General features: G+C 73.4%; 413 protein-coding genes, 8 tRNA genes, 3 pseudogenes and 1 riboswitch (1 of these 425 running past the window's edge). Of the genes and pseudogenes, 255 read left to right on the top strand and 169 right to left on the bottom strand.

Annotated elements, in window-relative coordinates:
• Positions 1-1,118, top strand: the 3' portion of a protein-coding gene (locus tag D7223_RS07975; protein ID WP_120726592.1) for a transketolase-like TK C-terminal-containing protein. 1,240 nt of this gene lie to the left of the window's left edge; the window shows 1,118 of its 2,358 coding nt (coding positions 1,241-2,358); the start codon falls outside the window, past its left edge; the stop codon is at positions 1,116-1,118.
• 371 nt (positions 1,119-1,489) lie between these two features.
• Here D7223_RS07975 and D7223_RS07970 read toward each other — a convergent pair whose 3' ends face one another.
• From D7223_RS07970 to D7223_RS07960, 3 genes are all read right to left on the bottom strand, one after another.
• Positions 1,490-3,004 (bottom strand): metallophosphoesterase, encoded by a 1,515-nt coding sequence (locus D7223_RS07970; protein WP_120726590.1) that lies wholly within the window; start codon positions 3,002-3,004, stop codon positions 1,490-1,492.
• Positions 3,005-3,059: 55 nt separating this feature from the next.
• Positions 3,060-4,238, bottom strand: a complete 1,179-nt coding sequence (locus D7223_RS07965) for a PQQ-dependent sugar dehydrogenase (RefSeq protein ID WP_120726588.1) — start codon at positions 4,236-4,238, stop codon at positions 3,060-3,062.
• Between the two features lie 77 nt (positions 4,239-4,315).
• Positions 4,316-6,157: a SpoIIE family protein phosphatase gene (locus D7223_RS07960; protein WP_120726586.1), complete on the bottom strand. Its 1,842-nt coding sequence runs from the start codon at positions 6,155-6,157 to the stop codon at positions 4,316-4,318.
• 175 nt (positions 6,158-6,332) lie between these two features.
• On the opposite strand from D7223_RS07960, the gene D7223_RS07955 reads away from it, so the two are divergent.
• Entirely contained in the window at positions 6,333-7,259 is a 927-nt protein-coding gene (locus D7223_RS07955) for a 2-hydroxyacid dehydrogenase (RefSeq protein ID WP_120726584.1), read from the top strand.
• Between the two features lie 28 nt (positions 7,260-7,287).
• Here the strand turns inward: D7223_RS07955 and D7223_RS07950 are convergent, their stop codons facing one another.
• Positions 7,288-7,665: a PH domain-containing protein gene (locus D7223_RS07950; protein ID WP_120726582.1), complete on the bottom strand. Its 378-nt coding sequence runs from the start codon at positions 7,663-7,665 to the stop codon at positions 7,288-7,290.
• 200 nt (positions 7,666-7,865) lie between these two features.
• On the opposite strand from D7223_RS07950, the gene D7223_RS07945 reads away from it, so the two are divergent.
• Positions 7,866-9,947 (top strand): GGDEF domain-containing phosphodiesterase, encoded by a 2,082-nt coding sequence (locus D7223_RS07945; RefSeq protein ID WP_337589440.1) that lies wholly within the window; start codon positions 7,866-7,868, stop codon positions 9,945-9,947.
• 6 nt (positions 9,948-9,953) lie between these two features.
• Here D7223_RS07945 and D7223_RS07940 read toward each other — a convergent pair whose 3' ends face one another.
• A complete protein-coding gene (locus D7223_RS07940; protein ID WP_120726580.1) occupies positions 9,954-10,973 on the bottom strand; it encodes a LacI family DNA-binding transcriptional regulator in 1,020 nt (339 codons plus the stop codon).
• Between the two features lie 374 nt (positions 10,974-11,347).
• Between D7223_RS07940 and D7223_RS07935 the strand changes: the two genes are divergently transcribed.
• The 6 genes from D7223_RS07935 (at position 11,348) to D7223_RS07910 (ending at position 20,248) form a co-directional block, all read left to right on the top strand.
• A complete protein-coding gene (locus D7223_RS07935; RefSeq protein ID WP_120726578.1) occupies positions 11,348-12,631 on the top strand; it encodes an ABC transporter substrate-binding protein in 1,284 nt (427 codons plus the stop codon).
• Positions 12,632-12,712: 81 nt separating this feature from the next.
• Positions 12,713-13,726 carry a carbohydrate ABC transporter permease gene (locus tag D7223_RS07930; RefSeq protein WP_120726576.1) on the top strand — a complete coding sequence of 338 codons (1,014 nt, stop codon included), beginning with the start codon at positions 12,713-12,715 and terminating at the stop codon, positions 13,724-13,726.
• Between the two features lie 55 nt (positions 13,727-13,781).
• Positions 13,782-14,648 carry a carbohydrate ABC transporter permease gene (locus D7223_RS07925; RefSeq protein ID WP_120726574.1) on the top strand — a complete coding sequence of 289 codons (867 nt, stop codon included), beginning with the start codon at positions 13,782-13,784 and terminating at the stop codon, positions 14,646-14,648.
• Positions 14,645-17,107 carry a glycoside hydrolase family 2 protein gene (locus tag D7223_RS07920; protein ID WP_120726572.1) on the top strand — a complete coding sequence of 821 codons (2,463 nt, stop codon included), beginning with the start codon at positions 14,645-14,647 and terminating at the stop codon, positions 17,105-17,107. The genes D7223_RS07925 and D7223_RS07920 overlap by 4 nt, the downstream gene beginning before the upstream one ends.
• A 53-nt stretch (positions 17,108-17,160) precedes the next feature.
• Positions 17,161-19,251 (top strand): cellulase family glycosylhydrolase, encoded by a 2,091-nt coding sequence (locus tag D7223_RS07915; RefSeq protein WP_147252587.1) that lies wholly within the window; start codon positions 17,161-17,163, stop codon positions 19,249-19,251.
• A 373-nt stretch (positions 19,252-19,624) separates the two neighbouring features.
• The gene (locus D7223_RS07910) at positions 19,625-20,248 is read left to right on the top strand and encodes a hypothetical protein (protein ID WP_147252586.1); all 624 of its coding nucleotides are present in this window, start codon (positions 19,625-19,627) and stop codon (positions 20,246-20,248) included.
• Between the two features lie 97 nt (positions 20,249-20,345).
• On the opposite strand, the gene D7223_RS07905 is transcribed toward D7223_RS07910, so the two are convergent.
• From D7223_RS07905 to ilvD, 3 genes are all read right to left on the bottom strand, one after another.
• Positions 20,346-21,113: a hypothetical protein gene (locus tag D7223_RS07905; RefSeq protein WP_238161709.1), complete on the bottom strand. Its 768-nt coding sequence runs from the start codon at positions 21,111-21,113 to the stop codon at positions 20,346-20,348.
• Positions 21,114-21,273: 160 nt separating this feature from the next.
• Positions 21,274-21,852 carry an RICIN domain-containing protein gene (locus tag D7223_RS07900; RefSeq protein WP_158610836.1) on the bottom strand — a complete coding sequence of 193 codons (579 nt, stop codon included), beginning with the start codon at positions 21,850-21,852 and terminating at the stop codon, positions 21,274-21,276.
• Between the two features lie 173 nt (positions 21,853-22,025).
• The gene (ilvD, locus tag D7223_RS07895; protein WP_120726564.1) at positions 22,026-23,873 is read right to left on the bottom strand and encodes a dihydroxy-acid dehydratase; all 1,848 of its coding nucleotides are present in this window, start codon (positions 23,871-23,873) and stop codon (positions 22,026-22,028) included.
• A 111-nt stretch (positions 23,874-23,984) separates the two neighbouring features.
• Here ilvD and D7223_RS07890 point away from each other — a divergent pair, with 111 nt between their 5' ends.
• The 4 genes and pseudogenes from D7223_RS07890 to ilvC form a co-directional block, all read left to right on the top strand.
• The gene (locus D7223_RS07890; protein ID WP_420330299.1) at positions 23,985-26,411 is read left to right on the top strand and encodes a putative bifunctional diguanylate cyclase/phosphodiesterase; all 2,427 of its coding nucleotides are present in this window, start codon (positions 23,985-23,987) and stop codon (positions 26,409-26,411) included.
• A 180-nt stretch (positions 26,412-26,591) separates the two neighbouring features.
• A complete protein-coding gene (locus tag D7223_RS07885; RefSeq protein WP_120726560.1) occupies positions 26,592-28,478 on the top strand; it encodes an acetolactate synthase large subunit in 1,887 nt (628 codons plus the stop codon).
• Entirely contained in the window at positions 28,479-28,994 is a 516-nt protein-coding gene (gene ilvN, locus D7223_RS07880) for an acetolactate synthase small subunit (RefSeq protein ID WP_120726558.1), read from the top strand.
• Positions 28,995-29,031: 37 nt separating this feature from the next.
• Positions 29,032-30,063: pseudogene (gene ilvC, locus D7223_RS07875) on the top strand (ketol-acid reductoisomerase); the annotation flags it as partial.
• Positions 30,064-30,139: 76 nt separating this feature from the next.
• Here the strand turns inward: ilvC and D7223_RS07870 are convergent.
• On the bottom strand, positions 30,140-31,825 hold the full coding sequence (locus tag D7223_RS07870) for a tetratricopeptide repeat protein (protein ID WP_120726554.1): 1,686 nt from the start codon (positions 31,823-31,825) through the stop codon (positions 30,140-30,142).
• A gap of 262 nt (positions 31,826-32,087) precedes the next feature.
• Between D7223_RS07870 and serA the strand changes: the two genes are divergently transcribed.
• Complete coding sequence (gene serA / locus D7223_RS07865; RefSeq protein ID WP_120726552.1) at positions 32,088-33,686, top strand: phosphoglycerate dehydrogenase; 1,599 nt, start codon at positions 32,088-32,090, stop codon at positions 33,684-33,686.
• Between the two features lie 182 nt (positions 33,687-33,868).
• On the opposite strand, the gene D7223_RS07860 is transcribed toward serA, so the two are convergent.
• Together D7223_RS07860 and D7223_RS07855 are read right to left on the bottom strand one after the other, a co-directional pair.
• On the bottom strand, positions 33,869-34,225 hold the full coding sequence (locus D7223_RS07860) for a hypothetical protein (RefSeq protein WP_120726550.1): 357 nt from the start codon (positions 34,223-34,225) through the stop codon (positions 33,869-33,871).
• Between the two features lie 341 nt (positions 34,226-34,566).
• On the bottom strand, positions 34,567-35,415 hold the full coding sequence (locus D7223_RS07855; RefSeq protein WP_120726548.1) for an FAD:protein FMN transferase: 849 nt from the start codon (positions 35,413-35,415) through the stop codon (positions 34,567-34,569).
• A gap of 222 nt (positions 35,416-35,637) precedes the next feature.
• Here D7223_RS07855 and D7223_RS07850 point away from each other — a divergent pair, with 222 nt between their 5' ends.
• Positions 35,638-36,669: a 3-isopropylmalate dehydrogenase gene (locus D7223_RS07850; RefSeq protein WP_120726546.1), complete on the top strand. Its 1,032-nt coding sequence runs from the start codon at positions 35,638-35,640 to the stop codon at positions 36,667-36,669.
• 250 nt (positions 36,670-36,919) lie between these two features.
• A complete protein-coding gene (locus tag D7223_RS07845) occupies positions 36,920-38,017 on the top strand; it encodes a branched-chain amino acid aminotransferase (protein WP_120726544.1) in 1,098 nt (365 codons plus the stop codon).
• Between the two features lie 96 nt (positions 38,018-38,113).
• Here D7223_RS07845 and D7223_RS07840 read toward each other — a convergent pair whose 3' ends face one another.
• Positions 38,114-38,851 (bottom strand): tyrosine-protein phosphatase, encoded by a 738-nt coding sequence (locus D7223_RS07840; RefSeq protein WP_272948680.1) that lies wholly within the window; start codon positions 38,849-38,851, stop codon positions 38,114-38,116.
• A 56-nt stretch (positions 38,852-38,907) separates the two neighbouring features.
• A complete protein-coding gene (locus D7223_RS07835; protein WP_120726542.1) occupies positions 38,908-39,366 on the bottom strand; it encodes a PRC-barrel domain-containing protein in 459 nt (152 codons plus the stop codon).
• A gap of 287 nt (positions 39,367-39,653) precedes the next feature.
• On the opposite strand from D7223_RS07835, the gene cimA reads away from it, so the two are divergent.
• Entirely contained in the window at positions 39,654-41,252 is a 1,599-nt protein-coding gene (gene cimA, locus D7223_RS07830) for a citramalate synthase (RefSeq protein ID WP_120726540.1), read from the top strand.
• On the opposite strand, the gene D7223_RS07825 is transcribed toward cimA, so the two are convergent.
• Complete coding sequence (locus D7223_RS07825; protein ID WP_120726538.1) at positions 41,206-42,222, bottom strand: endonuclease/exonuclease/phosphatase family protein; 1,017 nt, start codon at positions 42,220-42,222, stop codon at positions 41,206-41,208. The two genes, cimA and D7223_RS07825, sit on opposite strands and share 47 nt — an antisense overlap.
• Positions 42,223-42,577: 355 nt before the next feature.
• On the opposite strand from D7223_RS07825, the gene D7223_RS07820 reads away from it, so the two are divergent.
• From D7223_RS07820 to arfB, 7 genes are all read left to right on the top strand, one after another.
• Entirely contained in the window at positions 42,578-43,114 is a 537-nt protein-coding gene (locus D7223_RS07820) for a hypothetical protein (protein ID WP_120726536.1), read from the top strand.
• Positions 43,115-43,291: 177 nt separating this feature from the next.
• Entirely contained in the window at positions 43,292-44,341 is a 1,050-nt protein-coding gene (locus D7223_RS07815; protein ID WP_120726533.1) for an AAA family ATPase, read from the top strand.
• Positions 44,338-45,351, top strand: coding sequence for a DUF58 domain-containing protein (locus tag D7223_RS07810; RefSeq protein WP_120726531.1), 1,014 nt, complete (start codon positions 44,338-44,340; stop codon positions 45,349-45,351). Before D7223_RS07815 ends, D7223_RS07810 begins: the two co-directional genes overlap by 4 nt.
• On the top strand, positions 45,348-46,307 hold the full coding sequence (locus D7223_RS07805; RefSeq protein WP_120726529.1) for a VWA domain-containing protein: 960 nt from the start codon (positions 45,348-45,350) through the stop codon (positions 46,305-46,307). Before D7223_RS07810 ends, D7223_RS07805 begins: the two co-directional genes overlap by 4 nt.
• Positions 46,308-46,350: 43 nt before the next feature.
• Positions 46,351-47,211: a S1C family serine protease gene (locus tag D7223_RS07800; protein ID WP_120726527.1), complete on the top strand. Its 861-nt coding sequence runs from the start codon at positions 46,351-46,353 to the stop codon at positions 47,209-47,211.
• 110 nt (positions 47,212-47,321) lie between these two features.
• Positions 47,322-47,609, top strand: coding sequence for a hypothetical protein (locus tag D7223_RS07795; RefSeq protein WP_120727087.1), 288 nt, complete (start codon positions 47,322-47,324; stop codon positions 47,607-47,609).
• A gap of 9 nt (positions 47,610-47,618) precedes the next feature.
• The gene (gene arfB / locus D7223_RS07790; RefSeq protein ID WP_120726525.1) at positions 47,619-48,044 is read left to right on the top strand and encodes an alternative ribosome rescue aminoacyl-tRNA hydrolase ArfB; all 426 of its coding nucleotides are present in this window, start codon (positions 47,619-47,621) and stop codon (positions 48,042-48,044) included.
• A 21-nt stretch (positions 48,045-48,065) separates the two neighbouring features.
• Here arfB and D7223_RS07785 read toward each other — a convergent pair whose 3' ends face one another.
• The 4 genes and pseudogenes from D7223_RS07785 to D7223_RS07770 all read right to left on the bottom strand — a co-directional run bounded on the left by D7223_RS07785 (position 48,066) and on the right by D7223_RS07770 (position 53,638).
• The gene (locus tag D7223_RS07785; RefSeq protein WP_120726524.1) at positions 48,066-50,576 is read right to left on the bottom strand and encodes a low temperature requirement protein A; all 2,511 of its coding nucleotides are present in this window, start codon (positions 50,574-50,576) and stop codon (positions 48,066-48,068) included.
• A 279-nt stretch (positions 50,577-50,855) separates the two neighbouring features.
• On the bottom strand, positions 50,856-51,749 hold the full coding sequence (locus tag D7223_RS07780) for an urease accessory UreD/UreH family protein (RefSeq protein WP_120726521.1): 894 nt from the start codon (positions 51,747-51,749) through the stop codon (positions 50,856-50,858).
• A 77-nt stretch (positions 51,750-51,826) separates the two neighbouring features.
• Positions 51,827-52,318, bottom strand: a pseudogene (locus D7223_RS07775) (3-methyladenine DNA glycosylase); the annotation flags it as partial.
• 36 nt (positions 52,319-52,354) lie between these two features.
• Entirely contained in the window at positions 52,355-53,638 is a 1,284-nt protein-coding gene (locus D7223_RS07770; protein ID WP_120726519.1) for a hypothetical protein, read from the bottom strand.
• 181 nt (positions 53,639-53,819) lie between these two features.
• Here D7223_RS07770 and D7223_RS07765 point away from each other — a divergent pair, with 181 nt between their 5' ends.
• The 4 genes from D7223_RS07765 to D7223_RS07750 all read left to right on the top strand — a co-directional run bounded on the left by D7223_RS07765 (position 53,820) and on the right by D7223_RS07750 (position 55,219).
• Positions 53,820-54,623 (top strand): fumarylacetoacetate hydrolase family protein, encoded by an 804-nt coding sequence (locus D7223_RS07765; RefSeq protein ID WP_120726517.1) that lies wholly within the window; start codon positions 53,820-53,822, stop codon positions 54,621-54,623.
• Positions 54,624-54,730: 107 nt separating this feature from the next.
• Positions 54,731-54,802 (top strand) — tRNA-Gln (locus tag D7223_RS07760).
• Between the two features lie 90 nt (positions 54,803-54,892).
• Positions 54,893-54,965: transfer RNA gene (locus D7223_RS07755), tRNA-Glu, on the top strand.
• Between the two features lie 178 nt (positions 54,966-55,143).
• Positions 55,144-55,219: transfer RNA gene (locus D7223_RS07750), tRNA-Glu, on the top strand.
• A 144-nt stretch (positions 55,220-55,363) separates the two neighbouring features.
• Here the strand turns inward: D7223_RS07750 and D7223_RS07745 are convergent.
• A complete protein-coding gene (locus D7223_RS07745) occupies positions 55,364-56,050 on the bottom strand; it encodes an IclR family transcriptional regulator (protein ID WP_091671614.1) in 687 nt (228 codons plus the stop codon).
• Between the two features lie 49 nt (positions 56,051-56,099).
• Here D7223_RS07745 and leuC point away from each other — a divergent pair, with 49 nt between their 5' ends.
• The 4 genes from leuC to D7223_RS07725 all read left to right on the top strand — a co-directional run bounded on the left by leuC (position 56,100) and on the right by D7223_RS07725 (position 61,112).
• Positions 56,100-57,545 carry a 3-isopropylmalate dehydratase large subunit gene (gene leuC, locus D7223_RS07740; RefSeq protein WP_120726515.1) on the top strand — a complete coding sequence of 482 codons (1,446 nt, stop codon included), beginning with the start codon at positions 56,100-56,102 and terminating at the stop codon, positions 57,543-57,545.
• A 16-nt stretch (positions 57,546-57,561) separates the two neighbouring features.
• Positions 57,562-58,149 (top strand): 3-isopropylmalate dehydratase small subunit, encoded by a 588-nt coding sequence (gene leuD, locus D7223_RS07735; protein ID WP_120726503.1) that lies wholly within the window; start codon positions 57,562-57,564, stop codon positions 58,147-58,149.
• Positions 58,150-58,321: 172 nt separating this feature from the next.
• Positions 58,322-58,999, top strand: a complete 678-nt coding sequence (locus tag D7223_RS07730; RefSeq protein ID WP_186832259.1) for an HU family DNA-binding protein — start codon at positions 58,322-58,324, stop codon at positions 58,997-58,999.
• Positions 59,000-59,141: 142 nt separating this feature from the next.
• On the top strand, positions 59,142-61,112 hold the full coding sequence (locus D7223_RS07725) for an endonuclease/exonuclease/phosphatase family protein (RefSeq protein ID WP_120726499.1): 1,971 nt from the start codon (positions 59,142-59,144) through the stop codon (positions 61,110-61,112).
• Positions 61,113-61,369: 257 nt separating this feature from the next.
• On the opposite strand, the gene D7223_RS07720 is transcribed toward D7223_RS07725, so the two are convergent.
• The 5 genes from D7223_RS07720 to cofC are packed head-to-tail and all read right to left on the bottom strand — an operon-like array spanning position 61,370 to position 67,041.
• Positions 61,370-62,245, bottom strand: a complete 876-nt coding sequence (locus D7223_RS07720) for an NUDIX hydrolase (RefSeq protein WP_120726497.1) — start codon at positions 62,243-62,245, stop codon at positions 61,370-61,372.
• Entirely contained in the window at positions 62,233-63,765 is a 1,533-nt protein-coding gene (locus D7223_RS07715) for a CYTH and CHAD domain-containing protein (RefSeq protein ID WP_120726495.1), read from the bottom strand. The genes D7223_RS07720 and D7223_RS07715 overlap by 13 nt, the downstream gene beginning before the upstream one ends.
• A 24-nt stretch (positions 63,766-63,789) precedes the next feature.
• A complete protein-coding gene (locus D7223_RS07710) occupies positions 63,790-66,135 on the bottom strand; it encodes an RNA degradosome polyphosphate kinase (RefSeq protein WP_120726493.1) in 2,346 nt (781 codons plus the stop codon).
• A 53-nt stretch (positions 66,136-66,188) separates the two neighbouring features.
• The gene (locus D7223_RS07705) at positions 66,189-66,386 is read right to left on the bottom strand and encodes a cold-shock protein (RefSeq protein WP_120726492.1); all 198 of its coding nucleotides are present in this window, start codon (positions 66,384-66,386) and stop codon (positions 66,189-66,191) included.
• 10 nt (positions 66,387-66,396) lie between these two features.
• On the bottom strand, positions 66,397-67,041 hold the full coding sequence (cofC, locus tag D7223_RS07700) for a 2-phospho-L-lactate guanylyltransferase (RefSeq protein ID WP_186832258.1): 645 nt from the start codon (positions 67,039-67,041) through the stop codon (positions 66,397-66,399).
• 114 nt (positions 67,042-67,155) lie between these two features.
• Here cofC and D7223_RS07695 point away from each other — a divergent pair, with 114 nt between their 5' ends.
• The 5 genes from D7223_RS07695 to D7223_RS07675 all read left to right on the top strand — a co-directional run bounded on the left by D7223_RS07695 (position 67,156) and on the right by D7223_RS07675 (position 72,000).
• Positions 67,156-67,896, top strand: coding sequence for a lysophospholipid acyltransferase family protein (locus D7223_RS07695; protein WP_120726487.1), 741 nt, complete (start codon positions 67,156-67,158; stop codon positions 67,894-67,896).
• Positions 67,893-68,891 carry an NAD(P)H-dependent glycerol-3-phosphate dehydrogenase gene (locus D7223_RS07690; protein WP_120726485.1) on the top strand — a complete coding sequence of 333 codons (999 nt, stop codon included), beginning with the start codon at positions 67,893-67,895 and terminating at the stop codon, positions 68,889-68,891. Before D7223_RS07695 ends, D7223_RS07690 begins: the two co-directional genes overlap by 4 nt.
• Positions 68,888-70,039 carry a cystathionine gamma-lyase gene (locus D7223_RS07685; protein WP_420330298.1) on the top strand — a complete coding sequence of 384 codons (1,152 nt, stop codon included), beginning with the start codon at positions 68,888-68,890 and terminating at the stop codon, positions 70,037-70,039. The genes D7223_RS07690 and D7223_RS07685 overlap by 4 nt, the downstream gene beginning before the upstream one ends.
• Positions 70,039-70,815: a putative protein N(5)-glutamine methyltransferase gene (locus tag D7223_RS07680; protein WP_120726483.1), complete on the top strand. Its 777-nt coding sequence runs from the start codon at positions 70,039-70,041 to the stop codon at positions 70,813-70,815. Before D7223_RS07685 ends, D7223_RS07680 begins: the two co-directional genes overlap by 1 nt.
• Before the next feature lie 132 nt (positions 70,816-70,947).
• Positions 70,948-72,000, top strand: coding sequence for an ROK family protein (locus tag D7223_RS07675; RefSeq protein ID WP_120726481.1), 1,053 nt, complete (start codon positions 70,948-70,950; stop codon positions 71,998-72,000).
• A gap of 64 nt (positions 72,001-72,064) precedes the next feature.
• Here D7223_RS07675 and D7223_RS07670 read toward each other — a convergent pair whose 3' ends face one another.
• The gene (locus D7223_RS07670) at positions 72,065-72,265 is read right to left on the bottom strand and encodes a DUF397 domain-containing protein (RefSeq protein WP_120726479.1); all 201 of its coding nucleotides are present in this window, start codon (positions 72,263-72,265) and stop codon (positions 72,065-72,067) included.
• 4 nt (positions 72,266-72,269) lie between these two features.
• A complete protein-coding gene (locus D7223_RS07665) occupies positions 72,270-73,115 on the bottom strand; it encodes a helix-turn-helix domain-containing protein (RefSeq protein ID WP_120726477.1) in 846 nt (281 codons plus the stop codon).
• Between the two features lie 273 nt (positions 73,116-73,388).
• On the opposite strand from D7223_RS07665, the gene D7223_RS07660 reads away from it, so the two are divergent.
• The gene (locus D7223_RS07660) at positions 73,389-73,604 is read left to right on the top strand and encodes a hypothetical protein (protein WP_120727084.1); all 216 of its coding nucleotides are present in this window, start codon (positions 73,389-73,391) and stop codon (positions 73,602-73,604) included.
• A 58-nt stretch (positions 73,605-73,662) separates the two neighbouring features.
• On the opposite strand, the gene D7223_RS07655 is transcribed toward D7223_RS07660, so the two are convergent.
• Complete coding sequence (locus D7223_RS07655) at positions 73,663-74,937, bottom strand: ATP-binding protein (protein WP_120726475.1); 1,275 nt, start codon at positions 74,935-74,937, stop codon at positions 73,663-73,665.
• Positions 74,938-75,143: 206 nt separating this feature from the next.
• Between D7223_RS07655 and D7223_RS07650 the strand changes: the two genes are divergently transcribed.
• A complete protein-coding gene (locus D7223_RS07650; RefSeq protein WP_120726473.1) occupies positions 75,144-76,250 on the top strand; it encodes a D-alanine--D-alanine ligase family protein in 1,107 nt (368 codons plus the stop codon).
• A 54-nt stretch (positions 76,251-76,304) separates the two neighbouring features.
• On the opposite strand, the gene D7223_RS07645 is transcribed toward D7223_RS07650, so the two are convergent.
• Positions 76,305-76,955 (bottom strand): DUF3515 family protein, encoded by a 651-nt coding sequence (locus D7223_RS07645; protein ID WP_120726472.1) that lies wholly within the window; start codon positions 76,953-76,955, stop codon positions 76,305-76,307.
• Positions 76,956-77,189, bottom strand: a complete 234-nt coding sequence (locus tag D7223_RS07640; protein ID WP_120726469.1) for an Lrp/AsnC ligand binding domain-containing protein — start codon at positions 77,187-77,189, stop codon at positions 76,956-76,958.
• A gap of 201 nt (positions 77,190-77,390) precedes the next feature.
• On the opposite strand from D7223_RS07640, the gene D7223_RS07635 reads away from it, so the two are divergent.
• Positions 77,391-78,329, top strand: a complete 939-nt coding sequence (locus D7223_RS07635) for a thiamine-phosphate kinase (protein ID WP_120726467.1) — start codon at positions 77,391-77,393, stop codon at positions 78,327-78,329.
• A 29-nt stretch (positions 78,330-78,358) separates the two neighbouring features.
• A complete protein-coding gene (locus D7223_RS07630) occupies positions 78,359-78,826 on the top strand; it encodes a GNAT family N-acetyltransferase (RefSeq protein ID WP_120726465.1) in 468 nt (155 codons plus the stop codon).
• 138 nt (positions 78,827-78,964) lie between these two features.
• On the opposite strand, the gene rpmB is transcribed toward D7223_RS07630, so the two are convergent.
• On the bottom strand, positions 78,965-79,156 hold the full coding sequence (rpmB, locus tag D7223_RS07625; protein WP_011905179.1) for a 50S ribosomal protein L28: 192 nt from the start codon (positions 79,154-79,156) through the stop codon (positions 78,965-78,967).
• 187 nt (positions 79,157-79,343) lie between these two features.
• Here rpmB and D7223_RS07620 point away from each other — a divergent pair, with 187 nt between their 5' ends.
• Both D7223_RS07620 and recG read left to right on the top strand, forming a co-directional pair.
• Positions 79,344-80,957 (top strand): DAK2 domain-containing protein, encoded by a 1,614-nt coding sequence (locus D7223_RS07620; protein WP_120726463.1) that lies wholly within the window; start codon positions 79,344-79,346, stop codon positions 80,955-80,957.
• Positions 80,954-83,155, top strand: coding sequence for an ATP-dependent DNA helicase RecG (gene recG, locus D7223_RS07615; protein ID WP_120726461.1), 2,202 nt, complete (start codon positions 80,954-80,956; stop codon positions 83,153-83,155). The genes D7223_RS07620 and recG overlap by 4 nt, the downstream gene beginning before the upstream one ends.
• Before the next feature lie 206 nt (positions 83,156-83,361).
• Here recG and D7223_RS07610 read toward each other — a convergent pair whose 3' ends face one another.
• On the bottom strand, positions 83,362-84,642 hold the full coding sequence (locus tag D7223_RS07610) for a cell wall anchor protein (protein ID WP_120726459.1): 1,281 nt from the start codon (positions 84,640-84,642) through the stop codon (positions 83,362-83,364).
• A 315-nt stretch (positions 84,643-84,957) separates the two neighbouring features.
• Here D7223_RS07610 and rsmD point away from each other — a divergent pair, with 315 nt between their 5' ends.
• The 9 genes from rsmD (at position 84,958) to D7223_RS07565 (ending at position 93,062) form a co-directional block, all read left to right on the top strand.
• The gene (gene rsmD, locus D7223_RS07605) at positions 84,958-85,521 is read left to right on the top strand and encodes a 16S rRNA (guanine(966)-N(2))-methyltransferase RsmD (protein ID WP_120726457.1); all 564 of its coding nucleotides are present in this window, start codon (positions 84,958-84,960) and stop codon (positions 85,519-85,521) included.
• Complete coding sequence (gene coaD, locus D7223_RS07600; RefSeq protein ID WP_120726455.1) at positions 85,518-86,006, top strand: pantetheine-phosphate adenylyltransferase; 489 nt, start codon at positions 85,518-85,520, stop codon at positions 86,004-86,006. Before rsmD ends, coaD begins: the two co-directional genes overlap by 4 nt.
• 263 nt (positions 86,007-86,269) lie before the next feature.
• Positions 86,270-86,767 (top strand): SPFH domain-containing protein, encoded by a 498-nt coding sequence (locus D7223_RS07595; protein ID WP_091064048.1) that lies wholly within the window; start codon positions 86,270-86,272, stop codon positions 86,765-86,767.
• A 109-nt stretch (positions 86,768-86,876) separates the two neighbouring features.
• The gene (locus tag D7223_RS07590) at positions 86,877-87,440 is read left to right on the top strand and encodes a YceD family protein (RefSeq protein WP_120726453.1); all 564 of its coding nucleotides are present in this window, start codon (positions 86,877-86,879) and stop codon (positions 87,438-87,440) included.
• A gap of 5 nt (positions 87,441-87,445) precedes the next feature.
• Entirely contained in the window at positions 87,446-87,619 is a 174-nt protein-coding gene (gene rpmF, locus D7223_RS07585) for a 50S ribosomal protein L32 (RefSeq protein WP_120726451.1), read from the top strand.
• A gap of 114 nt (positions 87,620-87,733) precedes the next feature.
• Complete coding sequence (locus D7223_RS07580; RefSeq protein ID WP_186832257.1) at positions 87,734-88,729, top strand: phosphate acyltransferase PlsX; 996 nt, start codon at positions 87,734-87,736, stop codon at positions 88,727-88,729.
• Between the two features lie 156 nt (positions 88,730-88,885).
• On the top strand, positions 88,886-89,782 hold the full coding sequence (rnc, locus tag D7223_RS07575) for a ribonuclease III (protein ID WP_120726449.1): 897 nt from the start codon (positions 88,886-88,888) through the stop codon (positions 89,780-89,782).
• Complete coding sequence (mutM, locus tag D7223_RS07570; RefSeq protein ID WP_120726447.1) at positions 89,775-90,632, top strand: bifunctional DNA-formamidopyrimidine glycosylase/DNA-(apurinic or apyrimidinic site) lyase; 858 nt, start codon at positions 89,775-89,777, stop codon at positions 90,630-90,632. The genes rnc and mutM overlap by 8 nt, the downstream gene beginning before the upstream one ends.
• A gap of 210 nt (positions 90,633-90,842) precedes the next feature.
• Complete coding sequence (locus D7223_RS07565; protein WP_120726445.1) at positions 90,843-93,062, top strand: MMPL family transporter; 2,220 nt, start codon at positions 90,843-90,845, stop codon at positions 93,060-93,062.
• Between the two features lie 66 nt (positions 93,063-93,128).
• Here the strand turns inward: D7223_RS07565 and D7223_RS07560 are convergent, their stop codons facing one another.
• Complete coding sequence (locus tag D7223_RS07560; RefSeq protein ID WP_120726443.1) at positions 93,129-93,968, bottom strand: endo alpha-1,4 polygalactosaminidase; 840 nt, start codon at positions 93,966-93,968, stop codon at positions 93,129-93,131.
• 106 nt (positions 93,969-94,074) lie between these two features.
• Positions 94,075-95,403, bottom strand: a complete 1,329-nt coding sequence (locus D7223_RS07555; protein WP_120726441.1) for a CAP domain-containing protein — start codon at positions 95,401-95,403, stop codon at positions 94,075-94,077.
• 369 nt (positions 95,404-95,772) lie between these two features.
• Between D7223_RS07555 and D7223_RS07550 the strand changes: the two genes are divergently transcribed.
• The 3 genes from D7223_RS07550 to D7223_RS07540 all read left to right on the top strand — a co-directional run bounded on the left by D7223_RS07550 (position 95,773) and on the right by D7223_RS07540 (position 100,516).
• Complete coding sequence (locus D7223_RS07550) at positions 95,773-95,967, top strand: hypothetical protein (protein ID WP_120726439.1); 195 nt, start codon at positions 95,773-95,775, stop codon at positions 95,965-95,967.
• A 299-nt stretch (positions 95,968-96,266) separates the two neighbouring features.
• Positions 96,267-99,890 (top strand): chromosome segregation protein SMC, encoded by a 3,624-nt coding sequence (gene smc / locus D7223_RS07545; RefSeq protein WP_120726436.1) that lies wholly within the window; start codon positions 96,267-96,269, stop codon positions 99,888-99,890.
• Entirely contained in the window at positions 99,890-100,516 is a 627-nt protein-coding gene (locus D7223_RS07540) for an HAD family hydrolase (protein WP_120726434.1), read from the top strand. Before smc ends, D7223_RS07540 begins: the two co-directional genes overlap by 1 nt.
• Positions 100,517-100,528: 12 nt before the next feature.
• Here the strand turns inward: D7223_RS07540 and D7223_RS07535 are convergent, their stop codons facing one another.
• Both D7223_RS07535 and D7223_RS07530 read right to left on the bottom strand, forming a co-directional pair.
• Complete coding sequence (locus D7223_RS07535; protein WP_120727080.1) at positions 100,529-101,050, bottom strand: DinB family protein; 522 nt, start codon at positions 101,048-101,050, stop codon at positions 100,529-100,531.
• Positions 101,051-101,159: 109 nt separating this feature from the next.
• Complete coding sequence (locus D7223_RS07530; RefSeq protein WP_120726432.1) at positions 101,160-102,866, bottom strand: alkaline phosphatase D family protein; 1,707 nt, start codon at positions 102,864-102,866, stop codon at positions 101,160-101,162.
• A gap of 150 nt (positions 102,867-103,016) precedes the next feature.
• On the opposite strand from D7223_RS07530, the gene ftsY reads away from it, so the two are divergent.
• From ftsY to D7223_RS07490, 8 genes are all read left to right on the top strand, one after another.
• Positions 103,017-104,198: a signal recognition particle-docking protein FtsY gene (gene ftsY, locus D7223_RS07525; protein WP_120726430.1), complete on the top strand. Its 1,182-nt coding sequence runs from the start codon at positions 103,017-103,019 to the stop codon at positions 104,196-104,198.
• A 7-nt stretch (positions 104,199-104,205) separates the two neighbouring features.
• A complete protein-coding gene (locus D7223_RS07520; protein WP_186832256.1) occupies positions 104,206-105,069 on the top strand; it encodes an aminoglycoside phosphotransferase family protein in 864 nt (287 codons plus the stop codon).
• A 228-nt stretch (positions 105,070-105,297) separates the two neighbouring features.
• A complete protein-coding gene (locus D7223_RS07515; protein WP_120726426.1) occupies positions 105,298-106,710 on the top strand; it encodes an ammonium transporter in 1,413 nt (470 codons plus the stop codon).
• 25 nt (positions 106,711-106,735) lie between these two features.
• Positions 106,736-107,074 carry a P-II family nitrogen regulator gene (locus tag D7223_RS07510; protein WP_186832423.1) on the top strand — a complete coding sequence of 113 codons (339 nt, stop codon included), beginning with the start codon at positions 106,736-106,738 and terminating at the stop codon, positions 107,072-107,074.
• Between the two features lie 17 nt (positions 107,075-107,091).
• Positions 107,092-109,446, top strand: a complete 2,355-nt coding sequence (locus D7223_RS07505) for a [protein-PII] uridylyltransferase (protein ID WP_120726422.1) — start codon at positions 107,092-107,094, stop codon at positions 109,444-109,446.
• A 435-nt stretch (positions 109,447-109,881) separates the two neighbouring features.
• Entirely contained in the window at positions 109,882-111,438 is a 1,557-nt protein-coding gene (gene ffh, locus D7223_RS07500) for a signal recognition particle protein (RefSeq protein ID WP_120726420.1), read from the top strand.
• Between the two features lie 67 nt (positions 111,439-111,505).
• Entirely contained in the window at positions 111,506-112,084 is a 579-nt protein-coding gene (locus tag D7223_RS07495; protein WP_120726418.1) for a Uma2 family endonuclease, read from the top strand.
• A gap of 18 nt (positions 112,085-112,102) precedes the next feature.
• Positions 112,103-113,182, top strand: coding sequence for an amidohydrolase family protein (locus D7223_RS07490; protein WP_120726416.1), 1,080 nt, complete (start codon positions 112,103-112,105; stop codon positions 113,180-113,182).
• Between the two features lie 35 nt (positions 113,183-113,217).
• Here D7223_RS07490 and D7223_RS07485 read toward each other — a convergent pair whose 3' ends face one another.
• Positions 113,218-113,826, bottom strand: a complete 609-nt coding sequence (locus D7223_RS07485) for a TetR/AcrR family transcriptional regulator (protein ID WP_120726414.1) — start codon at positions 113,824-113,826, stop codon at positions 113,218-113,220.
• 22 nt (positions 113,827-113,848) lie between these two features.
• Complete coding sequence (locus tag D7223_RS07480; protein ID WP_147252585.1) at positions 113,849-114,406, bottom strand: hypothetical protein; 558 nt, start codon at positions 114,404-114,406, stop codon at positions 113,849-113,851.
• A 69-nt stretch (positions 114,407-114,475) separates the two neighbouring features.
• Between D7223_RS07480 and proS the strand changes: the two genes are divergently transcribed.
• The 12 genes and pseudogenes from proS to D7223_RS07420 all read left to right on the top strand — a co-directional run bounded on the left by proS (position 114,476) and on the right by D7223_RS07420 (position 122,912).
• On the top strand, positions 114,476-115,882 hold the full coding sequence (proS, locus tag D7223_RS07475; RefSeq protein ID WP_120726410.1) for a proline--tRNA ligase: 1,407 nt from the start codon (positions 114,476-114,478) through the stop codon (positions 115,880-115,882).
• Between the two features lie 135 nt (positions 115,883-116,017).
• Positions 116,018-116,665, top strand: coding sequence for a ribonuclease FAU-1 family protein (locus tag D7223_RS07470; RefSeq protein WP_120726408.1), 648 nt, complete (start codon positions 116,018-116,020; stop codon positions 116,663-116,665).
• Positions 116,666-116,914: 249 nt separating this feature from the next.
• Complete coding sequence (rpsP, locus tag D7223_RS07465; protein WP_120726406.1) at positions 116,915-117,388, top strand: 30S ribosomal protein S16; 474 nt, start codon at positions 116,915-116,917, stop codon at positions 117,386-117,388.
• Entirely contained in the window at positions 117,363-117,623 is a 261-nt protein-coding gene (locus D7223_RS07460) for an RNA-binding protein (RefSeq protein WP_186832255.1), read from the top strand. Before rpsP ends, D7223_RS07460 begins: the two co-directional genes overlap by 26 nt.
• 2 nt (positions 117,624-117,625) lie before the next feature.
• Complete coding sequence (rimM, locus tag D7223_RS07455; protein WP_186832422.1) at positions 117,626-118,177, top strand: ribosome maturation factor RimM; 552 nt, start codon at positions 117,626-117,628, stop codon at positions 118,175-118,177.
• 65 nt (positions 118,178-118,242) lie between these two features.
• Positions 118,243-119,016, top strand: a complete 774-nt coding sequence (gene trmD, locus D7223_RS07450; RefSeq protein ID WP_120726402.1) for a tRNA (guanosine(37)-N1)-methyltransferase TrmD — start codon at positions 118,243-118,245, stop codon at positions 119,014-119,016.
• Between the two features lie 144 nt (positions 119,017-119,160).
• Complete coding sequence (rplS, locus tag D7223_RS07445; RefSeq protein WP_120726400.1) at positions 119,161-119,517, top strand: 50S ribosomal protein L19; 357 nt, start codon at positions 119,161-119,163, stop codon at positions 119,515-119,517.
• A 184-nt stretch (positions 119,518-119,701) separates the two neighbouring features.
• Positions 119,702-120,570 (top strand): annotated as a pseudogene (lepB, locus tag D7223_RS07440) (signal peptidase I).
• 9 nt (positions 120,571-120,579) lie between these two features.
• Complete coding sequence (gene lepB, locus D7223_RS07435) at positions 120,580-121,215, top strand: signal peptidase I (RefSeq protein ID WP_120726396.1); 636 nt, start codon at positions 120,580-120,582, stop codon at positions 121,213-121,215.
• Between the two features lie 52 nt (positions 121,216-121,267).
• Complete coding sequence (locus tag D7223_RS07430) at positions 121,268-121,786, top strand: NUDIX hydrolase (protein ID WP_120726394.1); 519 nt, start codon at positions 121,268-121,270, stop codon at positions 121,784-121,786.
• On the top strand, positions 121,780-122,592 hold the full coding sequence (locus D7223_RS07425; RefSeq protein WP_120726392.1) for a ribonuclease HII: 813 nt from the start codon (positions 121,780-121,782) through the stop codon (positions 122,590-122,592). Before D7223_RS07430 ends, D7223_RS07425 begins: the two co-directional genes overlap by 7 nt.
• A complete protein-coding gene (locus D7223_RS07420) occupies positions 122,589-122,912 on the top strand; it encodes a DUF2469 domain-containing protein (protein WP_011905215.1) in 324 nt (107 codons plus the stop codon). The genes D7223_RS07425 and D7223_RS07420 overlap by 4 nt, the downstream gene beginning before the upstream one ends.
• A gap of 92 nt (positions 122,913-123,004) precedes the next feature.
• Here the strand turns inward: D7223_RS07420 and D7223_RS07415 are convergent, their stop codons facing one another.
• On the bottom strand, positions 123,005-124,111 hold the full coding sequence (locus D7223_RS07415; protein ID WP_120727078.1) for a sulfite oxidase: 1,107 nt from the start codon (positions 124,109-124,111) through the stop codon (positions 123,005-123,007).
• A gap of 84 nt (positions 124,112-124,195) precedes the next feature.
• Positions 124,196-124,849, bottom strand: a complete 654-nt coding sequence (locus tag D7223_RS07410) for a class I SAM-dependent methyltransferase (RefSeq protein WP_120726390.1) — start codon at positions 124,847-124,849, stop codon at positions 124,196-124,198.
• Positions 124,850-125,003: 154 nt separating this feature from the next.
• Between D7223_RS07410 and D7223_RS07405 the strand changes: the two genes are divergently transcribed.
• Positions 125,004-125,714 (top strand): M23 family metallopeptidase, encoded by a 711-nt coding sequence (locus D7223_RS07405; RefSeq protein WP_120726388.1) that lies wholly within the window; start codon positions 125,004-125,006, stop codon positions 125,712-125,714.
• Here the strand turns inward: D7223_RS07405 and D7223_RS07400 are convergent.
• Entirely contained in the window at positions 125,688-126,869 is a 1,182-nt protein-coding gene (locus D7223_RS07400; RefSeq protein ID WP_120726386.1) for an aminotransferase class V-fold PLP-dependent enzyme, read from the bottom strand. The two genes, D7223_RS07405 and D7223_RS07400, sit on opposite strands and share 27 nt — an antisense overlap.
• A 73-nt stretch (positions 126,870-126,942) precedes the next feature.
• On the bottom strand, positions 126,943-127,875 hold the full coding sequence (locus tag D7223_RS07395) for a tyrosine recombinase XerC (RefSeq protein WP_120726384.1): 933 nt from the start codon (positions 127,873-127,875) through the stop codon (positions 126,943-126,945).
• A gap of 238 nt (positions 127,876-128,113) precedes the next feature.
• Between D7223_RS07395 and D7223_RS07390 the strand changes: the two genes are divergently transcribed.
• The gene (locus D7223_RS07390; protein WP_120726382.1) at positions 128,114-128,449 is read left to right on the top strand and encodes a hypothetical protein; all 336 of its coding nucleotides are present in this window, start codon (positions 128,114-128,116) and stop codon (positions 128,447-128,449) included.
• Positions 128,450-128,551: 102 nt separating this feature from the next.
• On the opposite strand, the gene D7223_RS07385 is transcribed toward D7223_RS07390, so the two are convergent.
• The 3 genes from D7223_RS07385 to D7223_RS07375 form a co-directional block, all read right to left on the bottom strand.
• Positions 128,552-129,751, bottom strand: a complete 1,200-nt coding sequence (locus D7223_RS07385; RefSeq protein ID WP_120726380.1) for a DNA-processing protein DprA — start codon at positions 129,749-129,751, stop codon at positions 128,552-128,554.
• Positions 129,752-129,812: 61 nt separating this feature from the next.
• Positions 129,813-131,333: a YifB family Mg chelatase-like AAA ATPase gene (locus D7223_RS07380; RefSeq protein ID WP_120726379.1), complete on the bottom strand. Its 1,521-nt coding sequence runs from the start codon at positions 131,331-131,333 to the stop codon at positions 129,813-129,815.
• An 81-nt stretch (positions 131,334-131,414) separates the two neighbouring features.
• Positions 131,415-131,774 (bottom strand): YraN family protein, encoded by a 360-nt coding sequence (locus tag D7223_RS07375; protein ID WP_120726377.1) that lies wholly within the window; start codon positions 131,772-131,774, stop codon positions 131,415-131,417.
• Positions 131,775-131,971: 197 nt separating this feature from the next.
• On the opposite strand from D7223_RS07375, the gene D7223_RS07370 reads away from it, so the two are divergent.
• From D7223_RS07370 to D7223_RS07335, 8 genes are all read left to right on the top strand, one after another.
• Positions 131,972-133,003 (top strand): hypothetical protein, encoded by a 1,032-nt coding sequence (locus D7223_RS07370; protein WP_120727076.1) that lies wholly within the window; start codon positions 131,972-131,974, stop codon positions 133,001-133,003.
• 316 nt (positions 133,004-133,319) lie between these two features.
• Positions 133,320-134,219, top strand: a complete 900-nt coding sequence (rpsB, locus tag D7223_RS07365) for a 30S ribosomal protein S2 (RefSeq protein ID WP_120726375.1) — start codon at positions 133,320-133,322, stop codon at positions 134,217-134,219.
• A gap of 137 nt (positions 134,220-134,356) precedes the next feature.
• The gene (gene tsf, locus D7223_RS07360; RefSeq protein ID WP_120726372.1) at positions 134,357-135,184 is read left to right on the top strand and encodes a translation elongation factor Ts; all 828 of its coding nucleotides are present in this window, start codon (positions 134,357-134,359) and stop codon (positions 135,182-135,184) included.
• Positions 135,185-135,344: 160 nt separating this feature from the next.
• Positions 135,345-136,112, top strand: a complete 768-nt coding sequence (pyrH, locus tag D7223_RS07355; protein WP_120726370.1) for a UMP kinase — start codon at positions 135,345-135,347, stop codon at positions 136,110-136,112.
• Between the two features lie 67 nt (positions 136,113-136,179).
• Complete coding sequence (gene frr, locus D7223_RS07350; RefSeq protein ID WP_120726368.1) at positions 136,180-136,737, top strand: ribosome recycling factor; 558 nt, start codon at positions 136,180-136,182, stop codon at positions 136,735-136,737.
• Positions 136,738-137,019: 282 nt separating this feature from the next.
• Positions 137,020-138,324, top strand: a complete 1,305-nt coding sequence (locus tag D7223_RS07345) for a phosphatidate cytidylyltransferase (RefSeq protein WP_120726366.1) — start codon at positions 137,020-137,022, stop codon at positions 138,322-138,324.
• A gap of 104 nt (positions 138,325-138,428) precedes the next feature.
• On the top strand, positions 138,429-139,577 hold the full coding sequence (gene rlmN / locus D7223_RS07340) for a dual-specificity RNA methyltransferase RlmN (protein WP_120726364.1): 1,149 nt from the start codon (positions 138,429-138,431) through the stop codon (positions 139,575-139,577).
• Positions 139,578-139,608: 31 nt separating this feature from the next.
• Positions 139,609-140,745, top strand: a complete 1,137-nt coding sequence (locus tag D7223_RS07335) for a DivIVA domain-containing protein (RefSeq protein ID WP_120726362.1) — start codon at positions 139,609-139,611, stop codon at positions 140,743-140,745.
• A 74-nt stretch (positions 140,746-140,819) separates the two neighbouring features.
• Here D7223_RS07335 and D7223_RS07330 read toward each other — a convergent pair whose 3' ends face one another.
• Positions 140,820-141,041 (bottom strand): DUF2631 domain-containing protein, encoded by a 222-nt coding sequence (locus D7223_RS07330; RefSeq protein WP_120726360.1) that lies wholly within the window; start codon positions 141,039-141,041, stop codon positions 140,820-140,822.
• Positions 141,042-141,350: 309 nt separating this feature from the next.
• Here D7223_RS07330 and D7223_RS07325 point away from each other — a divergent pair, with 309 nt between their 5' ends.
• Complete coding sequence (locus tag D7223_RS07325) at positions 141,351-142,931, top strand: Rieske 2Fe-2S domain-containing protein (protein ID WP_120726358.1); 1,581 nt, start codon at positions 141,351-141,353, stop codon at positions 142,929-142,931.
• 112 nt (positions 142,932-143,043) lie between these two features.
• On the opposite strand, the gene D7223_RS07320 is transcribed toward D7223_RS07325, so the two are convergent.
• Both D7223_RS07320 and D7223_RS07315 read right to left on the bottom strand, forming a co-directional pair.
• Positions 143,044-144,639, bottom strand: a complete 1,596-nt coding sequence (locus D7223_RS07320) for a phytoene desaturase family protein (protein ID WP_120726357.1) — start codon at positions 144,637-144,639, stop codon at positions 143,044-143,046.
• 60 nt (positions 144,640-144,699) lie between these two features.
• A complete protein-coding gene (locus D7223_RS07315; protein ID WP_120726356.1) occupies positions 144,700-145,404 on the bottom strand; it encodes a TetR/AcrR family transcriptional regulator in 705 nt (234 codons plus the stop codon).
• A 103-nt stretch (positions 145,405-145,507) separates the two neighbouring features.
• On the opposite strand from D7223_RS07315, the gene D7223_RS07310 reads away from it, so the two are divergent.
• Positions 145,508-147,691 (top strand): MMPL family transporter, encoded by a 2,184-nt coding sequence (locus D7223_RS07310; protein WP_120726355.1) that lies wholly within the window; start codon positions 145,508-145,510, stop codon positions 147,689-147,691.
• A gap of 69 nt (positions 147,692-147,760) precedes the next feature.
• The gene (locus D7223_RS07305) at positions 147,761-148,927 is read left to right on the top strand and encodes an alkaline phosphatase PhoX (protein ID WP_120726354.1); all 1,167 of its coding nucleotides are present in this window, start codon (positions 147,761-147,763) and stop codon (positions 148,925-148,927) included.
• On the opposite strand, the gene D7223_RS07300 is transcribed toward D7223_RS07305, so the two are convergent.
• Positions 148,897-149,781 (bottom strand): YhjD/YihY/BrkB family envelope integrity protein, encoded by an 885-nt coding sequence (locus tag D7223_RS07300; RefSeq protein ID WP_120726353.1) that lies wholly within the window; start codon positions 149,779-149,781, stop codon positions 148,897-148,899. The two genes, D7223_RS07305 and D7223_RS07300, sit on opposite strands and share 31 nt — an antisense overlap.
• A 51-nt stretch (positions 149,782-149,832) precedes the next feature.
• On the opposite strand from D7223_RS07300, the gene D7223_RS07295 reads away from it, so the two are divergent.
• The 7 genes from D7223_RS07295 to D7223_RS07265 all read left to right on the top strand — a co-directional run bounded on the left by D7223_RS07295 (position 149,833) and on the right by D7223_RS07265 (position 159,537).
• Complete coding sequence (locus D7223_RS07295) at positions 149,833-150,384, top strand: GNAT family N-acetyltransferase (RefSeq protein WP_120726351.1); 552 nt, start codon at positions 149,833-149,835, stop codon at positions 150,382-150,384.
• Positions 150,385-150,579: 195 nt separating this feature from the next.
• Positions 150,580-151,203 carry a Uma2 family endonuclease gene (locus D7223_RS07290; protein ID WP_158610835.1) on the top strand — a complete coding sequence of 208 codons (624 nt, stop codon included), beginning with the start codon at positions 150,580-150,582 and terminating at the stop codon, positions 151,201-151,203.
• Positions 151,204-151,246: 43 nt separating this feature from the next.
• A complete protein-coding gene (dxr, locus tag D7223_RS07285; RefSeq protein WP_120726346.1) occupies positions 151,247-152,458 on the top strand; it encodes a 1-deoxy-D-xylulose-5-phosphate reductoisomerase in 1,212 nt (403 codons plus the stop codon).
• Positions 152,458-153,708: a M50 family metallopeptidase gene (locus D7223_RS07280; RefSeq protein WP_120726344.1), complete on the top strand. Its 1,251-nt coding sequence runs from the start codon at positions 152,458-152,460 to the stop codon at positions 153,706-153,708. Before dxr ends, D7223_RS07280 begins: the two co-directional genes overlap by 1 nt.
• A gap of 9 nt (positions 153,709-153,717) precedes the next feature.
• Positions 153,718-154,890 carry a flavodoxin-dependent (E)-4-hydroxy-3-methylbut-2-enyl-diphosphate synthase gene (gene ispG, locus D7223_RS07275; RefSeq protein WP_120726342.1) on the top strand — a complete coding sequence of 391 codons (1,173 nt, stop codon included), beginning with the start codon at positions 153,718-153,720 and terminating at the stop codon, positions 154,888-154,890.
• Positions 154,891-155,053: 163 nt separating this feature from the next.
• Positions 155,054-155,893 (top strand): GNAT family N-acetyltransferase, encoded by an 840-nt coding sequence (locus D7223_RS07270; protein ID WP_120726340.1) that lies wholly within the window; start codon positions 155,054-155,056, stop codon positions 155,891-155,893.
• A 98-nt stretch (positions 155,894-155,991) separates the two neighbouring features.
• Positions 155,992-159,537 (top strand): ATP-binding cassette domain-containing protein, encoded by a 3,546-nt coding sequence (locus tag D7223_RS07265; RefSeq protein ID WP_120726338.1) that lies wholly within the window; start codon positions 155,992-155,994, stop codon positions 159,535-159,537.
• Positions 159,538-159,615: 78 nt separating this feature from the next.
• Here the strand turns inward: D7223_RS07265 and D7223_RS07260 are convergent, their stop codons facing one another.
• From D7223_RS07260 to D7223_RS07245, 4 genes are all read right to left on the bottom strand, one after another.
• Positions 159,616-160,683 (bottom strand): NADH:flavin oxidoreductase/NADH oxidase, encoded by a 1,068-nt coding sequence (locus D7223_RS07260; RefSeq protein ID WP_120726336.1) that lies wholly within the window; start codon positions 160,681-160,683, stop codon positions 159,616-159,618.
• A gap of 64 nt (positions 160,684-160,747) precedes the next feature.
• Complete coding sequence (locus tag D7223_RS07255; RefSeq protein WP_238161750.1) at positions 160,748-162,049, bottom strand: dicarboxylate/amino acid:cation symporter; 1,302 nt, start codon at positions 162,047-162,049, stop codon at positions 160,748-160,750.
• A 212-nt stretch (positions 162,050-162,261) separates the two neighbouring features.
• On the bottom strand, positions 162,262-162,969 hold the full coding sequence (locus D7223_RS07250) for a DUF998 domain-containing protein (protein WP_120726331.1): 708 nt from the start codon (positions 162,967-162,969) through the stop codon (positions 162,262-162,264).
• Entirely contained in the window at positions 162,962-163,927 is a 966-nt protein-coding gene (locus D7223_RS07245) for a glutathione S-transferase family protein (protein WP_120726329.1), read from the bottom strand. The genes D7223_RS07250 and D7223_RS07245 overlap by 8 nt, the downstream gene beginning before the upstream one ends.
• A 105-nt stretch (positions 163,928-164,032) precedes the next feature.
• On the opposite strand from D7223_RS07245, the gene pcaF reads away from it, so the two are divergent.
• The 5 genes from pcaF to D7223_RS07220 all read left to right on the top strand — a co-directional run bounded on the left by pcaF (position 164,033) and on the right by D7223_RS07220 (position 170,766).
• Positions 164,033-165,238 (top strand): 3-oxoadipyl-CoA thiolase, encoded by a 1,206-nt coding sequence (gene pcaF, locus D7223_RS07240; RefSeq protein ID WP_120726327.1) that lies wholly within the window; start codon positions 164,033-164,035, stop codon positions 165,236-165,238.
• A 163-nt stretch (positions 165,239-165,401) separates the two neighbouring features.
• Entirely contained in the window at positions 165,402-166,220 is an 819-nt protein-coding gene (locus D7223_RS07235) for an SAM-dependent methyltransferase (RefSeq protein WP_120726325.1), read from the top strand.
• Positions 166,221-166,224: 4 nt separating this feature from the next.
• Complete coding sequence (locus D7223_RS07230) at positions 166,225-168,393, top strand: putative bifunctional diguanylate cyclase/phosphodiesterase (RefSeq protein WP_120726323.1); 2,169 nt, start codon at positions 166,225-166,227, stop codon at positions 168,391-168,393.
• On the top strand, positions 168,390-168,890 hold the full coding sequence (locus D7223_RS07225; RefSeq protein ID WP_120726321.1) for a DUF456 domain-containing protein: 501 nt from the start codon (positions 168,390-168,392) through the stop codon (positions 168,888-168,890). Before D7223_RS07230 ends, D7223_RS07225 begins: the two co-directional genes overlap by 4 nt.
• A 286-nt stretch (positions 168,891-169,176) precedes the next feature.
• Positions 169,177-170,766 (top strand): amino acid permease, encoded by a 1,590-nt coding sequence (locus D7223_RS07220; RefSeq protein ID WP_120726319.1) that lies wholly within the window; start codon positions 169,177-169,179, stop codon positions 170,764-170,766.
• Between the two features lie 48 nt (positions 170,767-170,814).
• On the opposite strand, the gene D7223_RS07215 is transcribed toward D7223_RS07220, so the two are convergent.
• Positions 170,815-172,020 carry a PQQ-dependent sugar dehydrogenase gene (locus D7223_RS07215; protein ID WP_120726317.1) on the bottom strand — a complete coding sequence of 402 codons (1,206 nt, stop codon included), beginning with the start codon at positions 172,018-172,020 and terminating at the stop codon, positions 170,815-170,817.
• 77 nt (positions 172,021-172,097) lie between these two features.
• Here D7223_RS07215 and D7223_RS07210 point away from each other — a divergent pair, with 77 nt between their 5' ends.
• From D7223_RS07210 to D7223_RS07190, 5 genes are all read left to right on the top strand, one after another.
• Entirely contained in the window at positions 172,098-173,462 is a 1,365-nt protein-coding gene (locus D7223_RS07210) for a glutamine synthetase family protein (protein WP_120726314.1), read from the top strand.
• Positions 173,463-173,570: 108 nt separating this feature from the next.
• Positions 173,571-174,917, top strand: coding sequence for an aldehyde dehydrogenase family protein (locus D7223_RS07205; RefSeq protein WP_425325876.1), 1,347 nt, complete (start codon positions 173,571-173,573; stop codon positions 174,915-174,917).
• Between the two features lie 5 nt (positions 174,918-174,922).
• Complete coding sequence (locus D7223_RS07200) at positions 174,923-175,690, top strand: 3-oxoacyl-ACP reductase (RefSeq protein ID WP_120727074.1); 768 nt, start codon at positions 174,923-174,925, stop codon at positions 175,688-175,690.
• Positions 175,687-176,448 (top strand): gamma-glutamyl-gamma-aminobutyrate hydrolase family protein, encoded by a 762-nt coding sequence (locus D7223_RS07195; protein WP_120726310.1) that lies wholly within the window; start codon positions 175,687-175,689, stop codon positions 176,446-176,448. The genes D7223_RS07200 and D7223_RS07195 overlap by 4 nt, the downstream gene beginning before the upstream one ends.
• A gap of 297 nt (positions 176,449-176,745) precedes the next feature.
• The gene (locus tag D7223_RS07190) at positions 176,746-180,471 is read left to right on the top strand and encodes a SpoIIE family protein phosphatase (RefSeq protein WP_120726307.1); all 3,726 of its coding nucleotides are present in this window, start codon (positions 176,746-176,748) and stop codon (positions 180,469-180,471) included.
• A gap of 49 nt (positions 180,472-180,520) precedes the next feature.
• Here the strand turns inward: D7223_RS07190 and D7223_RS07185 are convergent, their stop codons facing one another.
• The gene (locus D7223_RS07185) at positions 180,521-180,835 is read right to left on the bottom strand and encodes an STAS domain-containing protein (protein WP_186832254.1); all 315 of its coding nucleotides are present in this window, start codon (positions 180,833-180,835) and stop codon (positions 180,521-180,523) included.
• Between the two features lie 95 nt (positions 180,836-180,930).
• Between D7223_RS07185 and map the strand changes: the two genes are divergently transcribed.
• Complete coding sequence (map, locus tag D7223_RS07180) at positions 180,931-181,788, top strand: type I methionyl aminopeptidase (RefSeq protein WP_120726303.1); 858 nt, start codon at positions 180,931-180,933, stop codon at positions 181,786-181,788.
• Positions 181,785-182,498 carry a VIT1/CCC1 transporter family protein gene (locus D7223_RS07175; protein ID WP_120726300.1) on the top strand — a complete coding sequence of 238 codons (714 nt, stop codon included), beginning with the start codon at positions 181,785-181,787 and terminating at the stop codon, positions 182,496-182,498. Before map ends, D7223_RS07175 begins: the two co-directional genes overlap by 4 nt.
• A 3-nt stretch (positions 182,499-182,501) precedes the next feature.
• Here D7223_RS07175 and D7223_RS07170 read toward each other — a convergent pair whose 3' ends face one another.
• From D7223_RS07170 to D7223_RS07140, 7 genes are all read right to left on the bottom strand, one after another.
• Complete coding sequence (locus tag D7223_RS07170) at positions 182,502-183,287, bottom strand: nucleotidyltransferase domain-containing protein (protein ID WP_238161707.1); 786 nt, start codon at positions 183,285-183,287, stop codon at positions 182,502-182,504.
• 5 nt (positions 183,288-183,292) lie between these two features.
• The gene (locus tag D7223_RS07165; RefSeq protein ID WP_120726298.1) at positions 183,293-183,793 is read right to left on the bottom strand and encodes a nitroreductase family deazaflavin-dependent oxidoreductase; all 501 of its coding nucleotides are present in this window, start codon (positions 183,791-183,793) and stop codon (positions 183,293-183,295) included.
• 47 nt (positions 183,794-183,840) lie between these two features.
• The gene (locus tag D7223_RS07160) at positions 183,841-186,564 is read right to left on the bottom strand and encodes an ABC transporter permease (protein WP_158610834.1); all 2,724 of its coding nucleotides are present in this window, start codon (positions 186,562-186,564) and stop codon (positions 183,841-183,843) included.
• Positions 186,561-187,295: an ABC transporter ATP-binding protein gene (locus tag D7223_RS07155; protein WP_120726296.1), complete on the bottom strand. Its 735-nt coding sequence runs from the start codon at positions 187,293-187,295 to the stop codon at positions 186,561-186,563. Before D7223_RS07155 ends, D7223_RS07160 begins: the two co-directional genes overlap by 4 nt.
• Complete coding sequence (locus tag D7223_RS07150) at positions 187,292-187,891, bottom strand: PadR family transcriptional regulator (protein WP_120726294.1); 600 nt, start codon at positions 187,889-187,891, stop codon at positions 187,292-187,294. Before D7223_RS07150 ends, D7223_RS07155 begins: the two co-directional genes overlap by 4 nt.
• Positions 187,892-187,955: 64 nt before the next feature.
• A complete protein-coding gene (locus tag D7223_RS07145) occupies positions 187,956-188,396 on the bottom strand; it encodes a ferritin-like domain-containing protein (RefSeq protein ID WP_120726291.1) in 441 nt (146 codons plus the stop codon).
• The gene (locus D7223_RS07140) at positions 188,393-188,842 is read right to left on the bottom strand and encodes a hypothetical protein (RefSeq protein ID WP_120726289.1); all 450 of its coding nucleotides are present in this window, start codon (positions 188,840-188,842) and stop codon (positions 188,393-188,395) included. The genes D7223_RS07145 and D7223_RS07140 overlap by 4 nt, the downstream gene beginning before the upstream one ends.
• A 229-nt stretch (positions 188,843-189,071) precedes the next feature.
• On the opposite strand from D7223_RS07140, the gene rimP reads away from it, so the two are divergent.
• From rimP to D7223_RS07090, 10 genes are all read left to right on the top strand, one after another.
• Positions 189,072-189,773 (top strand): ribosome maturation factor RimP, encoded by a 702-nt coding sequence (gene rimP / locus D7223_RS07135; protein WP_120727068.1) that lies wholly within the window; start codon positions 189,072-189,074, stop codon positions 189,771-189,773.
• Entirely contained in the window at positions 189,770-190,813 is a 1,044-nt protein-coding gene (gene nusA, locus D7223_RS07130; RefSeq protein ID WP_120726287.1) for a transcription termination factor NusA, read from the top strand. The genes rimP and nusA overlap by 4 nt, the downstream gene beginning before the upstream one ends.
• 16 nt (positions 190,814-190,829) lie before the next feature.
• Positions 190,830-191,162 (top strand): YlxR family protein, encoded by a 333-nt coding sequence (locus D7223_RS07125; protein WP_120726285.1) that lies wholly within the window; start codon positions 190,830-190,832, stop codon positions 191,160-191,162.
• Positions 191,163-191,255: 93 nt separating this feature from the next.
• Positions 191,256-194,276 (top strand): translation initiation factor IF-2, encoded by a 3,021-nt coding sequence (infB, locus tag D7223_RS07120; protein ID WP_120726283.1) that lies wholly within the window; start codon positions 191,256-191,258, stop codon positions 194,274-194,276.
• Positions 194,277-194,367: 91 nt separating this feature from the next.
• Positions 194,368-194,661 (top strand): DUF503 domain-containing protein, encoded by a 294-nt coding sequence (locus D7223_RS07115; RefSeq protein WP_120726281.1) that lies wholly within the window; start codon positions 194,368-194,370, stop codon positions 194,659-194,661.
• Between the two features lie 154 nt (positions 194,662-194,815).
• Positions 194,816-195,310, top strand: a complete 495-nt coding sequence (rbfA, locus tag D7223_RS07110; RefSeq protein ID WP_120727066.1) for a 30S ribosome-binding factor RbfA — start codon at positions 194,816-194,818, stop codon at positions 195,308-195,310.
• A complete protein-coding gene (locus D7223_RS07105) occupies positions 195,307-196,395 on the top strand; it encodes a DHH family phosphoesterase (protein WP_120726279.1) in 1,089 nt (362 codons plus the stop codon). Before rbfA ends, D7223_RS07105 begins: the two co-directional genes overlap by 4 nt.
• Positions 196,396-196,480: 85 nt before the next feature.
• Positions 196,481-196,888 carry a hypothetical protein gene (locus D7223_RS07100; protein ID WP_120726277.1) on the top strand — a complete coding sequence of 136 codons (408 nt, stop codon included), beginning with the start codon at positions 196,481-196,483 and terminating at the stop codon, positions 196,886-196,888.
• On the top strand, positions 196,888-197,097 hold the full coding sequence (locus D7223_RS07095) for a DUF6186 family protein (RefSeq protein WP_186832418.1): 210 nt from the start codon (positions 196,888-196,890) through the stop codon (positions 197,095-197,097). Before D7223_RS07100 ends, D7223_RS07095 begins: the two co-directional genes overlap by 1 nt.
• 506 nt (positions 197,098-197,603) lie before the next feature.
• Entirely contained in the window at positions 197,604-198,932 is a 1,329-nt protein-coding gene (locus D7223_RS07090) for an MATE family efflux transporter (RefSeq protein ID WP_120726272.1), read from the top strand.
• Positions 198,933-198,964: 32 nt separating this feature from the next.
• Here D7223_RS07090 and D7223_RS07085 read toward each other — a convergent pair whose 3' ends face one another.
• Positions 198,965-199,279 (bottom strand): hypothetical protein, encoded by a 315-nt coding sequence (locus D7223_RS07085; protein WP_120726271.1) that lies wholly within the window; start codon positions 199,277-199,279, stop codon positions 198,965-198,967.
• A 66-nt stretch (positions 199,280-199,345) separates the two neighbouring features.
• On the opposite strand from D7223_RS07085, the gene truB reads away from it, so the two are divergent.
• From truB to dapB, 6 genes are all read left to right on the top strand, one after another.
• Positions 199,346-200,311, top strand: coding sequence for a tRNA pseudouridine(55) synthase TruB (gene truB, locus D7223_RS07080; protein WP_420330297.1), 966 nt, complete (start codon positions 199,346-199,348; stop codon positions 200,309-200,311).
• Between the two features lie 116 nt (positions 200,312-200,427).
• On the top strand, positions 200,428-201,357 hold the full coding sequence (locus D7223_RS07075) for a bifunctional riboflavin kinase/FAD synthetase (protein ID WP_120726269.1): 930 nt from the start codon (positions 200,428-200,430) through the stop codon (positions 201,355-201,357).
• A 254-nt stretch (positions 201,358-201,611) separates the two neighbouring features.
• Positions 201,612-201,881, top strand: coding sequence for a 30S ribosomal protein S15 (rpsO, locus tag D7223_RS07070; protein ID WP_109804764.1), 270 nt, complete (start codon positions 201,612-201,614; stop codon positions 201,879-201,881).
• A gap of 224 nt (positions 201,882-202,105) precedes the next feature.
• On the top strand, positions 202,106-204,478 hold the full coding sequence (locus tag D7223_RS07065) for a polyribonucleotide nucleotidyltransferase (protein ID WP_120726268.1): 2,373 nt from the start codon (positions 202,106-202,108) through the stop codon (positions 204,476-204,478).
• Positions 204,479-204,527: 49 nt separating this feature from the next.
• Positions 204,528-205,925 carry a M16 family metallopeptidase gene (locus D7223_RS07060; protein WP_120726267.1) on the top strand — a complete coding sequence of 466 codons (1,398 nt, stop codon included), beginning with the start codon at positions 204,528-204,530 and terminating at the stop codon, positions 205,923-205,925.
• Between the two features lie 73 nt (positions 205,926-205,998).
• Positions 205,999-206,772 carry a 4-hydroxy-tetrahydrodipicolinate reductase gene (gene dapB / locus D7223_RS07055; protein WP_120726265.1) on the top strand — a complete coding sequence of 258 codons (774 nt, stop codon included), beginning with the start codon at positions 205,999-206,001 and terminating at the stop codon, positions 206,770-206,772.
• A gap of 74 nt (positions 206,773-206,846) precedes the next feature.
• Here dapB and D7223_RS07050 read toward each other — a convergent pair whose 3' ends face one another.
• A complete protein-coding gene (locus D7223_RS07050; protein ID WP_120726263.1) occupies positions 206,847-208,955 on the bottom strand; it encodes an amylo-alpha-1,6-glucosidase in 2,109 nt (702 codons plus the stop codon).
• A 157-nt stretch (positions 208,956-209,112) separates the two neighbouring features.
• Between D7223_RS07050 and D7223_RS07045 the strand changes: the two genes are divergently transcribed.
• From D7223_RS07045 to D7223_RS07030, 4 genes are all read left to right on the top strand, one after another.
• Complete coding sequence (locus D7223_RS07045) at positions 209,113-210,090, top strand: LacI family DNA-binding transcriptional regulator (protein WP_238161705.1); 978 nt, start codon at positions 209,113-209,115, stop codon at positions 210,088-210,090.
• A gap of 26 nt (positions 210,091-210,116) precedes the next feature.
• Positions 210,117-211,370, top strand: coding sequence for a sugar ABC transporter substrate-binding protein (locus D7223_RS07040; RefSeq protein WP_120726258.1), 1,254 nt, complete (start codon positions 210,117-210,119; stop codon positions 211,368-211,370).
• Positions 211,371-211,440: 70 nt separating this feature from the next.
• Entirely contained in the window at positions 211,441-212,556 is a 1,116-nt protein-coding gene (locus D7223_RS07035) for a carbohydrate ABC transporter permease (RefSeq protein WP_120726256.1), read from the top strand.
• Between the two features lies 1 nt (position 212,557).
• On the top strand, positions 212,558-213,451 hold the full coding sequence (locus tag D7223_RS07030) for a carbohydrate ABC transporter permease (protein ID WP_120726254.1): 894 nt from the start codon (positions 212,558-212,560) through the stop codon (positions 213,449-213,451).
• Between the two features lie 49 nt (positions 213,452-213,500).
• Here D7223_RS07030 and D7223_RS07025 read toward each other — a convergent pair whose 3' ends face one another.
• From D7223_RS07025 to D7223_RS07015, 3 genes are all read right to left on the bottom strand, one after another.
• Positions 213,501-213,881, bottom strand: coding sequence for a VOC family protein (locus D7223_RS07025; RefSeq protein ID WP_120726252.1), 381 nt, complete (start codon positions 213,879-213,881; stop codon positions 213,501-213,503).
• 79 nt (positions 213,882-213,960) lie between these two features.
• On the bottom strand, positions 213,961-214,962 hold the full coding sequence (locus D7223_RS07020) for a sigma-70 family RNA polymerase sigma factor (protein WP_120726249.1): 1,002 nt from the start codon (positions 214,960-214,962) through the stop codon (positions 213,961-213,963).
• Between the two features lie 70 nt (positions 214,963-215,032).
• Positions 215,033-215,659 (bottom strand): GNAT family N-acetyltransferase, encoded by a 627-nt coding sequence (locus D7223_RS07015; protein WP_120726247.1) that lies wholly within the window; start codon positions 215,657-215,659, stop codon positions 215,033-215,035.
• A 35-nt stretch (positions 215,660-215,694) separates the two neighbouring features.
• On the opposite strand from D7223_RS07015, the gene D7223_RS07010 reads away from it, so the two are divergent.
• Positions 215,695-216,972 (top strand): glycosyltransferase 87 family protein, encoded by a 1,278-nt coding sequence (locus tag D7223_RS07010; protein WP_120726245.1) that lies wholly within the window; start codon positions 215,695-215,697, stop codon positions 216,970-216,972.
• Here the strand turns inward: D7223_RS07010 and D7223_RS07005 are convergent.
• Positions 216,871-217,422, bottom strand: a complete 552-nt coding sequence (locus D7223_RS07005) for a GNAT family N-acetyltransferase (RefSeq protein ID WP_120726243.1) — start codon at positions 217,420-217,422, stop codon at positions 216,871-216,873. The two genes, D7223_RS07010 and D7223_RS07005, sit on opposite strands and share 102 nt — an antisense overlap.
• 79 nt (positions 217,423-217,501) lie before the next feature.
• On the opposite strand from D7223_RS07005, the gene D7223_RS07000 reads away from it, so the two are divergent.
• From D7223_RS07000 to D7223_RS06980, 5 genes are all read left to right on the top strand, one after another.
• Positions 217,502-218,731: a winged helix-turn-helix domain-containing protein gene (locus D7223_RS07000; protein ID WP_120726241.1), complete on the top strand. Its 1,230-nt coding sequence runs from the start codon at positions 217,502-217,504 to the stop codon at positions 218,729-218,731.
• Positions 218,728-219,405 (top strand): DUF2752 domain-containing protein, encoded by a 678-nt coding sequence (locus D7223_RS06995; RefSeq protein ID WP_420330296.1) that lies wholly within the window; start codon positions 218,728-218,730, stop codon positions 219,403-219,405. The genes D7223_RS07000 and D7223_RS06995 overlap by 4 nt, the downstream gene beginning before the upstream one ends.
• Before the next feature lie 376 nt (positions 219,406-219,781).
• Positions 219,782-220,525 carry an FAD-dependent thymidylate synthase gene (gene thyX, locus D7223_RS06990; protein WP_120726237.1) on the top strand — a complete coding sequence of 248 codons (744 nt, stop codon included), beginning with the start codon at positions 219,782-219,784 and terminating at the stop codon, positions 220,523-220,525.
• 46 nt (positions 220,526-220,571) lie between these two features.
• Positions 220,572-221,498, top strand: a complete 927-nt coding sequence (gene dapA / locus D7223_RS06985; protein ID WP_120726235.1) for a 4-hydroxy-tetrahydrodipicolinate synthase — start codon at positions 220,572-220,574, stop codon at positions 221,496-221,498.
• A 52-nt stretch (positions 221,499-221,550) separates the two neighbouring features.
• Positions 221,551-223,239 (top strand): ribonuclease J, encoded by a 1,689-nt coding sequence (locus tag D7223_RS06980; protein WP_120726233.1) that lies wholly within the window; start codon positions 221,551-221,553, stop codon positions 223,237-223,239.
• 108 nt (positions 223,240-223,347) lie between these two features.
• Here D7223_RS06980 and D7223_RS06975 read toward each other — a convergent pair whose 3' ends face one another.
• A complete protein-coding gene (locus D7223_RS06975) occupies positions 223,348-224,403 on the bottom strand; it encodes an LPXTG cell wall anchor domain-containing protein (RefSeq protein WP_120726231.1) in 1,056 nt (351 codons plus the stop codon).
• Positions 224,404-224,624: 221 nt separating this feature from the next.
• Between D7223_RS06975 and D7223_RS06970 the strand changes: the two genes are divergently transcribed.
• Entirely contained in the window at positions 224,625-225,797 is a 1,173-nt protein-coding gene (locus D7223_RS06970) for a S1 family peptidase (protein WP_120726229.1), read from the top strand.
• Between the two features lie 56 nt (positions 225,798-225,853).
• Here D7223_RS06970 and D7223_RS06965 read toward each other — a convergent pair whose 3' ends face one another.
• The 3 genes from D7223_RS06965 to D7223_RS06955 all read right to left on the bottom strand — a co-directional run bounded on the left by D7223_RS06965 (position 225,854) and on the right by D7223_RS06955 (position 228,904).
• Positions 225,854-226,684, bottom strand: a complete 831-nt coding sequence (locus D7223_RS06965) for an isocitrate lyase/PEP mutase family protein (protein ID WP_120726227.1) — start codon at positions 226,682-226,684, stop codon at positions 225,854-225,856.
• Between the two features lie 64 nt (positions 226,685-226,748).
• Positions 226,749-228,425, bottom strand: coding sequence for a type III secretion system chaperone family protein (locus tag D7223_RS06960; protein WP_238161704.1), 1,677 nt, complete (start codon positions 228,423-228,425; stop codon positions 226,749-226,751).
• Complete coding sequence (locus tag D7223_RS06955; RefSeq protein ID WP_120726225.1) at positions 228,422-228,904, bottom strand: YbjN domain-containing protein; 483 nt, start codon at positions 228,902-228,904, stop codon at positions 228,422-228,424. The genes D7223_RS06960 and D7223_RS06955 overlap by 4 nt, the downstream gene beginning before the upstream one ends.
• A 113-nt stretch (positions 228,905-229,017) precedes the next feature.
• On the opposite strand from D7223_RS06955, the gene D7223_RS06950 reads away from it, so the two are divergent.
• Both D7223_RS06950 and D7223_RS06945 read left to right on the top strand, forming a co-directional pair.
• Positions 229,018-231,486, top strand: a complete 2,469-nt coding sequence (locus D7223_RS06950; protein ID WP_120726223.1) for a DNA translocase FtsK — start codon at positions 229,018-229,020, stop codon at positions 231,484-231,486.
• A complete protein-coding gene (locus D7223_RS06945; RefSeq protein WP_120727060.1) occupies positions 231,476-231,883 on the top strand; it encodes a VOC family protein in 408 nt (135 codons plus the stop codon). Before D7223_RS06950 ends, D7223_RS06945 begins: the two co-directional genes overlap by 11 nt.
• A 107-nt stretch (positions 231,884-231,990) precedes the next feature.
• Here the strand turns inward: D7223_RS06945 and D7223_RS06940 are convergent, their stop codons facing one another.
• Positions 231,991-232,236, bottom strand: a complete 246-nt coding sequence (locus D7223_RS06940; protein WP_120726221.1) for a hypothetical protein — start codon at positions 232,234-232,236, stop codon at positions 231,991-231,993.
• Between the two features lie 202 nt (positions 232,237-232,438).
• Positions 232,439-232,753, bottom strand: coding sequence for a DMT family transporter (locus D7223_RS06935; protein ID WP_120727058.1), 315 nt, complete (start codon positions 232,751-232,753; stop codon positions 232,439-232,441).
• A 59-nt stretch (positions 232,754-232,812) separates the two neighbouring features.
• Positions 232,813-232,880: riboswitch (guanidine-III (ykkC-III) riboswitch) on the bottom strand.
• A gap of 114 nt (positions 232,881-232,994) precedes the next feature.
• Between D7223_RS06935 and D7223_RS06930 the strand changes: the two genes are divergently transcribed.
• From D7223_RS06930 to pspM, 7 genes are all read left to right on the top strand, one after another.
• Complete coding sequence (locus D7223_RS06930) at positions 232,995-233,942, top strand: ornithine cyclodeaminase family protein (RefSeq protein WP_120726219.1); 948 nt, start codon at positions 232,995-232,997, stop codon at positions 233,940-233,942.
• 60 nt (positions 233,943-234,002) lie between these two features.
• Entirely contained in the window at positions 234,003-235,508 is a 1,506-nt protein-coding gene (gene rimO, locus D7223_RS06925; protein ID WP_120726217.1) for a 30S ribosomal protein S12 methylthiotransferase RimO, read from the top strand.
• A gap of 77 nt (positions 235,509-235,585) precedes the next feature.
• Positions 235,586-236,179 carry a CDP-diacylglycerol--glycerol-3-phosphate 3-phosphatidyltransferase gene (gene pgsA, locus D7223_RS06920; RefSeq protein WP_120726215.1) on the top strand — a complete coding sequence of 198 codons (594 nt, stop codon included), beginning with the start codon at positions 235,586-235,588 and terminating at the stop codon, positions 236,177-236,179.
• A 107-nt stretch (positions 236,180-236,286) separates the two neighbouring features.
• Positions 236,287-236,829, top strand: coding sequence for a CinA family protein (locus D7223_RS06915; protein WP_120726213.1), 543 nt, complete (start codon positions 236,287-236,289; stop codon positions 236,827-236,829).
• Between the two features lie 169 nt (positions 236,830-236,998).
• Positions 236,999-237,451 carry a helix-turn-helix domain-containing protein gene (locus D7223_RS06910; RefSeq protein WP_120726211.1) on the top strand — a complete coding sequence of 151 codons (453 nt, stop codon included), beginning with the start codon at positions 236,999-237,001 and terminating at the stop codon, positions 237,449-237,451.
• 240 nt (positions 237,452-237,691) lie between these two features.
• Positions 237,692-238,552, top strand: a complete 861-nt coding sequence (locus D7223_RS06905) for a PspA/IM30 family protein (protein ID WP_120726206.1) — start codon at positions 237,692-237,694, stop codon at positions 238,550-238,552.
• 23 nt (positions 238,553-238,575) lie between these two features.
• Positions 238,576-239,358 carry a phage shock envelope stress response protein PspM gene (gene pspM / locus D7223_RS06900; protein WP_120726204.1) on the top strand — a complete coding sequence of 261 codons (783 nt, stop codon included), beginning with the start codon at positions 238,576-238,578 and terminating at the stop codon, positions 239,356-239,358.
• Positions 239,359-239,480: 122 nt separating this feature from the next.
• Here the strand turns inward: pspM and D7223_RS06895 are convergent, their stop codons facing one another.
• Together D7223_RS06895 and D7223_RS06890 are read right to left on the bottom strand one after the other, a co-directional pair.
• Positions 239,481-243,110 (bottom strand): hypothetical protein, encoded by a 3,630-nt coding sequence (locus D7223_RS06895; protein ID WP_120726202.1) that lies wholly within the window; start codon positions 243,108-243,110, stop codon positions 239,481-239,483.
• A 180-nt stretch (positions 243,111-243,290) separates the two neighbouring features.
• Positions 243,291-244,085, bottom strand: a complete 795-nt coding sequence (locus tag D7223_RS06890; protein WP_120726200.1) for a zinc finger domain-containing protein — start codon at positions 244,083-244,085, stop codon at positions 243,291-243,293.
• 109 nt (positions 244,086-244,194) lie between these two features.
• Between D7223_RS06890 and D7223_RS06885 the strand changes: the two genes are divergently transcribed.
• On the top strand, positions 244,195-245,412 hold the full coding sequence (locus D7223_RS06885) for a hypothetical protein (RefSeq protein ID WP_120726198.1): 1,218 nt from the start codon (positions 244,195-244,197) through the stop codon (positions 245,410-245,412).
• A gap of 70 nt (positions 245,413-245,482) precedes the next feature.
• Here D7223_RS06885 and D7223_RS06880 read toward each other — a convergent pair whose 3' ends face one another.
• From D7223_RS06880 to D7223_RS06870, 3 genes are read right to left on the bottom strand one after another with little or no spacing between them, the layout of a single operon-like run.
• The gene (locus D7223_RS06880) at positions 245,483-245,725 is read right to left on the bottom strand and encodes a CPCC family cysteine-rich protein (protein ID WP_120726196.1); all 243 of its coding nucleotides are present in this window, start codon (positions 245,723-245,725) and stop codon (positions 245,483-245,485) included.
• Between the two features lie 59 nt (positions 245,726-245,784).
• Positions 245,785-246,570 (bottom strand): SAM hydrolase/SAM-dependent halogenase family protein, encoded by a 786-nt coding sequence (locus tag D7223_RS06875; protein WP_120726195.1) that lies wholly within the window; start codon positions 246,568-246,570, stop codon positions 245,785-245,787.
• A gap of 9 nt (positions 246,571-246,579) precedes the next feature.
• A complete protein-coding gene (locus D7223_RS06870) occupies positions 246,580-247,071 on the bottom strand; it encodes a GNAT family N-acetyltransferase (RefSeq protein ID WP_120726194.1) in 492 nt (163 codons plus the stop codon).
• Between the two features lie 111 nt (positions 247,072-247,182).
• Here D7223_RS06870 and D7223_RS06865 point away from each other — a divergent pair, with 111 nt between their 5' ends.
• Positions 247,183-247,731, top strand: a complete 549-nt coding sequence (locus D7223_RS06865; protein ID WP_120726193.1) for a hypothetical protein — start codon at positions 247,183-247,185, stop codon at positions 247,729-247,731.
• Positions 247,732-247,796: 65 nt separating this feature from the next.
• On the opposite strand, the gene D7223_RS06860 is transcribed toward D7223_RS06865, so the two are convergent.
• A complete protein-coding gene (locus D7223_RS06860) occupies positions 247,797-248,654 on the bottom strand; it encodes an alpha/beta fold hydrolase (RefSeq protein WP_120726192.1) in 858 nt (285 codons plus the stop codon).
• Positions 248,655-248,777: 123 nt separating this feature from the next.
• Positions 248,778-253,541 carry an Lhr family helicase gene (locus tag D7223_RS06855; RefSeq protein ID WP_120726191.1) on the bottom strand — a complete coding sequence of 1,588 codons (4,764 nt, stop codon included), beginning with the start codon at positions 253,539-253,541 and terminating at the stop codon, positions 248,778-248,780.
• A 167-nt stretch (positions 253,542-253,708) separates the two neighbouring features.
• Here D7223_RS06855 and D7223_RS06850 point away from each other — a divergent pair, with 167 nt between their 5' ends.
• The 11 genes from D7223_RS06850 to D7223_RS06800 all read left to right on the top strand — a co-directional run bounded on the left by D7223_RS06850 (position 253,709) and on the right by D7223_RS06800 (position 266,699).
• The gene (locus D7223_RS06850; protein WP_120726189.1) at positions 253,709-254,092 is read left to right on the top strand and encodes a hypothetical protein; all 384 of its coding nucleotides are present in this window, start codon (positions 253,709-253,711) and stop codon (positions 254,090-254,092) included.
• A 961-nt stretch (positions 254,093-255,053) separates the two neighbouring features.
• Entirely contained in the window at positions 255,054-257,891 is a 2,838-nt protein-coding gene (locus D7223_RS06845; RefSeq protein ID WP_120726187.1) for a Na+/H+ antiporter subunit A, read from the top strand.
• On the top strand, positions 257,888-258,364 hold the full coding sequence (locus D7223_RS06840) for a Na(+)/H(+) antiporter subunit C (protein WP_120726185.1): 477 nt from the start codon (positions 257,888-257,890) through the stop codon (positions 258,362-258,364). Before D7223_RS06845 ends, D7223_RS06840 begins: the two co-directional genes overlap by 4 nt.
• Before the next feature lie 13 nt (positions 258,365-258,377).
• A complete protein-coding gene (locus D7223_RS06835; RefSeq protein WP_120726183.1) occupies positions 258,378-259,883 on the top strand; it encodes a Na+/H+ antiporter subunit D in 1,506 nt (501 codons plus the stop codon).
• The gene (locus D7223_RS06830) at positions 259,880-260,479 is read left to right on the top strand and encodes a Na+/H+ antiporter subunit E (protein ID WP_186832253.1); all 600 of its coding nucleotides are present in this window, start codon (positions 259,880-259,882) and stop codon (positions 260,477-260,479) included. Before D7223_RS06835 ends, D7223_RS06830 begins: the two co-directional genes overlap by 4 nt.
• Positions 260,476-260,739, top strand: a complete 264-nt coding sequence (locus tag D7223_RS06825) for an MrpF/PhaF family protein (RefSeq protein WP_120726181.1) — start codon at positions 260,476-260,478, stop codon at positions 260,737-260,739. The genes D7223_RS06830 and D7223_RS06825 overlap by 4 nt, the downstream gene beginning before the upstream one ends.
• Entirely contained in the window at positions 260,739-261,065 is a 327-nt protein-coding gene (mnhG, locus tag D7223_RS06820; RefSeq protein ID WP_120726179.1) for a monovalent cation/H(+) antiporter subunit G, read from the top strand. The genes D7223_RS06825 and mnhG overlap by 1 nt, the downstream gene beginning before the upstream one ends.
• A gap of 278 nt (positions 261,066-261,343) precedes the next feature.
• A complete protein-coding gene (locus D7223_RS06815) occupies positions 261,344-262,912 on the top strand; it encodes a M20/M25/M40 family metallo-hydrolase (RefSeq protein ID WP_120726177.1) in 1,569 nt (522 codons plus the stop codon).
• 205 nt (positions 262,913-263,117) lie between these two features.
• Positions 263,118-264,482: a hemolysin family protein gene (locus D7223_RS06810; protein WP_120726175.1), complete on the top strand. Its 1,365-nt coding sequence runs from the start codon at positions 263,118-263,120 to the stop codon at positions 264,480-264,482.
• Positions 264,479-265,543 carry a hemolysin family protein gene (locus tag D7223_RS06805; protein ID WP_120726173.1) on the top strand — a complete coding sequence of 355 codons (1,065 nt, stop codon included), beginning with the start codon at positions 264,479-264,481 and terminating at the stop codon, positions 265,541-265,543. Before D7223_RS06810 ends, D7223_RS06805 begins: the two co-directional genes overlap by 4 nt.
• A 226-nt stretch (positions 265,544-265,769) precedes the next feature.
• A complete protein-coding gene (locus D7223_RS06800) occupies positions 265,770-266,699 on the top strand; it encodes a sporulation protein (RefSeq protein WP_120726171.1) in 930 nt (309 codons plus the stop codon).
• Between the two features lie 147 nt (positions 266,700-266,846).
• Here the strand turns inward: D7223_RS06800 and leuE are convergent, their stop codons facing one another.
• Together leuE and D7223_RS06790 are read right to left on the bottom strand one after the other, a co-directional pair.
• A complete protein-coding gene (gene leuE, locus D7223_RS06795) occupies positions 266,847-267,515 on the bottom strand; it encodes a leucine efflux protein LeuE (RefSeq protein WP_120726169.1) in 669 nt (222 codons plus the stop codon).
• Positions 267,512-268,756 carry a bifunctional pyridoxamine 5'-phosphate oxidase family protein/GNAT family N-acetyltransferase gene (locus tag D7223_RS06790; protein ID WP_120726167.1) on the bottom strand — a complete coding sequence of 415 codons (1,245 nt, stop codon included), beginning with the start codon at positions 268,754-268,756 and terminating at the stop codon, positions 267,512-267,514. Before D7223_RS06790 ends, leuE begins: the two co-directional genes overlap by 4 nt.
• Before the next feature lie 38 nt (positions 268,757-268,794).
• On the opposite strand from D7223_RS06790, the gene D7223_RS06785 reads away from it, so the two are divergent.
• From D7223_RS06785 to rny, 10 genes are all read left to right on the top strand, one after another.
• The gene (locus D7223_RS06785; RefSeq protein ID WP_120726165.1) at positions 268,795-270,135 is read left to right on the top strand and encodes an aminotransferase class I/II-fold pyridoxal phosphate-dependent enzyme; all 1,341 of its coding nucleotides are present in this window, start codon (positions 268,795-268,797) and stop codon (positions 270,133-270,135) included.
• A 235-nt stretch (positions 270,136-270,370) separates the two neighbouring features.
• On the top strand, positions 270,371-271,069 hold the full coding sequence (locus D7223_RS06780) for a UdgX family uracil-DNA binding protein (protein WP_120726163.1): 699 nt from the start codon (positions 270,371-270,373) through the stop codon (positions 271,067-271,069).
• A gap of 252 nt (positions 271,070-271,321) precedes the next feature.
• The gene (locus tag D7223_RS06775; protein ID WP_120726161.1) at positions 271,322-271,969 is read left to right on the top strand and encodes a hypothetical protein; all 648 of its coding nucleotides are present in this window, start codon (positions 271,322-271,324) and stop codon (positions 271,967-271,969) included.
• 166 nt (positions 271,970-272,135) lie between these two features.
• The gene (locus D7223_RS06770) at positions 272,136-273,275 is read left to right on the top strand and encodes an acyl-CoA dehydrogenase family protein (protein WP_120726159.1); all 1,140 of its coding nucleotides are present in this window, start codon (positions 272,136-272,138) and stop codon (positions 273,273-273,275) included.
• 72 nt (positions 273,276-273,347) lie between these two features.
• Complete coding sequence (locus D7223_RS06765) at positions 273,348-274,694, top strand: MFS transporter (RefSeq protein WP_120726157.1); 1,347 nt, start codon at positions 273,348-273,350, stop codon at positions 274,692-274,694.
• Positions 274,695-274,698: 4 nt separating this feature from the next.
• Positions 274,699-274,899: a DUF3046 domain-containing protein gene (locus D7223_RS06760; protein WP_120726155.1), complete on the top strand. Its 201-nt coding sequence runs from the start codon at positions 274,699-274,701 to the stop codon at positions 274,897-274,899.
• Positions 274,900-275,083: 184 nt separating this feature from the next.
• Positions 275,084-276,130, top strand: a complete 1,047-nt coding sequence (gene recA, locus D7223_RS06755; RefSeq protein ID WP_120726153.1) for a recombinase RecA — start codon at positions 275,084-275,086, stop codon at positions 276,128-276,130.
• A gap of 14 nt (positions 276,131-276,144) precedes the next feature.
• Positions 276,145-276,843, top strand: coding sequence for a regulatory protein RecX (locus D7223_RS06750; protein ID WP_120726151.1), 699 nt, complete (start codon positions 276,145-276,147; stop codon positions 276,841-276,843).
• Positions 276,844-277,051: 208 nt separating this feature from the next.
• Positions 277,052-277,756 carry a 3-keto-5-aminohexanoate cleavage protein gene (locus D7223_RS06745; protein WP_120726149.1) on the top strand — a complete coding sequence of 235 codons (705 nt, stop codon included), beginning with the start codon at positions 277,052-277,054 and terminating at the stop codon, positions 277,754-277,756.
• 617 nt (positions 277,757-278,373) lie between these two features.
• A complete protein-coding gene (gene rny, locus D7223_RS06740; protein WP_120726147.1) occupies positions 278,374-280,140 on the top strand; it encodes a ribonuclease Y in 1,767 nt (588 codons plus the stop codon).
• Positions 280,141-280,205: 65 nt separating this feature from the next.
• Here rny and D7223_RS06735 read toward each other — a convergent pair whose 3' ends face one another.
• From D7223_RS06735 to D7223_RS06720, 4 genes are all read right to left on the bottom strand, one after another.
• A complete protein-coding gene (locus D7223_RS06735) occupies positions 280,206-281,081 on the bottom strand; it encodes an amino acid ABC transporter permease (RefSeq protein ID WP_120726145.1) in 876 nt (291 codons plus the stop codon).
• The gene (locus tag D7223_RS06730; protein ID WP_120726143.1) at positions 281,081-281,755 is read right to left on the bottom strand and encodes an amino acid ABC transporter permease; all 675 of its coding nucleotides are present in this window, start codon (positions 281,753-281,755) and stop codon (positions 281,081-281,083) included. The genes D7223_RS06735 and D7223_RS06730 overlap by 1 nt, the downstream gene beginning before the upstream one ends.
• 82 nt (positions 281,756-281,837) lie before the next feature.
• Complete coding sequence (locus D7223_RS06725; protein WP_120726140.1) at positions 281,838-282,704, bottom strand: glutamate ABC transporter substrate-binding protein; 867 nt, start codon at positions 282,702-282,704, stop codon at positions 281,838-281,840.
• Between the two features lie 58 nt (positions 282,705-282,762).
• Positions 282,763-283,518: an amino acid ABC transporter ATP-binding protein gene (locus D7223_RS06720; protein WP_120726138.1), complete on the bottom strand. Its 756-nt coding sequence runs from the start codon at positions 283,516-283,518 to the stop codon at positions 282,763-282,765.
• A gap of 193 nt (positions 283,519-283,711) precedes the next feature.
• On the opposite strand from D7223_RS06720, the gene selD reads away from it, so the two are divergent.
• Together selD and D7223_RS06710 are read left to right on the top strand one after the other, a co-directional pair.
• On the top strand, positions 283,712-284,701 hold the full coding sequence (selD, locus tag D7223_RS06715; RefSeq protein ID WP_120726136.1) for a selenide, water dikinase SelD: 990 nt from the start codon (positions 283,712-283,714) through the stop codon (positions 284,699-284,701).
• Positions 284,702-284,903: 202 nt separating this feature from the next.
• Positions 284,904-285,383: a hypothetical protein gene (locus D7223_RS06710; RefSeq protein ID WP_120726134.1), complete on the top strand. Its 480-nt coding sequence runs from the start codon at positions 284,904-284,906 to the stop codon at positions 285,381-285,383.
• Positions 285,384-285,579: 196 nt separating this feature from the next.
• Here D7223_RS06710 and D7223_RS06705 read toward each other — a convergent pair whose 3' ends face one another.
• Positions 285,580-285,801 carry a DUF2277 family protein gene (locus tag D7223_RS06705; protein ID WP_120726132.1) on the bottom strand — a complete coding sequence of 74 codons (222 nt, stop codon included), beginning with the start codon at positions 285,799-285,801 and terminating at the stop codon, positions 285,580-285,582.
• 53 nt (positions 285,802-285,854) lie between these two features.
• Between D7223_RS06705 and miaB the strand changes: the two genes are divergently transcribed.
• Positions 285,855-287,354 carry a tRNA (N6-isopentenyl adenosine(37)-C2)-methylthiotransferase MiaB gene (miaB, locus tag D7223_RS06700; RefSeq protein WP_120726129.1) on the top strand — a complete coding sequence of 500 codons (1,500 nt, stop codon included), beginning with the start codon at positions 285,855-285,857 and terminating at the stop codon, positions 287,352-287,354.
• 101 nt (positions 287,355-287,455) lie between these two features.
• On the opposite strand, the gene D7223_RS06695 is transcribed toward miaB, so the two are convergent.
• Positions 287,456-289,099: a cellulase family glycosylhydrolase gene (locus D7223_RS06695; RefSeq protein WP_120726126.1), complete on the bottom strand. Its 1,644-nt coding sequence runs from the start codon at positions 289,097-289,099 to the stop codon at positions 287,456-287,458.
• A gap of 423 nt (positions 289,100-289,522) precedes the next feature.
• Positions 289,523-290,731, bottom strand: coding sequence for a DUF349 domain-containing protein (locus tag D7223_RS06690; protein WP_120726124.1), 1,209 nt, complete (start codon positions 290,729-290,731; stop codon positions 289,523-289,525).
• 253 nt (positions 290,732-290,984) lie between these two features.
• Between D7223_RS06690 and D7223_RS06685 the strand changes: the two genes are divergently transcribed.
• From D7223_RS06685 to dapF, 4 genes are all read left to right on the top strand, one after another.
• Positions 290,985-291,437 carry a nuclear transport factor 2 family protein gene (locus tag D7223_RS06685; protein WP_186832252.1) on the top strand — a complete coding sequence of 151 codons (453 nt, stop codon included), beginning with the start codon at positions 290,985-290,987 and terminating at the stop codon, positions 291,435-291,437.
• Between the two features lie 76 nt (positions 291,438-291,513).
• Positions 291,514-292,242, top strand: coding sequence for a class III extradiol dioxygenase subunit B-like domain-containing protein (locus D7223_RS32710; protein ID WP_158610833.1), 729 nt, complete (start codon positions 291,514-291,516; stop codon positions 292,240-292,242).
• Positions 292,125-293,144, top strand: a complete 1,020-nt coding sequence (gene miaA / locus D7223_RS06675; RefSeq protein ID WP_120727050.1) for a tRNA (adenosine(37)-N6)-dimethylallyltransferase MiaA — start codon at positions 292,125-292,127, stop codon at positions 293,142-293,144. The genes D7223_RS32710 and miaA overlap by 118 nt, the downstream gene beginning before the upstream one ends.
• A 7-nt stretch (positions 293,145-293,151) precedes the next feature.
• Complete coding sequence (gene dapF, locus D7223_RS06670) at positions 293,152-293,994, top strand: diaminopimelate epimerase (protein ID WP_120726119.1); 843 nt, start codon at positions 293,152-293,154, stop codon at positions 293,992-293,994.
• A 184-nt stretch (positions 293,995-294,178) separates the two neighbouring features.
• On the opposite strand, the gene D7223_RS06665 is transcribed toward dapF, so the two are convergent.
• Positions 294,179-295,651 carry an NAD-dependent malic enzyme gene (locus tag D7223_RS06665; RefSeq protein WP_120726117.1) on the bottom strand — a complete coding sequence of 491 codons (1,473 nt, stop codon included), beginning with the start codon at positions 295,649-295,651 and terminating at the stop codon, positions 294,179-294,181.
• A 178-nt stretch (positions 295,652-295,829) separates the two neighbouring features.
• On the opposite strand from D7223_RS06665, the gene hflX reads away from it, so the two are divergent.
• The 3 genes from hflX to D7223_RS32705 all read left to right on the top strand — a co-directional run bounded on the left by hflX (position 295,830) and on the right by D7223_RS32705 (position 300,838).
• The gene (gene hflX / locus D7223_RS06660; RefSeq protein WP_120726115.1) at positions 295,830-297,281 is read left to right on the top strand and encodes a GTPase HflX; all 1,452 of its coding nucleotides are present in this window, start codon (positions 295,830-295,832) and stop codon (positions 297,279-297,281) included.
• A 264-nt stretch (positions 297,282-297,545) separates the two neighbouring features.
• Positions 297,546-298,742 carry an epoxide hydrolase family protein gene (locus D7223_RS06655; protein WP_120727048.1) on the top strand — a complete coding sequence of 399 codons (1,197 nt, stop codon included), beginning with the start codon at positions 297,546-297,548 and terminating at the stop codon, positions 298,740-298,742.
• 182 nt (positions 298,743-298,924) lie between these two features.
• Positions 298,925-300,838, top strand: coding sequence for a hypothetical protein (locus tag D7223_RS32705; RefSeq protein WP_158610832.1), 1,914 nt, complete (start codon positions 298,925-298,927; stop codon positions 300,836-300,838).
• A 139-nt stretch (positions 300,839-300,977) separates the two neighbouring features.
• Here the strand turns inward: D7223_RS32705 and lexA are convergent, their stop codons facing one another.
• Positions 300,978-301,763 carry a transcriptional repressor LexA gene (gene lexA / locus D7223_RS06650; protein WP_120726112.1) on the bottom strand — a complete coding sequence of 262 codons (786 nt, stop codon included), beginning with the start codon at positions 301,761-301,763 and terminating at the stop codon, positions 300,978-300,980.
• Between the two features lie 562 nt (positions 301,764-302,325).
• Here lexA and nrdR point away from each other — a divergent pair.
• Positions 302,326-302,829, top strand: coding sequence for a transcriptional regulator NrdR (gene nrdR / locus D7223_RS06645; RefSeq protein ID WP_120726109.1), 504 nt, complete (start codon positions 302,326-302,328; stop codon positions 302,827-302,829).
• Between the two features lie 67 nt (positions 302,830-302,896).
• On the top strand, positions 302,897-305,782 hold the full coding sequence (locus D7223_RS06640) for a vitamin B12-dependent ribonucleotide reductase (RefSeq protein ID WP_120726107.1): 2,886 nt from the start codon (positions 302,897-302,899) through the stop codon (positions 305,780-305,782).
• 271 nt (positions 305,783-306,053) lie between these two features.
• Here the strand turns inward: D7223_RS06640 and D7223_RS06635 are convergent, their stop codons facing one another.
• The gene (locus D7223_RS06635) at positions 306,054-306,662 is read right to left on the bottom strand and encodes a TetR/AcrR family transcriptional regulator (RefSeq protein ID WP_120726105.1); all 609 of its coding nucleotides are present in this window, start codon (positions 306,660-306,662) and stop codon (positions 306,054-306,056) included.
• Positions 306,663-306,762: 100 nt separating this feature from the next.
• Between D7223_RS06635 and D7223_RS06630 the strand changes: the two genes are divergently transcribed.
• On the top strand, positions 306,763-307,413 hold the full coding sequence (locus D7223_RS06630; RefSeq protein WP_120726103.1) for a hypothetical protein: 651 nt from the start codon (positions 306,763-306,765) through the stop codon (positions 307,411-307,413).
• A gap of 30 nt (positions 307,414-307,443) precedes the next feature.
• Positions 307,444-308,400: a CPBP family intramembrane glutamic endopeptidase gene (locus tag D7223_RS06625; protein WP_120726101.1), complete on the top strand. Its 957-nt coding sequence runs from the start codon at positions 307,444-307,446 to the stop codon at positions 308,398-308,400.
• Positions 308,401-308,560: 160 nt separating this feature from the next.
• On the opposite strand, the gene D7223_RS06620 is transcribed toward D7223_RS06625, so the two are convergent.
• Together D7223_RS06620 and D7223_RS06615 are read right to left on the bottom strand one after the other, a co-directional pair.
• Positions 308,561-308,881, bottom strand: a complete 321-nt coding sequence (locus D7223_RS06620) for a TraR/DksA family transcriptional regulator (RefSeq protein ID WP_120726098.1) — start codon at positions 308,879-308,881, stop codon at positions 308,561-308,563.
• 357 nt (positions 308,882-309,238) lie between these two features.
• Positions 309,239-309,805, bottom strand: a complete 567-nt coding sequence (locus D7223_RS06615; protein WP_120726096.1) for a dihydrofolate reductase family protein — start codon at positions 309,803-309,805, stop codon at positions 309,239-309,241.
• A 156-nt stretch (positions 309,806-309,961) separates the two neighbouring features.
• Between D7223_RS06615 and D7223_RS06610 the strand changes: the two genes are divergently transcribed.
• Positions 309,962-310,210 carry a DUF5522 domain-containing protein gene (locus tag D7223_RS06610; protein ID WP_120726094.1) on the top strand — a complete coding sequence of 83 codons (249 nt, stop codon included), beginning with the start codon at positions 309,962-309,964 and terminating at the stop codon, positions 310,208-310,210.
• Between the two features lie 16 nt (positions 310,211-310,226).
• Here D7223_RS06610 and D7223_RS06605 read toward each other — a convergent pair whose 3' ends face one another.
• Positions 310,227-310,913, bottom strand: a complete 687-nt coding sequence (locus D7223_RS06605) for an iron-dependent transcriptional repressor DtxR (RefSeq protein ID WP_120726092.1) — start codon at positions 310,911-310,913, stop codon at positions 310,227-310,229.
• A gap of 98 nt (positions 310,914-311,011) precedes the next feature.
• Between D7223_RS06605 and D7223_RS06600 the strand changes: the two genes are divergently transcribed.
• The 3 genes from D7223_RS06600 to D7223_RS06590 all read left to right on the top strand — a co-directional run bounded on the left by D7223_RS06600 (position 311,012) and on the right by D7223_RS06590 (position 315,697).
• Positions 311,012-311,857 carry a sulfurtransferase gene (locus D7223_RS06600; RefSeq protein WP_120726090.1) on the top strand — a complete coding sequence of 282 codons (846 nt, stop codon included), beginning with the start codon at positions 311,012-311,014 and terminating at the stop codon, positions 311,855-311,857.
• A gap of 78 nt (positions 311,858-311,935) precedes the next feature.
• Positions 311,936-313,117 (top strand): acetoin utilization protein AcuC, encoded by a 1,182-nt coding sequence (locus D7223_RS06595; RefSeq protein ID WP_120726088.1) that lies wholly within the window; start codon positions 311,936-311,938, stop codon positions 313,115-313,117.
• A 24-nt stretch (positions 313,118-313,141) separates the two neighbouring features.
• Positions 313,142-315,697 (top strand): bifunctional acetate--CoA ligase family protein/GNAT family N-acetyltransferase, encoded by a 2,556-nt coding sequence (locus tag D7223_RS06590; RefSeq protein ID WP_120726085.1) that lies wholly within the window; start codon positions 313,142-313,144, stop codon positions 315,695-315,697.
• Positions 315,698-315,774: 77 nt separating this feature from the next.
• Here the strand turns inward: D7223_RS06590 and D7223_RS06585 are convergent, their stop codons facing one another.
• The 4 genes from D7223_RS06585 to sigB all read right to left on the bottom strand — a co-directional run bounded on the left by D7223_RS06585 (position 315,775) and on the right by sigB (position 318,196).
• On the bottom strand, positions 315,775-316,182 hold the full coding sequence (locus D7223_RS06585) for a VOC family protein (RefSeq protein ID WP_120726083.1): 408 nt from the start codon (positions 316,180-316,182) through the stop codon (positions 315,775-315,777).
• Positions 316,179-316,682: an SRPBCC domain-containing protein gene (locus D7223_RS06580; protein ID WP_120726081.1), complete on the bottom strand. Its 504-nt coding sequence runs from the start codon at positions 316,680-316,682 to the stop codon at positions 316,179-316,181. Before D7223_RS06580 ends, D7223_RS06585 begins: the two co-directional genes overlap by 4 nt.
• On the bottom strand, positions 316,679-317,062 hold the full coding sequence (locus tag D7223_RS06575) for an ArsR/SmtB family transcription factor (RefSeq protein WP_186832251.1): 384 nt from the start codon (positions 317,060-317,062) through the stop codon (positions 316,679-316,681). The genes D7223_RS06580 and D7223_RS06575 overlap by 4 nt, the downstream gene beginning before the upstream one ends.
• Positions 317,063-317,179: 117 nt before the next feature.
• On the bottom strand, positions 317,180-318,196 hold the full coding sequence (gene sigB / locus D7223_RS06570; protein WP_420330295.1) for an RNA polymerase sigma factor SigB: 1,017 nt from the start codon (positions 318,194-318,196) through the stop codon (positions 317,180-317,182).
• A gap of 263 nt (positions 318,197-318,459) precedes the next feature.
• On the opposite strand from sigB, the gene D7223_RS06565 reads away from it, so the two are divergent.
• Positions 318,460-319,248: a sporulation protein gene (locus D7223_RS06565; RefSeq protein ID WP_120726079.1), complete on the top strand. Its 789-nt coding sequence runs from the start codon at positions 318,460-318,462 to the stop codon at positions 319,246-319,248.
• A gap of 99 nt (positions 319,249-319,347) precedes the next feature.
• Here D7223_RS06565 and dtd read toward each other — a convergent pair whose 3' ends face one another.
• Together dtd and D7223_RS06555 are read right to left on the bottom strand one after the other, a co-directional pair.
• Entirely contained in the window at positions 319,348-319,770 is a 423-nt protein-coding gene (gene dtd, locus D7223_RS06560) for a D-aminoacyl-tRNA deacylase (RefSeq protein ID WP_120726077.1), read from the bottom strand.
• Between the two features lie 85 nt (positions 319,771-319,855).
• Entirely contained in the window at positions 319,856-321,340 is a 1,485-nt protein-coding gene (locus tag D7223_RS06555) for a DUF7782 domain-containing protein (protein WP_186832250.1), read from the bottom strand.
• A gap of 183 nt (positions 321,341-321,523) precedes the next feature.
• On the opposite strand from D7223_RS06555, the gene D7223_RS06550 reads away from it, so the two are divergent.
• Complete coding sequence (locus tag D7223_RS06550; RefSeq protein ID WP_120726075.1) at positions 321,524-322,744, top strand: S8 family peptidase; 1,221 nt, start codon at positions 321,524-321,526, stop codon at positions 322,742-322,744.
• Positions 322,745-322,900: 156 nt separating this feature from the next.
• Positions 322,901-323,482, top strand: coding sequence for an HhH-GPD-type base excision DNA repair protein (locus tag D7223_RS06545; protein ID WP_120726073.1), 582 nt, complete (start codon positions 322,901-322,903; stop codon positions 323,480-323,482).
• 3 nt (positions 323,483-323,485) lie between these two features.
• Here D7223_RS06545 and D7223_RS06540 read toward each other — a convergent pair whose 3' ends face one another.
• Both D7223_RS06540 and D7223_RS06535 read right to left on the bottom strand, forming a co-directional pair.
• Entirely contained in the window at positions 323,486-323,797 is a 312-nt protein-coding gene (locus D7223_RS06540) for a hypothetical protein (RefSeq protein ID WP_120726071.1), read from the bottom strand.
• A 12-nt stretch (positions 323,798-323,809) separates the two neighbouring features.
• Positions 323,810-324,097, bottom strand: a complete 288-nt coding sequence (locus D7223_RS06535; protein WP_238161700.1) for a hypothetical protein — start codon at positions 324,095-324,097, stop codon at positions 323,810-323,812.
• A 105-nt stretch (positions 324,098-324,202) separates the two neighbouring features.
• On the opposite strand from D7223_RS06535, the gene D7223_RS06530 reads away from it, so the two are divergent.
• Positions 324,203-324,559 (top strand): DUF3099 domain-containing protein, encoded by a 357-nt coding sequence (locus D7223_RS06530; RefSeq protein WP_120727039.1) that lies wholly within the window; start codon positions 324,203-324,205, stop codon positions 324,557-324,559.
• A 40-nt stretch (positions 324,560-324,599) separates the two neighbouring features.
• Here D7223_RS06530 and D7223_RS06525 read toward each other — a convergent pair whose 3' ends face one another.
• Both D7223_RS06525 and D7223_RS06520 read right to left on the bottom strand, forming a co-directional pair.
• Positions 324,600-325,496: a carbohydrate kinase family protein gene (locus D7223_RS06525; RefSeq protein WP_120726067.1), complete on the bottom strand. Its 897-nt coding sequence runs from the start codon at positions 325,494-325,496 to the stop codon at positions 324,600-324,602.
• The gene (locus D7223_RS06520) at positions 325,493-326,419 is read right to left on the bottom strand and encodes a pseudouridine-5'-phosphate glycosidase (RefSeq protein ID WP_120727037.1); all 927 of its coding nucleotides are present in this window, start codon (positions 326,417-326,419) and stop codon (positions 325,493-325,495) included. The genes D7223_RS06525 and D7223_RS06520 overlap by 4 nt, the downstream gene beginning before the upstream one ends.
• Positions 326,420-326,506: 87 nt before the next feature.
• Between D7223_RS06520 and D7223_RS06515 the strand changes: the two genes are divergently transcribed.
• From D7223_RS06515 to D7223_RS06505, 3 genes are all read left to right on the top strand, one after another.
• Entirely contained in the window at positions 326,507-326,725 is a 219-nt protein-coding gene (locus tag D7223_RS06515; protein ID WP_120726065.1) for a DUF3039 domain-containing protein, read from the top strand.
• A gap of 40 nt (positions 326,726-326,765) precedes the next feature.
• Positions 326,766-327,386, top strand: a complete 621-nt coding sequence (locus D7223_RS06510) for a trimeric intracellular cation channel family protein (protein ID WP_120726063.1) — start codon at positions 326,766-326,768, stop codon at positions 327,384-327,386.
• A gap of 227 nt (positions 327,387-327,613) precedes the next feature.
• Positions 327,614-329,347: a DEAD/DEAH box helicase gene (locus tag D7223_RS06505; RefSeq protein WP_120726061.1), complete on the top strand. Its 1,734-nt coding sequence runs from the start codon at positions 327,614-327,616 to the stop codon at positions 329,345-329,347.
• A 212-nt stretch (positions 329,348-329,559) separates the two neighbouring features.
• Here D7223_RS06505 and D7223_RS06500 read toward each other — a convergent pair whose 3' ends face one another.
• Complete coding sequence (locus D7223_RS06500; RefSeq protein ID WP_120726059.1) at positions 329,560-329,793, bottom strand: DUF7455 domain-containing protein; 234 nt, start codon at positions 329,791-329,793, stop codon at positions 329,560-329,562.
• 244 nt (positions 329,794-330,037) lie between these two features.
• Positions 330,038-331,645, bottom strand: a complete 1,608-nt coding sequence (locus D7223_RS06495; RefSeq protein ID WP_120726057.1) for an RNA polymerase sigma factor — start codon at positions 331,643-331,645, stop codon at positions 330,038-330,040.
• Positions 331,646-331,930: 285 nt separating this feature from the next.
• Between D7223_RS06495 and D7223_RS06490 the strand changes: the two genes are divergently transcribed.
• On the top strand, positions 331,931-332,752 hold the full coding sequence (locus tag D7223_RS06490; RefSeq protein WP_120726055.1) for an inositol monophosphatase family protein: 822 nt from the start codon (positions 331,931-331,933) through the stop codon (positions 332,750-332,752).
• 43 nt (positions 332,753-332,795) lie between these two features.
• On the opposite strand, the gene D7223_RS06485 is transcribed toward D7223_RS06490, so the two are convergent.
• Positions 332,796-333,311, bottom strand: a complete 516-nt coding sequence (locus D7223_RS06485) for a LytR C-terminal domain-containing protein (protein ID WP_186832249.1) — start codon at positions 333,309-333,311, stop codon at positions 332,796-332,798.
• A 435-nt stretch (positions 333,312-333,746) separates the two neighbouring features.
• On the opposite strand from D7223_RS06485, the gene D7223_RS06480 reads away from it, so the two are divergent.
• Both D7223_RS06480 and D7223_RS06475 read left to right on the top strand, forming a co-directional pair.
• Entirely contained in the window at positions 333,747-334,043 is a 297-nt protein-coding gene (locus D7223_RS06480) for a DUF4193 domain-containing protein (protein WP_007075406.1), read from the top strand.
• A gap of 144 nt (positions 334,044-334,187) precedes the next feature.
• Entirely contained in the window at positions 334,188-335,078 is an 891-nt protein-coding gene (locus D7223_RS06475) for a hypothetical protein (RefSeq protein WP_238161698.1), read from the top strand.
• An 8-nt stretch (positions 335,079-335,086) separates the two neighbouring features.
• Here the strand turns inward: D7223_RS06475 and D7223_RS06470 are convergent, their stop codons facing one another.
• Positions 335,087-335,623 (bottom strand): DUF3093 domain-containing protein, encoded by a 537-nt coding sequence (locus D7223_RS06470; RefSeq protein ID WP_120726051.1) that lies wholly within the window; start codon positions 335,621-335,623, stop codon positions 335,087-335,089.
• A gap of 89 nt (positions 335,624-335,712) precedes the next feature.
• Here D7223_RS06470 and dut point away from each other — a divergent pair, with 89 nt between their 5' ends.
• The 4 genes from dut (at position 335,713) to D7223_RS06450 (ending at position 338,132) form a co-directional block, all read left to right on the top strand.
• Positions 335,713-336,255, top strand: a complete 543-nt coding sequence (dut, locus tag D7223_RS06465; protein ID WP_120726049.1) for a dUTP diphosphatase — start codon at positions 335,713-335,715, stop codon at positions 336,253-336,255.
• The gene (locus D7223_RS06460; protein ID WP_120726047.1) at positions 336,252-336,917 is read left to right on the top strand and encodes a DUF3710 domain-containing protein; all 666 of its coding nucleotides are present in this window, start codon (positions 336,252-336,254) and stop codon (positions 336,915-336,917) included. Before dut ends, D7223_RS06460 begins: the two co-directional genes overlap by 4 nt.
• Positions 336,918-337,047: 130 nt before the next feature.
• Entirely contained in the window at positions 337,048-337,428 is a 381-nt protein-coding gene (locus tag D7223_RS06455) for an OB-fold nucleic acid binding domain-containing protein (RefSeq protein WP_120726045.1), read from the top strand.
• A 26-nt stretch (positions 337,429-337,454) separates the two neighbouring features.
• The gene (locus D7223_RS06450; RefSeq protein WP_120726043.1) at positions 337,455-338,132 is read left to right on the top strand and encodes a DUF3159 domain-containing protein; all 678 of its coding nucleotides are present in this window, start codon (positions 337,455-337,457) and stop codon (positions 338,130-338,132) included.
• 19 nt (positions 338,133-338,151) lie between these two features.
• Here D7223_RS06450 and D7223_RS06445 read toward each other — a convergent pair whose 3' ends face one another.
• Both D7223_RS06445 and D7223_RS06440 read right to left on the bottom strand, forming a co-directional pair.
• Positions 338,152-338,850 carry a potassium channel family protein gene (locus D7223_RS06445; RefSeq protein ID WP_120726041.1) on the bottom strand — a complete coding sequence of 233 codons (699 nt, stop codon included), beginning with the start codon at positions 338,848-338,850 and terminating at the stop codon, positions 338,152-338,154.
• A 2-nt stretch (positions 338,851-338,852) separates the two neighbouring features.
• Entirely contained in the window at positions 338,853-339,518 is a 666-nt protein-coding gene (locus D7223_RS06440) for a potassium channel family protein (protein ID WP_120726039.1), read from the bottom strand.
• Between the two features lie 151 nt (positions 339,519-339,669).
• On the opposite strand from D7223_RS06440, the gene D7223_RS06435 reads away from it, so the two are divergent.
• The 4 genes from D7223_RS06435 to dxs all read left to right on the top strand — a co-directional run bounded on the left by D7223_RS06435 (position 339,670) and on the right by dxs (position 346,292).
• Positions 339,670-341,757, top strand: coding sequence for an APC family permease (locus D7223_RS06435; protein WP_238161696.1), 2,088 nt, complete (start codon positions 339,670-339,672; stop codon positions 341,755-341,757).
• Positions 341,754-342,986 carry a class I SAM-dependent RNA methyltransferase gene (locus D7223_RS06430; protein WP_120726037.1) on the top strand — a complete coding sequence of 411 codons (1,233 nt, stop codon included), beginning with the start codon at positions 341,754-341,756 and terminating at the stop codon, positions 342,984-342,986. Before D7223_RS06435 ends, D7223_RS06430 begins: the two co-directional genes overlap by 4 nt.
• 81 nt (positions 342,987-343,067) lie before the next feature.
• Complete coding sequence (locus D7223_RS06425; protein WP_120726034.1) at positions 343,068-344,261, top strand: anhydro-N-acetylmuramic acid kinase; 1,194 nt, start codon at positions 343,068-343,070, stop codon at positions 344,259-344,261.
• Positions 344,262-344,342: 81 nt separating this feature from the next.
• On the top strand, positions 344,343-346,292 hold the full coding sequence (dxs, locus tag D7223_RS06420; protein ID WP_120726032.1) for a 1-deoxy-D-xylulose-5-phosphate synthase: 1,950 nt from the start codon (positions 344,343-344,345) through the stop codon (positions 346,290-346,292).
• 90 nt (positions 346,293-346,382) lie between these two features.
• On the opposite strand, the gene D7223_RS06415 is transcribed toward dxs, so the two are convergent.
• Positions 346,383-347,576, bottom strand: coding sequence for a hypothetical protein (locus D7223_RS06415; RefSeq protein ID WP_120726030.1), 1,194 nt, complete (start codon positions 347,574-347,576; stop codon positions 346,383-346,385).
• A gap of 213 nt (positions 347,577-347,789) precedes the next feature.
• On the opposite strand from D7223_RS06415, the gene D7223_RS06410 reads away from it, so the two are divergent.
• Both D7223_RS06410 and D7223_RS06405 read left to right on the top strand, forming a co-directional pair.
• Positions 347,790-349,697 carry a DUF6311 domain-containing protein gene (locus D7223_RS06410; protein ID WP_420330303.1) on the top strand — a complete coding sequence of 636 codons (1,908 nt, stop codon included), beginning with the start codon at positions 347,790-347,792 and terminating at the stop codon, positions 349,695-349,697.
• Positions 349,697-351,571 carry a DUF6311 domain-containing protein gene (locus D7223_RS06405; protein ID WP_238161693.1) on the top strand — a complete coding sequence of 625 codons (1,875 nt, stop codon included), beginning with the start codon at positions 349,697-349,699 and terminating at the stop codon, positions 351,569-351,571. Before D7223_RS06410 ends, D7223_RS06405 begins: the two co-directional genes overlap by 1 nt.
• Before the next feature lie 208 nt (positions 351,572-351,779).
• Here D7223_RS06405 and D7223_RS06400 read toward each other — a convergent pair whose 3' ends face one another.
• On the bottom strand, positions 351,780-353,657 hold the full coding sequence (locus tag D7223_RS06400; protein ID WP_120726026.1) for a DUF6311 domain-containing protein: 1,878 nt from the start codon (positions 353,655-353,657) through the stop codon (positions 351,780-351,782).
• 104 nt (positions 353,658-353,761) lie between these two features.
• Between D7223_RS06400 and D7223_RS06395 the strand changes: the two genes are divergently transcribed.
• From D7223_RS06395 to D7223_RS06380, 4 genes are all read left to right on the top strand, one after another.
• Positions 353,762-355,039: an outer membrane protein assembly factor BamB family protein gene (locus tag D7223_RS06395; protein ID WP_120726024.1), complete on the top strand. Its 1,278-nt coding sequence runs from the start codon at positions 353,762-353,764 to the stop codon at positions 355,037-355,039.
• A gap of 110 nt (positions 355,040-355,149) precedes the next feature.
• On the top strand, positions 355,150-355,818 hold the full coding sequence (locus tag D7223_RS06390; protein WP_120726022.1) for a response regulator transcription factor: 669 nt from the start codon (positions 355,150-355,152) through the stop codon (positions 355,816-355,818).
• Positions 355,815-356,993, top strand: coding sequence for a sensor histidine kinase (locus D7223_RS06385; RefSeq protein WP_238161691.1), 1,179 nt, complete (start codon positions 355,815-355,817; stop codon positions 356,991-356,993). The genes D7223_RS06390 and D7223_RS06385 overlap by 4 nt, the downstream gene beginning before the upstream one ends.
• 227 nt (positions 356,994-357,220) lie before the next feature.
• The gene (locus D7223_RS06380) at positions 357,221-357,595 is read left to right on the top strand and encodes a VOC family protein (protein WP_120726020.1); all 375 of its coding nucleotides are present in this window, start codon (positions 357,221-357,223) and stop codon (positions 357,593-357,595) included.
• Between the two features lie 56 nt (positions 357,596-357,651).
• Here the strand turns inward: D7223_RS06380 and D7223_RS06375 are convergent, their stop codons facing one another.
• From D7223_RS06375 to D7223_RS06350, 6 genes are all read right to left on the bottom strand, one after another.
• Positions 357,652-358,575, bottom strand: coding sequence for a hypothetical protein (locus D7223_RS06375; protein ID WP_120726018.1), 924 nt, complete (start codon positions 358,573-358,575; stop codon positions 357,652-357,654).
• Between the two features lie 88 nt (positions 358,576-358,663).
• Positions 358,664-359,452: a hypothetical protein gene (locus D7223_RS06370; RefSeq protein WP_420330302.1), complete on the bottom strand. Its 789-nt coding sequence runs from the start codon at positions 359,450-359,452 to the stop codon at positions 358,664-358,666.
• Between the two features lie 460 nt (positions 359,453-359,912).
• Entirely contained in the window at positions 359,913-361,979 is a 2,067-nt protein-coding gene (locus D7223_RS06365) for a 3-hydroxyacyl-CoA dehydrogenase NAD-binding domain-containing protein (RefSeq protein WP_120726014.1), read from the bottom strand.
• Complete coding sequence (locus D7223_RS06360) at positions 361,976-363,172, bottom strand: thiolase family protein (protein ID WP_120726011.1); 1,197 nt, start codon at positions 363,170-363,172, stop codon at positions 361,976-361,978. Before D7223_RS06360 ends, D7223_RS06365 begins: the two co-directional genes overlap by 4 nt.
• 261 nt (positions 363,173-363,433) lie before the next feature.
• Positions 363,434-364,780, bottom strand: coding sequence for a ribonuclease D (locus tag D7223_RS06355; RefSeq protein ID WP_120726009.1), 1,347 nt, complete (start codon positions 364,778-364,780; stop codon positions 363,434-363,436).
• Positions 364,781-364,904: 124 nt separating this feature from the next.
• On the bottom strand, positions 364,905-365,477 hold the full coding sequence (locus tag D7223_RS06350; protein WP_120726007.1) for a DUF3000 domain-containing protein: 573 nt from the start codon (positions 365,475-365,477) through the stop codon (positions 364,905-364,907).
• A 162-nt stretch (positions 365,478-365,639) separates the two neighbouring features.
• On the opposite strand from D7223_RS06350, the gene hemE reads away from it, so the two are divergent.
• The 3 genes from hemE to hemQ are packed head-to-tail and all read left to right on the top strand — an operon-like array spanning position 365,640 to position 368,847.
• The gene (gene hemE, locus D7223_RS06345; protein WP_120726005.1) at positions 365,640-366,734 is read left to right on the top strand and encodes a uroporphyrinogen decarboxylase; all 1,095 of its coding nucleotides are present in this window, start codon (positions 365,640-365,642) and stop codon (positions 366,732-366,734) included.
• A 5-nt stretch (positions 366,735-366,739) separates the two neighbouring features.
• Positions 366,740-368,149 carry a protoporphyrinogen oxidase gene (gene hemG / locus D7223_RS06340; RefSeq protein WP_120726003.1) on the top strand — a complete coding sequence of 470 codons (1,410 nt, stop codon included), beginning with the start codon at positions 366,740-366,742 and terminating at the stop codon, positions 368,147-368,149.
• Positions 368,146-368,847, top strand: coding sequence for a hydrogen peroxide-dependent heme synthase (gene hemQ, locus D7223_RS06335; RefSeq protein ID WP_120726001.1), 702 nt, complete (start codon positions 368,146-368,148; stop codon positions 368,845-368,847). The genes hemG and hemQ overlap by 4 nt, the downstream gene beginning before the upstream one ends.
• 141 nt (positions 368,848-368,988) lie before the next feature.
• On the opposite strand, the gene D7223_RS06330 is transcribed toward hemQ, so the two are convergent.
• The 8 genes from D7223_RS06330 to D7223_RS06295 all read right to left on the bottom strand — a co-directional run bounded on the left by D7223_RS06330 (position 368,989) and on the right by D7223_RS06295 (position 375,442).
• Entirely contained in the window at positions 368,989-370,101 is a 1,113-nt protein-coding gene (locus tag D7223_RS06330) for a lytic polysaccharide monooxygenase auxiliary activity family 9 protein (RefSeq protein ID WP_420330294.1), read from the bottom strand.
• 120 nt (positions 370,102-370,221) lie between these two features.
• Entirely contained in the window at positions 370,222-370,671 is a 450-nt protein-coding gene (locus D7223_RS06325; protein WP_120725998.1) for a GNAT family N-acetyltransferase, read from the bottom strand.
• Positions 370,672-370,686: 15 nt separating this feature from the next.
• Positions 370,687-371,583, bottom strand: a complete 897-nt coding sequence (locus D7223_RS06320) for a cytochrome c biogenesis CcdA family protein (protein WP_120725996.1) — start codon at positions 371,581-371,583, stop codon at positions 370,687-370,689.
• Between the two features lie 6 nt (positions 371,584-371,589).
• Positions 371,590-372,189 carry a TlpA family protein disulfide reductase gene (locus D7223_RS06315; RefSeq protein WP_120725994.1) on the bottom strand — a complete coding sequence of 200 codons (600 nt, stop codon included), beginning with the start codon at positions 372,187-372,189 and terminating at the stop codon, positions 371,590-371,592.
• Positions 372,190-372,236: 47 nt separating this feature from the next.
• Positions 372,237-372,863, bottom strand: coding sequence for a GNAT family N-acetyltransferase (locus D7223_RS06310; RefSeq protein WP_120725992.1), 627 nt, complete (start codon positions 372,861-372,863; stop codon positions 372,237-372,239).
• A gap of 24 nt (positions 372,864-372,887) precedes the next feature.
• Complete coding sequence (locus D7223_RS06305; RefSeq protein ID WP_120725990.1) at positions 372,888-373,451, bottom strand: NADPH-dependent FMN reductase; 564 nt, start codon at positions 373,449-373,451, stop codon at positions 372,888-372,890.
• The gene (locus D7223_RS06300; protein ID WP_120725987.1) at positions 373,444-374,367 is read right to left on the bottom strand and encodes an arylamine N-acetyltransferase family protein; all 924 of its coding nucleotides are present in this window, start codon (positions 374,365-374,367) and stop codon (positions 373,444-373,446) included. The genes D7223_RS06305 and D7223_RS06300 overlap by 8 nt, the downstream gene beginning before the upstream one ends.
• Before the next feature lies 1 nt (position 374,368).
• Positions 374,369-375,442, bottom strand: a complete 1,074-nt coding sequence (locus tag D7223_RS06295; protein WP_158610831.1) for a LacI family DNA-binding transcriptional regulator — start codon at positions 375,440-375,442, stop codon at positions 374,369-374,371.
• Positions 375,443-375,505: 63 nt separating this feature from the next.
• On the opposite strand from D7223_RS06295, the gene D7223_RS06290 reads away from it, so the two are divergent.
• The gene (locus D7223_RS06290; RefSeq protein ID WP_120725984.1) at positions 375,506-376,015 is read left to right on the top strand and encodes a pyridoxamine 5'-phosphate oxidase family protein; all 510 of its coding nucleotides are present in this window, start codon (positions 375,506-375,508) and stop codon (positions 376,013-376,015) included.
• 259 nt (positions 376,016-376,274) lie between these two features.
• On the opposite strand, the gene D7223_RS06285 is transcribed toward D7223_RS06290, so the two are convergent.
• Positions 376,275-376,535 carry a Prokaryotic metallothionein gene (locus tag D7223_RS06285; RefSeq protein WP_120725981.1) on the bottom strand — a complete coding sequence of 87 codons (261 nt, stop codon included), beginning with the start codon at positions 376,533-376,535 and terminating at the stop codon, positions 376,275-376,277.
• Between the two features lie 151 nt (positions 376,536-376,686).
• Between D7223_RS06285 and D7223_RS06280 the strand changes: the two genes are divergently transcribed.
• The 3 genes from D7223_RS06280 (at position 376,687) to D7223_RS06270 (ending at position 378,424) form a co-directional block, all read left to right on the top strand.
• Positions 376,687-376,962, top strand: coding sequence for an isoamylase early set domain-containing protein (locus D7223_RS06280; RefSeq protein WP_120727029.1), 276 nt, complete (start codon positions 376,687-376,689; stop codon positions 376,960-376,962).
• 99 nt (positions 376,963-377,061) lie between these two features.
• On the top strand, positions 377,062-377,805 hold the full coding sequence (locus D7223_RS06275; protein WP_120725979.1) for a lytic polysaccharide monooxygenase: 744 nt from the start codon (positions 377,062-377,064) through the stop codon (positions 377,803-377,805).
• Between the two features lie 67 nt (positions 377,806-377,872).
• The gene (locus D7223_RS06270) at positions 377,873-378,424 is read left to right on the top strand and encodes a DUF305 domain-containing protein (protein ID WP_120725976.1); all 552 of its coding nucleotides are present in this window, start codon (positions 377,873-377,875) and stop codon (positions 378,422-378,424) included.
• 38 nt (positions 378,425-378,462) lie between these two features.
• On the opposite strand, the gene msrB is transcribed toward D7223_RS06270, so the two are convergent.
• Entirely contained in the window at positions 378,463-378,873 is a 411-nt protein-coding gene (gene msrB / locus D7223_RS06265; RefSeq protein WP_120725974.1) for a peptide-methionine (R)-S-oxide reductase MsrB, read from the bottom strand.
• A gap of 47 nt (positions 378,874-378,920) precedes the next feature.
• Here msrB and ligD point away from each other — a divergent pair, with 47 nt between their 5' ends.
• Positions 378,921-379,958, top strand: a complete 1,038-nt coding sequence (gene ligD / locus D7223_RS06260; protein WP_120725972.1) for a non-homologous end-joining DNA ligase — start codon at positions 378,921-378,923, stop codon at positions 379,956-379,958.
• A 76-nt stretch (positions 379,959-380,034) separates the two neighbouring features.
• Here ligD and D7223_RS06255 read toward each other — a convergent pair whose 3' ends face one another.
• Positions 380,035-381,309: an MFS transporter gene (locus D7223_RS06255; RefSeq protein ID WP_120725970.1), complete on the bottom strand. Its 1,275-nt coding sequence runs from the start codon at positions 381,307-381,309 to the stop codon at positions 380,035-380,037.
• A 13-nt stretch (positions 381,310-381,322) separates the two neighbouring features.
• Positions 381,323-381,919, bottom strand: coding sequence for a winged helix-turn-helix domain-containing protein (locus D7223_RS06250; RefSeq protein ID WP_120725967.1), 597 nt, complete (start codon positions 381,917-381,919; stop codon positions 381,323-381,325).
• A gap of 137 nt (positions 381,920-382,056) precedes the next feature.
• Between D7223_RS06250 and D7223_RS06245 the strand changes: the two genes are divergently transcribed.
• Entirely contained in the window at positions 382,057-382,482 is a 426-nt protein-coding gene (locus tag D7223_RS06245) for a hypothetical protein (protein ID WP_120725965.1), read from the top strand.
• 82 nt (positions 382,483-382,564) lie between these two features.
• Here the strand turns inward: D7223_RS06245 and D7223_RS06240 are convergent, their stop codons facing one another.
• Positions 382,565-383,017, bottom strand: coding sequence for a GNAT family N-acetyltransferase (locus D7223_RS06240; RefSeq protein WP_120727026.1), 453 nt, complete (start codon positions 383,015-383,017; stop codon positions 382,565-382,567).
• Between the two features lie 74 nt (positions 383,018-383,091).
• Between D7223_RS06240 and D7223_RS06235 the strand changes: the two genes are divergently transcribed.
• Positions 383,092-383,604, top strand: a complete 513-nt coding sequence (locus tag D7223_RS06235; RefSeq protein ID WP_120725963.1) for a potassium channel family protein — start codon at positions 383,092-383,094, stop codon at positions 383,602-383,604.
• Here the strand turns inward: D7223_RS06235 and D7223_RS06230 are convergent.
• Complete coding sequence (locus tag D7223_RS06230) at positions 383,531-385,114, bottom strand: alpha/beta hydrolase (RefSeq protein WP_120725961.1); 1,584 nt, start codon at positions 385,112-385,114, stop codon at positions 383,531-383,533. The genes D7223_RS06235 and D7223_RS06230 overlap by 74 nt on opposite strands.
• 114 nt (positions 385,115-385,228) lie before the next feature.
• A complete protein-coding gene (locus D7223_RS06225) occupies positions 385,229-386,341 on the bottom strand; it encodes an ATP-dependent DNA ligase (RefSeq protein WP_120725959.1) in 1,113 nt (370 codons plus the stop codon).
• Between the two features lie 136 nt (positions 386,342-386,477).
• Between D7223_RS06225 and D7223_RS06220 the strand changes: the two genes are divergently transcribed.
• Positions 386,478-386,690, top strand: a complete 213-nt coding sequence (locus D7223_RS06220; protein ID WP_120725957.1) for a hypothetical protein — start codon at positions 386,478-386,480, stop codon at positions 386,688-386,690.
• Between the two features lie 131 nt (positions 386,691-386,821).
• Positions 386,822-387,244, top strand: a complete 423-nt coding sequence (locus D7223_RS06215; RefSeq protein WP_120725955.1) for an SRPBCC family protein — start codon at positions 386,822-386,824, stop codon at positions 387,242-387,244.
• A 12-nt stretch (positions 387,245-387,256) separates the two neighbouring features.
• Here the strand turns inward: D7223_RS06215 and D7223_RS06210 are convergent, their stop codons facing one another.
• On the bottom strand, positions 387,257-387,751 hold the full coding sequence (locus D7223_RS06210) for a GNAT family N-acetyltransferase (protein ID WP_120725953.1): 495 nt from the start codon (positions 387,749-387,751) through the stop codon (positions 387,257-387,259).
• Positions 387,752-387,809: 58 nt separating this feature from the next.
• Between D7223_RS06210 and D7223_RS06205 the strand changes: the two genes are divergently transcribed.
• Positions 387,810-388,343 (top strand): DUF1990 family protein, encoded by a 534-nt coding sequence (locus D7223_RS06205; RefSeq protein ID WP_238161688.1) that lies wholly within the window; start codon positions 387,810-387,812, stop codon positions 388,341-388,343.
• Between the two features lie 29 nt (positions 388,344-388,372).
• Here the strand turns inward: D7223_RS06205 and D7223_RS06200 are convergent, their stop codons facing one another.
• From D7223_RS06200 to D7223_RS06155, 10 genes are all read right to left on the bottom strand, one after another.
• Complete coding sequence (locus D7223_RS06200) at positions 388,373-389,293, bottom strand: DNA-3-methyladenine glycosylase family protein (protein ID WP_120725950.1); 921 nt, start codon at positions 389,291-389,293, stop codon at positions 388,373-388,375.
• A gap of 214 nt (positions 389,294-389,507) precedes the next feature.
• Positions 389,508-390,158 (bottom strand): COG4315 family predicted lipoprotein, encoded by a 651-nt coding sequence (locus D7223_RS06195; protein WP_120725948.1) that lies wholly within the window; start codon positions 390,156-390,158, stop codon positions 389,508-389,510.
• Positions 390,159-390,361: 203 nt separating this feature from the next.
• Positions 390,362-391,150 carry an anti-sigma factor family protein gene (locus tag D7223_RS06190; protein WP_120725946.1) on the bottom strand — a complete coding sequence of 263 codons (789 nt, stop codon included), beginning with the start codon at positions 391,148-391,150 and terminating at the stop codon, positions 390,362-390,364.
• Positions 391,147-391,842: a sigma-70 family RNA polymerase sigma factor gene (locus tag D7223_RS06185; RefSeq protein ID WP_120727022.1), complete on the bottom strand. Its 696-nt coding sequence runs from the start codon at positions 391,840-391,842 to the stop codon at positions 391,147-391,149. The genes D7223_RS06190 and D7223_RS06185 overlap by 4 nt, the downstream gene beginning before the upstream one ends.
• An 83-nt stretch (positions 391,843-391,925) precedes the next feature.
• Positions 391,926-392,783: a spermidine synthase gene (locus D7223_RS06180; RefSeq protein ID WP_120725944.1), complete on the bottom strand. Its 858-nt coding sequence runs from the start codon at positions 392,781-392,783 to the stop codon at positions 391,926-391,928.
• Entirely contained in the window at positions 392,783-393,733 is a 951-nt protein-coding gene (locus tag D7223_RS06175) for a hypothetical protein (protein WP_120725942.1), read from the bottom strand. The genes D7223_RS06180 and D7223_RS06175 overlap by 1 nt, the downstream gene beginning before the upstream one ends.
• The gene (locus D7223_RS06170; protein WP_120725940.1) at positions 393,730-396,204 is read right to left on the bottom strand and encodes an AAA family ATPase; all 2,475 of its coding nucleotides are present in this window, start codon (positions 396,202-396,204) and stop codon (positions 393,730-393,732) included. Before D7223_RS06170 ends, D7223_RS06175 begins: the two co-directional genes overlap by 4 nt.
• Positions 396,204-397,352 carry an exonuclease SbcCD subunit D gene (locus D7223_RS06165; protein WP_120725938.1) on the bottom strand — a complete coding sequence of 383 codons (1,149 nt, stop codon included), beginning with the start codon at positions 397,350-397,352 and terminating at the stop codon, positions 396,204-396,206. The genes D7223_RS06170 and D7223_RS06165 overlap by 1 nt, the downstream gene beginning before the upstream one ends.
• A gap of 133 nt (positions 397,353-397,485) precedes the next feature.
• The gene (locus tag D7223_RS06160; RefSeq protein ID WP_120725936.1) at positions 397,486-399,237 is read right to left on the bottom strand and encodes an ATP-binding protein; all 1,752 of its coding nucleotides are present in this window, start codon (positions 399,235-399,237) and stop codon (positions 397,486-397,488) included.
• A gap of 203 nt (positions 399,238-399,440) precedes the next feature.
• Positions 399,441-400,187, bottom strand: a complete 747-nt coding sequence (locus D7223_RS06155) for a pyrimidine reductase family protein (protein ID WP_120725933.1) — start codon at positions 400,185-400,187, stop codon at positions 399,441-399,443.
• A 153-nt stretch (positions 400,188-400,340) separates the two neighbouring features.
• Between D7223_RS06155 and D7223_RS06150 the strand changes: the two genes are divergently transcribed.
• The 8 genes from D7223_RS06150 (at position 400,341) to D7223_RS06115 (ending at position 410,199) form a co-directional block, all read left to right on the top strand.
• Positions 400,341-400,886: a plasmid pRiA4b ORF-3 family protein gene (locus tag D7223_RS06150; RefSeq protein WP_120725931.1), complete on the top strand. Its 546-nt coding sequence runs from the start codon at positions 400,341-400,343 to the stop codon at positions 400,884-400,886.
• 341 nt (positions 400,887-401,227) lie between these two features.
• On the top strand, positions 401,228-402,520 hold the full coding sequence (locus D7223_RS06145) for an ABC transporter substrate-binding protein (protein ID WP_120725929.1): 1,293 nt from the start codon (positions 401,228-401,230) through the stop codon (positions 402,518-402,520).
• A gap of 112 nt (positions 402,521-402,632) precedes the next feature.
• Complete coding sequence (locus D7223_RS06140; RefSeq protein WP_120725926.1) at positions 402,633-403,601, top strand: carbohydrate ABC transporter permease; 969 nt, start codon at positions 402,633-402,635, stop codon at positions 403,599-403,601.
• 10 nt (positions 403,602-403,611) lie between these two features.
• Positions 403,612-404,454 carry a carbohydrate ABC transporter permease gene (locus D7223_RS06135; protein WP_120725924.1) on the top strand — a complete coding sequence of 281 codons (843 nt, stop codon included), beginning with the start codon at positions 403,612-403,614 and terminating at the stop codon, positions 404,452-404,454.
• Positions 404,451-405,884: a GH1 family beta-glucosidase gene (locus tag D7223_RS06130; protein WP_120725922.1), complete on the top strand. Its 1,434-nt coding sequence runs from the start codon at positions 404,451-404,453 to the stop codon at positions 405,882-405,884. Before D7223_RS06135 ends, D7223_RS06130 begins: the two co-directional genes overlap by 4 nt.
• An 83-nt stretch (positions 405,885-405,967) precedes the next feature.
• The gene (locus D7223_RS06125; RefSeq protein ID WP_120725920.1) at positions 405,968-407,014 is read left to right on the top strand and encodes a LacI family DNA-binding transcriptional regulator; all 1,047 of its coding nucleotides are present in this window, start codon (positions 405,968-405,970) and stop codon (positions 407,012-407,014) included.
• Positions 407,015-407,130: 116 nt separating this feature from the next.
• The gene (locus D7223_RS06120; RefSeq protein WP_120725918.1) at positions 407,131-409,293 is read left to right on the top strand and encodes a glycosyltransferase family 1 protein; all 2,163 of its coding nucleotides are present in this window, start codon (positions 407,131-407,133) and stop codon (positions 409,291-409,293) included.
• Between the two features lie 105 nt (positions 409,294-409,398).
• Positions 409,399-410,199, top strand: coding sequence for a sulfotransferase (locus D7223_RS06115; RefSeq protein WP_120725916.1), 801 nt, complete (start codon positions 409,399-409,401; stop codon positions 410,197-410,199).
• A gap of 137 nt (positions 410,200-410,336) precedes the next feature.
• On the opposite strand, the gene D7223_RS06110 is transcribed toward D7223_RS06115, so the two are convergent.
• The 5 genes from D7223_RS06110 to D7223_RS06090 form a co-directional block, all read right to left on the bottom strand.
• A complete protein-coding gene (locus D7223_RS06110) occupies positions 410,337-411,419 on the bottom strand; it encodes a glycosyltransferase family 2 protein (protein ID WP_120725914.1) in 1,083 nt (360 codons plus the stop codon).
• Positions 411,420-411,504: 85 nt separating this feature from the next.
• The gene (locus tag D7223_RS06105) at positions 411,505-413,097 is read right to left on the bottom strand and encodes a glycosyltransferase family 2 protein (RefSeq protein ID WP_120725912.1); all 1,593 of its coding nucleotides are present in this window, start codon (positions 413,095-413,097) and stop codon (positions 411,505-411,507) included.
• Positions 413,094-414,950, bottom strand: a complete 1,857-nt coding sequence (locus D7223_RS06100; protein WP_147252581.1) for a glycosyltransferase family 2 protein — start codon at positions 414,948-414,950, stop codon at positions 413,094-413,096. The genes D7223_RS06105 and D7223_RS06100 overlap by 4 nt, the downstream gene beginning before the upstream one ends.
• A gap of 58 nt (positions 414,951-415,008) precedes the next feature.
• Positions 415,009-416,229: an acyl-CoA dehydrogenase family protein gene (locus D7223_RS06095; protein WP_120725906.1), complete on the bottom strand. Its 1,221-nt coding sequence runs from the start codon at positions 416,227-416,229 to the stop codon at positions 415,009-415,011.
• Positions 416,229-417,299: a phosphotransferase family protein gene (locus D7223_RS06090; protein WP_120725904.1), complete on the bottom strand. Its 1,071-nt coding sequence runs from the start codon at positions 417,297-417,299 to the stop codon at positions 416,229-416,231. Before D7223_RS06090 ends, D7223_RS06095 begins: the two co-directional genes overlap by 1 nt.
• A gap of 152 nt (positions 417,300-417,451) precedes the next feature.
• On the opposite strand from D7223_RS06090, the gene D7223_RS06085 reads away from it, so the two are divergent.
• The 3 genes from D7223_RS06085 (at position 417,452) to D7223_RS06075 (ending at position 420,363) form a co-directional block, all read left to right on the top strand.
• The gene (locus tag D7223_RS06085; protein ID WP_120725902.1) at positions 417,452-418,150 is read left to right on the top strand and encodes an ACT domain-containing protein; all 699 of its coding nucleotides are present in this window, start codon (positions 417,452-417,454) and stop codon (positions 418,148-418,150) included.
• Positions 418,151-418,270: 120 nt separating this feature from the next.
• Entirely contained in the window at positions 418,271-419,329 is a 1,059-nt protein-coding gene (locus D7223_RS06080) for a GNAT family N-acetyltransferase (protein ID WP_120725900.1), read from the top strand.
• 98 nt (positions 419,330-419,427) lie between these two features.
• Positions 419,428-420,363: a peptidoglycan-binding protein gene (locus tag D7223_RS06075; protein ID WP_120725898.1), complete on the top strand. Its 936-nt coding sequence runs from the start codon at positions 419,428-419,430 to the stop codon at positions 420,361-420,363.
• A 62-nt stretch (positions 420,364-420,425) separates the two neighbouring features.
• On the opposite strand, the gene D7223_RS06070 is transcribed toward D7223_RS06075, so the two are convergent.
• Positions 420,426-421,991 carry an aldehyde dehydrogenase family protein gene (locus D7223_RS06070; protein ID WP_120725896.1) on the bottom strand — a complete coding sequence of 522 codons (1,566 nt, stop codon included), beginning with the start codon at positions 421,989-421,991 and terminating at the stop codon, positions 420,426-420,428.
• 451 nt (positions 421,992-422,442) lie between these two features.
• Here D7223_RS06070 and D7223_RS06065 point away from each other — a divergent pair, with 451 nt between their 5' ends.
• Positions 422,443-425,349, top strand: coding sequence for a glycoside hydrolase family 9 protein (locus D7223_RS06065; protein WP_120725894.1), 2,907 nt, complete (start codon positions 422,443-422,445; stop codon positions 425,347-425,349).
• A gap of 62 nt (positions 425,350-425,411) precedes the next feature.
• On the opposite strand, the gene D7223_RS06060 is transcribed toward D7223_RS06065, so the two are convergent.
• On the bottom strand, positions 425,412-426,371 hold the full coding sequence (locus tag D7223_RS06060; RefSeq protein WP_120725892.1) for a DUF559 domain-containing protein: 960 nt from the start codon (positions 426,369-426,371) through the stop codon (positions 425,412-425,414).
• Between the two features lie 173 nt (positions 426,372-426,544).
• Here D7223_RS06060 and D7223_RS06055 point away from each other — a divergent pair, with 173 nt between their 5' ends.
• Positions 426,545-426,832, top strand: a complete 288-nt coding sequence (locus D7223_RS06055; protein WP_147252580.1) for a hypothetical protein — start codon at positions 426,545-426,547, stop codon at positions 426,830-426,832.
• Positions 426,833-426,848: 16 nt separating this feature from the next.
• Here the strand turns inward: D7223_RS06055 and D7223_RS06050 are convergent, their stop codons facing one another.
• From D7223_RS06050 to bioB, 3 genes are all read right to left on the bottom strand, one after another.
• A complete protein-coding gene (locus D7223_RS06050) occupies positions 426,849-427,355 on the bottom strand; it encodes a GNAT family N-acetyltransferase (RefSeq protein WP_120725888.1) in 507 nt (168 codons plus the stop codon).
• Positions 427,356-427,358: 3 nt separating this feature from the next.
• Positions 427,359-427,562 carry a biotin synthase auxiliary protein BsaP gene (gene bsaP / locus D7223_RS06045; RefSeq protein ID WP_120727020.1) on the bottom strand — a complete coding sequence of 68 codons (204 nt, stop codon included), beginning with the start codon at positions 427,560-427,562 and terminating at the stop codon, positions 427,359-427,361.
• 137 nt (positions 427,563-427,699) lie between these two features.
• Complete coding sequence (gene bioB / locus D7223_RS06040) at positions 427,700-428,695, bottom strand: biotin synthase BioB (RefSeq protein ID WP_120725886.1); 996 nt, start codon at positions 428,693-428,695, stop codon at positions 427,700-427,702.
• A gap of 156 nt (positions 428,696-428,851) precedes the next feature.
• Between bioB and D7223_RS06035 the strand changes: the two genes are divergently transcribed.
• The 4 genes from D7223_RS06035 to D7223_RS06020 are packed head-to-tail and all read left to right on the top strand — an operon-like array spanning position 428,852 to position 432,985.
• The gene (locus D7223_RS06035; RefSeq protein ID WP_120725884.1) at positions 428,852-429,988 is read left to right on the top strand and encodes an 8-amino-7-oxononanoate synthase; all 1,137 of its coding nucleotides are present in this window, start codon (positions 428,852-428,854) and stop codon (positions 429,986-429,988) included.
• 20 nt (positions 429,989-430,008) lie between these two features.
• The gene (gene bioD, locus D7223_RS06030; RefSeq protein ID WP_120727018.1) at positions 430,009-430,713 is read left to right on the top strand and encodes a dethiobiotin synthase; all 705 of its coding nucleotides are present in this window, start codon (positions 430,009-430,011) and stop codon (positions 430,711-430,713) included.
• A 53-nt stretch (positions 430,714-430,766) separates the two neighbouring features.
• Complete coding sequence (locus D7223_RS06025) at positions 430,767-432,311, top strand: sensor histidine kinase (protein WP_238161683.1); 1,545 nt, start codon at positions 430,767-430,769, stop codon at positions 432,309-432,311.
• Complete coding sequence (locus D7223_RS06020) at positions 432,308-432,985, top strand: response regulator (RefSeq protein WP_272948675.1); 678 nt, start codon at positions 432,308-432,310, stop codon at positions 432,983-432,985. Before D7223_RS06025 ends, D7223_RS06020 begins: the two co-directional genes overlap by 4 nt.
• Before the next feature lie 17 nt (positions 432,986-433,002).
• Here D7223_RS06020 and D7223_RS06015 read toward each other — a convergent pair whose 3' ends face one another.
• The 4 genes from D7223_RS06015 to D7223_RS06000 all read right to left on the bottom strand — a co-directional run bounded on the left by D7223_RS06015 (position 433,003) and on the right by D7223_RS06000 (position 437,048).
• Positions 433,003-433,821: an ABC transporter permease subunit gene (locus D7223_RS06015; protein WP_120725882.1), complete on the bottom strand. Its 819-nt coding sequence runs from the start codon at positions 433,819-433,821 to the stop codon at positions 433,003-433,005.
• Entirely contained in the window at positions 433,818-434,750 is a 933-nt protein-coding gene (locus tag D7223_RS06010; protein WP_120725880.1) for an ABC transporter ATP-binding protein, read from the bottom strand. Before D7223_RS06010 ends, D7223_RS06015 begins: the two co-directional genes overlap by 4 nt.
• A 459-nt stretch (positions 434,751-435,209) precedes the next feature.
• Positions 435,210-436,370 (bottom strand): cytochrome P450, encoded by a 1,161-nt coding sequence (locus D7223_RS06005; RefSeq protein WP_120725878.1) that lies wholly within the window; start codon positions 436,368-436,370, stop codon positions 435,210-435,212.
• A gap of 9 nt (positions 436,371-436,379) precedes the next feature.
• Positions 436,380-437,048 (bottom strand): class I SAM-dependent methyltransferase, encoded by a 669-nt coding sequence (locus D7223_RS06000; protein WP_120725876.1) that lies wholly within the window; start codon positions 437,046-437,048, stop codon positions 436,380-436,382.
• A 178-nt stretch (positions 437,049-437,226) separates the two neighbouring features.
• Between D7223_RS06000 and D7223_RS05995 the strand changes: the two genes are divergently transcribed.
• Positions 437,227-438,105 (top strand): hypothetical protein, encoded by an 879-nt coding sequence (locus D7223_RS05995; RefSeq protein WP_120725874.1) that lies wholly within the window; start codon positions 437,227-437,229, stop codon positions 438,103-438,105.
• 87 nt (positions 438,106-438,192) lie between these two features.
• The gene (locus D7223_RS05990; protein ID WP_120725872.1) at positions 438,193-439,353 is read left to right on the top strand and encodes an alkane 1-monooxygenase; all 1,161 of its coding nucleotides are present in this window, start codon (positions 438,193-438,195) and stop codon (positions 439,351-439,353) included.
• Positions 439,354-439,370: 17 nt separating this feature from the next.
• Here D7223_RS05990 and D7223_RS05985 read toward each other — a convergent pair whose 3' ends face one another.
• Positions 439,371-439,946, bottom strand: coding sequence for a TIGR03086 family metal-binding protein (locus D7223_RS05985; protein WP_120725869.1), 576 nt, complete (start codon positions 439,944-439,946; stop codon positions 439,371-439,373).
• A gap of 115 nt (positions 439,947-440,061) precedes the next feature.
• Positions 440,062-440,664 (bottom strand): TetR/AcrR family transcriptional regulator, encoded by a 603-nt coding sequence (locus D7223_RS05980; RefSeq protein ID WP_120725867.1) that lies wholly within the window; start codon positions 440,662-440,664, stop codon positions 440,062-440,064.
• 229 nt (positions 440,665-440,893) lie between these two features.
• On the opposite strand from D7223_RS05980, the gene D7223_RS05975 reads away from it, so the two are divergent.
• The 3 genes from D7223_RS05975 to D7223_RS05965 all read left to right on the top strand — a co-directional run bounded on the left by D7223_RS05975 (position 440,894) and on the right by D7223_RS05965 (position 441,161).
• Positions 440,894-440,966: transfer RNA gene (locus tag D7223_RS05975), tRNA-Gly, on the top strand.
• A 34-nt stretch (positions 440,967-441,000) separates the two neighbouring features.
• Positions 441,001-441,071: transfer RNA gene (locus tag D7223_RS05970), tRNA-Cys, on the top strand.
• Positions 441,072-441,086: 15 nt separating this feature from the next.
• A tRNA-Val gene (locus tag D7223_RS05965) sits at positions 441,087-441,161 on the top strand.
• Positions 441,162-441,245: 84 nt separating this feature from the next.
• Here D7223_RS05965 and D7223_RS05960 read toward each other — a convergent pair.
• Positions 441,246-441,485, bottom strand: a complete 240-nt coding sequence (locus D7223_RS05960) for a DUF6458 family protein (RefSeq protein ID WP_120725865.1) — start codon at positions 441,483-441,485, stop codon at positions 441,246-441,248.
• A 182-nt stretch (positions 441,486-441,667) separates the two neighbouring features.
• On the opposite strand from D7223_RS05960, the gene D7223_RS05955 reads away from it, so the two are divergent.
• The 5 genes from D7223_RS05955 (at position 441,668) to D7223_RS05940 (ending at position 443,727) form a co-directional block, all read left to right on the top strand.
• Positions 441,668-441,740: transfer RNA gene (locus tag D7223_RS05955), tRNA-Gly, on the top strand.
• 42 nt (positions 441,741-441,782) lie between these two features.
• Positions 441,783-441,854, top strand: a tRNA-Val gene (locus tag D7223_RS05950).
• A gap of 212 nt (positions 441,855-442,066) precedes the next feature.
• Entirely contained in the window at positions 442,067-442,210 is a 144-nt protein-coding gene (locus tag D7223_RS32700) for a hypothetical protein (RefSeq protein WP_158610830.1), read from the top strand.
• Between the two features lie 28 nt (positions 442,211-442,238).
• Positions 442,239-442,775, top strand: a complete 537-nt coding sequence (locus tag D7223_RS05945; RefSeq protein WP_120725863.1) for an ABC transporter ATP-binding protein — start codon at positions 442,239-442,241, stop codon at positions 442,773-442,775.
• 73 nt (positions 442,776-442,848) lie between these two features.
• Positions 442,849-443,727 carry an ABC transporter permease gene (locus tag D7223_RS05940; RefSeq protein ID WP_158610829.1) on the top strand — a complete coding sequence of 293 codons (879 nt, stop codon included), beginning with the start codon at positions 442,849-442,851 and terminating at the stop codon, positions 443,725-443,727.
• A gap of 141 nt (positions 443,728-443,868) precedes the next feature.
• Here the strand turns inward: D7223_RS05940 and D7223_RS32695 are convergent, their stop codons facing one another.
• On the bottom strand, positions 443,869-445,374 hold the full coding sequence (locus tag D7223_RS32695; protein ID WP_158610828.1) for a hypothetical protein: 1,506 nt from the start codon (positions 445,372-445,374) through the stop codon (positions 443,869-443,871).
• Positions 445,375-445,591: 217 nt separating this feature from the next.
• Here D7223_RS32695 and D7223_RS05930 point away from each other — a divergent pair, with 217 nt between their 5' ends.
• The gene (locus D7223_RS05930; RefSeq protein WP_120725859.1) at positions 445,592-446,593 is read left to right on the top strand and encodes an NAD-dependent epimerase/dehydratase family protein; all 1,002 of its coding nucleotides are present in this window, start codon (positions 445,592-445,594) and stop codon (positions 446,591-446,593) included.
• A 23-nt stretch (positions 446,594-446,616) separates the two neighbouring features.
• Here D7223_RS05930 and D7223_RS05925 read toward each other — a convergent pair whose 3' ends face one another.
• Complete coding sequence (locus D7223_RS05925) at positions 446,617-447,591, bottom strand: Acg family FMN-binding oxidoreductase (protein WP_120725857.1); 975 nt, start codon at positions 447,589-447,591, stop codon at positions 446,617-446,619.
• Between the two features lie 178 nt (positions 447,592-447,769).
• Between D7223_RS05925 and D7223_RS05920 the strand changes: the two genes are divergently transcribed.
• Positions 447,770-448,408 (top strand): response regulator, encoded by a 639-nt coding sequence (locus D7223_RS05920; RefSeq protein WP_120725853.1) that lies wholly within the window; start codon positions 447,770-447,772, stop codon positions 448,406-448,408.
• A gap of 71 nt (positions 448,409-448,479) precedes the next feature.
• Here the strand turns inward: D7223_RS05920 and D7223_RS05915 are convergent, their stop codons facing one another.
• Genes D7223_RS05915 through D7223_RS05905 form a run of 3 tightly spaced genes read right to left on the bottom strand, consistent with a single transcriptional unit; the run spans position 448,480 to position 449,608 of the window.
• Positions 448,480-448,605 carry a DUF397 domain-containing protein gene (locus D7223_RS05915; RefSeq protein ID WP_238161674.1) on the bottom strand — a complete coding sequence of 42 codons (126 nt, stop codon included), beginning with the start codon at positions 448,603-448,605 and terminating at the stop codon, positions 448,480-448,482.
• A gap of 53 nt (positions 448,606-448,658) precedes the next feature.
• The gene (locus D7223_RS05910) at positions 448,659-448,850 is read right to left on the bottom strand and encodes a DUF397 domain-containing protein (protein WP_120725849.1); all 192 of its coding nucleotides are present in this window, start codon (positions 448,848-448,850) and stop codon (positions 448,659-448,661) included.
• Complete coding sequence (locus D7223_RS05905; protein ID WP_120727010.1) at positions 448,841-449,608, bottom strand: DUF5753 domain-containing protein; 768 nt, start codon at positions 449,606-449,608, stop codon at positions 448,841-448,843. Before D7223_RS05905 ends, D7223_RS05910 begins: the two co-directional genes overlap by 10 nt.
• Positions 449,609-449,957: 349 nt before the next feature.
• Between D7223_RS05905 and D7223_RS05900 the strand changes: the two genes are divergently transcribed.
• The 4 genes from D7223_RS05900 (at position 449,958) to D7223_RS05885 (ending at position 452,613) form a co-directional block, all read left to right on the top strand.
• Positions 449,958-450,278: a hypothetical protein gene (locus D7223_RS05900; RefSeq protein WP_120725847.1), complete on the top strand. Its 321-nt coding sequence runs from the start codon at positions 449,958-449,960 to the stop codon at positions 450,276-450,278.
• On the top strand, positions 450,278-450,529 hold the full coding sequence (locus tag D7223_RS05895; protein ID WP_120725845.1) for a flavin reductase: 252 nt from the start codon (positions 450,278-450,280) through the stop codon (positions 450,527-450,529). Before D7223_RS05900 ends, D7223_RS05895 begins: the two co-directional genes overlap by 1 nt.
• Before the next feature lie 281 nt (positions 450,530-450,810).
• The gene (locus tag D7223_RS05890) at positions 450,811-451,545 is read left to right on the top strand and encodes a dienelactone hydrolase family protein (protein WP_120725843.1); all 735 of its coding nucleotides are present in this window, start codon (positions 450,811-450,813) and stop codon (positions 451,543-451,545) included.
• A gap of 180 nt (positions 451,546-451,725) precedes the next feature.
• Positions 451,726-452,613, top strand: coding sequence for a GNAT family N-acetyltransferase (locus D7223_RS05885; RefSeq protein ID WP_120725841.1), 888 nt, complete (start codon positions 451,726-451,728; stop codon positions 452,611-452,613).
• A 140-nt stretch (positions 452,614-452,753) separates the two neighbouring features.
• On the opposite strand, the gene D7223_RS05880 is transcribed toward D7223_RS05885, so the two are convergent.
• Entirely contained in the window at positions 452,754-454,379 is a 1,626-nt protein-coding gene (locus D7223_RS05880; RefSeq protein WP_120725839.1) for a sensor histidine kinase, read from the bottom strand.
• A 144-nt stretch (positions 454,380-454,523) separates the two neighbouring features.
• Complete coding sequence (locus D7223_RS05875) at positions 454,524-455,522, bottom strand: Acg family FMN-binding oxidoreductase (protein ID WP_186832248.1); 999 nt, start codon at positions 455,520-455,522, stop codon at positions 454,524-454,526.
• A gap of 168 nt (positions 455,523-455,690) precedes the next feature.
• On the opposite strand from D7223_RS05875, the gene D7223_RS05870 reads away from it, so the two are divergent.
• Positions 455,691-458,027 (top strand): heavy metal translocating P-type ATPase, encoded by a 2,337-nt coding sequence (locus tag D7223_RS05870; RefSeq protein WP_120725837.1) that lies wholly within the window; start codon positions 455,691-455,693, stop codon positions 458,025-458,027.
• The last annotated feature ends 309 nt before the right edge of the window (positions 458,028-458,336 follow it).

Genomic DNA, 458,336 nt, shown 5'->3' with positions numbered 1-458,336 from the left:
TGGCCCGGAATCCGGAGGTGGCGCCCTACCTGGTGACCACCGCGCCGGACGTGGCCACCTCCACCAACCTGGCCGGGTTCATCAACAAGACCGGCGTCTTCGCCCCCACCGAGCAGCGCTCCTGGTCGGAGGACCGGATGCTGCGCTGGACGGAGACCCCGTCGGGGCAGCACATCGAGCTGGGCATCTCCGAGATGAACCTGTTCCTGCTGCTCGGTCAGCTCGGCCTGTCCTGGGACCTGTCCGGGCAGCCGCTGCTGCCGATCGGCACGGTTTACGACCCGTTCGTGCTGCGGGGGCTGGACGCGTTCCTCTACGGCACCTACTCCGGTTCCCGGTTCGTGGTGGCCGGTACCCCGTCCGGCATCACCCTGGCCCCGGAGGGCGGCGCCCACCAGTCGACCATCACCGCCAGCGTGGGTCTGGAGCTGCCCGGTGTGACGTTCGTGGAGCCCGCGTACGCCGGCAGCCTGGACTGGTTGCTCTGCGACGCGCTCGGCCAGATCGCCGGCGGGGCCACGCCCGCGGCCACCGCCGCGCCCGCGGAGGACGGGGCGTACTACTTCCGGCTCAGCACCCGCCCGGTGGACCAGGCGCCCTTCGAGGCGGCGCGGGCCCGGCTCGGCGACGCGGTGCTGCGCCGGCAGGTGGTCGCCGGGGCGTACCGGCTGGTCGACGCGCACCAGGCGCACCCGCACCTGGCCGACGCCCCGGTCGTGCAGATCGCCGCGTCCGGCGCGGTTTTGCCCGAGGCGCTCGCCGCCGCCGCCGAGCTGGCCGAGGAGGGCGTCGCCGCGCACGTGGTGGACGTGACCAGCCTGGACCGTCTCTACCGGGCCTGGCAGCGCACGCTGCGCCAGGGCGTACGCACGGCGACCGTGCCGAGCGTGCCGGGCGCGCTGCGGTCCGCCTTCGCCGATCGGGTGCCGGTGGTGACGGTGCACGACGCGGCGTCGCACGCGATGGCGTGGCTAGGGTCGGCGGTGGGCGCGCCGGCGGTGCCGTTGGGCGTGGACGAGTTCGGCCAGTCCGGCAGCGTCCGAGACCTGTACGAGTTGCACGACCTGCTGCCCGGCAGCATCGTCAACGCCGCCCTGGCCGCGCTCGCGCTGCGCTGAACTGCTGACCTGGCCTGAGCTGGTCTGAGCTGGTCTGAGCTGACCTTGCCTGACTGACGCTCTGGTCACCGTCCGTTGCTGCACGTGGTGTCACCCTGCGTAGCGTTCCTGTCCCGCCTCCACGCCTGCGTGCTGGCCCCTTTGCTCTGCTTCAACCCACGCAACTGTCTCCGACCAGGCGTTCGACGCGCGAGTGGTGAGTCGGGCTCGCAACGTGCTGTAACCGAGGGTAAGCGTTGCGTGGGTTGAAGCAGAGCAAAGGGAGAAGCGGTGGCGGTCGGGAGTGGGCTGGTCCTCACGGAGGGTGAAGGGCGGGGAGATGACCGTGACGGCCCGGTACGGCCGACGACAGCCGGCGGTGGGTCAGCGGGTCAGCGGGTGGGGGTGGGGGTGACCGGGGCGGGAGGGCCGGCCTTGGGGTCCTCCACCACGTGCCGCTCCAGGTTGACCTGGGCCTGACCGGTCCCGCCGACGGTGATGTCGTCATACGCCTGGAGCAGTTTGTCCTGGTCGAAGTAGAGCACGCTCATCGTCAGCGGCGTCGGCTCCTCGCCCTCCAGACCGCGCAGTCCGGCGCCGCCGGTCGACCCCTGCACCATCAGCAGGGTGGGCGTCTGACCCGGCTCCTGCGGCAGCTTCGACACCTCACGCTTGTGGGTGTGCCCGGCCAGCACCAGCGGCACCGTGCCGGCGAGCGGCCCGGCCGAGGCGGGGTCGTGCACCAGCGCGATGTTCACCGGTCTCGGTGAGCTGCGCACGGTGCTGGTCAACTGGTTGCCGACGCCGATGAGCTGGTCGGCCGTCTCCTGGGTGAGGCCGCTGCCGGCCGGTGAGGTGCTCTTGTCCGGCGTGAAGCGCGGGTCACCGATGCCGGCGATGGTCAGCCCGGCGACCGACACGGTGGTGTTGTCCAGCACGATCGCGTTCGGCTGCCGGGCCACCGCGGCGGCGGTCCGGCCGGAGTCGTGGTTGCCCCGGATGTAGACGTACGGCTTGCGGAGCAGGCCGATCGAGCCGACGTACGAGGCCTCGGGTTCGCTGCCCCAGTCGGTGATGTCGCCGGTGTCGATCACGACGTCGATGTTGAACTGCTCCACGATCGTGCGGATCAGCTGCCAGCCGGTCGGGTTGAGGTGCATGTCCGACACGTGCAGGACCCGGGTGGTGTTCGGGTCCGGCTCGTACACCGGCAGCGACGACACGGTCGAGTAGAGCTGGCTGACGTTGCCCACGATGCGCCGGAGTTGCTCCGCGTAGCGGGTGTAGTCGTTGGCGATCCGGCGGGCGTCGCCGACGATCGCCGGGGCGTTGACCAGCAGGCCCTCGTAGCGGGGCTCCTCTATCGACTGGGGGCGCAGGCTGGCCGCGGCCACGCCCAGGCTGCCGGCCGTGACCACCAGGGCGAGGCTACCGGCCCAGGCCGCCCGCCGGGTGTCCCGGAAGACCAGCAGGGCCAGCAGGAGGGTGACCAGCACGGCCGAGGCGACGGTACGCAGACCGAGCCGCACGACACCCTCGCGGACGTCGTCGACGGCGGACTGGCTGGCCCGGCTGATGCTGGCCGGATCGCCCAGCAGCGCCTCGGTGCGGCTCTGGTCCAGGGCACCCAGCTCCACCGTCAGGTGGGTGGGGCCGTGGTGGCTGTCCAGCAGCAGCGCGCCCAGCGGCGGGATGTCGACGGTGGTGCCGCCGGACACCGACGGCGCCACCGACAGGTCCGCACGGAACGGCCCGATGTCGGTGCTGACCCGTCCGCCGGCGAACACGCCGATCAGCACGCCGGCCAGCGCGACGACCAGGACCGCCAGCGTCACTCCGGTCGCGCGCAGCGCCCGCCGCCGGCCGGCCCGCGTGGCCCCCTGCTGCTCGTTCTCCTGCCCGTCCATGCTGAGATTCTGACCTGCCCGTTAGAGGATCTTGGCAAACCTGGCCCAGGTGCCGTCAGCTTCGTCCGGCGCCACCGCCGGAGAACACCAGGCGCAACAGCCGATCGTCCTCCGGTGCCGGGTCACCCCGACCGTCGTGGTTGGAGGTGCTCACCCAGAGCGAGCCGTCCGGCGCGGCGGCCACCGCCCGGAGCCGGCCGAACCGTCCGGTCAGCAGCTCACGGGGCTGTCCCAGCACGGTGCCGGTGTCGGTCAGCTCGACCAGCCACAGTCGCTCGCCCCGGAGGCAGGCGGTGACCAGCAGGCGGTCCGCCGCGGCGAGGCCGGAGCAGGAGGCGTCCGAGGTCGGCCACTGGGCGATCGGATTGACGTAGCGGGCGTCGTCGGTGCGTCCCTCGACCCGCGGCCACCCGTAGTTGCGCCCCTTGGTGATCTGGTTGATCTCGTCCCAGGTGTTCTGGCCGAACTCCACCGCGTACATCCGCTTGCCGGCGTCCCACGCCATGCCCTGCACGTTGCGGTGCCCCACCGACCAGACCGGGGAGTTGCGGAACGGGTTGCCGGCGGCCGGTTTCCCGGCCGGGGTGATCCGCAGGATCTTCCCGCCGAGGCGCTTGACGTCCTGCGCGGCGGCCCGGTCACCGGCGTCGCCGGTGCTGGCGTAGAGCTGGCTGTCCGGGCCGAAGGCGAGGCCACCCCCGTTGTGGACGCCGGCCTTGGGGATGCCGGTCAGGATCGGGGTGGGCCGCTCGCCCAGCCGGAGACGGGCGATGCGGTTGTCCCGCGCGCTGGTGTAGTAGACGAAGACCGTCCGGTCCTTCTGGTACGCCGGCGACACCGCGATGCCCAGCAGGCCACCCTCGCCGGCCGCCGCCACGTCGGGAACGGTCTGCACCTCGCGTACGACCAGGCCGTCCGGTCCCGACTCGGGGCCGACCCGCAGGATGCGGCCGGTGTCCCGTTCGGTGACCAGGGCGGCCCCGTCGGGCAGGAAGGCGATCCCCCACGGCACCCGCAGGCCCTTGGCCACCACGGTGGTGACGACCTCCTGGGCGCCGTCGTCGGCGCTGGCGCTCCCCGACGGGGTCGGGAAGGTGGGCGGCTCGCCGGCCGGGTCCGGGGGTGGCTCGCCGAAGCTACATCCGGCGGCGGCCAGCACCAGCGCCGCGCAGGACGCCGCGAGGGCCGACCGCAGGGGCCGGCGGAGGCGAGGGTACGGGGGAGACGCGCTCATCCGGCCCAGACTAGCCCGCCGGGGCGGGTGCCCGGGCCGGTGCGCCCGGCAACCCGTACGTCCGGTGGTGGAGCGGCTCAGCCCGCCCGGACGGCGAGCAGCGCGATGTCGTCCTCGCGGCGGTGGGCCGCGCCGACCAGGGTGTCGCAGAGCTTGTCCAGGGCGAGCGTGTCGGTGCCGGTCAGTCGGTCGACCAGCTCGGCCATGCCCTCGTCGATGGTGCGGTCCCGCCGCTCGACCAGACCGTCGGTGAACAGCAGCAGGGTGTCACCGGGAGCGAGGCCGGCCCGCTGGGTGGTCCGGCGTACCGGCCGGGTCAGGCCGAGCAGCGGCTCCGGCCGGGCGCTGACCACCTCGACCGTGCCACCGGCCCGGACCAGCAGCGGCGGCGGGTGCCCGGCGTTGCACCAGGTCACCTCCTGACCGCCGGCCCCGTCGGCGCGCAGCCGGACCAGGGTGGCGGTGGCGGCGGCCGGGATGCGCAGTCCCCGGATCACGTCGTCCAGGTGGGTCATCAGCTCACCCACCGCGTCCGGCCGGCCGTACGCGTTGCCCCGGACGAGATTGCGGAGCTGGCCCATGATCGCGGCGGCCTCGATGTCGTGCCCCGCCACGTCGCCGATGGCGACGATCAGGTCCCCGTTGGGCTGGCGGAAAGCGTCGTACCAGTCGCCGCCGACCTCGACCCGGTCGGCCGCCGGCTGGTAGCGGGCGGCCAGGTCCAGGCCGTCGACGGTGGGCAGCGACGGGAGCATGCTGTGTTGCAGGACGTGCGCCACGTGACGCTGTTCGCCGTACATCCAGCTGTTGCCGATCGCCTGTCCGGCCCGGCGGCCGATGTCGAGCGCGGTGATCAGGTCCCCGTCGTCGAAGGCGCGCCGTCCATCGCCGTTGACCAGCGTGATCGTGCCGAGCACCCGACCGCGCCCGGCGTCGGTGATCGGCACGGTGAGGTGCGACGCGAAGCCCAGCCGTGCGGCCAGCTCCGGCATCTCCGGCCCGACGGTGCCCCGGGCCACCTCGGCGAGGCTGCCCGCGCTGCTCAGCACCGGCTGACCGGTCCGCAGGACGGCGCGGGTGATCGACGCCGGGCCGAGGTGGGTACGCATCAGGTCGGCGAAGCGGCTGACGTCCGCGGTGCGGGCCGGATCGCGGTGGGCGGACGCCACGTCCCTCGGCCGGCCGTCCGGGCCGATGACGCTGACCAGGCCCCAGTCGGCCAGCAGCGGGACCATCATCCCGCCCAGGTGGCGCAGGGCCTCCCGCACCTCCAGGGTCCCGGCCAGGGTCTCGCTGAGCCCGGCCAGCAGTTGCAACCGCTCGCGGGACTCCTCGGCCCGGCGGCGGGCCTGCTCCGCGCCGTCCAGGGCGATCCGCAGGCGCAGCTCCGAGGAGCAGGCGGCGGCCAGGTCGGCCAGGGTGCGCAGCTGGTCCGCGGTCCACGCGCGGGGCTTGCTGTCGATGGCGCACAGCGACCCGAGGACCCGGCCGTCGAGGTCGGTCAGGGGCATGCCGGCGTACGCGACGACGCCCAGGTCCGGGATGGCGAGGTTCTCCCGTACCCGGGGGTGGAGCCGGGCGTCCGGGAGCACCATCGGGACGCCCATGTCGATCACGTGCTGGCAGAACGAGTGGCTGAGCGGGGTCTGCCGCTGCCCTGCCCACGGTTGCGGAAGGCCGACCTCGCCGGGGAAGAACTGCCGTTCGGTGTCGACCAGGGAGACCAGGGCGACCGGGACGTCGAGCAGGTCGCCGACCAGGCGGGCGAACCGGTCGAAGGCCTCGTCCGGGGCGGCGCCCAGCCCGGTGTCGGCCAGGGAGCGCAGCCGGTCCGGGTCGTGCAGCTCGCGGGACGGGCGCGGCGTGCCGCCGTCCGCGCCGGCGCACCGGGGGACGTCGTCGCGGGGGCCGTCGGTCATCGAACACCTGTCTGCGGACGGACGGAGGCCGGCCGGCGCTCCGATCCTTCGTTATACCCGCCCGAAGCCGGAAACGACCTGTCGGGCGAGCAGTCACGCTCGTCACCACACCCGTCGGGTGGTCGGTACGCCCCGGCCCGTCGCCGGCCGGCGCGGGGGCCTATCGTCGGCGGTCGTGAAGGTATGGATCCCGCACCCGACCGGCCCGGACCTGCTGGGTGAGCTGCCCCCGGGCGTCACCGTGGAGGTGGTCGAGGATCCGGTCGGGCTGTCGTCCACCCCGACCGGCGTCCGGTTCTGGGTGCCGCCGTTCCTGGCCGGCGGCGACACCGTCGCCCTGGCGCGCGAGCTGCCCGACCTCCAGGTGGTGCAGCTGCTGTCCGCCGGGGCGGACGCGTGGGTCGGGCGGGTCCCCGACGGGGTGACCCTCTGCGACGCCCGCGGCGTGCACGACCCGTCGACGGCCGAGTGGGTGGTGACCGCGATCCTCGCCCAGCTGCGCGCGTTCCCCGCGATGATCCGCGCGCAGGCGCGGCGGGAGTGGGCGTACGCGGAGGTGGCGCCCACCGACGAGGTGGCCGGCAAGCGGGTGCTGATCGTCGGCGCGGGCTCGATCGGCTCGGCGGTGCGCGCCCGGCTGGAGCCGTTCGGGGTGACCTTCACGATGGTGGCCCGGACCGCCCGCCCGGAGCAGGGCGTGCACGCGGTGGCGGAGTTGCCGGCCCTGCTGCCGGACGCGGACGTGGTGGTGCTCCTGGTGCCGTTGACCGAGCAGACCCGGGGCCTGGTCGACGCGGGGTTCCTCGCCGCGATGCGGGACGGCGCGCTGCTGGTCAACGCCGCGCGGGGTCCGGTGGCCCGGACCGACGCGCTGGTGGCCGAGCTGCGCACCGGCCGGATCGCCGCGGCGCTGGACGTCACCGACCCGGAGCCGCTGCCCTCCGACCATCCCCTGTGGACGATGCCGAACGTGCTGCTCACCCCGCACGTCGCCGGCTCGGTCCGTGGTCTGCTGCCGCGGGCGTACCGCCTGGTGGGCGAGCAGATCCGACGGCTGGCCGCCGGTGAGCCGCTGATCAACGCGGTGGTGGACGGCTACTGATCCCGGTCGCGGGCCGGCGCGGGGTGGCTCAGTCGGCGCGGTCCTCAAGCGCCTGCCCGGTGGCCGAGACCAGCCGGGGCAGGTCGGTGTCGCGTACGGCGGGGAGCAGCACCTGCTCACCGTCGTCGAGCCGGGCGAGGGCCCGGCCACGCGGGTCGGTGGCCAGCGCGACGACGTGGTCCCAGCCGATCCGCCGCTGCCCGACGAGCGCGCGGACCCGTAGCTCACGCGGGTCGGCGTCGGTGCCGGCCCGCCAGGCCCACGCGGCGACGACGAGCGGGACGAGGAGCACCGGCGTCAGGTACCACCGCGCGGCGGCCAGAGGCAGGGCGCCGAAGAAGGCGATCACGGCCGCGACCAGGATCGCCTGGTTGTGCCGGAAGCGGACCACGCCGGAGCTGCTCACCCTCCGATGATCCCACCCGGACCCACGGGCTCCGTCGCCCGGGGGCGTCCGACGGGCCGCCGGCCCATCGGTGACCCGCGTCACCACCGGTCGCCGTCACCCTTCTGCGAGCCGGTCGTTGAGCACATTCAAGCGGCGGACAATCGTCACCGCCCCGCACCGCCGCACCGCCCCCGTGCCCCCTCACGAAGGCGAACGCCGTGCCCCTCGCGTACCCGCTCCACACGCCGATGCTGCTCGACGCCGCGGTCGTCGTGTCCGGCCTGACCGCCGCGATGCTGCCGCTGGCCGCGCCGCCGCCCGGGCAGGGCGCCGTCGCGCTGGTCGGTCTGACCGGCGCGGCCGTCCTCTTCACCGCCGGGCTGCTGCCGCGATCGCGGGGCGTCCGACCGCCCGCCCGGATCCAATGGCGCCGGTACGCCGACGCGGCCGCCGCCACGGTCGGGCTGGTGCTCGCCGCCTGGTTGCTGCTCCCGGTCGACGGGGTGGATCCGAACGCCCGGCTGGCCGCCGCGGTGGCGCTCGGCGGGACCGCCGTCGTCGCACTCGTGGCGCTCACCGGACCGGACCGGGACACCGGCGCGGCGCGCTGCCGGGGCGGGGCCGCGCTCACCCTCTTCGGGTTGGTGCTGCTGGCCACCTCGACGGCCGGTACGACGCCCGGCCGGGTGCTGCTGGTGGCCGTACCCCCGCTGGTCGGTGGGATGCTGCTGACCGCGTCGGGGGCGCGGTCCGGGCTCCGCGCGGACGCCGCCCCGGCCCGCCGCCGCACCCGGGTGCTGCCCCGGGTGCTGGTCCCGGCGGTGGCCGTGCTGGTGGCGGTGGGACGGCACCTCGCCACCGGCGCGGTGGTCGACCGCACCACCCTGCTCATCGCCCTGGCGGTGGTGCCGGCCCTGGTGGTCCGCGAGCTGGTCCGGGTCGGTGACCGGCCGGTGGTGCGGGATTCCGGCGACGCGCCGCCGAGCGGCACCGGCGGGCCGCGACCCGGGGGCCCGGACCGGGCGGACACCGCCCCGGTGGACCGGTGCGCGACGGGCGACGGTCGGCCGGTGGACCGGGCCGAGCTGCTGCGGGTGCTGGCCGCCGCCCGGCACGCCGCACCGCCCGCGGGCGCCCTGCTGATGGTCGACCTGCACGGTGCCGACAGCTTCGACCACCGGCGGCAGGACGACGTGGTCGCCGAGCTGGTGCACCGGGTACGCGCCGTCGTCGGTCCCCGGGACGTGGTCGCGGAACCGACCGGGGCCGGGCTGCTCGTGGTCACCGGTTCCGGCCCGGTGCTGGCGTACGCGTTGGGCACCCGGCTGGTGGCCGCGCTCAGCCAGCCGTACCAGGTGGCCGGCGCGGTGCTGCGCCTCCAGGTGAGCATCGGGCTGGCCGAGGTCGCCGGGGTGGCCCCGGAGGACGTGCTGCGCCAGGCCGGCCTCGCCCGGCGGCGGGCGGTACAGCTCGGTCGGGACCGGGTCGAGTGGTACGACGCGTATCTGGAGGAACAGCTCGTCCGGCGGCTCGACCTGGAGCGCGAACTGCCCGGCGCGGTCGCCCGGGGCGAGCTGGACCTGGTCTACCAGCCGGTGATCGGCCTGGCCGACCGGCAGCCGGTCGGCACCGAGGCGCTGCTGCGCTGGCGCAGCCCGGTGCTCGGCACGGTGCTCCCCGGCGAACTGCTCCCGGTCGCGGAGGACCTGGGCATCCTCGGCGAACTGGGATGCTGGGTGCTGGACCGGGCCTGCCGCCAGTTGGCCGCCTGGTCCGGGGCCGGCCGGGAGGACCTCTGGATGGCGGTGAACGTGACCGTCCGCGAGCTGACCGCGCCGGACTTCGTACCCCGGACGGCGGCGGTGCTGGACGCGTTCGGGGTGGCGCCCGAGCGGCTGGTGGTCGAGGTGCCCGAGCCCCGCGTCGCCGCCGAGCTGCCGACGGTGGTGGCCCGGTTGGCCGGGCTGCGGTCCCTGGGCATCCGCACCGCGCTGGACGACTTCCGGGCCGAGCACGCCTCGCTCACCCAGTTGCGCCGGCTGCCGATCGACCTGCTCAAGGTGGGCCCCCAGGTGGTCGATCCGGGGCTGGACCCGCAGCGCCCGTTGATCGACGTGGTGGTGAACGTGGGGGACCGGCTGGGGTTGGAGATCGTCGCCGAGGAGCTGGAGTGGCCCGACCAGGTCGACGGGGCGTACCGGGCCGGCTGCCGGTTCGGGCAGGGTTTCGCCCTGGCCCGGCCGGCTACCGCCGAGCGGGTGGAGGCGTACTTCGAGGAGTTCCCGACCACCTCACGCTGAACCGGTTCACCTGACCCGCGGCGGCGCGGTGCTGCCCCGCGGGGTGAGATGTGCCGTCTCGTCCTGGAGCGCACCCACGCTGGTGCCGCCGATCACCGCCAGGAGCTGCCGGGCCGCGTTCGCGCCGTACGCGGGGATGTCCCGGCCGAGGGCGGTCAGCGACGGATGCACGAGCTGACACAGCGGCGAGTCGTCCCAGGCCACGATGGACAGGTCGGCGGGCACGCCCAGCCCCATCTCCTGGGCCACCGACAGGCCCGCTATCGCCATCACGTCGTTGTCGTAGATCACCGCGGTCGGCCGGTCCGGCGTGCTGAGCAGGCGTCGGGTGGCGCGGGCGCCCTCCTCGCCGGTGTAGTCCGACGGGACGGTCACCGCGTCCGGCAGGTCGAGTCGGCGGCACACCCGGGCGAACGCCTCGGTGCGGATCTCGGTGTGCAGCAGGTCGGGCAGGCCGCCGACCCGGGCGATGCGGCGGTGGCCGAGGGCGGTCAGGTATTCCACGGTCTCGACCAGCGCCGCCGCGTCGTCGGACCAGACGCTGGCCAACTGGCCGGTGCCGCCCGGACCGCCGATCACCACCGCCGGCAGACCCAGCTCCTCCAGCGCCGGCACCCGCCGGTCGGAGGCGCGCAGGTCGCAGACGAGGACGCCGTCCACCCGCCGCTCGCCCCACCAGCGCCGGTAGACCGCGATCTCCGCGTCTTGGTCGGCGACGACCTGGAGGGTCAGCGCGTACGACCGGGCGGACAGCTCCGCCTCGACGCCGCTGATCAGCTCCATGAAGAAGGGCTCGATGCCGAGCGTGCGGGCGGGTCGGCACAGGGCCAGGCCGACCGCGTCGGCGGTGGATCCGGACAGGGCGCGGGCGGCGCTGCTGGGGTTGAAACCGATCTCCGCGGCGATGGCGAGGATCCGTTGCCGGGTCGCCGCGGAGACCCCGGGCTGGCCGTTGAGCGCGTAGGACACCGCACCCTTGGACACCCCGGCGCGACGGGCGACGTCGGCGATGGTCGGCCGCTTCACCGGCGCACTCCTTCTCTCCGCCCGGACCGGGCGGTCGTGCCTGTGCCGGCTCCCCGGCGCGGAGGTCACGCTACGGGTGTCGGCGGTCGATGGTCGACCCCGTCCGGCGCTACGCGGCCGGGCGACCAACTTGCTCGGTTAAGCCTACGGACCCCGGGCCGGTTAAGGAACGGCGGGTAATGGTGGATGCTGCGCGGAAGAGCGCTTAACCACGCATGGTCGCGCTCCCATCGATCGATCGAAGGCCTCCTGGTGCCCCGCTGTTAACCGGCCGTTGACACGCCCGAAGTCGGGTCGTACGGTGGCGTCACTTATCCGGTTCAGTCAACGTCTCTCGATGTCAGGGGCGTTCCCACTTTCGCGCGGAGGATGACATGAGACGGTCCTGGACGCACTGGGCCCGGGCGGTCGCCGTGGGCGCCGTCAGTCTGGCCATGGTGGCGGCGTGTAGCGGCAGGAGCACCACCGGCGGGTCGGACGCGGCCGACGGCCAGGTCACGTTGAAGATCAATTTCTGGGGTGACTTCGGGCTCCAGGACCTCAAGACGAAGTACGAGTCCGCGAACCCGAACGTCAAGATCCAGCTGAACTCGGGCGAGTACAACGCCCAGCACGAGGACCTGCAGAAGAAGCTGATCGCCGGCAACGGCGCACCGGACATCGCCGCCATCGACGAGGGCTTCATGGTCCAGTTCCGGGGCCAGGCCGACAAGTTCGTCAACCTGCTGGACAAGGGCGCCGCCTCCTACGAGAGCAAGTACCTGCCCTGGAAGTGGAAGCAGTCCCTGTCGGCCGACGGCAAGACCCAGATCGGCCTCGGCACCGACGTCGGCGGTCTGGCCATGTGCTACCGGACCGACCTCTTCAAGGCCGCCGGGCTGCCGACCGCACGCGACCAGGTCTCCGCCCTCTGGCCCACCTGGGACAAGTTCGTCGAGGTCGGCCAGCAGTACACCGCCAAGACCAACAAGAAGTTCGTCGACGCCGGCACGAACCTGTTCAACCCGATCCTCGCCCAGCAGCAGGTCGGCTTCTACAACGAGCAGGACCAGCTCCAGTTGGAGCCCGGCCCCAAGGTCGCCTTCGACTACACCGTCAAGGCCGTCCAGTCCGGTCTCTCGGCCAACCTGGTGAGCTTCCAGGCCGACTGGGACAAGGGCTTCACCAGTGGCGCGTTCGCGGTGCTCGCCTGCCCGGCCTGGATGCTCGGGCACATCAAGCAGACCGCCCCCGGCACCGAGGGCAAGTGGGACATCGCGACGGTGCCCGGCGGCGGCGGCAACTGGGGCGGCTCGTTCCTGACCGTCCCCAAGCAGGGCAAGAACGTCGACGAGGCGTACAAGTTCGTGGAGTGGCTGGTCCAGCCGGAACAGCAGATCGAGATCTTCAAGAAGGTCGGCAACCTGCCCTCGCAGCCGGCGCTCTACTCCGACCCGGCGATCGCCGACTTCAAGAACCCGTTCTTCAACGACGCCCCGGTGGGCCAGATCTTCCCGAAGATGGCGCAGGGGCTGACCCCGCAGTACTTCGGGAAGAAGCACGGACCGACCCGGGTCGCGGTGGAGAACGTCATCCGGCGGGTCGAGAACAAGACGCTGAAGCCGGACGCCGCCTGGGGTGAGGTGGTCAAGGAGGCCGAGAAGGCGGCCAGGTCCTGATCCTGCCGCCCGGTGGCGGAGCGGCCCCGCCGCTCCGCCACCACCCGTCCCCGTCCCCACCCCGGCCGATGGAGTGAACCGATGTCCACCACCCGTGCCGCACCGACGCCGCCGGGGCACCGACCCGCGCCCGAGCGCGGGAACACCCCGGCCGACGAACGGCGGATGACCTGGCGCAACCGGCTGTACCGCTTCGACATGCGCTACATGCCGTACCTGATGATCGCCCCGTTCTTCGTGCTGTTCTTCGTCTTCGGGCTCTTCCCGCTGCTGTTCAACGCCGTGGTCTCGCTGCGCAACTACCGGCTCGACGACCCGACGCTGCCGTACTGGGCCGGCCTGGACAACTTCAGCCGGCTCGTCGGCGACGAGGACTTCTGGAACGCCCTCTACAACACCTTCGGTATCTTCCTGCTGTCGACCGTGCCGCAGCTGCTGCTCGCGCTGGTGGTCGCCTCGCTGCTGAACCGAAAACTGCGGGCCCAGACCTGGTGGCGGGTGGGGGTGCTGCTGCCCTACATCACGCCGATCGTCGCCTCCACGATGGTGTTCAGCGTCTTCTTCTCCCGTGAGTTCGGCATGGCCAACTGGGCCCTCGGCCTGTTCGGCGTCGGCGGTCCGGACGACCCGATCGACTGGCGGGCCGACAAGCTGCACTCCTGGATCGCCATCGCGACGATGGTCAACTGGAAGTGGATCGGCTACAACGCGCTGCTCTACCTGGCCGCGATGCAGTCCATCCCACGCGACGTCTACGAGGCCGCCGCGATCGACGGCGCCGGTCAGTGGAAGCAGCTCTGGCGGATCACCGTGCCGATGATCCAGCCGGTGGTGCTGTTCACCGTCATCCTCTCCACCATCGGCGGGCTCCAGCTCTTCACCGAGCCGATGCTGTTCGACCAGAACGCGCAGATCGCCACCGGCGGGCCGAACGGCGAGTGGCAGACCATCGCCCAACTCATCTACAAGGTCGGCTGGAAGGACCTGAACCTCGGCTACGCCGCCGCGATGTCCTGGGCGCTCTTCCTGATCATCCTGGTCGTCGCCGGCATCAACTACGTGCTGACCAACCGCCTGTCCGGAGGTAAGCGGTGAGCGCGAGGAACGCAGCGCAGCGGAGTACCGCAGCCGCGAACGGAAGGAGACGCCGATGAGCGCGCGCAGAGCCGGCGTGGTCGGGCGGGCGCCGCAGGACACCCCGGCCGGCATCTGGACCTACCTGTTCCTGGCCCTGACCATGCTGTTCGCCGCGTTCCCGCTGTACTGGATGTTGGTCATCGCCACCAGCAACGACGAGGCGCTGGCGAAGCTGCCGCCCGCCGTGGTGCCGGGCGACCAGTTCATGACCAACGTCCGGGAGGTCTTCTCCCTCCAGGACGTCTACTTCGCCGCCTCCCTGGTGAACAGCCTCATCGTGTCGTCCGTGGTGACCGCCTCGGTGCTGTTCTTCTGCTCGCTGGCCGGCTTCGCCTTCGCCAAGCTGCGGTTCCGGGGCAGCAACGTGCTGATGCTCTTCGTGGTGCTCACCCTGACCGTGCCCAACCAGCTCGGCATCGTCGCGCTCTACATCGTGATGGGCAAACTCGGCTGGAACGGCACCCTGCTGGCGGTGATCGCCCCCGGCCTGGTCACCGCCTTCGGCGTGTTCTACATGCGCCAGTTCATCGTCAACACGGTCCCCGACGAGCTGGTCGAGTCGGCGCGGGTGGACGGCGCCACCACCATGCGGGTGTACGCCAGCATCGTGCTGCCGGCGATCCGGCCGGCGCTGGCGGTACTCGGCCTGCTCACCTTCGTGGCGACCTGGAACGAGTTCCAGTGGCCGCTGATCACCCTGAGCGGCACCGACTTCCCGACCTCGATGGTCGCCGTGTCGGACCTGGCCAGCGGCAACTACGTGATCTACCGGCGGGTGCTGGCGGGCGCGTTCATCGCCACCGTCCCCCTGCTGGTCATGCTGTTCATCGGCGGACGCCAGATCGTCCGCGGAATCATGGAAGGCGCGGTGAAGTCGTGAGCCGTTCCACGCTGTTGCACGAGGGTTGGACGCTGCGGGCCGAGCCCGGCCGGCAGGTGCCGCCGGAGATCGCCGGGACGCCGGTGCCGGCTGTCGTGCCCGGCTGCGTGCACACCGACCTGCTCGCCGCCGGGTTGATCCCCGACCCGTACCTGGACGACAACGAGACCGCGCTGGCCTGGATCGGGCGCACCGACTGGGTCTACCAGACCAGCTTCGACGCGCCCGACGGCGACCACGACCGGGTCGACCTGGTCTGCGCCGGCCTGGACACGGTGGCCACGGTGACCGTCAACGGCGTCGAGGTCGGCCGCACCGCGAACATGCACCGCGGCTACCGCTTCGACGTCGGCGCGTCGCTACGGCCGACCGGCAACACCCTCTCGGTCCGGTTCGACTCCGCGTACCGCTACGCCGAGGCGCAGCGTGACCGGCTCGGCGACCGGCCCAACGCGTACCCGGAGCCGTTCCCGTTCATCCGCAAGATGGCCTGCAACTTCGGCTGGGACTGGGGGCCGACCCTGGTCACCGCCGGCATCTGGCAGTCGATCGGGCTGCACGCCTGGTCCTCCGCCCGGCTGGCCACCGTCCGGCCGCTGGTCACCGTCGACGGGACCGACGGCCGGGTCGAGCTGCACGTCGAGGTGGAACGCGCCACCGACACGCCGCTGACCGTGCGGGCCGCGGTCGCCGGGGGTGCCGCCGAGGCGACCATCCCGGCCGGGCAGCGGGCCGCCGTGCTGACCGTCAGCGTCCGCGAGCCCGCGCTCTGGTGGCCCCGAGGGTACGGCGACCAGGCCCGCCACGACCTCGACGTGACCCTGGCCGGGCCGGACGGCGGCACCCTGGACGCGTGGAACCGGCGGATCGGCTTCCGGTCGGTACACCTGGACACCACGCCCGACCCGCACGGCGCCGCGTTCACCCTGCACGTCAACGACGTTCCCGTCTTCGTCCGGGGGGTCAACTGGATCCCCGACGACGCGTTCCCCACCCGGATCACCCGGGAGCGGCTGGCCCACCGGTTCGACCAGGCGGTCGGCGCGAACATCAACCTGCTGCGCGTCTGGGGCGGCGGCCGGTACGAGTCGGAGGACTTCTACGACCTCGCCGACAGCCTCGGCGTCCTCGTCCAGCAGGACTTCCTCTTCGCCTGCGCGGCGTACCCGGAGGAGGAGCCGATCGCCGCCGAGGTGGCCGCCGAGGCCGCCGAACAGGTGGTGCGGCTCGCCCCGCACCCGTCGCTGGTGCTCTGGACCGGCAACAACGAGAACATCTGGGGCTGGCACGACTGGGACTGGCAGGAGCCCCTCGCCGGGCGCACCTGGGGACGGGGCTACTACCTCGACGTGCTGCCGCGTACCGTCGCCGAGCTGGACCCGACCCGCCCGTACTGGCCGGGCAGCCCCTGGTCGGGCAGCGAGGAGATCCACCCCAACGACCCGGCGTACGGCACCACGCACATCTGGGACGTGTGGAACACCGACGACTACACGAAGTACCGGGCGTACGTTCCCCGCTTCGTCGCCGAGTTCGGCTGGCAGGCGCCCCCGGCGTACGCGACCCTGCGTCGGGCGCTCTCCGACGATCCGCTCGCGCACGACTCGCCGGGCATGGCCCACCATCAGAAGGCCATCGACGGCGACCTGAAGCTCCAGCGGGGCGTCGACGCGCACCTGCCCGCGCCGGCCGACTTCGACGACTGGCACTACCTGACCCAGCTCGTCCAGGCCCGCGCCATGCAGGTCGGCATCGAACACTTCCGGTCCCACCGGGACGTCTGCTCCGGCACCATCTTCTGGCAGCTCAACGACTGCTGGCCGGTGACCTCCTGGTCGGCGGTCGACGGCGACGGCCGGCGCAAGCCGATGTGGTACGCGGTGCGCCGGGCGTACGCCGACCGGCTGCTCACCGTCCAGCCGCGCCCCGACGGGCTGGCCGTGGTCGCCGTCAACGAGACGGCCGACCGGTGGCGGACCCCGGTCACCGTCACCCGATCCACCCTGGACGGTGAACCCCGGGCGAAGGCCACGCTGGAGGTCGACGTGCCCGCGTACGCCTCGGTCACGCTGGTGCTGCCGGCGGACCTGGCGGGGCCGGACGAGCCCCGGGGTGAGCTGCTGGTCGCCGACGCGGGCGACGGGGCCGAGCGGGCGTTGTGGCTCTTCGCCGAGGACCGTGACGTCCGGTGGCCGGCGCCGGCCCTCGACGCGGTGGTGGAGCCGGTGGACGGCGGTCAGCGGGTCCGGGTGACCGCCCGGAGCGTGCTGCGGGACCTGACCCTGTTCCCGGACCGGCTGGACGCGTCGGCCGAGGTGGACGAGGCGCTGGTGACGTTGCTGCCGGGGGAGTCGGCGACGTTCACCGTGCGCTCCGGCACGCCGCTCGACCCGGCCGCGCTGACCACCCGCCCGGTGCTGCGCTGCGTCAACGACATGAAAGGAAGGGCCCCTTCCTAACGCCTGGTGTAGAGGAAGGGTCCCTTCCTAACCCGCGCCCGAAGGAGACGACGATGCGGAGAAGGCTTGCCGGCGTACTGCTGGCACTTGCGGGGTTGGTGGCGACGGCGGGTGCCGCGCCCGCCACCGCCGCGCCCACGACGGCGGGCGTTCCACCCGCCAGCGCGCCCACGGCGGCGGCCGGGAACGCGGCGGCGGCCGGGAACGCGGCGGCGGCCGGGAACGCGACGGTGGCCGGTGACGCCGTCGGCCGGCACGGTGGCGGGTTCGTGACCCGGCGGGGCGACCGGCTGGTGCTGGACGGCAAACCGTTCCGGTTCGCCGGGACCAACAACTACTACCTGATGTACAAGTCACCGGCGATGGTCGACGACGTGTTCGCCGACGCGCGCGCCGCCGGGTTCACCGTGCTGCGGCACTGGGGCTTCCTCGACATCGGCACCCCGGGCGGCACCGACTCGGTGGCCGGCCCGTCCGACGGGGTGTGGTTCCAGCACTGGGACGGACAGCGGCCGGCCCTCCACGACGGCCCGGACGGCCTGGAACGCCTCGACCGGGTGCTCGCCTCGGCCCGGCGGCACGGGATCCGGGTGGTCATCCCGCTGGTCAACAACTGGCGGGACTTCGGCGGCATGGACCAGTACGTCCGCTGGCGCGGCGCCGACCACCACGACGACTTCTACACCGACCCGGTGATCCGGGGCTGGTACCGCGACTGGGCGTCGCACCTGCTCAACCGGGTCAACACGATCACCGGCGTGGCCTACAAGGACGACCCGACGATCCTGTCCTGGGAACTGGCCAACGAGCCGCGGTGCAAGGGCTCCGGGGTCTACCCGACCTCCCCGGAGTGCTCCACCGACACGATCACCGCCTGGGCCGACGAGATGAGCCGGCACCTCCGGTCGATCGACCGGCGGCACCTGATCGGCGTCGGCGACGAGGGCTTCTTCTGCGACGACCCGGCCGCCGCGGACTGGACGGTCAACTGTGGCGAGGGCGTCGACTCGGTCGCGCTCGCGTCACTGCCGGCGGTCGACGTGCTCGGCTACCACCTCTACCCGGACCACTGGGGCACCGACGCCGACTGGGGTGTCGCGTGGATCGAGCGGCACAACCGCGAGGCGCGGCGGATCGGCAAGCCGGCCCTGCTGGGCGAGTTCGGCTGGAGCGACCGCGCCACCCGCAACCCCGTCTACCAGCGGTGGACCGACGCGTTCATCCGCACCGGCGGCGCCGGCTTCCTCTACTGGATCCTCTCCGGCGTCCAGGACGACGGCACCCCCTACCCGGACTACGACGGCTACACCGTCTACTGCCCCAGCCCGGTCTGCACCACCCTCGCCAACGCCGGGGACCGGATCCGCCGCGGCTTCCGGCCGCGACCACCGGTCGCCGACCACGACACCGCGGTCACCCAGGCCGGCACGCCGGTCACCCTCACCCCGACAACCAACGACATCGCGTACGCGGGCAGCCTCCGACCATCCACCCTGGACCTCGACCCGGCGATGCGCGGACAGCAGCGCGCCACGTCCGTGACGGGCGGCCGGTTCGTGGCCACGGCGTCCGGGGCGGTCGTCTTCACCCCGGCGGACGGGTTCCAGGGGCGGGCCGTCGCGTCGTACACCGTCCGGGACCGCGCCGGTCGTCGGTCGAACGTCGCCGAGCTGACCGTCACCGTCAAGCCCGCCCCCGGCGACCCGATCCGGCTCGCGAGCTGGGAGACCGGCGTGGAGGGCTGGGCTCCCGGCGACTGGCAGACCGACGCCGGCACCGTCGCGCAGACCGCCTCCTTCGCCACCCACGGCTCGGCCGCCCTGGAGGTCACCGCCACGGGCGGCGGCTGGTTCGGGGTGACGCTTCCGTCGCCGGTCGACCTGTCCGCCTCCGGTGTCCTGCGCTACGACCTGCGCAGCTCGGTGTCGGCGGGCACCTCGTCGGCGATCGCCATGCAGACCGGTGACGGGTTCACGTGGTGCCAGTCGGTGTTCGGCTGGGTACCGCAGGGGACCACCACGACCGTGGAGGTGGACCTGCTCGACGAGATGTCCTGCGATCAGGCGGCCCTCGCCGACGTACGCGGAGTGCTGATCTGGGTCAGCCCCGGCACCCACCGGCTGGACAACCTGCGCGCCGAGTAGGCGGGCGGTACGCGGCCCCCACGTCGGGTGGGGCCGCGTACCGTGCGCGGGGTCGGCCGGAGTGCAGGCGGCGCTGAGTCACCGACGGCTGGGATGCCATGCGGGCCGAGGCGCTGCGCGACTGGCTGCTCGACCGCCTGGAAGCGCCCGAGCGACGGCACGGAGCTGCTCGGCTGGGCCGGGTGGGACCACCTCGCCCGGAAGGGACCGACCGGGTCATCAAGACGTCGCCCGCGACGCCTACGGCTTCCGCAACCCCGAAAACAGCGCAGACGCGACAGCGGCCGATCATTGACATGCTCCTATCCCCTGGGAGATTCCTGCGCTTGAATCGGCTTGTCTTGGACATCGCCCTTCCCGTAGGAGGCATTACATGATTCGTGTCCGGCGAATGCTGCTCGCGATGGCGCTCGTCGTCACCGCGACGCTGCTGGTGCCGCCCACCGCGGCCAGCGCTTCTGGTCGGCCGGTGACAATCTGCTTCATGGTCGGCACCATCGGCGGTCGGCCGATCTTCGACTGTCACACGATCTATCTGCCGGAGTTCACGCCCAAGCCGATCGGGCCGGTCGAGTGCCTGACCTGCCCGCCGGTCTTCGACCTGTGGGACCGGGTCGACCCGGAGAAGCGATTCGAGTACCTGGACCGGCTGGGTCGAGGGCTGTCGCTGCTGGGGGAGGCGGCGCAGGCGGCGGACCCGGTCAAGGCCAGGCGCCTGCGGGAGACGGCGACGGAGAACTTCTGGTCGTCGGCGAAACTGCTGGACGGCTCGGAGGTGAAGCTCGACCAGGTCGGCTGGGCGGATGTGAAGAACGAGAAGTTCCTTGGTGACCCGGATCCTCAGCCGTCGCTGGTGGCGAGCGGGGAGAACCTCGCTGGCGGGCTCGGGCTGATGCAGTTGGCGCTCGGTGACCCGCACCCGGAGCCCAACATCGAGGCGGCGATGGCCCGCTTCGACCAGGCATACAAGGATCTCGGGACGCTGTTCGCCGGGTAGTCCTTCCGGTCGTCGCGGATGCGGCAGCCCGGACAGGCCGGCCCCGTCGGGCTGGTACGCGGCCCCCGCCTCCCGCAGGCGGGGGTCGCCTGCCGGATCAGTTGGGCAGGGCGCCGAGGCCGGCGAGCAGTTCCAGCCGTTCGTCGGCGGTCAGGGCAGCGTAGATCGGCTCGTCCCGGCGGTTCGTGTCGTCCTCGATCGCCCGCCGTCGTGGCCCGTCCGGTAGCGCCCGGATCTCGTCCACGGTCAGCCCGGCCGCCCGCCACGCTGCCCGGTGGGCGTCGGCCCGGTGGTGCCGCAGCGCGCCGAGCCGGGCGGTCAGCCGCAGCGCGGCCGGGGCGTCCGGTGGCTCGTACACCGGCGCCACCGCCCGGAACGCGGGCCCGCCGGTGGTCAGCCCGTGCGTCAACAGCCGCCCGACCAGGTCGGCCAGCCGGGGCAGGAAGTCCGGTGCGGCGCCCCACCGCTCCTCGGCCGCCTCGGCGATCGTCCGCTGCGCGGTCAGGGCCAACTCCCGGCCGAGCGGGGTGAGGTGCCATGCGCCCTCGGCGTCGACGGTGGCCACACCCTGGTCGAGTTCCCCGGTCATGTCGCCGCTGGTGTAGACCAGCGCGTCGGTGAGTGCCCCGGCGGGCATCGGGCGGGCGAGCAGCCCGAAGGAGAAGCTCACCTCGAAGCCCGGCCGCAGGCCGCGCTGTTCGTAGTACGCCCGGATCGCGGGCCGTGCGGTGAGACTCGCGCCCGCGTAGACCCGGTCGACCACCGGCCTGATCAACGCCGCGTAACTCACGATCACCTCCCCGACACCGTTCGGCAGGATACCGAAGGCGGAGTCGGCGTGGTGGCCCTCGACGTGGACCTCCACCGGCGGTCCTACGGGGTCCTGCGCTAGACGCTACGGGTTTCGCTCGGGTGATGAGCCACGTCAGGCTCCGCCAGATGGGCGGCGGCGAGGCCGGGTCGTCCCGCGAGGAGATCGCGGCGGAGACCAGACCCGGTGCCGTGGTCGACTCCCGATGCGGCGATCAGCACGTGGTCGCGTTACGACAATTGATCCGCCATTGCTGCGACCCGGTGGTGTTTGCCGGACGGGTGACGGCCCGGAAGTCTTGCGAGCTGGAATGGTAGGAGTCCAGGAACCGGCCGCTGCTGACCTGCTGGATCGTGTGGTAGTCGCCGCCGAGGTTCGTCAGGCGCCAGAGCTGGGTGGTGTCGTTCTGCTGCGGACGCGTGACAACCCGGAAATCAAGGCTGGCGATCTCGTGGGCGTCGAGGTAGCGACCACTGCTCAGCTGCATGATCGTGTACTGGCCGAAGCCCTTGTCGGTCAGCAGCCACAGCTGGGTGTTGTTCTCCTGCAGTGGTCTGGTGACGACGTTGTAGTCCAGCGACGAAATCTCATGAGCGTCGAGGAATCGTGCACCCCAGTCGTGAAAGATGCGCACCACCCGCGGGGGCTCCAGAAGAATGGCGGTGGCACGCTCCCGGGAGTCCGTCGTCGCGGTGGCCGGAGCAGCCGCCGCACCGGTCGAGGCAAAGAGGATCACCGCCACCGCGGCCAACGTGGTGAGCAGGCGCCTTCCCGCCTTGCGTCGTGCATGCATAGCGCCAGCCTCCGGACTGCGTGGATCGCGAGACCCTCCCGCCGTCCCGGAGCCTAGTGAGGTGGGCGCCCCGCCCGTACCCATCAGTCCTGGATGAGACAGCGAGGAGCACCGGGTGTTCGTTAGGAAGGGCCCCTTCCTATGCACGAGGCGTTAGGAAGGGGCCCTTCCTTTCACTCGGGGACGCGGCGGTAGGCGCCGTCGCTGGCCGAGGTGGCCATCGAGGCGTACGCGCGCAGCGCCGCCGACACCGGCCGCTGCCGATCCGTCGGCGTGTACGGCCTGTCGCGCTTCTCCTCGGCCACCCGTCGCGCCGCCAACTCGTCCGATGGCACGTCCAGCTCGATCGAGCGGCCGGGGATGTCGATGACGATCTCGTCGCCGTCGCGGACCAGGGCGATCAGCCCGCCGGAGGCGGCCTCGGGGGAGACGTGTCCGATGGACAGGCCGGAGGTGCCGCCGGAGAACCGGCCGTCGGTGAGCAGTGCGCAGGCCCGGCCCAGGCCCCGGCCCTTGAGGAACGAGGTGGGGTAGAGCATCTCCTGCATGCCGGGGCCGCCCTTCGGGCCCTCGTAGCGGATCACCACCACGTCACCGGCGACGACCTGCTTGGCCAGGATGGCGGTGACGGCGTCGTCCTGCGACTCGTACACCTTCGCCGGGCCCCGGAAGGTGAGGCACTCCTCGGGCACCCCGGCGGTCTTGACGACGCAACCGTCCGGGGCCAGGTTGCCGTGCAGGATCGCCAGGCCACCGTCGGCGCTGTACGCGTGCGCCCGGTCCCGGATGCAGCCACCGGCGGCGTCGGTGTCCAGCGTCGACCAGCGGTTGGTGGTGGAGAACGGTTCGACGGTGCGCACCCCGCCCGGCGCGGCGTGGAACAACTCCAGCGCCTCGGGCGTCGGTGACCCGCCCCGGACGTCCCAGTCGGCGAGCCACCGGTCCAGGTCGGGGGAGTGCACGCTGTGCACGTTGCGGTGCAGCAGGCCGGCGCGGTCCAGTTCGCCGAGGATGGCGGGGATGCCGCCGGCCCGGTGCACGTCCTCCATGTGGTACTGCGGGGAGTTCGGCGCGACCTTGGCCAGGCAGGGCACCCGCCGGGAGACCGCGTCGATGGCGGCCACGTCGAAGTCCAGCTCGGCCTCGCGGGCGGCGGCGAGCAGGTGCAGGATCGTGTTGGTCGACCCGCCCATGGCCACGTCCAGGGCGACCGCGTTCTCGAACGCGTCCCGGTTGGCGATGGCGCGGGGCAGCACCGAGGCGTCGTCGCCGTCGTACCACCGCTTGGCGATCTCCACGGCGGTGCGGCCGGCCTCGACGAAGAGCGACCGGCGCGCGGCGTGGGTGGCCAGCGTGGAGCCGTTGCCGGGCAGGGCGAGCCCGATCGCCTCGGTGAGGCAGTTCATCGAGTTGGCGGTGAACATGCCGGAGCAGGAGCCGCAGGTCGGGCAGGCGGAGCGTTCGATCTCGCCGAGCTGGTCGTCGGTGACCGACTCGTTGGACGAGGCGATCATCGCGTCGATCAGGTCGATCTTGCCGTGCACGACGCCGTCGATCGCCGTCGTCTTGCCGGCCTCCATCGGGCCGCCGGAGACGAAGACGGTGGGGATGTTGAGCCGTAGTGCGGCGAGCAGCATCCCCGGGGTGATCTTGTCGCAGTTCGAGATGCAGACCAGGGCGTCCGCGCAGTGCGCGTTGACCATGTACTCCACCGCGTCGGCGATCAACTCACGGCTGGGCAGCGAGTAGAGCATGCCGCCGTGGCCCATCGCGATGCCGTCGTCGACGGCGATGGTGTTGAACTCCCGCCCCACCCCGCCGGCCTCGGCCACCGCCTCGGCGACCAGGCCACCCATGTCCTTGAGGTGGACGTGGCCGGGTACGAACTGGGTGAAACTGTTGGCGATGGCGACGATCGGCTTACCGAAGTCGTCGTCGGTCATCCCGGTGGCCCGCCACAGGGCCCGGGCGCCGGCCATCATCCGACCGTGCGTGGAGGTCTTCGACCGCAGCTCAGGCATGTGTACCAGTCTGGCACCGCCGGCGGACCGACCGGTCGGTGCACGGGCCGTGTCTCAACAGATGCACACCCGACCCCCCACGGAGGGCGAGCATCCGGCACAGTTGGGGACGTGCACGCTTCCCCGGCCATGGTCACCGTCGCGGTGCTGAGCGGCCTTGGCGCCGCCGTGGCCGCCGTGCTGCTGGCCGGTGTCGCCCGGCGTCGGTCCCCGCAGTACCGGCAGGCATACCTGCTGATCGTCGCCGCCGCGGTGTTCGCGCTGGTGAGCGTGCTGGTCGGGCTGGTGGTGGCGCTCACCGCCGCCGGGCACCACGGCCAGGCACACGTACCCCGGACCGGCTGGGCCTCGGTGGTCTCGCTCGGTGTCGCGGCGAGCGGCCTGCTGTTCTGCGCCGGCCTGCTCCGGCTGCCCGGCGTCGCCCCGACCGCGGGCGCGGCGCTCCGGCTCGCCCTGGACGGCCTGATCATGGCGACCTCGCTGTGGTTCGTCGGGTGGGTGCTCCTCTCCCGGCCGACCCGGCTGCTCGGCGACGCCACCCCGGTGGCCTGCCAGCCGATCCTGCTCGCCACGGTGGCCGCCGCCCTGACCGCGGGGCTCACCCTCATCGTGGTCTTCCGCGCCCCGGCGCCCCGACGCCGGCTCGCCGCGCTGACCGGCGGCGGCACCGGGGTCACCATCGGTGGTCTGGGCATCGCGGCCGGCCTGTGCCAGGCGGGTCCCGGTGTGGCGCTGGCCGGCGCGGCGGTGCTCGCCGCCGGGCTGCTCGCCGTCGCGTTCGCCGACCGGAGCCTCGGCCCGCCGTGCCGGTTCGACGTCGACGTGAGCCGCCGCGACGGCGAGTACGCGGTGCTGCCCATGTTCGCCATGGCCGCCTCGGCCATGTACCACCTCGTTCAGGACGGCCGTTTCGACGCGCTGGGGATCGTCGCCGGCAGCGTGGAGGGGTTCGCCCTGGTGGCCCGGCAGTACCTGACGCTGCACGACGTCCGGAAGTACGCCGACCGGCTGGCCGAGCGGGAGGCGCACTTCCGCGAGTTGGCCCACACCGACCCGCTGACCGGTCTGGCCAACCGCCGGGGGCTGCTGCGTGCCCTGCACCGGTGCGCCGGGGCGGGCACCGACTGCGTGCTGCTCAGCCTTGACCTGGACGGCTTCAAGAACGTCAACGACATGCGCGGGCACGACGTCGGCGACGCGGTGCTCGCCGAGGTGGGGCGGCGGCTGCGCGGCAACCTGCGCCCGGGCGACGTGGCGGCGCGCCTCGGCGGCGACGAGTTCGCGGTGCTCATGCACGGCGGGCAGACCGAGGCCGAACGTGTCGGCGAGCGGTTGCTCGGGCTCCTGCACGGGGCGTACGACCAGCCGGAGGGCCCGGTCTTCCTGTCGGTCAGCATCGGCACCGCCGGGTGGGCCGGCGAACCCGACGTGGAGCTGTTGCTACGCCACGCCGACCTGGCGCTGCGCTACGCCAAGCAGCGCGGGAAAAACCGGATCGAGCGCTACGACGCCGCGTACGACCAGCTGCTTCGCCGCCGTACCGTCGTCGAGCACGAGCTGCGCGGCGCGATCGACCGCGGCGAGCTGCGGCTGGCGTTCCAGCCGGTGGCCTCGCTGCCGTCGGTGCGTCCGGTCGGCGCGGAGGCGCTGCTCCGGTGGCACAACCGGGAGCTGGGCACGGTCGGCCCCGACGAGTTCATCCCGCTCGCCGAGGAGTGCGGGATGATCGCGCAGCTCGGCGCCTGGGTCCTGCACCAGGCCTGCCACCAGCTCTCCCGGTGGCTGGCCGACGGCCACGACGTGTGGGTGTCGGTGAACGTGTCGCCGCGCGAGCTGCACGCCCCGGAGTACGTCGTCCAGGTCGCCGAGGCGCTGCGCGCCCACCACGTGCCGCCGCAGCGGCTGGTGCTGGAGGTCACCGAGCACGCCGTGGCCACCGACCTGGACCAGCTGGTCCGCCGGCTGACCGCGCTGCGGCTCACCGGTGTGCGGGTCGCGCTGGACGATTTCGGCGCCGGCTACTCGTCGCTGGGCCAGCTCCGTCGCCTGCCGATCGACATCCTCAAGATCGACCACAGTCTGGTCGCCGAGCACGAGCCGGTCCGCCCGGTGGGCCGGGACGGGCCGGCGTTCGCGCCGATGGTCGACATCGTCATGCGGCTCGGCCACCAGCTCGGGTTGGAGGTCATCGCCGAGGGGGTGACCACCCCCACCGAGCTGGCCGCCGTGGTGGCCGCCGGTTGCCGTTTCGGGCAGGGCGCCCTCTTCGGTTGGGGAGTGCCCGCGGAGCACCTGGAGGCGATGCTGGAGGCGGCCACCTCGCCCGGCGCCCGTCCCGTCCCGGTCTCCGCGCCGCCCAGCGCGACGCCCCCGTCGGTGCCCCGCCGGCTACCGGCGCTGCCTGTCCAGCGTTCCCTGGAAACCGCTCCCGAGCAGGGGCAGAGCGGCGCGGCGAGTGCCCGAACGGGTGAATACGGAAGATCCGTTAACCAGCATGTGGGATCAGTTGACTCATCGCGTGAGATGCGTCAGGCTTGACCGCATGTCCTACCGGTCTCTGCGAGTACTTACCTGAGCGCACTCTCCTCCGTCGAGAGTGCGCTGGCCCCGTGCATCCTGCACGAGGGCTTTTTTGTTGCCGTCGGAACAGCTCGACGCGGGCCCCGCCCGCGTTGCACCGCCCAGCCACACCCACTCCAGCCGAAGGCCTGAACCGCCATGACGAGACCCACGCCCGAGACACTCGCCCACTCCGCCCGGCGGGCCCGCGCCACCGCCGAGCCGGCGACCACCACCGACCCCGTCGGCGCCGCCCGCACCGCGGCCGGTCCGGCCGTCCCGGCGGTACGCACACCCGCCCCGGCCCAGGTCTCCGGTGCCGGCTCGCTCGTGCGGTCTCTCGAGGCGCTCGGCGTCGAGGTCGTCTTCGGCATCCCGGGCGGCGCGATCCTGCCGGCGTACGACCCGCTCTACGACTCGTCGGTCCGGCACATCCTGGTCCGCCACGAGCAGGGCGCCGGGCACGCCGCGACCGGTTACGCCCAGGCGACCGGCCGGGTCGGTGTCTGCATCGCCACGTCCGGGCCGGGTGCGACCAACCTGGTGACCCCGATCGCCGACGCGTACATGGACTCGGTGCCGATGGTCGCGATCACCGGTCAGGTCGCGCGGCCCTCGATCGGCACGGACGCCTTCCAGGAGGCGGACATCCAGGGCATCACCCTGCCGATCACCAAGCACAACTTCCTGGTGCAGAGCGCCGAGGAGATCCCGCGGGTGCTGGCCGAGGCGTTCCACCTGGCCAGCACCGGCCGCCCCGGCCCGGTCCTGGTGGACATCCCGAAGGACGTCCTCCAGGCGGCCACCACGTTCGCCTGGCCGCCGACGCTGGACCTGCCCGGCTACCGGCCGACGCTGCACCCGCACGGCAAGCAGATCCGCGAGGCGGCCCGGCTGATGACCACCGCCCGCCGCCCGGTGCTCTACGTCGGCGGCGGCGTGCTCAAGGCCGGTGCCACCGAGGGGCTGCGCAAGCTGGCCGAGGTGACCGGCATCCCGGTGGTCACCACGCTGATGGCGCTCGGCGCGTTCCCCGACTCGCACGATCAGCACCTGGGCATGCCGGGCATGCACGGCACCGTCGCCGCGGTCTACGGCCTGCAGAAGTCCGACCTGATCGTGGCGCTCGGCGCCCGCTTCGACGACCGGGTCACCGGCAAGCTGGACTCGTTCGCCCCGGACGCCACGATCGTGCACGCCGACATCGACCCGGCCGAGATCGGCAAGAACCGGCACGTCGACGTCCCGATCGTGGGCGACGCCCGGCACGTCATCGACGAGCTGATCGCCGCGGTCACGGTGGAGCACGCGGCGGGCCGGTCCGCCGACCTGTCGGACTGGTGGACCCAGCTGCGCGACCTGCGGGAGCGCTACCCGCTCGGCTACGACGAGCCGTCCGACGGCACGCTCTCCCCGCAGTACGTGATCAGCCGGCTGGGCGAGATCGCCGGCCCGGACGCCATCTACGTCGCCGGCGTCGGCCAGCACCAGATGTGGGCCTCCCAGTTCATCTCGTACGAGAAGCCGCACACCTGGTTGAACTCCGGCGGGCTCGGCACGATGGGCTACGCGGTGCCGGCGGCGATGGGCGCCAAGGTCGGCAAGCCGGACACGGTGGTGTGGGCGGTGGACGGCGACGGCTGCTTCCAGATGACCAACCAGGAGTTGGCGACCTGCGCCCTGGAGGGCATCCCGGTCAAGATCGCGGTCATCAACAACGGCAACCTCGGCATGGTGCGGCAGTGGCAGACGCTCTTCTACAACGAGCGCTACTCCAACACCGAGCTGGGCACCCACAAGCACCGCATCCCGGACTTCGTGAAGCTGGCCGAGGCGCTCGGGTGCGTCGGCCTGCGCTGCGAGAACGCCGCCGACGTCGACAAGACGATCGAGGCGGCGATGGCGATCGACGACGCGCCGGTGGTCATCGACTTCGTGGTCGGCAAGGACGCGATGGTGTGGCCGATGGTCGCCGCCGGCACCAGCAACGACGAGATCATGTTCGCCCGTGGCGTCCGCCCGGTCTTCGACGAGGATGACATCTAAATGACGATGCACACTTTGTCCGTGCTGGTGGAGAACAAGCCGGGTGTCCTGGCCCGGGTCTCCGGCCTGTTCTCCCGGCGCGGCTTCAACATCGACAGTCTGGCCGTCGGCGAGACGGAGAACCCGGACGTCTCCCGGATCACCATCGTGGTCAACGCCGAGTCCTCCCCGCTGGAGCAGGTCACCAAGCAGCTCAACAAGCTGGTGAACGTACTCAAGATCGTCGAACTGGACCCGCAGGTGTCGGTGGCCCGGGAGCTGCTGCTGGTCAAGGTCCGCGCGGACCGCGCGGCCCGCGCGCAGGTGCTGGAGACGGTCAGCCTCTTCCGCGCCCGGGTGGTCGACGTGGCACCGGACACGCTGACCATCGAGGCCACCGGCACCCCCGACAAGCTCGACGCGCTGCTGCGCGACCTGGAGCCCTTCGGCATCAAGGAAATGGTCCAGTCCGGCCTGGTGGCGATCGGGCGCGGCTCGCGTTCCATCACCGCCGGTCCGGCGCTGCGCGCCGCCTGAGCCCACACCACCGACCACGACGGGGCGACGAGCACCGCCGTACGAAAGGGAAATCATGAGCGTTGAGGTGTACTACGACGACGACGCCGACCTGGGCCTGATCCAGGGCCGGAAGGTCGCCGTGATCGGCTACGGCAGCCAGGGCCACGCCCACGCGCTGTCGCTGCGCGACTCCGGCGTCGACGTGGTGATCGGTCTGCCGGAGGGCTCCAAGAGCCGGCCCAAGGCCGAGGAGCAGGGCCTGCGGGTGCTCACCCCGGCCGAGGCGGCCGCCGCGGCCGACGTGATCATGATCCTCGCCCCGGACACCGCCCAGCGCACCATCTACGCCGAGTCGATCGCGCCGAACCTGGCCCCGGGCAAGGCGCTGTTCTTCGGCCACGGCTTCAACATCCGGTACGGCCTGATCACGCCGCCGGCCGAGGTGGACGTGGCCATGGTGGCCCCCAAGGGCCCCGGCCACCTGGTCCGCCGGCAGTACGCCGACGGCAAGGGCGTGCCCTGCCTGGTCGCCGTCGAGCAGGACGCCAGCGGCAACGCCCTCGCGCTGGCCCTGTCGTACGCGAAGGGCATCGGTGGCACCCGGGCGGGCGCGATCCGGACGTCGTTCAAGGAGGAGACGGAGACCGACCTGTTCGGCGAGCAGGCGGTGCTCTGCGGCGGCGCGGCGGCCCTGGTGCAGACCGGGTTCGAGGTGCTCACCGAGGCGGGTTACGCCCCCGAGGTGGCCTACTTCGAGTGCCTGCACGAGCTGAAGCTCATCGTCGACCTGATGTACGAGGGCGGCATCGCGAAGATGCGGTACAGCATCTCCGACACCGCCGAGTACGGCGACCTCTCCCGGGGCCCGCGGGTCGTCGACTCCCGGGTCAAGGAGGAGATGCGCAAGATCCTGGGCGAGATCCAGTCCGGCGAGTTCGCCCGCGAGTGGGTGGCCGAGGACGAGGCGGGACGGCCCAACTTCGCCAAGTGGCAGGCCGAGGGCGCGGCGCACCCGATCGAGGAGACCGGCAAGAAGCTGCGCGGCATGATGAGCTGGGTGGACCGCCCGATCACCGAGACCGCCTGACCTCACCCGAGCGGCCGGCGACCCGACGCTCTCCCCGGCGTCGGGTCGCCGGCCGCCGTTTGGTGCGGACCAGCGGTCACGTGTCGAACAGGGCGTCGGCCTCGGTGATCGCGCGCTCGGCCTCCCCGGCGCGGTCCAGGGCGGCCAGGGTGCGGGCCATGTTGCGTAACGCGGTGGCGATCTCGGCCGGCGGCAGGCCGCTGTCCACCGTGCGGATCACCGCGACCGATTCCCGGTGCGCCTCCAGCGCCTCGTCGAGCAGGCCGAGCCGGTGCAGCCGGTTGCCGAGGTTGCCCAGGGCCTGGGAGAGGTCGGCCAGGTGCGCCGCCGGGTTCTCGGCGGACAGTTCCCGACGGACGGCAACGCACTCGCGCAGCAGCTCCGCCGCTCCCGCCACGTCACCGGCCCGGTCGAGGGCGCGCTCAAGGCCGAACAGGGACCGGCCCAGCGTCGGGCGGTGGACCGGATCCGCCGTGGCCAGCTTCCGGGCCAGCGCCACGGCCTCCCGTCCGGCCCGCACACCGGTCATCCCGGCCACCCGCGTGTCCGGCGCCACCGTGCTGCCGTCCGGGCGGGCGAACGCGGTCACGGCCAGCACCAGGTGCAGACCGTCGACCAGCAGCGGGCGGAAGACCTCGGGCAGCTCGCCCTCCTCCTGGCGGCAGACCGCGAGCAGTTCCTCCAGCAGCGGCTCGGTCTGCTCCCACCGGCCGGCCCTGATGTGTTCCCCGGCCAGCGGGATCAGCGCCCGGGCCAGTTCGACCTCGTTACGGTCCCGGGCCGCCTCCACCGCCTCGACGAGCCGCGCGACACCGTCGTCCGGCCGCCCGGATGCGAGCAGGAGTTGCCCGTGGACGCGCAGCGCGCCGGCCAACGTGCCGCTGTCGACGCCCGGAGCCCGGTCGACAAGCGGGCGCACCTGGTCGACCGCGGTGGCGGCGGCCCGCTCGGCCTGCTCCGCCTCGCCGGCCTCCCGCCGGCCGACCGCCTCCACCAGCAGTGCGGCGACGCCGAGTGGGCGCCCGTGCTCCGGCGCGAAGGAGCGCAGCAGCTCGCGGTCCGGCGCGGAGGCGGCCAGCAGGTCCAGGGCTTCCCGGTGGCGGCCGGTCGCGGTCAGGCTGTCGGCGAGGTCCACCGCCGCGCGCGCCCCGACGGCCGTCCAGCGCAGCCGATGCCAGCGGGAGAGCTGGCGGTAGGTGTCCCACGTCTGCTGCCGGACGGCGAGGGCCGCCGCCGGGTGTGCCAGCGTCGTCCGGCAGTCCCCGATCACCAGCAACGGCACCGCCCGACGCATCCGCTCGTCCGGGCCCAGCGGCTCGGCCGCGGCCCAGGTGGTCCGGGCCCGGAGCGCCAGCCGGAGCGCCTCCCGGACGTCGCCGGTCGCGTGGCGGTTCCTGGCCAGCAGGCCACGGGCGGTGGCCAGCGCGACCAGGGCGGCCCGGTCGGGCACGTCCTCGACGTACCCGATCGCCTCGGTGAGCTGCGCGACGGCATCGGCCATCGGGCGGTCGTCCGGCACGCCCGCTTGGGCCACCAGCGCGCGGGCCAGCGCCACCCGGTGCCGCTCGGGGTGGGCCGCGACGAGCCGCCGGCCCCACGCCACCGCCTCCTCGGCCGCGGCGGCCCGCCGGGCGGTCCCGCCCGGCAGTCCGCTCACCAGGTGGGACCGGGTGACCAACGCCTCGACCAGCGGTGGGCCCCACCGTCGTGGACGGATGCGGGCCAACGGGCGTAGGAGCGCGATCCGGACCACGAGCGACATCGACTGCTCCTCTCGCGCGACGTGGCTCCCCGTTCTAGCGCACGTCCGCCACGCCGCCGCCGGTGAACGGCGGGTGACGCACGTGCGACGACGCTGTGTGAGGGCACTCACCCCGCGTGCTGGAACATGCCGGTCAACCCGCCCCCTACGATCGCGGGTAGGTGTGCAGCCGGCACCTGACGGCCATGGCGCGGACCAGCGCGGGGCGCAGTGTCGCTTCCCGCCGCCCCGCCGCCCGCTCTGACGACATCTACGAGGACCAATGACTCCTGTCGTACTGATCGCCGAAGAACTCGCTCCCGCCGCCATCGAGGTGCTCGCCCACGACTTCGACGTCCGTCACGTCGACGGCACCGACCGCCCGGCCCTGCTCTCCGCGCTCTCCGAGGCCGACGCGGTCATCGTCCGCAGCGCCACCCAGATCGACGCCGAGGCGGTCGCCGCCGCGCCGCGGCTGAAGGTGGTCGCGCGGGCCGGCGTCGGTCTGGACAACGTCGAGGTGCCGGCCGCCACCGCGCGGGGCGTCATGGTCGTCAACGCTCCCACCTCCAACATCGTGTCCGCCGCCGAGCAGGCCGTCGCGCTGCTGCTCGCGGTGGCCCGCAACACGGCCAGCGCCAGCGCCGCGCTCAAGGCGGGGGAGTGGAAGCGGTCGAAGTACACCGGCGTGGAGATCCAGGGCAAGACCGTCGGCGTGGTCGGCCTCGGCCGCATCGGCGTGCTGTTCGCATCCCGGATCGCCGCCTTCGGCACCCGGCTGATCGCGTACGACCCCTACATCCAGCCGGCTCGCGCCGCCCAGCTCGGGGTCCGCCTGGTCGGCCTGGAGGAGCTGCTGCGGGAGAGCGACTTCATCTCCATCCACCTGCCGAAGACCCCGGAGACCGTGGGCCTGATCGGTGAGAAGGAACTGGCGATCGTCAAGCCGGGCGTCCGGATCGTCAACGCCGCCCGGGGCGGCCTGGTCGACGAGCAGGCCCTCGCCGACGCGATCGCCGAGGGGCGGGTCGCCGGGGCCGGCGTGGACGTCTACGCCAAGGAGCCGTGCACGTCCTCGCCGCTGTTCGCCTTCGACAACGTGGTGGCCACCCCGCACCTGGGGGCCTCCACCGCCGAGGCGCAGGACAAGGCCGGGCTGGCCGTCGCCAAGAGCGTCAAGCTCGCGCTCCAGGGCGAGTTCGTGCCGGACGCGGTCAACGTGCAGGCCGGCGGCGTCGTGGCCGAGGACGTCCGGCCGCTGCTGCCGCTGGCCGAGAAGCTGGGTCGGGCCTTCACCGCCGTCGCCGGTGGCATCGCGGCCAGCGTCACCGTCGAGGTACGCGGCGAGATCGTCAACCACGACGTCTCGGTGCTCAAGCTCGCCGCCACCAAGGGCCTGTTCAGCTCGGTGGTGGAGGAGCAGGTCACCTACGTCAACGCGCCGCACCTGGCCGCCGAGCGCGGGGTCGATGTCACGCTGACCACCCAGGTCGAGACGGTCGACCACCCGAACCTGGTCACCGTCCGGGGCGCGCTGCCCGACGGTCGCACGGTCAGCGTCGCCGGCACCGTCGCCACCGCCGGCACCCGGGACGTCCTGAAGCTGACCGAGGTGGACGGCTTCGACGTGGAGATCGGCGCGGAGGGCATCCTGGTCTTCCTGCGCTACGTCGACCGGCCCGGTGTGGTGGGCACCGTCGGCACGCTGCTCGGCGAGGCCGGCGTCAACATCGCCGCGATGCAGGTGGCCCGCCGGGAGGCCGGCGGGGAGACCCTGATGACCCTCACGGTCGACCAGGCGCTCGGCGCCGACCTGCTCACCTCGGCCGCCGACTCGATCGGGGCGGTCGCCGCCAGCGCGGCGGACCTGCGCGACGAGTGAACTGAACGCACCGCGAGGAGGGGCCCGGCGATCCGCCGGGCCCCTCCCGTCGTCGGTACCCCTGCCACCATCCAGGATCGCCGCACTCTCGGGGAACAGCGGCCTCGAAGCGCGCCGTGGGCCCTCTTTCCCGGAAAGGGCGGCCTCGAGCGCCGAAAGCGCGGCCTCGGCGGGGCGGTACGTCAGGTGTTGACGCGCGCCGGCGGTGGGTAGACCGAGCCGTCCTGGGCGTCGAACAGCATCAGCCCGTGCTCACCGGCGAGCCGCTCGATGTCGAGCAGCACCTGGTCCGCGCAGTCCGGATGCAGGTTCAGCTCCACGTGGTCGTGCGCCGCGTGCAGCGGCGCCACCGCCCACGGGGTGTCCGCCGTGGGCTGCCGGTCCGGATAGGACGCGGTGATCGCCCGGTAGAACCGAACCACCCGCGGGTCGGGGTAGCGGTCGACGTGCTGCCCCTGCCGGCACTGCCGTACCGCTGTCCGCACGTCCTCGGGCGTCGCCCCGTCAGTCAGGGCCCACACGCTCAGATCGAAACTCACGGCGGACAGAGTGCCATTTCTCGTTCACCGGCCCGCAACTGCCCCGCCGCAGGCCAGCCGGTCGGAGGAACCAGTCGTGGCCGGACGGTCCGTAGTGGAGACTCTTGCGGTGAGTTGCGTCGATTCGCTAGCGTACCGGTGCGGCACCGGCCGATTCGCGACGTGGGCCCGTCTTCGGGTGACGCGGTCGACGCCCGGTCGGCCCGGCCCGCACCCCTCGATTGCGCGAGCCACGCGCACTCGTCGCTGACCGGCCCTCACAGTCGTTGCCGCGGCCGTGGGGGCCGATCGCGGTCCGCCCCCAGGTGCTCCCGGGCCGGTGGAAGAGGACGACGCGCGGTTCAGCGCCGGTGGGCGAAGAGCGCGCGATAGTCGGAGCCGTTGCGGAACCAGGCCAGCCCGGTCGGGCCGGCGGCGTAGAGGGCGGTCGCGTAGGCGTCGGCGACCGCGAGGTCCGGGCCGACGACGGTGGCGGCGACGAGGTGCTCGGCCGGCTCCCCGGTGTGCGGGTCCACCACGTGCCCCTGCCGGCCGGTCACGCCCGAGGTGCCGACCGCGCCCGCGGTCATCTCCAGCACCAGCGGCGCGCGCCGCCGGTCGGTCGGGTGGTGCACCGCGACCCGCCACGGGCCGCCGTGCGCGGCGTGCCCGCGTACCACCAGGTCCGCGCCGGTGAGCACCGCGTAGTCGTGGATGCCGGCGGCGCGCAGCCGGCCCGCGGCCCGCTCCACCGCCCACCCGCCGAGCAGGCCGCCGGGGTCGAAGCCGCCCGGCACCGCCCACGCGTCGAACCAGCCGTCGGTGGCCGCGCGCATCGCGGCGCAGCGGTCCACCAGGTCGGCCAGCGGTGGGTACGAGTCGGGGCTGATCTCGCCTCGGCGCAGTCGGGACACCAGGCTGTCCGGGCGGGCCGGGCCGTAGGTCAGGTCGATGGCGCGCAGCTCGGCGACCGCGTCCCGCAGTGCCTCGCCGACGCCCCGGCGACCGAGCCAGGCGGGGGCGTTGAGCAGCAGCGAGTACTCGGCGGTGGAGGTGCGGACGGTGTGCCGCACGTCGATCCGGTCGCCGACCGCGGTGCCGGGGCGGTCGATCCGGTGGTGCCGTCCGCCGAGCCGCAGGTCCGGCCGCCCGCCGTGGTGGAAGACCGCCGGGTCCACCCACCGGGTCCGTGGCTGCTCGTCGATCCGCATCGCACCCGCTCCCTCGCCCGAACGGCTCCGCAGTCGCCTCGCCGCGCACGGGCCCCCGTCGGCCCGCTGGCCATCACCCTAGGCAGCGGAGATGACCGCCTCATGAATGCCACCTGGGAGGGTGCTGTGCATCCGTCCGTCCCGAATTCTGGAACATTCGTACCGGGAGGCGGGACGGGGGCGTACGGTCGGGCGGACGGGCTAGGCGAAGGAGAGCAGGACGTGGCACGCATCGCGGTGGTGGCCGGTGACGGCATCGGGCCCGAGGTGGTCGCGCAGGCCCGCAAGGTCGTCGACGCCGTGCTGCCGGGCGTGCGGACCACCGAGTACGACCTCGGCGCGGCACGCTACCACCGCACCGGCGAGGTCCTGCCCGACTCGGTCCTCGAGGAGCTGGCCGGACACGACGCCATCCTGCTCGGCGCCGTCGGCGACCCGACCGTCCCGCCGGGCGTGCTGGAGCGCGGGCTGCTGCTCAAGCTGCGTTTCGCCTTCGACCAGTACGTCAACCTCCGGCCCTCCCGGCTGTGGCCCGGCACCGCCGGACCGCTCGGCGGCGTCAAGCCCGGCGAGGTGGACCTGGTGGTCGTCCGCGAGGGCACCGAGGGCCTCTACGCGGGTGCCGGCGGCAGCCTGCACCGGGGCACCCCGGCCGAGGTCGCCACCGAGGAGAGCCTGAACACCCGGCACGGCGTGGAACGGGTCATCCGCGACGCGTTCGCCCGCGCGGGACGCCGGGAACGGCGCAAGGTCACCCTGGTGCACAAGACCAACGTGCTGACCCACGCCGGATCGCTGTGGGCGCGGGCCTTCGAGGCCGTCGCCGCCGAGCACCCCGACGTGACCACCGAGTACCAGCACGTGGACGCCGCCGCGATGTTCCTGGTGACCCAGCCGCAGCGCTACGACGTGGTGGTCACCGACAACCTCTTCGGCGACATCCTCACCGACATCGCCGCCGCGGTCACCGGCGGCATCGGGCTGGCCGCCAGCGGCAGCATCAACCCGGACGGGACGTACCCGTCGATGTTCGAGCCGGTGCACGGCTCCGCGCCGGACATCGCCGGCCGCGGCCTCGCCGACCCGGTCGCCGCCGTGCTCTCCGCCGCCCTGCTGCTCGACCAGCTCGGCCACGCCGACGCCGCGGCCCGGATCACCGCCGCCGTCGGCGCCGAGCTGGCCGGTCGGGTACCCGGCGTACCGGTACGCACCGAGGAGGTCGGGGACCGGCTGGCCGCACACGCCGCAGGCTGAGCCCCGTACCCCCGAGAGCCCCGACCGCGTCCGCCCGCGTCGGCACCGGCCGTGACGGTCGGTTCCGGTCGCCGCCGGACCACCGGCCGGTCCCGCCGTCGCCCTCCGCGGCTCATCGGGATGTGCCGCCGCCGGCCGCCAGCGCGCCCGGGCGGCGCTACCCGCTGAACGACCGTTCGGGGTAAGTTTCTCGCACCGTGTTCTCGGCACGCGGACCCGTGTGCCGTCGTCCCGCAGGGAGGTCAGCGCAATGAGCGGTGGTGACAAGCTCGACTTCGAGATCCGTCCGAATCCCGCGCCGGTATCCGCCGCCGACCGGGCAGCCCTGCTGGCCAACCCCGGGTTCGGGCGGGTCTTCACCGACCACATGGTCACCGTGCGCTACGCCGACGGCAAGGGCTGGTACGACGCCCGGGTCGAGGCGCGGGCCCCGATCCCGATGGACCCGGCCGCCGCCGTCCTGCACTACGCGCAGGAGATCTTCGAGGGGATGAAGGCGTACCGCACCGCCGACGGTGGGGTCACCATGTTCCGGCCGGAGGCGAACGCCGCCCGGTTCGCCGACTCGGCCCGGCGGATGGCGATGCCACAGCTGCCCGAGGCGACGTTCGTCGACTCGCTGCGCAAGCTGATCGAGATCGACCGGGAGTGGATCCCCGAGGACGAGGACAGCAGCCTCTACCTGCGGCCGTTCATGTTCGCCAGCGAGGTCTTCCTGGGCGTCCGCCCGGCCAACGAATACCTCTACGTGGTGATCGCGTCCCCGGCCGGGTCCTACTTCTCCGGCGGGGTCAAGCCGGTGACCGTCTGGGTCTCGCCGGACTACACCCGCGCCGCGCCGGGCGGCACCGGCGCGGCGAAGTGCGGCGGCAACTACGCCGCCTCGCTCGCCGCCCAAGCCGAGGCGATCGAGCACGGTTGCGACCAGGTGGTCTTCCTGGACGCCGTGGAGCGACGCTTCGTCGACGAGCTGGGCGGCATGAACGTCTTCTTCGTCTACGACGACGACACGCTGGTCACCCCGCCGCTGACCGGCACCATCCTGCCGGGCATCACCCGGGAGTCGGTGCTGCGGCTGGCCCAGGACGCCGGACACCGGATCGAGGAGCGGCCGGTGAGCTTCGCCGACTGGCAGGCGGACGCGGCCAGCGGGCGGCTGCGCGAGGTGTTCGCCTGCGGCACCGCCGCGGTGATCACCCCGATCGGCACGGTCCGCTTCCCGGACGGGGAGTTCGTGGTCGGCGGCGGCGGGTCGGGCCGGGTGACCACGGCGCTGCGCCAGCAGCTGATCGACCTCCAGCGCGGCAAGGTCGCCGACCCGCACAACTGGGTCCACCGCGTCATCTGAGGTGTGCGGAAGGGCCCCCTCCGAACGCCTGGCGTAGCGGAGAGGGCCCTCCCCACAACGCCGGCTCTGCCGTCCCCGGCACTGCCCGGGCCGGGCTCAGTCGAGCAGGTGCTCGCGCAGGGCGGTCAGCTGGTCGTCGGTGACGCCGGCGTGGCGCAGGTAGTCCTCGATCGAGCCGTGGCCCTCGCGCAGCTCGGCGAGGAACAGCAGCATCGCCTGCTCCGGGCAGGTGAGCGGGGGCAGCCCCGGGCGTACCTGGTGGCCGGAGGCGGTGAACCACGCCATGAAGCGCTCGCCGGCCTCGGTGCTCAGCGCGTAGTCCGCGGCGATGTGCTCGTCGGACACCCCCAGCACGGCGAGGGTGAGCCCGCAGACGATGCCGGTGCGGTCCTTGCCGGCGACGCAGTGCACGACCACCGGCGCGTTCACCGAGTCCGCGATCAGGCCCACCGCCTCGGCCAACCCGGCGGTGCCGGTCTGGGCCAGGTCGGCGTACCGGTCGGCGAGGTAGCGGGCCAGATCGGTGCCCGGCTGGTACGGCCGTTCGTGCCACTCGGCGTGCTCGGGGTGGATGTTTCGCCAGGTCAGCCCGTCGAAGTGGGGCACCCGGCCGTCCCGCTCCACCTCGTACGGGCGGCGCAGGTCGATCACGGTCCGGACCCCGAGGGCGGCGAACGCGTCCCGGTCGGCACCCTCGATGCGGTGCGGCGAGTCGGAGCGGTAGAGCCGTCGCCGGCGCACCGTACGCCCGTCGTGGCCGGTGTGGCCGCCGACGTCGCGGAAGTTGAACATCGTGGCGAAGGGGATCCTGCGGTCCGTGCCGGTGGTGTCCACCTCGACACGGTAACGGCCCCCCGCACCGTTGCGGGAGGCCGTTTCGGCGGGTGGGGTCAGCGGGCGGTGCCCGGCGGGATGGCCGAGTACGTCTCGCTGTAGTAGCCGCCGAGCCGGTCCCGGTAGGTGGGGTCGGTGTCGGCGGTCTCGTCGTACTCCGGGGCGGCCTTGATCTCGTCGCGGCTGCGGTCGACGTACACCTTCTGCTCGTCGTGGTCGACGTGGTTGACGGTGCCGGCGGGGAGCATGACCTTCTTGCCAAATACCCACGGGCCGGTGTCCACCACGAGGTAGCTGGAGTTCACGTCGTGGCTGGCCCCGTCCACCTTGCCGACGCCGCCGTCGCTCGCCTCCACCTTGTAGCCGACCAGGTCGGCGTCGGCCACGCCGGCGGTGTCCCGGTAGCGCCACGGGTCGAAGGCGCCGGCCGGGGCGCCGCCGGGGAACGCTCCCTGGCCGCCGTCGGACAGCGGGCCGGTGCTGCCGTGCGTGCTGTGCGGGTCGAGCCTGTCCATGGGTCACTCCTGCCTCGACCGCCACGGGTCGTCGGGAGACGCCACCGCCGTCGGAGACGTCACCAGGGGAGCTACCCGGGCACCGGGACCAGGAAACGATGTCCCGAGATGTGGATTGTGCCTCCCAAAACGCGCCCCGGGGTGGCAGAGTGTCGCTCGTGACCAGCACCGTCTCGATTATTGGCACCTAGCGCGCCGGCCTCCCCTCGCCGAGCGCGCAGACCTCCCGCATCCGCGGGGGGTCTTTTTGTTGCCCGCACCGCTGGTCGACACACGAAGGGATCACCATGACGTTCCAGGTCTACGACACGACCCTGCGCGACGGCGCCCAGCGCGAGGGGCTCAGCTACTCGGTGGTCGACAAGCTGGCCGTGGCCCGGCTGCTCGACGAGTTCGGGGTCGGCTTCGTCGAGGGCGGTTGGCCGGGCGCGGTGCCCAAGGACACCGAGTTCTTCCGGCGCGCCCGCACCGAGCTGGACCTGCGGCACGCCGTGCTGGTGGCGTTCGGCGCCACCCGCCGCGCCGGGGTCGCGGTCACCGACGACGCCCAGGTGCGCGGGCTGCTCGACGCCGGGACGCCGGCGATCGCGCTGGTCGCCAAGGCCGACCTGCGGCACGTGGAGCGGGCGCTGCGCACGTCCGCCGGGGAGAACCTGGCGATGATCCACGACACCGTCGCGCACCTGGTCGCCGAGGGACGGCGGGTGTTCGTCGACGGCGAGCACTTCTTCGACGGGTACCGGCACGACCCCGCGTACACCTCGGCGGTGGTCGAGACCGCGCTCGCCGCGGGCGCCGAGCGGTTCGTGCTCTGCGACACCAACGGCGGCATGCTGCCCTCCCGGGTGACCGCCGCGATCGTCGACCTCACCGACCGGATCGGCGTCGCCCCCGAGCTGCTCGGCATGCACGCCCAGAACGACACCGCCTGCGCGGTGGCCAACACGATCGCCGCGGTCGAGGCCGGCGTGCGGCACGTGCAGGGCACCGCCAACGGGTACGGCGAGCGGCCCGGCAACGCGGACATCTTCGCGGTGGTCGCCAACCTCCAGCTCAAGCTGGGCATGCCGGTCCTACCGGAGGGCTGCCTGGCGCAGATGGTGCGGGTCTCCCACGCCATCGCCGAGATCGCCAACATCGCCCCCGACACCCACCAGGCGTACGCCGGGGCCGCCGCCTTCGCCCACAAGGCGGGGCTGCACGCGAGCGCGATCAAGGTGGATCCGCTGCTCTACAACCACGTGGACCCCGTGGTGGTGGGCAACGACATGCGGATCCTCATCACCGAGATGGCCGGCCGGGCCAGCGTCGAGCTGAAGAGCCGCGAGCTGGGCCTGGACCTGGCCGGCCATCCGGACACGCTGTCGAAGGTCACCAGCCGGGTCAAGGAGCTGGAGGCCGGCGGCTGGTCGTTCGAGGCCGCCGACGCGTCGTTCGAGCTGCTGGTCCGCTCCGAACTGCCGGACGCCGCCCCGGTGCGGCCGTTCGCGCTGGAGTCGTACCGGGTGCTGGTGGAGCACCGCGAGGACGGCTCGGTGGTCTCCGAGGCCACCGTGAAGATCCGGGTGCGCGGTGAGCGGGTCATCGCCACCGCCGAGGGCAACGGCCCGGTCAACGCCCTCGACGAGGCGTTGCGGGTCGGCCTGGCGCGGCACTACCCCGAGCTGCGCGACTTCGAGCTGGCCGACTACAAGGTCCGGATCCTGGAGGGCAGCCACGGCACCGGCGCGGTGACCCGGGTGCTGGTGGAGACCGCCGACGGCGCCGGCCGGGACTGGACCACGGTCGGGGTGCACCCGAACGTGGTGGAGGCGAGCTGGCACGCGCTTGTCGACGCCCTCACCTACGGCCTGGACCGGGCCCGGGTGGGACCCGCGGGAGGGTGACCTCGGCCAGCACCGCGCGGTGGTCGCTGCCGCGTACCGGGTGCACCGACACCGCGCGGACGGCGATCCGCCGGTCCACCAGGACGTGGTCGATGGTCACCGGGGGGATCGGGTCGCCGTCGTAGGGACCCCAGGTGCCGACCAGGCCCGCTCCCACGGCGTCCGCCGCGTCGACGTACCCGGTGCCGAGCAGCGCACGCAGCGGCGCGTGGTCGAGGGTGGCGTTGAAGTCGCCGGCGAGGATCCGCAGCGGCCCGTCCGGGGTGGCCGGCGGCTGTGCCGCCAGGTCGGCGCGCCAGTGACCGACCTGGTCGATGGCGTACGGCGCGCTGGGGTGGGCGGACTCCACCCGGACCGGCGGCGCGTCCGGGACGGCCAGCGTGCCGTATGCCTGGTCGAAACCCCAGCCGCCCCGGTTGTGCCGGACCCCGCCGTCGCCGACGGGAAAGCGCGCGTAGAGGCCCGAGCCGACGGTGCCCACCCGCGGGTGGAGCTGGCGGTGCGGCAGCAGCTCGGCCAGGCCGAGGCGGTCCAGCTGGACCTGCGCGTCCGGGGTGAACTCCTGCACGGTCAGCACGTCCACCCGGTGCCGGCGGACCAGGTCGACCACGGCCCGCGCGTCGGCGGCTCCGGCGAGCAGGTTGGCGGTCAACAGCCGGACGGTGGGTCCGGCCACGGCGGGTTGCCGGTCGGCCAACGCCCGGGGCGCGACCAGGGCGACCAGCACGGTCGCGGTGACGGCCGCGACCACCGCGGGCCACCGGCGCCGCAGCGCGACCGCCAGCACCAGCGGGGTCAGGCTGGCCAGCGCGGCGTACGGCGTGAAGGCGAGCGCCTGGACCAGGGGACCCCGGTCGAGACCGAGCAGCCGTACGCCGGCCCAGGCGACGGCCGGGGCGACCGCGAGCCAGCACAGTGCCGAGGTGGCCCGGTGCCGGCGCGTGCCGCCCCCGCGTTCGGTCTCGATCATGGTTGGACCCTAGCCGGACCGCGGGTGCCTCCGGCGCCCCGGCCATTTCGTGAATGGTCGAGCGTGTCGCTTTCACAATTAATGGATTGAGTCAGAAACTGGCCTCGCGGCGTGATCGACTATTGACGTCAAGCTTTTTGTGGTGCTAGGTTCCACCTGGTTGACGCTTCGAAACTCTGAGTAGTAACTGCAGGTCAGAGTCCACAAGAATCCTTGAGTTGTCAAATATTCGAGGTGCGACGGGATGGTGTTGTCCCGTCGGATGCCGTTCATCTCCGGCACGTCGGAAAATGCAGAGCAAAGCCGTTCCGCAAGGGTGGAACGGTAATCCCGCACGGTCAGAGGGAGATCTGTCATGCTGAAAATCGGAAGACGTAAGGCCATGGTGGTGGCGTTCGCCGTCGGCGCGCTCACCCTGGCCGGTGGCGGCGTCGCCGTCGCCCAGCCCTCGGCGAAGGCGCCGGCGGAGGTCACCCAGGCGTCCGTCCGCCAGCCCGGTGGCCAGCCGCCGGTGGCCGGCGAATCGGCCCGCCGGGACAGGGCGGCCCGGGAACGGGTGAGCACCCAGGCCACGCTGCCGGGGACCATCTCCTTCGCGGTGGTCAACCCGAACGGCACGCTGGCCCGTCCGCTGGGCGTCGGCGTCAGCGTCTACAAGTTCCCGACCGGCACCTGGGGTGCCGGCAAGTACCAGGTGACCTTCCCGTACAACGTGTCGGCCAAGGCGTACGTGGCGACGATCGGGGACTCCGGCCCCGGCTTCGTCCCGGACTCCGGTGAGATCGGCGTCGCACCGCGTACCTTGCCGGCGGTCAACTCGGTCTTCGTGCAGACCCGCAACTCGGCCGGGGTCGAGGCCGACCGCGGCTTCCACCTGGTCATCGCCAACTGATCCGTACCGTCGCGACGGCGCCGACCCCGGGCAGGGGCCGGCGCCGTCCACCGTCCGCCGCCGGCCCGGCGTGGTTGGCGACGAACGTGCTCTCCAGTGCCGGTCTGCGGCTGTTCCGGCCGCGCCGGTCCGGTTAATCCCACGTTTGTCCGCGCACCGCCACGGGAAGCAAGCACCGTGACGGACATCTCGGACACCCTGGCCAGCCTGCCCAGCCCGGTCGATCCCGACGCGACCGGCGCCGTGCTGGAACAGACCCTCTTCGAGGTCAAACGCGTGATCGTCGGGCAGGATCGGCTCGTCGAGCGCCTGCTGACCGCCCTGGTGGCCGACGGGCACTGCCTCCTGGAGGGGGTGCCCGGCGTGGCCAAGACCCTCGCCGCGCACACCCTCGCCACCGTCGTCGGCGGCACCTTCACCCGGATCCAGTTCACCCCCGACCTGGTCCCGTCGGACATCGTCGGCACCCGGATCTACCGGGCCTCCACCGAGTCGTTCGACGTCGAGTTGGGACCGATCATGGCGAACCTGGTGCTCGCCGACGAGATCAACCGTGCCCCGGCCAAGGTGCAGTCGGCGCTGCTGGAGGCGATGGCGGAACGGCAGGTCTCCATCGGTGGGCGCAGCTGGGAGGTGCCCCGCCCCTTCCTGGTGCTGGCCACCCAGAACCCGATCGAGTCCGAGGGCGTCTACCAGCTGCCCGAGGCGCAGCGTGACCGGTTCCTCATGAAGATCGTGGTGGACTACCCGAGCGACGCCGACGAACTCGCCATCCTCTACCGGATGAGCGCCGACCGGCCCACCGCCCGACGGGTGCTCGACCCCGGACACCTGCGGGACCTGCAGGACCGCGCCGCCCACGTCTTCGTGCACCACGCCCTCGCCGAGTACGTGGTGCGGCTGATCCTGGCCACCCGCGACCCCGGCCGGTTCGGGCTGCCGGAGATCGCGCCGCTGCTGGCGTACGGCGCGAGCCCCCGGGCCACCCTCGGCCTGGTCGCCGCGGCCCGCGCGCAGGCACTCCTGCGCGGCCGGGAGTACGTGCTGCCCGAGGACATCCGCGAACTGGCCGTGGACGTGCTGGCCCACCGTCTGGTGCTCTCGTTCGACGCCGTCGCCGACGGGGTGTCCGCCGAGTCGCTGGTCCGGCGGCTGGTCGACGCCGTACCACCGCCCCGGATCGCCACCGGCCACCAGGAGTACGCGGCCGACCTGGCGGCGGCATGAGCCGGCGGACGGCAACCGGGCCGGCGCCCGCCGACCCGGGCCTGGCCGAGCTGACCCCCGACGCGCGGCTGCGCCGGCTGGAGCTGACCGTGACCCGGCGGCTGGACGGTCTCCTGCACGGGCAGTACCGGGGCCTGCTGCCCGGTCCGGGCAGCGAGACCGCGGGCAGCCGGGAGTACCGGCCGGGCGAGGACGAGGTCCGCCGGATGGACTGGGCGGTCACCGCCCGCACCACCGTGCCGCACGTACGTGAGGTGGACGCCGACCGGGAGCTGACCACCTGGCTGCTGGTCGACGCCAGCCCCAGCATGGAGTACGGCACCGCCGACCTGGACAAGCGGGAGCTGGCGGTGGCCGCCGTGGCGGCGGTCGGCTTCCTCACCGCCGGGGTCGGCAACCGGCTCGGCGCGCAGGTGCTCACCCCCGCCGGGCTGCGCCGGTTCCCGCCGCGAAGCGGGCGGACCCACCTGCTCGGCCTGCTGCGGGCACTGCTGGCCGCGCCGCGCACCGGCGGGTACGACGAGGACACCGCCCCGCTCGCGCCACCGGACCTGGTCGAGGCGCTGGCCGCCGTGCACCGGGTGGCGGCCCGACGCGGCCTGGTCGTGGTGGTCTCCGACTTCCTCGACGGGCTGCCCGACGACCCCGCCCACCCGGTGCCGTGGGAACGCACCCTGCGCCGGCTCGCGGCGCGGCACCAGGTCCTCGCCGTCGAGGTGACCGACCCGCGTGAGCTGGAACTGCCCGACGTCGGCCTGATCACGTTGGTCGACCCGGAGACCGGCCGGCGGCGCGAGGTGTGGACCGGCGACGCCCGGCTGCGCGAGCGGTACGCCGCCGCCGCGGCCGCCCAACGCGACCAGGTACGCGACGCGCTGCGCCGTAGTGGGGCGACGCACCTGCGCCTGCGTACCGACCGGGACTGGGGCGCCGACATCGTCCGGCACGTGCACACCCAACGCCGGATGGCGAAGGCCCCGGCCGCCACCACCCGGGGAGGTGCCGCGTGAGCTGGGAGTCGCCGGTGCGGTTGTGGCTGCTGCTCGGGGTGCTCGCCCTGGTCGCCGGCTATCTGCTGACGCAGCGCCGGCGCAGTCGGTACGCCGTCCGTTTCACCAACCTGCGCCTGCTGGACCGGGTCGCCCCGCACCGGCCGGCCTGGCGCCGACACGTGCCGGCCGGACTCTTCCTGGCCATGCTGGCGCTGCTGGTGGTCGGGTTCGCCCGGCCCACCGCCGAGGTGCGGGTACCCCGGGAGCGGGCCACCGTGATGGTCGCGGTCGACGTCTCCACGTCGATGCTGGCCCGCGACGTGGATCCGGACCGGCTCACCTCCGCCAAGGACGCGGCCCGCCGGTTCGTCGACGGGCTGCCCGAGGAGTTCAACGTCGGCCTGGTCGCCTTCGCCGGCAGCGCGGCGGTGCTGGTGCCGCCGGGTACCGACCGGGAGGCGCTGCACGAGGGGATCGGCCGGCTGGTGGAGGGCGCCACCGGGGTGCAGGGCACCGCGATCGGCGAGGCCATCAACACCTCGCTCGGCGCGGTCAAGGGATTCGACGGCCAGGCGGCCAGCGATCCGCCGCCGGCCCGGGTGATCCTGCTGTCCGACGGCGCGAACACGTCCGGGATGGACCCGATGTCGGCCGCGGCCGACGCGGTCGAGATGGAGATCCCGGTGCACACCATCTCGTTCGGTACCCCGTCCGGTTTCGTCGACCGGGGCGGACGGCCGATCCAGGTGCCGGTGGACGGGCAGACCCTGCGGGCGGTCGCCGAGGAGACCGGTGGCCTGTTCCACGAGGCCAGCACCAGCGACGAACTGCGCGAGGTCTACGAGGACATCGGCAGCTCGGTCGGGTACCGCATCGAGCGGCAGGACGTCTCCGCCCGCTTCATCGGCCTGGGGCTGGTGTTCGCCATGGGCGCGGCGTTCGGCTCGATGCGGTGGTTCTCCCGCCTGCCCTGACCGTACGGCCACCGTCGACGAAGAACACGTGAGGAGCGTACGCATGGCAGTGCAGACCGGGCTGGGTGAGCCGCGCGGTCCCTGGTTCGTCTCACCGGAACTCGGTCCCGACGGGCGGGGCGGGTGGGACGTACCCGGCTCGGAACGGGACCCGGGCGGGCGGCGGCCCGGCCGGCTGCTCGCGGCGCTGGCGGTGGTGGCGATCTCGGCCACCTCGGGCGCGCTGGCCGGCGGCGTGGTGGCCGGCCGGGACGGTGCGCCGGGGTCGTCCGCGGCCACCGCCGCCCCGGTGCCGGCGGAACTGGTGACCGCGGCCGGGAAGACCGTCCCGGGTGTGGTGTCCGTGCTGGTCGGCAGCGGCCGGGGAGCGTCCGCCACCGGGTCCGGGTTCGCGGTGGACGACCAGCAGCACATCGTCACCAACGACCACATCCTGGCCAAGGGGCGGGGCGGTCCGGTGACCGTCGAGCTGCCGGACGGACGGCGGCTGGCCGCCGAGGTGGTCGGCCGGGAGCCGCGCAGCGACCTGGCGGTGCTCCGGGTGCCACCGTCGGCGGGGCTCGCCCCACTGCCGCTGGCCAAGCCCGGCGCGACCCGGGTCGGCGAGCCGGTGCTGGCCGTCGGGTCCCCGCTCGGGCTGTCGGGGACCGTCACCGCCGGGATCGTCAGCGCGCTGGACCGTCAGGTGCGCCTCGGCGACAACCGGCACACCGCGGTGCAGACGGACGCCTCGATCAATCCCGGGAACTCCGGCGGCCCGTTGGTGAACGCCCGGGGCGAGGTGGTCGGCGTGAACACCGCGATCGCCACCATCGACGGCAACGGCTCGATCGGCATCGGGTTCGCCATCCCCATCGACCAGGTGCGGCAGACCGCCGACACGATCATCGGAAAGGGTGGCTGAGCTGCGGATAGTCACCAGGCGACCACGCTCGGAAAGGGGAACTGTCGGATTTCCGGCGCGGATCGATCGGCCCATGGAAATGTGGCGCTGAGTATGGATAAGTGACGTGGGTGGAGCGTCCTGTCATCGTGGCCCTCCTGCTCGTGGGCCTGATCATCGGTAGTGGTGTGGGATCGTCGTACGCCCGCGCGCGGCGCGGGTGGAAGGACTACCAGACCGCCAAGAAGACCGTGCCCGGCGCCCGGCGCGCCGCGTGGCTGCTGATCAAGGTGGTCAGCACCAAGGTCGGCGTGATCGCCCTGCTGCTGGTCGGCGCGGTCGCGTACGCCGCGGCCGGACCCGACGAGCCGGCGCCGCAACCGTCCCCGACCCCGTCGGCCACCCCGGGCGGACGCTAGCCTCAGGGTGTGGACGACGGGCTGCGGGTGAACGACCGGTGGGTGGTCCCCGCCGGCGAGCTGCGCGAGCGTTTCTCCCGCTCGTCCGGCCCCGGCGGGCAGGGCGTCAACACCACCGACTCCCGGGTGGAGCTGAGCTTCGACCTGGCCGCGTCGCCCGGCCTGTCGACGACCCTGCGGGCGCGGGCGTTGGAGCGGCTCGCCGGCCGGTTGGTCGACGGCGTGCTGACCGTGGTCGCCAGCGAGCACCGGGCCCAACTGGCCAACCGGGAGGCCGCGCGGGAGCGGATGGCCGCGTTGCTGCGCGAGGCGGTCGCCCCGCCACCGCCGCCACGTCGCCCGACCCGGCCGTCCCGGGGCGCCAAGGAACGTCGGCTCGCCGACAAGAAACGCCAGGCGCAGCGGAAGCGCGATCGCCGGGTGGACGGCGACTGACCGCCGACCACTCCGGTCGGGTCACTGGTGCCGGGCGGGCGGCGCGCCCGGGTCGACAGCGGGTCGTGACGTCGGGTCACCGGTCGGGGCGGCGGGGCCGTCGGGGTCACCCCGTTTGCGGTCGCCCGGCGCCTCGAAGGCGACCAGCAGCAGGACGGTCGCCACCAGCACGCCGAGCGCCGCGAGTGGGCCCGTTCCCGCGGTCACCGGAATCAGCGCCGCCACCGCCGCGGCCGTGAGCAGCCGCCGGCGGCGCAGCCGTCCGGTGACGATCCGCCAGTACCCCTCGACGGCGACCAGGTAGAGCAGCACCCCGCCGAAGAGCGCCAGGTGGGGCACCGCGCCCAGCGGTGGGGAGGCGACCAGGACGGGCTGGGCACCGAGACCGCCCATCGTCTTCCGCAGGCCGAGGGAGATCAGCACGATGCCCGCGATCATCGGCAGGTGCAGGTAGGCGTACGCGTCGCGGGCCAATGCGATACGGGTCCGTCCGGTCCGGCCGGCCAGCACGTGCTCACCCACGTCGGCGTCACCGCCGAAGTAGGTCCACCACAGGCCACCCAACAGCGCCGTGCCGAGGACGGCGGCCAGCACGATCCGGCCCGACACCGGCGAGTAGGCCACGGCCGTGCCGATCGCGATCAGCGCCTCGCCCAGACCGATGATGACGATCAGACCGAAGCGTTCGCACCAGTGCGGTGCCGACCAGATCCGCCAGCGGGCGACGTCCACCAGCCGGACCCCGCCGAGGTCGATGGCGATCGCCACCAGCCAGAGGCCCGCCCGCAGCGGCGAGAGCAGCCGGATGTCACCCACCGGTTGCGGCACCAGGGCGGCGGCGAGGAGCACGGCGAGCGCGAGCAGCGAGGGCCACATCGTGGCCAGGGCCTGCGCCCGCCGGTCCGGGTCCCGCTCCCGCCATGCCGTCACCCCCAGGGCGGCGACCTGCGACAGCCGGATCGCCGCGTAGCAGGCCACGAAGACCAGTGGCCCCGGCAGCCCGCCGGTGACGTCCGCCAGGGCCTGCGGCACGGCGATGCTGATCACCGCGGTCACCGCGACCACCACCACCGTCATCACCCGTACCACGGCCGCCTCCGACCGGATCGCGCCCGCCAGCCAGACGTACGCGCACCACGCCCACCAGAGCACGGTGAGCACCAGCATGCCCCGTAACAGGCCCGACCAGGTGGGGTCCTCGGCGAGCAGGGCGGATACCTGGAGGAACGCGTACACGAACACCAGGTCGAGGAAGAGTTCCTTCGGGGTGACCCCGCTACCCTTCTCGCCGGCCAGGTCGATGTGTTGGTGGAGGCGGTGGTGCCGGCGTCGGAAGACGGTCGCGTCTGCCAGCGCCATCGTCCCGGTGGCGGCCACCAGCAGCGCCAGTTGGCCGAGCACCGGCAGACCGGTGGCGACGGGCAGCAGGCCGATCGACAGCACGACACCGACCAGCGGTGAGCGGCCGACGATGCGCAGGGTGCGGGCCTCGAAGGCGAACAGGCCGGTCAGGTAGAGCGCCACACCGCCGTAGAGCACCAGCGGCCCGAGCAGCGTCGGCTCGGACGGGATGCGAAGCTGCGTGAGGGCCGTCTTCAGCCCGAGGGAGACCAGGATCAGCCCAGCCATCATCGGCAGGTGCAGGTAGCTGTAGGCGTCCCGGGCGAGCCGGGCCCGGCGGGCGCCCGAGAGTCGCTCCAGCGCCTGCTCGGCGGCGAACCGGGCGACGTCGAAGTACGTCCACCACAGCAGGCCGACGAGCAGGACACTGACCAGCACCCCGGCGATCACCGACCAGGTCAGCGGCTGGGCGACGGCGGCGCCCTGACTGAGACCGATCGAGATGATCGTCTCACCGAAGCCGATCAGAATGATCAGACTGTGCCGTTCCGCCCAGTACGGGATCGACCGCAGCCGCCACGCTCCGGTGCCGATGACGAAGATCCCGCCGTAGTCGACGGCGAGGGCGAGTACGACGAGACCGAACCGGGTCATGTCCCGGACCAGCCGGTCGTCGATCATTCCGGGCAGGATCGCCGAGGCGAGCAGCAGCAGCATCCCGGCGGCGGCCGGCCGCCAGGCCCGCCGGAACTGCCGCAGCTTGCCGGCGTCGTGGCGCAGCGCCAACGTCGTGACGAGCAGGGGGCCGCCGCGGACCACCACGTAGCCCAGTGCGAATACCAGCGGTCCGGGCAACCCGCCCGGTCGGTCCACGAAGGCCTCCCGGACGGTCAGTGCCATCACCAACAGCGTGGCGGTCAGGCCGAACATCACCGCGGGCAGGGCGCCCCGGGTGAGTCGGACGGCGTTGCCCAGCCAGGCGTAGTGCACCCAGCACCACCACAGCAGCGCGAGCAGCAACATGCCGCGGGGCACGCCGGCGAGGTTGAACTGCTCGGCCGTCACGCTGGTGACGTTGAGGAACGCGTAGACGAAGACCAGGTCGACGAAGAGTTCCAGGCGACTCACGCCGGCCGCCGGTTCGGCCAGGTGGATCCGGCCGAAGTGCGCCACCGGCTCGCTGTTCCTCACTATCCAACTCTGTCAAGCGGCGCGGCTCCGACCATCCGGTTCGCCGGAAACGCCCCTACTCCGGCACGGCCGCCAGCAGATGAGGAGAGGGCCCCGATGGGGCCCATCTTCGGACTCCTGATCTTCGGGTTCTCCGCCGAGCATGAACACCAGGGAGCCCAACGATCCTGTGACGCGGACGCTTCGCGTCAATCAGATCCCCGCTTCTGGACAACCTTGGAACCGGGGCAGGATGGCAGATGCCATGACGTAGCGGCGCGGAGAGGGTGTCTCAGGGGATCATGTCCCCAGCCTTGCCGGTGGCTCCGCTCCCTCGATCAGCGCGGCACACACATCGATCAACCGGGCGCGTAGTCGGCCCGCGCGCTGCGAGAACTCGCGTTGACGAGCGACGTACTCGGCCTTGCCCTCGGGTGTCTCGATGGCCACCGCCGGTTCCCCGTAGGAGGAGAAGTCGTACGGGGACGCCTGCATGTCGAGCAGCCGGATGTCCCTCGCCAACTCGAAGCAGTCGAGCGCCAGATCCCCCGGAACCGCAGGGCCCAGCTTGGTTGCCCACTTGTGGCAGTCCATCGAGGCGTGCAAGCAGCCCGGCTGGTCAAGTTCCAACTGGCTCTCCCTCGTGGGTCGGAGCCGGTTGAGGCTGACTGCGTCGGGAGTGAAGAACCGGAACGCATCGAAGTGCGTGCAGCGGATCTGGTGAGACTCGACCACCGCGTCAGTGCCCTCTTGCCCGAGTCGCAAGGGGAGTGGATGCCGATGCTCGCGTTGGCGGTACACCATCGCCCACTCATGCAGGCCGAAGCAGCCGGTGAAGGCTGGTCGCGACGCGATCGCGGACAACAGCCGATGGATGAAGCGCACCGTCTCAGCCCGGTCGGCGAGGAACGCTGTGGCGTGGAACCTCACGACTCCGTCCGCGTCCGTGGCGTACCAACGCCACTGTCGGTGTGGGGCAGAGCCATTCGGTCCGGGCTCCAAGGAGATGTCGACGCCCGGGTGCCAGCGTCGGAGCACGGAGAGCCTGGTGCCGTAGTAGTCGTACAAGAAGTCATCGATCGCGTGGCGTTCCCTCGTGGCCTTGCGCGCTCGATGTCCGGCGGTGAGAGAGTCAGCGCGCTCCTCGTGTGCCCGTGAGAGGGAGGCCCAGGTGGAAGCGGGCATGCGAGTCATTGGTCTCGACACCGTTTGTCCGCTTCGTATCGCTTCGATTCCCCCCACCTTCGAAAGTTGCCTGACTCGCCCGTACGCCCCCGCTCCTCGACCACCTCGGCGGTGCGTTCCGGTGTCAGCCGCAGCGGCCGGGGGTCGTGGCGTACCTCCCGCTGAGTCTGCCGGTAGACCATCGCCCACTCGTGCGTCCCGACGCAGCCGAGGCGCGCCGGGCGGCCGGCGGTGGCGGGGAGCAGCCGGCGGATCCAGGCGAGAGGCTCGGCTCGCCGCGCGCGTACCCCCTCGGTGTCGAGGGTGACGCCGGCGGCGTCGGCGCGGTAGTCGCGGCCCAGGTCGGCCGGGTCCGCGTCGCGCAGCACCACCATGGCGTCCGGATGCCACCGACGCAGTTGTGCCGGTCGGTGCGAGTAGTAGGTGAACAGAAAGACCTCGACGGGGTGCCTCTCGCCCCGGCAGCGGCGGGCCAGGTGCGAGACCAGCCAGCCGTCGACCCGCTCCTCGTGGGCCCGGCGGCGCTCCCGCCAGCGAGCCGCGTCGAGCGCGGTGCGGGCGACGAGGACGGCGGTCACGCAGCCCAGGGTACGACCTCGGGGGACCCACCCTGGTCAGGGCACGTCCACCCGCACCCCGGCCGAGAAGACTCCGCTGCGCAGTTCCAACTGCTGCGGCGGCTGCTCGCCGTGCACCGTGAACACCAGCGGCAGCACCATCCGGCTGCCGGCCGCCATCGGCTCGGCGAAGACGTCCCGGCCCTGGTTGGCGCTGCGGGTGGCCTGCTCGTCGGTGCTGACGAAGTTGCCGTCCGGCAGGTACGCCCGCTGCAACCGGCCGTGCCAGCTCTGCCGCTCCGGTGAGACGTTGCGCACCCCGACGGTCGCCTCGCACCGCCGCGCGTCCTGCCCCGGCTGGCAGGTGACCCGGTAGACGGTGAACTCGAACGCCGACTCACGCAGCGGCTCGCCGACCCCGCCGGCCACCCCCCGCCCGATCCACGCGCCGGTGGTCGGCTGGCTGTCCGTGTCGACGGCCGCGACCCGCCGGGTGGCGGTCCAGGTGGCGGTGCCGACCGTGCCGGCGAGCACCAGCGCCGCCGCCGGCACCAGCAGCCACGTCGAGGGTCGCCGCCGGCGTCGGGTCACCTCCGGGACCGCCGGCCGCGGGTAGACCGTGCCCGGGCCGTCGTGGGCCAGCGCCGCCGCCGTCGGGCGCCGCCGCCGCCGGAACAGCCAGATTCCGCCGAGGGCCAGCACGACCACCCCGCCGAGTCCGGCCAGCAGCACCGCCGGGCGTCGCCAGACCGGGGTCTGCGGGGCGCGCTCCACCGCGGCCGGCGCCGCGTTCCAGGTCGCCGTCGCGCAGTCGTACGGCCGGTTGCCGGCACCGTCGAACGCGCAGGCCGGCGCGGTGTGCGGCTGGTCCGGCGTGGCGGTGGTGAGCGTGGTCGCCAGCGTGGTGGTGCTTCGCGCCGGCAGCCGCAGCCGCCACGTCACCTCGTCCGTGCCGGCGGTGCGGGTGGTCCGGCCGCCGTCGGTGATCGTCGTCGCCGAGGAGCCGGGCGGCAGCTCCTGCCGGACGGTGGTGGACACCGGCGCGGAGCCGGAGTTGCGGACCTGGATCCGGTACCGCGGCGCGGGCGTGCCCTCCGACGCGACCGCCACCGTGACCGCCGGTTTCGGCGGTGGCACCGCGTCCCGGGTCGGGGTGGGCAGCGCCGGTGGCGCGGACGGCCGGCCGGGTTCCGCCGACGGCGCCGCCGCGTGCGTCACGGGACGGCGCTCCGCGGTCGCCGCGTCCGGGGCCGCCGCCGGCAGCGCCGGCAGGGCGGCGAGAACGCCGAGGCAGTTCACGAACACTGCCATGACTCTGTGGTGTCGTGTCGATGCAGGCATACGAACGAACCTCCGGAGCCGACGCTAGGGGCGGTCCCACGTCGTGCGGGTGAGAAGCCGGGAAGTACGCGCCGTCCCGCCGGATCCGGCGTAGGGTGCGCGTCCCCTCCCGATGGGTCCCCTCGCGCGGCGTCGCGGTGGTCGCAGCGGTCTCCGCCGTCGGCGGGGCTAAGGTTGCCGGGTGCGTATCGCTCGCTTCGCTCATGCCAAGGGAATGTCGTTCGGGGTCGTCGAGGGCGAGGTGGAGGCCGGCTCGCAGGGGCTGACCGTCGCCGAGATCGAGGGGCACCCGTTCGGCAAGATCCAGTTTTCCGGCGCCCGCTGGGCGCTCTCCGACGTCCGGCTGCTCTCGCCGATCCTGCCCAGCAAGGTCGTCTGCATCGGTCGCAACTACGCCGAGCACGCCGCCGAGCACGGCAGCGAGGTCCCCAAGGAGCCGCTGCTGTTCCTCAAGCCCTCCACGTCGGTCATCGGCCCGCGGGACGCGATCCGGCTGCCGATCTTCTCCAAGCAGGTGGAGCACGAGGCGGAGCTGGCCGTGGTGATCGGCGCGCCGGGTGCCCGCCGCGCCGACCGGGCCGCCGCCGAGAAGGCCATCTTCGGCTACACCTGCGCCAACGACGTCACCGCGCGGGACCTCCAGCGCACCGACGGCCAGTGGACCCGGGCCAAGGGCTTCGACTCGTTCTGTCCGATCGGGCCGTGGATCACCACCGGGCTGGACGTGACAGACCTGGAGATCCGTTGCGAGGTCGGCCGCGACCCCGAGGAGATGGAGGTCCGCCAGATCGGCCGGACCCGGGACATGGTCTTCGACGTGCCGGCCCTGGTGTCGTACGTGTCACACGTGATGACGCTGCTGCCCGGCGACGTGGTGCTGACCGGCACGCCGGCGGGGGTTAGCCCGCTCACGGAGGGGGATACGGTCACCGTGCGGATCGACGGCATCGGGGAGTTGACCAACCCCGTGGTGCCCGTCGCCTGATCCGGTCATCGACCCCGTTTTCGCAGCTCGGAGGCGGTTTCGGGGTATCGATTTGGCCTCCGGGCACCGGGAAGGTAAGGTTTGTACCCGGCGCCGCAAGGGGCCGATGGGGTATGGGGTAATTGGCAGCCCGACTGATTCTGGTTCAGTTAGTCTAGGTTCGAGTCCTGGTACCCCAGCGCAGCCGACGCTCGCGAGAGCGTCGGTCGCTGGATTCTGGTAGAGTTCGGCGGCACCGCCCGCAGGGGTGGTGCGGCAGAAGCAGTTCTGGCCCCGTCGTCTAGCGGCCCAGGACGCCGCCCTCTCAAGGCGGTAGCGCCGGTTCGAATCCGGTCGGGGCTACAGAAGCGTGACGAGCCCGTTCCACTCCGGTGGGACGGGCTTCGTCGTGTCCGGCCGCTCCCGGCCCGGTCCGTGACATCGGTAGTAGCGACCCGACCCCCTCGATCGCGGTGCCGACCCGTGCCGCTAGACTACTTCCCGCACCGCCCGCAACGGTGGTGAAGCAGGAAAAGTGCCTGGCCCCGTCGTCTAGTGGCCCAGGACGCCGCCCTCTCAAGGCGGTAGCGCCGGTTCGAATCCGGTCGGGGCTACCAGAAAAAGCCCGCCTCGCTCCGCGAGGCGGGCTTTCCCGTACCCACCCCACCCCGCCCGCCCCTGTCGGGTTGATCATGGGGTTGGCCGCCCTCGACACCGGCGTGTCGGGACGCCAGCGCCATGATGGACCGGGTGGGGGTGGGTTAGAGGCCGGAGAGGCGTTGGCCGGCTCTCACCACGGCCATCGCGTGGCGTTCGCCGGGGCGGCGGCCGAGGCGTTCGATCGGTCCGGAGATGCTGATCGAGGCGATCACCCGGCCGGTGCGGTCCCGGATCGGGGCGGAGACGCTCGCCACACCGGCCTCCCGCTCGGCGACGCTCTGCGCCCAGCCCCGCCGGCGTACCTCGGCGAGCGTGCGGCCGGTGAACTTCGACCGGGGCAGCAGCGGCATCACCGCCTCCGGCGGCTCCCAGGCGAGCAGGATCTGCGCCGCCGAACCGGCCGTCATCGGCAGCACCGAGCCGACCGGGACGGTGTCCCGCAGGCCGCTGGCCCGTTCGGCGGCGGCCACGCAGATCCGCTCGTCCGCGCGGCGCAGGTAGAGCTGGGCGCTCTCGCCGGTGGCGTCCCGCAGCGCGGCGAGCAACGGCTCCGCCGCGGTCAGCAGGACGTCCGGCGCGGCGTTCGCCAGCTCGCCCAGGCGCGGACCGGGACGCCAGCGTCCCTGGGTGTCCCGGACCAGCATCCGGTGGATCTCCAGGGCCTGCGCGAGCCGGTGCGCGGTGGCCCGGGGCAGCTTGGTTCGTTCGACGAGTTCGGCCAGGCTGGCGCCGTCGACACAGGCGGCCAGGATGACCACCGCCTTGTCGAGAACGCCGACACCGCTCATACTGTGTCCCACAAGCCGAAACTTACCTCCCAGAATTTAGGATGTCCAGATGGTGGGAGTCACTCCTGAGCCGAGGACCCTGGCCGAGAAGGTCTGGGACGCGCACGTCGTACGGTCTGCCGCGGGCGAGCCCGATCTGCTCTTCATCGACCTGCACCTGCTGCACGAGGTGACCAGCCCGCAGGCCTTCGACGGGCTACGCCTCGCCGGTCGCCCGGTCCGCCGCACCGACCTGACGATCGCGACGGAGGACCACAACACCCCGACCGGGTACGCGGACCCCGCGTTCCGCTCGCGCCGCGGTGACCTGCTCACCATCGCCGACCCCACCTCGCGTACGCAGATCGAGACCCTGCGCCGCAACTGCGCCGAGTTCGGCGTGAAGCTGCACCCGCTGGGCGACGACAACCAGGGCATCGTGCACGTCATCGGACCGCAGCTCGGCCTCACCCAGCCCGGTACGACGATCGTGTGCGGCGACTCGCACACCGCCACCCACGGGGCCTTCGGCGCGCTCGCGTTCGGCATCGGCACCAGCGAGGTCGAGCACGTGCTGGCCACCCAGACGCTGCCGCAGGCGCGCCCGAAGACGATGGCGGTGAACGTCACCGGTCGGCTCGGCCCGGGGGTCACCGCCAAGGACCTGGTGCTCGCCCTGATCGCCCAGGTCGGCACCGGCGGCGGGCGCGGCCACATCGTCGAGTACCGGGGCGAGGCGATCGAGGCCCTGTCGATGGAGGGGCGGATGACGATCGCCAACATGTCCATCGAGTGGGGCGCCAAGGCCGGCATGATCGCACCGGACGAGACCACCTTCGCGTACCTGAAGGGCCGGCCGCACGCCCCGACGGGCACCGACTGGGACGCGGCGGTCGCCTGGTGGCGGACGCTGCCCACCGACCCGGACGCGACGTTCGACGCCGAGGTCACCCTCGACGCGAGCCGGATCACACCGTTCGTCACCTGGGGCACCAACCCCGGCCAGGGCGCGCCGCTCGGCGCGGTGGTGCCGGCGCCGGAGGAGTTCGCCGGCGAGTCGGAGCGGGCCGCCGCCCGCCGCGCCCTGGAATACATGGACCTGACGCCCGGCACCCCGCTGCGGGACCTCGCGGTCGACGTGGTGTTCGTCGGCTCCTGCACCAACGGGCGCCTGGAGGACCTCCGGGCCGCCGCCGACGTGCTGCGCGGCAACCAGGTCGCCGACGGCGTACGGATGCTGGTCGTGCCCGGCTCCGCCGCGGTACGGGAGGCCGCCGAGGCCGAGGGGCTGGACAAGGTGTTCACCGACGCCGGCGCCGAGTGGCGCTTCGCCGGCTGCTCGATGTGCCTCGGCATGAACCCGGACACGCTGTCCCCGGGGCAGCGCTCCGCCTCCACCTCCAACCGCAACTTCGAGGGTCGTCAGGGCCGGGGCGGACGCACCCACCTGGTCTCCCCGCCGGTCGCCGCCGCCACCGCCGTGGTCGGCCGCCTCGCCGCTCCCGCCGACCTGTGAGAAGGGGACACCGCTGATGGACAGGTTCACCACCCACCGCGGCACCGCCGTGCCGCTGCGTCGGTCCAACGTGGACACCGACCAGATCATCCCCGCCGTGTACCTCAAGCGGGTGACCCGGACCGGTTTCGCGGACGGCTTGTTCAACGCCTGGCGGGAGGACCCGGAATTCGTCCTCAACGATCCCGCCTATTCCGGTGCGTCGATTCTCGTGGCCGGGCCGGAGTTCGGCACCGGGTCCTCCCGGGAGCACGCCGTGTGGGCGCTGCGCGACTGGGGGTTCCGGGCGGTGATCTCGCCCCGCTTCGGTGACATCTTCCGGGGCAACGCCCTCAAGGAGGGCCTGCTCCCGGTGGAGTTGGAATTGAAGGCGGTAGAGGAGATCTGGGACCTGGTCACCACCGACCCGGGTGCCCAGGTGACCGTCGACCTGACCGCCCGCGAGGTCCGCGCCGGGGACGCCACCTGGTCGTTCCCGCTGGACGACTTCAGCCGCTGGCGGCTGATGGAGGGCCTGGACGACATTGGACTCACCCTCCGCCACGAGGCCGACATCACCGCCTTCGAGGCGTCCCGGCCGTCGTTCCTGCCCTCGGTGGCCTAGCCGTACGCCCGATCTCAGCGCGGTTTCCGCCCCCACCGGCTCGGCCGGTGGGGGCGAATCCGTTGCGACACAAGGGCTTTTTTCTGCCGAATGTTTGTGTCCCGGCAGCACAGGGCATACCGTGCGCGCAGAATGGCTCGCGTCGAGTCAGTTGCACAATCGGGAGGAAGTCGTGAACAAGGCCGAGCTCATCGAGGCGCTCGCCGTTCGCCTGGGGGACCGGAAGACGGCGACGGCCGCGCTCGACGCGGTCCTCGCTGAGGTCCAGGCGGCGGTCACCAAGGGCGAGAAGGTGGCAATCACTGGCTTCGGAGCGTTCGAGAAGCGCGTCCGAGGTGCCCGAACAGCACGCAATCCGCGGACCGGTGAGGCGGTGAAGGTCAAGAAGACATCCGTACCGACCTTCCGCGCGGGCGCCGGCTTCAAGGAGATGGTGGCCAGCGGCAAGGTGCCGAAGGCCACGGCGGCGGCGAAGAAGACCGCCACGGCCGCCACCAGGACGGCCACGGCCAAGGCGACCACCGCCAAGGCCACCGGCACGAAGGCCACCGGCACCAAGGCGGCCGGTACGAAGGCCACCGGCGCCAAGGCGACCGGGGCCAAGGCCACCGCCGCGAAGTCGGCGGGCAGCAAGGCGACGGCCGCGGCGAAGAAGACCACCGCGGCGAAGGCCACGAAGACCACCGCGGCGAAGAAGACCTCGACCGCCAAGGTCGCTCCGGCGAAGAAGAGCGCCGCGACGACCAAGGCCACCGCGGCGAAGAAGACCGCCACGGCCAGCAAGAGCACGGCGGCCAAGAAGACCGCCGCGAAGAAGGCACCGGCCAAGAAGGCGGCCAGCAAGCGCTGACCCGCCGGCCGGCTCGAAGGGCGTCCACCGTCGCGGTGGGCGCCCTTCGGCGTACCCGCGCCGTTGACCGGGGTGGCCGCGACGCGCAGAATCGCCGTGCCGGCGCGCTCCGCCGGCCCGCCGACGGTGTGGAGGGGTCCCGGTGCGCAATCGCCAGTTCGCCACCGGGGCGCTCGCGCTGGGCGTCATCCTGTTCGTCGACGTCCTGCGCGTCTGGTTGCCGGGCATCATCACCATCTTCGGGCAGGCCGCGTCCACACCCGCCGAGCTGATGGGTGCCTTCGCCCTCGCCTGGTTCGTGCTCGCCCTGGCCGCCCCGGTACTGGTCGGTCGACTGGGGGCCGGTCCGGTCACCGTCACGGCGGGCGTGGTGCTGGCCGTCGCCCGGCTGGCGCTGACCGCCGCGCCCGGCGGTCGGATCCAGCTCTGGCTGGCCACCGCCGGCCTGCTCGCCGGGCTGGTCTGGCTCTCCGCCACCGCCACGACGACCGCCCGGCCGGTTCCGGGGCTGGCCCTCGGGCTGGCGGCGAACGCGGCGGGGCACGCCCTGCTGGACACCCAGGACCTTGTCTGGCGCGGCGGTTGGGCGGGCTGGCTGGGCAGCGTGGCACTCGTGGCGCTCTACCTGACCGCCCTGGCGTCCCGCACCGCCACACCGCACGGGTCGGATCCGCCCGGCGCCCCCACCGGGCCGGCCGCCACCGCCGGGTCCGGCGACGTCGCCTCGCCGTACGCGTCCGGCCGGGCCGCCGGTGCCGGCGGTGTCCGGGCCTGGCTGCTGGCCGGACCGGCGCTGCTGCTGGCGGGGATGCTCGCGCTCTCCCCGGCGCTCGCCCGCACCGGCACCTCCTACCTGGTCAGCGGCGACGGGGTGGCCGGCTCGCCGCTGTGGGGCCTGGTGCCGTTGCCGGTGGCGGTCGCCGGCTTCCTGCTGGCCGCGCTGACCCGACCCGCCGGCGGGCCGGCGCGGGCGGTCGGACCGGTGGCCCTGCTCGCCGGTGCGGTGCTGTTCGCCCTGGACCGGGGCGACCTGCTGGTCCCGGCCATGCTGCTGGCGGCGGTCGGCCTCGGCGCCTGCCTCGCCCTGGCCGGTGCGGGCACCCTCGACCGGCCCGGCGAGGCGGGGGACGACCGGCGACGGGGCTACGCGGCGGCCGTCGGGATGCTCGTGTTCGCTTTGGGCGCGGTGGGTTACTACTCGGCGTACGACCTGGGCTACCCGAACGCCGCGGTGCCCGTGTCGGTGGCGTTGCTGGTGGCCGTGGTCGCCGGCACCACCCGACCGGCCTCCCGGACGGCGGGGCGACCGGTGCCGGTGCGAACCGCGGTCGCGCTGACCGCACTGGCCCTCCTGACGCCGGTGGTCGCCGACGGGGTGCCGGTGGCCAGCAACCGGGGCGGGCCGCCGGAGCGGCTGACCGTGGTGGCCTACAACGTCCGGATGGGCTTCGGCCTGGACGGCCGGTTCGACCTGTCCGGACTGGCCGGCATCGTCAGCCGGCAACGGCCCGACGTGGTGCTGCTCAGCGAGGTGGACCGGGGCTGGCTGCTCAACGGCGGACACGACACCCTGGACCTGCTGGCCGACCGGCTGGACATGCCCTACGTCTTCGCCCCCGCCGCGGACCCGGTCTGGGGGGACGCGGTGCTGAGCCGCTGGCCGATGACCGGCCCGCGAACCCTCCCGCTGCCGGCGGTCGGGGCACCCACCGGGGCGCAGGCCCTCGCCGTCACCCTGGACCTCGGCGACGGCGTCCGGACCGCGGTGGTCAGCACCCACCTCCAGCCCCCGCCGGGCGAGGGCCCGGTGGTGCAGGCCCGTGCGGTCGCCGACTTCGCCGTCGGGTACGCGGCCGGCCGGCCGCTGGTGGTCGGCGGTGACCTGAACACCGAGCCCGGCGACGAGGCGTTCGGGGAGTTCACCCGGGTCGGGCTGGTCGACGCGCTGGCCGCCGCCCGTCCCCTGGGCACCAGCCCCGCCGACGATCCACGGAACCAGATCGACCACGTGTTCGTCTCGCCGGGACTGACCGCGGCCGGGGCGGTCGCGCCGCGCGGTACGGCCAGCGACCACCTGCCGGTGGCGGTCACCGTCACCCTGCCGCCGCGCTGACCCCCGCCGCGTGGCCGCCCGGCCGCTGTGCGCCGCCTGGCCCGCGCTGACCCCCGCCGCGTGGCCGCCTGGCCGCCTGGCCGCTGTGCGCCGCCTGGCCGCTGTGCGCCGCCTGGCCGCTGTGCGCCGCCTGGCCGCGCTGACCCCCGCCGCTGCATTGCCGCCGCGCTGCTGCCGGCGCTCGACGCCCGGTGCGGTGGGTTCGGCGTTAACCGGGGGCCCTTCCTCTACCGCAGGCGTTAAGAAGGGGCCCTTCCTTACCAGCGGTCGAGGGCGAGGAGGTGGTCGCCGGCGAAGGCGAGCAGCCAGCCGCCCCCCTTCGGGGTGGTGAAGTCGTCCTCGCGGCCGGTGAGCCGCTCCAGGGCGCCCGGTATCACCTTGCCCTGGCTGCACGCCGCCACCGTCTCCCCGGACCGCGCCAGCGCGGTCAGCCGGGCCGCCGCGGCCAGCGCGCACTCGTCGGGCTGCTGCCCCGGCTGCGGCTCGTCGAGGTCGCCGCACACCTCGATCGGCAGGTCGAGCAGGGCCGCCGACGGGTCGAGCGTCTGTACGCAGCGACGGGCCGTCGCGGACAGCAGCCGGGCCGGCCGGAGCAACGCCACCAGCGTCGCCAACTCGTGGGCCCGGGCCCAGCCCTGCGCGTCCAGTGGCCGGCCGGTGTCCGGACCGGACCAGGTCACCCGCTTGCCGGCGTGCGCGTGCCGCACCAGTGCCATCGTCCCGGTCACCCGGGGCAGCGCGGCGAACGCGGCCAGCACCTCGGCGTCGTGCGGATAGCTGACCCGCCCGATCGCGTCGTCGGGGGACAGCCAGCACACGTCGTCGACCTCGGTGTCCGGTTGGAAACCGCCGGTCGCCACCGCCCGCATCGACCAGTAGTCGACCCGTTTCGGCCGCCCCTCGCTGCGGTAGTGCACGGTGGGCAGCCGGACCTGCGGCACCGCCCGGTTGTCCGACTCCTCGGCGACCTCGCGGACGGCGGCCGACAACGGGTGCTCGTCCGCCTCCAGCTTGCCCTTCGGCAGCGTCCAGTCCCGGTAGCGGGGCCGGTGCACCAGGCACACCTCGACGCCGTCGGGAGTCGGCCGCCACACCACGCCGCCGGCGGCGTGGATCCCGGTCATCGCAGCCATCGGGTCCGCCGTCGCCGGCTGGCCCGGCGCCAGGCGGCCGGGAAGTCCGCGCGGGCGCGGTGGACCGCCGCCCGTTCCCGTTCGGCCAGCCGTCCGGCGGTGATTGCCAACTCGTGGTCGTCCGGCCGCCCGGCGGCCACCGACAGCCAGGTCTCGGCCGCCACCGCCGCGTCCTGGTGCTCGCCGAGCACGTCCTGCACCCGGCCCAGCCGGCGGTTGAGTTCCCGCGCGTCGTCACCGAGCACCGGCGTCATCGACTTGACCGCCGCGCGGACCCGCTTGCCCTCCTTGCGGACGTCGTGCCACTGCTCGTCCGGGCCGGTCCGCTCCAGTCCGGCCACGCTGCCCGGGTGCGACCCGTGCCCGGCCAGTCGCCGCCACCGGCGGGCCACCAGCCTGGGCAGCGTCCGCCGCGCCGGCTTGCCGGCCCGCGCGGTGAGCACGGGTGACCGGGCGGCCAGCACCAGCGCGTCCACCAGCGCCACGTAGCGCGCCGAGCGCAGCGCCGCGTCGACCGCGGCCAGCGCGTCGGCCTGGCGGCGCGCCAGGACGTCGTCCAGCCGGTCCACCGCCGCGCCGTCGAGCGGACTGGTCGGGTCGGCGCTGGCCGTACGGCGCAGCCGCTCCCGCAACACCTCGGCGTCCCGGGCCGCGCCGAGGGAACCGGCGAGCCAGGTCAGCTCGTCGCGCAGCGGCCGGGCCCAGGAGGGACGCAGCAGCCGGGCGAACGTCTTCAGGTCGCCGCGCAGCCGTCGGCAGGCCACCCGCATCTGGTGCACGGCGGTGTCGCCGTCGTCGCCCGGTGCGCGCAGTCGCGCCAGCGGGTCGTGCGCCAGCAGCCGGCGTACCTCCCGGCGGATCCCCTCGGTGACCACGTCGCCGCCGGTGGGCGCGGCGGGCAGGCCGGCCGGCGCCGCCAGGTCGGGCTCCCCCGCGGCGGCCGGCCCCAGGGCGCGTACGTGCTTGGGGGTGAAACCTCCGTCGCGGGCGCCCGCCTCGCGCAGCGCCGCGCCGATCCGGTCCAGCAGCGCGCCGTCGCCGGCCTTGCGTTCCGCCTCCAGCTCGCGGAACGCGCCGGTGGTCGCCCCGTCGTCGTCCCGCACGGTGACCTGGTCGTCCACCACCTCGGCGAGCACCGTGCCGGCGGCGTCGTGCACGTCGTAGGCGGTCCGGACCGTGCGGACCACCGCGACCGGGGCCAGCGGCGCGCCCCGGTGGAACACCGTGACCAGTTCGGCCAGTTCGGCCGGCGGCGCACCGACCGGGCCGGGCCGGGAGATCTCGTGCCGTACGCCGGGACTGCCGGTCGGCAGCTTCACCGTCCACGGCGGCTCGTCGCCCGCACGGTGGCGCAGCGACACCCCGGCCCGGGCCAGTCGCAGGTCGACGGTGTCCACGTACGTGGCGACCAGGGTCACCGCCGGACGGGCGCGTACCCCGCCGCCGGCCGGGGCGACGGCGGACAGGTCCGGCAGGACCCAGTCCTCGTCGACGGCGTACTTCCGTTCCTCCTCGACCATCTCGTCAGCCTAGTTCGGTGGCGGTCATCCGGCCGTGCCGCCGACCCGACGCAGCAGCAGTTCCTGGAGGTCGACCAGGGGCGTGTCGGGGGTGCCGGTACGGCGGGTCCAGGTGCCGTCCGCGGCCAGCTCGAAGGCGTCCACGTCCGGGCCCATCGCGGTGGTCAGCACGTTGTCCAGTTCGGCCCGCGCGACCGGGTCGCTGACCTGGACCAGGGCCTCCACCCGGCGGTCCAGGTTGCGGTGCATCAGGTCGGCCGACCCCATCCAGAACTCGGCGTCGCCGTTGTTGCCGAACCGGAAGACCCGGGAGTGCTCCAGGAACCGGCCGAGGATCGACCGGACCCGGATGTTCTCCGACAGGCCCGGCACGCCGGGGCGCAGCGTGCACATGCCCCGGATCAGCAGGTCGACGTGCACGCCGGCCCGGGAGGCGCGGTAGAGGGCGTCGGTGAGTTCCTCGTCGACCAGCGAGTTCACCTTGAACTGCACCAGGCCGGGCATGCCCAGCCGGACGTGCGCGATCTCGCGTTCGATCCGTTCCACCAGCCCGCTGCGGATCCCCTGCGGCGCGACCAGCAGCCGCCGGTACGCGGTCTGCCGGCTGTAGCCGGTGAGCACGTTGAACAGGTCGGTGAGGTCGGCGCCGATCTCCGGGTCGGCGGTGAGCATGCCGAAGTCCTCGTAGAGGCGGGCGGTCTTCGGGTGGTAGTTGCCGGTGCCGATGTGGCAGTACCGGCGGATCTGGTTGCCCTCCTGGCGGACCACCAGGGAGGTCTTGCAGTGCGTCTTCAGCCCCACCAGGCCGTACACGACGTGGCAGCCGGCGCGTTCCAGGGTGCGCGCCCAGCCGATGTTGGCGATCTCGTCGAACCGGGCCTTCAGCTCCACCAGCACCACCACCTGCTTGCCGGCGGCCGCCGCGTCGACCAGCGCGTCGACGATCGGCGAGTCCCCGCTGGTGCGGTAGAGCGTCTGCTTGATGGCCAGCACGTTCGGGTCGGCCGCGGCCTGCTCGACGAAGCGCTGCACGCTGGTCGCGAAGGAGTGGTACGGGTGGTGCACCAGCACGTCGCCGTCGCGCAGGGTGGCGAAGACGCTGCGGGGGACCTCGCCCTCGGCGAGTCGGGGGTGGGTGGCCGGCACGAAGGGCGGGTCCTTGAGGTCCGGCCGGTCGGCCTCGCCGTAGAGCTGCCAGAGCGCCGACAGGTCCAGCAGGCCACGCACCCGCAGCACGTCCTGGGCGTCCATGTCCAGCTCGCGGACGAGCAGTTCCAGCATGTGGTCGGAGATCGAGGCGGCGACCTCCAGCCGTACCGGCGGGCCGAAGCGCCGCCTGGCCAGTTCCCGTTCCAGGGCCTGGAGCAGGTCCTCGTCGCGGTCCTCGTCCACCTCGACCTCGGCGTTGCGGGTGACCCGGAAGAGGTGGCACTCGACCACCTGCATGCCGGAAAAAAGCTGACCGAGGTGCACCGAGATGAGGTCCTCGACGGGCAGCATCCGGACACCGGGCTGGTTCCGGTCGACCCGGACGAACCGGGGCACGTTGTTCGGCACCTTCACCCGGGCGAACAGCTCCGAGCCGCCGTCGGGGTCGCGGACCGCCACCGCGAGGTTCAGCGAGCGCCCGGAGATGTACGGGAAGGGGTGCGCCGGGTCCACCGCGAGCGGGGTGAGCACCGGGAAGATGTGTTCGCGGAAGTAGGTGCGCAGCCGCTCCCGTTCCGGGTCGCCGAGGTCCGCCCAGCGCAGCACGCGGATGTCCTCGGCGGCCAGCTTCGGCAGCACGTCGTCGACGAAGCACGCGGCGTGCCGGGCGACCAGCATGGCGGCCTGCTCCGAGATCAGTTCAAGCTGGGTGCGCAGCGGCATCCGGTCGCCGCCGCGTACCGGCAGGCCGGCGGAGAGCCGGCGCTTCAACCCGGCCACCCGCACCATGTAGAACTCGTCGAGGTTGCTGGCGAAGATGGCCAGGAACTTCGCCCGCTCCAGCAGCGGGGCGTCCGGGTCCTCGGCCAGTGCCAGCACCCGGTTGTTGAAGTCGAGCCAGGACAGCTCCCGGTTGAGGAACCGGTCCTCGGGCAGTGGCGGGGCGGCCGGCGGTTCGTCGTCGGCGAGGGCCGGCGGGAGGACGTCGCCGGTGGCGGGGCCGTCGCCCGGGCTCGCCTGCGGGTCCAGCACCTCCTCCAGGCCGGTGGAGTCGGCCGCCGCGTCGGTGTCGGAAGGAACCTCGGTGTCCGGGCGGATCCGCTCCACGCCGGGCGCGGAACGGAACCGGCCGTCGGCGCCGCGAACGCGGGTGCCGTTGCGGGAGCCGGACGTCTCGGTGGGCTGGGGCGGGGCGGTGGGGTGCTCGCGAGGGGTGCTCACCCGCTCATCTTGACCCGAATCGGGTTAACGCAAAATGAACTTGGGCCGGCTGCTCAGGCCATCGTCGGCAATGTCACGCGCACGACCTCGCCGTCCGGATCGGTGTCGACCCGCAGTCGCTGACCGAGGCGGAGCAGTCGCAACCCGGAGGCGTCGAACGCCCGGGCGCCGAACGCCAGCTCGGTGCCGTCGTCGAGCAGCAGCACGCCACCGCGGGTCGTCGCGTCGAAACTGGCCACCGTGCCCTGCATGACCCGGACGCTACACCGCCGGCGCGCCCGCCGGGCAGCCGGCGCACGCCAGCGCCGCGGTGCGGGGTCCCAGACCGAGGCGGGTCGCCGCCGCCAGGTCCTCCCGGGTGTCCACGTCCCGGCGCAGGCTGGGCCAGTCGCCGGTGAGGGCCACCGCACCGCTCGCCGCGTGGGCGGCGGCCGAGTCGGTGCCGAAGCGCGGATCGAGGGGTACACCGGGCGGGGCGGCCAGCAGCACCGTGCCGGTGCCGGGGGTGTCGGCGACGTAGTGGCGTACCCCGGTGGGGCCGGACCGCGCCGCGTGCAGCGCCGCCGCCAGCTCGGCCGGGCGCAGCGCGGGCAGGTCGGCGGTGAGCCCGGCCACCCAGCGGCCGGGCGCGACCGACGCGCCGTGCCGGAACGCGGCGTTCAGGCCCGCGTCCGGCGGGTCCGGCAGCACCCGCGCGGGGGCCACCGCCGCGGCCACCCGCGGGTCGTCGGTGACGACCACCACCTCGACGACCACCGGGCAGGCCCGCACCGCGCGGACCGTGTCGGCCGCGAGGGCCAGGGCCAGTTCCTCGTGCGGTACGGCCGGCAGGGCCCCCCGCAGCCGGCTCTTCGCGGCGGTGAGGGGCTTCACCGGCACCACCACGGTCCACCTCGACTGGCTCACGCCGCAATCCTGCCAGCCGGACGGCGGTACCCTCACTGGCCGGACCGGGGGCGAGCAGGCATGATTTCCGCTGCGGGGTCAGGGTGCGGGTCGGGGCGGGCAAGAGGAGGCGCGGTGGGGCGGCGCAGGCTGGGGTTCTGGCCACGGTTCGCCGTGGTGCTGATCAAACCGGTCATGACGGTCTGGACCCGGCGCACCTGGCGGGGCATGGAGCACCTGCGCGGCGAGGGCGGTGTGATCATCGTCCCGAACCACATCTCGCACGCCGATCCGCTGGTCTCCGCGCACTTCGTCTACGACTCCGGGCGCTGGCCGCAGTTCCTCGGCAAGGCCAGCGTCTTCCGGGTACCGGTGGTCGGCGCGATCCTGCACCGGTGTCGCCAGATCCCGGTGGAGCGGGGCTCGGTGGACGCGGTGAAGTCGTTGGACGCGTTGGTCGCCGCGCTCGCCGAGGGTGGGGCGGTGGTGATCTACCCGGAAGGCACCACCACCCGCGAGCCGGACCTGTGGCCGATGCGGGGCAAGACCGGAGCCGCGCGGCTGGCGCTGGCCACCGGGGCACCGGTCGTTCCGGTCGCGATGTGGGGTCCCGAGCGGATCTTCGACCCGCGTACGAAGCGTTTCAGCGTGCGCCCCCGGATCCCGGTGACCGTGGTCGCCGGGCCGCCGGTCGACCTGAGCCGCTGGGCGGGCGCCACGCCCACCAGGGCCGTTCTCGAGGAGATGACCGACACCATCATGTTGCGTCTGCGGGACCTGCTCACCGAGATCCGCGGCGGGACACCCCCGCCGCTCTGGGAACGTCCACCCCGTCCGGCCGTCGACCGCGACCAGCAGCCGGGAGCGGCGGCGTGACCGGGCACGTGGCGGTGCTGGGTGCCGGCTCGTGGGGGACCGCGTTCGCCAAGATCCTCGCCGACGCGGGGCGGGACGTCACGATCTGGGCCCGCCGGGCTCCGGTCGCCGACCAGATCCGCGCCGAGCGGCGCAACACGGAGTACCTGCCGGGGCTGGTGCTGCCGGAGCGGGTCACCGCGACCGGGGACGCCGCCCGGGCGATCACCGGCGCGGAGGTGGTGGTGCTGGCCGTGCCGTCCCAGACGCTGCGCGGCAACCTGGCCGACTGGACCCGGCACCTGCACCCGGACGCCACGCTGGTGTCCCTGATGAAGGGCATCGAGCTGGGCACCACCAAGCGGATGAGCGAGGTGATCGTGGAGACCGCCGGCGTGGCGGCCGACCGGGTGGTGGTCGTCTCCGGGCCGAACCTGGCACCGGAGATCGCCGCCGAGCAGCCCGCCGCCACCGTGGTCGCCGGCACCGACCCGCACCGCACGACGCTGGTGCAGGGCGCGATCACCACGCCGTACTTCCGGCCGTACACCAACGACGACGTGGTCGGCTGCGAACTCGGCGGCGCGGTCAAGAACGTCATCGCGCTGGCGTACGGCATCGCCACCGCGATGGGCTTCGGCGACAACACGCGGGCGATGCTGGTCACCCGGGGGCTGGCCGAGACGGCCCGGCTGGGCGTGGCGCTCGGCGCCGACCCGCTCACCTTCGCCGGCCTGGCCGGCATGGGTGACCTGGTGGCGTCCTGCTCCTCGCCGATGGCCCGGAACCGCACCTTCGGCGAGCACCTGGGTCGCGGCGCGACGCTGGAGGAGGCGCGGATCGCCACCCGGCAGACCGCCGAGGGCGTCAAGAGCGCCCTGGCGATCCGGGACCTGGCCCGGGCGCACGGGGTGGAGATGCCGATCACCGAGCAGGTCGAACTGGTCTGCCACGAGGGCGTCGACCCGAGGCTCGCGGTGGACGCCCTGATGAGCCGTACGACGAAGCCGGAGTGAGCGCCGTGACCGGATCCCACCGCGAAAGCGGAGACACGAGCGGGCCGCACGACGGCACCCGCTGCGTCCACGCCGGGCTCCCCGAGCCGGTGCCCGGGCAGCCGTTCCTGCCCGGCCCGGTGTTCGCCGCCCCGTACCACCTCGACCCGTGGGCCGGCCCGGCGGCGACGCCGAACGGCTACGGGCGCCCGGACAACCCCACCCGCCGGCTGCTGGAGGCGGCCATCGGGGAACTGGAGGGCGGCGACTGCCGGGTCTTCGCCAGCGGGCAGGCGGCCATCACCGGGCTGCTGCTGGCCCTGCTGAAGCCCGGTGACACCGTGCTGCTGCCCTCCGACGGGTATTTCCCGGTGCGGGCGTTCGCGACCGAGACGCTGGCCGGGATCGGGGTGCGGGTGCTCTTCGCGCCCACCGCCGGGCCCTACCCGGACCTGGCCGGCGTACGGCTGGTGCTGCTGGAGACGCCGGCCAACCCAGGCCTGGACGTCGTGGACGTGCCGGCGCTGGTTGACCGGGCGCACGCCGCCGGGGCCCTGGTGGCGGTGGACAACACCACCGCCACCCCGCTCGGGCAGCGCCCGCTGGACCTGGGCGCCGACCTGGTGGTCGCCTCCGGCACCAAGGCCCTCACCGGTCACTCCGACCTGCTGCTCGGCTACGTCGCCACCCGTACGCCGGCGCTGCTGGAGCCGGTGACGTCCTGGCGGACGCTCACCGGCGCGGTGCCCGGTGCCTTCGACGCCTGGCTGGCACACCGCTCGCTGGCCACGCTGGACCTGCGGCTGGCCCGGCAGACGGCCAACGCCGAGGCGCTCGCCGTGCTGCTGGCCGGGCGTCCGGACGTGACCGGGGTGCGCTGGCCGGGACTGCCGGACGACCCGGCCCACCGGATCGCGTCGGCGCAGATGCGGCGCCTGCCGGGGGTGCTCTCGTTCGACCTCGGCGATCCGGAGCGGGTGGCCCGTTTCGTCGTCGCCGCGCGGCTGGTGTCCGCGGCCACCTCGTTCGGCGGCCTGCACACCACCGCCGACCGGCGCGCCCAGTGGGGCGACGACACCGCACCGGGCTTCGTCCGGCTCTCCTGCGGCGTGGAGGACACCGTCGACCTGGTCGCCGACGTCACCGCGGCCCTGGACGCCGCCCGCTGATGCACACCGGCCGGGCGGCCCTGGTGGCGAGGCTGCGCGCCGCCGGCTGCGTGTACGCCGAGGACGAGGCGGACCTGCTCGTCGCCGGGGCGGGCACCGCCGGGGAGCTGACCCGGCTGGCCGAGCGCCGGGTGGCCGGCGAGCCGTTGGAGCACGTCCTGGGCTGGGCCGAGTTCTGCGGCCGGCGGATCGCGGTGGGGCCGGGCGTGTTCGTGCCCCGGGCGCGTACCGGCCTGCTGGTGGACGCCGCCGCGGCGGTGACCGGCCCGGCGGCGGCCGTGGTGGAACTCTGCTGCGGCTCCGGCGCGATCAGCGCGGTGCTCGCCGAGCGGATCGCCCCGCGCTGGCTCGCCGCGACCGAGGTGGACCCGGTGGCCGTCGGGTACGCCCGCCGCAACCTCGCCGCCTGCCGGGCCGAAGTGTTCCCGGGTGACCTGTTCGCGCCCCTGCCGCAGCGCTGGCGGGGGCGACTCGACCTGGTGGTGGCCAACGCCCCGTACGTGCCGACGGACGCGGTGGCGTTGATGCCGGCCGAGGCGCGGCTGCACGAGGCGCTGGTGGCGCTGGACGGGGGCCCGGACGGCCTCGCGGTGCTGCGTCGGGTCGCCGAGGGCGCGGCCGGGTGGCTGAGGCCCGGTGGACACCTGGTGGTCGAGGTGAGCGAGGCGCAGTCGGTGGCGCTGTGCACGGCGGTGTCGGTGGTCGGTCTGGTGCCGGTGGTGGTCCGCGACGAGGCCCGGGACGCCGTCGCCGTCACCGCGCGCCGCCCCGCCTGACCACCGGCCCCGCGGGCGGACGGCCGGTCCGACCGGTCGGATCCGCGGGTTCGGCCGCTTTCGGCGTGGTCGGGGCGGGTAAGGGGAACTAACCTCACGTCAGGTTCTCCGGCCGTGGAGGGGTGGAATCGGGTGGGTAGCACAGGGGTGCCGGTGGTCGTCGGGCTGGACAACGGCGGGACCAGCAACAACGCCACGGTGCTCACCGTGGAGGGCCGGTTCCTCGTCGACGGTCTGGTGGAGATCCCGAGCGAGGTGCGGACCGGCCCGGAGGCGGCGATCGAGGCGCTGGGACGCGCGTTCGAGGGCGTGCTGGCGCTGACCGGGGTGCCCCGGGACCTGGTCCGGGCGGTCGGGCTGGACACCCCCGGTCCGGCCAGCGCCGACGGGGTCATCTCCGCGCGCGGCTCGACCAACTTCTCGCAGCCGGCCTGGCGTGGCTACGACGTGCGGGGCGCGCTGGAACGGCGACTCGGCCTGCCGGTGGTCTACCTCAACGACGGCAACGCCGCGGCCCTGTACGCCCACCACACCTACTTCGGCACCGACGCGATGCGCCGCTCGTCGGTCGCCGCGATCGTGGGCACCGGGCTCGGTGGTGGCGTGGTGGAGGCCGGCCGGGTGATCGCCGGGGCGGCCGGCATGGCCGGCGAACTCGGTCACGTGCACCTGCCGCTGGCCGGGCTGCTCGCCCCGGGCCAGCCGGAGCCGACGTGCGCCTGTGGGTTCGCCGGTGACGCCGAGAGCGTCGCGTCGCTGACCGCCATCGAGCGGAACCTGCTGCCGTACTGGCTGACCCGTTTCCCCGGGCATCCACTGGCCGCCGAGGAGCCGGCCCGGGCGGCGAAGCTGGTCCGGGCGTACGGGGAACGGGGTGACGAACTGGCCCGGGAGATCTTCCGGCAGCAGGCGGCGGCGATCGGCCGGCTGTTCACCGTGGCGGCCAACTTCACCGACCCGCACGCGTACTTCGTCGGCGGCGGCGTGGTGGAGGCGGCCCCGGAGTTCCGCGACTGGTTCCTGGCGACCGTACGCGAGCACACCGTGCTGCGGGAGGAACAGGCCGCGGTGGCGACCTTCGCGCTGGTGCCGGAGCGTGACATGGCCGGTGCCCGGGGTGTGGCCATCGCCGCGCTGGAGGCCCTGCGCGGCGCGCCCGCGCCCGAACCCCTGGTCGGCGGCTGACCCCGGCGGTCGGCGCCGGCCGGGTCGGACCCGTGGCGGCGCGGACCGCCGCCACGGGTCGGGTCTAGGACCGCGGCGGCGCGGCGGCGAACGCCGCCCAGACGGCCGGCGGGAAGAGCAGCACGGGGCCGGCCGGGTCCTTGGAGTCCCGCACGCCGACCGTCTCCGGGGCCCGGGCCACCTCGACGCACGCCCCCTCGTCCCCGCTGTGACTGCTCTTGTGCCATCCCGCGCGTGCCAGCGCCGCGTCCGTCGTCGTGGTCATACCTCTACCGTCCCTTCAGCAGTTGGAGGAGCTGATCCCGGCTGTCGGCCGGGCTGAGCGCCACGGTGCGCAGGTGCTCCATGATCTTGGTGCAGGTACGCAGGTCGCCCGGCCGGTCGAGGACCATCTGCCCGGCCACCGTCTCGACCGACGCGATGATCGGATCCTCCGGGTCGGCGAACTCCAGGATGTGCAGGGAGCCCCGGGTGCCCCGGTGGTAGCCGGCGGCGAGCGGGATCACCTGCACGGTGATGTTCGGCAGCTCGGTCACCTTCAGCAGGTGGTGCAGCTGCCCCGCCATCACCGAGCGGTCGCCCACCGGCCGCAGCAGCGCGGCCTCGTCGATGATCGCGTCGAAGATGGGCGGGTCGTTGCCGGTGAGCCGCTCCTGCCGGTCCAGTCGGAGCTGGACCCGCTGCTCGACCTGGTCGTCGCCGAGGGTGTGCGGGCCGCCGCGCATCACCCCACGGACGTAGTCGGCGGTCTGGAGGAGGCCGGGCACCACCGAGGGCTCGAAGTTGGCGATGCCGGTCGCCTCGGCCTCCAGGGCGATGAAGTCGATGGTGCGGCGGTCCAGCAGGTACGAGTAGGACACCCACCAGCCGGGCTTGCGTGCGTCCTTGGCCAGTTGCACCGCCGCCGCGACGTCCTCCCCGCCCACCCCGTAGAGGGTGAGCAGCGCGCGTACGGTCGCCGGGTTGACCAGGGTCTGCGCGTTCTCGTACCGGGAGAGCGTGCTGCGGGTGCTGTTGATCTCGTCTGCCGCCGCCTCCAGGGTGAGGCCGGCTGCCTCCCGGTGGGAGCGCAGGGCGATGCCGAGCCGGCGGGCCCGGGCGGTCTTCGGTGCCATGCATCGATGGTCGCATGTTTCCGGGAAGCTGTACATGAGAGAACGTCGATGAGAGTTGCATTCATGGCTATCAGGATGTCAATCTGTCATGGCGTCCTCACCACCGGTTGTCGTGGCGACGGTGGTGGTGGGTGACCGGAGGGGATGGGGCGCACGGTGATCGGGTTTCTCCCCCGTACCCGATCACCGTGTGCCTCGCCCGTTGGCCGTCTGCCGGAAGGACTCGACGTGCGTCCTGCTCAGCAGTCCCGCACCGATCGCGCCGGCGGCACCCTGACCCGGTTCCTGGTGGTGCTCACCGACGTCCGACCGGCCGACGGCGTCGGACGGGACGAACGCACCACCCCGGAACGGCGGCGACAGGTCGTCGGCGCGAGCAGCCGGGAGGCCGCCGACCGGATCGCCGGGGCCTTCATGGCGCTGGGCATGGTGCGGGCCGGCCGGCAACGGGTGAAGGTGATCGCCGTCGGCCGGCGTCGCGCACCGTGAGACCCGCCCCCGGCGGCGGCCTGGCCCGAGGACCGCGCCGGGGGCGTTCCCGCGCCGCTCAGAGAAGCTTGCGCCGCTTCAGGTAGGCGACCAGGTCGTCGTAGACCCCACCCTCGTTGGCGAACATCGCCACGTTGCGGGCGGTCGCCATCCACGGCCGGGTGGACGGGCGGACCTCCTTCAGCGCCCGCTCCAGGTCCCGTTGCTCGATCATCCGCACCTCGCCGCTGCGCACCGAGTCGGCCATCGCGAACTCCGCGGCCGTCTCGCAGAGGTGGGCCAGGTCCGCCCCGGAGTAGTCCTCGGTCCCGGCGACGACCTTCCGCAGGTCGATGTTGGCGATCGGCCGCTGGCGCAGGTGGTACTCCAGGATGGACCGGCGCGCCTCGGCATCCGGCGGGAGCACCAGCACCACCCGGTCCAGGCGGCCGGGGCGACGCAACGCCGGGTCCACGTCCCACGGGGTGTTCGTCGCGGCCAGCACGAACACGCCCTCGTTGCTGCCCTCCATCCCGTCCAGCTCGGCCAGCAGCTGGTTGCCCAGCGTCCGCATCGAACTGGAACCCACCTGCGAACGCTTGTGGCCCAGCGCGTCGACCTCGTCCAGGAAGAGGACGCAGGGCGCGTTGCGGCGGGCCGCCTGGAACAGCTCGTGCAGGTTGCGCTCCGAATTGCCCATCCACATGTCCAGCACGTCCACGATGGACAGCGAGATGAACTTCGCGCCCATCTCGCCGGCCACCGCCCGGGCCAGGAACGTCTTGCCGCAGCCCGGCGGGCCGTACAGCATCAGGCCGCCGCGCAGGCTCTTGCCGTACATCCGGCGCAGCTCGGGATTGCGCAGCGGGCCAAGGAAGGCCAGCTCCAGCCGCTCCTTCACCGCCGCCATCCCGCCCACGTCGGCCAGCCGGATCCCGGAGACCTCCACGTCGTACACCCGGTCGTCGTCGCCGGCCACCGGCTCCGGCTCGTCGCCGGCGCGGGCGAAGCGCGGCGGTACGACGTCGGCCAGCTCCTGCTCGTAGGCGGCGAGCGGGTCCGCGCCGGCGGTCGCGGTCGGACCACCGGGCCCGGCCGCCGGACGCTGCGCCGGCGGTCGCGGGCCGGCCGTCGGCGACCCCGAGGCCGGGGGTACGCCCAGCGCGCGCTGCATCAACGCCTGCGCCTCGTCGCTGCCCGGATCGCGGGCCAGCGCCTGCCCGATCTGTGCGATCGCCTCGGCGGAGCGGCCGGCGTCCAGCAGCAGCGTGGCTAGGTGCAGGCGGAGCGGCAGGTCGTCCGGACGGGCGTCGAGGGCCGCCGTGAGCGAGTCCAGGAGGGGGTCGGGGCTCATAGGACGAGCAGCGTAGTGTCCGTCGTGGCGACCCGGTGACCCCGCGCCTGCCGTCACGCACCGTGTATGCCGTGATGACCGATTGCCGGCCCACCGCTCGGTGCCCGGGTATCGCCCGCCGATGCTGGCCACGCACAGTAAGGTCAATCCGGTGACCGCCAGCGGCGAGCACGACGAGTGAGTCAGTCGTACGAGAGGTGACCCCAGTGACCACCCCAGGCAGGACCCGCGTGGCGGTCGTCTTCGGCGGACGCAGCCCGGAGCACGGCATCTCGTGCGTCAGTGCCGGCAGTGTGCTCGGCGCGCTCGACCCGGACGAGTTCGAGGTGGTGCCGGTGGGCATCACCCGCGCCGGTCAGTGGGTGCTGACCAGCGGCGAACCCGGCCAACTGGCGATCCAGGACCGCCGCCTGCCGGAGATCACCGCCACCTCCGGCACCGACATCGTGTTGCGCGCCGACCCGACCGGCAACGGGCTGATGGTGCTGGACCCCACCGAGGGGCCTCGCGCGCTCGCCGACGTCGACGTGGTGTTCCCGGTGCTGCACGGCGCGTACGGCGAGGACGGCACCATCCAGGGCATGCTGGAGATGGCCGGCATCCCGTACGTCGGTGCGAACGTGTTCGCGTCCGCCGCCGCGATGGACAAGGAGTTCACCAAGAAGCTCTGTGCCGCCGAGGGGATCCCGGTCGGCCCGTACGCGGTGCTGCGCAACGGGATGACGCTGAGCGAGGAGGACAAGCAGCGCCTCGGCCTGCCGGTCTTCGTCAAGCCCTCCCGGGCCGGATCGTCCTTCGGCATCACCAAGGTCGACGACTGGGCGGAGCTGGACGCCGCCGTGGCCACCGCCCGGCAGATCGACCCGAAGGTGCTCGTCGAGGGCGCGATCGTGGGCCGCGAGATCGAGTGCGGGGTGCTGGAGGGCGAGGCGGGCGGCGTGCCCGAGGCGTCGGTGCTGGCCGAGGTGCGGGTGGTCGGCGACTACGACTTCTACGACTTCGAGGCGAAGTACATCGACTCCGAGTCCGCCTGCGAGTACGACATCCCGGCCGGCCTGCCCGAGCGCGTCACCCGCCAGGTGCAGGAGTACGCGGTCCGCGCCTTCACCGCGCTGGACTGCGCCGGGCTGGCCCGGGTCGACTTCTTCGTCACCCCGGAGCTGGACGTGTACCTCAACGAGATCAACACGATGCCCGGTTTCACCCCGAGTTCGATGTTCCCCCGGATGTGGGCCGCGGCCGGCCTGGAGTACCCGAAGCTGGTCAACCGCCTCATCCGCACCGCCCTGCACCGCGGCACCGGCCTCCACTGACCGTCCCGCCCGCCCGCCGCCCCCGCCGTGGCTCACTGCGGGTGGGCGGGTGGGTCAGCCCTGGCAGCCGGCGGGGGCGGGGGCCGCGGACGGGACCGAGGCGACGATGGTGTCCGAGATCCCGGCGACCCACTGGAGGGGCTGCTCGTAGGCACCCGGCACGCGTACCGACACGGCCGTCTCCCGGTCGACGGTGGTGAGCACCGCGGCGTCGGCCTGCTGGGCGAGATGCCAGCAGACCTTGTTGACCGTCCAGACGTCCTCGGTCGGTCCGACGGAGGGCTCGGCGCCGCCGCAGGCGACGGTGAGCGCCGGGTCGCCGTACGCGGCGTTCTGCTCCGGGCCGGCGGTGACCGGACGCTGCGCCAGGTCCCGGACCGTGTCCGGCAGTTGGGAGAGCAGGGCGCGGCAGACCACGGCGGGGCGCTCGGCCAGCGGCGGGGCGGCCATCGGCACCGGGGTGGTGGACTGCACCCGGGGTGCCGACGCGCTGGGGTCGGGGTCGGCCGCCGGCTCGTCCGGGGCGAACGCGGCCAGGGCGAGGAACGCCACCAGCAGGGTGATCGGCAGCGCGACCGCCGTCGCGATCAGTGCGGCGCGCCGGGTCGTCCGGTCCGGGGCGGGACGCTCGGCCGGGCCGGCCGCCGGCCGGTCGTCGTCGGTCCGGTCGTTCCCGGCCAGCGTGGAGTCACTGATCTTGTCCACTTACAGTCGCACCACCGAACACGTGAGGGTGCGGGTGATCCCGGGCACCATCTGCACCTTGCTGACGATCAGTTTGCCGAGCTCGTCGACGGTGTTCGCCTCGGTGAGGACGACCACGTCGTACGGCCCGGTGACGGCGTCGACGCGGACCACGCCGGGGATGTCCGCGATCTGGCCGGCCACGTCACGTGCCCGGCCGACCTCTGTCTGGATGAGGATGTACGCCTGAACCACGACAAGACCTCCGTCCGTCGCCGCCGTGGGCGGCCCGAAGGGAGAAAGTACCTTACGGACCAGGTCGGATCCCTATCGGTGGTCGAGGAGAAGCGGTGAGCGAGCGCAGCGGAGCGGCGGCATGAGCGAGCGGGAGCGAGCGAATCATCGGTTCGGGGCGGTGGTGCCTCATGATGGCGCGGAGCGCAGCGGAGCGGCGGCATGAGCGTCGGTGGGGTCGGGGAGTTCGGCCTGATCGACCGGGTGACGGCCCGGTTGTCGTACGGGTCGACCGTCCTGCTCGGTCCGGGGGACGACGGCGCGGTGGTCGCCGCCCCGGACGCCCGGGTGGTCGCGTCGACCGACGTGCTGGTGGAGGGGCGGCACTTCCGGCGGGACTGGTCCTCGGCGCGTGACGTCGGCCACCGCGCCGCCGCGGCGAACCTGGCCGACGTGGCGGCGATGGGCGCGACGCCGACCGCGCTGCTGGTGGCGCTCTGCGTGCCGCCGGACCTGGAGACCGCCTGGGCCGAGGAACTGGCCGACGGGCTGGGTGCGGAGGCGGCGGCGGTCGGCGCGAGCGTGGTGGGCGGCGACATGTCGGCCAGCCCGACGCTGACCATCGCGGTCACCGCGCTGGGCGACCTGGGCGGTGTGGCGCCGGTGACCCGGTCCGGAGCCCGGGCGGGCGACGTGCTGGCCCTCGCCGGGCGGACCGGGCACGCGGCGGCCGGGCTGACCGTGCTCTCCCGGGGCTTCCGGACGCCTCGGCTGCTGGTCGAGGCGTACCGCCGGCCGGAGGTGCCCTACCCGGCCGGGCCGGAGGCCGCCCGCCGGGGGGCCACGGCGATGATCGACGTGTCGGACGGGCTGCTGGCCGACCTGGGCCACGTCGCGAAGGCCAGCGGGGTCCGGATCGACGTCCACCGGGACGCGTTCGAGGTGCCCCGGCAGATGCGGGACGCCGCGCAGGCGCTCGGCGTCGACCCGTACTCCTGGATCCTCGCCGGTGGCGACGACCACGCCCTGGCCGCGACCTTCCCGGCGGGCGTGGCGCTGCCCGACGGGTGGCGCGCGATCGGCCGGGTGGGCGACGGCGCGGGCGTCACGGTGGACGGCGGGCGGTACGACGGACCGACCGGCTGGGACCACTTCCGGTAAGGGCCCCGGGCGGTCGTACCCTTTACTCCGTGAGCGACTTGGAGATCCACGCGGTGCGCTTCGACGCGCCGGTGGCGCAGCGCCTGATCCGCGACGCGCTGGCCGACCTGGGTGCCCGGTACGGCGGCAGCGGGGACGAGACCCCGGTGGACGCCGCCGAGTTCGCGCCACCGGCCGGCGCCTTCCTGGTCGCGCTGCTCGGTGGGGAGCCGGTCGGGTGCGGCGGCTGGCGCAGCCACGGTGCCGCGGGGGACACGGCGGAGCTGAAGCGGATGTACGTGGCCCCGGCCGCGCGCGGCCGGGGCGTGGCGCGGGCGGTGCTGGCCGCCGTGGAGCGGTCCGCGCGGGACCACGGCCGCAAGCGGGTCATCCTGGAGTGCGGCGACCGGCAGCCCGAGGCGATCGCGCTGTACACGTCCGGCGGCTACCAGCGGATCCCGAACTTCGGCTTCTACAAGGACGAACCGGGCTGCCTGTCCTTCGGCCGCACCCTCTGACGCGGCGCGGCGCGGCCCCGATCCGGCGCCCGGATCCGGGCGGAGCCCGGTGCGGCCGGAGCCGTCGGGCACGACAAAGCCGGCGGACCGTGACGGTCCGCCGGCAGTGACGAGTCTTCGAGGTGAGGGAACCCCGCGTCAGGCGCGGGTGACCTTGCCCGCCTTGATGCAGGAGGTGCAGACCTTCAACTTCTTGGTGTTGCCGCCACCGGCCGGGGTACGCACCGACTGGATGTTCGGGTTCCAGCGGCGGTTGGTCCGCCGGTGCGAGTGGGACACGTTGTGGCCGAAGCCCGGTCCCTTGCCACAGACGTCGCACACGCTAGCCACGGGATACTCCTGGGATTGATACGTTCATGAGGTCGCCGCCAGGCGCTGCCCGGGCAACCTGGTCAGGTTACCCGATGACCGGCCGGACCGACGAATCGCCCCCGACGGGGGCGACGGGCGCGGGACACGTCCCGGCGGGGTCGGTGGAGCCGGGCGGGCGTCGGTGCGCGCCAGTAGGCTACTCGCCGTGCTGGACACCCTCGACGCCGCCGCGGTCCGCCGTTGGTGCGCGGGTGGGCTGGCCGCGCTCCGGCAACACCAGGGCGAGATCGACGACCTGAACGTCTACCCGGTGCCCGACGGGGACACCGGCACCAACCTCGTGCTCACCCTCACCTCGGCCCAGCAGGCCCTGGCGATGGACCTGGACACGCTGCCCGACGCCGGGCCGACACCGCACGGGCACGCCCTGCGGCTGATGGCCCGGGGCGCCCTGCTCGGCGCGCGGGGCAACTCGGGGGTGATCCTCTCGCAGATCCTGCGCGGCTTCGCCGACGCGGCGGCGACCGTGCCGGCGGTGGGTGGTCGGGAGCTGTCGGTCGCGCTGCGCCAGGCGGCCAGCGCCGCCTACGCCGCGGTGGCCAGACCGGTCGAGGGCACGGTGCTCAGCGTGGTGGCCGCCGCCGCCGGCGCGGCCGAACGCGCGGCGGGCGACGGCCTGCCCGCGGTCGCCCGGGCGGCGGCGACGGAGGCGGCGGCGGCCCTGGCCCGCACCCCGGGCCAGCTGCCCGCGCTGGCCCGCGCCGGTGTGGTCGACGCCGGCGGGCGGGGCCTGTGCGTGCTGCTCGACGCGCTGGTCGAGGTGGTGACCGGGGAGAGCCCCGCGCATCCGGCGCCCGCCGGGGTTCCGGTCCGCCCGCCGGTGACGGCCGTCCGCGAGACCGGCTCCGAGGAGTACGCCTACGAGGTGCAGTTCCTGCTCGACGCCGAGCCCGGGTCGGTGGCCCGGTTGCGGACCCGCCTCGCCGAGCTGGGCGACTCGCTGGTGGTGGTCGGCGACGGCGGCGCCGGCGGTGGCACCTGGAACGTGCACGTCCACGTCAACGACGTGGGTGCCGCGATCGAGGCGGGGGTGGAGGCCGGCCGCCCGCACCGGATCTCGGTGACCCGCTTCGCCGACCAGGCCACGCCCGCCGCGCCGGTGCTCCCGGACGGCCGGGCCGCGGTGGTGGTCGCCGCCGGCGCGGGCATCGCCGAACTGTTCGCCGGCGAGGGGGCGACGGTGGTCCCCGGCAATCCGTCGACCGGCGAGCTGCTCGACGCCATCCGGGCGACCGGCGCGGCCCGGGTGGTGGTGCTGCCCAACGACCCGAACACGTCTGCCGTGGCGAGCAGCGCCGCCCGGGAGGCGCACCGGCTGGGCGTGAAGGTCAGTGTGGTGCCGACCCGCTCACCGGTGCAGGCGCTCGCCGCGCTCGCGGTGCGTGATCCCGCCCGGCGCTTCGAGGACGACGTGATCGCGATGGCCGAGGCGGCCGGCGCCTGTCGTTACGCCGAGGTGTGCCACGCCAGCCGGGAGGCGCTGACGGTGGCCGGTCCGTGCCGGCCGGGCGACGTGCTGGCCCTGGTCGAGGGCGAGGTGCACCTGATCGGGGCGAGCCTGCTCGACACCTGCACCGCCGTGGTCGACCGGATGCTCGGCGGCGGCGGTGAACTGGTCACCCTGCTCTCCGGCGCGGACGCGCCGGACGGGCTGACCGACGCCGTCCGCGACCACGTGCGAAGTGCCTGGCCCTTCGTCGAGGTGCACGCCTTCCCGGGCGGCCAGCCGCACTACCCGCTCCTGATAGGTGTCGAATGAGTTCCGAGGCGACCACGGTCGACACGCCGCTGAAGAAGCTGGTGGGGGAGAAGACGGCGAAGGCCCTCGCCGCCCATCTGGAGCTGCACACGGCCGGCGACCTGATCTACCACTTCCCGCGCCGCTACGACGAGCGCGGCGAGCACACCGACATCCGTTCGCTGGACGTCGGTGAGCAGGTCACCGTGCTGGCCCAGGTGCAACGCACCGCCGTACGCCCGATGCGGCAGCGCCGGGGCAACCTGCTGGAGGTGACCGTCGGCGACGGCTCCGGCGGGTCGCTGACCCTCACCTTCTTCGGCAACCAGGCGTGGCGGGAGCGGGAGCTGCGGCCCGGCCGGTGGGGGCTGTTCGCCGGGAAGGTCACCGAGTTCCGGGGCAGACGGCAGCTCAACGGCCCGGAGTACGTCCTGCTCGGCGAGGGCGGCGACGGCGAGGCGGCGGCGAACGAGGAGATCGAGGAGTTCGCCGGCGCGCTCATCCCGGTCTACCCGGCCGCGGCGGCGATGCCGACCTGGGTGATCGCCCGCTGCGTCCGGGTCGTGCTGGACACGTTCACCCCGCCGGAGGATCCGCTGCCGGCGACCGTACGGGCCACCCGCAAGCTGATCGGCATCGACACGGCGCTGCGCGAGATCCACCGGCCGTCCAGCAAGGAGGCGCTCTACCGGGCCCGGCGGCGGCTCAAGTGGGACGAGGCGTTCGCCGTGCAGCTCACCCTGGTGCAGCGCAAGCACCGGGCCGCCGCCTCGCCGGCCCGGCCCCGCCCCGCCACGTCGGGGGGCCTGCTCGACGCGTTCGACGCCCGCCTGCCGTACGAGCTGACCTCCGGCCAGCGCGACGTCGGCGTGGAGATCGCCGCGGACCTGGCCACCGCGCACCCGATGCACCGGCTGTTGCAGGGCGAGGTGGGTTCGGGCAAGACCGTGGTGGCGCTGCGCGCGATGCTCCAGGTGGTCGACTCCGGTGGCCAGGCCGCGCTGCTCGCCCCGACCGAGGTGCTCGCGGCCCAGCACCACCGGGGCATCCTCGACCTGCTGGGTCCGCTGGGCCGGGCGGGTGAGCTGGGCGCCGCCGAGCAGGCCACCCGGGTCGAGCTGGTCACCGGCTCGCTGGGCGCGGCGGCCCGGCGTCGGGCGCTGGCCGAGGTGGCCGGTGGCGGCGCCGGCATCGTGCTGGGCACGCACGCCCTGCTGTACGAGGGGGTCGACTTCGCCGACCTCGGCCTGGTGGTCGTCGACGAGCAGCACCGGTTCGGTGTGGAGCAGCGGGACGCGTTGCGGGCCAAGGCCGACCAGCCGCCGCACGTGCTGGTGATGACCGCCACCCCGATCCCACGCACGGTGGCGATGACGGTCTACGGCGACCTGGAGACCTCCACCCTCTCCCAACTGCCGCAGGGGCGTTCACCGATCGCCTCGCACGTGGTCCCGGTCGCGGAGAAACCGGCCTTCCTGGACCGGGCGTGGCGTCGGATCCGGGAGGAGGTCGCCGCCGGCCACCAGGCGTACGTGGTGTGCCCGCGTATCGGTGAGGGCGCAGCCTCGGAGGAGGAGCCGCCGAAGGAGGACGACAACGGCCGGCGGCCGCCGATGGCGGTGACCGAGGTCGCGCCGCTGCTCGCCGAGGGGCCGCTGCGCGGGTTGCGGATCGGCGTCCTGCACGGCCGGCTGCCCGCCGACGAGAAGGACGCGGTGATGCGGTCCTTCGCCGCCGGCGACGTCGACGTGCTGGTCGCCACCACGGTGGTCGAGGTGGGCGTCAACGTGCCCAACGCGACCGTGATGATCGTGCTGGACGCCGACCGGTTCGGCGTGTCCCAACTGCACCAGCTGCGCGGCCGGGTCGGCCGGGGCACGGCACCCGGTCTGTGCCTGCTGGTGACCGAGGCGGTCGAGGGCTCGTCGTCCCGGGAGCGGCTGGACGCGGTGGCGTCCACGACGGACGGTTTCACTCTCGCCGAACTGGACCTGGAACAGCGCCGCGAGGGCGACGTGCTCGGCGCGACGCAGTCCGGCCGGCGCTCGCACCTGCGGCTGCTGTCGTTGCTGCGCGACGCCGACCTGATCCGGGACGCCCGCGCCGAGGCGATCACCCTGGTCGGCGAGGACCCGGAGTTGGCCCGCCATCCCGCGCTGGCCGCCTCGGTCGCCGCCCTGGTCGACGAGGAACGCGCGGAATACCTGGAGAAGGGCTGACCGGCCCCGCTCGCCGAGGGCGACCATCCCCCGCGCGCCGGGGGCGACCCGTTCCCCGCGTGAAGATCGTGCTCGACCCACGAAGTAGTGGCATCAGCGCGTTGGTGATGCCACTACTTCCGTGATCGAGCGCGATCTTCACGCGGGGGCAAGACGCGAGGGGCGCGCCGACCGGGTGGTCGACGCGCCCCTCAGGTCAACTCGGGTCAGGCGGTGAAGCGGACCCGACGCCGACGGGCCATGACGAACAGCACCGCGCCCAGGGCGAGCAGTGCGACCGCGCCCGCGGCGATGCCGCCGGCCGCCGCGCCGGTCACCGGCAGGCTGGGATCGCCGCCGCCTTCGCCGCCCTTGTCACAGTCGGCCGGCTGTTCCCACGCCAGCGGACCCCCCGAGTCCAGGTCGCCGGTGACGGTGACACTGAAGCCCGGACCGGCCGGGAAGGTGACCGTCTCGGTCGTGCCCGGCTCGACGGTCACCGTCTTGGCGGTGCCGGTGCTCGGCGTGAAGGTCGAGGCCAGCGACGCACCGTTCGCCGGGTTGACGATCTGGAAGGTCATCTCGTCGCAGCTGAAGGTGTAGCCGGCCTCGGGCTCGCCGACCTCCGGCTCCTGGCAGTCCTGGGGCTTCTCCCAGCCGCCGGTCCAGGTCTGCATGCCCTTGGCGGCGACGGTGATCTCCTTCGCCTGCTCGGCGGTGAGCGCCACCGTCTCGATCGCGCGCAGCGCGACGGTGACGGTCTTGGCGAAGCCGGCGCCGCCGGTGACGACGAAGTCGGCCGACGCGTTGCCGGTGCGGTTGACCAGGGTCAGCTCGACGGTGCCGTCGCAGTCGGATGCGGCGATCACCTCGGGCGCGGCCTCACAGGTCCCCTTGCCGCCGTTGTACCAGGCGCGCGGGCCCTCCGAACGGGCGCCGATGCCGGAGGAGCTGCCCACCTTGCGGTCGCCGTACCGGTCGCTGGTGTCGGTCAGCGGGTCGATGATCGTGCTGCCGAAGACGAAGTCGACCTGCGTGTAGCAGGCCGGAACCTCGACCTCGAAGTCAAGGGTGGCCACGCCCAGCTCGCCGTCCGCGACGCCGGTGAAAGCCTGCACCGACTTGTCCAGCACGTACTGCGGGACCGCGAACGCCGCCGACGGCGTCACATAGGACACCAGGGCCAGCTCCTGCTTCTCGCCGGCGCAGAGCGGACCGTTGGTCAGCGTGATGGACGCCGTACCGGCCGGGCCGTCGAACGTGTGCGTGTAGCGGGCGTCGGCGGCGGTGACGCACGTCGGCCCCTCGGGCGCCGGGGTCACCGTCGGCTGGGCGGTGACCGTCGGCTCGGCAGTGGCCGTCGGCTGGGCGGTGGCGGTCGTCGCGGGGGACGGCGTCGGGTCGGTGGCGAGTGCCGGCGAGGCGACCGCGAACGCCGTAGCGAGGCCGGCCAAGGCGGCGGCGGCCATGGTCAGCGGTCGCCGGCGCGACAGCATGGTACGGGTCACGCGTACTCCTGGGGTGCTGGTGCGTCAGGGGTGTCGGCGCGGGAGGGACGGTCGGAGGGGGTCGCGGATGGCGTCGCGCCCTCCGGGGAAGGGCGCCGTCCCGTGCCGTGGGCCGGCGGCGTCCGCCGGCACCGGCAGACCCTAGCGAGATCACCGCGTGCGGCACAGCGCTCAGCAACCGTCAAGAATGATGTTATGAATGTGAGATCATTGATATACACGGCGTGCGCGAAGGGGTCACCTTCCGCCACGGACGGTGTCGCCGCTGCCGGGTCGCGGGTCGCGTAGCGTCATCGCCATGAGCAGGAGGAGACGGTGACCCGGATCGTGGCCGGCACCCTCGGCGGCCGGCGGATCGCCGCGCCACCCGGTGCGGGCACCCGGCCCACGTCCGACCGGGTCCGGGAGGCGTTGTTCAGCGCGGTGCAGGCCGACGTGGACCTGGCCGGCGCCCGGTTCGCCGACCTCTACGCCGGCTCCGGCGCGGTGGGCCTGGAGGCGCTCTCGCGCGGGGCCGCGCACGTCCTGCTGGTCGAGTCCGACCCCCGGGCCGCCCGGGTGATCCGCGAGAACGTGGCGGCGCTGCGGGCCGCGGCGGGCGCCCGGCTGGTCACCGGCAAGGTGGCCACCGTGCTGGCGGCCGGGCCGGACGGCGGCCCCTACGACGTGGTCTTCGCCGACCCGCCGTACGCGATGCCGGACGAGGAGATCGCGGCGGTGCTCGCCGCGCTGGTCGACGGCGGGTGGCTGGCGGCGGACGCCCTGATGGTGGTCGAGCGGTCCAGCCGGACCGGCCCGGTCCCGTGGGTGCGAGGCGTCACCGGGGAACGCAGTCGCCGGTACGGCGAGACCACCCTTTGGTACGGTCGCCGATCATGAGACGTGCGGTGTGTCCCGGCTCGTTCGACCCGGTCACCAACGGACACCTCGACATCATCGGTCGGGCCAGCCGGTTGTTCGACGAGGTGATCGTCGGTGTGCTGGTGAACCAGTCGAAGAGCGGCCTGTTCACCGTCGAGGAGCGGATCGAGATGCTCCGCGAGGTGAGCGCCTCGTACGAGAACGTCCGCGTGGAGTCCTTCCGCGGCCTGCTGGTGGACTTCTGCCGGGCGCAGGAGGCGAGCGTACTGATCAAGGGCCTGCGGGCGGTGAGCGACTTCGACTACGAGCTCCAGATGGCCCAGATGAACATCGGCCTGGCCGGCGTCGAGACCCTCTTCATGCCGACCAACCCGCTCTACTCCTTCATCTCCTCCAGCCTGATCAAGGACGTGGCGAAGTGGGGCGGCGACATCTCGTCCCACGTCCCGGACGTGGTCCGCGCCGCCCTCCAGTCCCGCCTGGGCCCCACCCCCCGCCCCTGACCCTCCACCACCGCACTCCCGGTTCCGCGATCTTGCACTTTCGGTCGCCGTTTCGCCCTTCTCCTGCACTTTCGTGATGACAGAATGTGCAAGATCGCGAGGGTGGGCGGGGCGGCGGACCGTGGGGTGGGCGGGGACGCGACGCGCCGAGCGGGGTGGATGGGGCGCGGGTCGCCGGCATTCGACATCATGTGTGCAGCGCCGAATCCGGTCTCAGCCCGCATCATTGAGGTCGGCCGAAGAACGACAGGAGTGAGGTACCGGTGGACCCGCTCGATCGCATCGACGAACTGATCGCCATGGTGGAGCAGGCCCGCTCCGTCCCGATGTCGCGCAACAACTGCATGGTCGACCGCGGCGAGATGATCGCCGCGCTCGACGAGATGCGCGCCGAGCTCCCCGCCGACCTCCGGCGGGCCGCCGCGTTGCTCGAGGAGCGCGACAAGATCATGGAGGCGGGCAAGCGGGAGGCCGACCGGATCATCAGCGAGGGTGAGGCGGAACACGCCCGCCTGGTCTCGGTGAACGAGATCACCGTGTCGGCGGAGCACGAGGGGGCGCGGATCATCGCCGAGGCGCGGGCCGAGGCGCAGCGCCTGCGCGAGGAGGTGGACGACTACGTCGACACCGCGCTGGCCAACTTCGAGCAGTTCCTCACCCGGGCCCTGGCCTCGATAGAGCGCGGCCGGGACAAGATGCACGCGCTGCGGGAGATCGGCACCTTCGCTGGGGACGAGGCGGAACGCCCGCTACCCTTCTGAGCGGCACCTCACCAGCCGACGGACGGGGCGGGCGTCGCCCCCGGTTCGACGGTCCGGTGGTCGCCCAGGTAACCTTTTTTGTCGGCCTCTCACCGGCCGGAGTCTGACTATGCCCAAACACACGCCTTCTTCACTCAACCCCAGGGCGCCGCTGGTCCTCGACACGAGGGACCTGCCGCGTCGCCCTGGTGCGTTGCGTACGGTTCAGCGGGTGTCCCCGGCACCGGCGGACCTCGGCGTGGAGTTGATCGGCGTGCCGGAGGGCGCGGACCTCGACCTCGACCTGAGGTTGGAGTCGGTGTCGGAGGGCGTGCTCGTCTCGGGGACCGTCACCGGTCCGGTGCGGGGCGAGTGCGGGCGCTGCCTGCGCGAGATCAACGACTCGGTGGTCGTGAACGTCCAGGAGCTGTACGCGTACGAGAACAGCACCACGGACACCACGACCGACGAGGACGAGGTGGGCCGGATGCAGGGCGATCTGATCGACCTGGAGCCGGCGCTGCGGGACGCGGTGGTGCTCGCACTGCCGACCAACCCGCTCTGCCGGGAGGACTGCCCTGGGTTGTGCCCCGAATGCGGGGTGCACCGGGACGATCTGCCGGCCGACCACAGTCACCAGCAGATCGACCCGCGTTGGGCGGGCCTGTCGCAACTGACCCGTAAAGAGGAGTAGGAACCGTGGCCGTCCCCAAGCGCAAGATGTCGCGCAGCAACACCCGCGCCCGCCGGGCGAACTGGAAGGCCACGGCGGTCGCTACCGTGGCCTGCCCGCAGTGCAAGTCGGCGAAGCTCCCGCACGCCGCCTGCGCCGTCTGCGGCACCTACAACGGCCGCCAGGTCCTCGAGGTCTGACCTGGACGCCGAGTGACGCCCCCGACCCCGGGTCGGGTGGTGCGCGCACCCTGGCAATCGCCCGGTGCTCCGGCTCCCTCCGACGCCGGCCGGTCAGAACCGGCCGGCGTACCGGTGGAGCCGGGCACCGTGCGGATCGCCGTCGACCTCCTCGGCGGGGACGATGCTCCCGCCGTCGTGGTTGACGGCGCTCTGCGTGCCGTCCGCGCCGACCCCCACCTGCACCTGCTGCTCGTCGGCCCCGCCGCGGTCGCCGGCGAGGTGATCCGCGCCCTCGACCCGGTGGAACGCACCCGGGTCGCGGTCCGGCCGGTCGACGCCGTGGTCGGCATGGCCGACCATCCCAGCGCCGCGCGGGCCGACAGCACCGTCCGGGCCGCCGTGCAGGCCGTCCGGGCGGGCGCCGCCGACGCGCTGCTCTCCGCCGGCTCGACCGGTGCCACCGTCACCGCCGCCGCGCTGGGCCTCGGCCGGTGGCCGGACGTCCGCCATCCCGCCCTCGTGGCGACCCTGCCCGCCGTCGGCGGGCCGGTGGTCCTGCTGGACGTCGGAGGATCGTTGGAGTCCCGCCCGATGAACCTGGCCCGGCACGCCGTGTTGGGGGCCGCGTACGCCTCGGTCGCGCACGGCATCACCGCGCCCCGGGTGGGGCTGCTCTCGGTCGGCACCGAGCCGGGCAAGGGCGACCGCGCCCGACGCCTCGCCGACCCGCTTCTCGCCGCCGCCGTCCTGCCGCACGGCGGTCGGTACGTGGGCCTGGTGGAGGGCTACGACGTGTCGCTCGGCGCGCGCGCCGATGTGGTGGTCACCGACGGGTTCACCGGTAACGTGCTGCTCAAGGCGATCGAGGGCGCGTACGCGATGGCCGGTGGCGCGCCGGCCGGTGGCGGCGCACCCCGGGCCGCCGCCCTGCTCGGGGTGGCCGGGACGGTGGTCGTCTGCCACGGCGCCGCCCGCGCCGGCGACGTCGCCTCCGGCATCGCCCTCGCCGCCCACCTGTGGCGGCGTCGCGCCGCAGACCTGGTCCGTGCGCTGTTGGCCGGCGCCGACGCCCCGGACCTCGAGAACCGCACCGACCGCACCACCGACACCGAGGTACCCACATCATGAACGAGCGTCAGCGAGTGAATCATCGGCTCAGTGCGGAGGTGCCTCGTGGCGGCACGGAGCGCAGCGGAGTGGCGGCATGAGCGACCGTCAGCGAGTGAATCATCGGCTCAGTGCGGAGGTGCCTCGTGGCGGCACGGAGCGCAGCGGAGTGGCGGCATGAGCGACAAGCGTAGGCGCCCGTCCACCAGTCACCTGGAGTCCGCGTTCGGCGTGGCGATGGACCCGGAGTTGCTGGAGCGCGCACTGACCCACCGCTCGTACGCGTACGAGAACGGCGGGTTGCCCACCAACGAACGGCTGGAGTTCCTCGGCGACTCGGTGCTGGGCGTGGTCATCACCACGGCGTTGTTCCACAACCACCCGGACCTGCCCGAGGGGCAGCTGGCGAAGCTGCGCGCCAGCGTGGTCAACATGCGTGCCCTCGCCGACGTGGCGCGCGGGCTGGGGCCCGACGGTCTCGGCGCCTACCTGCTGCTCGGCAAGGGCGAGGAGACGACCGGCGGCCGGGACAAGGCGAGCATCCTCGCCGACACGCTGGAGGCGCTGCTTGGCGCGATCTACCTCCAGTACGGGCTGGACACGGCCGCGATCGTCATCCACCGTCTGTTCGATCCGCTGATGGCGGAGTCGGCCGGGCGGGGCGCGGCGCTGGACTGGAAGACCAGCCTCCAGGAGTTGACCGCGGCGTTGGGGCTGGGCGTGCCGGAGTACCGCATCGAGGGCGCCGGCCCGGATCACCTGAAGACCTTCACCGCCTGGGTGGTGGTGGCCGGCAACCGGTACGGCGGCGCCGACGGGCGCAGCAAGAAGGAGGCCGAGCAGCGCGCCGCGGAGTCGGCCTGGCGGATGCTCACCGCACAGGCCGAGGCCGAGCAGGCCGAGCGCACCCGGCAGACGGCACTCGCGGAGCAGGCGGCCGGTCCGGACCCGGAACCGGCCGTGGCGCCGCCGCGGTCGCGCAGCGCCACCACGGCGTACGACGCGGACGGCAACGGGCGGGTGGGGTCCACCGAGGCGGGAGCCGAGGCGCCGGACGAGGCGGGCCGTGCCTGAGCTGCCCGAGGTCGAGACGGTCCGGCGCGGGCTCGCGCAGTGGGTCATCGGCCGGACGGTCGACACGGTCGAGGTGCGCCACCCCCGGGCGGTACGCCGGCACACCGCCGGCGGCGGGCACTTCACCGACGTGCTGGCCGGTCGGACCATCCTCGACGTGCGTCGCCGGGGCAAGTACCTGTGGCTACCGCTGGACAGCGGCGACGCGGTGATCGGGCACCTGGGCATGTCCGGCCAGTTGCTGCTGCAACCGGCCGGGACGCCGGACGAGACGCACCTGCGGGTGCGGTTCCGGTTCACCGACGGCGGTCCCGAACTCCGCTTCGTCGACCAGCGCACGTTCGGCGGGCTGTCGGTCAGCGAGGGCGGCGCGGACCTGCCGGCCGAGATCGCGCACATCGCCCGTGACCCGATGGACCCGGACTTCTCCGACCAGGGTTTCGTGGCCGCGCTGCGCCGCCGGCGTACCGAGGTGAAGCGGGCGCTGCTCGACCAGAGCCTGATCTCCGGCGTGGGCAACATCTACGCCGACGAGGCGCTGTGGCGGGCGAAGCTGCACGGTGCCCGGCCGACCGACGCGCTGACCGGGCCGGCCGCGGCGCGCCTGCTCGGCCACGTACGCGACGTGCTCGGCGAGGCCATCACCGAGGGCGGGACCAGCTTCGACGCCCTCTACGTGAACGTCAACGGGGAGAGCGGCTACTTCGACCGGGCGCTGAACGTCTACGGCCGGGAGGGCCAGCCGTGTCGCCGCTGCGGCGCGCCGATCCGCCGGGAGGCGTTCATGAACCGGTCGTCGTACAGCTGCCCGCGTTGCCAGCCCCGCCCTCGGGGGGCGCTCCGGGGTTGACCCCGAGCCGACTCCGGGTCACCTTCGGCGCGTCCGCCCGTCCGCTCCGGGACTGTTCCGGGTACGCCGTCGTTCCGGTGCCGATCGACGCTGCAGCGGGCCGGAACCGGGTTCCGGGGCGGACCGGGGCCGTTCCCCGATGTCCCGCGTCCGTCACGTCCCTAACGTCAGCGGGGTTGACAGGGGGTCGACGGGACAGGGGGACCCGGAATGGGCGCACGACCGATGACGGTGCGACTGGCACGGTGGAGTGCCGAACATCCGTGGCGCGCGATCGCGCTGTGGGTGGTGTTCGTGGCGGTGTGTTTCCTGGGGGGAAACGCCGCCGGACTCAACGAGGCGACGGACTCGGACCAGGCGATCGGTGAGGCGGGCCGGGCGGGCCTCATCGTGTCGTCCGGGAACTTCACCGATCCGGCGACGGAGAACGTCCTCATCACGCCGCGCGGCGGCATCCTCGATCCGGCGGCGGCGCGGGCGGCGGCCGAGGACGCCACCGCCCGGCTGCGGACCGTGCCGGGGGTGGCCTCGGTCGGCACGCCGGTGCCGTCGCGGGACGGCGACGCGTTGCTGCTCCCGATCACCATGTCCGGCGATCCGGAGACCGCCTCGGACCGGGTCCAGCCGCTGCGCGACGCGACCGCCGGAGTCCAGGACGCCCATCCGGGCCTGCGGGTCGAGCAGGTGGGCGGGCCGTCCATCAGCAAGGCGCTGGACGACACGCTGGGCGCGGACTTCAAGCGCGCCGAGCTGCTCAGCCTGCCGGTCACCCTGGCCATCCTGATCGTCGCGTTCGGCGCGCTGATCGCCGCCGGCGTACCGGTGCTGCTGGCGCTCTCCTCGGTGGCCGCCGCCATGGGGCTCAGCACGCTGGCGTCGCACCTGGTGCCGGCGACCGACACCACGGCGAGCGTCATCCTGCTGATCGGCATGGCGGTCGGCGTGGACTACTCGCTGTTCTACGTGCGCCGGGAGCGCGAGGAACGGGCCAAGGGCCGGTCCGGGCTGGACGCGGTGGAGATCGCCGCCGAGACCTCCGGTCATGCCGTGGTGGTGTCCGGCTTCGCGGTGATCATCTCGATGGCGGGTCTGCTGCTGGCCGGCGACGTCGTCTTCTCCTCGCTCGCCGTCGGGTCGATCCTGGTGGTCGCGGTCGCCGTGATCGGGTCGCTTACCGTGTTGCCGGCGATGCTGGCCAAGCTCGGTCGCTGGGTCGACCGGCCCCGGGTGCCGCTGTTGTGGCGGCTCACCGCCCCGCGTACCGGCCGGCACGGCCGTCCCGTCGGGCCGCGCTTCTGGCCGGCCGTGCTGCGGCCCGCACTGCGCGCACCGGCGGTCACCCTGGTCGTCTCGGTCGGGTTGCTGCTCGCCCTGGCCGCGCCGGCGCTGGGCATGAAGCTCAAGTTCCCCGGCATGGAGGACCTGCCGCGCAGCACGCCCGCCATGCAGGCGTACGACCGGCTCACCGCCGCGTTCCCGAGCAGCGGCACCAGCCACTCGGTGGTGGTCCGGGCGCCCGCGGCCGAGGCCGGCGCGGTGCGGGCCGCGCTCACCACGCTGTCCACCCGGGCCGCCGGCGACCCGCTGTTCGCCCCGCCGGAGGGGGACGGCCCGAAGATCGAGCAGTCCGCCGACGGCCGGGTGTCGGTGCTGGAGGTCGCCATTCCGTACGCCAGCCGGGATGCCCGCGCCGTGTCGTCGCTGGAGCGGCTGCGCGGGGACCTGGTCCCGGCGGCCCTGCGCGACATCGGCGGGGCGGAGTACGCGGTGGGTGGCGAGGTGGCCGGTAGCGAGGACTACGCACAGCACGTCCGGGACAAGCTGCCGATCGTGGTGGGCTTCGTGCTGGTCCTCACCTTCCTGGTGATGACGTGGGTCTTCCGGTCGGTGGTGATCGCGCTCAGCTCGATCCTGCTCAACCTGCTCTCCGCCGGTGCCGCGTACGGCCTGCTGGTCCTGGTGTTCCAGGGTGGTTCGGCCGACGACCTGCTGAACTTCACCTCGATGGACGCGATCGTCTCCTGGCTGCCGCTGTTCCTGTTCGTGGTGCTGTTCGGGCTCTCCATGGACTACCACGTCTTCGTGGTCAGCCGGATCCGGGAGGGGATCCGGGCCGGCATGTCCAACTCGGAGGCGGTCGCGTACGGCATCACGTCCTCGGCGGGCGTGGTGACCAGCGCGGCGATCGTGATGGTCGGGGTCTTCTCGATCTTCGCCACGCTCAGCACCATCGACATGAAGCAACTCGGCATCGGCCTGGCGGCGGCGATCCTGCTGGATGCCACGATCATCCGCGCGGTGGTGCTGCCGTCGCTGATGACCCTGCTCGGTGACGCGAACTGGTGGGCGCCGAAGTTCCTCCGGGCCCGACCCGCCGCGACGCCCACCGACCCGCCGGCCCCGACGCCGGAGCTGGTCGGCGCGCACTGACCGCGACGACACCGTCGAGGGCCGGTCCGCGGGTGGCGGACCGGCCCTCGGCCGCGTCGTGCGCTGTCACGGGAGTCGGCACGGCTGCCGTTCGGCGTCCAGCTCCGGACTCTTGCGGATGGAGGCGAACCCGTAGCCGAGGGTGGTCACGCAGAACACCGCCGGGTCGCCGGTGAACTCGACGTGGAACACCGGCTTGCCCGCGTCCACGAACGGCAGCAGCTTGGCGCACCGGCGCAGCCGGACGCAGTCCCGGCTGACCGCGAAGTCGAAGTCCGGCGCCAGCGCGGCGACCTGCCCCACGTCGTCGACCAGACCGGGGGAGAGGTCCAGCGACCGGGCCAACGTGGCCACCCGCCGGTTGAACAGCAGCTGGTCGTCGAAGTTCAGCGGGAAGCCGGTGCGCTGCGCGTACCCGTCGGCGTCGACCAGGGCCACCGCGCCGAAGCCCTTGCCCCGGCAGAGCCGGAACCGGTCGGCCAGCACCGGGGCGAGCAGGTCCCACCGGCGTACGTCCAACCAGCGGGCCGGCCGGTCGGTGCCGCCGGTCCCGCGCACCGCCGATCCCCGCACCGCCGGCGGGAAACGGCCGGCGTCCGGGTCGGTGTCGGCGTACGTCCCGACGGGCACGTGGCAGACCAGCCGGCGGTCCCGCACGCGCAGGGCGGTGGTCTCCTCGGCGGTGACCCGGACCGCGTCGAGCAGGAACACGTCGGCGTCGACCGTGACGTCGACCGGGGCGGTGAGCTGCCACTGCCACTGCCACTGACGCGCGTACGCCGTCGGCCACGGGGTGGGCGCGCCGGGCGGTGCCAGTCGCGGGCGGCACGCGTACGCCGGGACGGGCAGGGTGAGCACGACGGTCGCCGCCACCACCCGACGCAGCGCTGACCACCGGATCCGCATCGGTCGCTCCCGGGTCGCGGCGCGGGCCCCCTCGCCGCGCGCCTACCCGGACAAACGAGCGCCCCCCGCCCGACGACGCGGGTGGGGGGCGCTACCGGGCACGGGGTCAGCGCGGCGCGGCGAAGACCTGCGTCCAGTACGGGCCGTTGCTGTTCGCGACGCCGACGCCGATCTCGGTGAAGGCGCAGTTGAGAATGTTGGCCCGGTGACCCGGGCTGTTCATCCAGGCGTCCATGACCGCGGCCGGGGTCTGCTGGTTCCAGGCGACGTTCTCGCCGTAGGTGCGCCAGGCGTAGCCGACCCGGTCCAGCCGTTCACCCACGTCGCTGCCGTCGCTGCCGTCGTGCGACATCTTCCGGTGGTCGGCCTGGTCCTGGCTGTGCCGCTGGGCGGCGGTGGTCAGCTTGGTGTCGACGCTCAGGGCGCCGCAGCCGGCCTTGGCCCGTTCGGCGTTGACCAGCGTGACGACCTGGGCGGCCTGGCTGCTGCCGCCGCCTCCGGTACTGGTGTTGCCGCCGCCGGTCGAGCTGCCGCTGCGGTTGCTGGTGGCCGGTGCGCTGCTTCGCTCGGCGGTGCGCCGCGAGGGCGCGGTGGTGCGGCGCGGGGCGGGCGTCGGTCGGCGGCTCGGGGTGGCCGAGGGGCTCGGCTTCGCCGACGTCGGTGCGGCGGCGGGGCTGCTCGGGGCCGGCGCGTCGGTGGTGGCCCCGTCGTAGTCGGGCTGTACCGGAACGGTGGTGACGATGTCGTCGACGGCGGTCGGGGTGGTCGGGCCGTCGCCGCCGGTGAGGGCGATCGCGCCCATTCCCAGGCTCACCACCAGGGTGGCCGCCGCGGCCGCGCCGCCGATCAGCGCGGGACGACCGAACCGGCGCGGTGGGCGGTGCCGGCCGTCGCGGATCGACTCGGGGTCGAAAGCCGCCGGCCGGTACCCGGCACCGGGTACGGCCTCCCGGTGGGCCGCGCCGAACGCCCCGGTCTCGTGGGTCCGGTCGAAGGCGCCGGTGTCGAAGGTCGCGGCCTCGTGAGCTCCGCCGACGGGCTCGGTGGAGCGGTGGGCGTCGCCGAAGGGCGCGGCGGGGAAGGGCGGTGCGGCGGCGAAGGGCGGTGCGGCGGCGAAGGTGGCGGTCGGCGTGTCGTCGTGAGGGACGTCGTCCCGCCACTCGTCGGTGGGCCGCCACGCCCCGGTGGGCTCTTCCTGCCACCGGTCCGCCGCCTGCCACGCCCCGTCCGGCCGCCACTGTTCGGTCGGCTGGTCGTGGTACTGGTCGTCGACGGGCCCGTCCGGCTGATTCCCGGCGGTGCCGTCCGGCTGGTCACCGAAGAGGTAGGAGGAGCGGGGAGCCGGGCGGTCGGTCAGCCAGGCCGGTCCGTTGCTCGGCGGTTCCGGTCGCGGATCCGCGCGGTCCGGGTCGATCGGGTCGGTCCAGCCGTACACGCCTCAGCCTCCAGGGGTCGGTTGCGGGCCGGGGTGACGCTACGTGTCGGCCCTGGGCGCGGCAACGTGGCTAAGGAAGAGTTAAGGGGAACCGGGGCGTCGGGGTGGCGACTTCCGGTGATTGCGGGCGTAGAGTGAGGTGGTCCGGACAGAGCGTGTCCGCGCCGTGAGGCAACCCCCGACAAGTGGACAGGTCGACGTAGAGATGATCTACGGCCTGCGAGAACTTGACGAATGAGGGGGTGTCGGCTCAATATGTAGGTGTCGCCAGTCGCGCCCGCTCATGCCCAGAATCGCCTGGGATGACAGCCGCGTACGAGTGGGCGCGCGTTGGCCGGCCTTTCCGGCAGCGCATATCAAGGAGTCATTATGGCGAAGGCCCTGTACGGCCACGTAGGTGCGGCGCCCGACCGGCGTCTGCTCGACGAGGTCACCCGACTTCGTGCCACGGTCCAGGCACTGGAGTTCGAGATCACGCGTCTGCGTGCCGAGAACGATCGGCTCGCGGCGGCGGCGTCGGAGGCGGACGACCTGTTCCGGCTCGCCGAGCCCGCGCTGACCTGATCTTCGAGTCGGGTAAAACTGAATCGCACCACCTGTGAAAAAGCGCGCCGACACTTATGTGCCGGCGCGCGGCTCTGTCCGCACCAATTCGTGCCGACCATTTGACGATCTTGTCCGTCCGGCCCGGGAACTGTCCCGACGGTGATCGGAAGCGAGCGGAACGTGAAAGCGGGCCGCCGCGACGGCCGCCGCCAGGTGGGTCGCGTACCGGGTGCTCGCCGGCAGCGGGTTAGGCTGCGGGTTGACCAGGTCCGCGCAGCCGGCGACGGTACGGCGTCCACCGGACGAGGATCGAGAAGGTGCATCTCAAGAGCCTGACGGTGAAGGGCTTCAAGTCCTTCGCCTCCGCGACGACACTGAAGCTGGAACCGGGGATCACCTGCGTGGTGGGTCCCAACGGCTCCGGCAAGTCCAACGTCGTCGACGCCATCGCCTGGGTCCTCGGCGAACAGGGGGCGAAGGCCCTGCGCGGCGGCAAGATGGAGGACGTGATCTTCGCCGGCACCGCCGGCCGCGCCCCGCTGGGCCGCGCCGAGGTGACCCTGACGATCGACAACACCGACGGCGCGCTGCCCATCGAGTACACCGAGGTCTCCATCACCCGCCGGATGTTCCGCTCCGGCGAGAGCGAGTACGAGATCAACGGCGACTCCTGCCGCCTGCTGGACATCCAGGAGCTGCTCAGCGACTCCGGCATCGGCCGGGAGATGCACATCATCGTCGGCCAGGGACGCCTGGACGGCATGCTGCACGCCAAGCCGGAGGACCGGCGGTCGTTCATCGAGGAGGCGGCCGGCGTCCTGAAGCACCGCAAGCGCAAGGAGAAGGCGCTGCGGAAGCTCGACGCGATGCAGGTCAACCTCAACCGGCTCACCGATCTCACCGCCGAGTTGCGCCGCCAGCTCAAGCCGTTGGGCCGGCAGGCCGAGGTCGCCCGCCGTGCCGCCGCCATCCAGGCGAACCTGCGCGACGCCCGGCTCCGCCTGCTCGCCGACGACCTGGCCACCCTGCGCGGCACGCTGGACCGGGAGATCGCCGACGAGACGGCGGTGCGCGAACGCCGGGAGCAGGTCGAGGCCGAGCACGTCGAGGTCCAGGCCCGCCTCGCCGAGCTGGAGGCCGCCCTCGCCGAGGACGCGCCGCTGCTCGCCGCCGCCCAGGACACCTGGTACAAGCTGTCCGCCCTCCAGGAACGGTTCCGGTCGATCGAGCAACTGGCCCGGGAACGGCTGCGCCACCTCAGCGCGACCCCGGACGACGAGCGACCGGGGCGCGACCCGAACCAGCTGGAGGCGGAGGCGGAACGGGTCCGCGAGCAGGAGGAGGAGCTGCGCGCCGCGCTCACCGACGACCAGATCCGGCTGGCCGAGGCGGTGGAGCACCGGCAGGAGCTGGAGCGCCAGCTCGCCGCGGCGGAACGCGAACTGGTCGCCGCGGCCAGGGCCATCGCCGACCGGCGGGAGGGGCTGGCCCGGCTGACCGGGCAGGTCAACTCGGCGCGGGCGCGTACCGCCACCGCGGGTGAGGAGATCGAACGCCTCGCCATCGCGCACACCGACGCGCTGGGCCGGGCCGAGAAGGCGCAGGCGGACCTGGACGCGGTCGCCGCGCAGTCCACCGAGGCGGACCGGGACAACGCCGACCTGGACGCGCGGCACGCGGAGGCGGTGGCCGCCCAGGAACGCGCGCAGGCCACCGTGCGGTCGCTGAGCGACGCCGAGCGGGCCGCCGAGAAGGACGCCGCGACCGGGAAGGCCCGCGAGGAGGCGCTCGCCCTGGGCCTGCGCCGCAAGGACGGCGCGGGCGCGCTGCTGGCCCGCGCCGACGACGTACCCGGGCTGCTGGGGAGCCTCGCCGGGCTGCTCACCGTGGCGTCCGGGCACGAGGCCGCGCTCGCCGCCGCGCTCGGTGGCCTCGCCGACGCGGTCGCCGTCAGCGGGGTCGACGAGGCCGTCGAGGCGATGCGCCTGCTCAAGATCAGCGATGCGGGCCGAGCCGGCCTGCTGGTCGGCAGTCCCGCCGGGCCGGGCATGGACGGGCCCGCCGACGCGCTGCGCCCGGAGCTCCCCACCGGTGCCCGCTGGGCCCCCGACCTGGTCGAGTGCGCCACCGACATCCGTCCCGCCGTGCACCGCGCGTTGCGCGACGTGGTGGTCGTCGACGATCTCGCGGCGGCGGCCGAGGTGGTCGCGGGCAACACCGAGCTGCGCGCGGTCACCCCGGAAGGCGACGTGGTCGGCGCGTACGCGGCGGCCGGCGGGTCGGCCAAGGCACCCAGCTTCATCGAGGTCCAGGCGGCCGTCGAGGAGGCCCGCGCGGACCGGCTCGCCGCCGAGCGGACCAGCGCCGAGCTGCGCGGGCAACTGGTCGACGCGCGCGCCGAGGTGGCCGCGGCGAAGGAGGCGGTGCAGCACGCCGCCGCGGCGAAGCGGGAGGCGGAGAGTCACCGCAACGCCGCCGCCCGGCGGCTGGCCGAGCTGGGCGCCGCCGCCCGTTCGGCGAAGGCGGAGACCGACCGGCTCGGTGAGTCGCGGGCCCGCGCCGAGGCGGCCCGGGAACGGGACCTGCTCACCCTGGCCGAGCTGGAGGAGCGGCTGCGGCTGGCCGAGGAGACCCCGATCGACGCCGAGCCGTCCAGCGAGGAGCGGGACCAGCTCGCCGCGATGGTCCCCGGTGCCCGGCAGAACGAGATGGAGGTCCGGCTCGCCGTGCGTACCGCCGAGGAGCGGGTGTCCTCGATCGCCGGCCGCGCCGACTCGCTGCGCCGGCAGGCCGCGGCGGAGCGGGCCGCGCGGGAGCGCGCCGCCGCGCGGCGGGCGGCCCGGACCCGGGGCGCCGGCATCGCGCGGGCCGTGGCCGGCGGCGCCCGGGCGGCGCTGACCCACCTCACCACCTCGATCGCGCGGGCCGAGGAGCACCGCGACGCGGTCGCGCGGGAACGGGCCGCGCGGGAGGCGGAGCTCCAGGAGGTACGCGGTGCCGCGAAACGCCTCGGCGCGGAGCTGGAGCGGCTGACCAGCCAGGTGCACCGGGACGAGGTTGCCCGCGCCGAGCAGCGGATGCGCATCGAGCAGTTGGAGGCGAAGGCCGCCGAGGACTTCGGCCTGGACGTGGAGACCCTGGTCGCCGAGTACGGGCCGCAGCAGCCGGTGCCACCCACCCAGGTCGACGTGGCGGCGGCCGAGCGGGACGGCCTGCCGGTGCCGGAGCCGGTGCGCTACGAGCGGCCGGTCCAGGAGAAGCGGGCCGCCAAGGCGGAACGGGAACTGGCCCTGCTCGGCAAGGTCAACCCGCTGGCCCTGGAGGAGTTCGCCGCCCTGGAGGAGCGCTTCAAGTTCCTCTCCGAGCAGTTGGAGGACCTGAAGGCCACCCGGCGGGACCTGCTGACCGTGGTCAAGGACGTGGACGACCGGATCCTGGAGGTCTTCGCCAGCGCGTTCGCCGACACCGCCCGGGAGTTCGAGCAGGTCTTCACGGTGCTGTTCCCCGGCGGCGAGGGGCGGCTGATCCTGACCGACCCGGACGACCTGCTCACCACCGGCGTCGAGGTGGAGGCCCGCCCGCCGGGCAAGAAGATCAAGCGGTTGTCGCTGCTGTCCGGCGGTGAGCGGTCGCTGACCGCGGTGGCGATGCTGGTGGCGATCTTCCGCGCCCGGCCCAGCCCGTTCTACATCATGGACGAGGTCGAGGCGGCGCTGGACGACGTCAACCTGGGGCGACTGATCACGTTGCTGGCACAGTTGCGGGAGAAGAGCCAGCTGATCGTCATCACGCACCAGAAGCGGACGATGGAGGTCGCCGACGCGCTGTACGGCGTCACCATGCGCAACGGCGTCACCCAGGTGATCAGTCAGCGGCTCAACCGGGCCGACGGGGAGACCGCGCGGCCCGGCCGCGACTCCAACGACGAGGAGAACAGTTAGTGGCTCGGGAACGCGCGACCGCCCTCCTGGTGGACTTCGACGGCGTGCTGCGCCGGTGGGACCCGTCGGTGGCGAGCGGCGTGGAGCGGGAGTACGGCCTCTCCGAGGGTGTCCTCACCGAGATCGCCATGCAGTGGGGCCGGCTCCAGCCGGTGGTGACCGGCCGGGTCAGCCACGCCGACTGGGTGACCAGCGTGGCCGACGCGCTCGCCGACTCGGCGGGCGGCCCGGAGCGGGCCCGCGCCGCCGTCGAGCAGTGGCAGCGCTACCGCGGCGAGGTGGACCCGGAGGTGTTGGACTTCGTCCGCGAGGTGCGGGCCGGCGGCGTCCGGGTGGGGCTCGGCACCAACGCCACCGACCTGCTCGACGCCGACCTGGCCGCGCTCGGGCTGGTCGGCGAGCTGGACGTGGTGGTCAACTCCTCGGTGCTCGGGGTGCACAAGCCGGCGAAGGAGTACTTCCAGGCGGCGTGCGAGGCGCTCGCCACGCCCCCGGCCCGGGTGCTGTTCGTCGACGACGAGGACTGGGCGGTCCGGGGTGCCCGCGCCGCCGGCCTGTCCGCGCACCGGTGGAGCGGCTCGGGGGACCTGCGCTACCTGCGGGCGGCTCTGGCCACGGGCGGCTGACCGGCGCGGCGGTCACTCGCCGGTGGCGCCGTCGATGCGTTCCCGGATCAGGTCGGCGTGGCCGTTGTGCCGGGCGTACTCCTCGATCATGTGCAGGTAGACCCAGCGCAGGTTGAACGTCCGCTTCTTCGGGCCGACCTCGACGAACGTCTGGTCGAGCGACCGGCCGGCCGCCGCCGCGCGGGCCAGCTCCACCTGGCGGTGGAAGGTGGCGAAGTCGGCCTCGGGGTCGGCGTCGCGGACGTCGTGGTCGGCGTCGGGGTTCTCCTCCGTGAAGTAGGGGTAGTCGACCGTCTCGCCGGCGGCGTTCTCCCGGAACCACCACGCCTCCACCTCGGCCAGGTGTCGGACCAGGCCGAGCAGGGTCAGGCCGGACGGTGCGACGCTGGGCGTCTTCAACTGCTCGGCGGTGAGGCCGGCGCACTTGAGCAGCAGGGTCTGCCGGTGGTAGTCGAGCCAGCCCTCCAGCAGGGTGCGCTCGTCGCCGACGTACGGTTCGGGGGTCCGGTTGATCTCCGGTGCTCGCCAGGTCATGCCGGCCATTCTGGTGCCCACGCCTGACATCCCACGAACGTTTTTCGCCTTCCAGCCACGTTAATAGGGGGCCCTTCCTCTACACGAGGCGTTAATAAAGGGCCCTTCCTTACTCGGTGAGTCGCCGGCGCATCACCGGGCGCAGGTGCCCATCGCCGGTGGTGCCCTCCATGGTCACCTCGGCGGCGCGACCGGTGTGGGTCAGGGTCGCCACCGCGTTGCCGAAGTACGGGCCGGCGAGCTTGCGCCAGCGCACCGTCGGCCGGCGCACCCCCGCCGTACGGGCCAGCGCCCGGGTCGCCCCGGACGGCCCCGGCGACCAGCCCAGCCGCATCAGCGGACGCATCCCGGCCGGCACCTGGTTGTGGATCGGCGAGCAGGTGAGCTGGTGCACCGGGGTGACCACGTCCGCGTCGGTGAACCGGGCCCGGGCCACGTACGAGTGGTGCACGTCGCCGGAGAGCACGCTGATCGACGCCGGTGGCGCGTACGCCGGACCGGCGCCGACCCGATCGCCCGGCGTGCCCGGCGCCCCGGTGCCGATCCGGGCGAAGAGCGCGCCGAGCCCCTCGAACGAGCGACGGAAGGCGGCCCAGTGCTCCAGGTCCAGGGCGCGGCGCAGCCGCTCGGACAGCCCGGCCACCCAGCCGCGCGGCGAGTCGGCGAGCTTCTCGTTCCACGCCTCCACGTGGTGGATGCCCGGCGGGAGCAGCCAGGGCAGCGAGCAGCCCACGACCAGGTGGTCGTAGACGCCGTGGGCCTGGTCGAGGAACCAGGACCACTCGCCCGGCGGCAGCATGGCCCGCCGGCCCCGCTCCAGCACCCGGCTGCACCGGTTGTCGAGCATCACCAGGCGGGTCCGGCCGAGGTCGAGGGCGTAGCTCCACTGGTACTGCACCGCCCGCCACCGCTCGGTGTCGTGGGCGAGGTCGGACTCCTGGTCGACCCGGTGGCCGAACTCCTTCAGCACGCCGGTGGCGTCCTCGGCGGCGATCACCTTCGTGTACACCGGGTCGGCCGCGATCTCGTCCGGGGAGAGGTTGCCCAGGTGCTGGTAGACCCAGTAGGAGGCGAGGCCGCTGCCGATCCGCTCGGCCCACCACGGCTGCTCGCGCATGTCGGTCCGCCAGGAGGCGGAGGTGTTCCAGTCGTCGATGACCTCGTGGTCGTCGAAGATCATCACGGTGGGCACCGTGGAGAAGAGCCAGCGGATCTCCGGATCACGCCACGACTCCAGATAGAGCTTGGTGTACTCGTCGAAGCTGACCACCTGGTCGCTCGGCGCGCCCTTCGGCCGCCGCCGGCGTCGCCTGAGCAGCCGCTTGACCGTCGGGGAGGTCTCGTCGGCGTACACCTGGTCGCCGAGCAGCACGACCAGGTCGGGCAGGGCGGCCGGATCCGGGTCGGCGATCAGCCGCCGGGCGTACGCGTCCAGCGCGTCCGGCGGCAGCTTGCGGGCGGTGGCGTGCTGGGTGGTCTCCCGGCAGGAGCCGAAGACCAGCCGGACCGGCTGGTCGGCGTCGTCGGCCGCGCGGGTGCGGATCACGCTCGGCGGGAACCCGCCGCGCGGCACCGGCCAGGCCACCTCGTCGTCGATCAGCACCTCGTACGTCGTCGCGCTGTCCGGCGTGAGGCCGGTCACCACGACCAGGGCGTAGTGGTGGTCGTACGCGGAGAAGGTCGGCGCGCTGCCGGTGGCGCCGTCGGCCGTGCGGACGGTGACCACCGCGGGCGCGCTGGTCTCCACCCAGACGGTGGCCCGCGTGTCGACCACCCGCCGCAGCAGGGGACCGATGAGCAGGTGTGCGGCGGGCATGTACGGACCTCCAGGATGAGCGGGCTTCATCTTTACTACCCTGCCGGCGGTCGCACCACTGCTGGCCGCCACGAGATTACGCCCGCCCGCGTCGCCCGCGGGCAGAGCGGTGGTGGAGACGCCGTGGCCCCCATCTGACAGGATTCCGGCATGACGGAATACCTCCTCATCGCACTCGCCCTGCTCGGCGTGCTGATCCTCGGTGCCCTCGGGCTGGTCGTGCCGCGACTGCGGCGGCGCCCCGAGCCGCCGCTGCCGCGGACGGAGGTCGACACCCGGGCCGAGGAGGACCTCGCCGGGCCGCCGGTGCAGGCGCCCGAGGCGGACCTGAACACCGGCATCCTGGTCGAGCCGCCGGTGGTCGAGGCGCCCCCGCTGGAGGTCCCCGAGCCGACCGCCGGGCGGCTGGTCCGGCTGCGCTCCCGGCTGTCCCGCTCGCAGAACGTCTTCGGCAAGGGCCTGCTCGGCCTGCTCAGCCGGGACCACCTGGACGAGGACACCTGGGAGGAGATCGAGGACAGCCTGATCACCGCCGACGTGGGCATCGACTCCACCCGGGAGATCGTCGACCGGCTCCGGGAGCGGACCCGGGTGCTCGGCACCCGCTCGGGCGGCGAGTTGCGTGCGCTGCTCGCCGCCGAACTGGTCAACGCCCTCGACCCGAGCCTGGACCGGTCGCTGCACACCGCACCCAAGGAGGGCGTGCCGGCGGTGCTGCTGGTCGTCGGGGTCAACGGCGCCGGCAAGACCACCACCTGCGGCAAGATCGCCCGGGTGCTGGTCGCCGACGGGCGCAGCGTGATCCTCGGCGCCGCCGACACCTTCCGCGCCGCCGCCGCCGACCAGCTGGAGACCTGGGCCGGCCGGGTCGGCGCGGAGACCGTGCGGGGCCCGGAGGGCGCGGACCCGGCCAGCGTGGCCTTCGACGCGGTCAAGCGGGGCACCGCCACCGGGGTGGACACGGTCCTCATCGACACCGCCGGCCGCCTGCAGAACAAGGTCGGCCTGATGGACGAGCTGGGCAAGGTCAAGCGGGTGGTGGAGAAGCACGGCCCGATCGACGAGACACTGCTGATCCTCGACGCCACCACCGGGCAGAACGGCCTGGAGCAGGCCCGCGTCTTCACCGAGGTGGTGAACGTGACCGGGGTGGTGCTGACCAAGCTCGACGGCACCGCCAAGGGCGGCATCGTCATCGCCGTGCAACGCAAGCTGGGCATCCCGGTGAAGCTGGTCGGACTCGGCGAGGGCAAGGACGACCTGGCTCCGTTCGACCCCGCGCAGTTCGTCGACGCGCTGCTGGGCACCGAAGCCGCCGGACGGGACGCGTAACCTCGCAGTGACGAACGACGATCGCGCCTACGCCGGGTGGCGCGACCCCCGCCACCCGGCGCCGCGCCTCGGGAGACCGTACGTGACTTCGCAGGAGATCCCGCTGCACGGCGGGAACGTGAGCACCGTGGTCCGGGTCGGCGACACGGTCCGCCGCAACGCCGGGCCGTGGACACCCTCGGTGCACGCCCTCCTGCGCCACCTGGAGTACGTGGGCTTCACCGGCGCGCCCCGCGCGCTGGGCATGGACGAGCGCAACCGGGAGGTCCTGTCGTACCTGGAGGGGGAGTGCGGGGAATACCCGCTGGCCCCGCACTGGGTCACCGACGAGGCCCTGGTCACGGTGGCCACGATGCTGCGGATGTTCCACGACGCGCAGTACGGCTTCGTCCCGCCGCCGCAGGCGGTGTGGCGCTCCTTCGGTCCGCCACCGCCGGACACCGAGGTGATCTGCCACCACGACGCCGCACCGCACAACGTGATCTGGCGACCGGACGGCACCCTCGGCCTGATCGACTTCGACCTGGCCTCCCCGGGTGCCCGGATCTACGACGTCGCGTACGCGGCGTGGACCTGGGTGCCGATCTTCTCCGACCGGGACTCCGTCACGCTCGGCTGGAAGCGGCCGGACCGGTCCCGCCGGCTCCGGATGTTCGCCGACGCGTACGGGCTGATCCCCCGCGACCGGCACCGGCTGATCCGGACCATCCGCAAGCGGATCGTGGACCACGTGGAGGGCATCCGGCGGATGGCCGCCGCCGGGGAACCGGCCTTCGTGCGGATCGTGCACCGGGGGCACCTACGCCGGCCGATGCGGGACCTGCGGCTGCTCGACTACGAGCGGCACGCCCTGGAGCACGCTCTTCGCTGACCCTCCGGACGCCGGCTCCGGCCGGTCGGGCATCGGCCTCCGCCGACCGGCGGAGGTTCCGGCGGCGGTGAGGTTCTCTTCACACGTACGAAACAAGCCGTCATCGGCCGGAAATCGACGGGTGACACTGGGTGAAACAGGGAGCGAGCAGGCTTCCGCGCATCCGGCGTACGGGCGACGCTGCCCCGGAAGCCGTGAGGGAGGGAACTTAACCTTTAGGAGGCCAGCGTGCCTGAAGCACCGACGATCGATGGCGCCAACACCACGTGGCTGCTGGTTTCGACGGCGCTCGTGCTGCTCATGACTCCGGGACTGGCGCTGTTCTACGGCGGCCTGAACCGGGCCAAGGGCGTTCTCAACATGATGATGATGAGCTTCTCCGCTATCGGGCTCGTCTCTGTTCTGTGGTGGTTCTACGGTTTCAGCATCGCGTTCGGCAGCGATGTGAACGGCTTCTGGGGAGACCCGGGCGCGTACCTCGGCACCAAGACGTTCCTCGCCGAGACCGACCTGTGGGGCGCGACCGCGGAGAACCCGAGCGGCATCGGGGTCCCGCTGTACGTCTTCATGGCGTTCCAGATGGTCTTCGCGGTGATCACCGTCGCGCTGATCAGCGGTGCGATCTCCGACCGGGCCAAGTTCGGCGGCTGGCTGCTCTTCGCCTTCGGCTGGGCCACCCTGGTCTACTTCCCGGTCGCCCACTGGGTGTGGGGCGGCGGCATCATCGGCGGTGACATCCACGCGCTGGACTTCGCCGGTGGCACGGCGGTGCACATCAACGCCGGCGCGGCGGCGCTCGCCCTGGTGCTGGTGCTCGGCAAGCGGCTCGGCTGGCCCCGGGAGGGCATGAAGCCGCACAACATCCCGCTGGTCGCGCTCGGCGCCGGTCTGCTGTGGTTCGGCTGGTTCGGCTTCAACGCCGGCTCGGAGCTGACCGTCGACTCGGTCGCCGGTCTGGCCTTCATCAACACCCAGCTGGCCACCGCCGCGGCGGTGCTCGGCTGGATCGCGGTGGAATGGATCAAGGACGGGAAGCCGACCGTGGTCGGTGCCTCCTCCGGCGCGATCGCCGGCCTGGTCGCGATCACTCCGGCCTGTGGCTTCGTCGCCCCCTGGGCCGCCGTCCTGCTCGGCATCGTCGCCGGTGCGGTCTGTGCTCTCGCGATCAGCCTGAAGTACAAGCTCGGCTACGACGACTCCCTGGACGTGGTCGGCGTGCACTTCGTCGGCGGCTGGATCGGCTCGCTCTGGCTCGGCCTCTTCGCCACCAACTCGGTCAACGCCGCGATCACCGACGTGGTGGGCGCGTCCGACGGCCTCTTCTACGGCGGTGGGGTGACCCAGCTGGGCCGGCAGGCCCTGGCCGGCCTGATCGTCACCGTCTGGTCGTTCGGCGTCGCCTGGGTGCTCGCCTTCGTCATCGAGAAGACGATCGGCTTCCGGGTGTCCGCCGAGGCCGAGGTCGACGGCATCGACATCGCCGAGCACGCGGAGAGCGGCTACGACCTGTCGACCGCCGGTGGCGGCAGCGGCGGAGCGTTCGCGATGGCCGGGATCGGCACGCCGGCTCCGGGCACCGCCGCCAAGCCGGCGGCGGAGGACGAGCCGGCCGCGCCGGTCAACGAGAAGGTCGCCGGTTAACGTTCCTGGGATGGAGGGGTTGGACATGAAGCTGGTGACCGCGGTCATCAAGCCGTACCAGCTGGACGCGGTGAAGGAGGCCCTGCACGCCCTAGGCGTGGCCGGCCTGACCGTCAGCGAGGTCCAGGGTTACGGCCGGCAGAAGGGGCACACCGAGGTCTACCGGGGTGCCGAGTACACGGTCGAGTTCCTGCCCAAGATCCGGGTCGAGGTGCTCACCGACGAGATGGACGTGGACAAGGTCGTCGACGCCGTCGTCGCGGCCGCCCGGACCGGCAAGATCGGTGACGGCAAGGTCTGGGTGACCGGTGTCGAGGAGGTCGTCCGGGTCCGTACCGGCGAACGCGGCCTCGACGCGCTGTAGTCAGGACGAAGACCGACATGACCTCGTTGATCAAGAAGAATGCGTCGGGACACGCCGGTGACGGTGACGCAAACTTCTTGATCAACGAGGTCGTCGGCGTTTCCGGGGGGATCGGGGAGGGGGCCCGGCAGGCTCGGGCGGACGCCTTCGACCGGTGGTTGACGGGACTGCTGCCGGAGCGGTCCGGGGTGGCGCTGATCGCCGTCGGTGGGCTCGGACGACGGCAGTGCGCCCCGTACGGCGACCTCGACCTGGTGCTGCTGCACGCCGGAGTGCCCGGGGTGGACGAGTTGGCCGCCTCGCTCTGGTACCCGATCTGGGACGCCGGGCTGCGGCTGGACCACTCCGTACGCACCGTGGCCGAGGCGCTCTCGGTGGCCCAGGACGACGTCAAGGTGGCCACCGGGCTGCTCGACGCGCGGCTGGTCGCCGGCGACGCGGCGCTGGCCGACTCGCTGGTCCGCACCGCCACCGACCACTGGCGCCGTACCGCCGTCCGGCAACTGCCCGGCCTGCGGGAGATCACCGCCGCCCGGTGGGCTGCCCACGGCGAACTCGCCTTCCTGCTGGAGGGCGACCTGAAGGAAGCGGCCGGCGGGCTGCGGGACGTGGGCATCCTGCGGGCCGTCGCCACCGCCGGCATCACCGACGCGCTGCGCCCGGCGGTCCGCGCCGCCCACCTGCGGCTGCTGGACACCCGGGACGCCCTGCACCAGCAGGTGGGCCGCCGGGTGGACCGCCTGCTCGCCCAGGAACGGGACGGCGTGGCCGCCCTGCTGGGCGTGCGCCCGCTGCCGACCGGCGGCCCCGACGGGCCGCGCCGCGCCCCGGACGCCGAGCCGGACCAGCCGGACCCCGTGGTCCGCGACGGCGACGTCCTGCTGCGCCGGGTCGCCGGCGACGCCCGTACCGTCCGGCACGCCCTCGACGACGCCTTCCGGGCCGCCGACCGGCTCCGCGCCGGCCGCCGCCGGGGCGCCGACGGCCGTCCCGCCCGCCGCCCGGTCGCCCGGGACGTGGTCGAGCAGGACGGGGAGCTGGTGCTCGCGCGTACCGCCATCGGCGCCCGACCCGACCCCAGCCTGTCGCTGCGGGTGGCCGCCGCCGCGGCGGCCACCCGGCTGCCGATCGCCCGGGCCACCTGCGAGTGGCTGGCCGCGTACTGCCCGCCGCTGCCGGCGCCGTGGCCCGCCGAGGCCCGCGCCGCGCTGATCACCCTGCTCGGCGCCGGTCCCGGCCTGGTGCCCGCCTGGGAGACCTGCGACCGGTACGGGCTGATCGACGGCTGGCTGCCCGAGTGGACCCGGATGCGCAGCCTGCCCCAGCACAACCCGGTGCACCGGTTCACCCTGGACCGGCACCTGGTGCAGACCGCGTACGAGGCCGGCCGGCACACCCGCGACGTGGACCGCCCGGACCTGCTGCTGCTCGGCGCGTTCCTGCACGACATCGGCAAGGGGCTCCCCGGGGACCACAGCGTCGTCGGCGCCCCGGTCGCCGAGGCGGTGGTCACCCGGATCGGCCTGCCCGGGGCCGAGGTGGCGCTGATCGGCACGCTGGTCCGGCTGCACCTGCTCCTGCCCGACGTGGCCACCCGCCGGGACCTCGCCGACCCGAAGACCATCGCCGGCGTCGCCGCGGCGGTCGGCGACACCACCACGCTGGACCTGCTGCACGCGCTGGTCCGCGCCGACGCCGCCGCCACCGGCCCGGCCGCCTGGTCGGACTGGAAGGGCCGGCTGGTCGCCGAACTCGTCGCCCGGGTGCGGACCGCGCTGGACACCGGCGCGCTGCCCGCCCCGCCCGCCCCCGATCCGGCGCTGGTGGCGGGGCCGCTGCCGGTCGTACACCTGACCGACGACGGTGTGTCGGTGGCCGCGGCGGACCGGCGCGGCCTGCTCGCGACGGTGGCCGGATGCCTGGCGCTGCACCGGCTGGAGGTGCTCTCCGCGGACGCCGCCACGGTCGACGGCCGGGCCCTGGTGCAGTTCCGGGTGCAGCCGCGCTACGGCCTGCCGCCGGACCCGATCGCGCTCGGCGCCGACCTGCGCCGGGCCGTCACCGGCGACGTCTCGGTGATCCAGCGGCTGCGCGGCCGGGCGCTGGCGGCGCGGGGATCCGGCGCCGCGCCCCGGGTCGTGTGGCACCGGGAGGCGGCTACCGACGCGGTGCTGCTGGAACTGCGGGCCGCCGACGCCGCCGGGCTGCTCTACCGGGTCACCTGCGCCCTCGACGACGCCGGCGCGCAGGTGCGCGCGGCCCGCATCTCGACCCTCGGCGGGGACGTGGTGGACGCGTTCTACCTCGTCGGCGGCTGGCCCGACGACGAGAGCCGGGCCCGCGTCGAGGCCGCCGTCCTCGCCGCCGTCTGAGCGACCGCGTCGGCCGGGCCCGCCCCTGGAGCCCTTGGTGGTGCCGCTCGGGCGGGCCGAGGCGGTGGCGGCCGGGCGGGGCCGAGGCGGCGGACCGGCGGCGAGTGGTCCGGTGGCGCGCTTTCGCGCTGATAGCAGTAATGACTCACGTGGCGGCCTCGGTTGGCGAGGAGACTGAGTCATCGGTGACGTCAGCTCGAAAGCGGCGTGGTTGCTCGTCGCTCCCCGCGCCGGCCAGGTAAGGCGTCCGGCGCCGGCCAAAGAGAGGAAACGGTCGGCGAACCGGTAGGCGCACGGCGCGGGGGCGCGGGGGCGCGGGGCGGGCGGGGCGGGCGGGACGGAGCGGGGGTCCGGCCGGCGGGCTACCCTAACGGTGGGCTGGACAGCCGGCCCGGCCGCACTGTGCCCGCCGATAACGACAAACGGGATGTTCGCGTGTTTGACACCTTGAGTGACCGCCTGTCCGGGATCTTCACCAAGCTCCGCGGCAAGGGGCGGCTCACCGACGCCGACATCGACGCCACCGCGCGTGAGATCCGCCTGGCGCTTCTCGAGGCCGACGTCGCGCTGCCGGTGGTCAAGGGCTTCATCGCCAACGTCAAGGAGCGGGCGCGCGGCTCCGAGGTGTCCGAGGCGCTCAACCCGGCCCAGCAGATCATCAAGATCGTCAACGACGAGCTGATCAACGTGCTCGGCGGCGAGGGGCGGCGGCTCCAGTTCGCCAAGCAGTCGCCGACCGTGATCATGCTGGCCGGCCTCCAGGGCTCCGGCAAGACCACCCTGGCCGGCAAGCTGGCCCGCTGGCTCAAGGCCCAGGGCCACCAGCCGCTGCTGGTGGCCGCTGACCTCCAGCGCCCCAACGCCGTCGGGCAGCTCCAGGTGCTCGGTGGCCGGGCCGGGGTCGAGGTGTACGCCCCGGAGCCCGGCAACGGCACCGGTGACCCGGTGCAGGTCGCCCGCGCCTCGATCGACCATGCCCGGCGGGCCGCCCGGGACATCGTCATCGTCGACACCGCCGGTCGTCTCGGCATCGACGAGGAGATGATGCGGCAGGCCGCCGACATCCGCGACGCCGTCCAGCCCGACGAGGTCATCTTCGTCATCGACGCGATGGTCGGCCAGGACGCGGTACGCACCGCCGAGGCGTTCCGCGACGGCGTCGGCATCACCGGCGTGGTCCTGTCCAAGCTCGACGGCGATGCCCGCGGTGGTGCCGCGCTGTCGGTCCGCGAGGTCACCGGGCAGCCGATCCTGTTCGCCTCCACCGGCGAGAAGCTGGAGGACTTCGACGTCTTCCACCCCGACCGGATGGCCAGCCGGATCCTCGGCATGGGCGACGTCCTCACTCTGATCGAGCAGGCCGAGCAGGCCTTCGACTCCGATCAGAAGGAGAAGATGACCGCCAAGCTGATGGGCGGCGAGCAGTTCACCCTGGAGGACTTCCTCGACCAGCTCATCGCGGTCCGCCGGATGGGCCCGATCGCCAACGTGCTGGCCATGATGCCCGGCATGGGGCAGATGAAGGACCAGCTCGCCGATCTGGACGACAAGCACTTCGACCGGGTCACCGCGATCATCCGGTCGATGACCCCGGCCGAACGCACCAACCCGAAGATCATCAACGGATCCCGGCGGGCCCGCATCGCCGACGGCTCCGGCGTCACCGTGATGGACGTCAACCAGCTGCTCAACCGCTTCACCGACGCGCAGAAGATGATGAAGCAGATGGGCGGCATGATGGGCCTGCCCGGCGGCGGTCGGCGCAAGGCCACCAAGTCGCCGAAGAACAAGCGCAAGGGCACCAAGGGCGGCAACCGGCCGCGTACCGGGGCGGGCGCCGGGATGCCGGGCGGCTTCCCGGGCGGCATGCCGCAGCTCCCGCCGGGGATGGACCCGAACGACCTGGCCGGCGGCCAGGGCCTGCCGCCGGGCTTCAAGCTGCCGAAGATCGACTTCAACAAGCTCGGCAAGGGTGACCAGCGGCCCCGCTGAGCGTGTCGATGACGGAGGGCGACATTACCTTCTCCTAGGGTGATGTCGCCTCCTGGAAGGAGATGTCATGACCGCGGCCCCGATCCTGCCGGAGCGGCACGAGTGGACGGTCGACGACCTGGGCGACCTGCCCAAGGACCTTCCGTACGAACTGATCAACGGAAGGTTGATCGTGCCGTCGCCCACCCCGCTCCATCAGTACATCTGCGGCCGGGTCATGTTCGCCCTCGAACTGCACTGCCCCGACGACTACTTCGTGAGCATCGACCAGTCACTTTCGGTGGACCGTCGCAGCCAGCCCCGACCCGATGTAGTCGTCATCCGCGTCGAGCAGGCCAACCGCTCGCCGGTTCCGGTCCAGGACGCACTACTCGCCGTCGAGGTGATCTCGCCCGACTCGACGATCAGGGACCGACACGAGAAGGTCCGGCTCTACGCCAACGCGGGGGTTGCCGCCTACTGGGTGATCGACCCGCTGCGGGACAAGGTCACCTTCACCGAGCTGCTACTCAGTCCGAAGGGTGGTTATGAGCCGAGTGTCGAGACCGACGGCCTGCTCACCATCGACCGGCCGTGGAAGGTGACCCTGGACCTCCCGGCGTGGACGCGCCGACGGCAGGAGGTCCTCGCGCGCGCGGCCACCTGATCCGGTAGGACTGTGCACATGGCTCTGCATGTGCGCGGCGTGCTCCTGCCCGACGACGAGGTCCGGGACATCTGGCTGGTCGGCGACCGGGTCACCTTCGATCCAGTGCCCGGCGCCGAGACGGTAGCCGACGGCGGGTACGTCCTGCCGGGTCTGGTCGACGCCCACTGCCACATCGGCATCGCCCGGGGTGGCGCGCCGATCACCGCCCTGGACCAGGCGCGCGACCTCGCCCGTATCGACCGCGACGCCGGCGTCCTCGCCATCCGTGACGCCGGGTCCCCGTACCCCTATCCGGAGCTGGACGACGAACCGGACCTGCCCCGGCTGGCCCGCGCCGGACGGCACATCGCGCCGCCGAAGCGCTACCTGCGCGACATCGGCGTGGAGGTCGGCGCGGCGGAGGTCGTCGCGGCGGTCGCCGCGCAGGCCGCCGCCGGCAACGGCTGGGTCAAGCTGGTCGGTGACTGGATCGACCGGGGGGTGGGCGACCTCGCGCCGGCCTGGGACGCGGACACCCTGACCGCGGCGGTCACGGCCGCGCACGCCGCCGGGGTACGCGCCGCGGTGCACACCTTCAGCGAATCCGCCGTGGAGATCATGGTGCGGGCCGGGGTGGACTCGGTCGAGCACGGCACCGGGCTCAGCCTGGACCTGATCGACCTGATGGCGCGCCAGGGCACCGCCCTGATCCCCACGATGATCAATATCCGGACGTTCGGCGGGATCGCCGAGCAGGCCAGGGCGAGGTTCCCCGGGTACGCCGCGCACATGCTCGCCCTGCGTGACCGCTTCGCGGAGGTGGTGCGGTCGGCGTACGAGGCGGGCGTACCGATCTTCGTGGGCACCGACGCCGGCGGCGGCATCGACCACGGGCTGGCCGCCGAGGAGATGCTGCTGCTGCACGAGCAGGCCGGCATGTCCCCGGTGGACGTCCTCGCCGCCGCCTCCTGGCGCGCCCGGGAGTGGCTCGGCTTCCCCGGCCTGGTCGAGAACGGACTGGCCGACCTGGTCGTCTACCCCGAGGATCCCCGGAAGGACCTGCGCGTGGTCCGCACCCCGTCCCGGGTGGTCCTGCGCGGCCGCATCATCCGCTGAGGCCCGCTCCGGCGAGGAGCGGGCGAGGGGTGGGGTCAGCGGCGACGGCGGCGGGTGGGAGTGGCGGCCTTGAGGAACAGGTTCGCGGCCAGGTCGGTGAGGGCGTTGGCGGTCTGCTCGACGGGGCCCCGGGGGAGCACGATGTGGCTCACCACGAGGCGGACGATCGAGTCGGCGGCGAAGGCCAGCGCGGCCGGGTCGGCGCCGGGGAGGACGCTGTCCGCCCACGCGAGCAGCGCGCCGGACGCCTCGGTCAGCACCAGGTCGGACCGGGTGGTGAGGTACGGCAGCAGCTCGTCGGAACCGCCCCGCGAGCTGGTCAGGATGGCCTTGATCAGCGGGTTCCCGGCCGCTTCGGTGAGCGTGTGCAGGATCGCCGCGTACGCGCCGGCCCGGACGTCGGTGCCGTGCTCCCGCAGGGCGGCACGGACGTCGTCGACGAACCGGTCCACCTCGCGGCGGGCCAGCGCCTCGGCCAGCCCCGCCTTGTTGCCGAACTCGTTGTAGACCGTCTGCCGGCTCACCCCGGCGGCGCTCGCCACGGCACCCATCCGGACACCGTCCCACCCGGTCGCGACGGTCAGCGCGCGGGCGGCGTCGACGATGCCGTCCCGCACCGGCGTGGCGTTGTTCTGCTCAGTCATGGTGGTCGAAGTGTAGGTCGGTTCAGCGCACCTCGACCTGGTACTGCGCCTCGACCCAGAACCGCCCGCCGTCGGCGCCGCCGAAGGTCAGCTCGTGCCGGCCGGGAGCCGGCGGCGGGACCAGTGCCCACAGTCCCCAGCAGGAGACCGGGACCGGCCACGGCCAGGTCGTGACGACGTTGTTGAAGAAGCCGCGGACCGGGAACGGCTCGGCCGAACCGACCGCGGTCAGGGCCACCGGAACGCCGTCGACCTGCGCATGGCCGGTCGCGCCGAGGGTTGGCTGTGCCGGGCCGTCCCCGCGACCCACCTGCCACCAGCAGAACGCCGGGAAGAAGAGCGGCCGTCCGGCGGGCACCACGCAGCTCCGCTGCACCGAGCCGCCGTGCGTGCCCGCGAGGAACCACACGTCGGTGGGCTGGTGGTGCCCGGCGTGCCGCCCGGAACGGTCGGCGATCGGGCTGGCGGGCTGCCGGTGTCGGGCCACCCACCGCACCCACCTCGCGGCCAGGTGCGCCAGATCGGCAGGGTCGGCGCCGGGCGTGGGAGCCGCTCCGGTACGCGGATCGAGTGAGGCCATGACGGCAGATGCTAGCGATGGCGCGCCCGAGCGCGCCGCCCCGACGGGCGGCGCATAGGATCTGCGGTCATGGCACGCGTGCTCACTCCCCGTGCGGAGGACTTTCCCCGCTGGTACCAGGACCTGATCGCCAAGGCGAAGCTGGCCGACAACGGCCCGGTCCGGGGGACCATGGTGATCCGACCGGCCGGCTACGCCATCTGGGAGCGGATGCAGGCCGAGATGGACGCCCGGATCAAGGCCGCCGGGGCGGAGAACGCGTACTTCCCGCTGTTCATCCCGGAGAGCTACCTCAAGCGGGAGGCCGAGCACGTCGAGGGCTTCTCGCCGGAGCTGGCGGTGGTCACCCACGGCGGCGGCAAGCAGCTCGCCGAGCCGATCGTGGTGCGCCCCACCAGCGAGACCGTCATCGGCGAGTTCATGGCCAAGTGGATCGACTCCTACCGGGACCTGCCGCTGCTGCTGAACCAGTGGGCGAACGTGGTCCGCTGGGAGCTGCGCCCCCGGATCTTCCTGCGGACCAGCGAGTTCCTCTGGCAGGAGGGGCACACCGCCCACGCGACCAGGGAAGACGCCCGCGCCTACGCGCGGCGGATCCTGCACGAGGCGTACGAGGACCTGATGGTCAACGTCATCGGCATCCCGGTGGTGGTCGGCCTCAAGACCGCCCGGGAGCGCTTCGCCGGCGCGACCGCCACGTACACCTGCGAAGGCATGATGGGCGACGGCAAGGCGCTCCAGCTGGGCACCAGCCACGAGCTGGGGCAGAACTTCGCCAAGGCGTTCGACATCAGCTACTCCTCGGCCGAGGGCGGCCGGGAACACGCCTGGACGACGTCCTGGGGCACGTCGACCCGGATGCTCGGCGGTCTGATCATGTGTCACGGTGACGACAACGGCCTGCGGGTACCGCCGAAGCTGGCACCCGTCCAGGCGTACGTCATGGTGGTCAAGGACGGCGAGGGCGTCGGTGAGGCGGCGGCCAAGCTCCGCGACGGCCTGCGCGACGCCGGGGTCCGGGTCGCGCTCGACGACCGCACCGACACCCCGTTCGGCCGCCGGGCCGTCGACGCCGAGCTGCGTGGCTATCCGGTACGCGTCGAGGTCGGCCCCCGCGACCTGGCCACCGGCAACGCGGTGGTGGTCCGGCGTACGGACGGCTCGAAGTCCCCGACGCCGGTCGCCGACGTGGTCGGCGCGGTGCTCGCGGCGCTGGACGCGGACCAGAAGGCGCTGCACGACCAGGCGCTGGCCTACCGCGAGTCGCACACCGTCGAGGTCTCCACGCTCGCCGAGGCGATCGAGGCGGCGGCCACCGGCTGGGCCAAGGTGCCGTGGTCGGCGGTCGGGGTGGCCGGCGAGACCGAGGCCAACGGCCAGGGTGTCACCGTGCGCTGCCTGCTGCGCGCCGACGGCTCGGTCCCCGACTCCGAGGACGAGCCGGACCTGGTCGCCGTGCTCGCCCGCGCCTACTGAGGTGTAAGGAAGGGCCCCTTCCTAACGCCTCGTGCATGGGAAGGGCCCCTTCCTAACCCACGCCGGACGGCGGGGCGGTGGCGGTCGCGCCGGGTGCTCCGACGGGGGTCGACGGCGGCTCGGTAGGGTCGTGGCGTGAGGTTCGAACCCGGGCGGCTGATCGTGCACCGCAACGTCCGTCGGGGCCGCATCGGCTGGGTCCGCGCCGCCCGTGTGGTCAGCGACGACGAGCGGGGCCTGCTCATCTGGATCGCGCGGGGCACTCCGACCGCCAGCGAGGTGACCGAGGCCGGGCTCGGCATGCGGGCCGTGCCGTTCGCCGAGTGGATCACCTCGGCGTACCGGCTGGCGCCCGGCCGGTGGAACGGCCCACCGCTGCTCAAGTTCCTGCCCGCCGGGGCCGCGCACTCGGTCTGGTGGTTCCGGGATCCGCGGGACCGGCACGCCAGCTGGTACGTCAACCTGGAAGAGCCGGGCGTGCGCTGGGACGACGGTCACCTCGCCGGGGTGGACATGGTCGACCAGGATCTCGACGTCGTCGTCCGCCCCGACCTGAGTTGGGAGTGGAAGGACGAGGGCGAGTTCGTCGAGCGGCTGGCCTTCCCGGACCACTACTGGGTGCCCGACCCGGACGAGGTGCGCGCCGAGGGCAAACGGGTCATCGCCCGGGCCGAGGCGGGGGAGTTCCCGTTCGACGGCACCTGGTGCGACTTCGTCCCGCCGGCCGACTGGACCACCCCGGCCGAGCTGCCGGCGGGCTGGGACCGGCCACCGGTACGCTGACCGGCGGGGTGTGTTTCCGGTCACACCGCGGCGGTGGCGGGTGACCCGGGTCGGTCCGGTGTGAGAAGCCCGGGCCGGATCTGGCAGAATGGTTGGCTGGTACCCGGCGCGCGTCCGGCGCCCTCTAACCCGGGCGCGTCGTCAGTCCACCGAGCAGCCTCACGCACAAACCCCACTGTGCCGGTCGGCGCTCACCCGTGCACCGCCCCCCGTCGGGGACGGTGAGATCGCAACAGGAGCGAAACAACCGTGGCCGTAAAGATCCGGCTCCTGCGGATGGGCAAGATCCGCAACCCGCAGTACCGCATCGTCGTCGCCGACTCGCGCACCAAGCGCGACGGCCGCGCGATCGAGTTCGTGGGCGTGTACCAGCCGAAGGAGGACCCTTCGGTGATCGAGGTCAAGTCCGAGCGGGTGCAGTACTGGCTCTCCGTCGGCGCGCAGCCGAGCGAGGCGGTCCAGCGTCTGCTGGAGCTGACCGGTGACTGGCAGAAGTACAAGGGCCTGCCGGCTCCGCCGCCGCTGAAGGTCGCCCCCGAGCGGGCCGACCGCAAGGCGGCCTACGAGGCCGAGGCGAAGGCCGCCGCAGGCCTGGCTCCGGAGACCCCGGCCAAGCCGGCCAAGAAGGCCGCCAAGGCCGAGGCTCCCGCCAAGGCCGAGGCTCCCGCCGAGGCGCCGAAGACCGAGGAGCAGGCCGGTGCGGACTCCGGCGAGCAGGCCTGAGATGCCTCTGCGCCCGGCGTTGGAGCACCTGGTCAAGGGCATCGTCGACCACCCCGATGACGTACGCGTCCGGCTGGTCGACTCCCGTCGGGGCAAGCGGCTCGAGGTCCGCGTGCACCCCGAGGACCTCGGCACGGTGATCGGGCGGTCCGGCCGGACCGCCAAGGCGCTGCGCCAGGTGATCGGCTCCATCGGTGGCCGCGGCGTACGCGTCGACATCGTCGACTCGTACTGATGCTGCTCATCGTCGGCAGGATCGGCAAGCCGCACGGGATCCGCGGTGAGGTCACCGTGGAGGTGCGGACCGACGAGCCCGAGGACCGTTTCGCCCCGGGGGCGGTGCTGCGCACCGAACCCGGGGCGAGACCCCGGGACGAGCCCGGGGCCGTGCCGGTGGCCTACCGGGTCCCGGCAGAGCTGACCGTGGAGGCCGCCCGGTTCCACCAGGGACGGCTGCTGGTCGCGTTCGAGGGTGTCCTGGACCGGGACACCGCCGAGGCGTTGCGCGGCACGATGCTCGCGGTGGACAGCGGCGATGTCACCCCGCCGGAGGATCCGGAGGAGTTCCACGACCACCAGCTCGTCGGGCTGGCCGTGGTCACCCCGGGCGGCGACAGCCTGGGCGAGGTGGTCCGGATCGACCACGCGCCCGCCTCCGACCTGCTGGTCCTGCGCCGGCCCGAGGGGCGTACCGCGCTGATCCCGTTCGTCCGGGCGATCGTGCCCGAGGTGGACCTCGCCGGCGGTCGCGTCGTCGTCGACCCGCCCGCCGGCCTGCTCGACCTCTAGCCTGTCGCACAGGCCCCGATCACGCCTGTCGCACACAGGCCCCCGATCCGCTGGAGCGACCCCGCATGCGCGTCGACATCGTGTCGATCTTCCCCGAGTACCTCGCCCCGCTGGACCTGTCCCTGATCGGGAAGGCCCGGGCCAACGGGACGCTGCGGTTGGCCGTACACGATCTGCGGACCTGGACCCACGACGTGCACCGCACGGTCGACGACACGCCGTACGGCGGCGGGCCGGGAATGGTGATGCGGCCGGAGCCGTGGGGCGAGGCGCTGGACTCCCTCGCCCCGGCCGAGGTCCCGCCGCCCCACCTGGTGGTGCCCGCGCCGACCGGCGTGCCCTTCACCCAGGCGCTGGCGCACGAGTTGGCCGCCGCGCCGCACCTGCTCTTCGCCTGCGGCCGGTACGAGGGGATCGACCAGCGGGTGCTGGACCACGCCGCCACCCGGATGCCGGTCACCGAGGTCTCCCTCGGCGACTACGTGCTCTTCGGCGGCGAGGTGGCGGTGCTGGTCATCCTGGAGGCGGTCACCCGGCTGCTGCCCGGCGTGCTCGGCAACGCCGGCTCGCTGGAGGACGAGTCGCACGCGCACGGCCTGCTGGAGGCGCCGATGTACACCAAGCCGGCCACCTGGCGGGGGCTGGACGTGCCGGAGGTCCTCCGCTCCGGCGACCACGGCCGGATCGCCCGCTGGCGGCGGGACGCGGCGCTGACCCGGACGGCGCTGCGACGGCCGGACCTGCTCGCCGCGCTCGACCTCGGCACCCTGGACAAACGGGACATGGTCGCGCTGGAACGGGCCGGATTTCAGGTGGCCCCGGGGGATGTGGCAAAGTAGGGAGGTTGCCGCATCCGACCGCGCCCGTGGTCGGTTGCGAGGATCCCCGACCGGGGGACGGCGCGCCGTCCGCCATCCGGGGATCAGAATCACCCATCCGCGCACCGAGTGACGGTGCGCCGTGAGCCTCACGAGGACACAGCGATGAACATCCTGGACGCCCTTGACGCCCAGTCGAAGCGGGTCGACCTCCCCGACTTCCGTGCCGGTGACACCGTGAAGGTGCACGCGCGGGTCGTCGAGGGCAACCGGTCCCGTGTCCAGATCTTCCAGGGCGTGGTCATCCGCCGCCAGGGTGACGGCCTGCGCGAGACCTTCTCGGTCCGCAAGATCAGCTTTGGCGTGGGTGTGGAGCGGACCTACCCGCTGAACAGCCCGGCCATCGACCGGATCGAGGTCGTGGTCCGCGGTGACGTGCGGCGCGCCAAGCTCTACTACCTGCGCGAGCTGCGCGGCAAGAAGGCCAAGATCAAGGAGAAGCGCGAGAAGCAGCCCAGCTGACTCTCCGCTCGCCACGCCGCTTGAGCTGCGCGTATGCCGTACTGTCCGGACCGCACTACCCTGGTCGGTACGGGCGCAGCCGGGCGACACCCCGTCAGCACGACGGGAAGACGTCCACTACCGCCCGGGGGGCCTCGACGAGGCGCCCGGGCGGTAGTGTTTTTTCTGCGGACCGGGGAGTGGCGTGGTGCAGACGCTTGACGAGGACGGCACGGTCGATCCGTGGCGCCGGCGGGCCCGCCGCACCAAGCGGCAGATGCCGCTCTGGCAGGAGCTACCGCTGCTGCTGATCGTCGCGTTCTGCCTGGCGGTGCTGATCCGCACCTTCCTGCTCCAGGCGTTCTTCATCCCCTCCGGTTCGATGGAGGACACCCTCCTCGTCGGTGACCGCGTGCTGGTCAACAAGGTCGTCTACGACGTACGCGACCCGTTGCGCGGCGAGGTGGTCGTGTTCCGGGGCACCGACCGGTGGGCCCCGCAGGTGGACGAGCAACCCGATCCCGGCTTCACCGGCCAACTCGGCCGGACGGTGGGCGACCTGGTCGGGGTGAGCCGCCCCGGCGAGAAGGACTTCATCAAGCGGGTCATCGGGCTGCCGGGCGACCGGGTGAAGTGCTGCGACGCGCAGGGCCGGGTGCTGGTCAACGGCACCCCGCTGGACGAGCCGTACGTCGTCCGGGACTCCCCGCTGGACGTGCCGCCCAACCCGCGGGAGTGCCGGGCGCGGCGGTTCGAGGAGGTCGTCGTCCCGCCGGGGCAGATCTTCGTGATGGGCGACCACCGGGCGGTCTCCCAGGACGCCCGCTGCCAGGGGCCGGTGCCGATCGACAACGTGGTGGGCCGGGCGTTCGCGGTGGTGTGGCCGTCGTCGCGGTGGAACTCGCTGTCCGCCCCGGACACGTTCGAGGACGTCTCCGGGCCGGTCACCGCCTCCACCGGCGCGCCGCCGGTCCGCCCGACCCCCGGGGGCGGTGTGGTGCTGCTCGTCCCGATCGCGGGGGCCCTGACCGTTCTCGCGCGTTCCGGTCGGTGGCGTCCAGCCCGGCAACGTAGGCTCCTTCCGTGATTGACGAGCAGACCGACAAGCCGCGCAGCTCCTTCTGGAAGGAGCTGCCCATCCTCCTGGGTGTGGCGATCCTGGTCGCGGTGCTGGTGCGGGCCTTCGTGCTGCAGACCTTCTTCATCCCCTCCCCGTCGATGGAGAACACGCTCAAGATCGATGATCGGGTGCTGGTCAACAAGCTGGTCTATGACTTCCGGTCGCCGGAGCGCGGCGAGGTCGTCGTCTTCAAGGCGCCGGTCGAGTGGAGCGGCAACCCCGACGGCGAGGACTTCATCAAGCGGGTCATCGGCGTGGGCGGCGACCACGTGGTCTGCTGCGACCCGCAGGGGCGGATCACCATCAACGGGGCCCCGCTGGACGAGCCCTACCTGTTCTCCATCGACGGCGAGCGGGACAAGCCCGCCGACCAGGACTTCGACGTCACCGTGCCGAAGGGTCGACTCTGGGTGATGGGCGACCACCGCTCCGCCTCCGGCGACTCGTTGCAGCACTGGCAGCAGTCCGGCCAGGACATCAACGAGGCCACCATCGAAGAGGACGAGGTGGTGGGGCGGGCCTTCACCGTCTTCTGGCCGGTCGACCGGGCCACCTGGCTGAGCGTGCCGGAGCAGTTCGACGGGATTCCCAAGCCCTGACCGGGTCGGACACGCCGTGGGCGTTGTCGGCGGTGTCTGGCAGTCTGGGGCGGTGACTGTCTACACCCCTCGGCGTGCGAGCCGCGTGCTGCTGGTCGACGCGGCCGGCCGGGTGCTGTTGTTCGGCGGCTTCGACCCGGCCCGCCCCGACCACCGCTACTGGTTCACCCCCGGCGGCGGCCTGGACCCCGGCGAGACCTACGCCATCTGCGCGGCCCGCGAGCTGGCCGAGGAGACCGGGCTGCGGCTGCCGCCGGAGGCGTTCGGCGCGCCGGTGCACCGGGACGTGACCGAGTTCCCGTTCGACGGGGTCTGGTACCGGCAGGAGCAGGAGTTCTTCCTGGTCCGGGTGGACGCGCACGCGGTCGACACGGCGGGCTTCAACGACGTCGAGCGGGCCTGCGTCCCCGACCACCGTTGGTGGTCCGTCGACGAGTTGACCGCCAGCGGGCAGCGTTACTACCCGGCCGACCTGCCGGCGGTGCTCGCTCGCGCGCTGGCCGGGGGCGTCGTCCCGTCGTCACCCACCGGCGGTTCCGCTCCGGCGGCCACCGGAGGTGCCCCGTGCTGACGCCGCCCCGTACCGTGGTGCGTCGCGAGGCCGGTCTCTACGCGCTGGAGCGGGCGCTGCAACGGCGCGGCTTCCGGCAGGTCGCCGGCGCCGACGAGGCCGGCCGCGGGGCCTGTGCCGGTCCGCTGGTCGCCGCCGCGGCGATCCTGCCCGAGGGCCGGCGCGGGGAGATCGACGGACTGGCCGACTCGAAGCTGCTCACCCCGGCCAGCCGGGAGCGGGTCCACGACGAGGTGGTCGCCCGGGCCCTGGCCTACGCGGTGGTGGTGATCCCGGCCGACGAGGTCGACGCCCGGGGCCTGCACGTGTGCAACCTCGCCGCGATGCGGCGCGCGCTGGCCTCGCTGCGCACCCGACCGGACTACGTCCTCACCGACGGCTTCGGGGTGGACGGGCTGGACGTGCCGGGGCTGGCGGTCTGGAAGGGCGACCGGGTCGCCGCCTGTGTGGCGGCGGCCAGCGTACTGGCCAAGGTCACCCGCGATCGGATCATGGTCGAGCTGGACGGGACGTTCCCCGGCTACGGGTTCGCCGAGCACAAGGGCTACATCACCCCGGAGCACACGGCGGCGCTGCGGGAGCGGGGGCCGTGCGCGGAGCACCGCTTCTCGTACGTGAACGTGGCCGCCGTGTCGGGCCGGGGGGACGCCCCGCCCCGGGCCCGTCGGCCGATGGGCGCACGGCCGGACGAGCCGATGGAGCGCTCACGGGCGTCAGGGGGTACCGTCGGCGTGGCGTTGGGCGAGCAGCCTCGGCCTCCGGCGCCGGTGGGGGAAGATGTGGTCATGGAAGGCGGAGTGCGATGAGCGCGGAAGATCTCGAGAAGTACGAGACCGAGATGGAGCTGCAGCTCTACCGGGAGTACCGCGACATTGTCCGCCAGTTCTCCTACGTGGTGGAGACCGAGCGCCGTTTCTACCTCGCGAACCAGGTCGACCTGCACGTCCGCAACTCCGACGGCGAGGTCTACTTCGAGGTCGAGATGCACGACGCCTGGGTGTGGGACATGTACCGTCCCGCCCGGTTCGTGAAGAACGTACGGGTGATGACGTTCAAGGACGTCAACGTGGAGGAGCTGGAGAAGCCGGACATCTCGCTCCCGGCCGACTCGGGCTTCGGAAGCTGAGCCCGCCCTCGCACCCGCGAGGGCAGCACACCGCCGGTCGTAGCCCGCGCGGCGACCCCCACGCCGACCCGCCGACCCCGACCGGCAGGCGGTCACTCGGCCAGGACCACGACCTCGACCCGCTGCACCAGGTTGTTCGCGAAGCCACCCCGGTTCCACGGCTGCTCGACCGGCTGGGTACGGCCGGACGCGTCGGTGGCGCGGGCGCCGAGCACGTGCCTCCCCGGCGCCGCCGTCCAGTCCAGCCGCCAGCGCCGCCACGCGTACGACCCGCCGGTCGGCGCGTCCAGCCGGGCCGGTGACCAGGTGTCGCCGCCGTCCGTGGTGACCTCCACCGACGTCACCGGCGCGTATCCGGACCAGGCCCGACCGTCCAGGACGCACGGACCGGGGCGGAGCACCCGGGTACGGGACATGAAGTCGGGAAAGCCGGGTGGCCGGACCAGGGCCCGCGGCTCGATCCGGGTCACCGGCACACCCGGATCGTCGGCGTCCTGCCGCAGCCGGTAGGCCACGGCGTTCTGGTAACCGTCGAACGGCTCGGTCAGCACGCTCACCGACCGCAGCCACTTCACGTGCGCCATGCCGTACCACCCGGGCACGATCAGCCGCAGCGGCGCGCCGTGCTGCGGGAGCAGGGGAGCGCCGTTCATCTCGTACGCCAGCAGCACCTCCTCCCGCATCGCCTCGTCCACCGGCAGGGCACGCTGGTAGTCCTGCTCGACACCGCGTTCCACCCCGTGGTCGGCGCCGGTGAACACCACGTCCACCGCGTCCGCGTCGAGCCCGGCCTCGCGCAGCAGCGGGGCCAGCGGCGTACCGGTCCACTCGGCGTTGCCCACCGCCTCGACCAGCCAGGGCTGGCTGACCGGCCGGGGGTGTAGCAGCGCCCGCCCGTTGCCGGCGCACTCCAGGGTGACCCGGCGGGTCACCCTTGGCAGCGCCCGTAGCGCCGCCAGGTCGAGGGCGAGGGGACGGTCCACCGCGCCGTCCACGGTCAGCACGTGCGTCGCCGGGTCCACGTCCGGAATGTCGTAGTGGATCAGCAGGTAGTGCAGGCCGGCCGGGGTGACGTCGTAGCGCAGCGCCTCCAGCGGAATGCCGTGGTTGCGGGCGGCCAGCTGGAGTTCCTCCGCGCTGATCGCCTCGTCCGGCTCGGCCAGTCGCGACGGCCGACTCACGTCGTCCACAGTGGTCATCTTGGCCTTCCCGGGGTTCGACGGCGGTGCCACCAGCCTAGACGCTGGAGCTGAGCCGCCCGCCCGGCGGCGGGCGGGCCGGTGTCAGGCCCGCCGCTCCAGCACGTCGTAGCCGACGAACTCGAACATCGTCACGCCGCGTTCCAGCGGGCGGGGTGGGGCGATCCGGCGGTGCGCGCCGACGCCGACGCCGTCGGCCGGCGTGCTGACCGCGACCGGTGCGAAGCCCTCCTCCGCGTACCACCGGGCGATCGTCGGCACCAGGTCCGGGCTGTGGCGGTGCCGGGTCCAGATCACCGTGCCGCCGGTCGCGCAGAGCGCCGCGCAGTGCCGGACGGTCGACCGGATGTCGTCGTCGCGGATGTTTCCGAAGACGCCGCAGACCAGCACCAGGTCCGCCGGGGCCAGGTCGGCGTAGTGGTCGGTGCGGGCGGCGTCTCCCACGACGACCTCGACCCCGGTCAGGCCGGCGGCTTCGGCGGTCGACCGGGCGATCTCCGCGTTGTGCGGGTCCAGCTCGACGAGCCGGGCGACCACGTCCGCGCCGCGCGGGTGCGTCGCCAGCACCGGGATCAGGTCCCGGCCCTGGCCGGCGCAGAGACTGACCGCCCGCAGCGGCCCCGGCGGGGCCTGGTCCAGCGCCTGGTGGACCTGCCGCCGCACCTCCTCGAGCCGGAGCGCCAGCGGCGATCCCGGGTCGTCGTAGTCGTCGTGCCAAGCGCGCCAGTCCCGGGTCACCCGCCCAGCTTAGGGCCGCGCCCCCGATCGCTCGACCCGGTGGGCGCATAGCAGATCATCGTCGTCTCCGGCGTTCGTCCACAGGCCCGTCCGTCGTCCACAGAAGAGGGCCGCGGGGTCGCCGGGCAGCCGCGCCGGGCGGCAGGCTGCGACCATGTCGCCCCTTCCGGTCCGGGCCACCGGCCGCCCCGCTCTCAGGGCCGGCGCCCTGCTGCTCGTCCTGTCCACGGCACCGGGGCCGGCCACGCCGCCCGGCCCGCCCACACCCGAACCCGCCCGGTCCGCGGTTTCCGCCGGGTCCGCGGTTTCCGCCGGGTCCTCCGGCGCGACCGGCGCACGCGTGACGGCCGGGCCGCCCGTCACGGTGCAGGAGCCAATGTCGGGTGACGCCGGGCCGACGATCGTGTTCCGGTGGCCGCTCGACGGGCCACCCCGTCCGGTCCGCCTCTTCGACCCGCCGCCGCTGCCCTGGCTTCCCGGCCACCGCGGGGTGGACCTGGCCGCTGAACCGGGTGTCGTGGTGCGGTCCGCCGGGGCCGGGACGGTGCTCTTCGCCGGCCTGGTCGCCGGCCTCCCGGTGGTCACCGTCGGGCACGCCGACGGGCTGCGCACGACCTACCAGCCGGTCCGGTCGACGCTGGCGGTCGGTGACCTGGTCGGAGCGGGGAGCGCCATCGGCACGCTGCTGGCCGGGCACGCCGGCTGTCCGGTAGCCGCCTGCCTGCACTGGGGGCTGCGCCGGGGCGCGGACTACCTCGATCCGCTCGCCCTGCTCGGCCTCGGCCCGGTACGCCTGCTGCCCCTCGACGCGGCACCCCCGGCGGGGACGCCGGACCGCTCACCGCTCGGCGAGGAGAGCGGGTAACCGCGCCGCCAGCCGCTCGTACTCGTCCGCGGTGTTGTAGACCTGGCCACACACCCGCAACCAGCCCCGCCCCGCCCAACCGGCGACCGACACCTCGGTGGCGAGGCGCGCGGCGATCCGGGCGCGCAGCGCCCGCGCCGCCTCCAGGTCGGTCGCGACGCCGGGCGGCAACGGCACGATCCGCATGGCCACCCCCGGCCCGCCGGGGTCCGGCAATTCGGTGGGCGGCACCCCGAGCGCGTCCCCCAGAACCCGCTGCCCGTACGCCGCCAGCGCGGCGTTGTGCGCGCGTACCCGGTCGAGCCCGAGGCTGCGCAACGTGAAGAGCCCGACCGGCGCGGCGAGCCACGCGGTGTAGTCCGTGGTCGCCTGCCACTCGACGTGACCGGGGAAGCCCGACTCCTGTTCCCAGGACACGACGAGCGGTTCGATGCGCTGCCGCCACGGCTCGGCCACCACCAGCACGGCGGTGCCGCGCGGGGCGTACGCCCACTTGTGCAGGTTGCCCACCCAGAAGTCGGCGCCGACGCCGGCCACCGTGCCCGGCAGCATGCCGGGGGCGTGCGCGGCGTCGACCAGGACCGGCACGCCGTGTTCGCGGGCCACCGCGACGACGGCGGCGACCGGCAGGAGCCGGGCGGTCGGGGAGGTGAGCTGGTCCACCACGAGCAGTCGGGTACGTCCGGGCCGCAGGCCGGACCGGACGATCTGGACGACCTCCTCGTCGGTCGCCGACAGTGGCACCCGCAGCGCACGGGTCACCGCGCCGGTGCGACGGCACTCCCGGGCGATCGACAGATCCACCGCGCCGTAACCGTGGTCGGTGGTGAGCACCTCGTCGCCGGGGCGCAGGCCGAACGACTGGAGGACCACCGCGACACCGGTGGTGGCGTTCGGAACCAGCGCGGTGCCGTCCGGGTCGGCCCCGAGGAAGGTGGCCAGGTGCCGGCGGGTGTGCGCGAGGCGGTCGGTGAGGCCCAGGGTGAAGAACCGCAGCGGGTTCGCCTCCGTCTCGTCGCGCAGCCGCTGCTGGGCGCGCTGCACGCCGATCGGCACCGCGCCGAAGGACCCGTGGTTGAGATGGCTGACCGCCGGGTCGAGGGAGAACAGCAGGCGCGCTCCCGGAATCGGGTCGGGCGGCTGGGGAACGCTCACGCCGATGATCGTAACCGCCCTCCCGATCACCGACAGTGTTCGTCGACCGTCGCCGATCCCACCGGCGGGGTGGTCAGGCGCGCGGGTGGGCCTGCCGGTACGCGGCCCGCAACCGCTCCACCGAGACGTGCGTGTAAATCTGCGTGCTGGCCAGCGACGAGTGGCCGAGCAACTCCTGCACCGCCCGTAGGTCCGCGCCGCCTTCGAGCAGGTGGGTCGCGGCGGAGTGGCGCAGTCCGTGCGGGCTGGTGCGGGGGAGCCCGGCCGCCTCGGCGTACCCGCCGACGATCCGGCGCGCGGTCGTCGGGTTGAGCCGACCGCCCCGGACGCCGACCAGGAGGGCGTCGCCGGTGGTGGGACCGGCCAGGTGTGGTCGGCCGTGCCGTAGCCACCCGTCGAGTGCCCGTTGCGCCGGCACCCCGTACGGGACCGTGCGCTCCCGCCCGCCCTTGCCGAACACCCGGACCACCCGCCGGGAGTGGTCGACGTCGGCGACGTCCAGGCCGCACGCCTCGCTGATCCGTACCCCGGTGCCGTAGAGCAGTTCCAGCAACACCCGGTCCCGCAGCAGCACCGCCGCCGCACCGGGTTCCGCAGGCTCCGGCGGACCGGCGTCCGGGTGGTCCGCGATCGGGCCCGGCGCCTCGACCAGGGCGGCCGCCTGCTCGGTGCGGAGCACCGTGGGCAGCTCCCGTCTGGCCCTCGGGCTGGCCAGGGTGGCCGCCACGTCGTGCGGGAGCAGCCCGGTGCGGTGGGCCCACGCGCTGAACGTCCGGGCCGACGCGGCACGCCGGGCGAGCGACGACCGCGCCGCCCCGGTGGTGCGTTGCCGCGCGAGCCAGCTGCGCAGGACACCCAGATCCAGGTCCGCCAGGTCGGTGCGGCTCATCCGGGTGGCGTGGTCCAGCATCGACACCACGTCCCCGACGTACGCCCGGACGGTGTGCGCCGAGCGGTTGCGCACCGCGGCCAGGTGGGTGGCGAAGTCGTCCACCGCCTCGCGCATCGCCGGCGGGAGGGCCTGGTGCGCCGCCCGCGTGCTCGTCGGCGTCGCGTCCGGGGGTGGCACCCGTCCACCCTACGGCGGCGGGCCCCGGCGATGGGCGACGAGCCCGGACCCGCGCCGGCCGGCGTACCACCCATCGACACGACGGTGGACCCTTCCGCGGCGGGCGAGCAGACTGTCCACCAGAGCGACACGGCCCCGGTCGACCGCGGGGCGGAGGTGCCGAGGGAGGACCGCCATGGGGGTGGACGTCGTCCTCTACCGGGCGGTGTCGGTCGGGACCGGCCGACGTCGGCACGTCCCGATGGAGCTGCTGCCCGACCCCGACGACGCCCTGCTGGACCTGGTCCGGCGGGTACGCGGGACCGGGCGGACCCCGGTGCTGGACCAGGTGGATCCGGTGGGTCTGCTGGTGGTGCCCGCCGACTGGGCGGACTCCCTCCTCGCCGAGCTGGACCGGCTCGCGGAGGCGGCGCGGGGCCCGGCGGAACTGGCCCACGTGCACCGGCTGGAAGGGCTGGTCCACCGGCTGCGGGCCGACCGCGAGATGGAACTCCGCTTCGAGGGCGACTGACCGGCCACCGGGCGCCCGTGAACTCGCCGCCGACCGTGCCGCTACCGGCCGGAGACCGGCGGTCATGCCGGGGGCGCGGGGGCGGCAAGCGGCACGGTCGCCTCACCGGTCCGCGCCGGTGGACCGAGGGCCGGGCCGGGCTCCGGGCCCGAGGGCGTAGCCGGTGTCCCGCCGGACCACCATCGTCAGGTCCTCCAGCATGGACAGTTTCCGCAGGGCGGTACGCAGGTCGACGCCGGCACGCGCGGCCAGCACGTCCACCGCGAGCGCGCCCCGGCGCGGCAACGCCTCGACGATCGACCGCGCGTCGTCGTCCAACAGGTCGACCGGACGGTCCGGGCCGCGTGGCACCGTGGCCAGCTCCCCGATCCGGCCCACCTCCTCCAGCACGTGCGCGAGCCCGGCGACCAGGCGGGTGGCCGGCTCCTCCCGCAGCAGCTCGTGGGCACCGACCGACATCGCCGAGGTGACCGGACCGGGCACCACCATCGTCGGCCGGGCCAGGGCGAGCGCCCGGTGGGCGGTCTGCGTCGCGCCACTGCGGGCCGCCGCCTCGACCAGCACCGTCCCCCGGGTGCCGGCGGCGATCACCCGGTTGCGGATGAGGAACCGCTGCCGCAGCGGCTCCGCCCCGGGCATCCACTCGCTCACCAGCAGACCCGTGTCGGCGATCCGGTCGAACAGCGCCGCGTTCCCCATCGGGTAGGGCCGATCCACCCCGCAGGCCAGGACGGCCACCGTCGGGCCGTCCGCGGTGAGGGCGCCCCGGTGGGCGGCGGCGTCGATGCCGAAGGCGCCGCCGGAGACCACCGTCCAGTCCCGGTCGGCCAGCCCGTAGCCGAGGTCGGTCGCCACATGGTGGCCGTACCCGGTGGCGGCCCGGGCGCCCACCACCGCGACCGACCGGTCGAGCGTCTCGCCCAGCGGCCACGAGCCGCGTACCCAGAAGCACAGCGGCGGCGCGGTCTCCCGGTCGACACGGCGGCGCGCGTCGGGCAGGCGCAGGTGGCGCAGCTCCTCGACGCGGACCGGCCACTCGTCGTCGCCCGGTACGACGACCCGCGCGCCGAGCCGTTCGGTCCGGGCCAGAGCCTCGGCGGCGACCGTCCGCGGGTCCCCGTGCATCCGGCGGGCGGCCACCGCGGCCCGGATGGTGTCGTCCGGCCCGCCGCCGTCCAGCAGCAGGTCGAGGGCGCCGACCGGGCCGTACTGGCCGACCAGGCCGAAGACCGACCGGGTGCCCGGTTCGGCCAGCCAGGTCAGCGCCACCCGGGCCAGAAGCTCCTCGGCGTCGCCGCTCACGACGATCCGGCCACGGGTGCGGGGGCGTGGGGCGGCGCGCCCGGTCTGCTGGTCCGTGTTCTCACGTGCCCTCTCCCGTCCTGAGTTGGATGGCCTCCCGGACGTCCTCCCGGTCCGGCCGGTCCCGGCCGTCGAGGTCGGCGATCGTCCAGGCCAGCCGGGTGATCCGGTCGAAGCCCCGGGCCGACACCGCCCCGGAGTCCAGCCGCGACCGCAGTTCGGCGGTGTCGTCCCGGGCCAGCCGCCAGGGCGGACGACGCAGGTCCGGGCCCGGTATCTCCGCGTTGAGCCGGCGGCCGAGTGGCTCCCACCGGTCCCGGGCGGCCTCCCGGGCGGCGGCCACCCGGCGGGCCACCGTCGCCGACGACTCCCGCCCCGCGGTCACCTCCAGCAGCTCGGCGGCCCGTACCGGGAGCAGCCGCACCTGCACGTCGATCCGGTCCAGCAACGGACCGGAGAGCCGCCCCAGGTAGCGTCGCCGGACCTGCGGCGCGCACTCGCAGTACGCGTCACCCGCCGGTTTCGCGCACGGACAGGGATTGGCCGCGAGGACCAGTTGGGTGCGGGCCGGGTACTCCGTGCCGCCCCGGCTGCGCGCCAACTGCACCCGTCCGTTCTCCAGCGGCTGGCGCAGCGCCTCCAGCGCCCCGTTGCTGAACTCGGGCGCCTCGTCCAGGAACAACACCCCCCGGTGGGCGAGGGAGACCGCCCCGGGGCGGGCCAGCCCGGACCCACCGCCGACCAGCGACGCGACGGTGGCGGTGTGGTGCGGTGCCTGGAACGGCGGCCGGCGCAGCAACCGCCCGCCCGCCGGCAGCAGGCCGGCGATCGAGTGCAGCGCGGTGACCTCCAACGCCGCCTCGTCGTCCAACCGCGGCAGCAGCGACGGAAGTCGTTCCGCCAGCATCGTCTTGCCGGCACCGGGCGGACCGAGCAACGCCAGGTGATGACCACCGGCGGCGGCAACCTCCAGCGCGCGCCGGCCCAGGTCCTGGCCGGCCACGTCGGCGAGGTCCGGGCCGTCCGGCCCCGGCGGTGGATCCGCCGTGTCCGGCTCGATCAGCGGTACGCCGTCACGGACGAACGCGACCAGCCGGTGCAGCGTGTCCACCGCGCGGACCCGGACCCCCGGGATGACGGCCGCCTCGGCGGCGTTGTCCACCGGCACGATCACCCGTTCCACACCCGCCCGGGCCGCGGCGGCCACCATCGGCAGGACCCCGCGCACCGGCCGGACCGTGCCGTCCAGTCCCAGCTCGCCGAGGACCACCACCCGCTCCAGCGGCAACAGCGGCAGCTCACCCGAGCCACCGAGAAGCGCCGCCGCGATGGCCAGATCGAAGGCGGAGCCGAACTTCGGCAGGGTCGCCGGCAGCAGGTTCAGCGTGATCCGCCGATTGGGCCAGCGCTGACCGGAGTTGACCACCGCCGCCCGGACCCGGTCCCGGGCCTCGTGCAGGGCGGTGTCCGGCAGGCCGGAGATGACCACCGCGGGCAGGCCCGGCGCGAGGTCCGCCTCCACCTCCACCAGGTGGCCGGTCACCCCGACCAGGCCCACGCAGAGCACCTTCGCGTAGCTCATGTCGGCACTCCGCCGCGCTGCGTGCCGCCATGAGGCAGCACCGCGCTGTGTCGAGGGTTCGCTCGCTGCCGCTCGTTCACGTCAGAACGCACCCTTGAGGTGCTCCACCTGGGCGGCCCCGCTGGCGGCGAGGCGTACCGAGATCACGTCGAAGCGCACCTCGTGGGCCGTGGTGCCGGTCTCGGCCAACCACCGGGCGGCCAGCCCGCGCAGTCGCAGGGCCTTCGCCGGTACGACGGCCTCGGCCGGGCTGCCGAAGTCGTCGGTGCGCCGTGTCTTCACCTCGCAGACGGCGAGTACCGGCCCGTCCCAGGCGATGATGTCGATCTCGCCGGCCGGGCACCGCCAGTTCCGGGCCACCGGGCGCAGCCCCGCTCCGATCAGGTGTCGCACCGCGCACCGCTCGCCGTACGCGCCGACCGCCTGGTTTCGCTTCGTCATGCCGGCACCGTGCCGCGTACGCCATGGGTCGCGTCGCCCCGCACGGCCCGCCTGTGGACGACGGAGCGGCCTGTGGACGACCGGACGATCATGCCCTCGGTGTGCTACGGAGGCCGGCGTCCGGGCGGACCGTCCGTCACCACACGGTGACCGCTCCGTCGCTGGTCGGACCGGCGGTCCGTCGCCCGGCGGCCGGAATGGCGCGCGCGGATCCGGTCGCATACGGTGCCGACGTGGACGGACGACGGAGTTTTGCCGAAGACCAGGAGTCACGGTGGTATCCCGAGGGACGTGACCGAGGCTACGGAGACCCGGAGTGGCGCGCCGGAGCCGAGCCGCGATACCGGGACGACGACCTTCGGACTCCCGATCCGCGAGCCGGTGACGACGCCCGCTACGCCGACACCGGCCGGGCCGCCGGAGCGCGGCGCGGTGACGACACCCGGGGACGGTACGGCGGCGCCGAGGACTCGGGCCGCTTCGCGGCTGCCGAGAGCGACTCCGGCCGCTTCGCGGCGGTCGACGACGACTCGGGGCGCTTCGGTGCGGTCAGCGCGTACGGCGACGTCCGGGCCGAGACCGACGGTTACCGGGCGAGCCGCACCCGTCGGGCGGAACCGGACTCGCCGGATACGTCGGGGGAGTTGCCGGGTGAGCGGACCGGCCGTCGGGCGGCCCGGGAGCCGCGGGACGTCCTGTCCACCTCGAGCGCCGACGCGCTGGCCGGCGGGCCGGGTGCCGAGACGACCCGGCCGGCGCCGCTGGCCGGGTACCCGATCGTCGGCCCCAAGGACCCGGCGCCGACGCCCCACCCGTTGGAGATGCCGACCGGCCCGATGCCGCCGGTCGCCCCGCGTCTCGACGGGCCGCCCGGGGAGCTGCCGTACCCGCCGGTGGCCCCACCCGCGGGCGTTCCGGCCGGGGACGGGGTGTACCGCACCCGCCGTCCGGTTCTGGCGGTGCTCTTCGCCGCGCTGACTCTGGTCTTCGAGGTGCCAGCTCTGCGGGTGCTGCTGAGCGGGCTGACCGGGGACCCGGTGTCGTCGTCGAACGTCGTGGTGGGCATCTTCCTGGTCGGCGGCCTGCCGATCTTCGCCGCCGGGCTGTACGGGCTGCGTACCGGTGCGCTGTCCCTCGCGGAGGGCGGTCGCGGTTGGCTGCGACCGCCGACGGCGTACCTGACGGTGGGGCTGGTGTTGTTCGTGGCCGCCGCCATCGCCGCCGGCTGACCGGCGCCCCCTCGCACGCCGGCCGGGTCCACCGGTCGGCGTGCGGTGTTAAGCGGGGACCCTTCTACTACCGCAGGCGTTAACGGGGGGCCCTTCCTTGCATCCCGGGGGTGGGGTGGTCGGGGAGGGGCGTACACTGGTCGACTGGCGACCGCCTCGTGCGGTCGACCTCGCGCGCCCTCTCCACGAATCGTCGTGGGGCGACGGCCTCCCTGGTCCCGATCTTGGTCGGGCCCGCCATGGCCGACGACCGGGCGCCAGGACGCCCGGCCGCCGGCCGAGCGTGACCAACCAGGGATGTCAGGAGTACCCCACCATGGCCGTAGTGACCATGCGCCAGCTGCTGGAGAGCGGTGTCCACTTCGGGCACCAGACCCGGCGCTGGAACCCGAAGATGAAGCGCTTCATCTTCACCGAGCGCAACGGTATCTACATCATCGACCTGCGCCAGACCCTCGACTACATCGAGAAGGCGTACGAGTTCGTGCGCGGGACCGTCGCCGAGGGTGGCAGCATCCTGTTCGTCGGCACCAAGAAGCAGGCCCAGGAGGCCATCGCCGAGCAGGCGACCCGGGTCGGCCAGCCGTACGTCAACCACCGCTGGCTCGGTGGCATGCTGACCAACTTCCAGACGGTCTACAAGCGGCTCCAGCGGATGAAGGAGCTGGAGGCCCTGGGTGACCTGAGCGGCACCGCCGCCGGTTACACCAAGAAGGAGACCCTGCAGCTCTCCCGCGAGAAGATCAAGCTCACCAAGACCCTCGGTGGTCTGCGGGACATGCAGAAGCTCCCGGCCGCGGTCTGGATCGTCGACACCAAGAAGGAGCACATCGCCGTCGACGAGGCCCGCAAGCTGGGCATCCCGGTGATCGCGGTGCTCGACACCAACTGCGACCCGGACGAGGTCGACTTCCCGATCCCGGGCAACGACGACGCGATCCGCTCGGCCGAGCTGCTGACCAGGGTCGTGGCCGCCGCCGTCGCCGACGGCCTGATCGCCCGTTCCGGCCGCCGCCGGGGCACCGACGAGAAGCCGGAGCCGGGCGTCGCCTCCGACGAGCCGCTGGCCGAGTGGGAGCGGGAGCTGCTGGAGGAGCCGAAGAAGGCCGACGAGCAGCCCGCGCAGCAGACCGAGCAGCCGGCGCAGCAGGCCGAGCAGCCCGCCGAGCAGCCGGCGCAGAAGACCGAGCAGCCGGCGGCCGCCGCCGCGGAGTGACCGCACCGCCGCCTCCCCGCCGCCCGGTTTTCCGGACGGCGGGGATCGGCAGGTACGCCGGGCACATCCCGCCCGGAATCGGGTAACCGGCACCACGGACCATCCCACCCGCCGTCTCCAACACCGAAGAGAGAGCCATGTCCAACTTCACCGCCGCGGACGTCAAGAAGCTCCGCGACCTGACCGGCGCCGGCATGATGGACTGCAAGAAGGCGCTGACCGAGGCCGAGGGCGACTTCGACAAGGCCGTCGAGATCCTGCGCGTCAAGGGCGCCAAGGACGTCGGCAAGCGGGCCGGTCGCACCGCCGCGAACGGTCTGGTCGCCCACTCCGGCAAGGCGCTGCTCGAGCTGAACTGCGAGACCGACTTCGTCGCCAAGACCGACGCGTTCATCGCGCTGGCCCAGCAGCTCGTCGAGCACGGCGAGCGGGCCGGTGTCACCAACGCCGAGGAGCTGCTCGCCACCGAGCTGGACGGCAAGACCGTCGCCGACGTGGTCCAGGAGCAGTCCGCCAAGATCGGTGAGAAGCTCGTCCTCAACCGCTTCGCGAAGCTGGACGGCAACGTCGCGGTCTACCTGCACCGCAAGAGCCAGGACCTGCCGCCGGCCGTCGGCGTCCTCGTCGAGTACGCGGGCAAGACCGATGAGGCCGGGGACGCGGATGCCCGGGCCACCGCCATGCAGATCGCCGCGATGCGGCCGAAGTACCTCACCCGGGACGAGGTTCCGGCCGAGGTCGTCGAGTCCGAGCGGCGCATCGCCGAGCAGACCGCCCGCGAGGAGAACAAGCCCGAGGCGGCGCTGCCGAAGATCGTCGAAGGCCGGGTCAACGCCTTCTTCAAGGACTACGTCCTGGTGGAGCAGTCGTCGGTCGCCGACAACAAGAAGACGGTGAAGCAGATGCTGGCCGAGGCCGGCATCGAGGTCACCCGCTTCGTCCGGTTCGAGGTCGGCCAGGCCTGAGCCGGTTCCCGGGCGTGCGGACGACCGGGGAGAGAACGTCGACGGGGAGGCCCGCGGGTGTACGTGACAGGCACCGCGGCCTCCCCGTCACATAGGGTCTGCTACGGCAGTTTCGCGGTGAGCGGCGCCCGGGGCGCGCGCAGGGGAGAGGACGGGGCGGATGACGCAGGTTGTGAGTGACCGGAGTCTGGCGGCGGACGATCCGACGGCGCCGCCTCCCGGCCGGGCCCGTCGGGTGGTGCTGAAGCTCTCCGGTGAGGTGTTCGGCGGCGGCGCGATCGGGGTCGACCCGGACGTCGTCCAGGCCATCGCCCGGCAGATCGCGACCGTGGTGCGACGGGGTGTGCAGGTCTCCGTGGTGGTCGGTGGTGGCAACTTCTTCCGCGGCGCCGAGTTGCAGAAGCGCGGCATGGACCGGGCGCGCGCCGACTACATGGGCATGCTCGGCACGGTGATGAACTGCCTCGCGTTGCAGGACTTCCTGGAGAAGGAGGGCATCGAGACGCGCGTGCAGAGCGCGATCACGATGGCCCAGGTCGCCGAGCCCTACATCCCGCTGCGCGCGATCCGGCACCTGGAGAAGGGCCGGGTGGTCATCTTCGGCGCGGGCGCCGGGATGCCGTACTTCTCCACCGACACCGTGGCCGCCCAGCGTGCGCTGGAGATCCGTGCCGACGTGGTGCTGATGAGCAAGAACGGAGTGGACGGCGTCTATTCCGCCGACCCCCGCCTCGACCCGACCGCCAGCAAGTTCGACTCGATCACCTTCTCCGAGGTGCTCCGCCGCAACCTGCGGGTGGCCGACGCCGCCGCGTTCAGCCTCTGCATGGAGAACGGCCTGCCGATGCTGGTCTTCGGCGCCCAGGGCGACGACACCATCATCCGGGCCGTCGGTGGCGACCAGATCGGCACGCTGATCACCACCTGACCGGCCACCGCGGCGGTAAAGGCGACACACAAGCCCACCACGAGCACAGAAGGAGGCGAGGAGACCGGTGATCGACGACACCCTCCTCGAGGCCGAGGAAAAGATGGAGCGTGCCATCGAGCACGCCAAGGAGGAGTTCGGCGCCATCCGCACCGGTCGCGCCAACGCCGCCATGTTCTCCAAAGTCATCATCGACTACTACGGCAGCCCCACGCCGCTGCCGCAGATGGCGTCCATCGGGGTTCCCGAGCCGCGGATGGTCATCATCAAGCCGTACGACAACTCGCAGATCAACGCCATGGAGAAGGCGATCCGCGACTCCGACCTCGGCGTGAACCCGAACAACGAGGGCAACCAGCTCCGCATCCTGCTCCCCCAGATGACCGAGGAACGCCGCCGCGAGATGATCAAGGTGGTTCGGCACAAGGGTGAGGAGGCCAAGGTGGCCATCCGCAACATCCGCCGCAAGGCGAAGGAGGAGCTGGACCGCCTGGTCAAGGACGGCGAGGTCGGCGAGGACGAGGGCCGCCGCGCGGAGAAGGACCTGGACGACCTGACCCAGAAGTACGTGGCCGGCGTCGACGAGCTGGTCAAGCACAAGGAAGCCGAGCTGCTGGAGGTCTGAACCCCGGCACCGACCGACGGCACCGGCACCCACCCGTACGGGTCGGCGCCGGTGCCGTCGTCGTCTCCGACGGGGCGGACCGCTCCCGGGGGTGGGACGGCGTCCCGGGTACCGAATCAACGGGTGCAGTAGGCTCGGCACGATTCCCGGCCACCCTGCGGTGAACGGTGGGGATCGACCGGCCGACGCGCCGGTCAACTGGACGGAACGCTCGCTCGGGTAGGGGATGGTTGTGGTTGTGCGTCATGTGGTCCGCCTCGCGCCGTGCGCGCCCGGTGCGTGATGTCCCACCTCGACCCGTACGGCAGCGCCGAACCCCGTGGCCGGGAGCGTCCGGACCGGCCCGCGCCCGGTCCCGCCCTGCCCTGGCCGGAGCCCCAGATCGAGCCGGCACCCTGGGCCCGGCGTCCGGGCCTCGCCCCTGACAGGCACGTCGAACCGCGCACCCGCACCCGGCTCGACCCCGAGGGCGGCACCCCGCACCACGGGAACGGCAACGACCCGGGCGACCCGGGTCGGTGGCCCGACGACGGGAACCCGCCCGACGGTGGGCGGCGGGACGACGCCGGGGCACCCGCGTACGCCGGCTTCCCGGCCGGTCCGAACGGCCGGTCCGACGGTCCGGCGGACCCCGACCAGCCCACGGCGCAGTTCGAGGCGGTCCGCGACCCGGGTCCGGAGGCCGCGGAGATCGCGCCCCCGACCGGCCGGCGGCAGCGTGGCCGGCGCCGGGCCGGCGCGGGACGCCCGGTGACCGGTCAACCCGCACCGAGCCGGGCCGGCCGCAACCTGCCGGCCGCGATCGGGGTCGGCCTCCTGCTCGGTGCCCTCATCGTGGTCCCGCTCGCGCTCTACCCGCCGGCCTTCCTGCTGGTGCTGGCCGCCGCGGTGGGGGTGGGCATCTGGGAGATGGTCCGGGCGGTACGCCGGGCCGACGCCCACCCGCCGCTGGTACCGCTCGTCGCGGGCGGCGTCCTCACCGTCGGGCTCGCGGGATTCGCCGGTCTCGACGCGCTGACCCTCGGTCTGGCGGTCACCCTGCTGGGGACGCTGGTCTGGCGGCTGGGCGACGGCACGGCCGGCCTGGCCCGGGATCTCGTCGCGGCGACGGTGATCACCGTCTACGTGCCGTTCCTCGCCGGGTTCGCCGCGCTGCTCGCGGCGGCGCCGGACGACGGTCCGCTGCGGGTGCTGGTCACCGTGCTGGCGGTGGTGCTCTCCGACACCGGTGGATACGCGGCCGGGGTCCGGTTCGGCAAGCGCCCGATGGCGCCGAGGATCAGCCCGAAGAAGTCCTGGGAGGGCTTCGCCGGGTCGGTCGGCGCGGCGGCGCTGGGCAGTGCCGTCCTGCTGTGGCTGCTGTTCGACGTGGCCCCCTGGTGGGGCGCCCTGTTCGGGGTGGCGGTGTCCTGCGCGGCGGTCCTCGGCGACCTGGCCGAGTCGATGATGAAGCGGGACCTCGGCATAAAGGACATGAGCAACCTGCTCCCCGGGCACGGCGGCCTGATGGATCGGCTGGACTCGATCCTCTTCGCGGTGCCCACCGCCTACCTGCTGCTGGCGGTCTACGTCCCGGTGGCGGGGTGAGGTGTGAATCACGCTCCGGATGTGGTGCCGGTCGGGGGCTGGGGGACGATTCGGCACCTCCGGACGGGTGCGCCCGCCGATCGGCGTGACAGACTGGACGCGCCATGACGAGCCTTCCCCTGATCCCTGTCGACCCGGACGCCACCGGATCCCGCCGCGCCGCGATGCCGCCGCAGCACCTCGCCGACCTCGACCTCGCCGGCCGCCGGGCCCTGGTGAGCGAGCTGGGGGAGCCGGCGTTCCGCGCCAAGCAGCTCTCCACCCACTACTTCGGGCGGCTGGTCCGTGACCCGGAGCAGATGACCGACCTGCCGGCGGCGACCCGTGCGAAGCTCGCCGACCGGCTGCTGCCCCGGCTGTTGACGCCGGTACGGGAGCTGGCCTGCGACGACGGCGCGACCCGCAAGGCGCTCTGGCGGTTGCACGACGGCTCGTTGGTGGAAAGCGTGCTGATGGGCTACCCGGACCGGGTGACCGTCTGCATCTCCAGCCAGGCCGGCTGCGGCATGGCCTGCCCGTTCTGCGCCACCGGCCAGGCCGGGCTGACCCGCAACCTGTCCACCGCCGAGATCGTCGACCAGGCCGTCTACCTGGCCGGGGTGGCCGCCTCCGGTGCGGTCGCCGGCTCGCCGCCCCGACTGTCGCACGTCGTCTTCATGGGCATGGGCGAGCCGCTGGCCAACTACAACCGGGTGCTCGCCGCGATCCGCCGGCTGGTCTCGCCCGCGCCCGAGGGGCTCGGGCTGTCGCAGCGGCACATCACCGTCTCCACGGTCGGCCTGGTTCCGGCCATCCGCCGACTGGCCAGCGAAGACCTCTCCGTGACTCTTGCGCTGTCGTTGCACGCCCCCGATGATGAGCTGCGCGACGAACTCGTGCCGGTCAACCAGCGCTGGAAGGTTTCCGAGGTGCTGGACGCGGCGTGGGACTACGCAGGTCGGACGGGACGTCGCGTGTCGATCGAGTACGCGATGATCAAGGACGTGAACGACCAGCCGTGGAGAGCCGATCTGCTCGGGCGGCTGCTGGCCGGCAAGTTGGCCCACGTGAACCTGATCCCGCTCAACCCGACGCCGGGCAGCCGCTGGGACGCGAGCCCGAAGCCGGTGGAGCGGGAGTTCGTCCGGCGGTTGCGCGACGCCGGAGTGTCCACCACCGTGCGGGACACCCGGGGACGCGAGATCGACGGAGCGTGTGGACAACTCGCCGCCGCCGAGGACAGCGACACCGTTGGGGCCGGGGAGACACCGTGACCGGGCGTAGCGAACGAATCCAGGAGACATAGTGGCGAGTCAGGGTCAGCGTTTCCGGCGTAAGGCGCTTCGCCGGGGATACAAGGTCGACGAGGTGGACGCCTTCCTGGACCGGGTCGAGGCCACCCTCGCCGGCCAGCCGGTCGGCGCGCCCGTGGCCTCCCAGGAGGTCCACGACGTCGTCTTCCGGGTCCGTTTCAACGGCTATGACGAGTGGCAGGTCGACCTGCACCTGGACCGGGTGGAGCGGCAGCTCGCCGAGCTGGAGGAGCGGGGGGCCGGGCGACCCGCCGACCCCCGGCTCGCCGACCGACTCGGCCCGCCGGACCGGATGGGACCGCCCGACCGGATGGGCCCACCGATGCGCGACGACCGTGGCATGTCGCCGGTTCCGCAGCCGCCGATGCCACCCCGGGCGATGCCGGCGCAGGCCGGCCCGCCCGCCGACCGCTACGGCCGGTACGACGAGCCGACCGGCGCGTTCGCCGGTGGCTACGACGCCCCCCGGGGCTTCGAGCAGTCCCGTGGTCCGGGGGGTCCCGGCGTACCGACACCTCCGGGCGGCCCGGTGGGGCACGGCGGTCCGCAGCGGGGCCTGCCCGCCGGCCCGGGCGGCTACGGCCAGGACGGGCCCGGCGGCGGCTACGGCCAGGACGGGCCCGGCGGTGGTTACGGCCAGGACGGCCCCGGTGGTTACGGCCAGGAGGGGCGCTTCGACGGTTTCGAGGCCGGCCGGCACGGTCGCACCGACATGACCGCCGAGATCCGGATGCCCGAGCGGGAACTGCGCGGCCGTGGTCATGGCGGCCCGCCGGCGCTGCCCGCGCCACAGGGCTTCGGCGGCCCCGGCATGCCCGGCCCGCCCGCCGTCGCCGGCCCGCCGGCGGTGGCCGGTCCGCCGATGGCCGGCCCGCCCGGCAGCGACCTCTACCGGGTCGACCAGATCCGGCGCAGCTTCCAGGTCCGTCGGTTCGGCAGCGGGTACGACCCGGACCAGGTCGACCGGTTCTTCGAGACCCTGCTCGGCGGCATGCAGGGGCGCAACCAGATGCCGGTGAACCCGCGGGACCTCGACACGCTGCGCTTCGGGCTGGTGCAGGGCGGTTACTTCGAGGCCGAGGTGGACGCCGCGCTCAAGGACGTGCAGGACATCCTGCTCGGCCGCTGACCGGGTACGTCGAGGGCCCGCTCCCCGGGTGGGGGCGGGCCCTCGTACGTGTCGGTGTCCGGTGCCGGCGCGACCTACGACCGCAGGCCGTTGCGGCGCAGCACCGTGTCGCCGATGACGATGACCAGCAGCAGCACGGCGAGGCCCACCAGCCAGATGTCCTCGACCCTGCCCTCGTGGTTGCCGCAGAGCATCGCCAGCAGCGCCAGCGCGACGACGACCGCGCCGATCCGGCCGGACTTGCGGTGCCCCGGCTTGTGCTGGTCCGGCGACGTTACCGGCTCGCTTCCTGCCACTGTCGGTCCTTCCCTCGCGATCGGATCTCCGGATAGTCTGGCACGCCCCGTGCCGGGCCCGGCGGTGGGTCGGCCCTGCCGGGAGCCGTCGCACCCGCCGTACGCGTGCCGGCCGACCAGGGGCACCCGCCCGGTGTGCACCGCGACGACCGAGAGCCCCCGACGTACGGCCACGGTCGGCGGCCCCGGGCCGAAGGACCCGGTTCGGGCCGGGGCGGGCGGCACTACCGGCGTCGCGGGGTGGCGGCCAGAGTGGCTCCGGTAGCGTTCTGACGTACACCTTGTTTGTCTTCTTGAGGGGGAACTGCGGTGCGAGTGACCGGTACGGGGCACGCCAGCATGCGGATCGACACGGCCGCGGGCAGCATCCTGTGCGACCCGTGGGTCAATCCGGCCTACTTCGCGTCGTGGTTCCCGTTCCCCGACAATTCGCTGCTGGACTGGGCGAGCCTCGGCCAGGTCGACTACCTGTACGTGTCGCACCTGCACCGGGACCATTTCGACGCGAAGCACCTGCGCGACCACGTCTCCAAGGACGCGACCGTCCTGCTGCCCGAGTTCCCCACCTCGGAGATGGAGGACGAGCTGCGGGCGCTGGGCTTCGCGAAGTTCCTTAAGGCTCCGAACGAGCAGGTCGTGGAGCTGCCCGGCGGCCTGAAGATCATGATCCAGGCGCTGACCAGCCCGACCGACGGCCCGATCGGCGACTCGTCGCTGTGGGTGGAGTACGAGGGTGTCCGCCTGCTCAACCAGAACGACGCCCGGCCCACCGACCTGACCGTCTTCGCCGAGCTGGGCCACGTGCACGCGCACCTGCTCCAGTTCTCCGGCGCGATCTGGTACCCGATGGTCTACGAGCTGCCGCAGGCGGCGAAGACCGCGTTCGGCAAGCAGAAGCGGGACCGGCAGTTCGACCGCACCTGGCGCTACATCGACGACCTGAAGGCCGACCACGTCTTCCCGATCGCCGGCCCGCCCTGCTTCCTGGACGACGCGCTGTGGCAGTTCAACGACATCCACGGCGACGAGGGCAACATCTTCCCCGACCAGTCGGTGTTCCTGTCCGAGTACGCCAAGGTCGGCGGCACCAACGGCATCGTGCTGCTGCCGGGCAGCGTCGCCGAGGTCACCACCGAGGGCGCGACCACCACCCACCCGGTGCCGGTGGAGGAGTTCTTCGCGAACAAGGTCGCGCACCTGGAGGAGATGCGGGAGCGCAAGCGCGGCGTCATCGAGGCCGAGAAGGCGTCCTGGCGACACCCGGAGATCGACGTCCTGGCCGGAATGAAGAGCCGGATCGAGCCGCTGCTGGACGAGTCGATCTACCTCGCCAAGGGCGTCGGTGGGCCGGTCCGCTTCGACCTGGTGGGCTACGACGGCGACAGCGTCGAGTCGATCGTGGTGGACTTCCCGGGCAAGGAGGTCCGGCCGTACGCCGACGAGAAGGTCCGCTACCGCTTCCGCACCGAGCGGGCGCTGGTCGAGCACCTGCTGCACATCGACGAGGTGGACTGGGTCAACTCGCTCTTCCTGTCCTGCCGCTTCTCGGCCGCCCGCATCGGGCAGTACAACGAGTTCGTCTACGCCTTCTTCAAGTGCCTGTCCACCGAGCGTCTCCAGTACGCCGAGGGCTGGTACGACGAGCACGAGCGGGCCGTCGACGCCGAGGACATCACCCTCGGCGACTGGGTGGTGCAGCGCCGCTGTCCGCACCTGAAGGCCGACCTGAGCCGCTTCGGCATCGTCGACGGCGACCAGCTCACCTGCCAGCTGCACGGCTGGCGGTTCGACCTGCCCAGCGGCCGTTGCCTGACCAGCGTCGGGCACAAGGTACGAGCGCACCGGGTGGACGCGGAGACACCCGCGCCGGCCGGCGAAGCCCTGAGCTGACGCCCGCCGCGCGGTCCCGGCTGTCGGCGCCCGGTCCCGGGTGTCGGCGCCCGGTCCCGGGTGTTAGGAAGGGACCCTTCCTCTACACGAGGCGTTAACAGGGGGCCCTTCCTTACCCGCTGAGGTCGGCCAGGACGCGGCGGGCGGCGTTGTGGCCGGCGGCGCCGATCACGCTGCCCGCCGGGTGGCAGCCGGCGCTGCCCGCGTACACGCCGTCGACGCCGGTCGCGTACGGCATCCGGTCGGTGAACGCGACGGTGTTGTCGACGTGGTGGATGTGCCCGCCGGTGATGCCGAAGTGGGCCTCGATGCCGGGCGGGGGAAGCGGCACCGCGTCGGCGATCAGGTCGCCGGTGCCGGGCGCGTACCGCTCGCAGATGGCGATCAGCTTCGCCACGTACCCGGGCAGCGCCTCGTCCCAGGTGGTGCCGGCCGGGGCGTACGGGACGGACTGCACGAACAGCGCCGACGAGTGGTGCCCGGCGTCGTCGGACAGGGACGGGTCGACGGTGGTGTGCAGGTACCACTCGATCGTCGGCTCCTCCGGCAGCCGTCCGGCCCGCACGTCGGCCCACATCGCCCGCAGCGCCGCCATCGGCGACCCGCCGCCCGTACCGAACAGCGACGCCGAGCCGGGCAGCAGGTGGATGGTGGAGCCGAACGGGCTCGGCGCGTCCGCGGGCAGGCAGGAGAACCGGGGCAGGCCGGTCAGCGCCAGGTTGAGCTTGAGCGTGGTGCCGGGCCGGCGGACCGCCGCCATCCGCTCGGTCAGGGGCGCCGGGAGCGCGCCGTCGGGCAGCAGGTCCATCAGCCGGTACGGGTCGCACGCCCCGAGTACCACCCGCGTGCCGACCTCCCGTCCGTCGGCGAGCACCACGCCGGAGGCGGCCCCGCCGTCCAGGGTGACCGCCGCGACGGGTGTGCCGGTGAGGATTCGCGCGCCGGCCGCGCGGGCGGCGTCGGCGAAGGTGCGCGAGACGGTGCCCATGCCGCCCTCGGCGATCATCCAGGTGCCGTCCGCCCCGGGTAGCCGGCACATGTTGTGCACCAGGAAGTTGTGCCCGGTGCCGGGGTCGTCCGGGCCGGCGTGGAGACCGGACAGCCCGTCGGTGACCGCGTACATGCTGACCAGCAGCTCCGAGCGGAAGTCGAACCGGGCCAGGTGGTCGGCGACCGAGCCGCGGACCAGGTCGACGAAGACCTGTCGCAGCGCCGGCCGGACGTACCGCTCGGCGGTCTCCTCCACCGGCAGCGGCTCGGCCAGCCAGGCCGGCGCCAGGTCCGCGCGCAGCGCGGCCAGTTCGGCCTGGAGCGCGTCGTCGGCGGCCACGTCGGCGGGGGAGAAGAACTCGGTGAGCTGCCGCCGGGTCGCGGCCTGGTCGCTGCCCATCAGCAGGTACGGCGAGCCGAGGCCGCCCGGGGTGGGCAGGAAGTAGTGCGGGTCCCGGCGCAGCACGGGGATCGTCACGTCGAGCGTGGCGAGCAGTTCCGGCGGCATCAGGCCGAGCAGGTACGAGCCGGTGGAGTGGCGCAGCCGGGGCACCTTCGGGAACGGGTTCTCGGTCCGGGTCGCGCCGCCGATCACCTCGGCGGCCTCCAGCACCAGCACGTCGAGTCCCGCGCGGGCGAGCAGGATCGCGGACACCAGTCCGTTGTGCCCCGCACCGACAACGACCACGTCCACCCGCTCCGGCAGTTGCTCACCCATGCCGCAGAACCTAACCCCTCCCCGTCCCCAGGTCACCCCACCCGGTGGACGCGGTGGGATTCAGGGTCGGTGGGGGGTGAGTTGGGTGGCGAAGGTGGTCAGTTCCAGTTCGAAGAGGTGCTCGGGCTCGGTTATCGCCCAGCTGACCTGGTCGAAGACCTCCATCGCGACGAGGCCGTAGAGGCGGGTCCAGCCGGACAGGAAGGCCCAGGCGACCTCGACCGGGATCTCGCCGTGGCTCTGGCGAAGCGGTTCGAGCCGGCCCTCGAAGTGCCGGCGGAGTAGTTCCGGCGGCGGAGTGGGAAAGGGCGAGCGGTGCCACAGCTCCACCAGCGGCTGCACGAAGACCGCGCCGAAGCGGGCGCCCGGGTGGTCGGCGTCGGCGCAGGTGTCGAAGAAGGTCGTCGCACTGGGCGTCGGCGCGCCGAAGATCAGCCCGAACTCCGCGGGATGTGCCACCGACCAGGCACGGAAGGCGCGTGCCATGGCCAGCAGTTGGGCCACCTCGTCTTCGCCGGCGCCGTCCCGGGCGGCCTCCAGGAGCGCGGTCGACTCCTCGTACAGGTCGCCGGCCAGCGCCCCGACCAGAGCTTCCAGGCTGGGGAAGTACCGGTAGATGGCCGGCGCGGTCATGCCCATGTCCCGGGCGATGGCCCGCAGAGAGACCGCCTCCACGCCGCCGTCCACCAGCAGCCGACGCGCGCCGCTCTTGATCTCGGCGACGGTCGTCGTACGCAGGCGCTCCCGGCGGGACGGTGCGGTCATCCGGTGAACCCCCTTGACTGAAGCAAACGCCGTTGCGATAGTTAACGGCGTTCACTCAAATGAGCAATAGTTACAGCTTAACGGCCGGTGGAGGGGGAAGCGAATGTTCGCCTGGTGGGGACGGGTGGTGGTGCGGCTGCGGTGGGCGGTCCTGGCCGCCGCCCTGGTGCTGGTCACGATCGGAGCGACCTGGGGGGCCGGAGTCTTCGGTCAGCTGACCGGCGGAGGCTTCGACGATCCGGCGAGCCAGTCCAGCCGCGCCGCCGAGCGGATCACCGCCGAGTTGGGACCGCAGGGCGCGGACCTGGTCGTGCTCTGGTCCAGCGACGCGACGACCGTGGACCAGCCGGCCTTCCGGGACCCGGTTGCCGCGACCGTCGACCGGCTCCGCGCGCGGGCCGAGGTGACCAGCGTCGTCACCTGGTACGACACGCAGGCCCCCGGCCTGGTCTCGACCGACCGCCGGGCCACCTATGCGGCGGTCCAGCTCCGCGCCTCCGACGAGGACGGCAAGACCGAGGCGTACGAGGCGCTGCGCCCGGCCTTCGACGCGCCCGGCCTGCGGACCGAGGTCGGCGGCACGGTGCCCTTCCTGCACGACGCGAACACCCGCACCACCGAGGACATCACCCGCGCCGAGATCCTCTCCATGCCGGTGCTCCTGGTGCTGCTGGTGCTGATCTTCGGTGGGCTGGTGGCGGCGGTGACCCCGCTGCTGGTCGGCGGGCTGGCCATCCTCGGCGCGTTCGTCGCCGTCCGGCTGGTCAACCTGTTCACCGATGTGTCGATCTTCGCGATCAACATCATCACCCTGATCGGTCTGGGCATGGCCGTGGACTACGCGCTGTTCGTGGTCAGCCGCTTCCGGGAGGAGTTGGCAGCCGGCCACGACACGGCTGCCGCCATCAGCCGGACCATGGCCACCGCCGGCCGCACCGTCCTGGTCTCCGGCCTCACCATCGCGCTCGCCCTGGGCAGCCTGCTGATCTTCCCGCAGGCGTTCCTTCGCTCGATGGGCCTGGGCGGGATGGCCGCCGTCCTGGTCGCGATGCTCGCGGCGCTCACCGTGTTGCCGGCCCTGCTCGCGGTGCTCGGCAGGAGGATCGACGCGGTCCGCGTACCGATGCCGTGGCGGCGTGGGACGCGGGGTGGGCGGCCGGCGGCCGCGGAGTCCGGCGGCGCCTGGGCCCGGATCGCGCGGAGCGTGATGCGGCGTCCGGTGCGCTACCTGGTCGGGGTGGTCGTGCTGCTCGGGCTGCTGGCGGTGCCATCGTTGCGGATGGAGTTCGGCGGCTTCGACGAGCGGGTGCTGCCGGCGGACGCCGCGCCCCGGGTGGTCTCCGAGCGGATCGCCGAGGAGTTCCCCGGCGGCACGGTCGCCCCGATCGACGTGCTGGTGTCCGGCGCCGACCCGACGCGGGCCCAGGCGTTCGCCGACCGGATCGCCACGGTCCCGGGCGTCACCGACGTGCGGGTGGTGGCCAACCGCGACGCCTCGACGCTGCTGACGGTGGGCTATCCGGGCGAGCCGACCGGCGACGTGGCCCAGGACATCGTCCGCGAGGTGCGCGCGCTGCCCGCCCCCGACGGGGCGGAGGTGCTCGTCGGCGGCCGGCCGGCCGCCGACCGGGACCTGCTGGACAGCCTCGGCGACCGGCTGCCCTGGATGGCCCTGCTGATGGCCGCCGCGACGTTCGTACTGCTGTTCCTCGCGTTCGGTTCGGTGGTGCTGCCGGTCAAGGCGGTGCTGATGAACGTGATCTCGATCGGTGCGTCGTTCGGCGTGGTGGTCTGGATCTTCCAGGACGGGAACCTCGCCGACCTGCTCGGCTTCACCGCGACCGGCTTCATCGAGCCCAGCAACCCGATCCTCATGCTGGCCCTGCTGTTCGGCCTGGCCACCGACTACGAGGTGTTCCTGCTGTCCCGGGTCCGCGAGGAGTGGGACCGCACCGGCGACAACACCGCCGCGGTGACCGTCGGCCTCCAGGCCACCGGCCGGATCATCACCGCCGCCGCGCTGCTGCTCATCGTCGTGGTGGCCGGCTTCGCCACCGGCTCGATGTCCTACATCAAGCTGATCGGTGTCGGCATGATCGTGGCCATCGTGGTGGACGCGACGCTGGTCCGGGCGCTGCTCGTGCCGGCGACGATGCGGCTGCTCGGTCGGTGGAACTGGTGGGCGCCGGGACCGCTGGGTCGGGTCTACCGCCGGTACGGCATCCGGGAGACCGCCGAACCCGAGCCGGTCGCTCCGGAGACCCGTCATCCCGTGTTCACCCGATAGCGGGTTTCGTCGATGCCCCGAGCGGCCTAGCGTCGGCGGGGCATCGACCACCTACCGGGAGGTAACCCGATGGATCGTCGTACCGTCCTGCGCGCCACCGCCGTCGGCGGGGCCGCCGCCTTCGCCGGCACCCTGTGGGGCGGCGCCGCCCTGGCCGCCCCCGCCCAGCCCGGCCCCGGCCCCTACGGGGAGCTGCTCGGCGCCGACGCCAACTCCGTCCAGCTTCCCGCCGGTTTCACCAGCCGGGTGATCGCCCGGTCCGGCCAGCGGGTCGCCGGCACCTCGTACGTGTGGCATCCCGCCCCCGACGGCGGGGCCTGCTTTCCGGCCGGCGACGGCTGGATCTACGTCTCCAACTCGGAGGTGCCGCTGATCGGCGGCGCGTCGGCGGTGCGGTTCCGTTCGGACGGGGCGGTCGCCGCCGCGTACCGGATCCTCGGCGGCACCAACGTCAACTGCGCGGGCGGCGCGACCCCGTGGGGCACCTGGCTGTCCTGCGAGGAGGTGCCGCTGGGGCGGGTCTTCGAGACCTGGCCGGACGGCAGCCGCGCGGGCGAGGAGCGGACCCGGATGGGGCGCTTCACCCACGAGGCGGCGGCCTGCGACCCGGACCGGAAGGTGGTCTACCTGACCGAGGACGAGTCCGACGGCTGTTTCTACCGGTTCGTGCCGGACACCTGGGGCGACCTGCGCACCGGCCAGCTCCAGGTGCTCTGCGGATCGTCCAGCCAGGTGTCCGGCCCGGTGACCTGGCGCAACATCCCGGACCGGGACGGGTTCCCGATCTTCACCCGGTGGCAGGTCGGCGCGGCCAAGCACTTCAACGGCGGTGAGGGCGCCTGGTACGACCGGGGCACCTGCTGGTTCACCACCAAGGGCGACAACCGGGTGTGGGCGTACGACGCGGTCAACCAGCGGATCGACCTGGCGTACGACGACTCGCTGGTGCCGGCCGGCGCGGCGCCGCTGACCGGGGTGGACAACATCACCGGCACCGCCGGCGGGGACCTCTACGTCGCCGAGGACGGCGGCAACATGGAAATCAATATCATCACGCCGGCGGGTGTGGTGAGCCCCTTCCTTCGGCTGCTCGGTCAGGGGTCGTCGGAGATCACCGGTCCGGCCTTCTCCCCGGACGGCACCCGCCTCTACTTCTCCTCGCAGCGCGGCACCACCGGCGAGCGCGCCGGCACCGGCGGCATCACCTACGAGGTGACCGGTCCCTTCCGCCGCTGAACACCGGCGTCCGCGTCGCCCGTGCCGACGGCGCGGGCGGCGCGCCAGCGGGACAGGGCGAGGGTGGCGGAGTAGCCGGCCAGCACGATCACGTGGAACAGGTAGAGCCACAGCAGCACCGCCACCCCCGCCCCGATCTCGGTGAAGCCGCCGAACGGCACCCCCAGGTCGATCGGCAGCGACGCGAACAGCACGAAGCCGTGCAGGAAGCCGGACAGGTTCGCGGCCGTGAACGACCCGACACCCAGCGTCGACAGCCAGTCCGGCGACGCCGGGCCGACCACCCGGAACACCCAGACCAATACCGGGGTGAGCACCAGCCAGACCGCCAGGAACGACAGCACCACCCCGAGCGCGCCGATCCAGCCGCCCTGCCGGACCAGCCGGGTGGTGGTGGGCAGCGCCAGCAGGATCGAGAAGAGCAGGGCCGGGGCCGGCGCGAGCAGCGGAAGCAGCAGCAGCCGCCCCCGCCACCCCACCAGCGACTCGTCGCTGTGTTGCGCGGCAACCGACACGAACGCCCGGCGCAGCCCCTCGCCGTACAGCGACGCCGGCAGCAGCGACGCCAGCGCCAGCAGCGGGGTCAACCCCACCCCGGCCTCGACCAGCGCGTCCACCGCCCGGGGCGCGCCGATCGCGTCCGGCAGCGTCTCCACGGCGTACGAGGTGAGCCGGCGCACCCGGTCCGCGCCCGCGACCAGCGCGGTCAACCAGATCGCCAGCAGCGCCACCGGCACCACGGCGATCGCCGAGTAGAAGGTGATCGCGGCGGCGTGCAGCGACAGGTCACGTCCCCGTACCGGCCGGAACGCGGCACTGGTGATCCGCTTCGTCCGCTGCCATCCGCTGCCCATCGCGCTTCAGTTCCCCCTCCCGCCTCCCGCCACGCATTAAGATCGCCCGCCATGACCGTAGTCACCACCGACCGCCTGGTGATCCGCGAATGGACCGACGCGCCGGCCGACCTGGACCGGATCTACGACATCTACTCCCGGCACGAGGTCATGCGTTGGCTGGGCGGCGGCAAGGGGCGGCTGACCGACCCGGCCGAGGCCGCCGAGCGGCTGGCCTCGTGGCACGGGCGGCACGCGCCGTACGCCGGCCGGTACGGCCTGTGGGCGGTCGAGGTGCGCGACAGCGGGGTGGTCGCGGGAAGCGTCCTGCTCAAGCCCCTGCCGGGCGCCGACGGCGTGACCCCCACCGAGGACATCGAGGTCGGCTGGCACCTGCACCCGGACGCCTGGAGGCACGGTTACGCCACCGAGGCGGCCCGCGCGGTGGTCGCCCGCGAGTTCACCGCCGGCGGCGCGCGGGTGTACGCGGTGGTCGCGCCCGGCAACGACGCGTCGATGGCGGTCTGCCGCCGCCTCGGCATGACCCACCTGGGCCGTCGCACCGACTGGTACGGCGGCGTGGAGGTGGAGACCTTCGTCCTGGACGCGCCCTCTCGGGCATGATCCACTCGTCGTCATTGATGTCGGCCTGACGACCTGACCCGGACACCCCGACTTCAGGGATGCCGAGCCGATTCCGGTGGTCGGTAGCGCCGGACACGGTGTGCGATGCCGCCCGTTGAGGGCTGCGGTGGCTAGGCTGGGACGAGCAGGATGGTCCGCTGAGGGGGTGAGCCCGCGATGGCCCAGGCAGCGTACGTGCCCGAGCCGGCGCCGCAGCCCACCGAGCCGTCGTTCGACGTGCTGCGGTGGCACGACGAGCCATGGACCGCGCAGCTCGCCCTCGACCTGTTGCCGGAGACCAACGGCCCCAAGGTTGAGGTCCTGAGCGGAAGCGTCATCGTGACTCCACATGCCGGAATCGACCATCAGTCGGTCGAACGTGAACTTCCCTATCTCCTGCACCGGGCTGCCCGGCGCGCGGGTCTGTGGGTCTACCCCGAGATCAACATGATCTGCGGCAAGGATCTTTTCATTCCTGACATCGCGGTGCTCCGCACCTCCGGCGGTGGTCGGTCGGCCGTCGACATCCGGCAGGCCGTTCTGCTCGGTGAGATCGTGTCGCCGGGCAACCGGCGCAAGGACGTTATCGACCGTCCGCGCGAGTACGCCGCCGCAGGCGTGCCGTTCTTCCTTCGCGTGGATCTGCGCAACCGGGTGCCCACCGTCGCTCTCTTCGAGCTGAGTGATGGGGAGTACCGGCCGGTGAGCGCGGCGGCGGCGGGCAGCGTCTTCGCCATGACGGAGCCCTTCGCGTTCTCCGTCGACCCGGCCGACCTTCTCGACGAGGAGGCCCCGGAGGCCGCCGACGCGGAGAGTTGAGGCTCCCGACGGGCGTTCGGCGATGCTGGGGAAGAATGGCCCCGTGACTTCTCCCCGGGACCTCGTCCTGCTCGGTTCCACCGGCTCGATCGGCACCCAGGCCATCGACATCGTGCGGCGCAACCCGGACCGGTTCCGGGTGGTCGCGCTCGGCGCGGGCGGCGGCAACGTCGAGCTGCTCGCGGCGCAGGCCCTCGAACTGGGCGTCGACGCGGTCGGAGTGGCCAAGGCGTCCGCCGCCCAGGACCTTCAGCTCGCGTTCTACGCGGAGGCGAGCCGGCGCGGCTGGGCCACCGGCGACTTCAAGCTTCCCAAGATCGTGGCCGGCCCGGACGCGATGACCGAGCTGGCGCAGTGGCCCGGTGACGTCGTCCTCAACGGGGTGGTCGGGTCGCTCGGGCTCGCGCCGACGCTGGCCGCGCTGCGCGCCGGTCGTACGCTCGCGCTGGCCAACAAGGAGTCGCTGGTCGCCGGCGGCCCGCTGGTCAAGGCCGCCGTCACGCGGCCGGGGCAGATCGTCCCGGTCGACTCGGAGCACTCGGCGCTCGCCCAGTGCCTGCGCTCCGGCTCCCGGGGCGAGGTGCGGAGGCTGGTCGTCACCGCCAGCGGCGGCCCCTTCCGGGGCAAGCGGCGCGACGAGTTGACCCGGGTCACACCGGAGCAGGCGCTGGCGCACCCGACCTGGAACATGGGCCCGGTCGTCACGATCAACTCGGCGACCATGGTCAACAAGGCGCTGGAGGTGATCGAGGCGCACGAGCTGTTCGACGTGCCGTACTCCGACATCACCGTGATGGTGCACCCGCAGTCGGTGATCCACTCGATGGTCGAGTTCGTCGACGGATCCACCATCGCCCAGGCCAGCCTGCCGGACATGCGGCTGCCCATCGCGCTCGGCATCGGCTGGCCGGACCGGGTCGCCGGGGCCGCCACGGCGGTGGACTGGACGACGGCGCACACCTGGGAGTTCGCGCCGCTGGACGACGTGGCGTTCCCGGCCGTGGCGCTGGCCAAGGCGGCCGGCGAGGCGGGCCGGTGCCGGCCGGCGATCTACAACGCGGCCAACGAGGAGTGCGTGGCGGCCTTCGTCGCCGGGCGACTGCCCTTCCTGGGCATCGTCGACACCCTCCAGCGCGTGCTGGAGGACGCTCCCGACTTCGCCGAACCAGGTACCGTCGAGGACGTGCTCGCGGCGGAGTCGTGGGCGCGCGCGCACGCGCAGGAGATCATCGCGGGTTCGGTGGAAGGAGCTTGATGTCGTACCTGCTCGGGGTGGTCCTCTTCGCCCTCGCGATCCTCATCTCGGTGAGCCTGCACGAGGCCGGGCACATGGTCACCGCCAAGGCCTTCGGCATGAAGGTCACCCGCTACTTCGTCGGCTTCGGGCCGACCCTCTGGTCGTTCCGGCGCGGCGAGACGGAGTACGGGCTCAAGGGCATCCCGCTCGGCGGCTTCTGCAAGATCGTCGGGATGACCCCGCAGGACGACGACGTCGACCCGGCCGACGAACCCCGGGCGATGTGGCGGTTCCCGGTGTGGAAGCGGACGATCGTGATGTCCGCCGGCTCGGTGACCCACTTCGTGCTCGCCATCGGGGCCCTGTGGATCATCGCGATCACCGCCGGCCTGCCCAACCCGAACTTCCCCAGCACCGAGGCGGCGATCCGCCAGGAGCCGGCGGTCATCCAGCTCTCCGAGTGCGTGGTCCCGGAGAACACGCTGCGCCCGTGCACCGACGCCGACCCGGCCAGCCCGGCCGCCCAGGCGCAACTGCGCAACGGCGACCGGATCACCTCGGTCAACGGCACGCCGGTGGACAACTACGGCCAGCTGCTCACCACCTTGCGCGCGCTCAAGCCCGGCGACACCGCGCAGATCGCGTACGTCCGCGACGGCCAGCCGGCGACCACCAGCACGGTGCTCGCGCAGACCCAGCGCCCGCCGCTGGACGACCCGCAGGGCGCCGTCGCGCCGGTCGCCGCGCTCGGCGTCGGCCTGGTGCCCAGCACCCCCACCCGGATCGAGTACGGCCCGGTCGCCGCCGTCGGCGCCACCGCCGACTTCACCGGGGACATGGCGGTGAACACCTACGAGGCGATGAAGCGCATCCCGCAGAAGGTCCCGGCCCTGTGGACCGCGATCACCGGCGGCGAGCGGGACATCGACACCCCGATCAGCGTCGTGGGCGCCAGCCGGCTCGGCGGCGAGGCCGTGGAGAACGAGGCATGGCTGCTGTTCTTCATGCTCTTCGTCTCGCTGAACTTCTTCATCGGCGTGTTCAACCTGCTGCCGCTGCTGCCGCTCGACGGGGGGCACATCGCGATCATCTGGTTCGAGCGGGCCCGCTCCTGGCTCTACGCCAAGCTGCGCCGCCCCGACCCGGGGCGCGTCGACTACTTCAAGCTGATGCCCTTCACGTACGCGGTGATCCTGATCGGTGGCGCGTTCACGCTGCTGACCATCACCGCGGACGTCGTCAACCCGATCACGCTCTTCTCAAGGTGAGTGCCTGAAGTGACCGCTGTCAGTCTCGGTATCCCCTCCGTACCGCCCCCGCCGCTCGCACCGCGCCGGGCGAGCCGCCAGATCATGGTCGGCTCGGTGCCGGTCGGTGGTGGCGCGCCGGTCTCGGTGCAGTCCATGACCACGACCCTCACCTCCGACGTCAACGCGACGCTCCAGCAGATCGCCGAGCTGACCGCGTCCGGCTGCCAGATCGTCCGGGTCGCCGTCCCCAGTCAGGACGACGTCGAGGCGTTGCCGGCGATCGCCCGGAAGTCCCAGATCCCGGTCATCGCCGACATCCACTTCCAGCCGAAGTACGTCTTCGCCGCGATCGACGCCGGCTGCGCGGCGGTCCGGGTCAACCCGGGCAACATCCGGCAGTTCGACGACAAGGTCAAGGAGATCGCCAAGGCCGCCGGCGACGCGGGCGTGCCGATCCGGATCGGCGTGAACGCCGGCTCGCTGGACAAGCGGCTGCTCGCCAAGTACGGCAAGGCGACCGCCGAGGCGCTCGTCGAGTCGGCGCTGTGGGAGTGCTCGCTGTTCGAGGAGCACGGCTTCCGGGACATCAAGATCTCGGTGAAGCACAACGACCCGGTGGTGATGATCCGGGCCTACCGCCAGCTCGCCGCGCAGTGCGACTACCCGCTGCACCTCGGCGTCACCGAGGCCGGCCCCGCCTTCCAGGGCACCATCAAGTCGGCGGTCGCGTTCGGCGCGCTGCTGGCCGAGGGGATCGGCGACACCATCCGGGTCTCCCTCTCCGCCCCGCCGGTGGAGGAGATCAAGGTCGGCAACCAGATCCTGGAGTCGCTGGGCCTGCGCGAGCGGGGGCTGGAGATCGTCTCCTGCCCGTCCTGCGGCCGGGCCCAGGTCGACGTCTACAAGCTCGCCGAGGAGGTCACCGCCGGCCTGGAGGGCCTCCCGGTGCCGCTGCGCGTCGCCGTGATGGGCTGCGTCGTGAACGGTCCGGGCGAGGCTCGGGAGGCCGACCTCGGCGTCGCGTCCGGCAACGGCAAGGGCCAGATCTTCGTCAAGGGCCAGGTCGTCAAGACCGTCCCCGAGGCGCAGATCGTGGAGACGCTGATCCAGGAGGCGCTGCGGATCGCCGACGAGATGGGCGCCGACCTCCCCGACGAGCTGCGCGACATGCTCCCCGGCCCCACCGTGACGGTGCACTGACCCGCCGCACCCAGATCACGCAGCTTCCCGGAAAGAGTGGCTATCGCGCGCTGAATAGCCACTCTTTCCGTGTGCGAGGCCGCATCCGGGACAGAGCACCCGGGCCGGACCAGCTCGTCACTCGGCCCACGCGGTCCCGGGCGGATCTGGCAGGCTGGTAGGCGTGCTGACGCTGCCGGTACGGCAACTGGGGGAGTCGGAGCGCCGTGCGGTCGAGCGACTGCTCGACCTCGACCCGTACGCGGGTGCGCAGGTCGCCGAGCGGATCGCCGCGCGCGGCCTCGCCTGGTGGCGTGCCGAGGGCCGGGTCCTGGGCTACGGCTCCCGGCGCAACCTGGAGTCACTCTGCTGGCTCGGTGGCAACCTCACACCGGTGCTCGCCTCGGACGCCGCCGTCGCCGCCTTCGCCGACCTGCTCGCCGGCGAGGAGCGGCTCTGCTCGTCGATCGTGGGTCGGGCCGACGCCGTGCTCGGGCTCTGGGACCGACTCTCCTGCACGTGGGGGCCGGCTCGGGACGTACGCCCCAACCAGCCCCTGCTGGCCACGGACGCGCCGCCCGCCGTCCCGGCCGACCCGCAGGTACGTCGGGTCCGCGGGAGCGACATCGAGCGCCTCTTCCCGGCGGCCGTGGCGATGTACACCGAGGAGGTCGGGGTGTCGCCGCTGGCCGAGGACGGCGGGCGCAGCTACCGGCGGCGGGTCACCGACCTGGTCCGGGCGGGCCGGGCGTACGCCCGGTTCGTCGACGGTCAGGTCGTGTTCAAGGCGGAGCTGGCGGTGGTGACCCGGCGGACCGCCCAGGTGCAGGGCGTGTGGGTGGCCCCCGAGTGGCGTGGCCGGGGGATCGCGACCGCGGCGATGGCGGCCGTGGTGCGCGACGCGCTGCGGCGGGTCGCCCCGACGGTCAGCCTCTACGTCAACGACTTCAACCAGCCGGCCCGCCGCGTCTACGAGCGCTGCGGCTTCCGGCCGGTCGGCACCCTGGCCACCGTCCTGTTCTGAGTCGCGCCCGGGGCATCGACGGGTAAATGCGTTGAGCGGCGGGGTGGCACGCGCGACGCTGGTTGTTCCGCCACCGCCGTGCCGTTAAGGGGTCCACCGTGCGCCTGCTCCGTGACATGTGGGCCACCTCGCCACGTCGGATGACCCTGGTGGCCTGCCTGATCCTGCTCACTGCCGGCGGGCAGGCGGCCGCGGCGGCGCTGGCCGGTCCGGTGCTGGTGCACCGGTCGACGGGGTTCTTCACGCTGCTCGCCGTCGCGCTGGTCTTCGCCGTGGCCAGCGACCTGGTGGTCGGCCTGGTGATGGCGGGGGTGACCGCCGACTGGTCCGCCGACGTCCGCCGCCGGCTGTGCCGGGTCGCGTTCGGGCAGGACCTGCCGACGCTGGAGACCACCCCGGTCGGTGAACTGCTCGACCGGATCGACGGCGACGTCTACCAGGTGGCGTCCGCGGTCCGCGCCCAGGGCGCACGCATCGCGCAGTTGCTGGCGGTGGGCGTGCTGTCCACGTTCGTGGCCCTCGCCGTGTGGTGGCCGGCGGGCGTCGCGATGCTGGTGCTCTCCGTCACCCTCGTGCTCATCCTGCGCAAACCCACCGCCCGCATCGTCCCGGCCCGGATGGCCGAGGAGGAGGCCTGGTCGGACCTGGCGGCGGTGATGGAGGAGGCGATCCACGGCCAGGACGACGTCCGCACCAGCCTGGCCCGCCCGTACGTGCTACGCCTCTACGCCCGCCGTGCCTCGGCCGTGCTCACCCGCGGCCTGGTGGTGTGGCGGATGACGGCGCAGGTGACCACCGTCGCCGGCGCGGTCAACCGCTGCGGCATCGCGGCGGTCGTGCTCGGCGGCGCCTGGGCGCTGGCCGCCGGCCGGGTCGACGGCGCCCGGCTGACCGCGGTGTGGTTGCTCGCGGTGGCGTTCGGCGCGACCGTCGAGAACGTGAGCCGGATGATCCCCGAACTGCAGTACGCGCTGGGCGCCTGGGGCCGGGTGCAACTGCTCCAGGACTCCCCGCAGGAGCCCACCGGCGGCGTCGCGCCCACCGACGGCGACCTGGTGGTGCGGGACCTGACGTTCCGCTACCCGAGCACCGACGGCGGCCGGCAGCCCGCGCTGCGCGACGTCGACCTGACGTTCCGGCGCGGCCTGTCGTACGCGCTGGTGGGGCGCACCGGGTCGGGCAAGTCGACGCTGACCAAGGTGCTCACCCGGGCGGTCGAGGTGCCGCGGGGATCGGTGTTCCTCGGCGGCCGTGACCTGCTCGACCTGGACGTGGAGGAGCTGCGCCGCTGGGTGGCGGTGGTGCCCCAGCGCACCGAGATCCTGGCCGGCACGCTCGCCGAGAACGTCGCCCTGTTCGACCCGGACCTGCTCGACCGGGCCGCCCGGGCGCTCGACGAACTGGGTCTGACCGGCTGGGTGGGTGAGTTGCCCGACGGGCTGCGCACCCGGCTCGGCGAGGGCGGCCACACGCTGTCCGCCGGGCAGGAGCAGCTCGTCGCGTTCGCCCGGATCCTGGTGCGGGATCCGCACGTGGTGATCCTGGACGAGGCGACCGCCCGGCTCGACCCGGTGACCGAGACGCGCGTGCAGGCGGCCACCGAGCGGCTGCTGCGCGACCGGATCGGCATCGTGATCGCCCACCGCCTCTCCTCGGTGCGGCACTGCGACGAGGTGGTGGTGATGGCCGACGGCGCGGTGGTGGAGGCCGGGCCGCTGAGCTCCTCGGTGCGCTTCGCCGAGCTGCTGGCCACCAGCCACGCCGGCGCGCTGGCCGGGGCCGCGACCGGTGCCGGTGCGCCGGCCCGCGCCGCCGTCGGGGTGGACCTGCTGGACGACTGGTCGTCGCCCGTACCCGAGCCGCCTTCGGCGGAGCGCGAGCCGGCGCCGGTCGGGCCGGTGGCGGAGGCCGTGGCGGCGGAGACCGGGCCGGCCGGGCGCGCCGCCGACGCGGCCCCGCCGACCGCGACGCTCGCGCGGACGCTGTGGGAGATCCTCCGGCTGTTCCGCAACGACCCACGGTACGGGCTGGCCGCCCTCGTGTTCTTCCTGCTGATGGTGCTGGTCGGGCTGGACGGACCGCTGCTGCCCTGGCTGTGGGCCGACCTGGTCGACGGTGCCGGTGAGCCGTGGCTGCCGGCGTTCGGGATCGTCGCCGGGCTGCTCGTCACCCTGCCGGCGCCCTGGTACACCAACCTGTGGTTCCCGCAGTGGTGGGTGCGGCAGATGCTGCGGATCAGCCTGCGCCTGGTGCACGGGCAGACCGGTCCGCGCCGGGTGGGCCGGTACACCCCGGCCGAGGTGGTGGCTCAGGGCGGCGACACCGAACGGGTCGTGCAGCTCGCCGACAACGTGATGGACCAGGTGGCGGCGATCGTGCTCGCGGCGGCGATGACCGCGATCACCGGCAGCATCGTCCCGGCGCTGTTCTTCGGCGGCACGATGGTGGTGTCCGGTCTGGTGGCCACGTTGTTCGGGCCCCGGCTGGAGCGCGCGGCACGGGCCACCGTCACCGCCCGCGCCGCGTTCGCCACCGCGCTGGTCTCCGCGCTGTCGGCCGCCCGCACCGTCAAGCTGGCTGGCGCGACCCGCCCGGTGCTGACCCACCTCGCCGATCTCGACCGGGTGCGCAGCGATCGCCAGCGGCGGGAGATCGTGGCGCAGGTGTGGTCGCGCTCCACCCCGTCGGTGGTCAGTGGCCTGCTGCCGATCGGCGCCTGGGCGCTGCTGCTCACCGGCGGACTGTCGGCGGGCGGCACCCTGGTCGCGGTCTCCACCCTGGCGGCGGCCCGCTGGTTCTCCTGGACCACGGCGTCGCTGATCTCGCAGGTGCCGTCGGCCCGGGTGTGGACCCACCGTACGGCGGCGATGACCGGCCGGCCGGCGTACTCGGAGGACGTGCCCGAAGTGGACCTCGCGGCGGGGACCGCCCCGGCGCCGGCCGTGCCGCCCCGGCATCCGCTGCGGCGGTTGGAGCTGACCGGGTTCGGGGTCCGGCACACCGACGGCGCGGTGGCCGTCCGGGACGTCGACCTGACGGTGACCCGTGGCCAACTGGTGCTGGTCGTCGGACCGGTCGGCTCGGGCAAGTCCTCGCTGCTGCGTGCCCTGGCCGGCATCGCCCCGCATACCGGCCTGCTCACCTGGAACGGCGACCCGGTGACCGAGCCGGAGATGTTCCTGCGCCCGCAACAGGTGGGCTATGTCGGGCAGCTGCCCCGGGTGCTGTCCGGGACGGTGGCCGACAACATCACCCTCGGGCATCGGGTGGACGCGGCGGCGGCCGTGACGACCGCGCAGCTCGACCACGACCTGGCCGCCACCGGCGGCGGCCTCGGGCTGCTCATCGGGCACAAGGGCACCCGGCTCTCCGGCGGGCAGTTGCAGCGCCTGGCGTTGGCCCGAGCCCTCGCGCCGCGTACCGAGCTGCTGGTCGCCGACGACGTGTCCTCGGCACTGGACGTGACCACCGAGCTGGCGCTCTGGCAGGCGTTGCGTGAGCACGGGGTGACGGTGATCGGCTCCACCTCCAAGCGGGCGGCGCTGGTCCGCGCCGACCACGTGGTGGTGCTCCAGTCCGGCCGGGTGGCCGCCCAGGGTCCGTGGCAGGAGTTGGAGGACCGCTGGTCCCACCTCGCCGGCTGAGAGTGTAAGGAAGGGCCCCCGCTTAACGCCTCCGGTAGAGCAGGGGCCCCTTCTTAACGTGGGGTCGCGGAGCAGCCCCTACAGGGCGCGGGTGTACTGGGCGGGCCAGGAGGCGGCCGCGCCGAGCTTGGCGGCGGCGCGGTGCGGCCAGTACGGGTCGCGGAGCAGTTCGCGGCCGAGCAGCACCAGGTCGGCCTCGCCGCCGGCGACGATCGCCTCGGCCTGCTCCGGCTCCACGATCAGGCCGACAGCGCCAGTGGCCACGCCAGCCTCCCGGCGTACCCGGGCGGCCAGCGGCACCTGGTAGCCGGGGCCGACCGGGACGCTCGCGGTGGCCGACGCGCCGCCGGAGGAACAGTCCACGAGGTCCACCCCGGCGCCGGCCAGTTCGGCGGCGAGCGCCACGCTGTCCTCGACCGTCCAGCCGCCGTCGACCCAGTCGGTGGCCGAGATCCGGGCCAGCACCGGCACGTCCTCGCCGACCGCCGCGCGGACCGCGCGGGCGACCTGCAGGGTGAGCCGCATCCGGCCGGTCCGGTCGCCGCCCCAGGCGTCGTCACGGTGGTTGGTCAGCGGGGACAGGAACTCGTGCAGCAGGTAACCGTGCGCGGCGTGGATCTCCACGGCGGCGAACCCGGCGTCGACGGCCCGCGTCGCCGCCGCGCCGAACGCCTCGATCACGCCGGCGATGCCGGCCTCGTCGAGGGCGGTCGGCACCCGGTAGTCGGGTACGAACGGCGCGGTGCCGGGGCCGACCGGCGTCCAGCCGCCCTCGGCGTCGGGTACGCCGCCACGGCGCGGTGCCCACGGCCGGTACGTGGAGGCCTTGAACCCGGCGTGCGCCAGCTGCACCGCGGGCACCGCGCCGTGGGCGGCGACGAACGCGGTCACCGGCCGCCAGGCGTCGACGTGCGAATCGGACCACAGCCCGGTGTCCTGCGGGCTGATCCGCCCCTCGGGGACCACGGCGGTCGCCTCGGTCAGGACCAGCCCGGCGCCGCCGGCGGCACGGGTGCCGAGGTGCACCAGGTGCCAGTCGGTGGGCAGGCCGTCCGGACCGGCGGAGTACTGGCACATCGGGGCCAGCGCGACCCGGTTGGGCAGCGTCACGGCGCGCAGCGCCAGGGGGGTGAACAGGGAACTCATGTCGCCATCCTCTCCGCAGGGATGCGGCGGGGCCCGGGAGGGGCCCCGCCGCGGAGCACGATCCTCAGGCCGGTACCGGAACGAGTTCCTGGTCCCGGGCCGGCTGCCGGTCGGTCCCGACCGGCTCGGTGATGTCCCGCCGGCCGGCGGCCTCGTACGCGTCCCGGTCGAGGGTGCCCTCGCGGGCGGCGACCAGCGTGGGGACCAGAGCCTGCCCGGCCACGTTGGTGGCGGTGCGGATCATGTCCAGGATCGGGTCGATCGCCAGCAGCAGGCCGACACCGGCCAGCGGCAGGCCCAGCGTGCTGAGGGTCAGGGTGAGCATCACGATCGCGCCGGTCAGGCCGGCGGTGGCGGCCGAGCCGACCACCGAGACGAAGGCGATCAGCAGGTAGTCGGTGACGCCGAGCTGAACCCCGAACACCTGCGCCACGAAGATCGCCGCCAGGGCCGGGTAGATCGCCGCGCAGCCGTCCATCTTGGTGGTGGCGCCGAAGGGCACCGCGAAGGAGGCGTACTCGCGGGGGACGCCGAGGCGCTCGACGGAGCGCTGGGTCACCGGCATGGTGCCCACCGAGGAGCGGGAGACGAAGGCCAGCTCGATCGCCGGCCAGGCGCCGGCGAAGAAGCGCAGCGGGTTGAGCCGACCGGCGGTCACCAGCAGCAGCGGGTACACCACGAACAGCACGATGGCGCAGCCGACGTACACGGCGGTGGTGAACTTGGCCAGCGGGGCCACCAGGTCCCAGCCGTACGAGGCGACAGCGTGGCCGATCAGGCCGAGCGTGCCGATCGGGGCGAGCCGGATAACCCACCACAGCGCCTTCTGCACGATCTCCAGCAGGGAGCGGTTGAGCGCGACGAACGGCTCGGCGGCCGGGCCCACGAGCAGGGCGGCGGCACCGACGACCAGGGCGAGGAAGACGATCTGGAGCACGTTGCCCTCGACGAACGCGCCGACCGGGTTGGTCGGGACGATGCCGGTGAGGAAGTCGGTCCAGGAGCCGGTCCGTTCCGGGGCGGTGGCCCCGGCGGTGTCCAGGTTGACGCCGCGGCCCGGGTCGGTGAGCAGGCCGAGGCCGATGCCGATGCTCACCGCGATCAGAGCGGTGACGCCGAACCAGAGCAGCGTCTTCAGGGCCAGCCGGGCGGCGTTGGCGACGCCGCGCAGGCTGACCACGCTGACCACGATCGCGGTGAAGACCAGCGGCGGTACGGCCAGCTTGAGCAGCTGGACGAAGAGCCCGCCGACGGTGTCGAGGGTGCTGGCGAGCCAGCTCAGGTCGTTGGCGCGGGCGATGAAGCCGAGTGCCACGCCGAGGACGAGGCCGGCCAGGATCTGCACGGAGAAGGGGATCTTGCGCAGGGCGGAGGGCATGGGGAGGTGTCCAGGTCTGTCGGGGTCGGAACGGGCAGCGTCAGGAGAGCGGCTGCGCCGGACAGACGCCGCTGGCCTGCAGTCGGAGATCGACGTACAGGCGCACGGTGAGGTGCCAGACATTGGTCATCGCCGCCCGACGCTACTCCGGCACGCCGCGCTGCCGAAAGGAGTGCTATCGGTGACGCTCCTTACAGGCGTTAGGAAGGGACCCTTCCTCTACCGGAGGCGTTAACAAGGGGCCCTTCCTTACCCCCGCCCAGGGCGACGGTGGTGGCGGTGGCGACGCCCCAGAGCACGCAGGTCAGCAGCAGGAGGCGTTCCAGCCCGGCGATCAGACCGCCCCGCCCGACCAGGACCAGCACCAGGGCGGTGACGCCGGACAGCGGCAGCGCCACCCCGGCACCCACCGCGGCGACCCTGCGCAGCGCGGTCGGCGCGCCGGGGAGCAGGACCAGCGCCACCATCGCGAGCACGATCGCGGCCACCGCGGCGATGCTCGCCCCGCCGTGCACCAGATCCGCCGTGGTGGCCTGCTCGTAGGGCGGCAGCGGGCACCCTTCGCTGCACGCCACCGCACCGGAGACCAGCGCGAAGACGCTGCCGGCGGCGAGCAGCGTCGCCGCCACCCGCGCCGCCGGGGGCAGCGCCGCGGCCAGCAGCAGCACCCCGGCGGCCAGGGCGAAGACCCCGAGGCGGTACGCGGCGGCGTACGGGCTGTCGGTGACGCCCGCCTCGCTGACGTACCCGGTCAGCCCCGGACCCGGACCGGCGACCACCGCGACGGCCACCGCCACCGCGCCGGCGAGGGTGCTGCCGGCGGCGGCCGACGCGACGGCCGCCCGGGGCGCGGTCGGGCCACCCCGTGGCGTGGTGGCGGTGGGGGCGCCCCCGCGCCGGTCAGCCACGCCCGTGCGGGGTGGTCCAGCCGGACAGGTCCGGGCCGAGCGGCACCACGCCGGACGGGTTGATCTGCCGGTGGGTGCCGTAGTAGTGCCGCTTGATGTGGTCGAAGTCGACCGTCTCGCCGAAGCCCGGGGTCTGGAACAGGTCCCGCGCGTACGCCCACATCACCGGCATCTCGGTCAGCTTGTTCCGGTTGCACTTGAAGTGCCCGTGGTACGCCACGTCGAAGCGGACCAGGGTGGTGAACAGCCGCACGTCGGCCTCGGTGATCGCGTCTCCCATCAGGTAGCGCCGGCCGGACAGCCGCTCGGAGAGCGCGTCCAGCCGGGCGAACAACGCCTGGTACGCCTCGTCGTACGCCACCTGGGAGGTGGCGAAGCCGCACCGGTAGACGCCGTTGTTGACGTCCCGGTGGATCTCGGCCATCAGCGCGTCCAACTCCGGGCGCAGCTCGACCGGGTAGAGGTCCGGCGCGTCCGGGGCGTGCAGCCGCCGCCACTCGGTGGAGAGGTCCAGGGTGAGCTGCGGATAGTCGTTGGTGACCACCCGCCCGGTCACCGTGTCGACCAGCGCCGGCACGGTGACCCGGCCGGTGTAGTCACCGTCGGTGGCCAGGTACGCCTCGGAGAGGAAGCCGATGCCGAGCACCGGGTCGAAGCCGTCCGGGTCGAGGGCGAACCGCCAGCCCCGCTCGTCCCGGATCGGGTCGACGGTGCCCAGCGAGATCGCGTCCTCCAGCCCGAGCAGGGTCCGGACGATCCGGGCCCGGTGCGCCCAGGGGCAGGCGCGGCACCAGATCAGCCGGTAGCGGCCCGCCTCCAGTGGCCACCGGCCCTCGTCGTCGGGGCCGCCGCCCTCCGGGGACGTGGAGTGCGGGGTGACCCGGCCGGTGAACCGGTTGGGTTGGCGCACGAACGCGCCGCCGCCGCTGGTCTCTGCGCTGAACTCGGGCCGGGCCATGTGGTCAACCTATCCGCCGGGGGCACGGATATCCTGGCGGCCGGGCGTCCCCCGCGACCCGGTGGCCGCTCCCACCCCGCCCTTCCCACCCCGAAGGATCTCGCGATGACCGTGGCGTACCTGGTGGCCGGTGTCCGCACCCCGATCGGCCGGTACGGCGGCGCCCTGGCCGGCGTACGCCCCGACGACCTGGCCGCGCACGTGATCCGCGAGCTGGTGGCGCGGCACCCGTCGGTGGACTGGACCCGGGTGGACGACGTGGTGCTGGGCTGCGCCAACCAGGCCGGCGAGGACAACCGCAACGTCGCCCGGATGGCGGCCCTGCTCGGTGGCCTCCCGCAGGAGGTGCCGGGCAGCACGGTGAACCGGCTCTGCGGCTCCGGCCTGGACGCCCTGGCCGGCGCGGCCCGGTCGATCGTGGCCGGCGAGGCGGACCTGGTGGTGGCCGGCGGGGTGGAGAGCATGAGCCGGGCCCCGTTCGTGGTGCCCAAGGCGACCAGCGCGTTCTCCCGCGCCGCCGAGATGTACGACACCACCATCGGGTGGCGGCTGGTCAACCCGTTGATGGAGCAGGGCTGGGGCGTCGACTCGATGCCGGAGACCGCGGAGAACGTCGCCGCCGAGTTCGGCGTCGGCCGGGCCGAGCAGGACGAGTTCGCCTACCGCTCGCAGCAACGCGCGGCGAAGGCCCAGGCCGGCGGGCGGTTCGCCGAGGAGATCGTGCCGGTGACCGTGCCGGCCGGACGGCGGCAGACGGCGCTGGTCGAGGTCGACGAGCATCCCCGGGAGACCTCGCCGGAGAAGCTCGCCGCGCTGCCCACCCCGTTCCGGGCCGGCGGCACGGTCACCGCCGGCAATTCCTCCGGCGTCAACGACGGCGCGGTCGCGCTCCTGGTCGCCTCCGCGGCGGCGGTCGCGCGGTACGACCTGACCCCGCTGGCCCGCATCGGTGGCGCGGCGGCGGCCGGCGTGCCGCCCCGGATCATGGGGATGGGGCCGGTGCCGGCCACCCGGAAGCTGCTCGACCGGCGTGGCCTGGCGATCGGCGACGTCGACGTGGTCGAGCTGAACGAGGCGTTCGCCGCGCAGGCCGTCGCGGTGCTGCGTGAGCTGGGCCTGCCGGAGGACGCGGAGCACGTCAACCCCAACGGCGGCGCCATCGCGCTGGGCCACCCGCTCGGTGCCAGCGGCGCCCGGCTGGCGCTGACCGCCGCGCTGGAACTGCGCCGACGGGGCGGCCGGCGGGCCCTGGCCACCATGTGCGTCGGCGTCGGCCAGGGCATCTCACTGTTGCTGGAGAGCCCCTCCTGACACCCGGGCCGGCGCGCGTCGCGGCACCGGGTGACCGTCCGGTTCCGCTGCGTCGTCGGGTTCCACCGCCGGTGGAAAAGGGACGGATGGGCACCTCCCGCAGCGCTGCGGGGCGGGCCTAGAGTGGTCAGCACCACACCGCGGCGAGACTTGGGGTAACGCAGTGCAGATGCCGGACGGACTTCCCGCCGAGATCGATCTTTCCCGGCCCAGCGCGGCCCGGGTGTACGACTACTTCCTCGGCGGCGCGCACAACTTCGAGATCGACCGGCAGCTCGCCGAGCAGATCGCCGGCATGACCCCGAACCTGGCGGCCACCATGCGGGCCGGGCGGGACTTCCTCCGTCGCGCCGTACGGGTGCTGCTGGAGAACGGCATCGACCAGTTCCTCGACATCGGCTCGGGCATCCCCACCGTGGGCAACGTGCACGAGGTCGCCCAGGGCGCCAACCCCAAGGCGCGGGTCGTCTACGTCGACATCGATCCGGTCGCGGTGGCGCACAGCCGGGAGCTGCTGGCCGGCAACGAGCTGACCGGGGTGATCCACGGCGACCTGCGGGAGCCGGAGCGCATCCTGGCCGAGGCCCGCGAGCTGGGCCTGCTCGACTTCAATCGCCCGCTGGGCATCCTGCTCGCCGGCGTGGTGCACTTCGTCGGCGACACCGACCGGCCCGGCGAGATCCTGCGCACCCTCCGGTCCGCCGCCGCGCCCGGCAGCTACCTGGTCATCTCGCACTCCACCTTCGAGGACCAGCCGCAGGAGATGCTGGACGCGCAGCGGCTCTCCGCGCGTACCGACACCGAGATCACCCTGCGGTCCCGGGCCGAGGTCACCGGCTTCTTCGGCGACTGGACGATCCTGGAACCCGGTGTGGTGCACATGCCGCTCTGGCGTCCGGACGCACCGTCCGACGTGGACGCGAACCCGGAACGGTTCGGCGCGTTCGGCGGCGTCGCCCGGTACGACGAGCACCCCGGCTGATCCCGTGGCCGCCCTCGGAGATCCCGGTGGGCACGACGCCAGCTGGGCGGGCGTCCAGGAATTCGCGGCCGAATGGGCCCGTGCCGTACGCCGCCTCGGTTTCGTGCCGCTCAGCGCGGCCGAGACCGAGCGGCTGCTGTACCTGCACACCGTCCGGCTGGCCGAGGCGCTGCTCGCCGTGCCCTTCTCGGCCCGCCCGGCCGAGGAGGTCGGCCGCGCCCTGATCGAGGCGCACCTGACCGATCCCGCCGTGCTGGACTGGTCGGTGGCGGCGCTCGGCGACGGTCTGCTCACCCGGATGCTGCCCGACGCCGCGCACGTCGCGGATTCGGCGGAGCGGGTGGCCGCGTTGCAGGGTGGGCTCGCCGCCGGCTTCGCCCGCGCCCTGCGCGACCGCACGTTCGCGCAGCAGGAGCGGATCGCGCGGTCGGCCTGGCAGGCGCGCGACGAGGTGGAGCAGGCGCTGCGCGACAGCGAGGCGCGGTTCCGGGCGGTCTTCACCGGCGCGGCCATCGGCATCGGCATCGCCGGCATCGACGGGCGGATCATCGACGTCAACCAGGCGTTCGCCGACATGCTCGGCTACAGCACCGACGAGCTTCGCCAGATCAACGTCGCCGCGTTGTTCCACCCGGACGACGCGGCCGGGATGTGGGAGCTGTACCAGGAACTGATCGAGGGCAAGCACGACACCGCCCGGGTGGAGAAGCGCTACTACCGCAAGGACGGCACTGTCGTCTGGACCGACCTGGCCGTGTCGCTGGTCCGCCACGACGACGGCCGGCCCCGCTTCACCGTCGCGATGATCGAGGACATCACCCAGCGGTACGAGTTGCAGCAGCGGTTGCGCTTCCAGGCGCTGCACGACCCGCTCACCGGGCTGCCGAACCGTACGCTGTTCTTCGAGACGCTGGGCACGGTCCTGGACACCGCCCGGCCGGGTCGACGGGTCGGGGTGTGCTTCCTGGACCTGGACGGGTTCAAGGCGGTCAACGACAGTCTCGGCCACGACCTCGGCGATCGGCTGCTGGTCGTGATCGCGCGGCGGCTCGCCGAGTGCGTGGCCGCCAGCGGTCACCTGGTGGCCCGGATGGGCGGCGACGAGTTCGTCATCCTGGTCGACGGCGGCCTGGGCATCGACGACGTGGCGGCGGTCGCGGAGGCGGCCCTCGCCGCGGTCTCCGCCCCGGTCGCCGTGGGCGACAAGCAACTCGCCGTGTCGGCCAGCGTCGGCGTCGTCGAGTGCCCGGCCGACCAGACCAGCGCCTCGGAGCTGATGAAGGCCGCCGACACCACGCTCTACTGGGCGAAGGCGGAGGGCCGCGGTCGGTGGGCGGTCTACGACCCGGAGCGCAGTGCCCGCGACATCGCCCGTTCGGAGCTGGTCGCCGGACTGCCGGCCGCCCTGGAGCGGGGCGAGTTCGTGCTGCACTACCAGCCGATCGTGTCCCTGCTGGGCGGCACGATGCTGGCCGTCGAGGCGTTGGTCCGCTGGCAGCACCCCGAGCTGGGACTGATCGGCCCGGACCGGTTCATCGGGCTGGCCGAGGAGACCGGGCTGATCGTCCGGCTCGGCGAGTGGGTGCTGCGCCGGGCCTGCCACGACGCCGAGGCGTGGCGCCGGCAGTTCCCCCAGGCCCGGCTGGTGGTCAGCGTCAACCTGGCCGCCCGGCAGGCCGACGACCCGGCCATCGTGGACGTGGTCGCCGACGCGCTGGAGTGCAGTGGTCTCCCCGCCGACCTGCTGCAACTGGAGTTGACCGAGAGCGCCGTGATGGGCACCGCCGGGGAGCCGCTGCGGTCGCTGCACCGGCTGGCCGCGCTGGGCGTACGCCTGGCGATCGACGACTTCGGCACCGGGTACTCGAACCTGGCCTACCTGCGCCGGCTGCCGATCCACTGCCTGAAACTGGCCGGGCCGTTCGTGGAGGGGATCCGCGGCGACTCCTCCGAGCTGTCCGCCGACCACCGCGACGAGCGGATCGTGGACGCGCTGGTCCGCCTGGCGCACGCGTTGGAACTGTGGGTCACCGCCGAGGCGGTGGAGACCGGGGCGCAGGCCGAACGGCTGCGCTCACTGCGCTGCGACACCGGACAGGGGCGCTTCTTCGGCGCGCCGGCCCCGGCCGACGAGATCACCGCCCGGCTGCGGGCAGCGGAGGAGCCCGGATGAGCCTGACCGACTCGCAGGCGGTGGTGTCGATGGTGGCCGCCGTCGCCATCCTCGCCGGACTGGCCGGCGTGGTGGTGCCGGGCCTGCCGGCGCTGCCGCTCTGCTGGGGTGGGGTGCTGGTCTGGGCGGTCTTCGGCTCCGCCGGTCCGGCCCGGTGGGCGGTGCTGGCCGCCGCCACCGTGGTCGCCGCCGGTGGCACCGTGGTCAAGTACGCCTGGCCGGGGCGCAACCTCAAACGAACCGGGGTGCCCACCTCGTCGCTGCTCGCCGGAGGGCTGCTCGGCCTGGTCGGCTTCTTCGTGATCCCGGTGGTGGGGTTGGTGATCGGCTTCGTCGGCGGCCTGTGGGCGGCGGAGCGGCTGCGGCTGGGCAGCAACCAGCTCGCCTGGCCGGCCACGAAGCAGGCGCTCGCCGCGGCCGGCCTGGCCATGCTGATCGAGTTCTCCGCCGGTGTCGTCATCGCCGGGGTGTGGGTGCTGGGCCTGCTCTTCGCCTGATGCCGCTCTTCCCGCTCGCTTGCGGAGGCACGGCGGCGCGGGGCACCCGTCGGGTGCGGGTGAGAGAGAGGTGCGCGCCCCGCGCCGCCGTGGTGCCGGGCGTTGCCGAGCGCCCGGCGGCCGGCCCGATCGAAGCGGGCCTGGTCACGAGGTCAAGGATGCGGCGTGGCGGGTATGGCCGGCAACGCAATTAGCGCGAATCCCCGGCCAACGCATTGACCACCTTGATCGGCGGGACGACACTTTGCGGACCCGGAACCGGGGAATCGCCGCCAGGAGGTGTGCAGTGGCCACCACGCCCGCGTCGACCGCCGAGCAACCCATGGACGACGACGCCCGCCGGCTCGCCGAACTGGGCTACCAGCAGGAGCTTCACCGGAAGTGGAGTGGCTTCTCCAACTTCGCGATCTCCTTCTCGATCATCTCCATCCTGGCCGGGTGCTTCACGACGTTCGGGCAGGCCTGGAACAACGGTGGACCGGTCGCCGTGTCCTGGGGCTGGCCGCTGATCGCACTGTTCATCCTGATCATCGGCTTCTGCCTGTCCGAGCTGGTGTCCGCGTACCCGACCGCGGGCGGGATCTACTGGTGGGCGGCGCGGATGGGCCGGCCGGTGCACGGCTGGTTCACCGGCTGGCTCAACCTGATCGGGCTGATCGCGGTCACCGCGTCGGTCGACTACGGTTGCGCGACGTTTCTCAACCTCACCCTGTCCGCGCTGTTCGAGGGGTGGGAGGGCACGCTGCGGCAGGCGTTCGGCCTCTTCGTGATCATCCTGGTGCTGCACGGGCTGATCAACATCTTCGGGCACCGGATCATCGACGTACTCCAGAACGTCTCGGTCTGGTGGCACGTGGCCGGCGCGGCCGTCGTGGTGGGCATCCTGGTGTTCGTCCCGGACGACCACCAGAGCTTCGGGTTCGTCTTCACCGAGCGGTTCAACAACTCCGGCTTCGCCGACGGCGACACCGGCGGCCTGACGTTCTGGTTCTACGTGCTTCCGCTGGGCTTCCTGCTCACCCAGTACACGATCACCGGCTTCGACGCCTGCGCGCACGTCTCCGAGGAGACACGGGGCGCCTCGCAGGCCGCCGCGCGGGGACTGTGGCGGTCGATCTTCTATTCCGCGATCGGCGGTTGGATCCTGCTGCTGGCCTTCCTCTTCGCCGCCACCGACGTCGAGGCGGTCAACGCCGCCGGCGGCTTCTCCGGGGCGATCTTCGAGTCGGCGCTGACGCCGTTCTTCTTCAAGACGGTCATCATCATCTCCACCATCGGGCAGTTCTTCTGCGGGATGAGCTGCGTCACCTCGATGTCCCGGATGGCGTACGCCTTCAGCCGGGACCGGGCGGTCCCCGGCTGGCGGCTGTGGTCGCGGGTGGACCGCAACGGCACGCCGGTCAACGCCATCATCGGCGCCACCGTCGCCGGACTGGTGCTCACCCTGCCGGCGTTGTTCCCCAATTCGGCCGGCATCCCGGTCGCCTTCTACGCGGTGGTGTCGGTGGCGGTGATCGGCCTGTACCTGTCGTTCGTCATCCCCATCGCGCTGCGCCTGCGGATGGGCGACCGGTTCGAGCCGGGGCCGTGGACGCTCGGCCGGAAGTACAAGGTGCTCGGCTGGATCGCGGTGGTCGAGATCGCGGTGATCTCGGTGTACTTCGTCCTGCCGATCGTCCCGGCCGGGGTGCCCGGCAACCCGGACTTCACCTGGTCGGCGGTGAACTACGCCCCGCTCGCGGTGGGCGGCGTGCTGCTCGGCGTCGGGTCCTGGTGGTGGCTGTCGGCCCGGAAGTGGTTCGCCGGCCCGGTGCGTACCGTCGATCTGCCGAGCCCGCGCCCCGCGCCCGCCGCACCCGCCGACGAGCCGGCCTGACCGGTCCCGGCCGCCGGCCCCGCCGCACGGGGCGGGACCGCGGCGGGGTCAGCGGAGCGGCAGGACCGGAGGCTGCGGCGTCCGTCCGCCGGGCGGGAATCGCAGGATGCGGTCGTCGTCCGGACCGGGCGTCACCCGGCCGTCGGTGTTGCTGGTGGCCACCCAGAGGGAGCCGTCGGGGGCCAGCTCGACCGTCCGGAGCCGGCCGTAAGTCTGGACCAGTTCGGCCACGGGTACGCCCACCTGTCCCGCGTCGTCGACCGGCACCGTCCACAGCCGTTGTCCCCGCAGCGCGGCGACGTAGAGCGTGCCGGCGGCGAAGGCGGCACCGCTCGGGGACGCCTCGGCGGGTGTCCAGACCAGGACCGGGTTCCGGAACCGGGGGTCGGTGCTGAAGCCCTCGACGACCGGCCAGCCGTAGTTGCCGCCCGGCACGATCCGGTTCACCTCGTCCCACCGGCCCGCGCCCAGCTCGCTGGCGAAGAGGCGACCGGCGTGGTCCCAGGCGAGACCCTGCACGTTGCGGTGGCCCCAGCTGTAGACCGCCGAGCCGGGGAACGGGTTGTCGGGCGGAACCGCGCCGTCCGGACGGATCCGCAGGATCTTGCCGTTGCGGCTGTTCAGGTCCTGGGCCAGCCCCGGCATCAAAGCGTCGCCGGTGCCGACGTAGAGCATGCCGTCGGGCCCGAAGGCGATCCGGCCGCCGTCGTGGGCCGTGGCCCGGTTCAGCCCGCTGAGGATCACCTGGGTGGACGACGGCCGGCCCAACCGGAACCGGATCACCCGTACGTCCGAGGCGGTGGTGAAACAGACGTACACCAGCCGGTCCCGCCGGAAGGTGGGGGAGACCGCCAGGCCGAGCAGGCCCGCCTCCCCGCCGGCGACCACCCCGGGGATCCGGGCGACCTGGCGCGGCGGCCGGCCCGGCCGGATCCGCAGTACGGTGCCGAGGTCCCGCTGGGCGACCAGCGCGCTGCCGTCGGGCAGGAAGTCCAGGCCCCACGGCACCGCCAGCCCGGTGGCCACCACCTGTGGCCGGTCGAAGTCGTACCCGCCCGGCTCCGGCCAGCTCATCGGCCCGCCGGAGCGGGCCGGGGCGAACGGTCGTACCGCGGCCGGCGCCGCCGGTGCGGGCGGCGGCTGGTGCGCGGCCCGGACCGGCGTCGGCGGCGGCGCCTCGGTCGCCTGGGCGTGGACGGCGCCCAGCGCGACGGCGAGCGTGGTGGCGACGGCGAAGACGACGTGTCGACGCATCAGGAACTCCTCGGTCGGCGGCGGAGCATTGACGGTGATCGCGGGAGCGAGTAGACCTTGGTGATGGAGACCCGCTGATGAGCAGAACGCCGTTGACGTTGGAACAGTTGCGGGTCGCGGTCGCTGAGGGCGAGATCGACACCGTGGTGCTCGCCCTGGTCGACATGCAGGGGCGGCTACAGGGCAAACGCTTCCACGCCCCCTTCTTCCTGGACCAGGTGGTCGCGAACGGCAGCGAGGGCTGCAACTACCTGCTCGCCGTCGACGTGGACATGAACACCGTCGACGGTTACGCGATGTCCAGCTGGGAGCGCGGTTACGGCGACTTCGCGATGGTGCCGGACCTGGCCACGCTGCGTCGGGTGCCGTGGCAGCCGGGTACCGCGCTGCTCCTGGCCGACCTGGAGTGGCTGGACGGCTCCGGCCCGGTGGTGGCCTCGCCCCGGCAGATCCTCCGCCGCCAGCTGGACCGGCTGGCCGCGCACGGCCTGACCGCGTACGCCGGCACCGAACTGGAGTTCGTGCTGTTCCGCGACTCGTACGAGGAGGCGTGGCGTAACGGGTACCGGGACCTGACCCCGGCCAACCAGTACAACGTGGACTACTCGCTGCTGGGCACCGCCCGGGTCGAGCCGTTGCTGCGCCGCATCCGCACCGAGATGGCCGGCGCGGGGCTCACCCCGGAGAGCGCCAAGGGGGAGTGCAACCTCGGCCAGCACGAGATCGCCTTCCGGTACGACGCGGCGGTGACCTGCGCCGACCACCACGTGATCTACAAGAACGGGGCGAAGGAGATCGCCGCGCAGGAGGGCGTGTCGCTCACCTTCATGGCCAAGCCGAACGCGCGGGAGGGCAACTCCTGCCACATCCACTTCTCGCTGCGGGACGCCGCGGGCGCCTCGGCGATGCTCGGTGACGGGCCGGCGCACCTGAGCGTCACCGGGCAGCGGGTGCTGGCCGGACTGCTCGCCACGATGCGGGAGTTCAGCCTGCTGTTCGCCCCGAACATCAACTCCTACAAGCGCTACCAGCCCGGCTCCTTCGCGCCGACCGCGCTGCGCTGGGGCACCGACAACCGCACCTGCGCGCTGCGGCTGGTCGGGCACGGACAGGGCATGCGGGTGGAGAACCGGGTGCCCGGCGCCGACGTCAACCCCTACCTTGCGATCGCCGGCCTGGTGGCGGGGGCGGTGCACGGCATCGAGCGGGAGTTGGAGCTGGGCGACGAGTGCACCGGCAACGCGTACGACGACGCGACCGCCGAGCGGGTCCCCGGCACGCTGCGCGACGCGCTGGCCCTGTGGGAAGCCTCCGGCGTGGCCGAGGAGGCGTTCGGCCCCGAGGTGGTGGCCCACTACGCCAACCAGGCCCGGGTGGAGCTGGCCGCCTTCGACGCGGCGGTGACCGACTGGGAACTGAAACGTGGCTTCGAACGCCTGTGAACGCGCCGACTCCTCCGCGATCTTGCGCTTTCTGTCGCGGCGAATGCCGCGTACCGTCATAAATGGACGACCGGAAGTGCAAGATCGCGGGGGTGTGGCGTGACGGACGTGGTGAACCCGGCCACCGGGGAGGTTCTTCGTGCTGTCGCGGGGGCCTCGCTGGCGGCCACGGACGCGGCGATCGCCCGTGCCGCCCGGGCCTACGACACGTGGCGGGCCGTCGCGCCGGGGGACCGGGCGCGGTTGCTGCGCCGGTTCGCGTCCCTCGTCGACGACCACGTCGAGGAGTTGGCCACGCTGGAGGTGCGCAACTCCGGACACACGATCGGCAACGCGCGCTGGGAGGCGGGCAACGTCCGCGACGTGCTCGACTACTACGCGGGCGCGCCGGAGCGGCTGACCGGCCGGCAGATCCCGGTGCCGGGCGGCCTGGACGTGACCTTCCACGAGCCGCTCGGCGTGGTCGGGGTGATCGTCCCGTGGAACTTCCCGATGCCGATCGCCGCCTGGGGATTCGCCCCGGCCCTGGCGGCCGGGAACACCGTCGTGCTCAAACCCGCCGAGCTGACCCCGCTGACCGCGCTGCGGCTGGCCGAGCTGGCCCGGCAGGCCGGTGTGCCGGAGGGTGTGTTCACCGTGCTGCCCGGCCCGGGGAGCGTCGTCGGCGAGCGATTCGTCACCCACCCCGCCGTGCGCAAGGTGTGCTTCACCGGCTCCACCGAGGTCGGCACCCGGATCATGGCCGGCTGCGCCGCGCAGGTGAAACGGGTGACGCTGGAGTTGGGCGGCAAGAGCGCCAACCTGGTCTTCGCCGACGCCGACCTGGAGAAGGCGGCGGCCACCGCACCGTACGCGGTCTTCGACAACGCCGGCCAGGACTGCTGCGCCCGGTCCCGGATCCTGGTCCAGCGACCGGTCTACGACCGCTTCCTGGAGCTGCTCGAACCCGCGGTACGCGCCCTGCGGGTGGAGGACCCGGCGGCCGAGACCGCGGAGATGGGCCCGCTCATCTCCGCCGGCCAGCGCGACCGGGTCGCCGCTTACGTCGACGGCGCGCGGGTCGCCTTCACCGGGTCCCGCCCGGACGGCCCCGGCTTCTGGTACGCCCCGACCGTGCTGCTCGCCGGGTCCCCGGCCGACCGGCACTGGCGCGAGGAGATCTTCGGCCCGGTCGTGTCGGTGCTGCCCTTCGACGACGAGGCCGACGCCGTGCGGCTGGCCAACGACACCGAGTACGGGCTGTCCGGCTCGATCTGGACCCGGGACGTGGGTCGCGCGCTGCGGGTGGCCCGGGCGGTCGAGGCCGGCAACCTCAGCGTCAACTCGCACTCATCGGTGCGGTACTGGACGCCGTTCGGCGGGATGAAGCGCTCCGGGCTCGGCCGCGAACTGGGGCCGGACGCGCTGCACGCCTTCACCGACGTCAAGAACGTCTTCATCGCCACGGAGGAGTGAGCATCGTGCAGGGTCGTCTCCAAGACCGGGTGGCCGTGGTGACCGGGGCCGGCAGTGGCATCGGGCTGGCCACCGTACGGCGGTTCGCCGCCGAGGGTGCCCGGGTGGTCTGCGTGGACATCGACTCCGCGGCCGGCGAGCGGGCCGCCGACGAGGTGGGCGGCGAGTTCGTCGCCACCGACGTCGCCGACGAGGCGGCCGTGCGGGACCTCTTCGACGGGGTGGTCGCCCGGCACGGGCGGGTGGACGTCGCCTTCCACAACGCCGGCATCTCGCCGCCGGACGACGACTCCATCCTGGAGACCGGTCTGGACGCCTGGGAGCGGGTGCTGCGGGTGAACACCACGAGCGTGTACCTCTGCTGCAAGCACGTCATCCCGCACATGCGCCGGCAGGGGAAGGGCTCGATCATCAACACCGCGTCGTTCGTGGCGCTGATGGGGGCGGCGACGTCGCAGATCGCGTACACCGCCAGCAAGGGTGGCGTCCTGGCGATGACCCGGGAGCTGGGGGTGCAGTTCGCCCGCGAGGGCATCCGGGTCAACGCGTTGTGTCCCGGCCCGGTCGCCACCCCGCTGCTGCGGGAACTCTTCGCGGCCGATCCCGAGCGCGCCGCCCGCCGGCTGGTGCACGTGCCGATGGGCCGGTTCGGGCAACCGGAGGAGATCGCGGCCGCGGTGGCGTTCCTGGCCAGCGACGACTCGTCCTTCATGACCGCCGCGCAGTTCGTGGTCGACGGAGGCATCACCGGCGCCTACGTGACACCCCTATGACCAGGCCCGTCATCGGGATCACCGCGTACGCGGAGCCGGCGAGCTGGGCGGTGTGGCGCGACGTGCCGGCGGTGCTGGTGCCGGAGGCGTACGTCCGGGCGGTGACCGCGGCCGGTGGACGGGCGGTGGTGCTGCCCCCCGACGACCGTGACCCGGACGTGCTCGACGTGCTCGACGGTCTGCTGCTGGCCGGCGGCGCGGACGTCGACCCGGCCCGGTACGGCCAGTTGCCCGCGCCGCGCACCGAGAGCCGCCCGGTCCGGGACGCCGGTGAGCTGACGCTGGTCACCGCCGCGCTCGGCACCGACCTGCCGGTGCTCGGCGTCTGCCGTGGGATGCAGTTGCTGGCGGTCGCCACCGGCGGTGCCCTGCACCAGCACCTGCCGGACGTGGTGGGGCACGACGGGCACCGGCCCGCGCCCGGGGTCTACGGGGACCATCCGGCGCGCTTCGTCCCGGGCAGCCTGGCCGGGCGGGTGATGGCGGGGGTGGACCGGGTCAACTCCTACCACCACCAGGCGCTGGCCGACCCGGGTCGGCTCACCGTGACGGGTTGGTCCGACGACGGTGTGGTGGAGGCGGTCGAGGACCCGGACCGGCCGTTCCTGCTCGGCGTGCAGTGGCATCCGGAGAACGAGCCGGACCCGCGCGCGATCACCGCCCTGGTCCGCGCCGCCGCAGCCCACACTCGCCCCACCTCGCGTCCCCACCCGCCCGCCGTCCCGCCGCCCCCGCACCGTCATCCGACGTCGATCTAGGGCTGTCGTCGCTTGTTGATCTTCAGGGACACCGACAAGTCCCAGATCGACGCGGCGGGGCGGGGGGTGTGCGGCAGGTCACAGGCCTGGGTCCGGGGTGGGCCGCGGCGCACGGTGGCGGGGGCGAGCGAACGGCAGGTGGCCGTCCGGTGCGGTGGAGGTAAGCAGCGCCTCCCGCCCCGAATGCGTTACGTTGCTGGTCCGCCGGGGTAGAAGGCGGGTCACGCCGGATGGATCACGGCGGGACGTGCCCGTGGACGATCGGGCGAGGTGGGTACGGCCGGAGCGGGAGGCTGCATGAGCTCGGCCCAGCAGGGCGCGGACCAGGGGAGTTCCCTGGTCGGCGCCGGCGACCGGTCGTTGCCCCCGTTGCTCGCCGCCGCCTTCGCCGCGGGCGGGGAGATGGGTGAGCGACTGCGCGCCTTCGACTGGGCCACCACCTCGCTCGGTGCCCCGGCGACCTGGCCCTCGGCGCTGTGTCACGCGGTCAGCACGATGCTCGCCTCCCGGTCGCAGATCGCCCTGTTCTGGGGTGACGACCATCTCGCCTTCTACAACGACGCCTACCTGCCCACCATCGGCACGAAGCACCCGGCGGTGGTGGGGCAGCCCGCCCGGGAGCACTGGGTGGAGACCTGGGACGTCCTCGGGCCGGTGCTGGAGGGTGTCCGCCGCACCGGCGAGCCCTACTACGGCCAGGACCACCCCTTCGTCATCGACCGGCACGGCTTCCTGGAGGACGTCTACTTCGACGTCTCGTACGACCCGATCCGGAACGCCGACGGCAGCGTCAACGGCATCTTCTGCATCGTGTCGGAGACCACCGGGCGGGTGGTCGGCGAGCGCCGGCTGCGGGCCCTGGCCGAGCTGGGCGGGGAACTGGCCGACGTGGCCAGCACGGCCGAGCTGGGGCGGTCCGCCGCGCGGGTGTTCGACCGGCACCGGGCGGACGTGCCGTTCGCGTTGATCTACCTCCGGGACGCCGAGGGTGGCTTCGCGCTGGCCGGGGCCAGCGGGCTGGGTCCCGACGCCGTCGTCGCGCCGTCGCCGGTGCTGCTCACCGAGATCGCGGTCGACGGGGCGACCGCCACGGTCGCGACGGCCGATCTGGTGGACGGGGTGCCACCGGCCGCCGCCGAGCGGGCCCTGGTGCTGCCGGTGACGGCCACCAACGAGACGGTCGGCTCGCTGGTGGTCGGGGTCTCCCGCCGGCTGCCGCTCACCGAGGACTACCGCCACTTCTTCGACCTGGCCGCCGCGCAGCTGTCCCGCGCGGTGGGCAAGCAGTTGGCGTACGAGCAGGAGCGGGCCCGGGCGGCGGAACTGGCCGCGCTGGACCGGGCGAAGACGAACTTCTTCGCCAACATCAGCCACGAGTTCCGGACCCCGCTGACCCTCGTGCTCGGCCCGCTGGAGGAGATGCTCGCCGATCCGGCCCTGCCGGCGACGTACACCGACCGGCTGACCATGATGCACCGCAACGCGTTGCGGCTGCTCAAGCTGGTCAACACGGTCCTCGACTTCTCCCGGCTGGAGTCCGGGCGGCTGGCGGCCCGCTACCAGCCGACCGACCTGGCCGGCTACACCGCCCGACTGGCCAGCACCTTCCGGTCGGCCGTCGAGCGGGCCGGGTTGCGGCTGGTGGTGGACTGCCCGCCGCTGTCCGCGCCGGTGCACGTGGACCGGGACATGTGGGAGAAGATCGTCCTCAACCTCGTCTCCAACGCGGTGAAGTTCACCTTCGACGGGGAGATCCGGGTGCGGGTCGACACGGTCGACGGGTTGGCCCGGTTGACGGTCGCCGACACCGGTGTCGGCATCGTCGCGGAGGAGTTGCCGCACGTATTCGAACGCTTCCACCGGGTCCCCGGGGTGCGCTCCCGGACCCACGAGGGCACCGGGATCGGCCTGGCGCTGGTGCGCGAGCTGGTCGAGATGCACGGCGGTCAGGTCGGCGTGACCAGCCGGGTCGACGACGGCAGCGCCTTCACGGTGACCCTGCCGTTCGGGTCCGCGCACCTGCCGGCCGACCGGGTCACCCACGTGACGACGGCGGGCGCGCACGAGTTGGCGCAGGCCGAGCTGTACGTCGCGGAGACCGCCTTCTGGACCGGCTCCGGCTCGGCGGACGGGAACCGGGCCGGCGCGGAGCAGGCCACCGGAAAGCGGGCCGGTACCGACCCCGGGGTGGCCGGCGCGGCGCCGGACGACGCGAGCACCTCCGGCCGGATCCTGGTCGCCGACGACAACGTCGACCTGCGGGAACACGTCACCCGCCTGCTCGCGCCCAGCTGGGAGGTGGTGACCGCCACCGACGGGCTGGAGGCGCTGCGACTGGCCGTCGACGGCGGGTTCGACCTGGTGCTCACCGACGTGATGATGCCCCGGCTGGACGGCTTCGGTCTGGTCGCGGCGTTGCGGGCGGACCCGCGTACCCGGCACGTGCCGATCGTGCTGCTCTCCGCCCGCGCCGGCGCCGCCGAGGCGGTCGCCGGTCTCTCGGTGGGCGCGGACGACTACCTCACCAAGCCGTTCTCCGGCCAGGAGCTGATCGCCCGGGTCCGGGCGAACGTCGAGCTGGGCCAGCTACGCGGCCAGATCATCCGGCGGCTGCGGGCGCTCGCCGACGCCGCGGTCGCGGTCAACACCGCCCGCTCCACCTCGGAGGTCCTCCAGGTCGCCGCCCGGCACGCGCTGAACCTCGCCGAGGCCGCGCGGGTGGTGGTCAGCGCGACCGACGCGCGGTACGAGGCGGACGGCGGCGGGGTGACCTCCATCGAGCCGTCCTTCGTGCTGGCGCTGACCGGCACCGACGGCGACCAGCTCGGTGAGCTGCGGGTCTGGCGCCACGACGGCGACGGCACGGACACCGACGAGGCGGCGCTCACCCAACTGGCCCGGCTGGTTGGGGTGCGCCTGGAGAACGCCCAGCTCTACGAGGCCGAGCACCGCATCGCCACGACACTCCAGCACAGCCTGCTGCCGCGCTCCCTGCCCCAGCTGCCCGGCGCGGTGGTGGCCAGCCGCTACCTGCCCGGCAGCGCCGACGTCGAGGTCGGCGGCGACTGGTACGACGTGGTGGCGCTGGACGACGACGAGCTGGTCCTGGTGATCGGCGACGTGGTGGGCAAGGGCGTCCGCGCCGCCGCCGCGATGGGTCAGCTCCGCAACGCGCTGCGGGCGTACGTGCTGGAGGGCTTCGATCCCGGTGAGTCGTTGACCCGGCTGAACCGGCTGGTCGGCTCGACCGAGGGCCGGTCCTTCGCCACCGTCGTCTGCCTCTGGTTCAGCCCGCGCACCGGCCGGCTGCGGTACGCCAGCGCCGGTCACCCGTCCCCACTTCTGATCCGAGGAGACGACGTGGCGTTCCTGCACGACCGGGCCCTCGGTCCACCGGTCGGGGCCATTCCGGGCACCGTCTACCGGACGGCGGAGGGGCAGTTGGCACCGGGCAGTCGGCTGCTGCTCTTCACCGACGGCCTCATCGAGGACCGGAAGCAGGGCATCGACGCGGCGCTGGCGCAGTTGCGCGCCGACGCGGCGACACCGGGCGACCACGTGGTCGACCTGGTCGACGCGGTCGTCGAGCGGGTCGCCGGACGGTCCCGGCGCGACGACGTGGCGGTGCTGGCCCTGGAGGCCGCCGAACTCAACCGGTTCGCGCTGCGGCTGCCCGCCGACCCGACCCGGCTGAGCGTGCTGCGCAAGCGGCTGGAGGACTTCCTGGTGGCCCACCGGGTCAATGAGACCGACCTGTTCGACCTGACCGTGGCGGTGTCCGAGGCGGCGGCGAACGCCATCGAGCACCCGGTGGACCCGGCCGAGCCGACGATCGTCGTCGAGGTGACCATCGAGGACCGGACCGTGGTGGCTACCGTGCGGGACACCGGCCGCTGGCGGCAGTCCACCGGTAGCGGTTTCCGGGGGCGCGGCCTGGCGCTGATCCAGGCGTTGGGGGAGCTGTCGGTCAGTCGTACCCCGGACGGCACGGAACTGACGCTGCGCCGCCGGTTGCGCGACTGACCCGTGGCGGCGTGCCGCCGGGGTGCCGGCGGCCACCCGCGGCAGGCGGTCAGGCGGGGCGGAGCCAGGCCTGGTCGCCCAGGCCGGAGATCTCCAGGACCCGGCCCACCTGCCGGGACGGCAGCACGTCGAGCGCGTCGGGGAACTGTTGGGCGAGCCGCACCACGGCGTGGATGGCGGCCGAGTCGAAGAAGGTGACCGCGCGCAGGTCGAGCGTGACCCGTGCAGCCGGCTCCCGCAGGACGGTCTGCACCATGGTGTCGGCGGTCGCCATGTCCACCTCGCCGGTCACCAGTACCCGGAGGTGATCGCCGTCGAGCTCCGCGCTGGCGGAGAAGACGGGAGGTGCGCCCCCTTGATCCACGCAGACACCATGGCACAGCCGACCTGGCGGGGCAACAACCGGCCGCGGCGGGCGGTGGCGCGGGTCACCCGGACCCCCGGCGATAGGCTTGGGACATGACCGTCCGTGCGCCGCTGACCCCAGGCACGCTCTCCCCCGGGCGTCCCGTGCCCGCCCACATCCCGCGACCGGAGTACGTGGGCCGGCCCGGTCCGCGCCAATGGCGCGGCTCGCATGTGCAGCGGCCGGAGACGATCGAGAAGATGCGGATCGCCGGACGGTTGGCCGCCCAGGCGACCCAGCTCGCCGGTGAGCACTGCAAGCCCGGGGTGACCACCGACGAGATCGACCGGGTGGTGCACGAGTTCCTCTGCGACCACGGCGCCTACCCGTCGACGCTCGGTTACAAGGGTTTCCCCAAGTCCTGCTGCACCAGCGTCAACGAGGTCGTCTGCCACGGCATCCCGGACTCCACGGTGCTCGCCGACGGCGACATCGTCAACGTCGACGTCACGGCGTACATCGGTGGCGTGCACGGCGACACCGACGCCACCTTCTGTGTGGGGGAGGTCAGCGAGGAGGCGCGGCTCCTGGTCGAGCGCACCCACGAGGCGATGATGCGCGGCATTCGGGCGGTCGCCCCGGGCCGCCAGATCAACGTGATCGGCCGGGTCATCGAGTCGTACGCGAAGCGGTTCGGCTACGGCGTGGTCCGGGACTTCACCGGGCACGGCATCGGCGAGGCGTTCCACAGCGGGCTGTACGTGCCGCACTACGACAGCCCGCGGCCCACCGACGTGATGGAGCCGGGGATGACGTTCACCATCGAGCCGATGATCACCCTCGGCACCTACCAGTACGACATGTGGGACGACGGCTGGACGGTGGTGACCAAGGACCGCAGGTGGACCGCCCAGTTCGAGCACACCATCGTGGTGACCGAGGACGGTCACGAGATCCTGACCCTGCCGTGACCGACACCCCGGCGGCGCTGCGCGAGGCGCACCACGCGGACGTGTCCGGCGGCTGGCTGCGCCCGGCCGTGTTCGGCGCGATGGACGGACTGGTCACCAACATCGCCCTCATCGCGGGCGTGGGCGGCGGCGGGGTCTCGCCGCGCAGCGTCGTGCTCACCGGCACCGCCGGCCTGGTGGCCGGTGCCATCTCGATGGGCCTGGGGGAATACACCAGCGTCCGTTCCGCGAACGAGCAGGTCGCCGCCGAGGTGGCCAAGGAACGGCGGGAACTGGAGCGGCACCCGGAGGCGGAGGCGCGCGAGTTGGCCGAGGCGTGGGTGGCCCGGGGCCTGCCCCGGGACCTCGCCGTGCAGGTCGCCGAGGCGGTGCGACGCAACCCGGAGGAGGCGCTGCGGGTGCACGTCCGGGAGGAGTTGGGGGTCGACCCGGACGACCAGCCCAGCCCGTGGGCGGCGGCGATCTCGTCGTTCCTGTTCTTCTCGGTCGGCGCACTGGTGCCGCTGCTGACGTACCTGTTCGGTGCCACCAGCCTGTGGCTGGCGCTGGGCGTCGGCGGGTTCGGCCTGTTCGCGGCCGGCGCGGTGGTGGCCCGGTTCACCGGCCGGTCGTGGCTGATCAGCGGGGCGCGTCAGCTGCTGCTCGGTGCGTTGGCCGCCGCCGCCACGTACGCGATCGGGTCGCTGATCGGGGTGCAGGGCGGGCTGTGACGGTCACCCGTCGAGCAGGTCGTCCACCGTGCCGTCGACCGGGCGTCCCCGGGCGGCCAGTTCCTCGGCCTGCCGGGTGAGCACCGCGCCCACCTCGGTCATGTCCGCGCCGGCCAGGCCGGTCCGGCGGACCGCGTCGCCCGGGTCGCGGAAGTAGGTGCGGCTGAGCAGGCCGTGCACCGTCGCCGCGGCCAGTCGGGCCTCGCCGAGCATCAGCAGCGCCTGGTCGGTCTCGTACCACTCGGCGAGGCGGGCGGCCCGCGCGTGCGCCGCGCTGCCCCGGTACCAGGCCCGGCGGGCGGCGGTGCTGAACTCGGCCGGGCGGGCCCGCGCCAGCCGGCCGAGGTGCTCGTCGCGCAGCCGGCGCAGCCAGCCGGTCGGGTCGTGCAGGGCCCGGGTGGTGACGAAGCGGTCGGCGGTCAGCGGCCACAGTGACGTGATCACCCGGGCCTGGCGGAGGTAGTCGTCGGCGGCGGTGACGGTCAGGTCCACCAGCACGCCGTCCACCCGGCGGGTCGCGGCCGGCGGGCCGCCGCCGGACCGGTAGGTGGCCACCAGCAGACCGACCTCACCGTCGCCGCCACCGTCGTCGTCGCCGTGGGCGAGCGGACCGTGCACCGCCACCGCCAGCACGTCCGCCGTGAAGCGCCGTCGCGCGGCGTCGGCGACCCGCTCCGCCACCCTCCACCGTGGATCGTCCCGGTACGCCTCGTCGGGCACGTCCACGCCGCTCACCTCACGCCCGGTCGTCGTGCGGGCCCGCCGCAGGCCGGCCTGGGACTTCGACATCGACCCTAGCCGTGGCCGTCCGGCCGGGCCGGCACGCCGCGCCCGGTTGGCACCAGTCGGAAGATCCGGATCTCCCGGCCGCCGGCCCGCTCGACGTACGTGCGGTACGCCGGCCACTCGCCGACCAGCAGCCGCCACAGTCGTTCCCGTTCGGCGCCGGTGGCCACCTCGGCGCGGACCGACAACCGGCGGCCCTTGACGTCCACCTCGGCGGCCGGTTCGGCCAGCAGGTTCATCGCCCAGCCGGGCTGGTGGGTCTGGCCCCAGTTCGAGCCGATCACCACGTACCCGTCGCCGTCCGGCACGTAGAGCAGCGGGTTGCTGCGCGGTTTGCCGGACCGGCGGCCGGTGGTCGTGATGACCAGCGAGGGAATGAGTCCCAGCGCGACCACCCGGCCCCGGGTGAGCCGGCCGACCAACCGGTCGGCGGGGACGAGCAGACGGGCGGCGGCGCCGAACCAGCGGTGGTGACCGACGCGGCGGGTGAGGGTTCCCAGTACGGACACGTTCGCCAGTGTGCCGCCTACCGACCCTCGGGGGCACCCCCGAACCGTCAGTCGAGGCGACGCTCCACCGGCAACCGGGAGCGGGTCAACAGGCCGGCGCCGAGCATCGCGACCATGGGCACCACCACCAGGACACCGAGCGTGCTCCACGGCACCACGGTCGGGAACGGCGGCTCCACCGGCCAGCGGTCGGTGTGGTGGCGGTTCAGCGCGGCCAGGATGATCAGGGCGGTGGCCAGGCCGGCGACGATCCCGAGCAGCGACCCCACCACGGCGATGACCCCGGCCTGGCTGAGGGAGAGGATCCGACGTACGCCCGGTCCGGCACCGACCGCCGCGAGGGTGGACAGGTCGGCGCGGCCCTCGGCGGCCGCCAGACCGGTGGCCGCCGCGGTGGCGCCGATGGTGATCACCCCGGCGGCCCCGGCCAGCAGCAGGAGCAGGGGCCGCACCGGCCCCTCGGGGTTGCCGGACTCGTACGACACCTGGACCCCGCGCAGCGGCCGGAGCGCGGCGACGAACCGCTCCCGGTGCGCCGCCTCGGTCGCCGGGCCGGTCCGCAACGCCCAGCCGACCTGCTGGCCGGTCAGCCCGAGCCGCTCGGCCGCCGGCCGGGAGAGGACCAGGCGCGGCGGGCCGAGTTCGACCTCCACGGCGTACCCGGCCACCGTCGCCGAGGTGCTCACCCGCTGCTCCGGGCCGGCCGCCCGCCGCACGGCGAGCGAGAGCCGCCCGTCGTGGACGTACCGCGGGTCGGTCACCACCGCCCCTCCGGCGGCCAGCGCGGCGGTGGCGGCGGCGGTGGTGGACGGGTCCGCGCCGGTGAGCAGCGGCAGAGCGGTGCCGTCGTCCACGATCGTCTCGACGTAACCGTCGTAGGTGTTCCGCGGGTCCCGCTGGCAGCGCTCGTCGGCCCGGGCCCGCCGCTGGTCGGCCTCGTCGAGCCCTTCGATGTCGCCGACCTGCCACGGGCAGGACCGGCCGGGGGGCAGCACCGCCTGCACCAGGCACGGGTCGTCGTCCGCGGCACAGGTGGGGTGGAACAGCGGGACGAGGGCCTCGGTGCCCAGATGTGTCCGGGCCGCCTCGATCACCCGGTCCCGGTCCGGCACGCCGGGGATGTTCGGGTCGGGCTGGGTCACCAGCACGCTGCCGGGCGGCAGGTTCGGCAGATAGGTGCTCATGCCGCGGGCCTCGTCGCTGGCGATGTAGACGCCGAGGGCGACGCTGGTGGCCACCGCCGCCATCACCGCCGAGATGGCCGGCGCGGCCGACGACCGGTTGCGGCTCGCGTCGCGCAGGGCGATCCGGGGCGCCACCGGCAGGGCGCGGCCGAGCCGGGCCAACAGCCCGACCAGCGCCGGCGTGACGCAGACCAGGCCGAGTTCGCCGAGCACCACGCCGGCCAGGAGCACCGTCGGCGACGTCCGGTTCGCGCCGACCGCGGCCAGGCCGACGCCGACCGCGACCAGCGCCGCGCCGAGCACCGGCCAGTGCCGTCGGTACGCCGCCGGGGTGCGCCGCCCGGCCAGGCCCGCCACCACGTCCTGCCGGGCGGCCGTCCACGCCGGCACCAGCGCGGCGAGCACGCCGGCCAGGACGGCGACCGCGGCGATCAGTACCAGCGCCTCGGGCAGGAAACGGTAGTCGGCGAAGCGGGCCTGGAAGAGGTAGCGCTCGGTCAGCGGGCGCAGCGCGACGGCCGCGCCGACGCCGAGCAGCACGCCCACCACCGCGCCGGACGCGCCCAGCACCAGCCCGTCGGCGAGCACGATCCGGCGCAGGTGCACCGCGTCGCCACCGGCGACCGCCACCAACGCGAGGTCCCGGCGTCGCCGCCGCACACCCACCGCGAAGGCCGGCCCGACCAGCAGCACGACCTCCAGCAGGCCGAGCCCGCCGACCAGCACGGCGACGCTCATGCCCTCCAGATCCATGCCGGCGGACGGTGGCCCGAACGCCATCGTCCGGTCCCCGGGAACGCCCGGCACCGGCGCGCGGGCCGTGATCACCAGACCGTGGTCGTTGAGCCGCCGGACCAGGTCGGCGTCGATGCCGCCGGGCAGGTCGACCAGCAGGGTGGTGCCGTCCCCGTGATCCGGCCGTCCGGCCGGCTTCTCCGGCGGCAGCACCACGACCGGTCCCAGCTGGTCCGGGAACTCGACCACCGCGACGACCGTCCAGGTGCGGAAGCCGTCCGCGGCGGTGACCCGGTCACCGGGGCGGACCCCCAGCCGGTCCAGCGCGGGCTCGCTGGCGGCGATCTCGTCGGGTGCGGCCGGTGCCCGGCCACGGAGGAACTCGACCAGACCGCGCCCGAGCGGGTCGGCGAGGTCGACGCGCCGGGCCTGCACGATGTTGTCGATCCGGTCGCCGCGCAGCACCTCGAAGGAGGCCCAGCGCTGCACCGGCAGCATCCGCGAGCCGGCCGGCAGCAGCGGGGCGACCGCCGCCGGGTCGATCGGTGGCGGCGGTCCCTTCGTGTCGCTGGACACATCCCACCCGTCGCCCCAGGGGCTCTGCGTCACCGGCCCCGGGGACACCATCTGTAGCTCGGCGTCGGCCACGCCGAGCTGGCGGGCCATCCGCTCGGCGGTGGTGAGTCGCGCCATGTCCCAGGTCACCGCGGTGAACGACAGGCCGAGCACCGGCAGGACGATCATCACCAGGATCAGCGCGGCCCGCCCGCGCGCCCGCCACGCCTCCCGCTGGGCGACCCGGAGCGCGACCCGCCAGGAGGCGACCGTGCCGTCGAGCCGGCCGGCCCTCACCGCCCGCTGCCGGTGAGCAGCTGCGCCACGTCGCCCAGCGGTGCGGTCGAGTCGACCAGCACCCCGTCGCGCAGGAAGATCACCCGGTCCGCCCACGCCGCGTGCCGCGCCTCGTGGGTGACCAGCACTCCGGCCGCCCCGGCGTCGATCCGGCGGCGGAGCAGGTGCAGGACGGCCTCGCCGGTCTGCGAGTCCAGCGCGCCGGTCGGCTCGTCGGCGAGCACCAGCCGGCGCTCGCCGACCAGGGCCCGGGCGATCGCCACCCGCTGCTGCTGGCCGCCGGAGAGCTGGTCCGGGAACCGGTCGCCCAACTCCGGCAGGCCCACCTCGGCCAGCGCGTCGAGCGCGAGCCGCCGGGCCGGTCGGGCACCCGTTCCGTCCAGTTCCAGGGGGAGCGCGACGTTCTCCACCGCGGTGAGGCTGGCGATCAGGTTGAGGTTCTGGAAGATGTAGCCGATCCGGCGGCGACGCAGCTGGGCGAGGCGGCGCCGGTCCAGGGCGCCGAGCCGTTGCCCGTCCACGTGGATCTCGCCGGCGCTCGGGCCGTCCAACCCGCCGGCCAGGGCCAGCAGGGTCGACTTGCCCGATCCGGAGGGCCCCATCACGGCGACCAGCTCGCCGGCGCGGACGGTCAGGCTCACCCCGCGCAGCGCGTGCACCGCGGCCGGGCCGGCGCCGTGCGTGCGGTGCACGTCGCGGACCTCCAGCACCGCACCGTCCGCCGTGGTCACCGCCGAGCCCCCTCGTCCGTACGCGGCACCGTCCCTTCGGGCGCGGCGCTCCCGGCGCTGCCCGGCGCGCCGGGCGGGGTGGGCCGGTGCCGCACCAGGCTGCTCTCGCAGTGGTCCAGCCACCGAACTTCCGCCTCGGCCTGGAACACCATCGCGTCCAGGACCAGCCGCCAGGGCAGGTCCTCCGGGCGGTCGCTGGCGTACTTCAACCGGGTCAACTCCTGCAACGTCCGGATGGTGGCGGCCCGCTGGGTCTGCACCACCGAACGCACGTCCACCCCGGGGGTGGTGAGGGCGAGAGCGAGCTTGATCGCCAGCTCGTCCCGGGGCCGGTCGGTACGGCTGACCGGGGTGGCGAACCACAGGGTCAGGTCGGCCCGGCCGGCGTCGGTGATCTCGTACGGCCGCTGTCCCGCCTCGCTCTCCGGCAGGGAGCGGACCAACCCGTCGCGTTCCAGGCGGGCGAGCGTGGTGTAGACCTGCCCGATGTTCAGTGGCCAGGTGGAGCCGGTGGATTCCTCGAAGGAGGCGCGCAGCTGGTAGCCGTACATCTGGCCGCGCTCGAGCAGGGCGAGCAGTCCGTGACGGATGGACATGTTCACGGAGTATGCATACCTGGTATGCGGAGCGCAACCGGAACGGCTCCGGCTGGCCCCGACGTCAGCTCGGTCGACCCGGGAACGCCACCGTCGACGGGGTGATCCCGGCGGCCCGCCGCCAGCGCGTCGCCCGGACCGCGTACTCCACCAGGGCGGCCAGCGCCCGGTCCCGGTCCGGTCCGGTGGTCGCCGCCACCGCCGCCCGCCAGAACGCCGCCGTCCGCTCCTCCACCTCCACCGCCAGGCGCAGGGCGCCGGGCCGGTCGGTCACCGGGTACGGCAGCGCGTACCCGGCGTGGTCCGCCGGCACCGTCCCGGCGCCGGTGCTCAACTGCACCACCAACGCGTCGCGGCGGCGCCGGTGGGCGGCCTCGGCCTCCCGGGCCGCGCGGCGATCGGCGCCGGTGAGGCGGACCCCGATCCGGCCGTACGCCCAGATGGCGGCGTACTCGGCGGTGAGCGCCGCCCCCAGCGCCTCGGTGGGCCCGGCCGGCGCGGTCACCGCAGCACCTCCACGTGGGTGGCCCGGGCGGCGACGATCGACGCGAGCAGGGCCGCGCGGTCCGCCGGGGCCCCCGCGCAGGCCGCGGTCGCGCTCTGCCGGCCGGCCTGCTCCCGGGTCCGCAGGGTGACCAGCGCGGCGGCCGGGTCGCCGGCCGGCGAGGGTGACGCGGAGGCGGACGGCGTGGGCGTCGCGGCGCCGATCAGTCCGGCCAGTTCCGCGGCGTGTGCCCGGTGCGCCTCGGCGATCGGGGTGAGCCGGTCGGCCAGCGGGGGATGGGCCGCCGCGGCGTCGGTGTGCGCCGCCGCGAGCGCGAGCGCCTCGTCGACCAGCGGCGCCAGTGGGTCGGGCGCGGCGGCCGGCTGCCCGCCGCGGCCGAGGGGATCACAGCCGGTGAGCGTCGCCGTCGCGCCGCCGAGCGCCAGCAGGGTGCCGGCGCGCAGCACGGTGCGCCGCGAACGTCCGATCACCTGGTCGCACTCCGTCGTTCTGCCCTTCGCCACCGGACAAGTCAACACCATCCCGGCCGGTGCCGGGGGCATCGGCGTCGGTGCGCCGCCCGGGCCGGTACCCGAGCGGCGCGTTACGCTCTGCGCAACCACCGGCGCGACCGCGCCGGTGGCGTACCGGCATGGGCGACCGAACGGTCGCCGCGAGCGGGAGAGGGTGCGCCAGATGACGCAGCGTGGCCGGGCTACCAGGCCGACCGGGCCGACCGGGCGACCGCGGCGTCCGGAGGGCCCCCGTGGCGGGGAGCGCGCGCCGCGCGGCGACCTCGCCGCCCGCCGGGCCCGGCTGCGTGAGGTGGTCGAGCCCGTGGTCACCGCGGCCGGATACGACCTGGAGGACCTCTCCGTCTCCCGCGCCGGCCGCCGGCACGTGGTCCGGGTGATCGTGGACACCGACGGCGGCGTCAACCTGGATGCCGTCGCGGACGTCTCCCGGGCGATCTCCGCCGCCCTCGACGCGGCCGAGGAGGCCGGTGGCGATCTGGTCGCCGGCGAATACCAGCTCGAGGTCAGCTCGCCCGGCGTGGACCGGCCGCTGACCCTGCCCCGGCACTGGCGGCGTAACGTCGCCCGGCTGGTCCGGGTGACCGTCCGGGCCGCGCTGCCCGGCCCGCGTGCCGAGCAGGGCGGCGACCGCCAGGTGACCGGTCGGATCCTCGCCGCGGACGACGAGCGCGTGGCGCTGGAGACCGAGACCGGTCGCGCGGAGTTCACGTACGCCGAACTCGGCCCCGGCCGGGTGCAGGTGGAGTTCACCCGGCTCGACGAGATCGACGAGGCGGACGAGTTGGACGGCACCGACGGACCCGGCGACGCCGGCGACACCGACGACTTTGACGACGATGATGTGGAGGACGAGGAGAGGTGAACATCGACCTCGCGGCGCTGCGCGCACTGGAGCGCGAGCGGGAGATCCCGTTCGACACGATCCTCGCGGCGATCGAGACCGCGTTGCTGACCGCCTACCGGCACACCGAGGGCGCGGAGTCGCACGCCCGGGTGGAGATCGACCGCAAGTCCGGCGCCGCCCTGGTGTACGCGCAGGAGACGGACGACGACGGCTCGGTCGTGCGGGAGTGGGACGACACCCCGCACGACTTCGGCCGGATCGCCGCGATGACGGCCAAGCAGGTGATCCTCCAGCGGCTGCGGGAGGCCACCGACGAGGTGCACTTCGGCGAGTACGTGGGCCGCGACGGTGACCTGGTGACCGGCGTGGTGCAGGCGCACGAGGCGCGGTCGGAGAAGGGCATCGTCAGCGTCGACCTGGGCAAGCTGGAGGGCGTGCTGCCGCAGTCGGAGCAGGTGCCCGGCGAGCGGTACGCGCACGGCGAGCGGATCCGGTGCGTGGTGGTGCACGTGGCCAAGGGGATGCGCGGGCCGCAGATCACCCTGTCCCGGTCGCACCCGGCACTGGTCAAGAAGCTCTTCGCCCTGGAGGTGCCGGAGATCGCCGACGGGACCGTCGAGATCGGCGCCATCGCGCGTGAGGCGGGTCACCGGACGAAGATCGCGGTCCGTTCCACCGCGCAGGGCGTCAACGCCAAGGGCGCCTGCATCGGTCCGATGGGTCAGCGGGTGCGGGCGGTGATGAGCGAGCTGCACGGTGAGAAGATCGACATCATCGACTGGTCGGACGACCCGGCCACCTTCGTCGGTAACGCGCTCTCCCCGGCCAAGGCCCTGCGGGTCGAGGTGGTCGACCTGTCCAGCCGGACCGCCCGGGTGACCGTCCCGGACTTCCAGCTGTCGCTGGCGATCGGCCGCGAGGGGCAGAATGCCCGCCTCGCTGCCCGTCTGACCGGTTGGCGGATCGACATCCGGTCCGACGCGGAACAGGCCGGAACGGGCAACCGGGGCGGAGCTGATCACGTCCGGGAGCCGGGCGGAGCGATCTCGGGCGGCTAGGGGTAGACTTTCAGCAGTGGTACGACGCGTGGCGCCGGTGCGCACCTGTGTGGGTTGCCGGCGACGTGCGCCGGCCAGCGAATTGCTGCGGATCGTCGCGGTCGGTGACGAGGCTGGTCACAGCCTCCGACCTGATCCGGCCCGCAGTCTGCCGGGTCGGGGAGCGAACATGCACCCGGATCCGGCCTGCTTCGCGCAGGCGGTGCGGCGGCGGGCCTTCGGGCGGGCGCTGCGCATCACCGGGGTCCTCGACCACGGCGATCTGGCGGAGCACGTCGATGCGCCAACCACTACGTCCGGTCAACCCGATCGGACGAGGGTCGCTAGCAAGGTAGGACGACCGACATGAGCACACGATGAAGTCCCTGAAATGACCAGGCTTCAAGTGCACGAGTGAGGTTGTTGCGGGTGCTGCCCGCACGACCTCGGAGTGAGGAGTGCAGTGGCAGGTAAGGCCCGCGTACACGAGCTTGCTAAGGAGCTCGGGGTCGAAAGCAAGACCGTTCTCGCCAAACTCAAGGAGATGGGCGAGTTCGTCAAGTCCGCGTCCAGCACCGTCGAGGCGCCTGTCGCCCGGCGGCTGCGTGGCGCCTTCGTCGCGTCCGCCGGTGGTTCCTCGGCGCCGGCCGCCTCGCCGGCGGCCGCTCCGGGCCCGGCATCGTCGACCCCGACACCGTCCCCGTCCCCGACCCCGGGTGCGCCCCGGGTCTCGGCCAAGCCGATGCCGCCCCGGCGGCCGGCCGCCCCGACCCCGGGACCCAAGCCCAAGGGCCCGGTTCCGGGCCCGCCGCAGCCGGCGGCCCCGGTCGCCAAGCCGGCGAGCGCGCACGACATCGAGGTGGCGGCCGCGGAGGCGCGTGCCGCCGCGCTGAAGGCTGAGCAGGAGGCCGCGGTCAAGGCCGCGCAGGCCGCCCGCCAGCAGCAACGCGAGAACGTTCGGCGGGAGCCGCCGACCGAGGGCGGTCCCCGTCCGGGCCCGCGTCCGGGTCCGAACGCCGTTCCACCGCGTCCCGGTTCGCAGCCCGCCGGTCGTCCCGGCGCGCCCGCGCCGGGCCCGGGTGCCCGTCCGGGCGGTCGTCCGCCGTCGCGCGGCGCCGGTAACAACCCGTTCGGTATCCAGGGCGGCCAGCAGCGGCCGCCCGCCGCTGGCGCCGGTGGCCCCCGGCCCAGCCCGGCGGGCATGCCGCCGCGGCCGAGCCCGGCCTCCATGCCGCCGCGGCCCAGCCCGGCGTCGATGCCGAGCCAGCGTCCGACCACGGGTCGCCCCGGCGGTCCCGGTGGCGGTCGTGGCGGCCCCGGCGGCGGTGCCGGTCGTCCCGGTGGCGGCGGCGGAGGTTTCCGTGGTGGTCCCGGTGGCGGTGGCGCCGGTGGCGGTGGCTACCGTGGTGGTCCCGGTGGCGGCGGTGGCGCCGGTGGCGGTGGCTACCGTGGTGGTCCCGGTGGCGGCGGCGGCGCGCCCGGCGGCGGTTTCCGTCCGGGTGCTCCAGGCGGTGGCGGCGGTCGCCCCGGTGGCGGCGGTCGTGGCCGTGGCGGCGGCGCCGCGGGTGCCTTCGGGCGTCCGGGTGGCCGGCCGACCCGCGGTCGCAAGTCCAAGAAGCAGCGCAGACAGGAGTTCGACAACCTGTCGGCCCCGACCATGTCCTCGGGTGCTCCCCGGGGCCAGGGTCAGGTCGTCCGGCTCTCCCGTGGCGCCTCGCTGTCGGACTTCGCCGACAAGATCAACGCCAACCCGGGTTCGCTGGTCCAGGAGATGTTCAACCTGGGCGAGATGGTGACCGCGACCCAGTCGTGCTCCGACGACACCCTGCTGCTGCTGGGTGAGCACCTCGGTTTCGACGTGCAGATCGTCAGCCCGGAGGACGAGGACCGCGAGCTGCTCGCGCAGTTCAACATCGACCTCGACGCCGAGGTCGCCCAGGAGCGCCTGGTCAGTCGCGCGCCGGTGGTGACCGTCATGGGTCACGTCGATCACGGTAAGACCAAGCTGCTCGACGCGATCCGCAAGGCGAACGTGGTGGCCGGCGAGGCCGGTGGCATCACCCAGCACATCGGTGCCTACCAGGTCCACGTTCCGCACGAGGGCGACGACCGCGCGGTGACCTTCATCGACACCCCGGGTCACGAGGCGTTCACCGCCATGCGTGCCCGTGGTGCCCAGGTCACCGACGTGGTGATCCTGGTGGTCGCCGCCGACGACGGCGTGATGCCGCAGACCATCGAGGCGTTGAACCACGCCAAGGCGGCCGACGTGCCGATCGTGGTGGCGGTCAACAAGGTCGACAAGCCGGAGGCCAACCCGGACAAGGTCCGCCAGCAGCTGACCGAGTACGGCCTGGTCGCCGAGGAGTACGGCGGCGAGACCATGTTCGTCAACGTGGCGGCCAAGCCGGGCACCGGCATCGAGGAACTTCTCGAGGCCGTACTGCTGACCGCCGACGCGTCGCTGGAGCTGACCGCTCCGATCGACGGGCCGGCACAGGGTGTGGCCATCGAGGCGCACCTGGACAAGGGCCGCGGTGCGGTGGCGACGGTGCTGGTGCAGAAGGGCACCCTGCGGGCGGGCGACTCGATCGTCGCCGGTGGGGCGCACGGCCGGGTTCGGGCGATGCTCGACGAGAACGGCAACCAGGTCGCCGAGGCGGGTCCGGCACGTCCGGTCCTGGTCCTCGGTCTGACCGCGGTGCCGAGCGCCGGCGACACCTTCCTCGCCGCGGCGGACGACCGCACGGTGCGGCAGATCGCCGAGCAGCGGCAGGCACGGCGGCGGGCGGCGGCATTCGCCAACTCCCGTGGCCGGGCGACCCTCGAGACGCTCATGGAGCAGCTCAAGGAGGGCGAGAAGACCTCGCTCAACCTGGTGCTCAAGGGCGACGTCTCCGGTTCCGTGGAGGCGCTCGAGGACGCGCTGTTCAACCTCGACATCCCCGAGGAGGTCCAGCTCAAGGTCCTCGACCGGGGCGTCGGTGCGATCACCGAGAGCAACGTCATGCTGGCCAGCGCCTCGTCGGAGCCGGTCACGATCATCGGCTTCAACGTGCGGGCCTCCAACAAGGTCCGCGAGATGGCCGACCGCGAGGGTGTGGAGATCCGCTACTACACGGTGATCTACCAGGCCATCGAGGAGATCGAGGCGGCGCTCAAGGGCCTGCTCAAGCCGGAGTACGAGGAGGTCGAGCTGGGCACCGCGGAGATCCGCGACGTCTTCCGCTCGTCCAAGGTCGGCAACATCTCCGGTTGCATCGTCCGGTCGGGTGTCATCCGGCGTAACGCCAAGGCGCGGCTGCTGCGTGACGGGGCGGTGGTGGCGGACAACATCACCATCAGCTCGCTCAAGCGGTTCAAGGACGACGCCACGGAGGTCCGCGAGGGCTTCGAGTGTGGTCTGACCCTGGGTGGTTACAACAACGTCCAGGTCGGCGACATCATCGAGACCTTCGAGATGCGGGAGAAGGTTCGCGCCTGATCCGCGGCTGAGACAGGTGGTCGAGGGGTTTACGCCGGACCGGCGTAAACCCCTTGATCATGTCCAGGGGTGTCCGTAACGTCCTGAGGTGATGTTCACCGGAACCGCGGTCTTCGACCTGCTGCTGCCGGGCGACTCACGGTCGCTCAAGGCCAAGAGATCATATGTTCGGCCCATCGTCGCGGCGCTCCGGCGCTTCGAGGTGTCGGCCGCCGAGGTGGGGGCGCTCGACCTGCACGGTCGGGCGGAGATCGCGGTGGCGGTGGTGGCCGCCGAGCCGGCGCACGTCCGCGAGGTGCTCGACTCCTGTGAGCGCCTGGTGGCCGGCCGGCCCGAGGTGGAGTTGCTCTCCGTGCGCCGCCGTCTGCACGGCGACGACGACTGAGGCTCCCGCGCCGCGGGGCGTGGTCGGCGCCACCGGCGGCGACGCGCGGTGGCACCGGTCGCGAAGGTAGTGTGCAGAGTTGTTGGCCGGTCGGCCGGGGTGACGCTCTGCGTCGGTCGGAGGCCGGGAGCGGGACGCCGTGGAGGTGGGCGAGATGTCGGATCCGGCCAAGGTACGCCGGCACGCGGAGCGAGTGCGTGAACTGGTCGCGTCGGTGGTGCGGAGCCAGATCAAGGACCCCCGGCTCGGCATGATCACGATCACCGACGCCCGGATCACCGCCGATCTGCGCGACGCGACCGTCTTCTACACCGTGCTCGGCGACTCGGCCGCCCAGGCGGGCACGGCGGCGGCGCTGGAGAGCGCGAAGGGCCTGCTGCGCAGCACGGTCGGCAAGGCGCTCGGGCTGCGGCACTCGCCGACGCTCACCTTCGTCCTGGACGACGTCCAGGACCAGGTCAAGCACATCGACGACCTGCTCGCGCAGGCGCGCAACGCCGACGCCGAGGTGCAGCGGCTGGCCGCCCGCGCCGAGTACGCGGGCGAGCCGCAGCCGTACCGGCTGGACGAGGACGACGACGCGGCCGAGGACGGCACGACGGACGCCGGGGACGACAAGGACGACGCCGCGCCGCGGACCGGGCGGTGACCGCGTCCGCGGTCGACCCGACCGGCCGGACGGTCGACCATGTCCCGGCCGGTGCGGGATCGTCCGGATCGGGACCGGCCGAGGCCGACTGGGCCGCCGCGGTCGCGGCCGTCGAGGACCTGCCGCCGGACGGCCGGGTGCAGCTGATCTGCCACGTCAACCCGGACGGCGACGCGCTGGGCAGCATGCTCGGCTTCGGGCTCGGGCTGCGCCGGCGGGGCCTCCGGCGGTTGCGGGCGACCTTCCCCGGACCGCCCGAGGTGCCGGAGCCGTTCCGCGGTCTGCCGGGGCTCGACCTGCTCGTCCCGGCCACCGAGGCGTACGCCGATCCGGATCTGGTGATCTGTTTCGACGCGGCCAGCGAGTCCCGCCTCGGTGAGCTGGTCGACCGGCTGGAGACGGCCGGCACCGCGCTGGTGCTCGACCATCACGCGTCGAACACCCGGTTCGGTCACGTCAACCTGGTGGACCCGCACGCCGCCGCCACCTCGGTGGTGGTCGAGGAGTTGCTGGCCCGCCTCGGGGTGCCGTTGGACGCGGGCATCGCCGAGTGTCTCTATGTGGCGCTCAGCACCGACACCGGCTCGTTCCGCTTCGAGGCGACCACCCCGGCGGTGCACGCGATGGCCGGCCGGCTGCTGGCCACCGGGATCCGCCCCGGTGACATCTCCCGGCGGATCTTCGACACCCGCCCGTTCGGCGCCGTACGGCTCTTCGGCGAGGTGCTCAGCCGGGCCCGGCTGGAGCCGGCGGCGGCCGGCGGCCACGGTCTGGTCTGGACGTACGCGACCCTGGACGACCTGACCCGGCACGACCAGCGCCCGTACGTGCTGGAGGCGTTGATCGACTCGGTGCGGTGCACCGCCGAGGCGGACGTGAGCTGCGTCGTCAAGCAGACCGGGCCCGGCGAGTGGGCGGTCTCCATGCGCAGCAAGGGCGCCGTCGACGTGTCCCGGGTGGCGGTGGCGCTGGGCGGCGGCGGGCACCGGTTCGCCGCCGGTTTCACCGGGCTCGGCACCGCCGCCGACGTGGTCGGGAGCATCCGCGTTCAGTTGGACGGTGCGCTGATCACGCCGGGGGCCTGAGCCGGCGGTCGACGGTGGAAGATCAGGGACAGGTCCGGGGAGTGTCCACCTTCCGACGGTCGATGAACACGGGGAGAATCGCAGGATGGAGCAACCCCACGAGCTCACCGTCGAGGCGCCGCGCGTCTGGGACCGGCCGGCCGTGGCCGTGCCGGTGCTCGTCTGCCTCTCATTGGTCGGCGGCCGGTTCGCGTCCTTCTCGACCGAGGCCAATCTCTACACGCTCGGCACCGGCGGGGCGCTGATCTGGCTCGGTCTGAGCAACCGGGTGCCGCGCCGGCCCGCCCCGTACCGGCTGGGCGCCGGAGCGGCCTGGTGGGCGCTGCCGGTGGTGGTGTTCGGGGTGTTCGAGGGGGCCACGTTCGTGCTGGCCGCCGGTGACGACTTCCCCACCTTCTCGCGGTTGGCCGACCCGTTGCTGGAGGACCGGCTGATCCGCTCGGCGGCCTGGCTGGCCTGGCTGTCCGCGTTCTGGGGGTTGGTGCGGCGATGATGCGGACCCTGGCCATCGGCGGCTTCCTGGCATCGCTGGTGCTCTTCGCCGCGGTGGAGTGGGCGGCCCGTCGGGAGGGGTCGCGGATTCCCACCCTGAGCGACGTCTGCGCCTACGTGATGCGGTACGAGGTGGGTTCGGTGCCGGTGGGCCGGATCGGACTCTTCGGCTTCTGGTGGTGGCTGGGCTGGCACTTCCTGGCCCGTTGAGGGCTGGACCGGGGTGTCCGCATGGCGGGAAGCCTGGGCAGTATGTGGACCTGAACGATAGCTTGGGAACTGGCCGGTGACCCCTGGTGCCGCCGGTCGTGGGCGGTGGGGCCACACCCGGCGTCGCCTCCCTCCAGGGTCGGACCGACCCGGGCTCGTGTCGCCCTCTCGGCCGTTGCCGGTGATCCCGGACCGCCGCCGGCGCCCCAGCAGGACCATCCGTGCGCGTCGCCGTCCTCCGGTGACCCACGCCCTGGAAGGGATCACCACCATGCCGAACAAGCCCAAGCCCGAGTCCACCGACGACGCTCGCGAGCAGATGCGTCGCGCCCTGCAGACGTCGATGGACACCCGCCAGTGACCCTCCGCCCGATTGGTTGACGCCGGCTGGACGGCCCACGCCGTCCACGGCCGACGTCGACCCTCGGGGCAGCCGTGCCGCACCACTGCGGTAAGCAGCGTTCACGGTTGCAACCCTTACCTCATCCGTGCCAGGATCGGCGGCGATGAGCCAGCCCGCCGTGACCGTCGCGCGACCCGCCTCCCCGCGCCGGATCGCCGCGCTCGCCCTGCCGGCCCTCGTGGTCCTGGCCGCCGAGCCGCTCTACGTCCTGGTCGACACGGCCGTCGTCGGGCACCTCGGCCGGGTCCCGCTGGCCGCGCTCGCCGTCGGCGGCACGGTGCTGACACTCATCGCCTGGATCGGCACCGTGGTCGCGTACGGCACCACCGGGCGGTCGGCCCGGCGCTTCGGGTCGGGTGACCGGGCCGCGGCGGTGGCCGAGGGAGTCCAGTCGTCGTGGCTGGCGCTGGGCGTCGGGGTGCTGGTCGCGGTCGGGATGCAGCTCGGCGCTGGCGCGCTCGCGCGTACCCTCGCCGGGGACGGCGGCGCGGTGGCCGACGCCGCCGCGCAGTGGTTGCGGGTCGCGGCGCTGGGCGCTCCCGGCCTGCTGCTCGCCGCCGCCGGCAACGGCTGGCTGCGCGGCATCCAGGACACCCGTCGGCCGCTGTGGTTCGTCCTCGGGCCCAACCTGCTCTCCGCGGTGCTCTGCCCCCTGCTGGTCTATCCCGCCGGGCTGGGCCTGATCGGCTCGGCGGTGGCCAACGTGGCCGCGCAGACCCTCGGCGGCCTGCTCTTCGTCGGCGCGCTGGTCGCCGAGCGGGTGCCGCTGCGCCCCCGGCCGGCGGTCATCCGGCAGCAACTGGTGCTCAGCCGCGACCTGCTGATCCGGGGCGTCGCCTTCCAGGCCAGCTTCCTCTCCGCCACCGCGGTAGCGGCCCGCTTCGGAGCCGCCGCGGTCGGCGCCCACCAGATCGCGTTGCAGCTGTGGTTCTTCACCGCGCTGGTGCTCGACGCGCTCGCCATCGCCGCGCAGGCACTGGTCGGCGCCGCGCTGGGCGCCGGCGACGACGTCACCGCCCGGGCGCTTGCCCGCCGGATCGGCCTGCTCGGCGCGGTCTGCGGCGCGGCGTTCGCCGTGCTGGTGGCCGCGGGCGCGGGCGTGGTGCCGGGTTGGTTCAGCTCCGACCCGGAGGTACGCGGGCAGGCGCTGGTCGCCTGGCCGTGGTTCGTGGCGATGCTGCCGCTGGCCGGCGTGGTCTTCGCCCTGGACGGGGTGCTGATCGGCGCGGGCGATGTGCGCTACCTGCGCAACCTCACCATCGTCGCGGCGCTGGGCGGGTTCCTGCCCGCGATCTGGGTGACGTACGCGCTGGACCTCGGGCTGGGCGGCATCTGGGCCGGGCTCACCCTCTTCGTGGTGATCCGCCTGGTCGCCCTGCTGCTGCGGCTGCGCTCCGGCGGCTGGGCGGTGGTGGGCGCGGTACGTGCCTGACCGGGGCCGCCCGCCGCCGGAGAACGGGCCGGTCAGGCCAGCTGCATGAGGCCGTAGACGGTGAGCACCAGCAGCAACGCCACCGCCCAACAGAGGAAGAAGGCGACCACCTTCACCGTGTTCGGGTAGCGCTGGTAGAGCTTCTGGCGCTGCTCGCGGGCCCACCGGCGCTCGCGGAGCCGGCGCGCGCCGGGCAGCGACCCGACCGCGCCGGCGATCCGGTCGCCGAGGGTGCGGCGCGGCGGCGGCGGGTCGCGCATCCAGTCCGGCAGGACGGACGGTTGCTGCGGTGCCCGCAGCCAGCGCCGGTCGGCCGGATCCGTGCGGCGGTCCTGGGTGTCTGGCATCGATGTCTCCCCGTGGTCCCGGACACCCGCCGTACCGACGAATGTCACTGAGTACATGGTGGCAGGATGCGGCCAGCCACACCGACCCGTTTTCTCCGGGCGTACCGGCACCGGCCCGCCCCGGGCGGTCTGGCAGGCTTGCCGGTCGTGAGCACTGACGGTCTGATCGTGGTGGACAAGCCGGGCGGCATGACGTCGCACGACGTGGTGGCGCGGATCCGCCGGCTGGCGCGGACCCGCCGGGTCGGCCACGGCGGCACCCTGGACCCGATGGCCACCGGCGTCCTGGTGATCGGCGTGGGCCGGGCCACCCGCCTGCTGACGTACGTGATCGGGGCGGGCAAGAGCTACACCGCCACCGTCCGGCTCGGGCAGGCCACCGTCACCGACGACGCCGAGGGCGACGTGATCGCCAGCACGCCCGCCGGGACGGTGACCGACGAGGCGGTCCGGGCCGCCTTCGCCGCCCTCACCGGCGAGATCGACCAGGTGCCCAGCGCGGTCAGTGCCATCAAGATCGACGGCCAGCGGGCGTACAAGCGGGTCCGCGACGGGGAGAGCGTCGAGCTGCCCGCCCGGCGGGTCACCGTCTCCCGGCTGGACGTGCTGGCGGTCCGTCGCGACCAGCCGGACGTGGTCGACGTGGACGTCGACGTGACCTGCTCCTCCGGCACGTACATCCGGGCCCTCGCCCGGGACGCGGGGCTGGCGCTGGGCGTCGGTGGCCACCTGACCGCGCTGCGGCGTACCGCCGTGGGTGGCTTCTCCCTCGCGGAGGCCGCCACCCTCGACGACCTGGAGGCCCGTGCGCCCGAGGTGGTCAACCTTCCGCTCGCCGCGGCGGCCGACCGGTTCTTCCCGCGCCGGGAGGCGGACGCCGCCGAGGCCGTGACGCTCTCCCACGGCGGGCCGCTCGAACCGGTCGGGATCGCCGGACCGTACGCGGTGTTCGACCCGGCCGGGGGACTCCTCGCTATCGTCAGCGAGCGGGACGGCCGGGCCCGCGCGGAGATCGTGCTCGCCCCGGCCTGACCGAGTGCCGCCACCCGCGTCGGCGGCGGTGCGGTGTTCGTCGGACGAGTGTTAACAAGGGGCCCTTCCCAGGCACCAGGCGTTAAGAAGGGGCCCTTCCTTACCGGAGGAGAGCGATGCAGCGGTGGCGGGGGTACGACGCGACGCCCGGTGGGTGGGGGCGCTCGGTCGTCACCATCGGGGTCTTCGACGGCGTGCACAAGGGGCACCAGGCGACCATCGCGCACACCGTGACGCGCGCCCGCGAGTCGGGTGTGCAGTCGGTGGTGCTCACCTTCGACCCGCACCCGGCCGAGGTGGTCCGACCCGGCTCCCATCCGGCCGTGCTCACCGAGCCGGCCCGGAAGGCGGAGCTGATCGAGGCGCTCGGCACGGACGTGCTCTGCGTGGTGCCGTTCACCCCCGAGTTCTCCCGGCTGCCCGCCGAGGAGTTCGTGCACGACATCCTCGTCGCGCACCTGCACGCCGCCGGGGTGGTGGTGGGCAGCAATTTCCGCTTCGGGCACAAGGCGGCCGGCGACGTGGCGCTGCTGGAACGGCTCGGCCGGACGTTCGGCTTCGGGGTCGAGGGCGCGCCCCTGGTTGCCGAGTCGGGGACGGTCTTCTCCTCCACCTACATCCGCTCCTGCGTCGACGCGGGCGACGTGGGCGCGGCGGCCGCCGCGCTGGGCCGGCCGCACCGTCTGGAGGGCGTCGTGGTCCGGGGCGACCAGCGCGGGAGGGAACTGGGCTTCCCCACCGCCAACCTGCTGTGCCACCGGTACGCGGCGGTGCCCGCCGACGGCATCTACGCGGCCCGGCTGATCCGCCGGGGCCGGCCGGAACCGCTGATGGCGGCGGTGTCGATCGGCACCAACCCCACCTTCTCCGGTCGGGAGCGGCGGGTCGAGGCGTACGTGCTGGACTTCGACGGCGACCTCTACGGCGAGCGTCTCGCCCTGGACTTCGTGGCGCACCTGCGCGGGCAGATCCGCTACCAGGGGGTCGATCCGTTGATCGCCCAGATCCGGCAGGACGTCGAACGCACCCGGCGGGCGCTGGCCTGACCGTCCCGACCGGGCCCGGCGGGCGGGCGACCGGGGGCCCGCGCGGCCGGTCCGGGGGGACGGCGCGGGCGGTCCGGGGCGGCCTCGTCCGGTGGCTCCGGACAATCCTGGTAGTCTTGCCCAAGACGTCGGCTGACCGACGTGGTGCCTCGCGTGCCTGCACGACGCCGCGGGTGCGAGGAACCGGTCCGTTCCACGGTGCGAGAGCCCGACACGACGGACATCATTGGACAACCCACCGAAACAGGGAGAACATGGCGCTCGACCAGGAAGCCAAGGCCAAGATCCGCACGGAGTACGCGACCGCCGAGGGCGACACCGGTTCGCCGGAGGTGCAGGTCGCGGTCCTGACCAAGCGGATCGCGGAGCTCACCGAGCACCTGAAGGTGCACAAGCACGACCACCACAGCCGCCGTGGGCTGCTGCTGCTGGTCGGCCGTCGCCGCCGGCTGCTCAACTACGTCCAGAAGAAGGACATCAACCGCTACCGGTCGCTCATCGAGCGGCTCGGCCTGCGCCGATGACGTGACGGGGGAGTGGCCCGACCGGGCCGCTCCCCCGATCCGCGTACCACAGAAGAACAGGGCCGCGCGACCACCCGACAGGGAGCCGGTCAGCGTACCGGTCTCCGGTAGTGGCCCCCGGGAATCCCGGCATCATGCCGGCCACCCGGGCGCTTCGATCGAAGACCGGCCGTCTGAGCAGCTCCGGTGTCGTGGGCCCACGACGCGAAGGAGCATCACCGCACATGACCGAGACCAACCTCGGCACGGAATCCCGCACCGCAGTGATCGACAACGGGTCCTTCGGCACCCGTGAGATCACCTTCTCCACCGGCCGGCTGGCCCGGCAGGCCGCCGGCTCCGTCGTCGCCCAGCTCGGCGAGACGGTCGTCCTCTCCGCCACCACCGCCGGCAAGCAGCCGAAGGAGCAGTTCGACTTCTTCCCGCTGACCGTCGACGTGGAGGAGCGGATGTACGCCGCGGGCCGGATCCCCGGCTCGTTCTTCCGCCGCGAGGGCCGGCCCAGCGAGGACGCCATCCTCACCTGCCGGCTGATCGACCGGCCGCTGCGCCCGTCGTTCGTCAAGGGCCTGCGCAACGAGGTCCAGGTCGTCGAGACCATCCTCGCGCTCGACCCGCAGCACCCGTACGACGTGGTGGCCATCAACGCCGCCTCGATGTCGACCAAGCTCTCCGGCCTGCCGTTCTCCGGCCCGATCGGGGCGACCCGGGTCGCGCACGTGGACGGCCAGTGGGTCGCCTTCCCGACCCTGGAGGAGCTGGCCCGGGCCACCTTCGACATGGTGGTGGCCGGCCGCACCCTCGCCGACGGTGACGTCGCGATCATGATGGTCGAGGCCGAGGCGACGCCGAACGCGGTGACCCTGATCGCCGGTGGGGCCACCGCCCCGACCGAGGAGATCGTGGCCAGCGGCCTGGAGGCCGCCAAGCCGGCGATCCGCGAGCTGTGCCGCGCGCAGAGCGAGCTGGCCGAGGTCGCCGCCAAGCCGGTCGCCGTGTTCCCGGTGTTCCTGGACTACCAGGACGACGTCTACGCGGCGGTGACCGACGTGGCCCGCGCCGACGTCACCGAGGCCCTCAAGATCGCCGGCAAGGCGGACCGCGAGGAGGCCCTGGACCGGATCAAGGCCAAGGTCGCCGAGGAGCTGGGCCCGCGCTTCGAGGGCCGGGAGAAGGAGCTGTCCGCCGCTTTCCGGTCGCTGACCAAGTCCGAGGTCCGCAACCGGGTCCTGCGCGAGCAGGTCCGCATCGACGGGCGCGGCCCGCGGGACATCCGCCCGCTGACCGCCGAGGTCGGCGTGCTGCCGCGGGTGCACGGCTCGGCCCTGTTCGAGCGGGGCGAGACCCAGATCCTGGGTGTCACCACGCTCAACATGCTGCGTATGGAGCAGATGGTCGACACGCTCTCCCCGGAGAACCGCAAGCGCTACATGCACAACTACAACTTCCCGCCGTACTCCACCGGTGAGACCGGTCGCGTCGGCTCGCCGAAGCGGCGCGAGATCGGCCACGGCGCGCTCGCCGAGCGGGCGCTGGTCCCGGTGCTGCCGTCGCGCGAGGAGTTCCCGTACGCCATCCGGCAGGTCTCCGAGGCGCTCGGCTCCAACGGCTCCACCTCGATGGGTTCGGTCTGCGCCTCGACGCTGGCGCTGCTGTCCGCCGGTGTGCCGCTGAAGGCGCCGGTCGCCGGCATCGCGATGGGCCTCATCTCCGACGAGGTCGACGGCAAGACCGAGTACGTGACGCTGACCGACATCCTCGGTGCCGAGGACGCGTTCGGTGACATGGACTTCAAGGTCGCCGGCACGCCGGACTACGTCACCGCGCTCCAGCTCGACACCAAGCTCGACGGCATCCCGTCGGACGTGCTGGCCGCCGCGCTCCAGCAGGCGAACGAGGCCCGCCAGACGATCCTCGGCGTGATGCAGGCGGCGATCGAGTCCCCGGCCGAGATGTCGGAGTACGCGCCGCGGGTCACCACCGTCAAGATCCCGGTGGACAAGATCGGCATGGTGATCGGCCCGAAGGGTCAGACCATCAACGCCATCCAGGACGAGACCGGCGCCGAGATCTCGATCGAGGACGACGGCACCATCTACGTCGGCGCCACCAACGGGCCGTCGGCCCAGGCGGCGGTGGACCGGATCAACGGGATCGCCAACCCGACGCTGCCCAAGGCGGGCGAGCGGTTCCTCGGCACGGTGGTCAAGACCGCCCCGTTCGGTGCGTTCATCTCGCTGCTTCCCGGCCGCGACGGCCTGCTGCACATCTCCAAGGTGGGCGACGGCAAGCGGGTCGAGAAGGTCGAGGACTTCCTCAACGTCGGTGACCGGGTCGAGGTGGAGATCGCGGACATCGACGCCCGCGGCAAGATCTACCTGGACAAGGTCCGGCCGGAGGGCGCCGAGGCGCCGGCCGCCGGTGAGGCCGCCGAGGGCGAGCGCCCGCCGGCGCGGGACCGGGGTGACCGGGGCCCGCGGGACCGGGGCGACCGGGACCGGGGCAGCCGTGGCCCGGAGCGCGGTGAGCGCGGTCCGGGCGGTGGCGAGGGCGGCGACGGCGGCGAGCGCCCGCGTCGGCGCACCCGGCACAGCTGAGCCGTAGCACCACAGCACCACCCACCCCTCGTCGATCTGGGAGCAACACGTGAGTCGGGCCAGTCGTGCGCCGTTTCCGCCGGATCGACGGGGGGTGGCGTCGTCCCGCGCCACCGGGGCCGCCCGCGCCGGTGGCGCCGGCCGGGCGGTGACCCGGACGCTCACCGACGACCCGCTGGGTGGCACGGTCCGCCGGACCGTGCTGCCCAGCGGCCTGCGGGTGCTCACCGAGGCCATCCCGACGATGCGCAGCGTCTCCTTCGGCATCTGGGTGGCGGTCGGGTCCCGCGACGAGACCGGCCCGCAGGCCGGCGCGGCGCACTTCCTGGAGCACCTGCTCTTCAAGGGCACCAACAAGCGCGACGCGTTGGAGATCTCCTCGTCGATCGAGGCGGTGGGCGGCGAGACGAACGCCTTCACCACGAAGGAATACACCTGCTACTACGCGCGGGTGCTCGACGAGGACCTGCCGCTGGCCATCGACGTCATGTGCGATCTGGTCGCCGATTCGGTGCTGGCGCCGGCCGACGTGGAGACCGAGCGGGGCGTGATCCTGGAGGAGATCGCCATGCACGACGACGAGCCCGGTGACGAGGTGCACGACCTCTTCGCCCGGGCCGTCTACGGTGACCACCCTCTCGGTCGGCTGATCTCCGGCACCGAGGAGACGGTCACCCCGATGAGCCGCCGCCAGATCCAGAGCTTCTACCGGCGGCGCTACGTCGCGCCGCAGATCGTCATCGCCGCCGCCGGCAACCTCGACCACGCCGCCGTGGTCAAGCTGGTCCGGCAGGCGCTGCGGGGGACACCGCTGGACACCGCGCCGGCCGCTCCGGCCGCGCACCGGTCCACCGGCTCGGCGGTACGCACGAAGCCGGCCACCACGGTGGTGGAGGCCAAGGAGACCGAGCAGGCGCACGTGATCCTCGGTTGCCCCGGCATCGATCGGCTGGACGAACGCCGGTTCGCCCTCGGGGTGCTCAACAACGTCCTCGGTGGCGGCATGTCCAGCCGGCTGTTCCAGGAGATCCGCGAGCAGCGCGGCCTGGCCTACTCGGTCTACTCCTACGCCAGCCAGTACGCCGACAGTGGCCTCTTCGCCGTCTACGCCGGCTGCGCGCCGGGCAAGGTCGACGAGGTCCTGGACCTGACCCGGGCCGAGCTGTCCCGGGTGGCCGCCGACGGGATCACCGCCGACGAGCTGGCCCGGGGCAAGGGGATGAGCAAGGGCTCGTTCGTCCTCGGCCTGGAGGACACCGGCTCGCGGATGAGTCGGCTGGCCAAGGGGGAGCTGCTCTACGGCGACCTGATGCCGGTCGACGAGCTGCTCTCCCGGGTGGACGCGGTCACCCTGGACGACGTCAACACCCTCGCCGGTGAGTTGCTGAGCCGGCCGATGTCCCTGGCCGTGGTCGGCCCGTTCGGCGCCGGGGACTTCACCGCCTGAGCAGCCCCACCGCCGGTCCCAGGTCCTGATCCCCCGGGGTGCGTCGAGTCCCGATTGGGATAGGTTGTGCCCCGTGACTGACGAGCAGGAGAAGAGCCCGACCGAGCCGATCCGGGTCGGCGTGCTGGGCGCGCGGGGCCGGATGGGCATCGAGGTCTGCAAGGCCGTCGACGGGGCCTCCGACATGGACCTGGTCGCCATGGTCGACCAGGGTGACTGGCTGTTCAACGCCTCCGACGCCGGTGCCGAGGTGGTCGTCGACTTCACCACCCCGGACGTCGTCATGGACAACCTGCACTGGTGCATCGACCAGGGCATCAGCGCGGTGGTGGGCACCACCGGCTTCACCGAGCAGCGCCTGGACCGGGTGCGCGGCTGGCTGGAGCGCAAGCCCGGCGTCGGCGTCGTCATCGCCCCGAACTTCGGCATCGGCGCGGTGCTGATGATGCAGTTCGCCGCCCGCGCGGCCCGGCACTTCGAGTCGGTCGAGATCATCGAGCAGCACCACCCTCGTAAGCTCGACGCGCCCAGCGGCACCGCGACGCACACCGCCCGACTGATCGCCGCCGCCCGGGCCGAGGCCGGTCTGGGGCCGGTGCCGGACGCCACCAAGGACGAGGTGGCCGGTGCCCGAGGCGCCGACATCGACGGCGTACGCGTGCACGCCGTCCGGGCCACCGGCCTCGTCGCCCATCAGGAGGTGCTGTTCGGCACCACCGGCGAGACGCTGACCATCCGGCACGACTCGTTCGACCGGGCCTCCTTCATGCCCGGTGTGCTGCTGGCCGTCCGCGCCGTCCGCCACCGCCCCGGTCTCACCATCGGCCTGGACGCCCTGCTCGACTGATCCCCTCCTCGCCTGATCCCCTGATCGGTGCCGGCTGAGCGGTCCGACACGCCGGTCGTCGTACCGCTGAGCCGTCACCGATCCGCGCCGACCGCCCTGCGGGGGGTGGGGATGGAGGCTCCGGTGAGGCGGAGGCCGGCCGGCAGGCCGACGACCGAGGCGCTGCCGTCCCGGTCGACCGTGACTCCCGTCGACGAACCGGCCACGCGCAGGCCGGAGACGGAGACCGCGCCCAGCTCCGGTCCGGCCAGCGGGGCGAGGCGCACCGTGCCGGCCGGCACGTCCGGGTAGAGGCCGGCGGCGGCCTGGAGCAGCAGCACCGCGCTCGCCGCCGACCACGCCTGCGGCCGGCACGCCGCCGGGTACGGCACCGGGCGGCCGAGCAGGTCGCGGTCGTCGCCGCCGTACAGCTCGGGCAGCCGGTAGTCGAACGCCTCGGCCGCCGCGAGCAGGCCCTCGGCGAACCCGAGGGCGGCGGCATGGAAGCCGGCCCGGGCCAGGCCCGCGAGCACGATCGCGGTGTCGTGGGTCCAGATCGAACCGCAGTGGTACGACAGCGGGCTGAACCCGGCGTCGTCGGTGGACATCGTGCGCAGCCCGAATCCGCCGGCCAGCGCCTCGGTGGTGAGCAGCCCGGCGACCTGCGCCTCCTCCTCGGCGCTGAGCAGGCCGGTGCCGAGCAGGTGGCCGATGTTGCTGGTCAGCGAGTCGACCGGGCGCTTGTCCCGGTCCAGCGCGAGGGCGGGCTGCGGTCCGTACCGGCCGTCGACCCAGAACGCCGCGCGGAAGCGGGCGGCCAGCCGGTCGCCGTAGGCGCGCCAGCGGTCGGCACCGGGCCGGCCGAACGCGTCGAGCAGGGCGGCGCCGTTGCGGGCCGCCTCGTACGCGTAGCCCTGCACCTCGGCCAGCACGATCGGTGCCTCGGCGATCCGGCCGTCGCGGAACCGCACCGCGTCGCCGGAGTCCTTCCAGCCCTGGTTGGACAGGCCGTGGCCGGTGCGGTCGACGTACTCGACCAGCCCGTCGCCGTCGGCGTCGGCGTGGTCGGCGAGCCAGCCCAGCGCCGCCTCCAGGTACGGCAGCAGCGGCGCGACCCGGTCGTCGGGCAGGCCCCAGCGCCACGCGTCGTGCAACAGGTTGATCCACAGCATGGTGGCGTCGACGGTGCCGTAGTAGGCCGGGGGCAGGCGCAACGGGTCGTCGAGCATGGCGAACTCGTGCCGGCGCAGTTCGTGGAGGATCTTGCCGGGGGCCTCGCCGGTGGTCGGGTCCACCCGGCCGCCCTGCCGGCGGGCGAGCACCCGGAGCGTCCCGGCGGCCAGGTCGGTGCCGAGCGGCAGCATCATCCGGGCGGCCCAGAGGCTGTCCCGGCCGAAGAGGGTGAGGAACCACGGCACCCCGGCGCCGAGGAACTCGTCCCGTGGGGCGGCCGGGTCGGCCAGCCGCAGCCCGCGCAGGTCGGCCAGGGACCGGTCGAGCAGGCGGGTGAGGCGGCGGTCGTCGGCGCGTACCTCCGGATCGGCCCAGCCCGGCTCGCCGGGCGGGCAGACCACGACGGCGTGCGGGTCGGTGACGGTGAGCCGCCACCGCAGGGTGGTGGTGCCGCCCGGGGCGAGGGTGACCGGCCAGGCCAGTCGCGGGGCGGTGGCCCGGTCGCCGGTGGTGTCGACGTCCGCGCCGTCGGCGGCCACGGTGACCGTCGTGCCGTCGCCCGACCAGGTCAGCCGGCCTGCCCCGTCGGCCTTGGCCTCCAGGGCCGGTGCCGTGCCGCCGGACTTGACCACCGCGATCGGCGCCAGGTCGCAGCCGAGGTCGACGGTGACGGTGGCCCGGACGTCGACGGTGGCGGTGGACACCATCCGCAGTTCCTCGGTGAGCCCTCGTGGGTCCAGCCGGCGGAGCCGTTCGATCCGTACCGTCGGGTCGGGGGTCGGGTCGCCGAGCCACCGGGTCAGGCCGACGAACCGTGCCCCGTGTGGTCCGTCGGCACCGGCCGCGACGCTGTCCGGCTCCCGGTCGTCGACCCGCAGCTCGGCGCGGGCGAGGACGCGGCTGTCGGCGTGGAAGACGCCCTGGACACCGACCGGGCGGATCTGCCCGGTCGCGTCGCCCAGCGCGCTGGTCGGCGCGAGGACCACCCCCGCCAGGTCGTGCAGGAGGGGTTGCAGATGGCGCTCGGTCACGACGCGGCTCCAGATCGATCTCGGCGGTGCCGCTCTCTTGACAGGCGGCCCCGGTGCGGTGCAAAGTGCGAAACATTCCAGCAACTTGAACGATCCAATCTTGCCCCATCCAAATTGGATCGTTCAAGACCGCGAGGGGGGTCAGGTGCCAGAAAAGGTGACCATCGCGACGGTGGCCCGGCGGGCGCGGGTCAGTCGGCAGACCGTCTCCAACGTGCTCAACGCGCCGCACATCGTGCGCGAGGAGACCCGGCTGCGGGTGCAGGAGGCGATCGCGGCCCTGGGCTACCGCGCCAACCAGGCCGCCCGCCAGATGCGGACCGGACGGTCACGGCTGATCGCGGTACGCATCGAACCCACCCGCGACGGCATCAACGGCTCGGTGCTGGACCGGTTCCTGCACGGCCTCACCGAGACCGCGGAGACCGCCGGCTACCGCACCATGCTCTACACCGCCACCGACGACCAGCAGGAGATCGCCACCTACGACGACCTGCTCAGCTCCTACGAACTGGACGCCTTCGTACTGACCGGCACCGACCACGGCGACCCGCGTACCGCCTGGTTGGCCGCCCGCGGCGTGCCGTTCGTGACCTTCGGCCGGCCGTGGGACGCCCCCGAGTCGCACCCCTGGGTCGACGTCGACGGGGCGGCCGGCACCGCCGCCGCCACGGCGCACCTGCTGGCCGCCGGCCACCGCCGGATCGGCTTCGTCGGCTGGCCGGCCGGCTCCGGCGTCGGCGACGACCGGCGTACCGGCTGGCACCGGTCCCTGGTCGCCGCCGGCGTCGACCCGGTCGGCCTGGACCGGCAGACCCCCGACGGCATCGCCGAGGGGGAGCGGGTGGCGCGTGAGCTGCTCGACCGGGCCACGCCGACGGCGCTGGTCTGTGCCAGCGACTCGCTCGCCCTCGGCGCCCTCCAGGCCGTCCGCGCCCGCACCCCCGCCGTGCCGGTCATCGGCTTCGACGACACCCCCGTCGCCGGGGCGATCGGCCTGTCCAGCGTCAGTCAACCCCTCGGCGAGGCCGCCGCCCGGTGCGTCGACCTGCTCACCGCCGTCCTCGACGGCTCGCACCCCGCCACCGACCACGTTCTGCTCCAGCCCTCGCTGGTGCTGCGCCACACCACCTGAATCCCGTCCCCCATCCAGGAGAACCGATGGCACCTCGATCCCTCGCCCGGGCGGCGGTGGCCGGCCTCACGGCCGTCGCCCTGTTCGGCTCCGCCGCCTGCGGCAGCGGCTTCGACGACGACTCCTCCGGCGACGCGGCCCAGTCCAGCGGGCCGGCCAACCTCCAGATCCTGATCGGCTCCTCCGGTGACGCCGAGACCAAGGCGGTGCAGGACGCCGCCGCGAAGTGGGCCTCGTCGACCGGCAACCAGGCCACCGTCACCCCCGCCCAGGACCTCACCCAGCAGCTCGGGCAGGCCTTCGCCGGGGGCAACCCGCCGGACGTCTTCTACGTGCCGGCGGTGCGCTTCGCCGACTACGCCAGCGTCGGCGCGCTGGAGCCGTACGGCGACAAGATCAGCAATTCGGACGACTTCTACCAGGGGCTGCGGGAGACGTTCACCTACGACGGGAAGTACTACTGCGCGCCGAAGGACTTCTCCACCCTCGCGCTTCAGATCAACACCGACCTGTGGGCTAAGGCCGGGCTGACCGACGCCGACGTGCCGACCACCTGGGACCAGCTCACCGCGACCGCCCAGAAGATCAAGGCGAAGGGTCAGGTGCCGCTGGTCATCGGCGACACCCGGGACCGGATCGGCGCGTTCATGGTGCAGGCGGGCGGCTGGATCACCAGCCCGGACGGCAAGCAGGCCACCGCGGACAGCCCGGAGAACCTCCAGGCTCTCCAGTACGTCAAGGGCCTGCTCACCGGCGACCTCGCCAAGTTCCCGAAGGAGCTGGACTCCGGCTGGGCCGGCGAGGCGTTCGGCAAGGGCCGGGCGGTGATGACGATCGAGGGCAACTGGATCACCGGCGCCCTGAAGAACGACTTCCCCAACGTGAAGTACAAGGTGGTCCCGCTGCCGGCCGGCCCCAAGGGTCCGGGCACCCTGTCCTTCACCAACTGCTGGGGCATCGCGGCCAAGAGCAGCAACAAGGAAGCCGCGGTCAAGCTGGTCGAGGCGATGACCTCGGTCGAGCAGCAGATGGCCTTCGCGACCGCGTTCGGTGTCATGCCGTCCCGCCAGTCCGCCCGCGACGCGTACCTGGCGGCGTTCCCCGCCGACAAGGCGTTCATCGACGCCGCCGAGCAAGCCCAGGGTCCGGTCAACGCGCCGAAGATGGACAGCGTGCTGGCCGACCTCGACACCGGCATCCAGGGTCTGAAGAACGGTGACCCCAAGGCGTTGCTGGCCCGCGTGCAGAAGAACACCGCCGCCGCGCTCGGCGGTAGCTGAGCCGTTAACAGGGGCCCCTTCCTATACGCGAGGCGTTAAGAAGGGGCCCTTCCTTTCAGGAGGGAGGGTGATGGCGATCGACGCGCTCGCGGCGCCGGCCACGTCGCCGGGCACCGCGCCCCGGCGCCGGCGTCCCGGTTTACGCGGCTCCGAGAACCTTGCCGGCTGGCTGTTCGTGGCCCCGGTGGTGGTGATCCTCGGCCTGTTCCTGCTGCTGCCGATCCTGATGGCGTTCTGGGTCAGCCTCACCGGCTGGAACGGCCAGGGCAGCCCGTTCCGCTCCGAGGTGCCGTTCATCGGCGCGGACAACTACACCCGGCTGTTCACCGTCGACGGCCTGGCCCGTCAGGACTTCATGACCAGCCTGCGGAACAACATCTACTACGTGCTGCTCGTGGTGCCGGCGCAGACCGCGCTGGCGCTGTTCCTCGCGCTGGTCGTCAACAACCGGATGCTGCGCGGCAAGTCGTTCTTCCGCACCGCCTTCTACTTCCCCTCGGTCACCAGTTCGGTGGCGATCAGCATCGTGTTCCTGTTCATGTTCTCCAGCTCCGGCGCGGTCAACAGCCTGCTGGCGATGGTCGGACTGGACGGGCCGCAGTGGTTCGCCGACTCCCGTGGCGTGCTGCACCTGCTCCTGGGCGTGGTCGGCGTGGACTCGCCGCCGGCGGCGCTCGCCGACGGTGGGCCGGGCGGGCTGAGCTGGTGGGACTGGCTCTCCGGCCCGAGCGTCGCGATGGTCTCGATCATCTCGCTGGTGGTGTGGACCACCTCCGGCACGTTCATGCTGATGTTCCTCGCCGCCCTCCAGGGCGTGCCGGTCGCCCTCGACGAGGCCGGCACGCTGGACGGCGCCAACCGCTGGCAGCGGTTCCGCTACGTCACCCTGCCGATGATCCGGCCGACCATGTTCCTGGTGCTGACACTCGGCCTGATCGGCTCCTGGCAGGTCTTCGACCAGGTGTACGTGATGAGTCAGGGCAACCCGGCGAAGACCACCCTCACCCCGGCGTACCTGTCGTACCGCACCGCGTTCCAGGACTTCGACTACGGCCGGGGTGCGGCGATCTCGTTCGTCCTGTTCCTGATCATCATCGTGCTGACGCTGGTGCAGCGCCGGCTGCTGGCCGAGCGCGACCCGTCTCGGCGCGGCTGGCTGCGGCGACGCGTACCGGGGAGGTCCTGACATGGCCGTGGTGACCGAACCGCCGCGGGTACCGACCCGGCCGGCCCCCACCGGCCGCCGCCAGCCGCGCGGCCTGGTGACCACCTTCGTGGGGTACGCCGTCCTGGTCTTCTTCGCGCTGGTGTTCCTGTACCCGTTCGTCATCCAGATCGGCAACGCGTTCAAGACCGAACCGGACGCGGCGGCGAACCCGCTCTCCCCGGTACCCGACCCGCTGGACCTGACCAGCTTCCAGCGCCTGTTCGACGGCACGTCGTTCCCGCTGTGGATGGGCAACTCGCTGCTGGTGACCGTGCTGGTCACGCTCGGCCGGGTGTTCCTCGATTCGCTCGCCGGGTACGCGCTGGCCCGGTTGCGGTTCCGGGGCCGGGCCGGGCTGTTCGCGGCGATCATCGCGGTGATGGCGGTGCCGGGTGTGGTGCTGCTGATCCCGAAGTTCCTGGTGCTCAACCAGCTCGGCATCTACGACAGCTACGCCGCCCTGATCGTGCCATTGCTGGCCGACGCGGCCGGGGTGTTCATCATGAAGCAGTTCTTCGAGTCGATCCCGGTCAGCATGGAGGAGGCGGCCCGGATCGACGGCGCCGGAGTCTTCCGCACCTTCTGGTCGGTGGTGCTGCCGATGGCCCGGCCGGCGCTGATCACCCTGACCATCCTGTCCTTCCAGGGATCGTGGAACGAGTTCCCGCACACCCTCGTCGCGGTGCAGGACCCGAGCCTGTTCACCCTGCCCCGAGGGCTGGCCGATCTGGTCACCGGCTCACTCGGCTCAGGCACGCAGTATCCGCTCAAGCTCGGCGCGGCGCTGCTCGCCACCATCCCGGTGGCGATCATCTTCGTGATCTTCCAGCGTTACTTCGTCCGGGACGCGTCCGACGGCGCGGAGAAGGGCTGACCGGGGGCGGTCCGCGCCGGGGCTCCGGTGCGGACCGCCCACCGTGTGGTCACGCCTGCTCGATCACCGAGAGCACGTTGCCGGCCGGGTCGGTGAACCAGGCGATCGTCGGCCCGTTTCCGCGCATGATGCCCTTCTCGTCCTGGGGCATCCCGTCGTAGCGGGCGAACCGCACCCCGCGCCCGGTCAGCTCGTCGACCGCCCGGTCGACGTCCCCGACCGGGAAGTTGAGCACCGTGTAGGTCGCCGGGACGTGGTCGGACTTCGGGTAGACCAGGATGTCCCGGTCGCCCGCGACGTGCAGCGTCAGCATGCCGCCCATCGCGTCGTCCCGTGACACGCGCAATCCGAGCGTGTCGGCGTAGAACTGCTGGGCCCGCCCGGTGTCGTCCACCGAGAAACCACTGAACGCCACGGTGTCTCTGAACATCGTCGTCTCCTCGTATTTCTGCTCTGGTGTCCTCTCGAGGGGTGGACGACGCCGACGGTCGGACGTCATCGGTCCCGGCTCAGGGCAGCCGGTCGGGCAGCCCGAAGTGCGGGAACAACCGGGTGTCGAGAAAGGTGGTGAGGCGGGTGATCCGCCGCCCGGCCGTCTCGACGAACTGGAGCGAGAACGGGCGGCGCCCACCGGCCGGATCGATCTTGTAGTGCCCGAAGGCGGTGTCGCCGTTGGCTCGGACCGGCACCAGCCGCGACCCCCGGCACGCCGCGCCCGGGCCGCGCATCCAGGCGCCGATGTCGGCCGGCCCGCGCAACCAGAGCCGGTAGGGCGGCATGCTCTGCACCGCGTCCTCGTGCAGCAGCGCGACCAGGGCGTCCACGTCGTAGCGCTCGAACACGTCGACGTAGCGGTCGAGCAGGTCACGGTGTTCACGGTCGAGTGCCGACCCGGGCGGGGGCGACCCGACGCCGGTGCCGGCCAGCGTCGCCCGGGCCCGTTGCAACGCGCTGTTGACCGAGGCCACCGACCCGTCGAGTAGCTCGGCGACCTCGTCGGCGCGCCAGCGGAGCACCTCGCGCAGGATCAGCACGGCGCGTTGCCGGGGCGGTAGGTGTTGCAGGGCCGCGACGAACGCCAGTCGCACCGACTCCCGCGCCACCGCCACCTCCGCCGGGTCGGCGGCCACCGGCAGCACCACGCCGTCGGCGGCCGGTTCCAACCAGCCCGGCTCGGGTGAACCCAGCGACTCCAGGACCGGCGGGGCGGACGGGCCGAGGTCCATCGGCAGCGCCCGCCGGCCGCGCCCCCGCAGCAGGTCCAGGCAGACGTTGGTGGCGATGCGGTAGAGCCAGGTGCGGACACTGGCCCGGCCGTCGAAGCCGGCCCACCCGCGCCACGCCCGCAGCAGCGTCTCCTGCACCGCGTCCTCGGCGTCGAAGATCGAGCCGAGCATCCGGTAGCAGTAGCCGGTCAGCTCGACCCGGTGCCCTTCCAGGGCGGCCGGGGCCGGGCGCTCCTCGACGCCGTCGTCGGTGGGCCCCGTGCCGGTCGCCGTCGTGACGGTCATACGACCACCGTAGGCGAGTCCCCCGACAGTTCCCCGTCGACCCGGTGACTAGCGGGTCGGCGCCGCCGCACTACGTGGGGTCGGCGGGCGCCACCGGCTCGTCCGGTACCGCGGAGTCGGCCGGGGCGACCGCCTCGGTCGGTACGGCGACGTGCAGCCGGAGCTGGGGGACCAGCATGTCGTCCACGTCCAGCGCGCGAGCCGCCCCGTCCGGCTCCCAGCCGGTGCCGGTGAGGAACTTCCGGGTGGCGGCGTCGCCGTCGAAGGCCCACGCCAGCGCCCGCCCGAAGCCGTCGGTACGCCACAGGTCGACGCACGCGGCGAGCAGCCGGCTGCCGTGCCCGCGCCGACCCCAGCGCGGCTCCACCAGCAGGTCGGTCACCGCCACCACGCCCGGCCCGAGGGCCTCGGCCGGCTCACCGGGGGCGAGCGCCTCCGCGTCGGCCGGACCGGAGGCGGCGAACCCCACCAGATAGGATTGCTCGGCCTGTTCGACGGCGACCAGCACCCGGTGGGCGCCGGAGGGCGGCTCCTGCACGGCAGCGCTCCACCGCCGGGCGAGCCACGCCTCGTCCAGGTTGTCGAGCACGTGCCGGGGCAGGATCCGGCGGTACGCGACCCGCCAGGTAGCGAGTTGGATGCGTGCGATCTCGCCGGCGTCTTCCGGACGCGCCGGGCGGACGTACCCGAGAGCCATGGCACGGAAGCCTACGCAGGGCGAGGGAGGCGACGGTGGCGCAGGGTCCCGGACGGACGATCGGGCAGGTGGCCGGCGTGGTCGGGCTCGCCGTCGCGGTGACCCTCTTCCTGTCGGTGGCCGCGGTCCGGCACGGCTTCTTCGACCTCCAGGTCTACTACGGCGCGCTCACCTGGTGGGTGCACGACGACGGCGAGATCTACGACTGGCTGCGCCCGATGACCCAGTACGGCTTCACCTACCCGCCCTTCGCCGCCCTGGTGATGCTGCCGATGGCCTACCTGCCGTGGACGGCGGCCATCGTGGTGAGCGTGGCGGCCACCGTGGTGGTCACCGTCGTGCTGTTCCACTGGCTGATCGACCCGATCTCCCGCCGCGCCGGCTGGACCCGCTGGTACGTGCTGGCGGTGGCGCTCTGCCTGGCCGCCGCGTACGAGCCGATGCGCGAGACGGTCAACTTCGGCCAGGTCAACATGCTGCTGCTCTTCCTGGTGGCGGTCGACATGCTGCGGCTGCTGCCGGCCGGCAACCGGTGGGCCGGGGTGGCAATCGGCCTGGCCACCGCGATCAAGCTGACCCCCGGCATCTTCATCGTCTACCTGCTGGTCACCGGCCGGTGGCGGGCCGCGTTCACCGCGATCGGGGCGGCCACCGCCGCCACCGTCCTGGCCGCCGCGCTCTTCCCGGACGCCTCCCGCGAGTTCTGGACCGAGGCGCTGTGGAACACCGGCCGGGTTGGCGAGCTGGCGTTCGTGTCCAACCAGTCGCTGCGCGGTGTGGTCGCCCGGCTCGACCCGCAGCAGCCCAGCACGCTGGCCTGGCTGGTGCTGGTGGCGGCCACCCTGGCCCTGTGGGTGTGGCGGTCCCGGCGCGCGGCGGCGGCCGGCGACGAGGCGGCCGGGCTGGCGCTGACCGGCGCGGTCATGTGCCTGGTCAGCCCGGTCACCTGGGTGCACCACCTGGTCTGGCTGCTGCCGGCGCTGATCCTGCTGGTGGACAACGCGATGGCGGCGCCGGCTGCCGGCCGCCGGCGGCGGGTCCTGCTGGCCGCCGCGGCCATTGGTTACGTGTTCCTGATCAGCCGGATCGTCTGGGCGTGGGAGAAGGACTTCACCGGCGTCGACGGGTTCCTGGGCAGCAACACGTACGTGTGGATCAGCCTCGCCCTGCTGGCGTTCCTGCCGCTGCGGCCCGGCACCACGGCGGCCGGGTCACCCGTCGAGCCGTCCGGTGTACCGCAGCTCCGCGAGGTCGACCGGGGGACGCCCGCCGGAGAGCGGCACCGGATAGGTCGACCACTGACCGTCCGCTGACAGGCCGGCCCGTTCGTAGAAGCGACGGGCCCGCCCGTTGTCGGCCAGGACCCACAGCCGGTACTCCGTCCAGCCGCGTGCGACCAGCCCGTCGCGGGCCGTGGCGAACAGCGTCCGCGCGGTGCCGTCGCCCCACCGCGCCGGCTCCACGTACATCGCGACCACCTCGCCGTACGTGTGGTCGAGGTCGTCGCGGTCCTGGTTGTTCCGGTACGGACCGAACGTGACGAAGCCGGTCACCTCGCCGTCCTGCTCGGTCAGCATGGTGGTGAACGGGTGTTCGGGGTCGGCGGTGCCGAGGTCGCGGCGGCGTTGCGCCCAGGCGGCCACGTTGAGCCGGGCCAGCACCTCCTCGGGCACGATCCCGGCGTAGCCGGCCTGCCAGCCGCGGATGTGCACCCGGGCGACGGCCGGCGCGTCGTCGGGCTCCTCCCGGCGAATGGTGAGCATGTGCCTGTTCTATGCCCCGGCGGGGGATCGGTCCAGCCACCGCACCGATGTCGTACGCCTGCAATAGGGTGCTTCGACGATGGCCGTACCGGAATCGCTCTCGCTCGCCCAGGCCCGCCGCGTCGCGCTGGCCGCCCAGGGCTTCACCGACCCGGCGCCCGCCGGGCCGGCCACCCGCCGGCACCTGCGCCGCGTGCTGGACCGGGTCGGGTTGATCCAGATGGACTCGGTGAACGTGCTGCAACGGGCGCACTACCTGCCGCTCTACAGCCGGCTCGGGCCCTACCCGACCGCCCTGCTCGACACCGCCGCCTACCGGCGACCCCGCGACCTCTTCGAATACTGGGGGCACGAGGCGTCGCTGGTCCCGGTCGGGTTGCATCCGGTCCTGCGGTGGCGGATGGCCAAGGCCCACTCCGACGCGTGGGGGGAGATGCGGCGCGTCGCGCAGGAACAGCCCGGCCTGGTCGCCTGGGTGCGGGACGAGGTGGCCGCCCGGGGGCCGGTCACCGCCGCCGAGATCGAGCTCGACGCGCCCCGGGAGACCGGCAACTGGGGCTGGAACTGGTCGACGGTGAAGCGGGCCCTGGAATACCTGTTCTGGGCCGGGGAGGTGAGCGCCGCCGAGCGCACCACGTCCTTCGCCCGCCGCTACGACCTGCCCGAGCGGGTGCTGCCCGCCGCCGTGCTGGACGCGCCGACCCCCACCGACGCGGAGGCCCATCGCACGCTGGTCGCGATGGCCGCCCGTTCACTCGGGGTGGCCGCCGAGCCGGAGCTGCGGGACTATTTCCGGCTCCCGGTGGCCGGGGCGCGGGCGGCGATCGCCGAGCTGGTCGACGCCGGTGAGCTGCTGCCGGTCACCGTGCAGGGTTGGCGGCAGCCGGCCTGGCTGCACGCCCAGGCGAGGCTGCCCCGCTGGGTCCGCGCCGCCACGCTGGTCAGCCCGTTCGACCCGCTGGTCTGGGAGCGGGCCCGCACCGAACGGCTCTTCGGCTTCAGCTACCGGATCGAGATCTACGTACCCGCACCGCAGCGCGTGCACGGCTACTACGTGCTGCCGTTCCTGCACGGCGACCGGCTGACCGCGCGGGTCGACCTCAAGGCCGACCGGCGGGCCGGCGTGCTGCTCGTGCCGGCGGCGTGGGTCGAGCCCGACGTCGACCCCGGTGAGACCGCCGTGGCGCTCGCGGCCGAGCTCTACCGGCTCGCCGGCTGGCTGGGCCTGGACGCGGTGGCGCCGCCCGCCGCCGGGGACCTGGCCGCGCCGCTGGCCGCAGCCCTGGCCGGCGTCTCGGGTGTACGGTGAGCGGTGTGACGCGCGTTGACCGACCGGCCGCCCCGCCGCTCCCGTCCGCCGACGTCGCCGCCCCTCCCGCCGACGTCGCCGCCCCTCCCGCCGACGTCGCCGCCCCTCCCGCGGGCGTCGACGGCGCGCCCGTCGTCGGGGACGGCGCGCCCGCCGGGGAGCACCGGCCGGCCGATCCCGGGGCTCCGGCCGGCTGGCCGGAGGGCTACCAGTACCCGGTCGTCGAGCAGGACCGGCTGACCCGTTTCGTGGTCCGGCTCTACGCGCGGGCACCCCGGTGGGCGGTGCCGCTGGCGGCGGTCGGCTGCGTCGGGCTCGGCATGGCCTACGCGCTGGTCAGCGACCCGACCCGGTCCGCGCCGGACGCCGCACCGACCTGCCTGCTCAAGTTGACCACGGGGCTGGACTGCCCGGGCTGCGGCGGCACCCGCGCGCTGTGGTACCTGCTGCACGCCGACCTGCCAGCGGCCGCGCGGCACCACCTCCTGTTCGTGTTCAGCGTGCCCTTCGTGGCCTACCTCTTCGTGGCCTGGGCCGGGAAGCAGGCGTTCGGCTGGCGCCTGCCGGAGCTGCGGCTCAGCCCCCGGGTGCTCGGCGGTTTCCTGGCCGTGTGGTTCGCCTTCTCGGTGCTGCGCAACCTGCCCTGGGCCCCGTTCACCTGGTTCTACGTCTGACCCCGTCCGCACGTCCGGCCCCCGCCGTCGTGCTCGGCACGGCGGCTGCGGATCCGGCCGACCGGGCGGGGCAGGTGAGCCGGCGACCCGCGCACGGGCCCTTTCGAGCTGAGTCGTTCACGACGTCACCGCCGGGCCGGACCCGCCGCGCCGGCCGGCACGGCGCCGCGCGGCCGGGCCGGCAGCCGGTGAGGGGCGCACCGGGCGGGTGATGACATGTACGAGTCAGCTCGACAGGGCTGACGACGCGCCAACGCCGTCCGCGGGGGCCCCGGCAGCGGCGACCGCGGCGCGTGCCGGGTGATCGACATTGCAGCGGGCGAGCCTGGCTTGGGCGGGGCGGGGGCCCGCCACTACAGTCCGAGGCATGCCGGACATGGTGCAGCCCCAGGTGAAGCTCGTCGCGTGGACCCAGTTCGAGGCGCCGGACGACGTGCCGTGGACGACCGATGCCGACGGCGGCCAGGCACTCGCCGAGTTCGCCGGACGGGCCTGCTACCAGAGCTGGAAGAAGCCGAACCCGGTCACCGCCACGAACGCCGGATACCTGGCCCACATCCTGGAGGTCGGCCACCTCAGCGTGCTGGAGCACGGCTCGGTCAGCTTCTACTTCACCGGGGTGTCCCGGTCGTTCACCCACGAGCTGATCCGGCACCGGCACTTCTCCTACTCCCAGCTGTCCCAGCGCTACGTGCCCGAGCGGGACGCCGCGATGGTCGAGCCGGCGGTGATCGCCGCGGACCCGGAGCTGCACAAGAAGTTCGTCGAGGCGGCCGAGGCGAGCGTCCGGGCCTACACCGAGCTGCTGGAGGGCCTGGAGCAGCGCTTCGCCGACGAGCCCAACCCGACGCTGCGCCGCAAGCAGGCCCGGCAGGCGGCGCGGGCGGTGCTGCCCAACGCCACCGAGACCCGGATCGTGGTCACCGGCAACTACCGCGCCTGGCGGCACTTCATCGCCATGCGGGCGACCGAGCACGCCGACGTGGAGATCCGCGAGCTGGCCGTGGAGTGCCTGCGGCAGCTCCAGCGGGTCGCCCCGAACGTGTTCGCCGATTTCGTCGTCTCCACCCTCCCGGACGGCACCGAGGTGGCGGCGAGCCCCCACGCCGAGCAGTCCTGAGCCCTTCCCCGGCGGGGGGTCGGGGGTCGTCCGCTAGGTTGGTGGCATGACGTACGACCACCCTGACACTCCCGCCCGGGCGGTGTCCCGCCCCTTCGGGCGGCTGCTGACGGCCATGGTGACCCCGTTCACCGCCGACGGCTCCCTCGACCTCGACGGCGCGGCGCGCCTGGCGGCGCACCTGGTCGACGCGCAGGGCAACGACGCACTGGTGATCAACGGCACCACCGGCGAGTCCCCGACCACCACGGACGCGGAGAAGGAGCGCCTGCTCCGGGCCGTGGTGGAGGCGGTCGGTGACCGGGCGCAGGTGGTCGCCGGGGTGGGCACCAACGACACCCGGCACACCATCGAGCTGGCCGCCGCCGCCGAGAAGGCCGGCGCGCACGGGCTGCTCGTGGTGACCCCGTACTACAACAAGCCGCCGCAGAGCGGCCTGCTGCGGCACTTCACCGCCGTCGCGGACGCCGGTGGCCTGCCGATCATGCTCTACGACATCCCGCACCGCGCGGGCGTGCCGATCGACACCGAGACGCTGGTCAAGCTGGCCGAGCACGACCGGATCGTCGCGGTCAAGGACGCCAAGGGCGACCTGACCGCGACCTCCTGGGTGCTGGCCCGCAGCGACCTGGCCTTCTACAGCGGCGAGGACGCGCTGACCCTGCCCGCGCTCGCGGTCGGCAGCGTCGGCCTGGTCGGCACCTCCACGCACTTCACCGGGGCGCTCGCCAAGCAGCTCATCGAGGCGTACGACGCGGGGGACAACGCGACCGCGCTGAGCCTGCACCGGCGGCTGCTGCCCCTGCTCACCGGCATCTTCCGGACCCAGGGCACCATCCTGGTGAAGGCCGGCCTGGCGGCCCAGGGGCTGCCGGCCGGACCGGTACGTCCGCCGCTGGTGGACGCCACCGACGACGAGATGGCCCAGCTCCGCGCCGACTGCGCGGCGGCGGGCCTGGACCTGCCCGAATGATCGAACGATGCGATGGGCGCCGGGTGACGGCGTCGCAGAATGAGGTGGACGCGTGACCGAGGCGCACATCGAGGCGGAACTTCCCCCGCCGCTGCCGGAGGGCGGACTACGGATCATCCCGCTCGGCGGGCTCGGCGCCATCGGTCGCAACATGACCGTCTTCGAGTACGACGGGAAGCTGCTGATCGTCGACTGCGGGGTGCTCTTCCCGGACGTGGAACAGCCGGGCGTCGACCTCATCCTGCCGGACTTCGGCCCGATCCTGGACCGACTCGACGACGTGCAGGCGATCGTGCTCACCCACGGTCACGAGGACCACATCGGGGCGGTGCCGTACCTGCTCGCCCACAAGCCCGACATTCCGCTGGTCGGTTCGCAGTTCACCCTCGCCCTGGTCGAGGCGAAGCTCGCCGAGCGGCGGATCCAGCCCTACACGCTGACTGTGCGGGAGGGCGGCCGGGAGCGGCTCGGCCCGTTCGAGTGCGAGTTCTTCGCGGTCAACCACTCGATCCCGGACGCCCTCGCGGTGGCCATCCGTACGCCGGCCGGCCTGGTGCTGCACACCGGCGACTTCAAGATGGACCAGCTCCCGCTGGACGGGCGGATCACCGACCTGGCCGGGTTCGCCCGGCTCGGCGCCGAGGGCGTCGACCTGCTGCTGTCGGACTCCACCAACGCGGAGATCCCCGGCTTCGTCACCCCGGAGCGGGAGATCGGGCCGGTCCTGGACTCGATCTTCGCCAAGGCCACCGGGCGGATCATCGTCGCCTCGTTCGCCTCACACGTGCACCGGGTGCAGCAGGTCTTCGACTCCGCGGCCGAGCACGGCCGCAAGGTCGCCCTGATCGGCCGGTCGATGGTCCGCAACATGGGCATCGCGCGGGACCTGGGCCTGCTGAACATTCCGGCCGGGCTGGTCGTCGGCATCGAGGAGGCCACCAACCTGCCGCCCGAGCAGATCGTGCTGATGTCCACCGGTTCGCAGGGTGAGCCGATGAGCGCGCTGGGCCGGATGGCCAGCGGTGACCACCGGCACATCACCATCGCCCCCGGCGACACCGTGGTGCTGGCGTCCTCGCTGGTGCCGGGGAACGAGACCTCCGTCTACCGGGTGATCAACCGGCTGGCCCGGGCCGGCGCGATCGTGGTGCACAAGGACGTCGCCAAGGTGCACGTCTCCGGGCACGCCCCGGCCGGCGAGCTGCTCTACCTGCTCAACGTGGTCCGGCCGAGCAACCTGATGCCGGTGCACGGCGAGTGGCGGCACCTGCGGGCGCACGCCCGGCTCGGCATCGAGTCCGGCGTCGCGGCGGACCGGGTGGTGCTCTGCGAGGACGGTGACGTGGTCGACCTGGTCGAGGGCCGGGCCAGCCTGGTCGGCCACGTGAAGAGCCGCTACGTGTACGTGGACGGCCTGGCCGTCGGCGACGTGAGTGAGTCGCTGCTCACCGAGCGGCGCATCCTCGGCGACGGCGGGTTCATCGCCACCACCGTGGTGGTCGACTCGGTCACCGGGAAGGTGGTCGGCGGGCCGACCGTTTCCGCGAAGGGCTTCTCCGAGGACCCGGAGGCGTTCAGTCCGGTGGTGCCGCTGGTCACCGAGGCGTTGAACCGGGCCGCCGCGGACGGGATCACCGACCCGCACCAGCTTCAGCAGATCGTCCGGCGCACGGTGGGGCGGTGGGTCAACGACAAGTACCGGCGTCGGCCCATGATCGTCCCGACCGTCGTGGAGGTCTGAGCGGCGTACCGACCCGGGCCGCCAGCGTACCGTGGGTACGCCGGCGGCCCGGGTCGGCCCGACTGGCGATCCTGCGCGGCCTCGCCGACGTGCGGATGCGCCGGACGGTCAGCCTCGGACCAGCCGGCGGCGGAACAGCAGCAGACCGCCGCCGAGGGCCACCAACGCCGCGCCGGCCAGCGCGTACCCGATGCTCCCCGATCCGGTGCGCGGCAGCTCGGCCGCCGCCGTGCCGGAGGGCGTGGCCGGCCCGGCCGTCGGCGCGCCGCCTCCGCTCCCGGTGCCCGTCGCGAGCCGCAGCGTCACCGAGGTGTCCGTGTTGGTGTAGCGGTTGGTCGGCGCCAGGTACAGGCGTACCGTCCGCGGGCCGCCGGTCACCGCCAGCCGCACCTGGTACGCGTCGGTGGCCTTGCCGGCGAGACGGCCGTTGCGCTGGATCTCGCAGCCGACGCCGTTCAGCCGGCCGCTGCCGGAGCAGTCCGGGTCGGTGACCCGCACGCCACTGGGAGTGGTGACGTTCAGCGAGTATCCGCCGATGTCGAAGGTGCCACTGTTGGTCACCCGCACCTGTACCACTGCCACCCCGTCGACCACCGGTCCGACCGTTGCCACCAGCCGCAGTGCGGTCCGGTCCGGCCAGTTGATCCGGAACTCGGCCGGCGGCTCGGTGCGTCCGGCAGTGTCCCGGCCGGCGACGGAGCCCCACGCCCGCACCCCGAAGACCGGCTCGCCGGTGGTCGAGACGAGGGTCAGCCGGTAGCTTCGGGTGCCGCCGGCCGGCACCTGCCCACCGCCGCAGCGCCAGGTCTGGGGCGCGCCGGCGACCGCGGCACAGTCGCCACCGGCGGTCACCTCCACCCCGGACGGCAACCGCAGCACGAACCAACCCCGGGCGGCGACCGTTCCCCGGTTGGTCACGACGACCGGCAGCGGCGCCGAGGGGCGCCACGGATCGCCGGAGAGGAAGACCAGGTCGCCCCGGGCCGTGATGGTCGCTCCGGTCCCCGGCGCGGTGGCCGACCGGCTCGGCGCGGGTGCGCCGCTCGGCGTTGCGGCTGACCGGCTCGGGGCAGGTGCGCCGGTCGGCGGGGTGGCGAGCGCGGGGGTCGCCAGGGGCAGGACGGACAGGACGGCGGCGGCGAGGACGGCGAGCGGACGGACCATGACGACTCCTTGAGATGGTGAACGTGACGCGGGTATCACCCGCGCGCCTCCGGCGCGGTTGCGGCGCTGTCGGATGACCGGCAGTGACCTCCCGGACGCAACCGGCCGGGTCGCTCGCACGTGTGCGGCTCGATCGTCGGCGGTCGATTCAACCGTCCGGGCTCCGCTTCCGTACTCCTGGCCGGCGGGCGTGACCGCGCCGGCCGGGAGGAGCGAGGCGGATGGACCGCAGACGGATGACAGCCATCGGCGTGATGGTCGCGACGGTGGGAGTCGCAGCGGCGGTGACCCTGCCGTCGTTCGCCGGGGAGGGCACGACCCGGCCGGACGGCGCGGCACGGCCGGCACCGGAAGGCGCCCCGCCGGAGATGGTCGACGCGCTGCGCCGCGATCTCTCGCTCAGCGCCGGGCAGGTCGCGGAGCGGCTGCGGACCGAGCAATGGGCCACCGGGGTCGTCGCCGAGCTGCGTACGGAGCTGGGCGCGGACTACGGCGGCAGCTGGCTGGGTGCGGACGGCACCACGCTGAACGTGGCGGTGGCCGACCGGGCCGACGCCGCACGGGTCCGCTCCGCGGGAGCGGTGCCCAAGGTGGTGCAGCGCGGCGTCGGTCAGCTCGACGGGTGGAAGACCCGGCTGGACCGGGCCGGCGGGTCGGCGTCCGACGCGGTGTCCGGCTGGTACGTCGACGTCGCCGACAACTCGCTGGTGGTGCTCGCCCGGCCGGGTGGGCAGGACGCCGCCTGGCGGCTGGTGGACCGCAGCGGAGTGCCCCGACCGGCGGTCCGGGTGGACGCCTCGGCGGAGGCCCCCCGGCTGCTGTTCGACGTGCGCGGCGGTGACCCGTTCACCATCGACGGCGGGGGCCGCTGCTCGGTCGGCTTCTCGGTGGTCGGCGGCTTCGTCACGGCCGGCCACTGCGGCCGGGTGGGCTCCCGGACGGCCGGCGCGAACGGTGTCGGCCAGGGTGTCTTCCGGGCCTCCTCGTTCCCCGGCGACGACTGGGCGTTCGTCCAGGTCAACAACGCGTGGACGGCGCAGCCGGTGGTGAACGACTTCAACGGTGGGACGGTGCCGGTGGCCGGCGCGCGGGAGGTACCGGTGGGCGCCTCGATCTGCCGGTCCGGCTCCACCACCGGGGCCCGCTGCGGGACCGTGCAGGCCCGCAACGCGACCGTGCGCTACCCGGAGGGGGTCGTCACCGGGCTGGTCCGGACCAACGTCTGCGCCGAACCCGGCGACTCCGGCGGGTCGTGGATCTCCGGTGACCAGGCGCAGGGCGTGACCTCGGGTGGTTCGGGGGACTGCCGTCGGGGCGGGGTGACGTTCTTCCAGCCGCTCGCGGAGATCCTGGCGGTCAACGACCTCACCCTGGTCACCACCGGCAACCGGTAGGTGCGGGGACGCCGGCGGGCCCTGGGTGACCGGGCCCGCCGGCGAGGGCTCCGACCCTAGGCGGACAGCGCGTTCAGCTCGCGGTAGGACAGCGGGTCGGCGAGCGAGTCGTACGAGCCTCGGGTGAGGACCTCCCGCGCGGCGCGCTGGACCAGCCCGTACGCCGCCTCGGCGAGGTTCGCCCCGAGGCTCACCCGGGCCACGCCCAGTCCGGCCAGGACGTCGACCGGGGGCGAACCGGGACCGGCGAGCACGTTGACCGGCGCGTCGATCCCGGCCACCAGCGCGCCGATGGTCTCCGGGTCGGCGACACCGGGCACGAAGATCCCGTCGGCACCGGCCGCCCGGTACGCCGCGGCCCGGCGCAGCGTCCTGTCCAGCCGGTCGGCGGGGTCGCCCACCGCGTACAGGTAGGTGTCGACGCGGGCGTTGACGAAGAGTCGTACCCCGGCGGCGTCGGCGGTCTCCCGGGCCGCCCGCAGCCGCGCGCACTGGTCGTCGACGTCGCGCAGCGGTTCGTCGGCGCCCGGCCGGGAGTCCTCGATGTTGACCCCGACGGCGCCGGCCGCGAGCACCCCGGCCACCGTCTCGGCGACGCCGGCCGGATCGACCCCGAACCCGCCTTCGACGTCGGCGGTGACCGGGACGGCGACGGCACCGGCGATCCGGTCGACGGCCGCCACCGCCGACTCGCGGTCCAGGACGTCGCCGTCGGGCCGGCCGAGGCTCCACGCGACCCCGGCGCTGGTGGTGGCGACCGCGGCCGCGCCGCAGGCCACGACGATCCGGGCGCTGGCCACGTCCCAGGCGTTGGGCAGCACGAGCGGGGAACCGGGGCGGTGCAGGTCGTGCAGGAGCAGGGCGCGGTCGGCGGGAGAGGTAGTCATGGCGGTGAGTCCATCAGCAACGGCCGCGGCGGGTCGAGCGAGTTCCGGACCTCACCGTCGTCGCTCAGGGCAGGGCGGCGACCGCCTCGGCGTACGCGACCCCGGTGCGGACCGCCGCGTCGACCAGCACGGTCACCTGCGCCGGGGTCACCCCGTGCGCCAGGTCGGTGGTGACGTCACCGACCAGCACCAGCTCCGACCCCAGGTCGTGCACGTACGCCGTCGGCAGCAGGCGGTCGTGGTTCCACGCGTTGCAGAAGGCGTACGCCTCGCTGCGCCGGTCGGCCGGCAGCCGGCGGTCGGCGACGCACCGCGCCTGGAGGATCTCCCCGCGCTCCCCGACGGTCCGGAACTGGACCAGCGCCTCGCCCCACCGGCCCGCCACGGTGCCTGCGGCGTCCACCGCGTAGCGGTCCCCGCGCCGGTCCAGGGCGGCGGTGACCAGCCCGACCCGCAGCGAGGTGAGGTCGTCTCCGGGCGTGGCGTCACCCACGTCCGGCCGGTCGCCGGGTTCGCCGGTCGGATCGTCGCCCCCATCGTCGTCCGGCGGTAGCGGAACCGCCTCGGCGAGTGCCCGCTCGGCCAGCCAACCGGCGATCCGGCCGGACTGGTGGCCGGTGCCGTTGCGCGCGTCGAAGCTGCCGGCCCACCGGGTGGCCAGGTCCAGCAGCGTCCCGCCCAGCGTGGTGACGTCGACCTCGGCGGCCGGCCGGTCCCCGTACGCCGGCCGGTGCACCCGCCGGCCGCCCAGCCCGGCCTCGCCGGCCACCGCGCAGACCAGTGCCCCGGCGGCGGCGAACTCCATCGCGGCCAGGTCGTCGGTGGGCCGGTCCAGCCGGGGCAGCTGTTCGGCGAGGACGTCCAGTCCCCGCTCGGGGTGGCCGCCCAGCGCGCACCAGCGTAGGTGCGCGGCGAGCTGGCCGAACGCGGACGGCTCCCGCCGGTGCCGCCGGTAGGCCCGCACGTGCGCCGCCGCGGCCCGTTCCGGCTCACCCGCCCGCAGCCACGGCAGCAGGGCGGCGGCGAGGGCGCGTTCCGGCTGGTCGGTGCAGTCCGCCCGGCCGTCGAACACCTCCCGCAGCTCGTCCAGCGCCCCCGACCAGTCGCCCCACCCGGCGAGCAGTTCCGCCCGGCGGACCGGGGCGCAGCCGGGGCATCCGCCGGCCGGGTCGGCGACGGCGGCGACCCAGTGGGCGTACCAGCGGCGGGCGGTCGGCTCGTCGCCGAGATGGTCGGCGATCCGGCAGCGCAACTCGGCGACCACCGCGCCGGGGCCGTCGCTTCCCGCCGGGTCCCCGTCCGGTGCGGGCCCGGTCGCGGTACGCCCGGCCAGGTCGTCCAGCAGGACGCGGGCCTGGTCCAGCCCGATCCGGGGGGTGGCCAGCAGCGCCTCGACCGCGTACCGCTGGTGGCGCAGCAACGCCCGCCGGTCGTCGGCGGGCAGCAGGTCCGGGCGGCGGTCCAGGGCGGCGCGGCACCGGCGGACCGGCTCGACCAGCCGCCACCGCTCCCCGTGCAGCAGGTACGCCTCGATCAACGCGAACCGGGCCGCCACGGCCGAGCGGTCGTCCCCGGTCGCGTCGGCGTGCGCCGCGATCCGTTCCAGCTCCGCGCTGCGCGCCTCGCCGTCGGGGGAGTCGAGCGCGTCGGCCAGCGCGTCGGCGAGTGCCCGGGTGTCCGCGCCGGTACGCCGGCCGGCGCGCCGGCCCGGCCACCCCAAGGGGTCCGGCCCGCCGGTCACGTCGCCACCCCGCCCGGCAGCCGGTCGACCTCGGCGGCCAACTGGCAGCCGGTGGAGATGCCGCAGTGCAGCAGGCGGTCCAACTGGTGCGGGGTCACCCCGCACTCCAGGTCGGTGATGACCTCGCCGCACACCCGGGCCTGCCCGTCGTCCTCGACGTGCACGAACGCCTTGGGCCACAGGTGGTCGTGGTTCCAGGCGTTGCAGAAGGCGTGCAACGCCGGGACGTACTCGATCGGGAACGCCGGCGCGGTCAGGGTGCGGACCTGTAGCAGTTCACCGGCGGCGCCCGGCCGCAGGAACCAGATGAGACTGTCGGCCCAGCGGCCGACCAGGTCACCGGCCGGGTCGGTGGTCACCGCGTAACCCCGGCCGGCCAGCACCGCGGCCACCAGCGCGCCGGTCAGCGGCCGCAACCGGTCCGGATGCCCGGCGAGCGGGTCGGCCGGGCCGTCCTCGGTACCCGGCGGCGACGCCATGGGGGCATCCCTTCTGCGGCGAATATCACGACGGACGGCGGATCCGCACGGCGACGCGCGGACACGACCCGGAAAAGCGGCGATCTGCCGGGTCCCGCCGTTAAGTTGATGCTATGGCGGGCCGTACCTCTCAGGCGAGCCGGCGACGCGGCGCGTCGCCGCGTGGCACCTCGAACAGTCGTGCCCGCCAACCGGCGAAGAAGACCCGCGCCCCGGCCCGTCGCCGGGGCACCGCCGCCCGCCCCGGCCCGGCCGTCTACGTCGGACGGGCCGTCGGAGCGGTGTGGATGGGTCTGGCGCACGGGGTGGGCTGGGCCGTCCGGGCCGCCGGCCGGCAGGCCGCCTCCGCCCGGGACCTCGACCCCGAGCACCGCCGCGACGGTGCCGGGCTGCTGGTGTTCGGGCTGGCCATGCTCAGCGCGGTGGCGATCTGGTTCTCCGGTGCCGGGCCGGTGGGCGCCCGACTGGCCGACAGCGTCCGGCTGTTCCTCGGCGCGATCGCCATCGTGGTGCCGGTCCTGCTGATGATCGGCGCGTGGCGGTTGATGCGCCAGCCGGCCGAGCCGGAACACCGGGGGCGCGGGCTGGTCGGCTGGAGTTCGATGCTGATCGCGACCGCCGCCCTGTTGCAGATCGGGCAGGCCCCGGTGGACGACGTGCAGCGGGACTTCGCCGGCGGGCTGGTCGGCGCCGGGGTCGGCAGCCTGCTGGAGCGCGCGGTCACCGCCTGGGTGGCGGTGCCGCTGCTGGTCCTGCTGCTGGTCTTCGGGCTGCTGCTGGTCACCGCCACGCCGATCAACAAGATTCCCGAACGGCTCGGTCTGCTGGCCGGCGCCGTGGTCGGTGCGCCACCGGGCACCGAGCAGGAGGTCGACGAGGAGGACGAGGAGCCGGCGAAGCCGGCCCGCCGTCGACCGGCGAAGCGGATGCCGCCCCCGCTGGACCCGGACGATTTCGACGACGTCGAGGGCGTGGACCTCCAGGACACCATCGTCCTGCCCCGCAAGGCGCCGGGGAAGGTGCCGGCGAGCCGCCGCCCGGTGGACCCGCCGGAGCACTCGGCACCGCCCACCCGGGCCGAACAGCTGGCCCTGACCGGCCTGGCCGGCGACTACACGCTGCCCCCGGCGAACCTGCTCAGCAACGGCTCGGCGCCGAAGACCCGGAGCAAGGCCAACGACGAGGTGATCGCCGCGCTGACCGGCGTCTTCGACCAGTTCGACGTGGACGCCGCGGTCACCGGCTTCACCCGCGGACCCACCGTGACCCGCTACGAGGTCGAGCTGGGACCGGGCGTCAAGGTCGAGCGGATCACCCAGCTCTCCCGCAACATCGCGTACGCGGTGAAGTCACCGGACGTCCGCATCCTCAGCCCGATCCCGGGCAAGAGCGCGGTCGGGGTGGAGATCCCGAACACCGATCCGGAGAACGTGTCGCTCGGCGACGTGCTGCGGTCACGGGCGGCCACCAGTGACCACCACCCGATGGTGGTGGCGCTCGGCAAGGACATCGAGGGCGGCTTCGTGGTGGCCAACCTCGCGAAGATGCCGCACATCCTCATTGCCGGTGCCACCGGCGCCGGCAAGTCGAGCTGCCTCAACAGTCTGCTGGTGTCCATCTTGACCAGGGCGACGCCGGACGAGGTGCGCCTGTTGCTGATCGACCCGAAGCGGGTCGAGATGACCGGGTACGAGGGCATCCCGCACCTGGTCACCCCGATCGTGACCAATCCGAAGAAGGCGGCCGACTCGCTGGACTGGGTGGTCCGCGAGATGGACATGCGCTACGACGACCTCGCCGCCAACGGGGTCCGGCACATCGACGACTTCAACCGCAAGGTACGCAACGGCGAGATCAAGGCCCCGCCGGGCAGCGAGCGGGAGATGCGCCCGTACCCGTACCTGCTGGTGATCGTGGACGAGCTGGCCGACCTGATGATGGTCGCGCCCCGCGACGTGGAGGACTCGGTCGTCCGGATCACCCAGCTCGCCCGGGCCGCCGGCATCCACCTGGTGCTGGCCACCCAGCGCCCCTCGGTCGACGTGGTCACCGGCCTGATCAAGGCCAACGTGCCGTCCCGGCTGGCCTTCGCCACCTCCTCCCTCGCCGACTCGCGGGTCATCCTCGACCAGCCGGGCGCGGAGAAGCTGCTCGGCCGCGGTGACGGCCTCTTCCTGCCGATGGGCGCGTCCAAGCCGGTCCGGATCCAGGGCGCCTGGGTGACCGAGCGCGAGATCGCCGACGTGGTGAAGTTCTGCAAGGACCAGCGGGAGCCGGAGTTCCGCCCGGACGTGCTCGCCCCCGCGCAGGACAACAAGAAGAAGATCGACGAGGACATCGGCGACGACCTGGACCTGCTGGTGCAGGCGGTCGAACTGGTGGTCACCTCGCAGTTCGGCTCCACCTCGATGCTCCAGCGCAAGCTGCGGGTCGGCTTCGCCAAGGCGGGCCGCCTGATGGACTTGATGGAGACCCGGGGTGTGGTCGGCCCGTCCGAGGGCTCCAAGGCGCGTGACGTGCTGGTGAAGCCGGACGAGCTGGAAGAGGTTCTGGTGGGCCTGCGTGGCGGCGATGACGGGTGACGGTGGCCCGCTCGGCGAGGAGGTCTTCCCGATCCTGACCGCGACCGACCTGCCGACCGCGCTCGGCTTCTACCGGGATCTGCTCGGCGGGACGCTCACCTACCGTTTTCCGGAGTCGGGCGACCCGGCCTTCGTGGTGCTGCGGTTCGGCGCCGACTCGGCCGGCGGCCAGGGTGGTGGCCAGATCGGCCTCGGCCAGCAGGAGGAGCCGGGCGAACTGACCAACGACCGGGTCACGCTCTGGGTCTACGTCGCCGACTGCGACGAGGCGCTGGCCCGGCTGCGCGCCGCCGGTGTGCCGGTGGCGGCGGAGCCGGTGGACCAGCCGTGGGGTGAGCGGATGGCGGTGGTTCGGGACCCGGACGGCAACCAGGTGATCGTCGCCAACCGGAACTGACGTTCCCCGTCGCGTCCGCTCGCCGCGGGGCCGGGTCGGCATGTCATCTCGACACGCCACGGGCCCGCCGGTCGAACCGGCGGGCCCGTGGCGTGGAGGCGACCAGGTCAGTTGTTGACGAGCGCCGCGAAGAGCACCATGTTGATCACAATGGCGGCCACGTTGGCGATGGCCGCGTACCAGCCCAGCGGCTTGTCGCCGAGGACCGCGCCGACGATGCCCAGGACCAGGCCGATGATGCCGAAGAGCAGCGGGTTGAGCAGGAGCGCGAGGCCCGCGAACACGAAACCGACGATCGTGCAGATGCGGGCGGCGTTGGTGCGGGGACGGGCGTTGCTGTGGACGTTGGCCATGTCTGCCTCCGGGGGATGAGAGCCTGCGGTGCCGCCCGATCTCTACCCACTGTCGCTCTTCGTCACGCCTCGACGGGTCTGGCCGACAAGATCGTGCTCCAACCACGAAGTAGTGGCCTCGCGAGCGCACCGATGCCCCTACTTCCCGGATCGGGCACGATCTTGCGTGGGCGTAAGCGTGGGCGTGCGGGGCGATGCGCGGTCAGTGGTAGATCTTCAGGCCGACCACGCCGGCCACGACCAGGAGCAGGCAGGCGATGCGGGGCAGACTGGCCGACTCGTTGAGGGCGAGCATCCCGACCAGGGCGGTGCCCACCGCGCCGATGCCGACCCACACCGCGTAGCCGGTGCCGACCGGGATCTCGCGCAGCGCGTACGCCAGGCCGGCCATGCTGAGCACCAGGGTGACCCCGAAGACGGCGGTCGGCAGGGGGCGGCTGAAGCCGTTGCTGCGGTCCAGGGCGATCGCCCAGGCGGTCTCGAGCAGTCCGGAGATCACGAGCACGATCCAGGCCACGGTGGTCACCTCGGCGAAAGCGGGTCCCGGGGTCGAAGGTCGGGACGACGGTTGAAGGTCGCGGGGCGTCTTGTCCTGACCGGGTACGCCCACCCTCGTCCGGCGGTGACCGGTGCGCCGGTGTGGTGCCGGCGGTGGATCGGCCACCGGGACCGACGCTAGCACCGGTCCGGACGGCCCGACGGTGACCTCTCCCACCGGGCGTTGAGTTGAAGTCGACTTCACGTCGCATGCTGGACCGATGACCATGCTTGTCACCGACCAGGAGGTCGCTGCCACCCTCGACGCCGCCGCCACGGTCGCGGCCATGCGGGACGCGTTGCGGGCCGCGTACGCCGGTCGGCTCGTCGCCCCGCCCCGCGCGTCGGCGTCGCTGGCGGGCGGGCGGATGGTGCTCACCGCCGGTCACCTCACCGGCGAGTGGTACGGCTACCGCTCGTACGACACGTTCGGCCTGCCCGAGTCGGCGCAGCTCGTGGTGCTGCACGACGCGCGGACCGGTGCGGTGCGGGCGGTCGCGGTCGGCGAGGAACTGGGCTCCCGGCGGACCGGCGGACTGGGCGGGGTGGCCATCGACGCACTCGCCCGTCCCGATGCGGCGACGATCGGCGTGATCGGCTCCGGCCGACAGGCGTGGACGCAGGTCTGGGCCGCCGCCGCGGTCCGCCCGCTGCGACAGATCCGGGTGCAGAGCCGCTCTGCTGCCCGGAGGGCGGCGTTCGCCGACCGGGTCCGCGCCGAGCTGGGCGTTCCGGCGGTGCCGGTGGGCACCGTCCGGGAGGCGGTCGCCGGCGCCGACGTGGTGGTCCTCGCCACCACCAGCGTCACCCCGGTGCTCGACGCGGCCGATCTGGCCCCGGGCACCCACGTCAACGCGGTCGGCTTCAAGCAGGCCGACCGGCACGAGTTCGGCACCGACCTGCTGGAGCGCGCCGAGGTGCTGGTCACCGACTCACCGGTCCAGGCGACCGCGTACGTGCCGCCGATGCTCGCCGCCGTCGAACCGTACGCCGGACGGCTGCGCGACCTGGGCGCGGTGCTCGCCGGGGCGGTCGCCGGCCGGACCACCGCGGACCAGGTGTCGGTCTTCTGCTCCACCGGGCTGGCCGGTACCGAGGTCTTCCTCCTCGACCGGCTGGTCCGGGCCGGCGCGGCGGTCGTCCGACCGGCCGGCGGACACCGGATGTGAGCCGGCCGATGCCGGCGGGCCGCCGTTGACGGTCCGGGCCGCCGCGCCCGGTACCCTCGGATGGTGTCTGCCACCTCTCCTTCCGACAACACCGCCGACGGCCGCCGGGTCGCCCTGCTGACCCTGGGCTGCGCCCGCAACGAGGTCGACTCGGAGGAGCTGGCCGCCCGGCTGCACGCCGACGGTTGGCAGGTCACCACCGACGGCGAGGGCGCCGACGTGGTGGTGGTCAACACCTGCGGTTTCGTGGAAAAGGCCAAGCAGGACTCCATCCAGACGTTGCTCGCCGCCGCCGGGACCGGCGCGAAGGTGGTGGCCGCCGGCTGCATGGCCGAGCGGTACGGGCGGGAGCTGGCCGAGAGCCTGCCCGAGGCGCAGGCGGTGCTGAGCTTCGACGACTACCCGGACATCGCGGCCCGGCTCGACGCCGTCGTCGCCGGCACCAGGCTCGACGCGCACGTCCCGCGGGACCGTCGTGAGCTGCTGCCGCTGACCCCGGTCAACCGGCGGGCCGCCGCCGTGTCGCTGCCCGGCCACGGCACCCCCACCCGGTCGGCGCTGGAGACCGACGAGCACACCCCGGCCCACCTGCGGCAGGTGCTGCGGCACCGGCTCGACACCGGCCCGGTCGCGTCGCTCAAGCTGGCCAGTGGTTGCGACCGACGCTGCGCGTTCTGCGCCATTCCCGCCTTCCGCGGCGCGTTCGTCTCGCGTACGCCGGACGAGCTGCTCGCCGAGGCGGAGTGGCTGGCCAAGACCGGCGTCCGCGAGCTGGTGCTGGTCAGTGAGAACTCGACGTCGTACGGCAAGGACCTGGGCGATCCGCGGGCGCTGGAGAAGCTGTTGCCGCAGCTCGCCGCGATCGACGGCATCGTGCGGGTGCGGGCCAGCTACCTCCAGCCGGCCGAGACGCGGCCCGGCCTGGTCGAGGTGATCGCCACCACACCCGGCGTGGCGCCGTACTTCGACCTGTCGTTCCAGCACTCCAGCGAGCCGGTGCTGCGCCGGATGCGCCGTTTCGGCTCCACCGACCGGTTCCTGGACCTGCTGGCCGCGGCCCGGGCGCTGGCCCCCGAGGCGGGCGCACGGAGCAACTTCATCGTCGGCTTCCCGGGAGAGACCAGGTCCGACGTGGCGGAACTGGTCCGGTTCCTGACCGAGGCGCGGCTGGACGCGATCGGCGTGTTCGACTACAGCGACGAGGACGGGACCGAGGCCGCCGGCCTGCCCGGCAAGGTGTCCGCCGGGACGATCAAACGACGCTACGACAGGCTCGCCGCGCTCACCGACGAGCTGTGCTCGCAGCGGGCCGAGGAGCGGCTCGGCTCCACCGTCGAGGTGCTGGTGGACTCGGTCGACGGCGGCGTGGTCGAGGGTCGCGCCGCGCACCAGGCGCCCGAGGTGGACGGCTCGACGACCCTGGTCGCCCCGGTCGAGGGCGGGGTCGACCTGGCCGCCCTGCGTCCGGGTGACCTGGTCCGCGCCACGGTCACCGCGACCGAAGGGGTGGACCTGGTGGCGGTCCCGGATGAGATGATCTCGGCGGCGCCCGGCGCGGCGCGGTGACGGCAGGCCCGGAGCGAACGAGGGAGCCACATGGTGGGGGGTCAGGTGCGCCATGGCGACCGGAGCGGGACGCGGCGGTGACCGGGGCGACGGAGTCGACGGTGCCGCCGGTGGTGGCCCGGGTGCCCGTCCTCAACGCGGCGAACGCGCTGACCCTGCTGCGCCTGGTGCTGGTGCCGGTCTTCGGCGCCTCGGTGGTCGTCTCCGGGATGACGCACGCCGGCTGGCGGATCGCCGCCTGCCTGATCTTCGCGGTGGCGTCGGTGACGGACCTGGTGGACGGCTGGATCGCCCGCCGGTTCGGGCTGGTCACCTCCGTCGGGAAGGTCGCCGACCCGATCGCCGACAAGGCGCTCACCGGTGCCGCGCTCCTGCTGCTCTCCTGGTACGACCTGCTGCCCTGGTGGGTGACGGCCGTCATCCTGGCCCGGGAGCTGGGCATCACCGCGCTGCGCTTCTGGGTGCTCCGGCACGGGGTGATCGCGGCCAGCCGGGGCGGCAAGATCAAGACGGCGCTGCAGATCCTCGCCATCACCTGGTACCTCTGGCCGATGCCCGCCGCCCTCGCCGCGGTCGGCCCGTGGATCATGGCCGCCGCGGTGGCGGTCACGGTGCTCACCGGCTTCGACTACCTCGCCCGCGCCCTGCGCCTCCGCCGCCCCAGCCCCTGAACCCCGATGGTCGACCATGAAGCTGTCCCCACCGTGCGCGGGCGTGCCGGCACAACCACTTCATGATCGACGAGGTTGATCGGGAAGTGCGGGGGAAGGAGAGCGGGATGGAGACCGAGACCGACGCGGCAGGGGTACGACCGGCCGGTTCCCCGGCGGCCGGCGTGGTGCACAGCCTCGCCCAGCGGCGGGAGACCCTGGCCACGGTCGAGTCGTTGACCGGTGGCCTGGTGGCCGCCTCGATCGTGGAGATCGCCGGGGTGAGCAGCGTCTACCAGGGTGGGCTGGTGGTCTACGCCACCGAGTTGAAGGCGCGGCTGGCCGGCGTACCGGAGGACCTGCTCGACGCCCGCGGCCCGGTCGACCCGGACGTCGCCGTGGCGCTCGCCGAGGGTGGTCGGCGGCGCTGTGCGGCCGACTGGGGCCTGGCCACCACCGGCGTGGCCGGCCCGGAACCGCAGGACGGCAACCCGGTCGGTCTGGTCTACGTGGCGGTGGCCGGCCCGTCCGGCAGCGAGGTGCGCCGGCTCGACCTGGACGGTGGCCGGGACCACATCCGCGCCGCCGCGGTGATCGAGGCGCTGCGGCTGCTCGCCGAGCGGGTCCACGCCCTGGACCACGACGCCGCGACCGCCGGCAGCGCGGCCTGACCCGACCGTCCCGACCCGTCCCGGCCCTCGGATTGGACGGGCGGGGTGGGATGTCGGCCGGGCCGGCAACGGGTACGGTTGCGGGAAGGCTCCGTCGGTCGGGTCGGCACGGTGGATCGTGCCGGGCCGGTTGGCCGGGGTGACGAGGTGTTCCCCCAGGGGAGGTGCGATGGTCCTGCTACGCCGGGTGATCGGTGACGCGCTGCGGGCACGCCGGCAGGGGCAACACCGCACGCTGCGCGAGGTGTCCTCCGCCGCCAACGTCAGCCTCGGTTACCTGTCCGAGATCGAACGCGGACACAAGGAGCCGTCCAGCGAACTGCTCGCCGCCATCTGCGACGCCCTCGGTGCCCGACTCTCCGAGCTGCTCCGCGAGGTCAGCGACACGGTGGCGCTCGCCGAGCAGATGCCCGGCGTGCTGGTCCCGGTCGCCGACGAGCCGGTCGAGGCCACCACGGTCGCGGCGGCGGCCACCGTGCGCAAGGCCACCAACCGGGGCGTACGCCAGGTCACCTCGGACGGCGCCGTCGCGGTCCAGGTCCGGCAGGACTCCCCGCTCAAGGCCACGCTGCGCAGCACGCGGGTCCGCAAGGGCGACCGCGACGTGGTCTGCGCCGCCTGATCCGCCCCCCGACCCGCGCCGACCACGCTTGCGGGATCGAGGCCGTCGCGCACCCCGTGGTCGGTGCCTCCTACGCCGCGTAGGGTTGATCGCGGACGGTGTCGGCACGAGCCCGGTTGACCGGTCCGGATGCCCGGGTGGCATGCGGCTGGGACGATGGAGTCACTGCCGTGCCGGAGGCCGGCCGGTGGCCACCGGCCCGTCGAGGCGGAGCGACGCGACTGAGGGGATACCGCGGAGATGGCGAACCCGTTCGTCAAGGGTTGGAACTACCTGATGGCGCTGTTCGGCGCCAAGATCGACGAGCATGCCGATCCCAAGGTGCAGATCCAGCAGGCCATCGAGGACGCGCAGCGCCAGCACCAGGCGCTCGTCCAGCAGGCCGCAGCGGTGATCGGCAACCAGCGGCAGCTGGAGATGAAGCTCTCCCGGCAGATGACCGAGGTCGAACGGCTCCAGGGCAACGCCCGTCAGGCCCTCGTCCTGTCCGACCAGGCCCGGGCCCGGGGTGACGAGGCCGAGGCCGGCCGCTACGAACAGTCCGCCCAGACCCTCGCCACCCAGCTGGTCTCCGCCGAGCAGGCCACCGAGGACCTGAAGACCCTGCACGACCAGGCGCTCGGCGCCGCCGCGCAGGCCCGCAAGGCGGTCGAGAACAACTCGATGATCCTCCAGCAGAAGCTCGCCGAGCGGACCCGCCTGCTCAGCCAGCTGGAGCAGGCCCGGATGCAGGAGAGCGTCGCGGCCTCGCTGGAGTCGATGTCGGCGCTCACCGCTCCGGGCAACACTCCCAGCCTGGACGAGGTGCGGGACCGCATCGAGCGGCGCTACGCCAACGCGATGGGCCGGGCCGAGCTGGCCGGCAACTCCGCCGAGGGTCGGATGCTGGAGATCCAGAAGGCGACCCTCGACTCGGCGGGCTCCGCACGGCTCGAACAGATCCGGTCGAGCATGGCCGGTGAGCAGCTCGCCGGCCAGCAGGACCAGCCCGCCGTGGAGCGCACCACCCCCGCCGCCGACCCGGGTGCCGCCAAGCTCGACGAGATCCGGGCCAGCATGGCCCGGGACCGGAGCAGCGGCGACAGCACCGCCGCCGGCTGAGCGGCAGCGTCGAGGAGGCACAGGTGGCAGACGAGCGTACGCGCTACTTCCGGCGACTCGGCCGGCTGCGCCGGTCGGCACGCCGGTGGAGCGTCACGGCCGGCGGGCTCGCCGGGGCGGCCGCGGTGCTGACCCCGTACGCCGGGCTGGGTCTGCCCGACGCGGCGTGGGCCGCCGGTGCGGGCGGCGCGCTGGTGCTCACCGCCTGGCGCTGGCTCGACCTGCGCGCGCTGGCGGCCCAACCCGCGCCGCCCGCGCTCGACCCCGCCGAGACCGCGGCCCGTTCCCGGGCGCGGCTGGTCGCCGCCGTGGAGCGGCTGCCGGTCGGCCCGGGGGTGCTCGCCGAGGTACGCCGGGTGCGTTCCCGGGTGGCGCTGCGCGGCACCTCCGCGGCCGAGCCGTGGGCGCGGCTGGACCGGGCGGCGCTGACCCTGGCCGGGATGACGTCCCGACTGACCGGGCTGGCCGGGCCGGCGGTGCCCGAGGCGGCCGCCGCCGACCGCTCGCTGCGGGACCTGGCCGGACGGGTGGCCGCCGTCGAGCGGACGCTGCGACTCGCCCCACCCGACGCGCGACCGCCCCTGGCCGAGGCGCACGCGGCACTCGCCGAGCAGCTGGAGAGTGGCGTGGCCGCGTACGAGCGGTTGGTGGTGGCCGCCGCCGGCTACGTCGCGGAGGACTCCCGTCCGGGCGTCGAGCCGCTGGCGGCGACCCGCCTGATCGAGGCGACCGACCTGCTGCACGGAGTGTCGTCGGCACTGGCCGAACTCCGCACCGTCGATCCCGCCCCCCTCCGCTACCCCTGACCCCCTCGCACCCTCCGTGCCGTCGTGCCCGCGCGCCGTCGTGCCCGCGCGCATTTTCACGGAAAAAGCGTGCTCGGCGGGCGGATCCGCCTCGGTGGGCGAGCGCGCGCTCGGCGGGCGGGTCAGGTGGGGGTTGTCGCGGTCAGCGGGGTGCTGAAGGGGGAGGTGCCGACGACGTTGAACGAGCGGACGCGGTAGTGGTAGGTGACGCCCCGGGCCAGACCGCTGTTGGTGAAGCCGCGACCGTTGACGGTGAACGTGGCCAGTTCCCGGGTGAACGCCGGGTCCAGCGCCCGTTGGACGACGAAGCCCGCCCCCGGCACGCTCGGCGTGGTCGCGGCCCAACCGAGGACCACCGTCGCGGTGTCCGGTCCCGGTGCGGTGGCGGTGACGGTCAGCCCGGTGGGTACGGCGGGACGGGGCGGCGTGGTCACCTGCGCCACGGTCGACCAGGGGGCGGCGGCGCCGAGGTACGTGGTGCGGACCCGGTAGTAGTACGTCGTCTCCGGTGCCACCGCGGGGTCCAGGTGGTTGTCGCCGACCCCGATCGCGGTGGTGCCGGGGCCGCTGGTGAAGGTGGGGTTGGTGGCTCGCTGCACGTCGACCCCGGTGGCGAAGGACCGGTTGGCCCAGCGCAGCGCCACCCGCAGCGGCGCGGCCGGGGGCACCGCCGCGGTGAGCCCGGTCGGGGCGGTGAGGCGCACCGACGCGGGCACGCTGTTGGACCAGGTGGAGCAGGCGACGGCGTTCTCGGCACGGATCCGGTAGTGGTAGGTCACCCCGGGGATGACACTGGCGTCGGTCCACCGGGTCGCGGTCGCCGCCACGGTGATCGACGTCAGCCCGGTGCTGAAGGTGGCGTCGGTGGCCCGCTGGAGCAGGTGACTGGTGGCCGGCGGGCGGCTGCCGTTGCCGGTCCAGGCCAACGCGATGGCCGGCAGGGCGGTGGCGGACCCGGGCGCCGGGGTGGCGGTCAGCCCGGTGGGTGCGTTCGGGGCCACCCGCAGCACCAGGGGTCGGCTCATGCCGAGGTCGCGGTGGCCGGCGAGCTGGGTGTGCCAGCGGTACTCCCAGCCCAGGTTGACGAGCTGGTTCACCACCTGCGCGGGCCGCCCGTCCACCGGGCTGACCGGGGTCGAGCCGCTCCGGGCGCCGGCCGGCCGGGTCGGGTCCAGCAGCCGTACGCTGTTGCCGATCTTGAAGGGAAGGGTGGGCGGGACCGGCCGCAGCGCCACCACCACGTCCTCCCGCGGGTCGACCCGGATCACCTGCTTCCAGCCCAGCTCGTTGGGGCGCGGCGGGCGCAGGGTGCCGTCCCAGCCGACCCGGTTGACCAGTTGCAGGTCGCAGCCGTCCAGCCGGATCGGCTGGGTCTGCCGGCCGTCGCCACGGATCCGCCACACCTGGGTGCCGTCGGCGGGCGCCCCGACCGGTAGCGCCGGGTCGCTGACGTGCACCACCTCGGTGGCCGGGTCGGTGGGGCCGAGCGGCAGGGCGGCCGGGGAGAGCGGCCCGGCGTGCGGGTGGCCGACACCGAGCCGACCGGCCAGCCGGCCGTGGTCGGGCTCGAAGACCTGCTGCACCGCCTTGACCGCGAGCGGTAGCAGGACCGGCGCGCTCGCACCGGCCGGGGTGAAGGTGACCGTGGTGGCGTGCACCGGGACCAGGGTCTCCCGGGCGGTCCGGGTGCCGAAGGCCGCGTCGTACGCCGGTTGCGGCACGATCGGTGGCCGCTGGCTGGCCGCGTACGCGTGGGGCAGCCGTTCCCGCAGCCGGGCCAGGTCGTACGGCGGGGACGGGTCACCGGCCACCCGGAACTGGAGCAGGGTGCGGGTGTTCGGCCCGTACCCGGGTCGGCTCGGTGGGGTGCCGCCCTCGGCGGCGAGGTCCGGCGCTCCGGTGTGGTGGTCGTACCGGGGGTCGAAGCCGGGCAGCGGTGCCGGCGCGTCGTTGTAGAGGACCAGGTTCGTGCCGGGTGCGACGGTGGAGAAGTCGACCAGCACGTCGGCCTGCTCCCCGGGGGCGAGCAGCAGGGCGTGCCCGTCGACGTTGAGCACGGTGGGGTCGCGGCGGTCGTACCGGTAGCTGACCGGGCGGCTGGGGATCACCGCCGGGGCCGGCAGCAGGCCGCCCTCGTTGCCGATCTGCACGAGGTCCGGCCCGACGGCGGCCGGGTCGGGCACGCCGCCGTCCCGCCCGTCGGTCGGCCAGCCGGGGGGCCGGCCGGGTGCCCGGACGGCCGCCACCATCGGCACCTCGCCGGACTCCGGGCCGGCACCGGCGGCCCGGTAGAGCTGGAGGTTGAGGCTGCGGTCGGTGCAGGCGTTGAGGATCCGGAACCGGTAGGTGCGGGGTGCGACCGCCAGCCACGGGTAGGCCACCCCGTTGACCAGGACCGTGTCGCCGAAGGTCTCCGGTACCGCGGACGGGTGCGGCACCCGCGGCGCCATCGGTGGCTCGTCCGGCGCGGTGACCGGATCGTGGTGGGGATTCGGCGCCGGATCGGGGGCGTCCGCCCGGCCGGTGCCGCCGCCGTCCGCGCCGGCGGCGGTACGCGACCACGACCCGTGATCCCAGCGGCCGGTCGGGTTGCGTCCGTCGTCCCGGTACGGGTTCTGCCGTACCTGGTAGACGTGCGGGTGCCAGAGGCTGCCCCGGGCGCCCCACCGGTCCCGGTCCCAGGTCGGGTCCTCGGCGGCGAGCTGGGTGTCGTCCGGGACGAACGTCTTGTCCTCGAACACCAGCGGTACCTGTTCGGCGGGCAGCACCCCGTCGGCGACCAGCTCGTCCTCGGCGGGGTCGGTGAGCAGGTACAGCGCGACCTGTCCGGAGTAGACGGTGAGGCGGGACAGGCCGGCGGTGTTGTCGTGGAACCAGAGCAGCCGGCCGCTCTGGTCGTTGGGGAAGTAGAAGGTGGTCGCGCCGGCACCGGGCTCCGGCATGTCCGGCACGTGGGTCAGCCCGACGCCGGTCGGGTACGGGGTGATCTCGCCCGCCGGGGTGATCCACTGCCACGGGTTGCCGGCGCTGATCCAGCCGGTCTGCGCGCCGGCCAGGTGCAGCACCGCCCGGTTCTGCGGGTAGGGCGCCGGGCCGTCGAGCGGGCCGACGCCCGCGCCGTCCAGGGTGTCGTCGACCGGCAGGAAGAGGTCGCCGGCCCGGCCGGTGGGGAGCTGGTTGATGAACTTCACCCGGACCGGCCGGCCCCGCCGGGCGACCACCACCGGCCCGAGGTGCCACGGCCGATCCGGTGGGGTGACGGTGTTGTGCCCGGTGCCGTCGGTGCCCAGGTTGAGCTGCCGGTAGCCGCGCAGCCGGGTCGCCGGCAGGTCCCGGTGCAGGCGCTGGGCGTACTCCTGGAGGCCGATCTCGTAGTAGTCGCAACCCGGGTGGCTGATGGTGTCCGGCACCGCGACCGGCAGCCCGGTGGCGGGACCCGGGCCGGTGGTCGGGCCGGTGGCCAGGGTGGGCAGGGGGTCCACGAACTTCCGCAGGCCGGTGCCGGGTGTCACCCGACCGTCGGCGTCGACGACCGGCAGGGGACTGTGGGCGAAGTTGGGCACCGTTCCGAAGCACCGTGGCCGTGCGGTCGGGTCGAGGCTCGCCGTGGTGGGCGTACCGGACGGTCCGGGGTCGTCCGTCCGCCGCGCGGCGGGCACGGCCCCGGACGGCGGACGTCCGTCCGCCGGTTCCGGACCGCCGGGGATCGCCCGATCCGGTCGAGGTAGGCGGATCCTGCGGAAGATGTCCATGGCTCTCCCCGAGGTCGGGGCGCGGTGGCCGTCACTCCGACGTGGAGACCCCCGGTCGCGCTGACGATGCGTGAGCACTCAACCGCAGCATGTACCGATTCGGGTGGAGAAGGAAGTGCCCAATCGTCCCTATCCGTGACGACGATCCGCTCCGCCGGAGTGTTCGCCCCGACACGCCGCTCACGGTGGAGCGGGCTGGCAGGTCGGGCACCAGTAGGTGACCCGATCGCCCAGTTCCTCCTTGCGGATCGCGGTGCCGCAGCGGCGGCAGGGTTGCGCCCGCCGGCCGTACACGTAGCTGGTCTGCCCCCGGTGCAACGAGCCGGTGGTGCTCTGCGTCCAGCGGCCCCGGTTGGCGGCCAGCAGCTTCTGGGCGAGGGTGACCGTGCCGCCCAGGTCGGGCACCGCGCCGACCGGGGTCCACGGCGAGACGCCGCGCAGGAACAGCACCTCGCACTTGTAGAGGTTGCCCACCCCGGCCAGGTTGCGCTGGTCGAGCAGGGCCTCGCCGATGGTGGCCGCCGGGTTCGCGGCGAGCCGGCGGGCCGCCTCGTCGGCGTCCCAGTCGGCGCCGAGCAGGTCCGGCCCGAGGTGCCCGACCAGGGTGTGCTCGTCGGCGGTGGGCACCAGGGCCAGCTCGTGCAGGTGGTAGCCGACCGCGACCGCCGTCGCGCTGCGCAGGACCACCCGGATCAGGTGCGCGGGGCGACCGGCCCAGCGCTCACCCGGCGCGTACGCCCGCCAGGCTCCGTCCATCCGCAGGTGCGAGTGCAGCGTCCACGGCTCGTCGGTCCGGGCGGCGGCCAGGCGCAGGAGCAGGTGCTTGCCCCGGCTCGCCGACTCGCGCACGGTCCAGCCGGTGAGGTCGGTGACGGCGAGCCGCGGCACCCGGAAGTCGCTCCCGGTGAGCCGTACGCCGGCCAGCGCCCGGTGCAGGACGCGGGCGGTGTTCCACACGGTGTCGCCTTCGGGCACCTCGCCCTCCTTCCTCCTGTGAGTGATATTCGCATGTGTCGCTATTTGTACTGAGGTTCCCCTCGATCCCGGAAAAGCGCACTATCAGGGAGTTCTGAGGAGAATGCCCATGAGTCGTACCCCACGACGTACCCGATCGGCCGTCCTCTGCACCATCCTGACCCTCGTCCTGCTCCCGCTCGCCACCCCCGCCTCCGCCGCGCCGTCCGGGTGGGCCAGCGACCTATCGATCGTCGACGGCGACGACGTGAACGTCCGGTACGACGCGACCGGCCTGCGCCTGGCCGACCTCCGACCCACCCCGGCCGCCGCCGGTCGCAGCCCGCACAGCGCCGTCGCCGAGGGCCTGTTCGTCGCCACCCCGCAGCGGCTGGCCCGGCCGGCCACCCGGGTCCGCGCCGAGGTCACCGCGACCGTGCCGAGTGGTGCCACCGCCGAGGCGCAGGTGCGCGGCTGGCGGGACACCGGCTGGACCGAGTGGCGGTCCGCGGTACCCGCCGCCGTCTTCGACCGGCCCGTCACCCGGGTCCAGCTCCGCGTGACGCTCACCGCCGCCGGCGCCACCGCGCGGGTCCGCGCCGTACGCCTCACCGCCGACCGCGCCGCCGTCGCACCCACCGCCGTCTCCGGCGCCACGCCCGGACTCGTCTACCGGGTGTACGCGACCCGGATCGGCCTGGTCGGTGAGGTGACCGCCAACGGGCGCACCATCGTTGCCCGGGACCACTTCGTGGCGCTGCCGTCCCGGCGCGGCCTGTCCCCGCTCAACCGGGGCGACTACACCGTGCGGGTCTGCACCACCAGCGGCAGCCGCTGCGAGTACGCCCCGGTCTGGGACGTCGGCCCGTGGAACACCCGGGACGACTACTGGAACATCAGCGCCGTCCGGGAGAACTGGAAGGACCTGCCGCGGGGCCGCCCCGAGGCGCAGGCCGCCTACCAGAACGGCTACAACGGCGGGCGGGACCAGTTCGGCCGTACCGTGCTCAACCCGGCCGGCATCGACCTCGCCGACGGCACGTTCTGGGACGGGTTGCGACTCACCACCAACGCCTGGGTCGACGTGGCGTACCTGTGGACCGGCGTCGGGCCGCGGGGCGTGGTCGGCGACGGCCCGCTCAACATCCGGTCCGGCGCCAGCACCTCGTACCCGGTCCGTGGGCTCGCCGCCCGCTACGCCAACGTACCGTTGCAGTGCTACGTCACCGGGCAGACGGTGGCCGGCCCGTACCGCACCACCAACCGCTGGAACCGGCTCGCCACCGGACAGTTCGTCAGCCACGCGTACATCTCGGCGGTGTACGGGGGCACGGTGCCGCTCTGCTGACCGCGTACCCCCTCGGCGGGCCGGCCGGCGTCGGCCCGCCGGTCGTCGGCGGCGACCGACCGGGACGGCGTCAGACGCCCTCGTCGGGCCGGGCCGGGCGGACCATGTCCTGGTAGCGGGGGTGGCTCGCGCCGTACACGGCGAAGTTGAGCCGGGCGTGGGTCAGGCTCAGGTCGCCGTTCGGGCCGCCGCGCACCACGTCGGCGTCGGCCTCACCCTGGCCGTCGTCGGTCCAGAAACAGACCGGACACGTGCCGCCTCCGGTCCGCGCGCCGCAGCAGGGACAGGGCACCGGAACCCATCGCTCACCCACCGGGGAAGCATTCCACAGTGCACCGGGCGGCGGGAGGTCCACCCGGCCGATGCGGCGCCTCAGCCGGACGCCACCCGCAGCAGGTCGCCCGGCGAGACGTCGAGCACGTCCACCGCCCGGCCCCGGTTCACCGCGACCGCCACCAGCCCGGCCGAGTCCGGATGCACCACCAGGGCACCCGGCGCGGCGTCGCCGAACGTGGCACCGCGCACCGCCGCGCGGTCGCCGACCCGGACCCGGTCCGGCAGCGGCTCCAGCAGGGTGGCCGGGGCGGCGAGCTGCACGTTGCCGAAGCGGTCCACGGTGAGCACCTCGGCGGTGAACCCGTCCGCCGCCGCCCGGACCACCGGCGCCGGAGGTTGCACCAGGCCGGCCGGGTCCACGGTGCGGCCGGCACCGGTCAGCGGCGCGCCGAGCGCCAGCCGCGCGGCCACCGGCGCGAACACGTCCCGACCGTGGAACGTCGGGGACACCCGGGGGGCGAACCAGTCCGGGTTGGTCAGCTCGACCGCCACCCGGATCCCGCCCAGCGCCGCCGCCGCGTCCACCAGCAGCCCGTTGTCCGGCCCGACCAGCAATCCGCCCGGGGTGGCCAGGGCGACCCCCCGCCGGTCCGTGCCGACGCCCGGGTCGACGACCGCCACGTGCACCCCGGCCGGCAGGTACGGCACGGTCTGCGCGAGCACCGTCGCGCCCCGGCGTACGTCCGCCGGCGGCACCAGGTGCGTCACGTCGATCACCCGGGCGTGCGGCGCCAGCCGGGCGATCATCCCGTGGCAGGCCGCCACGAAGCCGTCCGCCAGCCCGTAGTCGGTGGTCAGCGAGATCCAGGGGGTCGGTGCCATGGGCACACGCTAGTCCGCCAGGTGTCGCTGGAGGATCAGCTCGTCGTGCAGTGGGATCCCGTGCTGGCCCACCTCGGGGATGCTCGGCTTGAGCCGCCGGGCCCGGTCCACCGCCCCGACGTCCACCCCCACCAGGCGCAGCCCACGCCGCTGGTAGAACCGCAGCGCCCGGAGGTTGTCGTTGCTCGTGACCAGCCACAGCCGGGCCCGGCCGTCGGCCCGCGCGAGGTCCGCCGCGGCGTCCAGCAGCGCGGTGCCCGCGCCGCCGCCGGACTCCGCCGCCACGATGGCGACCACCTCCAGGCCGTCGCCCGCGCAGTGGTACGTCAACGCCCCCACCACCGTGCCGGCACCGTCCACCGCGACCAGGGTCGGCAGCGTACGCAGGTCGTGGCGGACGTCCTGGGCGACGACGTACGGCCCACCCCACTCCCGGTGGTGCAGCGCGTCGACCGCTTGCCGGTCGCCGGCCTCGGCCCTGCGGACGGTGATCCTCGTCATCGTGCTCCTCCCCTGGTCCGGCCGGATGGTAGCGACCGTCGACGGCCGTGTGTCCGGGTCTGGCCGACCGGCCGGTGCCGGGGCCGCCCCCGGTTGGGCAGACTGCCAGGAATGACCTACCGGAGCCTGCCCGCCGTAGCGGTGCTCGTGTTCGCGACCGCCCTCACCGCCGCCTGCGGCGACGACCCGGAGGAGGGGCCCGGCTCGACCTGGTCCGCCTCGTCGGCCGCGCCGACGTCGGCCGCCGCGGCGCCGGCCGATCCGGGTCCCGCCGCCGCGCCGGCGCCGAGCGCGGGGGGGACGACCGAGCGCCGTCCGGCCAGCCCGTCGCCCGTGGCGCTGCCGTCCCGTTCGCCGGGCTCGCCCAGCGCCAAGCAGGTCGTCGCCGCCTTCAAGTCGGCCGGCCTGAAGGTCTCCAACGTCCGGGACCGGTCGGTCGACTGCGGCCCCGACGGCCTGGGGCTCGGCTGCTCGGAGCTGATCGCCACCGACGGCGTCACCGTCTACGTCTTCCCGGACGAGGTCAGCGCCGGTGAGATCGCCGAGACCTGGAGCGGCGGTTCGTTCCGCCGGGGCCCGGTGGTGCTCAACTACCTGGAGGCCCGTACGCCGGCGGCCGAGCGCGCCCGCTACGAGAAGGCCCTGACCGGCCTCCGCTGACCCCGACCCGCGCCGCTCCCCGACCCGCGCCGTTCCTCGCCCGGTGGCGGGCGGGGGACGGCGGGTCAGCGGCCGGCGAGCGGGGCCAGGAACGCGTCGACCGCCTGCCGGAACGCCGCCGGCTGCTCCACCCAGGGGAAGTGGCCGGACCGCTCGATGACCGCGACGGTGCCGTTCGGGAAGAGGTGCGCCAGCGCGACCACCGGCGCCAGGCCGGTGCTGCCGTCCTCGGCTCCGGCGACGACCAGCACGGGTGCGGTGACCGCGCCGAGCCGGGCGGGAAGGTCGGCCGGGGGATCCACACCGAAGTACGCCCGGTTGGCCGCGTAGCTGATCCGGCCGACGGGTGCGTGCGCCCGTTCCCGGTCGCCCCAGGCGGCGTAGCTGAACGGGCCCACCCGCAGCCACCACTCGTGCAGCCCGTCGTCGTCGTGCGTCTCCGGTCCGGCGGACAGGGCGGCCAGCGCCGCGTCGAACTCCGGCTCGCCGCGCCGCCGGGCGATGATGTCGTCGGCGTCGGACGGCACGTCCACCAGGTGCGCCGAGGGCGGGGTGACCAGCACCAGCCCGGCGACCCGCTCCGGGAACCGCGCGGCGTAGGCGATCGCCAGCCGGGTGCCCGCCGAGTGGCCGAGCAGGACCAACCGGTCCAGGCCGAGGTGGGTCCGGAGGCGGTCGACGTCCTCGGCCTGCCGCCAGAACGAGGCGACCTCGACGTCGTCGGGCAGCGGCGAGCGCCCCACCCCCCGCAGGTGGGGCACCACGAGACGCTGCCGGTCGGCGAGCCCGGCCAGATCACCCAGGTACTCCGGGTGCCGCGCCGCGCCGCCGGCGAGGACGACCACCGGCGTGGCGCCACCGTCGGCGGGGTCGAGGTCGTCGTAGTGCAGGGATGTTCCGTCGGATCCGGGATAGGTCGGCATCGCGCGACCGTAGCGGCCCGCGCGGCGAGCTTCACCCGCTTTTCCGGCCGCCGCCTCGGCCGCGGCCGTCCCGGGTCGCTGCCTTGCCCGGCCGCATCGCTTTCCCGGCCGGGCTGGCTCCCGTCAGCCGCGCAGTCGCAGGCCGCGGGGAGTGGCCCGGAAACCGGCGGCGGTCAGCGCGTCCCGCAGCGGTGACGAGTGCACCGCCTCCCCGTCGGCCCGCTCCACCGACATCGCGCCCAACGCTCCGGAGTGGACGGCGTCGGCGAGCGCCTTGCCGGCCGCGCCGAGCACGTCGGCGTCGTCGGTGAAGGACAGGATCGTCCGGCCGCCCCGCTCGACGTAGAGCACCAGGTCCCCGGCGACCAACACCACCAGGGCGCCGGCCTTGCGGCCGGCCCGGTGCCCGGTGGCCGGCGCGGCACCGTCACCTGAGTCGACCACCCGCTCCGGCCAGGGCAGCGCGGCGCCGTACGGGTTGGCCGGATCGGTCGCGGCGAGCACCAGGGTCGGCCCGCCCCGGTCCCGGCCGCCGTCGGCGGGCTCGGCGAGGGCCCGGATCCGGTCCACCGCCCCGGGCACCGCGAACTGGGCGGCGCCGAGGCCCTCCACGAAGTAGCCCCGGCGGGCCGCGCCGCGCTCCTCCAGGGCGGACAGCACCGGGTAGACCGCGGCGAAGCCGCCGCTGACCTGCTCGGCCATCACCGCCCCCCGGGTCACCACCCCGTGTCGTTCCAGCAGCACGTCGGCGAGCGCCGCGGCTCGCCGGGTCGGGTCGGTGTCCCGCTCCGGCAGGCGCGACCACCGGCCGGCCACCGTCGGCGGGCCGCTGCGGCTGGGCAGGGCCACCCGACCGGGCCGGCGGTAACGGGTACGCGGCGTGGTCGGGCGGGACCGGTGCGCCCCACCACCGCCGAGCACCGCGCGCAGTGGGGCGAGGGTGTCGTTGGTGAGGTGGCCGGCCCACACCAGGTCCCAGACGACGGCGGTCAACGCCGCGTCGTCGGTCGAGGAGACCCGGTCGGCTAGCGACCGGAAGAAGAGCGCCTGCCCCTCGCCGAGCGCCTCCAGCACCGCCTCGTGCAGCGGTGTGAGGGTCAACGCGTCGTCCGGCGGGGGCAGCAGCAGCGGCGCGCCGTCGGCGTACGCGAGGGTGACCCAGCCGTCCCCGCCGGAGATCGCCCCGGAGCCGGCCCAGAGCACCTCGCCGCTGGCGCACAGCTCGTCGAGCTGGGCGGGGGAGTAGTCGGCCACCCGGCTGGTCAGTACCAGGCGTTCCAGTGCCGAGGCCGGCACCGCCGCGCCCTGCAACTGCTCGACGGTCGCGGCGAGAGCCTCCACCCCGCGCGCCGAGGAGCCGACCTGCTGCCAGCGGGGCAGGAACGCGGCCAGCGCCCGGGGCGGTACCGGCTCGATCTCCCGGCGCAGCGCGGCCAGGGACCGCCGGCGCAGCAGGCGGAGCACCTCGGCGTCGCACCACTGGGTGCCGACCGTGTCCGGGGCGAACTCGCCGGAGACGACCCGGCCGGTGGCACCGAGCCGGCGCAGCGCCTGCTCCACCACGAACACGCCCAGCCCGAACCGGGCCGCGCAGGAGGCGGCGGCGAACGGGCCGTGCGTACGCGCGTAACGGGCGACCAGGTCACCGAGGGGATCGGCCACCGGTTGCAGGTACGCCTCGGCGATGCCGACCGGCAACGCCGCCCCGAGGGCGTCCCGCAGCCGGGCCGCGTCCTCCACGACGACCCAGCGTTCCTGGCCGGCGATGCGGACCCGCAGCACCCGGCGGGCGGCCTCCAGCCCGGTCAGCCAGTCGGCCGGGGCGCCCCGCTCGGCCAGCTCGTCGGCGCTGAGGTCACCGACGACCCGGAGCAGCTCGACCACGTCCTCGGCGTCCCGGGGACGGCGCTGCTCGGTGCGCCAGCGCAGCTGCCGCTCGGTCTCGGCGAGCACCGCCGGGTCCAGCAACTCGCGCAGGTCGACCCGGCCGAGCAACTCGCCGAGCAGGGCCGAGTCCAGGGCGAGGGCGGCGGCGCGGCGCTCGGCCAGTGGGGCGTCCCCCTCGTAGAGGAACGCGCCGACGTAGCCGAACAGCAGCGACCGGGCGAACGGCGACGGGCGTTCGCTCTCCACCTCGACCAGCCGCACCTTGCGGGATGCCAGGTCACGCATCAGCTCGGCCAGCGCCGGCTGGTCGAAGACGTCCTGGAGGCACTCCCGGGCCGCCTCCAGGGTGACCGGGAAGTCGGCGTACTCCCGGGCGACGTCGAGCAGCTGGGCCGCTCGCTGGCGTTGCTGCCACAGCGGCTGGCGGCGGCGCGGGTCACGGCGGGGCAGCAGCAGCGACCGTGCGGCGCACTCCCGGAACCGGGCCGCGAACAGCGCGGACGTGCCGACGGACTCCTCCACCAACTGGGCGATCTCGTCGGGCTCGAAGACCACCACGTCGGCGCCCGGAGGCTCGTCGGCGGTGTCCGGCAGCCGCACCACGATCCCGTCGTCGGACGGCATCACCTGGGCGTCCACCCCGTACCGCTCGGCCAGCCGGCGACCGATCGCGAGCGCCCAGGGGCCGTTGACCCGGGCGCCGAGGACGCTGTGCACGGCGAGCCGCCAGTCACCCAGCTCGTCGCGGAACCGCTCCACCACCACCGTGCGGTCGTCGGGCAGCGAGCGGGTGGCGGCCCGCTGCTCCCGCAGATAGGCCATCAGGTTGCCGGCGGCCCAGTCGTCCAGCCCGCCGGCGCGCAACGCGGCGACGGCGTCGTCGTCGCTCTGCCGCAGCAGGGTGCGGACCCGCGCGCCGATGGCCCGACCCAGCTCCACCGGCCGGCCGAGCTGGTCGCCCTTCCAGAACGGCATCTTCGCCGCCTGGCCCGGGGCGGGGGAGACCAGCACCCGGTCGGGGGTGATCTCCTCGATCCGCCAGGACGACGAGCCGAGCAGGAACACGTCGCCCACCCGGGACTCGTAGACCATCTCCTCGTCCAGCTCGCCGACCCGCGCGGCGCGCGCCGCCCCGGCCAGGAAGACCCCGAACAGGCCCCGGTCGGGGATGGTGCCGCCGCTGGTCACCGCCAGCCGCTGCGCGCCGGGCCGGCCGGTGAGGGTGTCGGTGGCCCGGTCCCACACCAGCCGCGGCCGCAGCTCGGCGAAGGCCGTCGACGGGTAGCGCCCGGAGAGCATGTCCAGCACCGCGTGCAGCGCCGAGTCGGGCAGCTCGGCGAACGGTGCCGCCCGCCGGACCACCACCGCCAGATCGCCGACCGGCCACGGCTCCAACGCGACCATCGCCACGATCTGCTGGGCCAGCACGTCGAGCGGATTGCGCGGGTAGTGCAGCTCCTCGATCGCGCCGCCGCCCATCCGCTCGGCCACCACCGTGCAGGACAACAGGTCACCGCGATGCTTGGGGAAGACCACGCCCCGGGACACCGCGCCCACCTGGTGCCCGGCCCGGCCGACCCGCTGCAGACCGGCCGCCACGCTGGGCGGCGCCTCGATCTGCACCACCAGGTCGACGGCGCCCATGTCGATGCCCAGCTCCAGGCTGGAGGTGGCCACCACGGCGGGCAACTGCCCGGACTTCAGCGCCTCCTCGATGTGCTTGCGCTCCTCCCGGGAGACGCTGCCGTGGTGCGCCCGGGCGATCACCGTCGGCGCCCCCGCCGCCCCACCCGCCTGAGCCATCATCTCGGCGGGCGTGCGGCCGGCCCGCGCCGGCCCGACCGGCCCACCCCAGGCGTCCGCGCCGCGCGCCGCGCGCCGGCCGGGCGCCGGGCCGTCCCCGTCCGGCCCCTCCCCGGGTGCGCCCCGAAGCCCGTCGCCCAACCGACCGGCCGGCGCGTCACCGGGCAGGTCGTCCGACGGCGTGTCCCCGTCGAACTCGCCGACCGATGTGCCGGCTGCGCGGTCCGCCGGTGTGCCGGTGAGCCGGGCCGCCTCGTCGATCTCCTCGGCGGCTAGTTCGTTGAGCCGGGCGCAGAGGCGTTCGGCGGAGCGCCGTGAGTTGGTGAAGACGATCGTCGAACGGTGCGCCCGGATCAGCGAGAGCACCCGCTCCTCGACGGCCGGCCAGATCGAGGCCCGGCGGGGAGCCAGCCCGCCCAGGTCGTCCTCCGGCGGCTCCTGCTCGTCGAGCCGGGTCATGTCCTCCACCGGGACCTGGACGCTGACGTCGATCGTCTTGGCGGTGGGTGGTGCCACCACGTCGACCGGCCGGGCGCCGCCGAGGAATCGCGCGGTGGTGTCGACCGGCCGGACCGTCGCGGAGAGTCCGATCCGCTGCGCGGGGGTGGGCAGCAGCTCGTCGAGCCGTTCCAGGGAGAGCGCGAGATGCGCGCCGCGCTTGGTGCCGGCAACCGCGTGCACCTCGTCGACGATCACCGTCTCGACGCCGCGCAGCGAGTCCCGCGCGGCGGAGGTGAGCAGCAGGAACAGCGACTCGGGCGTGGTGATGAGGATGTCCGGCGGGGTGCGGGCGAAGGCGCGGCGTTCGTCGGCCGGCGTGTCGCCGGTGCGCATCCCCACCGTGATGTCCGGTGGTGCGACACCGAGCCGGGTGGCCGCCTGCCGGATGCCGGTCAACGGGGTGCGCAGGTTGCGCTCGACGTCGACGGCCAGGGCCTTGAGCGGGCTGACGTAGAGCACCCGGCACCGCCGCCGGGCGTCGGCCGGGGCAGGTTCCCGGGCCAGCCGGTCGAGCGACCACAGGAAGGCGGCGAGCGTCTTCCCGGAACCGGTCGGCGCCACCACGAGCGCGTGGCGACCGGCCGCGACGGACCGCCAGGCTCCGGTCTGCGCCGCGGTGGGCGCGGCGAAGGCGGCGGTGAACCACTCGCGGGTGGCCGCACCGAATCCCGCCATCACGTCCGTCACGCCCACCATCCTGCCCCGTGGGTACGACAGCCACCCCTCGGGCACGGTGCTTCTGTCCGGGTCCGGCTCTTAAGCGACAGATATGGCGTTGAACGCGTTAAGTCTTACTTAACTGCTTGCTTGTGAAGCACAACATAAAGTAACTTCACTCGCAACGTTGCGGGTGGAGGGGTCGGATGACGGTTGAGAAGCGGATTGCCGAGCCCGGCACCGACGTGCTCATCCGCAAGGTCGACGGTCATCTCGCCGCCCTCCGCACCGGCCTCACCGGCGCCGACCTCGAACTCGCCGAGCGACTCGCCCGCGCGCTGCGCGAGTTGGTCGGCTCCACCGCCCAGGCCAGCGCCGCCGACCGCGGCCAGGTGCGCGCGGCGGTGCACTTCTTCGTCCTCCGTCGGGAGAGTCGGGGACGGCTGCTCTCGGTGCGCTCGCTGGCAGCCGCGCAGCGGGTCGTCAACCGGGTCGTCCTGCAACTGGGTCGTCCGGACCTGCTGGTCGAGGCGGGCCGTGACCGTCCGGCCCGCGAGGAGGCGCATCCCGAGGACGCCACCGTCCGCTGAACCCGACACCAGCGCGACCCCCGTCGCCCCCTTCCGCAGGAGCGGTTCCCACCCCCGTCCCTCCCCGCTTGGACCATCCGGGTCCGCCAGCTCCCGACCTGCCTGGCCGTCTGTCCCCGGGTCCGCCGGTGTGCCCCTCCCGGACAGGTGTCCAGGTGAGGGTCGATGACCTTGCCAAGGTTGGCCGGTCCGTGTCGTCCGGGCTGGTCGCTGTCGTCCGCGGCCGGTGTGGGCGGGACGATGTGGCGCGCGGGGCTGATCCCGCTCGAAGGGCGGCCCTCTCAAGATCCGCCGACTGCCTCACACCCTTGCCCGTCGGTAAAGATCGACTCGACATCACTGACGTCGGGGTGTCGCCGCCCCGTCGGAGGCCCCGACATCAGGGAAGGCGTGTCGATCATGGCTTGCCGACCCGTCAATCCGCACCCAACGGCGGACCAGGCCAGGTCCAGGCGGCTCAACCGGTGCGCGTCACCCTCCAGGGGCGCACTCCGGGTGCATCTGTTGCGCCCGGGGCGACCACGGACGCACCCACAGCGGCACGGTCCGGCACCCGCGCGCCGGCATCGCGTCCGGTTGGTCCTCAATGGAGGGCAGGCGCATCGGCCCTGGGGCCCTGGGCCCTGGGGCGACTCCTGCTCCGATAACGGTCAATTATCGCAAAACGCTCCCATGCGGCGGCGATCTGGCGTCTGATCGCTTCTAGGTGCCGTCACCATCGGCGGTCGCGTTGCTTCCGGCCTACCCAACCGGATCGCTGACGCCGGGCCAGGCCGGACCGACGGGGCGGGAACGGTCAACCGGCCCGGTCAGTCCGGTCAGTCCGGTCAGGTCGGTCAGTCCGGTCCGGCTAGGCAGGTCAGGCCAGGTCGGGCCGGTCAGGTCTGCTCGGGCCGGGCGGAAGCGGCGCGGACGGCCCGGTCTCCGGCGCGCGCCGCTGCCACGTCGACCGGGAGCGCGGGTGCTCGTACTGCTGATCCTCCACCTCGTGGCGGCCCTCGTCGCGCCGCTGCTCGTCCGGTGGTGGGGGCCGCGGGGGTGCTATCCGCTCGCCCTGGCACCGGCTGCGGCATGCGGCTGGGCGGTGGCCCGCGCCCCGGCGGTACGCGACGGTGGGGCGCTGGTCGAGACGTACCCGTGGATCCCGCAGCTCGGCCTCGACCTGGCGTTCCGGATGACCACGCTGTCCTGGTTGATGACCCTGCTCGTCGGTGGGGTGGGCGCCCTGGTGCTGGTCTACAGTGCCCGCTACTTCGCGCCCGACTCGATCGGCCTGGGGCGTTTCGCCGCGGTGCTGGTGGCCTTCGCCGGTGCGATGCTCGGTCTGGTCCTCGCCGACAACCTGTTGCTGCTCTACGTGTGCTGGGAACTGACCACGATCTTCTCGTACCTGCTGATCGGGCACAGCACGGAACGGCGTTCCAGCCGCTGGGCGGCCGCACAGGCGTTGACCGTCACCACGCTCGGCGGGCTGGCCATGCTGGTGGGGTTCATCATGCTCGGCGAGCAGGCCGGCAGCTACCGCTGGTCGACGCTCACCACCGAGCGGTTGCCGGGCGGGGCGTACCTGGTCACGGCCGTGCTGCTGATCCTGGCCGGGGCGCTGTCCAAGTCGGCGGTCCTGCCGTTCCAGTCCTGGCTGCCGGTGGCGATGGCGGCACCCACACCGGTCAGCGCGTACCTGCACGCCGCCGCCATGGTCAAGGCCGGCGTCTATCTGCTCGGGCTGCTCGCGCCGGTCCTGGCCGCGGTGGGTCCGTGGCGGCCGGTGGTGACGGTCGCCGGCCTGGCCACGATGCTGATAGGTGGCTGGGCGGCGCTGCGCCAGACCGACCTGAAGCTGCTTCTGGCGTTCGGGACGGTCAGCCAGCTCGGCCTGCTCACCGTGGTGCTCGGGGCGGGCACCCCGGACGCCGCGCTGGCCGGCGTGGCGATGCTGCTGGCGCACGCGTTGTTCAAGGCGGCGCTGTTCCTCGTCGTGGGCATCGTCGACCATGACACCGGGACCCGTGACCTGCGGGAGCTGTCCGGGTTGGCCCGGCGGACGCCGGTGCTGGCCGGTGTCGCGGTGCTCGCCGCGGCGTCGATGGCCGGCCTGCCGCCGTTGATCGGTTTCGTGGCCAAGGAAGCGGTCTTCGCCGCCTTCGCCGACCAGCCGGTCGTGCTCGCCGCGCTGGTGGCGGGCACTGCTCTGACCGTCGCGTACTCGGCGCGCTTCGTCTGGGGAGCGTTCGCCACCCGGCCGGGCGTGCCGCCCACGCACGTCGACCGGATCGCCCCGGCGATGCTCGTCCCACCGGCCGTCCTGGCCGTCGCCGGGCTCGCCGCCGGGCTCACCGCCGGTGCCCTGGACGGCCTGCTCAGCCCGTACGCCCAGGTCTTCGGTAGGGTGCACGACCACCTCGCGGTGTGGCACGGCCTCACGCCCGCGTTGGGTCTGTCGGTGCTCGCCGTGGCCGGCGGCGCCGCGCTGTTCGCGCTGCGCGGGCCGCTGGCCCCGGTGCTGGGCCGGCTCCGCGCGCCGGTCGCCGGCAACCAGGGCTACGAGTGGGTGACCAGTCGCCTGGACAGGATCGCGGTCGAGGTCACCGGTGCCACCCAGCGGGGCTCGCTGCCGCAGTACCTCGGCACCATCCTGATGACCCTCGTCGTGCTGCCCGGTGGCGCGCTGCTGGTCAGCCGTCCGTGGCAGGAGCGGATCGCGCTGTGGGACACCCCGTTGCAGGTCGTGGTGGGGGCGGTGGTCTCCGTCGCGGCGTTCCTCGCGGTGGGTGCCCGGCGGCGGTTGACCGCGATGCTGCTGGTCGGCATGACCGGGTACGGCACGGCGATGCTTTTCGTGCTGTACGGGGCCCCGGACCTCGCGCTGACCCAGTTCCTGGTGGAGACGGCGACGATCGCGGTGTTCGTGCTGGTGCTGCGGCGGCTGCCGGAGCGGTTCTCGGCCCGGCCGCTGCGCCGCAGCCGCTGGGTCCGTCGGGCCATCGGTGTCGCCGTCGGTACGGTCACCGCCGGCCTGGCCCTGGCCGCGGCCGGCGCCCGGACGGCGCCGCCGGTCTCCGGCGCGTTCCCGGAGCTGGCCGTCGACCAGGGGTACGGGCGCAACGTGGTCAACGTGACCCTGGTGGACATCCGCGCCTGGGACACGATGGGGGAGTTGGCCGTGCTGGTGGTGGCCGCGACCGGCGTGGCCAGCCTCATCTTCCAACGCTCCCGTACCGGCCCCCGGCCGCGCCGCCCGGAGCCGTCGAGCCGGGTGAACCGTCCCGACCAGCCGGTCTGGCTGCGGGGCGGGGCGACGCTGAACGAGCGCCGCCGCTCGATCGTGCTGGAGGTGGTCGTTCGGCTGCTCTTCCACACCGTGGTGGTGCTGTCGCTGTTCCTGCTCTTCTCCGGGCACAACGCCCCCGGCGGTGGCTTCGCCGGCGGTCTGGTGGCGAGCCTCGCGCTGGCCGTGCGGTACCTCGCCGGCGGGCGGTACGAGCTGGCCGAGTCCGCACCGATCGACGCGGGCACGGTCCTCGGCGCCGGGCTGGCGATCTCGGTGGGCACCGGGGTGGTGGCGCTGGCCACCGGCGCCCCGGTGCTGTCCAGCGCCAGGCTCGACGTCTGGTTGCCGCTGGTCGGCGACTTCTACGTGATCACGTCGCTCTTCTTCGACGTCGGGGTGTACCTGGTGGTGGTCGGCCTGGTGCTGGACATCCTGCGCAGTCTCGGCGCCGAGGTGGACCGGCACGTCGAGGCGGCCGACCACGCCGGCCGGGGACTCGCCGCCGACCCGACCGGGGAGGGCACGTGAGCGCGACCGGTGCGGGGCCCAACCTGGCGCTCGTGGTGGTGGTCGGCGTCCTGGTCGGCTGCGGGGTGACGCTGCTGTTGGAGCGCAGCCTGACCCGGATCCTGCTCGGTGTCGTCCTGCTCGGCAACGGGGTGAACCTGCTCATCCTGCTGGGCGGCCGGTCCGGCATGGCGCCGGTGGTCGGCACCGCGCCGACCGGTGACCTGAGCGACGCCCTGCCGCAGGCGATGGTGCTCACCGCCATCGTGATCACCTTCGGGCTGACCGCGTTCCTGCTCGCCGTGAGCTACCGCGCCTGGTACCTCACCGGCGACGACGAGGTGCCCGACGACCTGGAGGACCGGCAGGTCCGCAGCCAGGCCGCGCGCAACGAGGTGGCCACCGCCGACCTGGGCGGCGAGGGCCCGGACGGCGACCCGGAGCAGGTCGACCCGGGGCCGGCCCGCCGCCGGCGCGGGGACGGCGAACGATGACCGGGGACCCGCGATGAACGCGCTCGTGCCGCTGCCGGTGGTGGTGCCACTGCTGGGCGCCGCGCTCGCCCTGCTGCTGGCCCGGTGGCCCGCCCTGCAACGCACGGTCAGCGTCGCCTGCCTCACCGCCACCCTGGTGGTGGCGGTGACCCTGCTGGTGCAGGCGTACCGCTACGGGCCGGTGGTGGTGCACGTCGGCGGGTGGCCCACCCCGGTGGGCATCGTGCTGGTCGCCGACCAGTTGGCCGCACTGATGCTGGTGGTCTCCTCGGCGGTGACCCTCTGCGTGCTGCTCTACTCGATCGGCCAGGGGCAGAGCGAGACCGGTGAGAGCGCGCCGTTGACCATTTTCCACCCGACGTACCTGGTGCTGACCGCCGGCGTGACCAACGCCTTCCTGGCCGGCGACCTGTTCAATCTCTTCGTCGGCTTCGAGATCCTGCTCGCCGCCAGCTTCGTGCTGATCACCCTCGGCGGCACCGAGACGCGGATCCGCACCGGCTCCACGTACGTGGTGGTCAGCATCCTGTCGTCGATGCTGTTCCTGACCGCCGTCGGCCTGGTGTACGCGGCCACCGGCACCCTGAACATGGCCCAGCTCACCCAGCGGCTCGACGCGCTGCCCGCCGACGTACGCCTGGTTCTCCAGCTCATGCTGCTGCTGGCCTTCGCGATCAAGGCGGCGGTCTTCCCGCTGTCCGCCTGGCTGCCGGACAGCTACCCGACCGCGCCGGCCCCGGTCACCGCCGTCTTCGCCGGCCTGCTCACCAAGGTCGGCGTGTACGCGATCATCCGGGCCGAGACGCTGCTGTTCCCCGGCGGGCGGGCCGACCGGATCCTGCTGGTCGCCGCCGGGCTGACCATGGTGGTCGGCATCCTCGGCGCGGTGGCCCAGTCCGACATGAAGCGGCTCTTCTCGTTCACCCTGGTCAGCCATATCGGCTACATGATCTTCGGGGTGGCCCTGGGCACCGTGGCCGGCCTCTCCGGCGCGATCTTCTACGTGGTGCACCACATCACCATCCAGACCACGCTCTTCCTGGTCGCCGGCCTGGTCGAGGAGCGGGCCGGCAGCACCGACCTGCGCCGTCTCGGCGGGCTGGCCCGGGTCGCGCCGTTGCTCGGTGTGCTGTTCTTCGTACCGGCCATGAATCTCGCCGGGGTCCCGCCGTTCTCCGGGTTCCTCGGCAAGCTCGGCCTGCTCCAGGCCGGCGTCGCGGCCGGCGGGCCGCTGCCCGGGGCGCTCGTCGCGGCCGGGACGCTGACCAGCCTGCTCACCCTCTACGTGGCCTCCCGGGTGTGGAACATCGCCTTCTGGCGGGCGCCCCGGCTGGCCACCGCCGAGCCGGTGGTGCGCCTGCCCGCGCTGATGGTCGGCGCGACGGTCGCCCTGGTGGTGCTCGGCCTGGCGTTGACCGTGGTGGCCGGGCCGCTGTTCGACGTGACCGGGGACGCCGCCGCCGACCTGCGCGACCGCCGCCCGTACGTGCGCTCCGTCCTGCCCTGGCTGACGCCGTGAGCCGGGACGGCACGACCGCGACCACCGAGACCGGGGCACCCGGTCCGGCCGGCCGGTGGCGGGACCGACTTGTCGCCTTCGGCTGGCTGGTGCTGCTGTGGAACCTGCTGTGGGGCGAGTTCACCTGGGGCAACCTGCTGGCCGGGGCTTTGGTCGCCGGGGCGGTGCTGCTGTTCTTCCCGCTGCCGCCGGTCACCTTCGGCGGACGGCTCCGGCCCCGGGCGCTGCTGGTGTTCCTGCTCCGGTTCGCCGGCGAGCTGATCACCGCCAGCGTCCACGTGTCCCGGATCGCCGTGCGGCCCGGCTACCTGCCGCGGTCGGCGATCCTCGCCGTGCGGCTGCGGGTGCGTACCGACCTGAACCTGGCGCTGACCGCCGAGGTGGTGTCGCTGGTGCCCGGCACGTTGATCATCGACGTGGACCGGGAAGCCGGCGTGCTCTACGTGCACGTGCTCGACGTGCACGGTCCGTCCGACCTGACCGCCGGCCGCGACCGCATCCTCGCCGTGGAGCGGCGGATCGTCCGCGCGATCGGCACCGCCGCCGAGGTACGCCTCGTCGAGGCCGCTGCCGTGGAGAAGGGAACCCCACCGTGACCGCCGTTCTCGCCGTCGTCCTGACCGTCCTGTTCTCGCTGACCGCGCTGCTCGCGCTGGCCCGGCTCTACCGGGGGCCGTCCCTGCTGGACCGGGTGGTGGCGGCGGACATGCTGCTCGCCACCATGGTCGGCGCGGTGGGCGCCGAGGCCGCCGTGAACCGGCACGCCACCACGCTGCCCGTCCTGGTGGTGCTCTCACTGCTCGGCTTCATCGGCTCGGTGGCCCTGGTCCGCTTCGCCGCCCGGGACGGGTCCTGATGCTCGCCACCCTCGCCGACTGGCTCGGCGGCTGCTGCCTGGTGGCCGGGGCGCTGCTCAGCCTGGTCGCCGGCATCGGCGTGCTGCGCTTCCCGGACACGCTGAGCCGGATGCACGCCGCCACCAAGCCGCAGACGCTCGGGGTGCTGCTCCTGGTCGCGGGCGTGGCCCTGCGCCTGCGGACGTCCGCCGACCTGGCCATGGTGGGGCTGGTCGCGGTCTTCCAACTGGCCACCGCCCCGGTCGCGGCCCAGATGATCGGCCGGGCCGCCTACCGTTCCGGCCGCGTCGACCGCGCCCTGCTCGACGTCGACGAACTGCAGTAGGGAAAGGAGGGGCCCCTTCCTAACGCCTCCGGTAGAGGAAGGGCCCCTTGTTAACACCGTGCCTCCGGGCTGACGCTCGCCGTGCCTCCGGGCTGACGCCCGCCGTGCCTCCGGGCGGTGCGTCGCATTTCGAAGGGTGCGGAGATTCTGCCGTCTTGCGTCTTGCCCGCGGTGGGCTCCCGCTGCACCCTTCGCAGTGACGTACGTCGATCAACGGACGTCACCGCGGTCGCCGCCCGACCGGCGCGACCGGGACCCCGCCCGCACCCGGAGGACCCATGAGAGCCCGTACCCCCCGCCCCGCCTGGCTGGCCGCGCTGGCCGCGGTGGCCGTCACGGCCCTGACCGCCACCTCGGCCGCCGCCGCCCCCACCACGGCGGACCGCGTCGCGGCGCCCGCCGTCGCGCCGGCGGCCCTCGCCGCGCCCGACATCCCGCTGGCGAACGTCAAGGCGCACCTGAGCCAGTTCCAGTCCATCGCCACCGCCAACGGCGGCAACCGGGCCCACGGCCGGCCGGGTTACCTGGCGTCGGTCAACTACGTGAAGGGCCAACTGGACGCGGCCGGCTTCACCACGACCGTGCAGTCGTTCACGTACAACGGCGCCACCGGCTACAACCTGATCGCCGACTGGCCCGGCGGTGATCCGAACGCGGTGGTGATGAGCGGGGCCCACCTGGACAGCGTCAGCTCCGGACCGGGCATCAACGACAACGGCTCCGGCTCGGCGGCCATCCTGGAGGTGGCGCTCGCCGTCGCGCGCAGCGGCTTCACCCCCGCCAAGCACCTGCGGTTCGGCTGGTGGGGTGCCGAGGAACTGGGCCTGCGCGGCTCGCAGTACTACGTGAACAACCTGCCCACGACCGAGCGCTCGAAGATCAAGCAGTACCTGAACTTCGACATGGTCGGCTCGCCCAACGCGGGCTACTTCGTGTACGACGGCGACAACTCCGACGGGGTCGGCTCCGGCCCCGGCCCGGCCGGCTCCGCCCAGATCGAGCAGACCATCCAGGCGTACTTCACCTCGATCGGGGTGCCGACCCGGGGCACCGACTTCGACGGCCGCAGCGACTACGGGCCGTTCATCAACGTGGGCATCCCCGCCGGCGGCACGTTCACCGGCGCCGAGGGCACCAAGAGCAGCACCCAGGCGTCGCTCTGGGGCGGGACCGCCGGCCAGGCGTTCGACCGCTGCTACCACCGCTCCTGCGACACCACCGCCAACATCAACGACACCGCACTGGATCGCAACGCCGACGCGATCGCGTACACGGTGTGGACGCTCGCCGGCGCCGGCACCCCGCCGGGCACCACGGTCTACAGCGACACCTTCGAGACCGCCACCGGCTGGACCGCCAACCCGGCCGGCACCGACACCGCCACCCTCGGCCGGTGGGAGCGCGGCGACCCCGCGGCCACCAGCTCCGGGGTCGCCACCCAGCTCGGCACCACCGTCAGCGGCAGCTTCGACCTGGTGACCGGGCCGCTGGCCGGCAGCGGCGCCGGAGCGTACGACCTCGACGGCGGGGTCAGCACGATCCAGTCCCCGGCGATCACGCTTCCGTCGACCGGGACGCTGAACCTCTCGCTGTCCTGGTACCTCGCCCACCTCAACAACTCCAGCAGCGCGGACTACCTGCGGGTACGGGTGGTCGGCAGCTCCACCGTCACGGCGGTGAACGCCACCGGGGCGGCGACGAACCGGGCGGCGGCCTGGCAGACCGTCAGTGCGGACATATCGGCCCTCCGGGGGCAGACGGTACGCATCGTCGTGGACGCCGCCGACGCCAGCGGCGCCAGCCTGGTCGAGGCGGCGGTCGACGACGTCAAGATCGCCCAGAGCTGAGCGTCGCGTCCGAGTGTTAGGAAGGGTCCCTTCCTCTACCGGAGACGATAAGAAGGGGCCCTTCCTTACTCCTTCAGCGGGCACACAGCGAGGACCGATAAAATGGCGGGATGATCGACTCGTCTGCCCAGGAGGGCAGCAGTAGCAAGCCGGGTTCGACCCGGCTCACCACGACACCGACGACCCCGGGAGCCCTGAGCGACCCGTGTTGATCGTCCTCGGTCTTCTCCTCATCACCGTCCTCACCGCCGCCACCGGCTACTTCGTGGCCCAGGAGTTCGGCTACGTCGCGGTGGACCGCGGCAAGCTCCGGCAACTCGCCGACGACGGCGACAAGGCCGCCGCCCGGGCCCTCGAAGTCACCGGCCGGCTCTCCTTCATGCTGTCCGGTGCCCAGCTCGGCATCACCGTCACGGCACTGCTCGTCGGATACGTCGCCGAGCCCTACCTCGGTGCCGGCCTGGCCGAACTGCTCGGCGTGGCCGGTGTCTCCACCGGGCTCAGCCTGCCGCTGTCGGTGGTGCTCGCCCTGCTCATCGCCACCGTGGTGCAGATGGTCCTCGGCGAGCTGGCGCCGAAGAACCTGGCCATCGCCCGTGCCGTGCCGCTGGCCCGGGCGTTGAGCCGCTCCACCCTCATCTACCTGCGGGTGGCCGGCCCCATCATCACGCTCTTCGACCGTGCCGCCGTGCGGCTGCTCCGGCGGGTCGGCATCGAGCCGATCGAGGAGCTGCCCAGCGGCGCCACCCCGAAGGACCTGGAACAGATCATCGCCGAGTCCCGGGAGGAGGGCCACCTCACCGCCGAGATGTCCACCCTGCTGGACCGGGGGCTCGACTTCCGGGAGCTGACCGCCGGGGAGGCCATGGTGCCCCGCGTCGACGTGCACACCGTACGCGCGCACGAGCCGGTCAGCCGGGTCGTCGAGCTGCTCGACACCGGCCGCTCCCGCTTCCCGGTGCGCGGCGCCGAGGGCGTCGACGACGTGGTCGGCGTGGTCGGCATCGCCGACGTGCTCGGCGTACCCCTGGAGCGGCGCGCGACCACGCCGGTGAGCGCGGTCGCCGGGCCCCCGTTGCTGGTGCCCGAGACGCTGCCGCTGCCCACGGTGCTGGACCGGCTGCGGTCCGGGCACCGGCAGCTCGCCTGCGTGGTCGACGAGTACGGCGGTTTCGCCGGCGTCATCACGCTCGAGGACATCGCCGAGGAGCTGGTCGGCCCGATCCGGGACGAGGACGACCCGCCGGAGCGGTCCCCGATCCGGCAGGACGACGGCTCCTGGGTGGTGCCGGCCCGCTGGCGGATCGACGAGGTCGCCGACAGCACCGGCATCGCGCTGCCCGAGGCGCCGGAGTACGACACGCTCTCCGGGCTGGTGATGCGCGAGCTGGGCCGGGTGCCCGAGGTCGGCGACCGGCTGGAGATCACCCTGCCGGTCGACGGGGAGGACGTGCCCGCCGGCTCCCGGGCCCTGGTCGAGGTGCTCGCGGTCGACCGACACGTCGCGGACTCGGTCCGGCTCCGGCTCGCCGGGGTCGGCGCGGACAACGGTACGGAGGACACGGCATGAGCCCGGGCATCGCACTGCTCACCTCGGTGGTCCTGCTCGCCCTCAACGGATTCTTCGTGGCGGCCGAGTTCGCCCTGATCGCCAGCAAGCGCTACCGGCTGGAACAGGCGGCGTCCGGCGGTGGCCGGGCGGCGAAGGCGGCCCTGGACGGGGTCCGGGAACTCTCCCTGATGCTGGCCGGCGCGCAGCTCGGCATCACGCTGTGCACCCTGGGCCTCGGCGCGCTCGCCGAACCGGCGATCGAGCACCTGCTCAGCCCGCTGCTGCACGCGGTGGGGCTGCCGGACGCGGCGAGTCACGTGATCGCGCTGGTGTTCGCCCTGAGCCTGGTGACGTTCCTGCACCTGGTGGTCGGCGAGATGGCCCCGAAGTCCTGGGCGATCACCGACCCGGAGCGCTCGGCGATGCTGCTGGCGCTGCCGTTCCGGGCGTTCGCCTGGCTGGCCCGTCCGGTGCTGTCCGCCCTCAACGCGCTGGCCAACGGCATCCTGCGACTGGTCAAGGTCAACCCGCAGGACCAGCTCGCCCAGGTGCACGGCCCGGACGAGTTGCGCATCCTGCTGGAGCAGTCCCGCGAACACGGGACCCTCGGCATCGAGCAGCACCGGCTGCTGACCAGCATGCTGGAGTTGCAGGGCACCACCGTCGCCCAGGTGATGGAGCCGTTCCGCGAGATGGTGACGGTACGCCGCGACGACGACGCGGCCCGGGTGGAGCAGGTCAGCCGGGACAGCGGACGTTCCCGCCTGGCGGTGCTGGACGCCGCCGGAGACGTCTGCGGCCTCGTCCACGTACGCGAGGCGGTGCGGGCCACCGCGACCCGGCCCGAGGCCACCGCCGGCGACCTGATGACGAGCGCCTTCACGCTCCCGGCGGCGGCCACCGTCAGCGAGGCGGTCGCCGCGATGCGGGCCCGCCAGTCGCAGTTGGCGCTGGTCCGCAACGGCGGCGGCCCGGCCCGGCCGATCGGGTTCGTCGCACTGGAGGACCTGCTCGAGGAGGTCATCGGTGAGTTCGACGACGAGACGGATCCCGTACCGAGGGGCCGCCGCCTGCGCTGATCCGACGCCCTGGGAACCGGGCCCCGCGCCCCCGTCCGGTCCCAGTCCGGGGTCCGGTCCCGGCCTGTTCCGGTCCAGTCCGGCCGGTTTGGTCGATCACTCTCGGGTGGACGGCGCGGAGGGGTGACGCGATTGTGGCGGTGTTGACGGGGTAACCCCGGGGCGGCGTCGACGCGAGCCGCTGGGCAGCCGGTCGGCGGCGTCGGATCGCCACGGAGGGGGTGCCGTGCGGCTCACCGGCGTGTCACCGGAGTCGGGCCGGACCGGCCTGACCGTGCGTACCGCGCTGGCCAACCCGAGTACCCGCCCGGGGTTGCGCCTGCCCGGACGGATCACGCTCACCGCCGGGTCCGTCGAGGTGCCGGTCCGGCACATCCGGCTCGGCCTGGTCGCCACCGCCGAGCCGGACGATCCGGAGGCGCCGCGTCGTCTGGTGCAGTTCCACCAGGTACGGGTGGCCGGCGGCTTCGTGCTGCCGGCTCGGCAGGGCCGGACGATCCCGTTCGAGTTCCCGCTGCCCTGGGAGACCCCGGTGACCATCTTCGGCGGGGTGCCGCTGCTCAGCCTGCGGACCGGGCTGCGGACCGAGGTGGCGATCGACCCCGCGCTCGACCAGGGTGCGATGGTGCCGGTCTTCGTCCATCCGCTGCCCACCCAGGCGCACATCCTCACCGCGCTGGACACCCTCGGCTTCAGCATGCGCCAGGCCGGTCTGGTGGACAGCCGGCTGCCAGGGGTGGAGCAGGCCCTGCCCGTACACCAGCGGTTGGGTTTCTGGGTGGCGCCGCTGTACGCCGGGCCGATCACCGAGATGGAGACGATCTTCGTGGCTGACCCGGCGGGACTGGAGGTGATCCTCTGGATGGACCGTCGGCTGGCCCTGGCCGGGATCACCCACCAGAGCATCAGCCGGTTCCGGATCTGGCACGCGGACGCCGACCGACGGGACTGGGTGGCGACCGTCGACGGCTGGCTGCGCATGGCGATCAACCGGCACGCCGCCGCGGCCGCCCACGCCGACTGGTCCGCCACCATCAGCGAGTCGGCGCACGTCAGCCGGCACCCCGACCGACCGGTCGCGCCCGGCTACGGCCTCGGTGGCACCGCTGGCGGTGCCGGTATCGGCGGTGGGGGTGGCGGCGGCGACGGCACCTGAATCACGGCCGCCATCGCCGAAACCGGCTGCCGCCGGCCCCCGACCGCCGATGCGGTGAGCCCTGACGGCCGGTGAAAAGGCAGGCGTGGGCGCGGCGGTCGCGTGTTGGCCCGGCGCGGCGCGGCGCGGGGGCGCGGGTGGATGGGGTCAGACGCTGGCGGTGGCCAGTTTGACGCTGAAGCCGAGGAACAGGGCGGCGACCCCGGTGGTGGCACCGGCGGCGAGGCGGCGGCGCTGGCGGAACTGGGCCGCCAGGAACGTGCCCGCGAAGATCAACACGGTCAGGTAGAGCGCGCTGGTGACCTGCGCGATCAGCCCGAGTAGCAGGAACGACAGCGCCGGCCAGGCGTAACCCGGGTCGACGAACTGGATGAAGAACGAGATGAAGAACAGGATCGCCTTCGGGTTGAGCAGGCTGATCACCAGGGCCTTGCGGAACGGGCTGCGCATCGCCGCCGGCTCGGCGGCGTCGATGAGCCGCGGGGTGTTCGGGTCGTGTCGGGTCCGCCAGCGCCGCCAGGCCCCGCGGAGCATGGTCAGCCCGACCCAGCCCAGGTACGCGGCGCCCGCGTACTTGATCACCAGGAAGAGCGGCGGGTACGCCTGGAGCAACGACGCCACCCCGGCGGCGGACAGGATCATCAGCACCCAGTCACCGACGAAGACGCCGGCCGCGGCCCGGTAGCCGGTCGCCACGCCCCGCCGTGCGGCGGTGGAGAGCACGAAGAGCGAGTTGGGCCCGGGCAACAGGATGATCGCCACGGTGCCCAGCACATAGGTCCAGATGTCGGTGATGCCCAGCACGCCGGTCATCATGACGCCACGGGGGCCGCGGAGCGAAGCCTTTCCCGCAGCCTGGCCTGTGCGTTCGGCCACTCGTCGACGGTCATCGCGTACTGCACGGTGTCCCGCCAGGAGCCGTCCGCCCGCTGCCGGTGCATCCGCAGCACCCCCTCCCGGGTGGCCCCCAGGCGTGCGATGGCCCGCTGCGAGCGCTCGTTGCGGATGTCGGTGTGCCAGACCACGCGGACCGCACCCAGCTCGTCGAAGGCCCGGGTGAGCAGCAGCAGCTTCGCCTCGGTGTTGATGCCGGTGCGCCACCAGGGCCGGCCCAGCCAGGTGTAGCCGATGGCGACCGAGCGCCGCTCGGGATCGACCTCGTAGAAGGACGTGCTGCCGACCACCGCGCCGGTCACCGCGCAGCGCTGCACCCAGGGCACCCGCTCGCCGGAGCGCGCGGCGGCGAGCGAGGCCGCCACCGCCTCCCTCATCTCGGCGGCGTCTACCGGCTGCGGCCCGCCGAGGTGACGCCAGACCTCCGGATCGTCGGTGGCGGTGTGGAGTTCCTCGGCGTGGGCGAGGTCCAGCGGCTCCAGCAGCACGTGCTCGCCGTGCCGGACAGCCGGTTCCAGCCAGGGCGAACGGGCCGGTCGCAGATAACCCGGAACCGGGGTGGCCACTCCGGCGTCCGGCTCGGGCAGGCCGGCGGTGAGGCGCAGGGGCACCACGCCGGCCCAGTGCGGCAGGTCGAGGTCGGTCGGCTCGTCGCGTACGCCGCCGGTGCGGGACCGGACCGAGACCTCGCGCAGGGGCAGCGCCAGCACGGCGGTCTCGGCCAGCTCGCGCCGGCTCGGCGGGCGGCTCTCCGCGCTGCGGCCGGCGCCGGTCTTCTCCACCAGCGCGGTCAGCACGGCCGTCTTCTCCCGGTCGTCGGTGACCAGGTGTGCGGTGCCGTGCGCGACCACCGACCGGTAGTTGGCGCTGTGGTGGAACTGCGAGCGGCCGTAGACGAGGCCGTCGAGCAGGGTGACCGCCACGCAGACCGGCAGGCCGGTGCCCCGGGCGGCCAGCAGCGGCCGGCTGCCGGTGGAACCGTGCACGTAGAGCGTGTCGCCGACGCGGACGTGCAGGGTGGGCAGCGCCCGCGGCTCGCCGTCGACGGTGAAGGCGAGCACGCAGTGGTAGGCCTCGTCGAGGACGGCGTGGGCCGCCGCCGCGTCGTAGCTCATCCGGTCGCGGGAGCGGGTGGCGGTGGTCCGGGGGGTCGGAGGGTACATGCGACATCCCGTCTTTGTTCTAGTACAATACTGAAACTGTGGCAGCACATTATCAGATCACCGGAGCGACGTCGGCCGCGATTTCGGCCAGCGTCGAATCGGGCATCCGCACCGGAGCCCTTGCCGCCGGAGCCGCCCTGCCGGCGGTCCGGGTCCTCGCCGCCGACCTCGCCGTCAGCCCGGCCACCGTCGCCCGCGCCTACCAGGAGCTGCGCCAACGCGGCCTGGTCGTCACCGCCGGCCGGCACGGCACCCGGGTCCGGCCGCGTCCGCCGGTGGCGGCCCGCCGGTCGGCACTGTTGCCGCCGTCCGCGCCGGGCGTCCGGGACCTGTCCCTCGGCCAGCCCGACCCCCGGCTGCTGCCACCGCTGGGTCCGCACCTGGCCGCGCTGGCCGCGCGGATCGGTCCCCCGAGGGGATACGCCGACAGCACCCTCCTGCCCGCCCTCGCCGAGACCGCCCGGGCACGGCTGTCCGCCGACGGTGTGCCGGCCGACGAGCTGACCGTCACCGGCGGGGCGCTGGACGGCATCGAGCGGTTGCTCGCCGCGCACCTGCGGCCCGGTGACGCGGTCGCCGTGGAGGATCCGGGCTGGGCCAACCTGCTCGACCTGGTCGCCGCGCTCGGGCTGCGACCGATCGGCGTGCCGGTGGACGACGACGGTCCCACCGTGGCCGGGGTCGAGGCGGCGCTCGCTCTCGGGGCGCGGGCGCTGGTGGTCACCAGCCGGGCGCAGAACCCGACCGGTGCGGCGGTGTCCGCCGAACGGGCCGATCGGCTGCGGGGACTGCTCGCCGGGCGGAAGGACCTGCTGGTCATTGAGGACGACCACGCCGCCGAGCTGGCCCGCGTACGGTTGCGTCCGCTCGCCGGGGTGACCCCGGCGTGGGCCTTCGTGCGGTCGGTGAGCAAGCCGTTCGGGCCCGATCTGCGGCTCGCGGTGCTGGCCGGCGACGAGGCGACGGTGGCCCGGGTGGCCGGCCGGCTGCGGGTCGGCGCGGGCTGGGTGTCGACGGTGTTGCAGCGGCTGGTCCTGGCCCTCTGGTCGGATCCCGGGGTGACCGACCTGGTGGGCCGCGCGGGGGGGAGCTATGAGCGGCGACGCGCCGGCCTGCTCGCCGAGCTGGCCGCTCGGGGCGTGCCGGCACGCGGTCGCAGCGGCATCAACGTCTGGCTGCCGGTGCCCGACGAGACCCGTGTGGTCACCGCGTTGCGTGACGTCGGGTGGGCGGTGGCACCGGGTGCGCTCTACCGGATCGGGGCGGAGCCGGCGGTCCGGCTCACCGTCAGCACGCTCGACGACGCCGACCTGGCGCCGCTGGCCGACGCGGTCGCCCGTGCCGTACGCCCGGGAGCCGCCACCGGCTTCTCGGCCTGACCCCGACCGGGTCTGACGGCCCCCGGTTTGGCCTGTCGGGGCCGGCGTGCGCGGCCCCGGTCGGGCCCGGCGGTTCTGGCGGGTCCGTGCGGCCCCGGTCGGGCCGGGCGGGTCGACGGGCGTGGCGGGTCGACGGGCGTGGCGGGTCGGTGAGCCTGGCGGGTCGACGGGCCTGGCGGGTCGACGGGCGTGGCGGGTCGGCGTGAGCGCGGGCGGACGGGGTAGAACGGTCGTCATGGCCGAAACCGACACCGCCCCCGGTGCCCAGGAGTTCATCCCGCCCCAGGCTGACACCACCGCCGAGTTGCGCGAGGCGGCGGCCGGCTGCCGGGGCTGCGAGCTGTACCGGGACGCCTCGCAGACCGTCTTCGGCCGGGGCGACGAGAGCGCCCGGGTGGTGTTCGTGGGGGAGCAGCCCGGTGACATGGAGGACCAGAAGGGGCTGCCCTTCGTCGGTCCGGCGGGTCGGCTGCTGCGCAAGGCGGTCGACGACGCCGGCCTGGACCCCGGACAGATCTACCTGACCAACGCCGTCAAGCACTTCCGCTTCGAGCTGCGCGGCAAGCGGCGGATCCACCAGACGCCGGACCGGGTGCACATCGTCGCCTGCCGCCCGTGGCTGGTCGCCGAGTTCGCCCGGCTCCGCCCGGAGATCGTGGTGGTGCTCGGGGCGACCGCGGCGAAGGCGCTGCTCGGCCCGACCTTCCGGGTCACCCGGCAGCGCGGCGAGCTGCTGCCCTGGCCGGCGTCCGCCCAGCACCCCGAGGACTTCCGGGAGGTGCCGGTGGACAGCGCCGGCCGGGCCGCCGACGCACCGCCGGCCCGCCTGCTGGCCACCATCCACCCGTCCGCGGTGCTGCGCGCCGACGACCAGGACACGGCGTACGACGGGCTGGTCGCCGACCTGACGCTGGCCGCCCGCGCTCTCGCCTGACCGTTCCCGCGGGACCCCGGACCGGGGCAGCGACCCGACGCCATCCCCAACGGGCGACCGGCGCCCGTCACGACCCGGGGCCCGCTCGGCGACGGGTGGCAGTTTCGGGGAAGTTGCTGCCTTCGGCGTGAACGAGGGGACATCTTCCCCGAAGTTGCGCGGATCTTCGGCCTGCATCCACAACCCGTGGACCGGGATCTCGGGACGGTCCGAACAGGAGTGGGCGGAGAGCGGGGCGGGTAACGCGGGCGCATGGCACGGTCCCTGCGTGATCTCTTCCCGATCCGGCTCGGCCCGCCCGGGGTCTACGTGGCCTGCGCGTTGCTGGCCACCCTGCTCTGGTTCCCGGTCAAGCTGTACGAACGATCGGACGAGCCGCTGAGCCTGGTCGTCGTCCGGGCCGGCACGTGGGGCGCGGTGTGGGGGCTGTTCGCGCCACTGACGCACCTGATGGAGCGGCGGCGGGCGGCCCGGAGCAGGGGAGCGGCGGGGTCGGGAGAGGCCGGGCACGCCGGGCGGGGCGCGGAGTCGGCCGACCTGGCCGAGCAGGTGCGGACCGCGCGGCGGGGCGCCTGGACCGGCATCGTGATCGGGGTCCCGCTCTTCGGCGGCCTGGCGGTGCTCGCCTCCGGCATCGACTGGTTCGCCACCGCCGTCGGGTTCGGCGTCGTGCTGGCCGTGGTGCTGGCGGTCGCCGGCCGGTCGCTGGCCCGCGCCCGCCGGGCCGACCGTCGCCCGGGCCAGGAGACCGCCGTGTCGCCGAGCGGTGACGCCGTCGCATCGCCAGGCCGGGACGCCACCGCATCGCGAGAGCCCGAGGAAGCGGCGGCGACCGGTGACGCCACGTCGACCGGTGCGACGTTCGAGACGAAGGCCGAGGTGGGCGGCGATGGCCGGTGAACGGACCGGGCCCGCGAGCCGGCGGTACGACGACGAGCGCGCGCTGCGTACCCGGTGGCGCTGTCGCCGGCCGGATGGTGCGCGGTGACCCTGGCCCGGATCGACCGGCTCGGGCACCGGACGGTGGCCCTGGGCAGGGGGCGTGAGCGGTGCCACACTTGCCGGCATGGAGCAGCATCTCTACGAGCGTGACCACGCCGAGTTCCGGGACCTGTGCCGCGAGTTCCTGGCCCGGGAGGCGGTGCCGCACCACGAGCGCTGGGAGGCCGACGGGATCGTCGACCGGGAGGTGTGGCGCAAGGCCGGCCGGGCCGGGCTGCTCGGCATGGACGTGGACCCGGAGTACGGCGGCGGCGGCCAGCGGGACTTCCGTTTCAACGCGGTGCTGGTCGAGGAGATCGTCGCCGCCGGCTGCTCCGGTCTCGGGTTCGGGCTGCACAACGACGTGGTGGCCCCGTACCTCACCGAGCTGACCACCGACGACCAGCGCAAGCGGTGGCTGCCCGGCTTCTGCTCCGGCGACCTGGTCACCGCGATCGCGATGAGCGAGCCCGGTGCCGGCTCCGACCTGGCCGGGGTCCGGACCACCGCGGTACGCGACGGCGACACCCTGGTCCTCAACGGGCAGAAGACCTTCATCACCAACGGTGAGATGGCCGATCTGGTGCTGGTGGTGGCCCGCACCTCCGACCAGGGCGCGCACGGGGTGAGCCTGGTCGCGGTGGAGACCGGCACCCCCGGCTTCGGTCGGGGCCGGCGGTTGGCCAAGGTGGGCCTGAAGGCCAACGACACCGCCGAGCTGTTCTTCGACGACTGCCGGGTGCCGGCGGAGAACCTGATCGGCACCGAGAACCACGGCTTCTACCACCTGATGGGCAACCTGCCCCGGGAGCGGCTGAGCATCGCGATCGCGGCGGTGGCGGCGGCGGAGAAGCTGCTCGCGGTGACCCTCGACTACGCCCGCTCCCGGGAGGCGTTCGGCCGGCCGATCGGGAAGTTCCAGCACAACCGGTTCCTGCTGGCCGAGCTGGACACCGAGGTCACCATCGCGCGGACCTTCGTCAACCACTGCGTCGCCGAGTTCAACGCCGGCCGGTTGTCGGTGACCGACGCGGCGAAGGCGAAGTGGTGGACCACCGAGTTGCAGAACCGGGTCGCCGACCGCTGCGTGCAGCTGCACGGCGGTTACGGCTTCATGCTGGAGTACCCGGTGGCGAAGGCGTGGCTGGACGGCCGGGTGCAGACGATCTACGGCGGCACCACCGAGATCATGAAGGAGATCATCGGCCGGGGCCTGGGCCTGTAGCCGAAAACCGGGTCCCACCGGGCGGGTCCGGTGCGGGAGGATGGTGACCCCTTACCGATCCGGGAGTCGCCGATGGCCACCGACCTGACCGCGCCGGTCCGTACCGTCCCCGACGTCGGGCCGATCCAGCGCCGGACGCTGCGGCTGCTGTTCGCCACCCAGATCATCGGCGGCATCGGGGTGACCATCGGCATCTCGGTGGGCGCGTTGCTCGCCGCCCGGGTCGCCGGCACCGCGGTCGCCGGCCTGGCGCAGAGCGCCGCCGTGGTCGGTGGGGCGCTGCTCGCCGTACCGGTCACCCGGATCATCAACGGGCACGGCCGCCGGCCGGGACTGGCCGTGGCGTACCTCGCCGGGACCGTCGGCGCGGTGCTGGTGGTGGTCGCCACGGTGACTCGCCTGGTGCCGCTGCTCTTCCTGGGCATGTTCTTCTTCGGCGGCGGGACGGCGGCCGGCCTCCAGGCCCGCTACGCGGCGGTCGACCTCGCCGAGCCGGCCCGCCGGGGCCGGCAACTGTCGGTGATCGTGTGGGCCACCACCATCGGGGCGGTGGCCGCGCCGAACTTCGCCGCGCTCGCCGACCGCACCACCTCCGGCTGGGGCCTGCCGCCGCTGGCCGGTCCGTTCGCCTTCAGCGCCGCCGCGTTCGTGCTCGCCGCCGGCGTACTCCTGCTGCTGCTGCGGCCCGACCCGCTGCTCACCGCGCGCCGGCTGGCGGCGGCCGAGGCACCGGTCGTCGCCGCGACCCCGCCGGATGTCACCCCGCCGGCGGACGCCGTCGTCCCGCCGGCACCGACCGCCCGGCGCGGCGCCGGGATGCGCGCGGCCTGGCAGGTGGTACGCGGCCTGCCGGCCGCCCGCCTCGGCATCGCCGCGGTCGCCGTGGGGCACGTGGTGATGGTGGCGGTCATGTCGATGACCCCGGTACGCCTGGGCGAGTCGCACGGCGACGCGGACGTGCTGCGGGTGGTCGGGATCGTGTTGAGCCTGCACATCGCCGGCATGTACGCGCTCTCCCCGGTGGTGGGGTGGCTCACCGACCGGCTCGGCCGCCGGCCGGTGATCCTCGGCGGCGTCGCGCTGCTGCTCGCCGCGTGCGCGGTCGCCGGCACCGCCGGGCACGACACGCCCCTGCTCTCGCTCGGGCTGGTCCTGCTCGGGCTGGGCTGGTCCGGCACCATGGTGGCCGGCTCGACACTGCTGTCCGAGGCGGTCCCGGCGGCGGTCCGCCCGAGCGTGCAGGGGCTGTCCGACCTCACCATGGGGCTGGCCGGCGCGGGTGCCGCCGCGGCCAGCGGGTTTGTGATGCGGGCTGCCGGATATCCGGTGCTCACCCTGCTGGCGGCGATCGCGGTCGTCCCGCTGGTGGCGCTAGCGTTGCGGTCGGTGCCGGTGGGGGCACCGGACGAGGAGGACTGATCACGTGCGGCTGACCGACTTCTGGGCGCGGCTGGAGGAGGCGTTCGGCCCCGGCTACGCGGGCAGCATCGCCCGCGACCAGGTGCTGTCCCAGCTCGGTGGGCGGACCATCGAGCAGGCGCTCGCCTCGGGTGAGCAGACGCACGTGGTGTGGCGTGCCGTCGTCGCCGCCTATCCCGACCGGGTGCCCGCGCGACTACGCTGAGCAGCCGTTTCGCGGCTTCCGCGTGTCGCTTGCCGACTCGTACACCTGTTCGGCTATTGTCCACAGCGGGGTGCTTGTCCACAGCTCGCGGCATGGCCGCTGGTGTTCTGTCGGACCCAGCGCCTAGCGTGTCCGCGTGACGCGAAGCTCAGGAAAGACGCCGGCGAAGGCAGGGGTGGCAAACATGGCCGCAGGGCCCGACCGGGAGAAGGCACTCGACCTTGCTCTCGCTCAAATCGACAAGCAGTTCGGCAAGGGTTCGGTGATGCGGCTGGGCGAGCGGCCGGTCGTCCAGACCTCGGTGATCACCACCGGTTCCATCGCGCTCGACGTGGCGCTCGGTGTGGGCGGTCTGCCCCGGGGCCGGGTCGTCGAGATCTACGGTCCGGAGTCCAGCGGTAAGACGACGGTCGCGCTGCACGCGGTGGCCAACGCCCAGCGGGCCGGTGGCATCGCCGCGTTCGTCGACGCCGAGCACGCGCTCGACCCGGAATACGCGAAGGCCCTCGGCGTCGACACCGACGCCCTGCTGGTCTCCCAGCCGGACACCGGCGAGCAGGCGCTGGAGATCGTCGACATGCTGGTCCGCTCCGGGGCCATCGACATCATCGTGATCGACTCGGTGGCCGCCCTGGTGCCGCGCGCCGAGATCGAGGGCGAGATGGGCGACAGCCACGTGGGTCTCCAGGCCCGGCTGATGAGCCAGGCGCTGCGGAAGATCACCGGCGTGCTCAACAACACCGGCACCACGGCGATCTTCATCAACCAGCTCCGCGAGAAGATCGGCGTGATGTTCGGCAGCCCGGAGACCACGACCGGTGGTCGGGCGCTGAAGTTCTACGCCTCGGTCCGGCTCGACGTGCGCCGCATCGAGAGTCTCAAGGACGGCACCGACGTGGTCGGCAACCGCACCCGGGTCAAGGTCGTGAAGAACAAGGTCGCCGCGCCGTTCAAGCAGGCCGAGTTCGACATCATGTACGGCAAGGGCATCTCCCGTGAGGGCTCGCTGATCGACGTCGGCGTGGAGCAGGCGATCATCCGCAAGTCCGGCGCGTGGTACACCTACGACGGCGACCAGCTCGGCCAGGGCAAGGAGAAGGCCCGGGAGTTCCTCAAGGAGAACCCGGACGTGGCCGCCGAGATCGAGAAGAAGATCCTGGAGAAGCTCGGCGTCGGGGTCGGCGCGGGCGACGCCGCCGGTGGCCCGGAGCTGCCGCCGGTCGACTTCTGACCGGTCGCTGACCGGTGGCCGGACGACGTGCCCGCACGGGGCGCGGCTGGGATGCCAGCCCGCCCCGGCCGGGTGACGGCGACACCGCGCGCCGACCCCGTCGGGGTCGGCGCGGTCGGGGCGAGGACTCCGAGGCGGAGACGACCCCGTCCCCGCCCCGGAACGAGGCCGAGGTGGCCCGGGAGATCTGCCTGCGACAGCTGGCGGTGCGTCCGCGCACCCGGGCCGAGCTGGCCGGGGCGCTCGCCAAGCGGGGCATCTCCGACGAGGTGTCGGCCGAGGTGCTCGACCGTTACGACGAGGTCGGCATCATCGACGACGCGGCCTTCGCGCGGGCCTGGGTGTCCAGCCGGCACGCCGGGCGTGGTCTGTCCCGCCGGGCGCTGGCCAACGAGCTGCGCCAGCGCGGGGTGGACGGCGAGGTGGCCGGTGAGGCGCTCGGCGAGCTGGACGAGGAGACCGAGGCCGCGACGGCCCGCACGCTGGTCGAGCGGAAGCTGCGCTCGGCCCGGGGCGAGCCGGACGCGGTGTTCCGCCGGTTGGTCGGCATGCTCGCCCGCAAGGGCTATCCGCCGGGGGTGGCCATCCGGGCGGTGAAGGACGCGCTGGCCGCGCAGAGCGCGGAGGCCGCCGAGTTCGCCGACCGGATCGACGCCGACGCCCTGGCCGACGCGGAGGGCGACCTGGAGCGGGACGGCCGCGCCGTCGACTGAGCGCGTCGGCGGCCGGGCCGGCCGCGCGTCGTGCCGGTGCGGCGTTGCGTGCCGCCGCGGTGCGGCGTGGCGCGTCGCCGTGCAGCGGCACCATTCGCGACGCGCCGCCGTGGAGCGGCACCACCAGTGGCACATCGCGGTGCGGCACCATGAGCGGCGTCGCCGCCGGGCGGCAGCACGGGCGGCGTCGCCGCCGGAAGGGAAACGAATGCTGAAGGCCTGCCTCAACGGTGGCCGGGGGCGGGACGCGCATCCCGCCGTTCCGGTCACGCCCGCCGAGCTGGCCGCCGACGCGGCCCGGTGCGCCGCGCTCGGCGTCGGCGCGGTGCACGTCCACCCGCGTGACCACGACGGCGCCGAGTCGCTGCGCCCGACCGTGATCGCCGAGGCGGTCGCCGCGATCCGGGCCGCCCGGCCGGGGCTCCGGATCGGGGTGAGCACCGGCGAGTGGATCGAGCCCGACCCGGCGGCGCGGGTGGCCGCCGTCCGGTCCTGGACCGTCCTGCCGGACTTCGCCTCGGTCAACGCCCACGAGCCGGGTGCGGAGGCGGTGGCGGTGGCACTGCGTGACCGGGGGGTGGCGGTGGAGGTCGGGCTGTGGACGCCGGACGCCGTCGGGGCGTACCGGGACTGGCGGGTGCCGGTCGAGCGGATTCTCGTCGAGTGCATGGCGGAGAAGCCGGCGGAGGCGTTGACCGACGCGGACGCGATCCTGGACGCGCTCGACCCGGACGGCCCGCCGCGCCTGCTGCACGCCGAGGGCGGTGCGGTGTGGCCGGTGCTCGTCGAGGCCGTCCGGCGGGGGCTGGACACCCGAATCGGTTTCGAGGACACCGTGCACCTGCCCGACGGTTCACCGGCGGCCGACAACGCCGCCCTGGTGGCCGCCGCGACGGCGCTCGGGGCGGGCTGACCGCGCAGCTCGGGGGTCCGGGGGCTCCACTCACGAGCCCCGACCGTGGCGATCGGGTCCGACTTTGTCCGCCCGTGTCCGGTACCCGATCAGCGCTGAGTAATACTTCGGATTCTCTCCGTTCGGGGGGTTTGATCATCAGTTCTTGACCGGAGCGCCCCCGGAGACCTAGCCTCGCCATACAGGCTCACATTGCCCGACCAGCGCAGGCTAAGCGCACAACATAGAACGCGTAACGGAACAGCATCACTTTGGCCGGCTCCTCGGCCTTCGGTGTCGACCCCGGACTGGCCGGTCCGGGGTCGGGGCGACAACTGCACCCGGCCGCCGACGATGCCCGAGGGCACCGCCGGCGGGGAAAGCTACCCACGGCCAGCCGCTCCGGTCGGGCGTCCAGAGCCGCAGGAGTGTGCCCACCGGCACCTCCTGCGGCGTGACGTTTCAGGGGAGGCACGCCATGGCGAGGCGGCACAGGTCCACCGGGGGACCGGCATGAGCGGGCGGGCCGGCGCGCCCGGTGTCCCACCGTCTCGGGCGTACGGCACGGGTCGACCGGCGGCGGACCGCACGGGCCGGGGCTGCGCTCCGGTGCCCGACGCGCCCGGCGGAGCCGGGGCATGAGCGCCTTCGACGTGGTCCTCCTCGCCGTCGTGCTGGTGCTGGTCGTGGTCGTGCTCGGCGCGGTCCTGGTCGGGGCGCGGATGGTCCGTCGCCTGACCAGCGCCCCGATGCCCGAGGACCCGGCCTTCATCGCCGAGAAGGACCGCCAGGAGCAGTCGCTGGCCGCCCTGCGAACCGCCGCCGACGAGGTCAACAGCACCATCGACGTGGCGAAGTCCGCCGCCGCCGCGGCCCGCACCGAGGCCGCCGCCGCCAAGGCGGAGGCGAAGTCCGCCCGGGCCGAGGCGCGGCGGGTGCTCGACGACGCCCGGGTCGAGGCCGACACGATCCTGGAGCGGGCGCACAAGCAGGCCGAGGCGGACGCCGAGCAGTTGCGCGCCACCGCCCGGCGCAGCGGAGAGCGGGAGGTGGCGGTGCTCGCCGCCACGACCCGCGAGCAGGCCGCCGAGGTGGAGCGGCGGGCGGCCCGGATGGACGAGCGGGAACGCATGCACACCGAGGAGGTGGAGCGGCTCGCCGAGCGGGAACGCCAGCTCACCGCCGCCAGCGCCGCGCTGTCCGCCCGGGAGTCGGCGCTCGCCCAGCGGGAGGCCGACCTGGCCGAGGCCGAGGAGCGTCGCCGCCGGGAGCTGGAGCGGGTCGCCGGCCTCACCGCCGAGGCGGCCCGCGCCGAGCTGATCGAGGTGATCGAGACGCAGGCCAAGCGGGAGGCCGCGCTGCTGGTGCGGGACATCGAGGCCGACGCGCGCCAGACCGCCGACCAGCGGGCCCGGCACATCGTGGTCGACGCTATCCAACGGGTGGCCAGCGAGCAGACCGCGGAGAGCGTGGTCAGCGTCCTGCACCTGCCCGGTGACGAGATGAAGGGACGGATCATCGGCCGGGAGGGCCGCAACATCCGCGCCTTCGAATCGGTCACCGGCGTCAACCTGATCATCGACGACACGCCCGAGGCGGTCCTGCTCTCCTGCTTCGACCCGGTTCGCCGGGAGGTCGGCCGGCTGACCCTGGAGAAGCTGGTGCTCGACGGGCGGATCCACCCGCACCGGATCGAGGAGGTCTACGACCTGGCCCGGCACGAGGTGGAGCAGCTGTGCCAGCGGGCCGCCGAGGACGCCCTGGTCGAGGTGGGCATCACCGAGATCCACCCGGAGCTGGTCACCTACCTGGGTCGGCTGCGCTACCGGACGTCGTACGGGCAGAACGTGCTCAAGCACCTGGTGGAGACCGCGCACATCGCCGGCATCATGGCCGCCGAGCTGCGCCTGGACGTGCCGACGATCAAGCGGTCGGCGTTCCTGCACGACATCGGCAAGGCGCTCACCCACGAGGTGGAGGGCAGCCACGCGATCATCGGCGCGGACCTCGCCCGCAAGTACGGCGAGAGCGAGGACGTCGTGCACGCCATCGAGGCGCACCACAACGAGGTGCCGCCGCAGACCATCGAGGCCGTCCTCACCCAGGCCTCCGACGCCTGTTCCGGCGGTCGGCCGGGCGCGCGCCGGGAGAGCCTGGAGGCGTACGTCAAGCGGCTGGAGCGGATCGAGGAGATCGCCGCCGGCAAGCTCGGCGTGGAGAAGGTCTTCGCCATGCAGGCCGGCCGGGAGATCCGGGTGATGGTGAAGCCGGACGACGTCGACGACATCGGCGCCGCCGTGCTGGCCCGGGACGTGGCCAAGCAGATCGAGGAGGAGCTGACCTACCCGGGTCAGATCCGGGTCACCGTGGTCCGCGAGTCCCGGGTCACCGAGATCGCCCGCTGAACTGACACGCGAACAGGGCCGGCCCGCACGGGCCGGCCCTGTTTCGCGTACGTCGGGGGCCGGGGTCAGCCCTGCGGCTCGACGATGGTGGAGTCGGCCGCGACGGGCCGCTTCTGCCGCGGTACCCGGACCCGGCGGGTGCCCGTCCGCCGTTCCAGCCAGCCGGCCAGGGCGGTGAGCAGCGAGTTGATGATGATGTAGATGACGGCGACCACCATCGCGGCGGCGATGATGTTGCCGTAGTTGGCGCTGAGGTCGTTGATGCCGCGCTGCATCAGCTCCGGGTAGGCCACGATGTAGCCGAGCGCGGTGTCCTTGAGCAGTACGACGAGCTGGCTGACGATGATCGGGAGCATGGCGCGGGCGGCCTGCGGGATCAGGATGAGCCGCATGACCTGGCTCTTGCGCATGCCGACGGCGTACGCCGCCTCGGACTGGCCGCCGGGCACCGAGCGGATGCCGGCGCGGAAGGCCTCGGCGAGCACCGAGCCGTTGTACAGGGTCAGACCGATGACCACCGCCCAGAACGCGCTCACCGGACCCTTGATCAGGAACGGCACGCCGTAGAAGACGAAGAAGATCATCAGCAGCAGTGGCACGGCGCGGAAGAACTCCACCACGGCGCCCGCGGGGACGCTGATCCACCACCGTTCGGAGAGCCGTCCGACGGCGAAGATCAGGCCGAAGGCGAGCGAGAGCACCATCCCGACCGCCGCCGCCTTCAGCGTGGCCCACAGGCCGGGCAGGATGAACTGGGTCCAGGTGGTCGACTCGGTGAACGGCTCCCAGAGCCGTGCCTCCCACTGGCCGGCCTGGTCGAACTTGGTGTAGATCCACCACAGCAGCGCGATCAGGCCGACGCCGAAGACGACGCTCAGCACCGCGTTGCGGATCTTGGCGCGGGGACCCGGGTGGTCGTAGAGGACGGAGCTGGAGCTCATCAGCGCTTCACCGCCAGACGGTTGGCCAGCCAGCCGAAGAAGTAGCCGGTGGGGATGAGGAACGCGGCGAAGGTGCCGGCGAAGACCAGGAAGATGAGGATGACCGCGTTGCCGTAGCTGTTGATCAGGTCCTTCATCACGGTGGACGCCTCGACCAGGCCGATGGTGCCGACGATGGTGGCGTTCTTGCACAGCGCGATGAGGACGCTGCCGAACGGCGCGACCACCGAACGGGCCGCCTGCGGCAGCACCACGATCCGCAGCGTCTGGGCGAAGCTCAGCCCGATCGCCCGGGCCGCCTCGGCCTGGCCGGTGGGCACGGTGTTGATGCCGGAGCGGATGGCCTCACAGACGAACGCGGCGGTGTAGACGGAGAGTCCGACCACGCCGAGCCAGAAGTTGTTCAGGTTCAGGTCGTCGGCGAGGCTCAGGCCCAGCGTGGAGTAGAGCCCGAAGTAGCAGAAGAAGATGACCAGCGTGAGCGGGGTGTTACGGAAGATGTTGACCCAGGCCGTCCCGAAACCGCGCAGGACCGGCACCGGGGAGACGCGCATCGCGGCCAGCAGCACGCCGAGCACCAGCGCGCAGACCGCCGACGCGCCGGTCAGCTTGAGGATCCAGAGGAATCCCGACACGTACGCGTCGATGTTGGTGGGATCGGTGAAGATGTCCATGCGTCGGCTCCCGGGACAGGGCGAGGCGGTCGGTGACAGGCCGGGGCCGGCATCCCCGCAGGAATGCCGGCCCCGGTGACGGTCAGACGCTGCCGCAGTTGGTCAGCTTGGAGGTGTCCAGCTCGGGCGCGGCCTTGCCGCTCGAACCCAGGGTCTTGTCCCACGCGGCCTTGTAGCTGCCGTCGGACGCGGCGGCCCTGAGGATCTCGTTGACCTTCTCGCAGCCGGCCTTGTCGTCCTTCTTCAGGCCGATGCCGTACGGCTCCTCGGAGAAGGTCTTGCCGACGACCTTGAACTTGCCGGCGTACTGCGACTGGGCGGCGTAGCCGGCGAGGATGATGTCGTCGGTGGTCACCGCGTCGACCTGGCCGTTCTCCAGCAGCGGCAGGCACTTGGAGTACGAGTCGAACTGCTGGAGCTTGGCCTTCGGGTACTCGGACTGGATCCGCTTGGCCGGGGTGGACGCGGACACCGAGCAGACCGTCTTGCCCTCGAGCTGCTCCGGGCCGGTGATCGGGGAGTCCGCCTTGACCAGCAGGTCCTGGCCGGCGATGAAGTACGGGCCAGCGAAGTTGATCTTCTGCTTGCGCTCGTCGTTGATGGTGTAGGTCGCCACCACCAGGTCGACGGTGCCCTGCTGGATGAACGGCTCACGGTTGGGAGTGGTGGTGGTCTTCCACTCGATGCCGCTCTCCTCGACGCCCAGGCCCTTCGCGATGATCTTGGCGATCTCCACGTCGAAGCCCTCGTACTGGCTGCCGGTCTGCAGACCCAGGCCCGGCTGGTCGGCCTTGACGCCGACGACCAGCTTCTTCTGGCTCTCCGCCTTACCCACGATGCCGGTGGCGCCCGAACCGCTGGAACCGGTCTCGCTGTCGCCACCGCAGGCGGTCATCGCGAACGAGAGGGCACCGACCGCGGCGATCGCCGCCGCGCGCTTGATACGCATTCTGTTCTCCTTCTTCGACGGAACCCGCCGGACAACGGCGCGCTCCACTACCGGACGCCTAGTGCGTGAGGATCTTGGAGAGGAAGTCCTTCGCCCGCTCACTGCGGGGGTTGGCGAAGAACTCCGTGGGGGCCGCGTCCTCCACCAGCTTGCCGTCGGCCATGAAGATGACCCGGTTGGCCGCGTGACGCGCGAAGCCCATCTCGTGGGTGACCACGACCATCGTCATGCCCTCGCGGGCCAGCGACGTCATGACCTCCAGCACCTCGCCGACCATCTCCGGGTCGAGTGCGCTGGTGGGCTCGTCGAACAGCATCGCCTTGGGCTGCATCGCCAGGGCGCGGGCGATCGCGGCGCGCTGCTGCTGGCCGCCGGAGAGCATGGCCGGGAACTTGTCGGCCTGGTTGGCGATGCCGACCCGGTCGAGCAGCGCGAGACCGCGCTCCCGGGCCGCCGCCGGCTTCTCCCCACGGACCTCGATCGGCCCGAGGGTGACGTTCTCCAGGATGGTCTTGTGCGCGAAGAGGTTGAACGACTGGAACACCATGCCGACCTCGCTGCGCAGCTTCGCGAGGGCCTTGCCCTCGGCCGGCAGCTCCCGGCCGTCGAAGGTGATGGTGCCGGAGTTGATCGGCTCAAGCCGGTTGATGGCGCGGCACAGCGTGGACTTGCCGGAGCCGGACGGCCCGATCACCACGACGACCTCGCCGCGCCCGACCGACAGTGAGACGTCGTCCAGCACGTGCAGCGGCCCGAACCACTTGTTGACCGAATCCAGCACGATGAGCGGTTCGCCCGTCGTCACGTCGTCCACCGTCCCTGTCGTCGCGGCAGCGGGGTCGGTTGAGCCCCGGTCCGGCCACTGTAGGCGGGGTGATGTGGCAGAACGCAACTCAGTTGGTCACGGAGCGGTAACACCGGTCACGATCAGGGTCCGGAGTCCGAATCTGACCCCACAACGGTCGCTTCGGGTGGCGACCCGCCGGCGCCGCGGGGATCATGGCGGGGTGACGGAACCGGTGCGGCTGACGGCGTACGCGCGGGGTGGCGGTTGTGCCTGCAAGATCCCGCCGGGCGACCTGGAAGCGATGGTCGCCGGCCTCGGTCCGGCCACCGGCACCGCCGAGCTGCTGGTCGGCCTGGACCACGGCGACGACGCCGCGGTGGTCCGGCTGGACGCGCGGACCGGCCTGGTCGCCACCGCCGACTTCTTCACCCCGGTCGTCGACGACGCGTACGACTGGGGCCGCATCGCCGCGACCAACGCCCTCTCCGACGTGTACGCGATGGGCGGCACCCCGCTGGTCGCGCTCAACCTGCTCTGCTGGCCGCGCGACGTGCTGCCGCTGGAGCTGGCCCGGGAGGTGCTGCGCGGCGGGCAGGACGTGGCCCGGGCGGCCGGCTGCCACCTGGCCGGCGGGCACAGCGTCGACGACGAGGGCCCGAAGTACGGGCTCGCGGTCACCGGCGTGGTCCGGCCCGAGGAGCTGATCACCCTGGACGCCGGGCGGCCCGGCCTGCCGCTCTCGCTGACCAAGCCGCTGGGCGTGGGGGTGCTGAACACCCGGCACAAGGCGACCGGTGAGCGGTTCGACGAGGCGGTGGCCGCGATGACCACGCTGAACCGGGACGCGGCCCGGGCGGCGGTGGCCGCCGGGATCCGCTGCGGCACCGACGTGACCGGCTTCGGCCTGCTCGGACACGCGTCCAAGCTGGCCCGGGCGAGCGGTCTGACGGTGGCGCTGGACACCGCCCGGGTGCCCTACCTGGCGGGTGCCCGGGAGGCGGTACGCGACGGGTACGTCAGCGGCGGCAGCCGCCGCAACCTGGACTGGGTCGGCCCGTGGACGGACTTCGGCCGGGCCGGCGAGGAGGAGCGCCTGCTGCTCGCCGACGCGCAGACCTCCGGCGGGCTGCTGGTCGCCGGTGAGATACCCGGTGCCCCGGTGGTCGGCGAACTCCGCCCCGCCGGCGAGCACCGGATCGTGCTGCGCTGACCCGGGTGTCGGCGCGCCCGGCGCGGCACGATACCCGATAAACTGTCATCTTCCCGCTACTCGGGGCAACGGTGCCCGAGGAAATTTTGCCCGGAATGGTCACAGACCGGTAACTTGCCCCCGGCTGCGGTCAAATGCCCCCCACCATCGTGAGTAAGGCCCGATCCGGAGGCCGGTGGGACGAGCACAGCGAGGAGGCGGCATGACCGAGCTGTGGAACTGGAGAATCGACCGGGCGCGGCCGGTGGAGGTCTACCCGGCACTGGCCGAGGCGCTCGGCCGGGTGGTGATGCCCCTGGCGGTGGCCGACCCGGCGCGGCTGCCGACGTACGCGGTCATCTGCGACGTCTGGCAGGCGCCCGGGGAGTTCGCCACGATCGTGGACTGCTACGGGGTGCCTGAGTCGCTGCCCGAGCACGCCAGCGTCGCGGCGCTGGCCCGACTGCTGGACCGCAACTGCCTGCTGCGCGACGACACCCTCGACGCGACCCGGCACCTGTTGGTCGCGCCGGACGGCACGATCCGGCCGGTGCACTTCGACGTCCGGGAGACCGACGACGGCGAGGTGCTGGGCAACCAGCGGCTCTGCACCGACGCCGACCCGCGCTGCCGGGGCTGGTCGCAGTGCCACCGCTCCCGCTGGGCGCCCGACTCGATCCTCCCCGCCCTCGCCGCCGCGTGAGGTGTAAGGAAGGGCCCCTTCTTAACGCCTGGTGCATAGCAGGGGCCCCCTCTTAACAACGGGTCGCTCCGCGGCGCCGGCAAGGGCGGCGGCAGGTGCGCGGCGCAGCCTCGGCGAGAGCGCGGTGCATCCCCCGACCAGGAGGTGTTAAGAAGGGTCCCCTGCTCTACCTGAGGCGTTAACAGGGGGCCCTTCCTTACCCCCGGGCGCGGCCGCCGCGTACCTCCAGCTGGGCCAGCAGCGTCGCGGTGGCCTCCGCCACCGCGGCCACCGCGGCGTCGAACGCCGCGGCGTTGTGCGCCGCAGGCGCGCGGAACCCGGAGATCTTCCGGACGTACTGCAACGCCGCGGCCTGGACGTCCGCGTCGGTCACCTCCGGGGTGTACGGCTCACGCAGGGTCTTGATGCTCCGGCACACGGCTCCTCCTCGGTTCGGGCCCATCCGGTCGGCCCGGATACGCTGTGCGTGTCATGACTACCGCAGCGGCGAGCAGTCCGCGCACCTACCAGGTGCGCACCTACGGCTGCCAGATGAACGTGCACGACTCCGAGCGCATTTCCGGCCTGCTGGAGCAGGCGGGGTACGTGCGCGCCCCCGACGCCGGCGACCCCGACGTGGTGGTCTTCAACACCTGTGCGGTCCGGGAGAACGCGGACAACCGGCTCTACGGCAACCTCGGTCATCTGCGCCCCGTCAAGGCCAAGCACCCCGGCATGCAGATCGCCGTGGGTGGCTGCCTGGCCCAGAAGGACCGGGGCGAGATCGTCCGGAAGGCGCCCTGGGTCGACGTCGTCTTCGGCACGCACAACATCGGGTCGCTGCCGGTGCTGCTGGAGCGGGCCCGACACAACGCCGCCGCCGAGGTGGAGATCCTCGAAGCCCTCGACGTGTTCCCGTCGACGCTGCCGACCCGCCGCGAGTCGACGTACGCCGGCTGGGTGTCGATCTCCGTCGGCTGCAACAACACCTGCACGTTCTGCATCGTGCCCTCCCTGCGCGGCAAGGAGAAGGACCGCCGCCCCGGCGACATCCTCGCCGAGGTGCGCGCTCTGGTCGACGAGGGTGTGCTGGAGGTGACCCTGCTCGGGCAGAACGTCAACTCCTACGGCGTCGAGTTCGGCGACCGGTACGCCTTCGGCAAGCTGCTGCGTGCCTGCGGGGACATCGACGGGCTGGAACGGGTGCGGTTCACCAGTCCGCACCCGAAGGACTTCACCGACGACGTGATCGCCGCGATGGCGGAGACGCCGAACGTGTGCCACTCGCTGCACATGCCGTTGCAGTCCGGCTCGGACGACGTGCTGCGGGCGATGCGCCGGTCGTACCGGTCGGAGAAGTACCTGGGGATCATCGAGAAGGTCCGGGCGGCGATGCCGGACGCGGCGCTCACCACCGACATCATCGTCGGCTTCCCCGGCGAGACAGAGGCGGACTTCCAGCGCACCCTCGACGTGGTGCGGGAGGCCCGGTTCTCGTCGGCGTTCACCTTCCAGTACTCGAAGCGCCCCGGCACCCCGGCCGCCACCATGGACGGCCAGTTGCCCAAGCAGGTGGTGCAGGAACGCTACGAGCGGTTGGTCGCCTGCGTCGAGGAGATCACCTGGGCGGAGAACAAGCGGCTGGTGGGGGAGACCGTCGAGGTGCTGGTCGCCGTCGGCGAGGGCCGCAAGGACGAGCGCACCGGCCGGCTGTCCGGCCGGGCCCGCGACGGTCGGCTGGTGCACTTCGACGCCGGGGCGTACGCCGGGGCGATCCGGCCCGGTGACGTGGTGCACACCACCGTCACGTACGCGGCCCCGCACCACCTGAACGCCGACGGTGAGCCGCTGTCGCACCGGCGGACCCGGGCCGGTGACGCGGCCGAGGCGGGACGCTCCCCGCGTACCCCCGGGGTGTTGCTCGGGCTGCCGACGGTCGGCGCGCCGGCCGTGGTGGCCGCGCCCACGACGGGCGGCTGCGCCGCTCACTGACGCGAGGCGAACGAAGGGCCCCTCGTCGACGCGTTCGGCGTTAACAAGGGGCCCTTCCTCTACCTCAGGCTTTAAGAAGGTGCCCTTCCTTACCCCGCGGTTCAGCAGGCGGTGCCGCCGAGCTTCACCGAGCCGGGCGCGGAGGCCGTGCCGTTGGCGGTGAAGCCGACCGTCACCGACGCGCCGGCCGCCAGCGAGGACGCCCAACCGGGTGCGGCGGCGGTGACCGTCGTGCCGGACTGGGTGACGGTGGCGTTCCAGCCGCTGGCCAGGCTCACCCCGGCCGGCCAGGTCCACGTCACCGACCACGGGTTGACCGCCCCGGTGCCGGTGTTCGTCACGGTCAGCTCGCCCTGGAAGCCGCCCTGCCACGCGTTGACCTGCCGGTAGGTCGCCGTGCACCCGCCGCTCGGCGCGGGCGTGGTCGGCGGGGGCGTGGTCGGGCCGGGTGTGGTCGGCGTCGGGCCGGGCGTGGTGGTGGTGGGGGTCGGCGTGGGGCCGCTCCCGCCGCCGGTCGGCGGGATCAGGTAGGGCTGGAGGATCGCCTGCTTGGCGGTGTTGATGGTGGTCCAGTCGTCCAGGGCGATGCCTCCGGTGTCACCGGAGTTCGGGTTCCACGACCAGTAGGTGAAGGACATCCCGTCGACTCCGGTGCCGGTGTAGGCCATCAGCTTCTCCAGCCACACCTTGTCCCGCGGGTCGGCCAGGGTGCTGCCGAACTCGCCCATCATGATCGGCGCGATGTTCTGCTTGTGCAGGTAACCCCAGTACTTGTCCCAGATCGCCGGCAGGTTGTCCGGGAACTCCGGCGCCTTGAACCAGTTCTGCTCGTAGACGCTGGTGGCGTACTCGTGCGGGGAGTAGACCAGCCGGTTGGCCACGTTCAGCCGGACCGGGAACTGGCCGGCCTTGGACAGGTTGCCGCCCCACCAGCCGCAGTCCTCGTCGTTGCTGGGGTCGTTGTCCCAGACATTGGAGAGGCCGCCGCTGGGGCAGCTCACCCCCTCGACGAAGATCAGCCAGTTCGGCTGCACCCCGAGGATCGCGTTGCCGGCCCGCTCGGCGGCGAGCCGCCAGTCCCGGGCGGTGTCGCCGCAGCCCCAGCAGGCGCCGGTGGCGGCCGGGTTGGTGCCCTCGGCGTGCGGTTCGTTGTGCAGGTCGGCGCCGATCACGGTGGTGTTGCCCGCGTACCGCTGGGCGAGCATCTTCCAGTCGTTGATCCACGTCGCCTCGGAGACGGTCGGCGTGTACCACAGCGGTGACTGCCCGGCCGCGGTCGGCCGGTGCCGGTCCAGGATGATCCGCATCCCCTTGCTGCCCGCGTAGTCGATGACCTTGTCGAGGATCTGCAACGGTGACAGGCCGACCAGATCCGGGTTGACGAAGTCGTTGACCCCGCTGGCGGTGGCACCCGGCTTCAGGGCGTCGTTCGAGTACGGCACCCGCAGCGTGTTGTAGCCCAGGCTCGCCATCTTGTCGATCTGTCCCCGCCAGGGGTTGTTCGACCAGAGCCCGTGGAAGGTCTTGTTGTCGGTCTCCATGCCGAACCAGTTGATGCCGGTGATCCGGACCGTCGCTCCGGTGCTGTCGACGATCTTGTTACCGCTGGTGTGCAGGTAGCCCGTACCGGTGCCGGCAGGGGCGGCGGCGGCCGGCGAGGTGGTGACGGCGGCGGCGACGAGGACGCCGGCCGCGGCGGTGGCGAGCGCGGCGAGCGCGCCGCCGAGGACGGTGGGTCGGGGCATGAAAGCTCCACTTCGGATGCCCGCCGCCGCTCACGGCGGCGCGGACGGAGGGCCAGGTGGGTGGTCACGCTCTTTCCGGGGTACGCGGACAGACCGCCCCGGTGGCGTCACGCGGACGCCGGCACTCGCTGGTGGGCCGCACACGTCCCGACGGTGAAAGGTCACCGTCGACGCCCTGGTGCCGGCCCCGACCTGGCTCTGCCGCCCATTGTGATCAGCCCAGGTCGATGCGTCAACCACCCCACCCGTGCCCCCGCCCGCGAGCTCCTGTCGTGCCGCCGGCCGGCAACTTCGCCGAAGATGTCCCCTCCCGCGCGCCGGAGCCAGCGCTTTCCCCGAAGTTGTCGCCGCCGGTCGACGAGTGTGGTCAACAGGAAACCCCGGTCCCCGTGCGGGGGACCGGGGTTTCCGGGTGGATCGGGTTCAGCCGGCCTGCTCGGCGAGCTGGAGGAACTGCCGCTTGGAGGCGAGGGCCTGCTCGGCCTCCTTGACCCGGCGGGCGTCACCGGCGGCCTGGGCGCGGGCCAGCCGCTCCTCGGCCTCGGCCACCTGGGCCCGCATCTGGGCCAGCAGCGGGTTGTCCTCCTTGGTGGTACGCCGCCACGCGGAGTCCATCACCTCGCGGACCTTGTCGTCGACCGCCCGCAGCCGCCGCTCCAGTCCGGCCGCCGCCTCGCGGGGCACCCGGCCGGCCTCGTGCCACTGGGCCTGGATCTCGCGCAGCTTCGCCTGCGCACCCTTCGGGTCACCGTCGACGTCCAGGGCCTCGGCCTCGGCCAGCAGTGCCTGCTTGCGCTCCAGGTTGCCGCGCTGCTCGTTGTCCCGCGCCGAGAACACCTCGCTGCGCCGGGTGAAGAACTCGTCCTGCGCGGCCCGGAACCGTTCCCAGAGCTTCTGCTCGGCCTCCTTGGAGGCGCGCGGGGCGGCCTTCCACTGCGTCATCAGGTCCTTGAGCTGGTTGGCGGTGGCCGCCCAGTCGGTGGAGTCCTTCAGCTTCTCGGCCTCGGCGACCAGTTCCTCCTTGGCCCCCTGCGCCTGCTTGCGCTGCTGGTCGAGGGAGGCGAAGTGGGCACCCCGACGACGGGTGAACCCGTCCCGGGCGGCGGCGAACCGCTTCCACAACTCGCCGTCGGTCTTCTTGTCGACGCCGCGGATGGTCTTCCACTCGTCGAGGATCTCCTTGAGCCGGTCGCCGGCGGTCTTCCAACCGGTCGACTCGGCGGCCAGCTTCTCCGCCTCCTCGACCAGGGTCGTCTTGCGGGCCAGCGCCTCGCCCCGGGCGGCCTCCTTGGCGGCCTTGGCCTCGCCGGCCTTCTCCTCGGCGACGGTGGCGAGCTTGTCCAGGCGGGCGGCCAGGGCGTCGATGTCGCCGACCACGTGCGCCTCGGCCAGCGAGCCGCGGATCCGGCGGATCGTGCTCAGCGAGTGCCCGGCGTCGGCCGCGCCCGAGTTGAGGCGAGCCTCGGTCAGGTCCACTTCGGTCACCAGGTCCGCGAAGCGGCGGGCGAAGTGGGCCAGGCCCTCCTCCGGTGCTCCTGCCTGCCAGGATCCGACCACCCGCTCGCCCTCGGCGGTCTTCACGTACACGGTGCCGTCCGCGTCCACCCGTCCGAAGGCAGTCCAGTCGCTCATGTGCCCATCCTCGTTCTCCCGGCGTCGAGGAGCCAGCCCCTCGGTCGCCGCCACGGCGCAGCCAACTTTCTCCGGGCATTGTCACAGGTCCGACCCGGTTCCCGTCGAGCGCCTATCGCCGACCGTGACCATACGGTGTCCTACCACCCACCTACCGCCATGCGGACAGGTGTGTCGGAATTCGCCGTACGGTGTACCGTACGGCATACGGTTGGTTCGGCACCCGGCCGTGACCGCCGCCGAGGAGGAACAGATGACCCGATCCCAGACCCAGCTCACCCCGCCGGCGGACCCAGGTTTCACGCCGGCCCCGGCCGACCTCGCCGAGCTGGACGAGTGGTTCCGGCGCTACGACGCCCTGGCCGAGGCGGGAGACGTGGCGGGTACCGCCGATCTCGCGATGTTCCCGCTGAACACGGTCACCGACGACGGCGCCGGCCAGGGCTCGGCCCGGCAGCTCGACCGCGCCGCGTACCTGGAGATGATGGGCGGAGTCCTCGCCGGTGGCGGAGGCGACCTGACGATGGAGTCGCGACGCACGCCGTACTTCCTCACCGGGAGCCTGGTCGTCGTCTTCACCGACGCCGAGTTCACCGTCGACGGGGCGAAGCAGCGGGTTCGCTACGCCGACCTGCTGGTGAAGAGCGACGGCCAATGGCGGTTCCAGACCATGGTCCAGGGCGGCTGGGGCGGCCAGGCCGGCTGAGCGGCGACCGCGACGGGGCGAGGGCGGACGGCGAGGTCCGGGTGGGCGTGGCCGGTGCGACCGATACGGTTGCCTCGTGTCACTGGTCGCCGCCGCCGTCTGCCCCCACCCGCCGCTGATCGTCCCCGAGCTGGCCGGTGCGGCCGCCCCCGAGCTGGACCAGCTTCGCGCCGACTGCGACGCCGCTGTCGCGGGGCTGCTCGCCAGCGGCGCGGAGAGCATCTTCGTCGTCGGCGGTGACGACCGCGACGCCAGTCCGGACTTCCCGTTCCGGGGCACCTTCGCCCCCTGGGGACTGCCGATCGAGGTCCATCTCGGGCGGCTTCCGGATCGGCCGGGCACCGACGGCCTTCCGCTCAGCCTGCTCGTCGGTGCCTGGCTGCTCGGTCGGCGACAGCCGGAAACGCCACGCCGGATCAGCTGGCGGATGGCCACCGCGGCACACGACGCCACCGTCGAGGAATGCGCCGCCCGGGGCGCCCGGATCGGCTCCACCCGACCCTGGGGAATGCTGGTGATGGGCGACGGGTCGGCCTGCCGGGGCCCGAAGTCGCCCGGCTACGACGACCCGCGCGCCGAGGCGTACGACGAAGGGGTTGCCCGGGCCCTGGCCGGCGCGGACGCCCAGGCCCTGCTCGACCTGGACCCGGGACTGTCGGCGGAGCTGATGGTCGCCGGGCGGGCGCCCTGGCAGGTGCTGGCCGGGGCGGTACGCGCGGCGGGCGGCGAGTGGCGCGGCGAGCTGCGCCACCACTCGGCGCCCTACGGCGTGGCCTACCTGGTGGCGTCCTGGGAGCGGGCGTGACCGTCGTCGCGGTGGTCGGACCCACCGCGGCGGGCAAGTCGGCGCTGAGCATCGCCCTCGCCCACGCCCTCGACGGCGAGGTGGTCAACGCCGACTCGATGCAGCTCTACCGGGGGCTGGACATCGGCACCGCCAAGCTCACCCCGGCCGAACGCGAGGGCGTGCCGCACCACCTGCTGGACGTCTGGGAGGTGACCGAGCCGGCGAGCGTCGCGGAGTACCAGCGGCTGGCCCGCGCGGCGGTCGACGACATCCTCGCCCGGGGGCGGGTGCCGTTGCTGGTCGGCGGCTCCGGGCTGTACGTGCGGGCGGTGCTGGAACGGTTCGAGTTCCCCGGCACCGACCCCGCGGTCCGGGAACGGCTGGAGGCGGAGCTGGCCGCCGGAGGGCCCGCGCCGCTGCACGCCCGGCTGCGCGAGGCCGACCCGGAGGCGGCGGCGAGCATCCTGCCCGGCAACGGCCGGCGGATCGTCCGCGCGCTGGAGGTGATCGAGCTGACCGGCGCCCCGTTCACCGCGTCGCTGCCGGAACCCACCCCGTACTACCCGTCGGTGCAGCTCGGCGTCGACCTGGACACCGCGCTGCTGGATGAGCGGATCGCGCTGCGGGTGGACCGGATGTGGGCCGACGGTCTGGTCGCGGAGACCCGCGAGCTGGTCGGCCGGGGCCTGCCCGGGGGGCGTACCGCCAGCCGGGCCCTCGGCTACCAGCAGGTGCTGCGGTTCCTGGCCGGCGAGTCGACCGAGGCGCAGGCGCACGACGAGACGATCCGGGCCACCCGTCGCTTCGTCCGCCGGCAGCGGTCCTGGTTCCGCCGCGACCCGCGGATCCACTGGCTGGACGCGGCCGCCCCGGATCTGATCGAGGCCGCCCTGCGCCTGGTGCCCGCGACTGCGCGATGATGGAGGCGTGCAGTTCACCAAGGGCCACGGCACCGGCAACGACTTCGTCATCCTCCCCGATCCGGACAACCAGCTCGATCTGACCCCGGGGCAGGTGGCGGCGCTCTGCGACCGTCGACGCGGCCTCGGTGGCGACGGCGTGCTGCGGGTGGTCCGGGCGGCGAAGCACCCCGAGGGCGAGGCGATGGCCGGCGAGGCCGAGTGGTTCATGGACTACTGGAACGCCGACGGGTCGTTCGCCGAGATGTGCGGCAACGGTGCCCGGGTGTTCGTCCGCTACCTGGTCGAGGGCGGGCTGGCCATCCCCGCCGGGCAGGCCCCGCTGCCGGTCGCGACCCGGGCCGGCGTCGTGCGCGCGGTGGTCGACGGTGACACCGTCGCCGTCGAGATGCGCCGCCCCCGGGTGTACGACGCGTCGGTCGCCACCCTGGGCGGGCTGACCCTGACCGGGGCGGCGGTGGACGTGGGCAACCCGCACCTGGTCTGCGCCCTGCCGGCCGGGCTGGACCTGGGCTCGCTGGACCTGACCCGCGCCCCGGAGTTCGACCCGGCCGTCTTCCCGGCCGGGGTGAACGTCGAGTTCACCGCCACCGGGGACCCGGTGGACGACGTCGACGGGCACGTGCTGATGCGGGTCTACGAACGCGGCTCCGCCGAGACCCTGTCCTGCGGGACCGGGGCGTGCGCGGTGGCGGCGGTGGCCCTGCGCGACGCCGGCCGGGACACCGGGGTGGTCGCCGTCGACGTGCCCGGCGGTCGACTCACCGTGACCCTGACCGACGACTCCTGCTGGCTGGCCGGCCCCGCCGTCCTGGTAGCCACCGGCGACACCCTTCCCCCCACCCCCTGACACGCTCCCCACCCCCCACCCCACCCACCCACCCCACCCACCCACCCCACCCCCGCGATCTTGCAGTTTCGGTCGCCGGAATGGGGATTTCGTCCCTTATGCCTCGACACAAAGTGCAAGATCGCGGAGGTGGGGGAGTGGGGGAGTGAGAGTGGGGGTGGGGCGGGGTGGGGGCTGCGCGGGGTTACGGGGTGGCGCTGGCGTTGGCGGCGATCTCGGGGAGGTCGGCCGGGCCGGGGTCGGCGGCGGGGGGTGGCGTCACCGCCGGGTTCTGGGCGGCGGCGCGGACGGCCGCGGCGACGGCCGGGGCCACCCTCGGGTCGAAGACGCTCGGCACGATCACCGTCGGGTTGATCTTCTCCTCGCCGACCACGTCGGCGATGGCCCGCGCGGCGGCGATCGCCATCTCCTCGGTGAACTCCTCGGCGTGGGCGTCGAGCATGCCCCGGAACACGCCCGGGAAGGCGAGCACGTTGTTGATCTGGTTCGGCTGGTCGGAGCGACCGGTGGCGACCACCGCGGCGTGCTTGCGCGCCTCCCGGGGGTCGACCTCCGGGTCCGGGTTGGCCAGGGCGAAGACGATCGAGTCCTTGGCCATGGTGGCGATGTCGTCGCCGGTGAGCAGGTTCGGCGCGCTGACGCCGATGAACACGTCCGCGCCCCGGAGCGCGCCGGGCAGGTCGCCGGAGTAGTTCTCCTTGTTGGTGTTCTCGGCCAGCCACTGCCAGGCCGGGTTGAGGTCGGGCAGCCCACGGTGCAGGGCGCCCTGCCGGTCGTACGCGATGATGTCGCCGACGCCCTGGCGCAGCAGCAGCTTCATGATCGCGGTGCCGGCGGCGCCGGCGCCGGAGACCACCACCCGGACGTCCGCGAGCTGCTTGCCCACGACGCGCAGCGCGTTGGTCAGCGCGGCGAGCACGCAGATGGCGGTGCCGTGCTGGTCGTCGTGGAAGACCGGGATGTCCAGCGCCTCGCGCAGCCGGGCCTCGATCTCGAAGCAGCGCGGCGCGGCGATGTCCTCCAGGTTGATCCCGCCGTACGCCGGAGCGATCGCCTTGACGATCTGCACGATCTCGTCGGTGTCCTGGGTATCCAGCACCACCGGCCACGCGTCGACCCCGCCGAACCGCTTGAACAGCGCCGCCTTGCCCTCCATCACCGGCAGCGACGCGGCCGGCCCGAGGTTGCCCAGGCCGAGTACGGCCGAACCGTCGCTGACCACGGCGACGGTGTTGCGCTTGATGGTCAGCCGGCGGGCGTCCGCCGGGTTCTCCGCGATGGCCATGCAGACCCGGGCGACCCCCGGGGTGTACGCGCGGGACAGCTCGTCCCGGTTGCGCAGCGCGACCTTCGGGCTGACCTCGATCTTCCCGCCCAGGTGCAGCAGGAACGTCCGGTCGGAGACCTTGCGGACGTCCACGCCGTCCAGCGCGGTGAGCGCCTCGACCACCTGGTCGGCGTGGCCGGCGTCGGCGGTGTCGCAGGTCAGGTCGACGATCACGTGGGTGGGGTCTGAGTCGACCACGTCGAGGGCGGTGACGATGGCCCCGGACTCGCCGACGGAGGTGGTTAGCCGTCCGATCGAGGAGGCGTCCGCGGTCACCGCGATCCGGATGGTGATCGAGAACCCGGCACTCGGGAGTCGGGTGATGGCCACGTGTGTTTCCTCCGTCGACGCTGAGCGGTTACGCCCCGCATTTCTACTCGCCCGCCGAGGTGGAGTGGCATCCGGCCCCGCTACCGGTGGGTACGAGCACGGGCATATAGCGGGTGCGTCCCGCGTTGACACATGTCAGGATTGCGTTCTACGTAACCAGACGGACAGGAGACCGAGTTTGCGAGAGCAGGAGACCTACGTTCCCAACGAGGACGACGAGCTCGACGCCACCACCGGTGAGTTCGAGCTGTCGGAGCGGCAGGCGTTGCGGCGGGTCCCCGGCCTCTCCACCGAGCTGACCGACGTCACCGAGGTCGAATACCGCCAGCTGCGCCTGGAGCGCGTCATCCTGGTGGGTGTCTGGACCGAGGGCAGCCAGAGTGACGCGGAGAACTCCCTGACCGAGCTGGCCGCGCTGGCGGAGACCGCCGGCTCGCAGGTCCTGGAGGGGCTCATCCAGCGCCGCAACCGGCCCGACCCGGCCACCTACATCGGCCGCGGCAAGGTCGACGACCTCGGCGCGGTGGTGCTGTCCACCGGTGCCGACACCGTCATCTGCGACGGCGAGTTGTCCCCGTCGCAGCTGCGCAACCTGGAGCAGCGCACCAAGGTCAAGGTGGTCGACCGGACCGCCCTGATCCTGGACATCTTCGCCCAGCACGCGAAGAGCAAGGAAGGTAAGGCGCAGGTCGAGCTGGCCCAGCTGGAATACCTGCTGCCCCGGCTGCGCGGTTGGGGTGAGACCCTCTCCCGGCAGACCGGTGGTAGCGGTCGCGGCGGCGGCGCCGGCGGTGGCGTGGGCGTGCGTGGTCCCGGTGAGACCAAGCTGGAGACCGACCGGCGGCGGATCCGCCACCGCATCTCCCGGTTGCGCCGGGAGATCAAGGCGATGCGGACGGTACGCCAGACCAAGCGCGCCCGGCGCTCGCGCAACGCGGTGCCGGCGGTCGCCATCGCCGGCTACACCAACGCCGGCAAGTCCAGCCTGCTCAACCGGCTGACCGGGGCGGGCGTGCTGGTGGAGAACGCGCTGTTCGCCACCCTGGACCCGACGACCCGCAAGGCCACCACGTCGGACGGGCGGCTCTACACGCTGTCCGACACGGTCGGCTTCGTCCGGCACCTGCCGCACCAGATCGTCGAGGCGTTCCGCTCGACGCTGGAGGAGATCGCCGACGCCGACCTGGTGGTGCACGTGGTCGACGGCACCCACCCCGACCCGGAGGAGCAGGTCCGCGCGGTGCGCGAGGTGCTCGCCGAGGTCGGTGCCGACCGGTTGCCGGAACTACTGGTCATCAACAAGACCGACGCCGCCGACGAGGAGACGCTGCTGCGGCTCAAGCGGCTCTGGCCGGACTCCGTCTTCGTCTCCGCCCACACCGGGCGGGGTGTCGACGGGCTGCGCGAGGCCGTCGAGGGGCGGCTGCCCCGCCCGGCGGTGGAGATCCGGGCGGTGCTCCCGTACGACCGGGGTGACCTGGTCGCCCGGCTGCACCGACAGGGCGAGGTGCTCAGCACGTCGCACCTTCCGGAGGGCACCCTGCTGCACGTGCGGGTCAACGAGGCGCTCGCCGCGGAGCTGGCACCCTACGAGACCGGGACGGACCGGATGGTCGGGCACCGGTCCTGAGGCGTCCGTGTCGACGTGCGGCGCCGGTGACTCCCGGTGCCTGGACCGCGAACGTTCACGGTGTCGCTGACCCGCCGTAGGCGCTTCCTGGCCTACGGCGGGTTGCGTCATTAAGAGGCGCGGCGGCTCTCCGACCGGCACCCGGGGCCGACCCGAGCGTGAAATCGCGTTCTGGTCCGGCGGTCGCCGGGCCGGTGCCAGACTGGGCGGGTGAGTCCCGGCGGCGCTCCGGCGCCGGTCGACCCGACCCGGCAGGTGGAGAAGATGTCCAACGACAAGGAGATCCGTTCCTTCCGGCTCGACACGCCGGACGAAGCGCTCACCGACCTGCGACGCCGGATCTCGGCCACGCGCTGGCCCGCCCGGGAGCTGGTCACCGATCGTTCCCAGGGCGTGCAGCTGGCGACGCTGCGGGAGCTGGCCCGCTACTGGACCACCGATCACGACTGGCGCGCGTTGCAGGCGAAGCTGAACGCCCTGCCGCAGTACACGACGGACATCGACGGTGTCGAGATCCACTTCATCCACGTACGGTCGCAGCACGAGAACGCCCTGCCGCTGATCATGACGCATGGCTGGCCGGGCTCGGTCGTCGAACTGCTCGGGGTCGTCGGCCCGCTCACCGATCCGACCGCGTACGGCGGACGGGCCGAGGACGCCTTCCACCTGGTGCTGCCGTCCCTGCCCGGCTACGGCTTCTCGGGCGAGCCGACCGAGCTCGGCTGGGATTCCATTCGCATGGCACGGGCGTGGGTGGAACTGATGGACCGCCTCGGCTACCCGCGCTACGTCGCTCAGGGGGGCGACGTCGGCGCCGCCGTCACGGACGCGATGGGCCGTCAAGCACCCGAGGGGCTGCTCGGCATCCACGTCAACCTGCTCGCCGGGGCGATCGGTCTCAAGGATCAACTGCCGGCTGAGTCCGAGCAGGAACGCGCGGCGCACGAGGCGCTCAACACGTTCACGACGGACGGCTTCGGCTACTTCCTGGAGCAGTCGACCCGGCCGCAGACGATCGGCTACTCCCTGCTGGATTCACCGGTCGGGCTGGCGGCCTGGATGCTCGACCACGACACGGACAGCTACTACAAGATCTCCCGCGCGTTCGTGGACGGCGAGCCCGTGGGTGGTCTCACCCGGGACAGCGTTGTCGACAACATCACGCTGTACTGGCTGACGGGCACCGGGGCCTCGGCCGCCAGGTGGTACTGGGAGTTCGGACGAACCCAGGCCGCAGCCCTTGCGTCCGGTCAGGCTCCTCCGGCGGTCGCGGTCCCGGTCGGTTTCACGACGTTCGCCGGTGAGATCTGGGCGGCGCCGCGCAGTTGGGTGGAGGCGGTCTACCCCGGCCTCGCGTACTTCAACGAGGTCGACCGCGGCGGCCACTTCCCGGCCTGGGAGGAGCCGGACCTGTTCGCGGCCGAGGTGCGGGCCGCGTTCCGTCCGATACGGGAGTCCTGAGCATCCCGGGTCTGGTCCCGCTCGGCCCGCTGTTCGAGGTGGCCGAGGAAACGTCCGGCGATCTGTGGCACGAGTCCGGCCAACCGTCGTTGTCGGCGGTCCCCCGAACGTCCGTTGCCAGGCGTCCGTCCCCGGTCGTCCGGACCACGGGTATCCCGTACGGGACATGCGACACTAGCGAGATGCGCCGCGTACTCTCCTCGGTCACGGTCGCGCTCAGCCTGCTGGGCGCGACCGTGGCGTGGGCCGGGGTGGCCCTGGCCGGCTCCGCCCCCGCCGCGTCTGCCGTCACCCTCGCCGCCGCTCAGAAGCGGTGCACGGTGACCGACGACCGCCTCCGCGAGGTTTCCGGCCTGGTGGCGACGAAGAGCGGTTACATCGTCGTGAACGACGGCACGGACGACGAGAGTCGCAAGCGCGTGTTCTTCCTCGACACCAAGTGCAAGATCGCCAAGGACCCGGTGCGCTACACCGGCTCCGGGCCCTTCGACACCGAGGACCTGGCGCTCTCCCCGAACGGCAGAACGCTCTGGATCGCCGACACCGGCGACAACGTCACCAGCAAGACCCGCCGCGAGCGGGTGGCGGTGTGGAGCATGCCGGTCAGCGGTTCGAAGCAGCCCGTCCTGCACCGCCTGTCGTACCCGGAGGGCAAGCCGCGCGACGCCGAGGCGCTGCTCATCAACGGCGACGGCAAGCCGCTGGTCATCACCAAGGTGACCACCGGCAAGGCCGAGATCTTCACCCCCGCCGGCGCCCTGCGCAACGGCGACACCGAACCCGTGCCGATGAAGAAGGTCGGCGAGGTCACCCTGCCGAAGACCGACACGGAGAACCGGCTGGGCGCGCTCGGCCGGACGGCGGTCACCGGTGCGGCCCGCTCGCCGGACGGATCCCGCGTCGTCCTGCGCACCTACGCCGACGCCTTCGAGTACGACGTCACCGACGGTGACGTGGTGGCCGCGTTGGCCAAGGGCACCCCCCGCGTCACCGCCCTGGCCGACCCGTTCGGTGAGGCGATCTCGTACACACCGGACGGCAAGACGTTCGTGACCATTTCCGACGGCGGCCAGTTGGAGGCCGACGAACCGATCGACATCCTGGCCTACAAGCCGTCCACCGAGGGCGCGAAGGCGATCGCCGGCGCGGCCGCGCCCAAGGCCGGCGGGGAGCAGTCCTGGTTCGACGGCCTCTCCCTCCAGGACATCACCTACCTGATCGGCGCGGTCGGTCTGATCGGTGTACTCATGGTCGGCGCGGGAGTCTTCGGCATCGTGCGGGCCCGGCGGAACCCACCGCCGGCGGACCGCGACGACGACGGGCCGGACCGGGACGACGATCCGGACGACGGCGTGGGCTTCCCCGGCTCGGACGGCCCCCTCCGCGCGGGCGGGTACGGCGCGGCGCCGGCCGCCGGCGTCTACGGGGCGCCGGCCGGTGTCGCCCGCTCCGGTGCGGTCCCGCCCGGTGGACGCGGTGGGGCCGCGCCGGTCGGTGGCGCGGTGTACGGCGGCGGGCGGGCCGGTGGCGGTGGACCGGCCGGCGGGGGCGTCTACGGCGGTGGTCGACCGGCCGGCGGCGGTGCCGGTGTCTACGGCGGTCGGTCGGGTGGCGGACCTACCGGCGGGGCGGTGCCGGCCGGTGGTCGTGGCGGCGTGCCGGCCGGTGGTCGTGGCGGCGTGCCGGCCGGTGGTCGTGGCGGCGTGGCGGATCACGGTCGCGGCGGCGGCCCCCGCGGCGAGGCACCCCGAGGCGACGGACCCCGGGGCGGCCGTCCACGGGGCGAGGCACCCCGGGACGAGGGTCGCCGGGGTGGCCGGTCGTCGGTCGGTGGGCGCGGCGGTAGCGGCGTCTACGGCGGCGGGCCGGTCTCGGGCGGGCCGGTCTCGGGTGGGCCGAGCGGCGGTGGGCAGCCGGATCGTGGGCGTGCCTACGGCGGTGGGCGGGCGGAACCGCCACGCCGGGGCCAGGACCAGGAGCCGCGCGGCCAGCGGTCGGGCCGGCGGCGTGACGACGACGGTTACCCCGACGAGCGGGGCGGACCCTACGGCCAGCTTCCCGGTGGCGGACGCGGCTACCGGGGCGACCGTTACTGAGCCGATCCGGCGAGTCGGGTGGGAACCCGGCCGTCAGAGGCGGCGGCCGGCCAGTCCCGGCTTGACCTCCGAAGGTGCCGACAGGTGCGCGAGGTCGTCCGGGTGACCGTTCGCTGAACGGTCACCCGCAGGGCGACGCTCAGATGCGGCGGAGCACCGCGACGACCCGACCCATGATCGTCGCGTCGTCGCCGGGGATCGGGTCGAAGGCCGGGTTCTGCGGCATGAGCCAGACGTGCCCGTCCCGGTGCCGGTAGGTCTTCACCGTCGCCTCGCCGTCGAGCATGGCGGCCACGATCTCACCGGAGTCGGCGGTCGGCTGCTGCCGGACGACCACCCAGTCGCCGTCGCAGATCGCCGCGTCGAGCATCGAGTCGCCCTTGACCTGGAGCATGAAGACCTCGCCCTCACCCACCAGCTCACGGGGGAGGGGGAAGATGTCCTCCACCGCCTGCTCGGCGAGGATCGGCCCACCGGCGGCGATGCGACCGAGCATCGGCACGTAGGCCGGGGTGGGTCGCTGCGCCCGGGACGCCTCGTCGTCGACGTCGCTGGGTGCCCGGACGTCCACCGCGCGGGGCCGGTTGGGGTCGCGGCGCAGGAAGCCCTTCTTCTCCAGCTCCTTGAGCTGGTAGGCGACGCTGGACGGCGAGACCAGCCCGACCGCCTCGCCGATCTCGCGGACGCTCGGCGGGTAGCCGTGCCGATCCACCCAGGTGCGGATGAACTCCAGGATCCGGCGTTGCCGGGCGGTCAGGTCGACCGTCGTCGGGTCGGGGAAGCTGCTCACCACCGGAGTGACCGCGCGTACGGCGGCGGGCTGCCCGGCGCGGCTGCGCGCGGCGCCGCGGCGTCGGGTGGCCGGCGGACCCGCCTCGGTGATCTGCTGCGGGCTCTTCGGCCGGCTGGCCCGGTCCTCGGTCACGTCCGTCCTCCCTGGTCGGCGCTGGGTGCCTCGGCGGCTCGTGGCGCGTGTGGTGTGGTGCTGCGGATCGGCGGTGGATCGCCGATGCCGGTTGTTGATGACCGTATAGGTGAGATCAGTCATTTTCAAACATCTGTACGACCTTGCTCGGCGTGTCGGGGTGAAAAACCGATCGGTTCGTACTCCTGTTCTGATAAATGGTACGTCGGGTCGGACGGTCGTTCGATCCCGGCGGTTCGGCGGCGGCTCCGGACCGGGTGGCCGGTAACCCTCGGGGCGCTCGACCGTTGGGCCTCCGGGCTGGCCGGCGGAGGGTCGGGAGGGGGTGTCGACGGTGACGCGCCGGACACGCCGACCAACTTGACCTCGGATCGTCGGCGACATACGGTCGACCCCTAGATGTAGTAGTGACACGGGCGTAAGTCGCCTACAGGTTGGGTTCGACTACCGACCGCACTCCCGTACCTTCGACACGGCGAGGTCCATCGGATGATGGCTCCGCCGGGCCGACGTGTGCCCGGAGCGCGGTCGGCGTGCCCGCGATCGATGAGGAGGTCGGGCGATGCGGTGTCCGTACTGCCGGCACCCCGACTCCCGGGTGGTCGACTCGCGGGAGGCCGATGACGGCCAGTTGATCCGCCGCCGGCGATCCTGCCCGGAGTGCGGCAAGCGGTTCACCACCGTCGAGGAGGCGGTGCTCGCGGTGGTCAAGCGCAGCGGGGTGACCGAGCCGTTCAGTCGTACGAAGATCATCGGCGGGGTGCGCAAGGCCTGCCAGGGCCGGCCGGTGGACGAGGACTCGATCGCGCTGCTGGCGCAGAAGGTCGAGGAGACCGTCCGCGCCAAGGGGGCCGCCGAGATCCCCAGTCACGACGTGGGACTGGCCATCCTGGGCCCGTTGCGGGACCTGGACGAGGTGGCCTACCTGCGGTTCGCCAGCGTCTATCGATCGTTCGACTCGCTCGCCGACTTCGAGCAGGAGATCGAGACGCTGCGGGCCGCCGCACGCGCCCGCGAGGGCGCCGGGGTCGACGACGCGGCCACGGCCGCCGGCCGTACGCATTGATTGTGCAGTTTTGAGACATTCTCCAGCGCGCGGCGGGTGGCCGCGCGGACGAGGGGGCGGACGACAGATGGGGGACGGTGTGACAACGAGCAGGTCACGGACGAAGGCCGGTGCGGGGCTCAAGGTCGAGCGGGTCTGGACCACCGAGGGGGTGCACCCCTACGACGAGGTCGCGTGGGAGCGGCGCGACGTCGTCATGACGAACTGGCGGGACGGCTCGATCAACTTTGAGCAGCGCGGCGTGGAGTTCCCGGAGTCGTGGAGCGTCAACGCGGCCAACATCGTCACCACCAAGTACTTCCGGGGCGCCGTGGGCACCCCGGAGCGGGAGTGGTCGCTGCGCCAGCTCATCGACCGGGTGGTCACCACCTACCGCACCGCCGGTGAGGAGTACGGCTACTTCGCCGGCCCGGCCGACGCCGAGATCTTCGCCCACGAGCTGACCTGGATGCTGCTGCACCAGGTGTTCAGCTTCAACTCGCCGGTGTGGTTCAACGTCGGCACCGCCTCACCCCAGCAGGTCAGCGCCTGTTTCATCCTGGCCGTCGACGACTCGATGGACTCCATCCTGGACTGGTACAAGGAGGAGGGGCTGATCTTCAAGGGCGGCTCCGGCTCCGGCGTCAACCTGTCCCGGATCCGGTCGTCGCGGGAGTTGCTCTCCTCCGGCGGCAACGCCTCCGGCCCGGTCAGCTTCATGCGCGGCGCGGACGCCTCCGCCGGCACCATCAAGTCCGGCGGCGCCACCCGGCGCGCGGCGAAGATGGTCATCCTGGACGTGGACCACCCGGACATCCAGGAGTTCGTGGTCACCAAGGCGCGCGAGGAGGACAAGATCCGCGCGCTGCGCGACGCCGGGTTCGACATGGACCTGGGCGGTTCCGACATCGTCAGCGTGCAGTACCAGAACGCCAACAACTCGGTCCGGGTCTCCGACGAGTTCATGACGGCGGTGCAGAACGGCGGCGGTTTCGACCTGCGGGGCCGGCTCGACGGGGCGACCATCGAGACGGTCGACGCCAAGAAGCTGTTCCGTTCCATCGCCCAGGCCGCCTGGGAGTGCGCCGACCCCGGCCTCCAGTACGACGACACCATCAACGACTGGCACACCTGCCCGGAGACCGGGCGGATCACCGCGTCGAACCCGTGCTCGGAGTACCTGCACCTGGACAACTCCTCGTGCAACCTCGCCTCGCTGAACCTGATGAAGTTCCTCCGCGCCGACGGTGGCTTCGAGGTGGAGAAGTTCGTCCGGAGTGTCGAGCTGGTCATCACCGCGATGGACATCTCGATCTGCTTCGCCGACTTCCCGACCGAGAAGATCGGCGAGACCACCCGCGCCTACCGGCAGTTGGGCATCGGGTACGCCAACCTGGGCGCGCTGCTGATGGCCTCCGGCCTGCCGTACGACTCGGAGCAGGGTCGCTCGGTCGCCGCCGCGATCACCTCGCTGATGAACGGCACCGCCTACCGCCGCTCGGCCGAGCTGGCCGGGATCGTCGGCGCGTACGACGGCTACGCCCGCAACGCCGAGCCGCACAAGCGGGTGATGCGCAAGCACGCCGCGGCCAACGACGAGATCAAGCCGACCAGCCCGGTGGCGACCGCGATCGTCCGCGAGGCGACCCGGCAGTGGACCCAGGGCAACAAGCTCGGCGACAAGTTCGGCTGGCGGAACTCGCAGGCCAGCGTCCTCGCGCCGACCGGCACCATCGGCCTGATGATGGACTGCGACACCACCGGCGTCGAGCCCGACCTGGCGCTGGTCAAGTTCAAGAAGCTGGTCGGCGGCGGCTCGATGCAGATCGTCAACCAGACGGTGCCGCGTGCCCTGCGCAGCCTCGGCTACCCCGAGGAGCAGGTCGAGGCGATCGTCGAGCACATCGCCGACCATGGTCACGTGGTGGACGCCCCCGGCCTCAAGCCGGAGCACTACCCGGTGTTCGACTGCGCGATGGGTGAGCGTTCGATCGCCCCGATGGGTCACGTGCGGATGATGGCGGCGGTCCAGCCGTTCATCTCCGGCGCCATCTCCAAGACGGTCAACATGCCCGAGCAGGCCACCGTCGAGGACGTCGAGAAGATCTACTTCGAGGGCTGGAAGCTCGGCCTGAAGGCGCTGGCGATCTACCGCGACAACTGCAAGGTCGGCCAGCCGCTGTCGGTGGCCAAGCCGAACAAGGCCGTCGAGTCGGCCCCGGCTGTCGTCGAGACCGCCACGCCCGAGAAGGTCGTGGAGAAGGTCGTCGAGTACCGCCCGGTGCGCAAGCGGCTGCCGAAGAAGCGTCCGTCGCAGACGGTCAGCTTCTCCGTCGGCGGCGCCGAGGGTTACCTGACCGCGTCGTCCTACCCGGACGACGGCCTCGGCGAGGTCTTCCTCAAGATGTCGAAGCAGGGCTCGACCCTCGCCGGGGTGATGGACGCCTTCTCGGTGGCCATCTCCATCGGCCTCCAGTACGGCGTGCCGCTGGAGACGTACGTCAGCAAGTTCACCAACATGCGCTTCGAGCCGGCCGGCATGACCGACGACCCGGACGTGCGGATGGCCGCGTCGGTGATGGACTACATCTTCCGTCGCCTGGCGCTGGACTTCCTGCCCTACGAGCGTCGCGCCGAGCTGGGCATCTTCACCGCCAAGGAGCGGGCCGCGCAGCTGCGGGCCGAGGCGGAGGCGGAGGCCAGCGGCACGGACCTCACCGCGATGGCCGCCTCCGCCCCGGTCGAGGCGCCGACCGAGCCGAAGACCGGCCCGGTCGCCCAACCGGCGCAGGAGACCGCCGACGTCGCCGCCGCGAAGCCGGCGCCGCCGGTCGGTTCCAGCACCGAGCTGCTGGAGGCCGTGATCGGCAAGGCCGCCGACGCGCCGCTCTGCTTCACCTGCGGTACGAAGATGCGCCCGGCCGGTAGCTGCTACGTCTGCGAGGGCTGCGGCTCCACCAGCGGCTGCAGCTGAAACCGGGATGGTTGGTGTGTCTCCTGTCGCCAGCCTCCGAAGGAAGCACCGAATGGCATCGCTCTGGTGAAGCGCCATAGCAGGTGCCTCCCATCCGAATTCGGATGGGAGGCACCTGCTTCGGGCGTACCGGGAAGGGCAGACATGTCGGTGAACGTCGTCTAGCTGCGCCCCGTCGATCGCGACCAGGAACCCCGATGACGAGCGCCGGCCACTGCCGTCCGGGCCAGAGCCGGTCAGTATCCGGACGGACCCACCACTGAGCGCTACCTCATGCGGTTCGGGCGTCGAGGACGCAGTCAACGGCCGTGTAGAGGGTCTCGGTTTCGGCCTTCAGGATCGACGCCTCGGCGGGCAGGGCTCGTTCGATCGAGAGCCCGTTGAGGACGGTGAGCAGGAATCTCACTCGGCGCGCGTGGTCTTCCTTGGGTAGCGCGCCTTCGTCGGCGAGAACCGTCAGCCAGTACTCGATGCGGCGCCAACCCTCCCGCTCCATGGCGAGATACGCCGCACGCACCTCCTCGGTCGGGTCGGATGTGATGTACGCCTCGTGCGCCCTGCTCCACGCCTCCCGTGCCTGCTCCCCGACGCCGGCGGGGGCGAGCACTTGCCGGAGGCAGTTGACCAGTCGATCCCGGGCGGGTAGCGATCGGTCGTGGATCGGGTCGTCCGGGAACACGTGGTCGTAGATTCTGGCGAGCACGGCGTCCTGTAGCGCGCGCTGGGTCGGGAAGTGGAACCTGAGCGAGCCCGTGCTCACCCCGGCCCGTGCGGCGACCGCACGCACACTCAGCCGCGCGGTCACATCCTCCCCGAACATCGCCACCGCAGCCGCGAGGATCCGTTCTCGCGAGCCGGTGCTCCTGTCGTCCTGTGTCATCCCTGCCACCTCCTATTACATCGTACTAGCACGCCGTGCTAGCGTTGGCACTGACACAGCGTGTTAGTGATGGCGGCGGTCAAGGGCGAGCGAGGGAAACGTGATCGAGGACTGGCGGCGACAGCGGGCAGCCAAGCGCATCAAGAGCGGAGACGGGCGGGCGTTGAAACGCCTCCGCTGGTGGCAGCTGCCCTTCCGCGCAATCTTCTACCTCCCGCTGCCGCACGGGGATGGTCGGCAGACGATCTATGCCGTCGACATCCCACGCCGGACCGACCCGGACGGCGGCAAGGCGAGAGCGCACCTGTACCTCGACGGCAGACACCACGCCGAGTCCAAGCTCCCGGCGGCCTTCCCCGTCGAGGGCGGCACCATTCACGTGGCGATCAGTGCATTCGGGATCAAGCGCTGCCACTACGTCACCACCAGCGGCGCGGAGCACCAGCTCACTCCCGATCCGAAGTCCGCCGAAGGGCGCCGTGCCCGCCTCGAACGCAATCACCCGGCGCTGAGCCGCTCGATCGGTTTCCTCTCGGTGCTGATGCTCCTCATCGGCGCCGGCCTGAACCTGTTGCAGCTCGCCGAACCCATTTCGCAGGCTCCCGCGATCGCCGAGAACATCGGAACCTTCGAATCGCCCATCCACCTACCGATCTGGCTCAACTTTGCCCTCGCCGTCGGGGCCGTATTGGGAAGCACCGAGCGGGCACTCCGCCTGCGTTTCAGCGCGCTCGACCAACTCGGGAAATAACCACATCCACAAGAGGAAGCCGTGAGCACGATGAACAAGGCAAACTGGCTGATCACTCCGGGCGAGCCCCGCAACGGGCCGTCAGTTCCAGATGGAGTGGAGTACCACCGGGTCCTCGCCGGCGACAAACGCCGGGTCGGTCGCGGCATCCTCGCGATCTTCCTCCTGCTGGCAGGGTTCGTCATCTTCCCGACGCTCATCGGGGTGGCGACCACGCTCATCGACGCGCAGCTCGGCGGGACGCCGCCGACCGAGGGCCGCACCGAATACACGCCGCTCAAACACGCCGGTTCGATGATCTCCCTCGCCCTGCTCATCCCGTGGAGCATGCTGATTCAACGGTGGCTCTACGGTGTGCCCGGTAGGTCCCTGCACTCCGTGACGTCGCGGTTCCGCTTCGACCTGTTCGGCAAGGCGCTCTTCGTCTTCGGTCCCATCTGGCTGATCGTCGGCGCCCTCGGCGCCCTCACGCCCCCCGAGACGGCCCCGTGGTCGCACACCGACCTCCTCGCCTTCTTCATCGCCACGATCCTCCTGACTCCGCTGCAGGCGGCCGGCGAGGAGTACGGCGTGCGGGGGCTCATCTTCCGCGTCGTCGGCAGCTGGACGCGCAGCCGGCGGGCGGGACTGATCGCCGGGGTGGTGATCACGAGCGTGCTGTTCACGGCCGCTCACGGCTCAACGGATCCGTACATCAACATCTGGTATCTGGCGCTCTGGGCGAGCCTGGCCATCATCACCTGGCGTACCGGCGGCCTCGAGATTGCGATCATGCTGCACGCCATCTTCAACACCGTCAGCCTCCTCCTGGCCACGTACTTCCGCATGGATCTGGGTGGCGCGCTGCAGGACCGCTCGTCCGGGGTCGGTACGCCGTACCAGATCGTCCCCGCCTTTGTCGTCATCGTCATCGCCGCGATCGTCTGGTGGTGCACCCGAAAGACCGGACCGGCACTCACCACGGGCGGTGGTCAGACCAGTACCTAGGCGGCGGAGACGCCGCCAGCACGAGGGGGCCGGACGGTTGTCCGGCCCCCTCGCCGCGTCCCCGGCCGTTCCTCCCACGGGGTCGTCACCGGTTGAGTGACACGGGGGGTGCCAGCCGTCCCGGCGTCACTGACGTCGAGTGGATCCATGCCGCCCGACGTCAGCGGGCGTGCTGTTGCTGGCAGGGCATGCAGAAGCGCGCGTGCGGCAGCACCTCCAGGCGCTCGGTGGGGATCGGGCCGGCGCACCGCTCGCACCTGCCGTACCGCCCCTCGGCGATACGGCGCAACGCGTCACCGACCTGCTGCACGCTCCGCCGGGCGGCCGCGATCATCGCCTGCCGGTTGTGCGCTTCGCCTGGGTCGCCGGTGTCCGCGGTGAGCTGCGTCAGCCGCGCGGTGTGCACCTGGAACTCGTGGGTCAGTGCGGCCCGCAGGTCATCGAGGCGGGATCGCTCGTCCGGGTGGAGATGGGTGGTCATGGAGTCCTCCGGGAAAAGAAAAAGGGCCGAAGCGCTGACGCTTCGCCCTGGTGGCTGGTCTGAGAGAACACCGAGCGCCACGGGGGACCACGTCCGGACGGGCTCGGCAGCGTGCGGACCGCCGACCCGGCGGGGGACGGCGCGACGGTACGCACCAGCCGGATCCACGGGGCGGCGGACCACGCGGCCCGGCCGGCGACAGCCCGGGCAGGTGTCGTCACGACGACGCCTGTCTGCTGAACCGTCCGATGCATCCGGCAACCATAGGCCGGGTCTCACGGGGAGCCAACCGGCTTACCGATCGCCAGGCGTCGTGAGCGCCTCCGGACCGGCGACCTCGGAGCCGGCATGGCCCGGTCAGTCGCGGGCGCGTTCGTGGCGCAGCAGGACCACGCCGTTGCCGAAGGTGCGGGTGCCGGCCAGCCGCATCGGGTGGCGGTCGCCGTCGGCCGGGAACATCCGCCGCCCCGCGCCGACAAGCACCGGGTGTACGTAGATCCAGTACTCGTCGACCAGGTCAAGTCGGGCGAATGCGGCTGCCAGCTCCGCCCCGCCGACCGCGATGTCGCCGCCCGGCCGGGTCCTGACCCGGCGGATCTCCTCCGGGTCGACCTCACGGACCAGGGTCGCGTTCGGGCCGACCGTGGCCAGGGTGCGCGAGTAGACCACCTTCGGCGTGTCCCGCCAGATCCCGGCGAACTCGGCCATCGGCGCGTCGGCCTCGGGATCCTGGTCGGCCGTCGGCCAGAACGACTCCATCAGCTCGTAGGTGCGCCGCCCCTCGTGGAACTCGGCCATCTGACGCAGCTCGTCGTTGAAGTGGCCGTGCAGCTCGTTGTCGACCTGGTGCCAGCCGATGTCGCCGTCGGGTCCCTCGAAGAACCCGTCCACAGACACGTTCATCTGAACGACGACCTTCGCCATGATCCCGCCCTCCGGTCCGCTTCTGGTGGCTGATCCACTCGCCTTCATCGAAACCGGGGTGTCCGCACGCGACAGCCCCCCGACCTCAATGATGCCGAGTGGATCAAGTGGGCCGCCCGCCGCGGTGCGGCCTGAACGGTCCCTAGACTGGGCCCGGTGACCGGAGAGCGACGACCGCTGGCTGACCGGCCGCTCACCGAGCCGCACCCGTCCCGCCTCGCGCCGGGGCACCCGGACCGGGAGCGGATCCTCGCCGCGCACGCCGCCGCGCTGCGTGCCGGAGATGCCGGTTACCTCGACCCGGCCACCGGCCTGTTCGTGCTCAGCGCGGGTTTCCTGGCCCGGCGCGGCACCTGCTGCGGACGCGGCTGCCGGCACTGCCCGTACGTCGACGACCCGGCCTGACGGCCGGGAGGGGACGTCAGGCGGCGGCGACGAACACCCGGGAGGCGACCTCGCGCGGCAGCCGGATCCGGTCGCCGGAGCGGTCGATGGAGACGCCGTCGCGCTCCTGGGCCACCGTCACCGTGGCGCCCGGGTCGACTCCGGCGGCGTGCAGTTGGCGCAGCACGTCGGCGTCGGTCTGCACGCTCTCGCAGATCCGGCGGACCACGACCGGCCCGGAGAGCCCGGGGAAGGCCAGATTGCGCTCACCCTCGGCCACCTGCGGCGCGGCCGGCTCGGGGGAGCCCAGCCCCTCCAGACCGGGGATGGGGTTGCCGTAGGGCGAGCGGGTCGGCCGGTTGAGCAGGTCGTAGACCCTCTTCTCGACCGCGTCGCTCATCACGTGCTCCCACCGGCAGGCCTCCTCGTGGGCCTCCTCGTAGGGCATGCCGATGACGTTGACCAGCAGCAGCTCGGCGAGGCGGTGCTTGCGCATCACCGACACGGCGGCGTTGCGGCCCTCGGCGGTGAGCGTGAGATGGCGGTCACCCTCGACGGTGAGCAGGCCGTCGCGTTCCATCCGGGCGACGGTCTGGCTGACGGTGGGGCCGCTCTGCCGTAGGCGCTCGGCGATGCGGGCACGCAGCGGCGGCACCCCCTCCTCCTCGAGTTCGAGGATGGTGCGCAGGTACATCTCGGTCGTGTCGACCAGATCATGCTTCACGTCAGTTGGCCCTCCGGTGCACGATGCTACCCCGCGCGTCCGAGAATGACCGCCGCCGAACCGCGAGGCACCGCCGGTGATGGTGTTGACTGGACGCCATGTCCGGAACCCAGGATCCGCTGGTGGAGCCCGATCGGCTCGCCGGCGAACTCGACCGCGCCGTCCCGCCCGTCCTGCTCGACGTCCGCTGGCGGCTGACCGGTCCGCCGGGGCGGGACGACTACGCGGCGGCGCACCTTCCCGGCGCGGTCTTCGTGGATCTGGACACCGACCTGTGCGGGCCGCCCGGTGCCGCCGGCCGGCACCCGCTGCCCGACCCCGCCGCGCTCCAGGCCGCGCTGCGGGCCGCCGGCGTCCGCGCCGGTCACCCCGTCGTGGTGTACGACGGCGGCGACGGCATGGCCGCCGCCCGTGCCTGGTGGACGCTGCGCTGGGCGGGGCACCGGGACGTACGCCTGCTGCACGGCGGGTTCCCGGCCTGGCTCGCCGCCGGCCTGCCGACCAGCACGGCGGTGCCGACCCCGGAGCCCGGTGACGTCGAGGTGCGCCCCGGCGCCCTGCCGGTGCTCGACGCCGGGCGGGCCGCCGCGCTGGCCGCCGCCGGCGACGGGGTGCTGCTCGACGTGCGGGCCGCGCCCCGCTTCCGGGGCGAGACCGAGCCGATCGACCCGGTCGCCGGTCATGTGCCCGGTGCGGTGAACCTGCCCGCCCCGGCGTACGTCGTCGACGGCCGCTTCCCGGCCGCGGCGGCGCTGCGCCAGCGGTTCGCCGCCGCCGGGGTGACCGCCGGCCGGCCGGTCGGGGCGTACTGCGGATCCGGGGTGACCGCCGCGCAGGCCGTCCTCGCCCTGCACCTGGCCGGTCGTCCGGACGCCGCGCTCTACGTCGGCTCGTGGAGCGAGTGGGTCGCCGACGAGTCCCGCCCGGTGGCCACCGGGGAGTGACGCGCAGCCCCCAGGCAGTGCCGCGACACCGGGCCGCAGGCGACGGGTGGGTGCCGCTGCCCGTGCGACGATGGGCGCATGTCCGACGACACGGTGGTGGTGTGGGACGAGTCGATGCTCGCCTACGACATGGGTGAGCACCCGCTCGATCCGGTCCGCGTCGAGCTGACCATGGCGCTCGCCCGCGAGCTGGGTGTGCTGCAGCGCTCTGGGGTGCGGCTGGTGAAGCCGGAGCCGGCCGACGACGACCTGCTGGCCCGGGTACACGATCCGCGCTACCTGGACGCGGTCCGGGTCGCGCCGCGCGACCCGCTCTTCGCCGGCTTCGGCCTGGGCACCTCCGACAATCCGGTGTTCGACGGGATGCACGAGTCCAGCGCGCTGATCGCCGGCGCCACCGTGGCCGCTGCCGAGGCGGTGTGGCGGGGCGACGCGCGGCGGGCGGTCAACATCGCCGGCGGTCTGCACCACGCGATGCCGGCCCGCGCGTCCGGCTTCTGCGTCTACAACGACCCGGCGGTGGCCATCGCCCGTCTGCTGGACCTCGGCGCGCGGCGGATCGCGTACGTGGACGTCGACGTGCACCACGGCGACGGCGTGCAGAAGGTCTTCTGGGACGACCCCCGGGTGCTCACGGTGAGCCTGCACGAGACGCCGCTGGCGCTGTTCCCGGGCACCGGCTTCCCCGACGAGACCGGCGGGCCGGACGCGCAGGGCACAGCGGTGAACGTGCCGCTGCCGCCGGGCATCGACGACGCCGGCTGGCAGCGGGCCTTCCACGCCACGGTGCCCTCGGTGCTGCGCGCGTTCCAGCCTCAGATCCTCCTCACCCAGTGCGGCGCGGACGGCCACCGGCTGGACCCGCTGGCCGACCTGCACCTGTCCGTGGACGGCCAACGTGCCACCTACCTCGCCCTGCGGGCGCTCGCCGACGAGCTGTGCGAGGGCCGCTGGGTGGCCACCGGCGGCGGCGGGTACGCGCTGGTCGAGGTGGTGCCCCGGGCCTGGACACACCTGCTCGCGGTGGCCACCGGCGCACCGCTGGACCCGGCCACGCTGACTCCGCCGGCGTGGCGGGAGCTGGCCGCCGCCCGCCGGCCCGGCCGGGACATCCCGCTGCGGATGACCGACGACGTCGACCCCGGCTACCAGCCGTGGCAGCCCTCCGGCGAGCCGACCGCGGTGGACCGGGCCATCGCCGCCGCCCGCAAGGCGGTGTTCCCGCTGCTCGGGCTCGACCCGTACGATCCGCGCGACTGACCGGAGGAGGGGAGGCGGTACGCGGTGACCACGGTGGACAACCCGGTGGACGTGCTGCTCAGCGACGGCACCACCGTCCAGCTGCGACCGATCCGGCCGGCGGACGGCCCGGGGATCGTGGCGATGCACTCCCGGTTCTCCGAGCGCACCCGCTACCTGCGCTACTTCTCGCCGTACCCCCGGATCCCCGACCGCGACCTGCAACGCTTCGTCAACGTCGACCACCGCGACCGGGAGGCGTTCGTGGTGCAGGTCGGCGACCAGCTGGTGGCGGTGGGCCGGTACGAGCGACTCGGCCCGCAGGCGCCGGACGCCGAGGTGGCGTTCGTGGTGGAGGACGCCTACCAGGGCCGGGGGATCGGGTCGGTGCTGCTGGAACACCTGGCCGACGCGGCCCGACGGGCCGGCATCATGAGCTTCGTCGCCGAGGTGCTGCCCAGCAACGGCGCGATGCTGCGGGTCTTCTCCGACTTCGGCTACCAGGTGCAGCGACAGTTCGCCGACGGCGTGGTGCACCTGACGTTCCCGATCGCGCCCACCGAGGCGACCCTGGAGGTGCAGCGCGGCCGGGAGCACCGGACCGAGTCCCGCTCGATCGCCCGGCTGCTCGCGCCGCGCGGCGTCGCGGTCTACGGCGCGAGCGCCACCGGGCAGGGCGTCGGCGCGGCGGTGCTGGGCCACCTGCGCGACGGCGGCTTCACCGGCGCGGTGGTACCCGTGCACCCGAGCGCGCGGACCGTGGCCGGGCTGCCCGCGTACCCGTCGGCGGCCGACGCGGGCCTGCCGGTCGACCTGGCCGTGGTGGCGGTGCCGCCGCAGGCGGCGGAGGCGGTGGTCGCCGACGCGGCCGCCGCCGGGGCGCACGGCCTGGTGGTCATCTCCGCCGGCTTCGCCGAGGCCGGCGCGGAGGGCGCGGCCGCGCAGCGTGCGCTGGTCCGCGCGGCGCACGCGGCGGGCATGCGCGTGATCGGCCCGAACTGTCTCGGGGTGGCCAACACCGACCCGACGGTACGCCTGAACGCCACGCTCGCCCCCCGGCTGCCGGTGCCCGGCCGGGTGGGCCTGTTCAGCCAGTCCGGCGCGTTCGGGGTGGCGCTGCTGGCCGAGGCGGACCGGCGCGGGCTGGGCCTGTCCAGTTTCGTCTCGGCCGGCAACCGGGCCGACGTGTCCGGAAACGACCTGTTGCAGTACTGGCAGGACGATCCCGGCACCGACGTGATCATGTTGTACCTGGAGACGTTCGGCAACCCGCGCAAGTTCGCCCGGCTGGCCCGCCGGATCGGGCGGGAGAAGCCGGTGGTGGCGCTCGCCTCGCCGGCCCGGCCGCCCGGCCTGGGTCCGTCCGCCGGGCCGGACGAGGTCGCGGTCAGCGCCCTGTTCGCGCAGTCCGGCGTGATCCGGGTGGACACCGTCGCCGAGCTGCTCGACGTCGGCGTGCTGCTGGCCAACCAGCCGCTGCCGGCCGGCGACCGGGTCGGCGTGGTCGGCAACTCGTCCGCCCTGACCGGTCTCGCCGCGACCGCGTGCGCGGCGCAGGGGCTCACCCTCGCCGACGGCTACCCGCGCGACGTCGGGCCCCGGGCCGGCGCACCGGAGTTCGCCGCCGCGCTCGCCGAGGCCGCCGCCGACGAGCGGGTGGACGCCCTGGTGGCGGTCTTCGCGCCGCCGTTGCCCGGCCAGCTTCCCGACGTGGAGACCGACTTCACCGCCGCGCTGCCCGCGGCGCTCGTCGCCGGGAAGCCGACGGTGGCGACGTTCCTGGTCGGCCGGGCCCCGGCCGGCGTGCCGGCGTACGGGGGTGTGGAGGAGGCAGTTCGCGCGCTGGGTCGGGTCACCGCGTACGCCGACTGGCTCCGTCGCCCCGTCGGCGCGGTGCCCGAGCTGGCCGGCGTGGACCGGGAGGCCGCCCAGGTGGCGCTGCGGCCGGAGTCGCTGGACCCGGTCGGGCTGCTGGCCGCGTACGGCATCGAGGTGGTCGAGTCGGTGCCCGCGGGTACGGCCGACGAGGCGGTGCGGGCGGCGGCGCGGCTCGGTTTCCCGGTGGCGCTGAAGGCCGCCGCCCCGGGACTGCGGCACCGCCTGGACCTCGGGGCGGTCCGCCTCGACCTGCCGGACACCGCGACGGTGCGCCGCGCGTACGCCGAGATGGCGCCGGTCTTCGGCGCGGACGTCCTGGTCCAGCCGATGGTCCCGCCCGGGGTGGCCTGCGTGGTCGAGCTGGTGGAGGACCCGGCGTTCGGCCCGGTGGTGGGTTTCGGTCTCGGCGGCGTCGCCACCGAGCTGCTCGGCGACCGGGCCTGGCGGGCGGTGCCGCTGACCGACCGGGACGCCACCGAGCTGGTGGACGAGCCGCGGGCCGCGCCGCTGCTGCGCGGGCACCGGGGTGCCGCGCCGGTGGACCGGGCGGCCCTGGCGGAGCTGCTGGTGCGGGTCGGCCGGCTCGCCGACGAGCAGCCCCGGGTCCGCGCGCTGGCACTGAATCCGGTGCTCGCCCGCCCGGACGGCATCTCGGTGCTGCACGCGAGCGTCCGGATCGGCTCCGCCGCCGCCCGCCCCGACACCGGCCCCCGCCGCCTGTGAAAGGAAGGGCCCCTTCTTAACGCCTGCGGTAGAGGAAGGGTCCCTTCCTCACGCCGCCTCCCGCGCGGGACGGCCCGTCAGGGGCGGCTGGAGATCTGCTGCACGCCCCAGGAGTTGCCGTCGGGGTCGGTGAAGAAGACGAAACCGACGTTGTCCAGTGGGTCCGGCACCGGGCGGGGATTCTTGCCGACCACCTGGATCTCGCTGACCTCGACACCCCGCTCGACCAGTTCGGCGTGCGCCTTGTGGAGGTCCGGCACGACCAGTTGGAGGCCCTTGAGCGATCCCGGCGGCATGTCCGGCACCACGCCCTTGCCGATCACGATCGAGCAGCCGGAACCCGGCGGGGTCAGCTGCACGATCCGCGCGTCGTCGCTGATCACGGTGTCGTGGTCGACGGCGAAGCCGAGCCGCTCGGCGTAGAACTCCTTCGCCCGGTCCACGTCGGCGACCGGTACGACCACCACTTCCAGCGTCCAGTTCACGATGTCTCTCCTGTCGTCGATGTCCGGGCCAGCAGGTCGGCCAGCCGGACGAAGCTCTCCCCGACGCCGCGCGCCATCGGGTAGCGCAGCGTGGTGTCCCGTCCCTGCGGAGTGGCGAAGCGCAGGGTGGTGGTGACCGTGGTCCGCCCGGCCAGCTCGGTGAATTCGTGGTCGACCAGCGTCTCGCCCGGGTAGGACTGGTCCTCGAACAGTTCCGTGCCGACCAGGCGGTGCGGTGGCTCGACCCGTCGGTAGGTGCCGGACTGGACCATCCGCCCGCCGTGCGGGCCGTGGGACACGAACCGCCAACGCCCGCCGACGCGCAGGTCGACGTCGCACTCGACCAACCGCCAGCCGCGCGCCCCGTACCAGCGGACCAGCAGCTCCGGCCGGGTGAACGCGGCGAAGACCGGCCCGGCCGGCGCGTCGAACAGGCGGCTGAGCACGATCTCCCGGTCGCCGGGGGCGTGCACCACGAGCGGGTCGTCCACGGTGCTCATCCGCGGTCTCCGGCCCCGGGCCGGTCGTCCGGGGGTGGTGCGGCGTCGGCTGCCGCCCGTAGGTCGTCGAGCAGGGCGTCGAGACGTTGGTAGCTCTCCGCCCAGTAGTCCCGGTAGTCCGCCAGCCACGCGGTGGCCTCCCGTAGCGGCGCCGCCTCCAGCCGGCAGGGCCGCCGCTGGGCGTCCCGCCCCCGGGTGACCAGGCCGGCGCGTTCCAGCACCCGGAGATGCTTGGAGACGGCCGGCTGGCTGATCGGGAACGGCGCGGCCAGCTCGGTCACCGTCGCCTCGCCGGCCGCCAGCCGGGCCAGGATCGCCCGCCGCGTCGGGTCGGCCAACGCGGCGAAGGTGGCGTCGAGCATGCCACTGTCCACGAACATAACCTCCTGGTTAGATAACCAGGAGGTTTCTATCGTGGATCTCCGCCGGGGTCAAGGACCACCGACGACACGAGCGGCCCCGGCGAACCGCCGGGGCCGCACGTGGTCAGGGTCGGGTCAGCAGGCGTACGCCTCAAGGCGCTGCGCCCGCTCCGGGGCCCGCAGCTTCAGCAGCGTCACCTTCTCGATCTGCCGGATCCGCTCCCGGGACAGGCCGAACTCGCGGCCGACCTCGTCCAGGGTGCGCTGCCGGCCGTCGTCCAGGCCGAACCGCAGCCGGATCACCGCCTGCTCCCGCTGGGACAGGGTGGCCAGCACGATGCTCACCTCGTTGCGCAACTCGCCCTGGGCGGCGACGTCGGTGGGCCCGCCGGCCGGGTCCACGGCGGCGACGAAGTCACCGAGCGCGCTCTCGCCGTCCTCGCCGACCGCCTGGTCCAGGCTCACCGGCTCCCGGTCGTACGAGATCAGCTCGATCACCTGGAACTCCGGGACCTCCAGCGCCCGGGCCACCTCGCTCAGGGTGGGCTCACGGCCCAGCGTGACCGACAGCTCCCGGCGTACCCGCACCATGCGGTTGACCTGCTCCACCATGTGCACCGGGATGCGGATGGTGCGGGCCTGGTCGGCCATGGCGCGGGTGATGGCCTGGCGGATCCACCAGGTGGCGTAGGTGGAGAACTTGTAGCCCTTGGTGTAGTCGAACTTCTCCACGGCGCGGATCAGGCCGAGGTTGCCCTCCTGGATGAGGTCGAGGAAGGCCATCCCCCGCCCGGTGTACCGCTTGGCGATGCTGACCACCAGCCGCAGGTTCGCCTCCAGCAGGTGGTTCTTGGCGGCGCGGCCCTCGGCGGCGATCGTCGCCAGGTCTGCGCGCAGCTCGGCGGAGACGGGGGTGCAGGTGGCCAGCTTCTCCTCGGCGAACAGACCGGCCTCGATCCGCTTGGACAGCTCGACCTCCTGGGCGGCGGTCAGCAGCCTGGTGCGGCCGATCCCGTTGAGGTACGCACGGACCAGGTCGGTCGAGACACCGCGCTCGTCGGTGGCGTCCAGGTCGGCGAGGGTCTCGGTGCCGTGGTCGGTGTCGGTGCGGCCGACCGGGCCCATCCGGTGCTCCTTCATCTGCATGGCCATCTTTCGTCTCTCCCCGTGTCCACGTCCGTGCCGTCGATCCGGCCCAGCGGTGCCGGTGTGACACACAGCTTGGCGGGCCGGGCGTGAAACGGGAGTGAGGCGATCGGGGACCCGACAGAGATCCCCGGCCGCCCCTGCGGCCGGTACGCGTGTCGTCGCCGTCGGTGCCTTGTCGACGCCGGTTACCGTGCCTGCGGTCGGCCGTGGTGGCCGGATCGCACCGGCGGACGCCGGTGGACAGGAAACAGGTAACGGAGGGTGTCGTGGTGTTCAAGCGGCTCATGCAGGCGATGGGCGTCGGTGGCCCCTCGGTGGAAACCGTGCTGGCCAACCCGAACTGCCGGCCCGGCGGCCAACTGGAGGGGGTCGTGCACGTCGCGGGCGGCGACCACCCGGTCGACGTGTCCTACGTGGCCCTCGGCCTGGTCACCCGGGTCGAGGTGGAGAGCGGGGACAACGACTACAACACCACCCAGGAGTTCCACCGGCAGCAGGTGACCGGGGCGTTCCGGCTGGAGGCGGGGCAGCGCCACGACGTCCCGTTCCGCTTCGCCGTGCCCTGGGAGACCCCGGTGACCCAGGTGTACGGGCAGCACCTGCACGGCATGACGATGGGTCTGCGTACCGAGTTGGAGGTGGCCCGCTCGGTGGACAAGGGTGACCTGGACGCGGTGTCGGTGCACCCACTGCCGGCCCAGGAGCGGATCCTGGACGCGTTCCTGCGGCTGGGTTTCCGGTTCGCCCGCGCCGACGTGGAGCGGGGCCACATCTACGGCGTGCACCAGACGCTGCCGTTCTACCAGGAGATCGAGTTCCACCCGGCGCCGCAGTACGCCGGGCAGATCAACCAGCTGGAGGTCACCTTCGTGGCCGACCCGCGCCAGATGCAGGTGGTACTGGAGCTGGACAAGCGCGGCGGCCTGTTCACCGAGGGCCGGGACGCCTTCGGCCGTTTCACGGTCGACCACGCCACCGCCGACCGCACCGACTGGACGACCCAGCTCGACGCCTGGCTCCGCCAGTCCCTCCAGCGCCGCGGCCTCTTCAGCTAACCCCACCCCACCCCGAGCACTGCGGTGATCATGGGGTTGACGGGTGGTTCGATCTCCAATCAGCCCGTCAACCCCATGATCACCCAAGGGGGCGGGGGGTTAGAGGTCCAGGAGGAGGGTTCTCGGGCCCACGTTGACGCTCTCCACCAGCATGTGGGTGCGGAAGCGGCCGGTCTCCACCTTCGCGCCGCGCTCGCGGAGGGACCGGACCACCTCCTCGACCAGGGGTTCGGCCAGCTCCGCCGGGGCGGCCTGCGTCCAGCTCGGCCGGCGGCCCTTGCGGGCGTCGCCGTAGAGGGTGAACTGACTGACCACCAGGATCGGCGCCCCGGTGTCGGCGGCGGACCGGTCGCCGTCGAGGATGCGTAGCTCGTGCACCTTACGGGCCATCGTCCGGGCGGTCTCCACGGTGTCCGAGTGGGTCACCCCGAGCAGCACCAGCAGGCCGTCGTCGATCGCGCCGACCACCTCGCCGTCGACCGTCACGCCGGCCCGGCCCACGGTCTGCACCACCGCCCGCATCAGCCGGCCCGCCGTACGCCGTGCCGGCGGTGACCCGGCGTCTGCCGCACCGGCCGGCCCGCCCGGCCACCGTCCGCCGTCCGCATCAGTCGGCCACCGGCTCGATGAAGCCGCGCTCGACCAGGTGCGCCACGATCGGGCCGGCCGCCTCGGCCAGTTCCTCGGCCGGCACGTCGTGGGCGACGGCGAGCAGCGCGAGCTGGTCCCGCAACGACAGCCGCCCGTCCGCCCCGCCGACCAGGGCCAGCACCAGCGGGTCGATCTCCTCGGTCCAGCGCAACCCGCGCGGCATGGCCAGTACCTGCCGGTCCACCGCCCAACCCTCGTCGCCCATGGTGGCCTCCTGGCGGAGCTGGAGGCCGTCGGCGGCCCGGTAGCGCGCGGCGAGCAGCCCTTCGGTGTCGCGTACGCGAAGCCAGTCCTGGCGGTCGAACCAGCCGGCGACGCGGTCGCCGAGCGGCACCTCGACCCGCTGGCGCAGGTCCTCGACCCGCACCACCGGGTCGGCGTGGCCGGCGCGGCGCAGCGAGACGATGCCGAAGCCGATCGCCTCCACCTTGTGCGCGTCGAACCAGTCCAGCCACGCGGCAGCCCGGTGCGGATCCGCGGTGTGGCCGACGTCGGTGAGCCAGAGGTTGACGTACGCCATCGGGTCGGCCACCTCGCGCTGGATCACCCACGCGTCCAGCCCGGTGCCCGCGAACCAGCCGGCCACCCGCTCGCCCCAGTCCTCGCCGGTGACGTGCACCCAGTTGGCCAGGTACTGCATGGTGCCGCCCTCGGTGAGCAGGCCCGGCGCCGCGGCGGCCAGTTCGGCGCCGATCGCGTCGCCCACCCGGCCGGAGTCGCGGTAGACGTGGGTGGTCGTCCCGGGGCCGACGACGAAGGGCGGGTTGCTGACCACCAGGTCGAACCGGCGGCCGGCGACCGGGGCGACCAGGTCACCGCGGAGCAGTTCCCAGTCCTGCCCGTTGAGCGCGGCGGTGGTGGCGGCGAACCGCAGGGCCCGCTCGGACAGGTCGGTCGCCGTCACCCGCCGCGCGTGGGTGCCCAGGTGCAGCGCCTGCACGCCGGAGCCGGTGCCCAGGTCCAGGGCGGTCTCCACCGGCTGCCGCACGGTCGCGCCGATCAGCGTCTGGGTCGCCCCGCCGATGCCGAGCACGTGTTCGGCGTGCAGGGGCCGGCCCGGCCGGGCGCTGGCCGGCACGTCGGCGAGCACCCACCAGTCGTCGGCGTACGGCTCCAGGTCCAGGCCCATCCGCAGCCCGTCACCGTGCCGCTCCACCAGGCCCCCGGCGAGCGCCTCGTCCAGCGACAGCGGCGCGAGGGCGGCGGCGACGGCGGCCTCCGGTTCGGTCTGCTCGCAGATGAAGACCCGGATCAGGGTGCCGAGCGGATCGCGGTCCTCGGTGGCCCGCAGGGCGGCGCGGAAGTCGTTGCGGGCCACCCCGCTGGTGGCCGCCGCGCCGAGGCGGGACGCGATGCCGTTGGCGGTGTAGCCGGCGTCGGTGAGTGCCGTCCGCAGCGCGTCCACCCCGGCGGGGGAGAGCAGCATGTCGTGTTCGTCCACGTCGCCATCCTGCCTGCCGGTCCGCCGCCGCCGGGCGGCACCCGCCGGATCGGTCGTGCCATCCCTTCAGTTGGTGAACATGCTAGTGATGGCGATCTATCTAATGGCTAGCATCACCTGCACTGACCATCGATGGCGTACCCCTCGGGCCACAAGCCGGGTGCGCCGGTAGGGAGGCAGGCGATGCCAGCAGGGTCCGTTCCGCGGCGACGTTTCATCCGGGCGCTCGCCGTCGCCGCCACCGCGGTGGCCGTCTCGGCGGCCGTCACCACCCCGGCGCGGGCCGCGCCGACCGGGGAGATCCGCGGCGCGGGGGCGCCGAACGCGATCAGCGGGAGCTACCTCGTCGTCCTGAAGTCCGGCACCGTCGGTGCCGCTGGCTCCTCCACCGCCCGTACCGCGGTACCGGACCGGGCCGCCCTGCTGGCCAATCGGTACGGCGGCAGCGTCGGCGACGTCTACAGCGCCGCCCTGACCGGCTTCAGCGCCACCATGACCGCCGGACAGGCCCGCCGGCTCGCCGCCGACCCGGCGGTGGCGTACGTGGAACAGGACCAGGTGCTGACCGCCTCGGCCACCCAGAGCAACCCGCCGTGGGGCCTGGACCGCATCGACCAGCGCAACCTGCCGCTGAGCCGCAGCTTCACCTACCCGAACACCGCCTCCAACGTCCGGGCGTACATCATCGACACCGGCATCCGGACCACGCACAGCCAGTTCGGCGGCCGGGCCACCTGGGGTACGAACACGGTGGACAGCAACAACACCGACTGCAACGGTCACGGCACCCACGTCGCGGGCACCGTCGGCGGTTCCACCTACGGTGTGGCGAAGCAGGTCCGCCTGATCGCCGTGAAGGTGCTCAACTGCTCCGGCAGCGGCACCACCACCGGCGTGATCAACGGCGTCAACTGGGTGACCGCCAACGCGGTCAAGCCGGCCGTGGCGAACATGAGCCTCGGCGGCGGGGCCAGCACCGCGCTCGACAACGCGGTGGCCAACTCGGTCAGCTCGGGTGTCACGTACGCGCTGGCGGCCGGCAACTCCACCGCCAACGCCTGCAACTCGTCGCCGGCCCGGACCGCGTCCGCACTCACCGTCGGCTCCACCACCAGCACCGACGCCCGCTCGTCGTTCTCCAACTACGGGTCCTGCGTGGACATCTTCGCGCCCGGGTCGAGCATCCTGTCGGCGTACCGGACCAGCGACACCGCGACCGCCACGCTCAGCGGCACCTCGATGGCCGCCCCCCACGTGGCCGGCGCGGCGGCCCTGGTGCTCTCGGCCAACCCGTCCTGGAGCCCGTCCCAGGTCGGTAACTACCTGATCACCAACGCCACCACCGGAAAGGTGACCAACCCGGGCAGCGGCTCACCGAACCGGCTGCTCTTCGTCGTCAACTGATCCCTCCCCCGCCCGGCCCGGTGGACCGGCCCGCGCGGGTCCACCGGGCCGTCGCGCGGGCGCGTCGCGCGGCCGCGCCGTACGGGAGGGTGTTTCTCCCGGCCGGAGCCGAGCGTCGGCGCCACCGGGCGCGCCGGCGGCGGGCAGGATGGGGGCATGACGCTCGTCCTGCCCATCGACCCCGAGGCCAACCGGCTGCTGGAGCGCAACCCGCTGGCCCTGTTGACCGGGATGGTTCTAGATCAACAAGTCTCGATGGAGAAGGCGTTCTCCTCGCCGTACGTCCTGGTGCGGCGCCTCGGCCACGAGCCGGACGCCGCCGAACTGGCCGGGTACGACCCGGAGGCGCTGGTCGCCCTCTTCGCCGCCCCGCCGGCGCTGCACCGGTTCCCCAAGGCGATGGCGGCCCGGGTCCAGGAGGTCTGCCGCGTCCTGGTGGACCGCTACGACGGCGACGCCGCCCGGCTCTGGACCGACGCCACCGACGGCGCCGACCTGCTCCGCCGGATCGCCGACCTGCCCGGTTTCGGCCGGCAGAAGGCGCAGATCTTCGTGGCTCTGCTCGGCAAGCGGTTCGGCGTGACGCCGCAGGGCTGGCGGGAGGCCGCCGGCGGGTACGGCGATCCCGGCGCGTACCGGTCGGTGGCCGACGTCACGGACGCGGACTCGCTGCGCCGGGTGCGGGAGTACAAGCAGCAGATGAAGGCGGCGGCGAAGGCGAAGGCCGCCGGGGACTGACGCTCAGGCGGCGGTGGGCCGGGACAGCGAGGCCAGCGCCCGCCGGACGTCGGCGAGGGAGACCGTCGCCGAGTCGTCCAGGTCGGCCAGGCCGGCCTCGATCCACTGCCGCATCAGCGTGGTGACCCCGATGCCGCGGGCGTCGGCGGCGGCGCGGACCCGCTCGTAGGTCTCCAGCGGCAGCCGGACCGAGCGGCTCACCATCGGGGACTCGGTGTCCGGCGTGGGCAACTCGGCCGCCGGGCTCTCGTCGATCAGGTCGGCGAACCCGTCGCCACCGCCGTGGAACTGCTTGGTCGCGTCGTCACGGTGCATCGTCGCGCCTCCTCATCGGCGAGTTCTCCGCACGGCCTCGTCGTAGCGCTTGGCCTCGACGTCGGTCAGTTGCCGGGCGGAGAGGATGTCCCAGTCGTTGTCGGTGCCGTCGGCCTCGGCGAGCAGCACGGCCAGCCGGCGACCCCGGCGGGCGGCGGCGTAGACGACCATCACGTCGTCGCCCAGGTGACGGATCACCCGCCGGCTGCTGTGCAGCGCCTCCCAGACTTCCCCCGGCGTGACGTCGTAGACCCGCAGGTTGGCCAGCGCCTCCTCGGTGAAGCTGAACCTGCTGCCCACGGGGCGAGCGTACCACGGCGGTAACACGGAACCGGGTGCGTCGATTCTCGCTGATCACGCACGGGGAGTGACAGGATGAGGGCAATCCCCTCGAGGAGGACCGTGGTGAAGCGTCAGGCGTACCAGCCGATCCTGATCACCGACGCCTCGCGCAGCCAGGACGACCAGCTCACCAGCCGACAGAAGCGGTACGTGCTGATGATGGGCATCCGGGTGGCCTGCGTGATCGTCGGTGCGATCCTGGTCGGCGCCAAGGCACCGCTGCTGTGGCTCTGGCTGCCGCTGGTCGGTCTCGGCATGATCCTCATCCCGTGGCTGGCCGTGCTGCTGGCCAATGACCGGCCGCCCAAGGACGAGCACCGACTGGCCAACCGTTTCCAGCCCCGCCACCGGGACGACACGCCGCCGATGAGCCTCACCGCCGAGGAGCGTCCGCACCGGGTCATCGACGCCGAGCCCTGACCGGCCCGCGCCGGCCGGCCCGCCCGCCGACGTCGCGCGGTCAGCTCCCCGGTCGCGCGCCGATCCGGGACACCGCCGACGCGCCGAGGTCCCCGGCGTGGCGCAGCGCCGCCTCCGGCGCGGCACCGGCCAGCCAGGCGGCCAGCAGACCGGCGGCGAACGCGTCCCCGGCGCCGGTCGGGTCGACCACCGCGATCCGCCGGGCCGGCGCCACCGTGACCGTCGCGGTCCGGTCCACCCAGACCGCACCGGCCGCCCCCCGCTTGAGGACCACCCGCCGGGCCGAGGCGCACAGCGCCCGACCCTGCGCCGCCGGGTCCAGCCCGCCGGCCAGCACCGCCGCCTCGTCGGCGTTGACCAGCAGCAGGTCCACCTCGCGTACCCAACCCAGGAACGTCGCCGCGCCGACCCGCCGCAGCGGCGCCGCGGAGGCCGCGTCGACGCTGGTGGTCAGCCCGCGCTCGCGGGCGGCGGCCAGCGCGCGCAGCCCGGCGCCGCGCGACCCGGCGTCCAACAGGGTGTACGCGGACAGGTGCAGATGCCGCGCGTCGGGCGCGCCGGCCAGGGCGGCGTCGACCGCCTCCGCGCTCAGCGCCAGATTCGCGCCCCGTTCGGTGACCATCGTGCGGTCGTCGCCGGCGGCCAGCACGATCACCGTGCCGGTGGTCCGACCGGGGTGCCGGGTCACCGCGCAGTCCACGCCCGTCTCCGCCAGCTCCGCCACCCGCTCCCGGCCGGCGGCGTCGTCGCCGACCGCGCCGACCAGCGTCACCGGCACGCCCTGCGCGGCGAGCCACGCCGCGGTGTTCGCCGCCTGCCCGCCGCCGGTGAGGCGGATCCGGGCCGGCGTGTCCGACCCGGTGGCCGGCGGCCCGGCCAGCACCGCCACCACGTCGGTGACCAGATCCCCGACGACGATCACCCGGCCCGCGGTCATGTGGACGCGGTGCGGGCCGCCGCGACCGCGATCCGGGCGGCGAGGTCGGCGTTGCGCAGGATGATCCGGACGTTCACCGCCAGGCTCGCGCCCTCGGTGGCCGAGTGGAAGTGGGCCAGCAGGTAGGGCGTCACCGCCTTGCCGGTCACCCCGTCGCGCTCCAGCAGGGCCAGGCCCTCGGCGAGCGTCCGGTCGTGCAGGGCCGGATCGAGCTGCTCGTCCACCGGCAGGGGGTTGGCCACGATGAGCCCGCCGCTCTGCACCCCGTGCTGTCGCCGGGCGGCCAGCACGGCGGCGACCTGCTCCGGCGAGTCCACCGACCAGTCCAGGTCGAAGCCCGCGTCGGTCAGGTAGAAGCCGGGGAAGCGGCGGGTGCGGTAGCCCACCACGCCCACGCCGAGCGTCTCCAGCCGTTCCAGGGTGGCGCCCACGTCGAGGATCGACTTCACCCCGGCGCAGACCACCGCGATCGGCGTACGGGCCAGGGTGACCAGGTCGGCGGACTCGTCGAAGGTCTGCGCCGCCTCCCGGTGCACGCCGCCGAGGCCGCCGGTGGCGAACACCCCGATCCCGGCCGCGGTGGCCACCGCGCTGGTCGCGGCGACGGTGGTGGCGCCGTCCGCGCCGGTCGCGGCGGCGACAGCGAGGTCGCGTACGGAGAGTTTGGCCACACCGTCGACGGTGGCGAGCCGGGTCAGTTCGGCGTCGTCGAGACCCACCACGAGCCGGCCGCCGACCATGCCGATGGTGGCCGGCACCGCGCCCGCTTCCCGTACGGTCGCCTCGATCCGCCGTGCGACGTGCAGGTTGTCCGGCCGGGGCAGGCCGTGCGAGACGATCGTGCTCTCCAGGGCGACCACCGGACGGCCGGCGCGCAGCGCCTCGTCGACCTCGGTCCCGAGACGGAAGTGAAAGTTGGTCACGATCATCACCGTACGTCGCCGGTGGGCCGGGCCCGTAGTGGACCTGGGGGTGGTGACCTGCCAGACTTGACGGTTGGAGGTGCACACGTGAGCACAGAGGTTCTCGAGCGGCCGGAGCTGAAGGACGCGGACACCGGTCCGGAGATGTTCCACTACGTCCGCAAGGAGAAGATCGCCGAGAGTGCCGTCATGGGCACCTACGTGGTGGCGCTCTGTGGCGAGACCTTTCCGGTGACCAAGGCGGCCAAGCCCGGCTCGCCGGTCTGCCCGAAGTGCAAGGAGATCTACGAGTCGATGGCCGGGTGAACCAGGGCGGGCGGCGGTGCCGCCCGCGTAACCTGCGCCCGTGAACATCTCCACCGCCCTACTCCTGGCAGACCTCACCGGGGTCGCGGTCTTCGCCGCCTCCGGTGCCTCGGCGGCGGTGGCCAAACGACTCGACCTCTTCGGCGTCGTCTTCGTCGGCTTCGTGGCCGCCCTCGGCGGCGGAATCTTCCGGGACCTGGTCATCGACGAGGCCCCGCCGCTGGCCTTCGCCGACTGGCGGTACGCGGCCACCGCCGCGGTGACCGCCGCGGTCGTGTTCCGGCTCCACCCCCAGTTCGCCCGGCTGCGCACCACCGTGCTGGTGCTCGACGCCGCCGGACTCGGCCTGTTCACCGTCACCGGCACCCTCAAGGCCCTCGACGCCCAGGTGCCGGCCGTCGGCGCCTGCGTGATCGGGATGCTCACCGCCATCGGCGGCGGTCTCGGGCGGGACCTGCTGACCGCCGAGATCCCGGTGGTGCTGCGCCGGGAGATCTACGCGGTGGCCGCCCTCGCCGGCGCGGTGCTGGTCGCCGTGCTGGACGCCCTCGGCCGTACCAACGCCGGCTGGCTCACCGCCGCCGCCGCGTTCGTCTTCCTGCTGCGCCTGGTGTCGCTGCGCCGCCGCTGGTCCGCCCCGGTAGCCCCGGCCCGCCCCTGATCCCGCCGGCTCCCGCGTGGCGTGTCGGGACAACAGGTTCATGACCACCGCTGGTGGAGTGGGCGAGGCAGATGTGACCAACGTGGTGTTGAGTGGGTTCGCGGAGCCGGGCTGGTTATGCTGAGCCAGCCTTCGCGGCATCTTCTGCGCGGGGGCGTTTTCATGGGCGGCGGCACCCGTGGCCCTCGGCCGGGGTCCGCTCCCCGAGCGGTCGGAGAGGAGCTTCCGTGGCGGCCCGCATGCCGGCGATCGAGACGTTCCCCGCCCTACGCGCGTGGCAGCGCAAGGCGCTGGTGGAGTACCTCCGGCGGCGCGACCCCGACTTCACCGCCGTGGCCACCCCCGGCGCCGGCAAGACCACCTTCGCCCTGCGGATCGCCGCCGAGCTGCTGGCCGACGGCACCGTCGACGCGGTGACCGTGGTCGCCCCCACCGAGCACCTGAAGAGCCAGTGGGCGGACTCCGCCGCCCGGGTGGGCATCCAGCTAGACGCCGCCTTCCGCAACGCCGACCTGCACTCCGCCGCCGACTTCCACGGTGCCGTCGTCACGTATGCCCAGGTGGGGATGGCTCCGCTGGTGCACCGGCGGCGTACCCTCACCCGCCGCACCCTGGTGATCCTCGACGAGATCCACCACGCCGGCGACTCCCGCTCGTGGGGCGACGGGGTCAAGGCCGCCTTCGAGGGCGCCGAGCGCCGGCTGATGCTCACCGGTACGCCGTTCCGCTCCGACGACAACCCCATCCCGTTCGTCACCTACGAGCGGGGCGGCGACGGCCTGCTGCGCTCCCGAGCCGACTCGGTGTACGGCTACTCCGACGCCCTGCGCGACGGTGTCGTCCGCCCGGTGCTCTTCCTCGCGTACTCCGGGGAGACCCGGTGGCGGACCAACGCCGGCGAGGAACTGGCGGCGCGGCTGGGCGAGCCGATGACCCAGGATCTCGTGGCGCAGGCCTGGCGTACCGCACTGGACCCGGCCGGCGACTGGATGCCGCAGGTGCTGCGGGCCGCCGACGCCCGGCTGACCGTCCTGCGCAACGCCGGCATGCCGGACGCCGGCGGGCTCGTCATCGCCAGCGACCAGCAGACCGCCCGCTCGTACGCGAAGCTCATCGAGCAGGTCACCGGCGAGCGCGCCGCGGTGGTGCTCTCCGACGACGTCGGCGCGTCCGCGCGGATCGCGACGTTCGGGGCGTCCGACCAGCGGTGGCTGGTGGCGGTCCGGATGGTGTCCGAGGGCGTCGACATCCCCCGGCTGGCCGTCGGGGTGTACGCGACCAGCGCCAGCACCCCGCTCTACTTCGCCCAGGCGATCGGCCGGTTCGTCCGGGCCCGCCGGCCCGGCGAGACCGCCTCGGTCTTCCTGCCCAGCGTGCCGCACCTGCTGGGACTCGCCAGCGAGATGGAGGCCGAACGCGACCACGTGCTGGGCAAGCCGAAGGACGACGACGGTTTCGACGACGGCCTGCTGGAGCGCGCCCAGCGCGACGAGCAGGCCAGCGGGGAGCTGGAGAAGCGGTTCGCCGCGCTGTCCGCGACCGCCGAACTGGACCAGGTCATCTTCGACGGCGCCTCGTTCGGCACGGCGGCCCAGGCCGGCACGCCGGAGGAGGAGGAATATCTCGGCCTGCCCGGCCTTCTCACCGCCGACCAGGTCTCGCTGCTGCTCACCAAGCGGCAGGCCGAGCAACTGGCCGCGCAACGCCGCCGCACGGCCGCCCGGACCGCTGAGCCGGCCGCTGCCGCCCCCACCGCCCCTCCGGTACCGATGAGTGCCGCCCAGCGTCGGGTGGCGCTACGGCGCCAGCTGAACGCCCTGGTGGCCGCTCGCCACCACCGCACCGGTCAACCGCACGGCAAGATCCATGCCGAGCTGCGCCGGCTCTGCGGCGGCCCACCCAGCGCCCAGGCGACCATCGAACAGCTCGAGGAACGCATCGCCACCGTCCAGACCCTGTAACCCCCACCCCCCACCCCCCGGCCCCCGGCCCCCGCCACTCGCCCCTCGCGATCTTGCACTTTTGGTCGCCGACTCGGGGCTTTCATGGGGTTTTGTCCTGACAGAAAGTGCAAGATCGCGGCGGGCAGGGTGGGTGGGGCGGTGGGGGAGGGTTGGAAAGAGCCGGCCGGGCCCCTGATGGGGCCCGGCCGGCTCTATGTCGGATTGCGGATTCAGTTCGCCATCAGATCGGCGCCACGCCAGCTGAACTCCGGGTCTGCCGCGTACCGGACGGTGATCTTCACGAGATCCTCCGCGTACTTGTTCGCGTGGTGTCCACAGAACACCAGCTCACTCCCACCCGAGAGGGTGATCCGGAGCTTGCCGGCGGCGTTGCAGCGGTCGCACCGTTCATCGGCGGCTGGGGGAGCCACCGTCTCGGGCGGCGGCGTGAGGGTCGGGGTCATCGCCTTCCTCCTCTGGTCGTCACCGATGAACACTCTCTTCGGTCGTTGCTCACCTATCGTGCAACACCCGCTCCGGGCGCTGCCTTCCCTGTGTGCCCGCGGGGGACCGAGGTCACACATGGCACCGACAGTGTGCCGTGCACCAAGGGTGCCACGTCAACGATCACAATCGTGCAACCATGTGATCACCATCAGACGTTGCACACCTGGTGTCCAAAACGACACGCTCGGTTGACGATCTGCGTCAGTCCAGGTAATCCCGCAGTACCTGCGACCGGGACGGGTGACGCAGCTTGGACATCGTCTTCGACTCGATCTGCCGGATGCGCTCCCGCGTCACCCCGTAGACCTGGCCGATCTCGTCCAGTGTGCGCGGCTGGCCGTCGGTCAGGCCGAAACGCAGCCGCACCACGCCGGCTTCCCGCTCGGAGAGGGTCTGCAACACCTGCTGGAGCTGGTCCTGGAGGAGGGAGAAGGAGACCGCGTCGACCGCGACGACCGCCTCCGAGTCCTCGATGAAGTCGCCGAGCTGGCTGTCGCCCTCGTCGCCGATGGTCTGGTCGAGCGAGATGGGCTCCCGAGCGTACTGCTGGATCTCCAGCACCTTCTCGGGTGTGATGTCCATCTCCTTGGCCAGTTCCTCCGGGGTGGGCTCGCGGCCCAGGTCCTGGAGAAGCTCACGCTGTATCCGGCCGAGTTTGTTGATCACCTCGACCATGTGCACCGGGATGCGGATGGTGCGGGCCTGGTCGGCCATGGCGCGGGTGATGGCCTGGCGGATCCACCAGGTGGCGTAGGTGGAGAACTTGTAGCCCTTGGTGTAGTCGAACTTCTCCACGGCGCGGATCAGGCCGAGGTTGCCCTCCTGGATGAGGTCGAGGAAGGCCATCCCCCGCCCGGTGTAGCGCTTGGCCAGCGACACGACGAGCCGCAGGTTGGCCTCCAGGAGGTGGTTCTTGGCGCGCTCGCCGTCCCGGGAGATCCAGCCCAGGTCGCGGACCATCTCCCGGACGAGCTTCTCCTCGCCCTCCTCGGCGGCGCGCAGCCGCTCGGCCGCGTAGAGGCCGGCCTCGATCCGCTTGGCGAGTTCGACCTCCTGCTCGGCGTTGAGCAGCGGGACCTTGCCGATCTGCTTCAGGTAGGCGCGGACGGAGTCGGCGGACGCGGTCAGCTCGGCGTCGCGCCGGGCCTGCTTGAGGGCCTCGGACTCCTCGTCGTCCCACTCGAAGTCGTTGTCGGTGGCCGAACTGGCCGCGTCGGCCTCGGCCGCGCGGGTCAGCTCCACCGGCTCCTCGACCACTACGTCCTCGATCTCGGCGGCCAGCGCCTCCGGATCGATCTCGCCCTCGGCGCCCTCGGACCCCTCCTTGGCCTTGCCGGCGGCGGCCTTGGTCGGGCCGGCGGCGGCAACCGTCGCCTTGGTGGGTCGGGTGGTCTTCTTGGCCGGCACCGCGGCCTTGGCGGCCACCTCGGCGGTGGTGCCCGTGGTCTTGCGCGGGGCAGCCTTGCGCGGCGCCGGTGCCGGGGCCTCGTCGGCGGCCGGCGCCTGCTTCGGAGCGGGCGCGGCGGCCTTCTTGGTGGTCTTGGCCGTGGTCGCCCGGGACGCCGGGGTGGCCGAGCGGGCGGCCGCCACCCGGCGGCGGGTGCTGGCGGACCCGTCCACCACGACCGTCACGCCCGCCTCGGAGAGCGCACGCAGGATCTTCTTGGCCTGGGCCGGAGTCACCTCGGCGGACTCGACGGTGCGCGCGAGCTGGGCCGACGTGAGCTGACCACCGGCGCTCTGCGCGTGGGCGATCAGGGTGTCGGTGAGCGAGCGAACGTCGGCGCCGGGCTGGCGGGGTTCTGTCACGAATGACCTTCCGGAGGCGAAGAGCGAGCACGGCCGGGTCGTCCAGCACGGCGCGGAGTGCGATGCCGGACGATGTCGTTGAGGACCCTCGTGTCCCCGGCCCGCCGGTCGCTGGCGGTCCGTGGCGCGTGGGCAGGGTGAATTGTAACGCCGTCTGCGGCGATCATCCTGCGGCGCACGGCGCACCGGCGGTGGGACCGCCGATTCGGCGCGGATCTGGACTTTGCAAGGATGATAGCGCGCGCGATCCGCGACACCCCGGACGTGCGGAAAGGGGACGAACGAATGGATCGCCCGGCGCCCACGCCGCAGCAGTTGCTCACGATCGCGGTCGAGGTGGCACGGGACGCCGCGGCCACCGCGTACCGGATGCGGGCCGAGGGAGTCTCGGTGGCCGCCACGAAGAGCACGGCCACCGACGTGGTGACCGCCGCCGACCGGGCGGTGGAGCGGCAGGTGATCGCCGCCCTCCGCGAGCTGCGGCCCGGCGACGCCGTGCTCGGTGAGGAGTACGGCGCGGGTGCGGCCGGCGCGACCGGTCCGGGCGCGGTCCGGTGGATCGTCGACCCGATCGACGGCACCGTGAACTACCTCTACGGACTGCCGCACTTCGCCGTCTCGCTGGCGGCCGAGGTGGACGGCACGGTCGTCGCCGGCGTGGTGCGCAACGCGAGCACCGGCGACGAGTGGACGGCCACCGCCGGCGGTGGCGCGTGGCGCGACGGGCAGCGGCTGCGCGGCTCCACCGAGACCGATCTCGGTCAGGCGCTCGTGGCCACCGGCTTCGGGTACGACCCGCGCCGCCGGGCGCACCAGGCCCGCGTGGTCGCCGAGTTGATCACGCAGGTACGGGACATCCGCCGGCTCGGCGCCGCCGCGATCGACCTCTGCTACGCGGCCGAGGGCCGGGTGGACGCGTACTTCGAGAAGGGGCTCGCGGCCTGGGACCTCGCGGCGGGCGGACTGGTGGCCAGCGAGGCGGGACTGCGGGTGGACGGACTGCGCGGCGTTCCGGCCGGTCCGGACATGGTCGTCGCGGCCCCGGCGGCGCTGTTCGAGCCCCTGCACGCCCGCCTCGCCGACCTCGACGCCTCCGGCGGCCCCTGACCGGCGGCTGCCGCCGGTCAGGGGCGTCCGGCGCCGCCGGGGGTCAATCCTCGACGGGAGCCGGACAGGAACCGGGCGGGGCGATCGGCGAGCCCAGGTCGCCGAGGGACTGGTTGACCTCGGTGGTGGTGGCGAGCTGCTGGAAGGACCCACCCAGCACCACGTCGACGGTGTCGTCCTTGCGCTTGGGGTCGTACTCGTACTTGGCGTCGTCCAGGAAGTAGGCGCGCAGCAGGTGTGCCGAACCCACCCCCTTCGGCCCGTACCGGAGCAGGGCGACGTCGTCGATCTTGTTCTTCTGGTCGCCGGTCTTCTTCACCTGGAACTTGCGGTTACGGAAGTCGTCGGCGATCTTGCCGGCCAGTCCGGGCTGGTCGGTGCCGTTGAGGACGTTGAGCTTGACGTCCTTGGACTCGCGCAGAGCGACGTCGGCCAGCGGCCAGCCCTCCGGGCAGCCACCGGCGGCGCCCGCGTCGCGCTGGGTGTCGCGGACCAGGGCGACGACCACGAAGACCAGGGCCAGCGCCGCCAGCAGACCGACCACAACGAGTGCTCGCACTCGCGCAAAGCTCATCAGGGCGCTCCCGGACAGAGGGTGGATGGCGGCGGCCGGGCGGTCGGGCCGCCCCGCGTCGGCCGTCGAGTACGCCGCTGAGGTTAACGGTTGTCCGGCTGTCGCGTGGAAACAGCCGGACATGCCGGCGCGCCAACCGGGAACCGGGTAGTACTACCCCTATCTTCGTGTCGCCTGAGTCACATTGGGAACAACTTCGCGTGCAGGGGCGTACATCTCAGCCACGAGGGCGGTATACATGCCACGCCCAATGGGGGGGTAAGGTACCGCGCCTCGCTGGAGGAGTTCTCTGGCGGCTCCGGTCCCGGCGCCAGCCGGGTCGGGTGACCGACACAAGTGGTGGCCGGCCAGCGGAACCGAAACAGCGTCGTCCGGCGTTACAACCGGAAGCGACAACATCGATATGGGAGAGTGAAACCGATGGCCACCGACTACGACGCCCCGCGTCGCGACGAGGTCGACCTCGGCGAGGACAGCCTGGAAGAGCTCAAGGCCCGGCGGGTCGACTCACAGTCGGGCGCCGTGGACGTCGACGAGGCCGAGGTGGCTGAGAGCTTCGAGCTGCCCGGCGCCGATCTGGCCGACGAGGAACTCACGGTCAAGGTTCTGCCGATGCAGCAGGACGAGTTCCGCTGCGCGCGTTGCTTCCTGGTGCACCACCGCAGCCAGCTCGCCGTCGAGCGTAACGGCGAACTGATCTGCCGCGAGTGCGTCTGACCCGAACGCGACACCGACACCGGCGGCGGCTCCCTCGACGGGGCCGCCGCTTGCTCCGGTCGCCGTGCGACCTCCCGGGGGACCTGCTTGACTCGTGACGGGCCACCGTCGCGTCGGCGGCGGTCGCATCGGGAGGGCGTATCCATGAGCGAGCGCAACGAGCCGGACGGGCGGACCGGGGCGGAACGGACGCGCGCCGGGACCGGCACCGACGGCCCAGCCGCCACGAAGGACCATGACGCCACGAAGGACCTGGGCACGACCGAGGACCCGGGTGCGACCGAGGACCTGGGTGCCACCGTCGCGGCGCTGACCGCCGACGACATCGCACCGGCCCGACGCCGGCAACTGCTCGCCCGGGTGGTCGCACAGGCCCGGGCCCGGGGCCTGGCGGACCTGTTCAAGCCGAAGGCCGCCATGCGCTGGATGGTGGAGACGGTCGCCGAGATCGCTCCGCACGTGCCCGTGCGCGACCGGGCGACCCTGCGGCAGCACTTCCCCGATCTCGACGGCGAGGATCTCGCCGAGCGGCTGGTGCGCAACGCCGCCCGGGGTACGGCCGGTGTGGGCGCCGCCGGCGGGGGCGTCGCGGCCGTCGAGTGGACCGTCGCGCCGACCCTGCTCTCCGCGCCGGTGCTGCTGGCCGCCGAGACGGTCGCCGTGGTGGCGATCGAACTCAAGCTGGTCGGCGAACTGCACGAGGTGTACGGCGTACCGCTGCCGACCGGTGCCACCGCGCGCTCGGTCGCCCTGGTCCAGTCCTGGGCGACCCAGCGGGGGGTCAACCCGATGATGCCCGGCGTCGGGGTGAGCGCGGTGCTCGGCACCGCCGCCCGCAAGGAGCTGCGGGAAACCCTGCTCAAGCGGTTCGGCCGCAACCTGACCACGCTGGGGCCGTTCCTCACCGGCGCCGCGGTGGCGAGCTACCTCAACCGGCGGGCCACCCGCACCATGTCCGACCAGCTCCGGTCCGACCTGCGTCGGCAGGGCAGGGCGCTGCCCGGAGGACCGGCCGCCCTGCCCAAAGCGCCCTGACCCGCTCCTCAGGCGGGACCGGTGACGGTGTCCCGGACCCCGGCGGAGCCGCCGGTGCGGGCGTTGGCCGCGTCGCGCGCGGCGAGCAGCGCCTCGGCCAGCTCGACCGGATGGCGGGTGCTGACCACCCAGAACGGCGTGGGGTCGGCCGGGTCGTCCAGCACCACCTGGACGGCGCCGCCGATCCACGGCCGCTGCACCACGAAGGCCAGCGGGTCCGCGCCGACGCCGAGGACCTCCCGTCGGCCGGCGACGTCCAGCGGGAGCACGTCCGCGACGAACCGGGCCGGCAGGCGCGCGTCGTCCACCCGCAGCTCGCCGTCGGCGACGGCGACCCGGATCCGGCTCAGCCACGCCAGACCGGCCACGGTCAGCGGCACCAGCACCGCGAAGGGCAGCCAGGTCCGTACCCCGGGCACCCCCATCCAGATCTCGGTGGCGAGCAGCGCGGCGGCGACCAGGCCGAGCAGCCAACCCCACCAGGGCAGGCCGAGCCGCTCCGCGTAGGTGGCGGGCGGCCCCGGGTGCGTCGAGGACGGCGACATGCTCACAGTCCGAGGGTACGGCGCACGCCGGGCCGGGTACCGGGCAGGATGGCAGGGTCACCGGTAGAAACGGACGGAAGAGGGGAACCGTGACCGACGTCGTACCCGTGCCCGTGCGGCAGCTCGACCCGGAGCTGCCGTTGCCGGCGTACGCCCATCCCGGCGACGCCGGGGCCGACCTGGTGGCCGCCACGGACGTGGAGCTGCCGCCCGGCGGCCGGGCCCTGGTCCCGACCGGCCTGGCCATCGCGTTGCCGCCGGGGTACGTGGGCCTGGTGCATCCGCGCTCCGGGCTGGCGGCGAGACTCGGCGTGACCGTGCTCAACGCTCCCGGTACGGTCGACGCCGGCTACCGGGGTGAGATCCTGGTCAACCTGATCAACCACGACCGGGAGGCGTCGGCGAAGATCTCCCGTGGCGACCGCATCGCGCAGCTCGTGGTGCAGCGGGTGGCCCGGGCGGACTTCCAGGCGGTGGCCGAGCTGCCCGGCTCCCGGCGCGGGGCCGGCGGGCACGGCTCCACCGGCGGGCACGCCGGTCTGATATCCCCGCCGCCCGGCGTGGGCCCGGCGGGCGACGAGGACGGAAGGGGTGACACGGTGAGTGTGAACAGCGGAGGGTGGGCGCAGTGATCTTCTCCCGAAAGCGGGCCGGTACCGGGCGGCACTCGCGTGACGAGACGTCCGCCGAGGTCTTCGACCCGACCGAGGCGGAGGACGTGCGGCCGGCGCGCGGTCCCTACGACGTGTCCGAGGCACCTGACGGAGTGCAGCGCCTCGACCTGGGCAGCCTCCAGATCCCCGCGGTACCCGACGTCGAGGTCCGGGTGCAGGCCGACCCGCAGGGCGTGATCCAGCAGGTCGTGCTCGTGCACGGCCCGAACGCCCTCCAACTCGGCGTCTTCGCGGCGCCACGCAGCGAGGGCATCTGGGACGAGGTGCGCGAGGAGATCCGCCAGTCGCTGTTCGCCGACGGCGCCGCCGCCCAGGAGGTCCAGGGCGAGTACGGCCCCGAGCTGCACGCCCGGGTGCGTACCCCGGACGGGCTCACCGACCTGCGGTTCGTCGGCATCGACGGCCCCCGCTGGATGGTGCGCGGCGTCTACCAGGGCGAGGTGGCCACCGACCCGGCCGCCTCCGGCCCGCTCACCCAGTGCCTCGACGGGCTGGTGGTCGACCGTGGCCAGGAGGCCAAGCCGGTCCGCGAGCCACTGCCGCTGCGGCTGCCCCGGGAGATCGCCGACCAGGCCGAGACCGCGAACGGCACGCCGGCGCCGGCACCCCGCGAGGCCTGACCGCGCACCCGGCCGGACGGCCGGGACCGTTCCTTCGGCGTACGCTGGCGGGACGGTCCCGGCGTCGTCGGGTCCACAGGCCGGAGCCGGCGGCAATGCCGGCGAGCGTGGAGAGGGTGACGCGGAGGTCATGACGACCGACGAGCGCCAGAGTTCCCTGCGGCGGATGCTGCGCCGGTTCACCGCGAGCGAGGCGGAGATCGAGGCGCAGGAACTGCGCCGGGAGAGCGCCGAGCACGGCTGCCCGCCCGCCCAGCTGTGCATGCGGGGTCAGGTGGTCTCGGTCGCCGGGCGGCTGCGCACGGTGGTGTACACGCCGCGGACGAACCTGCCGACGCTGGAGGCCGACCTCTACGACGGCAGCGACGTGGTCACCCTGGTGTGGCTGGGCCGGCGGCAGATCGTCGGCATCGAGCCCGGCCGCCACCTGACCGCCCGCGGCCGGATGGCCGTCCGGGACGACCGCAAGGTCATCTACAACCCGTACTACGAGCTGGAACCGCCGAAGTGAACTCCCCAGCGGACAGAAGGCAGGGCATGACGACGGGACAGCACCGGCCGGCACAGCCGGACCTGGGACCGGTGGACGAGGAGCCGCTGCCCAGCCTGGCCGAGCAGATGGCCGACCAGTTGGGTGGCTGGCGGGGGCTGGTGGAGTCCAGCATCCCGGTGGTCGTCTTCGTGGTGGCCAACATCATCGGTGACCTGCGCCCCGCCGTCATCGCCTCGGTGTCGGTGGCCCTGGCGATCGCCGTGCTGCGGCTGGTCCAGCGCCGGCCGGTCCGGCACGCGGTCAACGGCCTGTTCGGCGTCGGCATCGGCGCCGCCATCGCCTGGCGCACCGGCGACGAGCGGGACTTCTACCTCCCCGGGATCCTCTACGGGATCGGCTACGGGGTGGCTCTGCTGATCTCGGCGGCGATCCGACAGCCCCTGGTCGGCTGGATCTGGTCGGTGCTGGTCGCCAAGGGCAAGTCCGAGTGGCGGGACGACCCCCGGCTGGTGCGTACCTTCACCGGCCTCACCGTGCTCTGGGGCGTGGTCTGGCTGGCCAAGGTGGGCGTCCAGGCCGGGCTCTACCTGGCCCACCAGGACACCGCGCTGGGCATCGCCCGGCTGGTGCTGGGCTATCCGCCGTACGTGCTGCTGCTGCTCATCACGGTCTGGACCGTCCGCCGGGTGACCCGGGAGACCGCGCCGCTGCCCGGCGCCTGAGCACCGGCACGACCGACGGTCAGCGGGGACCCCGGGACTCGCGGGTCCGCTCCACGCTGTCCGCGCCGAGCACGACCGTCCGGACCGCGTCCTCCACCTCGGCGGTGCAGACGAAGATCAGTTCGTCGCCGGCCTCTATCGGGTCGTCCGGGCTGGGCACCAGCACCCGCTTGCCGCGCAGGATCGCCACCAGGGCGGAGTCTCGGGGCAGGGGCACCGCGCGCAACGGCTGGCCGACGTACGGAGCGGTCGGCGGCAGGGTGATCTCGACCAGGTTCGCCTCGCCCTGCCGGAAGGTCATCAACCGGACCAGGTCCCCGACGGTGACCGCCTCCTCGACCAGGGCGGCCATCACCCGTGGCTTGCTCACCGCGACGTCCACGCCCCACTGTTCGGTGAACAGCCACTCGTTCTCGGCCCGGTTGATCCGGGCCACCACCCGGGGCACCGCGAACTCGGTCTTGGCCAGCAGCGACACCACCAGGTTGACCTTGTCGTCGCCGGTCGCCGCGACGACCACGTCGCAGCCGGCGATGTTGGCCTCCTCCAGGCTGGCCAGCTCGCACGCGTCGGCCAGCACCCAGTCGGCGGCGGGCACCCGGTCGGGGCGCAGCATCCGGGGCTGCCGCTCGATCAGCATCACCTGGTGGCCGTTGTCGATCAGCTCCTGGGCGATCGACCGACCCACGTTGCCGGCGCCGGCGATGGCGATCCGCATGCTCAGTGCCCTCCTTCCGGCGGGGTCGCCGCCACCGACGTCACCGGCGCCACGATGTCGTCGGTGACCAGCATGAAGATCTGGTCGCCCTCCTGGACGACCGAGGACACGGTGGGCAGGGTGCCGATGCCGAACCGGATGAGGTACGCCACCCGGGCGCCGGTCGCCTCCTCCAGCGCGCGCACCGTGCGGCCGATCCAGTCCTTGTGCACCGGCACCTCGACGATCGACACGGTGCTCGTCGGGTCGCGGAAGATCTCCACGTTGCCCTCGGGGACGAGGTGCCGCAGCATCCGGTCGGCGGTCCACCGCACGGTGGCCACGGTCGGGATGCCGAGGCGCTCGTAGACCTGGGCGCGCCGCTGGTCGTAGATCCGGGCCGCCACCCGGGAGACACCGAACGTCTCCCGGGCCAGCCGGGCGGAGATGATGTTGGAGTTGTCGCCGCTGGAGACGGCCGCGAAGGCGTCGGCCCGCTCGATACCGGCCTGCCGCAGCACCTCGCCGTCGAAGCCGGCGCCGGTGACCGTGATCCCGGCGAAGTCGGGACCCAGCCGCCGGAACGAGTCGGCGTCCTGGTCGATCACCGCCACCGAGTGCCCCCGGGACTCCAGGCTCTGGGCGAGGGTCGAACCCACCCGGCCACAGCCCATGATCACGACGTGCACCGCGTCCCCTCCTCACCGGCCCGCACCACGTGCGGCACCAGCCTGCCACGTTGCCCGCGCGGACGCGGAGCAGACGGTACTCCGCCCGTACGCCCCACCGTGATCGGCCACCCGGTGGAGGGGCCGACCGGTGGTCGTACTCTTGGCGGTTGTGGCCAGTCCCACCTCGCTGCTGAAGCGGCTCCTGCTCGGTCGACCGTTCCGGTCCGACCGGCTCCAGCACACCCTCCTGCCCAAGCGCATCGCGCTGCCCGTCTTCGCGTCCGACGCGCTGTCCAGCGTCGCGTACGCGCCGGACGAGATCCTGCTGACGCTGTCCATCGCCGGCGCGTCGGCGTACTTCTTCTCGCCGTGGGTCGCGCTCGCGGTGGTCGTGGTGATGCTCACGGTGGTGGCCAGCTACCGGCAGACCGTGCACGCCTACCCGTCCGGTGGCGGCGACTACGAGGTGGCCACGGTCAACCTCGGGCCGCGGGCCGGTGTCGCGGTGGCCAGCGCGCTGCTGGTCGACTACGTGCTGACGGTCGCCGTGTCGGTCTCCGCCGGGGTGGCCAACCTCGGCTCGGTGGTGCCGTTCGTGGCCACCCACAAGGTGCTGATCGCGGTCAGCGCGGTGGTGCTGCTCACCGCGCTGAACCTGCGCGGCCTGCGGGAGTCCGGCAACCTGTTCGCGATCCCCACCTACGGGTTCGTCATCGTGATCGGCGGCATGCTGCTCACCGGCCTGGTCCGGGTCTTCGTGCTCGGCCACGACCTGCGCGCGCCCAGCGCCGACCTGGTGATCCAGGCCGAGCACAGCGTGACCGGCTTCGCGCTGATCTTCCTGCTGCTGCGGACCTTCTCCTCCGGCTGCGCGGCGCTGACCGGCGTGGAGGCGATCTCCAACGGGGTGCCGGCGTTCAAGGCGCCGAAGAGCCGCAACGCGGCCACCACGCTGCTGCTGCTCGGCACCATCGCGGTGAGCATGCTGGTCGGGATCATCTGGCTGGCCCGGCTGACCGGGCTCCAGTTCGTCGAGGACCCGGATCTCCAGATCGTCGCCGGGCCCGAGGGGTACGTGCAGAAGACCGTCACCACGCAGCTCGGCGAGACGGTGTTCGGGTCCGGCTCGGTGCTGCTCTTCGTGGTGGCCGGCGCGACCGCGCTGATCCTGTTCCTGGCCGCGAACACCGCGTTCAACGGGTTCCCGGTGCTCGGCTCGATCCTGGCCCAGGACCGCTACCTGCCCCGGCAACTGCACACCCGGGGCGACCGGCTGGCCTTCTCCAACGGCATCGTCTTCCTGGCCTCGTTCGCGATCGTGCTGATCGTCGGCTTCCAGGCCGAGGTGACCAAACTCATCCAGCTCTACATCGTCGGTGTCTTCGTGTCGTTCACGCTGTCCCAGGCGGGCATGATCCGGCACTGGAACCGGCACCTGCGCACCGAGCGGGACGCCGAGGCGCGCCGCCGGATGATCCGGTCCCGGGCGATCAACAGCTTCGGCATGGCGATGACCGGCACCGTCCTGGTCATCGTGCTGGTGACGAAGTTCCTGCTCGGCGCGTGGATCGCGATCGTCGCGATGGCGATGATCTACGTGCTGATGCTGGCCATCCGCCGGCACTACGACCGGGTCGCGGTGGAACTCACCCCGGACGAGGGGCGCCCGGTGCTGCCGGCCCGCAACCACGCCGTCGTGCTGGTCAGCAAGGTGCACCAGCCGACCCTGCGGGCTCTGGCGTACGCGAAGGCCACCCGACCGGACACGCTCACCGCGGTGACGGTCAACGTCGACGACAAGGACACCCGGCAGTTGCAGGCCGAGTGGGATCGGCGCAACGTACCGGTGGCGCTGACCGTGATCGACTCGCCGTACCGGGAGATCACCCGGCCGATCCTCAACTACGTGGCCGGCGTCCGCCGGGAGTCGCCCCGCGACGTGGTCACCGTCTTCATTCCCGAGTACGTGGTCGGGCGCTGGTGGGAGAACCTCTTGCACAACCAGAGTGCGCTGCGGCTCAAGGGCCGGCTGCTCTTCGAACCGGGGGTGATGGTGACCAGCGTCCCGTGGCAGCTCGCCTCCACCGCCGGCAAGAACCTGGACCGGCTGGACGCCACGCTGAGCCGCAGCCCGGCCCGGGGTCCCCGGGCGGGGGCGTCGCCTGGCACCCCGCCGCCGGCCGCGCCGATGGCCGCGGCGCCGGAGAGTCCCGCGCCGCCGTCCAGCGAGCGGGACACCGACGGGGGCCGGTCGTGAGCGCCCCGGATCGCGGCCTCGGGGAGGCCGAGCGGGTCGAGCTGACCGTGGACGCGGTCGCCCCGGGCGGGCACTGCGTGGCGCGGGTCGACGGGCAGGTGGTCTTCGTCCGGCACGCGCTGCCCGGCGAGCGGGTCGTCGCCGAGGTGACCGAGGTGCACCGGGGCTTCGCCCGCGCCGACGCGGTGACGGTGCTCCAGGCCGCGCCGGAGCGGGTGGAGCCACCCTGCCCGTACGCCCGACCGGGCCGCTGCGGCGGCTGCGACCTGCAACACGTCGCCCCCGCCGCGCAGCTGGACTGGAAGACGGCGGTGGTCCGCGAGCAGCTGATCCGGCTGGCGAAGCTGACCGACGCCGAGTGCGACGCCCTCGCGGTGCGGGTGGAGGCGTTGCCCGGCGGTCCGCTGGGCTGGCGCTCCCGCATCCGGTACACGGTCGACGGCGCCGGCCGGGCCGGCCTGCTCAAGCACCGCTCGCACGAGGTGGTGCCGGTGGACCGGTGCCTGATCGCGCACCCGGCGATCCAGGAGCTGCCGGTGCTGGCGCCCGGCGGGGTCCGCTGGCCGGACGCGGACGCCGTCGAGACGGTCGCGTCCACCGGGGGCGACGTGGCCGTCACCGCGTACGCCGAGGGCACGCCGACCACGGTGAGCGGCCCGGAGCGGGTCCGCGAGCGGGCCGCCGGGCGGGAGTGGGAGCTGTCCGCGTCGTCGTTCTGGCAGGTGCACCCGGCCGCCGCGGACACCCTCGTCGACGCGGTGCTGGCGCAGCTCGCCCCGCGGCCCGGCGAGCGTGCCTGGGACCTCTACGGGGGTGCCGGGCTCTTCGCCGCGGCGCTCGCCGCCCGGGTCGGCGACACCGGCCGGATCACCCTGGTCGAGTCCGCCGCACAGGGCGTGGCGGCGGCCCGGGAGAACCTGGCCGACCTGCCGTGGGTGGAGGTCGTCGCGGCCCGGGTGGAGACCGCGCTGGCCCGCCGACGGATCACCGGCCCGGTCGACGTGGTGGTGCTCGACCCGCCCCGCTCCGGCGCGGGGGCGCCGGTGGTGCGGGACATCGTGGCCGCCGGTCCGCGCGCGGTCGCGTACGTGGCCTGTGACCCGGCCGCCTTCGCCCGGGACGTGCACACGTTCGCCGGGGCGGGTTGGCGGCTGGCCGAGCTGCGCGGGTTCGACCTGTTCCCGATGACCCAGCACGTGGAGCTGGTCGGTCTGCTGCTGCCCGGGTAGGTGCCGGTGACCGTCGTCGGCCGAGGTGTTAGGAAGGGACCCTTCCTCTACCGTAGGCGTTAACAGGGGGCCCTTCCTTTCATGAAGATCGTCGGGTTGATGTCGGGGACGTCGTACGACGCGGTGGACGTGGTGGCCGCCGAGTTCACCGTCGACGGGGACACCCTGTGGCTGCGCCCGCTGGGGCACCGCGAGCTGGGCTACGACGACGAGCTGCGGGACACGATCTCCGCGGTGCTGCCGCCGGCCGCCACCACGATCGAGGCGGTCTGCCGGCTGGACAACCGCCTCGGTGACGTCTTCGCCGAGGCGGCGGCGGCCGGGGTCGAGTTGGCCGGCGGCACCGTGGACGCGGTCGTCTCACCGGGCCAGACGGTCTTCCACTGGGTCGACGCCGGGACGGTCCGGGGGACCCTGCAACTCGGGTCGGTCGCGCGGGTGGCCGCCCGGGTCGGCGTACCGGTGCTGTCGGACCTGCGGGCGGCGGACGTCGCCGCGGGCGGTCAGGGCGCGCCGCTGGTGCCGGCGTTCGACGCGCTGCTGCTGGACCCGGACGACGCCGCCGGGCCCCGGGCGGCGCTCAACCTGGGCGGCATCGCCAACCTCACCGTGGTCGCGCCGCACGCCCCCGTGCTGGGGTACGACGTCGGCCCGGCCAACGCCCTGCTCGACGCCGCCGCCCGGCGCTTCCTCGGCCGGCCCTGCGACACCGACGGGGCGGTCGCGGCGACCGGGCGGGTGCACCCCGGTCTGCTGGCGTCGCTGCTCGCCGAGCCGTACTACGCGGCGGCGCCGCCGAAGTCGACCGGCAAGGAGCTGTTCCACGCCGGTTACCTGGACGAACGCCTGACCTCCCTGGGTGCTCCGGTGCCGGTCGAGGACCTGCTGGCCACGCTGACCGAGCTGACCGCCCGCACGGTGGCCGACGCCTGCGACCGGCACGGCGTGGTCGAGGTCGTGGCGGCCGGCGGCGGGGTGCGCAATCCCACCCTCCGTGCCCGCCTGGCCGCGCTGGGGGAGGGCCGCTGGCGGCTGCGTACCACCGACGAGCTGGGGGTGCCCGCCCAGGCCAAGGAGGCGTACGCGTTCGCCCTGCTCGGCTGGTTGTCCTGGCACGGCCTGCCCGGCGCGCTGCCGTCGGTGACCGGCGCCACCCGGGCCGCCGTGCTCGGCTCCTGGACCCCGGCCGGACCGGCGCACCGGGCCGGCCCGGCCGTCGTCCCGCCCCGCCGGCTGCGGATCGCCGGCCGACCCGGCGGGCGGGTGGCCGGCTGACCCGGCGCTCAGCGGTCCGAACGGGCCGCGCTGTCGCGGGCCGGGCTGCGGACTGGGCGGCGGCCGATAGACTCCTTCGTCATGAGTGTTGAAGAGGGCACGGTCCACCACACCGGGCTGCTGGCCACCGTCCGTGGCCCGCAGGACGTCAAGCGGATGTCCGCCGAACAGGTCGGCATCCTCGCGGCCGAGATTCGTGACTTCCTGGTCGCCAAGGTCTCCCGCACCGGCGGGCACATCGGTCCCAACCTGGGCGTGGTGGAACTGACCCTGGCCATGCACCGGGTCTTCGACTCCCCCCGGGACCGGCTCCTGTTCGACACCGGTCACCAGGCGTACGTGCACAAGATCGTCACCGGCCGGCAGGTCGGTTTCGACAAGCTGAAGCAGCGCGGCGGCCTCTCCGGCTACCCCAGCCAGGCCGAGAGCGAGCACGACCTGATCGAGAACTCGCACGCCTCCACCGCGCTGTCCTACGCCGACGGCCTGGCCAAGGCGTACGCGCTCCGGGGCGAGCAGCGCAGCGTCGTGGCGGTGGTCGGCGACGGCGCGCTGACCGGCGGCATGTGCTGGGAGGCGTTGAACAACATCGCCACCGCCGGCAACCCGCTCGTCATCGTGGTCAACGACAACGGCCGCTCGTACGCCCCGACCATCGGCGGGCTGGCCGACCACCTCTCGTCGCTGCGGCTCAACCCGGGCTACGAGAAGGTGCTGGACACCGTCAAGGACGCCCTCGGCTCGACCCCGCTGGTCGGCAAGCCGATGTACGAGGTGCTGCACGCGGTCAAGAAGGGCATCAAGGACGCGGTCGCCCCGCAGGCGATGTTCGAGGACCTGGGCATCAAGTACGTCGGCCCGGTCGACGGCCACGACGTCACCGCCGTCGAGGCGGCGCTGCGGGCGGCGAAGAACTTCGGCGGCCCGGTCATCGTGCACGCGGTGACCCGCAAGGGCTACGGCTACCGCCCCGCCGAGGAGGACGAGGCGGACTGCTTCCACGGCCCCGGCGCGTTCGACATCGCCACCGGCAAGTCCACCGCCGCGCCGTCGGTGAAGTGGACGAACGTCTTCGCCGACGAGCTGGTCGCGATCGCCGACGAGCGGCCCGACGTGGTGGGCATCACCGCCGCGATGGCCGAGCCGACCGGCATCGCCAAGCTGGCCCGCAAGCATCCCCACCGGGTTTACGACGTGGGCATCGCCGAGCAGCACGCGGCCACCTCGGCGGCCGGTCTCGCGCTCGGCGGGCTGCACCCGGTGGTGGCGGTCTACGCGACCTTCCTCAACCGCGCGTTCGACCAGGTCCTGCTGGACGTGGCGATGCACAGGCTGCCGGTGACGTTCGTGCTGGACCGGGCCGGCATCACCGGTCCGGACGGGCCGAGCCACTACGGCATGTGGGACATGTCGGTCTTCGGGGTGGTTCCGGGTCTGCGCATCGCCGCGCCCCGCGACGCCGCGACGCTGCGCGAGGAGCTGCGCGAGGCGGTCGCCGTGGACGACGGACCCACCATCGTCCGGTTCCCGACCGGCTCGGTCCCCGCCGACCTGCCCGCGCTGCGCCGGGTCGGCCCGGTCGACGTGCTGGCCGAGTCGGCGCGTACCGACGTGCTGCTGGTCGCCGTGGGCTCCTTCGGCCAGCTCGGCATGGAGGTCGCCACCCGGGTCGCCGAGCAGGGCTACGGGGTCACCGTGGTCGACCCGCGCTGGGTCCGTCCGGTCCCGGCCGAGCTGGTCGAGCTGGCCGCCGGGCACCGCCTCGTGGTCACCGTCGAGGACGGTGTCCGGGTCGGCGGTGTCGGGTCGGCCGTCGCGCAGGCCATGCGTGACGCCGACGTCCGGGTGCCGCTGAAGGACCTGGGCATCCCCGCCGACTGGCACCCGCACGGCAGCCGTGGCCAGATCCTGGCCGACCTGGGCCTGACCGCGCAGGACGTGGCCCGCGACGTCACCGGCTGGATCTCCCAGCTGGACGCGGCGCCGGTGGAACCGATGCCGGCCCGGAGGAACACCGCCGCCCAGAACTGACCCGGCACCCGCGATCACCGGAAAGAGTGGCTGTTCCGCCCCGGAACGGCCACTCTTTCTCCGTGCCGGACGCCGGTGCGTCAGGCGGGGTCAGTCGCCGGCGGAGCGGTAGTGGGTCTCGTCGGCGGAGGCGAGGCTGAAGGTCTCCCGCTTCTCGGGCCAGGGGACGACCACCAGGCCGGGGCGGTCCACGAGCTTGGTGGTCCCGGGTGGAACGGACAGGGAGCTGTCCCGGGTCGCCCGCCAGCTCAGCACCAGGAGCTTCCGCCCGGGCACCGGCAGCAGGTAGGACTGGAGGGGATCGACCCGGTCCGCGCGGGACGCCGACGGGGCGCCGCCGCCGGCCGGGCGATGGACCACCGCGGTCATCGTCCCGTCGGCGGTCTCCCAGCTCAGTTGCTCCAGCTCGGCCGGCGTTCCGCCACCGCCGGGCGTCAACTCGCCGACGGTGCGGGCGGAGATCTTCGCCATCGGCCACGACGACGGCACCGCGGCGGCGACGTCCCGGTCCCCGACGCGCCGCAGGATGCTGCCGAACGGGCCCTCGTCGTCGGCGAGCGCGCAGGTGTCCAGGTCGGTCAGGGCCCGGCGGCCGGCGCCGGACTCGTCGCGTACCAGCGGATAGCGGGGGGCGGCGGTGCCGGTGCCCAGGTCGAGCAGGCGATCGGCGGCGCGGCCCCGGGGCAGCGACTCGGTCGCCCGCAGCGTCACGGTCAGTGGCACCGCCCGGCAGGGCGGCACGGCGACCGGCGCGGTCAGACCGTCGGTCTGCGGCACCGGTCGACCGCCGGGGCCGAGCAGCCGCTCGACGCGCGCCGACACCAGGTAGCGTCGGCCGGTGCCGACGTGCACCGGCAACACGTCGGAGTAGACCAGGTAACCCGGGTCGGTGTACTCGGTGGCGTGGGTGACCGCGTACCGGTCGCCGTCGGCGGTGACCTGGAGGAGCCAGGAGGCGCCCTCGCCGGGCACGTCGGCGGCGACCAGGGCCAACCGGGACCCGTCGGCCGCACCGGACCAGAGGATCCCGGAGCTGGGCAGGTATGCCCGGTCGTCGACCGGCGAGCGCCACGCGCGGACCGCGTCGGTGACCTTCCGGGTCACCTGGCGGTCACCGGCGAGCGTGCCGCGCGGCGGCCACACCGCGACCGAACCGTCGACGGTGTCGTAGCCGACCCGCAGGTCACCGGGCTGACGGTCGGCGACCGGCCCGCAGGCCGTCGCGGTCAGCAGCAGGGCCAGCAGGGCGGTGGCCGCGGTGCCGGGCCGGCGGGCTGGAACCACCTGGTACGTCCCCTCGATCGCCTCGGCGTCGTTGACGAAAGCGCCATCGTACGCAACGCGCGGTGACCGCCGGCAACCAGGCGGCTCATCGTCCACAGGGGATCGCGCGGTGACTTTGGTGCCTTTTTCCACCTCCGGTAGACTCCGCCGACTGTGACGCCTGCCGAGACCCGCGCCGAGTCTTCGCCGGATTCCGCCACCGCCACGGCCCCGGTGTCCACACCGACCAGGGGCACGCAGAGCGACGGCGGCGCGGCGGCGGGGCGTACGCCCGAGGTCGACCGGCCCGGCGCGGACGCCGCCGCGCCGGCCGAGCGCGACCCCGACGGTGGCCGGGCCGACGACGGCACCGGTACGGCGCAGCCACGGCGCGGCCGGTTCGCCCGGTGGGCGCGCCACCGGCAGGATCTCACCGTGCTCGGCGTGTTCCTGCTCGCCGCGGTGTGGGTGACCAGCCAGCACTGGGCCGACCCGTCCGGGCGGGTGGCGGCACTCTACAGCAGCGACCCGGCGCAGGTGCAGTTCTTCCTCGCCCACTCCGTACGGGTGGTGCTGCACGGGGAGTTCCCGTTCTTCACCGAGCAGTTCAACTACCCCGACGGGGTCAACCTGATGGCCAACACGGCCATCCTGGCGCTGGGCATCCCGATGGTGCCGGTGACCCTGCTGTTCGGCCCGGCGGTGACCTTCGTGCTGCTGGTGACGCTGGGGCTGGCCGGCACCGCCGCGGCCTGGTACTTCGTGCTGTCCCGGCACGTGGTGCGCAGCCCGCTCGCGGCGGCCGTCGGCGGCTGGTTCTGCGGGTTCTCACCGGCGATGCTGTCGCACGCCAACTGGCACCCGAACATCATCTCGCAGTTCCTGCTGCCGTTCATCGTGTGGCGGGTGCTGGTGATCACGAGGTCCCGCCGGCCCTACCGGGACGGGGCGCTGCTGGCCCTGCTGGTGACCGGGCAGGCGTTCATCAACGAGGAGATCCTGCTCTTCACCGCACTGGCCTGCGGCGTCTTCCTCCTCGCGGTGGTGGCGCAGCGGCCGGCGCTGTGGTCGGCGGCCTGGCGGCCACTGGGCAAGGCGGTGGCCACCTGCACGTTGATCGCCGGGACTCTGCTGGCCTATCCGCTCTACATCCAGTTCGCCGGGCCGATGGCGTACCACGGGCTCAGCGACGCGGTCCGTGACTACGGCAACGACATCGCCGCCTTCTTCGCCCCCGGCTCGCCGACCCTGGGCGGCGACCAGGGCGCCAACGCCAACCTGGCGCCGAACTACTCCGAGGAGAACGCCTTCTTCGGCTGGAGTCTCTCCCTGGTCGCCGTCGGCATCGTTCTCTGGCTGCGCCGGGAACCCCTGATCCGGGCGCTCGCCGTGACCGGGGCGTTCTTCGCCGTGCTCTCCCTCGGCGAGCGGATCTCCTGGTGGGAGCGGGAGCTGGTCACCGGGCCGTGGGAGTGGCTGGTGCGGCTGCCGCTGCTGGACGCGGTGGTGCCGACCCGCTTCGGGCTGATCACCACGGTGGTGGTCGGGCTGCTGCTGGCGTACGCGGTCGAACGGTCCCGGTCGTTGCCGGTGGAACCCCGGACCCTGCGGTCGCTCACCGTCGCCGGGCTGGTCCTGGTGCTGCTGCCGATCGCGCCGATGCCCCTCGCGGTCACCTCCCGCCCGCCGGTGCCGGCGTTCATCACCGCCGACCGGTGGCGCGGCTACGTCGGGCCGGACCAGACGCTGGTGCCGATCCCGGTGCCGAGCATGGGCAACACCCACGGGATGCGCTGGGCCGCCGCCACGAACCTCGACTTCAAGATCCCCGGTGGGTACTTCCTCGCTCCCCGTAACGGCAACACCGGTGACCCGGGGCGCTTCGGCGGCCGGCCCAGCGGAATGGGCAGGCTGCTGGAGGAGGTCGCCTCGACGGGGCGCGTCCCGGCGCTGGACGACCGGCGGCGCCGGCGGTCCCTGGACGAGCTGCGACACTGGCGGGCGGCGATCCTGGTGCTGCCGGTCGGGCAGCACCACGCCGAGCCGCTGCGGCGTACCGTCGAGCAGTTGGTCGGCCCCGGCCGGCGGGAGCTGGACGTCTGGGTCTGGGACGTCCGGGCGCTGACCGACCGACCAGCCTGATGCCCGACGCACCACCCGCCCCCGGCGCGCCGCCCACCCGGCCCGCGCCGGACGGTGCGGACCCGCCACCCGCGGCCGCGGCGTCACCCCGGGACGCCCCGCCCGCGGCGTCCCGGAACGCGGCAGGTGTCCGGTCGACCGCCGGGCGGTCGTGGCGCCGGATGGTCGCGGGCGGCCCGGACGCGCTGGTGGTCGCCGGCTACCTCGGCCTGGCGGCGGTGCTCACCGCCGGCCAGTGGGGCCGGCCGGACCGGTTGTTCCACCAGGCCGGCGACCAGATCCTCTTCGAGTGGATGCTGGCCCGCGCGGCCCGGGCGGTGGTCGAGGGGGACAACCCGCTGCGCAGTACGGCGTTGAACGCCCCGGACGGGGTGAACCTGATGGCGAACACCTCGGTGCTCGGCCTCGGGGTGCCACTGACCCCGGTCACCCTCCTGCTCGGTTCCCAGGTGGCGTTCCTGGTGGCCGTGGTCGCCTGCCTCGCCGGCACCGCCACCGCCTGGTACGTCCTGCTGCGTCGGCGGTTCGTCGACTCCCGGGCCGCCGCGGCGGTCGGCGGGCTGCTCTGCGGATTCGCCCCGGGGATGGTCGCCCAGGCCGGCGCGCACCTGCACATGGCCGCCCAGTTCCTGCTGCCACCGATCCTGGCGCTGGTGTTCCACCCCCGGCGCGACCGGGTGGTGCGGCGCGGGGTGCTGCTCGGGCTGCTGGTGGCGTACCAGGTCTTCCTGGGCGAGGAGGTGCTGCTGTTCCTGGCCCTGGCCGCCGGGGTGTTCGTCGTCGCGTACGCGGTGGCCGACCCGCCGGCCGCCCGCCGGCACGCGCCCGCCCTGCTCGGCCGGATCTCCGTCGGCGCGGCGGTGGCGGCGCCGCTGCTGGCGTACCCGCTCTGGTTCCAGTTCCTCGGCCCCGGCCACTACCGGGGCATGCCGTTCCACACCCACGGCTACCAGCTGGACCTCGCGTCGTTCACCGCCTCGGCCCGGCAGACGGTCCTCGGTGACCCCTACCTGCCGGGCCTGCTCGCCCCGAACGCCACCGAGGAGAACTCGTTCTTCGGCCCGGGACTGCTGGTGCTCGCCGGGGTCGTCGCGGTCTGGCTGTGGCGCCGACCGCTGGTCCGCGCGCTGGTCGTCTGCGGCGCGCTGTTCGCACTGCTGTCGCTGGGTGCGCAGATACGCCTCGACGGCGCGCCCACGTCGGTACCCGGGCCGTACCGGCTGGTCGCCGACCTGCCGCTGCTCGACCTGGCGGTGCCGGCCCGCTTCCCGCTGGTGTGTGTCCCGGTGCTCGGCATCCTGGTCGCGCTCTCCCTGGACCGGATCCGCGCGGTGTCCGTCCCGGCCGTGCCGGTGCGGTTGCTGTGGGGCGGGGCGGTGGCCGCCGCGCTGCTCCCGCTGACCCCCACCCCGATCCGCACGGTGCCGGTCTGGCCGGTGCCGGCGATCGTCGCCGACGGTGGCTGGCGGGCGTACGTCCCCGAGGGCCGGACCGTCGTCGCGGTCCCGCCGGTGACCGGCGCCGGCCCGAGCCCGGCGATGCTGTGGTCGGCCCGGACCGGGCTGGCGTTCCGCGCGCCGGGCGGCTACTTCATCGGGCCCACCGCGCCGGGGGACCCGACCGCCCGCTGGGGTGCGCCGGACCGGCCCACCGCCGCGCTGCTGCGCCGGGTCGTGGAGACCGGCGAGGTTCCGGTGGTCACCGACGCCGACCGTCGGGCCGCCGTGGCGGACCTGCGGCACTGGCGCGCGGCCCTGGTGGTCCAGGGTGGGCTGCACCTCGGCGACCCGGTCCGCCGCACCGTCGACGCGCTCCTCGGCCCCGGCCGCCCGGTCGACGGCGCCTGGGTGTGGGACGTCCGCCCGCTGGTGTAAGGAAGGGTCCCTTCTTAACGCCTCCGGTAGAGGAAGGGCCCCCTTTTAACAAACGCCGGGCGGGACGGTTCGCCCCCGTAGCGGTAGCCGCCGACTCACGAGTCGCTTGCCCGCTCTTCGACGATCGTCCTCGCCGCCTTCGTCGCGGCAACCGCGCTGGCCCGTCGCTGGTCGCTGGTCGAGGCGGGTTGAGCCCGACGCCCCGCGCTCAGTCGACCAGGGGGCGTACGTCCCAGAGCCAGACGTCGTCGACGCGCTGCGGCGGGGCGCCCAGCAGGGCGGTCATCAGGTCGCGCAGCACCACCTCGCGCGGGTGGTCGCCGAGGACCACCACGGAGGCGTTCCAGAACCGCAGGTCCTCGACGGTCCGGCGGCGGTCCTCGTCGGTGATCGCCATCGGCGTCGCGTTCCGGTCCATGGTGGAGTAGATCAGGGTGCTGGTCGGCCGGTTCGGCGCCCCGAACACGCCCTCGCCCTTCTCGTTCGGCCCGATGAAGTAGCCGCCCGGAACGGGGAACTCCTGCCGGGTCAGGGCGCTCCAGCGCAGCGTGGACAGGCCGTGCACGTTGCTGGGGATCGGCACCGGCACCAGCGTGCGGCCCGCCGGCACGTACGGTCGCCAACCGCCCGAGGTGATGAAGTGCGGCGGCGGCTCGATCTGCTCCGCCGGCAGTGGCCGGGGCAGCAACGGCAGGACGGCGAGCGCGATGGCCGCGTACCCGATCGGACGGACCCAGCGTGGCCGCGACCCGGCGGCCGGGCTCGTCCCGGTGGTGTCGGCGGCGTCGGCGGCGGTGCGCGGCGCCGGCACCGGCGGGCGGCCGGTGCTCGCCACCGCGTCCCAGGCCAGGGCCAGCAGCACACCGACCGCCGCGGCCACCACCAGGGCCAGCCGGGTCGGCATCATCATCTCGACCAGCGGAAGGTCGTCCGGGATGTAGGACCACGGGCCGTCGGTCTCCGTCTCCACCCCGTTGAGGCGGATCTTCGGGCCGAGCGACGCGACGGTGAAGGCCACGATCAGCACGGCGAGGATCCGGGCCACCAGCGAACGCCGGACCAGCAGCACCAGGGCGACGACCGCCAGCAGCACCAGCGGCCACCCGAACCACGTGTTCTGCTCGGTCAGGCCGATGGTCTTCTCCACCGCCTCGTCACCGGCGATGGTGTCCCGGGGGAAGGTGACGAAGGCGGCGAGGTCCTCGCCCCAGTTGTGGAACACCCCGCCCTGCAAGCCCCGGTAGGACTGCGGGCCGTTGAACTGGAACCAGATCGGGTAGGCGGTCAGCAGCAGGGCCAGGCCGCCGCCGAGGCCGAGCGCCGCGGCGAAGGTGCCGGCCTGCCGCCACGCCGCCCGAGGACGCATGACCGCGTACGCGACCACGGCCACCAGGCAGGCCAGCGCGGTCAGCAGCAGCATCTCCTCGTTGACGAAGATCTGGTACGCCACCAGCAGGCCGAGCACGATCCCGTTGCGCCGCCAGCGACCGGCCTCGCCGAGCGTGAACACCCGCAGCACGATCAGCGGGAGCAGGAAGTTGGAGACGAAGTTGGGCTGGCCGTTGGCGTGGTGCACGATGCCGGGCGCGAAGCCGAGGAACGCGCCGCCGACGAACGCCGCCGCCCGGGACCGCACCAGGTGCCGGGACAGCACCCAGTACGAGGTGCCGGCGGTGGCCGCCAGCGCGCCGCCCAGGTAGAGCGCGTACATCACCTGGGGGCCGAGCAGCAGGGTCAGCGGGGCCAGCGGCAGGGTCACCCCGAGCAGCGAGGTGTTGGCCATCATGTTCACCCCGTCCGGCGCGTTCTGCCGGCTGGTGAACAGCGGGTTCTCCAGGTGCTGCACCGAGTACGCGCCGTGCGCGAAGAGCCACTCGAACCAACTGTGGTCGGTGGGCAGGTGCGACGACACCCGGTTCTGCACGTCGCCCCAGTAGTGCAGGCACACGACGACACCGAGCAGGACGTAGGCTCCGATGGCCAGGACGTCGGCGCGGGACGGCCGCCGCCGGGGCCGCCGGGACGGCTGCGCCTCGGCGGGCGCGGAGTCGGTTGTCAGCGAGGGGTCAATCACCGGCACGGCCACGACGCGCCATCGTACAGGCGGTGACCGGTGCGATCCGCCGCGCCGGTGCCCGGCCGGCCGGATCGTCGGGCGGTGCCTGCCGTCGTCGCAGGTGGGGGGAACGCATGACGCTGATCGACCTCGGCGAGATCCGGGACGAACTCGGGCCGCCGACGCCGTCGCGGCGGCCCCGCGCGGTGGGTCGGCCGCTGCGCGTCGGGCTGGTGCTCGTGCTGCTGCTCGCCGTGTTGGCCGCCGCCGCGCCGCCGTCCGGCCGGGTGTACGCGGTCGTACCCGGCACCTCCGGTGCCCTGGCTTTCCTGGCCCCCGGCATGGTTCTCGTCGCCGAGCCACCCGCCGGTGGCGGGCACCTGACCGCCTACCCGCTGCCGGACCGGGCCACCGCACGGCCGCAGCGACCGAAGCCGCTCTGGCGGGTGCCACGGCCGATCTCGGGACGGGTGGTCTGGGTGCAGGCCGCCCTGCCGGGCACGGTCCTGGTCAGCGCCGAGGGGGACGGTGAGCGCCGGGTCGAGACCGCCGCCCTGGACGCGGCGACCGGGCGATTGCGCTGGCGACAGCCCGGATATCCGATCGACGACCGGGCCGGGGCGCTGCTCCACCTCGTCGGCGAGGACACCGGAGGGAACTCGATGCGGGCGGTGGACCTCGACTCGGGAGCGGTCCGCTGGTCCCGACCGGGACGGCTGGAGAATCTCATCGTCCAGGCCCGCGACGGTGCGATCGAGGCGCTCGTGCTGGTCGGGCCGAAGGGATCGACCGAGGTGCTCGATCCCGGTACCGGTGCGGCGCGGGTGACCGGGAACCTGCCGCGGACGGCGTCCCTCGGCGCGGTCCAGTACCAGGTGGTCGGTGACCTGCTGGTCAGTGTCGAGCCGGGCCTGGTCCGCGGATACCGACTGGACGACCTGACTCCGCGCTGGCAGGCGCCGCTGTCGTTCGTCGACTCCGCCCACGAGTGCGGGGAGCTGATCTGCGTCTTCGCGGCGACCGGCAACGTCCGGGCCCTCGATCCCGCCGACGGCGCGGTGCGGTGGGAGGCGCCGCAGACGGGGATCCTGCCGAACGCCGGCCGGCGGGCGCTGGCCGTGACGCAGCAGACCTCCGGACTGTCCCGGATGGCGGTGCTCGACCTGGCCACCGGCCGGCAGGTCGCCGACCTCGGGTCGTGGCAGCCGACGTGGCGGGGCGACGACGGCCCGGTGCTGGGCACCCGGGCGCTGCCGGGCGGCGGCCTGCTGGTGGCGTTGCTGCGCCCCGATCTGGACGGGCCGCCGGCGGCGACCCCGCTGCCCGGTGCCCTCGACTGCAACGCCGAGAACAGCATGGTCGTGTGCCGGCGGAAGAGCGGCGGCTTCGGCGTGTGGCGGCTACCCGGCTGACCCGCACCGGGTACGCCCGGGTGGCGGGCGGTGGTGGACCGGGACGCTGGGCGACGGCCGGTTGTCGGCCGGCACTAGGTTGTCGGGAGGTCAGGGGCGAGGAGGCCGGGATGCGGGTGCTGGTGGTCGAGGACGAACGCAACCTCGCCGACGCGATCGCGCGCGGGTTGCGCAAGCGGGGGATGGCCGTCGACGTGGCGTACGACGGCGACGCGGGACACGAGGCGGCCTTCGTCACCCGGTACGACGTGGTCGTGCTGGACCGCGACCTGCCCGGGGTGCACGGTGACCAGATCTGCGCCGACCTCGCCGCCTCCGGCGCGCTCACCCGGGTGCTGATGCTGACCGCCAGCGGCACCGTCGCCGACCGGGTCGAGGGGCTCGGTCTGGGCGCCGACGACTACCTGGCCAAGCCGTTCGCGTTCGACGAACTGGTGGCCCGGGTGCAGGCGCTGGGCCGGCGCGCCACGCCACCGGCCCCGCCGCTGCTGGAGGTGGCCGACCTGGTGGCCGACCCGGCGCGCCGGGTGGCCACCCGGCGGGGCGTGCCGGTCGAGCTGACCAACAAGGAGTTCGGCGTGCTGTGCGAGCTGCTCAAGGCCCGCGGTGCGGTGGTCTCCAGCGAGGAACTGCTGGAGCGGGTCTGGGACGCCAACACCGACCCGTTCACCACCATCGTCCGGGTGACCGTGATGACGCTGCGCCGCAAGCTCGGCGACCCGCCGTTGATCGAGACGGTGGTCGGCGCCGGCTACCGCCTGGCCGAGGTGCCGTCGTGAGGCCACCGCCCCGGCTGCGGCCGCGGCCCACGCTGCGGCTTCGGCTGACCCTGCTCAACGGGGTGCTGCTGGTCTCGGCCGGCGCGATCCTGGTGCTGCTGGCCTGGCTGCTGGTCCGGAACGCGCTTCGCTCCACCGACGAGCTGCTGCCCGGCAGCACCGTGGTGCTCGCCGACGGCCGGTCGGTCGACGCCGCCCAGTGGCAGCGGGAACTGGTCGACGCGGCCAGCCGGGTGATGCTGGTCGAGGGACTCGCCGCGCTGCTCGTGGTCGGCGTGCTCGGGGTCGCCGGGGCGTACGCGGTGGTGGGCCGGGCGCTGCGACCGCTGCACCAGGTGACCGCCACCGCGCGACGGCTCGGCGAGGCCACCCTGGACCAGCGGATCGGCTACTCCGGTGCCGACGACGAGGTGGCCGAGCTGGCCAAGACGTTCGACGACATGCTGGACCGGCTGGGCGCGTCGTTCGAGGCGCAGAAGCGGTTCGTGGCCAACGCCTCGCACGAACTGCGTACGCCGCTGGCGGTGATGCGTACCGAGATCGACGTGACGCTCAGCGACGACGACGCGGACACCGCCGAGTACCGCCGGATGGCCACCGTGGTCCGGGACGCCTCGGAACGGGCCAACGGGCTGGTGGACGCCCTGTTGATCCTCGCCCGCAGCGAGGCCCAGGCGGGCCGGCCGCTCGGTCGGCGTACCGAGTGCGACCTCGCCGAGGGCACCGCGAACGCCCTGTCCGCGATGCGGCGGGAGGTGGAGCGGATCGGGCTGCGGGTGCAGACCTCGCTGGAGTACGCGCCGGTGGTCGGCGATCCGGGCCTGCTGGACCGGTTGGCCGGCAACCTGGTGGAGAACGCGATCCGCTACAACCACCTGCACGGCCGGCTGTGGGTGCGTACCGGCTCCGACGGGCGGACGTCCTGGCTGGTGGTCGGCAACACCGGCTTCGAGGTGGACCAGGCCGACGTGCCGGGTCTGTTCGAGCCGTTCCGGCGGGGCGGGCGGGAGCGTACCGGCGCCCGCGGCTCCGGCCTGGGGCTGTCCATCGTCCGGGCGGTCTGTGACGCGCACCGTGGCACCGTTAAGGCGGTCGCGCAGCCCGGCGGGGGACTGGAGGTCACGGTGACCCTGCCGGCCGCCGACGCCACGCCGGCCCCGCAGGCGGACCGCTGACGCCGGTACGGGGTTGCGGCCGGCGGCCGCCCGATGTGAGGATCATGGCGTCAGCCCGACGAAGGAGGGGGGTGCGTCGATGTCCACCGTTTCGCTGTCCGCGCCCCGCCTCGCAGGCTGACCCTCACTCACGCGGGGTGCCCGATCTTTGGGGAGAGCCCTGTGCATCCACGGATCGTTTTCGACCGTTTCGACGTCCACGCCGTGTTCACGACGGAGGAGTCAGAGTGAGCGCACGCATCCACAACGTCAGCATCGACTGTCACGACACGTACGCCCTGGCCCGTTTCTGGTCCCAGGTCTTCGACTGCCCGATGGAGCCGGACGACTTCCCCGGCGACCCGGAGGCCATGCTGCGGCCCGAGGGCGGGCCGACGGTGCTCTTCCTGGCGGTGCCGGAGGGCAAGCAGGTGAAGAACCGCGTACACCTGGACCTGCAACCCACCGACCGGACCCGGGCCGAGGAGGTCACCCGCCTGCTCGCGCTCGGCGCCACCCACCTGGCCGACCACATCGGTCCCAACGGGGAGGGCTTCGTGGTGCTCGCCGACCCGTGGGGCAACGAGTTCTGCGTCGTCCGTAGCGCCGCCGAACGCGCCTGACGCGACGGGCCCCGTCCCGTTGGACGGGGCCCGTTCCGGTTGCTGCCGGCGGTGCGTCAGCCCTGCCGTTCGATCTGGCCGCGCATGGTGACCAGTTCCGCGGACGCCTCGGCGCCGGTCTTGAAGTAGATCAGGATGATGCCGACGCTGCCGCGGTCGCTCCAGACGCAGACGCCGATCGGCACCTCCGCGGCCTGGGCGTCGCCGCACTTGGCCTCGCCACCGAGCGGTCCCGGATCGACCTCGGACATGGTGCCGATCTGGACACCGCTCGTCTTCGCCCCGGCGATCGTCTCGTCGAGGGTCTTCCCCGGGTTGGGGTTCGCCCCGGAGGCCGCGGCCACCATCACCAGGTCCCGCGCGGGCAGGTTGCCGTAGAAGGCGCCCACCTTGCTGGTCGCGTCCGGCACCGCCCGGCCCAGCTCGACCTGGAGCTGCTTGGCGAGGTCCAGCAGGTTCGGATCGGTGACCTTCGGCCGGCCGGCGAGCGTCTCCGGCTCGACCACCCGGGTCTTGGTGGCCGTGTCGACGGCATCCTTGACCTCGCCGCCCAGGGCGACCACCGCCACCGCCGCGCCGCCTCCGCAGAGCACCAGCACCACGGCCAGCACGATCAGCACGATCTTGCCGACGGAACGCTTCTTCGGTGCCGGCGGGAAACCACCCGCCCCGTACGGCTGGCCGGTGCCGTACGCCGGCGGGTAGCCACCGGACTCCGGGCCGGCGGGGTGACCGGTCGGGTAGCCACCGCCGTACTGCGGCGCGGACGGGTAGCCGCCCTGCGGAGCGGGCGGAGACGGGTAGCCGCCCTGTTGCGGTGCGGAGGGGTTGCCACCCGGCGGGCCGGGTGGGGGCGGGTAGCCGCCCGGTGGCGGATACCCGCCCTGCGGGGGCGGCGCGGGGTGGCCGCCCTGCGGCGGTGGGTACCCGCCGTACGGCGGGCCGCTGCTCGGCTGCGGGGGGTACGGCGGCTGGGTCATCTCAGGTCGGCTCCAGATGGTCGGGGTGGGGCGTTCGTCGCGGGCCACCGGTCGGTCGGAACCGGTGGGGTCGACCCGGACAGGTCGGTCAGGACCGCTTCTCGATCTGGCCACGGATCGCGACGAACTCGGACCTCGCGTCGGCGCCGGAGGAGAAGAACATCACGATCATGCCGACGCTGCCCTGGTCGGCCCAGACGCAGACACCCAGCGGGATGTCGGAGGATTCGCCCTCGCCGCACTTGGCCAGGCCGCCGAGCGGGCCCGGCTTGACCGTGGCCATCTTCCGTACCGACAGGTCGGCGCTGACCCCCTTGACCGCGTCGTTCAACTCCTTCTGCGGGTCGAGGATGAAGCCGGACGCGCCGACCACCATGACGATGTTCTCCTTCTCGGCGCTGCCGTAGAAGGCGCCGACCGCGCCGCTCTCGCTGCGTACGGTCGACTTCAGATCGCGGACCATATCGTCGGCGAGGGCCTTCAGCTCCGGGTCGGTGCTCTTCGGACGTCCACCCAGGCTCTTCGGGGTGACCAGCCGGATCCGGGGCTCGGCGCTCGGCTCCTCCGACGGCTCCTGCGCGGGCGCCGCCGGGTCGCCCTCGCTCGGGCTCGTCACCGGGGCGGGACTGGCGGTGGTGACCGTCGTGGGCTCGTCGTCGTCACCGGAGAGCGCGACGTAGGCGAGCCCACCGCCACCCACGCAGAACACCAGCAGCCCGGCGAGGGCGAGCGACAGGATCAGCGGCATCCGGGAACGCTTGGCCGGCGGCGGGCCGCCGTAGGGCTGACCGGCGTACGGCTGACCGGCCGGAAAGGCGGCCGGCGGACCGCTGGACGGCGGCGGGGGAAACCCGCCCGGGTACGCGCCGGCCGAGATCCGGGGCTGGACCTGCGTGGACTGGTCCTCCGGGCGGGCCGGCGCGCCCCACGGCTGCGGGGTACCCGGCCAGGCCGGTGGGGTGGGCTGGTTGTCCTGCTGCCCGGCGGCCGGCCACGGCGTGGTGGGCGCGGGCTGGTGGCCCGGTGCGGGCGCGCCCGGCCAGGACGGGGCCGGCGACGCGGGTCGCGCGGCGGGGTCGAACGGCCCCGGGGGCGGGCCGGAGGGGCCGCCGTAGGGATGGTGCCCGGGGGGCGCGCCGCGGTCCGGCGGCCCGGACCAGGGATCGACCGGCGGTGAGGACATGAGATCAGCTCCAGGCGAGTGCGAACGGGCGATCCTAGCGAGCCGACGGCCATCCGCGCTGCCCCGTAGCCGACCCGGGAAAGACGAACGCGGTGGCCGCCACCGTCACCGTGGACGGTAGGCGACCACCGCGAACGCGGGGGACCGGGGTGGGTCAGGACCGCAGGCTGGCCACACCGGGCGGCAGGAACCGCTGGCCGGCGACCCGCTCGCTGGTGCCGGTCCGATCCAGGTAAGGCGTGACGCCGCCCAGGTGGAACGGCCAACCGGCGCCGAGGATCATGCACAGGTCGATGTCCTGCGCCTCGGCGACGACGCCCTCGTCGAGCATCAGCCGGATCTCCTGCGCCAGCGCGTCGAGGGCGTTCTGGCGTACCTGCTCCTCGGTGAGCGGCTGGTCGCCGACCACGAGCAGCTTCGCCACCTCGGCGTTGATCTCGTCGTCGACCACGATCGGCTGGCCGGAGTCGGCGATCCGCTTGAGGTTCTCGCTGACCCCGAACCGGTCCGGGAACGCGGCGTGCAGGGTGCCGCCCACGTGGTAGGCGACGGCCGGCCCGACCAGTTGGAGCAGGGCCAGCGGGCGCATCGGCAGGCCCAGCGGGTCCAGCGCGCGGTTCGCCACCTCCAGCGGGGTGCCGGCGTCGACGGCCGCGAAGACCGTGCCGAGGAAGCGGGTGAGCAGCCGGTTGACCACGAACGCCGGGGCGTCCTTCACCAGCACCGACGACTTCCTGAGCTGCTTGCTCACGGCGAACGCGGTCGCGAGGGTGGCGTCGTCGGTCCGCTCGCCGCGGACGATCTCCAGCAGCGGCAGCACCGCGACCGGGTTGAAGAAGTGGAACCCGACCACCCGCTCCGGGTGCTCCAGGTCCTCGGCCATCGCGGTGATCGACAGCGAACTCGTGTTCGTCGCCAGCACCGCCTCCGGCTTGACGATCTTCTCCAGCTCGGCCCAGACCTGCTTCTTGACGTTCAGGTCCTCGAAGACCGCCTCGATGACGAAGTCGGCGTCGGCGAACGATCCCTTGTCGACGGTGCCGCTGACCAGGCCGTACAGCTTGGCGGCGGTGCCCTTGTCCATCCGGCCCTTGCCGACCGCCTTCTCGATCTGGGTGTGCACGTAGCCGACACCCCTGTCGACGCGGGCCTGGTCCAGGTCGGTCATGACGACCGGCACCTGGAGACGGCGCGCGAACAGCAGGGCGAGCTGGCTGGCCATCAGGCCGGCGCCGACGATGCCGACCTTGGTCACCGGGCGGGCCAGGCCCTTGTCCGGCGCGCCGGCCGGCCGCTTGGCCCGCCGCTGCACCAGGTCGAACGCGTACAGGCCGCTGCGCAGTTCCTCGGAGAAGACCAGGTCCGCGAGGGCCTCGTCCTCCGCCGCGGTGCCGGTCGCGAAGTCCGCGTCCTTCGCCGTCTCCAGCAGGTCAAGCGCCTTGTACGCGGCCGGGACCGCGCCGTGCAACCGCTGGTCGAGGGTCTGCCGGGCGAAGTAGAGCACGCCGGCCCACATGTCCCGGTCGACCTCGGGCCGGGTCACCGTGACGGTGCCGTTGACCACCCCGGCGGCCCACTCCAGGGACCGCTCCAGGAAGTCGGCCGGCTCCAGCAGCACGTCCGCGATGCCCATCTCGGCGGCCTGCTTCGGCTTGAGCATCTTGTTCTGCATCAGCGGGTTCTGGATGATCACCTGCGTCGCCGCCGGGATGCCGATCAGGTTCGGCAGCAGCTGGGTGCCGCCCCAGCCGGGCACCAGGCCGAGCGAGACCTCGGGCAGGGCGAGCGCGGCCGCGCCACCGGACAGCGTCCGGTAGTGGCAGTGCAGGGCCAGCTCCAGCCCGCCGCCCATCGCCGCGCCGTTGACGAAGGCGAAGGTCGGCACGGCGCTGTCCTTGAGCCGGGCGAAGACCCGGTGGCCCAGCCGGCCGATCTCCAGCGCCTGCTCACGGGACTGCAACGCCGGCAGGCCGACGATGTCCGCGCCCACGCAGAAGATGTACGGCTTGCCGGTGACCGCGACGAACGCCGGGTCCGCCGCGAGGGCCGCGGTGATCGCCTCGTCCAGGCTGGTCAGTCCGCCCGGGCCGAAGGTGTTCGGCTTGGTGTGGTCGAAGCCGTTGTCCAGGGTGATCAGGGCGGCCGGCTTGTCCAGCCCCGGCACGCGTACCTGGCGCAGCAGCGCCCGGGTGACGACCTCGTTGGGTGCGGTCAGGCTCACTTGTCTCCACCCTCCCAGTTGGGGTTCTCCCAGATGACCGTGCCGCCCATGCCGATGCCGATGCACATCGCGGTCACGCCGTAGCGGACCTCCGGGTGCTCGGCGAACTGCCGGGCCAGCTGGGTCATCAGCCGTACGCCCGAGGAGGCCAGCGGGTGGCCGATGGCGATCGCGCCGCCCCACGGGTTGACCCGGGGGTCGTCGTCGGCGATGCCGAAGTGGTCGAGGAAGGCGAGCACCTGCACGGCGAACGCCTCGTTCAGCTCGAACAGGCCGATGTCGTCGATGGTCAGGCCGGCGATGCGCAGCGCCTTCTCCGTCGACGGGATCGGGCCGACGCCCATCACCTCGGGCTCCACACCGACGAAGCCGTACGACACCAGCCGCATGGCGACCGGCAGGCCCAGCTCACGGGCGGTGGCCTCGTCGGCCAGCAGGCTCGCGGTGGCGCCGTCGTTCAGGCCGGCCGCGTTGCCCGCGGTGACCTTCCCGTGCGGGCGGAACGGCGTCTTGAGGGCGCCGAGCTTCTCCAGGGACGTGTCCCGGGGCGCCTCGTCGACCGTGGCCAGGCCCCAGCCGTTCTCCTCGTCGCGGATCGCGACCGGCACCAGGTCACCCTGGAGCTTGCCGTTGGCGTACGCCTTGGCGGTCTTCTGCTGCGAGGCGAGCGCGAACGCGTCGGTGCGCTGCTTGGTGATGTGCGGGACCCGGTCGTGCAGGTTCTCCGCGGTGGAGCCCATCACCAGCGCGGACGGGTCGACCAGCTTCTCCGCGATGATCCGCGGGTTGGGGTCGACGCCCTCACCCATCGGGTGCCGGCCCATGTGCTCGACGCCGCCGGCGATGGCGATGTCGTACGCGCCCATGGCGATGCCGCCGGCGACCGAGGTCACCGCGGTCATCGCGCCGGCGCACATCCGGTCGATGGCGAAGCCGGGGACAGTCTTGGGGAGGCCGGCCAGCAGGGCGGCGGTCCGGCCGATGGTCAGGCCCTGGTCGCCGATCTGGGTGGTGGCGGCGATCGCGACCTCCTCCACCCGCTCCGGCGGCAGCTGCGGGTTACGGCGCAGCAGCTCGCGGATGCAGCGGATCACCAGGTCGTCGGCGCGGGTGTTGGCGTACATGCCACCCGCCTTGCCGAACGGGGTACGGACGCCGTCGACGAAGACGACATCGCGGACTTCACGGGGCACTTGAGCCTCCTCTTCGACCGAAACCCGGTCTCCGCGCCGACAGACGCAGCGCGAAGGGGATCAGGTCGCCGGCACGGGCGTGTTCCCCCGGATGCTACTCGCGGGTAACCAATGCCGGCACCCACCCCCGTGTGGCCCACCCCACACTCCCGCCCGAACCCCGGCCTCTCCGGCCCCCGCCCCCGGCCGCTCCCGCGACCCGGGGTCGATCATGGCGCTGTGGTCGGCACGCCCGGGGCGTGTCGCGCCGACACGCCATGATCAACCAGCGGTGTCCGGGGTCGGCGGCGGCGGGGGGTCGGGGAGAGCGGTGGTCAGGTCGGCGGTCAGGAGAGCGACCTGCCACTCGCGGGCGCCGAAGCCCCGCAGCGTCTCCGCCACCGTCTGCTCGGTGATCTCCTCCGGCGGGATCCAGGCCAGCCGCCGGATCGAGTCCGGGGTGATCAGGTTCTCCGCCGGCAGGTCGTGGGTGCCCGCGATGCGGACCACCACCTCACGGCACCGGGCCAACCGGGCCGCCGCCACCGGATCCCGCTCGGCCCAGCGGTGCGGCGGCGGGGGGCCCTCCACCGTCGGCGCGACCGGCAACGCGTCGTCCGGCAACTGCCGCGCGTCGTCCAGCGCGGACAGCCAGGTGCGGGCCAGGCGGCGCACCGACCGACCCCCGAAGCCCGGCAGCGTCAACAGGGTCTTCTCGTCCTTCGGGTCCAGCTCGGCGGCGGCGACGATCGCCGAGTCGGGCAGCACCCGCCCGGGAGCGGCGTCCCGGCGGGCGGCGATCTGGTCCCGGGCGTACCAGAGGGACCTCACCCGGGCCTGCGCCCGCGCCCCGCGTACCCGGTGGATGCCTGACGTGCGTCGCCACGGCTCGGCGCGCACCCGGGGCGGGCGGGCGCCGTTGTGCACCAGGGCGGCGAACTCCTCCGCCGCCCACTCCGACTTGCCCTGCCGGGCCAGCTCGGCGTCGAGGGCGTCGCGCAGGTCGACGAGCATCTCCACGTCCAGCGCGGCATAGGTCAACCACGACTCGGGCAGCGGTCGGCTGGACCAGTCGGCGGCCGAGTGGTGCTTCTCCAGGCTGTAGCCCAGCAGCTGCTCGGTCAGCGCGGCCAGCCCGACCCGCTCGAAGCCGGCCAGCCGGGCGGCCAGCTCGGTGTCGAAGAGGCGGCGCGGGCGCAGGCCCAGCTCAGCCAGGCACGCCAGATCCTGGCTGGCCGCGTGGAGCACCCACTCGGCCTCGCCGATCACCTCGTCGAGCGCGGTCAGGTCGGGCAGCGGCAACGGGTCGATCAGCACCGTGCCCGCGCCGGCCCGGCGCAACTGCACCAGGTACGCGCGCTGGCTGTAGCGGTATCCCGAGGCGCGCTCGGCGTCCAGCGCCACCGGACCGCTGCCCGCCGCGAAGCGGGCCACGACCTCGTCGAGTTCGGTCGGGGTGGCCACCGGTTGGGGCGTGCCGTCGCGGGGCGCGGTCAGCGGAACGGGCCCACCGTCGGTCGGGTGGTCTCCCGCGTCCTCCGGCTCCGGCAGGGCCGACGGCGGGTGGTGCGGTGCGTTTCCCGTACGACTTTCGGCGGCCCGACGGCGCAGGGGTGGTTCGTCGGTCACCTGACAACCCTAGTGCGCGAGTCGAATCCGCGTGTGCAGCCGGTCCGGGGTGTGTCGGTCCGATGGCGTCCGGATGTCCGCGGAGTAACCGGACGACGCGGTGCGGTCCGGGCAAAAACCCCGATCAGGCGGCGCCCGCCGGGCGCCGCTCGGGCAGGGCGGTCACCCCGGGCGGGGGCAGCCCGGCGGTCGAGGCGAGCAGCGCGCACCAGGCGTCCAGGTGCGGGGCGAGGTCGTCGTCGACCGGCGTCCACGAGGCCCGGATCTCGACGTCCCCGGCGGCCGGCGGCCCGGCCAGGTCACCGAACCGGGTCGACATCGTCTGGGTGATCGTGCCGCCGATCGCCCGGTGCCCGGCGTCCTGCGCGTCCAGGGCGTCGGTCAGCCACGTCCAGCCCACCCCGGGCAGCAGCGGGTCGGCGGCCAGGTCCACCTCCAGCTCCGCGGTCACGTAGGTGACCAGCCGCAGGGTGCCCTGCCACGCCTCGTGCCCGGCCGGGTCGTGCAGCAGGATCAGCCGGCCGGTGGCCACCTCGTCGCCGTCGCGCAGCACGGTCGCGGACAGCGCGAAGGCGTACGGGGCGAGCCGCTGCGGCGCGCCCACCTCCTCCAGCAGGATCTCCGGCCGGGGCGCGGCCGACCGCAACCCGGCGACCGCGCGGGCGAACGTCTCCGGGAGCGCGATCGGGGGGGCCATGCCGGAAGCGTAAGCCGCCGGCCGGCCACCGACCCGTACGGCGCGCCGAAAGCCGCCCGCACCCGGGACGGCTTGTTAAGCGGGGGCCCTTCCTCTACCTGAGGCGTTAACCGGGGGCCCTTCCTTTCGAGGGGGGGTGGGGCGCGTGGCACGATTGCCGCGATGACCACCGACACCACGGGCACCGTCGCCCGAGACGACGACCCCCGCCGCGGACCGGCCGACTCTCCCTTCGTCCGGGCGTGCCGCCGCCGGCCCGTTCCGCACACCCCGGTCTGGTTCATGCGTCAGGCGGGCCGCTCGCTGCCCGAGTACCGGCAGATCCGGGCCAACGTCGCGATGCTGGAGTCCTGCCGCCGCCCCGACCTGGTCACCGAGATCACCCTGCAACCGGTCCGCAGGCACGGCGTGGACGCGGCGATCCTGTTCAGCGACATCGTCGTACCGGTCGCCGCCGCCGGGGTCGACCTGGACATCGTGCCCGGAACCGGGCCGGTCGTCGCCGAGCCGGTGCGCACCCTCGACCAGGTCGAGAAGATCCGACCGATCACCCGCGACGACGTGTCCTACGTGGACGAGGCCGTCCGGCTGCTCGTCGCCGAGCTGGGCGACACCCCGCTGATCGGGTTCGCCGGCGCGCCGTTCACCCTGGCCAGCTACCTGGTCGAGGGCGGCCCCTCGCGGACCCACGCGAAGACCAAGGCGCTCATGTACGGCCAGCCCGAGCTGTGGCACGCCCTCGCCGGCCGGCTGGCCGAGATCACCCTGGCGTTCCTCCGGGTGCAGATCGACGCCGGCGTCTCGGCGGTGCAGCTCTTCGACTCGTGGGCCGGCGCGCTCTCCGAGGCCGACTACCGGCGCTTCGTGCTGCCGCACTCCGCCGCCGTGCTGGCCGGCCTCGCCGACGCCGGGGTGCCCCGCATCCACTTCGGGGTCGGCACCGGCGAACTGCTGAGCACCATGGGTGAGGCCGGCGCCGACGTGGTCGGCGTCGACTGGCGTACGCCCCTGGACGTCGCCACCGGCCGGATCGGACCGGACCGGGCCGTGCAGGGCAACCTCGACCCGTGCGTGCTGCTCGCCCCCTGGCCGGTGGTGGAGGCGGAGGTGCGGCGCATCCTGGAGCAGGGCCGCGCGGCGCCCGGCCACGTGTTCAACCTGGGGCACGGGGTGCTCCCGGAGACCGATCCCGACGTGCTGACCCGGGTGGTGGCCCTGGTGCACGAGCTGTCCGCCGGCCCGGCCGACCAGGGCTGAGCACCGTGCGGACGCCGTGGCGGGTGGCGGTGGTCGGCGGCGGGATCGCCGGCCTGGCCGCCGCGGTCCGGTTGCGCGACCAGGCGCCCGCCGGCACCGAGATCACCGTGTACGAGCAGTCCGGCGCGACCGGCGGCAAGCTGCGCACCGGCGAACTGGCCGGCTCGCCGGTCGAGTTCGGCGCCGAGTCGTTCCTGATGCGTGACCCGGCCGGCGGCGAGTCGGCCGCGGTGGCCCTGGTCCGCCGGCTCGGTCTGGCCGACCGCATCGTGCACCCCACCGTCGGGCAGGCCGCGCTGGTGGTCGACGGCACGTTGCGCCCGATCCCGGGCGGCACGCTGGTCGGCGTACCCGGGGATCTGGACCGGGTGGCCTCGGTCGCCCGGCCGGCGGCGGACGCCGACCCCGACGAGGGCCGGCCGCTGCTCGGCGCGGCCGACGACGTCGCGGTCGGTGCCCTGGTCCGCGCCCGGTTCGGCGACGAGGTGGTGGACCGGCTGGTCGACCCGATGCTGGGCGGCGTGTACGCCGGCCGTGCCGACGATCTCTCGCTGGTCACCACGATGCCGGCGCTGGCCCGGGCCGCCCGGGTCGCGCACACGCTGGTCGGCGCGGTCCGCGCGGCGCAGGCCGCGGCGCCCCGCGCACCCGGCGCGCCGGTGTTCGGCACCCTGGCCGGCGGGCTGAGCACGCTGGTCGACGCCGCCGTGGCGGCCAGCGGCGCGACGATCCGCACGAACGCGGCGGTGCGTGAGCTGAATCCGGCCGGGGACGGCTGGCGGCTGACCGTCGGCCCGACCCGCGACGCCGAGCTCGTCGACGTGGACGCCGTGGTCCTCGCCGTGCCGGCCCGCCCGGCGGCGCGGCTGCTGGCGGGCACCGCCCCGCAGGTGGCGGCGGCGGTCGGCGGGCTGGACTACGCGAGTGTCGCGCTGGTCACGCTGGCGCTGCCGGAGCCCGCGTTGCCGGAGCTGTCCGGTTTCCTGGTGCCGTCCACCGAGGGGCTGCTGGTCAAGGCGTCCACGTTCTTCACCACCAAGTGGGGGCACCTGCGCCGGGCCGACGGGCTGGCCCTGGTCCGGGCGTCGGTCGGCCGGTACGGCGACACCGAGCAGCTCCAGCGCCCCGACGCCGACCTGGCCGCGACCGTGCACCGGGAACTGTCGGCGGTGCTCGGCGCCCCGCTGCCCGCCCCGGTGGCGGGACACGTGCAGCGCTGGGGCGGGTCGCTGCCGCAGTACACCCCCGGCCACGCCGTCCGGGTGGCCACCGCCCGGGGCGCCCTGCGCGCCGCACACCCCACCCTGACGCTGGCCGGCGCCGGCTACGACGGGGTGGGCATCCCGGTCTGCGTACGCTCCGGCGCCACCGCGGCCGAAGAGATCATCACTGCACTGGGAGGATCGGGATCATGACCGAGCAGAGCAACGCGGCCCGGCTTCGGGAACTCAACGCCAGCATCCGCTACACCATGTGGTCGGTGTACCGGGCCAGCGCCGCGCTCCCGTCGCTGCGCGAGAACGTCACCGGCGAGGTCGAGTCCCTCTTCGAGGAGCTGGCCGGCAAGGACGTCGTGGTCCGGGGCACGTACGACGTCTCCGGCCTGCGCGCCGACGCCGACGTGATGATCTGGTGGCACTCCGCGTCCAGCGACGCCCTCCAGGACGCGTACCTGCGTTTCCGCCGCACCACCCTGGGCCGGGCCCTCACCCCGGTCTGGTCGCAGATGGCGCTGCACCGCCCGGCGGAGTTCAACAAGAGCCACATCCCGGCGTTCCTGGCCGGTGAGGAGGCCCGCTCCTACCTGTGCGTCTACCCGTTCGTGCGGTCGTACGAGTGGTACCTGCTGCCCGACGCCGAGCGCCGGGAACTGCTCGCCGAGCACGGCCAGATGGCCCGCGGCTACCCCGACGTCCGCGCCAACACGGTCGCCTCGTTCGCGCTCGGCGACTACGAGTGGCTGCTCGCCTTCGAGGCCGACGAGCTGCACCGGATCGTCGACCTGATGCGGGACCTGCGCGCGTCCCGGGCCCGCCTGCACGTCCGCGAGGAGGTGCCGTTCTACACCGGCCGCCGCCGCTCGGTAGCCGACATCGTCAACGGCTTGGTGTAAGGAAGGGCCCCTTATTAACGCCTGGCGTAGAGGAAGGGCCCCTTCTTAACGCCGTTCGCCGTCGCGGCGACGGTCGCCGGTCGAGCCCGGGCCGGCCGGGGTCGCGCGCCGGAGGGAGTGGAACGCGACCCCGGCCGGGTCTCAGGTGGCGGTGCAGGTCAACTGCGGGACCGGGTTGCTGCCGCCGGACGAGCCGAGGAAGCCGAAGGTGGTGCTCGCGCGGGCGCCGAGGGAGCCGTTGTAGGCCACGTTGCGGGCGACGACCCGGCTGCCGCTGGTGCTGACGGTGGCGTTCCAGGCCTGGTTGACCTGTTGCCCGTCGGCGAGGAGCCAGGTCACCGACCAGTTCGACACGGCACCGCCGCCGGCGGTCACCGTCACCTCACCCTGGAAACCGCCGGACCACTGGCTGGTCACCCGGTAGGTGGCCGTACACGCGCCGGCCGGCGGCGGCGTCATCGGCGGCGGCGTGGACGGCGGCGGAGTGACGGGCGGCGGCGTGGACGGCGGGGGAGTGACGGGCGGCGGGGTGGTCGGCGGCGGCGTGGTCGGCGGCGGGGTCGAGCCTCCGCCGAAGGTCACGTCGCTGCACAGGTAGTACGACTGGTCGGAGTGGCTGGCCTGCCAGATCGTGTAGACGATGTGCCGACCCGAGCGTCCGGGCGCGTTCGCCGGGATGTCGATGGAGACACCGTTGGTGTCCGGCCGCCACTGCGACGCCGGGGTGTTGCCGATCTGGCCGACCAGTTCCAGGTCGTCCCAGCCCAGCGGCTCGGTAAGCGCGTCGAAGCCCTGCCTCGTCGCGTACACCCGGATGTAGTCGGCGCCGTGGCTGGCGCCGTCGAAGAGACGGACCCGGAAGCTGTTGGCCACCGGCGTGGTCCGCCAGGCCCCGATCGCGTCGAGGGAGTCGTACCGCCCGCCCTCGGCCCGGCCGCCACTGCACAACTGGCCGTTGGGGATGCCGCCCTGGTGGTTGCCGGCGAGACCTTCCCGGTACAGGCCGTTCCAGTTCCACATCGCGTTCGAGTTGGCCTGCCAGGCCTGCCAGCACATCGGGTCCTCGGTGGCCATCCGGGGGTTCTGGAAGTCGCTGCCCCAGCGCTGCCAACAGCCGTAGTTGCGGGACGCGGGGTCGACCACCGACCCGTGCGCGGCGACCGGGTTGGCCAGTGCGGTGGTCAGCAGCAGCACGGCCGTCGCCACGACGGCGAGCGGCCAGAGCAGTCGGGGTGATCGGAGCGGAGTGGACACGTGAGCCCTCCGGGGTAGGGATCAGTACGGCGACGCCCGGTCACGCCGGGAGTTGCCCCTCCCGGGCCGGCCGCGTGGCTCTCGTGCTGGCTCCGCCCGCAGATTCCCACATCCATCGTTCTAGGTCAATGGACTCCGCCGCATCGGGGTGTGCGGGATCCCGTCCTCGACGTAGTCCGGACCGGTGACCGTGAACCCGTGCCGGGCGTAGAAGTCGACCAGGTGCGACTGCGCCTCCAGCGCGCACGGCCGGTCGCCGACCTCGGCCAGGGCCGCTGTCATCAGCCGCCCGGCGTGGCCGCCGCCGCGCGCGGCCGGCGCCACCACCACCCGACCGATCCGGGCGACGCCGCCCGGGTCGGCCAGGATCCGCAGGTACGCGAGCGGCCCGGCGTCCCCGGCCAGCCACAGGTGCCGGGTGCCCGGCTCGACGTCCCGCCCGTCCAGTTCCGGGTAGGGGCAGGCCTGCTCGACGACGAAGACGTCGATGCGCAGCCGGAGCAGGTCGTGGAAGGTGCGCGTGTCCAGCTCGGCGAAAGCGGCGGACCGTAGCTCGGGGGTGTCAGACACCCCGCGATCGTAGGCTCAGCCGACGTCGACCGGCTCCGCGGCGGGGGCCGGGCGCTCGGCGGCGCGCCGGCGGCGTACCACCGTGACGACGGCGGCGACCGCGAGCAGCGCGGCGGCGACGGCCGCGACCCACCACGGACCCAGCCCGTCCAGCCGCCCGGCGAGCGCGGTCTGCACCCGGCCGGCGGCGTCGACCACCCCGTCGGAGGTGGCCCTCCCGCCGAAGAGGCGGATCTCGTACCAGCCGTACCAGGCGACGTAGCCGCCGGTCAGCACCAGCAGCGCACCGGCCACCCGGCCGAGCAGCGGCGCGGCCCGCCGGGTGCGGCGCACCAGCGACTCCCGGGCCAGGGCCACCGCCAGGGCCGCCGCGCCGACCACCAGGCCCATGCCGATCGCGTACGTCACGAACAGGCCCAGCCCGGCCAGCGGACTGCCGGCCCGGAAACCGGCGACCACCACGGCCAGGAACGGGCCGATGGTGCAGCCGAGGGAGGCGATCGCGTACGCCGCGCCGAAGAGCACCATCGAGCCGAACCGCCGCCGTACCTGCGGCCCGGTGGCCAGGCGCGGCGCGAACGTGGGCAGCTGCCGGCCGGCGAGCAGCCAGCCGCCGGCCACCACCAGCGCCAGGCCGATCGCCACCGACACCCAGGGCAGCCGGCGCGCCACAGCGTCCGCCGCCGGCCCGGCGAGCAGCCCGAACGCGCCGAACACCGCGACGAACCCGAGGGTCATCGCGCCGGTCAGGGCCAGCGCCCGGCCCACCGGCGCGAGCGGCCCGCGCCGGTCCGCCGGGCCGTCACCGAGCACCAGCATCGACAGGTACGCGGGCAGCAACGCGAACCCGCACGGGTTGACGGCGGCGAGCAGGCCGGCGCCGAGCGCGAGGCCGTACGGGGCGTCGGTCATCTCGGCTCAGCTCAGCTCGGCGACGCGTCGGCGCAGGTCGGCCTGGGAGAGCGGACCGTTGTGCCGGACCTTGCCGGTGGAGTCGAGCAGCACGTAGTGCTCCTGGCTGGTCACGCCGAACCGCCGCCACACCGTACCGTCGTCGTCGGCCAGGCTGGGGAAGCCGGTGATGCCGGTGTCCCGGGCGAAACGCCGCATCGCCTCGTCGCCGCTGCCCAGACCGGCCACCCCGAGCACGGTCAGCCGGTCGGCGTTGTCCCGCTGCACGGCGGCGACCGAGTCGGCGACACCCCGGCAGCGGGTGCACCACGCCGCCCAGAACCACAGCACCGCCGGTTTGCCGGCGAGACTGCTCCCGGCGAACTCGACGCCGTCCAGGGTGCGGGCGGTGAAGTCGAGCGTCTCTGGCACGGCACCGGCGGTCGGGCTCGCGGTGGCGCCCGCGCCGGCCTCGGTCGTCGGGCCGCCGGTTGCGCTCGCGGTGGCGGGGGTGGAGGTCTGCGGCGCGGCTGCCGGAGGCGTGCCGTCGGCGCCGCCGCATGCGGTGAGGGCCAGCACGGCGGTGGCCAGGGCGATGGCGACCAGTCGGGTACGCGTGACGGGCATGCCGGGATGCTAGCCCGCCTTTCCGGCCCACCACCCTTACCGCTCGCTTACGGTGAGTCCCCGTCCTGGGGCGACCACACCGCCAACCCGAGGTATGTGAGTGGTCCAGGATCGGCGACGGGGAGCGGTCGGAATCCGAGTCGGTCGTAGAAGGGCCGGGCCTGGTGGTTGGCGGTCACCATCCCGACGTGCAGGGCGGATGTGCCGCGTTCGCGCAGGGCTGCGACGAAGCGGCTGACGAGAGCCCGGCCGTGTCCGGACTTCCGGTAGCCGGTAAGCAGGTCGATGTGCAGGTGGGCAGGGTGGGCGGCGAGTTCCGGCAGCACCATGCGCTCGGGTGTGTGCAGCAGGTGCGCCATGACGGCGTCCGGTGTGGTGGGATCGCCCGTGGGCGGCGGATACCGGGCGGTGGCCAGGGGTAGCCACTCGTTGCGGAACCGGGCGGCGAACGCGCGGGTGTCCGCGGTGCCGAGGACGTATCCGGCGGCCCGGCCACCGTCGTCGAGGACGAAGGCCAGGTCGGGGTCGAGGTGGGTGTAAGGGTGGGCGAAGATCTCGGGCAGGATGTTCGGGTCGGCGTAGGAGGTCGAGGCGTCCTCGCCGGCGTCGGCGGTGCGGATGCAGATGTCGTGTACGGCGTCGCGGTCGTCGGGCTGGTACGGGCGGATGATCATCGTTGGGTCCCCGTTGCTCTCGGTTCAGCAGTCGTACGGACGGTCGGCGCGGGCGGCGGCCAGGGTGCGGGCCCACCAGTTCAGCTGGCGCACCATCTCGGCGAGGGCGGCTTCGACCGGCGCGGGGTCGCGTAGCTCGCCGTCGTCGTCGAACGCGTCGTGCACGTTCGGGATCAGGACGCTGGTGCGCATGGTGGGGACGTGCAGTTCGGCGAAGACGTTCCGTAGCTGTTCCACCGCGCGCAGACCGCCGGAGGCGCCGCCGTAGGAGACGAAGCCGAGGGGCTTGGCCCGCCACTGTTCGTACGGTGTGTCGACGGCCGTCTTCAGGGGGCCGGGATAGCCGTGGTTGTACTCGGGCGTGACGACGACGAAGGCGTCGGCCTGTTCGACACGTTTGGTGAACCGCTCGGCGTCTCCACCACCGGCCAGATCGTCGGGGAGGTTGAGTTCGGCGAGGTCGACGTGGTCCACGACGGCGTCGGTGTGCCGGTCGAGGTGGCGCAGGAACCACCGTGCCACCGTCGGGCCGATCCGGTCGGCGCGGACGCTGGCGGTGATGACGGCGAGGGAGTAGGGGTCACGCATCGAGATCTCCTGTCGACGGTCGGAGTCCCAGGTCCGGGGCGGTGCGGCGGTCCTCGCCGGGCAGGGAGAGGGTGGCGACGAGTGCTCGGATCTCCGGCGGGTTCAGGGCGAGACCGAATTCGGTGCCGAGCACGGCGCCGTACTCCTCGTCGGACAGCGACCGGGCGCGGGTCGTGGCGCCGGGGCGTTCCTCGCTGTAGTCGCGGCCGATGAGCCGCCGGACCGCCCTGTCGTCCTTGCGCACGACGACGCACTGCTGGGTGAATGGCGAGTGGGTGCTGGTGGCGGTGTTGTGGTTGGCGACCTCGACGTCGACCGGGTACTGCGGTTCCTCGGTGAAGGTCAGCAGCGTGGTCCAGGTGTCGGTGGTCCGCTCCCGCAGCCGCCAGGCACCGTCCGCGCCGCGCCGGAGCTGGTACTCCCACGCACCTTGGCGTTGCGGGGCACCTTCGACCAGCGGCAGCGGTTCGAGCAGGCCGGAGCCGAAGCCCACGTCGGCCAGCCACACCTGGTCGCCGTCGTCGACCCGCAGGACCAGGTGCGAGCGCGGACGCGGCTGGTCGGCCGGGTCGCCGGTGCGGGCGAGCAGTCGGTCCACCCGATACCCGAGATGCTGGAGTACCGCTCCGAAGAGCACCCCGTGCTCGTAGCAGTACCCGCCGCGGCCGGCGTGGACGAGCTTGTCCTGCACCCGCGGCAGGTCCACCTCGACGCCCCGGCCGAGCATCACGTCCAGGTTCTCGAACGTGATCGCGGCGATGTGGGCCCGGTGCAGGGTCCGCAGGGTTGTGCCGTCCGGTGTGATCGGCCCCCGATGGTCGACCCGACGCAGGTACGCGTCGAGATCGAGGGTGTCGATCCGCCACCAGGTCGTGGGACCGATGTCTTCCAGCGGGGGAGCCTGTCGAAGGGTCATCTCACGTTCCTCCGTGAAGTCGGTGACTCGGAACGGGGCCGGTGCTGGAGCGGGCGACGAGTTCGATCGGCAGGGTCACGCGATCCGGCGTGTTGTCAGGGTCGAGCAACATGCGCGCCATCAGCCGACCCTTCTCGTGGATGGGCTGACGGATGGTGGTCAACCCGGTCGAGGCCGCCAGAGGGACGTCGTCGAAGCCCGTGATCGAAAGCTCGTGTCCGACGCGGAGACCCTGGGCGGTGGCGACCTCGACGGCGGTGGCGGCGAGCACGTCGCTGTCCGCGGCGATCGCCGTCGGGCGGTCGGGGGCCGCGAGGATCGCTGTCGCCGCGATGCGCCCGGCGGCGTCGGCGTTGCGTCCTCCACTCACGACGGGCACCCGGGACCCGGCGGGCAGCGCCTCGCGGATGCCGGCGAGCCGGTGCCGTGAGTACGGGTGGAGGGCTGCCTCTTCCGCGGGCGGGATGGGGCAGCCGGGTTCGCGTGGGGAGGAGACGACGACCGCGACCTCGCGGTGGCCGAGGTCGGCGAGGTGGCGTCCGATCTCCCGACCCGCCTGCCGATCGTCGATCAGCACGCAGCGACCTGCCGCCGTGTCGGAGGAGCGGACCAGGGGAAGCGAACGGTCGGACAGGGCGCGGACGGCCGGATGGTCGTCGGTGAGCCCGTCGGCCACCGCACCGTCGATGACCGCCCGATGCACGGCGTCGAGTGACTCGCGTACCTCCACGTCGCTGAGCCCCGCGATGACCGGCGCGAACGGGATGAGCACCAGACTGGTACGGCTGTGCGCCAGGGTCTCGGCGAGTCCGCCGAGCAGGGCGAGGACGTAGGGATCGCTGAAGGCGTACGTCAACTCGGTCGTGAAGATGACACCGATGGCATTGGCCCGCCCGGTCCGCAACGACCGCGCCGCGGCGTCCGGTCCGGGGTAACCGAGCTCGCGTGCCACCGCCAGGATCCGCGACCGCATCTCACCGGACAACCGGTCCGGACGGTTGAAGGCGTACGACACCGTCGCCGTCGAGACCCCGGCCGCCTCGGCGACAGAACGCAGGGTTGTCCGGTTACCCATGACCCTCCTCATGTTAATCGTTTAACATGATGCATTGTGGAGGATCAGTCGTCAAGAACGGAGATGCGCACCGGGGAGCAGGCGATCGGTGCGGAGTCCGACCTGTGTCACGTCGGGCACTGGCTCGCGGAGGTGCAGGAAGCCACCTTTCGCCGCGCCCGGCCCGCCACGGAGGGCGCCTACCCGCCAGAGAACCGGATGAGCGGTCCGCAACTGGTCGCCCAGCTCACCAGCGGTCGCTACGGCGTGCTCGCCACCAGCCGGACCGACGGTCGTCCGCACGCCGTACCCACCGGGCTCGTCCTGCACCACCGGTCGGTGTGGCTGCCGGTCACCGGCGGCGCTGTTCGTCTCGCCAACGTGGCCGCACATCCCTGGGCGTCCGTGGTCATGATCGAAGGCGACGGGCCGACCCATGCGTTGGTGATCCTCGAAGGGCCCGCCGTCGTCGACCGACCCGACCAAGGGGTGCTGCGGACCGCGCGGCAGGAGATGTCCTGGGCGTCCTCGTGGATCCGACTGTCGCCGGAGAAGGTCTTCAGTTACGCGGGCTCGGCGCTGCGGTCGGCCTGACCTTGGCTCGGAGCTTCGGCGATCATCAGACCCAGCTTGACCACGACCTCCCGGCCGCCGGCGCGCGCCGCCGACCGAACGGTGCGACGGTATCGCTGCTCAGCGCGGTGGCATCGACGACGCCAACTGCGCCGAGGCCGTCATCCGGCACCGACTCGACGTCGGCGCGTCGCACGCGGATCAGACCGGACTGCGCACCCGCCAGACCAGGCCCCGGGGTTGCAGGCCGCGAAGCGGTCAGGAATCCATTGTCGCCGCACTAGGCGGGGCGGGCGCCGACGGCGTCGCGGATCTGGGCGCCCTGGTCGCCCTCCTCGGCGCGGGCGCAGTGTCCGCAGCAGAAGAAGCGCCCGGACACCTCGACGCCGTGACCGACGATCTTGATCTGGCAGTGCTCGCAGACGGGTGCCATCTTGTGGATCGCGCACTCGAAGGAGTCGAAGGTGTGCACGTCCCCGCTCACCGTGTGCACCTCGAAGGCCATCCAGTAGTCGTTGCCGCAGACCTCGCAGGTCGCCATCACAAACCCCCCGAAAGTGACAATTGGGTATAGCTTCCGGCGATGGACGGGTTTCGGTGCCCGAACCGGGAATCTGGTGCGGTTTTGCGGCGAGTCGTCCTCGGCGTGTCGGGCGTTGGACCGGGTGCAGGTCTCGACCCCGGAGGAAATCGTGATCAAGCGGAACAAGCTCTTCGGCAACCAGACCCGGGTGACCTTCTGCCTTCCCCGGAACACCCCGCCCGGCGCGGTGAGCGTCGTCGGTTGCTTCAACGACTGGGAGCCGGGCCGGCACGAACTCGTCGCCCGCCGGGACGGCACCCGCACCGTCACGGTCAGATTGGGGCCGGGGGAGTACCGGTTCCGCTACCTCGCCACCGGCGGCCTCTGGCTGGACGACGACGCCGCCGACCGGGTGGACGAGAAGGGCAGCCTCCTGGTGCTCTGAGGTGCCACCCTCATCGACAAGAGTCTTTACTGTTAACAAGGTTTAAATTAACTTGGTGGTAGTCATCCCTGCAGCACCACGTGCGAAGGAGTTGCCACCATGCGTCGAAGAATGACCCTCCCGCTGCTCGCGACGGGCGCGGTCCTCGCCTCACTCGCGGTCGCCGCACCCGCCCAGGCCCACGGGTACGTGTCCGGCCCGCCCAGCCGGCAGGCCCTCTGCGCGCAGGGCCGGGTCGCCGACTGCGGCCAGATCAGATGGGAACCGCAGAGCGTCGAAGGCCCCAAGGGCCTGCGCAGCTGCCACGCCGGCATCAGCCACTTCGCCGTCCTCAACGACGACAGCCGCGGCTGGCCCGCCACCAGCGTCGGCAGCTCGGTCACCTTCACCTGGACCAACACCGCCCGCCACGCCACCAGCAACTGGGAGTACTTCATCGGCAACACCCGGGTCGCGGTGTTCAACGGCGGGGGCCAGCAGCCGGGTGCGTCCGTGTCGCACACGGTGAACCTCGGCGGGTACGCCGGCCGGCAGAAGGTCCTCGCGGTGTGGAACATCGCCGACACCGGCAACGCCTTCTACTCCTGCGTGGACCTCCAGGTCGGCGGTGGCGGCGGCCCCGCGCCGACCACCCCGCCACCGAGCAGCCCCAGCCCGACGCCGACCGCCGCACCCACCACCGCGCCGCCACCCGCCCCGGGTGGCACGTGGACGGCGGGCCGCGCCTACCAGGTCGGTGACCAGGTCACCTTCGGCGGGTCGAGCTACCGGTGCCGCCAGGCGCACACCGCGATCGCCGGGTGGGAGCCGCCGTACACCCCGGCGCTCTGGACCCAGGTCTGACCGCAGGAGGGTGCGGCCCGTACCCAGAGCGCGCCGCACCCGCCGACCGCCGATCGGAGGCTCGCCGATGACCCGCCGTGTCGCGTACGTCCTGCTCGTCGTCCTGCTCTTCGCCGCCGGTTGCGCCGGCGGCGACGGTGACCCCGGGCCCACCCCCGCCGCGACCCCGGTCGGTCTCCAAGGGGTCGACGCGCCGTTCCTCCAGGCGTTCGTGGCGCACAGCGAGCGCACCCTGGAGCTGACCCGCGCGGTCGCCGGCCGGGTCACCGATCCGCAGCTCCGGACGCTCGTCGCGGCCGTCGAGGCCACCGAGACCGACGAGCTGCGCACCGCGCGCACCTGGCTGCGCGATGCCGGCCGGCCCACCGCCGGGGGCCGGCACGACCACGCCGGGCACGCCGACGCCGACGACCTGGAGCGGCTGCGCCGGGCCGGGCCCGCCGAGGTCGACCCCACCCTCGGTACGCTGCTGACCGCGCACCAGCGGGCGGCGGCGGACCTCGCCCGGGCCCACCTCGCCGTCGGGGGCAGCGCGCCCGTGCGGGAGCTGGCCGAACGGGTGGCCCGGTCCCGGGACGCCCAGGTCGACCTGATCGCGACCCTGCCGGCCGCCCGGTGACCGCGCCCCCCGGGTCGGCCACAGCCGGTCGAACCCGGTCAGGCGGCGCGTGGCTCCAGCCGGATGGAGACCGAGTTGACGCAGTGCCGGGTGTCCTTCGGGGTGAAGCCCTCGCCGTGGAAGACGTGCCCCAGGTGGCTGTCGCACCGGGCGCAGCGGATCTCGGTGCGGCTCATCCCGAGGCTGCGGTCTTCGATCTCCTTGACCCGACCCGGGATGGCGTCGTCGAAGCTCGGCCACCCGCAGTGCGAGTCGAACTTCGTGTCGCTGGAGAACAGCTCCAGGCCACAGGCCCGGCAGTGGTAGACCCCGGGTGTCTTGGTCTCCACGTACTCGCCGGTCCACGGGCGCTCGGTGCCGGCCTCGCGCAGCACCCGGAACTCCTCGGGGCTGAGCCGGACCCGCCACTCTTCCTCGGTGCGGGGCAGTTCGCTGTCGTCAAGACTCACCCCCCAACGGTACGTCGGACGTCGCACCCGTCGCATATGGTCGCGCAATGGGTGGCACGAAGAGCGCGGCCGAGGAGATCGAGGTGGCCGGACACCCGGTCCGGTTGACCAGTCCCGATCGGGTGATCTTTCCGGCGCGCGGCTACACGAAGGCCGACGTCTTCCACTACTACCTGGCGGTGGAGGACGGGATCATGCGCGCCCTGCGCGACCGGCCCACCACCCTCCAGCGCTTCCCGGACGGGATCGAGGGGGAGGCGTTCTACCAGAAGCGGGTGCCCAGCCGAGGGGTGCCGCCGTGGATCGACACCGCGCGGATCACCTTCCCCAGCGGCCGGCCGGCCGACGAGCTTTGCCCGACCGACCTGGCCCACGTGGCCTGGGCGGCGCAGATGGGCACCGTCGTGTTCCACCCGTGGCCGGTGCGTGCCGCCGACGCCGACCAGCCCGACGAGCTGCGGGTCGACCTCGACCCGCAGCCCGGCACCGACTTCGCCGACGCCGCCACCGCCGCGACCGAGCTGCGCGGCATCCTCGACGAGCTGGGCGTGCCGGGCTGGCCCAAGACCTCCGGCGGGCGGGGTGTCCACGTCTACCTGCGCATCGCGCCCCGGTGGACGTTCACCGAGGTCCGCCGGGCCACCATCGCGCTGGCCCGGGAGCTGGAGCGACGCCGGCCCGAGCTGGTCACCACCGCCTGGTGGAAGGAGGAGCGCGGCAGCCGGGTCTTCGTCGACTACAACCAGATGGCCCGGGACCGGACGATCGCCTGCGCCTACTCGCTGCGCGCCAACGCCCGAGCCACCGTGTCCACCCCGGTCACCTGGGACGAGCTGCCCGACGTCGACCCGGACGACTTCGACCTGCGCAGCGTCCCGGCCCGGCTGGCCGAGCGCGGCGACCCGCACGCCGGCATCGACGACACCGGGTGGGACATCACCCCGCTGCTGGAGTGGGCCGACCGGGACGCCGCCGCCGGACAGGGCGACCTGCCGTACCCGCCGGACCACCCGAAAATGCCCGGCGAGCCCAAGCGGGTGCAGCCGTCCCGAGATCGAGACCTGAACAGGGGAACCACCGACTGAGCGGCGAACCCGTCGGCGAGCACCACGCCAGGCACGACCCCGACGTCCTGCGGCCGATCGAGCTCGCCGCGGCAGGTCAGCACTCCTCCGGTAGTTGACGCATGGTGCTCAGCGGGGAGAAGAGAACCCAGAGCACCCCGAGCAGGGCACCGAGGGTGGCGATCCAGAGGGCGGGCCGTACCCCGATCGCGGCGCCGAGCGCCCCGCCGATCAGGGCGCCGACGGGCCGGATGCCGTAGTTGACGGTGCGTTTGAAACCTGAGACCAGGGCGAGCATCGTCTCCGGTGTGGCCGCGATCTGCACCGATCCGGCGGCGATGTCGAGGACCATGACGCCCAGCGCGGAGACGAACTCGGCGGTGATCAGCAGCCCGAGCACCAGCGGCCGCGGCCCACCGGCCAGCGGCACGAGGATCAGTGGGGCCGGGAAGACGACGAGGCCAAGGATCACCGCGGGACCGATCCCGATCCGGCGACTGATCGGGCCGGTGACGGCTGCGCCGAGCAGTCCGCCCAACGCGCCGGCCCCGATGATCAGTCCCAACAGGCCGGGGGAGACGTCCAGCTCGGTGGTCACGTACAGCACGAAGAGCGCGGCGAACATGTAGTTGAACAGGTTGAGCGTGGTGGTTCCGAGCAGGATCGCCCGTAGCACCGCAGAGTGGGCCACGTACCGTACGCCGGCAGCCATGCCCAGGCCGGGGCCGGTCTGTACGGGACGCTCGGTGACCCTCGTCCGGGCCAGGAAGACAGCCGACGTCAGGTAGGTGAGCACGTCGGCGACCAGTGCGACCGGGGCGGTGAGCACCTGTACGAGTACGCCGCCGATGCTCGGGCCGGCCACGTACGACATGGCTCTGCTGCCGTTGATCAGACTACTGGCGTCCACGTAGTCGGGTCGCCGGACCAGGGCGGCGAACAGACTGCTGTGCGCCACCTCGAAGAACACCGACAGAGTCCCGATCAGGAAGGCCACGACACAGAGCAGCGGCAAGGTCAGCGCATCCGCCCACCACAGCAGCGGCACGGCCAGCAGAAGGCCCGCCCGGCCGAGATCGGCGACGATCATCACGTGGCGTCGGTGCGGGTACCGGTCCACCCAGGCGCCGGCCGGCAGGGAGAAGAGCAGATTCGGTAGCAGCGCGGTGGCTGTCAGGTAGCCCATCTCGGCGGGCCCGGCGCCGATCGCGAGCACGGCCAGCAGCGGCACGGCGAGCACGGTGATCTGGTCGCCGAAGAGCGAGACGGTCTGCGCGGACCAGTAGCGGCGGAAGGCCGTCTGCTGCAGCAGTCGCGGGATGCGCGGCCGGCGCGGCGGTGCCGGATGGGCCAGGACGAGGGGTTCAGTCACGGTCCGTCTCCGCTCACTGATCCTCAGGGGGTACGGGCCCACGCGGCACCGCCATCTGGATGATCTGCACCGGGCGAGACCCGGGCGGTCGTCTCGCCGGGTCGGTGATCCGTTCGTCGTACCGGGCCAGCAGGGCGTCGACCTCCTCGGTGAGCTCGCGCAGCTCGGTGGCGGTGACGTGCAGCAGCGCGTCACCGAATCCCGCGGCGGCCCGCCATTCGACCGGCTCGTCGCCGCGGACCGCGAGGTAGTCCTGCGCGCGTTGCACGAAGAGAGTGAGCATCACGCTGTTGAGCTGGTCTGTGGCGGCCTTCATGGCGGGGTCGTCGGAGTCGTCGTCCCAGGACGTGTATTGGGTGGTGGCCCGCCAGGGTCGTTCCCGCGCGTCGGCCCCGGGGACGCGTTCGGCAAACCCGTACTTGGCGAGCTGGCGCAGGTGGAACGAGCAGTTCGGCACGTTGTCGTCGAGCCGGGCTGCGGCCTGGGTCGCGGTCATCGGGCCGTCGCTGCGCAGCAGGCCGATCAGTCGCATTCGCAGCGGATGCGCGTACGCCCGCAGGGTGCGTGGGTCGGTGAGCTTCGTCGAACGCTCAGGTGCCTCTTCGGTCACATGCTAGAGATTACTTTAGAAAGATATCTCTAGCAATCGCCGCCCGTTCGACATCCAGGTAGCGGCACCTTGTCCGAGCCGGTCGCCCTCGGCCCGCGGGTTCGGCAACGGGTTCGGAGCCGGGCACACTGGCCACCATGACCTCCCAGAGCGGCGTGATCCGGCGACTGGTCGGCGTCTACCACGCCGACGGCGGCCTGCGGGGCGAGCTGGCGTACGTCGTCGGCAAGGTCCGGGGCACCGCCGAGTGCGCGCTGTGCGACATCACCCACGGCGCGCTCGGCCGCAAGCGCGAGTGGCGGCACCTCGTTCCCGAACTGGGCGTACCGGTCGACCTGGTGCACCTCAACGAGCGCAGCCCGGAGATCCGCGCGGCCAGCGAGGGGCGTACGCCGTGCGTGCTGGCGGTGACCGACGACGGCCCGGTGTCGTTGCTCGGCCCGGCCGACCTCGCCGCGCTGGACGGCAGCGTCGACCGCTTCGCCGAACGGCTGGCCGCCGCCGTCGAGGCCACCGGCCTGCACTGGGAACGCCCACCCACCCCAACCCCGCGTCGATCATGAGGTTGAAGGGTGCGTTGATCTTCAATCCGCCCGTCAACCTCATGATCGGCAGTGGCTGGCCGGGGTTGGGCGGGGATTCGAGTTACAGGGCGAGTTTCATGCCCTCGTGGCTGGCGACGAAGCCCAGGCCGAGATAGAAACGGTGCGCGTCGAGGCGGGACTTGTCGGTGGTCAGCTGCACCAGCCGGCAGCCCCGCTCCCGGGCCCGGTCGACCGCCCACCCGATCATCTCCCGGCCCAGCCCCCGACCGCGCTGGTCGGACCGGACCCGGACCGCCTCGATCAACTGCCGCTCGGCGCCGTGCCGGCTCAACCCCGGGATGTACGTCAGCTGCATGCACCCGACCACCTCACCGTCGGCGTCGGCCACCACCAGGTGGTTGCGCGGGTCGGCGGTGATGTCGGCGAACGCCCTCTCGTACCCGTCGTCGACCTCGCCGACGTCTCGGCTGCGCCCCAGCGCGTCGTCGGCCAGCAGGTCGAGCACGGCGGGCAGGTCGGCCCGGACCGCCGTCCGGAAGATCACATCGCTCATGACCGTGAGCCTGGCACAGCGACACCGGCGGATGTCCGGGCGGCGGTTGCGGTCACCGGGCAGCATGGGGCCCCATGGACCTCCTGCTGCGGCCGTTCCGGTGGATCTACCGGGGGCTGGTGTGGTTCGCGAACTCGCCGCGCACCCTGATCATGTCGTACCTGTTGATGATCGTCGTGGCCGGCATCATCTACGGCCAGGTGGAGAACCGCAGCCCCGCGGACGCGGTGTGGTGGGCGGTGGTGACCGCGTCCACGGTCGGCTACGGCGACATCTCGCCGACCACCTGGGCCGGCCGGACGCTGGCCGCGCTGCTCATCTCGACCATGGTGCTGCTGGTCATCCCGCTGATCACCGCGCACTTCGCCAGCCGGCTCATCGTCGACGACGACGCCTTCGAGCACGAGGAGCAGGAACAGCTGAAGGCCGACGTCCGCCGGATGCGGGCCCTGCTGGAGGAGATCGCCCGGCGCAACGACATCGAGCTGCCGGAGCTGCCGCCGGAGCCCCCGGTCAGCGGGCCGGGCAGCGCAGCCCCGCTCTGGGAACGGTCAACCCGATCAGGTAGGCGTCGACCGCTGACGTGATGCAGGGCGTCTGCGGGTAGGCGGTGTGCCCCTCGCCGTCCCAGGTGAGCACCCGGCCCACCCCGAGCATGTCGGCCAGGGCGGGGGTCTGCTCGTAGGGCGTGGCCGGGTCGCCGGTGGTGCCGACCACGAGGATCGGCGGTGCCCCGTCGGCCCGCCCGGTCGGGTACGGGTCCCGCCCGCCCGGCCACTCGGTGCAGGACAGCATGCCCACGGCCAGCGCGGGACCGAACAGCGGGTACGCCGTGCGCCACCGTGACTGGAGCTGGCGGATCTGCTCCCGGCTGGGCTTCTCCTCCTCGTCGGCGCAGTTCACCGCGAGATTGGCGTCGAAGAGGTTCGAGTAGCTGCCGTCCGGCTCGCGCCCGGCGTACGCGTCGGCGAGGCGGAACACCTCGGTCGCGTCGCCGCCCTCCAGTTGGTCGATGGCCTGGCCCAGTTCCTGCCACCCCGACTCGGTGTAGAGGGAGGAGATCACCGCGTAGAAGACCCAGCCCGGGGTGGCCTCCCGCCCGTCGTCGCCCTTGACCGGGGACACCCGGGCCTTGTCGATCGCCGACGTCACCGCCGCCCGGGCGTCCGGTGCGATCGGGCAGCGACCGGCGTTGGCCGCGCACCACCGGGTGAAGTTGGTGAACGCCCGCTCGAAGCCCTTCGCCTGGCTCTCCGAGGAGGCGACGAGACCCTGCCGCGGGTCGACCGCGCCGTCCAGCACCAGCGCCCGCACCCGCTGCGGGTAGAGCTGCGCGTAGGTGGCGCCGAGCAACGTGCCGTACGAGTAGCCGAGGTAGGTGAGCTTGTCGTCGCCGACCGCGGCCCGCACCGCGTCCATGTCCCGGGCGGCCTGCTCGGTGGCGTAGAGCGGGAGTTGGTCGCCGTACTTGTCGCCGCAGCCGCGACCGATCCGCTGGGCCAGCGCGACGAACCCGTCGAACGACTGCTGGCTCTCCGGGTCGGGGTCGTAGCCGAAGCTCGCGTCGAGGTCGGCGTCCGGGATGCACTTCACCGGGCTGGACCGGGCCACCCCGCGCGGGTCGAAGCCGACGATGTCGAAACGTTCGGTGATCGAGGCGGGCAGCCCGCCGAACGTCGGACCGAAGGACAGGTAGACCGCGGTGTCCACGCCCGACCCACCGGGGCCACCCGGGTTGATGACCAACGACCCGATCCGGTCGCGCTGCTTGGTCGAGCGCGCCCGCAGCAGGGCGATCTCGAAGGTCTCGCCGGCGCCCGGACCGGCGGTGGCGCCGGTGCCGGTGCCCCAGTCGCGTGGCACCTCGATCCGGGCGCACTCGTAGCGCATGTCCGGTGCGCTGCGCCCGACCAGTTCCTGCGGCACCTCCGGGCAGGCCCGCCAGGTCGGCGCGGAGCCCGGCGCGGCGGCCTCGGCGTCGACGTCGCCGCTCGGCGCGAACGCCGGCAGCGTGCAGCCGGCGGTGAGCAGCGCGGCGGCGGTCAGCACGGCGAGGGCGGGGCGGAAGCGGCGGAGCCGGTCGATGGTGCGGGTCACGGGCAAGCCTCCCTGGTCGGGTCGAGCGCCAGGCTACGCGGTCCGGTCGGTGTCCCGACGTCAAGCGGTCCGGTCGGTGTCCCGACGTCAAGCGGTCCGGTCGGTGTCCCGACGTCAAGCGGAGCCGGCCGGCGACCCCACGGTCACCGTCGGGTCGCCGCGCAGCACCTGGTCCACGTCGAACCGGACCGGGCGGTCGAGCTGGTCGTAGCGGCAGGAGCGGGGATCACGGTCGGGCCGCCACCGGACGAAGCGGGCGGTGTGCCGGAACCGCTCGCCCTCCATCGCGTCGTAGCCCACCTCGACCACCAGCTCGGGACGCAGCGGCTCCCATTCCAGGTTCTTCGTGCCGGTCCACCGGCTGACCCCGCCCGGGATGCGCTGGCCGCGCTCGTGGTCGCCGTGCACCCACGGGTGCTCCCCGGCGAGGTCCCGGTAGGGGGCCAGCTCCTCCAGCAGCTCCGCCCGTCGAGCCATGGTGAACGACGCGCTGACCCCGACGTGGTGCAGCACCCCGCCGTCGTCGTAGAGACCGAGCAGCAGCGAGCCGACCACCGGGCCGGACTTGTGCCACCGGAAGCCGGCCACCACCACGTCGGCGGTGCGGGCGTGCTTGACCTTGAACATCAGCCGCTTGCCCGGCTCGTAGGGCAGGTCGGCGGGCTTGGCGATGAGACCGTCCAGGCCGGCGCCCTCGAAGACGTCGAACCAGCGGTGCGCGGTCTCCGGGTCGGTGGTGACCTGGGTGACGTGCACCGGTGGGCGCACCCCGGCCAGGGCCGCCTCCAACCGGGCCCGCCGCTGCGGGTAGGGCAGCTCCAGCAGCGCCTCGTCGCCGAGGGCCAGCAGGTCGAAGGCGACGAAGTCGGCCGGGGTCGTCTCGGCCAGCAGCTTCACCCGGGAGGCGGCCGGGTGGATGCGCTGGGCGAGCAGCTCGAAGTCGAGCCGGGGCTGGCCGTCCGGGGAGTCCCGGCGGATCACGATCAGCTCGCCGTCGACCGCGCAGCGCTCCGGAAGCTGGCGTCGGGCCTGCTCGACCACCTCGGGGAAGTAGCGCGTCATCAGCTTGCCGCCCCGGCTGGCCAGCTCGACGGAGTCGCCGTCGCGGAACACGATGCACCGGAAGCCGTCCCACTTCGGCTCGTAGGTCATCCCCGGGGCGGTGGGGACCTTCGGCACGCTCTTGGCCAGCATCGGCTCGACCGGGGGGTTGATCGGCAGCTCCACGGCGACCAGTCAATCAGACGGCACCGACAGACGTGAGGCGGATCACGTCGACCCGCCGGGCGCGGTGTCCCGCGGTGTCCCGCCTGGTGCTCCCGGTCCGGATCGAATAACAGCAGGTCAGAGCTACTTTCACGGGGTGTCGGAGTGGGTCTGCGGGTGCTGCGGGCGGTGGCGGGTGAGCGTCGAGCTGATCCGGGGACGCCACCGCTACCGGCTGGTACACCGCTACCCCCGGGCGCACGGCGGCGGCAAGAACGTGCTCGGCGAGGTCGGCTCGGTCGCCGAGCTGGCCGAACTGCTGCGCACGCGTACCCCGCTGGAGCTGGCCGACCTGCGCGAGGCCGCCTGACCGGCACCCGCCCGACCCGCGCGGGGGCCGGACCGCCCGGACGGCGGATGCCGTCGTCACGATCCGGACGGCAACCTCGTCGGTACGCCGGCGGCGCCACCTCGGCGTCGCCGGACCACACGGGAGGAAGCATGCGGTTCGAGGCCGACACCGAGGTCGACGCCGACCCCGCCCGGGTCTGGGCGGTGCTCGTGGACGTCGAAGGGTGGCCGGACTGGACGCCCTCGGTGCGCCGGGTGCACCGACCCGAACCGGGCCCCCTCACGGTCGGCGCGACCGCGCTGGTCGAGCAGCCGAAACTGCGTCCGGCCCGGTGGCGGGTCACCGAGCTGACCGACGGCCGCTCCTTCACCTGGGTCTCCACCGCGCCCGGGGTACGCAGTCGGGGCGAGCACCGGGTGGTGCCGCTGCCGGACGGGCGCACCCGGGTGGAGCTGGCGATCGACCAGGCCGGCCCGCTCGCCGGACCGGTCGGCTGGCTCTACGGCGACCTGGTGCGCCGCTACCTGCGGCAGGAACTGGACGGCCTGCGCCGACGCTGCGAACAGGGCTGAGGACCGCGCGGGTCAGGCACCGGAGCGGACGGCGCTGACCGACGGCTTCTCCAGCAGCGCCAGCCGGACGCCGTTCGGGTCGTCCCGGTGCCCGACCAACCGGTAGCCGTGCCGCTGGTAGAGCCGGAGGTTCTGGTCACTGCCCGCACCGGTGAACAGCGCGAACCGGTCCGCCCGGGCGGCGTGCATCGCCTCGATCGCGCGCAGCAGCCGCCCACCGATGCCACGGCCCTGCTGGTCCGGTGCGACGGCGAGGCGGCCGACGTGCGCGACACCGGCCTCCACGTGGGCCCGCACCGAGCCGACCAGCCGGGGACCGATCCGGGCGGTCAGCACCGTGCGCGCCCCGGCCAGCACCGCTCGGACCTCCTCCAACGTCTCGGTCAGTGGCGGCAGGAACGGGTCGCCGTACCGCTGTGCCTCGGTGAGGTAGGCCGCGCGCTGCACGGTGAGGATCTCCCCGGCGTCCCGAAGGGTGGCCGGCGCGATCAACGGAGGGGTCGTCACGTGGCTCAGCCAACCACAGGCACCCGGCGACCCGCCGCCCCCGCCCGTAGGCTGGACGGTGATCGTCGATCCGAAGGGGGCCGGAGTGCCGGACCTGACCTACCCGCACGTCGGCGCCACCCGCGCCGGGGACCTGCCGGCCGGCTGGCGGCACGTGCGACACCGGGTCCGCCTGCCCGACGGCGCGTTCGAGGCGGCCGGCCAGGCCGTGCTCACCTGGCGGCTGCACCGGGCCGCCGGCATCGGCATCGACGCCACCGCCGACCGGGCCGCGCCCGGCGTACGGGTGGTCGCCCGGCTCGGCGTCGGCCCGCTGCGGCTGCCCGCGCCCTGCCAGGTGGTGTGGGCCGTCGACGACGCCACCGGGGCCGGGTTCGGCTACGGCACGCTGCCCGGCCACCCGGCGCGCGGCGAGGAGGCGTTCGTCGTCACCCGGGAGCCGTCCGGCGAGGTCTGGTTCGAGGTCCGCGCGTTCAGCCGCCCCGACCGCTGGATGATGCGCGCCGCCGGGCCGGCCGGAAGGGCCTTCCAGCGGGCGTACGCCTGGTGGCTGGGACGGACCCTGCGGCGGCTCTGCGCCCGACCGCGCTGACCCCGGCGGGCCCGGGGCGCCGCGGCCGGTCAGAACCGGGCGAAGGAGCGGATCGGCGCCCGGGGACCGAACTTCGGCGCCTGGATCCCGGCGGCCGCCAGCAGCCCGCAGACCCGGCCCCGGTGCCCCCGGAACGGCTCCAGCAGGTCCAGCATCCGGGCGTCGTCACCGCGCGCCTCACCGGCGAGGGCCCAGGCCACCGTGTTCGGCACGTGGTAGTCGCCCACGCTGACCGCGTCCGGATCGCCGTACGCGACCCGGACCACCTCGGCAGCCGTCCACGGGCCGATGCCGGCGATCGAGGTCAGCCGGCGGGTCGCCTCGGTGGAGTCGGCGCACCGCTCCAACCGGTCGGCGACGGCGGCGACCCGGCGCAGCGTGTCCGCCCGGCGCTGCTCCACCCCGAACGGATGGAAGACCCAGTACGGCGTGCCGGCCACCGCCGCCGCCTCCGGCGGCAGCAGCAACGGCTGCAACGGGCCGGGTGCCGCCGCGCGGAAGTGCCGGACGGTGGCCGCGTACGCCCGGTAGGCCTCCTTGCCGGTGACCTTCTGCTCGAAGACCGCCCGCAGCAGGCTCCGGAACACCTGGCCGGTGGCCGGCATCCGCATCCCGTGGTGCCGCCGGGCCAGCTCCGCGACCAGGGGATGCGCGGCGGCCAGCTCGGCGAACCCGGTCAGGTCGTCACGCAGGCCGGCGATCGCGTCGGCGGAGTCCACCACCCAGTCGGCGCCCGGCCCGTACCCCTCGGCGAGCAGGTCACCGGCGGACGCGCGCAACGCCAGCGTGGCCGGCCCGGCCGGGGTGCGGGTCGCCCACCAGAAGGTTCCGGCGGCGATCCGGGCGCACGGGTCGTACGGGCTGAAGGTCAGCGACCGCACCGTCGGGCCCAGCCGGTAGCCGGCGGGCGGGCGCAGCACCCGGCGGGCGGCGGGTTCGGTCACGGTCACCCCGCCATGCTAGGTGCAAGGAGGGGCCCCCGGTTAACGCCTGGCGTGGTACCGGGGGCCCTTGTTAACAACCACGGGTCGCGGCGCCGACCCGTCAGACGGGCCGGCGCCACGGGCCGGGCGGGGCGTTGCCGGTACGCCGACCCGGCGGATCCGACGGTGGTCGGCCGCGGGCCCTCCCGGCCGCCGCCGACCACCGGGCCGGGACGAACGGTCAGTACGAGTCGGAGCTGCCTTCGTCGTCGGACGGCGGGGCGACCGGCTTCGGGGTGCCGGTCGGCATGCAGCTCAGGTTCTTCTTGCCGTTCGGGGAGACCACGAACCAGGTGCCACCGACGCCCTGGCCCTTCCACTGGCCGGGCTTCTTGTCGCCGATGTAGCGGTACAGCGGCCAGCCGTCCAGGGTGATCTGCCGGGTGCCGTCCTGCCGGGTGACGGTGCCGACCTTGTCATCGGAGACGCCGTTGAGCTGCGGGTTGCCGTCGGTGAGCGACGGCGGCCAGACCTCGGCGCACTTGTCCACGCAGTTCGACGCCGGCGGGTCGTTGGTGTCCTTGTCGAAGCGGTACAGGATGAAGCCGTCCTGGTCGGTGACCACGCTGCCCATCCGGGCGACCTTCTTGCCGTTGAGTTCCTCGGTGAGCTCGACGTCGGCGGGCACCGGAGCGGCCGTGGACGCCTCGGGCGCCGCCGAGACGTCGGCCTCCGGCGACGCCTCGGCCTCCACCGACGCGGTGGGCTCGGCCGCGGCGACGGCGACCGGCTCGGCCGCGCTCGAGTCCGCCCCGCTGTAACCCGCGGGAGCGCAGGCCGTGAGTGCGACCATCGCGCTCGCGACGACGACGGTCCGCTTCATCTTTGCCACGTGCCCTCCTCATTCGTGTCAGTTCACCGGGTAATACGGGAGGTTCACTGTCAAGGATTAATCGATGACAGTGGTCAATTTCACGCGAACGCGTTGAACCGAACGGTCCGCGAATGCGTGGGTGGGCACGAGCAGGAAACGGAAAACGGTACGACGGATCGGCGCCGGCCATTCTGGCCGACGCCGATCGAATGTCGTACGGATCAGTCCGGCTTGACCGTCACCAGCGGGCTGGCCACCCCGTTCGCGTCCACCGACTGCACCTGGAAGTGCTTGATCTCGCTGGTCGGGGTCGACGTGGCGGCACCCAGGGTCAGTAGGCCGGGGCTCTGGTTGGTGCCGTACCCGCCACCCGGCACCGACCAGGTGGAGATGATCTCGGTGGTGTTGTTCTTCCGCACCACGACGAGCCGGCAGACCCGCGGACCCGGCAGTTTCCCGAGGATGAAGTTGACGCCGGTGCCGAAGTCCTTCGACGCGACGAAGAACGTCGCCTCGACACCGGTGGTGGCGTCGGTTTCGTTGATCTTCTCGCCTTCCGGCTGTGACCCGGGCCCGCCGATGGGTGGATCACCCGGGTCGGCGGGGCGGGACGTGACCGGCGGACCGGACGGCGCGCCGATGCTCGGCTGCGCCTGCACGCCGGGACGGCTGTCCTCGGTGATGGTGGAGAACCCGACGCCGGTCAGGCCGCCGAAGACCACCACCGCGGCGGCCGTGGCGAGCATCTGCCGGAACCGGGTCCGGCGCCGGTGGGCGCGGACCGACACCAGCGTCCGGTCCAGCAGGGCAGGGTTCGTCTGGGTCTGCTCCAGCGCGGTCATCGTCTCGCCGTCGATGTCGGAGAGCATGCCCACCACGGGCACCATCGTCTCCAACTCGGCGGCGCACGCCCAGCAGGTCGCCAGGTGTTCCTCGAATCGTTCCGTGTCGTGCTCGTCCAGCACACCGAGCGCGTACGCGGCGACGTCCATGTGGTCTGCCCGGCTCATTCCGTCACCCCCCTCTCCTGCAGAGCCGTGCGCAGGGCGCGCAGCGCGTAGTAGACCCGTGATTTCGCGGTGCCGAGCGGGAGGCCCAACTCCTCGGCCGCCTCCGGCACCGTCCGGCCCCGGAAGTACGTCGCCACCAGGATCTCCCGGTGCGACTGGCTGAGCTGCCGCAGGGCGTCCGCCACCGTCATGGTGCGCAACACCCGGTCGGTGCTGTCCGCCTCCGCGAAGGCGGTCAGGTCCCGGTCGTACGTCTCGGCCGGCCGGGCCTGCTCGCTGCGGTGCTCGTCGATGGCGATCCGTCGGGCCACCGTGACCAACCAGGGGCGCAGCGACCCCTGACCCTGCGCGCCCAACCGGTGCGCGTTGCGCCAGGCCCGCAGCAGCGTCTCCTGGACGATGTCCTCGGCGCGTTGTCGGTGGCCCCCGGTGAGCCGCATGACGAACGCCAGCAGCGGACCGGCGTGCTCGGCGTAGAGCAGGCGGATCAACTGGTCGGAGTGGCCGGCCTCGGTGGGCGGCGTCGCCTGGTGGCGTCCGGGTGCGGGGCGGGGCGGCACCGGCCCATTCTGGCCGGGGTCCGGGCGGGAGTCGACCCCGCGAGCAGACGCGCTCGGCCGGGACTGGGAGCGGGCGGACATCCAGCCCGGCCGAACCCTGTCCCCGTGCCAGCCGGCCGCCACCGCATGCATGCAGACCTCCGGGTTTCCGTTCACCTCGGCCGGCCCCCCACGGGCGTGGCCGTCCGAGAGTACGGAAGCCACCGGCGAACGGATCAACGCCCGGCGGAAAAAATCCCCGGAGGCGGTGGGGTGGAGTCGGTGGCGTCGGCGTCGTGGACCACCCGGGCGCCCCCGGCGAAGCGGTCCAGCTCCGCGCCGGCCAGCACCCGGCCGGGAAACCAGTCCCCGGCGGCCCGGCGGGTCAGCTCCGGCACCGGCGGTTCGGCGTGCCCGGCGACCAGCACCAGGTTGCCGTACCGGCGACCGCGCAGTACCCCCGCGTCGGCGACCAGCGCCGCGTGCGGCAGTACCGTCCGGACCGTGGCCACCTGGGCGCGGGCGTGCCGCAGCGGCGGGCCGTCGGCGACGTTGGCCAGGTACCAGCCGGCGGGCCGCAGCACCCGGGCCACCTCGGCGGCGTACTCGACCGAGGTCAGGTGAGCCGGGGTGCGCGCACCGGCGAACACGTCGGCGACGACCACGTCGACGCTCGCCTCCCGGGTGGCGGTGAGCACCTCCCGCGCGTCGCCGACGCGTACCTTCAGCCGGCCGTCCGCCGGCCACGGCAGCGCGCGGCGGACCAGGTCGACGAGCGCGCCGTCCACCTCGCACACCCGTTGGGTGGAGCCGGGTCGGGTCGCCGCCACGTAGCGGGGCAGGGTCAGCGCCCCGCCGCCCAGGTGCAGCAGCCGCAGCGGCGTCCCGGCCGGCGCCACCAGGTCGATCGCTGCGGCCAGTCGGCGCACGTACTCGAACTCCAGGTGGGTCGGGTCGGTGAGGTCCACATGGGACTGCGGTGTGCCGTCGAGCAGCAGCGTCCACGAACCCGGCCGGTCCGGGTCCGGCACCAGCTCGGCCCGGCCGGTGTCGACCTGCTCGACCACCCGGTCGGCGGCCCGCCGGCGGCCCATCAGCGGGCCCGGCCGGCGGCGGCGGCCAACACCCGGTGCAGCAGCCGCGCGTCGCCGAGCAGCGCCCGCAGCCGCCGCTCCAGGCCGGCGATCGGCACCAGGTTCTGCGGCGCGCGGGGATCCTTGTACGGGTTCGACGCGAACCGCGGGAGCGTGACCAGGGACAGGTCGGCCAACGCGACCGCCTCGGTGACGTCCAGCTCGGCGGAGCACTCCACCCGTACGATGCCGGCCCAGGGCGCGCCCGGCGCCACCGGCAGCCGCACGTACCAGGACCAGCCGCCCCAGGCGGTGCCGAGCCGGAACACCGGGGACCGCTGCCCCGGGTCGAGGGCGGTGACCACCGCGTTCAGTCGCGCGTCCAGGTACTGGCTGTGCTGGGTCTTGATGTAACCCAACGTGCGGGGCAGCTGCCGGCGGTTGCGCAGCGGCCCGTCCACCACCAGCAGGTCCCCGTCGGTCCGCTCCGCCCCGGACACCTCCACCTCCAGCGCGGTCAACGGCCCCTGCACGGCGGCGGGCAGCTTGGCCAGCTCGCCGGTGCCACCGACCCGGTGCACCGGGTAGCGGACGCTGCCGGCGACCACGTCGCCGGCGGACGGGCTGGCGGTGAACAGCCCCCGGCCCACCTTCGTCCCGGCCAGCTGCGCGACGCCGCGTTGCAGGTCGCAGCGCACCACCCCGGCGGCGTACGACGCGGCGATGCCCGGGTAGGAGCCGCCGTCCTCCTCGGCCGTCCACACGCTCGCGTCGATCCGGCGCACCCCGTCGACCAGCAGCACCACGTCGGGTGCCCGGACGCCGGCCCGCGGGCCGATCGCCCGCCAGTCCACCGCGGGCACCTCGTGGTCCGGCTCGACCCGGGCGCTGCTCGGCGCCGCCGGGCCGCCCCCCGCCTCGAACGACGCGCCGTACGCCGGGTCCCACGCGTCGACGAAGAACCTGCTCAACGGCCCGTCCGCTCGATCCGGGCGGACCGGGCGTCCTTGCGGACCTCGAACCGCACCGGGATGCGCTCGGCCAGCGCCGGCACGTGGGTGACCACGCCGACCATCCGGTCGCCCCGGGCGGCCAGGTTCTCCAGGGTGGCCGCCACCGTGTCCAGCGTGGACGCGTCCAGCGTGCCGAAACCCTCGTCCAGCACGATCGACTCCAGGCTCGCGGCGGTGGTGGACATGCCGGCCAACTGCTCGGACAACGCCAGCGCCAGCGCCAGCGACGCCTGGAAGGTCTCGCCGCCGCTCAACGTGCGCACCCCCCGGCGCAGCCCGGCGTCGTGGTGGTCGACCACGAAGAACTCCCCCTTGTCGTGCACCAGGTCGTACTGGTCGCCGGAGAGTTCCCGCAGGATCGCCGAGGCGCCGTCGACGAGCAGGTCCAGCGCCTCGGCGAGCAGCCACCGCTCGAAGTTGTTGGCCCGCAGGTGACCGGCGAGGGCGCGGGCCACCTGCGCCTCGCGCTCGTGGACCGCCCGCTGCCCCCGCAACTCGGCGGCCTGGTCCCGCCGCTCCACCAGCCGGCGCAGGTCGGCCTCGGCGCGCTCCACGGCGACGGCGGCGTCGCGTACCGGATCGTCGGTGGCCGGCAGCCCGGCGGCGACGAAGACGCGCGCGACGCGCTCGCGCACCGCGGCGCTGGCCGTCTCCGCCTCGGCCACCGCGCCCGCCCGCGCCGCGCGTTCCGCCCGGCGGCGTTCCGTCTCGGCGTCGGCCCAGACGGTGAGCGCGGCCCACGCGGCGGCCACGTCCTCCCGGTCCGGGGCGGGCGGACCGAACCGCGCCAGCCCGTCCCGGGTCGTGTCGAACGCCCGCCAGGCCCGGCGCAGCCGCTCCTCGGCGGCGTCCACCGCCGCCCGGGCCCGGCGGGCGGCGTCGCGCCCGGCGCGCACCGCCGCCGCCGAGTCCTCCAGCGCCGCCCGCAGCCGGGCGTGCTCGGCCAGCTCCCGGCGCAGTACCGCCGGCTCGGCCGCCCCGACCAGCTGGGCGTCCAGCTCGGCCAGCCGTGAGTCGAGCTGGTCCGCGCGGGCCCGCGCCCGCACCAGCACCCGGTCCAGCTCACGCGCCGCCGCGTCCCGCTCCGCGACGGCCGCCTCGGCCGCCTCCGTCGCGGCCCGCGCCACCCGGCCGGCCGCCGTCGCCGCGGCCACCGCAGAGTCGGGCGGCACCGCCGGCAGTCGCACGATCGTCTGCTCGCAGACCGGGCAGGCGTCGCCGTCGCGCAGGTGCGCCCGCAGGGCCACCGCCCGGTCGGTGGCCTTGGCCTCCTCGTGCGCCCGGAACGCCGCCTCCAGCTCGGTCGCCGCACGGGCGGCGGCGGCCCGCGCGTCGGCCAGCGCGGCCACCGCCGTGCCGTGCTCGGCCTGCGCGACGGTCACCGCCGCGTGGACCGCGCCGGCCTCGTCGGCCAGCTTCTCCCGATCGGCGTACGCCCGCAGCAGCAGCCGCAACGCGCTCTCGTCGCCGGCCGCGGCCAACTCGCCGCGCAGCTTCTCCTCCCGCTCCTCGGCCAGCGTCACCGTCGACGCGGCCTCCTCGGCGCCGGCGCGGGCGGCGGTCACCGCGTAGGCCACCTCGGCCACCCCGGTCGGCGCGCGCACGTCGCCCAGCACCGCCAGCTCGGCGTCCAGGGCGGCCAGCGCCGCCGCGGCGTCGCGCGCGGTGGACCGGGCGGACTCCCACTCGGGTACGGCGGCGGCGACCTCCTCGGCCAGCTCCCGCATCCGGTCCACCCGGGCGGTCGCCGCCTCCAGCGCCGCGTCGTCGGTGTCGGCGAGCCCGGCGAGCACCCGGTCCACCGCCTCCAGCTTCGCCTCCGCGGTGCCGGCCCGCTCGGTGGCCTTCTTCTGCACCGCCTCGTAGACCCCGAGACCGAGCAGGTTGACCAGGATCTGCTGCCGGGTGGCCGGCCGGGCGTGCAGGAAGTCGGCGAACTGCCCCTGCGGCAGCACCACGCAGCTGGTGAACTGCTCGTACGGCAGACCGACCGCCTCCAGCACCGCCGCGTCCATCTCGGCCGGCGTGCCGGCGACCACCTCGCCCAGGTCGTCCGGGCTCAACCCGGTGTCCAGCTTGGTCACGTCGAACCCGGCCGGCATCAGCTGGAGGCCGGCACCGGCGGTCTTCACGTTGCCCCGGCCGTCACGGCGCACCACCCGGGTCGCCACGTAGCGCGCGCCCGCCGACTCGAAGACCAGCCGTACCCGGGCCTCGGTGCTCGACGGGGCGAGCGCGTTGGCCAGCCCCCGCGTCCCGCCCCAGCGCGGCACCGTGCCGTAGAGCGCGAAGCAGATCGCGTCCAGCACCGTCGACTTGCCCGAGCCGGTGGGGCCGACCAGCGCGAAGAAGTCCGCGTCGGTGAAGTCGACGGTGGTCTCGTCGCGGAAGACGGTGAAGCCCGCCAGGTCCAGCCGGATCGGTCGCATCAGTGCTCGACCTCCTCGAACAGCTCGTCGAAGAGGTCCCGGACGCCGTCGTCGTCGTGCCCCCGGCTGTCCAGGTAGTCGCCGAACAACTCCCGGGGTGAACGGCCGGCCCGCTGGGCCACCCGGGTGCCGCTGCCCGGTGCGGGCGCCAGCTCCGGATCGATCCGGATCTCCAACGCCCGGGGCAGCAGCTCCTGCACCTCCTCGCGCAGGCCGGCGCGGGGCTGCTCGCGGACGAAGACCCGCAGCCAGGCGTCCGGCGCCTGCACCTCGGCGAGCTGCGCGAGGGTGCCCCGGACCGTGCGCAGCGCCGCCGCCGCGGGCACCGGCACCTCCCGGATCTGGGCCGCCGTCGTGGCGGTCACCTCGACCAGCGTCACCGACGGGACGTTCTCCTGCTCCCCGAAGTCGACCGCGAGCGGGCTGCCGCTGTAGCGGATCGGGCACGGCCCCTGCACCCGCTGCGAGCGGTGCAGGTGTCCCAGGGCCACGTAGTGCGCGTTGCCCGGGAAGACCGTCGCCGGCACCGCGTAGCCGAGCACGGTGTGCGCGTCCCGCTCGCCGCCGCCGGTGGTCGCGCCCACCACGGTCACGTGCGCCGTCACCAGGTGCACCCGGTCCGGTTCGGTGAAGCCCTCGGTCAACCGCCCCACCACGCGACCCAGGTGGTCGGCGTAGGTCTGGTTGGCCTCGGCGGCGGTCAGCTCGTACATCTCCACGGCCCGGATCGCGTACCGCTGGGACAGGAACGGCAGCGCGGCCAGCCGCCAGCGCTCGCCGCCGGCGGTGGTGCCGTCGATCACGTGCTCGTCCGGGTTCTCCCGGACGCCCCCGCGCAGGGTGATGCCGGCGGCGTCGGCCCACGGACGCAACGCGTCGAGGGCCTGGCCGTTGTCGTGGTTGCCGCCGATGGCCACCACGTCCGCGCCGGTCCGACGCAGCGCGGTCAACGCCCGGGTGACCAGCCGGGTGGCCTCCGGGGTCGGCGCGGCGGTGTCGTAGAGGTCACCGGCGACGATGACCAGGTCCGGCTCCTCCCGCCGGGCGATCTCGATCACCCCGGCGAGGACCGCCTTGTGCTCCTCGGCCCGGGACTGCCCCTTGAGGACCTTGCCGACGTGCCAGTCGGAGGTGTGCAGGATCTTCACTCTGCCTGCCTTTCGTTCGCGACTGCGGGGCTCCGCTTCGCTGCGCTCCTCGCGCTCACGGGTGCCTGCCTTTCGTTCGCGACTGCGGGGCTCCGCTTCGCTGCGCTCCTCGCGCTCACGGGTGCCGGCCCCGTCAGAACGGGATGTCGTCGTCGGTGCCGCCGCCGGTGCCGACCACCGCGAACGGGTCGGCCGTCCCGGTGATCGACCGGAGCGTCTGCGACGGGGCCCGGCCGGCCTCGGACACCCGGGTGGCCCAGGCGGGGAACGGGAACTCCAGGCAGAGCGGCACCGGGATGTCCGGCTGGTTGACGAACATCGTGCCGGGCTTGGCCAGCAGCGCGCGCTGACGCTGCGCGGGCGGGAGGAAGCCGTACTCCGGGCGGGACGCCTCGGCCGGGTCCAGCCGGCCGACCACCCGGATCGCCGAGTTGGTGACGATCCGCCGCTCCACCTCGCTCGCCGTCTGCTGGGCGCCGACCAGGATCACCCCGAGCGAGCGGCCCCGCTCGGCGATGTCCAGCAGCACCTCCTTGATCGGGGAGGAGCCCTCCCGGGGGGCGTACTTGTTCAGCTCGTCGAGCACCACGAACAGCAGCGGCTTGGCGGTGCCGGACTTCTCCTTGCGCTCGAACTCGCTCTTCAGCGTCACGCCGACCACGAACCGCTGCGCCCGGTCCGGCAGGTTGTGCAGGTCGACCACGGTGACCTGGGCCGACTCGGCGGTGTTGATGCTGTGCGGGCGGCGGGTGGCGAGGTCACCCCGGATCAGCCGGGACAGGTCCTTCTTGCTGCCGATCAACCGCCGGGCGAACGCGTTGACCGTGCCCAGCCCGACCGCGCTGCCGGCCCACTCGGAGCGGGTGTCGTCGTCGTTGAGCCGGTCGACGATGTGGTCGACCAGATCCGCGTAGGACCCCAGGCGCACCCCGTCGATGCTCACCCCGCCGTCGGCCGGCTGGGCGTAACGGGCCAGGTGGGCGGCGACCGAGTGCACCACCATCGTGTACTGCTGGCGTTCGTCGTCGGCGTCGGCGAACACGTACGGCAGGAGGCGGTCGGCGCAGAACTCGGCCAGCGTCCAGTAGAAGCTGTCCACGCCGGTGAGCCGGCTGCTCACGTCCGGCGTGCCGGAGGAGTCGCCGACCCGTGGCGGCGCGTAGACCCGGACGTCGGGGAAGGCGCCGGCGGCAAGACCGAGCTTCGCGTACGCCGCGTGGGTCGCGTCGTCCAGGCGCGTGTTGGGGTGGTCGAGGAACAGCAGGTCCTCGCCCTTGACGTTGAAGATCAGCGCCTTGGCGTTGACCGCGTCACCGCCGAGCACCCCGGAGCGGAACACCGAGTAGAGCAGGAAGGTGGCGAAGCTGGTCTTGGTGGCGACGCCGGAGATGCCGGAGATCGACACGTGCGCGCCCCGGCTGCCGTCGAGGAAGTCGGCGTTCAGGTAGACCGGCACCCCGTCGCGGCCCATGCCCATCGGGATGCGCCGCTCCATCCGGTCGAAGTGCAGGGCCCGGGCGCGGGCGTCACCCGTCGCGCGGTGCACCACCGCGCCGGGCGTCGGCGGCACGTAGAGCTCCGGGTCGACCCGGGTGGTGGTGATCTCGGCCGCCTCCTGCACCTGCGCCGGCAGCGTGCCGTCGGCGATGGCGAAGACGTCGGAGTCGAACTGGGCGCCCTCGTGCCGGGCCCGCACCTGGGTGACCACCCCGGCGATCGTCACCGGCTCGCGGTCGGGCAGCTCCCGCCGGGTCACCACCACGTCGTCGAGCTGGAGGTAGCTGCCCGGGGCGACCGCCGTCCAGAACTGCAACGGAGTGGCGTCGGCGGTGCCGAGCACCCGGCCGACCTGCTCGGCCGGGCCGTCGATCCCCTCGTCGGTCATCGGGCAACTCCGGTCCGCTGGTGTTCGGGGATGAGGTGGTCGGGGCTGGGGCACACGCCCTGCATCCTGCCCGAGACGTACGACAGCTTGCCACGCGACGCGGCGGACGCCACGTGGTCCGTGCGGCACCGCCACCCACGGTCGCCGCCGCACCGCGCTGCGTCGTCACCCGGCTCGGCGGTGATGGGTGGCGGTCGCTCGGCTCAGGCGCGGGCGTACCGGAGCATGAGGACGCCGTCGGCGGTGGCCAGCACGTGCCGCAGCGACAGGTGTCGGACGGCGGCGGCCTCGCCGGCGGTGATCCGGCCGGGGCCCGGCCCGGCGAGCAGCGGGGCGACGGTCAGGCAGACCTCGTCCACCAGGTCGCTTCCGGTGAGCGCGCCGAACAGGTGCGGGCCGCCCTCGCAGAGCACCTGGCCGAGGCCGCGCCGGTGCAGCTCGGCCAGGCCGGCGGCGAGGTCGACCCGGTCGTCGCCGACGGGCACGACGTCGGCCACGTCGACCAGGCCGGGTGGCGCGGTGGCGCGCGCGTGGGTGAGGACGACCGGCCGCACCGGGGCGTCGGCGAAGGCCGCCTGCCCGGGGTCGAGGTCCAGCGAGCCGGAGACCACCACGAGCGTGGGGTACTCGGCCAGGCCGTGCTCCCGGCGCCAGGCCCGGCGCCGCGGGCTGAGCCGGACCGCGCGGTAGTCCTCGTGCCGCAGCGTGCCGGCGGCGACGACCAGCGCGTCGCAGAGCATCCGGAGCAGGCCGAAGACCCGCTTGTCCGGCTCGCCGGACAGACCGGCGGAGTAGCCGTCGACGGTGACCGCGCCGTCGACGCTGGCCACGAAGTTCATCCGCAGGTGGGGGCGGTCCGCGCGGCGGTAGAGGGCGGTCAGCGCGGCGTCGTCCAGCGGCTCGGCGACCGGGTCGGGCCAGAGCCGGGAGATCGGAATTCCGACGGTCATTCGCCGGCCGGACCGGTGACCGGAGGGGTGGGTCGGGGGGTACGGTGCTGACAGTCGCACCAGTTCCGGCCCGGACAGTCGTCGTGCCGCCTCGCCCGGCACGCTCGGCAGATCATGCTGGCAGCCTAGTTCCCCGGAGGAGGGTGGGAGCGCATGCCACGTCAGATCTTCCAGCTGAGGATCTCCCTGACCGGTGTCCGGCCCTCGATCTGGCGCCGGGTCCTGGTGCCCGGCGGCTACACCCTCGACCGGGTGCACCGGGTGGTGCAGCACGCGGTGGGCTGGCGGGACTGCCACCTGCACTCGTTCGAGGTCGACGGCATCCAGTACGGCGAGCCCGACCCGGACGGCGACCTGGCCGTGCACGACGAGCTGGACGTCCGGCTGGACGCCGTGGTGGGCAAGGGCAGCCGCTTCCACTACACCTACGACTTCGGCGACTGGTGGGAGCACGATCTGCTGGTGGAGGACGTCTGCGCCGCCGACCCGCGGGAGCGCTACCCGGCCTGCCTCGACGGGGAGCGGGCGGGGCCGCCGGAGGACGTGGGCGGACCGGACGGTTACCGGGTGCTGCTGGCCGCGTGGGGCGATCCCGGTCATCCCGAACACCGGGACATGCGGGCCTGGGTGGGGGACCGGTTCGATCCGGCCGCCTTCGACCCCGGGCCGGTGTCGACCCTGCTGCGTCGTCTCTGCTGACCCGGCCCCGCCGACTTAACCGTTTCGGCGCCGCTGGCCTGGTCGGGCTCCGTCGGCCATCGATCCCCGTGGCCGCGAGTCGGATTGGGCGCTGAACCGCTTCGGCCCAGGTCGACGGCCGACGATGATCGGCAAACTTCCTGGTGGTAACGATCTGGGAACGCTCCCAACGGCCTATTGACACTCCCGACACCCCCCGGCAATCTCATGGGAGCGCTCCCGGAGTGGTGCGGGTCACCCGCCGCGCACCGGGCGCCATCCGGGGTGGCACCCACCGGGACGCACCACGACACCCCCACCACACCCGACTGACAGCCTCACCACCGAAAGAGGGGTTACAGATGCGCCTCACCACGCGGCGTACCCGCCTGGCGGCCGTCGCCCTGGCCGCGATCACCGCCGTCGGCGGTCTCTCGGCATGCGGCAACGACGACGACGACCAGCCCGCCGCCGGCGAGAAGCCGGCCAAGCTGGTCGTCGACACGTTCGGCGAGATGGGCTACGACGAGCTCGTCAAGCAGTACGAGAAGGAGACCGGCATCAAGGTCGAGCTGCGCAAGACCGCGCAGCTCAGCGAGTACCGGCCCAAGCTGGTCCGCTACCTCGCCACCGGCAAGGGCGCGGCCGACGTCACCGCCCTGGAAGAGGGCATCCTCAACGAGTTCAAGGCCAACCCGCGCAACTGGGCCGACCTCAACCCGCTGGTCGCCGACCACTCCAAGGAGTACCTGCCCTGGAAGTGGGAGCTCGGCAAGGCGCCGGACGGCCGGCTGATCGGTCTGCCGACCGACGTCGGCAGCCTCGCCGTCTGCTACCGCAAGGACCTGTTCCAGGCGGCCGGCCTGCCCACCGAGCGGGACCAGGTGTCGGCGCTCTGGCCGGACTGGAACGGCTTCCACGAGGCCGGCAAGAAGTACAAGCAGGGCAGCGGCGGCAAGGCGTTCATCGACTCGATCACCGCCGTCTCCAACGGCGTGCTGTTCCAGCAGGGTGCCGACCTGTTCTACGACAAGGAAAACAACATCATCGCGGACAGCAGCCCCGCGGTGAAGACCGCGTGGGACACCGCGACCTCGATGGTGGACATCTCCGCCAAGGCGCAGACCTGGTCGCCGGAGTGGTCGGGCGGCTTCAAGCAGGGCACCTTCGCGGCGACCTTCTGCCCGTCCTGGATGCTCGGCATCGTCGCGGAGAACTCCGGTGCGGCGAACAAGGGCAAGTGGGACGTGGCGTCCGTGCCGGGTGGCGGCGGTAACTGGGGCGGCTCGTGGCTCGCGGTTCCGGAGCAGAGCAAGTACCAGAAGGAGGCGGCGAAGCTCGCCGAGTTCCTGACCAACGCCACCAGCCAGGTGGAGGCCTTCAAGGCCAAGGGCCCGCTGCCCACCAACCTTGAGGCGCTGAAGAACGAGGCGTTCCTCAGCTACACCAACGAGTACTTCAGCAACGCGCCGACCGGCAAGATCTTCGGCGAGAGCGTCAGCAAGATCGAGCCGATCCACCTGGGCCCGAAGCACCAGGCGGTGAAGGAGAACGCGTTCGAGCCGGCCATGCGGGCGTTCGAGAACGGGCAGGCCGACAAGGCCAAGGCCTGGGAGCAGTTCACGAAGGACGCGAAGACTCAGGGTGCTTTCTGAGTGATTCCCCTCCGGTGGCGTTCGGGGACAACCCGGACGCCACCGGTCGGTCCCCCCTCCGCGTAGCACCCCGGCGAGGGCCCCCGGGCCTCGCCGGGAAAGGAATCTCGCCATGAGCCTCTCGGCCACGACGGCACCGCCGTCACCAGCACCACCACCCCCCGACGCCCCCGCCCGGCGTCGCCGGGGATACCTCCTCAACCGCTTGGACCTCAAGTACTCGCCGTACCTCTACATCGCGCCGTTCTTCCTGCTCTTCGGCGTGTTCGGGCTCTACCCGATGCTGCGGACCGCCTGGATGTCCCTGCACGACTGGGACATGATCGGCGACCACACGTTCATCGGGCTCGACAACTACAGCGCGCTGCTCTCCGACGACTACTTCTGGAACGCGCTGGTCAACACGTTCGGCATCTTCGCCCTGTCGACGATCCCGCAGCTGCTGCTGGCGCTCTTCCTGGCGAACCTGCTCAACAAGACCCTCCTGCGCGCCAAGACCTTCTTCCGGATGGCCATCTTCGTCCCGAACGTGGTCTCGGTGGCCGCCGTCGCGATCGTCTTCGGCATGCTGTTCCAGCGGGAGTTCGGCCTGTTCAACTGGCTGCTCAGCCTCGTCGGTGTCGACCCGGTCGACTGGGACGGGGAACGGTGGAGTTCCTGGACCGCCATCGCCTCCATGGTCAACTGGCGGTGGACCGGTTACAACACGCTGATCCTGCTCGCCGGGATGCAGGCCATCCCGAAGGACCTCTACGAGGCCGCGGCGATCGACGGTGCCAGCCAGTGGCGGCAGTTCTGGCAGATCACCCTGCCGATGCTCAAGCCGACCTTCATCTTCGTGGTCATCCTGTCCACGATCGGTGGCATGCAGCTCTTCACCGAGCCCCTGCTCTTCGGCAACGGCAACATCATCGGCGGCAACCAGCGGGAGTTCCAGACGCTGGCCATGTACATGTACGAGAAGGGCATCACGAACCTGAACACCGCGGGCTACGGAGCCGCGGTCGCCTGGGCGATCTTCATGATCATCGTGTTGGTGTCGCTGCTCAACTTCCTACTCGTCCGTCGCACGGCGAAGTGAGGAGAGACCGATGATCTCGGCTTCCCAGCGCCTGTGGCGCACCAGTCCGTTGACCTACGTGGCGCTCGTCCTGGCGGCGCTGATGTCGATCTACCCCTTCTACTACATGGTCGTGATCGGCACCCGCAGCCTCGACTCCATCAACGACGTGCCACCGCCGGTGACCCCCGGCGGAGCGTTCGGGGACAACTTCGGCCGGGTGCTCGACAACGACGCGGCCAACTTCCTCAAGGGCATGATGAACTCGATCATCGTCTCCTCGGTGGTCACCCTGTCGGTGGTGCTCACCGGGTCGCTGGCCGGGTTCGCCTTCGCGAAGCTGAAGTTCCGGGGGCAGAACGCCCTGCTGCTGGCGATCATCGTCACCATGATGATCCCGACCCAGATGGGCCTCATCCCGCTCTGGGGCATGATGCAGGACCTCAACTGGTACGACACCCTCTACGCCGTCACCGTGCCGTTCCTGGTCAGCGCCTTCGGTGTGTTCATGATGCGCCAGTACGCCAGCCAGGCGATCTCCGACGAGTTGATCGAGGCCGGCCGCGTCGACGGCGCGAGCACGTTCCGGATCTACTGGAGCATCGTGCTGCCCGCGCTGCGCCCGGCCGCCGGCGTGCTCGGTCTGCTGACCTTCATGGAGACCTGGAACTCGTTCCTCTGGCCGTACGCGATCCTGTCCCCGGAGAACCCGACCCTCCAGGTCTCGCTCTCCTTCCTCTCGTACGCCTACTACACCGACTACTCCCAGGTCTTCGCCGCCACCGCGGTCGGCACCATCCCCCTGGTGCTCGTCTTTCTCCTGTTCGGCCGCCAGATCATCGGCGGGATCATGGAAGGTGCCGTCAAATCGTGAGCTACCCCGCCCGCCCGCCGGCCTCCGGTGCCCTCGCCGAGCGCCCGCCGCTGACCTTCCCGCCCGGCTTCCTCTGGGGCGCCGCCACCGCGGCGTACCAGATCGAGGGCGCCGCGACCGAGGACGGCCGGGGCCCGTCGATCTGGGACACCTTCAGCCACACCCCCGGCCGGACGGTCAACGGGCACACCGGCGACGTGGCCTGCGACCACTACCACCGGCTGGACTCCGACGTGGCGCTGATGGCCGAGCTGGGGCTGAAGTCCTACCGGTTCTCCGTCTCCTGGCCGCGGGTGCAGCCGGGCGGGTCCGGCCCGGCCAACGAGGCCGGCCTGGACTTCTACCGGCGGCTGGTGGACAACCTGCTGGCCAACGGCATCGAGCCGTGGCTCACGCTCTACCACTGGGACCTGCCGCAGCCGCTGGAGGACGCCGGCGGCTGGCCGGCCCGGGACACCGCCGCCCGGTTCGCCGACTACGCGACGCTGGTCGCCGACGCGCTCGGTGACCGGGTGCGGTACTGGACGACGCTCAACGAGCCGTGGTGCTCGGCCTTCCTCGGCTACGGTTCCGGCGTGCACGCGCCGGGCCGGTCGGACGGCGCGGAGGCGGTCCGCGCCGGACACCACCTGATGCTCGGCCACGGCCTGGCCGTGCAGGCACTGCGGGCGGCCCGGCCGACCGCCGAGCTGGGTGTCACGGTCAACCTCTACCCGGTCGACCCGGCCAGCGACGCGCCGGGTGACGTCGACGCCGCCCGGCGGATCGACGGGCTGGCCAACCGGTTCTTCCTCGACCCCCTGCTTAAGGGGGCGTACCCGGAGGACCTGGTGGCCGACCTGGCCGAGGTGACCGACTTCGGGCACGTCCAGGACGGTGACCTGGCGACCATCTCCAGCCCGCTGGACGTGGTCGGCGTCAACTACTACAGCCGGCACGTGGTGGCCGCGCCGATCGAGGGCCAGCAGCCGGAGAAGTACTGGCGGGCGCCGTCCTGCTGGCCGGGCAGCGAGGACGTCCGCTTCGTCACCCGGGGCGTCCCGGTCACCGACATGGACTGGGAGATCGACGCCCCGGGCCTGCTGGAGACGCTGCGCCGGGTGCACGAGGAATACACCGACCTGCCCCTGTACGTCACCGAGAACGGCTCCGCCTTCGTCGACACGGTGGTCGACGGGGAGGTCGACGACGTCGACCGGCTCGCGTACTTCGACGCCCACCTGCGCGCCTCGCACGAGGCGATCGAGGCGGGCGTGCCGCTGCGGGGCTACTTCGCCTGGTCGCTCATGGATAATTTCGAGTGGGCCTGGGGTTACACCAAGCGGTTCGGCATGATCCACGTCGACTACGACAGCCAGGTCCGCATCCCCAAGTCCAGCGCCAGGTGGTACGCCGAGGTGATCCGACGCAACGGTCTGGCCGCACAATAGGCTCGGGCCAGCAATCCGGGCGGTCCCGGTGCCCCACCCCGCGGGGGTGGCACCGGGTCCGCCCGACGTCGGAGGAGCAGACGATGACAACGCAGCGCACCCGGTCGCTCGGGCGCCCGACCCTCGACGCGGTCGCCGCGCGCGCCGGCGTGGGGCGCGGCACGGTTTCCCGCGTGGTCAACGGGTCGCCCCAGGTGAGCCCCGAGGCCCGGGCCGCGGTGCAGCAGGCCATCGCCGAGCTGGGCTACGTGCCCAACCGGGCCGCCCGCGCACTGGTCACCCAGCGGACGGACTCCGTCGCGCTGGTGGTCTCCGAGTCCGGCGAGCGGGTCTTCACCGAGCCGTTCTTCGCCGGCATCGTCCGGGGCGTCAGCTCCGGGCTGCTGGAGACCCCGCTCCAGCTGTGGCTCGCCATGGTGCAGTCGCCGATCGAGCGGGAACGCGTCGAGCACCACCTCACCAACCAGCACGTCGACGGCGTACTGCTGCTGTCGCTGCACGACGCCGACCCGCTGCCCGGCATGCTGGAGGAGCGCGGCCTGCCCGCGGTGCTCGGCGGACGACCGGCCCGGATGCTGGGTTCGGGCGCCCAGCCGGGGTGGTTCGTCGACGTGGACAACATCGGTGGCGCCCGCAACGCGGTGCAGCACCTCGCCGCCCGGGGGCGGCGGCGGATCGCCACCATCGCCGGGCCGCAGGACATGGGCGCCGGCCTGGCCCGGTTGACCGGCTACCAGGAGGCGGTCCGGGCCGCCGGGGGCGGGGTCAACCCGGACCTCATCGCGTACGGGGACTTCAGCGAGGAGAGCGGAGTGGCCGGGATGCGCCGGCTGCTGGACGTCTGCCCCGACCTGGACGCGGTCTTCGTCGCCTCGGACCTGATGGCGTTCGGCGCGTTGCGGACGCTGCGCGAGGCCGGCCGGCGGGTGCCCGAGGACGTGGCGGTGATCGGCTTCGACGACGCCCCGATCGCCCGGCAGGCGGACCCGCCGCTGACCACGGTCTTCCAGCCGATCGAGGAGATGGGCCGGCAGATGGCCCACCTCCTGGTGGCCCGCATCCGGGGTGAGGAGTTCGCCTCCCCCCACGTCCTGCTGGACACCCAGCTGATCGAGCGCGCCTCCGCCTAGTTCGCGCCGGGCGCGGGCCCGCGTGCCGGGCCGGCGGGCGGGGCGGAATCCCGGGCAACCCGGCGGACACCTGCCGGCTGACCGCCGGCCACCTGCCGCTGCTAGCTTCTCGCCCTGTGCCCGCCACCGACGTGCTGCTGATCGCCGGTGTCGTGCCGGCCCCACAGGTACTGGCCGACGTCGTCGGCGCGCTCCGGGCCCGGGGCGCCCGGGTACACCTGGCCGGCGCGGTCGACGCCGACCGGCTGCCGGCCGACCTGCACCTCGACTGGGTCTGCGCGCTACCGACCGACACCGTGCACGCCGCGCCGAATCGTCGGGCGCTGCACGCGGGCGGCGGCGAGCGGTTGTGGCTGCGGCTCCGGCGCGAGCCGGCACTGCGTCGGCAGCTGCGCCGGGTCGACGTGCTGGTCGCGCTGGACGCCTACGCCTCGTACAGTGTCCGCCGCATGGCCCGGCGGCACCCCGACCTGGACGCCCGCTTCGGCGTCGCCGAGGCGGTCCGGGACGAACCGGGGCGACCGACGCGCCCGGTCGGACTGGCCACCTACCCGGGGCGGGCGGCCGGCGGGTTGCGCGACGCGGTGCGCGGCACGGCGCGTACCGCGGCCGGGCTCGCCACCGCCCGGCCGATCCTGCGCAGTCGGGCCGGCAGCCGCTTCTGGCTCGGCGTGCTGACCGCACCCGCGCTGCCCGATCCGGTACGCGCCGTGCTGGCCCGTGAGGTCGGCACCGGCATGTCGTGGGCGGGGCACCCGGAGCGGCAGAGCCGGGCACTGCGCGCGGCAGCCGCCCAGGTGACCGCCCCGGACGTCGCGGCCCGGCTGCGCGGCGACGCGGCGGCCGCCGAACTGGCGGCGGGCGAGCTGCCGGACGACCTGGCGACCGTGGTGGCTGGGCTGCTGGCGGTGGCCGATCGACGCCATGACGCCGGGGACGCGGTGGGCGCCGCCGCACATGTCGAGCGGGCGTTGGGGCTGCTGTTCCACCGCGTCCTGCACGTCGACCGGCTGACCTCACCGCTGGCCGACGACCCGGCCGGCTTCGTCGCCCCGCTCCGCCGGTCGACGGCCGTGGCGGCGGCGACGGCCCCGCGCGGTCGTCGCCGGCCCGCCGCGGGGCCACCGGCCGGCCGCCCGGTCCGGTTGCTGATCCTCACCAGCGTCGACGACAAGTTCCTGTCCCTGATCCGGTCGACCTACGACGCCGAGCCCGGAGTCGAACTCCGCTTCCTCGACCTGGCCGCCGAACCGGAGGCGCAGCGGCTCGCCGGCGCGGTCGGCGCGCGGCTGCGGCACCGCCTCGGCGGCGACCCCGGTCACGCCGAGCAGGTCGAGCGGTGGTTGCGGCCGCACCTGGACTGGGCCGACACGGTGCTCGTCGAGTGGTGCGCGGCCCCCGCCGCGCTGGTCACCTCGGTCGACCCGGGCACCACCCGGGTCGTGGTGCGGCTGCACAGCTACGAGACACTGACCCGCTGGCCGCACCTGGTCGACTTCTCCCGGGTCGACGACGTCGTCTTCGTCGCCGACCACATCCGGGACCTGGCCGTGTCACTGGTGCCCACCCTCGCCCGCCGCGCCGCCGGACCCGGTGGAGCCGCCGCAGGCGATGCCGGGAATGTCGGGGACGCGGGGTGGTCGCCGCCCCGCCTGCACGTGCTGCACAACGCGATGGACCTGCGCGGTTTCGTCCGGCCCAAGGCGGCGCGGGCCCGCTTCCACCTGGGCCTGGTGGGCGTCGGTCAGGTGGCGAAGGACCCCCGCTGGGCCCTGGCCGTGCTACGGCTGCTCCGCGCGCACGATCCGCGCTACCGCCTGTTGCTGGTCGGTGCCGACGTGCGTCCGGAGACCAGCGTGGCCGCCCGCCGGTACCGGGCCGCCCTGGACGCCGACCTGGCCGAGCTGACGCCGTCCGGTGCGGTGCTGCGCACCGGGCCGACCGACGACGTGCCCGCGGCGCTCACCGAGATCGGTGTCGTCCTCAGCTCCTCGGTGCGGGAGGGCTGCCACGTCGGACTGATGGAGGGGGCGGCGAGCGGGGCCGTCCCGGTCGTACGGGACTGGCCGTTCTTCGCCGGCCGGCCGGCGAACGCCCGCCACCTCTATCCCGCCGACTGGGTGGTGGACAGCCCACAGGAGGCGGTCCGGCGGATCCTCGCGGTGACCCGTGACGAGCGCACCTGGCGGGCGGCCGGCGCGGAGGCGACCGGGTACGCCCTGGCGACGTGGGACTGGTCCGTGGTCCGGCCCGACCTGGACCGCCTGCTCTCGACCTGACACCGGTCACCGCCGTGTCGCGGCAGGTTCGTCCCACACCTCCCTGCCGTACACCTCGGCGCAGTAGCGTCACCGCGCCCGCCTCGGACCGATCCGGAGACCGCCTTGCTCCCGCAGTTCGCCCGCCGGTACCACCGCGCCGACCTCGCCCGCCGCTACCGGTACGTCTTCGTCGTCACCTACGGCCGGTCCGGCTCGACGTTGCTGATGGGGTTGTTGAACACCATCCCCGGTTACCGGATCCGTGGTGAGAACGGCAACGCGCTGTACCGGCTGTACCAGGCTCAGGCGGTCCTCGACGGCGCTCACCGCAGGCACGGCGGCGACGAGAGCCGGTCGTCGCGCAACCCGTGGTACGGCGCGCACGCCTGGCGCCCCTCGGCGTTCCGTCGGGCCCTGCTCGACGCGTTCGTGGCCGACGTGCTGTGCCCCCGCCCGGGCGACCGGGTGCTGGGGTTCAAGGAGATCCGCTACACCGAGGCGCACCTGGAGGACCTGACCGGATACCTCGACTTCCTCCGGAAGTCCTTCCCCGCCTCGAAGATCGTCTTCAATCACCGGCTCCCCGACGACGTGGCGCGCAGCGCGTGGTGGGCCGAGCATCCCGGCTCGCTGGAGCGCGTCCAGGCCGCCGACCGTCGTCTGTCCGCCTTCCCCGCCGACGCGCGGCACTTCCACTTCCACTACGACCGGATCGACGACAGCCTCGACAACATCCGGGAGCTGTTCGCGTTCCTCGGTGAGGAACTGGACGAGGCACGGGTCCGGGCCACGCTGGACACCCGGCACTCGTACAAGCCGGCGGCCCGGGGCGCCGGCGGGACCGCCGCGCCGACGACGCCGCGCGGCACCCGCCGGCTCCGCAGGTTGGCCCGCCGCGTCGTGCGGGTGGCGCGACGGCGCTGAGCCGGCGCCACCGCCGGCCGGTGTCCGGCAGGACCCCCGCCCCGATCCGCCCCGACCGCACCCCGCGCCGGGCGTCGGCGCCCCGCGCCGCCGCCGAGCGTCGTCCAGGGCGCGGCGGCGGGGGCCACACCCGACCCCTAGCTGGTCGTCGGCCGGGTCACCGCCGGGTGCAGGGCGGGGGAGTAACCGTGCTCAGCGGGCCGCCGGACCGTCCTCCGCAGCTGGTTCGCCGCCCGGTAGGCCGAGCGCAGCACCGCGTACGCGGGATAGTTGTCGTCGCGCAGCAGGCGGTGCTTCAGCCCGGCCACGCCGTCGGGCATCGGGTAGCCGTCGGCCGGCAGCCAACGCCGGTAGTCCCGCGCCGCCCGGTGGAAGAACGACCGGCGTACCGACGGCGGCAGCCGCCGCTCGTTGCCGGCGATGACCAGGTAGTGGTCCGTCATCACCCGGAACAGCTCCGGCCGGAAGACGTCGTACGCCCGGCCGCCCCGGTCGACCCGGGCGAACAACCGTTCGTACTGGGCGAAGACCTCGAAGTGGCGCGGGCTGCGGGTCTTGGTGATCGCGCCGGAAGCCGCCCGCTGCCGGTAGCAGTAACAGACCCGGTCGAGCACCTCGATCCGTTCCGCCGCCATCAACAGCGGGTGGCTGAAGGCGCAGTCCTCGTACCAGCCGGGGGAGAAGCGCAGCCCGGTCTCGTGGAGGTACGCCCGGCGGGCCACCTTGGTGCACGCCGACTGGGCCAGGCGCAGCAGGCGGGGATGCTCGGCCAGGCGCAGCGGGGACGGTAGCGCGCGCAACACCCCGTCCGGGGTGCCGGCCACCACCCGGCCGTTGTCGAAGACCTCGACGTGGTCGACGAGCAGGACGTCCGGACGGGTGGCCGACAGCCGGTCCAGCACCGCCTCGACCGCCCCGCTCGACACCCAGTCGTCGCCGTCGACGAACCAGACGTACTCGCCCCGGGCCGAGGTGAGCCCGAGGTTGCGCGCCCCGCTCAACCCCACGTTCCGGGGCAGGGTGAGCACCCGCAGCCGTGGGTCACGGCGGGCGTAGTCGGCCAGGATCGCCGCCGACCGGTCCGGCGAGCAGTCGTCGACGGCGACGACCTCCACCTCGGCCGACCGGTCGAACAGCACGGAGTCCAGGCAGAGCGGCAGGAAGTCCGCGACATTGTGGACGGGGATCACCACGGACAGCATCGGTGCGGGGGCACTCATGCCCTACACGGTCGACGGCACAGGTTGCCACCATGCGAACACCGGTTGAGGCGTCGTTGGCGGCTCTGCCCACAGCAGAGGACGATCAGGCGAACTCGCGGCCCGGGTCGGCGGTGCCGGCCGCCCGGCCGCTCGCCGGCCGGCCCGGCCGGCGTACCCGACCGGCGGCCCGGCGGGCCACCAGCGCGCCGACCGCGACCGTGGCCCGGGCCAGTGACCGGACCCCGGCGACCTCGACCGCGTCCGGCGTCCACCAGGACGGGCGACCGGCCCCGGCGTCGGCGATCCCGGCCAGCTCGGCGGAGACCAGACGGCAGCCGTGGACGGCGGTGACCACCTCGGCCGGTGTCTCGTGCCCGGTGCGGACCCAGCCGGCCCGGCCGAGCGCGGCGGTCCGCCACAGCCGCACCTCCGCCGGCCCGGTCGCGCCCGGGCCGGCCGGAACCGGTACCCGGACCAGGCCGACCTGGTGCCGGTCGGCGATCTCGACCAGGCGACGGACCGCGTACGGGGCGGGGGTCACCGTGGCCGGCAGCTCCAGCAGGAACGGCACCGGGTGCACCGACCCGGGTGCCTCGGTCACCAGCCGGACCCGCGGCTCGCTCCGGTAGGTGGCGGCCAGCAGCCGCAGGTCGAGCGCGGGATCGGCGAGCGGTCGCACCCGGGCGTCGTCGAGCGAGTCCCAGGGCGCCACGAGACAGACCCGTACGTCGGGCTCGTCGCCGGTCAGGATGGTGTCGACCACCGCGCGGACCCGCTCCAGCGGCTGCGCGCCCACCGGCAGCACCACGGTCACCAACGGCACCGACCACGCCGTGCCGCCGTCCCGGCGCAGCCACCGGGGTTGCGGCATCCGGTCGGCCAGGAAGGGCCGGTTGTACCGCTGGACCCGCTCCCGGTCCCGCATCACGTGGCTGGGCCCGAGGTGCCAGGAACGGGCCGCCGGTTCGGGCACGAAGAGCGCACCGGCCTGGGCGAGCCGGTACCCGAACTCGGTGTCCTCGCCCAGCCGCAGGCCGGTGTCCAGACCGCCGGCCGCGTCGTACAGCTCGCGCCGCAGCGCCGCCGTCGCGCCGACGTGGATCATGAACGCCAGATGGTCGGCTCCGCGCAGCTGGTCGGTGCGGTCGATCAGCTCCTCGACGTGCTCGTGCCGCACCGTGTCGTGGCCGGCGAAGAGCGACTCGGCCGGGGCGTCGGTGCCCGGCCAGTCCGGGTGCCCGGGGGCGGTGTCGACGAACCGCTTGTAGCCCAGGGTCACCGCGTACGGCACCTGGTGGTGCCAGCGGGCCTGCGCCTCCACGTGCTCGTCGAAGACGAGCATGTCGGCGTCGAGCCAGTGCAGGATCTCGCCCGTGCTGATGGCGGCGCCCAGGTGCAGGGCGTTGGCCCGGCCCCAGCCGGTCGAGTGTTCGGGCGCCCGGACCAGGCGGGTGCGCGGCGGACGCCGGTCCGGCAGGCGCAGCGGCGGGGTCGTGCCGTCGTCGACGACGACGACCTCCAGCAGCGCGGCCGGGTAGGTCTGCCGGGCCAGCGCGGCCAGGGTGAGGTCCAGGCCGGGCTGGCAGTCGTACGCCGGGATCACCACGCTGACCGTCAGCCGTGGCCGCCACCGTCCGAGGTCGGGCACCCGCACCGCCGACCAGTCGTTGCGTACCGCCCGGGGGGTCGGGGTCATCGGGTGCCGAACTCCTCGTGCCGGAGCAGGCCGTCCCAGCGGCGCAGCGGGTTGCGCAGGAAGTAGTCCTGGCCCGGGTCCCAGGTGTGCCCGTCGGCGTGGCGGGTGTAGACGAAGCCGAACCCGTGGGTGCGGTAGACCAACCCACCGGCGCCCAGCACCCGGTCGAGCAACGCCCGGTCGACCGACCGTGGCACCGGCCGCCACCCGCCGACCGCCTCCAGGTCGCCCCGGCCGAGCAGCATCGTGCCGCCGGCGACCACGTCGGTGAAGATCTCGCTGGCCATCTGACGCCGGACGGTCAGGTCGGGCGCCTCCAGATGGACGAACTCGGCCCCCTTGCCGACCAGCGTCGCCCCGGAGTAGTGCCGGGCCAGGACCAGGTCCCACACGTGCTCCGGACCGTAGCGGTCGTCGTCGTCCACCTTGGTCACCAGGCTGCCCCGCGCGTACCGGGTGATCTCGCCGAGCGCCGCACCGAAACCGGTCTCCGCGGGCAGGGACACCAGGTGGACCGGCAGCGACTGGGAGTCGAGACCGGCCCTTACCTCCGGTCGGAGCTCGACCCCGTGCAAGCCGACCACGATCTCCAACTCGGGGTAGGTCTGCGCGGCCAGGTCGGCGACCGCGCGGACGATCCGGTCGGGTCGCCGGGTCAGCAGCAGCGCGGTGACCGCGGGCGGCCGGGCCAGCGACGGGTACGCCCCGGCGACGGCTCCCGGCAGCGCGAACGCGCTGGCGTGCCGGCGCAGCGCCGCCCGGCGCAGCCGCACACCGTGGATCTCCCGGGCGAACAGGTCGGCGACCGGTGCGGTGGTGAGCAGCGCGGTCAGCTCCGTCCCGAGCAGGGCGGCGGTCCGCGGCGGGAGCGCCGACGCGTGCACCGGCACGCCGGTCATGGCGAGCTGGGCGAGGAGGCCGGCGTACTCGTGCGCGGCGGCGGTACCCGGGCCGTCGGCGGTGACCGCGCCGAGGTCGGCCAGGACCCGGGTCTGCCGGTCGTCGAGCGGTTCACCGAGCCGACCGGCGACGACGGTGACCTCATCGGGCGTCCGGTCGATCCGCCAGCTCGTCGGGTCCGCCCCGGCGGTGACGGTCAGCCTCCCGCTCGGCTGCCCCCGGGCGGGTCGCCGCCGCCCGCGCGGGTTGGCCGCCGAGGCGTCCACGGCCACCACGGCCACGCCGTCGGCGGTGGTCATCCCGACCGGGTCGGCGGCCACCCCGACGGTGCCCGGCCCGGCCGGTCCGGCCCGGTCCAGCCGCAGGTCGTACGGGCGTACCCCGTCGGTGGACGCGTCCGGACGGACGGCGGTGGCGGCGTCCCGGGCCGGCAGCCAGGGCGGCGGCGGGCCACCGACGGCGAGCAGGGCGGCGGCCGGTGTCGGCAGGGGCGCGTCCGGCCGCAGCGCGGCCAGGACGGCCGCCAGGATCCGCGGTACGGGCAGCGGCCGGGCCAGCACCACCGACACCTCGGCCCGGCCCCGACCCTGGGTGGGCAGGGTCAACTGGTGGCCGGTCAGGTACGGCAACGCCCCGAGCCGCCCGGACCAGCCGGGATACGGCGTCTCCCACTCCCGAACCACCACCCGCAGCCGGTCGGTGGATTCGCCGGTGGTCGAGAGGTGCCGGCGCAGCTCGCCGACCGTCGTGGCCGCCAGCTCGACGGCGCCGTCGGCAGCCGACCGGGCCGGACCGGCGGCGACCGTCTCCTGCCAGGGGGCCAGCCGCCGGGGCGTCGCGTCCCGGAGCCGTCGTGACCAGCGGCGGACCCGGCGGCGCAACCCGGCCACCACCCGGGCGGGGGCCGCCGTGACCACGACCGGACCCGGCCCGCGTTGCTCGTCGGAAGGCACCGGGCGACGCTAGCCGGACCAGGTGACGGGAGTCTGTCGGGCAGGTGGCCGGGCCGGATCAGGCGGGGGTGGCCCAGCGGCGGAGTTCGCGCTTGGCCAGGGAGGAACGGTGCACCTCGTCCGGGCCGTCGGCGAGGCGGAGCGTGCGGGCGGCGGACCACAGCGCGGCGAGCGGGGTGTCCTGGCTGACGCCCGCGCCGCCGTAGCCCTGGATGGCCTTGTCGATCACCCACTCCGCCATCGCCGGGGTTGCGATCTTGATGGCCTGGATCTCGGTGTGCGCGCCCTTGTTGCCCACGGTGTCCATCAGCCAGGCGGTCTTGAGCACCAGCAGCCGGGCCTGTTCGATGCGCACCCGGGACTCGGCGATCCACTCCCGTACGACGCCCTGCTCGGCGAGGGGGCGGCCGAAGGCGACCCGCTCGGCCACCCGGCGGCAGAGCAGTTCCAGGGCCCGCTCGGCCATGCCGATCAGCCGCATGCAGTGGTGGATCCGGCCGGGGCCGAGTCGGGCCTGGGCGATGGCGAAGCCGGTGCCCTCCGCGCCGATCAGGTTCTCCGCCGGCACCCGGACGTCGGTGAAGTCGATCTCGGCGTGCCCGCCGTGCGACGCGTCGCTGTAGCCGAACACCCGCATGCCCCGGCGGACCGTGACGCCCGGCGTGTCCCGGGCCACCAGCACCATGCTCTGCTGGCGGTGCCGGTCGGCGGTCGGGTCGGTCTTGCCCATCACGATGAAGATCTCGCAGGCCGGGTCCATCGCGCCGGAGGACCACCACTTGCGGCCGTTGATCACGTAGTCGTCGCCGTCCCGGGTGATCCGGGTGGCGATGTTGGTCGCGTCGGAGGAGGCGACGTCCGGCTCGGTCATGCAGAACGCCGAGCGGATCTCGCCCTCCAGCAGCGGCTTGAGCCAGCGGTCGCGCTGCGCGTCGGAGCCGAACTCGGCGAGCAGTTCCATGTTGCCGGTGTCCGGCGCGGCACAGTTGAGTGCCTCCGGGGCGAGGTGCGGGCTGCGGCCGGTCAGCTCGGCCAGCGGCGCGTACTGGAGGTTGGTCAGGCCGGCGCCGTAGCGGGCGTCGGGCAGGAACAGGTTCCACAGGCCGCGCCGGCGCGCCTCGGCCTTCAGCTCGGCCATCACCGCCGGCCGGGCCCACGGGTCGCCGGTCGACTCCACCTGCTCGGCGTGCACCGGCTCGGCCGGGTAGACGCACTCGTCGAGGAAGGCGGTGAGCTGCCCCTGCAACTCGACGGTGCGGGCGTCGTAGGCAAAGTCCATCATTTCTCCCTCACCGCGTGCAGTCCGTGCGCGACCAGCGGCGCGACCATGTCGCCGATCCGGTCGAAACCCTCACCCAGCGTCTGGCCGAGCGTGTGCCGGTAGTGGATGCCCTCGCAGATCACCGCGAGCTTGAAACAGCCCAGCGCGACGTGCCAGTGCAGCGGGCCGACGTCGACGTCGCTGCGGCCGGCGTACCGCTCGATCAGCTCGGCGCCGCCGGGGAAACCGGCGCGCGGACCGAGCCCGTCGGCGACCGGATTGCCGGCGGCGGCGTCGCTGCCACCGAGCACGTCCCAGTAGGTCAGCAGCAGGCCGAGGTCGGCGAGCGGGTCGCCCAGGGTGGCCATCTCCCAGTCGAGTACGGCGCGCACCGCCACCGGGTCGGCGGTGACGAGCAGGTTGTCCAGCCGGTAGTCGCCGTGCACGATCCGGCCGGCGTTGGCGCCCTCCGGCGCGGTGGCCGCCAGCCGGTCGCGCAGCTCGTCGATGCCGGGCAGGTCGCGGCTGCGGGAGCGGTCGAGCTGCCCGGCCCAGCGGCGCACCTGCCGGGCGAGGTAGCCCTCCGGGCGGCCGAAGTCGGCGAGCCCGACCTGCGCCGGGTCGACGGTGTGCAGCGCGGCGAGGGTGTCCATCATCGCCATGGCCAGGGCCCGGCGCTGGTCGGCGTGCAGCGGGTCGGTCTGGGACCGGCTGCGCAGCACCTCGCCCCGCACGCGTTCCATCAGGTAGAACGGCGCGCCGATCACCTCGGGGTCGGTGCAGAGCAGCAACGCCGCCGGCACCGGCACGTCGGTCGGGGCGAGCGCGGAGATCACCCGGTGTTCCCGGGCCATGTCGTGCGCGGTGGCCAGCACGTGCCCCAGCGGTGGGCGACGCAGCACCACCTCGTGCCCGCCGGTGCGCAGCAAATAGGTCAGGTTGGACTTGCCGCCGGCGATCAGCGTGGCCCGCAGCTCACCACCGGCCAGCTCCGGCCGGTGCTCGGCCAGGTAGGCGTGCAGCCGGTCGAGGTCGAGCCCCCGGGGCGCGGAGGTCGGGGCGTACGCGTCGACGGCCGGCTCGGTCATCCGATTAGTTGATGGCAGCTCAGCTTTCTTGTCAAGGTCGGGATTTTGCCCCGGGGACATGCTGCTGCAACAGGGACGAAATGGTCACGGGACAGGCTGGTGCCCAGCCTGCCGGCCGCCGCGCCGGCCCGCCGAGCGGAGGGTTGTCGAAGATGTTGCTGCGAGTTCGGGTCACCCTGCCGGATCGTCCGGGCACCCTCGGCCAGGTCGCCCGCACCATGGGCGTCTCCGGGGCGGACATCGTCCAGGTGGTGGTGCTCGAACGGCTCGGCGGTCGGGCGGTGGACGACTTCACCGTGGTGTGGCCCGGCGCGGCACGGGTGGAGCGGCTGCTGGCCGGTCTCGCGGCGATCCCCGGCGTCCAGGTCGACGGCGTGTGGCGGGCGATCGGCGCGCCCACCACCACCGGCCAGGACGCGGAGTTGCTGGCGCAGGTGGCGGGCAACCCGACCGACGGCCTGGCCACCCTCGTCGACGCGGTGCCCGGCCTGCTGGCCGCCGACTGGGCGGTGGCGGCGGTCGTCCCGCTCGACTGGGCCTCCCGGGCCGGGGCGGGCAGCGCGGCGACGGTGGGGCACGCGAGCTGGCGCGCCCCGGTGCCGCCCCGGCTGCCGGACGTGACGCCGCTGCGGGCCCGCGCGATGACCAGCGTCGAGGGTGACCACTGCGCGGTCGCGCCGTTCGGCCGGGCCGGCCTGGTGCTGGTGGTGGCCCGGGAGCGCAGTGACACCCTCGCCGCTCCCGCCTTCCACTCCACCGAGGTGGATCGGCTGGCGCAGCTGGTCCGGGCCAGCGCGGTGATCCTCGGCGACCGGCTCGACCTGGTCGGCGCGCCGCCGGTCACCACCTGAGCGTCCGCGTCCGGCCGGCGGTGTGACGCAGGTCGCGGTGCGCGGGACCCACCCGTCACCACGGGGCAATCGGCCGGCAACAGGCGGCGGCGATGGTCGTACCGGGGAAGGGAGCGAGCCATGACGCTGTGGCGGATCCGGGCCACCGTTGACGACCGACCGGGTTACCTGTCGGTCCTCACGGCGAGCCTGGCGTTGCGGGGGGTCAACATCCTCACCGTGCAGGTGCACACGACCGAACGGGGTGCGGTCGACGACTTCCTGGTCGACGCGCCGGACACCCTCGACGAGGCCGACCTGGTCGCCGCCGTGGAGCGGGGGCGGGGCCGGGACTGCTGGGTGGCGCGCAGCGAGGCGCGTGGACTCGCCGACCAGCCGACCCGGGTGCTCGGCCTGGCCAACCGCCTGGTCCGGGACCCGGACGCGACCGGGGAGGCGCTGCGCGCCCTGCTCGGCGCGGACGCTGTCACGTGGCGGCCGGCGCCGGCCGGGTCGGGTGGCGGGATAGCCGACACGAACATGTCGCTGGCCGACCCGGGCGGCGGGTCGTACGCGCTGCGGCGGGCGGCACCCGGTTTCACCCCGGCGGAGTACGCGCGGGCGCAGGCCCTGGTGGAGCTGGCGGCCACCGTCGCGCGCCGGGCCGTGGAGCACGTCACCCTGGTGCTGCCCGACGGCGCCGAGGTGGGCGTACGGCCGGCGGTCGCCGACGACCTGGCCGGCGTGGGGGAGCTGCACGAGCGGTGCTCGGCGGGGGCGCGGCACCGGCGTTACCTGGGCGGGGCGTCGGTGCCCTCGCCGGCCCGGCTGCGGCGGCTGCTGGAGCCGGCGCGCGGGTCGACCCTGCTGGCGACGGCCACCGGCTCCGACGGGGCGGCGGAGTCGGTGGTCGCCATGGCGAACCTGCTCGCCGAGGGCGACGAGGCCGAGGTGGCGTTGCTGGTGCGCGACGACTGGCAGCGGCGCGGGCTGGGCTCGGCGTTGCTGCGCCGGCTGGTCCGGCAGGCCGACACCGCCGGGTACGCGGCCCTGGTGCTGCACGTGCAGGCCGACAACGCGCCGATGCTGCGGACCCTGCGCCGGCTGGGCCGCCCGACGGTCGCCGAGTACGACGGCGGCCTGGCCACGCTGACCGTGCCGCTGGTGGCGAACACACCCGTGCCGGAGCGGACCGGCTGACCTGGTCGCGCTCCCATCCAGGCCGGGCACGACGGCGAAAAGTTCTTTACAACTTCTCAGCATTGTAAATATTTATCGCCGTCGCCATACTGACCGGCATGACTATCGTCGTGCGTCGATTGCTTACCTGGCTCGGCGCGGTGACCCTCACCGCCGTCGCCGTGCTGGCCGTCCCGACCGCCGCGCAGGCCGCCACCCCCGCCTGGCCAACCCTGAGCGGCGGAACCTCCGGCGCCAACGTCGCCACCGCCCAGTTCCTGCTGCGACACCACGGGCAGACCCTGACCGTGGACGGGTTCTACGGCTCCGGCACCGTCGCCGCCGTGAGCGCCTTCCAGTCCGGCCGGGGCCTCGCCGCCGACGGGATCGTCGGCCCACTGACCTGGGGCGGGCTGGCCGTCACCGTGGACGTCGGCGCGAACAGCAACGCCGTCCGCGCCCTGCAGACCGCGCTCAACAAGTACGGGTACGGGCTCACCGTCGACGGGATCTGGGGTGCCGCCACCACCAACGCGGTCACCAGCTTCAAGGCCAACCGCGGTCTCACCGGCGGCACCACCGTCGGCGCTACCACCTGGCAGTGGCTGGTCGGCGACGGGCAGGGCGGCGGCAACTACCGGCTCGTCATCGGGCGCTCGGTCCTGCCGCGCTCCGAGTACGACGACCCGCACCACGACTACCCGGCCATCGACCTGCCCACGGTCACCGGCGTGACCACGTACGCGATCACCTCGGGCACGATCAGCCACGTCGGTGGCGGCTGCGGCTACGGCATCGGCATCTCGGGCGACGACGGCGCGTACTACCAGTACTGCCACCTGTCGTCCCGCTCGGTCGCCGCCGGCAGCCGGGTCAGCGCCGGTCAGGTCATCGGCTACACCGGCAACACCGGCAACAGCACCGGCCCGCACCTGCATCTCGAGGTGCGCGTGAACGGCGGTAACCGCTGCCCCCAGCTGATGCTGCTGGCGCTCTACGACGGCGCGTCCGTCCCCGCGCCGTCCACCCTTCCCAGCACCGGCTGCGCCTACTGACCCGCCCCCGGCCGTCCTCGTCCCCCGAGGGCGGCCGGGCGGGTCCAGCTCGTCGCGTCCGGTCAGGTGGCGGGGTAGCTGCTGTGGTCGGGGAAGTTGCCGTAGAGCCGGCCGTCGCCGCCCACGGTGACCGCCTGCACCAGCAGGTCGCCACCGACGAACGCACCCTTCCAGGAGGCTCCCCGACCGCCGAAGGGCTCGTCCCGGTCACCCCGGGAGCGGGGCTTGTTGATGCCGACCTTGAACGCCTGGAGGTCCACCGCGAGCTTGCCGGCGAGGTCCTCGTCGTCGCAGGCCAGCGACGCGACGAGCGCGCCGTTGGAGGCGTTCATCGCGGCCAGCAGCTCGTCGGTGGTGTCCACCACCACGATGGTGTCGACCGGCCCGAACGGTTCGGCGTGCATCAGCCGGGACCGGCCGGGCGGGGCGAGCAGCACCGACGGCGCCACGTACGCCGAGGTGTCCTGCCCGGCCAGGAACGGCGCACCGTCGAGCTTGCCGCGGTGCAGCGGGATCGCGCCGCCGCGTACCGCCTCGTCGACCTTGCGGCGCAGCTCGTCGGCCTTGGCGGCGCTGATCAGCGGGCCGAAGTCCAGCTCGGGCAGCGGGTCACCGGCCGACCAGTCGTCGCCGACGGCGAGCGGGTGACCGAAGCGGACCGAGCGGACGACCGGCAGGTACATGTCGAGGAACTCGTCGACCAGGTCCCGCTGCACGACGAAGCGCGGGTACGCGGTGCAGCGCTGCTTGCCGTACTCGAAGCCCTTCTTCAGGTGCGCGGCGAGCAGGTCCCACTGGGAGAACTCCCAGACGCCCCAGGCGTTGAGGCCCTCCTGCTCGATGAAGTGCCGCTTGTCGGTGTCCAGCAGCGCGGCGGCGACCTTGCCACCGTTGGAACGGCCGCCGACGAAGGCCACCGCGCCGATCTCCGGGGCCCGGACCAGCACCTCGGACAGCTCCGCGCCGCTGCCGGAGACCAGGGTGGCGGGCAGCCCGGCGCGCCGCATCAGCGCGTGCGCGACGGTGAGGCAGACCGCGCCGCCCTGCGACGGGGTCTTGGCGATGACCGCGTTGCCGGCCAGCAGTTGCACCAGTTCGGCGTGCACCAGCACGCTCATCGGGTAGTTCCAGGAGGCGATGTTGCTGACCGGGCCGGGCAGCGGTTCCCGGCCACCGGCCAGCATCCGGTCGATCTCGCCCACGTACCAGCGCACGCCGTCCAGCGCGCGGTCGACGTCGGCGCAGGCCAGCCGCCACGGCTTGCCGATCTCCCAGACCAGCAGCATGGCGAGCAGGTCACGGTGGGCGGTGAGGGCGTCCAGCGCGTCGCTGACCCGGGCCTTGCGTTCGGCCAGCGGCGTCCGCGCCCACTGCCGGTGCGCGGCGGCGGCGTGCGCCACGGCGGCGCGGGCGGCCGGTGCGTCGAGCCGGGGCAGGTTGACCAGGACGGTGTTGTCGACCGGGCTGTGCACCGCGCCGGGCGAGCCGGCCGCCCGCCACTCGCCCTCGATCAGGTTGTGCAGGGTGACGGCACCGTCGACCTCGGGCCCGAAGGCTTCCCCGGTGGCGGCGATCGCGCGGGCGAGGGTGTCCGACCAGGCGGTTCCGTCGGCGAGTCGTAGAGCCATCGCGATCCTCCTGAGGATGGTCCGATAGCGGCGGCGTCGATGGCCCCGCAGGTGGGCTGACTGTCGCCCGGCCCGCGACAGGGCGGCAACAGTACGTTCGTATGTCAGGACGCGACAGCCGCGTGCAACCGGCCGGTTCACGCGGCACGCGCCGCCGCCCAAGGCCACCACCTGGGAATACGTCCAAACTAAATCTACGAACATCGATGATGTGACGTATCTCCGGGTGACAGGAACGTGGTTACCGGTCAGTACCGCGCATCGGCCGTGAGCGATCGGTGGTCTTCACAAAGCGATGACGTCCGGATTACATTGTCGTTTATCCATGGGAGCGCTCCCGGGCCCGTGGTGTTCACCCCACCACCACCTCGCCGCCGGCAGGCCGGTCCCGGCGTCGCCGTCGCGCGCCCGCGCTCCGGTCGGCCGGCGGCACCACCGACAGGAGCACGTCATGCACCACCCGAGACGTCCCCGCCGGGCACCGGCCGACCAACCCTGGCCCCGCCGCCTGCTCGCCGCCGGCGCGGCCCTGGCCACCGGGCTCGCCCTGGCCGCCGTACCCGGAACCGCCTCCGCCGCCCCCGACCCCGGCCCGGCCGCCGGTGGCGTCACCGCCGCCGCGCCCGCGTTCAACTACGCCGAGGCGTTGCAGAAGTCCCTGCTGTTCTACGAGGCGCAGCAGTCCGGTCCCAAGCCCGCCTGGAACCGGGTCTCCTGGCGCGGAGACTCCGCGCTCACCGACGGCGCCGACGTCGGGGTCGACCTGACCGGCGGCTGGTACGACGCCGGCGACCACGTGAAGTTCGGGTTCCCGATGGCGTTCAGCGCCACCATGCTCGCCTGGGGCGCGGTCGAGTACCGGGACGGCTACGCCGCCTCCGGCCAGCTTCCGCACCTGCTCAACAACCTGCGCTTCGTCAACGACTACTTCGTCAAGGCGCACCCCGCGCCGAACGTCCTCTACGGACAGGTCGGCAAGGGCGACGACGACCACAAGTGGTGGGGCCCGGCCGAGGTGATGCCGATGGCGCGGCCCGCGTACAAGATCGATGCCAGCTGTGGCGGCGCGGACCTGGCGGGGGAGACGGCCGCGGCGATGGCGGCGTCGTCCATGGTCTTCCGGCCCACCGACGCCGCGTACGCGGACAAGCTGCTCGGCCACGCCCGGCAGCTCTACACGTTCGCCGACACGGTACGCAAGAACTACCACGAGTGCATCACCGACGCGACCAGCTTCTACCGCTCGTGGAGCGGCTACCAGGACGAACTGGTGTGGGGCGCGATCTGGCTGTACCGGGCCACCGGCGACGCCAGCTACCTGGCCAAGGCCGAGAGCGAGTACGACAAGCTGGGCACCGAGAACCAGAGCACCACCAAGTCCTACAAGTGGACGATCGCCTGGGACAACAAGCAGTACGGCGCGTACGTGCTGCTGGCCCGGCTGACCGGCAAGCAGAAGTACCTCGACGACGCCAACCGGTGGCTGGACTACTGGACCGTCGGCGTCAACGGCCAGCGGGTGCCGTACTCGCCGGGCGGGATGGCGGTGCTCGACTCGTGGGGCGCGCTGCGCTACGCGTCGAACACCAGCTTCGTCGCGATGCTGCACGGCGACCACCTCACCGACGCCACCCGAAAGGCCCGTTACCAGGACTTCGCGCTGCGGCAGATCAACTACGCGCTCGGTGACAACCCGCGCAACTCCAGCTACGTCATCGGGTTCGGCGCCAACCCGCCGAAGAACCCGCACCACCGCACCGCGCACGGCTCCTGGTGGGACAGCCAGACGGTGCCCGAGGAGACCCGGCACGTGCTCTACGGCGCGCTGGTCGGCGGTCCGTCGTCGGCCAACGACGCGTACAGCGACAGCCGCTCCGACTACGTGATGAACGAGGTCGCCACCGACTACAACGCCGGCTTCACCTCGGCGCTCGCCGCGCTGGTGAGCAAGCACGGCGGCACCCCGCTGGCGAACTTCCCGGTCGCCGAGACCCCGGACCGCGACGAGCTGACCGTGGAGACCACGGTGATGCAGGCCGAGCCGCGGGGCACCGGGCTCAAGGTCATCGTCTACAACCGGTCGGCGTACCCGGCCCGCGCCCTGACCGACGCGAAGTTCCGCTACTACTTCCGCGCCGAGGGCTCGACGCCCGTGGTGGTCACCCCCGGCTACACCCAGGGCTGCCCGTCACCGTCGGTCGCCCGCCAGGTCTCCGGCGACCTCTGGTACGTCGAGGTCGACTGCACCGGGCACACCATCGCCCCGGCCGGGCAGTCGCAGCACCGGATGGAGGTCCAGTTCAAGGTCGGCGTACCGGAGGGTGGCACCTGGGACCCGACCAACGACCCGTCGTACACCACCGTCGCCGGGCCGAACCGGAACGTGCCGCTCTACGCCGGCGGCCGGCGGGTGTGGGGTGCCGAACCGACCGCGCCCACCCCGGACGGCACCGCGCCGACCGCGCCGGGCCGGCCGACCGCCTCGGCGGTGACCGCCACCGGGGCCACCCTGACCTGGGCGGCGTCCACCGACAACGTGGGCGTCACCGGGTACGACGTCTACCGCGAGGCCGGCGCCACCGACGTCCTGGTCGGTTCGCCCACCGGCACCACGTTCGCGGTGACCGGGCTGACCGCGTCCACGGACTACTCCTTCTACGTGGTGGCGAAGGACGCCGCGGGCAACCGCTCCGCCGGGTCCGCGCCGGTCTCCGTCACCACCGCCGACCCGCCCGCGCCGGACACCGTCGCGCCGACCGCGCCGGGCCGGCCGACCGCGTCCACCATCGGTGCCGCCGCGGTCACCCTGAGCTGGGCGGCGTCGACCGACAACGTGGGCGTCACCGGGTACCGGGTCTACCGCGAGAACGGCGCGACCGACCTGCTCGTCGGCTCGCCCACCGGCACCACCCTCGCGGTGACCGGGCTGACCGCCAGCACGGCGTACACCTTCTGGGTGGTGGCCGTCGACGCGGCCGGCAACACCTCCGCGGCGTCCGCGCCGCTCACCGTGACGACGTCGGCGCCACCGGCCGCCGGCGGCTGCACGGTGGCGTACGCGACGAACGACTGGGGCAGCGGGTTCACCGCGAACATCACGATCACCAACACCGGTACGACCGCACTGAGCGGCTGGACCCTCGCCTTCGCCTTCCCCACCACCGGGCAGAAGGTCGGCCAGGGCTGGTCGGCGACGTTCGCGCAGACCGGCACGGCGGTGACCGCGACGAGCCTGTCCTACAACGGGGCGCTCGCACCGGGCGCGTCGACCGGCATCGGATTCAACGGCACCCACACCGGTAGCAACCCGAAGCCGACCAGCTTCACCCTCAACGGCGTCCCCTGCACCGTCGCCTGAGGCATCGTCCCGTCGAGATCTTGGACAGTTACCGTTCCGCGCGAACGGTAACTGTCCAAGATTCACGTTGACGGTCGCCAGCCGGCGGCCGTCAGGGCACGGTGGAGGGTGGCGGCCACCTCGTCCGGACGGGCGCGGACCAGCCAGGCCGGGAAGCGCAGGACGCGGTCACCGCTCGTCCACACGTCGTTCTGCCGCCGCATGTCCGCCGCCCACTGGCGTACGTCCATGTGGTGCGCCCCGTCGATCTCCACGTGCAGCCGGAACTCGCGCCAGTACGCGTCCAGCCACCGCACCCGCCCCGTCGCGTCGACCCGCCGCTCCTGCAAACCCGGCGGCGGCAGCCGGTGGCGGCGGCAGAGGCGTACGAAGTCGATCTCGGAGAGGGCCTGCGCGCCGCCGGTGATGTCGTCCACGGTCTGCCGGATCAGTCGGCGGCGGGGCGCCCGCCCGAGCGCGTCGAGCACCTCGGAAAGCTCCGCCGGCAGTACCCGACGCTGCTGACAGCCGGCGGCCAGCACCGACTGCGCCTCGTCCACGCTCCGCGCCCAGCCGGCCGCGTCCACCAAGGCCCGCGCGGTCGTGGTGCGGGGCGGGCGGGCGACCTGGAGGTGCGCGGCGGGCAGCACCGTGGTCCGGTGCACCACGACCGCCGCCATGTCGATCGGCAGGCTCCGCAGGGTGGTCCGGGCCGCCCGCCGGGCCGCCGGCACGAGGACGTGCAGAGGTTCGCGGCGCAGCCCGCGTACGCCGGCCTCGGTCGCGGCGGTCCCCCCGGCGAGCACGGCGCCCCGCCCGGCCGCGAGCACCGCCACCCACAACTGCTGGTCCCGGGTCAGCGGACCGTTGCCGGTGGACAGGACACCCCGGCAGATCGAGCGCCAGCGTCCGGACCGCACGCGACCCCGGACGGCGCCCGCACCAAGTACGCGGGTCGCCTGCGCGGTGGTGACGACACCGGCCTGCTCGAAGGTGAGCCAGTCCAGCGCGTTCGCGTCGTCGAAGGGGAGTGCGCCTCGCATCCGCGCATCCTCAGGGCCCGCGTGAGCTCCCGCCATCAGATCTTGGACAGTTATCGTCTTCTCTGAGCGGTAAGTGTCCAAGATCTGCCGACGAACGGTGGGAGAGGGGCGGGTGGGTGGTCCGGGACGGGGTGGGGTCGGGCCGGCGATTGTGGCGGGTGACGCTCGCGCTGGTGGCGACCGACGCGGAGCACGACGAACTGCTCGACCGCGTCGTCACCGTGCTCTGTCCCGATGCCGAGCACGACGGGCCCTGCCCGGTGCCGTGGGCGACGACCAGCGTGGCGGGTGACTCGCTGCCACCGCCGGAACGGGTGGCCCTGGTCGAGGCCATCGAGGAGACCAACTGGACCGCGCACGGTGACCCGGAACGCCTGGATCCCCCGCTGCGGACTCGGCTCCTGGGCGCCGCCACCGATACCGCCGCCGCCGACGCCGATGACGACGTCAGGGCCGGCTGAGTCGCCGGCGGGTCGGTCAGTCGGCCAACTCGTCGGCGAGCAGGTCCATCAGCAGGGCGTCGTGCCAGCGGCCGTCGGCGCCGCGCTCGTAGCGACGCAGGACGCCCACCGGGCGGAAGCCCACCTTGGCGTACGCGCGGATCGCCGCCGTGTTGGTCGCCGCCGGGTCGATGGTGAAGCGGTGGTGGCCGTACTCGTCGACGAGGTGCCGGACCAGGGTGCGGATCGCGTCGCCGCCCAGCCCGGTGCCGCGTACCTCGGGGTCGAGGAAGAGGTCCATGCTGGCGTGCCGGTAGTCCGGGTCGTCCTCGGCGTACCACTGGATGGCACCGACGACGCGGCCGTCGAGTTCGATCGCGTACACGGTCAGGCCCTCGTCGTCGAGGTCGGCCCGGACCGCGGCGGTGAGGTCGTCGCCGCCCCGCCACCAGCGTCGCACCTCCGGCTCGGCGCGGATCCGCGCGAGCGCCGGTACGTCGTCGGCCGTCATCGGCCGGAGGGTCACCGAGCGCCCGCGCAGCATCCGTCAGCCCCTGATCTCGCCGTGCGCCACACAGATCGCCGACCAGCCGACCGGCAGCACCTGCACCTTCATCCGCCGCCGGCAGTGCCCGCAGTAGCGGGGCGGCTCCAGCGCGCGCGCCGCGGCGCACCCGTCGTGCGCCCCGACCGCCGCAGCCTCGCCGCACCGGTCGCACCAGCCACCGGCCACCGCGCGGTCAGCGGCCACCGCACCGTCGGCGGCTACCGAGCCACCGCCTAAGACCGCACCACCGCCGAAGACCGCACCACCGCCGGCAGCCGTGTCGCCGGCGCCGACCGCGTCCCCGGCAGCCGGCGCCGTGTCGTCCGTCGTCACCGCGCCGCTCACAGGGTCTGGGAGAGCGCCTTGACCGGCATCTTCAGGTCCTCGAGCAGGTCGAGGTCCGCCGTGGCCGGTCGACCCAGCGTGGTGAGGTAGTTGCCGACGATCACCGCGTTGATGCCGCCCAGCAGGCCGTCCCGGGTGCCCAGGTCACCGAGGGTGATCTCCCGGCCGCCCGCGTACCGGAGGATGGTCCGGGGCATGGCCAGCCGGAACGCGGCGATGGCCCGCAGCGCGTCCTTGCCCTCGACCACCGGGCGGTCACCGAGCGGGGTGCCCGGCCGGGGGTTGAGGAAGTTCAGCGGGACCTCGTGCGGGTTCAGCTCGGCGAGCTGCGCGGCGAACTCGGCCCGCTGCTCGACGGTCTCGCCGAGGCCGAGGATGCCGCCGCAGCAGACCTCCATGCCGGACTCGCGGACCATCCGCAGGGTCTCCCAGCGCTCCTCCCAGGAGTGCGTGGTGACCACGTTCGGGAAGTACGACCGGCAGGTCTCCAGGTTGTGGTTGTAGCGGTGCACGCCCATGTCGACCAGGTCGTCGACCTGCTCCTGGCTGAGCATGCCCAGGGAGGCGGCGACCTGGATGTCGACCTCGGCCTTGATCGCGGCGACACCGTCGCGCATCTGCTTCATCAGCCGGGCGTCCGGGCCGCGTACGGCGGCCACGATGCAGAACTCGGTCGCACCGGTCTTCGCGGTCTGCTTCGCCGCCTCGACCAGCGACGGGATGTCCAGCCAGACCGAACGCACCGGCGAGGTGAACAGGCCGGACTGCGAGCAGAAGTGGCAGTCCTCCGGGCAGCCGCCGGTCTTCAGCGACACGATCCCCTCGACCTCGACCTCCGGCCCGCACCAGCGCATCCGCACGTCGTGGGCGAGTTGGAGGGTGGCGGACAGGTGCTCGTCGGGCAGATTGAGCACGGCGAGGACACCGGCCTCGTCGAGGCCGACGCCGTTCTCCAGCACCTGGGTACGGGCCTGGTCGAGGATCTCTGGCATGGCTCGTACCCTACAAGGCCGCCCGACGGGGAGAAACGGCCAGCGTGTCGGGCGGCGACGCCCGGGTGGAGCTGCCGGGTCGGGACCGGCGGGTGGTAATTTCGCCCGGCGGAAGCGGCCGGACGGCCGCCGGGCGAGCGCGGTGAGGGGTGCGGTGTGGCGGACTGGCTGGCGGCCCTCGACCGCCGCGCCGAGTTGCGCGCGAAGGCGGGACTGACCCGCACGCTGCGCCCGCGCGCCGCCGGCGACGTCGTGGTCGACCTTGCCGGCAACGACTACCTCGGCCTGGCCACCCACCCCGGGGTCGTGGCCGCGGCCGGTGCGGCCCTGGAGGCGTACGGGCTGGGTGCCACCGGGTCGCGCCTGGTGCGCGGGTCCACCGACGCCCACCACGGCCTGGAGGACGCCCTCGCGGACTGGCTCGGTGTCGAACGGGCGCTGGTGTTCTCCTCCGGCTATCTGGCCAACCTCGGCGCGGTCCGGGCGCTGGTGCAGCCCCGGACGCTGCTGGTCTCCGACGCCCACAACCACGCCTCGCTGATCGACGGGTGCCGGATCTCCGGCGCGGAGACGGTGGTGACGCCGCACGCCGACGTGCCGGCGGTGGCCGCCGCGCTCGCCGCCGCCGACGGTCGCCCGGCGGTGGTGGTGACCGAGTCGGTGTTCTCCGTCGACGGTGACCTGGCCCCGCTGGCCGACCTGCACGCGGTGGCCCGTGAGCACGGTGCCGTGCTGCTGGTCGACGACGCGCACGCGCTGGGCGTGACCGGCCCGGCCGGCGCCGGGGGAGTGGCCGCCGCCGGGTTGTCCGGCGAACCGGACGTGGTGGTCACCGCCACCCTGTCCAAGGCGCTCGGCGGGGCCGGTGGCGTGGTCGCCGGCCCGGCGGCGTACGTGCGGCATCTGGTCGAGACCGGGCGCACCTTCATCTTCGACACCGCGCCGCCCCCGGCGGTGGTGGCCGGCGTGCACGCGGCCGTCGGGCTGGCCCGCGCGGGCGACGACCTGCGGGCCGAGCTGGCCGACCGGGCGGCGCTGGCGGTGCGCCGGCTGCGCGCGGCGGGGCTGCACGTGTCCGCGCCCGACGCGGCGGTGGTCTCGGTGACCGCGCCGGGCCCGGAGGCGGCGACCGCCTGGGCGGCGGACTGCCGCGACCGGGGGGTCGCGGTGGGCTGTTTCCGGCCGCCGTCTACCCCGGACAGCCGCTCCCGGCTGCGCCTGACCATCGGCGCCGGGGTGCCCCGGGCGGACTTCGAGCGGGCCCTGGAGGTCATCGTGGAGTGTCAGCCGTGACCGATCCGTGGCGGGGTCCGGTGCTGGTGACCGGCACCGACACCGAGGTGGGCAAGACCGTGGTGACCGCGGCGATCACCGCGGCCGCGCAGGCCGCCGGGTTGCGGGTGGCGGTGGTCAAGCCCGGCCAGACCGGTACGGCGAGCGGCGAGCCCGGCGACGTCGACGCGGTGACCCGGCTGGCCGCCCCGCTGACCGGGCGCACCCTGGCGAGCTTCCCCGACCCGCTCGCCCCGTTGGCCGCGGCCCGGGTGGCGCAGTTGCCACCGTTGGAGTTGTACGCGGCGGTGGACGCGGTCCGCGAGGAGGTCGACAAGCACGATCTGGTGCTGGTCGAGGGGGCCGGTGGGCTGCTGGTGCCGATGGGGCTGCGGCCGTCCGGGGAGCCGTGGACGGTGGCCGACCTGGCGGTGTCGCTGGGCTGCCCGGCGGTGGTGGTGGCCCGCGCGGGCCTGGGCACGCTCAACCACACCGCGCTGACCCTGGAGGCGTTGGAGCGCCGGGCCGTACCGGCCGGGGTGGTGATCGGCGCCTGGCCGGCCGAGCCGGAGCTGGTGCACTGGACGAACCTGACCGATCTGGTGCCGGGCCTGCTCGGCGCGCTGCCGGACGGCGCCGGGGCGATGGATCCCGGGGTGTTCCGCCGGTCGGCGCCCGGGTGGCTGACGCCGGCGTTGCACGGTGTGCTGGACGACTGGCGGGCGTGGGCCGAGGAGATCAGCTGAACACCTGACTTTGGTCGGTGTCCGGGCCGGTCCCGGGTGGGTAGCCTGGCGCGGTGCCGAGGTGGGTGCGGGACCGGTTGACCAGGCCCGGAGGGCGACGGTGGCTCGCCGACGGGCTGCTGTGGCTGCTCGCCGTCTGGCCGCTGCTGGTGGCCGGCCTGTCCCCGCCGTACGACCGGTCCGCCCTGCTGTCGCTCGCCGGCGGGCTGGCGCTCAGCACCGGCGCGGTCGCGGTGGGTCGCCGGTTCCCGGTCGTCGCCCTGGTGCTGGTGGTGGGTGGCTCCCTGCTCGACGGCAACTACCTCTTCGTCATCCCGTTCTTCGCCTACCTGGCCGGCCGTCGGGCTGCGTCCGCCGTACCGGCGGGGGTGGCGTTCGCGGTGATCGCCGCCGCCGGGACGGTGCTCAACCTGGTGCTGCTCGGCACCGGCGCGGCCACCTGGTTCCTGCTCGCCTCGGTGTTGCTGTTCGCCGGGGTGCTGCCGTGGCTGGTGGGCCGGTACCGGCGGCAGCAGGTGGCCCTGGCCCGGGCCCGCCGCCGCCACGAGGAAGCCCGGGACCGGGAGCGGCGGGGGCTGGCCGAACGGGTGCGGCTGCGGGAGCGGGCCCGGATCGCCCGGGAGATGCACGACTCGCTGGGCCACGACCTCAGCCTGATCGCGTTGCGCGCCGCCGCCCTGGAGCTGGCCGGCGACCTGCCGGCGGGGCACCGGTCGGCGGCGGGGGAGCTGCGGGCCAGCGTGGCCGCGGCCACCGAGCGGCTGCACGGGATCATCGGGCTGCTCCGCGAGGACAACGGCCCGGCGAGCGTACGGCCGGCCGGCGGGTCGGTGGCCGACCTGGTGGACGGGGCGCGGGAGGCCGGGATGACGGTACGCCGGGAGCCGGCCGGACAGTGGCCGGAGTTGCCGGTGCGAACCGCGGCGGCGGTGCACCGGGTGGTGCGGGAGGCGCTGACCAACGCCGCCCGGTACGCTCCGGGCGCGCCGGTCACCGTGACGCTGGACACCGACGGCGACCGGGTGGCGCTGGACGTGGTCAACGGGCCACCGCCGGCCGGGCCGCTGCCCGGTCCACCGTCGACCGGGTCCGGCCTGCTCGGGCTCACCGAGCGGGTACGTCTCGCCGGGGGTGTCCTCACCGCCGGGCCGCGCGCCGACGGCGGCTTCACGGTGGCCGCCCGCCTGCCCCGGCACCCGCCGGTCCCGGACGACGCGTCGCCGGAGCCGCCGCCCGGACCTTCGGGTGATGGTGTCGGCGAGGCGGAGCGGCGGGTACGCGACGCCCGCCGGCGGGTTCGGCGCAGCCTGCTGGTCGCGCTCGGCGCGCCGGCCGGCATCGCGGCGGTGCTGACGCTGGTCTACTACCCGGTGGTCACGGCGGGCACCGTCCTGAGCGAGGCGACGTACGCACGGCTGCCGGTGAGTGCCGCGCGGGCCGAGCTGGACGGGCTGCCGCGCCGCCCGCTCGGCCCGACGGGTACCGACCGGGCGGGCTGCGAGCAGTACACCGACGGGAACTTCCCCCTGGCCGTGCCGACCTGGCGGCTCTGCTTCGCCGACGGCCGGCTGGTCAGCAAGGAGCGGATAGAGCAGTGAACACCGAAGGGACCGGGCCGGTGCGGGTGGTCCTCGCCGACGACGAGGCGATGATCCGGGCCGGGGTGCGGGCCATCCTGGCCACCGATCCGGGCATCGAGGTGGTCGGCGAGGCCGGCGATGGCCGGGCGGCGGTGGACCTGGTCCGGGCGCACCGGCCCCGGGTGGCGCTGCTGGACATCCGGATGCCGAAGCTGGACGGGCTCTCCGCCGCCGCCGAGATCCGCCGGCTGGTGCCGGAGACCGCCACCGTCATGCTGACCACGTTCGGCGAGGACGACCACGTCGCCCGGGCACTCGGCCACGGCGCGAGCGGGTTCCTGCTGAAGGCCGGCGACCCCCGGGAACTGGTCGCCGGGGTGCACGCGGTCGCCGCCGGTGGGGCGTACCTGTCGCCGCGGGTGGCCCGCCGGGTCATCGAGCTGGGCGGTGGCCGGATGGCCCGCCGTCCGGTCGCCCGGGACCGGCTGGCCGGGTTGACCGAGCGGGAACTCCAGGTGCTGGCGCTGGTCGGGGCGGGTCTGTCCAACGCCGAGATCGCCCGCCGGCTGCACCTGGTGGAGGGCACTGTGAAGAGCTATCTGACCAGCATCTTCACCCGCCTCGACGTGCGGAACCGGGTGCAGGCGGCGATCCTCGCGTACGAGGCGGGGCTGGTCGAGCCGACCGGCTGACCCGCCCCGCCCCGGTCTCACGCGTCGCGGCGGCGCAGCGCGGCCCGACCGGCCAGCAGCGCGGCGGCGGCCCACCCGGCGAGCAGCAGCAGACCGACGGCCGCCGGGTAGGGCCCGGTGTCACCGGTCAGGAAGTGCCGCCCGGCCTCGCCGGGGAAGGCGTCGGCGATCCGGTCGAGCACCGCGATGTCCGGCTCGCGCAGGGACAGCGGCACGATGTACAGCGTCGCGAACAGCACCGTGAGGGTGAGCACCGCGCTGCGCAGGACCGCCGCGAGGCCGAGCGCGAACACCCCGACCAACGCCAGGTAGACCGCCACGGCCACCACGTCGCCGGCGGTGCCGGCGGCCGGCGCGGTGCCCCACCGGCCGAGCACCGGCGCGGCCACCAGCACGCCGACCGCGCCGAGCAGCAGCCCGAGGACGACCGTCACGGCCCCGGTGACCAGGGCCTTGGCCAGGAGTACGCGACCCCGCGACGGCGTGCACTGCAACGTCGTACGGATGGTGCCGGTGGTGAACTCGCCGGTGATCGCGAGCAGGCCGAGCGCCAGGACGGCGTACTGGGTGAGTCCGACCGCGTCGATCACCACGTCGGTGACGGCCACCACGCCGGCGTCGTTGAGCGGGTCGTCGTCGGTGTTGCCGTTGGCGACGTAGATCGCCAGTTGCCCGGCGGAGGCCGCCATCAGCAGCACCCCGGCCAGCACCGTCCACCAGGTGGACCGGACCGACCAGAGGCGGGTCCACTCGGCGGCGACCGCGCCGGCGAGCGGGTCGGTCCGGTGGGCCGGGGTGACGCCGGGACGGTGGGTGGATGCGGTGGTCGTGGTCATCGGGTGTCGCCTCCGGTCGGGGTGGCCGCGTACTCGACGCTGTCCGCGGTGAGGGCCATGAACGCCTGCTCCAGGGACGCCTCCCGGGCGCTCAGCTCGTGCAGCCGGATCCCCCGCTCGTACGCGAGGTCGCCCACCCGTTCGGCGGTGACGCCGGTGACGGTCAGCGCGTCCGGTCCGTCGGGTTCGACCGTCGCCCCGGCGGCGACGAGGCGCCCGGTGAGGACCGCCCGGTCGGCGTCGTCCGGTACGCGTACCCGGACCTCGGTCCCGGCGCCGGCGACCACCTCCTCGATCGGCGCGTCGGCGAGCAGCCGGCCACGCCCGAGGACCACCAGCCGGTCGGCGGTCAACTGCATCTCGCTCATCAGGTGGCTGGACACCAGCACCGTGCGGCCCTCCCCGGCCAGCGCGCGGGCCAGCCGCCGTACCCAGCGCACCCCGTCCGGGTCCAGGCCGTTGACCGGCTCGTCGAACATCAGCACCGGTGGGTCGCCGAGCAGCGCGCCGGCGATGCCGAGCCGCTGCCCCATGCCGAGCGACAGGGCCCGGGCGGGCTTGCCGGCGGCGCGGGCGTCCAGGCCGACGGTGGCCAGCACCTCGTCCACCCGGCGGCCCGGGATGCCGTTGCTGCGGGCCATCGTCAGCAGGTGCGCCCGGCCGGAGCGGGCGGGGTGCACGGCACGGGCGTCCAGCAGCGCACCGACCTCGTGCAGCGGGTGCCGCAGCTCCCGGTACGGCCGGCCGCCGACCAGCGCCCGACCCGCGGTGGGCCGGTCCAGCCCGAGGATCATCCGCATGGTGGTGGACTTGCCGGCGCCGTTGGGGCCGAGGAAGCCGGTGACCCGGCCGGGCCCGATGTCGACGGTCAGGTCGTCGACCGCGACCGTTGACCCGAACCGTTTCGTCAGTCCGCTCAGTGTGATCATGCGACCGACGCTAGGTCCGGGGGGTGCCGCGCCGCCGCGCCCGAACGGCACCTGCCGACCCCCACTTTGGTCAGGTGCGCCCGCTCCGCGCCCCGCTCTCTCCGCCGGTGCCATCCGCCGGGCGGAGTGGGTGGTTCGAGGCGCTTTCGAGCTGAGCCACCGACGCTATCAACGCCCGCCCGCCTCGCTCGCCCGGCCGGCCGGGCTGCTCGGCTCGGCTGGCCCGGCCCGGCCCGGCCCGGCTCGCGGGCCCGGCCCGCTGGCCCGGCTCGCGGGCCCGGCCCGCTGGTCGTCCGGTCCGTCCGCCCGCCGACGCGCTGGTTCGCGGCCGATCCATTCACGACATCAGCTCGAAAGGGCTAGGACAGGCAATGCCCCACCGGCACCGGCACCGGCACCGGCACCGGCACCGGTCAGTGATTCAGCAGCCGCCGGCCGCGTCCGGGCGACCGGGGTCCGTCAGCGGCGGACGACGAAGGCGTCCGGCATCCGGAAGGTGAGGTTGTCCGGGCACCAGGGCGGGCGTACCACGGTGACGCCGCCGAGCAGCGGGGTCACCTCGTCGACCACGACCGCCGCCTCCATCCGGGCGAGCTGGTCGCCGACGCAGCGGTGCGCCCCGGCGCCGAAGGCCAGGTGCCGGCGGGAGCCGCGCTGCCCGGGGCGGAAGCCGTCGGGGTCGGCCACCACCGACGGGTCGCGGCCGGCGCGGGCCAGCCAGAGCACCAGGCTGGTGCCGGCCGGCACCGCCGTGCCGCCCAGCACCGTGTCCGTGGTGGCGACCCGCCGCCAGGTGACGATCGGCGGCTCCAGCCGCAGCCCCTCCTCGACCACCTCGGCGGCGGTCACCGTGCCGTCGCGCAGCGCGGCGCGCACGGCGGGCTCGCCGGTGAGTCGGTGCAGCAGCAGGGTCAGGAACTGGGAGGTGGTCTCCTGACCGGCGACCAGCAGGAAGAACAGGGCGCCGACCACCACGTCGGGCGGGTGGCCTTCGGACCGCAGGGCCCCGGCGAGGCCACCGCCGGTGGCCGCGAAGTCCCGCAGCACGGTGTGGAACCGCCCGACCTCACCGGCGAGGGCGAGCTGCCGGTCGGCGTCCAGCGGGGCCCAGAACAGCTCCAGCGCGGCCCGGGCGAACGCCTTGACCGCGGTCACCGGCGCGTCGGGCAGCTCGACCAGCCGGGCCAGCACCAGCAGCGGCAGGTCGGCGGCCAGGTCGCCGTGCAGGTCCACCGGTTGCCCGGCGTCCAGGGCGGCCCGGAGGGCGGCGACCCGCGCCTGCACCAGCCCGGTCAGCCAGGGACGCTGGGCGGCCACCCGGGTCGGGTGCAGGGCGTCGGCGACGACCGCGCGGATTCCGGGATGGCTGGCGCCGCCGTTGTTGGCCAGCGTCGGCGGCAGCCGGAACCGGTGCCCGGCCAGCACCCGCAGGGCGGCCACCGGCATCGGGGTGACCGCGTCGAGGGCGTTGTCCGGACGGTAGCCGACCGGGTCGGCGAGCACCTGCCGGACCAGCGCGTGCCGGGTCACCACGAGGTGGTCGACGCCGACGTGGTCGCGCACGCGGGCCACGTCCGGCCAGGGCACGCCGGCCGGCTCCGCCCAGGTCCGGAACAGCACGTCGACACGCTAGCCGGCAGCCCCCGGCCGGCCGGCCCGCAGCTGCCACACCGTGGTGCGCTTCACCCGTACGCTCTCCAGCGTCTCCGGGACCGGCACCTGGTAGACGGCCAGCTCGTCGAAGCGGTCGTGCGGCAGGAAGGCCCGCCCGGGGTCGCCGACCAGCACCCGCGCTCCTGCCCGGGTGGCCCGCAGCAGGAAACGCAGCATCCGGTTCGCCATCGCCTGGCTGTAGAAGACGTCACCGGCGAGCACCACCTCGGCGTCGCCGGCGTCGCCGTCGAGGATGTCGGCCAGGTCGGCGTCGACGCGTACCCCGTTGGCGTCGGCATTGACCGCGACGGCCGCGACGGCCAGCGGGTCGACCTCGACGGCCCGGACGGCGGTGGCACCGGCCCGCGCGGCGGCGATCGCCACCAGGCCGGACCCGGCGGCCAGGTCCAGCACCCGGCGGCCGGCGACCAGCTCCGGGTGATCGGTGACGTACCGGGCCAGGGCCTGCCCGCCGGCCCAGGCGAACGCCCAGAACGGCGGCGGTTGGGAACTGCGGAACTCGCCCTCGGTCAGCTCCCACAGCCCGACCGCGTCGTCGGCCTGGTGCAGCCGCACCTCCGGGACGAAGGGGACCGGGGCGAGGCGGGCGTGCAGGCGGACGAAGGCGGTGGAGAGCTGGGACACCGGGCGATTCTCTCCCGGGCCGCGCGCCCGGCGTGTCGCGGGGGAGTGGTGACCGGTTCACCACACACGGTGAAACCCGGCCCCGGATGTGCCGTCCGGTGCGAACACGCCCGTCTACCGGGTGGCCCGGTCTGCTCCTAGCGTTGCTCGGTGGAGACGACCGACGGGAGGCGAGACGGTGCGGACGGTGTGGCGGAACGCGTTGCGGACCGGGGTGGTGCTGGCCTGTCTGACCGGGGTGGGCCTGGCGGCGCCCACGCCGGCGCTGGCGGCCAACACCACCGAGCTGAGTGGCCTGCCGGACGAGTTCCGGGCCGGCGACCGGGTGGAGACGGTCGCGGCGGTGGTGCGCCGGGACCGGGGTGGCTGCGTCAAGGTGCGCTGGTCGATGGTGCTGCGGGTGCAGGGGCTGCGGCTCGACCAGGTGAAGGTGGACCGGGTGGAGGAGACCGGCTCGTTCCCGCTGGAGATCCGCACCGAGGGGGACACCGCCCGGCTGACCGACCGGCAATTGGACCCGGGCACGCTCTGCCCGGACCGTACGGTGACCGCCCGCTACCGGGTGGCCTTCGCCGAGGACGTCACGCGGGGGCGGGTGACGCTCGCCGCCGAGGCGTACGACGCGGGCCTGCGCCTGCTGGCCCGCGAGACGGCCACCCGTTCGGTGGTCGGGGCCCGGGGTGCGGCCACGCCGACCTCGGCGGCGCCGGAGCCCACCGGGCCGACCGAGCCCCCGACCGAGGAGCCCGAGGCGCCGTCGACCGACGGGGAGGTGTCCGACGAGGACGCCGCCGAGGTGCCGCTGCCGGCCGACGTGCCGCCCGCGGCCGGGGCGGGCCGGCCGGTGGCCGCGACGGGGGGCTTCGGCGTGGTGCAGGCGGCGTTCCTGCTCGGCGGGCTGCTGCTGTTCCTCGGGGTCGGGTTGCTGCTGCGGCTGCGGCAGGTGACCCGCAACGCCGGGGCGGCGGACGCCGGTTCCGCCGACGGGGGGACGGGTCTCGATCCGGTCTGGGAGCGGCCCCGGCCGCGACCCCGGTGGAACCCGGCCCGCCGGTGATCGATACTTTACAAAATTAGACCTCTTGTAAAACGGCGTGACGGCTGCCACAGTCGAAGGGAGACCGCGAGAGATCGGAGGTCGGCCATGGCCGTCGCCGCGTCCGTCACCCCCACCGCCTGGCGGGACACCCGCCGACCCCTCTGGCCGCTGGCGCTACTGGTCCCGGTGCTGCCCTTCCTCGGCTGGGCCGGGTGGGGCGCCACCGGTGGGGCCTGGGCGTGGTGGCTCACCCCGGCGGTCGTCTTCGGGCTCATCCCAGCGATCGACCTGCTGATCGGCGACGACCGGCGCAACCCGCCCGACGAGGCGGTGCCCCGGTTGCAGGCCGACGGCTACTACCGCTGGCTGACCTACCTCTACCTGCCCGCCCAGTACGCCGCCCTGGTCGCCTGCTGCGCGGTCTGGGCGGCCGGCGACCTGGGCCCGCTGGGCGCGGCCGGCCTGGTCGCCACGATCGGGGTGGTCAACGGCATCGCCATCAACACCGCGCACGAGCTGGGCCACAAGCGGGAGTCGGTGGAGCGCTGGCTGTCCAAGGTGGCCCTCGCGCCGACCGGGTACGGGCACTTCTTCGTCGAGCACAACCGGGGCCACCACACCCGGGTCGCCACCCCGGAGGACCCGGCCAGCTCCCGCCTCGGGGAGAGCTTCTGGGCGTTCTGGCCGCGTACCGTCTCCGGCAGCCTGCGGTCGGCCTGGCGGCTGGAGACGAGCCGGTTCCGCATCCGTGGCCGCAGCCCCTGGACGTGGCGCAACGACGTGCTGAACGCCTGGGCGATGACGCTCGCGCTGTACGCGCTGCTGGTCATCGCGTTCGGCCCGGTGGTGCTGCCGTTCCTGCTGCTCCAGGCGGTGGTCGGGTTCTCCCTGCTGGAGGCGGTCAACTACCTGGAGCACTACGGGCTGGCCCGGCAGCGCACCGCCGCCGGCCGGTACGAGAAGGTGGATCCCCGGCACAGCTGGAACAGCGACCGGACCGTCACCAACGTCTTCCTGTTCCAGCTCCAGCGGCACAGCGACCACCACGCCAACCCGCTGCGCCGCTACCAGACCCTGCGCAGCTTCGACGTCTCCCCGCAACTGCCCGCCGGCTACGCCACCATGCTGGTCGCCGCCCTGGTGCCGCCGGTGTGGCGGCGGGTGATGGACCACCGGGTGCTGGCGCACTACGAGGGTGACCTGGGGCGGGCCAACGTCCACCCGCCCGCGCTGGCCCGGCTGCGCCGCCGCGCGTCCGGACGCTGACCGGCCGGGTGCCGGCGTCAGGGCGTCCAGTCCGGGTCGCGGCCGAACGCCGCCAGCAGACGGTCCTGCTCGTCGGCGTCGGCCGGCACGTCCACGCCGGTGCGGACCAGCTCGCCGCGCTGGTAGTCGGAGACCCGGGCCCGGAACCAGCGGGCGCACTCGGCGACCGCGTCCGGGTCCAGGCGAGGGTCGGTGCCGGTCGCCACGGCCAGGTCCCAGCCGTGGATCAGATGCTCGGCGAGGAGTTGGTGCAGGTACTCGTCGGCGGGCGTCGGACCGGCGGAGAGCATGACCGTGCGGTCCAGGGCGGCCGGATGGGTGAAGGCCAGCTCCGCCTGCGCCGCCGCCTCCCGCGCCGCGGCGTGCGGGTCGGAGCCGAGCTGGTCGTGGTCGTAGCGACCGCCGACCTCCTCGGGAGTCCGGCCGGCGAGCAGCGCCACGCTCCACCGGTCCTCGCTGACCACGTGGTTGACCAGCGTCCGGACGTCCCAGTCCCGGCAGGGGGTCGGGTCCGACCACTGCCCGGGGCCGACCTGCTCCACCCGGTCGGTGAACTCGGCCAGGCCGCGACGGTAGGTCTCCAGCAGGTCCATGCGGCCGATTCTTCCGGCTCGTCCGCCGGCGCCGTGCCGTTTTGCCCCGGCCGCTCCGGCCTCTCCGGGCCCGGCGCGCTCCGGGACCGCCAGCTCGGGCCCGGCCCGGGTTGGCTCAGTCCAGCTGCGCCGGGTCCAGGCCCAGCTCGCGAGCGGTCACCAGGCGCACCCAGTCGGAGAACTGCCGCCGCGAGATGACCCGGTCGTGCACCGCGAGCTGCACCGCCAGCCCGTCCATCACCGCGTTGATCCGCCAGGCCGCGCCGTCCGGGTCGGCGCACTCGAAGGTGCCGTCGGCGACGCCGGCCGCGATCACCGTGGCCAGGTCCTGCCGCCACCGCAGGTCCAGGCGGCGGGACACCTTCTCCAACTCCGGCGTACGCAGGGACTCCGACCAGCCGTCGATCCAGAGTGACCAGGAGGTGGGCCGGCCCGCCGGGGTGTAGAGCTTCACCAGCCGGCGCAGCTTGGTCAGCGGTGGCGCGGCGGACCGCAGCACCGCGTCCAGCCGGGCGAGATCCTGCTCGACGGCGTACGCGAACGCCTCGGCGAGCATCCGGTCCTTGGTGGCGAAGTGATAGAAGACCAGCGCCTGACTGACCCCGGCGGCCTGCGCCACGTCGGCGGTCCGGGTGTTGGCCAGGCCGCGCGCCACGATCACGTCACAGGCCGTGCGCAGCAGGGCATCCAGGCGGATCTCGGCCGCACGTCTCGTCACGCCCGTCACGGTAGCCCAGGTTCCCGAACACGGCGCGTCACCAAACGCCCCGGATCAGGCTTCCGACTGTCGCAAGATGGACACTTGCCTCCACCACTCCGACCTGCCGCTGTCCGGTATTTCCGGATGGTGTTCCGCCGGGCGGGACGCGCCGGTGACACCCCGAGTTGGCAACTGTTCGACGGCTCGGCTAAAGTTCTCATCCGTCACCGGGGAACGCCGGAGACGTGCGGACGTAGCGCAGCTGGTAGCGCATCACCTTGCCAAGGTGAGGGTCGCGGGTTCGAATCCCGTCGTCCGCTCGGAGCTGCCGCCACGCATGACGGGGGCAACCTCGGTGGGGTGGCCGAGAGGCGAGGCAACGGCCTGCAAAGCCGTGTACGCGGGTTCAAATCCCGTCCCCACCTCGTAGCAAAAGGCTCGGGCGATTGGCGCAGTGGGAGCGCGCTTCCTTGACACGGAAGAGGTCACTGGTTCAAACCCAGTATCGCCCACCAGACACGAAGAAAGCCCGTCACCGACCGGTGGCGGGCTTCTTCGTCTTTCGGGTCGACCGTTCAGCTCCGTCGGCCGCCCCGGCCTCACAGCGGCGGGGCGACGTCCCGGCGCTCCTCGACCCGCCGGTACTCGACCGGCTCGGTGGTGGTGACGACCTCGCGGCGGCGACTCCAGACGAGGGTGGTCATGATCAGTCCGAGGACGCCGGCGGCCATCAGGATCCAGCCGACCACGTCGAGGTTGACGCCGCCGAGGGTGGCGTTCAGGGCGAAGGTGAGGATCGCGCCGAGCGCGATCAGGAAGATGCTGGTGCCGATACCCACGACAGCCTCCTAGTGGGGGAATGGTGTGCCGTCGATGGGATTCAGTACCCCGGCGACCACCGGCGCAACCGCCCCGGCCCACCACCGGTGCTCGCCCTACCGTCGGCGGAGCGGGCCCGGCGCAGCGGGCGATCTTGGCATCGGGTAGAGTCCACTCCGTCGCCGACTCAGGTCGGCGGCACGCGGACGTAGCGCAGCTGGTAGCGCATCACCTTGCCAAGGTGAGGGTCGCGGGTTCGAATCCCGTCGTCCGCTCGCGATCCACCCCGCAGCCGGCGGTCCCGGCGCGGGGAGCACGGGCGATTGGCGCAGTGGGAGCGCGCTTCCTTGACACGGAAGAGGTCACTGGTTCAAACCCAGTATCGCCCACCGAACCGAGGTCGGTGCCGACAGCCGCACCGGGCCTGACCGGATGCCCCTCGTGGGCATCCGGTTTTTTCTGCGTCATGCCCTGCCGGACGCGATGTCCGCGCCGCTCTTCTGCGGAGCATCACTATTGCTACTCCTGTCGCCAACTGAGGCGCTAGTCGTCTTATATCCGTTTAGGGAATACAAGGAAGTTTAAGATGGAAATTACTCCTATGCCGCCGACTTCGAAGGAGAGCACGCAGGGCTACCAGCCGCCGCAACCGCGCCGGCTCGGCACGCTCGCCGACCTGACCCGAGGCGGATTCCCCGGAGTCACCGACGCCGACGGCCAGTCCGGCGTCGAGGGATCGATCTGATCTCCGCAGTCGACTGCTCCGTTCCGACATGCTGCTCCTCGACGGTGCCGGGCGGACCTTCGGGCGACGCCCGGTCTTCTCGGGCCTCGACCTGGAGGTCTCGCCCGGCACCCGGTTGCTGCTGACCGGCGGGAACGGCGCCGGCAAGACCACCCTGCTGCGTTGCCTGGCCGGCACCCTCACGTTGAGCGCCGGCCGGGCGACGATCGCCGGTTGGGCGGTCGGGTCACCCGAGGCCCGCCGCCTGGTCGGCGTCGCTCTCGCCCCGGAGCAGACCCTCTGCGGCCGGCTCTCCGCGCACGACAACCTGATGCTGGTGGCCCGGATGCGGCTGCCCGCCCGGGAGGCCGCCCCGGCGGTCGCCCGGCTGGAGGAGGAGTTCGCCATCGCCGAGTACGCCCGACTGCCCGCGCAGCGGTGCTCCGCCGGGACGCGGGCGCGGATCAGCGCCCGCGTGCCCTGCTCGGTGGCCCGTCGGTCCTGCTGCTGGACGAACCCGGACGGTCCCTGGACGCCGCCGCGCGGACACTGTTCTGGGCCGCCCTGGACCGGCGGCCCGAACTGACCTGCGTGCTCGCCTCCCACCTGGACGAGGACCGGGCCCGCTGTCACCGCACGCTGACCATGCCGGTCCGCCGGTGAGCAGCGCCCTGCGCGCCGCGCCGGCCGCCGGTCGTCCGCCCCGGGTCGACGCGTTCCGCGCCGCGCCGGGCGGGGGGCGGGCCGGCGGGCGGGCGGTAGGGGCGCTGCTGCGCCGGGACCTGGCCGAGCGCCGCGGGCTGCGGCTGTCCTTCCTGCTGGACCTGCTGTTCGGGTTCCTCAACCTGCTGGTCTTCCTTTTCGTGTCCCGGGTGCTCATGCTGGCCCCGACCGCCGACTTCGCCGGCGCGGGACGCTACTTCGACTTCGTCGCGGTGGGGATCGTCTTCCTGCTGGTGATCCAGGCCGCGACCGTGCAGGTGGTCGCCCGGGTCGCGGCCGAGCAACGGGACGGGACGCTGGAACTGCTGGCCGCGCAGCCGGTACCGGGTTGGGCGCTCGCGTTCGGACTGGTCGGCTACCCGTTCGCCTTCGCGCTGCTGCGCGCCGGGATCTATCTGGGGCTGCTGGCCGGATTCCTCGGCCTGCACGTCGACAACGCCGACTGGCCGGGTGTGGTGGTCACGCTCGTCCTCGCGGCACTGTGCGCGCTGCCGTTCGGGGTGGTGCTGATGGGGCTCGCGGTCGTGGTCGGGCACGGCGACCCGGTGGCCCGGCTGCTGGTGGTGGCCCTGTCGTTCCTGTCCGGCACGTACTTCCCGACGGCGGCGCTGCCCGACGTCCTGCACCCGTTGTGCGCGGTGCTGCCCACCCGAGTGGCGCTGGACGGGCTGCGCCACGCCCTCACCGGAGGCGGCTGGGTCGGGGCGACCCCGGCGCTGGCCGGTACCGCCGCCGTACTCCTGCCGTTGTCCGCCTGGACGTTCGACCGCGCGCTGGGCCTCGCCCGGCGCAGAGGGGTGCTGACCCGTGGCTGACCTGACCCCGCCCCGGCCGACCGCGCACGATGTGGCGTGCGGCATTTTATACCACTTTTCCCAGGTCAGCGCCCTTTTGCTGCTGGCGGATAGGCGACGGTCGCGGCGGCTGGCGGCGCCGACCGCCGCGACTGTGCGCGGTCAGCGCACCGTGTCGTCCACGTACGCTGCCCAGGTCTTTTCGAACTCGCGGTAGGACATCCCGAACTGCTCGCGCAGGGCGGTGTCGACGCCGGCACCCTGGTAGTGCGCGGCGACGAAGCGGATCACCTTCTGGTGGCCGTACTTCTCGGCCAGGTAGCCGATCGCCGAGTGCGCCAGCCAGTAGTGGTAGCTGCCCTGCCCGTTCTTCGCGAAGAGCACGTTGGGGGGCAGCTGTTCCAGCTTGCCGCGCACCCGGAACACCGACCGCGACTCCTCGGTACGCGAGCTGCTGGTCCACTTCCGGCGGTCGTGGCCCAGGTATTCCGCGAACCCCTCCACCACCCACTTCGCGTGCCCGTCGATGCCGCCCACGCCGATCTCGAGTTCGCTGAGCACGTTGACGATGCCGTGCGCCAGCTCGTGCCGGAACAGCACCGCCGCCTGGTCCGGGTCCCCGGCGCCGAAGTAGTACCGGTCGCCGACGTCGATCACCACCCGGGTGGTGGCGACGTCCAGGGCGTCGGCGACATCGCCCTGGATGGCGCCGACCGGAGGCACCGGGATCGCCACCCCGGACTCGGTCGGCGTCTCCTTCGTGGTCCGGTAGAGCGTGCCGAGCTGCTTCTTGCCCTTGACCAGGGCGATGACGAAGCCCTTCGGGACCTCGGCGGTGACCCCGCCGTCCCGCCACGCGGCCAGGTCCTCGACGGCGGCCCGCTCGGCCACCGGTGCCAGCCGGCGCGCCTCGGCCCGCAGCTTCGCGTCGGAGATGATCACCGTGTGCGGCGTCCGCTCGACGTGGATGTCCCGCCACAGGTCCCACGGCGCCGGGTGGTAGGTGGTCGCGTTCCGGCGCTCGCCGCCGGCCAGCCGGCCGGTCACCTTGGTGATCCGCAGCGGGGCGTCCGGGCCGGCCCGCACCACGGTCCACTCGTACAGTTCCTCCACCGGCTCCGGGTCGAACGCCTCGAACTGGTGCACGAACGACACGGTGCTCCGGAACGTCACCCCGGCGCCGGTGTCGGCGAAGTCGCGGGAGATGAACTCCTGGTAGCGGGCCTGGGCCAGCGGCAGCTTCACCAGGTTGCGGAACAGGCTGGTCTGCTGGGCCACCAGGGCGGCGTCGGCCGGCTCGAACGGGGCCAGGAACGCCTTCTCGTCCCGGTCCCGCAGTGCCCGGGTGCGCCCCTCCAGCAGATCGTCGATGTCCTGCTGGGAGACCAGGTCGTGCGGCCCCGCCGTGACGCCGGAGTGCTTGTCCAGGTAGGACGACAGGGCGTACACCGACCCCACCACCATCAGCACCAGGACCAGGCCGGCCGCGCCGAGGCCGATCCACAGGCCACGCCGGGACCTCCGCGCCGGTGGCGGCGTCGTCGGGTACGGGCCGCCGGGCGGGCCGTACGCGTACGCCTGGGGGTGCGCCCCGGGCGGCCCCGGTGGACCGTACGGCCCGGCGGGCGGGGTGGGCGGTGGTGGAACGGAGGGGTACCCCTCGGCCATGTCGGATCCTCGCTCGTGTCCGTAGGGCGGGAGGCGTCCGGGACCGGACCGCCCCCGAACGGTCTCGGCGGCCATTATTTCCGGACTGCCCCCGAATCTCTGCCCCGTCCCCGCGGCCGGGCGGCCCGGCGTGCGGCGGGAGGCTTCTGCCGTCGGCAGATCCGCCACCGGCGAACATCGCAGCCGTCCGGCGTGCCGGGCCGGCACAGTGGAGCGCATGAGACTTCTGGTGCTGGGCGGCACGGGCTTCGTCGGCGGGGCCACGGTGGCCGAGGGGCTCCGTCGGGGCTGGTCGGTGACGGTGTTCAACCGGGGGCTGCACGGGACGACGCCGCCCGGCGTACACCGGTTGCGGGGTGACCGGACCGCGCCGGACGGGCTGGCCGCGCTGGCCGGCGGCGAGTGGGACCTGGTGGTCGACACCTGGGACGGCGCGCCCCGGGTCGCGGGCGCCGCGGCCGCCGCGCTGGTCGACCGGGTCGCGCGCTACGCCTACGTGTCCAGCGGTTCGGTGTACGCCGAGCCGGTGCGACCCGGCTCCGACGAGGACGCGCCGACCGTGGCCGCGGCACCGGACGCCGAGGAGGCGGACTACGCCCGCAACAAGGCCGGTGCCGAGCGGGCGGTGCGGGCGGTGTTCGGCGACCGGTCGCTGCTCGCCCGCGCCGGGTTGATCCTCGGCCCGGGGGAGGACATCGGCCGGCTGCCCTGGTGGCTGACCCGGATCGCCCGGGGCGGGGACGTGCTCGCCCCCGGCCCGGCCGACCTGCCGTTCCAGCTCGTCGACGCGCGGGACCTGGCCGGGTTCCTGCTGGACAGCACCGCGACCGGCCCGGTCAACGTGGTCAGCCGGTCCGGGCACGCCACCATGGGTGAGCTGCTCGACGCCTGTGTCGCGGTCACCGGCTCCGACGCCCGGCTGCGCTGGACCGACCCGCAGGAGATCCTGGCCGCCGGTGTCGAACCCTGGAACGACCTGCCGATCTGGATCCCACTGGGCCACGAATACCGCTGGTTGCTGGAGCGCGACGTCACCCGCGCGTACGCCGCCGGCCTCACCTGCCGGCCGGTCGCCGAGACGGTCGCCGACACCTGGGCCTGGCTGCGCGCCGTCGGCACCGTGCCGCCGCGCGCCGGCCGCCCGCAGCGCGCCCCGGTCGGCCTCGACCCGGCCCGCGAGGCGGCCCTGCTCGCCGCGCGGAACGCCCCGACCGCCTGACCGGCCCGACGGCCGGTGGCGGGTCAGCCGGGGCGCACCGGCAGGTCGAGGACGTCCTCGACGCGGCGGCGGGGGGTGGGCCAGCCGGGCTGGCCGAACCCGATCCGCAGCACCATCTGCGGCGTGCCGAACCGGCCCAGCGACAGCCGCAACTGGTCGCGGGCCCCGGGCACCTCGATCGGCTGGGACAGCAGCGACACCGCCAACCCGGCGTCGGTGGCGGTGAGCAGCACCCGCTGCAACGCCTGACCGGCGACCACCTGGTCGACGGCCGTGTTGCCCGCCGAGCCGAGCACCGCGACCAGCGGCTCCGGTTCGAAGTCGCGGCCCGGCGCGCGGTCCCGCCCACCGAACCCACGTGACGGCAGCAGGTCCTGCGGCTCGCTCTGTGGGCCGCCCGCCGCCGCCGGCACCCCGTCCGGCGCGTGCTCGCGGCGCACCCACTCCGCCCGCTCGGCCCGGTACGCCGGGTTCCGTTCCAACACCCGGTGCGCACCCCGGGCGATCTCCGCGAACGCGTTCACCGCGCTGGTGCCGATCAGCAACTCCAGCCAGCACTGCTCGGCGCGGGCCGCCTCACCCAGCCGCCAGCGGGCGTCGGCCGGCACCGGGTCCGGCCAGAACGGGGCCCGGTTGCTGAACCGGCGCGGGATCGCCGCGTGCAGCGACTGCTCCAGCGGGGTGGGCCGGCGCGGCACGTCCGGCACCAGGCGGGCCACCACGTCCGGCTCGGCCGGGTACGGGCGCAGCCGCACCACCGCCGGCGTACCCGCCACGGCCAGCGCGAGACGAAGGTTGAACAGGGCCGCCCCGCAGGCGACCCGGGCACCCCAGCCGCTCGGATCGGTCGCCGGCAGCCGCCGGGCCGGGTCGACCAGCACCTCGATCCCGCCGTCGCGCAGCCGGAAGCGCCACGGCTGGGTGTTGTGCAGCGACGGCGCCCGCACGGCGTCGGTCACGGCGACCCGCAACTGCTCCACGCCGAAGCCGATGTCCATGGCGGTGCTCCTTCCGTGGCAGGTCGTGCCGCTCCCCGAGGTCCCACTCGTGCCACCCCACCGTCGGTCACCGGCGGGGCGCGCAGGCAGGGCCGGAGGACCCGTCCGACCGGGACGTACGGCGTGGTCGGGACCTTCGGCCCGTGCGGCCCGACCCCGGTACGGGTAGAAACGAGGGATGATCCGCGTGTTCCTGCTCGACGACCACGAGGTCGTCCGTCGTGGCCTCGCCGACCTGCTCACCAGCAGCGGCGACATCGAGGTGGTCGGTGAGTCCGGCCTGGCCCAGGAGGCCTCCCGCCGCATCCCGGCCCTGAAGCCGGACGTGGCGATCCTCGACGCCCGGCTGCCCGACGGCAACGGCATCGACGTGTGCCGGGACATCCGGGCCGTGGACTCCTCGATCAAGGGCCTGATCCTCACCTCGTACGAGGACGACGAGGCGCTCTTCGCCGCGATCATGGCCGGCGCGGCCGGTTACGTGCTCAAGCAGATCCGCGGCACCGACCTGGTCGACGCGGTCCGCCGGGTGGCCGCCGGGCAGTCGCTGCTCGACCCGGCGATCACCACCCGGGTGCTGGAGCGCATCCGCAGCGGCGTCGAGCAGCCGCGCGAGCTCAAGTCACTGACCGAGCAGGAACGGCGCATCCTGGAGTACGTCGCCGAGGGGCTCACCAACCGGGAGATCGCCGGGAAGATGTTCCTGGCGGAGAAGACGGTGAAGAACTACGTGTCCAGCGTGCTGGCCAAGTTGGGCCTGGAACGCCGTACCCAGGCCGCCGTGCTCGCCACCCGCCTGCTCGGCAAGACCCACTGACCTGACCACCCGCTACGCAAGAGCCCACCGCACGTCGAGGGTGGGTGTAAGCGTGCGTCCGCGCGGTCGGCTCAGGCCCGCTCGGCAACCTCGACGCGGGCCCCGCCGTTGTTGCCACTCGTGGTGCCCTTACGCCACTGCGCGCCCGTCACGTCCATGAGGTGGCCGCCTTCTCGCTGCCCGCAGATCTTGGACATTTACCGTTCCGCGTGAACGGTAACTGTCCAAGATCTGTACGTCTGCAGTCGGCTCAGGCCCGCTCGGTGACTCCGGCGACAAACGTCCGCCAAGCGGCCGGGGCGAAGGCGAGTGTCCCGCCATCCCGATCCTTCGTGTCCCGGACCATGACGACGCCGGGAAGGTTGTCGGCCACTTCGACGCAGGCCCCGCCATTGCTCCCGCTCTTGGTGCTCTTGCGCCACTGCGCGCCGGTCATGTCCATGAGGCTGCCGCTTTCCTGACGAGGTCGAGAGACTGGACCCAGGGTAGGGCTTCTCCCACTATGCGCGCCCACCGGTGTTCAAGCGTAGCTATTTCGGCTGCGTCGTCGGTGATGTGTGCCTTCACCTGGCCGTCGAGGTGCGCCACCCGCGTGCCGTCTGGCATCTCGGCAAGGATGAACGGTCCGCCCATCCCGAGATACATCGGTGTGTCACTCGGCACGACGTGCACCTGCACACCCGGCAGTTCGGCGCATGCCGCGATGTGCTCGCACTGGGCACGCATCAGTGACCCGTCGCGCCCGACCCGCCGCCGAAGGACCGCTTCGTCCAGCACCGTGACGACCAGTGGTGGCCGCACCCTGTGCATGATCTTCTGCCGTTGCAACCGTGCCGAGGTCAGTTCGTCTACGGCCTCGGGGCCGAGGTTCGCCATGGCCAGCGTCGCCCGCGCGTATGCCTCGGTCTGAAGGAGGCCCGGCACCCACGCAAGTTCGAACCACCGCAGGGCGACTGCGTCGTGTTCGATCTCGGCCCACGCTCGGAACCACGCCGGCTCGCGGCGCTTCAGTACGTCCGGCCAAAGGTCCCCTACGTCCCGACCGAGGATTGCGGCGACCTGGGAACGATGGCGAGGGCGCGGAACGCGTCCAGGGTTCACCCAACGCTGCGCCGTCTTCGGATCGACGCGGACTTGACCTGCGAGGCTTTCCGCCGTCTCGCCCGCTTCAGCCATCGCAGCGATGAGTCCGTGATTCACACCGTCTCCCCTGAGGACGTCCCGCACATTCCGCCGACCTTACTAGCGTTGTGTATCGGTCCCACCACATTAGGCAAGGTGACTTTCAGGCGGCACGCGCCGGTGGAGGTACCCGAAGCCCGCCGGTCGTGCTCGTACCGGGCCGCCCTCGGTGAGGCGCGGGGGCGGCCCCTCCAACGACGAAGGAGGCCCCACCGTGCGACTCCGGTTCTGGCGCTGCAAGCCGGCCCCACCCTCGCTTCCCCGGCGGGCGCGGGGGGCGCACCTGCCGGGCCGCCCTGTTCGAGCCGACCCGCCCGCTTCCGGTCCAGGCTCCCGGCCGCGCCGGCAGCCCCACGCCGGCTCAGCGGTGGCGCGCGAACGGTGGCCGCGACTGAGCGCCTTCGCCAACATCTCCGTCTACATCGACCACTCCCCGAACCCGCCACCCGCGTGGACGTGCCACGTCTGCGGCACCGACTGGCCCTGCGCGAAGTGGCGGACGGCGAACCCCGGCCCGGCAGAGCGCAAGCTGCTGCTCCCCGTCATCTCCGGCCTGCTCCCGGGGGCCATCCGCGACCTGCGGGGGCGGGTGGACGGGCCGCAGCCGCCGGAGATCGTGAAGCGGTTCCTGTTCTTCCTCCCGCTGAGTGACGACGAGGCCCTCGCCATCGCCCGGCGGATGCGCTGATGAGCATCCGCCGCGTGATCCCCCATGAGCCGACGCGCCCGCTCTGGCGGTGTCGCAACTGCGGCGTGGGCTGGCCCTGCCAGTCGGCGCGGCTGTCCCTGCTGAGCGAGTACCGAGGCGACCGGGTCGCGCTCGGCGTCTACCTGGCGACGCAGCTCGACGAAGCCCAGGCCACGCTGGCCGCGCTGAACAGCGGCACGCCACCGGCGGATCTGGCGGACCGGTTCCTCGGCTGGCTCCGTGCCCGCTGAGGGTGTCCACACCCTAGCCGCCCGCCCCGTGCCTCTCCGTCCCCCGAGGAGGCGCGGGGCGGGCTTCGCCGGCAGGTCAGCCGCCACCGCCAGTCGGGCAGGGCGCGGGCGGAAAGCGCTTGGCGGGTCACGGTGGCGGCTGCTAGTTTCTCGGTGCCGTGCGAGAGACCGAGGAGGTGGTACCCGTGAACGTTTCGACATGGGTGCTCCCCTCTGGGGTCACGGTCGGGCGATAGGTCGTCCGGGAGCGCCGTTCGCGAGCACTCCCGAAAGGCACGACCATGCGTTTCACCACTGAGCAGCGCCTCGATGACGGGCTCCTCGAACGCGAATTCACCCTCGGCGAGATCCCCGGCATCCTGTGGACGCCCGGATCGGCGTCCGCACCGGTCCCGCTGATTCTGCTCGGCCACCCTCCGCTCGGACTGCGCACGATGTACCCCCGTCTGGTGGTTTGGGCCCGGCAGTCCGCGGCAGAGGGCTTCGCGGCGGCCACCATCGAGCTTCCCGGCAGCGGTGACCGACCTCGTTGGGCCGCCGCCGAGCAGGCCCGCGCCGACCTGCGCCGGGTGCTGGCGGCCGGCGAGCCGGTCAGCGACGAGATCATCGACGCCCTCGTCCTCCCGCTCGTCGACAGGGCGGTCCCGGAATGGCAGGCCGCTCTGGATGCCCTGCTGTCGCTGCCGGAAATCGGCGGCCCGGTCGGGTATTCGGGGGGAGTGATCTCCGTCGGCATCCGGCTGGCGGTGGTCGAGCCGCGTATCGTGGCCGCCGGGCTGTTCGCCGGGAGTTTCGTGCCTCGCACCATGTTCGAGGAGGCCCGGCAGGTCGTCATTCCGCTGCACGTGTTGCTGCAGTGGGACGACGAGGGGAACGACCGGCAAGCGGCCCTGGACCTGTTCGACGCCTTCGGCTCCAAGGAAAAGACGCTGCACGCCAACATGGGCGGACACACCGGCGTGCCGCGGTTCGCGGGGGAGGAGGCGGCCGGGTTCTTCGCCCGGCATCTGCGCTAGTGCCGGGACCTCGAACGGGATTCCTTCCAGGTTCTGGTCCGCTGGTTGCCAACCAACACCGTGCACGTTCGTGGTCACGGGCTCCCGACGGCCTGGATACAGACATTCGGCGAACCGTGATGAGCGCGGCTGCTGCGAAAATCGATGGTGCCGGGCCGCTCTTTGGGTTTGGGTGCACTCGTGAGCATCAGTGTGAGCACCCCGAGCGTTGACGAGCTGCCACCAGCGGTGGACGCGCTCAAGCGGTGGCAGTACGACGGGGGACCGCTGCATCTGCATTCCGGCGATCTCGGCTGGCACTCGTTGCGTGGTGCCGAGGCTACGGCGGCTGACATCCGGATGTGGTCGCGCGACGGGGAGGTGCTCGCGATCGGGCTGCTGGACGGCCCCGAACTGGTGCGCATGGCCGTCGCTCCGGACCGGCGTGATGACGAGGCCCTGGCCCGCCGGCTCGCCGCTGACCTGGACGACCCAGGGCGTGTCCTGGCTCCCGACGGTGCGACCGTCGAAGCCCGAGGTGCGGAGCGTCTGACCCAGTTGCTGCTGGAGCGGGGTTGGGAGCGGGACGAGCCGTGGACACCGTTCCACCGCGGTCTCTCGGACCCGGTACAGGACTGCGGGGTGCGCATCGAGACGATCGAGCCCGATCGCGCCGAGGTGTGGGTCGGAGTCCACTGGTCCGCGTTCCGCGGCTCACCCCTCAGCGATGCCGACCGGCGCCGCACGGTCGGGCGTTGGCTCGCCATGGCCGGTGGTCCGTTCTACGCTGACGCACGCTGCCTCGCCGCGTTCGATCAAAACGACGACGCCGTGGCAGTCGCGGCTGTGTGGTCAGCCGGCCCGGGGCGGCCAGGACTGCTGGAACCGATGGGCGTGCACCGCAGTCACCGAGGCCATGGTTACGGCACGGCGATCACGCTTGCCGCCGCTGCGGCCCTTCGCGACATGGGTTCGTCCAGCGCGAGTGTGTGCGTGGAAAGTTCCAACGTCGGCGCCGTAGCTACCTACGCCTCGGCCGGCTTCACGCCGTCGGCTGAGGTGACCGATCTGCGCCGCGGTTCCCGGTGAATACCGCGACGCCGCCGACCCGGACCCCACCCACGCCGGACTGATCAAGCTCACGGTCCACGAGGTCCGCCTGACCAACGCCTGCCTCCGGCTCAACCCCGAACTTCAGCCATGACCCCGAACGGCGGCTGTCGTACCAGCTAGCCGGGCAGCGGTACCGACCAGTGCAGGTGGGTGCCGTGCGGGGTCACCGGGCGCACCTCGAAGGTCCCGCCGTGCCGTTCGGCGCGCTCGCGCAGGTTGACCAGGCCACCCCGGGCGGCCGCCGGGTCGCAGCCCACCCCGTCGTCGGTGACGGTCACCGTGACCCGGCCGGCGTCGACGCGTACCGCCACGGCGACGTGCCGGGCGTGCGCGTGGCGTACCGCGTTGGACAGGGCCTCGCGCAGCACGGCCGTGAGGTCGGGGCGGACCTCGTCCGGCACGGCGCTGTCGACCGGCCCGACCAGCTCCAGGGTGGGCCGGTAGCCGAGTGACTCGGTGGCCACCTCGACCGCCTCCCGGATCTCGGTGCGCAGCGCCGAACTCATCGGGGTACGCAGCTCGAAGATGGTCCGCCGGATGTCCCGGATGGTGGCGTCGAGGTCGTCCACCGCCGCGTTGATCCGCTTGGCGACGTCCGGGCGCGCGGTCAGCGGCACCGTGCTCTGCAACTGCAGGCCGGTGGCGAACAACCGCTGGATGACCACGTCGTGCAGGTCCCGGGCGATCCGTTCGCGGTCCTCCAGGACCACCAGCAGCTCCCGCTCCTCCTGCCCCCGGGCCCGCTCCATGGCCAGCGCCGCCTGCCCGGCGAAGCTGCCCAGCAGGGCCAGGTCGTCGGTCGCCCCGCCCAGGTCCGGACGGTAGGCGATGACCAGCACCCCGTGCAGGGTGTCCGCGGTGGCCAGCGGGGAGACCACCGCCGGACCGGTGTGCAGCAGCGCCGGCCAGGGCGCGGCGTGCGCCAGGTCGTCCACCCGGTCCTGCCGGCCGTCCCGGACGGCGGCGGCGAAGCTGGTCTCGGCGGCCGGCAGCACGGTGCCGGAGAGCGCCCCGGCCTGCCCGCCGGCGCCGTCGACCACCTCGACGGTGAACTCGTCGCTCTCCGGGTCGTAGAGCAGCACCAGCGCCAGCTCCGCCTCGGCGACCTCCCGGGCCCGGCGGGCCACCAGCGCCAGCGCGTCGGTGCGGCGCACCTCGCCGAGCAGCACCGAGGTGATCTCGGCGGTGGCGGCCAGCCAGCGTTCCCGGCGGTGGGCCAGCGCGTACAGCCGGGCGTTCTCGATCGCCACGCCGGCCGCGGCGGCGAGCGCGACGACGATCTCCTCGTCGTCATCGGTGAACTGCGCGCCGCCCTGCTTCTCGGCCAGGTAGAGGTTGCCGAACACCTGGTCGCGGATGCGCACCGGCACGCCGAGGAAGCTGTGCATCGGCGGGTGGTGCGCCGGGAAACCGTACGACTTGGGGTGCTGGGTGATGTCCGGCATCCGCACCGGGCGGGGGTCGTCGATGAGCAGGCCGAGCACGCCCCGCCCGTGCGGCAGGTCGCCGATCCGGGCGTGCGTCTCGGCGTCGATGCCGTGGGTGATGAAGTCGTGCAGCATCCGGTCGTGGCCGATCACGCCGAGCGCGCCGTAGCGGGCGCCGACCAGCGAACAGGCCGACTCCACGATCCGTTGCAGGGTGCTGCGCAGGTCCAGGTCGCTGCCGATGCCGACCACCGCGTCGAGCAGCGCGCGCAGCCGCTCCCGGCTGGTCATCACCTCGCCGACCCGGTCCAGCATCTCCTGGAGCAGCTCGTCGAGGTGGACCCGGGACAGCGGACTCAGCCCCAGCGAAGGGGGTGTCTGGGGATCCCGTCGGGGACTTGGTGCGCTGCTGGCCACGCGGCGATGCTATCGCCGGCGTGGCCGGACCGGCACCCCCCGCTAACCGCGGACCGCGGAGGTGTCGACCACCTGCGCGACGTCCAGGCGGGGGGTGTGCGGCGGGCCGGCGTGCGCCGGGTCCGCGATCCCCAGGCGCATCACCAGGTACGGCAGACCGAGCCCGGCCAGCAGGCCACGCAACGTCTGCCGGGTGCCCGGCACCTCCACGACCCCGCTCAGCGGCACCAGGGAGACGCCCAGCCGGGTGGCGGTCAGCCACGCGGCGGAGAGCGCCTCGCCGGCGCGCAGCCAGTTGTCCGGCTCGTCCTCGTCGCCGTAGAGCAGCGCGTACACCGCCGCCCGGTCGTGGCCCGGCCCGACCGGCAGGCTGCCGGGGCGGCCGAAGTCCCGGGCCGGCACGGTGGTCTGCGGCGCCGACGCGGGCAGCACGTCCGACGGCAGGCCGGTGCCCCCGGCCCGGCTGGTCCAGTAGGCGAGTTCCTCACGCAGTTGCGGGTCCTCCGCCTCGACCGTGGCCGCGTGTGACGCGGCGGCGGCCAGCTCCAGCACCTGGTCGGAGTCGAGCAGGTGGAACCGCACCCCCTGGGCGGCGGCCGCGGCACCGATCTCCCCGAGCGCGGCGCTGGGCACCGGCTCGTCGCTGACCGGCCGCCGGTCGGTGTGCCGCACCTGCATGCACTGCACCAGGCGCATCGCGTCCGGTTCCACCTCGGCGCGGCTCGGGCCGGTCAGTCGGGCCACCAGGTCCTCGTCGGCCGGGTCCGGCATCCGCTCCACCGTCGCCCGCCACCCCTCGGCGGCGAGCGCGACCCGGGCGTGATGCAGCGCGGCGCCGCAGCTCAGCGTGAGCAGCCGACCCTCCGGGTCGGTGGCGGCGAGCTGCCGGTCCCGCGCCACCCGCAGCTCCAGGGCGTCGGGCAGCACCCGCCAGCGCCACGGCTGCGTGTTGTGCAACGAGGGGGCGTGGCCGGCGGTCGCCGCCGCCTCCGCCAGGGCGGTGGCGACCGGGCGATCCGTCGCCGGGGTCTCGTGGCTCATCGTCACGACCTTTCCGTTTCCAAGCCCATCGTGCCGCACCGACCGGTGCCCCGGGCCGGGTTACCGCTCCATCGTGCGCCATTCCGGCACCCGCCGCACGGCCCGCAGGTCCCGACCCGGCCGGGCATTTCGGCCCGGCCGACCCGACCGTGCTGGGACGATCCGCGGGTGGGAGCCGAGCCGCAGGAGTGCCTGCCGGAGCAGCCGGCGCGCCGTGAACGCGGCCGCCGTCGGCTGCTCTGGGTGCCGCTGACCGGGCTGACCGCGCTGGTGCTCGCCGGTGCGGCGTTGCGGCTGGCCGGGCGGGCCGGTCCGGCCGACCTGGTGTGGGCGGCGGCGACGGTGGCCGCGCTGGTCCCCGCCGCCTGGGCGGTGCTGCGTGACCTGTGGCGCCGCCGGTTCGGCGTGGACGTGATCGCGGTTCTCGCCCTGGCCGGTGCGCTCGTGGTCCGGGAGTACCTGGCCGGGGCCGTCATCGCGGTCATGCTGGCCACCGGGCGGGCGTTGGAGGCGTACGCCCGGCAACGGGCGACCCGCGACCTGCGCGCGCTGCTCGCCCGGGCACCGCGCACCGCGCGCCGGCGCGGACCGGACGGGACAATCGAGGTGGTGCCGCTGGACCGGGTACGGGTGGGCGACGCCCTGCTGGTCGGACCCGGCGACGTGGTGCCGGTGGACGGGCGGGTCGACGAGCCGGTGACCCTGGACGAGTCGGTGGTGACCGGCGAGTCCCGGCTGGTCCACCGGGCGGCGGGGGAACAGGTGGCCAGCGGCGTGGTCAACGCCGGCGCCGGTTTCCCGATGCGGGCGGTGAAGGACGCGGCGGCCAGCACGTACGCGGGAATCGTCCGGCTCGCCGAGGAGGCCAGCGCGCACCGGGCGCCGATGGTCCGGCTGGCCGACCGGTACGCCGCCGCGTTCGTGCCGTTCACCCTGGTCCTCGCCGGCCTGGCGTGGCTGCTGTCCGGCGAGTTCGTCCGGGCGGTGGCCGTGCTGGTGGTGGCCACCCCGTGCCCGCTGCTGCTGGCCACCCCGATCGCGATCGTGTCCGGGCTGTCCCGGACCGCCCGGCGGGGGGTGCTGGTCCGCGACGGCGCCTCGCTGGAGCTGCTCGGCCGGGCCCGGACCCTGCTGGTGGACAAGACCGGCACGCTCACCGCCGGCCGGCCGCGTGCCGCCGAGACGGTCGCCGCGCCCGGCGGGGACCGCGACGAGGTGCTGCGCCTGGCCGCCTCGGTGGAGCAGCTCTCCCCGCACGTGCTGGCCCGCGCGCTGGTGCGGCAGGCCCGGGACCGGGGGCTGCGCCTGGCCGAGCCGCGCGACGTCACCGAGGAGCCGGGCCGGGGCGTACGGGGTCGCGTCGAGGGGCGGACCGTGCGGGTCGGACAGCTCGACGGTGACCTGCCGGACTGGGCCGAGCGGGCCCGCTCCCGCGCCGACCTCGCCGGGCACTCGGTGGTGTGGGTGGGCGGCGACGCCGGCCCGCTCGGGGCGATCCTGCTGGAGGATCCGGTCCGCCCCGATGCCCGGCGCACCGTACGGCGGCTGCGCGAGGCGGGCCTGCGCCGGATCGTGATGGTGACCGGGGACCGGCCGGACACCGCCGAGCAGGTGGCCCGGACCGTCGGGGTGGACGACGTGCTGGCCCGCTGCTCACCGGCGGAGAAGGTGGACCGGGTCCGCGCGGAGGCCGACCGGGCGGTGACCGTGATGGTCGGCGACGGGGTCAACGACGCCCCGGCGCTGGCCGAGGCGCACGTGGGCGTGGCGATGGGGGCGACCGGAGCGACCGCCTCGGCGGACGTCGCCGACGCGGTGCTCACCGTGGACCGGCTGGACCGGCTCGCCGACGCCGTGGAGATCGCCCGGTACGCCCGCCGCGTCGCCGTGCAGAGCGCGACCGTCGGCATGGGCCTGGCCGGGCTGGCGATGCTGGCGGCGGCGGCCGGCCGGCTGCCGCCGGTGGCCGGCGCGTTCCTCCAGGAAGGCATCGACGTGCTGGTGATCCTCAACGCGCTGCGGGCGCTGCGCGGCGGGCTGCGCCACCGTGACCTGCCCGCGGGCACCCGCGAGCTGCTCACCACGTACGCCGGCCAGCACGACCGGGTCCGGGACGTGCTCGCCGACCTGCGGGACGCCGCCGACCTGCTGGCCACCCGACCGGACGACCCGACCTGCCTGCCGGCGCTGCGGGCGACGCACCGGCGGCTGACCGGGGAGGTGCTGCCGCACGACACGGCCGAGGAACAGCGGCTCTACCCGGCGTTGGCCGACCCGCTGGGCGGCACCGGAGCCACCGCCACGACCAGCCGGGCGCACGTGGAGATCCGCCGGCTGACCGACCGGATCGGCGCCCACCTGGCCCAGACCGGGGCCGGGCCGGTCCGCCCGGACCAGCGCACCGACCTGCTCGCCACCCTCTACGGCCTGGCCGCCGTCCTGCGGCTACACCTGGACCAGGAGGACGAGGAGTACTACGCGCTCAGTCCACCCGCCCCCGGCTGAGCGCCACCGCGCCCGCCGGTCGCCGGCGGCCTGCGGTGGCTTGCGGCGCGCCCGTCGGTGGCTGGCGGCCTGCCCACCGGTCGCCGGCACTGGGCCCGCCGTTCGCCGGCGGCGCGCGCCCGTCGATCGGCCGGCCCCGAGGGCACCAGATCCGAAGGCGTTATGTCGCACAGACATAATTATGGGTCTTGTGACGTGTCTGTGGGTGGTTGGGCGCGTCAGTGATGGCGCACGCCGTTGTCCTGCCTAGGTTCTGGCTTGTCGAAGGTCAGAACTGTGAGGGCGGGAGAACGGCGTGCGTTCTGCCAG

Source organism: Micromonospora endolithica, from assembly GCF_003626595.1.
In the GTDB taxonomy this organism is placed as follows: domain Bacteria; phylum Actinomycetota; class Actinomycetes; order Mycobacteriales; family Micromonosporaceae; genus Micromonospora; species Micromonospora endolithica.
Note: the sequence above shows the minus strand (reverse complement) of the source record. Positions and strands in the feature narration are given on the sequence as shown.

What these genes read in the sequence shown, in the direction of transcription:
- D7223_RS06790 (WP_120726167.1), bottom strand. Translation starts at nt 268,756, where the DNA reads ATGTACCCTCCGACCCCCCGGACCACCGCCACCCGCTCCCGCGACCGG.
- D7223_RS07825 (WP_120726538.1), bottom strand. Translation starts at nt 42,222, where the DNA reads ATGATCGAGACCGAACGCGGGGGCGGCACGCGCCGGCACCGGGCCACC.
- D7223_RS06125 (WP_120725920.1), top strand. Translation starts at nt 405,968, where the DNA reads ATGACAACGCAGCGCACCCGGTCGCTCGGGCGCCCGACCCTCGACGCG.
- rny (WP_120726147.1), top strand. Translation starts at nt 278,374, where the DNA reads ATGAGCGCCTTCGACGTGGTCCTCCTCGCCGTCGTGCTGGTGCTGGTC.
- D7223_RS07925 (WP_120726574.1), top strand. Translation starts at nt 13,782, where the DNA reads ATGAGCGCGCGCAGAGCCGGCGTGGTCGGGCGGGCGCCGCAGGACACC.
- sigB (WP_420330295.1), bottom strand. Translation starts at nt 318,196, where the DNA reads ATGGCCATGCAGATGAAGGAGCACCGGATGGGCCCGGTCGGCCGCACC.
- D7223_RS06445 (WP_120726041.1), bottom strand. Translation starts at nt 338,850, where the DNA reads ATGCGGATCGCCATCGCCGGCGCCGGCAACGTGGGTCGGTCGATCGCC.
- D7223_RS06180 (WP_120725944.1), bottom strand. Translation starts at nt 392,783, where the DNA reads ATGGGCCGCCGGCGGGCCGCCGACCGGGTGGTCGAGCAGGTCGACACC.
- D7223_RS07635 (WP_120726467.1), top strand. Translation starts at nt 77,391, where the DNA reads ATGAGCGTCGGTGGGGTCGGGGAGTTCGGCCTGATCGACCGGGTGACG.
- D7223_RS05925 (WP_120725857.1), bottom strand. Translation starts at nt 447,591, where the DNA reads ATGGACATCGGCTTCGGCGTGGAGCAGTTGCGGGTCGCCGTGACCGAC.
- D7223_RS06865 (WP_120726193.1), top strand. Translation starts at nt 247,183, where the DNA reads ATGACCTACCGGAGCCTGCCCGCCGTAGCGGTGCTCGTGTTCGCGACC.
- D7223_RS07100 (WP_120726277.1), top strand. Translation starts at nt 196,481, where the DNA reads ATGGAGCAACCCCACGAGCTCACCGTCGAGGCGCCGCGCGTCTGGGAC.
- D7223_RS06150 (WP_120725931.1), top strand. Translation starts at nt 400,341, where the DNA reads ATGCCACGTCAGATCTTCCAGCTGAGGATCTCCCTGACCGGTGTCCGG.
- D7223_RS06425 (WP_120726034.1), top strand. Translation starts at nt 343,068, where the DNA reads ATGAAGATCGTCGGGTTGATGTCGGGGACGTCGTACGACGCGGTGGAC.
- D7223_RS06075 (WP_120725898.1), top strand. Translation starts at nt 419,428, where the DNA reads ATGACTATCGTCGTGCGTCGATTGCTTACCTGGCTCGGCGCGGTGACC.
- trmD (WP_120726402.1), top strand. Translation starts at nt 118,243, where the DNA reads ATGCGCGTCGACATCGTGTCGATCTTCCCCGAGTACCTCGCCCCGCTG.
- D7223_RS06095 (WP_120725906.1), bottom strand. Translation starts at nt 416,229, where the DNA reads ATGGACTTTGCCTACGACGCCCGCACCGTCGAGTTGCAGGGGCAGCTC.
- D7223_RS06940 (WP_120726221.1), bottom strand. Translation starts at nt 232,236, where the DNA reads ATGGCCAACGTCCACAGCAACGCCCGTCCCCGCACCAACGCCGCCCGC.
- pyrH (WP_120726370.1), top strand. Translation starts at nt 135,345, where the DNA reads ATGACGCAGGTTGTGAGTGACCGGAGTCTGGCGGCGGACGATCCGACG.
- D7223_RS06475 (WP_238161698.1), top strand. Translation starts at nt 334,188, where the DNA reads ATGAGCGAGCGCAACGAGCCGGACGGGCGGACCGGGGCGGAACGGACG.
- D7223_RS32705 (WP_158610832.1), top strand. Translation starts at nt 298,925, where the DNA reads ATGCGCCGCGTACTCTCCTCGGTCACGGTCGCGCTCAGCCTGCTGGGC.
- D7223_RS06870 (WP_120726194.1), bottom strand. Translation starts at nt 247,071, where the DNA reads ATGACGAGGATCACCGTCCGCAGGGCCGAGGCCGGCGACCGGCAAGCG.
- D7223_RS07040 (WP_120726258.1), top strand. Translation starts at nt 210,117, where the DNA reads ATGGCACCTCGATCCCTCGCCCGGGCGGCGGTGGCCGGCCTCACGGCC.
- D7223_RS07720 (WP_120726497.1), bottom strand. Translation starts at nt 62,245, where the DNA reads ATGGCTGCGATGACCGGGATCCACGCCGCCGGCGGCGTGGTGTGGCGG.
- D7223_RS06305 (WP_120725990.1), bottom strand. Translation starts at nt 373,451, where the DNA reads ATGCGTGACCCCTACTCCCTCGCCGTCATCACCGCCAGCGTCCGCGCC.
- D7223_RS05910 (WP_120725849.1), bottom strand. Translation starts at nt 448,850, where the DNA reads ATGGACATGACCGGCGCGCAGTGGCGCAAGAGCACCAAGAGCGGGAGC.
- D7223_RS07005 (WP_120726243.1), bottom strand. Translation starts at nt 217,422, where the DNA reads ATGCTCACCATTCGCCGGGAGGAGCCCGACGACGCGCCGGCCGTCGCC.
- nrdR (WP_120726109.1), top strand. Translation starts at nt 302,326, where the DNA reads ATGCGGTGTCCGTACTGCCGGCACCCCGACTCCCGGGTGGTCGACTCG.
- D7223_RS06690 (WP_120726124.1), bottom strand. Translation starts at nt 290,731, where the DNA reads ATGAGCGACTGGACTGCCTTCGGACGGGTGGACGCGGACGGCACCGTG.
- rplS (WP_120726400.1), top strand. Translation starts at nt 119,161, where the DNA reads ATGAACATCCTGGACGCCCTTGACGCCCAGTCGAAGCGGGTCGACCTC.
- D7223_RS06140 (WP_120725926.1), top strand. Translation starts at nt 402,633, where the DNA reads ATGAGCCTCTCGGCCACGACGGCACCGCCGTCACCAGCACCACCACCC.
- D7223_RS07535 (WP_120727080.1), bottom strand. Translation starts at nt 101,050, where the DNA reads ATGACCTGGCGAGCACCGGAGATCAACCGGACCCCCGAACCGTACGTC.
- D7223_RS06930 (WP_120726219.1), top strand. Translation starts at nt 232,995, where the DNA reads ATGACCATGCTTGTCACCGACCAGGAGGTCGCTGCCACCCTCGACGCC.
- D7223_RS07505 (WP_120726422.1), top strand. Translation starts at nt 107,092, where the DNA reads ATGACCTCGTTGATCAAGAAGAATGCGTCGGGACACGCCGGTGACGGT.
- dxs (WP_120726032.1), top strand. Translation starts at nt 344,343, where the DNA reads ATGAGTGTTGAAGAGGGCACGGTCCACCACACCGGGCTGCTGGCCACC.
- D7223_RS06615 (WP_120726096.1), bottom strand. Translation starts at nt 309,805, where the DNA reads ATGGCGAAGGTCGTCGTTCAGATGAACGTGTCTGTGGACGGGTTCTTC.
- D7223_RS07030 (WP_120726254.1), top strand. Translation starts at nt 212,558, where the DNA reads ATGGCCGTGGTGACCGAACCGCCGCGGGTACCGACCCGGCCGGCCCCC.
- rpsB (WP_120726375.1), top strand. Translation starts at nt 133,320, where the DNA reads ATGGCCGTAGTGACCATGCGCCAGCTGCTGGAGAGCGGTGTCCACTTC.
- D7223_RS07415 (WP_120727078.1), bottom strand. Translation starts at nt 124,111, where the DNA reads ATGACCACTGTGGACGACGTGAGTCGGCCGTCGCGACTGGCCGAGCCG.
- D7223_RS06405 (WP_238161693.1), top strand. Translation starts at nt 349,697, where the DNA reads ATGCCCGACGCACCACCCGCCCCCGGCGCGCCGCCCACCCGGCCCGCG.
- D7223_RS07490 (WP_120726416.1), top strand. Translation starts at nt 112,103, where the DNA reads ATGGCTCTGCATGTGCGCGGCGTGCTCCTGCCCGACGACGAGGTCCGG.
- D7223_RS07715 (WP_120726495.1), bottom strand. Translation starts at nt 63,765, where the DNA reads ATGGTCGAGGAGGAACGGAAGTACGCCGTCGACGAGGACTGGGTCCTG.
- D7223_RS07810 (WP_120726531.1), top strand. Translation starts at nt 44,338, where the DNA reads ATGAGCCGGCGGACGGCAACCGGGCCGGCGCCCGCCGACCCGGGCCTG.
- ilvN (WP_120726558.1), top strand. Translation starts at nt 28,479, where the DNA reads ATGACGATGCACACTTTGTCCGTGCTGGTGGAGAACAAGCCGGGTGTC.
- D7223_RS06855 (WP_120726191.1), bottom strand. Translation starts at nt 253,541, where the DNA reads ATGGTGGGCGTGACGGACGTGATGGCGGGATTCGGTGCGGCCACCCGC.
- D7223_RS06310 (WP_120725992.1), bottom strand. Translation starts at nt 372,863, where the DNA reads ATGATCATCCGCCCGTACCAGCCCGACGACCGCGACGCCGTACACGAC.
- D7223_RS06805 (WP_120726173.1), top strand. Translation starts at nt 264,479, where the DNA reads ATGAGCCCGGGCATCGCACTGCTCACCTCGGTGGTCCTGCTCGCCCTC.
- D7223_RS06235 (WP_120725963.1), top strand. Translation starts at nt 383,092, where the DNA reads ATGGACCTCCTGCTGCGGCCGTTCCGGTGGATCTACCGGGGGCTGGTG.
- D7223_RS06655 (WP_120727048.1), top strand. Translation starts at nt 297,546, where the DNA reads ATGTCCAACGACAAGGAGATCCGTTCCTTCCGGCTCGACACGCCGGAC.
- serA (WP_120726552.1), top strand. Translation starts at nt 32,088, where the DNA reads ATGACTCCTGTCGTACTGATCGCCGAAGAACTCGCTCCCGCCGCCATC.
- D7223_RS07665 (WP_120726477.1), bottom strand. Translation starts at nt 73,115, where the DNA reads ATGGCACCGAAGACCGCCCGGGCCCGCCGGCTCGGCATCGCCCTGCGC.
- D7223_RS06725 (WP_120726140.1), bottom strand. Translation starts at nt 282,704, where the DNA reads ATGCGTATCAAGCGCGCGGCGGCGATCGCCGCGGTCGGTGCCCTCTCG.
- D7223_RS07395 (WP_120726384.1), bottom strand. Translation starts at nt 127,875, where the DNA reads ATGCGCGAGGCGGTGGACGACTTCGCCACCCACCTGGCCGCGGTGCGC.
- rimP (WP_120727068.1), top strand. Translation starts at nt 189,072, where the DNA reads ATGACGCAGCGTGGCCGGGCTACCAGGCCGACCGGGCCGACCGGGCGA.
- D7223_RS06240 (WP_120727026.1), bottom strand. Translation starts at nt 383,017, where the DNA reads ATGAGCGATGTGATCTTCCGGACGGCGGTCCGGGCCGACCTGCCCGCC.
- D7223_RS05930 (WP_120725859.1), top strand. Translation starts at nt 445,592, where the DNA reads ATGAGACTTCTGGTGCTGGGCGGCACGGGCTTCGTCGGCGGGGCCACG.
- D7223_RS07085 (WP_120726271.1), bottom strand. Translation starts at nt 199,279, where the DNA reads ATGCCAGACACCCAGGACCGCCGCACGGATCCGGCCGACCGGCGCTGG.
- D7223_RS06910 (WP_120726211.1), top strand. Translation starts at nt 236,999, where the DNA reads ATGGTCCTGCTACGCCGGGTGATCGGTGACGCGCTGCGGGCACGCCGG.
- D7223_RS07035 (WP_120726256.1), top strand. Translation starts at nt 211,441, where the DNA reads ATGGCGATCGACGCGCTCGCGGCGCCGGCCACGTCGCCGGGCACCGCG.
- D7223_RS07015 (WP_120726247.1), bottom strand. Translation starts at nt 215,659, where the DNA reads ATGGCTCTCGGGTACGTCCGCCCGGCGCGTCCGGAAGACGCCGGCGAG.
- D7223_RS06480 (WP_007075406.1), top strand. Translation starts at nt 333,747, where the DNA reads ATGGCCACCGACTACGACGCCCCGCGTCGCGACGAGGTCGACCTCGGC.
- D7223_RS07960 (WP_120726586.1), bottom strand. Translation starts at nt 6,157, where the DNA reads ATGACCGACGGCCCCCGCGACGACGTCCCCCGGTGCGCCGGCGCGGAC.
- D7223_RS06190 (WP_120725946.1), bottom strand. Translation starts at nt 391,150, where the DNA reads ATGAGCCGGGCAGACCACATGGACGTCGCCGCGTACGCGCTCGGTGTG.
- D7223_RS06860 (WP_120726192.1), bottom strand. Translation starts at nt 248,654, where the DNA reads ATGCCGACCTATCCCGGATCCGACGGAACATCCCTGCACTACGACGAC.
- D7223_RS07075 (WP_120726269.1), top strand. Translation starts at nt 200,428, where the DNA reads ATGCAGCGGTGGCGGGGGTACGACGCGACGCCCGGTGGGTGGGGGCGC.
- D7223_RS07305 (WP_120726354.1), top strand. Translation starts at nt 147,761, where the DNA reads ATGGATCGTCGTACCGTCCTGCGCGCCACCGCCGTCGGCGGGGCCGCC.
- D7223_RS07190 (WP_120726307.1), top strand. Translation starts at nt 176,746, where the DNA reads ATGAGCTCGGCCCAGCAGGGCGCGGACCAGGGGAGTTCCCTGGTCGGC.
- D7223_RS07095 (WP_186832418.1), top strand. Translation starts at nt 196,888, where the DNA reads ATGCGGACCCTGGCCATCGGCGGCTTCCTGGCATCGCTGGTGCTCTTC.
- D7223_RS07530 (WP_120726432.1), bottom strand. Translation starts at nt 102,866, where the DNA reads ATGCCCGCCGCACACCTGCTCATCGGTCCCCTGCTGCGGCGGGTGGTC.
- D7223_RS06950 (WP_120726223.1), top strand. Translation starts at nt 229,018, where the DNA reads ATGGCGGGCCGTACCTCTCAGGCGAGCCGGCGACGCGGCGCGTCGCCG.
- D7223_RS06320 (WP_120725996.1), bottom strand. Translation starts at nt 371,583, where the DNA reads ATGACCGACGCCCCGTACGGCCTCGCGCTCGGCGCCGGCCTGCTCGCC.
- D7223_RS06290 (WP_120725984.1), top strand. Translation starts at nt 375,506, where the DNA reads ATGCGCACCGGGGAGCAGGCGATCGGTGCGGAGTCCGACCTGTGTCAC.
- D7223_RS06010 (WP_120725880.1), bottom strand. Translation starts at nt 434,750, where the DNA reads ATGATCACACTGAGCGGACTGACGAAACGGTTCGGGTCAACGGTCGCG.
- D7223_RS07390 (WP_120726382.1), top strand. Translation starts at nt 128,114, where the DNA reads ATGGGGGTGGACGTCGTCCTCTACCGGGCGGTGTCGGTCGGGACCGGC.
- bioB (WP_120725886.1), bottom strand. Translation starts at nt 428,695, where the DNA reads ATGCCAGAGATCCTCGACCAGGCCCGTACCCAGGTGCTGGAGAACGGC.
- D7223_RS07670 (WP_120726479.1), bottom strand. Translation starts at nt 72,265, where the DNA reads ATGACCACGACGACGGACGCGGCGCTGGCACGCGCGGGATGGCACAAG.
- D7223_RS07870 (WP_120726554.1), bottom strand. Translation starts at nt 31,825, where the DNA reads ATGTCGCTCGTGGTCCGGATCGCGCTCCTACGCCCGTTGGCCCGCATC.
- D7223_RS07375 (WP_120726377.1), bottom strand. Translation starts at nt 131,774, where the DNA reads ATGACGAAGCGAAACCAGGCGGTCGGCGCGTACGGCGAGCGGTGCGCG.
- D7223_RS06745 (WP_120726149.1), top strand. Translation starts at nt 277,052, where the DNA reads ATGCTGAAGGCCTGCCTCAACGGTGGCCGGGGGCGGGACGCGCATCCC.
- D7223_RS07115 (WP_120726281.1), top strand. Translation starts at nt 194,368, where the DNA reads ATGTTCACCGGAACCGCGGTCTTCGACCTGCTGCTGCCGGGCGACTCA.
- D7223_RS06085 (WP_120725902.1), top strand. Translation starts at nt 417,452, where the DNA reads ATGTTGCTGCGAGTTCGGGTCACCCTGCCGGATCGTCCGGGCACCCTC.
- D7223_RS07000 (WP_120726241.1), top strand. Translation starts at nt 217,502, where the DNA reads ATGGCCGTACCGGAATCGCTCTCGCTCGCCCAGGCCCGCCGCGTCGCG.
- D7223_RS07565 (WP_120726445.1), top strand. Translation starts at nt 90,843, where the DNA reads ATGGGCGCACGACCGATGACGGTGCGACTGGCACGGTGGAGTGCCGAA.
- D7223_RS06885 (WP_120726198.1), top strand. Translation starts at nt 244,195, where the DNA reads ATGAGTCGTACCCCACGACGTACCCGATCGGCCGTCCTCTGCACCATC.
- D7223_RS06015 (WP_120725882.1), bottom strand. Translation starts at nt 433,821, where the DNA reads ATGACCACGACCACCGCATCCACCCACCGTCCCGGCGTCACCCCGGCC.
- map (WP_120726303.1), top strand. Translation starts at nt 180,931, where the DNA reads ATGACCGTCCGTGCGCCGCTGACCCCAGGCACGCTCTCCCCCGGGCGT.
- D7223_RS07170 (WP_238161707.1), bottom strand. Translation starts at nt 183,287, where the DNA reads ATGTCGAAGTCCCAGGCCGGCCTGCGGCGGGCCCGCACGACGACCGGG.
- D7223_RS06155 (WP_120725933.1), bottom strand. Translation starts at nt 400,187, where the DNA reads ATGACCGTCGGAATTCCGATCTCCCGGCTCTGGCCCGACCCGGTCGCC.
- D7223_RS06110 (WP_120725914.1), bottom strand. Translation starts at nt 411,419, where the DNA reads ATGAGTGCCCCCGCACCGATGCTGTCCGTGGTGATCCCCGTCCACAAT.
- D7223_RS06455 (WP_120726045.1), top strand. Translation starts at nt 337,048, where the DNA reads ATGACGACCGACGAGCGCCAGAGTTCCCTGCGGCGGATGCTGCGCCGG.
- rlmN (WP_120726364.1), top strand. Translation starts at nt 138,429, where the DNA reads ATGACGAGCCTTCCCCTGATCCCTGTCGACCCGGACGCCACCGGATCC.
- D7223_RS06945 (WP_120727060.1), top strand. Translation starts at nt 231,476, where the DNA reads ATGACGGGTGACGGTGGCCCGCTCGGCGAGGAGGTCTTCCCGATCCTG.
- ligD (WP_120725972.1), top strand. Translation starts at nt 378,921, where the DNA reads ATGGGTGGCACGAAGAGCGCGGCCGAGGAGATCGAGGTGGCCGGACAC.
- D7223_RS06525 (WP_120726067.1), bottom strand. Translation starts at nt 325,496, where the DNA reads ATGACCGCGGGCCGGGTGATCGTCGTCGGGGATCTGGTCACCGACGTG.
- D7223_RS07405 (WP_120726388.1), top strand. Translation starts at nt 125,004, where the DNA reads ATGTCGCCCCTTCCGGTCCGGGCCACCGGCCGCCCCGCTCTCAGGGCC.
- D7223_RS07900 (WP_158610836.1), bottom strand. Translation starts at nt 21,852, where the DNA reads ATGCATGCACGACGCAAGGCGGGAAGGCGCCTGCTCACCACGTTGGCC.
- D7223_RS06135 (WP_120725924.1), top strand. Translation starts at nt 403,612, where the DNA reads ATGATCTCGGCTTCCCAGCGCCTGTGGCGCACCAGTCCGTTGACCTAC.
- D7223_RS07380 (WP_120726379.1), bottom strand. Translation starts at nt 131,333, where the DNA reads ATGAGCTACGCGAAGGTGCTCTGCGTGGGCCTGGTCGGGGTGACCGGC.
- D7223_RS06575 (WP_186832251.1), bottom strand. Translation starts at nt 317,062, where the DNA reads ATGTTCGTGGACAGTGGCATGCTCGACGCCACCTTCGCCGCGTTGGCC.
- D7223_RS07655 (WP_120726475.1), bottom strand. Translation starts at nt 74,937, where the DNA reads ATGAGCCCCGACCCCCTCCTGGACTCGCTCACGGCGGCCCTCGACGCC.
- D7223_RS07560 (WP_120726443.1), bottom strand. Translation starts at nt 93,968, where the DNA reads ATGCGGATCCGGTGGTCAGCGCTGCGTCGGGTGGTGGCGGCGACCGTC.
- D7223_RS05945 (WP_120725863.1), top strand. Translation starts at nt 442,239, where the DNA reads ATGCTGCTCCTCGACGGTGCCGGGCGGACCTTCGGGCGACGCCCGGTC.
- D7223_RS07915 (WP_147252587.1), top strand. Translation starts at nt 17,161, where the DNA reads ATGCGGAGAAGGCTTGCCGGCGTACTGCTGGCACTTGCGGGGTTGGTG.
- D7223_RS07845 (WP_120726544.1), top strand. Translation starts at nt 36,920, where the DNA reads ATGAGCGGTGGTGACAAGCTCGACTTCGAGATCCGTCCGAATCCCGCG.
- leuE (WP_120726169.1), bottom strand. Translation starts at nt 267,515, where the DNA reads ATGATGACCGGCGTGCTGGGCATCACCGACATCTGGACCTATGTGCTG.
- D7223_RS06315 (WP_120725994.1), bottom strand. Translation starts at nt 372,189, where the DNA reads ATGCCCGTCACGCGTACCCGACTGGTCGCCATCGCCCTGGCCACCGCC.
- D7223_RS07680 (WP_120726483.1), top strand. Translation starts at nt 70,039, where the DNA reads ATGCACACCGGCCGGGCGGCCCTGGTGGCGAGGCTGCGCGCCGCCGGC.
- D7223_RS06770 (WP_120726159.1), top strand. Translation starts at nt 272,136, where the DNA reads ATGGAGCAGCATCTCTACGAGCGTGACCACGCCGAGTTCCGGGACCTG.
- D7223_RS06350 (WP_120726007.1), bottom strand. Translation starts at nt 365,477, where the DNA reads ATGGCCCCCCCGATCGCGCTCCCGGAGACGTTCGCCCGCGCGGTCGCC.
- D7223_RS06540 (WP_120726071.1), bottom strand. Translation starts at nt 323,797, where the DNA reads ATGCACCGTGACGACGCGACCAAGCAGTTCCACGGCGGTGGCGACGGG.
- D7223_RS07970 (WP_120726590.1), bottom strand. Translation starts at nt 3,004, where the DNA reads ATGGACGGGCAGGAGAACGAGCAGCAGGGGGCCACGCGGGCCGGCCGG.
- rnc (WP_120726449.1), top strand. Translation starts at nt 88,886, where the DNA reads ATGAGCGACAAGCGTAGGCGCCCGTCCACCAGTCACCTGGAGTCCGCG.
- D7223_RS07800 (WP_120726527.1), top strand. Translation starts at nt 46,351, where the DNA reads ATGGCAGTGCAGACCGGGCTGGGTGAGCCGCGCGGTCCCTGGTTCGTC.
- D7223_RS07210 (WP_120726314.1), top strand. Translation starts at nt 172,098, where the DNA reads ATGAGCAGAACGCCGTTGACGTTGGAACAGTTGCGGGTCGCGGTCGCT.
- D7223_RS07345 (WP_120726366.1), top strand. Translation starts at nt 137,020, where the DNA reads ATGTCCCACCTCGACCCGTACGGCAGCGCCGAACCCCGTGGCCGGGAG.
- D7223_RS06500 (WP_120726059.1), bottom strand. Translation starts at nt 329,793, where the DNA reads ATGACCCCGACCCTCACGCCGCCGCCCGAGACGGTGGCTCCCCCAGCC.
- D7223_RS05920 (WP_120725853.1), top strand. Translation starts at nt 447,770, where the DNA reads ATGATCCGCGTGTTCCTGCTCGACGACCACGAGGTCGTCCGTCGTGGC.
- pcaF (WP_120726327.1), top strand. Translation starts at nt 164,033, where the DNA reads ATGACCGTGGCGTACCTGGTGGCCGGTGTCCGCACCCCGATCGGCCGG.
- D7223_RS07855 (WP_120726548.1), bottom strand. Translation starts at nt 35,415, where the DNA reads ATGCGGATCGACGAGCAGCCACGGACCCGGTGGGTGGACCCGGCGGTC.
- D7223_RS07705 (WP_120726492.1), bottom strand. Translation starts at nt 66,386, where the DNA reads ATGCAGGGCACGGTGGCCAGTTTCGACGCGACGACCCGCGGTGGCGTG.
- D7223_RS07295 (WP_120726351.1), top strand. Translation starts at nt 149,833, where the DNA reads ATGACCGTAGTCACCACCGACCGCCTGGTGATCCGCGAATGGACCGAC.
- D7223_RS07910 (WP_147252586.1), top strand. Translation starts at nt 19,625, where the DNA reads ATGATTCGTGTCCGGCGAATGCTGCTCGCGATGGCGCTCGTCGTCACC.
- recA (WP_120726153.1), top strand. Translation starts at nt 275,084, where the DNA reads ATGGCCGCAGGGCCCGACCGGGAGAAGGCACTCGACCTTGCTCTCGCT.
- D7223_RS07320 (WP_120726357.1), bottom strand. Translation starts at nt 144,639, where the DNA reads ATGGGTGAGCAACTGCCGGAGCGGGTGGACGTGGTCGTTGTCGGTGCG.
- D7223_RS32700 (WP_158610830.1), top strand. Translation starts at nt 442,067, where the DNA reads ATGCCGCCGACTTCGAAGGAGAGCACGCAGGGCTACCAGCCGCCGCAA.
- D7223_RS06090 (WP_120725904.1), bottom strand. Translation starts at nt 417,299, where the DNA reads ATGACCGAGCCGGCCGTCGACGCGTACGCCCCGACCTCCGCGCCCCGG.
- D7223_RS06735 (WP_120726145.1), bottom strand. Translation starts at nt 281,081, where the DNA reads ATGAGCTCCAGCTCCGTCCTCTACGACCACCCGGGTCCCCGCGCCAAG.
- D7223_RS06450 (WP_120726043.1), top strand. Translation starts at nt 337,455, where the DNA reads ATGACGACGGGACAGCACCGGCCGGCACAGCCGGACCTGGGACCGGTG.
- rpsO (WP_109804764.1), top strand. Translation starts at nt 201,612, where the DNA reads ATGGCGCTCGACCAGGAAGCCAAGGCCAAGATCCGCACGGAGTACGCG.
- D7223_RS07510 (WP_186832423.1), top strand. Translation starts at nt 106,736, where the DNA reads ATGAAGCTGGTGACCGCGGTCATCAAGCCGTACCAGCTGGACGCGGTG.
- D7223_RS06285 (WP_120725981.1), bottom strand. Translation starts at nt 376,535, where the DNA reads ATGGCGACCTGCGAGGTCTGCGGCAACGACTACTGGATGGCCTTCGAG.
- D7223_RS06060 (WP_120725892.1), bottom strand. Translation starts at nt 426,371, where the DNA reads ATGCGAGGCGCACTCCCCTTCGACGACGCGAACGCGCTGGACTGGCTC.
- D7223_RS07280 (WP_120726344.1), top strand. Translation starts at nt 152,458, where the DNA reads ATGTCGTACCTGCTCGGGGTGGTCCTCTTCGCCCTCGCGATCCTCATC.
- D7223_RS06215 (WP_120725955.1), top strand. Translation starts at nt 386,822, where the DNA reads ATGCGGTTCGAGGCCGACACCGAGGTCGACGCCGACCCCGCCCGGGTC.
- D7223_RS06390 (WP_120726022.1), top strand. Translation starts at nt 355,150, where the DNA reads ATGCGGGTGCTGGTGGTCGAGGACGAACGCAACCTCGCCGACGCGATC.
- ilvD (WP_120726564.1), bottom strand. Translation starts at nt 23,873, where the DNA reads ATGCCTGAGCTGCGGTCGAAGACCTCCACGCACGGTCGGATGATGGCC.
- D7223_RS06970 (WP_120726229.1), top strand. Translation starts at nt 224,625, where the DNA reads ATGGACCGCAGACGGATGACAGCCATCGGCGTGATGGTCGCGACGGTG.
- D7223_RS07745 (WP_091671614.1), bottom strand. Translation starts at nt 56,050, where the DNA reads ATGAGCGGTGTCGGCGTTCTCGACAAGGCGGTGGTCATCCTGGCCGCC.
- hemE (WP_120726005.1), top strand. Translation starts at nt 365,640, where the DNA reads ATGACCACCGACACCACGGGCACCGTCGCCCGAGACGACGACCCCCGC.
- D7223_RS05875 (WP_186832248.1), bottom strand. Translation starts at nt 455,522, where the DNA reads ATGAGCCACGAGACCCCGGCGACGGATCGCCCGGTCGCCACCGCCCTG.
- D7223_RS07245 (WP_120726329.1), bottom strand. Translation starts at nt 163,927, where the DNA reads ATGGCCCGGCCCGAGTTCAGCGCAGAGACCAGCGGCGGCGGCGCGTTC.
- D7223_RS06270 (WP_120725976.1), top strand. Translation starts at nt 377,873, where the DNA reads ATGACCCGCCGTGTCGCGTACGTCCTGCTCGTCGTCCTGCTCTTCGCC.
- D7223_RS07150 (WP_120726294.1), bottom strand. Translation starts at nt 187,891, where the DNA reads ATGTCCATCCGTCACGGACTGCTCGCCCTGCTCGAGCGCGGCCAGATG.
- D7223_RS06815 (WP_120726177.1), top strand. Translation starts at nt 261,344, where the DNA reads ATGAGAGCCCGTACCCCCCGCCCCGCCTGGCTGGCCGCGCTGGCCGCG.
- D7223_RS07370 (WP_120727076.1), top strand. Translation starts at nt 131,972, where the DNA reads ATGGCGCGCGCGGATCCGGTCGCATACGGTGCCGACGTGGACGGACGA.
- D7223_RS06850 (WP_120726189.1), top strand. Translation starts at nt 253,709, where the DNA reads ATGACGGTTGAGAAGCGGATTGCCGAGCCCGGCACCGACGTGCTCATC.
- leuC (WP_120726515.1), top strand. Translation starts at nt 56,100, where the DNA reads ATGGTGGGAGTCACTCCTGAGCCGAGGACCCTGGCCGAGAAGGTCTGG.
- D7223_RS06395 (WP_120726024.1), top strand. Translation starts at nt 353,762, where the DNA reads ATGACGCTGATCGACCTCGGCGAGATCCGGGACGAACTCGGGCCGCCG.
- dapA (WP_120726235.1), top strand. Translation starts at nt 220,572, where the DNA reads ATGACGTACGACCACCCTGACACTCCCGCCCGGGCGGTGTCCCGCCCC.
- D7223_RS06160 (WP_120725936.1), bottom strand. Translation starts at nt 399,237, where the DNA reads ATGACCGACGAGGGGATCGACGGCCCGGCCGAGCAGGTCGGCCGGGTG.
- D7223_RS07780 (WP_120726521.1), bottom strand. Translation starts at nt 51,749, where the DNA reads ATGACTCGCATGCCCGCTTCCACCTGGGCCTCCCTCTCACGGGCACAC.
- mnhG (WP_120726179.1), top strand. Translation starts at nt 260,739, where the DNA reads ATGCTCGCCACCCTCGCCGACTGGCTCGGCGGCTGCTGCCTGGTGGCC.
- D7223_RS06080 (WP_120725900.1), top strand. Translation starts at nt 418,271, where the DNA reads ATGACGCTGTGGCGGATCCGGGCCACCGTTGACGACCGACCGGGTTAC.
- D7223_RS05985 (WP_120725869.1), bottom strand. Translation starts at nt 439,946, where the DNA reads ATGGACCTGCTGGAGACCTACCGTCGCGGCCTGGCCGAGTTCACCGAC.
- D7223_RS06780 (WP_120726163.1), top strand. Translation starts at nt 270,371, where the DNA reads ATGGCCGAAACCGACACCGCCCCCGGTGCCCAGGAGTTCATCCCGCCC.
- thyX (WP_120726237.1), top strand. Translation starts at nt 219,782, where the DNA reads ATGGTGCAGCCCCAGGTGAAGCTCGTCGCGTGGACCCAGTTCGAGGCG.
- D7223_RS06300 (WP_120725987.1), bottom strand. Translation starts at nt 374,367, where the DNA reads ATGACCCTTCGACAGGCTCCCCCGCTGGAAGACATCGGTCCCACGACC.
- D7223_RS06975 (WP_120726231.1), bottom strand. Translation starts at nt 224,403, where the DNA reads ATGGTCCGTCCGCTCGCCGTCCTCGCCGCCGCCGTCCTGTCCGTCCTG.
- D7223_RS07550 (WP_120726439.1), top strand. Translation starts at nt 95,773, where the DNA reads ATGGCGAAGGCCCTGTACGGCCACGTAGGTGCGGCGCCCGACCGGCGT.
- D7223_RS06955 (WP_120726225.1), bottom strand. Translation starts at nt 228,904, where the DNA reads ATGGCGTCGCCGCCGGGTACCGAGGACGGCCCGGCCGACCCGCTCGCC.
- D7223_RS06185 (WP_120727022.1), bottom strand. Translation starts at nt 391,842, where the DNA reads ATGCATGCGGTGGCGGCCGGCTGGCACGGGGACAGGGTTCGGCCGGGC.
- hemQ (WP_120726001.1), top strand. Translation starts at nt 368,146, where the DNA reads ATGACCGAGCAGAGCAACGCGGCCCGGCTTCGGGAACTCAACGCCAGC.
- D7223_RS06625 (WP_120726101.1), top strand. Translation starts at nt 307,444, where the DNA reads ATGAACAAGGCAAACTGGCTGATCACTCCGGGCGAGCCCCGCAACGGG.
- D7223_RS06875 (WP_120726195.1), bottom strand. Translation starts at nt 246,570, where the DNA reads ATGGCACCGACCCCCTGGATCTCGCTGACCACCGACTACGGGCTGGCG.
- D7223_RS06580 (WP_120726081.1), bottom strand. Translation starts at nt 316,682, where the DNA reads ATGAGCACCGTGGACGACCCGCTCGTGGTGCACGCCCCCGGCGACCGG.
- leuD (WP_120726503.1), top strand. Translation starts at nt 57,562, where the DNA reads ATGGACAGGTTCACCACCCACCGCGGCACCGCCGTGCCGCTGCGTCGG.
- D7223_RS07495 (WP_120726418.1), top strand. Translation starts at nt 111,506, where the DNA reads ATGACCGCGGCCCCGATCCTGCCGGAGCGGCACGAGTGGACGGTCGAC.
- D7223_RS05890 (WP_120725843.1), top strand. Translation starts at nt 450,811, where the DNA reads ATGCGTTTCACCACTGAGCAGCGCCTCGATGACGGGCTCCTCGAACGC.
- D7223_RS07195 (WP_120726310.1), top strand. Translation starts at nt 175,687, where the DNA reads ATGACCAGGCCCGTCATCGGGATCACCGCGTACGCGGAGCCGGCGAGC.
- D7223_RS06070 (WP_120725896.1), bottom strand. Translation starts at nt 421,991, where the DNA reads ATGGCTCTACGACTCGCCGACGGAACCGCCTGGTCGGACACCCTCGCC.
- D7223_RS07310 (WP_120726355.1), top strand. Translation starts at nt 145,508, where the DNA reads ATGTTCGCCTGGTGGGGACGGGTGGTGGTGCGGCTGCGGTGGGCGGTC.
- D7223_RS07215 (WP_120726317.1), bottom strand. Translation starts at nt 172,020, where the DNA reads ATGCGTCGACACGTCGTCTTCGCCGTCGCCACCACGCTCGCCGTCGCG.
- D7223_RS06550 (WP_120726075.1), top strand. Translation starts at nt 321,524, where the DNA reads ATGCCAGCAGGGTCCGTTCCGCGGCGACGTTTCATCCGGGCGCTCGCC.
- D7223_RS06600 (WP_120726090.1), top strand. Translation starts at nt 311,012, where the DNA reads ATGTCCGGAACCCAGGATCCGCTGGTGGAGCCCGATCGGCTCGCCGGC.
- D7223_RS05895 (WP_120725845.1), top strand. Translation starts at nt 450,278, where the DNA reads ATGAGCATCCGCCGCGTGATCCCCCATGAGCCGACGCGCCCGCTCTGG.
- D7223_RS32695 (WP_158610828.1), bottom strand. Translation starts at nt 445,374, where the DNA reads ATGGCCGAGGGGTACCCCTCCGTTCCACCACCGCCCACCCCGCCCGCC.
- cimA (WP_120726540.1), top strand. Translation starts at nt 39,654, where the DNA reads ATGACGTTCCAGGTCTACGACACGACCCTGCGCGACGGCGCCCAGCGC.
- D7223_RS06545 (WP_120726073.1), top strand. Translation starts at nt 322,901, where the DNA reads ATGACGCTCGTCCTGCCCATCGACCCCGAGGCCAACCGGCTGCTGGAG.
- D7223_RS06295 (WP_158610831.1), bottom strand. Translation starts at nt 375,442, where the DNA reads ATGGGTAACCGGACAACCCTGCGTTCTGTCGCCGAGGCGGCCGGGGTC.
- D7223_RS06640 (WP_120726107.1), top strand. Translation starts at nt 302,897, where the DNA reads ATGGGGGACGGTGTGACAACGAGCAGGTCACGGACGAAGGCCGGTGCG.
- D7223_RS05880 (WP_120725839.1), bottom strand. Translation starts at nt 454,379, where the DNA reads ATGCTGGACCGGGTCGGCGAGGTGATGACCAGCCGGGAGCGGCTGCGC.
- D7223_RS07020 (WP_120726249.1), bottom strand. Translation starts at nt 214,962, where the DNA reads ATGACCGTCACGACGGCGACCGGCACGGGGCCCACCGACGACGGCGTC.
- D7223_RS06915 (WP_120726213.1), top strand. Translation starts at nt 236,287, where the DNA reads ATGGAGACCGAGACCGACGCGGCAGGGGTACGACCGGCCGGTTCCCCG.
- D7223_RS07485 (WP_120726414.1), bottom strand. Translation starts at nt 113,826, where the DNA reads ATGACTGAGCAGAACAACGCCACGCCGGTGCGGGACGGCATCGTCGAC.
- proS (WP_120726410.1), top strand. Translation starts at nt 114,476, where the DNA reads ATGGCACGCGTGCTCACTCCCCGTGCGGAGGACTTTCCCCGCTGGTAC.
- recG (WP_120726461.1), top strand. Translation starts at nt 80,954, where the DNA reads ATGAGTTCCGAGGCGACCACGGTCGACACGCCGCTGAAGAAGCTGGTG.
- D7223_RS07225 (WP_120726321.1), top strand. Translation starts at nt 168,390, where the DNA reads ATGAGCCTGACCGACTCGCAGGCGGTGGTGTCGATGGTGGCCGCCGTC.
- D7223_RS07260 (WP_120726336.1), bottom strand. Translation starts at nt 160,683, where the DNA reads ATGAGTTCCCTGTTCACCCCCCTGGCGCTGCGCGCCGTGACGCTGCCC.
- D7223_RS06490 (WP_120726055.1), top strand. Translation starts at nt 331,931, where the DNA reads ATGGATCGCCCGGCGCCCACGCCGCAGCAGTTGCTCACGATCGCGGTC.
- D7223_RS07025 (WP_120726252.1), bottom strand. Translation starts at nt 213,881, where the DNA reads ATGTTCAGAGACACCGTGGCGTTCAGTGGTTTCTCGGTGGACGACACC.
- D7223_RS06245 (WP_120725965.1), top strand. Translation starts at nt 382,057, where the DNA reads ATGACCTCCCAGAGCGGCGTGATCCGGCGACTGGTCGGCGTCTACCAC.
- D7223_RS06895 (WP_120726202.1), bottom strand. Translation starts at nt 243,110, where the DNA reads ATGGACATCTTCCGCAGGATCCGCCTACCTCGACCGGATCGGGCGATC.
- D7223_RS06730 (WP_120726143.1), bottom strand. Translation starts at nt 281,755, where the DNA reads ATGGACATCTTCACCGATCCCACCAACATCGACGCGTACGTGTCGGGA.
- D7223_RS07420 (WP_011905215.1), top strand. Translation starts at nt 122,589, where the DNA reads ATGAGCGCGGAAGATCTCGAGAAGTACGAGACCGAGATGGAGCTGCAG.
- D7223_RS07090 (WP_120726272.1), top strand. Translation starts at nt 197,604, where the DNA reads ATGAGCCAGCCCGCCGTGACCGTCGCGCGACCCGCCTCCCCGCGCCGG.
- D7223_RS07065 (WP_120726268.1), top strand. Translation starts at nt 202,106, where the DNA reads ATGACCGAGACCAACCTCGGCACGGAATCCCGCACCGCAGTGATCGAC.
- D7223_RS07300 (WP_120726353.1), bottom strand. Translation starts at nt 149,781, where the DNA reads ATGGGCAGCGGATGGCAGCGGACGAAGCGGATCACCAGTGCCGCGTTC.
- D7223_RS06470 (WP_120726051.1), bottom strand. Translation starts at nt 335,623, where the DNA reads ATGTCGCCGTCCTCGACGCACCCGGGGCCGCCCGCCACCTACGCGGAG.
- coaD (WP_120726455.1), top strand. Translation starts at nt 85,518, where the DNA reads ATGAGACGTGCGGTGTGTCCCGGCTCGTTCGACCCGGTCACCAACGGA.
- D7223_RS05990 (WP_120725872.1), top strand. Translation starts at nt 438,193, where the DNA reads ATGGCCGTCGCCGCGTCCGTCACCCCCACCGCCTGGCGGGACACCCGC.
- D7223_RS06595 (WP_120726088.1), top strand. Translation starts at nt 311,936, where the DNA reads ATGTCCGACGACACGGTGGTGGTGTGGGACGAGTCGATGCTCGCCTAC.
- rimO (WP_120726217.1), top strand. Translation starts at nt 234,003, where the DNA reads ATGGTGTCTGCCACCTCTCCTTCCGACAACACCGCCGACGGCCGCCGG.
- D7223_RS06775 (WP_120726161.1), top strand. Translation starts at nt 271,322, where the DNA reads ATGGCACGGTCCCTGCGTGATCTCTTCCCGATCCGGCTCGGCCCGCCC.
- truB (WP_420330297.1), top strand. Translation starts at nt 199,346, where the DNA reads ATGCGGCCAGCCACACCGACCCGTTTTCTCCGGGCGTACCGGCACCGG.
- D7223_RS06635 (WP_120726105.1), bottom strand. Translation starts at nt 306,662, where the DNA reads ATGACACAGGACGACAGGAGCACCGGCTCGCGAGAACGGATCCTCGCG.
- D7223_RS07930 (WP_120726576.1), top strand. Translation starts at nt 12,713, where the DNA reads ATGTCCACCACCCGTGCCGCACCGACGCCGCCGGGGCACCGACCCGCG.
- D7223_RS06620 (WP_120726098.1), bottom strand. Translation starts at nt 308,881, where the DNA reads ATGACCACCCATCTCCACCCGGACGAGCGATCCCGCCTCGATGACCTG.
- D7223_RS06765 (WP_120726157.1), top strand. Translation starts at nt 273,348, where the DNA reads ATGGCCACCGACCTGACCGCGCCGGTCCGTACCGTCCCCGACGTCGGG.
- D7223_RS06685 (WP_186832252.1), top strand. Translation starts at nt 290,985, where the DNA reads ATGACCCGATCCCAGACCCAGCTCACCCCGCCGGCGGACCCAGGTTTC.
- D7223_RS06710 (WP_120726134.1), top strand. Translation starts at nt 284,904, where the DNA reads ATGACCGAGCTGTGGAACTGGAGAATCGACCGGGCGCGGCCGGTGGAG.
- D7223_RS07835 (WP_120726542.1), bottom strand. Translation starts at nt 39,366, where the DNA reads ATGGACAGGCTCGACCCGCACAGCACGCACGGCAGCACCGGCCCGCTG.
- D7223_RS06105 (WP_120725912.1), bottom strand. Translation starts at nt 413,097, where the DNA reads ATGACCCCGACCCCCCGGGCGGTACGCAACGACTGGTCGGCGGTGCGG.
- D7223_RS06375 (WP_120726018.1), bottom strand. Translation starts at nt 358,575, where the DNA reads ATGACCCAGCCGCCGTACCCCCCGCAGCCGAGCAGCGGCCCGCCGTAC.
- D7223_RS07590 (WP_120726453.1), top strand. Translation starts at nt 86,877, where the DNA reads ATGCCCAAACACACGCCTTCTTCACTCAACCCCAGGGCGCCGCTGGTC.
- D7223_RS07480 (WP_147252585.1), bottom strand. Translation starts at nt 114,406, where the DNA reads ATGGCCTCACTCGATCCGCGTACCGGAGCGGCTCCCACGCCCGGCGCC.
- rbfA (WP_120727066.1), top strand. Translation starts at nt 194,816, where the DNA reads ATGTCGGATCCGGCCAAGGTACGCCGGCACGCGGAGCGAGTGCGTGAA.
- D7223_RS06835 (WP_120726183.1), top strand. Translation starts at nt 258,378, where the DNA reads ATGAACGCGCTCGTGCCGCTGCCGGTGGTGGTGCCACTGCTGGGCGCC.
- D7223_RS07935 (WP_120726578.1), top strand. Translation starts at nt 11,348, where the DNA reads ATGAGACGGTCCTGGACGCACTGGGCCCGGGCGGTCGCCGTGGGCGCC.
- D7223_RS07885 (WP_120726560.1), top strand. Translation starts at nt 26,592, where the DNA reads ATGACGAGACCCACGCCCGAGACACTCGCCCACTCCGCCCGGCGGGCC.
- D7223_RS06065 (WP_120725894.1), top strand. Translation starts at nt 422,443, where the DNA reads ATGCACCACCCGAGACGTCCCCGCCGGGCACCGGCCGACCAACCCTGG.
- D7223_RS06695 (WP_120726126.1), bottom strand. Translation starts at nt 289,099, where the DNA reads ATGCCCCGACCCACCGTCCTCGGCGGCGCGCTCGCCGCGCTCGCCACC.
- D7223_RS06965 (WP_120726227.1), bottom strand. Translation starts at nt 226,684, where the DNA reads ATGACTACCTCTCCCGCCGACCGCGCCCTGCTCCTGCACGACCTGCAC.
- dtd (WP_120726077.1), bottom strand. Translation starts at nt 319,770, where the DNA reads ATGCGGGCGGTGGTGCAGACCGTGGGCCGGGCCGGCGTGACGGTCGAC.
- D7223_RS07315 (WP_120726356.1), bottom strand. Translation starts at nt 145,404, where the DNA reads ATGACCGCACCGTCCCGCCGGGAGCGCCTGCGTACGACGACCGTCGCC.
- ftsY (WP_120726430.1), top strand. Translation starts at nt 103,017, where the DNA reads ATGACGGAATACCTCCTCATCGCACTCGCCCTGCTCGGCGTGCTGATC.
- D7223_RS07770 (WP_120726519.1), bottom strand. Translation starts at nt 53,638, where the DNA reads ATGCCTGCATCGACACGACACCACAGAGTCATGGCAGTGTTCGTGAAC.
- D7223_RS06905 (WP_120726206.1), top strand. Translation starts at nt 237,692, where the DNA reads ATGGCGAACCCGTTCGTCAAGGGTTGGAACTACCTGATGGCGCTGTTC.
- miaB (WP_120726129.1), top strand. Translation starts at nt 285,855, where the DNA reads ATGACTACCGCAGCGGCGAGCAGTCCGCGCACCTACCAGGTGCGCACC.
- D7223_RS06170 (WP_120725940.1), bottom strand. Translation starts at nt 396,204, where the DNA reads ATGCGACCGATCCGGCTGGACCTGGCGGGCTTCACCGTCTTCCGCGAC.
- D7223_RS06275 (WP_120725979.1), top strand. Translation starts at nt 377,062, where the DNA reads ATGCGTCGAAGAATGACCCTCCCGCTGCTCGCGACGGGCGCGGTCCTC.
- D7223_RS06050 (WP_120725888.1), bottom strand. Translation starts at nt 427,355, where the DNA reads ATGCTGCGCGGGCGCTCGGTGACCCTCCGGCCGATGACGGCCGACGAC.
- D7223_RS07820 (WP_120726536.1), top strand. Translation starts at nt 42,578, where the DNA reads ATGCTGAAAATCGGAAGACGTAAGGCCATGGTGGTGGCGTTCGCCGTC.
- D7223_RS07965 (WP_120726588.1), bottom strand. Translation starts at nt 4,238, where the DNA reads ATGAGCGCGTCTCCCCCGTACCCTCGCCTCCGCCGGCCCCTGCGGTCG.
- D7223_RS06145 (WP_120725929.1), top strand. Translation starts at nt 401,228, where the DNA reads ATGCGCCTCACCACGCGGCGTACCCGCCTGGCGGCCGTCGCCCTGGCC.
- tsf (WP_120726372.1), top strand. Translation starts at nt 134,357, where the DNA reads ATGTCCAACTTCACCGCCGCGGACGTCAAGAAGCTCCGCGACCTGACC.
- D7223_RS05915 (WP_238161674.1), bottom strand. Translation starts at nt 448,605, where the DNA reads ATGTCCAAGATCTGCGGGCAGCGAGAAGGCGGCCACCTCATGGACGTG.